The 431,724-nt window shown below is 71.0% G+C and carries 382 protein-coding genes, 6 tRNA genes, 14 pseudogenes and 1 riboswitch; of the genes and pseudogenes, 147 read left to right on the top strand and 255 right to left on the bottom strand.

What is annotated here, in order from left to right:
* Positions 1 to 136: 136 nt before the first annotated feature.
* The 3 genes from ACLQ2S_RS05030 to ACLQ2S_RS05020 all read right to left on the bottom strand — a co-directional run bounded on the left by ACLQ2S_RS05030 (position 137) and on the right by ACLQ2S_RS05020 (position 2,970).
* Positions 137 to 1,867: a DEAD/DEAH box helicase gene (locus ACLQ2S_RS05030; RefSeq protein WP_309222811.1), complete on the bottom strand. Its 1,731-nt coding sequence runs from the start codon at positions 1,865 to 1,867 to the stop codon at positions 137 to 139.
* Between the two features lie 191 nt (positions 1,868 to 2,058).
* The gene (locus ACLQ2S_RS05025; RefSeq protein ID WP_309222812.1) at positions 2,059 to 2,712 is read right to left on the bottom strand and encodes a trimeric intracellular cation channel family protein; all 654 of its coding nucleotides are present in this window, start codon (positions 2,710 to 2,712) and stop codon (positions 2,059 to 2,061) included.
* Positions 2,713 to 2,751: 39 nt separating this feature from the next.
* Entirely contained in the window at positions 2,752 to 2,970 is a 219-nt protein-coding gene (locus ACLQ2S_RS05020; RefSeq protein ID WP_169598685.1) for a DUF3039 domain-containing protein, read from the bottom strand.
* A gap of 88 nt (positions 2,971 to 3,058) precedes the next feature.
* On the opposite strand from ACLQ2S_RS05020, the gene ACLQ2S_RS05015 reads away from it, so the two are divergent.
* Positions 3,059 to 3,994 carry a pseudouridine-5'-phosphate glycosidase gene (locus ACLQ2S_RS05015; protein WP_309222813.1) on the top strand — a complete coding sequence of 312 codons (936 nt, stop codon included), beginning with the start codon at positions 3,059 to 3,061 and terminating at the stop codon, positions 3,992 to 3,994.
* Positions 3,991 to 4,902 carry a carbohydrate kinase family protein gene (locus ACLQ2S_RS05010; protein ID WP_425701199.1) on the top strand — a complete coding sequence of 304 codons (912 nt, stop codon included), beginning with the start codon at positions 3,991 to 3,993 and terminating at the stop codon, positions 4,900 to 4,902. Before ACLQ2S_RS05015 ends, ACLQ2S_RS05010 begins: the two co-directional genes overlap by 4 nt.
* A gap of 11 nt (positions 4,903 to 4,913) precedes the next feature.
* Here ACLQ2S_RS05010 and ACLQ2S_RS05005 read toward each other — a convergent pair whose 3' ends face one another.
* Positions 4,914 to 5,276 (bottom strand): DUF3099 domain-containing protein, encoded by a 363-nt coding sequence (locus ACLQ2S_RS05005; protein ID WP_309222815.1) that lies wholly within the window; start codon positions 5,274 to 5,276, stop codon positions 4,914 to 4,916.
* A 107-nt stretch (positions 5,277 to 5,383) separates the two neighbouring features.
* Here ACLQ2S_RS05005 and ACLQ2S_RS05000 point away from each other — a divergent pair, with 107 nt between their 5' ends.
* Together ACLQ2S_RS05000 and ACLQ2S_RS04995 are read left to right on the top strand one after the other, a co-directional pair.
* Positions 5,384 to 5,683 carry a hypothetical protein gene (locus ACLQ2S_RS05000; protein ID WP_309222816.1) on the top strand — a complete coding sequence of 100 codons (300 nt, stop codon included), beginning with the start codon at positions 5,384 to 5,386 and terminating at the stop codon, positions 5,681 to 5,683.
* Between the two features lie 2 nt (positions 5,684 to 5,685).
* A complete protein-coding gene (locus ACLQ2S_RS04995) occupies positions 5,686 to 5,997 on the top strand; it encodes a hypothetical protein (protein WP_155215555.1) in 312 nt (103 codons plus the stop codon).
* 72 nt (positions 5,998 to 6,069) lie between these two features.
* Here the strand turns inward: ACLQ2S_RS04995 and ACLQ2S_RS04990 are convergent, their stop codons facing one another.
* The gene (locus ACLQ2S_RS04990; RefSeq protein WP_155215556.1) at positions 6,070 to 6,642 is read right to left on the bottom strand and encodes an HhH-GPD-type base excision DNA repair protein; all 573 of its coding nucleotides are present in this window, start codon (positions 6,640 to 6,642) and stop codon (positions 6,070 to 6,072) included.
* A gap of 117 nt (positions 6,643 to 6,759) precedes the next feature.
* On the opposite strand from ACLQ2S_RS04990, the gene ACLQ2S_RS04985 reads away from it, so the two are divergent.
* From ACLQ2S_RS04985 to ACLQ2S_RS04975, 3 genes are all read left to right on the top strand, one after another.
* Positions 6,760 to 7,815 carry an iron ABC transporter substrate-binding protein gene (locus ACLQ2S_RS04985; RefSeq protein WP_309222817.1) on the top strand — a complete coding sequence of 352 codons (1,056 nt, stop codon included), beginning with the start codon at positions 6,760 to 6,762 and terminating at the stop codon, positions 7,813 to 7,815.
* Positions 7,816 to 7,907: 92 nt separating this feature from the next.
* Positions 7,908 to 9,416, top strand: a complete 1,509-nt coding sequence (locus ACLQ2S_RS04980) for an ABC transporter permease (RefSeq protein WP_375335311.1) — start codon at positions 7,908 to 7,910, stop codon at positions 9,414 to 9,416.
* 75 nt (positions 9,417 to 9,491) lie between these two features.
* Positions 9,492 to 10,565 carry an ABC transporter ATP-binding protein gene (locus ACLQ2S_RS04975; protein ID WP_425701198.1) on the top strand — a complete coding sequence of 358 codons (1,074 nt, stop codon included), beginning with the start codon at positions 9,492 to 9,494 and terminating at the stop codon, positions 10,563 to 10,565.
* A gap of 122 nt (positions 10,566 to 10,687) precedes the next feature.
* Here the strand turns inward: ACLQ2S_RS04975 and ACLQ2S_RS04970 are convergent, their stop codons facing one another.
* Positions 10,688 to 11,908 carry a S8 family peptidase gene (locus ACLQ2S_RS04970; protein ID WP_155215559.1) on the bottom strand — a complete coding sequence of 407 codons (1,221 nt, stop codon included), beginning with the start codon at positions 11,906 to 11,908 and terminating at the stop codon, positions 10,688 to 10,690.
* A 175-nt stretch (positions 11,909 to 12,083) separates the two neighbouring features.
* Between ACLQ2S_RS04970 and ACLQ2S_RS04965 the strand changes: the two genes are divergently transcribed.
* A complete protein-coding gene (locus ACLQ2S_RS04965) occupies positions 12,084 to 13,568 on the top strand; it encodes a DUF7059 domain-containing protein (RefSeq protein WP_425701197.1) in 1,485 nt (494 codons plus the stop codon).
* Positions 13,568 to 13,990 carry a D-aminoacyl-tRNA deacylase gene (gene dtd, locus ACLQ2S_RS04960; protein ID WP_155215560.1) on the top strand — a complete coding sequence of 141 codons (423 nt, stop codon included), beginning with the start codon at positions 13,568 to 13,570 and terminating at the stop codon, positions 13,988 to 13,990. The genes ACLQ2S_RS04965 and dtd overlap by 1 nt, the downstream gene beginning before the upstream one ends.
* Before the next feature lie 56 nt (positions 13,991 to 14,046).
* On the opposite strand, the gene ACLQ2S_RS04955 is transcribed toward dtd, so the two are convergent.
* Positions 14,047 to 14,835: a sporulation protein gene (locus ACLQ2S_RS04955; protein ID WP_309222819.1), complete on the bottom strand. Its 789-nt coding sequence runs from the start codon at positions 14,833 to 14,835 to the stop codon at positions 14,047 to 14,049.
* A 285-nt stretch (positions 14,836 to 15,120) separates the two neighbouring features.
* Between ACLQ2S_RS04955 and sigB the strand changes: the two genes are divergently transcribed.
* The 4 genes from sigB to ACLQ2S_RS04935 all read left to right on the top strand — a co-directional run bounded on the left by sigB (position 15,121) and on the right by ACLQ2S_RS04935 (position 17,516).
* A complete protein-coding gene (gene sigB / locus ACLQ2S_RS04950; protein WP_305070127.1) occupies positions 15,121 to 16,131 on the top strand; it encodes an RNA polymerase sigma factor SigB in 1,011 nt (336 codons plus the stop codon).
* A 121-nt stretch (positions 16,132 to 16,252) separates the two neighbouring features.
* Positions 16,253 to 16,624: an ArsR/SmtB family transcription factor gene (locus ACLQ2S_RS04945; protein WP_309222820.1), complete on the top strand. Its 372-nt coding sequence runs from the start codon at positions 16,253 to 16,255 to the stop codon at positions 16,622 to 16,624.
* Positions 16,621 to 17,112, top strand: coding sequence for an SRPBCC family protein (locus tag ACLQ2S_RS04940; RefSeq protein ID WP_309222821.1), 492 nt, complete (start codon positions 16,621 to 16,623; stop codon positions 17,110 to 17,112). The genes ACLQ2S_RS04945 and ACLQ2S_RS04940 overlap by 4 nt, the downstream gene beginning before the upstream one ends.
* Positions 17,109 to 17,516, top strand: a complete 408-nt coding sequence (locus tag ACLQ2S_RS04935) for a VOC family protein (RefSeq protein WP_155215561.1) — start codon at positions 17,109 to 17,111, stop codon at positions 17,514 to 17,516. Before ACLQ2S_RS04940 ends, ACLQ2S_RS04935 begins: the two co-directional genes overlap by 4 nt.
* A gap of 57 nt (positions 17,517 to 17,573) precedes the next feature.
* Here the strand turns inward: ACLQ2S_RS04935 and ACLQ2S_RS04930 are convergent, their stop codons facing one another.
* The 3 genes from ACLQ2S_RS04930 to ACLQ2S_RS04920 all read right to left on the bottom strand — a co-directional run bounded on the left by ACLQ2S_RS04930 (position 17,574) and on the right by ACLQ2S_RS04920 (position 22,264).
* On the bottom strand, positions 17,574 to 20,132 hold the full coding sequence (locus tag ACLQ2S_RS04930; RefSeq protein ID WP_425701196.1) for a GNAT family N-acetyltransferase: 2,559 nt from the start codon (positions 20,130 to 20,132) through the stop codon (positions 17,574 to 17,576).
* Positions 20,133 to 20,146: 14 nt separating this feature from the next.
* On the bottom strand, positions 20,147 to 21,328 hold the full coding sequence (locus ACLQ2S_RS04925) for an acetoin utilization protein AcuC (RefSeq protein WP_425701195.1): 1,182 nt from the start codon (positions 21,326 to 21,328) through the stop codon (positions 20,147 to 20,149).
* Between the two features lie 72 nt (positions 21,329 to 21,400).
* Complete coding sequence (locus ACLQ2S_RS04920; RefSeq protein ID WP_425701194.1) at positions 21,401 to 22,264, bottom strand: sulfurtransferase; 864 nt, start codon at positions 22,262 to 22,264, stop codon at positions 21,401 to 21,403.
* A 99-nt stretch (positions 22,265 to 22,363) separates the two neighbouring features.
* On the opposite strand from ACLQ2S_RS04920, the gene ACLQ2S_RS04915 reads away from it, so the two are divergent.
* The gene (locus tag ACLQ2S_RS04915; protein WP_155215564.1) at positions 22,364 to 23,053 is read left to right on the top strand and encodes a metal-dependent transcriptional regulator; all 690 of its coding nucleotides are present in this window, start codon (positions 22,364 to 22,366) and stop codon (positions 23,051 to 23,053) included.
* Positions 23,054 to 23,083: 30 nt separating this feature from the next.
* Here the strand turns inward: ACLQ2S_RS04915 and ACLQ2S_RS04910 are convergent, their stop codons facing one another.
* Entirely contained in the window at positions 23,084 to 23,323 is a 240-nt protein-coding gene (locus tag ACLQ2S_RS04910) for a DUF5522 domain-containing protein (RefSeq protein WP_155215565.1), read from the bottom strand.
* Between the two features lie 91 nt (positions 23,324 to 23,414).
* On the opposite strand from ACLQ2S_RS04910, the gene ACLQ2S_RS04905 reads away from it, so the two are divergent.
* Both ACLQ2S_RS04905 and ACLQ2S_RS04900 read left to right on the top strand, forming a co-directional pair.
* Entirely contained in the window at positions 23,415 to 23,756 is a 342-nt protein-coding gene (locus ACLQ2S_RS04905; protein ID WP_155215566.1) for a YciI family protein, read from the top strand.
* Between the two features lie 86 nt (positions 23,757 to 23,842).
* Positions 23,843 to 25,057: an RNA polymerase sigma factor gene (locus ACLQ2S_RS04900; RefSeq protein ID WP_425701281.1), complete on the top strand. Its 1,215-nt coding sequence runs from the start codon at positions 23,843 to 23,845 to the stop codon at positions 25,055 to 25,057.
* 58 nt (positions 25,058 to 25,115) lie between these two features.
* Here the strand turns inward: ACLQ2S_RS04900 and ACLQ2S_RS04895 are convergent.
* The 4 genes and pseudogenes from ACLQ2S_RS04895 to nrdR all read right to left on the bottom strand — a co-directional run.
* Positions 25,116 to 27,539: pseudogene (locus ACLQ2S_RS04895) on the bottom strand (vitamin B12-dependent ribonucleotide reductase); the annotation flags it as partial.
* Between the two features lie 177 nt (positions 27,540 to 27,716).
* Positions 27,717 to 28,598, bottom strand: a pseudogene (locus tag ACLQ2S_RS04890) (LAGLIDADG family homing endonuclease); the annotation flags it as partial.
* Positions 28,599 to 29,066: pseudogene (locus tag ACLQ2S_RS04885) on the bottom strand (vitamin B12-dependent ribonucleotide reductase); the annotation flags it as partial.
* Positions 29,067 to 29,134: 68 nt separating this feature from the next.
* Positions 29,135 to 29,635: a transcriptional regulator NrdR gene (gene nrdR, locus ACLQ2S_RS04880; RefSeq protein ID WP_155215568.1), complete on the bottom strand. Its 501-nt coding sequence runs from the start codon at positions 29,633 to 29,635 to the stop codon at positions 29,135 to 29,137.
* A gap of 541 nt (positions 29,636 to 30,176) precedes the next feature.
* Between nrdR and lexA the strand changes: the two genes are divergently transcribed.
* Positions 30,177 to 30,959, top strand: coding sequence for a transcriptional repressor LexA (lexA, locus tag ACLQ2S_RS04875; RefSeq protein WP_309222823.1), 783 nt, complete (start codon positions 30,177 to 30,179; stop codon positions 30,957 to 30,959).
* 49 nt (positions 30,960 to 31,008) lie between these two features.
* Here the strand turns inward: lexA and ACLQ2S_RS04870 are convergent, their stop codons facing one another.
* Both ACLQ2S_RS04870 and hflX read right to left on the bottom strand, forming a co-directional pair.
* A complete protein-coding gene (locus ACLQ2S_RS04870; RefSeq protein WP_155215569.1) occupies positions 31,009 to 32,676 on the bottom strand; it encodes a hypothetical protein in 1,668 nt (555 codons plus the stop codon).
* 64 nt (positions 32,677 to 32,740) lie between these two features.
* The gene (hflX, locus tag ACLQ2S_RS04865; protein ID WP_155215570.1) at positions 32,741 to 34,189 is read right to left on the bottom strand and encodes a GTPase HflX; all 1,449 of its coding nucleotides are present in this window, start codon (positions 34,187 to 34,189) and stop codon (positions 32,741 to 32,743) included.
* 174 nt (positions 34,190 to 34,363) lie between these two features.
* Between hflX and ACLQ2S_RS04860 the strand changes: the two genes are divergently transcribed.
* The gene (locus tag ACLQ2S_RS04860; protein ID WP_309222824.1) at positions 34,364 to 35,836 is read left to right on the top strand and encodes an NAD-dependent malic enzyme; all 1,473 of its coding nucleotides are present in this window, start codon (positions 34,364 to 34,366) and stop codon (positions 35,834 to 35,836) included.
* Between the two features lie 37 nt (positions 35,837 to 35,873).
* On the opposite strand, the gene dapF is transcribed toward ACLQ2S_RS04860, so the two are convergent.
* From dapF to ACLQ2S_RS04845, 3 genes are read right to left on the bottom strand one after another with little or no spacing between them, the layout of a single operon-like run.
* Entirely contained in the window at positions 35,874 to 36,722 is an 849-nt protein-coding gene (gene dapF / locus ACLQ2S_RS04855; protein WP_309222825.1) for a diaminopimelate epimerase, read from the bottom strand.
* A gap of 7 nt (positions 36,723 to 36,729) precedes the next feature.
* A complete protein-coding gene (gene miaA / locus ACLQ2S_RS04850; protein ID WP_155215577.1) occupies positions 36,730 to 37,659 on the bottom strand; it encodes a tRNA (adenosine(37)-N6)-dimethylallyltransferase MiaA in 930 nt (309 codons plus the stop codon).
* Positions 37,644 to 38,375, bottom strand: coding sequence for a hypothetical protein (locus ACLQ2S_RS04845; RefSeq protein WP_309222826.1), 732 nt, complete (start codon positions 38,373 to 38,375; stop codon positions 37,644 to 37,646). The genes miaA and ACLQ2S_RS04845 overlap by 16 nt, the downstream gene beginning before the upstream one ends.
* Before the next feature lie 261 nt (positions 38,376 to 38,636).
* Between ACLQ2S_RS04845 and ACLQ2S_RS04840 the strand changes: the two genes are divergently transcribed.
* Together ACLQ2S_RS04840 and ACLQ2S_RS04835 are read left to right on the top strand one after the other, a co-directional pair.
* Positions 38,637 to 39,845 carry a DUF349 domain-containing protein gene (locus ACLQ2S_RS04840; protein ID WP_155215579.1) on the top strand — a complete coding sequence of 403 codons (1,209 nt, stop codon included), beginning with the start codon at positions 38,637 to 38,639 and terminating at the stop codon, positions 39,843 to 39,845.
* 406 nt (positions 39,846 to 40,251) lie between these two features.
* Complete coding sequence (locus ACLQ2S_RS04835) at positions 40,252 to 41,685, top strand: RICIN domain-containing protein (protein ID WP_309222827.1); 1,434 nt, start codon at positions 40,252 to 40,254, stop codon at positions 41,683 to 41,685.
* Between the two features lie 63 nt (positions 41,686 to 41,748).
* Here the strand turns inward: ACLQ2S_RS04835 and miaB are convergent, their stop codons facing one another.
* On the bottom strand, positions 41,749 to 43,266 hold the full coding sequence (gene miaB / locus ACLQ2S_RS04830) for a tRNA (N6-isopentenyl adenosine(37)-C2)-methylthiotransferase MiaB (protein ID WP_425701193.1): 1,518 nt from the start codon (positions 43,264 to 43,266) through the stop codon (positions 41,749 to 41,751).
* 52 nt (positions 43,267 to 43,318) lie between these two features.
* Between miaB and ACLQ2S_RS04825 the strand changes: the two genes are divergently transcribed.
* Positions 43,319 to 43,537, top strand: coding sequence for a DUF2277 domain-containing protein (locus ACLQ2S_RS04825; RefSeq protein ID WP_155215585.1), 219 nt, complete (start codon positions 43,319 to 43,321; stop codon positions 43,535 to 43,537).
* A 126-nt stretch (positions 43,538 to 43,663) separates the two neighbouring features.
* Here the strand turns inward: ACLQ2S_RS04825 and ACLQ2S_RS04820 are convergent, their stop codons facing one another.
* Both ACLQ2S_RS04820 and selD read right to left on the bottom strand, forming a co-directional pair.
* Positions 43,664 to 44,143: a hypothetical protein gene (locus tag ACLQ2S_RS04820; protein WP_093410236.1), complete on the bottom strand. Its 480-nt coding sequence runs from the start codon at positions 44,141 to 44,143 to the stop codon at positions 43,664 to 43,666.
* 239 nt (positions 44,144 to 44,382) lie between these two features.
* Entirely contained in the window at positions 44,383 to 45,372 is a 990-nt protein-coding gene (gene selD, locus ACLQ2S_RS04815; protein ID WP_425701192.1) for a selenide, water dikinase SelD, read from the bottom strand.
* A 189-nt stretch (positions 45,373 to 45,561) separates the two neighbouring features.
* Between selD and ACLQ2S_RS04810 the strand changes: the two genes are divergently transcribed.
* From ACLQ2S_RS04810 to ACLQ2S_RS04795, 4 genes are read left to right on the top strand one after another with little or no spacing between them, the layout of a single operon-like run.
* Positions 45,562 to 46,308 (top strand): amino acid ABC transporter ATP-binding protein, encoded by a 747-nt coding sequence (locus ACLQ2S_RS04810; RefSeq protein ID WP_309222828.1) that lies wholly within the window; start codon positions 45,562 to 45,564, stop codon positions 46,306 to 46,308.
* A 57-nt stretch (positions 46,309 to 46,365) separates the two neighbouring features.
* Positions 46,366 to 47,244, top strand: a complete 879-nt coding sequence (locus ACLQ2S_RS04805) for a glutamate ABC transporter substrate-binding protein (RefSeq protein WP_155215589.1) — start codon at positions 46,366 to 46,368, stop codon at positions 47,242 to 47,244.
* 36 nt (positions 47,245 to 47,280) lie between these two features.
* Positions 47,281 to 47,988, top strand: coding sequence for an amino acid ABC transporter permease (locus tag ACLQ2S_RS04800; RefSeq protein ID WP_425701191.1), 708 nt, complete (start codon positions 47,281 to 47,283; stop codon positions 47,986 to 47,988).
* Positions 47,985 to 48,953 (top strand): amino acid ABC transporter permease, encoded by a 969-nt coding sequence (locus tag ACLQ2S_RS04795; RefSeq protein ID WP_155215592.1) that lies wholly within the window; start codon positions 47,985 to 47,987, stop codon positions 48,951 to 48,953. The genes ACLQ2S_RS04800 and ACLQ2S_RS04795 overlap by 4 nt, the downstream gene beginning before the upstream one ends.
* Positions 48,954 to 49,012: 59 nt before the next feature.
* Here the strand turns inward: ACLQ2S_RS04795 and rny are convergent, their stop codons facing one another.
* From rny to ACLQ2S_RS04745, 10 genes and pseudogenes are all read right to left on the bottom strand, one after another.
* Complete coding sequence (gene rny, locus ACLQ2S_RS04790) at positions 49,013 to 50,779, bottom strand: ribonuclease Y (RefSeq protein ID WP_425701190.1); 1,767 nt, start codon at positions 50,777 to 50,779, stop codon at positions 49,013 to 49,015.
* Positions 50,776 to 50,970, bottom strand: a complete 195-nt coding sequence (locus ACLQ2S_RS04785; RefSeq protein ID WP_155215596.1) for a hypothetical protein — start codon at positions 50,968 to 50,970, stop codon at positions 50,776 to 50,778. Before ACLQ2S_RS04785 ends, rny begins: the two co-directional genes overlap by 4 nt.
* 583 nt (positions 50,971 to 51,553) lie before the next feature.
* Positions 51,554 to 52,339 carry a regulatory protein RecX gene (locus ACLQ2S_RS04780; protein WP_425701189.1) on the bottom strand — a complete coding sequence of 262 codons (786 nt, stop codon included), beginning with the start codon at positions 52,337 to 52,339 and terminating at the stop codon, positions 51,554 to 51,556.
* 9 nt (positions 52,340 to 52,348) lie between these two features.
* Positions 52,349 to 52,849 carry a hypothetical protein gene (locus tag ACLQ2S_RS04775; RefSeq protein WP_275410384.1) on the bottom strand — a complete coding sequence of 167 codons (501 nt, stop codon included), beginning with the start codon at positions 52,847 to 52,849 and terminating at the stop codon, positions 52,349 to 52,351.
* A gap of 171 nt (positions 52,850 to 53,020) precedes the next feature.
* Positions 53,021 to 53,632: pseudogene (locus tag ACLQ2S_RS04770) on the bottom strand (intein-containing recombinase RecA); the annotation flags it as partial.
* Between the two features lie 3 nt (positions 53,633 to 53,635).
* Positions 53,636 to 54,487: pseudogene (recA, locus tag ACLQ2S_RS04765) on the bottom strand (recombinase RecA); the annotation flags it as partial.
* Between the two features lie 185 nt (positions 54,488 to 54,672).
* Positions 54,673 to 54,873 (bottom strand): DUF3046 domain-containing protein, encoded by a 201-nt coding sequence (locus ACLQ2S_RS04760; protein WP_309222831.1) that lies wholly within the window; start codon positions 54,871 to 54,873, stop codon positions 54,673 to 54,675.
* Between the two features lie 4 nt (positions 54,874 to 54,877).
* On the bottom strand, positions 54,878 to 56,254 hold the full coding sequence (locus ACLQ2S_RS04755; protein ID WP_375335304.1) for an MFS transporter: 1,377 nt from the start codon (positions 56,252 to 56,254) through the stop codon (positions 54,878 to 54,880).
* 67 nt (positions 56,255 to 56,321) lie between these two features.
* The gene (locus ACLQ2S_RS04750) at positions 56,322 to 57,461 is read right to left on the bottom strand and encodes an acyl-CoA dehydrogenase family protein (protein WP_425701188.1); all 1,140 of its coding nucleotides are present in this window, start codon (positions 57,459 to 57,461) and stop codon (positions 56,322 to 56,324) included.
* Between the two features lie 32 nt (positions 57,462 to 57,493).
* Positions 57,494 to 58,195 carry a UdgX family uracil-DNA binding protein gene (locus ACLQ2S_RS04745; protein WP_155215604.1) on the bottom strand — a complete coding sequence of 234 codons (702 nt, stop codon included), beginning with the start codon at positions 58,193 to 58,195 and terminating at the stop codon, positions 57,494 to 57,496.
* Positions 58,196 to 59,033: 838 nt separating this feature from the next.
* Between ACLQ2S_RS04745 and ACLQ2S_RS04740 the strand changes: the two genes are divergently transcribed.
* A complete protein-coding gene (locus ACLQ2S_RS04740; RefSeq protein WP_255456596.1) occupies positions 59,034 to 59,165 on the top strand; it encodes a hypothetical protein in 132 nt (43 codons plus the stop codon).
* Positions 59,166 to 59,446: 281 nt separating this feature from the next.
* Here the strand turns inward: ACLQ2S_RS04740 and ACLQ2S_RS04735 are convergent, their stop codons facing one another.
* Positions 59,447 to 60,787, bottom strand: a complete 1,341-nt coding sequence (locus ACLQ2S_RS04735; protein ID WP_425701187.1) for an aminotransferase class I/II-fold pyridoxal phosphate-dependent enzyme — start codon at positions 60,785 to 60,787, stop codon at positions 59,447 to 59,449.
* Positions 60,788 to 60,823: 36 nt separating this feature from the next.
* Between ACLQ2S_RS04735 and ACLQ2S_RS04730 the strand changes: the two genes are divergently transcribed.
* Both ACLQ2S_RS04730 and leuE read left to right on the top strand, forming a co-directional pair.
* Positions 60,824 to 62,068 (top strand): bifunctional pyridoxamine 5'-phosphate oxidase family protein/GNAT family N-acetyltransferase, encoded by a 1,245-nt coding sequence (locus tag ACLQ2S_RS04730; protein ID WP_425701186.1) that lies wholly within the window; start codon positions 60,824 to 60,826, stop codon positions 62,066 to 62,068.
* On the top strand, positions 62,065 to 62,727 hold the full coding sequence (gene leuE / locus ACLQ2S_RS04725) for a leucine efflux protein LeuE (protein WP_155215610.1): 663 nt from the start codon (positions 62,065 to 62,067) through the stop codon (positions 62,725 to 62,727). Before ACLQ2S_RS04730 ends, leuE begins: the two co-directional genes overlap by 4 nt.
* A gap of 65 nt (positions 62,728 to 62,792) precedes the next feature.
* Here the strand turns inward: leuE and ACLQ2S_RS04720 are convergent, their stop codons facing one another.
* The 10 genes from ACLQ2S_RS04720 to ACLQ2S_RS04675 form a co-directional block, all read right to left on the bottom strand.
* Positions 62,793 to 63,740: a sporulation protein gene (locus ACLQ2S_RS04720; RefSeq protein ID WP_425701185.1), complete on the bottom strand. Its 948-nt coding sequence runs from the start codon at positions 63,738 to 63,740 to the stop codon at positions 62,793 to 62,795.
* A gap of 10 nt (positions 63,741 to 63,750) precedes the next feature.
* Positions 63,751 to 64,818: a hemolysin family protein gene (locus ACLQ2S_RS04715; protein ID WP_155215612.1), complete on the bottom strand. Its 1,068-nt coding sequence runs from the start codon at positions 64,816 to 64,818 to the stop codon at positions 63,751 to 63,753.
* Positions 64,815 to 66,167 (bottom strand): hemolysin family protein, encoded by a 1,353-nt coding sequence (locus ACLQ2S_RS04710; RefSeq protein ID WP_309222834.1) that lies wholly within the window; start codon positions 66,165 to 66,167, stop codon positions 64,815 to 64,817. Before ACLQ2S_RS04710 ends, ACLQ2S_RS04715 begins: the two co-directional genes overlap by 4 nt.
* 161 nt (positions 66,168 to 66,328) lie before the next feature.
* A complete protein-coding gene (mnhG, locus tag ACLQ2S_RS04705; protein WP_309222835.1) occupies positions 66,329 to 66,664 on the bottom strand; it encodes a monovalent cation/H(+) antiporter subunit G in 336 nt (111 codons plus the stop codon).
* Positions 66,661 to 66,924 (bottom strand): monovalent cation/H+ antiporter complex subunit F, encoded by a 264-nt coding sequence (locus tag ACLQ2S_RS04700; protein WP_309222836.1) that lies wholly within the window; start codon positions 66,922 to 66,924, stop codon positions 66,661 to 66,663. The genes mnhG and ACLQ2S_RS04700 overlap by 4 nt, the downstream gene beginning before the upstream one ends.
* Positions 66,921 to 67,508 carry a Na+/H+ antiporter subunit E gene (locus ACLQ2S_RS04695; RefSeq protein ID WP_155215616.1) on the bottom strand — a complete coding sequence of 196 codons (588 nt, stop codon included), beginning with the start codon at positions 67,506 to 67,508 and terminating at the stop codon, positions 66,921 to 66,923. The genes ACLQ2S_RS04700 and ACLQ2S_RS04695 overlap by 4 nt, the downstream gene beginning before the upstream one ends.
* Positions 67,505 to 69,010: a Na+/H+ antiporter subunit D gene (locus ACLQ2S_RS04690; RefSeq protein ID WP_155215618.1), complete on the bottom strand. Its 1,506-nt coding sequence runs from the start codon at positions 69,008 to 69,010 to the stop codon at positions 67,505 to 67,507. The genes ACLQ2S_RS04695 and ACLQ2S_RS04690 overlap by 4 nt, the downstream gene beginning before the upstream one ends.
* 31 nt (positions 69,011 to 69,041) lie before the next feature.
* The gene (locus tag ACLQ2S_RS04685) at positions 69,042 to 69,518 is read right to left on the bottom strand and encodes a Na(+)/H(+) antiporter subunit C (RefSeq protein WP_425701184.1); all 477 of its coding nucleotides are present in this window, start codon (positions 69,516 to 69,518) and stop codon (positions 69,042 to 69,044) included.
* Positions 69,500 to 72,337 carry a Na+/H+ antiporter subunit A gene (locus ACLQ2S_RS04680; protein WP_309222838.1) on the bottom strand — a complete coding sequence of 946 codons (2,838 nt, stop codon included), beginning with the start codon at positions 72,335 to 72,337 and terminating at the stop codon, positions 69,500 to 69,502. Before ACLQ2S_RS04680 ends, ACLQ2S_RS04685 begins: the two co-directional genes overlap by 19 nt.
* A gap of 148 nt (positions 72,338 to 72,485) precedes the next feature.
* Complete coding sequence (locus ACLQ2S_RS04675) at positions 72,486 to 72,875, bottom strand: hypothetical protein (protein WP_155215622.1); 390 nt, start codon at positions 72,873 to 72,875, stop codon at positions 72,486 to 72,488.
* A 214-nt stretch (positions 72,876 to 73,089) separates the two neighbouring features.
* On the opposite strand from ACLQ2S_RS04675, the gene ACLQ2S_RS04670 reads away from it, so the two are divergent.
* The gene (locus ACLQ2S_RS04670) at positions 73,090 to 77,622 is read left to right on the top strand and encodes an ATP-dependent helicase (RefSeq protein WP_425701280.1); all 4,533 of its coding nucleotides are present in this window, start codon (positions 73,090 to 73,092) and stop codon (positions 77,620 to 77,622) included.
* A 25-nt stretch (positions 77,623 to 77,647) separates the two neighbouring features.
* Here ACLQ2S_RS04670 and ACLQ2S_RS04665 read toward each other — a convergent pair whose 3' ends face one another.
* Positions 77,648 to 78,268, bottom strand: coding sequence for a hypothetical protein (locus ACLQ2S_RS04665; protein ID WP_155215624.1), 621 nt, complete (start codon positions 78,266 to 78,268; stop codon positions 77,648 to 77,650).
* 190 nt (positions 78,269 to 78,458) lie between these two features.
* On the opposite strand from ACLQ2S_RS04665, the gene ACLQ2S_RS04660 reads away from it, so the two are divergent.
* Both ACLQ2S_RS04660 and ACLQ2S_RS04655 read left to right on the top strand, forming a co-directional pair.
* On the top strand, positions 78,459 to 79,355 hold the full coding sequence (locus ACLQ2S_RS04660; RefSeq protein ID WP_309222921.1) for an SAM hydrolase/SAM-dependent halogenase family protein: 897 nt from the start codon (positions 78,459 to 78,461) through the stop codon (positions 79,353 to 79,355).
* Between the two features lie 4 nt (positions 79,356 to 79,359).
* The gene (locus tag ACLQ2S_RS04655) at positions 79,360 to 79,602 is read left to right on the top strand and encodes a CPCC family cysteine-rich protein (protein WP_309222839.1); all 243 of its coding nucleotides are present in this window, start codon (positions 79,360 to 79,362) and stop codon (positions 79,600 to 79,602) included.
* A 75-nt stretch (positions 79,603 to 79,677) separates the two neighbouring features.
* Here ACLQ2S_RS04655 and ACLQ2S_RS04650 read toward each other — a convergent pair whose 3' ends face one another.
* Positions 79,678 to 80,880, bottom strand: a complete 1,203-nt coding sequence (locus ACLQ2S_RS04650) for a hypothetical protein (protein WP_425701183.1) — start codon at positions 80,878 to 80,880, stop codon at positions 79,678 to 79,680.
* Positions 80,881 to 80,990: 110 nt separating this feature from the next.
* On the opposite strand from ACLQ2S_RS04650, the gene ACLQ2S_RS04645 reads away from it, so the two are divergent.
* Positions 80,991 to 81,794, top strand: coding sequence for a DNA-formamidopyrimidine glycosylase family protein (locus tag ACLQ2S_RS04645; RefSeq protein WP_425701182.1), 804 nt, complete (start codon positions 80,991 to 80,993; stop codon positions 81,792 to 81,794).
* Between the two features lie 240 nt (positions 81,795 to 82,034).
* A complete protein-coding gene (locus tag ACLQ2S_RS04640) occupies positions 82,035 to 85,820 on the top strand; it encodes a hypothetical protein (protein ID WP_425701181.1) in 3,786 nt (1,261 codons plus the stop codon).
* Between the two features lie 30 nt (positions 85,821 to 85,850).
* Here ACLQ2S_RS04640 and pspM read toward each other — a convergent pair whose 3' ends face one another.
* The 7 genes from pspM to ACLQ2S_RS04605 all read right to left on the bottom strand — a co-directional run bounded on the left by pspM (position 85,851) and on the right by ACLQ2S_RS04605 (position 92,102).
* Complete coding sequence (gene pspM, locus ACLQ2S_RS04635; RefSeq protein WP_425701180.1) at positions 85,851 to 86,633, bottom strand: phage shock envelope stress response protein PspM; 783 nt, start codon at positions 86,631 to 86,633, stop codon at positions 85,851 to 85,853.
* Between the two features lie 23 nt (positions 86,634 to 86,656).
* Positions 86,657 to 87,517, bottom strand: coding sequence for a PspA/IM30 family protein (locus tag ACLQ2S_RS04630; protein WP_425701179.1), 861 nt, complete (start codon positions 87,515 to 87,517; stop codon positions 86,657 to 86,659).
* A 180-nt stretch (positions 87,518 to 87,697) separates the two neighbouring features.
* Entirely contained in the window at positions 87,698 to 88,159 is a 462-nt protein-coding gene (locus ACLQ2S_RS04625) for a helix-turn-helix domain-containing protein (protein WP_155215637.1), read from the bottom strand.
* A gap of 240 nt (positions 88,160 to 88,399) precedes the next feature.
* Complete coding sequence (locus ACLQ2S_RS04620) at positions 88,400 to 88,909, bottom strand: CinA family protein (protein ID WP_230462346.1); 510 nt, start codon at positions 88,907 to 88,909, stop codon at positions 88,400 to 88,402.
* A gap of 64 nt (positions 88,910 to 88,973) precedes the next feature.
* Complete coding sequence (pgsA, locus tag ACLQ2S_RS04615; RefSeq protein WP_425701178.1) at positions 88,974 to 89,567, bottom strand: CDP-diacylglycerol--glycerol-3-phosphate 3-phosphatidyltransferase; 594 nt, start codon at positions 89,565 to 89,567, stop codon at positions 88,974 to 88,976.
* 71 nt (positions 89,568 to 89,638) lie between these two features.
* Complete coding sequence (rimO, locus tag ACLQ2S_RS04610) at positions 89,639 to 91,123, bottom strand: 30S ribosomal protein S12 methylthiotransferase RimO (protein WP_425701177.1); 1,485 nt, start codon at positions 91,121 to 91,123, stop codon at positions 89,639 to 89,641.
* A gap of 55 nt (positions 91,124 to 91,178) precedes the next feature.
* On the bottom strand, positions 91,179 to 92,102 hold the full coding sequence (locus ACLQ2S_RS04605; RefSeq protein ID WP_425701176.1) for an ornithine cyclodeaminase family protein: 924 nt from the start codon (positions 92,100 to 92,102) through the stop codon (positions 91,179 to 91,181).
* Between the two features lie 91 nt (positions 92,103 to 92,193).
* Positions 92,194 to 92,260, top strand: a riboswitch (guanidine-III (ykkC-III) riboswitch).
* Between the two features lie 57 nt (positions 92,261 to 92,317).
* Here ACLQ2S_RS04605 and ACLQ2S_RS04600 point away from each other — a divergent pair.
* The gene (locus ACLQ2S_RS04600) at positions 92,318 to 92,632 is read left to right on the top strand and encodes a DMT family transporter (RefSeq protein WP_155215643.1); all 315 of its coding nucleotides are present in this window, start codon (positions 92,318 to 92,320) and stop codon (positions 92,630 to 92,632) included.
* Between the two features lie 84 nt (positions 92,633 to 92,716).
* Positions 92,717 to 92,944 (top strand): hypothetical protein, encoded by a 228-nt coding sequence (locus ACLQ2S_RS04595; protein WP_093410153.1) that lies wholly within the window; start codon positions 92,717 to 92,719, stop codon positions 92,942 to 92,944.
* A gap of 70 nt (positions 92,945 to 93,014) precedes the next feature.
* On the opposite strand, the gene ACLQ2S_RS04590 is transcribed toward ACLQ2S_RS04595, so the two are convergent.
* Positions 93,015 to 95,465 carry a DNA translocase FtsK 4TM domain-containing protein gene (locus tag ACLQ2S_RS04590; protein WP_425701175.1) on the bottom strand — a complete coding sequence of 817 codons (2,451 nt, stop codon included), beginning with the start codon at positions 95,463 to 95,465 and terminating at the stop codon, positions 93,015 to 93,017.
* 112 nt (positions 95,466 to 95,577) lie between these two features.
* Here ACLQ2S_RS04590 and ACLQ2S_RS04585 point away from each other — a divergent pair, with 112 nt between their 5' ends.
* Entirely contained in the window at positions 95,578 to 96,057 is a 480-nt protein-coding gene (locus ACLQ2S_RS04585) for a YbjN domain-containing protein (protein WP_425701174.1), read from the top strand.
* Entirely contained in the window at positions 96,054 to 97,706 is a 1,653-nt protein-coding gene (locus ACLQ2S_RS04580; protein ID WP_425701173.1) for a YbjN domain-containing protein, read from the top strand. Before ACLQ2S_RS04585 ends, ACLQ2S_RS04580 begins: the two co-directional genes overlap by 4 nt.
* 49 nt (positions 97,707 to 97,755) lie before the next feature.
* Here ACLQ2S_RS04580 and ACLQ2S_RS04575 read toward each other — a convergent pair whose 3' ends face one another.
* The 6 genes from ACLQ2S_RS04575 to ACLQ2S_RS04550 form a co-directional block, all read right to left on the bottom strand.
* Complete coding sequence (locus tag ACLQ2S_RS04575; RefSeq protein WP_155215651.1) at positions 97,756 to 98,940, bottom strand: S1 family peptidase; 1,185 nt, start codon at positions 98,938 to 98,940, stop codon at positions 97,756 to 97,758.
* A 166-nt stretch (positions 98,941 to 99,106) separates the two neighbouring features.
* On the bottom strand, positions 99,107 to 100,798 hold the full coding sequence (locus ACLQ2S_RS04570) for a ribonuclease J (protein ID WP_309222843.1): 1,692 nt from the start codon (positions 100,796 to 100,798) through the stop codon (positions 99,107 to 99,109).
* A 52-nt stretch (positions 100,799 to 100,850) separates the two neighbouring features.
* Entirely contained in the window at positions 100,851 to 101,777 is a 927-nt protein-coding gene (gene dapA, locus ACLQ2S_RS04565) for a 4-hydroxy-tetrahydrodipicolinate synthase (protein ID WP_155215653.1), read from the bottom strand.
* A 79-nt stretch (positions 101,778 to 101,856) separates the two neighbouring features.
* Positions 101,857 to 102,600 (bottom strand): FAD-dependent thymidylate synthase, encoded by a 744-nt coding sequence (gene thyX / locus ACLQ2S_RS04560; RefSeq protein ID WP_155216084.1) that lies wholly within the window; start codon positions 102,598 to 102,600, stop codon positions 101,857 to 101,859.
* Positions 102,601 to 102,671: 71 nt separating this feature from the next.
* Positions 102,672 to 103,265 (bottom strand): DUF2752 domain-containing protein, encoded by a 594-nt coding sequence (locus ACLQ2S_RS04555; RefSeq protein ID WP_375335305.1) that lies wholly within the window; start codon positions 103,263 to 103,265, stop codon positions 102,672 to 102,674.
* Entirely contained in the window at positions 103,262 to 104,491 is a 1,230-nt protein-coding gene (locus ACLQ2S_RS04550; RefSeq protein ID WP_155215655.1) for a winged helix-turn-helix domain-containing protein, read from the bottom strand. The genes ACLQ2S_RS04555 and ACLQ2S_RS04550 overlap by 4 nt, the downstream gene beginning before the upstream one ends.
* 78 nt (positions 104,492 to 104,569) lie before the next feature.
* Between ACLQ2S_RS04550 and ACLQ2S_RS04545 the strand changes: the two genes are divergently transcribed.
* Positions 104,570 to 105,124 (top strand): GNAT family N-acetyltransferase, encoded by a 555-nt coding sequence (locus tag ACLQ2S_RS04545; protein ID WP_155215657.1) that lies wholly within the window; start codon positions 104,570 to 104,572, stop codon positions 105,122 to 105,124.
* On the opposite strand, the gene ACLQ2S_RS04540 is transcribed toward ACLQ2S_RS04545, so the two are convergent.
* Positions 105,020 to 106,309, bottom strand: coding sequence for a glycosyltransferase family 87 protein (locus ACLQ2S_RS04540; RefSeq protein ID WP_309222845.1), 1,290 nt, complete (start codon positions 106,307 to 106,309; stop codon positions 105,020 to 105,022). The genes ACLQ2S_RS04545 and ACLQ2S_RS04540 overlap by 105 nt on opposite strands.
* Before the next feature lie 35 nt (positions 106,310 to 106,344).
* On the opposite strand from ACLQ2S_RS04540, the gene ACLQ2S_RS04535 reads away from it, so the two are divergent.
* Positions 106,345 to 106,926 carry a GNAT family N-acetyltransferase gene (locus ACLQ2S_RS04535; protein WP_155215658.1) on the top strand — a complete coding sequence of 194 codons (582 nt, stop codon included), beginning with the start codon at positions 106,345 to 106,347 and terminating at the stop codon, positions 106,924 to 106,926.
* Positions 106,927 to 106,974: 48 nt separating this feature from the next.
* On the opposite strand, the gene dapB is transcribed toward ACLQ2S_RS04535, so the two are convergent.
* The 6 genes from dapB to truB all read right to left on the bottom strand — a co-directional run bounded on the left by dapB (position 106,975) and on the right by truB (position 114,230).
* Entirely contained in the window at positions 106,975 to 107,742 is a 768-nt protein-coding gene (dapB, locus tag ACLQ2S_RS04530; protein WP_309222846.1) for a 4-hydroxy-tetrahydrodipicolinate reductase, read from the bottom strand.
* Between the two features lie 65 nt (positions 107,743 to 107,807).
* Positions 107,808 to 109,169, bottom strand: coding sequence for a M16 family metallopeptidase (locus ACLQ2S_RS04525; RefSeq protein WP_309222922.1), 1,362 nt, complete (start codon positions 109,167 to 109,169; stop codon positions 107,808 to 107,810).
* Positions 109,170 to 109,313: 144 nt separating this feature from the next.
* The gene (locus ACLQ2S_RS04520; RefSeq protein WP_155215660.1) at positions 109,314 to 111,680 is read right to left on the bottom strand and encodes a polyribonucleotide nucleotidyltransferase; all 2,367 of its coding nucleotides are present in this window, start codon (positions 111,678 to 111,680) and stop codon (positions 109,314 to 109,316) included.
* 222 nt (positions 111,681 to 111,902) lie between these two features.
* Positions 111,903 to 112,172 carry a 30S ribosomal protein S15 gene (gene rpsO, locus ACLQ2S_RS04515; RefSeq protein ID WP_155215661.1) on the bottom strand — a complete coding sequence of 90 codons (270 nt, stop codon included), beginning with the start codon at positions 112,170 to 112,172 and terminating at the stop codon, positions 111,903 to 111,905.
* Between the two features lie 192 nt (positions 112,173 to 112,364).
* A complete protein-coding gene (locus ACLQ2S_RS04510; protein WP_155215662.1) occupies positions 112,365 to 113,294 on the bottom strand; it encodes a bifunctional riboflavin kinase/FAD synthetase in 930 nt (309 codons plus the stop codon).
* 51 nt (positions 113,295 to 113,345) lie between these two features.
* Positions 113,346 to 114,230 (bottom strand): tRNA pseudouridine(55) synthase TruB, encoded by an 885-nt coding sequence (gene truB / locus ACLQ2S_RS04505; protein ID WP_309222847.1) that lies wholly within the window; start codon positions 114,228 to 114,230, stop codon positions 113,346 to 113,348.
* 142 nt (positions 114,231 to 114,372) lie between these two features.
* On the opposite strand from truB, the gene ACLQ2S_RS04500 reads away from it, so the two are divergent.
* Positions 114,373 to 114,693 carry a hypothetical protein gene (locus ACLQ2S_RS04500; RefSeq protein ID WP_155215665.1) on the top strand — a complete coding sequence of 107 codons (321 nt, stop codon included), beginning with the start codon at positions 114,373 to 114,375 and terminating at the stop codon, positions 114,691 to 114,693.
* Here ACLQ2S_RS04500 and ACLQ2S_RS04495 read toward each other — a convergent pair whose 3' ends face one another.
* The 10 genes from ACLQ2S_RS04495 to rimP all read right to left on the bottom strand — a co-directional run bounded on the left by ACLQ2S_RS04495 (position 114,694) and on the right by rimP (position 124,499).
* The gene (locus tag ACLQ2S_RS04495) at positions 114,694 to 116,037 is read right to left on the bottom strand and encodes an MATE family efflux transporter (RefSeq protein WP_155215667.1); all 1,344 of its coding nucleotides are present in this window, start codon (positions 116,035 to 116,037) and stop codon (positions 114,694 to 114,696) included. It lies immediately after the preceding gene.
* A gap of 540 nt (positions 116,038 to 116,577) precedes the next feature.
* Entirely contained in the window at positions 116,578 to 116,787 is a 210-nt protein-coding gene (locus tag ACLQ2S_RS04490; RefSeq protein ID WP_196222489.1) for a DUF6186 family protein, read from the bottom strand.
* Positions 116,787 to 117,194: a hypothetical protein gene (locus ACLQ2S_RS04485; RefSeq protein WP_155216089.1), complete on the bottom strand. Its 408-nt coding sequence runs from the start codon at positions 117,192 to 117,194 to the stop codon at positions 116,787 to 116,789. The genes ACLQ2S_RS04490 and ACLQ2S_RS04485 overlap by 1 nt, the downstream gene beginning before the upstream one ends.
* Before the next feature lie 63 nt (positions 117,195 to 117,257).
* Positions 117,258 to 118,253: a DHH family phosphoesterase gene (locus ACLQ2S_RS04480; RefSeq protein ID WP_425701279.1), complete on the bottom strand. Its 996-nt coding sequence runs from the start codon at positions 118,251 to 118,253 to the stop codon at positions 117,258 to 117,260.
* A gap of 149 nt (positions 118,254 to 118,402) precedes the next feature.
* A complete protein-coding gene (rbfA, locus tag ACLQ2S_RS04475) occupies positions 118,403 to 118,885 on the bottom strand; it encodes a 30S ribosome-binding factor RbfA (protein ID WP_155215671.1) in 483 nt (160 codons plus the stop codon).
* Positions 118,886 to 119,019: 134 nt separating this feature from the next.
* On the bottom strand, positions 119,020 to 119,313 hold the full coding sequence (locus ACLQ2S_RS04470; protein WP_155215673.1) for a DUF503 domain-containing protein: 294 nt from the start codon (positions 119,311 to 119,313) through the stop codon (positions 119,020 to 119,022).
* Positions 119,314 to 119,404: 91 nt separating this feature from the next.
* The gene (gene infB, locus ACLQ2S_RS04465) at positions 119,405 to 122,374 is read right to left on the bottom strand and encodes a translation initiation factor IF-2 (RefSeq protein ID WP_425701172.1); all 2,970 of its coding nucleotides are present in this window, start codon (positions 122,372 to 122,374) and stop codon (positions 119,405 to 119,407) included.
* A gap of 115 nt (positions 122,375 to 122,489) precedes the next feature.
* Entirely contained in the window at positions 122,490 to 122,798 is a 309-nt protein-coding gene (locus ACLQ2S_RS04460) for a YlxR family protein (RefSeq protein WP_425701171.1), read from the bottom strand.
* Positions 122,799 to 122,814: 16 nt separating this feature from the next.
* Positions 122,815 to 123,858, bottom strand: a complete 1,044-nt coding sequence (gene nusA / locus ACLQ2S_RS04455; RefSeq protein ID WP_309222849.1) for a transcription termination factor NusA — start codon at positions 123,856 to 123,858, stop codon at positions 122,815 to 122,817.
* Positions 123,855 to 124,499: a ribosome maturation factor RimP gene (rimP, locus tag ACLQ2S_RS04450; RefSeq protein ID WP_155215677.1), complete on the bottom strand. Its 645-nt coding sequence runs from the start codon at positions 124,497 to 124,499 to the stop codon at positions 123,855 to 123,857. Before rimP ends, nusA begins: the two co-directional genes overlap by 4 nt.
* A gap of 218 nt (positions 124,500 to 124,717) precedes the next feature.
* On the opposite strand from rimP, the gene ACLQ2S_RS04445 reads away from it, so the two are divergent.
* The 7 genes from ACLQ2S_RS04445 (at position 124,718) to ACLQ2S_RS04415 (ending at position 131,324) form a co-directional block, all read left to right on the top strand.
* The gene (locus ACLQ2S_RS04445; RefSeq protein WP_309222923.1) at positions 124,718 to 125,170 is read left to right on the top strand and encodes a hypothetical protein; all 453 of its coding nucleotides are present in this window, start codon (positions 124,718 to 124,720) and stop codon (positions 125,168 to 125,170) included.
* Entirely contained in the window at positions 125,167 to 125,601 is a 435-nt protein-coding gene (locus ACLQ2S_RS04440; protein WP_155215680.1) for a ferritin-like domain-containing protein, read from the top strand. The genes ACLQ2S_RS04445 and ACLQ2S_RS04440 overlap by 4 nt, the downstream gene beginning before the upstream one ends.
* Positions 125,602 to 125,670: 69 nt before the next feature.
* Entirely contained in the window at positions 125,671 to 126,252 is a 582-nt protein-coding gene (locus ACLQ2S_RS04435; protein WP_155215682.1) for a PadR family transcriptional regulator, read from the top strand.
* A 74-nt stretch (positions 126,253 to 126,326) separates the two neighbouring features.
* Entirely contained in the window at positions 126,327 to 127,067 is a 741-nt protein-coding gene (locus ACLQ2S_RS04430; protein WP_309222924.1) for an ABC transporter ATP-binding protein, read from the top strand.
* Positions 127,064 to 129,784, top strand: coding sequence for an FtsX-like permease family protein (locus ACLQ2S_RS04425; RefSeq protein WP_425701170.1), 2,721 nt, complete (start codon positions 127,064 to 127,066; stop codon positions 129,782 to 129,784). Before ACLQ2S_RS04430 ends, ACLQ2S_RS04425 begins: the two co-directional genes overlap by 4 nt.
* A 141-nt stretch (positions 129,785 to 129,925) precedes the next feature.
* On the top strand, positions 129,926 to 130,435 hold the full coding sequence (locus tag ACLQ2S_RS04420) for a nitroreductase family deazaflavin-dependent oxidoreductase (RefSeq protein ID WP_425701169.1): 510 nt from the start codon (positions 129,926 to 129,928) through the stop codon (positions 130,433 to 130,435).
* 211 nt (positions 130,436 to 130,646) lie between these two features.
* The gene (locus ACLQ2S_RS04415) at positions 130,647 to 131,324 is read left to right on the top strand and encodes a nucleotidyltransferase domain-containing protein (protein WP_425701278.1); all 678 of its coding nucleotides are present in this window, start codon (positions 130,647 to 130,649) and stop codon (positions 131,322 to 131,324) included.
* A 30-nt stretch (positions 131,325 to 131,354) separates the two neighbouring features.
* Here ACLQ2S_RS04415 and ACLQ2S_RS04410 read toward each other — a convergent pair whose 3' ends face one another.
* On the bottom strand, positions 131,355 to 132,071 hold the full coding sequence (locus ACLQ2S_RS04410; RefSeq protein WP_425701168.1) for a VIT1/CCC1 transporter family protein: 717 nt from the start codon (positions 132,069 to 132,071) through the stop codon (positions 131,355 to 131,357).
* The gene (map, locus tag ACLQ2S_RS04405) at positions 132,068 to 132,925 is read right to left on the bottom strand and encodes a type I methionyl aminopeptidase (RefSeq protein ID WP_155215686.1); all 858 of its coding nucleotides are present in this window, start codon (positions 132,923 to 132,925) and stop codon (positions 132,068 to 132,070) included. The genes ACLQ2S_RS04410 and map overlap by 4 nt, the downstream gene beginning before the upstream one ends.
* A 94-nt stretch (positions 132,926 to 133,019) precedes the next feature.
* Between map and ACLQ2S_RS04400 the strand changes: the two genes are divergently transcribed.
* The gene (locus ACLQ2S_RS04400) at positions 133,020 to 133,334 is read left to right on the top strand and encodes an STAS domain-containing protein (RefSeq protein WP_309222852.1); all 315 of its coding nucleotides are present in this window, start codon (positions 133,020 to 133,022) and stop codon (positions 133,332 to 133,334) included.
* 64 nt (positions 133,335 to 133,398) lie between these two features.
* Here ACLQ2S_RS04400 and ACLQ2S_RS04395 read toward each other — a convergent pair whose 3' ends face one another.
* From ACLQ2S_RS04395 to ACLQ2S_RS04380, 4 genes are all read right to left on the bottom strand, one after another.
* On the bottom strand, positions 133,399 to 137,085 hold the full coding sequence (locus ACLQ2S_RS04395) for a SpoIIE family protein phosphatase (RefSeq protein ID WP_425701167.1): 3,687 nt from the start codon (positions 137,083 to 137,085) through the stop codon (positions 133,399 to 133,401).
* Between the two features lie 162 nt (positions 137,086 to 137,247).
* Entirely contained in the window at positions 137,248 to 138,015 is a 768-nt protein-coding gene (locus ACLQ2S_RS04390) for a 3-oxoacyl-ACP reductase (protein ID WP_155215692.1), read from the bottom strand.
* 2 nt (positions 138,016 to 138,017) lie between these two features.
* Positions 138,018 to 139,373: an aldehyde dehydrogenase family protein gene (locus ACLQ2S_RS04385; protein ID WP_425701166.1), complete on the bottom strand. Its 1,356-nt coding sequence runs from the start codon at positions 139,371 to 139,373 to the stop codon at positions 138,018 to 138,020.
* A 38-nt stretch (positions 139,374 to 139,411) separates the two neighbouring features.
* Positions 139,412 to 140,776 (bottom strand): glutamine synthetase family protein, encoded by a 1,365-nt coding sequence (locus tag ACLQ2S_RS04380; RefSeq protein ID WP_425701165.1) that lies wholly within the window; start codon positions 140,774 to 140,776, stop codon positions 139,412 to 139,414.
* A gap of 187 nt (positions 140,777 to 140,963) precedes the next feature.
* On the opposite strand from ACLQ2S_RS04380, the gene ACLQ2S_RS04375 reads away from it, so the two are divergent.
* Positions 140,964 to 141,371, top strand: a complete 408-nt coding sequence (locus ACLQ2S_RS04375) for a nitroreductase family deazaflavin-dependent oxidoreductase (protein WP_425701164.1) — start codon at positions 140,964 to 140,966, stop codon at positions 141,369 to 141,371.
* Here the strand turns inward: ACLQ2S_RS04375 and ACLQ2S_RS04370 are convergent.
* Positions 141,368 to 141,571 carry a hypothetical protein gene (locus tag ACLQ2S_RS04370; RefSeq protein WP_425701163.1) on the bottom strand — a complete coding sequence of 68 codons (204 nt, stop codon included), beginning with the start codon at positions 141,569 to 141,571 and terminating at the stop codon, positions 141,368 to 141,370. The two genes, ACLQ2S_RS04375 and ACLQ2S_RS04370, sit on opposite strands and share 4 nt — an antisense overlap.
* A 104-nt stretch (positions 141,572 to 141,675) precedes the next feature.
* Between ACLQ2S_RS04370 and ACLQ2S_RS04365 the strand changes: the two genes are divergently transcribed.
* Together ACLQ2S_RS04365 and ACLQ2S_RS04360 are read left to right on the top strand one after the other, a co-directional pair.
* The gene (locus ACLQ2S_RS04365; RefSeq protein WP_425701162.1) at positions 141,676 to 142,023 is read left to right on the top strand and encodes a PadR family transcriptional regulator; all 348 of its coding nucleotides are present in this window, start codon (positions 141,676 to 141,678) and stop codon (positions 142,021 to 142,023) included.
* Complete coding sequence (locus ACLQ2S_RS04360; RefSeq protein WP_425701161.1) at positions 142,020 to 143,066, top strand: hypothetical protein; 1,047 nt, start codon at positions 142,020 to 142,022, stop codon at positions 143,064 to 143,066. Before ACLQ2S_RS04365 ends, ACLQ2S_RS04360 begins: the two co-directional genes overlap by 4 nt.
* Positions 143,067 to 143,284: 218 nt before the next feature.
* On the opposite strand, the gene ACLQ2S_RS04355 is transcribed toward ACLQ2S_RS04360, so the two are convergent.
* The 4 genes from ACLQ2S_RS04355 to pcaF all read right to left on the bottom strand — a co-directional run bounded on the left by ACLQ2S_RS04355 (position 143,285) and on the right by pcaF (position 148,151).
* Entirely contained in the window at positions 143,285 to 143,785 is a 501-nt protein-coding gene (locus ACLQ2S_RS04355) for a DUF456 domain-containing protein (protein WP_425701160.1), read from the bottom strand.
* 62 nt (positions 143,786 to 143,847) lie between these two features.
* Positions 143,848 to 146,007, bottom strand: a complete 2,160-nt coding sequence (locus tag ACLQ2S_RS04350; RefSeq protein WP_425701159.1) for a putative bifunctional diguanylate cyclase/phosphodiesterase — start codon at positions 146,005 to 146,007, stop codon at positions 143,848 to 143,850.
* 5 nt (positions 146,008 to 146,012) lie between these two features.
* Positions 146,013 to 146,831 carry an SAM-dependent methyltransferase gene (locus tag ACLQ2S_RS04345; RefSeq protein ID WP_425701158.1) on the bottom strand — a complete coding sequence of 273 codons (819 nt, stop codon included), beginning with the start codon at positions 146,829 to 146,831 and terminating at the stop codon, positions 146,013 to 146,015.
* Positions 146,832 to 146,948: 117 nt separating this feature from the next.
* Entirely contained in the window at positions 146,949 to 148,151 is a 1,203-nt protein-coding gene (pcaF, locus tag ACLQ2S_RS04340) for a 3-oxoadipyl-CoA thiolase (protein WP_425701157.1), read from the bottom strand.
* A 109-nt stretch (positions 148,152 to 148,260) separates the two neighbouring features.
* Between pcaF and ACLQ2S_RS04335 the strand changes: the two genes are divergently transcribed.
* From ACLQ2S_RS04335 to ACLQ2S_RS04325, 3 genes are read left to right on the top strand one after another with little or no spacing between them, the layout of a single operon-like run.
* Positions 148,261 to 149,226, top strand: coding sequence for a glutathione S-transferase family protein (locus tag ACLQ2S_RS04335; protein ID WP_425701156.1), 966 nt, complete (start codon positions 148,261 to 148,263; stop codon positions 149,224 to 149,226).
* The gene (locus ACLQ2S_RS04330; protein ID WP_425701155.1) at positions 149,219 to 149,935 is read left to right on the top strand and encodes a DUF998 domain-containing protein; all 717 of its coding nucleotides are present in this window, start codon (positions 149,219 to 149,221) and stop codon (positions 149,933 to 149,935) included. Before ACLQ2S_RS04335 ends, ACLQ2S_RS04330 begins: the two co-directional genes overlap by 8 nt.
* A 28-nt stretch (positions 149,936 to 149,963) precedes the next feature.
* Entirely contained in the window at positions 149,964 to 151,031 is a 1,068-nt protein-coding gene (locus ACLQ2S_RS04325; protein WP_425701154.1) for an NADH:flavin oxidoreductase/NADH oxidase, read from the top strand.
* 90 nt (positions 151,032 to 151,121) lie between these two features.
* On the opposite strand, the gene ACLQ2S_RS04320 is transcribed toward ACLQ2S_RS04325, so the two are convergent.
* Both ACLQ2S_RS04320 and ACLQ2S_RS04315 read right to left on the bottom strand, forming a co-directional pair.
* On the bottom strand, positions 151,122 to 154,850 hold the full coding sequence (locus tag ACLQ2S_RS04320; protein ID WP_425701153.1) for an ATP-binding cassette domain-containing protein: 3,729 nt from the start codon (positions 154,848 to 154,850) through the stop codon (positions 151,122 to 151,124).
* 156 nt (positions 154,851 to 155,006) lie between these two features.
* Positions 155,007 to 155,846 carry a GNAT family N-acetyltransferase gene (locus ACLQ2S_RS04315; protein WP_309222856.1) on the bottom strand — a complete coding sequence of 280 codons (840 nt, stop codon included), beginning with the start codon at positions 155,844 to 155,846 and terminating at the stop codon, positions 155,007 to 155,009.
* 225 nt (positions 155,847 to 156,071) lie between these two features.
* On the opposite strand from ACLQ2S_RS04315, the gene ACLQ2S_RS04310 reads away from it, so the two are divergent.
* Positions 156,072 to 156,635, top strand: coding sequence for a PadR family transcriptional regulator (locus tag ACLQ2S_RS04310; RefSeq protein WP_425701152.1), 564 nt, complete (start codon positions 156,072 to 156,074; stop codon positions 156,633 to 156,635).
* A 61-nt stretch (positions 156,636 to 156,696) separates the two neighbouring features.
* Here the strand turns inward: ACLQ2S_RS04310 and ispG are convergent, their stop codons facing one another.
* The 8 genes and pseudogenes from ispG to ACLQ2S_RS04270 form a co-directional block, all read right to left on the bottom strand.
* Positions 156,697 to 157,872 carry a flavodoxin-dependent (E)-4-hydroxy-3-methylbut-2-enyl-diphosphate synthase gene (gene ispG, locus ACLQ2S_RS04305; protein WP_425701151.1) on the bottom strand — a complete coding sequence of 392 codons (1,176 nt, stop codon included), beginning with the start codon at positions 157,870 to 157,872 and terminating at the stop codon, positions 156,697 to 156,699.
* A gap of 9 nt (positions 157,873 to 157,881) precedes the next feature.
* The gene (locus ACLQ2S_RS04300; protein WP_155215708.1) at positions 157,882 to 159,132 is read right to left on the bottom strand and encodes a M50 family metallopeptidase; all 1,251 of its coding nucleotides are present in this window, start codon (positions 159,130 to 159,132) and stop codon (positions 157,882 to 157,884) included.
* Positions 159,132 to 160,343 (bottom strand): 1-deoxy-D-xylulose-5-phosphate reductoisomerase, encoded by a 1,212-nt coding sequence (gene dxr, locus ACLQ2S_RS04295; protein WP_309222858.1) that lies wholly within the window; start codon positions 160,341 to 160,343, stop codon positions 159,132 to 159,134. The genes ACLQ2S_RS04300 and dxr overlap by 1 nt, the downstream gene beginning before the upstream one ends.
* Before the next feature lie 96 nt (positions 160,344 to 160,439).
* The gene (locus ACLQ2S_RS04290; RefSeq protein ID WP_155215710.1) at positions 160,440 to 161,111 is read right to left on the bottom strand and encodes a Uma2 family endonuclease; all 672 of its coding nucleotides are present in this window, start codon (positions 161,109 to 161,111) and stop codon (positions 160,440 to 160,442) included.
* 374 nt (positions 161,112 to 161,485) lie between these two features.
* Positions 161,486 to 161,680 (bottom strand): DUF397 domain-containing protein, encoded by a 195-nt coding sequence (locus tag ACLQ2S_RS04285; protein WP_309222925.1) that lies wholly within the window; start codon positions 161,678 to 161,680, stop codon positions 161,486 to 161,488.
* 4 nt (positions 161,681 to 161,684) lie between these two features.
* Positions 161,685 to 162,164 (bottom strand): annotated as a pseudogene (locus ACLQ2S_RS04280) (DUF5753 domain-containing protein); the annotation flags it as partial.
* Positions 162,165 to 162,266: 102 nt separating this feature from the next.
* Complete coding sequence (locus ACLQ2S_RS04275) at positions 162,267 to 162,845, bottom strand: hypothetical protein (RefSeq protein WP_155215714.1); 579 nt, start codon at positions 162,843 to 162,845, stop codon at positions 162,267 to 162,269.
* A 434-nt stretch (positions 162,846 to 163,279) separates the two neighbouring features.
* Positions 163,280 to 164,557 (bottom strand): annotated as a pseudogene (locus ACLQ2S_RS04270) (polymorphic toxin-type HINT domain-containing protein); the annotation flags it as partial.
* A gap of 35 nt (positions 164,558 to 164,592) precedes the next feature.
* On the opposite strand from ACLQ2S_RS04270, the gene ACLQ2S_RS04265 reads away from it, so the two are divergent.
* Positions 164,593 to 164,757: a hypothetical protein gene (locus tag ACLQ2S_RS04265; RefSeq protein ID WP_425701150.1), complete on the top strand. Its 165-nt coding sequence runs from the start codon at positions 164,593 to 164,595 to the stop codon at positions 164,755 to 164,757.
* Positions 164,758 to 164,784: 27 nt separating this feature from the next.
* Here ACLQ2S_RS04265 and ACLQ2S_RS04260 read toward each other — a convergent pair whose 3' ends face one another.
* Positions 164,785 to 165,327 (bottom strand): GNAT family N-acetyltransferase, encoded by a 543-nt coding sequence (locus ACLQ2S_RS04260; RefSeq protein ID WP_425701149.1) that lies wholly within the window; start codon positions 165,325 to 165,327, stop codon positions 164,785 to 164,787.
* A gap of 182 nt (positions 165,328 to 165,509) precedes the next feature.
* Between ACLQ2S_RS04260 and ACLQ2S_RS04255 the strand changes: the two genes are divergently transcribed.
* Together ACLQ2S_RS04255 and ACLQ2S_RS04250 are read left to right on the top strand one after the other, a co-directional pair.
* Positions 165,510 to 166,349 carry a YhjD/YihY/BrkB family envelope integrity protein gene (locus tag ACLQ2S_RS04255; RefSeq protein ID WP_155215718.1) on the top strand — a complete coding sequence of 280 codons (840 nt, stop codon included), beginning with the start codon at positions 165,510 to 165,512 and terminating at the stop codon, positions 166,347 to 166,349.
* Positions 166,350 to 166,425: 76 nt separating this feature from the next.
* Complete coding sequence (locus ACLQ2S_RS04250; RefSeq protein WP_155215720.1) at positions 166,426 to 168,024, top strand: phytoene desaturase family protein; 1,599 nt, start codon at positions 166,426 to 166,428, stop codon at positions 168,022 to 168,024.
* 77 nt (positions 168,025 to 168,101) lie between these two features.
* On the opposite strand, the gene ACLQ2S_RS04245 is transcribed toward ACLQ2S_RS04250, so the two are convergent.
* The gene (locus ACLQ2S_RS04245; protein ID WP_309222859.1) at positions 168,102 to 169,670 is read right to left on the bottom strand and encodes a Rieske 2Fe-2S domain-containing protein; all 1,569 of its coding nucleotides are present in this window, start codon (positions 169,668 to 169,670) and stop codon (positions 168,102 to 168,104) included.
* A gap of 190 nt (positions 169,671 to 169,860) precedes the next feature.
* Here ACLQ2S_RS04245 and ACLQ2S_RS04240 point away from each other — a divergent pair, with 190 nt between their 5' ends.
* Entirely contained in the window at positions 169,861 to 170,082 is a 222-nt protein-coding gene (locus ACLQ2S_RS04240) for a DUF2631 domain-containing protein (protein WP_099847142.1), read from the top strand.
* 135 nt (positions 170,083 to 170,217) lie between these two features.
* Here ACLQ2S_RS04240 and ACLQ2S_RS04235 read toward each other — a convergent pair whose 3' ends face one another.
* The 8 genes from ACLQ2S_RS04235 to ACLQ2S_RS04200 form a co-directional block, all read right to left on the bottom strand.
* The gene (locus ACLQ2S_RS04235) at positions 170,218 to 171,351 is read right to left on the bottom strand and encodes a DivIVA domain-containing protein (protein ID WP_425701148.1); all 1,134 of its coding nucleotides are present in this window, start codon (positions 171,349 to 171,351) and stop codon (positions 170,218 to 170,220) included.
* Between the two features lie 31 nt (positions 171,352 to 171,382).
* A complete protein-coding gene (gene rlmN, locus ACLQ2S_RS04230; RefSeq protein WP_155215724.1) occupies positions 171,383 to 172,534 on the bottom strand; it encodes a 23S rRNA (adenine(2503)-C(2))-methyltransferase RlmN in 1,152 nt (383 codons plus the stop codon).
* A 104-nt stretch (positions 172,535 to 172,638) separates the two neighbouring features.
* Positions 172,639 to 173,889: a phosphatidate cytidylyltransferase gene (locus ACLQ2S_RS04225; RefSeq protein ID WP_155215726.1), complete on the bottom strand. Its 1,251-nt coding sequence runs from the start codon at positions 173,887 to 173,889 to the stop codon at positions 172,639 to 172,641.
* Positions 173,890 to 174,180: 291 nt separating this feature from the next.
* Positions 174,181 to 174,738 carry a ribosome recycling factor gene (gene frr, locus ACLQ2S_RS04220; protein ID WP_099852059.1) on the bottom strand — a complete coding sequence of 186 codons (558 nt, stop codon included), beginning with the start codon at positions 174,736 to 174,738 and terminating at the stop codon, positions 174,181 to 174,183.
* 80 nt (positions 174,739 to 174,818) lie between these two features.
* Positions 174,819 to 175,586 (bottom strand): UMP kinase, encoded by a 768-nt coding sequence (gene pyrH / locus ACLQ2S_RS04215; protein WP_155215730.1) that lies wholly within the window; start codon positions 175,584 to 175,586, stop codon positions 174,819 to 174,821.
* 155 nt (positions 175,587 to 175,741) lie between these two features.
* Positions 175,742 to 176,569, bottom strand: coding sequence for a translation elongation factor Ts (tsf, locus tag ACLQ2S_RS04210; RefSeq protein ID WP_155215732.1), 828 nt, complete (start codon positions 176,567 to 176,569; stop codon positions 175,742 to 175,744).
* Between the two features lie 129 nt (positions 176,570 to 176,698).
* A complete protein-coding gene (gene rpsB / locus ACLQ2S_RS04205) occupies positions 176,699 to 177,550 on the bottom strand; it encodes a 30S ribosomal protein S2 (RefSeq protein ID WP_155215734.1) in 852 nt (283 codons plus the stop codon).
* Between the two features lie 262 nt (positions 177,551 to 177,812).
* A complete protein-coding gene (locus tag ACLQ2S_RS04200; RefSeq protein ID WP_230462348.1) occupies positions 177,813 to 178,763 on the bottom strand; it encodes a hypothetical protein in 951 nt (316 codons plus the stop codon).
* A gap of 182 nt (positions 178,764 to 178,945) precedes the next feature.
* Here ACLQ2S_RS04200 and ACLQ2S_RS04195 point away from each other — a divergent pair, with 182 nt between their 5' ends.
* The 5 genes from ACLQ2S_RS04195 (at position 178,946) to ACLQ2S_RS04175 (ending at position 184,565) form a co-directional block, all read left to right on the top strand.
* The gene (locus tag ACLQ2S_RS04195; protein ID WP_425701147.1) at positions 178,946 to 179,308 is read left to right on the top strand and encodes a YraN family protein; all 363 of its coding nucleotides are present in this window, start codon (positions 178,946 to 178,948) and stop codon (positions 179,306 to 179,308) included.
* 106 nt (positions 179,309 to 179,414) lie between these two features.
* The gene (locus tag ACLQ2S_RS04190) at positions 179,415 to 180,932 is read left to right on the top strand and encodes a YifB family Mg chelatase-like AAA ATPase (protein WP_155215738.1); all 1,518 of its coding nucleotides are present in this window, start codon (positions 179,415 to 179,417) and stop codon (positions 180,930 to 180,932) included.
* Positions 180,929 to 182,161, top strand: coding sequence for a DNA-processing protein DprA (locus tag ACLQ2S_RS04185; RefSeq protein ID WP_425701146.1), 1,233 nt, complete (start codon positions 180,929 to 180,931; stop codon positions 182,159 to 182,161). Before ACLQ2S_RS04190 ends, ACLQ2S_RS04185 begins: the two co-directional genes overlap by 4 nt.
* Before the next feature lie 59 nt (positions 182,162 to 182,220).
* The gene (locus ACLQ2S_RS04180; protein WP_425701145.1) at positions 182,221 to 183,318 is read left to right on the top strand and encodes a tyrosine recombinase XerC; all 1,098 of its coding nucleotides are present in this window, start codon (positions 182,221 to 182,223) and stop codon (positions 183,316 to 183,318) included.
* Positions 183,319 to 183,383: 65 nt separating this feature from the next.
* Positions 183,384 to 184,565 carry an aminotransferase class V-fold PLP-dependent enzyme gene (locus ACLQ2S_RS04175; RefSeq protein ID WP_425701144.1) on the top strand — a complete coding sequence of 394 codons (1,182 nt, stop codon included), beginning with the start codon at positions 183,384 to 183,386 and terminating at the stop codon, positions 184,563 to 184,565.
* 31 nt (positions 184,566 to 184,596) lie between these two features.
* Here the strand turns inward: ACLQ2S_RS04175 and ACLQ2S_RS04170 are convergent.
* The 21 genes and pseudogenes from ACLQ2S_RS04170 to ftsY form a co-directional block, all read right to left on the bottom strand.
* Positions 184,597 to 185,214 (bottom strand): annotated as a pseudogene (locus ACLQ2S_RS04170) (peptidoglycan DD-metalloendopeptidase family protein); the annotation flags it as partial.
* Positions 185,215 to 185,471: 257 nt separating this feature from the next.
* Entirely contained in the window at positions 185,472 to 185,795 is a 324-nt protein-coding gene (locus ACLQ2S_RS04165; protein ID WP_425701143.1) for a DUF2469 domain-containing protein, read from the bottom strand.
* Positions 185,792 to 186,604, bottom strand: coding sequence for a ribonuclease HII (locus tag ACLQ2S_RS04160; protein ID WP_155215740.1), 813 nt, complete (start codon positions 186,602 to 186,604; stop codon positions 185,792 to 185,794). Before ACLQ2S_RS04160 ends, ACLQ2S_RS04165 begins: the two co-directional genes overlap by 4 nt.
* Positions 186,598 to 187,086: an NUDIX hydrolase gene (locus tag ACLQ2S_RS04155; protein WP_425701277.1), complete on the bottom strand. Its 489-nt coding sequence runs from the start codon at positions 187,084 to 187,086 to the stop codon at positions 186,598 to 186,600. Before ACLQ2S_RS04155 ends, ACLQ2S_RS04160 begins: the two co-directional genes overlap by 7 nt.
* 100 nt (positions 187,087 to 187,186) lie before the next feature.
* Positions 187,187 to 187,822: a signal peptidase I gene (gene lepB / locus ACLQ2S_RS04150; protein ID WP_309222863.1), complete on the bottom strand. Its 636-nt coding sequence runs from the start codon at positions 187,820 to 187,822 to the stop codon at positions 187,187 to 187,189.
* Between the two features lie 9 nt (positions 187,823 to 187,831).
* Positions 187,832 to 188,703, bottom strand: a pseudogene (lepB, locus tag ACLQ2S_RS04145) (signal peptidase I).
* A gap of 183 nt (positions 188,704 to 188,886) precedes the next feature.
* On the bottom strand, positions 188,887 to 189,243 hold the full coding sequence (gene rplS / locus ACLQ2S_RS04140) for a 50S ribosomal protein L19 (RefSeq protein ID WP_155215744.1): 357 nt from the start codon (positions 189,241 to 189,243) through the stop codon (positions 188,887 to 188,889).
* A gap of 144 nt (positions 189,244 to 189,387) precedes the next feature.
* Positions 189,388 to 190,161, bottom strand: a complete 774-nt coding sequence (gene trmD / locus ACLQ2S_RS04135) for a tRNA (guanosine(37)-N1)-methyltransferase TrmD (protein WP_155215746.1) — start codon at positions 190,159 to 190,161, stop codon at positions 189,388 to 189,390.
* Positions 190,162 to 190,176: 15 nt separating this feature from the next.
* Positions 190,177 to 190,734 carry a ribosome maturation factor RimM gene (gene rimM, locus ACLQ2S_RS04130; RefSeq protein WP_155215748.1) on the bottom strand — a complete coding sequence of 186 codons (558 nt, stop codon included), beginning with the start codon at positions 190,732 to 190,734 and terminating at the stop codon, positions 190,177 to 190,179.
* Complete coding sequence (locus ACLQ2S_RS04125; protein WP_013732101.1) at positions 190,734 to 190,967, bottom strand: RNA-binding protein; 234 nt, start codon at positions 190,965 to 190,967, stop codon at positions 190,734 to 190,736. Before ACLQ2S_RS04125 ends, rimM begins: the two co-directional genes overlap by 1 nt.
* Position 190,968: 1 nt before the next feature.
* Positions 190,969 to 191,424, bottom strand: a complete 456-nt coding sequence (gene rpsP / locus ACLQ2S_RS04120; protein WP_309222864.1) for a 30S ribosomal protein S16 — start codon at positions 191,422 to 191,424, stop codon at positions 190,969 to 190,971.
* Positions 191,425 to 191,669: 245 nt separating this feature from the next.
* Positions 191,670 to 192,317: a DUF402 domain-containing protein gene (locus ACLQ2S_RS04115; protein WP_425701142.1), complete on the bottom strand. Its 648-nt coding sequence runs from the start codon at positions 192,315 to 192,317 to the stop codon at positions 191,670 to 191,672.
* A gap of 106 nt (positions 192,318 to 192,423) precedes the next feature.
* Positions 192,424 to 193,830 carry a proline--tRNA ligase gene (proS, locus tag ACLQ2S_RS04110; RefSeq protein WP_155215752.1) on the bottom strand — a complete coding sequence of 469 codons (1,407 nt, stop codon included), beginning with the start codon at positions 193,828 to 193,830 and terminating at the stop codon, positions 192,424 to 192,426.
* Positions 193,831 to 193,955: 125 nt separating this feature from the next.
* On the bottom strand, positions 193,956 to 195,038 hold the full coding sequence (locus tag ACLQ2S_RS04105; RefSeq protein WP_425701141.1) for an amidohydrolase family protein: 1,083 nt from the start codon (positions 195,036 to 195,038) through the stop codon (positions 193,956 to 193,958).
* Positions 195,039 to 195,056: 18 nt separating this feature from the next.
* Positions 195,057 to 195,254 (bottom strand): hypothetical protein, encoded by a 198-nt coding sequence (locus ACLQ2S_RS04100; RefSeq protein WP_425701140.1) that lies wholly within the window; start codon positions 195,252 to 195,254, stop codon positions 195,057 to 195,059.
* Between the two features lie 123 nt (positions 195,255 to 195,377).
* Positions 195,378 to 196,937, bottom strand: coding sequence for a signal recognition particle protein (ffh, locus tag ACLQ2S_RS04095; RefSeq protein WP_309222866.1), 1,560 nt, complete (start codon positions 196,935 to 196,937; stop codon positions 195,378 to 195,380).
* Positions 196,938 to 197,117: 180 nt separating this feature from the next.
* A complete protein-coding gene (locus ACLQ2S_RS04090) occupies positions 197,118 to 199,421 on the bottom strand; it encodes an HD domain-containing protein (protein WP_425701276.1) in 2,304 nt (767 codons plus the stop codon).
* Positions 199,422 to 199,510: 89 nt separating this feature from the next.
* Entirely contained in the window at positions 199,511 to 199,849 is a 339-nt protein-coding gene (locus tag ACLQ2S_RS04085) for a P-II family nitrogen regulator (RefSeq protein WP_196222491.1), read from the bottom strand.
* Positions 199,850 to 199,874: 25 nt separating this feature from the next.
* A complete protein-coding gene (locus ACLQ2S_RS04080) occupies positions 199,875 to 201,239 on the bottom strand; it encodes an ammonium transporter (protein ID WP_155215760.1) in 1,365 nt (454 codons plus the stop codon).
* A 179-nt stretch (positions 201,240 to 201,418) separates the two neighbouring features.
* Positions 201,419 to 202,282 carry an aminoglycoside phosphotransferase family protein gene (locus ACLQ2S_RS04075; protein WP_309222867.1) on the bottom strand — a complete coding sequence of 288 codons (864 nt, stop codon included), beginning with the start codon at positions 202,280 to 202,282 and terminating at the stop codon, positions 201,419 to 201,421.
* A gap of 6 nt (positions 202,283 to 202,288) precedes the next feature.
* Positions 202,289 to 203,476: a signal recognition particle-docking protein FtsY gene (gene ftsY / locus ACLQ2S_RS04070; RefSeq protein WP_155215763.1), complete on the bottom strand. Its 1,188-nt coding sequence runs from the start codon at positions 203,474 to 203,476 to the stop codon at positions 202,289 to 202,291.
* A gap of 172 nt (positions 203,477 to 203,648) precedes the next feature.
* Between ftsY and ACLQ2S_RS04065 the strand changes: the two genes are divergently transcribed.
* Positions 203,649 to 205,364, top strand: coding sequence for an alkaline phosphatase D family protein (locus ACLQ2S_RS04065; RefSeq protein WP_155215765.1), 1,716 nt, complete (start codon positions 203,649 to 203,651; stop codon positions 205,362 to 205,364).
* Positions 205,365 to 205,407: 43 nt separating this feature from the next.
* The gene (locus tag ACLQ2S_RS04060) at positions 205,408 to 205,929 is read left to right on the top strand and encodes a DinB family protein (protein ID WP_425701139.1); all 522 of its coding nucleotides are present in this window, start codon (positions 205,408 to 205,410) and stop codon (positions 205,927 to 205,929) included.
* A gap of 57 nt (positions 205,930 to 205,986) precedes the next feature.
* Here the strand turns inward: ACLQ2S_RS04060 and ACLQ2S_RS04055 are convergent, their stop codons facing one another.
* The 3 genes from ACLQ2S_RS04055 to ACLQ2S_RS04045 form a co-directional block, all read right to left on the bottom strand.
* Positions 205,987 to 206,607: an HAD family hydrolase gene (locus ACLQ2S_RS04055; protein ID WP_425701138.1), complete on the bottom strand. Its 621-nt coding sequence runs from the start codon at positions 206,605 to 206,607 to the stop codon at positions 205,987 to 205,989.
* Entirely contained in the window at positions 206,607 to 210,221 is a 3,615-nt protein-coding gene (gene smc, locus ACLQ2S_RS04050; protein WP_425701137.1) for a chromosome segregation protein SMC, read from the bottom strand. The genes ACLQ2S_RS04055 and smc overlap by 1 nt, the downstream gene beginning before the upstream one ends.
* Positions 210,222 to 210,491: 270 nt before the next feature.
* On the bottom strand, positions 210,492 to 210,686 hold the full coding sequence (locus ACLQ2S_RS04045; protein ID WP_093401709.1) for a hypothetical protein: 195 nt from the start codon (positions 210,684 to 210,686) through the stop codon (positions 210,492 to 210,494).
* A gap of 372 nt (positions 210,687 to 211,058) precedes the next feature.
* On the opposite strand from ACLQ2S_RS04045, the gene ACLQ2S_RS04040 reads away from it, so the two are divergent.
* A complete protein-coding gene (locus ACLQ2S_RS04040) occupies positions 211,059 to 212,384 on the top strand; it encodes a CAP domain-containing protein (protein ID WP_309222870.1) in 1,326 nt (441 codons plus the stop codon).
* Between the two features lie 108 nt (positions 212,385 to 212,492).
* Positions 212,493 to 213,335: an endo alpha-1,4 polygalactosaminidase gene (locus ACLQ2S_RS04035; protein WP_155215767.1), complete on the top strand. Its 843-nt coding sequence runs from the start codon at positions 212,493 to 212,495 to the stop codon at positions 213,333 to 213,335.
* On the opposite strand, the gene mutM is transcribed toward ACLQ2S_RS04035, so the two are convergent.
* The 8 genes from mutM to rsmD all read right to left on the bottom strand — a co-directional run bounded on the left by mutM (position 213,315) and on the right by rsmD (position 218,828).
* Positions 213,315 to 214,193, bottom strand: a complete 879-nt coding sequence (gene mutM, locus ACLQ2S_RS04030) for a bifunctional DNA-formamidopyrimidine glycosylase/DNA-(apurinic or apyrimidinic site) lyase (protein WP_425701136.1) — start codon at positions 214,191 to 214,193, stop codon at positions 213,315 to 213,317. The genes ACLQ2S_RS04035 and mutM overlap by 21 nt on opposite strands.
* A complete protein-coding gene (gene rnc, locus ACLQ2S_RS04025) occupies positions 214,186 to 215,082 on the bottom strand; it encodes a ribonuclease III (RefSeq protein ID WP_425701135.1) in 897 nt (298 codons plus the stop codon). The genes mutM and rnc overlap by 8 nt, the downstream gene beginning before the upstream one ends.
* The gene (locus ACLQ2S_RS04020; RefSeq protein ID WP_309222927.1) at positions 215,079 to 216,038 is read right to left on the bottom strand and encodes a phosphate acyltransferase PlsX; all 960 of its coding nucleotides are present in this window, start codon (positions 216,036 to 216,038) and stop codon (positions 215,079 to 215,081) included. The genes rnc and ACLQ2S_RS04020 overlap by 4 nt, the downstream gene beginning before the upstream one ends.
* Positions 216,039 to 216,158: 120 nt before the next feature.
* Positions 216,159 to 216,332 (bottom strand): 50S ribosomal protein L32, encoded by a 174-nt coding sequence (gene rpmF / locus ACLQ2S_RS04015; RefSeq protein WP_091435485.1) that lies wholly within the window; start codon positions 216,330 to 216,332, stop codon positions 216,159 to 216,161.
* Between the two features lie 5 nt (positions 216,333 to 216,337).
* Entirely contained in the window at positions 216,338 to 216,901 is a 564-nt protein-coding gene (locus ACLQ2S_RS04010) for a YceD family protein (protein WP_155215773.1), read from the bottom strand.
* Positions 216,902 to 217,073: 172 nt separating this feature from the next.
* Positions 217,074 to 217,571 (bottom strand): hypothetical protein, encoded by a 498-nt coding sequence (locus tag ACLQ2S_RS04005; RefSeq protein ID WP_309222871.1) that lies wholly within the window; start codon positions 217,569 to 217,571, stop codon positions 217,074 to 217,076.
* A 211-nt stretch (positions 217,572 to 217,782) separates the two neighbouring features.
* Positions 217,783 to 218,268 (bottom strand): pantetheine-phosphate adenylyltransferase, encoded by a 486-nt coding sequence (gene coaD / locus ACLQ2S_RS04000; RefSeq protein WP_155215775.1) that lies wholly within the window; start codon positions 218,266 to 218,268, stop codon positions 217,783 to 217,785.
* The gene (rsmD, locus tag ACLQ2S_RS03995; RefSeq protein ID WP_155215777.1) at positions 218,265 to 218,828 is read right to left on the bottom strand and encodes a 16S rRNA (guanine(966)-N(2))-methyltransferase RsmD; all 564 of its coding nucleotides are present in this window, start codon (positions 218,826 to 218,828) and stop codon (positions 218,265 to 218,267) included. Before rsmD ends, coaD begins: the two co-directional genes overlap by 4 nt.
* Positions 218,829 to 219,075: 247 nt before the next feature.
* Between rsmD and ACLQ2S_RS03990 the strand changes: the two genes are divergently transcribed.
* Both ACLQ2S_RS03990 and ACLQ2S_RS03985 read left to right on the top strand, forming a co-directional pair.
* Positions 219,076 to 220,047 carry an LPXTG cell wall anchor domain-containing protein gene (locus ACLQ2S_RS03990; protein ID WP_196222480.1) on the top strand — a complete coding sequence of 324 codons (972 nt, stop codon included), beginning with the start codon at positions 219,076 to 219,078 and terminating at the stop codon, positions 220,045 to 220,047.
* A 374-nt stretch (positions 220,048 to 220,421) separates the two neighbouring features.
* The gene (locus ACLQ2S_RS03985) at positions 220,422 to 221,924 is read left to right on the top strand and encodes a cell wall anchor protein (protein WP_425701134.1); all 1,503 of its coding nucleotides are present in this window, start codon (positions 220,422 to 220,424) and stop codon (positions 221,922 to 221,924) included.
* Between the two features lie 115 nt (positions 221,925 to 222,039).
* Here the strand turns inward: ACLQ2S_RS03985 and recG are convergent, their stop codons facing one another.
* Together recG and ACLQ2S_RS03975 are read right to left on the bottom strand one after the other, a co-directional pair.
* On the bottom strand, positions 222,040 to 224,244 hold the full coding sequence (gene recG, locus ACLQ2S_RS03980) for an ATP-dependent DNA helicase RecG (protein WP_425701133.1): 2,205 nt from the start codon (positions 224,242 to 224,244) through the stop codon (positions 222,040 to 222,042).
* Entirely contained in the window at positions 224,241 to 225,842 is a 1,602-nt protein-coding gene (locus ACLQ2S_RS03975; RefSeq protein ID WP_425701132.1) for a DAK2 domain-containing protein, read from the bottom strand. The genes recG and ACLQ2S_RS03975 overlap by 4 nt, the downstream gene beginning before the upstream one ends.
* 219 nt (positions 225,843 to 226,061) lie before the next feature.
* On the opposite strand from ACLQ2S_RS03975, the gene rpmB reads away from it, so the two are divergent.
* Positions 226,062 to 226,253, top strand: a complete 192-nt coding sequence (gene rpmB / locus ACLQ2S_RS03970) for a 50S ribosomal protein L28 (RefSeq protein ID WP_093401721.1) — start codon at positions 226,062 to 226,064, stop codon at positions 226,251 to 226,253.
* 87 nt (positions 226,254 to 226,340) lie between these two features.
* On the opposite strand, the gene ACLQ2S_RS03965 is transcribed toward rpmB, so the two are convergent.
* A complete protein-coding gene (locus ACLQ2S_RS03965) occupies positions 226,341 to 226,799 on the bottom strand; it encodes a GNAT family N-acetyltransferase (protein WP_309222874.1) in 459 nt (152 codons plus the stop codon).
* A gap of 49 nt (positions 226,800 to 226,848) precedes the next feature.
* Entirely contained in the window at positions 226,849 to 227,787 is a 939-nt protein-coding gene (locus tag ACLQ2S_RS03960; protein ID WP_425701131.1) for a thiamine-phosphate kinase, read from the bottom strand.
* 164 nt (positions 227,788 to 227,951) lie between these two features.
* Between ACLQ2S_RS03960 and ACLQ2S_RS03955 the strand changes: the two genes are divergently transcribed.
* Together ACLQ2S_RS03955 and ACLQ2S_RS03950 are read left to right on the top strand one after the other, a co-directional pair.
* Entirely contained in the window at positions 227,952 to 228,185 is a 234-nt protein-coding gene (locus ACLQ2S_RS03955; protein WP_309222876.1) for an Lrp/AsnC ligand binding domain-containing protein, read from the top strand.
* A 12-nt stretch (positions 228,186 to 228,197) separates the two neighbouring features.
* Complete coding sequence (locus tag ACLQ2S_RS03950) at positions 228,198 to 228,806, top strand: DUF3515 family protein (RefSeq protein ID WP_309222877.1); 609 nt, start codon at positions 228,198 to 228,200, stop codon at positions 228,804 to 228,806.
* Between the two features lie 66 nt (positions 228,807 to 228,872).
* Here the strand turns inward: ACLQ2S_RS03950 and ACLQ2S_RS03945 are convergent, their stop codons facing one another.
* Both ACLQ2S_RS03945 and ACLQ2S_RS03940 read right to left on the bottom strand, forming a co-directional pair.
* Positions 228,873 to 229,979 carry a D-alanine--D-alanine ligase family protein gene (locus ACLQ2S_RS03945; RefSeq protein ID WP_309222878.1) on the bottom strand — a complete coding sequence of 369 codons (1,107 nt, stop codon included), beginning with the start codon at positions 229,977 to 229,979 and terminating at the stop codon, positions 228,873 to 228,875.
* 154 nt (positions 229,980 to 230,133) lie between these two features.
* Positions 230,134 to 230,370: a hypothetical protein gene (locus ACLQ2S_RS03940; protein ID WP_155215785.1), complete on the bottom strand. Its 237-nt coding sequence runs from the start codon at positions 230,368 to 230,370 to the stop codon at positions 230,134 to 230,136.
* 275 nt (positions 230,371 to 230,645) lie between these two features.
* Between ACLQ2S_RS03940 and ACLQ2S_RS03935 the strand changes: the two genes are divergently transcribed.
* Together ACLQ2S_RS03935 and ACLQ2S_RS03930 are read left to right on the top strand one after the other, a co-directional pair.
* Positions 230,646 to 231,491, top strand: coding sequence for a helix-turn-helix domain-containing protein (locus tag ACLQ2S_RS03935; protein WP_425701130.1), 846 nt, complete (start codon positions 230,646 to 230,648; stop codon positions 231,489 to 231,491).
* 4 nt (positions 231,492 to 231,495) lie between these two features.
* Entirely contained in the window at positions 231,496 to 231,696 is a 201-nt protein-coding gene (locus ACLQ2S_RS03930; protein WP_155215789.1) for a DUF397 domain-containing protein, read from the top strand.
* An 88-nt stretch (positions 231,697 to 231,784) separates the two neighbouring features.
* On the opposite strand, the gene ACLQ2S_RS03925 is transcribed toward ACLQ2S_RS03930, so the two are convergent.
* The 5 genes from ACLQ2S_RS03925 to ACLQ2S_RS03905 form a co-directional block, all read right to left on the bottom strand.
* Positions 231,785 to 232,825 carry an ROK family protein gene (locus ACLQ2S_RS03925; RefSeq protein ID WP_309222879.1) on the bottom strand — a complete coding sequence of 347 codons (1,041 nt, stop codon included), beginning with the start codon at positions 232,823 to 232,825 and terminating at the stop codon, positions 231,785 to 231,787.
* Positions 232,826 to 232,863: 38 nt separating this feature from the next.
* Positions 232,864 to 233,685, bottom strand: a complete 822-nt coding sequence (locus ACLQ2S_RS03920; RefSeq protein WP_155215791.1) for a putative protein N(5)-glutamine methyltransferase — start codon at positions 233,683 to 233,685, stop codon at positions 232,864 to 232,866.
* Positions 233,685 to 234,845, bottom strand: a complete 1,161-nt coding sequence (locus ACLQ2S_RS03915) for a cystathionine gamma-lyase (RefSeq protein ID WP_155215793.1) — start codon at positions 234,843 to 234,845, stop codon at positions 233,685 to 233,687. Before ACLQ2S_RS03915 ends, ACLQ2S_RS03920 begins: the two co-directional genes overlap by 1 nt.
* Before the next feature lie 2 nt (positions 234,846 to 234,847).
* Positions 234,848 to 235,846, bottom strand: coding sequence for an NAD(P)H-dependent glycerol-3-phosphate dehydrogenase (locus tag ACLQ2S_RS03910; protein WP_309222880.1), 999 nt, complete (start codon positions 235,844 to 235,846; stop codon positions 234,848 to 234,850).
* Between the two features lie 76 nt (positions 235,847 to 235,922).
* Positions 235,923 to 236,660 carry a lysophospholipid acyltransferase family protein gene (locus tag ACLQ2S_RS03905; protein WP_309222881.1) on the bottom strand — a complete coding sequence of 246 codons (738 nt, stop codon included), beginning with the start codon at positions 236,658 to 236,660 and terminating at the stop codon, positions 235,923 to 235,925.
* Positions 236,661 to 236,790: 130 nt separating this feature from the next.
* Here ACLQ2S_RS03905 and cofC point away from each other — a divergent pair, with 130 nt between their 5' ends.
* The 4 genes and pseudogenes from cofC to ACLQ2S_RS03885 all read left to right on the top strand — a co-directional run bounded on the left by cofC (position 236,791) and on the right by ACLQ2S_RS03885 (position 240,945).
* Positions 236,791 to 237,432, top strand: a complete 642-nt coding sequence (gene cofC, locus ACLQ2S_RS03900) for a 2-phospho-L-lactate guanylyltransferase (protein WP_309222882.1) — start codon at positions 236,791 to 236,793, stop codon at positions 237,430 to 237,432.
* 41 nt (positions 237,433 to 237,473) lie between these two features.
* Positions 237,474 to 237,671 carry a cold-shock protein gene (locus tag ACLQ2S_RS03895; protein WP_155215796.1) on the top strand — a complete coding sequence of 66 codons (198 nt, stop codon included), beginning with the start codon at positions 237,474 to 237,476 and terminating at the stop codon, positions 237,669 to 237,671.
* Positions 237,672 to 237,775: 104 nt separating this feature from the next.
* Positions 237,776 to 239,941, top strand: a pseudogene (locus ACLQ2S_RS03890) (RNA degradosome polyphosphate kinase); the annotation flags it as partial.
* Positions 239,942 to 240,066: 125 nt separating this feature from the next.
* Positions 240,067 to 240,945 (top strand): bifunctional NUDIX hydrolase/histidine phosphatase family protein, encoded by an 879-nt coding sequence (locus ACLQ2S_RS03885; protein WP_425701129.1) that lies wholly within the window; start codon positions 240,067 to 240,069, stop codon positions 240,943 to 240,945.
* Positions 240,946 to 240,950: 5 nt separating this feature from the next.
* On the opposite strand, the gene ACLQ2S_RS03880 is transcribed toward ACLQ2S_RS03885, so the two are convergent.
* The 4 genes from ACLQ2S_RS03880 to leuC all read right to left on the bottom strand — a co-directional run bounded on the left by ACLQ2S_RS03880 (position 240,951) and on the right by leuC (position 245,805).
* Positions 240,951 to 242,822, bottom strand: a complete 1,872-nt coding sequence (locus ACLQ2S_RS03880) for an endonuclease/exonuclease/phosphatase family protein (RefSeq protein WP_425701128.1) — start codon at positions 242,820 to 242,822, stop codon at positions 240,951 to 240,953.
* 147 nt (positions 242,823 to 242,969) lie between these two features.
* Positions 242,970 to 243,584: an HU family DNA-binding protein gene (locus tag ACLQ2S_RS03875; RefSeq protein ID WP_309222928.1), complete on the bottom strand. Its 615-nt coding sequence runs from the start codon at positions 243,582 to 243,584 to the stop codon at positions 242,970 to 242,972.
* Positions 243,585 to 243,756: 172 nt separating this feature from the next.
* Entirely contained in the window at positions 243,757 to 244,344 is a 588-nt protein-coding gene (gene leuD / locus ACLQ2S_RS03870; protein ID WP_155215802.1) for a 3-isopropylmalate dehydratase small subunit, read from the bottom strand.
* Between the two features lie 15 nt (positions 244,345 to 244,359).
* Positions 244,360 to 245,805 (bottom strand): 3-isopropylmalate dehydratase large subunit, encoded by a 1,446-nt coding sequence (gene leuC, locus ACLQ2S_RS03865; protein WP_155215804.1) that lies wholly within the window; start codon positions 245,803 to 245,805, stop codon positions 244,360 to 244,362.
* 49 nt (positions 245,806 to 245,854) lie between these two features.
* Between leuC and ACLQ2S_RS03860 the strand changes: the two genes are divergently transcribed.
* On the top strand, positions 245,855 to 246,541 hold the full coding sequence (locus ACLQ2S_RS03860) for an IclR family transcriptional regulator (RefSeq protein WP_013284529.1): 687 nt from the start codon (positions 245,855 to 245,857) through the stop codon (positions 246,539 to 246,541).
* A gap of 84 nt (positions 246,542 to 246,625) precedes the next feature.
* On the opposite strand, the gene ACLQ2S_RS03855 is transcribed toward ACLQ2S_RS03860, so the two are convergent.
* The 4 genes from ACLQ2S_RS03855 to ACLQ2S_RS03840 form a co-directional block, all read right to left on the bottom strand.
* Positions 246,626 to 246,701: transfer RNA gene (locus ACLQ2S_RS03855), tRNA-Glu, on the bottom strand.
* 215 nt (positions 246,702 to 246,916) lie between these two features.
* Positions 246,917 to 246,989: transfer RNA gene (locus tag ACLQ2S_RS03850), tRNA-Glu, on the bottom strand.
* Positions 246,990 to 247,125: 136 nt separating this feature from the next.
* A tRNA-Gln gene (locus ACLQ2S_RS03845) sits at positions 247,126 to 247,197 on the bottom strand.
* A gap of 96 nt (positions 247,198 to 247,293) precedes the next feature.
* Positions 247,294 to 248,097 (bottom strand): fumarylacetoacetate hydrolase family protein, encoded by an 804-nt coding sequence (locus ACLQ2S_RS03840; RefSeq protein WP_099847201.1) that lies wholly within the window; start codon positions 248,095 to 248,097, stop codon positions 247,294 to 247,296.
* A gap of 132 nt (positions 248,098 to 248,229) precedes the next feature.
* Here ACLQ2S_RS03840 and ACLQ2S_RS03835 point away from each other — a divergent pair, with 132 nt between their 5' ends.
* Positions 248,230 to 249,516 (top strand): hypothetical protein, encoded by a 1,287-nt coding sequence (locus tag ACLQ2S_RS03835; RefSeq protein ID WP_425701127.1) that lies wholly within the window; start codon positions 248,230 to 248,232, stop codon positions 249,514 to 249,516.
* A gap of 111 nt (positions 249,517 to 249,627) precedes the next feature.
* On the top strand, positions 249,628 to 250,521 hold the full coding sequence (locus ACLQ2S_RS03830) for a 3-methyladenine DNA glycosylase (RefSeq protein WP_425701275.1): 894 nt from the start codon (positions 249,628 to 249,630) through the stop codon (positions 250,519 to 250,521).
* 3 nt (positions 250,522 to 250,524) lie between these two features.
* On the opposite strand, the gene arfB is transcribed toward ACLQ2S_RS03830, so the two are convergent.
* The 7 genes from arfB to ACLQ2S_RS03795 form a co-directional block, all read right to left on the bottom strand.
* Positions 250,525 to 250,950 (bottom strand): alternative ribosome rescue aminoacyl-tRNA hydrolase ArfB, encoded by a 426-nt coding sequence (gene arfB, locus ACLQ2S_RS03825; RefSeq protein WP_309222885.1) that lies wholly within the window; start codon positions 250,948 to 250,950, stop codon positions 250,525 to 250,527.
* A gap of 79 nt (positions 250,951 to 251,029) precedes the next feature.
* Positions 251,030 to 251,320, bottom strand: coding sequence for a hypothetical protein (locus ACLQ2S_RS03820; protein ID WP_309222886.1), 291 nt, complete (start codon positions 251,318 to 251,320; stop codon positions 251,030 to 251,032).
* 108 nt (positions 251,321 to 251,428) lie between these two features.
* Positions 251,429 to 252,292: a S1C family serine protease gene (locus ACLQ2S_RS03815; RefSeq protein ID WP_425701126.1), complete on the bottom strand. Its 864-nt coding sequence runs from the start codon at positions 252,290 to 252,292 to the stop codon at positions 251,429 to 251,431.
* A gap of 60 nt (positions 252,293 to 252,352) precedes the next feature.
* Positions 252,353 to 253,312: a VWA domain-containing protein gene (locus ACLQ2S_RS03810; protein ID WP_309222887.1), complete on the bottom strand. Its 960-nt coding sequence runs from the start codon at positions 253,310 to 253,312 to the stop codon at positions 252,353 to 252,355.
* The gene (locus tag ACLQ2S_RS03805; protein ID WP_375335313.1) at positions 253,309 to 254,289 is read right to left on the bottom strand and encodes a DUF58 domain-containing protein; all 981 of its coding nucleotides are present in this window, start codon (positions 254,287 to 254,289) and stop codon (positions 253,309 to 253,311) included. Before ACLQ2S_RS03805 ends, ACLQ2S_RS03810 begins: the two co-directional genes overlap by 4 nt.
* Positions 254,290 to 254,315: 26 nt before the next feature.
* The gene (locus tag ACLQ2S_RS03800; protein WP_309222888.1) at positions 254,316 to 255,365 is read right to left on the bottom strand and encodes an AAA family ATPase; all 1,050 of its coding nucleotides are present in this window, start codon (positions 255,363 to 255,365) and stop codon (positions 254,316 to 254,318) included.
* 168 nt (positions 255,366 to 255,533) lie between these two features.
* Positions 255,534 to 256,031: a hypothetical protein gene (locus ACLQ2S_RS03795; protein WP_155215816.1), complete on the bottom strand. Its 498-nt coding sequence runs from the start codon at positions 256,029 to 256,031 to the stop codon at positions 255,534 to 255,536.
* Between the two features lie 374 nt (positions 256,032 to 256,405).
* On the opposite strand from ACLQ2S_RS03795, the pseudogene ACLQ2S_RS03790 reads away from it, so the two are divergent.
* A pseudogene (locus ACLQ2S_RS03790) lies at positions 256,406 to 256,811 on the top strand (endonuclease/exonuclease/phosphatase family protein); the annotation flags it as partial.
* Positions 256,812 to 256,820: 9 nt separating this feature from the next.
* Here ACLQ2S_RS03790 and cimA read toward each other — a convergent pair.
* Entirely contained in the window at positions 256,821 to 258,404 is a 1,584-nt protein-coding gene (gene cimA, locus ACLQ2S_RS03785) for a citramalate synthase (RefSeq protein ID WP_155215818.1), read from the bottom strand.
* A gap of 316 nt (positions 258,405 to 258,720) precedes the next feature.
* Between cimA and ACLQ2S_RS03780 the strand changes: the two genes are divergently transcribed.
* Entirely contained in the window at positions 258,721 to 259,182 is a 462-nt protein-coding gene (locus tag ACLQ2S_RS03780; protein ID WP_196222481.1) for a PRC-barrel domain-containing protein, read from the top strand.
* A 56-nt stretch (positions 259,183 to 259,238) separates the two neighbouring features.
* Positions 259,239 to 259,988 carry a tyrosine-protein phosphatase gene (locus ACLQ2S_RS03775; RefSeq protein WP_425701125.1) on the top strand — a complete coding sequence of 250 codons (750 nt, stop codon included), beginning with the start codon at positions 259,239 to 259,241 and terminating at the stop codon, positions 259,986 to 259,988.
* Positions 259,989 to 260,057: 69 nt separating this feature from the next.
* On the opposite strand, the gene ACLQ2S_RS03770 is transcribed toward ACLQ2S_RS03775, so the two are convergent.
* A complete protein-coding gene (locus tag ACLQ2S_RS03770) occupies positions 260,058 to 261,158 on the bottom strand; it encodes a branched-chain amino acid aminotransferase (protein ID WP_155215820.1) in 1,101 nt (366 codons plus the stop codon).
* A 190-nt stretch (positions 261,159 to 261,348) separates the two neighbouring features.
* Positions 261,349 to 262,380: a 3-isopropylmalate dehydrogenase gene (locus ACLQ2S_RS03765; protein ID WP_309222890.1), complete on the bottom strand. Its 1,032-nt coding sequence runs from the start codon at positions 262,378 to 262,380 to the stop codon at positions 261,349 to 261,351.
* A 218-nt stretch (positions 262,381 to 262,598) separates the two neighbouring features.
* Here ACLQ2S_RS03765 and ACLQ2S_RS03760 point away from each other — a divergent pair, with 218 nt between their 5' ends.
* Together ACLQ2S_RS03760 and ACLQ2S_RS03755 are read left to right on the top strand one after the other, a co-directional pair.
* A complete protein-coding gene (locus ACLQ2S_RS03760) occupies positions 262,599 to 263,444 on the top strand; it encodes an FAD:protein FMN transferase (protein ID WP_425701124.1) in 846 nt (281 codons plus the stop codon).
* Positions 263,445 to 263,819: 375 nt separating this feature from the next.
* Positions 263,820 to 264,179, top strand: coding sequence for a hypothetical protein (locus ACLQ2S_RS03755; protein WP_309222891.1), 360 nt, complete (start codon positions 263,820 to 263,822; stop codon positions 264,177 to 264,179).
* Positions 264,180 to 264,311: 132 nt separating this feature from the next.
* Here the strand turns inward: ACLQ2S_RS03755 and serA are convergent, their stop codons facing one another.
* From serA to ACLQ2S_RS03730, 5 genes are all read right to left on the bottom strand, one after another.
* The gene (serA, locus tag ACLQ2S_RS03750) at positions 264,312 to 265,910 is read right to left on the bottom strand and encodes a phosphoglycerate dehydrogenase (protein ID WP_155215825.1); all 1,599 of its coding nucleotides are present in this window, start codon (positions 265,908 to 265,910) and stop codon (positions 264,312 to 264,314) included.
* 274 nt (positions 265,911 to 266,184) lie between these two features.
* Positions 266,185 to 267,198: a ketol-acid reductoisomerase gene (gene ilvC / locus ACLQ2S_RS03745; protein ID WP_155215827.1), complete on the bottom strand. Its 1,014-nt coding sequence runs from the start codon at positions 267,196 to 267,198 to the stop codon at positions 266,185 to 266,187.
* An 81-nt stretch (positions 267,199 to 267,279) separates the two neighbouring features.
* A complete protein-coding gene (gene ilvN, locus ACLQ2S_RS03740; RefSeq protein ID WP_155215828.1) occupies positions 267,280 to 267,795 on the bottom strand; it encodes an acetolactate synthase small subunit in 516 nt (171 codons plus the stop codon).
* A 61-nt stretch (positions 267,796 to 267,856) separates the two neighbouring features.
* A complete protein-coding gene (locus ACLQ2S_RS03735) occupies positions 267,857 to 269,725 on the bottom strand; it encodes an acetolactate synthase large subunit (protein ID WP_155215830.1) in 1,869 nt (622 codons plus the stop codon).
* 185 nt (positions 269,726 to 269,910) lie between these two features.
* The gene (locus tag ACLQ2S_RS03730; protein WP_425701123.1) at positions 269,911 to 272,322 is read right to left on the bottom strand and encodes a putative bifunctional diguanylate cyclase/phosphodiesterase; all 2,412 of its coding nucleotides are present in this window, start codon (positions 272,320 to 272,322) and stop codon (positions 269,911 to 269,913) included.
* 110 nt (positions 272,323 to 272,432) lie between these two features.
* Between ACLQ2S_RS03730 and ilvD the strand changes: the two genes are divergently transcribed.
* From ilvD to ACLQ2S_RS03715, 3 genes are all read left to right on the top strand, one after another.
* Complete coding sequence (ilvD, locus tag ACLQ2S_RS03725; protein WP_425701122.1) at positions 272,433 to 274,280, top strand: dihydroxy-acid dehydratase; 1,848 nt, start codon at positions 272,433 to 272,435, stop codon at positions 274,278 to 274,280.
* A 217-nt stretch (positions 274,281 to 274,497) separates the two neighbouring features.
* The gene (locus tag ACLQ2S_RS03720) at positions 274,498 to 274,923 is read left to right on the top strand and encodes a hemerythrin domain-containing protein (protein ID WP_425701121.1); all 426 of its coding nucleotides are present in this window, start codon (positions 274,498 to 274,500) and stop codon (positions 274,921 to 274,923) included.
* Positions 274,924 to 274,980: 57 nt separating this feature from the next.
* Positions 274,981 to 276,075 (top strand): DUF4037 domain-containing protein, encoded by a 1,095-nt coding sequence (locus ACLQ2S_RS03715; protein WP_425701120.1) that lies wholly within the window; start codon positions 274,981 to 274,983, stop codon positions 276,073 to 276,075.
* 232 nt (positions 276,076 to 276,307) lie between these two features.
* Here ACLQ2S_RS03715 and ACLQ2S_RS03710 read toward each other — a convergent pair whose 3' ends face one another.
* On the bottom strand, positions 276,308 to 276,736 hold the full coding sequence (locus ACLQ2S_RS03710) for a VOC family protein (protein WP_425701119.1): 429 nt from the start codon (positions 276,734 to 276,736) through the stop codon (positions 276,308 to 276,310).
* 35 nt (positions 276,737 to 276,771) lie between these two features.
* Positions 276,772 to 277,203 (bottom strand): helix-turn-helix domain-containing protein, encoded by a 432-nt coding sequence (locus tag ACLQ2S_RS03705; protein WP_425701118.1) that lies wholly within the window; start codon positions 277,201 to 277,203, stop codon positions 276,772 to 276,774.
* 157 nt (positions 277,204 to 277,360) lie between these two features.
* Here ACLQ2S_RS03705 and ACLQ2S_RS03700 point away from each other — a divergent pair, with 157 nt between their 5' ends.
* Both ACLQ2S_RS03700 and ACLQ2S_RS03695 read left to right on the top strand, forming a co-directional pair.
* Complete coding sequence (locus ACLQ2S_RS03700) at positions 277,361 to 277,699, top strand: ArsR/SmtB family transcription factor (protein ID WP_155215843.1); 339 nt, start codon at positions 277,361 to 277,363, stop codon at positions 277,697 to 277,699.
* Positions 277,696 to 278,019: a hypothetical protein gene (locus tag ACLQ2S_RS03695; protein ID WP_155215845.1), complete on the top strand. Its 324-nt coding sequence runs from the start codon at positions 277,696 to 277,698 to the stop codon at positions 278,017 to 278,019. Before ACLQ2S_RS03700 ends, ACLQ2S_RS03695 begins: the two co-directional genes overlap by 4 nt.
* Before the next feature lie 66 nt (positions 278,020 to 278,085).
* Here the strand turns inward: ACLQ2S_RS03695 and ACLQ2S_RS03690 are convergent, their stop codons facing one another.
* The 5 genes from ACLQ2S_RS03690 to ACLQ2S_RS03670 form a co-directional block, all read right to left on the bottom strand.
* Positions 278,086 to 279,111, bottom strand: a complete 1,026-nt coding sequence (locus ACLQ2S_RS03690) for an AbfB domain-containing protein (protein ID WP_425701117.1) — start codon at positions 279,109 to 279,111, stop codon at positions 278,086 to 278,088.
* 302 nt (positions 279,112 to 279,413) lie between these two features.
* Positions 279,414 to 281,171, bottom strand: coding sequence for a SulP family inorganic anion transporter (locus tag ACLQ2S_RS03685; RefSeq protein ID WP_230462399.1), 1,758 nt, complete (start codon positions 281,169 to 281,171; stop codon positions 279,414 to 279,416).
* A gap of 41 nt (positions 281,172 to 281,212) precedes the next feature.
* Positions 281,213 to 281,551, bottom strand: coding sequence for an ArsR/SmtB family transcription factor (locus tag ACLQ2S_RS03680; protein WP_309222896.1), 339 nt, complete (start codon positions 281,549 to 281,551; stop codon positions 281,213 to 281,215).
* Positions 281,552 to 281,688: 137 nt separating this feature from the next.
* A complete protein-coding gene (locus ACLQ2S_RS03675) occupies positions 281,689 to 282,315 on the bottom strand; it encodes a hypothetical protein (RefSeq protein ID WP_425701116.1) in 627 nt (208 codons plus the stop codon).
* Between the two features lie 98 nt (positions 282,316 to 282,413).
* Positions 282,414 to 284,846 carry a glycoside hydrolase family 2 protein gene (locus ACLQ2S_RS03670; RefSeq protein WP_425701274.1) on the bottom strand — a complete coding sequence of 811 codons (2,433 nt, stop codon included), beginning with the start codon at positions 284,844 to 284,846 and terminating at the stop codon, positions 282,414 to 282,416.
* Between the two features lie 304 nt (positions 284,847 to 285,150).
* Here ACLQ2S_RS03670 and ACLQ2S_RS03665 point away from each other — a divergent pair, with 304 nt between their 5' ends.
* Positions 285,151 to 286,194 (top strand): LacI family DNA-binding transcriptional regulator, encoded by a 1,044-nt coding sequence (locus tag ACLQ2S_RS03665; RefSeq protein ID WP_425701115.1) that lies wholly within the window; start codon positions 285,151 to 285,153, stop codon positions 286,192 to 286,194.
* On the opposite strand, the gene ACLQ2S_RS03660 is transcribed toward ACLQ2S_RS03665, so the two are convergent.
* Positions 286,195 to 288,450 carry an EAL domain-containing protein gene (locus ACLQ2S_RS03660; protein ID WP_425701114.1) on the bottom strand — a complete coding sequence of 752 codons (2,256 nt, stop codon included), beginning with the start codon at positions 288,448 to 288,450 and terminating at the stop codon, positions 286,195 to 286,197.
* 233 nt (positions 288,451 to 288,683) lie between these two features.
* Here ACLQ2S_RS03660 and ACLQ2S_RS03655 point away from each other — a divergent pair, with 233 nt between their 5' ends.
* The gene (locus ACLQ2S_RS03655) at positions 288,684 to 289,061 is read left to right on the top strand and encodes a PH domain-containing protein (protein WP_155215857.1); all 378 of its coding nucleotides are present in this window, start codon (positions 288,684 to 288,686) and stop codon (positions 289,059 to 289,061) included.
* Here ACLQ2S_RS03655 and ACLQ2S_RS03650 read toward each other — a convergent pair.
* On the bottom strand, positions 289,055 to 289,981 hold the full coding sequence (locus ACLQ2S_RS03650) for a 2-hydroxyacid dehydrogenase (protein ID WP_309222899.1): 927 nt from the start codon (positions 289,979 to 289,981) through the stop codon (positions 289,055 to 289,057). The two genes, ACLQ2S_RS03655 and ACLQ2S_RS03650, sit on opposite strands and share 7 nt — an antisense overlap.
* A 38-nt stretch (positions 289,982 to 290,019) precedes the next feature.
* Between ACLQ2S_RS03650 and ACLQ2S_RS03645 the strand changes: the two genes are divergently transcribed.
* Together ACLQ2S_RS03645 and ACLQ2S_RS03640 are read left to right on the top strand one after the other, a co-directional pair.
* On the top strand, positions 290,020 to 291,243 hold the full coding sequence (locus ACLQ2S_RS03645) for a PQQ-dependent sugar dehydrogenase (RefSeq protein ID WP_155215859.1): 1,224 nt from the start codon (positions 290,020 to 290,022) through the stop codon (positions 291,241 to 291,243).
* A 66-nt stretch (positions 291,244 to 291,309) separates the two neighbouring features.
* Positions 291,310 to 292,908 (top strand): metallophosphoesterase family protein, encoded by a 1,599-nt coding sequence (locus ACLQ2S_RS03640; RefSeq protein ID WP_425701113.1) that lies wholly within the window; start codon positions 291,310 to 291,312, stop codon positions 292,906 to 292,908.
* A gap of 176 nt (positions 292,909 to 293,084) precedes the next feature.
* On the opposite strand, the gene ACLQ2S_RS03635 is transcribed toward ACLQ2S_RS03640, so the two are convergent.
* The 15 genes from ACLQ2S_RS03635 to ACLQ2S_RS03565 form a co-directional block, all read right to left on the bottom strand.
* Entirely contained in the window at positions 293,085 to 295,442 is a 2,358-nt protein-coding gene (locus ACLQ2S_RS03635) for a transketolase-like TK C-terminal-containing protein (protein WP_309222930.1), read from the bottom strand.
* Between the two features lie 151 nt (positions 295,443 to 295,593).
* Positions 295,594 to 297,093: an Asp-tRNA(Asn)/Glu-tRNA(Gln) amidotransferase subunit GatB gene (gene gatB, locus ACLQ2S_RS03630; RefSeq protein WP_155215863.1), complete on the bottom strand. Its 1,500-nt coding sequence runs from the start codon at positions 297,091 to 297,093 to the stop codon at positions 295,594 to 295,596.
* A 13-nt stretch (positions 297,094 to 297,106) separates the two neighbouring features.
* On the bottom strand, positions 297,107 to 298,582 hold the full coding sequence (gatA, locus tag ACLQ2S_RS03625) for an Asp-tRNA(Asn)/Glu-tRNA(Gln) amidotransferase subunit GatA (protein ID WP_155215865.1): 1,476 nt from the start codon (positions 298,580 to 298,582) through the stop codon (positions 297,107 to 297,109).
* Entirely contained in the window at positions 298,579 to 298,884 is a 306-nt protein-coding gene (gene gatC, locus ACLQ2S_RS03620; RefSeq protein ID WP_155215867.1) for an Asp-tRNA(Asn)/Glu-tRNA(Gln) amidotransferase subunit GatC, read from the bottom strand. Before gatC ends, gatA begins: the two co-directional genes overlap by 4 nt.
* A gap of 188 nt (positions 298,885 to 299,072) precedes the next feature.
* The gene (locus tag ACLQ2S_RS03615) at positions 299,073 to 301,490 is read right to left on the bottom strand and encodes a putative bifunctional diguanylate cyclase/phosphodiesterase (protein WP_155215869.1); all 2,418 of its coding nucleotides are present in this window, start codon (positions 301,488 to 301,490) and stop codon (positions 299,073 to 299,075) included.
* A 144-nt stretch (positions 301,491 to 301,634) separates the two neighbouring features.
* Entirely contained in the window at positions 301,635 to 303,767 is a 2,133-nt protein-coding gene (ligA, locus tag ACLQ2S_RS03610) for an NAD-dependent DNA ligase LigA (RefSeq protein ID WP_425701112.1), read from the bottom strand.
* A 153-nt stretch (positions 303,768 to 303,920) separates the two neighbouring features.
* Positions 303,921 to 304,922 carry an ADP-ribosylglycohydrolase family protein gene (locus tag ACLQ2S_RS03605; protein WP_155215871.1) on the bottom strand — a complete coding sequence of 334 codons (1,002 nt, stop codon included), beginning with the start codon at positions 304,920 to 304,922 and terminating at the stop codon, positions 303,921 to 303,923.
* Between the two features lie 168 nt (positions 304,923 to 305,090).
* The gene (locus ACLQ2S_RS03600; protein ID WP_155215873.1) at positions 305,091 to 305,459 is read right to left on the bottom strand and encodes a VOC family protein; all 369 of its coding nucleotides are present in this window, start codon (positions 305,457 to 305,459) and stop codon (positions 305,091 to 305,093) included.
* Between the two features lie 35 nt (positions 305,460 to 305,494).
* On the bottom strand, positions 305,495 to 306,493 hold the full coding sequence (locus tag ACLQ2S_RS03595) for a methionine synthase (protein ID WP_425701111.1): 999 nt from the start codon (positions 306,491 to 306,493) through the stop codon (positions 305,495 to 305,497).
* 110 nt (positions 306,494 to 306,603) lie between these two features.
* Complete coding sequence (gene mnmA / locus ACLQ2S_RS03590; protein WP_425701110.1) at positions 306,604 to 307,677, bottom strand: tRNA 2-thiouridine(34) synthase MnmA; 1,074 nt, start codon at positions 307,675 to 307,677, stop codon at positions 306,604 to 306,606.
* Between the two features lie 48 nt (positions 307,678 to 307,725).
* Positions 307,726 to 308,901: a cysteine desulfurase family protein gene (locus ACLQ2S_RS03585; RefSeq protein ID WP_425701109.1), complete on the bottom strand. Its 1,176-nt coding sequence runs from the start codon at positions 308,899 to 308,901 to the stop codon at positions 307,726 to 307,728.
* A gap of 354 nt (positions 308,902 to 309,255) precedes the next feature.
* On the bottom strand, positions 309,256 to 310,215 hold the full coding sequence (locus ACLQ2S_RS03580; protein WP_155215878.1) for an electron transfer flavoprotein subunit alpha/FixB family protein: 960 nt from the start codon (positions 310,213 to 310,215) through the stop codon (positions 309,256 to 309,258).
* 12 nt (positions 310,216 to 310,227) lie between these two features.
* A complete protein-coding gene (locus tag ACLQ2S_RS03575) occupies positions 310,228 to 311,007 on the bottom strand; it encodes an electron transfer flavoprotein subunit beta/FixA family protein (RefSeq protein ID WP_155215880.1) in 780 nt (259 codons plus the stop codon).
* Positions 311,008 to 311,129: 122 nt separating this feature from the next.
* On the bottom strand, positions 311,130 to 311,552 hold the full coding sequence (locus ACLQ2S_RS03570) for a hypothetical protein (protein WP_375335307.1): 423 nt from the start codon (positions 311,550 to 311,552) through the stop codon (positions 311,130 to 311,132).
* Positions 311,549 to 312,346, bottom strand: coding sequence for a GNAT family N-acetyltransferase (locus ACLQ2S_RS03565; RefSeq protein ID WP_155215884.1), 798 nt, complete (start codon positions 312,344 to 312,346; stop codon positions 311,549 to 311,551). The genes ACLQ2S_RS03570 and ACLQ2S_RS03565 overlap by 4 nt, the downstream gene beginning before the upstream one ends.
* A 41-nt stretch (positions 312,347 to 312,387) precedes the next feature.
* Between ACLQ2S_RS03565 and ACLQ2S_RS03560 the strand changes: the two genes are divergently transcribed.
* From ACLQ2S_RS03560 to ACLQ2S_RS03550, 3 genes are read left to right on the top strand one after another with little or no spacing between them, the layout of a single operon-like run.
* Complete coding sequence (locus ACLQ2S_RS03560) at positions 312,388 to 312,777, top strand: YidH family protein (protein ID WP_309222903.1); 390 nt, start codon at positions 312,388 to 312,390, stop codon at positions 312,775 to 312,777.
* Positions 312,774 to 313,076, top strand: coding sequence for a DUF202 domain-containing protein (locus tag ACLQ2S_RS03555; RefSeq protein WP_425701108.1), 303 nt, complete (start codon positions 312,774 to 312,776; stop codon positions 313,074 to 313,076). Before ACLQ2S_RS03560 ends, ACLQ2S_RS03555 begins: the two co-directional genes overlap by 4 nt.
* Positions 313,077 to 313,106: 30 nt before the next feature.
* Positions 313,107 to 313,520, top strand: a complete 414-nt coding sequence (locus tag ACLQ2S_RS03550; protein ID WP_425701107.1) for a PLD nuclease N-terminal domain-containing protein — start codon at positions 313,107 to 313,109, stop codon at positions 313,518 to 313,520.
* A gap of 24 nt (positions 313,521 to 313,544) precedes the next feature.
* Here the strand turns inward: ACLQ2S_RS03550 and ACLQ2S_RS03545 are convergent, their stop codons facing one another.
* Together ACLQ2S_RS03545 and ACLQ2S_RS03540 are read right to left on the bottom strand one after the other, a co-directional pair.
* Entirely contained in the window at positions 313,545 to 315,167 is a 1,623-nt protein-coding gene (locus ACLQ2S_RS03545; RefSeq protein WP_425701106.1) for an acetolactate synthase, read from the bottom strand.
* A 73-nt stretch (positions 315,168 to 315,240) separates the two neighbouring features.
* Positions 315,241 to 316,014 carry an enoyl-CoA hydratase-related protein gene (locus ACLQ2S_RS03540; RefSeq protein WP_425701105.1) on the bottom strand — a complete coding sequence of 258 codons (774 nt, stop codon included), beginning with the start codon at positions 316,012 to 316,014 and terminating at the stop codon, positions 315,241 to 315,243.
* Positions 316,015 to 316,206: 192 nt separating this feature from the next.
* On the opposite strand from ACLQ2S_RS03540, the gene ACLQ2S_RS03535 reads away from it, so the two are divergent.
* The 3 genes from ACLQ2S_RS03535 to ACLQ2S_RS03525 are packed head-to-tail and all read left to right on the top strand — an operon-like array spanning position 316,207 to position 317,927.
* On the top strand, positions 316,207 to 316,683 hold the full coding sequence (locus ACLQ2S_RS03535; RefSeq protein WP_425701273.1) for a DUF6232 family protein: 477 nt from the start codon (positions 316,207 to 316,209) through the stop codon (positions 316,681 to 316,683).
* A 48-nt stretch (positions 316,684 to 316,731) separates the two neighbouring features.
* Positions 316,732 to 317,211: a DUF6232 family protein gene (locus ACLQ2S_RS03530; protein WP_425701104.1), complete on the top strand. Its 480-nt coding sequence runs from the start codon at positions 316,732 to 316,734 to the stop codon at positions 317,209 to 317,211.
* Positions 317,212 to 317,255: 44 nt separating this feature from the next.
* A complete protein-coding gene (locus tag ACLQ2S_RS03525) occupies positions 317,256 to 317,927 on the top strand; it encodes a hypothetical protein (protein WP_425701103.1) in 672 nt (223 codons plus the stop codon).
* Positions 317,928 to 317,963: 36 nt separating this feature from the next.
* Here the strand turns inward: ACLQ2S_RS03525 and ACLQ2S_RS03520 are convergent, their stop codons facing one another.
* Both ACLQ2S_RS03520 and ACLQ2S_RS03515 read right to left on the bottom strand, forming a co-directional pair.
* A complete protein-coding gene (locus tag ACLQ2S_RS03520) occupies positions 317,964 to 318,863 on the bottom strand; it encodes a ribokinase (protein WP_309222905.1) in 900 nt (299 codons plus the stop codon).
* Positions 318,864 to 318,944: 81 nt separating this feature from the next.
* Complete coding sequence (locus ACLQ2S_RS03515) at positions 318,945 to 319,787, bottom strand: ABC transporter ATP-binding protein (protein ID WP_309222906.1); 843 nt, start codon at positions 319,785 to 319,787, stop codon at positions 318,945 to 318,947.
* A gap of 103 nt (positions 319,788 to 319,890) precedes the next feature.
* Between ACLQ2S_RS03515 and ACLQ2S_RS03510 the strand changes: the two genes are divergently transcribed.
* Together ACLQ2S_RS03510 and ACLQ2S_RS03505 are read left to right on the top strand one after the other, a co-directional pair.
* Entirely contained in the window at positions 319,891 to 320,901 is a 1,011-nt protein-coding gene (locus ACLQ2S_RS03510; RefSeq protein ID WP_425701102.1) for an ABC transporter ATP-binding protein, read from the top strand.
* Positions 320,898 to 321,911: an ABC transporter permease subunit gene (locus ACLQ2S_RS03505; protein ID WP_425701101.1), complete on the top strand. Its 1,014-nt coding sequence runs from the start codon at positions 320,898 to 320,900 to the stop codon at positions 321,909 to 321,911. The genes ACLQ2S_RS03510 and ACLQ2S_RS03505 overlap by 4 nt, the downstream gene beginning before the upstream one ends.
* A gap of 14 nt (positions 321,912 to 321,925) precedes the next feature.
* Here the strand turns inward: ACLQ2S_RS03505 and ACLQ2S_RS03500 are convergent, their stop codons facing one another.
* The gene (locus ACLQ2S_RS03500; protein WP_155215902.1) at positions 321,926 to 323,101 is read right to left on the bottom strand and encodes an ROK family transcriptional regulator; all 1,176 of its coding nucleotides are present in this window, start codon (positions 323,099 to 323,101) and stop codon (positions 321,926 to 321,928) included.
* Between the two features lie 155 nt (positions 323,102 to 323,256).
* Here ACLQ2S_RS03500 and ACLQ2S_RS03495 point away from each other — a divergent pair, with 155 nt between their 5' ends.
* The 4 genes from ACLQ2S_RS03495 to ACLQ2S_RS03480 all read left to right on the top strand — a co-directional run bounded on the left by ACLQ2S_RS03495 (position 323,257) and on the right by ACLQ2S_RS03480 (position 326,562).
* Positions 323,257 to 324,708: a glycoside hydrolase family 3 N-terminal domain-containing protein gene (locus ACLQ2S_RS03495; protein ID WP_425701100.1), complete on the top strand. Its 1,452-nt coding sequence runs from the start codon at positions 323,257 to 323,259 to the stop codon at positions 324,706 to 324,708.
* 75 nt (positions 324,709 to 324,783) lie between these two features.
* Entirely contained in the window at positions 324,784 to 325,413 is a 630-nt protein-coding gene (locus ACLQ2S_RS03490) for a hypothetical protein (protein ID WP_230462352.1), read from the top strand.
* Complete coding sequence (locus ACLQ2S_RS03485; RefSeq protein WP_196222482.1) at positions 325,410 to 325,901, top strand: thiol-disulfide oxidoreductase DCC family protein; 492 nt, start codon at positions 325,410 to 325,412, stop codon at positions 325,899 to 325,901. The genes ACLQ2S_RS03490 and ACLQ2S_RS03485 overlap by 4 nt, the downstream gene beginning before the upstream one ends.
* Positions 325,864 to 326,562 carry a TetR/AcrR family transcriptional regulator gene (locus ACLQ2S_RS03480; RefSeq protein WP_155215904.1) on the top strand — a complete coding sequence of 233 codons (699 nt, stop codon included), beginning with the start codon at positions 325,864 to 325,866 and terminating at the stop codon, positions 326,560 to 326,562. The genes ACLQ2S_RS03485 and ACLQ2S_RS03480 overlap by 38 nt, the downstream gene beginning before the upstream one ends.
* A gap of 196 nt (positions 326,563 to 326,758) precedes the next feature.
* Here ACLQ2S_RS03480 and ACLQ2S_RS03475 read toward each other — a convergent pair whose 3' ends face one another.
* On the bottom strand, positions 326,759 to 327,418 hold the full coding sequence (locus ACLQ2S_RS03475; RefSeq protein WP_155216194.1) for a GNAT family N-acetyltransferase: 660 nt from the start codon (positions 327,416 to 327,418) through the stop codon (positions 326,759 to 326,761).
* Positions 327,419 to 327,850: 432 nt separating this feature from the next.
* Here ACLQ2S_RS03475 and ACLQ2S_RS03470 point away from each other — a divergent pair, with 432 nt between their 5' ends.
* The gene (locus ACLQ2S_RS03470) at positions 327,851 to 328,369 is read left to right on the top strand and encodes a hypothetical protein (RefSeq protein WP_155215906.1); all 519 of its coding nucleotides are present in this window, start codon (positions 327,851 to 327,853) and stop codon (positions 328,367 to 328,369) included.
* Positions 328,370 to 328,373: 4 nt separating this feature from the next.
* Here ACLQ2S_RS03470 and ACLQ2S_RS03465 read toward each other — a convergent pair whose 3' ends face one another.
* Positions 328,374 to 329,087: a Clp protease N-terminal domain-containing protein gene (locus ACLQ2S_RS03465; protein ID WP_155215908.1), complete on the bottom strand. Its 714-nt coding sequence runs from the start codon at positions 329,085 to 329,087 to the stop codon at positions 328,374 to 328,376.
* A 345-nt stretch (positions 329,088 to 329,432) separates the two neighbouring features.
* Here ACLQ2S_RS03465 and ACLQ2S_RS03460 point away from each other — a divergent pair, with 345 nt between their 5' ends.
* Positions 329,433 to 330,176: a hypothetical protein gene (locus ACLQ2S_RS03460; RefSeq protein ID WP_425701099.1), complete on the top strand. Its 744-nt coding sequence runs from the start codon at positions 329,433 to 329,435 to the stop codon at positions 330,174 to 330,176.
* 49 nt (positions 330,177 to 330,225) lie between these two features.
* On the opposite strand, the gene ACLQ2S_RS03455 is transcribed toward ACLQ2S_RS03460, so the two are convergent.
* Entirely contained in the window at positions 330,226 to 330,870 is a 645-nt protein-coding gene (locus tag ACLQ2S_RS03455; RefSeq protein ID WP_230462353.1) for a TetR/AcrR family transcriptional regulator, read from the bottom strand.
* A 68-nt stretch (positions 330,871 to 330,938) separates the two neighbouring features.
* Here ACLQ2S_RS03455 and ACLQ2S_RS03450 point away from each other — a divergent pair, with 68 nt between their 5' ends.
* Together ACLQ2S_RS03450 and ACLQ2S_RS03445 are read left to right on the top strand one after the other, a co-directional pair.
* Positions 330,939 to 331,865, top strand: a complete 927-nt coding sequence (locus ACLQ2S_RS03450; RefSeq protein ID WP_309222909.1) for an alpha/beta fold hydrolase — start codon at positions 330,939 to 330,941, stop codon at positions 331,863 to 331,865.
* Positions 331,866 to 332,035: 170 nt separating this feature from the next.
* A complete protein-coding gene (locus tag ACLQ2S_RS03445; protein WP_425701272.1) occupies positions 332,036 to 332,863 on the top strand; it encodes a DUF72 domain-containing protein in 828 nt (275 codons plus the stop codon).
* Positions 332,864 to 332,888: 25 nt separating this feature from the next.
* Here the strand turns inward: ACLQ2S_RS03445 and ACLQ2S_RS03440 are convergent, their stop codons facing one another.
* From ACLQ2S_RS03440 to ACLQ2S_RS03415, 6 genes are all read right to left on the bottom strand, one after another.
* A complete protein-coding gene (locus tag ACLQ2S_RS03440) occupies positions 332,889 to 333,296 on the bottom strand; it encodes an effector-associated constant component EACC1 (protein ID WP_155215914.1) in 408 nt (135 codons plus the stop codon).
* A 13-nt stretch (positions 333,297 to 333,309) separates the two neighbouring features.
* Entirely contained in the window at positions 333,310 to 335,511 is a 2,202-nt protein-coding gene (locus ACLQ2S_RS03435) for a M48 family metalloprotease (protein ID WP_425701098.1), read from the bottom strand.
* A gap of 390 nt (positions 335,512 to 335,901) precedes the next feature.
* Positions 335,902 to 336,705, bottom strand: coding sequence for a metallophosphoesterase family protein (locus ACLQ2S_RS03430; protein ID WP_425701097.1), 804 nt, complete (start codon positions 336,703 to 336,705; stop codon positions 335,902 to 335,904).
* Between the two features lie 87 nt (positions 336,706 to 336,792).
* A complete protein-coding gene (locus ACLQ2S_RS03425; protein ID WP_425701096.1) occupies positions 336,793 to 339,480 on the bottom strand; it encodes an RICIN domain-containing protein in 2,688 nt (895 codons plus the stop codon).
* A 202-nt stretch (positions 339,481 to 339,682) separates the two neighbouring features.
* Positions 339,683 to 341,128 (bottom strand): ricin-type beta-trefoil lectin domain protein, encoded by a 1,446-nt coding sequence (locus tag ACLQ2S_RS03420; protein WP_425701095.1) that lies wholly within the window; start codon positions 341,126 to 341,128, stop codon positions 339,683 to 339,685.
* 47 nt (positions 341,129 to 341,175) lie between these two features.
* Positions 341,176 to 342,546 (bottom strand): endo-1,4-beta-xylanase, encoded by a 1,371-nt coding sequence (locus ACLQ2S_RS03415; RefSeq protein WP_425701094.1) that lies wholly within the window; start codon positions 342,544 to 342,546, stop codon positions 341,176 to 341,178.
* Positions 342,547 to 343,080: 534 nt separating this feature from the next.
* Between ACLQ2S_RS03415 and ACLQ2S_RS03410 the strand changes: the two genes are divergently transcribed.
* Positions 343,081 to 344,307 (top strand): PQQ-dependent sugar dehydrogenase, encoded by a 1,227-nt coding sequence (locus tag ACLQ2S_RS03410; protein WP_425701093.1) that lies wholly within the window; start codon positions 343,081 to 343,083, stop codon positions 344,305 to 344,307.
* Positions 344,308 to 344,429: 122 nt separating this feature from the next.
* On the opposite strand, the gene ACLQ2S_RS03405 is transcribed toward ACLQ2S_RS03410, so the two are convergent.
* The 12 genes from ACLQ2S_RS03405 to ACLQ2S_RS03350 all read right to left on the bottom strand — a co-directional run bounded on the left by ACLQ2S_RS03405 (position 344,430) and on the right by ACLQ2S_RS03350 (position 363,227).
* Complete coding sequence (locus ACLQ2S_RS03405) at positions 344,430 to 347,582, bottom strand: AfsR/SARP family transcriptional regulator (protein ID WP_230462411.1); 3,153 nt, start codon at positions 347,580 to 347,582, stop codon at positions 344,430 to 344,432.
* A gap of 433 nt (positions 347,583 to 348,015) precedes the next feature.
* Positions 348,016 to 349,326, bottom strand: coding sequence for a hypothetical protein (locus ACLQ2S_RS03400; protein WP_425701092.1), 1,311 nt, complete (start codon positions 349,324 to 349,326; stop codon positions 348,016 to 348,018).
* Complete coding sequence (locus tag ACLQ2S_RS03395; protein WP_155215930.1) at positions 349,326 to 350,372, bottom strand: HesA/MoeB/ThiF family protein; 1,047 nt, start codon at positions 350,370 to 350,372, stop codon at positions 349,326 to 349,328. The genes ACLQ2S_RS03400 and ACLQ2S_RS03395 overlap by 1 nt, the downstream gene beginning before the upstream one ends.
* Before the next feature lie 253 nt (positions 350,373 to 350,625).
* Positions 350,626 to 351,399, bottom strand: a complete 774-nt coding sequence (locus ACLQ2S_RS03390) for an SDR family oxidoreductase (protein ID WP_155215932.1) — start codon at positions 351,397 to 351,399, stop codon at positions 350,626 to 350,628.
* Positions 351,400 to 351,434: 35 nt separating this feature from the next.
* Positions 351,435 to 352,778: a hypothetical protein gene (locus ACLQ2S_RS03385; protein WP_425701091.1), complete on the bottom strand. Its 1,344-nt coding sequence runs from the start codon at positions 352,776 to 352,778 to the stop codon at positions 351,435 to 351,437.
* A 207-nt stretch (positions 352,779 to 352,985) separates the two neighbouring features.
* On the bottom strand, positions 352,986 to 353,669 hold the full coding sequence (locus ACLQ2S_RS03380; RefSeq protein WP_425701090.1) for a thioesterase II family protein: 684 nt from the start codon (positions 353,667 to 353,669) through the stop codon (positions 352,986 to 352,988).
* A gap of 20 nt (positions 353,670 to 353,689) precedes the next feature.
* A complete protein-coding gene (gene asnB / locus ACLQ2S_RS03375; protein ID WP_425701271.1) occupies positions 353,690 to 355,459 on the bottom strand; it encodes an asparagine synthase (glutamine-hydrolyzing) in 1,770 nt (589 codons plus the stop codon).
* Positions 355,460 to 355,463: 4 nt separating this feature from the next.
* Positions 355,464 to 357,179, bottom strand: a complete 1,716-nt coding sequence (locus ACLQ2S_RS03370; RefSeq protein ID WP_425701089.1) for a non-ribosomal peptide synthetase — start codon at positions 357,177 to 357,179, stop codon at positions 355,464 to 355,466.
* Between the two features lie 16 nt (positions 357,180 to 357,195).
* A complete protein-coding gene (locus ACLQ2S_RS03365; protein ID WP_425701088.1) occupies positions 357,196 to 358,011 on the bottom strand; it encodes a fumarylacetoacetate hydrolase family protein in 816 nt (271 codons plus the stop codon).
* A complete protein-coding gene (locus tag ACLQ2S_RS03360; RefSeq protein ID WP_425701087.1) occupies positions 358,008 to 359,075 on the bottom strand; it encodes a hypothetical protein in 1,068 nt (355 codons plus the stop codon). Before ACLQ2S_RS03360 ends, ACLQ2S_RS03365 begins: the two co-directional genes overlap by 4 nt.
* A 257-nt stretch (positions 359,076 to 359,332) precedes the next feature.
* A complete protein-coding gene (locus ACLQ2S_RS03355) occupies positions 359,333 to 361,048 on the bottom strand; it encodes a BTAD domain-containing putative transcriptional regulator (RefSeq protein ID WP_425701086.1) in 1,716 nt (571 codons plus the stop codon).
* A gap of 628 nt (positions 361,049 to 361,676) precedes the next feature.
* Entirely contained in the window at positions 361,677 to 363,227 is a 1,551-nt protein-coding gene (locus tag ACLQ2S_RS03350) for a hypothetical protein (RefSeq protein WP_425701085.1), read from the bottom strand.
* A gap of 171 nt (positions 363,228 to 363,398) precedes the next feature.
* On the opposite strand from ACLQ2S_RS03350, the gene ACLQ2S_RS03345 reads away from it, so the two are divergent.
* From ACLQ2S_RS03345 to ACLQ2S_RS03325, 5 genes are all read left to right on the top strand, one after another.
* Positions 363,399 to 366,575 (top strand): non-ribosomal peptide synthetase, encoded by a 3,177-nt coding sequence (locus ACLQ2S_RS03345; protein WP_425701084.1) that lies wholly within the window; start codon positions 363,399 to 363,401, stop codon positions 366,573 to 366,575.
* Positions 366,565 to 367,395 carry an alpha/beta fold hydrolase gene (locus ACLQ2S_RS03340; protein WP_425701083.1) on the top strand — a complete coding sequence of 277 codons (831 nt, stop codon included), beginning with the start codon at positions 366,565 to 366,567 and terminating at the stop codon, positions 367,393 to 367,395. Before ACLQ2S_RS03345 ends, ACLQ2S_RS03340 begins: the two co-directional genes overlap by 11 nt.
* On the top strand, positions 367,392 to 368,684 hold the full coding sequence (locus tag ACLQ2S_RS03335; protein WP_309222914.1) for an MFS transporter: 1,293 nt from the start codon (positions 367,392 to 367,394) through the stop codon (positions 368,682 to 368,684). Before ACLQ2S_RS03340 ends, ACLQ2S_RS03335 begins: the two co-directional genes overlap by 4 nt.
* A 95-nt stretch (positions 368,685 to 368,779) precedes the next feature.
* Positions 368,780 to 369,562, top strand: a complete 783-nt coding sequence (locus ACLQ2S_RS03330; RefSeq protein ID WP_425701082.1) for an alpha/beta fold hydrolase — start codon at positions 368,780 to 368,782, stop codon at positions 369,560 to 369,562.
* Positions 369,563 to 369,664: 102 nt separating this feature from the next.
* On the top strand, positions 369,665 to 370,447 hold the full coding sequence (locus ACLQ2S_RS03325) for a helix-turn-helix domain-containing protein (RefSeq protein WP_309222915.1): 783 nt from the start codon (positions 369,665 to 369,667) through the stop codon (positions 370,445 to 370,447).
* 31 nt (positions 370,448 to 370,478) lie between these two features.
* On the opposite strand, the gene ACLQ2S_RS03320 is transcribed toward ACLQ2S_RS03325, so the two are convergent.
* Positions 370,479 to 371,138, bottom strand: coding sequence for a hypothetical protein (locus tag ACLQ2S_RS03320; protein WP_425701081.1), 660 nt, complete (start codon positions 371,136 to 371,138; stop codon positions 370,479 to 370,481).
* Positions 371,139 to 371,153: 15 nt separating this feature from the next.
* Positions 371,154 to 371,882 (bottom strand): hypothetical protein, encoded by a 729-nt coding sequence (locus ACLQ2S_RS03315; protein WP_425701080.1) that lies wholly within the window; start codon positions 371,880 to 371,882, stop codon positions 371,154 to 371,156.
* 256 nt (positions 371,883 to 372,138) lie between these two features.
* On the opposite strand from ACLQ2S_RS03315, the gene ACLQ2S_RS03310 reads away from it, so the two are divergent.
* A complete protein-coding gene (locus ACLQ2S_RS03310; RefSeq protein ID WP_425701079.1) occupies positions 372,139 to 373,020 on the top strand; it encodes a hypothetical protein in 882 nt (293 codons plus the stop codon).
* A gap of 119 nt (positions 373,021 to 373,139) precedes the next feature.
* Here ACLQ2S_RS03310 and ACLQ2S_RS03305 read toward each other — a convergent pair.
* A pseudogene (locus ACLQ2S_RS03305) lies at positions 373,140 to 373,265 on the bottom strand (NUDIX domain-containing protein); the annotation flags it as partial.
* A 218-nt stretch (positions 373,266 to 373,483) separates the two neighbouring features.
* Positions 373,484 to 373,559, bottom strand: a tRNA-Lys gene (locus ACLQ2S_RS03300).
* A 187-nt stretch (positions 373,560 to 373,746) separates the two neighbouring features.
* Here ACLQ2S_RS03300 and ACLQ2S_RS03295 point away from each other — a divergent pair.
* Positions 373,747 to 375,000 carry a L,D-transpeptidase gene (locus ACLQ2S_RS03295; protein WP_155221506.1) on the top strand — a complete coding sequence of 418 codons (1,254 nt, stop codon included), beginning with the start codon at positions 373,747 to 373,749 and terminating at the stop codon, positions 374,998 to 375,000.
* A 125-nt stretch (positions 375,001 to 375,125) separates the two neighbouring features.
* A complete protein-coding gene (locus ACLQ2S_RS03290) occupies positions 375,126 to 376,430 on the top strand; it encodes a L,D-transpeptidase (protein WP_155221507.1) in 1,305 nt (434 codons plus the stop codon).
* 99 nt (positions 376,431 to 376,529) lie between these two features.
* On the opposite strand, the gene ACLQ2S_RS03285 is transcribed toward ACLQ2S_RS03290, so the two are convergent.
* Together ACLQ2S_RS03285 and orn are read right to left on the bottom strand one after the other, a co-directional pair.
* Positions 376,530 to 376,605: transfer RNA gene (locus tag ACLQ2S_RS03285), tRNA-His, on the bottom strand.
* Positions 376,606 to 376,748: 143 nt separating this feature from the next.
* Positions 376,749 to 377,339, bottom strand: a complete 591-nt coding sequence (gene orn, locus ACLQ2S_RS03280) for an oligoribonuclease (protein WP_155221508.1) — start codon at positions 377,337 to 377,339, stop codon at positions 376,749 to 376,751.
* 73 nt (positions 377,340 to 377,412) lie between these two features.
* Here orn and ACLQ2S_RS03275 point away from each other — a divergent pair, with 73 nt between their 5' ends.
* Entirely contained in the window at positions 377,413 to 378,714 is a 1,302-nt protein-coding gene (locus tag ACLQ2S_RS03275; RefSeq protein WP_425701078.1) for a glycosyltransferase 87 family protein, read from the top strand.
* Positions 378,715 to 378,843: 129 nt separating this feature from the next.
* Here ACLQ2S_RS03275 and ACLQ2S_RS03270 read toward each other — a convergent pair whose 3' ends face one another.
* The 3 genes from ACLQ2S_RS03270 to ACLQ2S_RS03260 form a co-directional block, all read right to left on the bottom strand.
* Positions 378,844 to 379,755, bottom strand: a complete 912-nt coding sequence (locus ACLQ2S_RS03270) for a hypothetical protein (protein WP_155221509.1) — start codon at positions 379,753 to 379,755, stop codon at positions 378,844 to 378,846.
* A gap of 140 nt (positions 379,756 to 379,895) precedes the next feature.
* The gene (locus ACLQ2S_RS03265) at positions 379,896 to 380,651 is read right to left on the bottom strand and encodes a YcnI family protein (protein ID WP_155221510.1); all 756 of its coding nucleotides are present in this window, start codon (positions 380,649 to 380,651) and stop codon (positions 379,896 to 379,898) included.
* Between the two features lie 14 nt (positions 380,652 to 380,665).
* Complete coding sequence (locus tag ACLQ2S_RS03260) at positions 380,666 to 382,321, bottom strand: copper resistance CopC/CopD family protein (RefSeq protein WP_375335372.1); 1,656 nt, start codon at positions 382,319 to 382,321, stop codon at positions 380,666 to 380,668.
* A gap of 362 nt (positions 382,322 to 382,683) precedes the next feature.
* Here ACLQ2S_RS03260 and ACLQ2S_RS03255 point away from each other — a divergent pair, with 362 nt between their 5' ends.
* Genes ACLQ2S_RS03255 through ACLQ2S_RS03240 form a run of 4 tightly spaced genes read left to right on the top strand, consistent with a single transcriptional unit; the run spans position 382,684 to position 385,457 of the window.
* A complete protein-coding gene (locus ACLQ2S_RS03255; RefSeq protein WP_155221549.1) occupies positions 382,684 to 383,187 on the top strand; it encodes a sigma-70 family RNA polymerase sigma factor in 504 nt (167 codons plus the stop codon).
* Positions 383,184 to 383,681, top strand: a complete 498-nt coding sequence (locus ACLQ2S_RS03250; protein WP_155221512.1) for a MauE/DoxX family redox-associated membrane protein — start codon at positions 383,184 to 383,186, stop codon at positions 383,679 to 383,681. The genes ACLQ2S_RS03255 and ACLQ2S_RS03250 overlap by 4 nt, the downstream gene beginning before the upstream one ends.
* Positions 383,674 to 384,390 (top strand): DsbA family protein, encoded by a 717-nt coding sequence (locus ACLQ2S_RS03245; RefSeq protein WP_155221513.1) that lies wholly within the window; start codon positions 383,674 to 383,676, stop codon positions 384,388 to 384,390. Before ACLQ2S_RS03250 ends, ACLQ2S_RS03245 begins: the two co-directional genes overlap by 8 nt.
* Entirely contained in the window at positions 384,387 to 385,457 is a 1,071-nt protein-coding gene (locus ACLQ2S_RS03240) for a hypothetical protein (RefSeq protein WP_309223767.1), read from the top strand. Before ACLQ2S_RS03245 ends, ACLQ2S_RS03240 begins: the two co-directional genes overlap by 4 nt.
* A gap of 37 nt (positions 385,458 to 385,494) precedes the next feature.
* On the opposite strand, the gene ACLQ2S_RS03235 is transcribed toward ACLQ2S_RS03240, so the two are convergent.
* Genes ACLQ2S_RS03235 through ACLQ2S_RS03220 form a run of 4 tightly spaced genes read right to left on the bottom strand, consistent with a single transcriptional unit; the run spans position 385,495 to position 388,149 of the window.
* Complete coding sequence (locus tag ACLQ2S_RS03235; protein ID WP_309223768.1) at positions 385,495 to 386,265, bottom strand: energy-coupling factor ABC transporter ATP-binding protein; 771 nt, start codon at positions 386,263 to 386,265, stop codon at positions 385,495 to 385,497.
* A gap of 7 nt (positions 386,266 to 386,272) precedes the next feature.
* On the bottom strand, positions 386,273 to 387,043 hold the full coding sequence (gene cbiQ, locus ACLQ2S_RS03230; protein ID WP_309223769.1) for a cobalt ECF transporter T component CbiQ: 771 nt from the start codon (positions 387,041 to 387,043) through the stop codon (positions 386,273 to 386,275).
* Between the two features lie 6 nt (positions 387,044 to 387,049).
* A complete protein-coding gene (locus tag ACLQ2S_RS03225; RefSeq protein WP_309223770.1) occupies positions 387,050 to 387,436 on the bottom strand; it encodes a PDGLE domain-containing protein in 387 nt (128 codons plus the stop codon).
* Complete coding sequence (locus tag ACLQ2S_RS03220; RefSeq protein WP_309223771.1) at positions 387,433 to 388,149, bottom strand: energy-coupling factor ABC transporter permease; 717 nt, start codon at positions 388,147 to 388,149, stop codon at positions 387,433 to 387,435. The genes ACLQ2S_RS03225 and ACLQ2S_RS03220 overlap by 4 nt, the downstream gene beginning before the upstream one ends.
* Positions 388,150 to 388,290: 141 nt before the next feature.
* On the opposite strand from ACLQ2S_RS03220, the gene bcp reads away from it, so the two are divergent.
* Both bcp and ACLQ2S_RS03210 read left to right on the top strand, forming a co-directional pair.
* Positions 388,291 to 388,767 carry a thioredoxin-dependent thiol peroxidase gene (gene bcp, locus ACLQ2S_RS03215; RefSeq protein WP_425701077.1) on the top strand — a complete coding sequence of 159 codons (477 nt, stop codon included), beginning with the start codon at positions 388,291 to 388,293 and terminating at the stop codon, positions 388,765 to 388,767.
* A gap of 111 nt (positions 388,768 to 388,878) precedes the next feature.
* A tRNA-Leu gene (locus ACLQ2S_RS03210) sits at positions 388,879 to 388,966 on the top strand.
* Between the two features lie 54 nt (positions 388,967 to 389,020).
* Here the strand turns inward: ACLQ2S_RS03210 and ACLQ2S_RS03205 are convergent.
* The 3 genes from ACLQ2S_RS03205 to ACLQ2S_RS03195 all read right to left on the bottom strand — a co-directional run bounded on the left by ACLQ2S_RS03205 (position 389,021) and on the right by ACLQ2S_RS03195 (position 391,780).
* Positions 389,021 to 390,028 (bottom strand): expansin EXLX1 family cellulose-binding protein, encoded by a 1,008-nt coding sequence (locus ACLQ2S_RS03205; protein WP_425701076.1) that lies wholly within the window; start codon positions 390,026 to 390,028, stop codon positions 389,021 to 389,023.
* A 95-nt stretch (positions 390,029 to 390,123) separates the two neighbouring features.
* Positions 390,124 to 390,942 (bottom strand): MOSC domain-containing protein, encoded by an 819-nt coding sequence (locus tag ACLQ2S_RS03200; RefSeq protein ID WP_425701075.1) that lies wholly within the window; start codon positions 390,940 to 390,942, stop codon positions 390,124 to 390,126.
* A gap of 4 nt (positions 390,943 to 390,946) precedes the next feature.
* Positions 390,947 to 391,780, bottom strand: coding sequence for an O-methyltransferase (locus ACLQ2S_RS03195; RefSeq protein ID WP_425701074.1), 834 nt, complete (start codon positions 391,778 to 391,780; stop codon positions 390,947 to 390,949).
* A 194-nt stretch (positions 391,781 to 391,974) separates the two neighbouring features.
* Between ACLQ2S_RS03195 and ACLQ2S_RS03190 the strand changes: the two genes are divergently transcribed.
* From ACLQ2S_RS03190 to ACLQ2S_RS03160, 7 genes are all read left to right on the top strand, one after another.
* Positions 391,975 to 393,048: an LCP family protein gene (locus ACLQ2S_RS03190; protein ID WP_425701073.1), complete on the top strand. Its 1,074-nt coding sequence runs from the start codon at positions 391,975 to 391,977 to the stop codon at positions 393,046 to 393,048.
* A gap of 346 nt (positions 393,049 to 393,394) precedes the next feature.
* Positions 393,395 to 394,690, top strand: a complete 1,296-nt coding sequence (locus ACLQ2S_RS03185) for a sugar transferase (RefSeq protein WP_425701072.1) — start codon at positions 393,395 to 393,397, stop codon at positions 394,688 to 394,690.
* 111 nt (positions 394,691 to 394,801) lie between these two features.
* Positions 394,802 to 395,755, top strand: a complete 954-nt coding sequence (locus ACLQ2S_RS03180) for a glycosyltransferase family 2 protein (protein ID WP_425701071.1) — start codon at positions 394,802 to 394,804, stop codon at positions 395,753 to 395,755.
* Positions 395,755 to 396,819, top strand: a complete 1,065-nt coding sequence (locus tag ACLQ2S_RS03175) for a glycosyltransferase (RefSeq protein WP_425701070.1) — start codon at positions 395,755 to 395,757, stop codon at positions 396,817 to 396,819. Before ACLQ2S_RS03180 ends, ACLQ2S_RS03175 begins: the two co-directional genes overlap by 1 nt.
* On the top strand, positions 396,816 to 398,165 hold the full coding sequence (locus tag ACLQ2S_RS03170; protein WP_425701069.1) for a lipopolysaccharide biosynthesis protein: 1,350 nt from the start codon (positions 396,816 to 396,818) through the stop codon (positions 398,163 to 398,165). The genes ACLQ2S_RS03175 and ACLQ2S_RS03170 overlap by 4 nt, the downstream gene beginning before the upstream one ends.
* Position 398,166: 1 nt before the next feature.
* On the top strand, positions 398,167 to 399,507 hold the full coding sequence (locus ACLQ2S_RS03165) for an O-antigen ligase family protein (RefSeq protein WP_425701068.1): 1,341 nt from the start codon (positions 398,167 to 398,169) through the stop codon (positions 399,505 to 399,507).
* A gap of 55 nt (positions 399,508 to 399,562) precedes the next feature.
* Positions 399,563 to 401,695, top strand: a complete 2,133-nt coding sequence (locus ACLQ2S_RS03160) for an acyltransferase family protein (RefSeq protein WP_425701067.1) — start codon at positions 399,563 to 399,565, stop codon at positions 401,693 to 401,695.
* Here the strand turns inward: ACLQ2S_RS03160 and ACLQ2S_RS03155 are convergent, their stop codons facing one another.
* On the bottom strand, positions 401,696 to 403,603 hold the full coding sequence (locus tag ACLQ2S_RS03155) for a trypsin-like peptidase domain-containing protein (protein ID WP_425701066.1): 1,908 nt from the start codon (positions 403,601 to 403,603) through the stop codon (positions 401,696 to 401,698). It abuts the gene before it with no gap.
* 174 nt (positions 403,604 to 403,777) lie between these two features.
* On the opposite strand from ACLQ2S_RS03155, the gene ACLQ2S_RS03150 reads away from it, so the two are divergent.
* Genes ACLQ2S_RS03150 through hutH form a run of 6 tightly spaced genes read left to right on the top strand, consistent with a single transcriptional unit; the run spans position 403,778 to position 411,698 of the window.
* A complete protein-coding gene (locus ACLQ2S_RS03150) occupies positions 403,778 to 404,626 on the top strand; it encodes a MurR/RpiR family transcriptional regulator (RefSeq protein ID WP_425701065.1) in 849 nt (282 codons plus the stop codon).
* A gap of 13 nt (positions 404,627 to 404,639) precedes the next feature.
* On the top strand, positions 404,640 to 406,325 hold the full coding sequence (locus ACLQ2S_RS03145) for a urocanate hydratase (protein WP_425701064.1): 1,686 nt from the start codon (positions 404,640 to 404,642) through the stop codon (positions 406,323 to 406,325).
* Between the two features lie 11 nt (positions 406,326 to 406,336).
* Complete coding sequence (locus ACLQ2S_RS03140; RefSeq protein WP_155221526.1) at positions 406,337 to 407,557, top strand: allantoate amidohydrolase; 1,221 nt, start codon at positions 406,337 to 406,339, stop codon at positions 407,555 to 407,557.
* A 58-nt stretch (positions 407,558 to 407,615) separates the two neighbouring features.
* Complete coding sequence (locus tag ACLQ2S_RS03135) at positions 407,616 to 408,977, top strand: formimidoylglutamate deiminase (RefSeq protein WP_425701063.1); 1,362 nt, start codon at positions 407,616 to 407,618, stop codon at positions 408,975 to 408,977.
* Positions 408,970 to 410,166 carry an imidazolonepropionase gene (gene hutI, locus ACLQ2S_RS03130; RefSeq protein WP_425701062.1) on the top strand — a complete coding sequence of 399 codons (1,197 nt, stop codon included), beginning with the start codon at positions 408,970 to 408,972 and terminating at the stop codon, positions 410,164 to 410,166. Before ACLQ2S_RS03135 ends, hutI begins: the two co-directional genes overlap by 8 nt.
* Positions 410,163 to 411,698 (top strand): histidine ammonia-lyase, encoded by a 1,536-nt coding sequence (hutH, locus tag ACLQ2S_RS03125; RefSeq protein WP_425701061.1) that lies wholly within the window; start codon positions 410,163 to 410,165, stop codon positions 411,696 to 411,698. Before hutI ends, hutH begins: the two co-directional genes overlap by 4 nt.
* 56 nt (positions 411,699 to 411,754) lie before the next feature.
* Here the strand turns inward: hutH and rdgB are convergent, their stop codons facing one another.
* From rdgB to ACLQ2S_RS03080, 9 genes are all read right to left on the bottom strand, one after another.
* Positions 411,755 to 412,360: an RdgB/HAM1 family non-canonical purine NTP pyrophosphatase gene (gene rdgB / locus ACLQ2S_RS03120; RefSeq protein WP_309223776.1), complete on the bottom strand. Its 606-nt coding sequence runs from the start codon at positions 412,358 to 412,360 to the stop codon at positions 411,755 to 411,757.
* 53 nt (positions 412,361 to 412,413) lie between these two features.
* Entirely contained in the window at positions 412,414 to 413,142 is a 729-nt protein-coding gene (rph, locus tag ACLQ2S_RS03115) for a ribonuclease PH (RefSeq protein WP_155221530.1), read from the bottom strand.
* A gap of 110 nt (positions 413,143 to 413,252) precedes the next feature.
* Positions 413,253 to 413,999, bottom strand: coding sequence for an MBL fold metallo-hydrolase (locus ACLQ2S_RS03110; protein WP_155221531.1), 747 nt, complete (start codon positions 413,997 to 413,999; stop codon positions 413,253 to 413,255).
* A gap of 268 nt (positions 414,000 to 414,267) precedes the next feature.
* Positions 414,268 to 415,233: a PLP-dependent cysteine synthase family protein gene (locus ACLQ2S_RS03105; RefSeq protein WP_155221532.1), complete on the bottom strand. Its 966-nt coding sequence runs from the start codon at positions 415,231 to 415,233 to the stop codon at positions 414,268 to 414,270.
* Positions 415,234 to 415,243: 10 nt separating this feature from the next.
* Positions 415,244 to 415,594 (bottom strand): MoaD family protein, encoded by a 351-nt coding sequence (locus ACLQ2S_RS03100; protein ID WP_155221533.1) that lies wholly within the window; start codon positions 415,592 to 415,594, stop codon positions 415,244 to 415,246.
* A 67-nt stretch (positions 415,595 to 415,661) separates the two neighbouring features.
* On the bottom strand, positions 415,662 to 416,150 hold the full coding sequence (locus tag ACLQ2S_RS03095) for a M67 family metallopeptidase (protein WP_309223777.1): 489 nt from the start codon (positions 416,148 to 416,150) through the stop codon (positions 415,662 to 415,664).
* Positions 416,151 to 416,204: 54 nt separating this feature from the next.
* Positions 416,205 to 416,699, bottom strand: a complete 495-nt coding sequence (locus ACLQ2S_RS03090; protein WP_155221560.1) for a DUF2017 domain-containing protein — start codon at positions 416,697 to 416,699, stop codon at positions 416,205 to 416,207.
* Between the two features lie 2 nt (positions 416,700 to 416,701).
* Complete coding sequence (clpS, locus tag ACLQ2S_RS03085) at positions 416,702 to 416,992, bottom strand: ATP-dependent Clp protease adapter ClpS (protein WP_155221534.1); 291 nt, start codon at positions 416,990 to 416,992, stop codon at positions 416,702 to 416,704.
* A gap of 157 nt (positions 416,993 to 417,149) precedes the next feature.
* The gene (locus ACLQ2S_RS03080; protein WP_425701060.1) at positions 417,150 to 418,580 is read right to left on the bottom strand and encodes a hypothetical protein; all 1,431 of its coding nucleotides are present in this window, start codon (positions 418,578 to 418,580) and stop codon (positions 417,150 to 417,152) included.
* 286 nt (positions 418,581 to 418,866) lie between these two features.
* On the opposite strand from ACLQ2S_RS03080, the gene ACLQ2S_RS03075 reads away from it, so the two are divergent.
* The 4 genes from ACLQ2S_RS03075 to ACLQ2S_RS03060 all read left to right on the top strand — a co-directional run bounded on the left by ACLQ2S_RS03075 (position 418,867) and on the right by ACLQ2S_RS03060 (position 424,745).
* Positions 418,867 to 421,542 carry a LuxR C-terminal-related transcriptional regulator gene (locus tag ACLQ2S_RS03075; protein WP_425701059.1) on the top strand — a complete coding sequence of 892 codons (2,676 nt, stop codon included), beginning with the start codon at positions 418,867 to 418,869 and terminating at the stop codon, positions 421,540 to 421,542.
* 16 nt (positions 421,543 to 421,558) lie between these two features.
* Positions 421,559 to 422,845 (top strand): nicotinate phosphoribosyltransferase, encoded by a 1,287-nt coding sequence (locus tag ACLQ2S_RS03070; RefSeq protein ID WP_309223779.1) that lies wholly within the window; start codon positions 421,559 to 421,561, stop codon positions 422,843 to 422,845.
* A 14-nt stretch (positions 422,846 to 422,859) separates the two neighbouring features.
* Entirely contained in the window at positions 422,860 to 423,441 is a 582-nt protein-coding gene (locus ACLQ2S_RS03065) for an isochorismatase family protein (RefSeq protein ID WP_309223780.1), read from the top strand.
* 71 nt (positions 423,442 to 423,512) lie between these two features.
* Positions 423,513 to 424,745, top strand: a complete 1,233-nt coding sequence (locus ACLQ2S_RS03060) for an MFS transporter (protein WP_155221563.1) — start codon at positions 423,513 to 423,515, stop codon at positions 424,743 to 424,745.
* Between the two features lie 594 nt (positions 424,746 to 425,339).
* Here ACLQ2S_RS03060 and ctaD read toward each other — a convergent pair.
* The gene (gene ctaD / locus ACLQ2S_RS03055; protein ID WP_425701058.1) at positions 425,340 to 427,097 is read right to left on the bottom strand and encodes a cytochrome c oxidase subunit I; all 1,758 of its coding nucleotides are present in this window, start codon (positions 427,095 to 427,097) and stop codon (positions 425,340 to 425,342) included.
* Positions 427,098 to 427,215: 118 nt separating this feature from the next.
* Complete coding sequence (locus ACLQ2S_RS03050) at positions 427,216 to 428,322, bottom strand: FAD-dependent monooxygenase (protein ID WP_425701057.1); 1,107 nt, start codon at positions 428,320 to 428,322, stop codon at positions 427,216 to 427,218.
* Positions 428,323 to 428,669: 347 nt separating this feature from the next.
* Here ACLQ2S_RS03050 and ACLQ2S_RS03045 point away from each other — a divergent pair, with 347 nt between their 5' ends.
* Together ACLQ2S_RS03045 and ACLQ2S_RS03040 are read left to right on the top strand one after the other, a co-directional pair.
* Positions 428,670 to 429,791: a GH12 family glycosyl hydrolase domain-containing protein gene (locus tag ACLQ2S_RS03045; protein ID WP_155221538.1), complete on the top strand. Its 1,122-nt coding sequence runs from the start codon at positions 428,670 to 428,672 to the stop codon at positions 429,789 to 429,791.
* Between the two features lie 278 nt (positions 429,792 to 430,069).
* Positions 430,070 to 430,478 (top strand): annotated as a pseudogene (locus ACLQ2S_RS03040) (transposase family protein); the annotation flags it as partial.
* Positions 430,479 to 430,552: 74 nt separating this feature from the next.
* Here ACLQ2S_RS03040 and ACLQ2S_RS03035 read toward each other — a convergent pair.
* The 3 genes and pseudogenes from ACLQ2S_RS03035 to ACLQ2S_RS03025 all read right to left on the bottom strand — a co-directional run.
* Entirely contained in the window at positions 430,553 to 431,074 is a 522-nt protein-coding gene (locus ACLQ2S_RS03035) for a GNAT family N-acetyltransferase (protein ID WP_309223782.1), read from the bottom strand.
* Positions 431,071 to 431,358, bottom strand: coding sequence for a DUF1778 domain-containing protein (locus ACLQ2S_RS03030; protein WP_155221539.1), 288 nt, complete (start codon positions 431,356 to 431,358; stop codon positions 431,071 to 431,073). The genes ACLQ2S_RS03035 and ACLQ2S_RS03030 overlap by 4 nt, the downstream gene beginning before the upstream one ends.
* 57 nt (positions 431,359 to 431,415) lie before the next feature.
* Positions 431,416 to 431,724: pseudogene (locus tag ACLQ2S_RS03025) on the bottom strand (NF041680 family putative transposase); the annotation flags it as partial.

The raw sequence follows: 431,724 nt of genomic DNA, 5'->3' as shown, positions 1-431,724 counted from the left end.
CACCCCCCTCCGCCCCCCCCCCCCCCTACCCCCCCCCCCCCCCCCCCCCCCCCCCCCCCCCCCCCCCTTTTTTCACAAACTTTTTTTGGTCCCCCACCCCCCCCCCCCCCCAAAACTTCTTGATCAACAGGGAAAGTTAGAGGGTTTGGACGGTGGCGATGCGTTCTTCGAGCTGCTCGATGGTGGCCTGGGCGCTGGGCGGGCCGCCGCAGATGCGGCGCAGCTCGGCATGGATCTTGCCGTGGGGCTGACCGGTGCGGTGGTGCTGGGCCGCGACCAGGGCGTTCAGCTGCCGACGCAGGGCCACCCGGCGCTGGGCGGCGCTCATCGGGGCCGCCGGAGCGGAGGCGGGCGGCGCTGACTCCGTCCGCCGCTCGGCAGCCCGGCGGCGCTGGGCGGCGAGCTGGTCGGCCTGCCGCTTGGCGAGCAACGACGCCACCTGCTCCGAGGTGAGCAGGCCGGGCAGGCCCAGGTACTCCTCTTCCTCGGGAGTGCCGGCCTGGGCCGCCGTACCGAACGAGGCGCCGTCGAAGATCACCTGGTCCAGTTCGGCGGTGGCCGACAGCGCGGCGAACCGCTTCTCCAGTTCGCCGCTGGCCTGCTCGTCGCGTTGGGCCCGCTCCAGCAGGTCGTCGTCGAAGCCCTCGCGGTCCTTGGGCTTGCCGAGCACGTGATCCCGCTCGGCCTCCATCTCGCTGGCCAGCCCGAGCAGGTGCGGCACGCTGGGCAGGAAGACCGACGCGGTCTCCCCGGGCCGCCGGGCCCGGACGAAACGCCCGATCGCCTGTGCGAAGTACAGCGGGGTGCTGGCGCTGGTCGCGTACACGCCGACGGCCAGCCGGGGGATGTCGACGCCTTCGGACACCATCCGCACCGCCACCAGCCACCGTTGCTGAGACGCCGCGAACGTCGCGATCCGGGCGGAAGCGCCCACGTCGTCGGAGAGTACGACCGCCGCCTTCTCCCCCGTCACCTGCTCGATGAGCTTGGCGTACGAGCGGGCCGCCTGCTGGTCGCTGGCGATGACAAGGCCGCCCGCGTCCGGCATGCCCGCCTCCCGCAGCACGGTCAGCCGGGCGTCGGCCGCCCGCAGCACCTGGGGCATCCAGTCGCCGGCCGGGTCCAGGGCGGTACGCCAGGCCTGGGCGATGAGATCCTGGGTCATCGGCTCGCCCAGCCGGGCCGCCAGCTCCTCCCCGGCGTTGGTACGCCACCGGGTCTCCCCCGAGTACGCCAGGAACAGCACCGGCCGTACCACGCCGTCGCGTAACGCGTCGCTGTAGCCGTACACCGAGTCGGCGCGGGAGCGCAGCAGGCCGTCGTCGCCCCGCTCGTAGCTGACGAACGGGATGGGGTTGTCGTCGGAGCGGAAGGGCGTGCCGGTCAGCATCAGGCGGCGTACCGCAGGCTCGAAGGCCGCCTTCACCCCGTCACCCCAGGTACGCGAGTCACCGGCGTGGTGGATCTCGTCGAGGATGACCAGGGTGCGTCGGGTCATGGTGCGCCGCCGGTGCACCTGTGGGGCCATCCCGACCTGCGCGTAGGTGACGACCGCACCGTGGAAGTCCGCCGAGGAGTGCAGGTCGGCGTTGCGGAACGCGGCGTCGAGTTGGATGCCCACCCGAGCGGCGGACTCCGCCCACTGCGTCTTCAGGTGCTCGGTCGGCGCGACCACCGTGACCGCCTCGACGCTGCCGTCGGCGAGCAGTTCGGCGGCGATCCGCAGGGCGAAGGTGGTCTTGCCGGCCCCCGGGGTGGCGACCGCCGTGAAGTCCTCGCTGCGCCGACGCAGGTACTCCACCAGGGCCTTGCGCTGCCAGGCGCGCAGGGGCGGAAACGTTTCGAGTGCCGGCGTCCGGACTGCCACGTGTTCGCTCCTCTCCGGCCGAACGGGATGTCCCGGCCGCAGGCCCGCGGACCCGGGCCGGGCGATGGCGGTCGCCCCACGAAAATGCCTCCGCGCAGCCGAGCCGCGAAGGCCGACTCAGCATAACCAGGGCCCGCTGGGGTGCCGACGCGACGCCACACCCGTCACGGGTGCCCTTCGCCACTGAGGGTTCACTCCGGCGACGGCCCGGACAGTCCGGTGTGCGGCGGACGCGTCGTCGCCACCGGCGCCGACCAGCGCCGCCGCAGGGCCACCAGGCGTACGCCGAAGACCAGCACGGCTGCGGCGGTGAGCGGGATCGGCCCGGTGTGGCCGAGGGCGTTGAGCAGCACCACCATGATCGAACCGACCAGCGACGCGACGGCGTAGATCTCCCGCCGCAGGACCACCGGGATCTCGCCGGTGAGCAGGTCGCGGACGAGTCCGCCACCGATCGCCGTGATCATGCCGATCAGGCAGGCGCCGACCGGCGGCACGTGGGCGTCGAGGGCCTTGAGGGTGCCGACGACGGTGAACAGGCCGAGCCCGGCCGCGTCCAGCACCAGAACGGTGGTGCGCAGCCGGGCGAACTGCGGATGCAGCCAGAAGATCGCCGCAGCGGTCGCCGCAGCGGTCCCCGCGTAGCGCCAGTCGCCGAAGGCCAGCGGTGGGACCTCGTCGATGACCAGGTCCCGGACGATTCCGCCACCGAGGGCCGCGACGAAGCCGACGAAGACCACGCCGAACAGGTCGAGTCGTTTGGCCACTGCCGCGGAGGCGCCCGAGGCGGCGAAGACCGCGACTCCGGCCAGGTCAGCCAGGAGCAGGGCGGTGGAGGTGGTCACCGCCGCAGGTTACGCGGGCCGTCGCGCGGGCCGAGGATCTCACTCGCGGTACGAGTCGTAGATCTCCTTGCACTTCGGGCAGACCGGCGAACCGGGTTTGGGCGTCTTCGTCACCGGGAACGTCTCCCCGCACAGCGCCACGACGAAGGTGCCCATGACGGCACTCTCGGCGATCTTTTCCTTCCGGACGTAATGGAACATCTCCGGACCGGTGTCGGCGTCCTTGAGCTCGGGACGTTCGAGGACCTGTGTAGTCACGTCTGCACCTCCGGCTGACAAGTCTGGCAGGTCACCCTTACCCGGTCCACCTGAGGTGACCCGTGTGGCGGGCGTACGGTGAGCGGTTGTGACCGACTTTCATCTTCGCTACGGCACCGAGGTGGCCCGAGCGCTGCGCGAGCAGGGCCCTGTGGTCGCTCTGGAGAGCACGATCGTCTCGCACGGCCTCCCCCGGCCGGACAATCTTCGGGTCGCCCGGGAGATCGAACAGGCCGTCCGGGACGCGGGCGCGGTCCCGGCCACCATCGGCATGGTCGCCGGGGAACTCGTGGTGGGGCTCGATGACGACGAGCTGACCCGACTGGCCACCGCCGACGGTGTGACCAAACTCTCCGTACGCGATCTCGCGGTGGCTGCCGCGACCGGTGCGGACGGTGCCACCACCGTGGCCGCGACCAGTGCCGTGGCCGCCGCGGCGGGCATCGGCGTGTTCGCCACCGGCGGGCTGGGCGGGGTGCACCGTGAGGCGGCGCAGACCTTCGACGAGTCGGCCGACCTGGTCACCCTGGCCCGTACCCCAATCGCGGTGGTCTGCGCCGGGGTGAAGTCGATCCTCGACGTGGGCGCCACGCTGGAGCGGCTGGAGACCCTCGGAGTGGCCGTGGTCGGCTACCGGACCCGCCGGTTCCCGGGCTTCTTCATCACCGACGGCGGCTTCGACCTCGACTGGTCGGTCGACTCCCCCGAACAGATCGCCGACGTGCTGGCCGCCCGCGAGCAGCACCGCGCGCACCACGGCGGGCTGATCGTCGCCAACCCGCTCCCTCCGGACGAGCAGCTCGACCCGGATCTGCACGACCTCACCCTCGCCGAGGGCCTGGCCCTGCTGGAGCGCGACGGGGTGACCGGCAAGGCCGTCACGCCGTACCTGCTCGCCCACTTCCACTCCGCCACGGCGGGTGCCAGCCTGGCGGTCAACGTCCGGATCATTCTGCGCAACGCCGATCTTGCCGCCCGGATCGCGGTCGCCGCCGCCCAGCGCCGGGCCGACCCGTCGGCGTGAACGCACGCCACGGCGGCACCGGCCGGGTGCTGGTCGTCGGCGACGTGGTCACCGACGTGGTGGCGGTGCTCGCCGGACCGTTGGCGCCCGGTTCCGACACCTCGGCGGCGATCAGGTCCACCGGTGGCGGGCAGGCGGCCAACACCGCGTCCTGGCTGGCTGCCCAGGGCGTACCGGTGACCCTGGTGGGGGCGGTCGGCGATGATGTCGCCGGGAATGACCGGGTGGCGGAGCTGGCTGCCGTCGGCGTCGACTGCGCGGTGGAGCGGGTCGCCGGAGCCGCCACCGGCACGGTGATCGTGCTGGCCGCCGGTGACGAACGGACGATGGTCACCGAGCGTGGGGCCAACGTACGGCTGAGTCCCGGGCACGTGGAAGCGGCGCTGGCCGGTACACCGGACGCGACGCACCTGCACCTGTCCGGGTACACCCTGTTGGACGCGCAGTCCCGACCAGCCGGTCTGCGGGCGCTGGCCGGCGCTCGCGAGCGCGGGCTCACCACCAGCGTCGACGCGGCCTCGGCGGCACCGCTGCGGGCGGCCGGGACGGCGGCGTTCCTGGAGTGGGTACGCGAGGTCGACCTGCTGCTGGTCAACGTCGACGAGGCCACGGTGCTGGCCGGGGGGCTCGAACCGGCGGCGCAGGGGCGGGCGCTGGTCGCCACGGCTCGTCGCGTGGTGGTCAAGCGCGGCTCTGCCGGTGCGATCTGGGTCGACCGCGACGCCGCGATCATCACCTCACCGGCCCACCGGGTGACGGTGCGAGACGTGACCGGAGCCGGTGACGCCTTCGCGGCGGGCCTGCTGGCCGCCTGGCTATCCGGGGCGACGCCGGCGGCGGCCCTGGCCCGGGCGGCGGATCTCGGTGCCGCGGCGGTGACGCAGGTCGGTGCCCGACCGGCTCGCTGAGCTGCCGACGGTCAGGGCTCGGCGTCGATGATCTTGTGTGGCCGCTCCTCGGCGCTGAGGCTCATCGGGGGCGGCGCCGCCTCGGTGGCCGATCGTGCCGAGAAGCGGTTCGCCAGGCGGTGCTGCTCCTTGGGTGGCCGGTCGTTGGCCAGCAGCACCGCGAGCCACGGGATGAGCACGCTGCCCAGCGCGACCAGGGGCAGCCAGAGCCAGAGCATGGGTGCTCCCACGCCGACCAGGACGGCACCGGCGATCACGCAGGCGACGCGGACACCCATCATCACGACGTAACGCCGCTGCCGACTGGTCAACTGATCGTCCTGGCTGCGCGAGGCGTCGGTGATGAGGATCGGCTGGTACGCCTGACGCTTCACCGTGTTACCTCCTCCGGAGGGGTCACCCCCATCCTGTCACCCACACCGGGTGAGCGACGAAATTCGTCGACGGGGGATTCGTGTTACGTGCGTGGTACGCTCGCCGCGTGGGCAGCAGGTTCAGCTTCACCGACGAGGCGTTGGCCAATCTGCGGGTCTACGACGTCACGCCGGGGGAAGTCTGGGAGGCGCTGCACAGCGACCGGCGGGTGATGCGCCATCTCGGTGACGACGTGATGGTGGTCTACGCCCCCACCGCCCGTGGCCGCCGGGTGGCCGTGCTGCTCGCCGAGGCCGACGGCGTCGACAACGACTGGGACGTGCTCGCCGCCCGCGAGTTGAGCGACGTCGAGGCCAAACGCTACGACGAGGCCGTGCGGAAATCTCCGGAGACGAGGAGGCGGTGACGATGAACCGTCACGACGCGACCAAGCAGTTCCACGGCGGCGGCGACCGGATCGCCGATCTGATCGACGAGAGTCAGGCGGTGGAGTTGCCGGTCCCCGACACCGAGACTCCGATGGTCAGCCGGTCGGTCCGGCTGCCCCTGGAGACGTACGAACGGGTCCGGGCCGCCGCCGACGCCCGAGGCATCGGCGTGACGACGTTGATGCGGCAGTGGATCGAGGCGGGCTTGGCCGACCTGGACGACTCGGCGACCGTCTCGCTGGCCGACGTCCGGCGGGCGATCGCCTCCCTCGCCCACCCGAGCGCCGCCTGACCTGACGCCGGTCCCGCACACCGACCTGCGTGGATCGCCAGCTGGCATGCTCGGACCTGATGCGGTGGCGGGTCAGCCCGCGCTCGCCTTCGCCGCCTTCATCTGCTGTTTGTACTCCCGAACCAGGCGCAGTGACTCGGCATCGGTGACATCGGCGACGGACCGGTGGGCATCCGGATCGCCGTAGTCGCCGGCCGCCTCCCGCCAGCCCGGCGGTCGCACGTCGAAGCGCTTGCCGAGCAGCGCGACGAAGATCTGTGCCTTCTGCCGACCGAATCCGGGCAGGGCGGTGACCCGCTTGAGCAGGTCACGGCCGTCCTCCAGGTCCGCCCACAGGTGGGCGGCGTCGCCGTCGTAGCGCTCGACCAACACCCGACAGACCTGCTGTACGCGGGCCGCCATCGCCTTGGGGAACCGGTGCAACGCGGGCGGTCGGGCGAAGATCGCCACCAGGGCTTCCGGGTCGAACTCGGCCAATTCCCGGGCGTCCAGGTCGTGGCCGAGCCGCTCGGCCAGCACGTAAGGCGAGGAGAACGCCTTCTCCATCGAGACCTGCTGGTCGAGCACCATGCCGATCAGCAGGGCCAACGGGTCGCGGGTCAGTAGTCGGTTCGCCTCCGGGTCGATGGGCAGTACGAGTGTCATGCCCACATCCTGCCTGGTCGCGGGGGGTGGGGCGGGATCCGCCACTCACACGATGACAAGTTAGGTAAGCCTGTGCTAACTTCCCGTCGGTCGTCTTGACCGGAAGAGGGGTTCACCGTGCCAGTCACCCATCGCGCCACAGGCGCTTTGCTCACCGCCAGCCTGCTCGTTCTCGGCTTGGCCGCCTGTGGTTCGGGCGGGGACGAGAATGCCGGATCCGACGACAAGGGCGACAAGCAGATCACCGTCTACAGCGGACGCAGTGAGAAGCTGGTCGCGCCACTGCTGGAGAAGTTCACCGCGCAGACCGGCATCACCGTGCAGCCGCGGTACGCCAGCACCGCGCAGCTCGCCGCCCAACTCGTCGAAGAGGGCGACAAGTCCCCGGCCGACGTGTTCTTCGCGCAGGACGCAGGCGCCCTCGGCACCGTCGCCAAGCGGGGGATGTTCAGCACGCTGCCCGAGGCGACCACGTCCCAGGTGCCGCAGACCTACCGGGCGGGCTCCGGCGAGTGGGTCGGCGTGAGCGCCCGAGCGCGGGTCCTGATCTACAACCCCGATCTGGTCCCGGCCGACCAGTTGCCCAGGTCCGTCTTCGACCTGGTCGATCCGGCCTGGAAGGGCAAGGTCGCGGTGGCCCCGACCAACGCCTCGTTCCAGGCGTTCGTCACCGCGATCCGGGTGCAGCACGGTGACGCCCGGGCGGAGGAGTTCCTGGCCGGGCTCCGGGCCAACGATCCGCAGATCCGCGACGGCAACGGCAAGATCGTCGAAGACGTGAACAACGGCGTCGTGGCGGTCGGCCTGGTCAACCACTACTACCTCGGTGAGCTCGCCAAGGAGCAGGGCACCACCCCGGAGCAGCTCAAGGCCAAGCTGCACTTCTTCCCCGGCGGCGACACCGGCGCCCTGGTCAACGTGGCCGGCGTGGGCGTGCTCAAGGGTGCCGCCACCGACCCGGACGTGCAGCAGTTCGTGGACTTCCTGCTCAGCACGGAGTCGCAGACCTACTTCGCCGAGCAGACGTTCGAGTACCCGGTGATCTCCGGTGTGCCGGGTCCGGCGTACGTGCCGCCGCTGGCCGACCTGTCCGTGCCCGAGGTCGACCTGAACGACCTCGACACGCTGGACGCCACCGTGACCATGATCAAGAATTCGGGGCTGGTCCCCTGACCACTCCGCCGACCACCGCAGGGCCGCCCGGTATCCGGTCGGCCCTGTCGGTCGTCTCCGGCCGGCTACCACGGCTGGCCCCCCGCCCCGCGCTGTTGGCCGCCTCCACCGCCGCCGTGGCGGTGGCCCTGATCCCGCTCGCCTACCTCGGGGTACGCACCGCCGAGGCCGGCGGGGACCGCATCGTCGCCGAACTCTGGACCGAGCGGGTCGGTCTACTCGCCCTACGCAGTCTCGGGTTGGCCGGCGTGGTCACGATCGCCTGCGTACTGCTCGGCGTCGGCACCGCCTTCCTGGTCACCCGTACCGACCTTCCCGCACGGCGGCTGTTCGCCGTGCTGGCAGCGCTACCGCTGGCGGTCCCCACCTACATCGCCGCGTTCGCCTGGGTCTCGGCCGCTCCCCGGCTGGAGGGCTTCTGGCCGGCGGCCCTGGTCCTCACCCTCTGTTCCTATCCATACGTGCTGCTGCCGGTGGCCGCCGCGCTACGCGGGGCGGATCCCGCGCAGGAGGAGGTGTCCCGGTCCCTGGGGCGCGGTGGGTGGCGCACCTTCACCGCCGTCACGCTGCGACAGATCCGGCCCGCCACCGCCGCCGGGGCGTTGCTGGTCGCGCTGTACGTGCTCTCCGACTTCGGCGCGGTTTCCATCCTGCGCGCGGAGACCTTCACCCGAGCCATCTTCGTCGCCCTCGAACTGGGCTTCGACCGCACCGGGGCGTTGGTGCTCTCCAGCGTGCTGGTCGCGCTGACCGTGCTGCTGCTGGCCGGCGAGACCGCCACCCGCCGTCGCGGAGCCCAGTACGCACGACTTTCCGGCGCGCGCCGTCCGGTGCCCCGGTTGTCGCTCGGTCCGGCGCGCTGGCCGGCCATCGCCGCTCTGCTCGCTGTCGCCGTACTGGCGCTGGGTGTGCCGGCGGTCAGTCTGGGGCGGCGGCTCGTCGCCGGCACGTCCCGCCCGGGCGCGCTGCCCGAGGTGCTCACCGCCGCCGGGAACTCGCTGACCGTGTCGCTGGCCGGTGCCGCGTTGACCATGCTGCTGGCGCTGCCCCTCGGCCTGCTCGCGGCCCGTGCGCCGGGCCCGCTGACGACCGCGCTGGACCGGTTGGCGTACCTCGGTTACGCGCTGCCCGGTGTGGTCGTCGGGCTCTCCCTGATCTTCTTCGGGATCAACGTGGCGTATCCGCTCTACCAGACCCGGTGGTTGCTGGCCCTGGCGTACGCCACGCTGTTCCTGCCGCTGGCGGTCGGCGCGGTGGCCAGTGCCGCCGCCCAGTCCCCCGCCCGGCTGGAGGAGGTGGCGCGCTCACTCGGTCGCGGGCCGTGGACGGTCCTGCGGACGGTGACCCTGCCGCTGATCCTGCCGGGCATCGGCGCCGGAGCGGCGCTGGTGTTCCTCACCGGCATGAAGGAGCTTCCCGCCACCCTGCTGCTGCGTCCCACCGGCACGGACACCCTGGCCACCGAGTTGTGGACCAGCACGGCGGTCGGCGCCTACGCGGCGGCGGCACCCTATGCCGTGCTGTTGGTGGTGGTCTCGGCCCTGCCCACCTGGTGGCTGGTCGCCCGCAGCGGGCTGCTCGACCGGGAGGAGCGGCCATGACCGCACATCAGCCAGCGAACCGTCGGCACAGCGTGCCGCCGTCCCGGGTCGGAACGCAGCGAAGTGGAGGCCGACATGAGTGAGGTCGTGGTCAGTGGCGTGATCAAGCGGTACGGCCGGGTGTCCGCCCTCGCCGGGGTGGACCTGGCCGTACCGTCGGGCCAACTGACCGCCGTCCTCGGCCCGTCCGGTTGCGGAAAGACCACCCTGCTGCGCTGCCTGGCCGGTTTCGAGCGGCTGGACGCCGGGGAGATCCGCATCGACGGCGCGCTGGTGGCGGGCGGCGGACGACACCTACCGGCGCACCGACGCAACATCGCGGTGGTGCCGCAGGAGGGTGCCCTCTTCCCACACCTGAGCGTGGCGGACAACGTCGGCTACGGCCTCGACCGGGCGGCCCGACGTTCGGACCGGGTCGATGAGGTGCTGACCCTCGTCGGGCTGGCCGGGCTCGGCGACCGGATGCCGCATCAGCTCTCCGGCGGGCAGCAGCAACGGGTGGCGGTCGCCCGCGCCCTGGCACCCCGGCCGGCGGTGGTGCTGTTGGACGAGCCGTTCAGCGCCCTCGACGCGGGCCTGCGCGCGGGGCTGCGCCACGACGTCCGTGACGCGCTGCGCGCCGACGGCGCGACCGGTGTGCTCGTCACCCACGACCAGGGTGAGGCGCTGTCGGTCGCCGACCAGGTGGTGGTGCTCCGCGAGGGGCGAGTGGTCCAGGCCGCCGCACCGGCCTCGGTGTACCGCGAGCCGGTCAACCTCTGGGTGGCCGAGTTCGTCGGCGACGCGGTGCTGCTGCCGGCGGTCGTCGAGCAGGGCGTCGCGCGGACCGCGCTGGGTGAGGTGCCGCTCGCCGGTGCGGTGCCCGACGGTCCGGTCACCGCACTGGTACGTCCCGAGCAGGTCCGCCTGACGACGGGCACCGGCGGTGTCGCCGCGACCGTCCTTCGCCACGACTTCCACGGTCACGACGCGCTGGTCGGTCTCGGGCTGCCCGACGGAACCCGGATCACCGCGCGGATCCTCGACGGCGATGCCGCCGTGGCCCTGGGAAGCCAGGTGACGGTACGCGTGGAGGGTGCGGCTCGGGCCTTCCCGACCGACCCGGCCCCCGGCCGTCCATCTCCCGCCCCGGTGCGCCTGGCCGGGTGAGGACCCGGGCGAGGCCGGGGTCACCGCAGCGGCGCCCCCGCGCGGCGACGACGCGAAGCGGCCCGGCGGATCGGTGTGGATCGTCCGCCGGGCCGGTTCACGTCAGGTCAGGTCAGGTCAGGTCAGTTGACCACGAACAGCAGGCGGTTCGGGGAGCCGCTGCCCGGGTTGGACACCACACCGGTGGTGGCGTTGTTGACCAGGTAGCTCTTGACCTGGGCGGGCGAGTAGGAGGGGTTGGCGCCGAGCACGAGGGCGGCGGCACCGGCCACGTGCGGCGAGGCCATCGAGGTACCGCTGATCGTGTTGGTCGCGGTGTTGCTGGTGTGCCAGGCCGACGCGATGCTCGAACCCGGCGCGAAGATGTGCACGCACGAGCCGTAGTTGGAGAACGAGGAGCGGGCGTCGGTGTTGGTGGTCGAGCCGACGGTGATCGCGGTCGAGGTCCGGGCCGGCGAGTAGTTGCAGGCGTTGGCGCTGGAGTTGCCCGCCGCGACGGCGTAGGTGACGCCCGAGGCGATCGAGTTGCGCACGGCGTTGTCGATGGAGGTGCTGGCGCCGCCGCCGAGGCTCATGTTCGCCACGGCCGGCTTCACCGCGTTGGCGGTCACCCAGTTCACGCCGTTGACCACGCTGGTGGTGGTACCGCCGCCGGAGCAGTTGAGCACCTTCACCGCGATCAGACGGACACCCTTGGCCACGCCGTACGTCGAGCCACCGACGGTGCCGGCGACGTGGGTGCCGTGACCGTTGCAGTCGGTGTTGTTGCGGTCCACCGTGTTGGTGCCCCAGGTGGCCCGGCCGCCGAACTGGTTGTGGCTGGTCCGGATGCCCGTGTCGATGATGTACGCCCGCACGTTCGAGGCGGTGTTCGGGTAGGTGAAGGTGCCGTTCAGCGGCCGGTTCCGCTGGTCGATCCGGTCCAGGCCCCAGGGGGCGTTGGTCTGGGTCGCCTGGATGCTGACCACCTGGTCCTGCTCCACGTAGGCCACCGCCGGGTTGGCCGCGAGCCGCGCCGCCTGGGTGGCGGTCATCTTGGCCGCGAAGCCGGTCAGCGCGGCGCTGTAGGTGTCGGAGACGGTGCCCCCGTACCGCTTGACCAGGGTCTTCGCCCGGTCCGGAACGGCGGAGCGGGCCTTCGACGACCCGGCGGCACCGACGGCGTCGGTGTTCAGGACGACGAGGTAGCTCCCGCTGACCGCGTTCGACGCGCCGGCCCCGAGGATTTCCCCGGTGGGTGCGGCGACGGCCGCGGTGGTGCCGGCCGCCGAGACGGCCGCCGCGGTGGCGACGACGGCGAGCGCCCGGATGAACTGCCGTCGCGCGGTAGACCCTGAGGACATGGTGCCTCCCTTACCTGGGCGGCCGACCGGGCTTCTGGCCGGGCGGTCCGCACCCTGGACTGAGTTGGAGAGATGCTAGCGCTAGATCGATGAATATGACAGGGATGTTCGTCGATTGGTTTTCAATGTCACGGCCGATGCCCGTCACCCCGTCGCCACCAGGCAGGATGACGGTGTGGACGGACACGACATGCTGCTCTCCCCCGCCGGAGTCGACGCGTTACGGACCGCGTTGACGCGAGCCGACTTCACCGCCAACGGCATCGCCGCGCGGCTCGGCGCGCAGGCGACCGGCGGGGTCGCCCGCAACGACTTCCGGGCCGCGCTGCGGGCCACCGCCGACCGGGATCCCCTCGCCACCCTGATCCGGGTGTTCATCTGTGAGCAGACCGAGCCGGAGGAGGCGGTCGCCGCCACACTGGCTCCGCTGCCACTGTCCGACGCGCTCGCCGCCGGACTCGTCGAACGGCACGACGACGGGCTGCGGATGGGACTCGACCTGGAGCCGTACGGCGACGACTGGTGGGTCCTCGCGGACGTGCCGGCCAGCGCCCGCCCCGGCCGTCCACTGCACGCCGAACACGTGCTCGGCATCGGCGGGGCGACGCAGACGATGATCGGCGCCGCGCTACGACGGCCGGTCGACACCGCGCTGGACCTGGGCACCGGATCCGGTGTGCAGGCGCTGCACCTGGGCACTCACGCCCGGCAGGTCACCGCCACCGACGTGTCCCGACGCGCGCTGCGCTTCGCCGCCACCACCGCCGCCCTCAACGGCCAGGACTGGGAACTGCTGCACGGTGACATGGTGGCTCCGGTCGCCGGCCGCCGGTTCGACCTCGTGGTGAGCAACCCGCCCTTCGTGGTCGGGCCCGGCACCACCACGCACGTCTACCGCGACTCCGGCCGGGTCGGCGACGCGATCGGCGCCGAGCTGGCCGCCGCCGCACCGGGGCTGCTCACCGAGGGCGGCACCATGCAGTACCTCGCCAACTGGGTGCACGTGACCGGCGAGGACTGGGGCGAGCGGGTCGCCGGCTGGTTCGACGGCACCGGCCTGGACGCCTGGGTCATCCAGCGCGAGGTCGCCGACCCGATGGCGTACGTCAACCTGTGGCTGACCGACGTCGGTGAGGCCGCCGACCCGCAACGGATGGCCGAGTGGCTCGACTGGTTCGACGCGCACAAGGTGGAGGCGATCGGCTTCGGCATCGTCTCGCTGCGCCGTAGCGACCACGACGACCCGGTGCTGCGGGTGGAGGACCTGCGCCAACGCGTACAGCCGCCGATGGGTGATCGGATCGCCGAGTGGTTCGACCGGCAGGACTGGCTGCGCGGGCGGGACACCGACGGTCTGTTGGCCGCGCGTTACCAGGCCGCCGACGGGCTCCAACTACGTCAGGAGGCGACGATGGGATCCGACGGTTGGGCGGTGGAACGGCAGGTCCTCGCCATGCCCGACGGGCTGCGTTGGAGCGAGGAGATCGACCCGCTGGTGCTGGCCCTGGTGGGCGGGGCCGACGGCCGGTTGCCGCTGCGGGACCAGCTGGCGCTGCTCGCCGCCGCCCACGACGTGACCACGGAGGAACTGGCCGAGGCGGCCGGGCCGATCGTGGCGCACCTGGTGGAGCGGGGTTTCGTCACGCCGGTGGTGACCTGATGCGGGCGGTGGTGCAGACCGTCGGTCGGGCCAGCGTGACCGTCGACGGCGAGGTGGTCGGCGCGGTCGACGACGGGTTGCTGGTGTTGCTCGGAGTGACCCACACCGACACCCCGGAGATCGCCCGGACGATGGCCCGCAAGGTGCACGAGTTACGCATCCTCGACGGCGAGCGATCGGCGGCGGACGTCGCCGCGCCGATCCTGGTGGTCAGTCAGTTCACCCTCTACGGCGATGCCCGCAAGGGTCGTCGGCCGACCTGGACCGCGGCCGCGCCGGCGGAGGTGGCGGAGCCGCTGATCGAGGAGGTGGTCCGGGAGCTGCGCCGGCGCGGCGCGACGGTCGCCACCGGCCGGTTCCGCGCGCACATGCTGGTGGAGAGCGTGAACATCGGCCCCCGAACCATCCTCCTCGACCTGTGAGGCCACCGGACACAGGTCAGTGACCGGCTCCGACCACTGTGTGCCGGGCGCGGGGTTCAGCCGAAGAGGCCGCGGCGTTGCAGCGACTGCCGCAGCCAGCTGTCGAGCTGGGCGGCCCAGTCGGTGTTCGCCGCCGAGGCGTGCTCCACGGCGAAGCGACCGAAGACGTCGCGGCCCTCGGTGAACAACCCGCCGCGCTTGTCCAGTTCCAGCACCACCTGCACCTGCCGGGGGTCGGTGACGAAGGTGACCTCCAGTTGGTTCATCGCGCCCGCGTACTGCGGCGGCGGGTAGAACTCGATTTCCTGGTAGAACGGCAACTTCTGGTGGACACCGTAGATGTGGCCACGCTCCACGTCGGCTCGCGAGAACCGGAAACCGAGCCGCAGCAGCGCCTCCAACAGCTGCTCCTGGGCAGGCAGCGGATGCACCGCCACCGCGTCCAGGTCACCCTTGTCGACCGCGCGGGCCACCTCCAACTCGGTACGCAGACCCATCGTCATCCCGTGCAGATGTTGCCCGTACATCTCGGTGAGCGGCGTCTCCCACGGCACCTCGAACCGGAACGGGATGTCGTAGCGCTGCCCCGCCTCCAGCCGGAACGCGCCGGTGACCTGCTGGCGCTGGAACTCCTGGTTGGTGACGTACTCGTTGTCGCCGCTCTCCACCTCCACCCGGGTGAGCAGCCCCAGGGCGACGTAGGTCACGTCGACCCCGTGGTCGCCGCCGGTGACCGCGATGGTGCCCTCCAGATGGCCCCCCGGCCGGCAGTTCGGATTCGACAGCACCGTCTCCACTGACGGGCCGCCAACTCCCATCGCCTGCATGAGCCGTTTGAAGACCACTTCTGCCTCCGTCGTTCGTCGCCCGCATCGGGCGGTTACGCCGGCCCCACGGCCGACCGGTGGCACGGTAATCGGCGTCGACAAGCCGACATCGACGAACCGCCAAACCAACCACGTCACCGAATGCTGACGCAAAGACCACCGCCAGTGTCCGATCGTCTCGCAAAGACTGTCGGTTCCCCGATCGCCTCACTCCCGTTTTACGCCCCGAACGCCAAGCTGTTTGTCACCGGCGCAACTGGCCGGGCGGACACGGCATGGACGTGGACACGGGGAGAGACTGAGATGGCTCAGCAGATGACGGAGTACCGGACGAACGCCGGCACCAACGCGGAGTACGGCGTCGACACCCTGACCGATCTGGACGCCACCGACGAACGCGGTGTCTCCACCGATCTGGTCCGGGCATATTTGAACGGCATCGGTCGGACGAAGCTGCTCACCGCGGTGCAGGAGGTGGACCTGGCCAAGCGCATCGAGGCCGGCCTGTTCGCCGAGGAGAAACTGAACACCTGCGTCCCGGTTTCCGCAGAGTTGCGCGCCGACCTGGAACTGATCGCACGACAGGGCCGGGCCGCGAAAGACCACCTGCTGGAGGCGAATCTGCGCCTGGTGGTCAGCATTGCCAAGCGCTACACCGGCCGTGGCATGGCCTTCCTCGACCTCATCCAGGAAGGCAACCTCGGCCTCATCCGCGCCGTCGAGAAATTCGACTACACCAAGGGCTACAAGTTCTCCACCTACGCCACCTGGTGGATCCGCCAGGCCATCACCCGCGCCATGGCAGACCAGGCCCGCACCATCCGCATCCCGGTCCACATGGTCGAGCAGGTGAACCGGATGGTCCGCGCCCGGCGCGAGCTGGCGGTGTCGCTGGGTCGGGAGCCCACCGTCGCCGAGGTGGCCAAGGTGCTCGACGTGCCCGAGATCCAGGTGATCGAGCTGATCTCGTACGACCGGGAGCCGGTGAGTCTGGACCAGGCTGTCGGCGAGGACGGTGAGAGCGCCCTCGGTGACTTCGTCGCCGCCGTCGACCCGGCCGCCGGGCCCGGCGACGCGGCAGCCCAGGGCGAGCTGCGTAACGAGGTGAGCATCGTGTTGGCCACGCTCTCGCAGCGCGAGCAGGCCGTCATCCGGCTGCGGTTCGGCCTCGACGACGGCCGCCAGCGCACCCTGGACGAGGTCGGTCGGGAGTTCGGCCTCTCCCGTGAGCGGATCCGGCAGATCGAGAAGGTGACGCTGCTGAAGCTGCGGGCACCCGAGCGCGCCCAGCGGTTGGAGGCGTACGCCTGCTGAGCTGAGCGTTCGATCATCGGCCCCGGCGGTACCCGCCGGGGCCGATGCGTGCCTGGTGCTTGACGACGCCCGCACCACCCGGTAGAAACCAATCGGTTATTGAACCGAGAGGTTATCTACCGTGCCCACTGACTTGGACGCCACCTTCGCCGCCCTCGCCGACCCCACCCGGCGGGCCATCCTCGCCCGGCTGGCGGCGGGCGAGGCCACCGTGACCGAACTCGCCGCGCCCTTCGCGATGAGCCAACCGGCCGTCTCCAAGCACCTGCGGGTGCTGGAACGCGCCGGGCTGGTCAGCCGGGGGCGGGACGCCCAACGACGCCCCTGCCGTCTCGAGGCCGCGCCACTGCGGGAGGCCACCGCCTGGCTCGCCGCGTACCGCGACCACTGGGCCGAGCGCTACCAGCGACTGGACGCCCTGCTCGACGAGTTGCGCTCGACCGAGGACGGGCAGGGCATCCCGGGCACCGCCGACGGCAGGGCGAACCCGTGATCGACGACCACCTGGTGGTCGACACGCCAGGCGATCGGGACATCGTGCTGAGCCGCGTCTTCGACGCACCGGCACACCTCGTGTTCGCCGCCTTCACCCGCCCTGACCTGCTCGTGCGTTGGTACGGCGCACGCGGCTGGCAACTGGTCGAGTGCGCGGTGGACCTGCGGGTGGGTGGTCACTGGCGGTTCGAGTCGCAGGGCCCCGACGGGCAACGGATGGTCCAGCGTGGCGTCTACCGGACGATCGTCGCGCCGCACGAACTCGTCTGCACCGAACGCTTCGACGATCAGTCCTACCCCGGCGAGACGCTGATCCGGCACACGTTCACCGAACTCGCCGGAAAGACCACCGTCACCACCACCCTGCGCTACGCCACCCCCGAGGGACGCGCCACCGCCCTGCGGTACCCGATGACCCGAGGAATCACCGAGAGCTACACCCGACTCGCCGCGCTGCTGGCGACACGGACAGGAGGACAGGAATGAACTGGACGTTGGAAGTGGTGGTCGTACCGGTCTCCGATGTGGACCGGGCCAAGGCGTTCTACACCGACCAGCTCGGCTTCGTCGTCGACCACGACACAGTGGTCGGCGACGGCGCGCGCATCGTGCAGTTGACCCCACCCGGATCGGGTTGCTCGGTCGTCATCGGCACGGGTGTGGTGCCGCACATGCCGCCCGGGTCGTTGAAGGGCCTGCAACTCGTCGTACCGGACCTTGCCAAGGCTCGCGCCGAGCTGCTCGAACGAGGCGTCGAGGTGAGCGAGATCCAGGTGCTCGGTGAGAACCGGAGCCCGGTGCCGGATCCGCTGGACAACGTCGGCTTCGTCTTCTTCGACGACCCCGACGGCAACGCCTGGGCGGTGCAGCAGATCTCTTCCCGCCGGTAGAGGGTGAAAGGAAGGGCCCCTTCCTATACACGAGGCGTTAGGAAGGGGCCCTTCCTTTCACAAGCGGCGGGGGCCGGTGTCGGGGCGGGGCACGGCGGCCGAGCCGACCCGGACGTTCGCGTGCAACACGGACAGGCCGTCCGGCCGGGCGAGCACCGGATTCAGCGTCAACGCCCGTACCCGGGGCTGGTCATCGGCGAGGCGGCCGACCCGCAGCAGCAGGTCGGCCAGGGCCGCGCGGTCCACCGGGGCGGCCCCGCGATGACCGCGGAGCAACGGCGCGGCCCGAGGCGCGTCGACCAACTCGGCGGCGTCCCGGTCGGTCAACGGCACCGACCGCCACGCCCGGTCGCCGAGCAACTCCGTGGCCACCCCACCGAGCCCGAACCCGACCACCGGACCGAACGCCGGATCCTCGACCAGTTCCACGACACAGGCCACCCCGGGCGGCACCATCGGCTGCACCAGGACCTCCGCACCGAAGGCCACCGCCAACTCCGTGGCGGCGCGGCGCACGGCGGCGGCGTCCGACAGGTCGAGACGTACCGCACCGAGGTCGAGTCGGTGCCGCAGCCCCGGGGCGGCGGCCTTGAGCGCCACCGGGAACCCGAGCCGTTCGGCCGCCTCGACGGCCTCGTCGACCGAGGTCACCGGCACCGACTCGACCACGTCGATGCCGTACGCGGCCAGCAACGCCGCCACGTCGGTGTCATCGGCCCGCAGCGCCGCCTGCGCCGCCGCCGGGTCCACGTCGGACAGTTCCGGCACGACTCCGGTCGGCCGACGCAGCCATTGCGCGTACGCGGTGACCCGGGACAGCGCCCGGACCGCCTCCTCCACGCTCGGATACGACGGCACCCCGGCCGGGGCGCAACCGACCAGGAAAGTGGCCACCGCCGGTTTGCCGCCGGACAGCGCGGCGGGCAGGGCGGCGCTGAAATCGGCCTCGGTACCGGTGAACTGGCCGGGCAGCGGCGGCGCGAAGAGCACCACCAACGCGTCGACCGACTCGTCGGTGGCGGCTGCGGCCAACGCGTCGGCGAACTCGGCGGCGCTCGCCCTCGGCCCGACATCGCGCGGGTAGCCGGCGGCGACGGTCAGGCCCTGGGCCGCGCAGGCGGTGGCCGCGAGCCCGGTCAGCGCCGAGGAGTTGCCGACCACGCCGACCCGGTTGCCGGCCGGCAGCGGCTGGTTGGCCAGCAGCACACCGACGTCGAGCAACTCACCGACGGTGTCCACCCGGATCACCCCGGACTGGGCGAACAACGCGCTGACAGCTGTGGCATCCGGGCCGGTGGCCCCACCCAGCCCCGCAGGCCGAGCCGGTGAGGCCAACGCCACCACCGGCTTGTCCCGACCGATGCGCCGGGCCAGCCGGGCGAACTTGCGCGGGTTACCGAAGGTCTCCAGGTACAGCATGATCACGTCGGTGCCGGGGTCGTCCTGCCAGTACTGCAACAGGTCGTTACCGGAGACGTCGGCCCGGTTGCCGGCCGAGACGAAGCTGGACAGGCCGAGCCCGCGTCGATCCGCCTCCGCCAGCAGCGCCACGCCGAACGCCCCGGACTGGCTGAAGATGCCCACCCGGCCCGGCACCGGCAGGCGCGGGGCGAGGGTGGCGTTGAGGCGTACCGCCGGATCGGTGTTGGCCACCCCCAGGCAGTTCGGGCCGATCACCCGCATGCCCGCGGCGTGGGCCGCGCGGACCAGGGCCCGCTGCGCGGCGGCACCCTCGACGCCCGCCTCGGCGAAGCCCGCGGAGATCACCACCAGACCGTGCACACCGGCCGCCGCGGCGTCGGCGACCACCACCGGGGCGGCCTCCGGGGGTACCGCCACCACCGCCAGGTCGACCGGCAGCCCGGCGTCGGCCGCCGACGGGTACGCGGGCAGCCCGGCCACCCGCACGGCGCTCGGGTGCACCGGCACCACCGACCCGGTGAATCCGCCGTCGCGCAGGTGCCCGAGCACCGCCGCGCCGACGCCCTGCCCGGTGGCGCTGGCGCCGTAGACGGCGACGCCACGCGGGGCGAGCAGCCGGGCGATGGACCGTGCCTCGGTGCGGTGCTCCCGACCGCGCTGCACCTCCAACGTCGCCTCGGTCGGCGCGATCGGGAAACTCAGGTGCACCACCCCGTCGGCGAACTGACGCTGGATCTGGTAGCCGAAGTCGGCGAAGACCCGCAGCATCTGACCGTTGGCCGGCAGCACCTCGGCCACGAAGTTGACGATTCCGGCGCGGCGGGCGGCATCCGCGAGATGCTCCATCAGCACCGAGCCGATACCCCGACCCTGGTACGCGTCCTCGACGACGAAGGCCACCTCGGCGTCGGGCGACTGCGGCCCGAGCCGCTCGTACCGGCCGACGGCGACGATCCGGTCGCCGGCCAGTACCACGAACGCCTCCCGGTCGTGGTGGTCGACGTTGACGAAGCGGTGCAGGTCCCGCTCCGGAATGCGGGGGTACGGCGAGAAGTAGCGCAGGTAGCGGGTGCGCTCGGAGAAACGGGAGTGCATCGCCACGATCCCGGGCGCGTCCGACGGGTCGATCGGTCGCAACTGGACCGTGCTGCCGTCGCTGAGCAGCACGTCCACGGCTTGTTCGGGAGCGTCCACCTTGGTCGGCTCAGTCAGTCGCGCGGATCGTGCGGGTCGAGGCCGAGCAGCGGGAAGACCGCCTTCCGGGTCGCCGCGATCGCCCGGTCCACCGCGTTCGGCTCTCCCGTGGGCTGCCACGGCTCGTAGCCCGGGTCGACGTCGTCGGTCATCCGCAGCGGCACGTCGAAGCGGGGCCGGCGGGCCCTGGCCAGTTCCCGCCAGGCCGGTGGGGTCAGCGTCGCCGGGTCCAACGGCGCGCCGGTGGCCACCGCCAGCAGATGCGTCCAGGCCCGGGGCACCACCTCGACCAGGGCGTACCCGCCACCGCCGGTGGCCACCCACCGCCCGTCGCACAGCTCGTCGGCGAGCGCCCGCAACGCCAGGTAGGTGGCACGCTGCCCGTCGACGGACAGGTGCAGGTCGGCCAGCGGGTCGACGCGGTGGGCGTCCGCTCCGCACTGGGTGAACAGCAGTTGTGGGCGGAACGCCCGCAGCACCGACGGCACGATCGCGTGGAAGGCACGCTGCCATCCGGCATCCTCGACGCCGGGCGGCAACGGGATGTTGACCGCGGTGCCCGCGGCGTTCGGGCCGCCGGTCTCGTCCGGGAAGCCGGTGCCGGGAAAGAGGGCGAGCGGACTCTCGTGCAGGCTGACGGTGAGCACCCGGGGGTCGTCCCAGAAGATCTGCTGCACCCCGTCGCCGTGGTGCACGTCCACGTCGACGTAGGCGATGCGCTCGGCACCCAGGTCGAGCAGCCGGGCGATGGCCACCGCCGGATCGTTGTAGACGCAGAACCCGGCGGCGCGGGCGGGCATCGCGTGGTGCAGGCCACCCGCGACGTTGACCGCCCGACGGGCCGTTCCCCGCCACACCACCTCGGCCGCGATCACGCTCGCTCCGGCGACCAGCGCGCTGGACTCGTGCATCCCGTCGAACACCGGATTATCCGACGTACCCAGACCGAACCCGGCGAAGAGCGGGTCGCGCGGCGCGATCCGCACCGCGTCCAGGTAGCGCGGGTCGTGCACCCGGGTGAGCAGGGCGTCGTCGGCGGGCGCTGGCGGCACCAGCCGCACCCCGGGCCGTTCCAGGATGCCGAGTTCCCGGGCGAGCGCGATGGTCAACTCCACCCGTACCGGATCCAGCGGGTGGTCACCGAGGTCGTAGGCGAGCAGCGACTCGTCCCAGACCACCACCGTGTCGTCGGACATCTGCCCATGGTCGCACGAGGCCCGGCCGGCGGCCCGGCCACCAGGCCGGACCCCGGTCGGGCGGCGGAGGGCTCAGCCGTTGCCGGGCGCAGGTGTCGGGCCGGTGGCCACCGGTCGGGCCGGGTCGGCGACCCAGTGGCTCCACGAGCCGACGTAGAGCGCGGCGTCCTCCCGCCCGGCCAGGTGCAACGCCAACACGGCCTGGGCGGCGGTGACCCCGGAACCGCAGTACGCGCCGACCGGCGTCCCGGCAGCCACCCCGACGGCGGCGAACCGGCCCCGCAGTTCCTCGACGGCCGGGAAGCGGCCCTCGGTGACGTACTCGGGCGCGGGCAGGTTCACCGCGCCGGGGATGTGGCCGGCGACCGGATCGATCGGCTCGTGCTCGCCCCGGTACCGAGGGGCGGCCCGCACGTCGATCAGGACGCCGTCACCGGCGGCCAGTCGGGCGGCGGACGCGGCGTCCAGCACCGGGAGTGCCCCCGGTCGGACGGTCACATCGCCCGGCGTCACATCTGGTTGTTCGGTGCTGACCGGCAGGCCGGCCGCCGTCCAGGCCGGGTAGCCGCCGTGCAGCAGCCGGACCGGTCGGTGCCCCGCCCAGCGCAGCGTCCACCAGGCCCGGGACGCCGACATCCCGTCACCGCCGTCGTACACCACCACCGGATGACCGGCCCGTACCCCCGCCGCCCGCAGGGCCGCCTCCAGCTTCGCCGGGTCAGGAAGCGGGTGTCGTCCGGCCGGGCCGGGAGCGCCGCACAGCGCGGTGTCCAGGTCGACGAAGACAGCGCCCGGCAGGTGTCCCGCCAGATAGTCGTCCCGGCCGGGAGCCCCGACCAGGCGCCAGCGGACATCGAGCAGGGTCGGCGGGTCGGTGCCGTCCAGTTCGGCGGCGAGCCGCTCGGCCTCGACCAGAAGATCATCAGTAGCGGACATAGCCTTCAGTCAACACCATGAGTGACATGCCCAACGGTTCAGCGACAGACGTTGGGGGTGCGGCAGGGTACCATCGAGCTCTGGAGGGCCGCTGACACCATGAAGTCACACGACCTGGTCGACACGACCGAAATGTACCTGCGTACGATCCTCGAACTTGAGGAAGAGGGTGTGCCTCCGTTGCGCGCCCGGATCGCTGAACGGTTGCGCCAGAGCGGCCCGACAGTCAGTCAGACCGTCGCCCGGATGGAACGCGACGGTCTGCTCACCGTCGAAGGTGACCGGCACCTGAGCCTCACCGAGCGGGGGCGCAGCACCGCCATCTCGGTGATGCGCAAGCACCGCCTCGCCGAGCTGTTGCTGGTCAACGTCATCGGGATGCCCTATGAGGAGGCCCACGAAGAGGCCTGCCGCTGGGAGCACGTGATGAGCGACGCGGTCGAGAAGCGGGTCTACGACCTGCTCAACCGGCCTACTCGGTCGCCGTACGGCAACCCGATCCCGGGCCTGGAGGAACTGGGCTCGCCCAGTCAGGCCGAGCCCGAGCCGGTCGACGGCGAGCGCAACCTGGCCTTCCCCGGCCTCAGCGGCACGGTCGTCGTACGGCGGATCTGCGAGAGCGTGCAGACCGACTCCGAGGTGCTGCGGCAGCTCCACGCGGCCGGCGTCGACCCGGGCGCGACGGTGACCGTGGCGCAGGAGCGCGACGCCGTGTCGATCGACCGTTCCGGCGAGAGCATCCGGCTGCCCCGCGAGATCGCCTCCCGGGTCTTCGTCGCCGCCGCCTGACCGTCGAGCGACCGTCCCGGCGCCGGTCGCTCACCTCAGGTACGGGCAATGTCGGCAACCCCGGCCGCAGCAGGTGCCCCGGCGCGCCAGGAAACCGGCGGTGAGGACGAACAGTCCCGTGGCCGGGTCACGGTAGCCGGCCTCACCCGCAGCCAGGGCGGCGGTGTGCGCGCTGAGAATGCGCTGCCGGTCGGGATGGTCGAGCGGTAACCGCGACGGGTGCGGCTCGGTCAGGGGCCGCGCCGCCAGGGGGCGTCGTTCTCCGCTCATCCCGGGCAGTCTAGGTTTCCCTCACTGGCCTTCATCCGCACCGGCCACGCCCTGGCCGGGTCAGCGGGACGACGTCGACGAAGGAGAGCGCATGGCCCAGTACGCAGTCCTCATCTTCTCGCCGGCACCGGCCGACCCGATGGACCTCACCCCCGACTACGTCGCCCTGCTGGATCGGTACCCGGGCCAGGTGGAGGAGTTGGGCGGCAAGATCGTGACGGGCTTCGCCCTGCAACCGAGCACCACCGCCACCGCGGTACGCGGCGACCTGGTGACCGACGGCCCGTTCATCGAGGCCAAGGAGGTCGTCGCCGGGTTCTTCATCCTAGAAGCGCCGGACCTGGACACTGCGGTGCAGATCGCCAAACTGAACCCGGCCACCATTGACGGCGGGGTGGAGGTCCGACCGTTGTTCACGCCACCCGTCGAGTGAACGGCGGTGGGCGCGGCGTCGCGCCGCCCTCGACCGCCGAGGTGGAACAGGCCGTGGCGGACGCGCACCGCCGTGAGTGGGCCTTCGTGCTCGCCGCCACGGCCCGCGTCGCCGGTGACTTCGACCTCGCCGAGGAGAGCGTCCAGGAGGCGTACCTCGCCGCGCTCAGCGCGTGGGCCCGGGACGGTGTACCGGACCGACCCGGCGCGTGGCTCACCGCGACGGCCCGACGCAAGGCCCTCGACGTGCTGCGCCGTCGGCAGGTGTTACGCGCGAAACTGCCCCTGCTGGTGGAGCCGGACGCCACCGAATTGGATCTCCCGGACGAGGTCGCCGTCCCCGACGACCGGTTGCGCCTGGTCTTCACCTGCTGCCATCCGGTGCTCGGCCGCGAGGCTCAGGCCGCGCTCACCCTGCGTCTGGTCTGCGGGGTGAGCACCGCCGACATCGCCCGCGTCTTCCTGGTCCCCGAACCGACCATGGCGGCCCGGATCACCCGGGCCAAGAAGAGGATCGCCGCCGCCCGGGTGCCCTACCGCGTGCCCGAGGCCGCCGAACTGCCCGAGCGGCTGGACGCGGTACTCACCGTCGTACACCTGCTCTACACCACCGGACACACCGCGCCGACCGGCGGTGACCTGGTCCGCGCGGACCTGGTGGACCGGGCGCTCCACCTGGCCCGGATGCTGGCCGCGTTGATGCCCGACGAACCGGAGGTACGCGGGCTGCTCGCGCTGCTGCTGCTCACCGATGCCCGCCGGGCCACCCGCACCGACGCCGAGGGTCGGCTGCTGCGCCTGGCGGACCAGGACCGCGCCGGATGGGACCGGGAGGCCATCGACGAGGGTCGCCGTCTGGTGCTCGACGCGTTCCACGCCGGACGCCCGGGCCGGTACGCCCTGCAGGCCGCCATCGCCTCGCTGCACGCGCTCGCGCCCAGCTACGAGGCGACCGACTGGCCGCAGATCGTCCGGCTCTACGACGCGTTGCTGGACCGCTGGCCCTCACCGGTGGTCGCGCTGAACCGGGCGGTGGCGGTGTCGATGGTGCACGGCCCGACCGTGGCCCTGGCCGACGTCGACGCCCTCGCCGAGGACCCACGCCTGGCCGGCTATCACTACCTGCCGGCGATCCGGGCCGACCTGCTGCACCGGCTCGGCCGCGACACCGAGGCGGCCGAGGCGTACCGGGCCGCGATCGACCTCGTCGACAACGATGCCGAACGCGTTTTCCTCACCACCCGCCTGGGCCGCGTACAACCTGGCTCCGCCGGACCAGCCGAGCCCCCGACAGTGCGCTGACGAGGCGGAGCCCCGGGCAGTCACCGCCCGGGGCTCCGTCGTGTCGGTGGATCGTCGGTCAGCTGCAACCGCTGGTGGAGCCGCAGCCCTCGCAGACGTAGCAGCTACCGGCCGGGCGCATCTTCGTACCGCAGGTGAAGCAGAGCGGTGCGTCGGCGGCCTTGCCGATCACGGCCTCCAGCAGCTCGGTGCTGGAACCGACCGACGGTGCCGGCTTGACCGCGGCGGCGTCGGCGAGTTCCTGGGCCGGTTGGGCGACCGCGTCGACCTTGGACTCCTCCGGCTTGTTCTCCACCGGGGCGGAGGCCGCCATCGCGGTCAGGTCCGTGCCGTTCGCCTCGGCCTCGGCCTCGGCGGCGAGCTGGGCGGCCCGCTCCTTCGCGGTGAAGATGCCCAGTTCGGCGCGGCGCTCGTAGGGCAGGAAATCCAACGCCAGGCGACGGAAGATGTAGTCCATCACCGAGGCGGCCATCCGCACGTCCGGGTCGTCGGTCATACCCGCCGGCTCGAAGCGCATGTTGGTGAACTTGCTGACGAACGTCTCCAGCGGCACGCCGTACTGCAAGCCGATGGAGATGGCCACCGAGAAGGCGTCCATCACGCCGGCCAGGGTGGAACCCTGCTTCGACATCTTGAGGAAGACCTCGCCGAGACCGTCGTCCGGGTACGACGAGGCGGTGAGGTAGCCCTCGGCTCCGCCCACGGAGAAGGAGATCGTCTCCGACGGGCGCTTCTTCGGCAGCCGCTTGCGCACCGGACGGTACTCGACGACCTTCTCCACCACCGGCTCGACGGCGGCGGACGCCTCCGGCTCGGCCGTCTTCTTCTTCGCCGCCGACAGCGGCTGGCCGACCTTGCAGTTGTCCCGGTAGATGGCCAGCGCCTTGAGGCCCAGCTTCCAGCCCTCGAAGTAAATCTTCTCGACGTCCTCGACGGTGGCCTGCTCCGGCATGTTGACCGTCTTGGAGATGGCGCCGGAGATGAACGGCTGGACCGCCGCCATCATCCGCACGTGGCCCATCGGCGCGATGGACCGCTCGCCCATGGCGCAGTCGAAGACCGGGTAGTGCTCCGGCTTCAGGCCGGGGGCATCCACCACGTGCCCCTGGTCGGCGATGTGCTCGACGATCGCCTCGACCTGCTCCTCCGGGTAGCCGAGGGAGCGCAGGGCGCGCGGCACGGTCTGGTTGACGATCTGCATCGAGCCGCCGCCGACCAGCTTCTTGAACTTGACCAACGCCAGGTCCGGCTCGACGCCGGTGGTGTCGCAGTCCATCATCAGGCCGATGGTGCCGGTCGGCGCGAGCACGCTGGCCTGGGAGTTCCGCCAGCCGTTCTTCTCACCGATCTTGTTGCCGAGCGTCCACTGCTTGGTGGCCTCGCGGACCACGGCGGTGGCCACCGTGCCGGACGGCTTGATCTCGTCGTTGGCGGCGGCGTGCTTGCGCATCACCCGCTTGTGCGGCTCCGCGTTACGGGCGTAGCCGTCGTACGCGCCGACGATGCCGGCCAGCTCGGCCGAGCGGCGGTACGCGGTGCCGGTCATCAGGGAGGTGATCGCGGCGGCCAGCGAGCGGCCCTGGTCCGAGTCGTACGGCAGGCCGGAGGCCATCAGCAGGGCACCCAGATTCGCGTACCCGATGCCGAGCTGCCGGTATGCCCGGGTGGTCTCGCCGATCTTCTCGGTCGGGAAGTCTGCGAAGCAGATCGAGATGTCCATCGCGGTGATGACGAACTCGACGCTCTTGACGAACTTCTCCACCTCGAAGCCACCGTCGGCGCGGAGGAACTTCATCAGGTTCAGCGAGGCGAGGTTGCACGAGGAGTTGTCCAGGTGCAGGTACTCCGAGCACGGGTTCGACGCGGTGATCCGGCCGGTCTCCGGGCAGGTGTGCCAGTCGTTGATGGTGTCGTCGTACTGGAGACCGGGGTCGGCGCACTCCCAGGCGGCCTGGGAGATGGTGCGGAACAGCTTCTTGGCGTCCACGGTGTCGATCACCGCGCCGTCGAGCCGGCCACGCAGGTCGAACGTGCCGGCCTTCTCCACCGCCGACATGAACTCGTCGGAGACCCGGACCGAGTTGTTGGCGTTCTGGTACTGCACGCTGACGATGTCGGCACCACCGAGGTCCATGTCGAACCCGGCGTCGCGCAGCGCGCGGATCTTGTCCTCCTCGCGCGCCTTGGTGACCACGAACTCCTCGATGTCGGGGTGGTCGACGTCGAGGATGACCATCTTGGCCGCGCGCCGCGTGGCGCCGCCGGACTTGATGGTGCCGGCGCTGGCGTCGGCACCGCGCATGAAGCTGACCGGGCCGGAGGCGGTGCCGCCGGAGGAGAGCAGCTCCTTGGAGGACCGGATCCGGGAGAGGTTCACGCCGGAGCCGGAGCCGCCCTTGAAGATCAGCCCCTCCTCCTTGTACCAGTCCAGGATGGAGTCCATCGAGTCGTCGACGGACAGGATGAAACAGTTGTGCACCCGGAGGTTGCCGGCCAGGAACTCGCCGCTCTCGGTCTGGATGTCGTAGACCTCCATCGACCCGATCGGCTCGATGCGGTCGATCTCCAGCCGCTTGACATCCGCTGCGGGCCGGCCCGGCTCGGCGAAGCCCGCTTCGAGCTCGGCCATCTTCACCGCGCCGACGAACCCGATGTGGGTGGCGAAGAGATCCCGGTCGCCGTCGTTCTGGATGCGGACCGTCCACACGCCCTTGCGATCCGGACGCGGATCCGCCTTGAACGACACCCGGGAGAAGATCCCGAAGCGCAGCAACAGGCTCTGCACGCCCCGGATCAGTTCCTCCGAGATCATGTCCACCGCGACGAGCGTGGACCGCTCGCGCGCCGAGACGTAACCCTCGGCTTGGAAGATGCTGCGCAGATACGCGGCGACGACCGGCAGCGGTGCCGTGAACAGCCGCTGCGGCACCCGCATTTCGGTACCCCGGGGCAGCAGGTCCCACTTCTCCACAAACGGGCGAAGGTGCTCGCCGTAGAGGCAGGTATGCCGGACGTCGAGGTTCTGATCCTGAGTGGTCACCGGGCGCTCCTTGCGGTGCGCGTCCGGGAACACCTCGTCGAGGGCGGTGGTGACCCAGTCCAGTTCATCGTCGTCGACGGTCATCGCCTCGATCGTCAACGACCGGTTCGTGCCCTCGGCGTACTGGCCGACGAAGCCGTCCGACTGCAACCAGCCAGCCAACGCGGCCTCGCGGATCTCCCGCAGGTCCAGTTCGCTCTCGCCGTAGGCGTAGGTGCGGTGCCATTCGAGCTTGTCGCCCGGGTTCAGGGTGCCGGCCTCGACCCACTCACCGGTGCCGCTGCCCGTGCTCTTCCAGACCACGTGATCCGGGGTGACATCGAGCGTATAGCCCGCCTTGGTGTGCAGTCGGAGGACTTCGCGCACCCCGTTGGCCTTGACGGCGACAATGCTGGTGAGGCCGGTGCCGTCGTAGACCTTGGCACCGACGGCGCCGTCTTCGACAAGCTTGCCGATCGGCACCAGGCCGCCGGGGGTGCTGACCAGGGAGTCGTACGGCAGGCACGCGCTGACCTGCTGGGGCGACGGGGTGCCGACGTTGAACCAGACCGGGGAGTTGAAGCTGAACACCTGGTTCAGCAGCATCCAGGTCAGCTCGTGCGCGAAGACCTCGGCGTCGGCCGGGGAGGCGAAGTAGCCGTACTCCTCACCGGCGGTGCGGTAGGTGGTGACCACCCGGTCGATCAACTGCTTGAGCGACCACTCCCGTTCCGGGGTCCCCACCGCGCCCCGGAAGTACTTGGTGGTCACGATGTTGGCCGCGTTGACGCTCCAACCCTCCGGGAACTCCACGCCCCGCTGCTCGAAGTTGATCGAGCCGTCCCGCCAGTTGGTCATCACGACGTCACGGCGTTCCCAGGTGACCTCGTCGTACGGGTGCACGCCCTCGGTCGTCCAGACCCGCTCGACCTTGAGCCCCGCGCCTGCCTTGCTTCGTGACCTGCTTGTCGTCACACCGTCCCCCGGCATCTCATCCGCCCCCTCGTCCGCGCGGGCCCGCCGCGCGATCCGACTGTCACTGGTACTGCTGAAAAGAACTACTGCGCGTGACCGGCGGCGCTGGCCGCCTCGGCACCGTCTTCCTCCCGGGCGCGTGCCGCTGCCCGTAGCGTCTCGATCTCCCGCTCGAAGTCGGCGAGCGAGTCGAACGACCGGTAGACGCTGGCGAAGCGCAGGTAGGCGACCTCGTCCAGGTCCCGCAGCGGGCCCAGGATGGCCAGCCCCACCTCGTGGCTGGGAATCTCGGCCGCTCCCTTGGCCCGGACGGTCTCTTCGACCCGCTGCGCCAGCAGCGCGATCGAGTCCTCGTCGACGGGCCGGCCCTGGCACGCCTTGCGCACCCCACCGATGATCTTCGTCCGGCTGAACGGCTCGGTGACACCGCTGCGCTTGACCACGGCGAGCACCGCCTCCTCGACGGTGGTGAACCGCTTGCCGCACTCGGGGCAGGCCCGCCGCCGCCGGATCAGTTGACCGTCGTCGGCCTCTCGCGAGTCGACCACGCGGGAGTCGGCGTGCCGGCAGTACGGACACCGCATCGCCCGACCTCCTTTGATCGACCACAGGTCCGCCCGCCCGCGCTCCGGGCACGCCTCAGTGAGCCGGAGCCATCTCCGCAGGATTGGCCCGGCTTGGCGGTGCGGGGAGTGCGGTCGGTAGTCGAACCCAACCTGTAGGCAACTTACGCCCATGTGACTACTACATCTAGGGGTTGACCGTATGCCGCCGACGATCCGGGGTCAAGTTGGCCGGCGTGTTCGGCGCGTCACCGACAAACCCCAACAGCACCACCCGTCACCCGCAACCGGAGAGCCCAACGCGATCCGGCGACGCGGGTTACCACCCTCCGGCCAACGCGCCGACAATTCCTTCACCTCGAACAGACGTACTATTACGGCGGTCGTGATGGATTTCCACGTCAACACGCCGCGGCAGGTCGTACAGATGTTTGAAAAAGACCGATCTCACCTATACGGTCATGAACAACCGGAGGCGACCATGGTCGACCCACCGGCCGACAGATCACCGCGCGCACCACGAGCCGCCGAGGCACTTCAGCGCCGACCAGGGAGGACGGACGTGACCGAGGACCGGGCCAACCGGCCCCAGAGCCCGCAACAGAGCATCCCGGCGGGCACCCAGGCCGCCCGACGCCGCACCGTCACCCGCGCCCGTTCCGGCCAGCCGGCCGTGCGCCCGGTGGCCCCGGTGGTCAGCGGCTTCCCCGACCCGGCCACGGTGGATCTGACCGCCCGACAGCGACGCATCCTGGAGTTCATCCGCACCTGGGTGGAGCGCCACGGTTACCCGCCGAGCGTGCGGGAGATCGGTGAGGCGGTCGGGCTGGTCTCCCCGTCCAGCGTCGCCTACCAGCTGAAGGAGCTGGAGAAGAAGGGCTTCCTGCGGCGCGACCCGAACCGGCCCCGGGCGGTCGACGTGCGCTCCCCGAGCGATGTCGACGACGAGCTGAGCCGCTCCCAGCGGCCCACCCCGGCCTACGTGCCGATGCTCGGCCGGATCGCCGCCGGTGGGCCGATCCTCGCCGAGCAGTCGATGGAAGACGTCTTCCCCCTCCCCCGCGAGCTGGTCGGCGAGGGCGAGGTCTTCATGCTCCAGGTCAAGGGTGACTCGATGCTCGACGCGGCGATCTGCGACGGCGACTGGGTGGTCGTCCGGCAGCAGCCGACCGCGGACTCAGGTGAGATCGTCGCCGCCATGCTCGACGGCGAGGCGACCGTGAAGACCTACCGGCTACGTGACGGTCACGTCTGGCTGATGCCGCAGAATCCGGCCTTCGACCCGATCCCTGGTGACGACGCCACCATCATGGGCCGGGTGGTGGCGGTGCTGCGCCGCATCTGACCTGCGGCAGACGACGGTGCTGGCCCGAGGTCAGCACCGTCACCAGGGGTCAGTACCGGTCGCCCCGGTAGCCGTAGTTGCCGCCACGCACCTGGCCGTACGACCCGCCGTCGTCCTCGCGGTAGCGGGCGGAACGTCGCCCCCGGTACTCGGGCTCGGTCGGGCCGCCCCGTCGAGGCGGCTCAGCACGCCCGCTTCCGCCGGGCTGTCCGCCACCGCCGTAGACACCGCCACCGGGGCGTCCACCGCCACCGGCAGGTCGCCCGCCGCCGGGCCGCCCGTAGACGGGGGCGCTCTCGCCCGGTCGGCCACCACCGCCGTACACGCCACCGCCGCCCTGACCCGGGCCGGCGGCCGGTCGGCCACCGCCGCCGTAGACACCGCCGGAGCGTGCCCCACCGCTGGGCCGCCCGCCGGCCGGCGAGCCACCGTAGACACCGCCCCCGGCCGGAGCCCCGCCGTAGACCCCACCCCGGCTCTGGTCCCGCGCCGGGCCGAATCCGTCGTCCCGGCGGCCCGGGGCGTCGGCGACATCGTCGCCGTCGCGCTTGCGGGCGGTGGGCACCGGGCGCTTACGGGCCCGCAGGATGCCGAAGATGCCCGCGCCGACGAGCAGGGCACCGATCACGCCGACCCCGGCGATCAGGTACATGATGTCGGTCGGGTTCAGATCGTCGAGGAACGACTGCCCGGCCTTCCCCTCGCCGGGATCACTGGCCAGGTTCTTCGGGCCCTCCGTGGAGGGGGTGTAGCTGAGGATGTTGACCGGGTCGTCATCCTCCAGGTGCCCGGCGTCGGAGACGGTCAGGAACGTCTTGCCGTCGGTCGAGTAGGCGATCGCCTCGCCGAACGGGTCGGCCAGGGCGGTGACCCGGGGCGTGCCGGTGGTGATGGCGGCGACGATGTCGCCGTTCTCGACGTCGTACTCGAAGGCGTCGGCATAGGTACGCAAAACCACCCGCGAGCCGTCCGGAGACCGTGCCGCGCCGGTGATCGCGACTCGACCGAAGGTGCTCAGCGGGTTCTCGGTGTCCGTCCTCGGCAACTCGACGTCGCCGACCTTCTTCATCGGCACCGGCTCGGTGTCGCCGGTCTTCAACGGCCCGTCCGGGGTGAAGATCTCGGCCTTGCCGGCGGTGACCTTCGTGATGATCAGCGGCATCTTGTCGGCGCCGATCAGCAGCGCCTCGGCGTCGCGCGGCTTGTTGTCCGGGTAGGACAGCCGGTGCAGCTTGGGTTGGCTGCGACCGCTGATCGGCATACTCCAGACCGCCACCTGCTTGCGACGCTCACGGCTGGTCACGTTGTCGCCGGTGTCGGCGATCCACAAGGTCTTGCCGTCCGGCGAGACGGCGAGGTCCTCGGTGTCGTACGGCCCACCACCCGAGTAGGGGACCTCGCGGACGACGTCGCAGTCCTTGTTGAGGTAGAAGACCCGCTTGCGGTTCTCCTGCTCGCTGCTGTCGTTGACGACGATGTAGCCGTTCTTGGTCACCACCAGGCCGGACAGCTCACGCAACCGCGGGTCGGTGATCGAGCACTGCTTCTTTCCCGCCGCCGTGATCGGCGGCCCCACCACGGCGTGCGGTGGCGCCGCCACCACGGAAGACGCTGCCTTGGCGGGTGAGCCGGGCGCTACCAGCGCGGCACCGGCGACCGCCACGGTGGCCCCGACCAGGCCGAGGGCAGCCGTGACGGAGGAGACAGTGCGGAGCATGAAAGAAGTGTCGCATGCCGCAGGTTTCCGCTGGGTGACGCGGCGGCCCCACCGCCGCCGACAATCACCGCGCGCTACCGACCACCTGCGTTGCGTCGTGATACGGGAGCAGTTCGGCCGCGAGTGCCTCGTTGACCCGTACGTGCACCATCGTCCCTTCCGCCAGGTGGGCGGTGCTGAGCACCTCGCCCTGCCGGTGCAGCCGGGCCACCAGGTCACCCCGGTCGTACGGCAGCACCACGCGTACCTCGACGGCCGGGCGGGGCAACCGCCGCTCGATCGTCTCGCGCAGGTCGTCGATGCCCAGGCCGCTGTGCGCGGAGACGAAGACCGCCTCCGGCCAGAGCCGCTTGAGCCGCAGCAGCGTCTCCTCGTCGGCCGCGTCGACCTTGTTAACCACCAGCAGCTCCGGCAGCCGGTCGGCACCGACCTCGCCCAGCACCTCCCGGACGGCCCGGACCTGCTCCTCCGGATCGGGGTGGGCACCGTCGACGACGTGCACGACCAGGTCCGCCTCGGCGACCTCCTCCAGCGTCGAGCGGAACGCCTCGACGATCTGGTGCGGCAGGTGCCGGACGAAGCCCACCGTGTCGCTGAGGGTGTAGACCCGCCCGTCGGAGGTGGTGGCGCGGCGGGTGGTCGGATCGAGCGTGGCGAACAGCGCGTCCTCCACCAGCACGCCGGCCCCGGTCAGGCGGTTCAGCAGGCTGGACTTTCCGGCGTTGGTGTAACCGGCGATCGCCACCGCGGGCACCGCGTTACGGGTACGGCGGGCGCGCTTGGTCTCGCGTACCGTCCGCATGGCCTTGATCTCGCGGCGGAGCCGCGCGATGCGGTGCCGGATGCGCCGCCTGTCGGTTTCCAGCTTGGTCTCACCGGGACCACGGACACCGACGCCACCACCGGCACCACCGCCCCGGCCGGACCCACCGGTCTGCCGGGACAACGTCTCACCCCAGCCGCGCAGCCGAGGGAGGAGGTATTCCAGCTGGGCCAACTCGACCTGCGCCCGACCCTCCTTGCTCTTGGCGTGCTGGGCGAAGATGTCGAGGATCAGCGCGGTGCGGTCAACCACCTTGACCTTGGTGCGCTGTTCCAGGTTGCGCAGCTGGGACGGGGACAACTCACCGTCGCAGATCACCGTGTCGGCACCGGAGGAGAGCACCACCGAGCCGAGGTCGTCGACCTTGCCGCGACCGATGTAGGTCGCCGGGTCGGGACGGTTGCGCCGTTGGATGAGCCCTTCGAGCACCTGCGAACCGGCGGTCTCCGCCAGCGCGGCCAGCTCGGTGAGGGAGTTCTCCGCGTCGGCCTGAGTGCCCTCGGTCCAGACGCCGACGAGGACCACCCGCTCCAGTCGGAGCTGCCGGTATTCGACCTCGGTGACGTCGGTCAGCTCGGTGGAGAGGCCAGGGACCCTTCGCAGCGCCTGCCGCTCGGAGAGCTCGTACTCGCCGGTGGTGGTGTCGAGCTCGTCGTCGGAGATGTGAACGTAGGTCTCCTGGTCTCGCAAGCGATCTCTCCTGTCCGTTCTGTGCAGGTACCGAGCAATCCTGACATGTGTCAACGCCCGACGCACCTGGTATATGCCCGCCTGATGGCGGTGGAAGCGGGGGCGGCTACCGGCTGCCCAGGTCGGGCGAGTAGAAATGCGGACGAGCCGTTCAGCGCCGACGGAGGGACCTGCGTGGCCACGACCCGACTACCCAGTGCCGGATTCTCGATCACGATCCGCATCGCCGTGCCCGCCGATGCCTCCTCGATCGGGCGACTCACCACCTCGGTGGGCGAGTCCGGGGCGATCGTCACCGCGCTGGACGTGGTCGACTCCGATCCGACGAACGTGATCGTCGACCTGACCTGCGACACGGCCGATGCCGGTCACGCCGACCAGGTGGTCGCCGCGCTCCGTACGCTCGACGGCGTCGACGTGCGCAAGGTGTCCGACCGGACGTTCCTGCTACACCTCGGCGGCAAGATCGAGGTGAGTCCGAAGGTCGCCCTGCGGAACCGGGACGAGCTGTCCCGCGCGTACACCCCGGGGGTGGCCCGGGTCTGCCAGGCGATCGCCGAGAACCCCGCCGACGCCCGGCGGCTGACCATAAAGCGCAACACGGTCGCGGTGGTCAGTGACGGGTCGGCCGTGCTGGGGCTGGGCAACCTCGGTCCCGCCGCGTCGCTGCCGGTGATGGAGGGCAAGGCGGCACTGTTCAAGCGCTTCGGCGGGGTGGACGCCTGGCCGGTGGTGCTCGACACGCAGGACGCCGACGAGATCGTCGCCATCGTCAAGGCCATCGCGCCCGCGTACGGCGGGATCAACCTGGAGGACATCGCCGCACCGCGTTGCTTCGAGATCGAGGCCCGGTTGCGGGAGGCGCTGGACATCCCGGTCTTCCACGACGATCAGCACGGCACCGCCATCTGCGTGCTGGCCGCGTTGACCAACGCGCTGCGCGTGGTGGGCAAGCAACTCGCGGACGTGCGGGTCGTGGTCTCCGGAGCCGGCGCGGCGGGCACGGCGATCATGAAGCTGCTGCTGCGTCAGGGCGTCGGTGACATCATCGCGTACGACCGGCAGGGCGCCCTGCACCGTGGCCAGGCCGACCTCAACCCGGCATGGCAGTGGCTGGCCGAGAACACCAACCGGGACGGCTACTCGGGTGACCTGCCCGGTGCGCTGGCCGACGCCGACGTCTTCATCGGGGTGAGCGCCCCGAACCTGCTCACCGGCGACGACATCGCCACCATGGCGAAGGACGCGATCGTGTTCGCGCTGGCGAACCCGGATCCGGAGGTCGATCCGAGGGAGGCCCGCCGGCACGCCGCAGTCGTCGCCACCGGCCGCTCCGACCAGCCGAACCAGATCAACAACGTGCTCGCCTTCCCCGGCGTCTTCCGCGGCATGCTCGACGCGCACGCCGAGGAGTTCACCGAGGAGATGGCGATCGCCGCCGCCCAGGCCATCGCGGACGTGGTGGGCGAGGAAAAGATCAACCCGACGGTCATCGTGCCGAGCGTCTTCGACTCCCGGGTGGCTCCGGCGGTCGCCGCCGCCGTACGCGCCGCCGCCCAGAACCCGGCCGCCACCCCGCCGCCCGCCGCCGACCCGGGGCCGGCCGACCTGCCGGAGATCGCCGCCTCCGCCTCCGCCACTCCCTGACCGGCTGACCCCGGGGCGCACCCGCGCCCGGGGTCGATCAGGGACGCCGGGTCGGAAGGATGAGCTGGCCGGTCGCCACCAGCAGGGCCGGGCCGGAGAGCCAGCAGGAGTCGTTGGTGACGGTCACGGTGAGGCGACCTCCGGGAACGTCGACGGCCACCGTGCCGGTCTCCCGGTCGGCGTCACGCAGCGCCACCGCTGCGACGGCGCAGGCTCCGGTGCCGCAGGACAGCGTTTCGGCGGAGCCCCGCTCGTAGACCCGCATCAGCACGTGCGCGTCGACCCCGGCCGTCGGCGCGCCCCCGGCGGTGAACTCGACGTTCGCCCCGCTGGGGAAGACCGCCGGGTCGACCTCGGGGGCCCGGGTCAGGTCCAGCCCGGCCAGGTCCAGCCCGGCGGGTACCGGGCAGACCAGGTGGGGGTTGCCGACGTCCACCGCCGTGCCCGGCAGGGTCAGCCCGCCCAGGGCGGCGGCGGAGGCCGCGTACAGCCGGGGGCGGCGCATCTCGACGGCGATGTCGTCGCCCTCGATCCTGGCCCGCACCAGCCCCGCCCGGGTGGCCACCGGCAGGGCGTCGCCGACAGCCGGTGCGACCAGCCCGGTCTCCACCAGGTAGCGGACGAAGACCCGGGCGCCGTTGCCGCACATCTCGGCGAAGGAGCCGTCGGAGTTCCAGTAGTCCATGAACCACTCGGCCTCGCCGGCCAGGTCGGCGCCGTCGGGGTGCTTCGCGGCGCGGACCACCCGCAGCACGCCGTCTCCGCCGAGGCCCCGTCGCCGGTCACAGATCGCCGCCACCAACTCGGGTGTCAGATCGAGCACGCCGTCCGGGTCCGGCAGGATCACGAAGTCGTTGCCGGTGCCGTGCCCCTTGGTGAACTCCACGCCCCCATCATCGCGCAGTCTCGTCGAGGATCCGCACGGCCTCCCGGACCAGCCGTGGGTCGGCCGAGTCGAGCCAGTGCACCCGCGCGTCCCGCCGGAACCAGGAGCGCTGGCGGCGGACGAAGCGCCGGGTGGCGCGGATCGTCTCGTCGTGTGCCTCGGTCTCGGTCAGCTCGCCGCGCAGGAAACGCAGCACCTGCTGGTAGCCGAGCGCCCGACTCGCGGTACGCCCCCGCGCCAGGCCGCGCTCGACCAGTTCCCGGGTCTCCTCGACCAGCCCGTCGGCCCACATCCGGTCCACCCGGACCGCGATCCGCTCGTCGAGCAGGGCGGTGTCCAGGTCCACCCCGATCTGCACCGCCGGGTAGTAGGGCGTGGGCTCCGGCAGCGCCGCGGTGAACGGCTTACCGGTCAGCTCGATCACTTCCAGCGCGCGGACGATGCGACGACCGTTGCCCGGCAGGATGCCGGCCGCCGCAGCCGGATCGGCCGCGCGCAGTCGCGCGTACAGCGGTGCCGGCCCGAGCGCGGCCAGCTCATCTTCCAGGCGTTGGCGCAGCGCGGGGTCGGTGCCGGGGAACTCGAACTGTTCCAGCACCGCCCGCACGTAGAGCCCGGACCCACCGACCAGCAGCGGTACCCGGCCCCGGGCGAAAATGTCGTCGACCGCCTCCCGGGCCAGTCGCTGGTACTCCGCGACGCTGGCCGGCTCGGTGACCTCCCAGATGTCGAGCAGGTGATGCGGCACGCCGTCGCGTTCGGCCACGGTGAGCTTCGCCGTACCGATGTCCATGCCCCGGTAGAGCTGCATCGAGTCGGCGTTGACCACCTCGCCGTCGAGCGCGTGGGCGAGCGCGATGCTCAGGGCGGACTTGCCCGCCGCCGTCGGCCCGACCACCGCGACCACGACGCCCGGGGCGATCACGCCCGCTCCCAGTTCGCCACGAGGTAGCCAACCCCGTAGGGCGCGGCGTGGTAACGCAGCTCACCGCGCCAGCCGCCGCCCGCCGCCCGCGCCGCGCCGGCTAGCACCTGCCACGGGGCCCGACCCGCGACCCTGAGCTGCGCCGACAGACCGGGGTCCAGGCTGAGCAGGGCGTCGAGGTCCGCGTCGGCCAGGGCCCGAGCGACCCCCTCGTCGTACGCGTCGGCACGCGGGTCGGCGTAGCCGGGCGCCTTCTCGCCCCGGCAGGCCGAGCCGTCCCCCATCACCAGCAGCGCCCACGGCTGGTGCGAATCGAGCCGGGCACCGAGGTCGGCGCAGGTCTCGACCGGCTCGTCCGCTGCGACCGTGGTCATCCGCCAGTGCACTCCGCCGGTCCTGGCCGTCGGTTGCCGGGCGAGCAGCCAGGCGCCGACCAACAGGCTGAGCGGGAGGTGGTCGGTACCCACGGACGGGTCGGGGTGCTCACCGAGGCGCACCTCCAGCGGTACCCCCCACGGGGCGAGGCTGCCCCGGAACGGGTAGTCGAGGTCGGCGCTGTGGTCGTCGGCACCGATCACCAGCACGCTCGTCGCCGCCGAGTCGAGCAGCCGGGCGACCGCGACGTCACAGGCGGCACGCAGGTCGTCCAGCTCGGACGCGGCGGCACCGGCGACCTCGGGGACGAGCAGCGGCGGGTGGGGGCAGACAGCGGCGGCGACCAGTGGCACCAGGCAACCGTAGCGGCCCCGTGTCACCCGCGTGCCGTCCGCCACCGGTGGCGGACGGCACGCGTACGTTGGTCGTTCGGACGAAAGCGGCACGCCGGTTGGATGGCGCAGACCGGCCCTAGGACACCGTATGGTCACGGTCGGCGATAGGCGCTCGACGCGGACCGGGGCGCACCTGTGACAATGCCCGGAGAAACTTGGCTGCGCCGTGGCGGCACCCGGGAGACTGCTCCCCGGTGCCGGGAGAACGAGGATGGGCACATGAGCGACTGGACTGCCTTCGGACGGGTGGACGCGGACGGCACCGTTTACGTCAAGACCGCCGAGGGCGAGCGGGTGGTCGGATCCTGGCAGGCGGGAGCACCGGAGGAGGGGCTGGCACACTTCGCACGCCGCTTCGCCGACGTGGTGACCGAGGTAGACCTGACCGAGGCACGGCTCAACTCCGGCGCGGCGGACGCCAACCATTCGCTCGCCACCATCCGACGGATCCGTGCCTCCCTCGCCGACGCCCACGTCGTCGGCGACATCGACGCGCTGGCGGCCCGGCTGGACAAGCTCGCCACCGTCGCCGAGGAGAAGGCCGGCGAGGCCCGCGCGGCCAAGGAGGCCGCCCGGGTCGAGGCACTCGCCCGCAAGACCGCGCTGGTCGAGGAGGCCGAGAAACTGGCGGCGGAGTCGACCGGCTGGAAGACCGCCGGGGATCGACTCAAGGAGATCCTCGAAGAGTGGAAGACCATTCGGGGCGTCGACAAGAAGACCGACGGCGAGCTGTGGAAGCGGTTCGCCGCCGCGCGGGACGGCTTCACCCGCCGCCGGGGTGCCCACTTCGCCTCCCTGGACGCGCAGCGCAAGCAGGCGCAGACGATCAAGGAGGAGTTGGTCGCCGAGGCCGAGAAGGTCGCCGAGTCGACCGACTGGGCGACGACGGCGAACCAGCTCAAGAACCTGATGACCCAGTGGAAGGCCGCGCCGCGCGCGTCGAAGGAGGCCGAGCAGCGGCTCTGGGAACGGTTCCGCGCCGCCCAGGACAGCTTCTTCAGCCGGCGCAGCGAGGTCTTCTCCGCTCGCGACAACGAGCAGCGCGCCAACCTGGAGCGCAAGCAGGCGCTGCTCGCCGAGGCCGAGGCGCTCGACGTCGACGGTGACCCGAAGGGCGCCCAGGCGAAGCTGCGGGAGATCCAGGCGCAGTGGCACGAGGCCGGTCGGGTGCCACGCGAGGCCGCCGCCGGGCTGGAGCGCCGGTTGCGGGCGGTCGACGAGAAGGTCCGCGAGGTGATGGATTCGGCCTGGCGGCGCACCAGCCGGGAGGACAACCCGCTGCTGGCCCAGATGCGGGCGCAGGTCGCGGAGGCCGAGGAGCGGCTGGCCCGGGCGCAGGCCGCCGGGGACGCCCGGCGGATCAAGGAGGCCGAGCAGGCGCTCGCCACGAAGCGCCAGTTCCTCCAGTTGGCCGAGCAGGCTGGCTGAGCTGTCTGATCGATGCCCCCGGACTCCCGTGAGGGAGTTCGGGGGCATCACCCTTTTCGCAGGTCGTGGCGATGTTAACGTATGACATTTACATCGACGTCGATCTGTGATTAATTGGGAAAGCGCTTGCCCTCACCAGGCGAGGCACGGGAGCCATTCCGACCAGTTCACCCAACGGCAGGGCGCATCCTGCGACCGCCACGGCATCGCTGCCGCCGGGCACGGCAGCTTCACCGCCGCGGCGCACCCCCTGCTGACCACACCAGATGACGCATCCGGGGTCCGCCACGACCGCGCCACCCGGCGGTCGCCGTGGCCGCCCACGTCACGGACCGGTCCGGGCCGGCCCCACGATGCGTCGCTCCGCCACCGATCCGTCCCATTACCGACGATGAGGAGAACGACCGTGCTTGCAGACGTCAAGCCGCGCCTGACCCGACGGTTGGCGGTGTTGGCCGCGACCGCCGTCGCGCTGCCCGCCGCCGCAGTCGCGGTGACCGTCGCCCCGGCCGCTGCGGCGACCGTCGACACCGGCGCCTACTACGTGTTCGTCAACCGTCACAGTGGCAAGGCCATGGACCTCTGGAACTGGTCCACCAACGACGGCGGCGAGATCCGGCAGTTCAACCGGACCGACGCCAACAACCAGCAGTTCCAGTTCGTCGACGTGGGCAGCGGCTACTACCAGCTGCGCAACCGGCACTCCGGCAAGGTCGTGACGGTGCCCAACTCGAACGACGGGGTGCAGGTCACCCAGGTCACCGCGAGCAGCGACACCAAGCAGCACTGGCGGCTCGCCGACTCCGCCAACGGCGACGTCCGGTTCGTCAACCGGCACAGCAACAAGGCGCTCGACCTGTGGGAGTGGTCCACCGCCGACGGTGCGATGATCTCGCAGTACGCCGACCTGGACGGCGCCAACCAGCGGTGGCAGTTGATCCGGCTGGGTGGCGGCAGCACTCCCCCGCCGAATCCGGGCCCGCAGACCGGTCTGGTCGGCTGGGCCACCCAGAACGGCGGCACCACCGGCGGCGGTAACGCCGGCACCACCACGGTCACCAACGCCTCGGCCCTGACCAGCGCGCTCAACTCCTCCAGCGCGGCGGTGATCCGGGTCTCCGGGACCATCAACTGCTCGGGAATGCTGCGGGTGCGCTCCAACAAGACGATCCTCGGCAACTCCGGTGCCACGATCGTCGGCTGCGGCTTCACCATCAACGGTGACCGCAACGTCATCATCCGGAACCTGACCTTCCGGAACTGGAGCGACGACGCGATCAACGTGGAGCAGTCGGCCACCAACATCTGGATCGACCACAACACCTTCACCGCCGGCTACGACGGCGCGGTCGACATCAAGCGCGGTTCGGACTTCATCACCGTGTCGTGGAACCGGGTCTACGGCCACGACAAGTCGATGCTGCTCGGACACAGCGACAGCAACGCCAGCCAGGACGTCGGCCGGCTGCGGGTGTCGTACCACCACAACTGGTTCGACGGCAGCAACCAGCGCCACCCCCGGGTCCGCTTCGGCAACCCGGTGCACGTCTACAACAACTACTACAGCAACGTGCGCGGCTACGGCGTGGCGTCCACGATGAACGCCGGGGTGCTGGTCGAGGGCAACTACTTCGAGAACACGCCCGACCCGTACCACCTGGGCGAGGGCAGCTCCGGCCCGGGTTCACTGGTGGCCCGCAACAACCACTTCGTCAACTCCGGCAGCGGGCAGACCGGCGGCAGCGTCGCCGGCATCCCCTACTCGTACACCCTGGACACCCCGAGCAACGTCAAATCGATCGTGACGGGCGGCGCGGGCGCCGGTCGGATCTCGGTCTGACCCCTACCGGTCGGGGCCCGGCGACGGGCCCCGACCGGGCAGACGCGGGCGCGCCACCGACACTCAGTGGGTGGCCGCGCAGCCCGTCGTGGGCGCGGGCGCGGCAGCCGGCGCGCCGATCGTCGGCAGCCCCAACAACACCCCGGGGGTACGCGGTGAACGACCCGCCTCGGCCGCGTCACCGGCCCGGGTCCGACGGTGTGACAACGGCGCGCCGTCGGCGTTGAGGTGGTGCGGCGCGGCATAGGTGATCGTGGTGTGCACGATGTCGCCGGGACGGATCGTCCCGGCGGCCCCCGGCTCGCCGGCACCACCGGTGGCGAAGTGCACCAGACGGCCGTCCCGGGCCCGACCCGACATCCGGCCGGTCCGTTCGTCCTTGCGGCCCTCGCCGACGGCGACCAACACCTCGACGGTCTCCCCGACCAGCTTCTTGTTCTCCGCCCAGCTGATCTCCTCGACGCAGGCGACCAGCCGCTCGTAGCGCTCCTGCACGACCTGCTTGGGCAGCTGGCCGTCCATGGTCGCGGCGGGTGTGCCGGGGCGCTTGGAGTACTGGAAGGTGAACGCGGAGGAGAACCGTGCCTCGCGGACCACATCCAGGGTGCGCTCGAAGTCCGCCTCGGTCTCGCCGGGGAAGCCGACGATGATGTCGGTGGTGATCGCCGCGTCCGGCATGGCGGCCCGGACCTTCTCGATGATCCCCAGATACCGGTCCGAGCGGTACGACCGGCGCATCGCGCGCAGCACGTCGTCGGAGCCGGACTGCAACGGCATGTGCAGCGAGGGGCAGACGTTCGGCGTCTCGGCCATCGCCGCGATCACGTCGTCGGTGAAGTCCTTCGGGTGCGGGCTGGTGAACCGGACGCGCTCCAGCCCGTCGATCTCACCACAGGCGCGCAGCAGCTTGCCGAAGGCGTAACGGTCACCGAACTCGACGCCGTAGGAGTTGACGTTCTGCCCGAGCAGGGTCACCTCCAGCACGCCCTCGTCGACGAGCGCGCGGACCTCGCTGAGGATGTCGCCGGGCCGGCGGTCCTTCTCCTTGCCGCGCAGCGACGGCACGATGCAGAAGGTGCAGGTGTTGTTGCAGCCCACCGAGATCGACACCCAGCCCGCGTACGTCGACTCCCGCCGGGTGGGCAGGGTCGACGGGAAGACGTCGAGGGATTCGAGGATCTCCACCTCGGCCGCGGCGTTGTGCCGGGCACGCTCCAGCAGCACCGGCAGCGAGCCGATGTTGTGCGTGCCGAAGACCACGTCCACCCAGGGCGCACGGCGCACGATGTCGCCGCGGTCCTTCTGGGCGAGGCAACCGCCGACGGCGATCTGCATCCCCGGGTGCCGGTTCTTGACCGGACGCAGGTGACCGAGATTGCCGTAGAGTCGGTTGTCCGCGTTCTCGCGGACCGCGCAGGTGTTGAACACCACCACGTCGGGGGTGTCGTCGGCCTCACCGGCGCGGACGTACCCCGCCTGCTCCAACAGGCCGGAAATGCGCTCGGAGTCGTGCACGTTCATCTGGCAGCCGTAGGTGCGCACCTGGTAGGTGCGCGGGCCGCCCGCCGCTGCGGTAGTCATGACGTGCACAGCGTAGCCGGGTCCGAGGAATCCGACGGAACGAGGAGAAGCCATGTGCCGCAGCATCAAGACCCTGCGCGAGCCGTACACCCCTGAGGTCACCGACGCGGACGTGCGGGCCGCCGCGTTGCAGTACGTCCGCAAGATCTCCGGGTTCCGGGCACCGGCGGCGCACAACGCCGAGGCGTTCGACGCCGCGGTGAACGCGGTGGCCGCCGCCACCCGCACCCTGCTCGACGATCTGGTCGTGCGCAGCGCACGCCAGGCGTGAAGGAAGGGCACCTTGTTAACGCCTGCGGTAGAGGAAGGGTCCCCTGTTAACGTCCGGTCCCTTGCGCGCGTTAATAAGGTGCCCTTTCTATGCGCCAGGCGTTAATAAGGTGCCCTTCCTTACACCTCAGGCGGCGGCTAGGGCGGGGTTGACCGAGTCGGGGGCCCAGCGGGAGCGGTGACACCGCGACCAGCCCCGGCAGCGCGGGTCGGCCTCGGTGCACAGCCGCCGGTCGCTGAGCACCTCGCCGTCGTCGGTCTCCCGCACGTCGAAGTGGACCGGGCGGATGCTGCCGTCGGGCGCGACCAGCAGGTGCCGGGTGTCGTCGAGCGTGTCGTCACGCAGTAGGCAGTTTCGACCGAGCAGTCGGGCCAGCGCCGCGATGCTGGGCAGTTCGGGCAGCTCGTCCGGTACGCCGTAGCAGTCCACGATCGTGGCGAACTCCCCCGGCGCCTGCCAGACGTCGCAGACCACCGCGTACGTCGGTAGCCGGAGTGGATCCGCCACCGCCAGCGGCATCACCACCCGACCGAGCGCGTCGGCCAACGCCGGGTAGACCTCCACGGGTCGTACCTGGTCGATTCTCCAGTTCCACAGCTCGGTCATGCCGTCTCCTCGCTGTGCTCGTCCCCACCGGCCTCCGGATCGGGCCTTACCGACGATGGTGCGGGGCATTTGCCCCCAGGCGTGGGCAAGTTACCGGTCTGTGACCATTCTGGCCCAAATTTCCCCGAGCATCATCGCTCGGAGTAGCGGGAAGATGACAGTTTATCGGGTATGGTGCGCGTTCCCACACACCGGCACGCGGCCTCACGTCTCGGGCTCACATCCGGAAGGACGCCGAGCTAGCGCAGAACGATCCGGCGCTCGCCACCCGGCCGCAGCTCACCGATCACCGGGGCACCCGGGATCTCACCCGCCACCAGCAGCCCGCCGGAGGTCTGCGCGTCGGCCAGCAGCAGCCGCTCCTCCTCGGTGGTTGTGCCGGCATCGACCCACGGGGTCACCCACTCCAGATTGCGGCGGGAACCACCGCTGACGAACCCGTCACGGACCGCCTCGCGGGCACCGGCCAGGTACGGCACCCGGGCGGTGTCGATCACCACGGTCACCCGGCTCGCCCGGGCCAGCTTCGCGGCATGGCCGAGTAGACCGAAGCCGGTCACATCGGTGCCGCAGCGCACACCGGCCGCCACCGCCGCGCGCGCGGCGTCCCGGTTCAGGGTGGTCATCGTCGCCACCGCCTCCGGAAAGCTCTCCCCGGTGCTCTTGTGGCGGGTGTTGAGCACGCCGACGCCGAGCGGCTTGGTCAGCGACAGCGGCAGCCCGGCCCGCCCGGCGTCCAGGGTGATCAACTCCTCCGGCCGGACCAACCCGGTCACCGCCAGGCCGTACTTCGGGCCGTCGTCGTCGACGCTGTGCCCGCCGGCCAGGTGGCAACCGGCCGCGCGGGCCACGTCCAGGCCGCCACGCAGCACCTCCCGGGCCAGTTCCAGCGGGAGCACGTCCCGTGGCCAGCAGAGCAGGTTGAGCGCGACCAGCGGGTCGCCGCCCATCGCGTACACGTCGGACAGGGCGTTGGTGGCGGCGATCCGGCCCCAGTCGTACGCGTCGTCGACCACCGGTGTGAAGAAGTCGGCGGTGGTGACCACGCCGCTGCGCTCGTCCAGCCGGACCACCGCGGCGTCGTCGCCGTGGTCGAGCCCGACCAACAGTTCGGCGGTGCCGGCGGCGGGTCCGAGACCGGCGACCATCGCCTCCAGCTCACCTGGCGGGATCTTGCAGGCGCAGCCGCCGCCACGGGCGTACCGGGTCAGCCGAACGGGCTCCGTCATCCCACCATGATCTATGTCACGGGGGCCGGAGTGCCAGCCGCACGGGTCAAAATCGGACGTCCGAGTCGGATCGTCGATGGTGTTACCGCTCCGTGACCATCTAGGTTGTGTTCCGCCACGTCACCCCGCCTACAGTGGCCGCTACCGGGGGTCGACCGACTCCCGACAGCGACGAGGAGGACAGACGACGTGGCGACGGGCGAACCGCTCATCGTGCTGGACTCGGTCAACAAATGGTTCGGGCCGTTGCACGTTCTCGACGACGTCTCGCTGTCGGTGGGACGGGGCGAGGTGGTCGTGGTGATCGGCCCGTCCGGCTCCGGCAAGTCGACGCTGTGCCGCACCATCAACCGGCTGGAGCCGATCAATTCCGGCACCATCACCTTCGACGGTCAGGCGCTGCCGGCCGAGGGCAAGGCCCTGGCCAAGCTGCGCAGCGAGGTCGGCATGGTGTTCCAGTCGTTCAACCTCTTCGCGCACAAGACGATCCTGGAGAACGTCACCCTCGGCCCGGTCAAGGTCCGCAAGGAGAAGCCGGCGGTGGCCCGTGAGCGGGGCCTGGCCCTGCTCGACCGGGTCGGCATCGCCAACCAGGCCGACAAGTACCCAGCCCAGCTCTCCGGCGGCCAGCAGCAGCGCGCCGCGATCGCCCGAGCGCTGGCCATGCAGCCCAAGGCGATGCTCTTCGACGAGCCGACCAGCGCGCTGGACCCGGAGATGGTCGGCGAGGTGCTGGACGTGATGACCTCCCTCGCCCGCGACGGCATGACCATGGTCGTGGTCACCCACGAGATGGGGTTCGCGCGGCACGCGGCCAACCGGGTCATCTTCATGGCCGACGGACAACTGGTCGAGGACGCACCTCCGACCGAGTTCTTCGCCAATCCACGCAGCGAGCGGGCCCGGGACTTCCTCTCCAAAATCCTCACCCACTAGCGATTGACGAGGGAGCACGCCGTACCGTGGCGCGCTCCGACGAAGAAGGAGATGAGTATGCGTATTTCGCGCATTGCGGCGCTCGCGGCAGCCGCAACCCTCGCGCTCGGCGTGACCGCCTGTGGCGGGGACGACGCTGGGGACGACACCGGCTCGGGCGACAAGTCCTTCCCCGCCGGCAGCACCATGGAGCGGCTGAACAAGGCGCAGGCCATCAAGGTCGGCACGAAGTTCGACCAGCCCGGTTTCGGCCAGAAGGGCCTCTCCGACAGCCCTGAGGGCTTTGACGTCGAGGTCGCGAAGATCATCGTCAAGGAACTCGGCATCCCCGAGAGCAAGATCGAGTGGGTGGAGACCCCCTCGAAGGTCCGCGAGGACGTGATCGTCAACGGCACCGTCGACATGGTCGTGGCCACCTACACGATCAACGACGCGCGCAAGGAGCGCATCGCCTTCGCCGGCCCGTACTACGAGGCCGGGCAGAACATCATGGTGAAGAAGGGCGACACCAGCATCACCGGACCGGAGTCGTTCCAGGACGGTGCCAAGAAGGTCTGCTCCGTCACCGGCTCCACCCCGGCCGAGGAGATCAAGAAGTACGTCAAGGACGTCGGCTCCCAGCTGGTGCTCTTCGACACCTACGACAAGTGCCGCGACGCCCTCAAGGGCGGCCAGGTCGACGCCGTCACCACGGACAACGTGATCCTGCTCGGCTACATCGCCAAGGACGAGGAGTCGTTCCAGCTCGCCGGTGACAACTTCACCAAGGAGCCGTACGGCATCGGCGTCAAGAAGGACGACACCGCCTTCCGCGACTTCATCAACGACACGCTGGAGAAGGCGTACGCCGACGGCAGCTGGAAGAAGGCCTGGGACGACACCGCCGGTAAGTTCGGTGCCGAACTGGGCGAGGCACCGGCCGTCAACCGCTACTGATTTACGGATCTGGAGGGTGGGGAGGAAGTCCGACCCGTGGATGTGCTCATCGACAAGTTCGACGTTTTCGCGGGCGGGTTCTGGCTCACCCTCCAGATCTGCCTCCTCGCCGCGATCGGCGCCCTGATCCTGGGTGCCGTCGTGGCGGTACTGAGGATCTCGCCGGTACCGCCGCTGCGCGCCGTCGGCACCGGCTACGTCAACATCTTCCGGAACCTGCCACTGACCGTGGTGATGTTCTTCGCCGCGTTCGGCCTGCCGGCGCTCGGCTCCAACGCGGACTTCCTCCGCATCCCCGGCCTTGACCTGATCTTCAGCCGGCTCGGCACCGATCTGCCGTACTTCCGGTTCGCGCTGATCGCCCTGGTCCTCTACACCGCCGCCTTCGTCTGTGAGGCGCTGCGTTCGGGAGTGAACGCCGTCCCCGCCGGACAGGCGGAGGCCGCCCGTTCACTCGGGCTCACGTTCGGCCAGAACCTGCGCTACGTGGTGTTGCCACAATCCTGGAAGGCATCCGTGGTGCCGCTGGGTTCCGTGATCATCGCGATGATCAAGAACTCCGCGCTGGTCGGCTTCTTCGGCGTGGTGGGTGACCTCTCCCAGACCGCCGACCAGCTCACCTCGGCCGAGGGTCATGCCTTCGTACCCGTCGCCATCGGCATCTCGATCGGATATCTGATCATGACAGTGCCGCTCGGCGCCCTGCTGGACCACATCGAGAAGCGACAGGCGGTGGCCCGATGAACCAGCAGAGCAGCGTTCTCTACGACGTACCCGGGCCCCGCCAACGCCGGATCACGCTGATCAGCAGCATCGCGGCCACGTTCGTCCTGATCGCCGGCGCGTACTTCCTGGTCTACCGCCCGCTCGAGGAAAAGGGCCAGTTCTCGATGGACCTGTGGGGTCCGCTGGTCGACCCCTCGAACGAGTACTTCTCCCAGGTGTGGGACCGCATCGGTTACGGGTTCAAAAACACCCTGATCGCAGCGGCACTGGCCATTCTCTCCTCGCTCGTGGTCGGCACCCTGCTGGCCGTGCTGAGGATCCAGCTCAAGCACCTCGGCCGCCGCCGGTTCACCGGTCTGGCCGCCCCGATGTCGTACCTGGCACGTGGGCTCACCACCGTGCTCTCCGCGATCACCCGGATCTGCGTCGAGGTGTTCCGAGGGCTGCCGGTCGTCATCACGATCTTCTTCGTGGCTCGCGGCTTCCCCGAGTTCGGCATCTCCTTCGAAACGCTGTGGTACCTGGTCATCGGCCTCACCATCTACAACTCCGTGGTGATCGCCGAGATCCTCCGCTCCGGCATGGAGGGCCTGCCCAACGGGCAGGCCGAGGCCGCCGCCGCGATCGGTCTCTCGCCGTTGCAGACCACCCGCCTGATCCTGCTGCCCCAGGCGTTCCGGATCATGCTGCCGGCCCTGATCAGCCAACTCGTGGTGGTCCTCAAGGACACCTCGCTGGGCTTCATCATCAGCTACGAGGAGACCCTGAACATCGGTAAGCAGATCATCGGTGTGCTGGACAACCCGATCCAGGTCTACATCGTCATCGGTCTGATGTTCATCCTGGTCAACTACTCGCTGTCGAAGCTGGCCCAGTACGTCCAGCACCGGCTCTCCCGCGGCCGCAAGACCGCCGGGACGCCCGCCCAGAACCCACCGCCGGCCACGCTCACGGCGCAGGCCGAGGGCACCGGCGGTATCTGAGCCACCAGAGGTGACAAGAAGGCCGGCCCGGTGACTTCCGGGCCGGCCTTCTGTTTGCCTCAGCGGGCGATCTCGGTGACCCGGGACTCGCGGACCACGGTCACCCGGATCTGACCGGGGTAGGTCAGCTCCTCCTCGATCTGCTTGGCCACGTCCCGGGCCAGCACCGCCGCGCCGATGTCGTCGACGTCGTCGGGCTTGACCATCACTCGGATCTCCCGGCCCGCCTGCATCGCGAAGACCTTCTCCACCCCGAGCTTCCCGGCGGCGATCTCCTCGATCCGCTCCAGCCGCTTGACGTACGCCTCCAGGCTCTCCCGCCGGGCACCGGGCCGCCCGCCCGAGCAGGCGTCGGACGCCTGGGTCAGCACCGCCTCCACGGTCTGCGGCGGCACCTCGTTGTGGTGCGCCTCGATTGCGTGGACCACGTCCTCGCTCTCGCCGTACTTGCGGGCCACGTCCGCGCCGATGATGGCGTGACTGCCCTCCACCTCGTGGGTGAGCGCCTTGCCGATGTCGTGCAGGAACGCCGACCGCTTAATCAACGGCACGTCCAGCCGCAGCTCGGCGGCCATCACCCCGGCAATGTGCGCGGTCTCCACCAGGTGCTTGAGCACGTTCTGCCCGTACGACGTGCGGTAGCGCAACCGGCCCAGCAGGGTCACCAGCTCCGGATGGATCTCGGTGATGCCGACCTCCACCAGGGCGTCCTCGGCGGCCCGGTGGCAGAGCTGGTCCACCTCCTGGCGGGCCAGTTCGTGCACCTCCTCGATGCGGTGCGGATGGATCCGGCCGTCCAGCACCAGCTTCTCCAGCGTCAACCGGCCCACCTCCCGGCGTACCGGGTCGAAGCAGGACAGCAGCACCGCCTCGGGAGTGTCGTCGATGATCAGGTTGACCCCGGTGACCGACTCGAAGGCCCGGATGTTCCGGCCCTCCCGGCCGATGATCCGCCCCTTCATCTCGTCGCCCGGCAGGTGCAGCACACTGACCACGCTCTCGGCGGTCTGCTCGCTGGCCACCCGCTGGATGGCGTCGACCACGATGTGCCGGGCCCGCTGCTCGGCGGTGGCCCTCGCGTCGGTCTCGATGTCCCGGACCAACAGCGCGGCCTCGCGCTTCGCCTGCCCCTCGATCGCCTCGATCAACTCGGCCCGCGCGGCATCGGCGGTCAGCTCGGCGATCCGTTCCAACTCGCGTCGCCGCTGGTTCTCCGCCTCGGCGAGTTCGGCCTCCCGCTCGGCGAGCGCCGCCTCACGAGCGGCCAGGGCGGCAGTGGCCGCCGTCAGCTGGCGTTCCCGTTCCGCCAGCCGCTCCACCTCCTCGGTGTGCAGCCGCTCCCGCTCGTCCATCCGGGTCGCCCGCCGCTCGACCTCGGCGGCCTGTTCCCGGGTGGTCGCGGCGAGCACCGCCACCTCCCGCTCGCCGCTGCGCCGGGCTGCGGTGCGCAACTGCTCGGCATCCGCCTCCGCCTGCTTGTGCGCCCGTTCGAGTACCGTGTCCGCCTCGGCGCGGGCGGCGTCGAGCACCCGTCGGGCCTCCGCCCGAGCCGCCTTCGCCTCCGCCTTGGCCGCCGCTGCCTCGGCACGGGCCGCCGCCGCGGCGGACTTCGCCACGTCGATGGTGCTGTTGGCCTCGTCGGCGGCGGTACGCAGCGCGGCCAGCGACTGCTCCTGCCGATCCTTCTCCGCGACGTACGCGGGATCCTCCGGTGCCGGGCGCGCCATCAACCCGCGCACCATCCGCATCCCGACCAGGACCGCGCCGAGCACCACGAGGGTCAGCACCAGCACGGCGCCGAGGAGCACGACGTCGAAGGTGCTCATCGGCCCGCTCCGCCCGACCCGACACCGACCACGGTGGCCTCGCCCCGCCCCGGACCGATTCCGGTGGCGGCCGGCGACACCGGACCGACCCCCGTGGTGGCCGGTGACATCGGAGCGTGTCCCGGCGGCCCCGAACTCTGCTCGCCGTCGTCGGTGGCCCCGGACCCCACCGGGCCGGGGGTGCCGCTCATGCCGGCACTCCGTTCCGCGCGCCGCTACCGGGCAGCACCGAACGGAGCCTCAAGGTCGGCTCGCTCCGCTCGCTCATGCCGGAACTCCGGTGAACCTGTGCCGCCTCGCCATGGCGCGCCTCCCCTGAACCGTCGCGCCGCAACAGCCTGCCGGGGTGGGCATGCTCCTGCGACTCTGGACGCCCGACCGGAGCGCATGGCCGTGAGGTGGCTTCCTCCGCCGACGTCCATGACGGTCGTCGGCGGGCCGGGTGCAGTGTCACGCGAGCCCGGACCGGCCTGTCCGGGCTGACGTACGTGGCCGTTGGTACCGGCCAAAGTGATGCTGTTCTGTTACGGGATCTATGTTGTGCGCTTAGCCTGCGCTGGGTCGGGCAATGTGAGCCTTTATGGCGAGGCTAGGTCCCAACCGGCCTCCGGTCAAGAACGGATGATCAAACCACCCGGACGGAGGGAAGTTGAATCGTCACCCTCCGCCGATGAACACTCGGACGCCTGAGGGCAAAAAAGACGAATCTCCAGTGCCGATGTCACTCATCCGGGCTGGTCATGTCGACGCGGAGCGCACCAGGAGCGTACGCGGTCAGCGGTCGACTTCACCTTCGGCATCGGCGAGGGCGTCGGCGTCGATCTGCTCGGCGAACTCGGCCGCCTCGGCGCTCTGCGCAGCGATCGCGTCCTTCACTGCCCGGATGGCCACACCGGCGGGGTAGCCCTTTCGGGCCAGCATCCCGACCAGCCGCCGGAACACCGCGTCCGGCTCACCTCGGGCGGTACGCAGCTTTCGCTCCACCAGGGCACGGGCGGTCTCCGCCTCGGTGGCCTCGTCCAACTCGCTTAGGGCCGCACTGGCCGTCTCGCCGTCCACGCCGCGCTGGCGCAGCTCGTTGGCCAGCGCCCGACGGGCCAGCCCACGGCCGATGTGCCGGCTACTGACCCAGGCTCGGGCGAACGCGGCGTCGTCGATGATGCCGACCTCGTCGTAACGGTCGAGGACCTGGTTGGCGGTCTCCTCGGAGATGCCCCGCCGAGCCAACGCGGCGGTCAGCTCGGCACGCGTACGCGGGCGCACCGCGAGCTGTCGCAGGCAGATCTCCCGAGCGACCTCGGCCTCGTCGCGGGGCGCGGCTGCCGCCTCGTCACGCGCCGAACCGCGAGCCCTTCGAGTGGCACCGGCTCCGCCTCGGGAGACGCCAGGTGCCGGAACGCCCGAAGCCGACGCCTCCTGCGGATCGGTCGACGCGGGGTCACCCGGATCGGTGGCGCTCCCGACCGCGCGGCGGCCCCGCCGGGGACGCGGTGTGGCATCGCCCGCACGGGGCGGGCTGGCATCCCAGCCTCGCCCCGTGCGGGCACGTCGTCCTGCCACAGGTCAGGATCAGAAGTCGACCGGCGGCAGCTCCGGGCCGCCGGCGGCATCGCCCGCGCCGACCCCGACGCCGAGCTTCTCCAAGATCTTCTTCTCGATTTCGGCGGCCACGTCCGGGTTCTCCCGGAGGAACTCGCGGGCCTTCTCCTTGCCCTGACCCAGCTGGTCGCCCTCGTAGGTGTACCAGGCACCGGACTTGCGAATGATCGACTGCTCGACGCCGACGTCGATCAGCGAGCCCTCGCGGGAGATGCCCTTGCCGTACATGATGTCGAACTCGGCCTGCTTGAACGGGGCCGCGACCTTGTTCTTCACGACCTTGACCCGGGTCCGGTTACCGACCACGTCGGTGCCGTCCTTGAGGCTCTCGATGCGGCGCACGTCGAGCCGGACCGAGGCGTAGAACTTCAACGCCCGGCCACCGGTGGTGGTCTCGGGGCTGTTGTGCACCATGACGCCGTCGACGAAGTAGTTGTGGTTGCCCTCAACCTCGATGTCGAACCGGTTCATCGAGCGGGTCTTCGGCTTAACCCGGACATCGATGATCCGCGCAGGCACCGGCATCAGCTCCGCCGGGACGAACTGCGGCTCGACGGCACACAGGCCTCGGAAGCGCGGCAGCAACTTGGCCTCCATCGCCGCCGGCACGTAGGGAGCGACCAGCTCCTGGAACCTCGCCGACGACTCCGTGGTGAAGACGATCGACGCCGTCTGCCGGGCGCCTCGGGAGACCAGCTGCACGTCCATGCCGTACGCGTCACGCAGATGCTCCACCAAACGGTCGCGGCTGCCCTCCGCCATCGCCTCGACGCAGATCTCGATCCGGCCGGAGCTGCCGGCCGTACGCTCCTGCGGGCCCTCGGAGCGGGCGGTGAAGCAGCCATCGTCCATGTACCACACGGCGAGAGCGAACGGGGTCAACGCCTTGAGGTAATCCCAGCTGAGGTGCTTCTTGCCGTCGCCGAGGTAGACCGCGCGGCGCAACTCGTCGAGCTCCGGCAGCGGGGTGAAGTCGACGAACGCCGCGCCTCGTGCGTCGACCCGTCGGGTGTGGTCGATGTTGCCGAGCAGCGAGATCTTCCAGTCGAGGTAGTCGACCTGCTCTGCACCGTGGCCGAGACGGAAGATGACACCGGAGCGATCCTGACGGTTCGGCGACAGGGCACCGTCGCCCATCAGCGAGCCGAGCACGACCTGCCACTGCTGCTCGCTGAGGCGGCGAGCCTCGGCGAGCATCACCCGGTCACCGGCGATCAACTCGCCCGCTTCCCGCCAGCCGCCCGGAGTGCGCACCAGGTGGTTGGGGGTGGCGGCGAACTGCGCCCGCCCGTTGCCGCCCGACTTGGCGACGGTGAACTGGAGGAACTGCTCTGCCGGACCGTTGTTGAACCAGTTGGTGATCCGCTTCGGCTCCACCCGGTCGGTGACCGGGTTGTAGGAGAGGACCTCGACGTCCATCCGCTGGTTGACGATCTTGCCGATCTTCTCCTGCGTGCCGTCGGCCAGGGTGACCCTGGTCGAGTACGACATGCATCCGAACATCACGCCGATCTTCTCGCGGAGCTGGTTGATGAAGATCGCCGTGGTGCCGGTGTTGTTGAGCACACCGGTGATCTTCCGCAGCGCCTGGCTCATCAGCCGGGCCTGGAGGCCGACGTGGCTGTCGCCCATCTCACCCTCGATCTCGGCGCGCGGCACCAGCGCGGCGACCGAGTCGATCACGATGATGTCGATCGCGCCGGAGCGGACCAACATGTCCGCGATCTCCAACGCCTGCTCGCCGGTGTCCGGCTGGGAGACCAACAACGCGTCGGTGTCGACGCCGAGGGCCCTGGCGTACTCCGGATCGAGCGCGTGCTCGGCGTCGATGAAGGCGGCGATGCCACCGGCCCGCTGGGCGTTGGCCACCGCGTGCAGGGCGACCGTGGTCTTACCGCTGCTCTCCGGGCCGTACACCTCGACGACCCGACCACGGGGCAGACCGCCCACGCCGAGCGCCACGTCGAGCGCGATGGAGCCGGTCGGGATGACCGAGGTCTGGATGACCGGCCTCTCCCCCAGCCGCATCACCGAGCCCTTGCCGAACTGTTTGTCGATCTGAGCGAGAGCAAGGTCGAGCGCCTTCTCCCGGTCAGGTCCTGCCGCCATGGTTGCCACCCCTGCCTTCGCCGGCGTCTTTCCTGAGCTTCGCGTCACGCGGGACACGCTAGGCGCTAGGTCCGACAGAAAACCAGCCGACCGGCCGTGGCCTGTGGACGAGCACCCCGCTGTGGACAATAGCCGAACAGGTGTACGACTCGGCAAGAGACACGCGGAAGTAACGAATCGGCTGCTCAGCGTAGCCGGGCAGGCACGCGGTCGGGGTAGGCGGCGACCACGGCACGCCACACCACATGCGTCTCCACACCCGCCGCGAGGGCCTGCTCGATGGTCCGCCCACCGAGTTCCGACAACACCTGGTCACTGGCGATGCTGGTCGCGTACGCCGGCCCGAACGCCTCGGCCAGGCGCGCCCAGAAGTCGGTCAGCCGCACGTGATCAGTCCTCCCTGTCCGGTGCGCTCACCGGCACCGGACGCAACGCTAGCGCCAGCAGGGGCACCACCGCGACCGCGGCGAGCAGGGTCAGCACCGGATAGCCCGCCAGTTGCATGACAAACCCGCTCAGCGCCCCCGCCAGCGCCCCGGCCAACCCCATGAGCAGGTCGGACAGCCCTTGCGCGCTGGGGCGCACCTCGTCCGGCACCGACTCCGACAGCAGGGTGGAACCGGCCACCATGGTCGCCGACCAGCCGAGCCCGAGCAGGATGAGCCCGACGGTGAGCCGGGCAGTGTGGTGCCCGGCGGTGCCGGCGACCGCGCAGGCGGCCAGCAGTGTCCCGATCCCACCGAGGATGACCGGGCGGCGGCCGAACCGGTCGGCGAGCCAACCCACCACCGGCGCCAACGCGTACATGCCGGCGATGTGCAGGCTCAGCACCAGCCCGACCACCGGCAGCACCTCGTCGACGGAGTGGTACTCCCGCAGGTGCACCGGCGTCATCGCCATCACCGCCACCATCACCAGGTGGCCCACGGCCACGGCGGCGACGCCGAGCCGGGCGGGCGGTCTGGCGCGTACCACCGACCAGGCGGCACGCATGCCCCGGCCGCGCCGGGCCGTCGGAGTCGGCGTCGCGACCGGCTCGGCCGCCGCCGTGCCGGCCGGGGCGAGCGCCGACGCGGCCGGTGCCGGATCGGGCGTGACCGGTCCCGGCGCGGACTCACCGGCGCGGGCCGCCGCGAGTCGGCGCGCGGTGAGCAGCGGGTCCGGCCGCAACAACAGCAGCAGTACGCCGGCGGCGAGCACGAACGCGACGGCGCTGAACGCGAACGGGCCGGACAGCGCCGGCAGGCCCCAGCCCCGGGCGGTGCGGTCGGCGAGGGCGGCGAAGTTCGGGGCGGCCACCGCACCGAGCGTGGTGGCCCAGACGATCAGCGACAGCTGCCGCGCGCGGCGGTCCGGTTCGGCGAGGTCGACAGCGGTGTAACGGGCCTGGAGGTTGGCCGCCGAGCCGCCACCGAAGAGGAACATGCCGAGAAAGAGCAGCGGGACCGAGCGGGTCTGGGTGGCGAGCACGACCAACACGCCACCCAGCGCACCGACCGCGTACGCGACCGCCAGACCCGGCCGACGGCCGTTACCGTTGATGATCCGGGTCACCGGCACGGCGAGCAGGGCGGCACCGACCACGGCGGCGCTCTGCGCCAGACCGGCCACGGCGGTGCCGGCGATCTCGGCGGCGAGCAGGGCACCGACGGCGATGCCGATGGTCGACCCGATGCCACCGACGATCTGGGTGCTGAACAGCAACCGCAGGACACGCCGCTGGATCGGCGCGACATCCGCCGTCGGTGTGGTCAGGTCGGTGGTCACCAGGAGGCTCCTCGGTAAGGGGTGACCATCCTTTCGCACCCGACCGGCCATCGGCAGCCGGGTTTCGTCACAGCCCCAGTCCGCGACCGATGATCTCCTTCATGATCTCCGTGGTGCCGCCGTAGATGGTCTGCACCCGGCTGTCCAGCCAGGCCCGCGCCACCGGGTACTCCAGCATGAAGCCGTAACCGCCGTGCAACTGCACGCACCGGTCGGCGACCCGGTTCTGCAACTCGGTGGTCCACCACTTGGCCTTGGCCGCGTCGGTCACCGACAGCCGTCCCGCGTTGAACTCGGCGACGCAGTGGTTGACGAAGGTCCGCGCGATGGTGACCTCGGTGTCCAGCTCGGCGAGGAGGAAGCGGTTGTGCTGGAACTTCCCGATCGGGCGGCCGAACGCCTCCCGGGTACGCGCGTAGTCGAGGGTGAGCGCGAGCAGCCGTTCCGCGGCGGCGACCGCGGCGACCGCGATGCTGAGCCGTTCCCGGGGCAGGTTGGCCATCAGGTGGTAGAAGCCGTGGTTCTCGGTGCCGATGAGGTTGGTGGCCGGCACCCGGCAGTCGTCGAAGAAGAGTTCGGCGGTGTCGTTGGCCTTCAACCCGACCTTGGCCAGCCGGCGGCCCCGGGTGAAGCCGTCGGTGCCGGTCTCCACCGCGATCAGGCTCACCCCGTGGGCGCCCTCGTCGGCGGTACGGGCCACCACGATGACCAGGTCGGCCAGCTCACCGTTGGTGATGAACGTCTTCTGCCCGTTGAGCACGAAGCTGTCCCCGTCGCGCACGGCGGTGGTGCGTACGCCGGCCAGGTCGGAGCCGGCGCCGGGCTCACTCATCGCGATGGCGGTGACCAGGTCTCCGGAGCAGAACCCGGGCAGCCAGCGCTTGCGCTGCTCCTCGGTGGTCAACTCGGTGAGGTACGGCGCGACGACGTCGTTGTGCAGACCGAAGCCGAGCCCGGAGCAGCCCGCGTTGACGATCTCCTCGACGAGGACGGCGTTGAACCGGAAGTCCCGTTGCCCGCCACCGCCGTACTCCGGGTCGACGTCCATACCGAGCAGTCCGGCCGCACCGGCGGTACGCCACACCTCACGGTCGACGATGCCGTCGGCCTCCCAGCGGTCGTGGTGCGGCACGGCCTCTTGGGCGAGGAACCGTCGGCACAGGTCGCGGAACTCGTCGTGGTCGGACTCGTAGAGGTGCTGCTGCATGGCGGTAAGTGTGGCACCGCCGGGCGGAGGAGTCAGCGGGCGAGGGCGCGGGCCGCGACGGTGAGGTCGGCGACCAGTCCGTCGTACGCGATGTCCTGGTTGTCGGCGCGGAGCACGGCGGACGGGTGGATGGTGGCCAGCAGTCGGGCCGGTGGTGCGTCGGTGGTCTCCCCGGCGCTGTCCACCGGCACCCGCCGGAAGTCCTCCGGGTGTTGCGCGGCGGCGGGCCAGGGCAGCAGTTCGCCGCGCTGGCGGGTGACCCGGAACGTCGGGCCGAGCAGCGCCTTCGCGGCGGTCGCCCCGAGCACCACGATCACCTCCGGGTTCAGCTGGGCGAACTCGGCGACCAGCCAGGGTCGGCAGGCGGTGATGTGCACCTGGTCCGGCGTCTGGTGGATGCGCCGCCTGCCGCGCAGAAAATGACGGAAGTGCTTCACCGCGTTCGTGAGATAAATGTGTCCCGGGTCCAGTCCGGCGTCGTCGACCGCCTTGCGCAGCAGCCGACCGGCGGGACCGACGAAGGGCAACCCCTTCTGGTCCTCCATGTCGCCGGGCTGTTCCCCGACGAAGACCACCCGGGCACTGGCGTCACCCCGGCCGAAGACGGTCTGCGTGGCGTCCCGGTACAGCTCGCAACCCTGGCAGCCGGTGGCGGCGGCGCGCAGTTCGTCAAGGGTGTCGGTCTGCGGCGGGATGAACTGCTGGGCACCCGGTGCGGGCTCGGTCTCGGCCATGGCGACTGTTATATACCCGTTGGAAGCACGATGCCCGAGTAGGGCGCTGCCGCACGAGGTAGTCACCCGGCAGGAACAGCACCCTCAGCGTGGAAATACCCTCACGCTTCGTTTCGAGCAGGTTCGGACGGTTCTCGGCGAGCCACCGCGCCACGTCCTGCTTGTCCCACACCTTCCCCATCACAAGGGTCTGGTACGGGTCCGGGAAGCCCTTCGAATTGATCACGACGTTCACACGCTGGCGGGATACGTTCCCCAGCATCACGCGGATCTCCGCCGCACCCACGAGCTCTACCCGCTTCACATCTCCGAACATAGGCCGCGTCGCATCATTGCATCACTTCAACTTATTCCGACGTTGACGCGAGTAGACCGACGGGGCAGGTTTGGCCTCGTCAACACCACCAGCGGGAGGCACGGATGAAGTGGTTCCAGAGACAACACGACCCGGTGGACGTTGTGCGGCAGTCAGCGACCGGGTACGGCCGGCAGGATGGGCAGCCCGAAGCGCCGCCGCCCCGCGAGGGGCCGACCCGGGGCGGTCGGAACCGACGACGGATGACGACGGCGGTGCGCTTTGTCCTCTGTCGCCGCGAGCAGAGGAGGCACGCTGGCGCTGCCTCGAATCCGGCCTGAGGTTCCCTTCCGTGTCCAGCTCGCCTGGTCGGTCATCGACGCCCACCACGTCACGGTCTGCTCACGGTGTCGGCCGGACTCGGCCTGCCCCAGCTCACCGACGCGGCAGCGGTCATCAACGCCTGGCGTACCTCGGTCGGGAGATCTGCTGTGGCTGACCCGAGCGGCAAGTCCGCAGTTCTACCGGCCCATCCGGTTCCGGTTGATCAAGAAGCTTGATCTGACCACCTACGACGGCTGGATCTGGTTGGAGGGATACCAGGTCGACGACCGGGGCGACGCGATCGCTCGTCGTGCGGTGTTCGTCCGTGAGCAGGGCCTCCGCAAGCTCTAGTCAGAGGTACGCCCACAGCCCCGCAGCTCGCGCTCCCCGTCTCAGCTGAGCGCACGCTGCTCCGTCAGCCCCGCCGATCTTGGACAGTTTCCGTTAGCGACTAACAGGAATTGTCCAAGATTCGCGTTCCAGATCTCGCTCCGACGCCCCGCACGGCCGCGCCGGAGCCGCGCACGGCCGCACCAGCGCCGCGCACGCGCCATGCCAGCGCCGTGCGGGTCAGGGCACAGCGGTGTCGGTCAGGGCACGGTCCGTGTCGGTCAGGGCACGGTCCGTGTCGGTCAGGCGGTGAAGCCGGGCGCTGGGGTGGGGCGGGCCGCCCGCGCGACCGCCTCGGCAAGTGCCGGGATCTCCTCCTCGCGCAGGTCGCTGACGGTGATGCGCAGCCCCGGCGGACCGGCGATCCGGTAGAGCATGCCGGGCGCGACGGCCCAACCGGCGTCGCGTAGGGCGGTCAGCGTGCTGGTCTCGTCCTCGACCGGCACCCAGACGTTGATGCCGGTGCGTCCGTGTGCGGGCACCCCCCGGTCGGCCAGGGCGGCGACCAGGCCGCCGCGTCGCCGTTCGTAGCTTTCCGCGGCCCGGGTGACCAGGGCGGTCGTCTCCGGGTCGCGCCAGAGGGACAGCACGAGCCGTTGCAGCACGGTGGAGACCCAACCGGCACCGACCCGGGCCCGGCCGGCCACCCGGGCGAGCGTGGTCTCGTCTCCGGCCAGTGCGGCCAGGCGCAGGTCGGGACCGAAGGGCTTGCTCACCGAGCGGAGGAAGGCCCAGTGGGTGGCCGCTCCGGCGAGCGGGTGCAACGGTACGCGGGCCAGCTCGGCGGCGTGATCGTCCTCGATCAGCAACAGGTCCGCTCGTTCGGCGAGCAGGGCGCGCAGGGCCTCGGCCCGGTCGGCGGAGACCGCCGCGCCGGTGGGGTTCTGGGCCCGGCTGGTGACGATGAGCGCCCGCGCTCCGGCGGCCAGTGCGGCGGCGACTCCCGCGACGATCGGCCCCTCGTCGTCGATCGGCACCCCGATCGGCCGCAGCCCGAGAGCGGCGAGCAGGTCGAGCAGCTCGGCCCAGCCCGGGTCCTCCACGGCGACGGCGTCGCCGTGCCGCAGATGCGCCCCGAGCAGGCGCTCGATGCCGTCGAGCGCGCCGCCGGTGAGGGTCAGCCCGGCGACCGGCACCCCGTCGGCGGCGAGTCGCGCGCTGGCCGCCTCGACCATGTCGGGGAGTACGCCGAGGTCGGGATAGCCCACCGGGTCGCCGAAGGCGTCGGCGAGAGCGGCCAGGTGTCGACGCAGCGGCGGCAGCAGTCGCCGGTCCGGTCCACCCCGGGACAGGTCGCGCAGCCCGGGTGCCGATGGTGGGCGCAGCGCGGCCCGGCGGGCGGCGACCGGTGGGCGGGAGCGTACCCGGGTGCCGTGCCGACCGGCGGTGACGACGAGCCCGCGCCGACGCAGCTCGGCGTAGGCGCTGGCGACGGTGGCCGGGCTGACGGCCAGCTCGGCGGCGAGTGCGCGCACCGACGGTAGTGGGTCGCCGGGGGCGAGGGCGGCTTCGCGGATGCCGGCTTCGATGCTGGCCGAAATCTCGACGGCCGTCGCGCCGTCCACCTGATAGCGTGCTGACACAAACAAGAGATTGTACTAGAACAAAGGTGGACACGCATGTACCCGCAGACCACCCGCACCACCGCCAGTCGGTCCCGGGACCGGATGAGCTACGACCGGGCCGCCACCCACGCCGTGCTCGACGAGGCGTACCACTGCACGCTGGGGTTCACCGTGGACGGTGAGCCCCGCGTACTGCCCACGCTGCACGTACGCATCGGCGACACGCTCTACCTGCACGGCTCCACCGGCAGCCGACCACTGCTCGACGCCCGCGCCGACGGCCTGCCGGTCTGCGTCACGGTCACCCTGCTCGACGGGCTGGTCTACGGCCGCTCCCAGTTCCACCACAGCGCCAACTACCGGTCGGTAATCGCGCACGGCACCGCGCACCTGGTCACCGACCCGGGCGAGAAGACCGACGTGCTGACCGCCCTGGTGGAGAAGGTCGGTGTCGGCCGGGCGGCGGACAGCCGTCCCCCGAGCCGCCGGGAGCTGGCCGAGACCGCCGTACTGGCGCTGCCGCTGGTGGAGGTGTCCCTGCGCAGCCGCACCGGCGGGGTACGCGACGAGCCCGCCGACCTCGACCTGCCGCACTGGGCCGGGGTGGTGCCCCTGCGACTGACCGCCGGCCTGCCGGAGCCCGACGTCGGCGTCACCGCGCCGCTGCCCGCGTACCTGCGCCCGGCCCGCTCGCCCTGGCACGAGCCGGTGGCGCTGCGCGGCGAACACGTGCTGCTGGAACCGCTCGACCTGTCCCACACCGACGAGCTGTACGCCGCCACCGCCGAGGCCGAGGTCTGGCAGTACCTGAGCCGGTCCCTGCCGACCGGTCCGGAGCAACTGCGTGAGGTGATCCTCGCCGCGCTGAACCAGCAGCACCGGGGGGAACGGGTGGCCTGGGTGCTGCGGTGCGCCGGCACCGGCGCGGTGGTCGGCACCACCTCCTACTACGCGATCGACCCGCAACGGCGGTCGCTGGCGATCGGGCACACCATACTCGGCCGACCGTGGTGGCGTACCGGGATCAACACCGAGGCGAAGCTGTTGCTGCTCGGTCGGGCCTTCGACGAGCTGGAGGCGGTGCGGATGGTCTGGCACACCGACATCCGCAACGAGCGTTCCCAGCGTTCCCTGGAGCGGCTCGGTGCACACCGGGAGGGCGTGCTGCGGATGGACCGGCAACGTCCGGACGGCTCGTGGCGGGACACCGTGCAGTATTCGATGACCGTCGACGAGTGGCCGAAAGCACAGGTCAGCCTGCGGGAAATGCTTCGCGCGCAACCCTCCTCGACCCGATGATGTCGGGCGTGCTGGGGATCACCGACATCTGGACGTACGTGCTGGGCACCGTGGCCATCGTGCTGCTGCCCGGCCCCAACTCGCTGTTCGTCCTCTCCACCGCCGCACGCCGTGGGGTCGGCGTCGGCTACCAGGCGGCCAGCGGCGTCTGGGTCGGTGACGCGATCCTCATGTTCCTCTCCGCCGCCGGAGTGGCCTCGCTGCTCAAGGCGTACCCACCGGTCTTCCTCGTGATCAAGTACGCGGGTGCCGCGTACCTGGGCTATGTCGGGTTGACCATGCTGCGCGGAGCCTGGCGGCGCTGGCGCGACCGCAACGACCCGAGCAGCCCGCGCCTGATCGACGCCGCGGAGCCGGCGGCGACACGCAGCCCGTTCCGTAAGGCGCTGGTGATCAGCCTGCTCAACCCGAAGGCGATCCTCTTCTTCGTCTCGTTCTTCATCCAGTTCGTCGACCCGACCTACCCCTGGCCCGCGCTGTCGTTCCTGCTGCTCGGCCTGATCGCCCAGCTGTCCAGCGCGCTCTACCTGACCGCGTTAATCTTCGCGGGCACGTTCCTGGCCGCTCAGTTCAGCCGGCGGCGTCGGCTGGCGGCCGGTGCGACGAGTGCCGTGGGTGCCCTCTTCCTCGGTTTCGGTCTCAAGCTCGCCCAGGGGTAAGGAAGGGCACCCTGTTAACGCCTCGGGTAGTACAAGGGTCCCTTCCTAACATCGCACCGGGCGGGTCAGGTGCCGTCGGAGCCGCCGCCACCGCTGCCTCCGGCCGCGCCACCACCGCTGCTGCCGGTCCCGCCGGACGTGTCGAGGTCGGAGCCCGGCGGGACAGGGTGGTCGGGCGGGCGGCTGACGTGGGCCGACTCGGAGATGGGGGCGGACCAGTCGGCGTGTGCCGCCGCGGCGGCGTGCCGGTTGATGGCCGCCCGCAGCCACCCGTCCACGGTGCTCACCCAGTCCCGCTGGTCGGCACCGACGTGCCAGATCCGGAACCGGCTGATGCTGGTGTGGGTGATCCCGGCCAGCGCCAGCCGCCGGTCACACCAGAGGATCACCTCCAGACCGGTGGAGTTGGCCACGAAGATCACCTCCAGTTCCGTGATCGGCCCGGCGTAGAGCGGCCCGACCCAGAAGCCCCACCGCTGGTGCAGGGGAAGCGCCTGCTCCACGCCGGGCAGCCGACCGGCGACCAGCCCGGACTGGCGGATGCTGAAACCGAGCGTGTCCAGGGCGGCCAGTACGTGCTGCTGGGTCGGCAGCGGATGGACGAAGATCGGCACCAGGGGGCCCTGGTCCAGAGCGGCGTCGACCGCCACCTCGGTACGCAGCCCCATCCGCAGACTGAGCAGCGGCACCCCGCCCATGGTGGTCACCGGCGTCTCCCACGGCACCGGGAACTCGAACGGGATCGAGCGGGCCCGTCCCGCCCGCAGCACCGACGCGCCGGCCACCTGCGCCTGGTGGAACTGCATCAGCCGACGGGGCGCCTCCGGGTCGTCCGGCTCGACCGTGCTGACCAGGCCGAGCCGGACGTGCAGGACCGGCACGTCGACGGAGCCCGCGATCAGGTTCACCCGCCCCGGCAGGCGCAGCCCCGGGCGGGTGCTCGGGTTGGCCAGCGCGGTCTGCACCGTCAGGCCCGTTCCGCCCGATCCCGGTGACACCCCCGTCAGCCGCACCCGCGTGCCCCTATCTGAGCCGGCGCACCGCGCGCGGAATCGAGTCGGTCTCGTCGTCGAACTCCCCGATGACCTCCTCCAGCAGGTCCTCAAGGGCGACGAAGCCGACCGGCCGGGTCGGGCCGCCACCGTTGCGGACCAGGGCGAGCTGCGACTGGCGGGCCCGCATCACGGCCACCGCCTCGGTCACCGTGGCGGTGTCGGGGATGGTGATGGCGTCGTTCATCAGGTCGGCCGCGGTGGCATCAGGCCGCCCGGCCATCGCCCGCACCGCCTCCCGTACGTGCACCAGGCCGCAGACGTCACCGGCGGCGTCCAGCACCGCCAGTCGTGACCGGCCACTGTCCCGGCTGACCTGCTCGATGCGGCCCGCCGGATCGTCTCGACGGACGGTCACGATCCGATCGAACGGTTCCATCACCTGGGCGACTGTCGTGCCCTGCAACTCCAGCATGCTGGTGAGCAGTTCGTGCTGGGCGGCCCCGAGCAGCCCGTGTTCCCGGGACTGCTCCAGCAGCATCCGCAACTCGTCCGGGCCGTGCACCTGGGCCAGCTGGTCCTGCGGGTTGACCTTCACCAGCCGCAGCAGCGCGTTGGCCACCGCGTTCAGCAGGGACAGCACCGGACGGGCGACCCGGGCGAAGGCCCGGAACGGCAGCGCCAGCAGCAGCGCGGACCGCTCCGGGTGGGTGATCGCCCAGGACTTCGGTGCCATCTCGCCGACCACCAGGTGCAGGAAGGTGACCAGGCTCAGGGCGAAGATCAACGCGATCACGTGGCTGGCGCCGTACGGCAGGCCGACCGCGTGCAGCAGCGGACCGACCAGCCGTTCGATCGCCGGCTCGGCCAGGGCGCCGAGACCCAGCGTGCACAGGGTGATGCCGAGCTGCGCACCGGCCAGCATCAGCGACAGCTCGCGTACGCCGTCGAGGGCCGCGCGGGCGGCCCGGCCGCCGCTGGCCGCCGCCTGTTCCAGGCGGTATCGCTTGCTCGCCACCAGGGCGAACTCGGCGGCGACGAAGAAGCCGTTGAGTGCCAGCAGGACTCCCGACGTGAGCAACGCGAACCCGGTGCTCATGCCGTCACCTCCGCGGACCCCTCGGCGAGCTGGAGGCGGACCGAGTCGGCCACGTGCCGGTCCACCGCGAGCACCTCGACCAGCGCACGCGGCGGGACCGCGCCGTTGTCCCCGTCGGCCAGCAGGCTGATCTCCAGCCGGTCACCGACCTCGGGCACCCGGCCCAACTCCCGCATGACCAGACCGGAGATGGTGTCGTACTCGGGCCTCTCGGGCAGGGCGATACCGGTGCTGTCGGCCACCTCGTCGATGCGCCAGCGGGCCGGCACCACCCACGAGCCGTCCTCCTGCCGCGCTGGGGCCCGCTCCGGCGGGTCGTCCTCGTCACGGATCGGGCCGACCAACTCCTCGGCGATGTCCTCCAGCGTGATGACCCCGGCGAAACCGCCGTACTCGTCGACCACGCAGGCGAGCTGCCGGTGCCCCGAGCGGAGCCGGTCCAGCACCGTGGGCAGCGGCAGCGTCTCGGGCACCAGCAGCGGGGGTACGGCCACCGCGCTGACCGGGGTGGTGGCCCGCTCGGCCGGTGGCACCTGGAGCACGTCGGCGATGCCGATCACGCCGACCAGGTCGTCGACGCCCTCGGTGCCCCGGACCGGGAAGCGGGAGCGCCCGGTGTCGAGCAGTTCGACCACCCGGCTGACCGGCTCGTGCGCCCGCACGGTGTGCACGTCGACCCGGGGCACCATGACCTCGCCTGCGGTCAGTTGCCGGAAGTCGAGCCCCCGGTCCAGCAGTGTCGACATGTCCGCGTCGAGGTGCCCCTCCAACCGGGACTCGGCGATGATCTGTTCCAGATCCTCCGGGGTGGCGCCGCTGGGCAGCTCCTCGATCGGCTCGATGCCGACCCGTCGCAGCAGTCGCACCGCCGCCTTGTCGAAGAGTTTGATCAGCGGACCGGCGATGGCCAGGTAGACCAGGGTGGACCGGGCCAACGCCCGAGCCACCGGTTCGGCACGGGCGATGGCCAGGTTCTTCGGGGCCAACTCTCCCACGACCATCTGCACCACCGTGGCGATGACCAGCGCCAACGCCACCGACAGCGGCAGGCTGACACCGGTGGAGACACCTACCACGCCGAGCAGCTCGGCCAGGCCGGCGCCGAGGTACGGCTCGGCCGCGTAACCGACCAGCAGGGCGGTCACGGTGATGCCGAGCTGCGCGCCGGAGAGCATGAACGACAGCCGTCCGGTGACCTCCAGCGCCCGGGCGGACGCCTGGTCACCCTCGTCGGCGCGCTGCTTCAGCTTGCCGCGGTCGACCGCGACGTAGCCGAACTCCTGCGCGACGAAGTACCCCGTCGCCACGGTCAAGACGATGATCAGAAGAAGACCGACGATGATCAACACGGGAGGTTCAGGGCTCCCGGGGTCGTCGATCTGTGGGGATGCCGGGGCTTACCCGGCTGGCTACTGCTGCCCTCCTGGGCAGAGGAGTCGATCATGCGGCCATTCTACCGGCGTCCAGGTCGCCACCGGGGCGTGAGCTCGTACTCTTGGTGTCCCGCCGCTCAGCGGTCCGCGAGTTCGTCGGCGTCGAGCAGCCTGCGGTCGACCTGCCCGGCGCGGTACGCAGCCCGACCGATCATCTGAGCGGCGACCGGCGCGGTGGCCAGCTGGAAGACGCCGACGAGGGCCACCATCCCGAGGTCGACGGGGCTGCGCAGCCGGAGGGCCACGCCCAGCAACAGCAGCAGCGCCCCGAGGACCTGCGGTTTGGTGGCCGCGTGCATCCGGCTCAACGTGTCGGGAAAGCGCAGCACCCCGACGGCGGCGGCCAGGCTCAGCAACGCGCCGGTGAGCAGGCTGACCGCGCCCAGCCAGTCGGCGACGGTACCCGGTGTCACAGCTGGTCCCGGACGGCGAAACGGGCCAGCGACACGGACCCGACGAAGCCGAGCAGGGACAGCACCACCAACACCGGCAGGGTGGTGACATGCCGGTTGACCGCTGCCTCCGCGCCGACGGCACTGACCATGGTGGCCAGCAGCATGTCGGCGGCGACGACCCGGTCCAGCAGCGACGGGCCCCGGTAGAGGCGGACCAGGGCCAGCAGAGCGGTCAGCGACAGCAGGCTGGTCAGGGTGATGGCGAGGAAGACGGTCACGGTGACTCCTTGTCCGCTGTTCCGGTGTGCACCCGGTCCAGCTCGTCGTTCGAGCCGACCGCCGCGACGATTCGCCGCTCCAGGGTGCGGATGTGGTCACGGCTGGCGGCGAGGGCCTGGGGGCCGTGTACGTCGAGCACGTGCACGTAGAGGATTCCGGCGTCGCGGTCCACCTCCACGATCAACGTGCCGGGCACCAGGGAGAGCGCCTCGGCGGTCAGGGCCAGGTTGAGATCGGTGGGTACGCGCAGCCGCACCGCGATGATGGCCGAGCGGGGGGTGTAGCCGGGCTGCACCGCGATCCGGGCGATGTGGGCGCTGGCCCGGATCAGCTCGACGACGAATCGGCCGGCGAACACCAGCACGCCCCACGGCCGCAGCCGCCCGTTGAACGTCACCGGCGGCAGCGGGAAGAACACCAGCACCACGGTGGCGATCAGCAGCCCACCCAGCAGGTTGCCCCAGGTGAACTCCCCCCAGAACAGGTTCCAGGCCACCACCAACCAGCCGTAGGCGATCATCTGGTCCCGCCATCGGCCAAGGCGGCTCTGTCGGCCCGGCGGCTCGACGCCCGGTGCGGTCATGACGCCCCGCCAGGCAGGACGGCACGTACGTACGGGGTGCGCTCGATCAGGTCCGTCGCCGCCTGCCCGGTGTAGTCGAACAGCGGACCCGCCACCACGGTCAGCCCCACCCCGACCGCCACCAGGGCGACCGTGGCACCGACCATCAGCGCCGGCAGCGGCGCCGTCGCCGGGTGCGACTCACAGGGGGAACGCCAGAAGGCGATGTTCCACATCCGGCTCGCGACGTAGAGGGTGAGCAGACTGGTCGCGGTGCCGACGACCACCAGTGTCCAGGCCAGGGGACCGCCCACGGCCACCCCGGCCTGCAACAGTCCGAGCTTGCCCAGGAAGCCGGAGAAGGGCGGGATGCCCGCCAGGTTCATCGCCGAGACGAAGAAGAGCACGCCCACCATGGGTGCCATCCGGGCGAGCCCGCCGAGGCGACGCAGGTCGGTGCTGCCGGCCCGCTGCTCGACCAGTCCGGCGATCAGGAACAGGGTGGTCTGGATGGTGATGTGGTGGACCACGTAGAAGATCGCGCCGACCAGACCGGCGACCGTGCTCAGGGCCACTCCGAAGATCATGTAGCCGATGTGGCTGACCAGCGTGAAGGACAGCAACCGCTTGATGTCCGACTGGGCCACCGCGCCGAGGATGCCGACCAGCATGGTCAGGCCGGCCGCCACCATCAACAGCAGTTCACCGGCCTGCTGCCCCGGGAAGAGGAGGGTCTGGGTTCGGATGATCGCGTACACGCCGACCTTGGTGAGCAGGCCGGCGAAGACCGCGGTGACCGGGGCGGGGGCCGTCGGATAGCTGTCCGGCAGCCAGGCCGACAGCGGGAAGACCGCCGCCTTGATGCCGAAGGCCACCAGCAGCATCAGCTGGAGACTCAGGCGTACGCCGTCCGGCAACGCGTCCAGCCGTGCCGCGAGTTGGGCCAGGTTGAGCGTGCCGGTGGCCGCGTAGACCAGGCCCACCGAGATCAGGAAGACCGTCGACGCCAGCACGTTCACCACGACGTAGGTGGAACCGGTGCGGATGCGCAGCGGGGTGCCGTTGAGTGTGATCAGTACGAAGCTCGCGGCGAGCAGCATCTCGAAGCCGACGAAGAGGTTGAACAGGTCACCGGCGAGGAACGCGTTGCAGACACCGGCGGTCAGCACCAGGTAGGTGGGGTGGAAGATCGCCACCGGGGAGGACTCCCCGGTCTCCGCCTGGCCCTGCCCGATCGAGTAGAGCAGCACGCAGAGGGTCACCGCCGAGGAGACCACCAACATCAGCGCGGCGAGTTGGTCGGCGACCAGCACGATGCCCACCGGTGCCGGCCAGCCACCGATCTGCATCACCAGCGGTCCCTCCCGGTGCGCCTGGACCAGCAGCACCACCGCCACCGCCAGGTTCGCGCCCAGGCAGCCCACGCTGACCGTCCGCTGGATCGACGACCGGCTGCCCAGCAGCAGGGTCACCGCGGCGCCCAACAGCGGTAGCACCACCGGCAACGGCACGAGCGTGCTCATCGCCACCACCGGGCCGGTGCGCTGCGCGGACTCATTCCCGGCCCTCCTGACGGGGCGGGGCTGGCGCGTCGACCTGCTCGGGGGCGACGGCGGCCGGTTCGGTGGCCAGGTCCGCGGCGGACACCTCGCGACGGGCAGCCCTTCGGACGATCTCCTGGTCCTCGATGTCGTCGGGGACCTCGTCGTCGCCGCTGAGGTACCAGCTGCGGTAGCTGATGGCCAGCAGGAAGGCGGTGAAGCCGAAGGTGATCACGATGGCGGTGAGGATCATGGCCTGGGGCAACGCGTCACTCATGGCGGCCTCGTCAGCGATCCCGACCACCGGCGGCTCGCCGGCCCGGCCGCCGAAGATGATCAGCAGGTTGACGCCGTTGCCGATCAGGATCACGCCGAGCAGGACCCGGCTCAGGCTGCGTTCCAGCAGCAGGGTCACGCCGCAGCCGACGATCACACCGATCGTGATGAAGGAGAAGAGGTTCGCTCCCGAGTTCACCGCTGCGCCCCCCATCGCCCACCGGCCAGCCCGCCCTCGGCCCCACTGCCGTTCTCGATGTGCCGGTCCACCTCGGCGCCGAGGCTGCGTAGCACGTCCAGCGCCAGACCGATCACCACGAGGTACACGCCGATGTCGAAGAAGAGCGAGGTGACCAGATAGAAGTGGCCGATCAACGGCAACCACAGGTCGATGGTGGTGCTCGCCAGCAGGGTGCCGCCGATGATCAGGGAGACCACCCCGCTGCCGACCACGAGCAACAGACCGGCACCGAGCACCGTGCCGGCACCGACCGGCGCGGCCTCGATCAGTTCGTAGCGGCCACCGGCGAGGTACCGCATGGTCAGCGCCAGGCTGGCCACCAGGCCACCGGCGAAGCCGCCGCCGGGCGCGTTGTGCCCGGAGAAGAGCAGGTAGAGGGAGAACAGGACCGCGGTGTGGGAGATCAGCCGGGTGACCACCTCCAGCACGATCGACCGTTGCCGCTCGTGCAACGTGACCCCGCCGCGCAGCCAGACCGCCCGGCCGGCCGCTGGCTCGTCCTCAGCGATCTCGCGTCGACGGGGACGGGGCCCGGTACGGGACTGATGGAAGATCAGGCTCGCCACTCCGGTCGCGGCGGCCACCAGCACCGCCGTCTCCCCCAGGGTGTCCCAGGCGCGGATGTCCACCAGGGTCACGTTGACCACGTTGCGGCCGTGCCCCCCTTCCACCGCGAGCCGGGGGAACTCGTCGGAGATGGACCGCGCCTGCCGGGCCGCCGCGGCTCCGACGGCCAACGCGGCCACGGTCGTCCCGACGATCGCCCCGATGAACCGCCGGAGCCAGCGACTACGCCGCAGCGGTCGCTGCGAGAAGCGCTCGGGTAGCCGACGCAGCACCAACACGAAGATCGCGATGGTCATGGTCTCCACGAGGACCTGGGTCAGCGCCAGGTCGGGCGCGCCGTAGAGGACGAACATCATGGCGGTGCCGTAACCGGTGACGCCGACCAGCAGCATCGCGGTCAGTCGCCGGGTGGCGTTGACGGCGAGCAGCGCGGCGACGCAGACCACCAGCAGCACCACCGGCTGCGCGGGGGTGGCCCACAGGTTCAGCGACTGTTCCCAGGGCCGGACGAGGAACAGCGACCCGCCCGGCACGGCGGCCAGGACGATCAGGATGAGGCCGAGGTACTGCGGCAGCGATCCCCGCTGGGTGAGGCTGGTGACGTCCACGGCCAGCCGGTCGAAGCGGTGGCTGACCCACTCGTATCCCTGTTGTCCGGTGACCGGCGACCGCAGACTGGCCAGCACCGGGGCCAGCGGACCGCGCACCGCGAACAGCGCCGCACCGCCCGCCAGGGCCAACGCGGACAGACCGAGCGCCGGGGTGGGGCCGTGCCACAGGGCCAGGTGTTCCCCGACGGTGCCGAAGAGTTCCGGGTACGGGCGCAGCAGGTGATCCAACGCCCCCGCGGCCGGGCCCGCGGCGAGCCCGACGAGCGCCAGCAGGGCCGGCGGGAGCAGCATCGACGGCGCGATCCGGCCCAGGTCGGTGTCGGCGATGCCGGGACGCGTCGCGAACGCGCCCCAGACGAACCTGATGCTGTACGCGACGGTGAGCACGGTGCCGGCGACGAGCACCGCCAGCACCAGAGGCTGGTCGGTGAAGGCGGCGAACACGGCCTCCTTGGCGACGAAGCCGAACAGGGGTGGCAGTCCGGCCATCGAGGCGGCGGCGAGCACGGCCACCCCGGTCAGCACCGGTGCGGTACGCCGCAGCCCGGACAGCTGGCGCAGGTCCCGCGTTCCGGCGCCGTGGTCGATCACGCCCACCACGAGGAACAGCGCCGCCTTGAACAGCGCGTGGGCCAGCAGCATCGCCACACCGGCGAGCGCGGCGTCCGCGGTGCCCATCCCGACGACCACCGTCAGCAGGCCGAGTTGACTGACCGTGCCGTAGGCCAGCAGCAGCTTCAGGTCGTTCTGCCGCAGCGCCGCCCACCCACCGACCAGCATGGTGGCCAGGCCGGCGACCAACACCACCGGCCGCCACGGGCCGACCACGGCGAGCGCCGGGGCGAGCAGACCGAGCAGGTAGATGCCGGCCTTCACCATCGCCGCCGCGTGCAGGTACGCGCTGACCGGTGTCGGTGCGGCCATCGCCACCGGCAGCCACGAGGCGAACGGCAGCACCGCCGACTTGGACAGCGCGCCGAGCAGGATCAACAGCACCGCGACGACCAGGTACGCCCCGCCGGGCAACGGCTGCTGTGTCACCTCCGACCAGCGGTAGGTGCCGGCGTGGTGGCCGAGCATGATGAACCCGATCAGCATGGCCAGGCCGCCGAAGGTGGTCACGATCAGCGCCTGGGCCGCCGCCCAGCGGCTCGACCGCCGCTCGGTGCTGTGGCCGATCAGCAGGTACGAGAAGACCGTGGTGAGTTCCCAGCAGACGTAGAGCAGCAGCAGGTCGTCGGCGAGGACCAGCCCGAGCATCGCCCCGGCGAAGCCGACCATCACGCCCGCGAACCGGGAGTTGCCGAGCGCCTCGGGTGGGAAGTACCGGCCGCTGTAGCAGATCACCAGCGCCCCCACGCCGCCGACCAGCAGGGTCATCAGCCAGGACAGGGTGGTCATCCGCAGGGCCAGGTCCAACCCCAGGTCCGGGATCCACGAGTACGTCTCGACCACCGCGCCGCCGTGGGCCACGTCGGGTGTGCGGGCCAGGGCCCAGCCGAACGCGGTCGCCGGCACCAGCGCCAGCAGGTAGCAGGCGCGCGGACCCCACCGCCGGACCAGCAGCGGCGCCACGACGGCCGCGACGAGGTGCAGGATCAGCAGTACCAGCACGCGCGCTCCCGGTCGAGGTGGCCCGAGACGCCCCACGGGGGTTGAGGCGCCTAGAGCGATCAGACGACAGGGCAACGCGCTATGGGTGCGTTTTGCGAGATCAGTACACTTTTGCCGTCAATGCAGCGAAAGGCGAGTAACAGCCGAATCAGCTGTGCGCAGCGAGATCGGTAGCGGTGTTCCCACCGCCGCGTCCCGACCGTACCGGCCGCCCCTCGACGACCAGGTCCGGCCGACCCAGCTGGGCGGCGGTCCGGTTGACCAGCCGCTGGGCCGCGGCGAGGGAGCGCACGGACAACAGTCGGCCACGGCTCTCCCGACGCAGCACGAAGTAGTGGACGGCGGCCCGCACCTGGGCTCGATCGGCCGCGCTGGCCTGCGCGGTGGTGACGACGAGTTCACGTAGGCAACTGGCGAGCCGCTCGGCCAGTTCGAGGTCGGGGCCGTGCAACCCGGCCCGCAGGGCGGTGAGGTGGCTGTCGACCTTGCGGATGAGGACGTCAGTGCCGGACACCGGACTCCGCTCCTCGACGGCCATCCGACTCCCTCCAACGCTCGCCACAACCGCGGGTGAAGTTACTTTATGTTGTACCCCACAAGCAAGCAGTTAAGTAAGACTTAACGGATTCTAGGAGCAAGCCGCACTAAACACCTTAACCGGACATACATCCCCCTACTCGCGGCCTACGGATGTCGGTGTCCAGAGGCAGGATGGGGTCGTGGCGAAATCCAGCACGACCTCCGGCGAGCAGATGCTCGCCCGGTTCGGCCCGGCGACCCGGGAGTGGTTCGGTGCGGCGTTCGCCGCGCCGACGGCGGCACAGGCCGGTGCCTGGGACGCGATCGCCGCAGGTCGGCATGCCCTGGTCGTCGCGCCCACCGGCTCCGGTAAGACCCTCGCCGCGTTCCTGTGGTCGCTCGACCGGCTGGCCCGCGATCCCGTACCGACCGACCCGCGCCGACGCTGCCGGGTGCTCTACGTCAGCCCGCTCAAGGCACTCGCGGTCGACGTCGAACGCAACCTCCGCGCCCCCCTCACCGGCATCCGGCAGGCCGCCACCCGACTCGACCTCCCCCCACCGGAGATCACCGTCGGGATGCGTACCGGCGACACCCCCGCCGACGAACGGCGGGCCTTCGCCCGAACGCCGCCGGACATCCTGATCACCACACCGGAATCGCTGTTCCTGCTACTCACCTCGGCCGCACGGGATTCCCTGCGCGGCGTGGAGACGGTGATCGTCGACGAGGTGCACGCCGTCGCCGGCACCAAACGCGGCGCCCACCTGGCGCTCTCGCTGGAACGACTCGACGAGTTGCTGCCCGCCCCGGCACAGCGCATCGGGCTCTCCGCCACCGTCCGCCCGCTGGACGAGTGCGCCCGCTTCCTCGGCGGCATCCGTCCGGTCGAGGTGGTGGCCCCGGCGACCGCCAAGACCATCGAGGTCAGCGTGCAGGTGCCGGTGGAGGACATGACCCGCCTCGACGAGCAGACGGCACCGGAGGACGACCTCTCCGGTGGCCGCACGGCTTCCATCTGGCCTGCCGTGGAGGAACGGGTCCTCGCCCTGATCAGGGCACATCGCTCCACGATCGTCTTCACCAACTCCCGCCGCAGCGCCGAGCGCCTCTGCGCCCGGCTCAACGAACTCGCCGCCGACGAGACCGCTCCGACGACAGCGACCGGTCCGGCCGCCCGGCTGCCGGCGGAGGTGATGGCGCAGGCCGGTTCGGTGTCCGGCGCGCCACCGGTGATCGCCCGGGCACACCACGGCAGCGTCTCGCGGGAGGAACGCCGACACATCGAGGAGGCGCTCAAGGCCGGTCGGCTGCCAGCCGTGGTGGCCACCTCCAGTCTCGAACTCGGCATCGACATGGGCGCGGTCGACCTGGTCGTGCAGATCGAGGCGCCGCCCAGCGTGGCCGCCGGTCTCCAGCGGGTCGGTCGGGCCGGGCACCAGGTCGGCGCGGTGTCACGGGGAGTGGTGCTGCCCAAGCACCGGGGCGACCTGCTCTCCTGCGCGGTGGTCGCCGAACGGATGAGCGAGGCCGCCATCGAGGAGTTGCACCATCCCCGCAACCCGCTGGACGTACTCGCCCAGCAGATCGTCGCGATGGTCGCGCTGGACGAGTGGCGGGTCGGCGACCTGGCGACCGTCGTCCGCCGGGCCGCCCCCTTCGCCGAGCTGCCCGACTCCGCGCTGCACGCCGTACTGGACATGCTCTCCGGCCGTTACCCGTCGACCGCCTTCGCCGAGCTTCGCCCCCGGCTCGTGTGGGATCGCGCCACCGACGTGCTGACCGGCCGTCCCGGCGCGCAACGACTCGCGGTGACCAGTGGCGGCACCATCCCCGACCGGGGCCTGTTCGGTGTCTTCCTGGCCGGCGCGGAACGGGCCGCCCGGGTCGGCGAACTGGACGAGGAGATGGTCTACGAGTCCCGCGTCGGTGACGTCTTCCTGCTCGGTTCCTCGTCCTGGCGGATCGAGGAGATCACGCCTGACCGGGTGCTGGTCTCCCCGGCTCCCGGTCAGGCGGCGAAGATGCCGTTCTGGAAGGGCGACCAGCCGGGGCGGCCGGTCGAACTGGGCCGGGCGATCGGGGCCCGGTTGCGGGCCCTGCTCCGCCAGGACACCGAGCGGGCCACGGCGGTGCTGCGAGCCACCGGGCTGGACGACTGGGCCGCCGGCAACCTGCTGACCTACCTGCACGAGCAACGGGCGGCGACCCGGGCCCTGCCGGACGACCGGACGGTGGTCGTCGAACGCTTCCGCGACGAGCTGGGTGACTGGCGACTGGCCGTGCACAGCGTCCTCGGTGCCCGGGTCAACGCGCCCTGGGCGCTGGCCATCGGCCGTCGACTCACCGAACGCTACGGGGTCGACGCGCAGGTGATGCCCGCCGACGACGGGATCGTGGTCCGGCTGCCGGACACCGCCGACACCCCACCCGGGGCCGACGTGGTGACCTTCGACCCGGAGGAGATCGGCCAGCTGGTCGAGGAGTCGGTCGGCACCTCGGCGCTGTTCGCCGCACGTTTCCGGGAGTGCGCCGCCCGGTCGTTGCTGCTGCCCCGCCGGGATCCGCGCCGCCGCCAGCCGCTCTGGCAACAACGCCAACGCGCCGCCCAACTCCTCGACGTCGCCCGCGAGTACGCCGACTTCCCGGTCACCCTGGAGGCGGCCCGGGAGTGCCTACAGGACGTCTTCGATCTGCCCGCCCTGACCGAGGTGATGCGTGACCTGGCCAGTCGGCGGGTGCGACTGGTCGAGGTGGAGAGCACCCGACCGTCCCCGTTCGCCCGCTCGTTGCTCTTCGGCTACGTCGGCGCCTTCCTCTACGAGGGCGACGCCCCGTTGGCGGAACGCCGGGCTGCGGCCCTCACGCTGGATTCGGGCCTGCTCGGCGAGCTGCTCGGCCGGGTCGACCTGCGTGAGTTGCTCGACCCGGCGGTGCTCGCCGAGACCGAGCGGCAACTGCGCTGGCGCACGCCGCAACGGCGTGCCCGCGACGCCGAGGACGTGATCGAGCTGCTGCGGCAGCTCGGTGACCTGAGCACGGCGGAACTGGCCGAACGTGGGGCACCCGAGGCATGGCTGACCGACCTGGCCGCCGCCCGGCGGGTGCTGTCGGTACGCATCGCCGGGCAGGAACGCTGGGTCGGCGTCGAGGATGCCGGTCGGCTCCGGGACGCCCTCGGCGTGGCCCTACCGGTCGGCGTCGCCGAGGCGTACCTCGAACCGGTCGCCGACCCACTCGGCGACCTGGTGGCCCGGTACGCCCGCACCCACGCCCCGTTCACCGCCGCCGGTTGCGCGGCCCGGTTCGGGCTCGGGGTCTTCGTGGTCGAGCAGACGCTACGCCGACTGGCCGCCACCGGCCGGGTGGTCTCCGGCGAGTTCACCCCGGCCACCGCCGGTACCCAGTGGTGCGACGCCGAGGTGCTGCGTCTGTTGCGCCGCCGTTCCCTCGCCGCGCTGCGGCGGGAGATCGAGCCGGTGTCGCCGCGCGCCCTGGCCACCTTCCTGCCCCGCTGGCAGCAGGTGGGCTCGTCGGCTCGTGGGGTCGAGGCGGTGGCGGCGACGATCGAGCAGTTGCAGGGCGCGTCGGTGCCGGCGTCGGCGCTGGAACGGCTGGTGCTGCCCGCCCGGGTCGCCGACTACTCCCCCGTACAGCTCGACGAGCTGTGCGCCGGCGGTGAGGTGCTGTGGGCCGGTGCGGGCTCGATCTCCGGCGGGGACGGGTGGATCAGCCTGGCGTACGCCGACTCCGCCGCACTGCTGCTTCCCCCGCCGGACGAGGCTCTCGCGCGTACGCCCTTGCACGACGCGGTGTTGGACGCGCTCGACGACGGGCAGGCGATGTTCTTCCGGCCCCTGGCCGACCGGGTCGGCGCCACCGACGACGCCGAGTTGATCGCCGTCGTCTGGGATCTGGTCTGGGCCGGGCACCTCACCAACGACACCCTGGCTCCGTTGCGGGCACTGCTCGGTGCCGGCGGCGCGCATCGTACCCGCCCGACCGCCGCCCGGAGCCGCTACCGACGCCCGGGACGGGTGGCGCTGCCGAGTCGCGGCGGGCCACCGACGGTGGCCGGCCGCTGGTCGCGGCTGCCGACACGGGACACCGACCCGACCCGGCGCGCCGCCGCGCTCGCCGACGTGCTGCTGGAGCGGCACGGCGTGCTGACCCGGGGCGCGGTCGTGGCCGAGCAGGTGGCGGGGGGCTTCGCCGCCGTCTACCCGGTGCTGTCCGCACTGGAGGAACGCGGCGCGGCCCGGCGGGGATACTTCGTCGACGGGCTGGGCGCGGCGCAGTTCGCGGTGCCCGGCGCGGTGGACCGGATCCGCGCCGGTGCCGAGCCGCTCGACGGTGGTCGGCGAGCCGGTACGGCCTCGATGGTGCTTGCCGCCACCGATCCGGCCAACCCGTACGGCGCGGCGTTGCCCTGGCCGGAGCGCGTCGTCGATTCCGGCGACGCGGCACCGACTCCGGGCAGCGGGCACCGGGCGGGGCGCAAGGCCGGGGCGCTGGTCGTGCTGGTCGAAGGTGAGCTGGCGCTCTACGTGGAGCGGGGTGGGCGGACGCTGCTCTCCTTCACCGACGACGCCGATGCCCTGGGCGCGGCCGGCAAGGCGCTGGCGGACGCCGTCCACTCCGGTGCGCTGGGCCCGATCTCGGTGGAACGCGCCGACGGCGAGTCCGTACGCTCGTCGCCCCTGCGGGACGCGCTGACCGCCGCCGGTTTCCGCACCACCCCGCGCGGTCTCCGGCTTCGCGCCTGACGCCTCGCCACACGAGGGCGGACGGTCAGCGGAGGGTGTCGAGGACCTTCTCGTAGCGGGGACGCTCAGCGGGCGGGGTCTTCGCCTCCAGGTAGTTCAGCACCACGGTGCCGCTGCGGTAGGCGGCACCGCTCCACCGCTCGGCCAGGTCGTCGGCGCTGCTCTCGTCGGGGAAGACGTAGACGGTCACCTGGTCGGTCGTGACGATCTCGGAGCAGCCCAGTCCCAATCCGTCCGGTCCACAGTCGATGGACCGGTCCCGGGCGTTGGCCGCCTTGAGACCGGCCGCCCGGAAGGCCGCCACGACCTCCCGACCGGTCGGTGCGCCGGCCTGACGCGGTGGCAGCACCACGGGCGGCGGGCTCGGCGGTCGCCGCTCGGTCGTACCGCCCGCCTCCGGACCGGCGGTCGTCGGTCGTGCGGTGGCGTTGCCCGGTGCGGCCGGGCTCGACGTGGCGGGTGCGGCCGGGCTCGCGTCGCCGGTGGGCACGGCGTCCGGGTCACTCGTCGGGGACGGCTCCACCGGCGGTACGACCACCGACGGGGTCGGTGCGGCGGCCTGCGGGTCGTCCCGGTCCGCCCCGCAGGCGGTCAGGGCGACGGTGACCACGAGTAGGGCGACGGCTGGCAGAATCCGGTGGCTCACCTGGGCAGTGTGCCAACCGGGGCGCGCCGCAGGCAGTGGCCGGTCGGCCAGCCATGCTGTCGACTATCCGGCATCGGGCACCGCCCCGGCGTCGACGGCATCGGCCGAGTGGCTCCATTGTGCTGGGCGGCCCCATCACCCGTCCGTGGTGGCCGCTGCGGGCGTACGATCCGGTGCCGTGACCAGCAGCATCGACCGTGAGTTCCCGGCACCGGCCGGGGTCGTCTCGCTGACCACCGACTACGGTCTCGCCGACGGTTTCGTGGCGGCCTGCCACGGGGTGATCGCCCGCCTCGCGCCACAGCTGCGGATCATCGATGTGACCCACCTGGTCCCGCCGGGTGACATCCGGCGTGGCGCTACGGTGCTGGCACAGACGGTGCCGCACCTGCCGCCGGGGGTGCACGTGGCGGTGGTCGACCCGGGGGTCGGCACGAACCGCCGGGCCATCGCGCTGGCCACCTGCGCGGGAATGCTGGTGGGCCCCGACAACGGCCTGCTGCTCGACGCCGCCGAGGCGCTCGGCGGGGTGACCGGGGCGGTGGAGCTGACCAACCCACGCTGGCTGGCGCCCCGGGTGTCGGCGACCTTCCACGGGCGGGACGTCTTCGCACCGGTCGCGGCCCGCCTGGCCCTCGGTGCCCCGCTGGCCGAGGCAGGCCCGGCGGTCGACCCGGATTCGCTGGTACGGCTGCCCGCACCGCTGGTCCGCCGACTGCCGGACGGTTTCGTCGCCGAGGTGCTGACGGTGGACCATTTCGGCAACGTCCAGTTGGCCGCTCCGGCCGACCTGCTGGAGCCGTTGCCGGCGCGGGTCCGGGTACGGCCCGAGACCGGTGGGAGTGGCCCGACGGGTGTCGACGGGCGGGAACGGGAGGCGGTGCACGGGCGTACGTTCGGCGACGCCCCGGTGGGTGCCCTGGTGGCGCACGCCGACTCGGCCGACCGGGTGGCCCTGTCGGTCAACGGTGGACACGCCGCCGCGCTTCTCGCGGTGGTCCCGGGTACGCTGCTGCGGGTCCGGGCTTGCGGCGTCGTGGGGGCGCTGCCGGACAACACGGATGAAGTGTCTACTGTGGAAAGCTGACAAGGTGGATGATCGCTGGGTTCCCGCCGCTTGTCCCTGCTGCACCTACCGGACCGGTGGGGGCACCTGCCCGGTCTGCTTCTGGACAGATGACGGCCAGTCCGATGCCGACGCGGACGTCGTACGCGGCAGGGCGAACGGTGACCTGAGCCTGTCCCACGCACGCCTCAACTTCGCCGTCTACGGCGCCTGTCACCCCCGGTACCAGGAACTGGTGCGGGCACCGCGGGCGGACGAGATGCCCTGAGCCGACGCGGGCACCGGCATGCCGGGCGAGCCGGGCCGGCGTGGGAGGACACCGACCCGGCTCACGGTGCCGGTCTCAGCAGGGCGGCACCGCCGGACCCCAGACCGTCGAGATGTACGCGTGGCTGACGAACTGCCCGCTGGTCAGACGGTTCCACCGGTTGGTGGTGCGGTACGGCCCGACGATCGTCTGCCCGGTGACGTAACACTGGATCGGCACGCTGGCGTACTGGGCCGCCAGACCCCGGGACTGGTAACTGGTGCCGGGGCCGGTCCGCACGGTCAGCGGCCCGTCGCCGACCACGCCACGGGAACCGGTGCCGGTCCACAGGTACGCCACGTCGACCCAGGCGTTCGTGGTCAGCTGCAAACCGTCCCAGAACGTCCCGTCGGCCAGGTCGATGCCGGCCGGGTTGAGCACCACCCGACCGAACTGGTCCCGCCCGCCGTTGTAGCCGTCCTGGTAGGCGGCCTGCGCCTGCGGCCTGCCCTGCGGTAGGGCCTTCCAGTTCTCCCGCACTCCGCTGATGTTCCAGTAGTCGTCACGGGTGTTCCACGGGCCTACGTCCCAGACCGGGGCGTACTCGCAGCGACTTCCGGTGGTGGTGCAGACCCGCACGGTGTAGTCGCCGGTGTTGCGTGGGGACAGCCCTCGGCGGGAGGGCAGCGCCACGAAGTGGTCCCGGGCGCGGACCGTGTGCCCGTTGGCGGTCACCTCGCCGACCAGTCCGATCCGGGTCGCGAACACCCGGTAGGTCAGGCCCGGGGTGGCGGCGGTGGTAACGGCTGCGGTGTCGGCGGTGAGCCGGACGGCGCGAACCTCGGCGCTGGCACCGGCGCGGCTGCCGGTGAGCACCACCCGGGCCTGCACCCGGCGGACCGGCTGGTCGAAGACGGCTGCGGGCGTGGCGTCACGCCACTCGGTCCAGCCGGTCGTCCGCCAGCCCCGGACCTGGACGGTCGCGGTGGCACCGGGCCGGGCGGCGGCGGTGATCTCGGCCCGGATCCGGTTGGCCGGGCGGCTGAGGGTTCGCGGTGCGACCACCAGCATGCCCTCGGCGACAGCACTGCGTCGGGCTGGTGCGCCCGGTGGCCGGGCATCGGCCAGGCGCAGGCCCGCGCGGGTGTGTCGCACGTTGACGTCGTCAGCGTCGACGGCCGACAGGCTGACACTCCATCGGTCGGCCGGAGCGGCCGAGGAGGCGGAGCTCGGGTGCAGGGCGACGACGAGGACGGCGGCCACGATGACGGCCAGGACGGAAACACGGGGATGATTCATCAGCATTCTCCTCAGAACTCCCCGATAGTGCCTATATCAGTAGATCGAATAAAAGCGTCATACAAATAGCGATACACATGAATTGCACTCGGGTGGGGAACAATGGGGCCGTGCCCGAAGGCGACACCGTCTGGAACACCGCCCGCGTCCTGGAACGCGCGCTGGTCGGCGCGCGGCTGACCGGCAGCGACTTCCGGGTGCCCGCGCTGGCCACCACCGACCTCTCCGGCTGGGCGGTACGCGAGAGCGCGAGCCGGGGCAAGCACCTGCTGCTGCGGCTGGAGGCTCCCGCCGACGTCGGCGAGCCGCGCTGGACGCTGCACTCGCACCTGCGGATGGACGGCACCTGGCGGGCGTACGCCCCCGGGGAGCGTTGGACGGCCCGGCCGGCACACCTGATCCGGGTGGTGCTGCGCGCCCCGACCGCGACCGCCGTCGGATACCACCTGCACGAGGTGGCGCTGGTGCCCACCGTCGACGAGCCGCACCTCGTCGGCCATCTCGGTCCCGACCTGCTCGGCACCGACTGGGATCCGGCCGAGGCCGTCGCCCGACTCGCCGCCGGGCCGGACACCCCGATCGGTGTGGCCCTGCTCGACCAGCGCAACCTGGCCGGCATCGGCAACCTCTACAAGTGCGAGGTGCTGTTCCTGCGCGGCATCCACCCCCGCACCCCGGTGCGGGAGGTGCCCGACCTCGTCGCCCTGGTGACCCTGGCGCAGAAGCTGCTGGCCGCCAACCGGGGACGCTGGACGCAGAGCACCACCGGTTCGCTCATACGCGGCCGGACCAGCTACGTCTACGGGCGACGGGCGCAGCAGTGCCGACGCTGCGGCACCCCGGTACGCAAGGAGGACCTGGGGGAACGGGTCACCTACTGGTGCCCCACCTGCCAACCCGGGGACCGGACCTGAGGGGGCATCTTCCACGCGGCGGTCTGGGCCGGTGACAGCCGATGGCACGGGTGGTGACGCGAGGAACGCGGCGTGGCGACGGTGACACACCGTCAGCTCGGCAGAATGGCACGAAAGGGGACTTCCTAACCGGCCACCTCACGTCGCATGCTGCGGTTGAGGGCTCACGGAACGTCAGTACGCGCGTCCGCGCCGCCACGTCGGGGTGGTGGCCGTCGCGCCCCGATCACCGGGAGAGCCATGGCCGTGTTCCGCAGACTCCGGTCGACCTGGCTGGACCGCGCCGCCCGTACCGACAAGTCGGGACCGCCGAGCGCCGTCCCCACCGCCCGAACCGGTCAGGACACGGAACACGCCACCCCCGCCCAGCCTGGCACCAATCCCACCACCGAGCCGGACGCCCCGGCCAGGCCCAAGGCCACCGCCGGGCGCAAGGCCACCGCCGGACCGGACGAGTCGACCGGATCGGGCTCCACCGCCGTGACCTCCCCGGTACGGCGACCGCCCGCGTCACCGCAGGCGGCAGCCCTCACACTGGCCAGTCTCGATCCGGCGGCGGTGCCCCGCTGCTTCGGTCCGGTGCCGAACCACGCCTACAGCCCGCTGCCCGTCCACGACGAGAACGGCCAGGTGAAGACCGGTACCGGGCTACGCAAGTTCGTCGACCCGCTGCCCGGCCTCGGTCCACTGGGACGTACCCCACTCGGCGCCCACCTGCCGGTTGCCGTGCCCGACACCATCACCTACCCCGGCTGCGACTACTACGAGATCGGGCTCCAGGAGTACACCCAGCGGCTGCACCGGGACCTACCGCCGACCCGGCTGCGCGGTTACCGTCAGCTCAACCTGGGCACCGACGCGGACGGGCACAACACGATCGTCCCGCCCCGGCGGCCCTGGCACCTCGGTCCGGTGGTGCTGGCCCGCCGCGACCGGCCGGTACGCGTCAAGTTCATCAACCAGCTACCCGCCGGACCGGCCGGTGACCTCTTCCTGCCGGTCGACCCGACGGTGCCCGGCGCGGGTCCGGGCCCCATCGACGGACCGGCGCCCTACCCGCAGAACCGGGCGGTGCTGCACCTCTGCGGTGCGCGGACCGGCTGGATCAGTGCCGGCAACCCGTGGCAGTGGATCACTCCGACCGGGGAGATCACCCCTTACCCCACCGGTGCCGGTCTGGCCCACGTGCCGGACATGCCGCACCCGGGCCGGGGCGCCACCACCCTCTACTACCCCAACGACCAGAGCGGTCGGCTGCTCTGGTTCCACGACCACACCGTGGGGTTGTCACGGCTGACCGTCTACTCCGGCCAGGTCGCGTTGTACCTGCTCACCGACGACGTGCAGGAGCGCTTGATCGCCGAAGGGACGCTGCCGGCCGAGCAGCTGCCGCTGGTCTTCGAGGACAAGACGTTCGTGCCGGACGACGCCCAGCTCGCCGCGCAGGACCCGACCTGGGACCGGGACCGTTGGGGTGCCCGAGGATCCCTCTGGCATCCGCACGTCTACCAGTCGCGCCAGAACCCGTACCGCCGCGACGGGCGCAACCCGACCGGCCGGTGGGACTACGGGCCCTGGTCGCGTACCGCCGTCACGGTCGACCCCGACGCACCCGCCGCCGCCGTACCCAACCCGCACCACGACCCGGTCACCGATCCGGACGAGCCCCCGGAAGCCCCCGGCGTGCCGCACCCGAGCGCGGTGCCCGCCGCGTACGGCGACACGATCCTGGTCAACGGCGCCGCGTACCCGTACCTGGAGGTGCAGCCGAAGCTCTACCGGTGGCGCGTCCTCAACGCCTGCCCCGACCGCTGGCTCAACCTCCAGCTGTACCGGGCCGCCTCGGACGCGCCGATGTGGACGCCGGACGGCCGACCGGCCGACGCCGCCGCCGGTGAGGTGCCGATGGTCGAGGCGGTACGCGCCCCGGGCCGGCCCGCGGAGTGGCCCACCGACGGGCGACCCGGCGGGGTGCCGGACCCGGCGGCGACCGGCCCCCAGATGATCAGGATCGGCAACGAGTGCGGCCTGCTACCGGCGCCCGTGGTCGTGCCGAACCGGCCGATCGGCTTCCGCTACGACCGACGCGACCCGACCGTGCTCAACGTCGACGGTCACGCGCTGCTGCTCGCCCCCGGCGAACGGGCCGACGTGCTGGTGGATTTCGCCACCGTCGACCCCGGCACCACCCTGATCCTCTACAACGACTGCCCCGCCCCGCTGCCCTGCTTCGACCCCCGCTACGACCACCACACCGACGGGCCGGACCGCCGGGACGAGGGCGGCGCGCCGCCCACCCTGCCCGGGTACGGCCCGAACACGCGCACCGTGCTGCAGATCCGGGTGACCGGCACCCCTGCCGCACCGTACGACCTCGACCGGCTGCGGGAGCGGTTGCCCGGCGCGTACGCGGCCAGCCAGCGCCCCCCGGTCGTCCCGCAACCGGCCTACGACCCCTGCTTCGGCACCACCAGCGCCCCCACCCGGATCCCGGTGCACGCCACCGCCGTCGAGTTCACCCCACCCGGTGGCACGCCGGTGCGTCTGCCACTGGTCGTCAAGTCCGTACGGCAGGTCTTCGAGCCCGAGTACGGCAGGCTGACCGGTCGACTCGCCGTGGCCCACCCGCACGGCGGTACCCGCGGCGAGACCACCCTGCCGCTCGGTCCCGCCGAACCGGCGACCGAGGTGGTACACGCCAGCGATCCGGCCCTGGCGGTCGGCACGCCGGGCGACGGCAGCCAGCTCTGGCGGGTACGCGGCACCGGACGGCAGAGCCATCCGGTGCGGTTCGACGGGCTGGACGTCCAGGTGGTCGGCCGGGTCGGCCGGGACGGCACGATCCGGCCGCCACACCCCGCCGAACTCGGCTGGAAACAGGTGGTGCGGGTGGATCCGGGAGAGGACGTGCTGCTCGCGCTGCGCCCTGAGGCACCGGCCCTGCCATTCAAGATCGGCGACAGCGCACGGCTGCTCGACCCGGCCCGACCGGCCGGCGTCAGTCTCGACTCCGCCCCGATCAGCCCGATCGACGGGCGACCCGCGTCGGTGGTCAACCAGCTGGTCAACCTGGGCTGGGAGTACCGCTGGGGCAGTGCCGCGCTGGGCCTGCGGGACCAGGGCATGACCCGACCACTGGTGGTCCGGGTCTCGCCCCGGGCACCCACCGGCCTCACCGCCGAACCGGCACCGGGCTCGGCGACCGCGCTACCGGCGATCGCCCTCGCCTGGACCGGAAACGGCAGCCGCCCACCGGCCACCAGCCACCTGCTGCAACGAGCCACCGACGCGACCTTCACGAACGGGCTGACCAGCATCACCGTGGCGGCCACCGCGACCCGCTACACCGACGCCACCGTCACGCCCGGGGTCACCTACCACTACCGCATCCGCGCCGAGAACGCGGCCGGCTGCTCCACCTGGTCGAACAGCGTTCCCGCCTCGGTACAGCTCACCGCGCCGGCCAAGCTGACCGCGACGGTGCCACCCGCCGCACCGCTGCGGGTGGCGCTGCGCTGGACCAACAACTCCTTCACCACCGGCATCGACGTGCAACGGGCGACCAACCCGACCTTCACCAGCGGACCGGGCACCACCGCGATCAGCGTCGGCGACAGCCACCTGGACTCGGCGGTCGCGCCCGACACCACCTACTACTACCGGGTACGCACCACCTACCTGGGTGCCGCCTCCCCCTGGTCCCCGCTGGCGACGGTGACCACCCCGCCCACACCCGGCACACCGACCTCGGTCACCGTGGCTGTCACCGCCCCGGGGCCGGACACCGCGACGGTGGTGCTGAGCTGGTCGGCGAGCACACCCGCCGGCCCGGGCGCTGGATTCACCGTGGAACGGGCGCTGGATCCGGCGTTCACCCGGGAGATGGCCACGTTCACCGTCAACGGGCGCGGTTTCACCAACACCGGCCTGGCCCGGGGCGTCACCTACCACTACCGGGTGCGCTCGTTCAACGTGGTCGGCACCTCCGCGTACACCGGCACCGTCCCCGTCACCACCCCACCCTGACCGTCCGGTCACCCGCCACCGGGTGGTGGGTCAGCGCGACGGTGCGGGGCGGGAGACGGTACGCAGCTCCGACAGGGCGGAGGCGAAACCGTGGAGGAGATCCGTGGCCTCGGTGAGCCGGGTGGCGGCCGGGTGTTCGGTGTCGGGGCGGTACTCCTCGGCGAGGTAGCCGGCGGCGGCGACCACCAGTCGCTCGTACGCCGCCACTCCCGTCTCCAGTTGCCCGGCCAACGCCCGGTGCGCCTCGACCAGCGGAGGCTTCGCGTCAGCCGGAGCCAGCCGTAGCGCGCGTTCCACGCTGGCCACCCGGTCGGCCAACTCGCGCAGCGACTGTTCGGCGGCGGCGGCCTCGGCGACGGCCGGCTCGGCGAGACCGGTCAGCCGACCCGTCATCGAGTTCATTGCGGCGGCGGCCCGGTCCAGCCGCTGCCACGGCTGGGCCGCCGCGGTGCCGCGCAGCGCGGAGCGGGAGCGGACCCGACGCACCTCGGCGAGCACACCCGCCCCGGCCGGGAGTCGTTCCACGGCGGCTACCAGGCGGGCCCGGTTGCGGGCGGCGACCTGGGCCGGGTCGAGCGGCGGCGGGGCGGGTTGGGCGGCGAGGGCACGTAGATCCACCCAACGCCAGGCGGCCAGCGCGGTGGCCGCGCCCGCGGCGGCGGCCCAGGCCGCGTCGGCAAGACCGATCCCCGCGTACGGGGTCAGCACCGCCGTCGCACCGCCGAGCCCACCGGCCAGCACACTCCACCGGCGGGCGGAACCGCGCAGCCTGCTCAGCCGGCGGAAGTACCGGGTGCGCTCGTCCGCTGCCACCGTCGCCTCCTCGATCTCGCCACTCAGCCGGCGGCCGTGCTGCCGCCCGTGCCGCGCTCACGGCTCATGCTGGCGCGGATCTCGTCGAGCCGGGCCACCGCCGGGTCGGCCGAGGTCGGCTGATCGGCGACGGCCTCCCGGTCGGCACCCGCGCCCAGTTGGTCGCCGGCCATGCTGGCGCGGATCTGGTCCAGCCGGGCGGAGCCGGCGGAGTCCAGGGTCGCCTTCTGGATCTCCAGCATCCGACCCTCGGCCGAGTTACCGGCCAGCTCGGCGCGGCCCATGGCGTTCGCGTAGCGGCGCTCGATGCGCTCGCGCACCTCGTCGAGGGTGGGCGTGCTGCCGGGAGCGGTGAGCGCCGACATCGACTCCAGCGAGGCGGCGACGCTCTCCTGCATCTTGGCCTGCTCCAGCTGGCTGAGCAGTTTGGCGCGCTCGGCAAGCTTCTGCTGGAGGATCATGGAATTGTTCTCCACCGCCCGACGGGCCTGCCCGGCGGCGGCCAGTGCCTGGTCGTGCAGGGTCTTCAGGTCCTCGGCGGACTGTTCGGCGGAGACGAGCTGGGTGGCCAGGGTCTGTGCGGACTGCTCGTACCGCCCGGCCTCGGCCTCGTCGCCCTTGGCCCGAGCCTGGTCGGCCAGCACGAGCGCCTGACGCGCGTTGGCCTGCAACCGCTCGACGTCGGACATCTGCCGGGACAGCTTCATCTCCAGCTGACGCTGGTTGCCGATCACCGCGGCGGCCTGCTGGACGAGCGCCTGGTGCTGCCGGTGGGCCTCGTCGATGGCCTGCTGGAGCTGCACCTTCGGGTCGGCGTGCTCGTCGATACGGGCGCCGAAGAGCGCCATCAGGTACTTCCACCCCTTGACGAACGGGTTCGCCATCTCCGCGGTATCCCCTCAATCACGTCGCTGTGCCTGCCCCACCCGGTGACCGCCTCGCTTACCGGCGATGGTGAAACCATCGTCCCAGCCGGATGCCAACGCGGCGTCCGTACCGGCGAGAGGGGACGTCTGCGATCAACCCTACGCGGCGGGAGCTACCTCGACCATCGACCGCAGGGCTCAGGCGGCGCAGACCACGTCCCGGTCGGGGCGCTCGGAGGTCGTCCGCACCCGGGTGCTGCGCAGCGTGGCCTTGAGCGGCGACTCCTGCCGCACGGAGACGGCGACGTTGCCATCCGAGGTGACCTGGCGTACGCCTCGACCGGTGGCCTTGTGCACGGCCGGGGCGGCGACCGGCGTCGACTCGGCCGACTCGTCCTGCACCGGCACCAGCACACCCGGCAGCTGCTCGGCGATCGCGACCGTGTCGCTGACCTCGCGCAACAGCTCGGAGAGGCGGGCGCCCAGCGCGTCGCAGATCGCCGCGAGCAGTTCGCTGGAGGCTTCCTTCTGGCCGCGTTCGATCTCCGACAGGTAGCCCAGACTGACGTTGGCTGCGGACGAGACCTCGCGCAGCGTGCGGTGCTGCCCCTGCCGGCGCGCCCGTAGTGCGTCACCGATCACCCGGCGTAGCAGGACCATCGCACCTCCCCTGAGGGACACAGTTCGCCCGGCCGACCGGTCTGCGCAAGCACCGGCTGTCGGAGCCTTCCCGCAACGGTACCCGCTGCGCGCCGCCGCGACATCCCGCCCCGCCCGGTCTTCCCACAGCCGCCGCCGCCCGCTCGGCCCGACGGCTCACCGTCTGGCCCTGCGACAGGCCGCGACGGCGGCGGCCACCGGCCCACCGACCAGCGGCGACGTGGATCAGCGACAGCGAGGTCAGGGGGCGTCGGAAACCTGGATGTGGTCGGCCAGCAGACGCAGCGCCTCGGTCACGGCGGCACCCCGGATCTGGTCACGACCGCCGTGGAGATCGAGTTGCCGTACCTCGGTGGTGTTCGGGCCGGCGACCGCGACGAAGACCAGCCCGACCGGCTTGCCGTCCTGTGGCTCCGGCCCGGCCACCCCGGTGGTGGCCACGCCCCAGTCGGCGCCGCAGCGACGCCGCCCGCCCTCGGCGAGCGCCTTAGCCACATCGGCGTCGACCGGGCCACGCTCGGCCAGCAGGTCTGCGGGCACGTCGGCCAGCCGTTCCTTCAGCTCGGTGGCGTAGACCACCAGCCCACCCCGGTAGGCGGCGCTCGCTCCGGCGATCTCCACCACCGTCGCCGCCAACAGCCCTCCGGTCAGCGACTCGACGCTGGCGAACGTCTCCCCCCGCTCGGCGAGGCGGTGCACCACGCCAGCCGCCGCGGCACCCATCGAACCTTCGGCCTCTCGCACACCCATGATCTGCATCCTTCCCGGCCCGGGCACGGTCTACGCGTCACACGCCGGGGGCCCCGACCGTTTCCTACCGCTGGGTGCGGCGCAGTCGGGTGGCCTGGGCGATGTAGTCCAGCCCCGTGACGAGGGTGACCACCACCGCCGCGCCCATGATCCAGGGACCGATCGGGGACAGGACGGCCGGCATCGGCCACAGGTACCAGGTGATGGCCAGTATCTGGAGGGCAGTCTTGATCTTTCCGCCCCGGCTCGCGGCGATCACGCCCCGGCGGATCACCCAGAACCTCAGCGCCGTGATGCCCAGTTCCCGCGCCAGGATGACCACCGTCACCCACCACGGCAACCGGTCGTACCACGACAACAGCAGCAGCGCGGCACCGGTGAGCGCCTTGTCGGCGATCGGGTCGGCCACCTTGCCCACGGCGGTGACCAGCCCGAACCTGCGGGCGATCCACCCGTCGACCAGATCCGTGACCGAGGCCACGGCGAAGACGACGCAGGCGATGATCTGCCATCCGGCGTGCGTCATCCCGGACATCACCACCGAGGCGGCGAAGACCGGCACGAGCACCAGCCGCAGCGCGGTCAGGGCGTTGGCGGCGTTGACCACGGGCACCCGGGCCACCACCGGCGCCGGCGGCGACTCCGTCGCCCCCGTCATCGAATCGCCCCGCTCGCCTGGCGCACCCGGCACCGCACCTCGTGCCTCCTCCGCCTCGTCCCGACCCACCGTCACCGCGCCGCGCCGGGCGCGGCGGAAATCATCTCGTCCGGCACGGCGAGCAGGTCCACTCCCTCGGTGCCGGTAACCGTGGCCCGGACCAGGTCGCCGGGGCGCAGGGCGGCCAGGTCGACGCCGCCGCCGTCCGGCGCGACGAGCGTGGTCGAGCCGTCCACCTCCGGTGCCTGGTGCGCGGCCCGCCCCTCGACGATCCCGCCGTCGACCGAGTCGACGAGCACCTCCACCGTCGAGCCGAGCCGATCCTCGGCCCGCTGCGAACACAGCTCGTCAGCCAGCGCGCTGAGTTTGTCGTACCGGCGTTTGATGGTGGCGGCGGAGACCTTGCCCGGCAGACCGGCCGCCTCGGTGCCGTCCTCGTCGCTGTAGTCGAAGACGCCGATCGCGTCGAGGCGGGCCTCGGTGAGGAAGCGCACCAGCTCGTCGACGTCGTGCCGGGTCTCACCGGGGAACCCGACGATGAAGTTGCTGCGTGCCCCGGCCTCCGGTGCCAGCTTCCGGGCGGTGGCGAGCAGATCGAGGAAACGGTCGGTGGAGCCGAAACGACGCATCCGGCGCAGCACCGGCTCGCTGGAATGCTGGAACGACAGGTCGAAGTACGGTGCCACGCCCGGCGTACCGGCGATCGCCTCGATCAGTCCGGGCCGGGTCTCGGCCGGTTGGAGGTAGCTGGCCCGGACCCGGACGATGCCGTCGACGGCGGCGAGCTGCGGCAGCAGCTTCTCCAGCGCCCGGGGGTCACCCAGATCCTTGCCGTAGGAGGTGGAGTTCTCGCTGACCAGCACGAGTTCCCGGACGCCGCTCTTGGCCAGCCACTCGGCCTCGGCCAGTAGTTCGTCGGGGGTGCGGGAGACGAAAGCACCCCGGAAGGCGGGGATCGCACAGAACGCGCACCGGCGGTCGCAGCCGCTGGCCAACTTCAACGAGGCCACCGGGCCGGTGTCCAGTCGGCGACGCAGCACCGGACGCAGGTGCGCCGGGGTGTGCTCGTCGACATCGGCGCGGCCGTGCCCCGGCACCGACACCGCGCTGTCCCGCCGGGCGACCGGCGTCAGCGGCAGCAGCTCCCGACGATCGCGTGGGGTGTGTGCGGCGATCTCCCGGCCGGAGACCACCGCGTCCAGCCGGGCGGCGATGTCGGGGTAGTCGTCGAAGCTGAGCACCGCCTGCGCCTCGGGGAGGCTGTCGGCCAGTTCCCGGCCGTACCGCTCGGCCATGCAACCGGCGGCGACCACCTTGGCCCCGGTGTCGGCGGCGGCCAGCAGCGTCTGGATGGAGTCCTGCTTGGCCTTCTCCACGAACCCGCAGGTGTTAACGACCACCACGTCGGCACCCTCGCCGTCGGTGGTCACCTGCCAGCCGTCGGCGTGCAGTCGGGCGGCCAACTCCTCCGAGTCGACCTCGTTGCGGGCGCAGCCCAACGTCAACAGCGCGACCCGGCGACCATCAGGGGAAGGCGAGGAGGTGGCAGACACCATCCGAGGGTACCGGGCGACGATGCCCGCACCGGCGACGGCGGTATGGGCGGGCGGCCTACCCCGCCGTGGCGAGGATCCGGACCACGCGATCGAGCAGGAAGACCTCGGTACCGGCCAGACCCACCGAGCAGAAGAGCGAGATCTGGTCCGCGCTGGTCCGACCGGGTGCCGTGCCGGCCAGCACCGCTGCCAGGTCACGCAACCGGGAGGCGTACGGCGGCTGCGCGGCGAGCATCGGCGGGGCGTACGACATCGCCTGCGGCACCGAGTCACTGACCAGCACGGCCGCGGCGTCGAGCAGGTCGGTGCCGAACTCCGCGCGGTCCACCTGCTTGAAGCCGACCGCGTTGACGTGCGTGCCGGGACACAGGTCGGCGGCGTCCAGCACCGGTGTCACGCTGGTCGTGGCCAGCACCACCACGTCCCGGTCGCGGACCGCTTCCCGGGCGGTCCCCACGGCTCGGGCCGGGATACCGAGTTCAGCCCGCACCCGGGCGGCGAACGCCTCCCGCCGCGCGGCCGACCGGCTGTGCACCGTCACCTCGCGCAGGCGTCGCACGGCGGCGGCGGCCCAGACCTGGGTCCACGCCTGTCCACCGGAGCCGATCACGCCGACGGTGGCGGCGTCCGGGCGGGCCAGCGTGGCCACCGCCACCCCGCCCAGCGCGCCGGTACGCCGCGAGCCCAGCTCCTCCCCCACGGCCACGGCCCGCACCGCGCCGGACCGGCCGTCGTGCAGCACCACCACCTGCTCGGCCTCCGGATGCCCGAACGTGTCGTACGCCCGGTAGCCGTACCACTGCCCGACCAGGTGCCCGGCGGTGAGCACCATCCGGCCGGTGCCGAGCGACGCGGCGGCCCGGGGCGGTGCGACGAGCTGCCCGTCGTACCCGGCGAGCAGGGCCTGACGCATCGCGTCCACCGAGGTCGCGGCGTCCAGCGCGGCGGCGACCTCCGAATCGGAGATGAGCACGGTCACCGGTCCATGGTGCAGCTTGAAGCGGGCTTGAGGTCTATCCCGGGTGATCGGCCTCACCGCGCGGTTCTCACTGCGCTGCTGTTACGTTCGATCCGGCGGCCCGCGTGGCCGTCCCGGACGAGTCGTGGGCGTACCCGGTGAGGCCAAGACGCCCCGTGTGATGACCGACTCGCCCCGGCCTTGGTGGCCGGGCCACTGTTCGACGAGGTGACCCGATGGCCTGGATCGTGCTGGTGCTCTCCGGACTACTCGAAACGGCGTGGGCGGTAGCCCTGGACCGCTCCGCCGGATTCACCCGACCCGTCGCCTCGGCGGTCTTCGCGATCACCCTGGTGCTGAGCATGATCGGGTTGGCATTCGCGTTGCGGGAGATCCCGGTCGGCACCGGTTACGCGGTGTGGGTCGGAATCGGTGCGGTCGGCACCGCAGTCGTCGGCATGGTGGCGCTCGGCGAACCGGCCAACCTCCCCCGCGTGCTCTGCCTGCTGCTGGTGGTGGCGGGCGTGATCGGCCTCAAGCTCTTCCACTGACGCCCGGACGGAACGGGCGTGGCGAACGCCCCGAGTGGGTAGAGACCGGACGGCAGACATCAGACGCACCCCTTGGAGGGAAAGATGGCCACCAGCACCGTCCGCTCGACCAGCGCCGCCCGCATCTGCACCATCGTGGGTTTCGTGTGCGCGGTACTCGCGCTACTACTCAACCCGATCCTCTTCGGAGTCATCGGTCTGGTCCTCGGCGTCGTCGGCGCGGTTCTCGGTGACAAGCCGCTCGGCTGGTACGCCGCCGCGGCCAACGTGGTCGCCATGCTGCTGAGCATGCTGATCCTCAGCGCGCTCTGAACCTCTCTCCGGTCTCTGACGACACGGCCCGCCGCACCACCCGGCGGGCCGTTTCGCGTCGACGGGGCGGTCAGTCCTCGCCGCCCCGCAAGCCCGCCAGGACCTCTTCCAGCTCGTCCGGCTTGACGAGCACGTCACGTGCCTTGGAACCCTCTGACGGGCCGACCACACCCCGGGTCTCCATCAGGTCCATCAGCCGGCCCGCCTTCGCGAAGCCCACCCGCAGCTTGCGTTGCAGCATCGAGGTGGAACCGAACTGCGAGGTGACCACCAGTTCGACCGCCTGCACCAGCAGATCCAGGTCGTCGCCGATGTCCTCGTCGATCTTCTTCTTGCTGTCCTGCGCGGGGGCCAGCACATCCGGGCGGAACTCCGGCTCACGCTGGTCCTTGCAGAACTTCACCACATCGTTGATCTCGCGCTCGGTCACCCAGGCGCCCTGGATCCGCACCGGCTTCGAGGCGCCCATCGGCAGGAAAAGCCCGTCGCCCCGGCCGAGCAGCTTCTCCGCGCCCGGCTGGTCGAGGATGACCCGCGAGTCGGCCAGCGACGAGGTGGCGAAGGCCAGACGGGACGGCACGTTGGCCTTGATCAGGCCGGTCACCACGTCGACCGAGGGCCGTTGGGTGGCGAGCACCAGGTGGATGCCGGCGGCTCGGGCGAGCTGCGTGATCCGCACGATCGAGTCTTCCACGTCGCGTGGGGCGACCATCATCAGGTCGGCCAGCTCGTCCACGATCACCAGCAGGTACGGGTAGGGACGCAACTCACGCTCACTGCCCGGCGGTGCCTTGATCTCGCCGTTGCGCACCTTCCGGTTGAAGTCGTCGATGTGCCGGACCCCGTTGGCGGCGAGGTCGTCGTAGCGCATGTCCATCTCGCGGACGACCCACTCCAGCGAGTCGGCCGCCTTCTTGGCGTTGGTCACGATCGGGGTGACCAGGTGCGGGATCCCCTCGTAGCCGGTCATCTCGACCCGCTTCGGGTCGATCAGCAGCAGCCTTACCTCGTCCGGTGTCGCCCGGGTCAAGATGGACATGAGCAGACTGTTCAGGCAGCTCGACTTACCCGCGCCGGTGGCCCCCGCGATCAGGATGTGTGGCATCTTCGCCAGGTTGGCCACCACGTAGCCGCCCTCGATGTCCTTGCCGAGGGCGACCACCATCGGATGGTGGTCGCTGGTGGCCGCACGCGAGCGCAGCACGTCACCGAGGGCCACGTTCTCCGGGTCGGTGTTCGGGATCTCCACACCGACCGCGCTCTTGCCCGGAATCGGGCTCAGGATGCGTACGTCCGGCGACTTCACCGCGTACGCGATGTTGCGCGACAACTGGGTGATCCGCTCGACCTTCACCCCGTGCCCCAGCTCGACCTCGTAGCGGGTCACCGTCGGTCCCCGGGTGAAGCCGGTCACCGCCGCGTCCACGTCGAACTGGTCGAAGACCCCGGTGAGAGCGGCGATCACCTCGTCGTTGGCCTTACTGCGGGTCTTCGGGGCCGCCCCGCTACTGAGCATGTTCGACGGAGGCAGCGTGTAGTCGCCGGCCAGGCCGGTCAACGCGAGCTGCTCGGCCCGGGTCGGTGCGGGCGAGTGCTCCGGCGGCTCGGCGGGCTTGCGACTGGCCGGCACCCGCGACGGCGGCTTGCGCGGCAGGACCATGGTCTCCTGGAGATCCGCGCCGTCCAGGTCCTCGAACTCGTCCGGGTCCACCGGTGGTGGCGCCGCCCGCTTGGCGGGGCGGCGCTTGGTCCGTGCCGTCGGCGCCTCGGCCTCTTCCGTGTCGTCCTGCCCGACCACGCTGCCGGCCAACAGCCCCAGCCGCTCGGGGATCTTGTTGATCGGGGTCGCGGTGACCACCAGCAACCCGAACACCAGCAGCAGGACCAGCAGCGGCACCGCCACCCAGGCGGTGACCGCGCGCTCCAGCACGCTGCCCACGCCCGCGCCGATCAGGCCACCGGCGAAATCCCGCTCGCCGGGGTCGCCCGGCTGCTGACCGATGTGCAGCAGCGCGGCGGTGGAGACCAGCATGGACCCCCAGCCGACCAGCCCGCGCCCCCGGTGCTCGGGGTCGCCGGGCTCCCGCATCAGCCGCCATGCGCCGATCCCCAGCAGCACCGGCACCACGATGGAGATGGCACCGAGGAAGAGCCGCACCGTGTCGGCCAGTCGGGCACCGACCGGCCCGGCCGCCGAGAACCAGAGCGCCCCCGCGCCGAGCAGGGCGAGACCGATGAGCAGCAGGCCGGCGCCGTCGCGGCGGTGCTCCGGATCGAGCTCACGGGCCGAGGCGGCCTGCCGGCCCACGGCACGCACCGCCCAACCGACCCCGTGGGCCAGCCCCATCCAGAGGGCCCGAAGCCCTCGACCGACGTACGCGGCGGGGCCAGGCCCTCTCGTCGTGGTGCGGCGGCGCACCGGCGCACGGGTCTTCTTGGCCGGTTGACGGGCACGACTGTTCGTGCCGCCACGCGGCGACGCGCCGCGCCGCCGACTCGCCTGAGGGGTACGGCCCGCCATAGCATCACCGTAACGGCGGGCCGGGTGATTGGCCGGTCAACCTGGTCGCTCCGCGTGTCGCAGCGCGCTACCCGCCACCTGCCGTGATATTCGCCTCGCAAGGGAGTGTCCGATGGGGTCGCCGGAATTCGAGGACCGCACCGGCGACCCGTTGGCGGGTCATCCGGCGACGCTGCGTCCGTTGACCCGTGACCTCATCGCCGCCGTCCTGGCCCACCGGGGTCATGTGGTGGCCGGCGACGCCGACGGGGCGCTGGTGGGCAGGTGGGCGCAGGGGCACATCTGGTTCCTCCTGGCCGGAGACGCCGGGGAGGTGCTCCAGGTGCGTACCGTCGCCGCCCACCCGTTCGCCGTGGACGAGGTGCCTCGGCTGCGCGAGTTCTGCAACACCTGGAACCACGACCGGTTCTGGCCGAAGGCGTTCGTGCACGTCGACGACGCCGGTCGGGCCCGGGTCTGCGGCGAGGTCATCACCGACCTGGAGCGGGGTGTCACACCGCACCAGCTGGACCGGCTGCTCGACCGGGGCATCTCGGCCGGCTGCCGGCTGGCCGACGAGGTGGGTCGGCTCGCGGGGACGGCGCACCGATGATCGGGCCGACGCCGAGCGGTGACGGCAGCCGTGGCCGGGCCCGGGTCAGCGGCCGGGCCGCCGACCGGGTACGCCCCCGACTCGCCGACGCCCGCGACATGCCCGACGGCGAGGCCCGGGTCGGTGAACTGGAACGCATCGCCGCTCTCGCCGAGGTGGACGGCGATCGGCGGATCGCGCTGGACGCCTGGTCCGAGCTGGTCGAGACGCACCTGCGGGACGGCGAGCGGTGGCGACTGTTCGAACCCGTGCAGCGTTACCTGGCTGCTGCGGGACCGGACGACGACGCCCTGCGCCGCTACCGGCGCTACGCCGTCGAGGCGTCGCTCGGCACCCCCCGCATCGGCCTGGACCAGGCGTACGGCGTCCTGGACGGGCTCACCGGGGAGGCCGGAGCGGCGAACGGGGCGCTGGTGGCGCAACTGCGTTGCCGGATCGCCGACCACGTGGGCGACGAGCCTGCCGCCCGCCGCTGGCTGGCCCGGTGGCGGGTCAGCACCCCCGAACCGGTCGCCGGTTGCCCCGACTGCCTGCCCGTCCGCCAGGCGGAGCTGCTGGCCGGCTGGGGTGACTGGGCTGCCGCACTCGACGTGCTCGATCCGCTGCTCCACGCGCCGGCCGGGTGCACCGCGCAGCCGGAGGCGGCGCTGACCACGGCGCTGCTGCCCTGGCTCCGGGCGGGCCACGTGCAGCGGGCGGCCCATGCCCACGTACGGGCGTACCGACGGCACCGGACGGAACCTGACGGGTTCGGGTATCTCGCCACGCATCTGCGCTTCTGTGCGCTGGGTGGACACCTCGACCGGGGTCTGGAGATCCTCGTCGAGCAACTGCCCCGACTGGACGAACCGCACGAGGATCTGTCCGTGATGGAGTTCGCGGCGGCGGGTGCGCTGGTCTGCGCGCTGGCTGGCGAGGCGGTCGCCGGTCGGGCGGTGCGTCGACCGGCGTACCGTGGGCGACCGGCCGCCGAGGTCCCGGTGAGTCGGCTCGGCACCGAACTGCTCGCCGTGGCGACCACCCTGGCCGGTAGCTTCGACGCCCGCAACGGCACCGGGCACCAGTCCGGCCGAATGGCGGCCTGGCTGGCGGAGCGTCCCCTCGCCCCGGCGGTGCCGCTCCCCGCCGACCTTGAACCGGACGACGAGCCCGGGCCGGACGAGGAACTCGGAGCGGACGAGGAACTCGACTCCGAGGCGACGCCGGGTGCGGACGGTGGGACCGCCGGACCGGCCATGGATGAGATCGGCACGCTGACCGTGGCCATGATCACGGAGGCGTTGGACCGGCGGGGTGACGGCTACACCGTCGACGCCGCCGGCACCGTGTTGGGCCGCTGGGGCGACGCGGTCATCCAGTTCCGGCGGGCGGGAAGTCGCCAGGAGATCCTGCACGCCCGGGTGGTGGCCGGGCGGCGGCTGGCGGCGAGCCGACGCACCGAGGCGTACGCCTTCTGCGACGGCTGGAACCGGGAACGGCTGCTGCCCAAGGCGTACGTGCACGACCCGGGCGACGGCGAGTTGGTGCTGGCCGGTGAGGTGAGCACCGACCTGGCGTACGGGGTCGCGCCGGTTCAGGTCACGGTGCTGGTCGACGCGGCGGTACGCACCGGCGCGGCGTACGCGGAAGCGGTTGCCGCCCTGCCCTGACCACCCGTTCCCGGCCGGACGGGCGGTGCCGCCCGACCGGGAAGGCGGATCAGCGCCGGCCGCCCAGCGCGCGGAAGTTCTGCGTGGTGAGCAGGGTCAGGTTGTTGCGCTGAAGGATCTCGTTGACCGGCTGGTAGAACGTGGTGCCACCACGGACGCAGTCCCCGGAACCACCGGAGGTCACGCCCTGCGCCTGGTTACCCGAGATCCACGAGCCACCGGAGTCACCCGGCTCGGCGCAGACGTTCGTCCGCACCAGCCCACCGACCAGCCCCTGCGGGTAGCGGACGGTGACGTTGCGGGCCTGCACCGTGCCGCACCTGACTCCGGTGGTGGAACCGGAGCGGCAGATCGACGAACCGACCGGCACCTCCTGCGAACCGGCCACCCGGGCCACGCCACCCCGGAAGTCGGTCACCTCCGGCAGCACCCGGGTGTTGTTGTTGACCTGCACGAAGGCCCAGTCGTCACCGGGGAACGACGACGCTCGGAACACGCCCTGCGGTGCCCGGTCGGCACCGGTGGTGCGGTCACCGACCCGACCACAGTGGCCTGCGGTGACGAAGCCACCGACCACCGCGAAGCCGACCGAACACCGGCCGCTGCCGATGAAGTACGGCTCGCCGCCACGGACGTCGGCGAAGAGTCGCGGCCGTTCCTCGGTGGCCATCCGCACCGCCGATCGCGGCACACCGGCGCGGGAGACGAACCGCCAACCGGCTGCCTCCGCACCCGGCTCCGCGAGGACCACGACGGTGTTCGACGCGACGTCGACGTACCAGCCGGACACCTGCTGGGCGCGGGCGGCGGTACGGTCCATCCGGCTCTTGAGGGTGTCCAGCTGGCCGACCCCACGCTCGACCACCTTCGGCACCGCCCCGGCGTCCCGCACCCGCTGCGCCTGAGCCGCGTTCGCCACCGCGACGTTGAGTTCGCTGCCGTCGGCGCTGAGCCAGCTGCCGCCGTAGGCCGCGCCGAGGTCCGCCCGGAGCCGGTCGACCACCCCGGAGGCCCAGCGTTCGGTCTTCAGCCGGGCGGCCACCTGCGAGTCGTCCAGTCGCAGGTCCCGCCGCATCGCCTCGACCACCTCCGGGTCGGCGCCCTCCACTGCCCCGCTGGTCGGTGCGCCGACCGGCGTGCCACCGTCACCGGCGAACGACGGCAGGGCAACGGCCGCCGCCGCGCCCAGGGCCGCCACCACGACACCGATGGCTGTCAATCGTCTGCGGTCCATCCGCCATGCTCCTCCCGGCGGGCGTGGGGTACGCCTGCCGGCCCGGAGTACGGGCACCAGGCCCGATCGGTTGAACGCGAAGCCGACTAATCGCTGGAATGCGGCCAATGGGCCACCACCGGCCGATTGTGGTGGCCCATCGGAATCAGTCCGGTACGCCCGGTGTTCAGACCTCGACGACGGTCGGCACGATCATCGGGCGACGACGGTAGGCGTCGTTGACCCAGCGGCCGACGGTGCGCCGGACGATCTGCTGAAGTTGGTGCGGGTCGGTGATCCCGTCCCCGGCAGCCCGGTTGAGTGCCTCGGTGACCAGTGGGATCACCGCGTTGAAGGCACCCGGGTCCTCCGAGAAGCCCTTGGCCGACACGGTCGGGCCGGCGACCACCTTGCCGGTGACCGAGTCGACCACGACGGTCGCGGCGATGAAACCGCCGTCGCCGAGGATGCGCCGCTCGGTGAGCAGCGACTCGCTGACGTCGCCGACGGCCAGACCGTCGACGTAGACGTACCGGCTCTTGACGTGCCCCACCAGGCTGGCCCGACCCTCCACCAGGTCGACCACGTCGCCGTCCTCGCAGAGCACCACCCGGTCCGGCGCGACGCCGGACTCGATGCCCAGCCGGGCGTGGGCACGCAGGTGCCGCCACTCACCGTGCACCGGCATCAGGTTGCTGGGCCGGACCACGTTGAGCAGGTAGAGCAGTTCCCCGGCCGGGGCATGGCCGGAGACGTGCACCTTCGCCACGTCCTTGTGCACGACCACCGCACCGGCCCGGGCCAGCCGGTTGATCACCCGGTAGACGGAGGTCTCGTTCCCCGGCACCAGCGACGAGGCGAGCACCACGGTGTCGCCGGGTGCGATGGTGATGTGCCGGTGGTCGCCGCTGGCCATCCGGCCCAACGCGCTCATCGGCTCGCCCTGCGACCCGGTGGACATCAGCACGATCTGCTCGGGCGGCATCGAGGTCGCCTCGTCCAACCCGACCACCAGGCCGGGAGGGATGTTCAACAGGCCCAGATCCCGGGCGATGCCCATGTTGCGGACCATCGACCGACCGATCAGGGCGACCTTGCGACCGTGTTCCACGGCCGAGTCGAAGACCTGCTGGACCCGGTGCACGTGAGAGGCGAAGGAAGCGACGATGATCCGGCCCCGGGCCTTGGTGAAGATGGCGTCGAGGACCGGGCCGATCTCCCGCTCTGGCGTGACGAAGCCCGGGATCTCCGCGTTGGTGGAGTCCGACAGCAGCAGGTCCACGCCCTCGGCGCCGAGCCGGGCGAAGCCGGCCAGGTCGGTGATGCGGCCGTCCAGCGGCAACTGGTCCATCTTGAAGTCGCCGGTGTGCAGCACCAGCCCGGCCGGGGTCCGGATGGCCACCGCGAGCGCGTCGGGGATCGAGTGGTTCACGGCGAAGAACTCGCACTCGAACGGGCCGAGCCGCTCCCGGCCGCCCTCCCGCACGGTCAGGGTGTACGGCTGGATGCGCCGCTCGGCCAGCTTCGCCTCCACCAGCGCCAGGGTGAACTGCGAGCCGACCAGCGGGATGTCGGGCTTGTGCGCGAGCAGGTAGGGCACCGCACCGATGTGGTCCTCATGGCCGTGGGTCAGCACGATCGCCTGGATGTCGTCGAGCCGGTCGAGGATCGGGGCGAAGTCCGGCAGGATCAGGTCGACACCGGGCTGCTCGACGTCCGGGAAGAGCACCCCGCAGTCGACGACCAGCAGCTTGCCGTCGTACTCGAAGACGGTCATGTTCCGGCCGATGGCGCCGAGCCCGCCGAGCGGTATGATCCGCAGTCCGCCCTCCGGCAGCGGCGGGGGAAGTTGGGCCTCCTCGTTGCGCGCCTCGGTCACGCGTTCACCTCATTCTGTGACGCCGTCACCCGGCGTCCGTCGTGTCGTTTGATCATTCGGGGAGCGGCAGGCCCGCCGCAGCGCAGTCGGCGCGCAGTTGGGCGATCTCCCCGTCGGTGGCGTTCACCAACGGCGGCCGGACCGGCCCGGCCGGCAGGCCCTGCGCCGTCAGGCCGGCCTTGACCAGGATCACGCCCTGGGTACGGAAGATCCCCGTGAACAGCGGCAGCAGGCGGCGGTGCAACGCCAGCGCGGTCGCCGTGTCCCCCGTGTCGTACGCCTCGATCATCCGCTTGGTCTCGGCGCCGGTGAAGTGCGTGGAGGTACCCACCACGCCGACACAGCCGACGGCCAGGGCGGGCAGGGTGAGGGAGTCCTCGCCGCTGTAGTACGCCAGCTCTGCCCGGCTGGTCACCCAACTCGTCGCGGTCAGGTCGCTCTTGGCGTCCTTCACCGCGACGATGCGGCCGTGTTCGGCGAGCTGGACCAGGGTCTCCGTCTCGATCGCCACACCGGTGCGGTGCGGGATGTCGTAGAGCATCACCGGCAGCCCGGTGGCGTCGGCCACCGCGGTGAAGTGGTGAAGCAGACCGGCCTGCGGCGGCTTGTTGTAGTACGGCGTGACCACCAGCAACCCGTGCGCACCGGCCTTCTCCGCCGAGGACGCCAGCTCGATGGTGTGCCGGGTGTCGTTGGTGCCGACCCCGGCCACCACCCGGGCCCGGTCACCGACGGTCTCCACCACGACCCGGATCAGGCTCTCCTTCTCCGCGTCGGTGGTGGTCGGCGACTCGCCGGTGGTGCCGTTGACCACCAGCGCGTCGTTGCCCTGCTCGGTGACCAGATAGTCCGCGAGCCGTGCCGCGCCGTCGAGGTCGAGCGCCCCGTCCGCGGTGAACGGGGTCACCATGGCCGTGAGCACCCGGCCGAACGGACGGGAGACAGTCCGGACCGGAGCGTCAAGGTGGTCGTGCGTCATGGTGACAACCTATCGGACGGCCGGCAGCCGGCCACCGGGGAAGGGCGCACCGTCCCCGGGCGTGCGGCCTGACGCCCGGTCAGGACGTCTGGGCGTGCGGGCTCTGGGCCACCTCCGTGCCGTCGGGCAGCGTCGAGATGGTGAAGTCGGCGAAGACGTTCGGCGCGACCCGCTGCAACTGTCGGAGGCACTCCACCGCCAGCTCGCGGATCTCCACGTCGGCGTGCTCGGTGGCACGCATCCCGATGAAGTGCCGCCAGGCCCGGTAGTTGCCGGTCACCACGATGCGGGTCTCGGTGGCGTTCGGCAGCACCGCACGGGCCGCCTGGCGGGCCTGCTTGCGCCGCAGGGTCGGGTTGGGCACGTCGGCGAAACGACGCTCCAGCCCCTCCAGCAGCTCGTTGTAGGCGCGTACGCTCGCCTCGGCCGCCTCGACGAACCGCTTGTGCAGCTCCGGATCCTCGGCGATCACCGTCGGCTCCACCATCGCGGCGTCCCGCTCCGGCACGTACCGCTGGGAGAGCTGGGAGTACGAGAAGTGCCGGTGCCGGATCAGCTCATGGGTGAACGAGCGGGACACCCCGGTGAAGTAGAAGCTGACCGAGCCGTGCTCCAGCACCGAGAGGTGGCCGACCTCCAGGATGTGCGCCAGGTATCCGGCGTTGGTGGCCGTAGCCGGATTCGGCTTGCGCCAACTCTGGTAGCAGGCCCGCCCGGCGAACTCCGCGAGCGCCTGTCCACCGTCGGCATCGGTCGACCACGGGACATCCTCCGGCGGATCGAAGTGTGTCCACGCGATCAGCTTGACCTGGGGCTGCACCATCTCCGGCATGCCGCGACTCTAACGGTCACGTCCGGGCCGACCCAATTCCGGCTCGCCTGTCCCGGCTCTCGCTAGACGTAGAGGGCGGTGAACGGCGGCCAGGGCAGGTTGCGGATCACCGAGAAGGCGAACCAGGCGGCGAGGAACCCGCCGAGCAGTCTCGGGCCGACCCGCAGCTCGGGCAGTCGCCAACCGAAGGCCCGCCCGCCGGCCCAGGCGATGAAGAAGTACGCCAGGAAGGGCAACGCGAAGACGAAGAGGAAGTGGTGCCGGGCCGCAGCCGGGAGATCGGCGTGCAGCACGTACCAGAGGGCGCGGGTGCCGCCGCACCCCGGGCAGTCCAACCCGGTGGTCATCTTGAGCAGGCAGCTCGGCAGGGCGTCGGGCGCCGAGCGGGTGGGGTCACTGAGCAGCGTGTAACCGATGCCGGCGGCGACACAGCCGACTGCGGCCAACGGCACCGCCCAGCGTGGCGTGCGGGCGTGGAGCCGCTGCACGAACCGGGTGAACCGGTCGGACTCGACCGGGTAACCGGCGGGATATCCGCCCGGCCAGTCCTGAGGTGCGCCCGCCGCCGGTCCGCCGGAGGGCTGGCCGGTGTGCGGGTCAGCGGACGGGTGCGGCTGAGCCGCGTCCGATCGGTCAACGCTCGTCACGAACCTCACCGTACACCGGCGACGCCCACCAACGCGGCGGCCAGCGGAGCCGCCAGGTCACCGGCGGCCGGTGGTGCCACCGAGTCCAGGCCGAGCCAGTCGGCGAGGCGGTACAGCTCCTCGGCCAGGGCGACCGCAGTCTCCCCCGGATCCGCGCCGGGCTCGACCCAGGCGGCCGGGACCAGCAGCGCCCCCGCCTTGCGGTCCGCCTTGAGGTCGACCCGTGCGGTGAAGCGTTCGCCCTGACGGAACGGCAGCACGTAGTAGCCGTGCACGCGACGCGCTGCGGGCACGTAGATCTCGATGCGGTAGCTGAAGTCGAACAGCCGCTCGGTACGGGCACGTTCCCAGACCAGTGGGTCGAAGGGGCTCACCAGGCCGTTGCCGCGCACCCAGCGGGGAAGTCGGGCCTCGGCGTGCAACCAGGCCGGCTGCCGCCAGCCCGGCACGGTGACCGGCCGCAACTGCTCCGCCTCGACCAGCTCGGCGATGGCCTGCCGAGCGCCGGCCACCGGCAGCCGGAAATAGTCTCGCAGCTCCGGCTCGGCGGCCACCCCGAGGGACCGGGCCGCGATGCCCACCAGGGTGCGGTACGCCTCCGCGTCGGTCGGTGTCGGCGCGTTCAACACCGCTGGCGGCAGCACCCGCTCCGGCAGGTCGTAGCGACGGGCGAAGGAACCGGTGCGTTCCGCCGCGCACACCTCGCCAGCCCAGAAGAGATACTCCAGGGCCTGCTTCACCGTCGACCAGTTCCACCCCCAGTTGCCGGTCTGGCGGGGCCCGTCGTGCTCGATCTCCGCTGCCGTCAGCGGCCCCCGGGCGGCCACCTCGTCGCGTACCCACGAGACCAGCGCGGGCTGCTCGGCGACGATGCGCCGCATCCCGCCCCAGGCGTCGGTGCGGGCCCGAGCCATCCGCCACCGCAGCGCCGGATGCAGGGTGACCGGCACCAACGACGCCTCGTGGCCCCAGTATTCGAACAGGTCACGCGGGCGGCGGTAGGCGGCGGAGTCGAGCAGGGCGGTCGGGTATGGCCCGAGCCGGCTGTAGAGCGGCAGGTAGTGCGCCCGTTGCAGCACGTTCACCGAATCCATCTGGATCAACCCGACCCGGTCGAGCACCCGACGCAGGTGCCGACGGGTGGGCACCGCCGTGGGTGCCGGGTCGGTGAAGCCCTGGGCAGCCAACGCGACGCGGCGGGCCTGGGCGAGCGAGAGCGATTCCGGTGCGACCATCGCGGGCAGGCTACGACAGGCGTACGACATCGGTGCGGCCGCTGGACCTGCCACCCCCGGCCGCCTACAACTACTTCCATGCCCAGCATCCGCCGCGAGGAGCCCGACGACGCCGAGGCGGTCGCCCGGGTGCACGTGCGCGGCTGGCAGGCCGGCTACGCCGGAATCATGCCGGACGAGGTGCTCGCCCGGCTCAACCCGGTGGCCTGGGCGCAGCGCCGCCGGGCCCTCGGCACCGCCGACCCGGACCACCCGTTCACCACGCTGCTCGCCGAGGAGGACGGCACCACCGTCGGGTTCACCACCTTCGGTCCGTACCGCAACAACCAGGACCGGGGCGACCTCGACCCGGCCCACGGCGAGGTGGTCAGCCTCTACGTCACGCCCGCCCACTGGGGTGACGGCACCGCTCGGGCCCTGTTCGCGGCGGCTCGGGCGGGCCTGCGGCAACTGGGCTGGACGACGTACCGCCTCTGGGTGCTCGCCGACAACGACCGGGCCCGCCGGTTCTACGAGCGGGCCGGGTTGTCACCGGACGGTGAACGGTCGATCTACCAGGTCCCCCTGTCCGGTGGCCGACCGGCGATCGACCTGGTCGAGCTGCGGTACAGCGGCCGACTCGACGGCGACTGAGTCCACCGGCGACCCGGGTACGACCGGCCGCCCCACCGGCAGGAACGCCAGCAGCGCCAGGCTGATCCAGACGTAGGTGTTGCTGAACAGGAACCCGTCGAGGCCGGTGAAGTCCTTCTCCCACGCCCAGACGATCCGGCTGATCAGGAACGCGTACCCGATGGCGGCGCACGCCAGCAGCACCCGACGTCGGCGACCGCCCGGCGGCGCGGCCATGCCCCGGTCCACCAGCAGCAGCAGGCCCGGCAGCAGCCACACCAGGTGATGCACCCAGGTGACCGGGCTGACCAGGCACATCACCGCGCCGGTCAGGGCCAGTCCGGTGGCCTCGTCGCCGACGGACGCCGCAGCCCGGGACCGCCAGGCCCAGAGCACCAGCGTCCCGGCGACCAGCACCAGCCAGGCCAGCGTGCTGGGGCTCTGCGGGTCGAGCCGGGCCACCACGCCACGCAGCGACTGGTTGGAGACGAAGGCCAACTCACCGACCCGGCCGGTGTTCCACAACGCGCTGGTCCAGAACTCCCGGGAGGCGTCCGGGAAGAGCGCGGCGGCGAGCACGGTCGCGGCGGTCGCCGCCCCGGACGCGGTCACCGCCGCACGCCAGCGTCGCGTCACCAGCAGGTAGACGATGAAGATGCCCGGAGTGAGCTTGATCGCGGTGGCCAGACCGATGCCGACCCCGGCCCACCTGCTGCCCCTCGGCAGCAACCGGAGCAGGTCCACCGCGACCAGGAAGAGCAGCAGCGTGTTGACCTGGCCGAAGTTGATGGTCTCGCGCATCGGCTCGAAGGCGGCGACCAGGCACATCGCCACGGCGAAGGCGAACCAGCGGGTCCAGCCGACCCGCCGGGACACCGGATCCAGCAGCCACCAGATCAGCACCGCGCTGGTCACCACACCGGCGGCGACGCTCACCACGATCGCCGCGTGCCAGGACAGGTACGCCATCGGCAGCATCACCAACGCGGCGAACGGCGGATACGTGAAGCCGTACTGGGTGCCGGGCTTGAGGTAGTCGTAGATCTCCCCGCCGTCGTGCACCCACCAGACCAGGGCACCCCGGTAGACGTGCAGGTCGAAGAAGCCGTGCCGGACGGCCGCCACGGCCAGGAAACCGGCCACCGCGACGGCGAGGACGATCACCACGGCGGCCTGCCCGACCGTTCGCCTGGCACCCTGCGCCACCGTCGCCTCCCTCGCCCTGCGTAGGCTGTCGTGCCATGAGTCTCGGGTACGTCCGCCCGGCGCGTCCCGAGGACGCCGCCGAGATCGCCCGCATCCAGCTCGCGACCTGGCGGGTCGCCTACCGGCGGCTGCTGCCCCGGGACGTGCTGGACGGCCTCGACGAGGCGTCGCTGGCCGAGCGCTGGGACGCCGCGGTGCGCCAGCCCCCTGGCGACACCCACCGCGTACTGGTCGCCGTCGAACAGGCCGAGCAATCGTATCTGGTGGGCTTCGCCGCCTCCGGTCCGGTCGACGCCGAGGCGCTGGCCCCGAACGAGCCGGCCGACGCACTCGGCCCGGACGTGGTGGCCGTGACCGACCTGCTGGTCGAGCCCCGCTGGGGCCGACGCGGGCACGGGTCCCGGCTGCTCGCCGCCAGCGTCGACCTGTGGCGGGAGGATGGCTTCGCCCGGGCGGTGGCCTGGGTGTTCGAGGGCGACCAGGCGTCCCGGAAGTTCCTCACCACCGCCGGTTGGGAGCCCGACGGGGCGGGACGCGCGCTGGACGTCGACGACATGCTGGTTCCCCAGCTACGCCTGCACGTCGCCGTGCCCGGCGAAGGGCCCCAGGCCGGCTGAGCACGGCCTGGTTGCCCGCCGGGGGTCCGACCTCCCGCCGGGCGACGGTCAGTCGAGCAGGGCGTCCAGGCCGAGGGTCAGACCCGGGCGGTCACCCACCGCGCGTACCGCCAGCAGCACGCCGGGCATGAACGAGACCCGGTCGTACGAGTCGTGCCGGATGGTCAGCGTCTCGCCGGTGGCGCCGAAGAGCACCTCCTGGTGGGCGACCAGTCCGGTGGCCCGCACGGCGTGTACGCGTACCCCGTCGACGTCCGCACCCCGGGCACCGGCGAACTCGTCCTTCGTGGCGTCCGGTACCGGACCGAGGCCGGCCTCGGCGCGGGCCGCCGCGACCAGGCGGGCGGTGTGCATGGCGGTGCCGCTGGGTGCGTCGAGCTTCCGTGGGTGGTGCTGCTCGATGATCTCCACCGACTCGAAGTAGCGGGCGGCACGGGCGGCGAACTGCATCATCAGCACCGCGCCGAGACCGAAGTTGGGGGCGATCACCACACCCACCTCGGGCCGGTCGGCCAGCCAGCCGCGTACCTCCGCGAGCCGCCGCTCGGTGAAGCCGCTGGTGCCGACCACCGCGTGGATGCCCTGGTCGATGCACCAGCGCAGGTTGTCCATCACCACGTCGGGGGTGGTGAAGTCGACGAGCACCTGCGCTGCGGCGGCGTCGCTGAGCGAGTCGTCCTGGTCGACCGTCGCCACCAGTGTCATGTCGGGGGCGGCCTCGACGGCCCGGCACACCTCGGCACCCATCCGGCCACCGGCGCCCAACACACCAACCTTGATCGACTCGGGCGTACCCGTCTCCTGCTCGTCAGTCACGCGGCACAACCTATCCCACCCCGGCGGGGGCGCGTCGCGTGATCCACCCCGTTGCGGGGTACGGGTCAGATGGTGAACTGCCGACCGCCGAACGGCCCGACGACCGCCAGGGACATCGGCCGGCTCAGCAGGTCGGCCGCGAGGGAGTTGACGTCGTCGAGGGTGATCGCGTCGACCCGGTCGAGCAGTTCGTCGACCGGCACCAGATCTCCGTAGAGCAGCTCGCCCTTGGCCAGCCGACTCATCCGGGAGCCGGTGTCCTCCAGACCGAGCACGAACGAGCCCTTGCTCATCCCCTTGCCCCGGGCCAGTTCCGCCTCGGTGATGCCGTGCGCGGCCGTACGCGCCAACTCGGCCCGGGTCAGCTCCAGCACCTCGTCGACCCGGCCCGGCGCGCAGCCCGCGTAGACGCCGAACAGGCCGCTGTCGGCGTACTGGCTGGCGTAGGAGTAGACGGAGTAGGCGAGGCCCCGACGCTCCCGGATCTCCTGGAACAGTCGGCTGGACATGCCGCCGCCGAGCACGTTGTTGAGCACCCCGAGGGCGAACCGGCGCTCGTCGAGCCGGTCGATGCCGGGGCAGCCGAGGACGACGTGCGCCTGCTCGGTCTCCTTCTCCTCCACCACCGCCGAGGCGGCCTGGGTGGGTACGCCCGGGGTGGCGGGCCGGTGCCCGGCGGGCGCCGCCGGATCGGTGTCCAGCGGGGTGCCCCGCAGGGCCTGGCGGACCAGCCGCACCACGGCGGCGTGGTCGAGGTTGCCGGCGGCGGCGATGACGATCTGCGGTGCGACGTAGCGTCGCCGGTAGAAGCTCTGGATCTGCCGACGGGTCATCGGGGTGACCGTGTCGACCGTGCCGGAAATCAACCGACCCAGCGGGTGGTCACCGTAGACGGCCCGGGCGAACAGGTCGTGCACCTCGTCGCCGGGCTCGTCGTCGTGCATGGCGATCTCTTCGAGGATCACGCCCCGCTCGGTCTCCACGTCGGCCGGTTCCAACACCGAGTCGGCGACCAGGTCGCACATGACGTCGATGGCCAGCGGCAGGTCCTCGTCGAGCACCCGGGCGTAGTAGCAGGTGTACTCCTTCGTGGTGAAGGCGTTGGTCTCGCCGCCCACGGCCTCGATCGCCGAGGAGATCTCCATTGCGTTCCGCTTGTTGGTGCCCTTGAACAGCAGGTGCTCCAGGAAGTGGGCGGCACCCGCCTGCGGCCCGGTCTCGTCCCGCGAGCCGACCCCCACCCAGATGCCGAACGAGACGCTGCGCATCGCCGGGATCGCCTCGGTCAGCACCCGCAGCCCGTTCGGCAGCACCGTACGACGTACCGTGCCGCCCAGCGGGTCGTCGCTCAGGGTCCGGGTCACCGCGCGGGGCGAGCCACCGGCGGCGCGAGTGGTCGCGGTGGCCTGTCGACCGGTACGGGGCACCGATCGGGCCCCGGGAGAGGACGAATACCGGGTCCGGCTCACGGCCACCTGCTTCCAGTACGGCGTCAAGGAGTGCTCGGTTACGAACCGGCCGGGCGACGATGTCGCCCGGCCGGTCAGTGGATCAGTTCGGCTGCGCGGGGATCAGCTGTGCCGGGTGCGACGCCGAGGGCGGGACTCGCCGCCACCCTCGCCACCGTCACCGCGCTCCGGTCCCCGGCCACCCCGGTCGCCACCGCGCTCACGGTCGCCCCGGTCACGCGGCCCCCGGTCGCCACCACGGTCACGGCCGGCGGGCCGCTCCTCGCCGGCTGCGGCGGCCGGTGCCTCGGCACCCTCCGGGCGAACCTTGTCCAGGTAGATCTTGCCGCGCTGGTCGATGTCGGCGATCTCGACCTCGACCCGGTCACCGACGTTGAGGAAGTCCTCGACCTTCTCGACCCGCTTGCCGTCGCCCACCTTGGAGATGTGCAGCAGGCCGTCGCGGCCCGGCAGCAGCGAGACGAACGCACCGAACGGTGCGGTCTTCACCACCGTGCCGAGGAACCGGTCGCCGACCTTGGGCAGGGTCGGGTTGGCGATCGCGTTGATCCGCTCGACCGCCGCCTGCGCCGACGGACCGTTCGTCGCACCGACGTAGATCGTGCCGTCGTCCTCGATGGAGATCTCGGCGCCGGTCTCGTCCTGGATCGCGTTGATGGTCTGACCCTTCGGGCCGATCACCATGCCGATCTTGTCGACGGGGATCTTGACCGTGGTGACCCGGGGCGCGTAGTCGGACATCTCGGCCGGAGCCTCGATCGCCCGCTGCATCACGTCCAGGATGGTCTGCCGGGCCTCGTGCGCCTGCTGGAGCGCGGCGGCCAGCACGTCGGACGGGATGCCGTCGAGCTTGGTGTCCAGCTGGAGCGCGGTGACGAAGTCCCGGGTGCCGGCGACCTTGAAGTCCATGTCACCGAAGGCGTCCTCGGCACCGAGGATGTCGGTCAGCGTCACGTACTGGGTCTTGCCGTCGACCTCGTCGGAGATGAGGCCCATGGCGATGCCGGCGACCGGCGCCTTCAGCGGCACACCGGCGCTGAGCAGGCCCAGCGTCGAGGCGCAGACCGAACCCATCGAGGTGGAGCCGTTGGAGCCCAGTGCCTCGGAGACCTGCCGGATGGCGTACGGGAACTCCTCCCGCGAGGGCAGCACCGGGATCAGCGCCCGCTCCGCGAGCGCACCGTGCCCGATCTCGCGGCGCTTCGGCGAGCCAACCCGACCGGTCTCACCGGTGGAGTACGGCGGGAAGTTGTAGTTGTGCATGTAGCGCTTGGACTTCTCCGGGGAGAGGGTGTCCAACGCCTGCTCCATGCGCAGCATGTTGAGCGTGGTGACGCCGAGGATCTGGGTCTCGCCGCGCTCGAACAACGCCGAGCCGTGCACCCGGGGCAGCACGCCCACCTCGGCGGTCAGCGGACGGATGTCGCGCGGACCCCGACCATCGATGCGGACCTGCTCACGCAGCACCCGGCTGCGCACCTCGGACTTGGTCAGCGAGCGGAACGCGGCGGAGAGTTCCTTCTCCCGGCCCTCGAAACGGGCGCCGAGTTCCTCGTGCACCCGCTGCTTGATGGCGTCCAGGGCCTCCTCGCGGTCCGCCTTGCCGGCGATCTGGAGGGCCTCGGCCACGTCGGCACGGGCCAGGTCGGCGACCGCGTCGTACGCGTCGTCGGCGTAGTCCAGGAAGACCGGGAACTCGGCGACCGGCTTGGCGGCGACCTCGGCCAGCTCGCTCTGCGCCCGGCACAGCTCGCGGATGGCGGGCTTGGCGGCCTCCAGGCCGCTGGCCACGACCTCCTCGGTCGGGGCGGGCGCGCCACCGGCGACCAGCTTCACGGTGTGCTCGGTGGCCTCCGCCTCGACCATCATGATCGCGACGTCGCCGTCGGGCAGGGCGCGGCCGGCGACCACCATGTCGAAGGTCGCCCGAGCCAGCTCCTCGTGGGTCGGGAAGGCGATCCACTGGCCGTCCACGTGGGCCATCCGGGTCGCCCCGATCGGGCCGGAGAACGGCAGGCCGGAAAGCTTGGTCGACATCGACGCGGCGTTGATGGCGACGACGTCGTACGGGTGCTGCGGGTCGAGCGCGAGGATCGTCTCGACGACCTGGACCTCGTTGCGCAGGCCCTTGACGAACGACGGGCGCAGCGGCCGGTCGATCAGGCGGCAGGTGAGGATGGCGTCCTCGCTGGGCCGACCCTCGCGACGGAAGAACGAGCCGGGGATGCGGCCCGCGGCGTACATCCGCTCCTCCACGTCGACGGTCAGCGGGAAGAAGTCGAACTGCTCCTTCGGCTGCTTGCCGGCGGTGGTGGCGGAGAGGACGACCGTCTCGCCGAGCTGGGCCGTGACGCTGCCGGCGGCCTGTCGGGCCAGCCGGCCGGTGGAGAAGGTGATCTCACGGGTGCCGAACGACCCGTTGTCGATCACGGCGGTGCGGGTTTCGGTGCCGAGTTTGGTCTCGGTCATGCTGTGTCAATGCTCCTTCGCATCGGGGAGCCACGACGCGGGAGCTGTGCGGACGGCCGGTCTTCGATCGAAGCGTCCGGGACCGCCGGCGGGTTGCCAGGGTGCCCGGAGGCCACTACCGGAGACCGGTACGCCGACACTCCCCGTCTGGGTGGTCGCGGCCCGTTTCTCGGATGGGGACGCCGACGGGGGAGTGACCTGGTGGGTCACTCCCCCGTCACGTCACCGGCGCAGGCCGAGCCGCTCGATGAGCGACCGGTAGCGGTTGATGTCCTTCTTCTGGACGTAGTTGAGCAACCGACGGCGACGGCCGACCAGCAACAGCAGCCCACGACGGCTGTGGTGGTCGTGCTTGTGCACCTTCAGGTGCTCGGTGAGATCAGCGATCCGCTTGGTGAGGACCGCGACCTGCACCTCGGGCGACCCGGTGTCACCCTCAGCGGTCGCGTACTCCTCGCGGATCTTGGCCTTGGTCTGCTGGTCGAGCGCCATGTTCTCCCTGTTCTGGTGGGTGTCTCGATGCTGTCCGTCGGACCGGGCTAACGGCACCGGTGACGGATGGTCCTCGCACCCACGGCGTCGAGCAGGCAGGCGAGGCCCCACGTCGGTCAGCCGACGTCTCGATCAGCCTACCAGCATCCACCCGAAGCGGCCGGTCAAGGGCCGTGGACGGGTCGACGACGCTCAGCCCAGCACCTTGCGGGTCCGCTCGACGTCCTGGGCGATCTGGGCGATCAGCGGTTCGATCGAGTCGAAGCGGGCCTGACCGCGCAGATGCGCCACGAAGTCCAGCGCCAGCCGCTCGCCGTAGAGGTCGCCGTCGAAGTCCAACGCGTACGCCTCGACCCGCCGCTCCCGGCCGGAGAAGGTCGGGTTGGTGCCGATCGACACGGCGGCGGCGAGCGGCTCCCGCTGCCCCCGGCGGATCATCCGGGCGGCGTAGACGCCGTCGGCCGGGACCGCCGCGTACCGGTGGCAGAGCAGGTTGGCGGTCGGGAAGCCCAGTTCACGCCCCCGCTGGTCGCCCCGGACGACCACACCCTCCAGCCGGTGCGGGCGGCCCAGCGCGTTGGCCGCTGCGGTCACGTCGCCCGCGTCAACGCAGGAGCGGATGTACGTCGAAGAGAAGACGGTGCCGGACTCGGCCACCAGCGGAGCCCCTTCGACCGCGAAGCCGAACGTCCGGCCGAGCCGCTCCAGCAGCGCCACGTCACCGGCGGCCCGGTGGCCGAACCGGAAGTTCTCGCCCACCACCACGAGCGCGGCGTGCAGGTGCTCGACCAGCACGTCGTGCACGAACGCCTCGGCCGGCAACCGGGACAGCTCGGGCGTGAACGGCATCACACAGAGCACGTCCACCCCGAGGGCCTCGATCAGTTCCGCCTTGCGAGCGGGCTCGGTCAGCACCGCCGGGTGGGAACCGGGCCGCACCACCTCGGCCGGGTGCGGGTCGAAGGTGACCACCACCGACTGCACGCCGAGTTTCCGGGCTCGGGCCACCGCGTGCCCGATCGTCGCCTGGTGCCCCTTGTGCACGCCGTCGAAGACGCCGATGGTGACGACCGACCGTCCCCAGCCACTGGGCGCCGCGTCGTACCCCCGCCACCGCTGCATGCTGCTCCTTCGCTGTCGTTCGCTCGGACCGTCGGCCGTCCGGCACCGGTGTCAGGCCGGGGCGAGCACGATCTCCGCGCGGGCCCGACCGGCCCGCTCGCTGACGATAGCGATCAGCCCGCCGGCCGGATCGAAGACCGCGTACGGGCCGGTGTGGCCGACCGGGTCGAGCGGACCGCCGTGGGAGAGCACCTTGGCCTCCTCGGCGGTGGCGTCCCGACGGGGGAAGAACCGTGCGGCCGCATCCGCCAGTGGCAGGCCCACCACGTCCGGCGCGCGCCGCTCCAACTCGTCGAGGGTGACCGCCTCGGCCAGACCGAACCCGCCCACGGCGGTTCGCCGCAGTGCGGTCAGGTGGCCGCCGACCCGCAGCGCCAGGCCCGCGTCACGGGCGATCGCCCGGATGTACGTCCCGGTCGAGCAGGCCACGTCGACGTCGACGTCGACCACGTCGGGATGGTCCCGCCGGATGGCCAGCACGTCGAGCCGGGAGACGGTGACCCGTCGGGCCGGCAGATCGACGCTCTCCCCCTCACGGACCCGCTTGTACGCCCGCTGTCCATTGATCTTGATAGCGCTCACCGCGCTCGGCACCTGATCGATCTCCCCGGTCAACTCGGCCAGGGCGCTGTGGATCGCCTCGTCGGTTACCGCACCGGCGGGCGTGGTGGCGATCACGTCACCTTCCGCGTCGTCGGTGACGGTGGCCTGACCGAGCCGGATGGTCGCGGTGTAGCTCTTGTCCGCGCCGATCACGTACGTCAGCAACCGGGTGGCCCGGCCCACCCCGACGACCAGGACACCGGTGGCCATCGGGTCGAGCGTGCCGCCGTGCCCGACACGCCTGGTCCGGGCCAGCCTGCGGATCCTGGCCACCACGTCGTGCGAGGTCATTCCGCCGGGCTTGTCCACCACGATCAGGCCGTCTGTGCTCACGACGTGCAAGCCTGCCAGACCCACCGGAGGGCCTGAGCACCGGACAGGCGCCGAAATCGGATATCCAGCAACCGGCCGTCCTTGACACGATGACGACATCGGCGACGGTAGAACCCGCCGTCATGACCACGGGGAGCACGAGATGACCACGGACCGCGAGCACGATCGAACGCACCCGCCCGACGATCCCGCCCGCCTGCGGCCACCCGACCGACCCACCGTGCTGCCGAGCTGGATGCTGGACCCACCACCGGCACGCCGCACGCTCGGCGTCCGGATCACCGAGAATCTGGTCGCCCTGCCCGGTGCCGCGGCGCTCCGGCGCCGCTGGTGGGCCTGGCAGCGACGGCAGCGCCTACGCGAGCGCTATCCGAACACGGTCAAGGTCGTCGCCATGCTGGTCTCCTTCGTGGCGAGCCTGGCCCTGGTCCTGCTCCTTCACGCCCTCTACGGCCAGGCCTGATCAGGCCACGGCGCGTTCCTGGCCACGGACCGCGCCGGTCACTGCCCAGGCACCGCTGCGCAGCCGGAGCAGGAGCCCGACCAGGCGGATCACGGTGAACAGCATCAGCCCCGCCCAGACACCACCGAGGCCCAGGTCGAAGGCGTACGCCAGCCAGATCGCCGGTAGGAAGCCGCCGAACGCGCCGGCCACCGTGAGGTTCCGCAGATAGCGCACGTCACCGGCGCCGATCAGCACGCCGTCGAGGGCGAACACCACCCCGGCCAGCGGCAGCATCGCGGCGAACCACGGCCAGGCCACCAACGCCTGCTGGTGCACTGCCGGATCCGAACTGAACCAGGTGGGCACCACGCCCGCACCGGCCGCCGCGAGCACGGCGAAGGCCGTGCCGCAGAGCGCGCCGAGGCGGCCGATCCGGCGGGCCAACGCCCGGGCGGACGCCTCGTCATTGCCACCGAGCGCCGCCCCGACCAGCGCCTGCGCGGCGATGGCCAGCGCGTCGAGCACCAGTGCCGCGAAGAACCAGAGCTGCACCGCGATCTGGTGGGCACCGACCGTGGCGGCACCGAACCGGGCGGCGACCGCCGTGGCGGACAGGAAGCTCGCCTGGAAGGCCACCCCCCGGATCAACAGGTCCCGGCTGAGCACCAGTTGCTGCCCGATGACCCGGGGACGCGGGCGCAGCGCGACCCGCTCGGCCACCAGGGCGGCGGCGAAGAGGGCACCGGAGAGGGTCTGCGCGATCACGTTCGCCACCGCCGAGCCGATCAGCCCCATGCCGACCGGGTAGACCAGCACCGGACAGAGCACCGCGGAGAGCAGGTTGGGGCCGACGACGAAGAGCAGCGGTCGGCGGGTGTCCTGCACACCCCGTAGCCAGCCGTTCCCGGCGGCGGCGAGCAGTAGCCCGGGGGCACCGAAGGCGGCGACCCGCAGCCAATCGGCAGCGGCGACGCCGACCTCGCCACCGCCGGCCAGGGCACCCGCCAGGGCGCCGCCACCGAACTGCATGCCGATGACGACCGCCAGTCCCACGCCAAGGGCCGTCCAGGACGCCTGGACGCCCTCGGCCACTGCGGCGGCGCGGTCGCCGGCACCGAACCGGCGGGCGGCGCGGCCGGTCGTGCCGTACGCGACCACGGTGCCCAGCCAGGCGGTGAGGGTCATAACGGTCCCGCCGACCGCCACCGCTGCCAGCGGCACCCGGCCCAGATGGCCGACGACCGCGGTGTCGACGAGCACGTAGAGGGGTTCGGCGGCGAGTACCACGAGGGCCGGCAGGGCGAGCGCGGCGATCCGCCGCGGCGACGCGACCCGGTCGGTGGCGAGGGTGGACTGACTCATCACCGCAGATCGTGGCACGGGAGAAGTAAGGGTCGCAATCTTGCCCGCCACTTACTCGGGCGAGCGCTCCCCGGCTACCGTGCGGGCTGGACCGGGCCCGCCCGGCGACATGGGCGGACGGCCGGACCGAAGGTGACGCGGTACGCGTCGACGACGGAACGTCACCACCGGTCGAGAACGGTCACTGACGGGTGTCCATGGAGGTCTGAAGGGCGCGGCGAGCCTGCTCACGGGCCTCGTCGGTGGTGTCGGGCTTGTTGGGCTTGGCGGCCATGATGGGTCCTTCCAGGGCACGCGTCACCGGGCGCGGCGGCGCGTCGTGGGCGGTGCGAGGACTGTCGCCCCGCGAGCCGACTCCGGGGTCGCCGGAGCGGCGAGAGGGCGGCCTGGTGGCCCGGGTCGGTCGACCCTGGAACGAGGCGGCACCGGGTATGGCTCCGCCCCTGACCTGCGCCGAAGCGGCGCCGACCGTTTCCCAAGTTATCGTTCAGGTCCACATGGTGCGCGCTGTTCCCGCGATCTGGACAAGTCGGCTCGCCGTCACCTCGCCAGGAAATGCCAGCCGATCCACCACCAGAAACCGAACAGACCGATCCTGCCCACCGGCACCGGACCCACCTCGTACCGCATGATGTAGGCGCAGATCTCACCGAGCGTCGGAATCTTCGAGCCCTCCCGCCGGGCCAGCCACTCGACCAGCCCGAACAGCGCCAGCCCGACCAGGAACCCGCCGATCGCCAGAGCCCGCATCATCGCCGCACCAGTCCCCAGAACGCCGACAGCCACACCAGCCAGGCCGCCGAGCGGACCAGGCGGTCCTCCAGCAGCGGATCGGCCAGCCGGGAGAAGGTGGGGAAGTCGTCACCGGCCGCCGCGAAGAAGGTGGCGCCCTCGAAGATCCCGAAGACCACCACCGGCAGCGCCCACCAGATCGCGCCGGATCTCAACTGCTCGGGTGCCGGGCGAGCCTGCACCCGCTTGGTCAGACCGAGCCAGATCAGCACCCCGCCGGCACCGAACACGTAGACGTTGGCCTCGGTCGAGAAGGACGGGAACCGACCACCGACCAGTGAGAGGGCGACCAGCACCGGTACGCAGACAACCGGTCGCTCCCACGTGCGAGGGGCGTCAACGGTGAGATCGTGGGGCTGCTCCATCATCCGATTCTCCCCATCCTGTCCAGGTGCCGAAGCGGCGACGCCCCGGAGTTGACCCTGAAATCACCCCTGCTGGTCGGCGCCACCGTCCCGGCTGCCCACCCGCAACTGCGCCCGGATCCGCTCGACCACCTCGTCAACCGTGCCACGGCCGGTGAAACCGGCGGCCAGTCGATGGCCACCGCCGCCCAGCGCGACCGCCACCCGACTCACGTCCGTCGCGCCCTTGCTGCGCAGGGACACCGCCCACACGTCCGGCGCGGTCTGCTTGATCACACAGCTCACGTCGGCCTCGGCGGTACAGCGCACCGGATCGATGAGCGCTTCCAGGACGTACGGCCGCTGCTCGTGGCGGGCCAGGTCGTCCAGGGTCGCGTACGTCCAGACGAGGCCCTGCCCACCGGCCTCCTCGGGCTCCAGCCGAGCCCGCCCGAGCACCTCGCCGAAGAGCCGCACCGCGCCGAACGGCCGGCTGTCGAACACCCGCCGCGAGATGTCCCCCGGCCGGATCCCGGTGGCCAGCAGCCGGGCCGCCATCTCGTGCACCGCCGGGGTGGTCGCGTCGAACCGGAACGAGCCGGTGTCGGTGCTCAACGCCACGTACAGGCACTCGGCGATGCCCGCGTCCAACGGTACACCGAGCCGGTCCAACAGCTGCTCGGCGACCACGGCGGTCGCCGCAGCAGCCGGGTCGACCAGGTTCACGTCACCGAAGCCGCTGTTCGAGGCGTGATGGTCGAGCACCAACGCGATGCCCTTCCCCGCCAACCGGCCAGCCAGCGCGCCGAGCCGCGACTCACTCGCCGCGTCGAAGCAGATGACCAGATCCGGCTCGGGGTCGGCCTCCGTCTCCGGCACCAGCAACTCCAGACCGGGCAGGCCGCGCAGCGGCTCGGGCACCTCCGGCGGGCCGGGGAAGGTGGCCTGCAAACGGCCCACACCGAGCCGCCGCAGCCCGAGCGCGAAGCCGAGCATGCTGCCCAGCGCGTCCCCGTCCGGGTTGACGTGGCAGATCAGCAGCACCCGACCGTCGGCGGGCAGCCCGCGTACCGCTGCCACTGCGGCAGACCAGTCGGCCTCGGTGGGGCCGGCGGAGGCCGACGCGCCGTCGGCCGGGGCGGCGGAGGCCGCCGGAGCAGACCGATCGGAGCCGGGCTGCCGCAGCACGGCAGCCTCGGAGCCGGCACGGGCCCCACTGGAGGGAGCGGTCACCGCCGTTCCCCGCCACGGGAGTCGTCGGCGGTCTCGTCCTCGTCGGCCTCGTCGTCTTCGTCCTCGTCGAGGCGGTACGGCTGTGCCTCCCCGGCGTACTCGGCGCGGGCGGCCAGGCGCTGCACCTCAGCGTCGGCGTTGCGGGCTGCGGCGAGCAGATCGTCGATGTGCTTGACCTGGTCCTGGACGTCGTCCAGCACGAAGGTCAACGTCGGCGAGTGCCGCAGCCCGAGAGCCTTGCCGACCGTGCTGCGCAGCATCCCCTTGGCGCTGTCCAGTGCGGCTGCGGTGGCCGCCTGGGCCGCCGCGTCACCGAGCACGGTGTAGAAGACCGTGGCGTCACGCAGGTCGGCCGTGATCCGGGCGTCGGTAATGGTGATCATGCCGAGTCGAGGGTCCTTGATCTGACTCCGCACCACCGACGCGACCAGTTCGCGCACCCGCTCCGCGTGCCGGCGTACCTTGGCCGCATCCGTCATCTCCGCCACCTCCACGGCGTCGCCGCTACCGACCGGAACCGGTGACGCCAGCGTCACCGGAGCCCCGACCGACCCCAATACCCGAACCCTACCCGCGCCGTCCGCTCGGGCGTGCGGGGCGGCTGCCAACCAGCTCAGTCGTCGTCGCCGTACAGCCTGCGACGCACCGACAGCAGGTCGATCTCCGGACGACCCGCGACGAGCCGCTCACACGAGTCGAGCACCTCGCGGGCGTGTGCCGCCTCGGCGGCCACCACGGCCACCCCGATCTCCGCTCGCCCGTGCAGGTCCAGCGCCCCCACCTCGGCGACCGACACCTCGAATCGGCGAAGTGCCGCGACGATCGGGCGCACGTACGATCTCTTGGCCTTCAGCGACCGGGAGTCCCCCGGAAGCAGCAGGTCGAATACTGCGGTTGCGGTGTACATCGTCTGCGGACACTACCCGCATCCCACCCCACATGATCAAGGGGTTTACGCCGACCGGCGTAAACCCCTTGATCAGTGCGTTACCGCAGGATCAGGCGCGAGCCTTCTCCCGCATCTCGAAGGTCTCGATCACGTCGCCGACCTGGACGTTGTTGTAACCACCCAGGGTCAGACCGCACTCGAAGCCCTCCCGGACCTCCGTCGCGTCGTCCTTGAACCGCTTCAGCGAGCTGATCGTGAGGTTGTCCGCCACGACCGCGCCGTCGCGCAGCAGGCGCGCCTTCGCGTTCCGTCGGATGACGCCCGACCGGACGATGCAACCGGAGATGTTGCCGATCTTGGACGAGCGGAACACGTCGCGGATCTCCGCGGTGCCGAGCTCGACCTCCTCGTACTCCGGCTTGAGCAGGCCCTTGAGCGCCGCCTCGATCTCCTCGATGGCCTGGTAGATGACGGTGTAGTACCGAATCTCCACGCCCTCGCGGTCGGCCATCTCGCGGACCTTGTTGGAGGCCCGCACGTTGAAGCCGATGATCGTGACCGGCTCGGACGACGCGCTCGCCAGCATGACGTTGCTCTCGGTGATCGCGCCGACACCCCGGTCGAGGACCTTGAGCTGGACCTCCTCGGGGATGTCGAGGTTGAACAGCGCGTCCTCCAGGGCCTCCACCGAACCGGAGACATCGCCCTTGAGGATGAGGTTGAGCGACGTCTTCTCGCCCTCCTTGAGCTGCTCCATGAGCGTCTCGAGGGTGGCCCGACCACGGGAGTTGGCGAACGCCGCCGCCCGTCGACGTGCCTGCCGCTGCTCGGCGATCTGCCGCACCGTGCGGTCGTCCGCCGCCGCGAGGAAGGTGTCGCCCGCCCCCGGCACCGCGGTCAGACCGAGAACCATGACCGGACGTGCCGGACCAGCCTCGGTGACCTGGTTGCCGTTCTCGTCGAGCATCGCCCGGACCCGGCCGTGCGCCCCACCGGCGACGATCGAGTCGCCCGCCCGCAGGGTGCCCTTCTGCACCAGCACGGTCGCCACCGCACCACGGCCCTTGTCCAGGTGCGCCTCGATGGCCACACCCTGCGCCGGCCCGTCGATCGGAGCGGTCAGCTCCAGCGACGCGTCGGCGGTGAGCAGTACCGCTTCGAGCAGGTCCTCGATGCCGATACCGGGCTTCGCGGCCACGTTGACGAACATGGTGTCGCCGCCGTACTCCTCGGCGACCAGGCCGTACTCGGTCAGCTGCTGGCGGACCTTGTCCGGGTTCGCCTCGGGCTTGTCGACCTTGTTGACCGCGACCACGATCGGCACCTCGGCCGCCTTGGCGTGGTTCAACGCCTCGATGGTCTGCGGCATGACACCGTCGTCGGCCGCGACCACCAGGATCACGATGTCCGTCACCTGGGCACCACGGGCACGCATGGCGGTGAACGCCTCGTGACCCGGGGTGTCGATGAAGGTCACCGCGCGGTCCTCGCCCTCGTGCGGCACGTGGACCTGGTAGGCACCGATGTGCTGGGTGATGCCTCCGGCCTCACCCGCGACGACGTTCGCCTTGCGGATCGCGTCGAGCAGCTTGGTCTTACCGTGGTCGACGTGACCCATGACGGTCACCACCGGGGCGCGGCTGACCAGGCGGTCCTCCGCCACCTCGGCGTCGAGGTCGATGTTGAACTGCGCGAGCAGCTCGCGATCCTCGTCCTCCGGGCTGACGATCTGCACGTTGAAGCCCAGGTGCTCACCGAGCAGCAGCAGCGTGTCGTCCGAGCACGACTGCGTCGCGGTGACCATCTCGCCCAGGTTGAACATCTCCTGGACCAGCGAACCCGGGTTGGCGTTGATCTTGTCGGCGAAGTCCGACAGCGAGGCGCCCCGGGAGAGACGCACCGTCTGCCCCTGACCCCGGGGAGCACCCGAGCTCATGGTCGGGGCCGACAGGTTGTCGAACTCCTGTCTGCGCTGCTTCTTGGACTTGCGGCCACGGGTGGGCTTGCCGCCCGGACGCCCGAAGGCACCCGCGGCGCCACCGCCCCGGCCACGGCCGCCGCCACCTGGGCGACCGCCGCCACCGGCCGGCGCACCCGGACGGAATCCACCGCCGCCACCGCCACCGGGACCGCCACGGTAACCACCGCCGCCGCCGCCACCGGGACCGCCACGGTAGCCACCGCCACCGCCGCCACCGGGACCGCCACGGTAGCCACCGCCACCGCCGCCCGGACGACCAGCGCCGCCACCGGCACGTCCGGCACCCGGACCGCCCGGACGACCCGGACGCTGGCTCGGCATCGAGGCCGGGCTCGGCCGCGGCGGCATGGACGCCGGGCTCGGCCGCGGCGGCATCGACGCCGGGCTGGGACGGGCACCACCACCGGCACCGGCGGCCGGTGGCCGCTGCTGCTGGCTGCCCTGAATACCGAAGGGGTTGTTACCGGCGCCCCGCGCCGGCGGGCGACCCTGCCGGCCGCCCGGCCCGGGGGTGGGACCACCGGGACGACCCGCCGCCGGAGAACCCGGACGGGGCGGCATCGTGCCGGGACCGGGTCGCGGACCCGGGCGGGCTGCGCCGTCGGCCGAGGGCTCCCGGCGGACGTTCTCCCGCTGCTGCTGGCGGGCGGCCTGCGCGGCCTTGACCGCAGCCTCCTGCTCAGCCTTCAGCGCGGCCGCACGCGCCTCCGCGGCGGCCACCTCGATGTCGTGAGCACTCGCCGGCTTGGCGACCGGGGTCGCCGCTGGCGGCGGACCGGGCACCGGGGCCTTCGGCTTCGGCCCGGGCACCGCCGGACGCCGTGGCGGCGTCGGCTTGGCGGTGACCCGAGGCTCGCCGGGGGTCGGCGGCGGGGTCGGCGTCGCCGACGGAGCCGATGGTGCCGACGGCGCTGCCGACGGGGCACCGGAGCCACCCGAGGCGACGAAGGCGCTGCGCAGCCGTCGGGCGACTGGCGCCTCGACGGTGCTCGACGCGGACTTGACGAACTCGCCCATCTCCTTGAGCTTGGCGAGTACGGTCTTGCTTTCGACCCCGAGCTCTTTTGCAAGCTCGTGTACGCGGGCCTTACCTGCCACTGCACTCCTCACTCCGAGGTCGTGCGGGCAGCACCCGCAGCGACCTCACTCGTGCACTTGAAGCCTGATCATTTCTGGGACTTCATCGTGTGCTCATGTCGGTCGTCCTACCTTGCTAGCGGCCCTCGTCCGATCGGGTGACCGGACGTGGTGGTTGACGCGTCAGGTACTCCGCGAGGGCCCCGTCATCCGGAACCCCGGCGACCCGCAGCGCGCGCCCGAAGGCACGACGCCGCACTGCCTGCGCGAAGCAGGCCGGATCCGGGTGCATGTTCGCTCCCCGACCCGGCAGCGTGCGGGTCGGATCAGGTCGGAGGCTGAAGCCAGCCTCGTTACCGACCGCGACTATCCGCAGCAATTCACTGGCCGGTGCGCGCCGTCGACAACCCACACAGGTGCGCTCCGGCAGCGCGCGTCGTGCCACTGGTGGAAGTCTACCCCTAGCTGCCCGACACCGCTCCGCCCGGTTCCCGGACTTGATCAGCCCCGGAACGGCCGGCGGTTTCGTTTTGTTCCGCATCGGACCGAATGTCGATTCGCCAACCGGTCAGTCGGGCGGCAAGACGGGCATTCTGCCCTTCTCGCCCGATTGCCAACGAAAGCTGGAAGTCCGGAACGGTCACCCGCGCGGCCCGGTTGGCCAGGTCGACCACCTCGACGCGCAGTGCCTTGGCCGGGGAGAGGGCGTTGCCGACGAAGGTCGCCGGATCGTCCGACCAGTCGATAATGTCGATCTTCTCGCCGTGCAGCTCGCTCATCACCGCGCGGACCCGCTGGCCCATCGGGCCGATGCAGGCGCCCTTGGCGTTGACCCCGGCGGCGGTGGAACGCACCGCGATCTTCGTACGGTGACCAGCCTCACGGGCGATCGCGCCGATCTCGACCGTGCCGTCGGCGATCTCCGGCACCTCCAGGGCGAAGAGCTTCTTCACCAGGTTCGGGTGAGTCCGGGACAATGTGATCTGCGGCCCACGCATGCCCTTGGCCACGTGCACCACCACGCACCGGATCCGCTCACCATGGGTGTACCGCTCGCCGGGCACCTGCTCCGACTGCGGCAGGACCCCCTCCAGCTTGCCCAGGTCGACGGTGACGATGCCCTTCTCGGCCCGCGCCTCGTGCGCCTGCACCACGCCGGTGACCAGGTCACCGTCGCGGCCGACGTACTCACCGAAGTGCACCTCGTCGGTGGCCTCCCGCAACCGCTGGAGGATCACCTGCTTGGCGGTCATGGCGGCGATCCGGCCGAAGTCGTGCGGGGTGTCGTCCCACTCCCGCTCCACGGTGCCCTCGGCGCTCAGCTCCTGGGCGTAGACAAGGGCCGCGCCGGTCTTTCGGTCGATCTCCACCCGAGCGTGCGGCTCCGCGCCCTCGGTGTGCCGGTAGGCGGTCAACAGCGCGGTCTCAATCGCCGCGAGGATCGTGTCGAACGGGATCTCCCGCTCGCGCTCCAGTGCGCGCAGCGCCGCGAGGTCGATGTTCACCTCTCCTCGTCCTCCACATCGTCATCGTCATCGTCGTCGACGTCTTCTGATTCGGCCAGTTCGTCGAGGCGGGTGAACTCGACCTGCACCCGACCCGGTCCAAGATCGGCGTAGGCCCACTCCGCGCGGTCCGCGTCGACCTCCAGCACCACCCGCTCGGCGTCGGCCTCCACCACGCGGCCGATGACCTGTCGGTCACCCCCGGGCTGCCCGGCGGCGCCACCGCGTACGGTCACCCGGACCAGTCGCCCCACGTTGCGCCGCCAGTGCCGGGGCAGCGTCAACGGGCGGTCCACGCCCGGCGAGCTGACCTCGAGCTGGTACTCCCCCGCGAGGATGTCGCCGCCGCTCTCCTCCGCCGCGTCGAGTGCGGCCGAGATCGCCCGCGACACGTCCGCCACCGCGTCCAGGTTGATGCCGCCGTCGGCGTCGACGATCACGCGCACCACGTGCCGGCGGCCGGCTCGGGAGACCGCGAGGTCCTCCAGGTCGTAGCCGGCGTCCTGCACCACCGGTGTGATCACCGAGCGCAGCCGTTCGCGGCGGGCGGCGAGGTCACCACGGGAGGTCTGACCCACCCGCGCGGCCTGACCACCCCGGGGTCGCCCCGTCGTCCTGGTGGCACGGCCACGCTGCGTCATCTGAAGACCCTTCCGCTGCTCGCCGACGCCATGCCGGCACGCCACCGGTGCGGACGCGCCGGTGGCTGCGCAGAGCGTAACGCGCCGCCGGGACGACGGCCCGAGCGGCGCACCGACGCCACCGCCGGACACAGGTCACGGCGATGGTGTTGACTTGTCCGGTGGCGATGGGCAGAACGACTCGGCGGGACGAAACGTCCTCGCTTCCCCGACGCACGGTGCTGCGAGCCGGCGCACTGTTGGCGGCCGGCGGGGCCGTCGCGCCGCTGACCGGTTGCGGTCTGTTCGACCGCGACGAACAACCGCCGCCGCCCGATCCGCTCGCTCCGCTGCTGGACGAGTCGCTGCGGCTGGCGGCGGGCCTGCGAGCCGCCGCCGTGATCCACCCCGACCTGGCCACCCGGCTGGTTCCGCTGGCCGAGTCACACGAGACACACGCCGCGGAGCTGGCTCGGCTGACCGGTGTGGCGACCGCCTCGGCCACCCCCACGGCAGCCCCAACCGATCCGCCGTCGGCCGACCGGTCGACCGCGCTCGCCGCCCTGCGCCAGTCCGAGCGCGCCGGCCGGGAGGCGGCGATCGCGGCCTGCGCCGCAGCGCCCACCGAACGCGTCGCGCTGCTCGGCTCGATCGCCGCCGCCCGCGCCACCCACCTGGAGGCGCTGCGATGAGCAGTGACCTGTCCGAGGCGCTCGCCGAGGTCCTCACCGCCGAGTACGCCGCGATCTGGGCCTACGGACCCATCGGGGTGCGACTCGACGACGCCGAACGCAAGGCGGCGGTGGCTGCGGAGGCCGCCCACCGCGCCCGTCGGGACGCCCTGGTGGTGCAGCTGAGCGGTGACAATGGCAGCATTCCGCCGGATCGGGCCGGCTACGCGCTGCCGTTCCCGGTGACCGACCGGGCCAGCGCGCTGCGACTCGCCGTGCAGGTGGAGGAACGCACCGCGGCCTTCTGGCGGGCGGCGCTGCCGGTCAGCACGGGTGCCGACCGGGATCGCGCCCTGGCCGCCCTGGTGGAGTACGCGGTACGGGCGACCCGCTGGCGGCGCAGCGCCGGCATCACCCCGCTGACGGTGCCGTTCCCGGGTCGCCCCGCCTGAGCCGGGCAGGACGCGGGCGGGGCCGCCGTCCAGTTGCGGTCGACATACCAGGTATGCATACTCCGGTCCATGTCCATCCGCCACGGCCTGCTCGCCCTGCTCGAACGCGGGCAGATGTACGGCTACCAGCTCAGGGCCGCCTTCGAGGAGTCGACGGGCTCTACCTGGCCGCTGAACATCGGGCAGGTCTACACCACGCTGTCCCGCCTCGAACGGGACGGCCTGGTGAGATCGCTGCCGGAGAGCGCGGCCGGACAGCGTCCGTACGAGATCACCGACGCCGGGCGGGCGGACCTGGCGCTCTGGTTCGCCACCCCGATCAGCCGGTCCGACCGTCCCCGGGACGAGTTGGCGATCAAGCTGGCGCTCGCGTTGACCACCCCCGGCGTGGACGTCCGCGCGGTGGTGCAGACCCAGCGGACCAGCACCATGCGTACGTTGCAGGAGCTGACCCGGCTGAAGTACTCCAGCGACCGTCCGGAGGACCTGCCGTGGCGACTGGCCCTGGACGCCATGGTGTTCCATGCCGAGGCCGAGGTGCGCTGGCTCGACCACTGCGAGAGCAGCCTGGTACGCCACCGCCCCCCGGCCGCTGGCCCAGCGCCCCTCTCCGAGGCGGTGGGCCACAGCGGTGAGGAGGCACGACGGTGACCACCGGAGGCGGGCGGACGCCGGCCACCCCCGACCCGAGGGCCACCTCCGACTCCGTCGCCGCCTCCGGCACCGTGGCCGCCGACCCGACCGGCGACACCGTGCTGGACCTGCGTGACGTACATCGCACCCACGGCAGCGGCCCGGCTGCGGTGCACGCCCTGCGCGGGGTGAGCCTGGCCGTACGCCCCGGCGAGCTGGTCGCCGTGATGGGCCCCTCCGGTTCCGGCAAGTCGACCCTGCTCACCCTGGCCGGTGGGCTGGACAGCCCGACCGCCGGTGAGGTGCACGTCGAGGGGCAGCCACTGCACGCCCTGGACCGGCGTGGGCTGGCGCGGCTGCGCCGTCGTCGCATCGGGTACATCTTCCAGAACCTCAACCTCATCGGCAGCCTGACCGCGGTGGAGAACGTCGCACTTCCGCTCGAACTGGACGGCTCCCGGGTACGAGCGGCCCGCCGACTGGCGCTCGACGCGCTGACCGAGGTGGGTCTGTTGGAGCTGGCTGACCGCTTCCCGGACCAGCTCTCCGGTGGTCAGCAGCAGCGCGTCGCCATCGCGCGGGCGCTGGTCGGGCAGCGGCGTCTGGTGCTGGCCGACGAGCCGACCGGGGCACTGGACTCGCAGACCGGAGAGGCGGTGCTGCGGCTGCTGCGCCGCCGGGTCGACGCCGGAGCCGCCGGCGTGCTGGTGACCCACGAGGCCCGCCACGCCGCCTGGGCGGACCGGGTGGTCTTCCTGCGCGACGGCGTGGCGGTCGACTCGACCGCCCCACTGGCCGGCGTGGAGGCCCTGCTCAGCGGAAGCGGCCGGTGAGCGGATCACCCCGGTTGCTCAGCCGCGCCCGGCTGGCCGAGGCGATCGGATCGTGGCGGGCGGCGCTGCGCATCGCCCGACGCGAGGCACGACGCGCCCGGGGGCGTACCGCCCTGGTGCTGGCGATGATCATCCTGCCGGTGTTGGCGTTGAGCTTCGTCTCGGTCAGCGTGGAGATGTCCCGGCTGACCCCGAGCGAGGAACTGGATCGCCGACTCGGCAGCGCCGACGCGGAACTGCGGGTGGTCAGCCGCAGTTCGATCCAGCAGAGCGCCGACGGCACCGCCTGGATCTCCCCTGGTGACGAGGACAAGATCCCCGCAGCGGTCACCGGGGAGTACGTCGCCGCGCTGCTGCCCGAGGGCAGCCACGTGCTGCCGGTGCGCCGTTGGGTGCCGTTCAGCGCCTGGCAGGGCGACCGGATCCGCGACGACATCGACGCCACCGTGATCGACCTGACCGATCCGCTCGGGCGCGACCTCGCCCGGATCCACCGGGGCCGGGCGCCGGCCGCCGCTGACGAGATCGCGGTGAACCTGGCCGCCCGCCGCAGCCTCGGTGTCGACCTCGGGGACCGCGTCGTCGCCGGGGACAGCCCGCGCAGCTGGACGGTGGTCGGCGTGGCCGAGCTACCCGAGCGGCTCTCCCCGATGGTCATCCTGCATCCCGCCGGGGCACCCACGCCGAACGGCAGCGACGAGGTGTTCCTGGCTGACCTGCCGGGCCCGATCACCGACGACGTCTATCAGCGGCTCAACCAGCACGGCATCGTGGTCACGGCCCGGATGCCCGCGCCACCACCAGGGGCACCGCTCGACCAGTACGACCCGATGGTCGGCGGGACGTCGCTGGAGAACGTCAGCACCGGGGTGCTGGTGGGCGGGCTCGGCCTGCTTGAGGTGGTGCTGCTGGTCGGGCCGGCGTTCGCCGTCGGAGTACGCCGTCGGCGGCGGGAACTGGCGCTGGTGGCTGTCGCCGGGGGCGACGCCGCCCACCTGCGCCGAGTGGTACTCGCCGACGGCGTGGTGCTGGGCGGAGCCGGTGCCGTCATCGGAATCGCACTCGGCGTGGCGGCAGCCTTCGCCGGACGGCCGCTGGTCGAACAGTTCATCTTCCACGAACGGCTCGGCGGATACCGTGTCTGGCCCCCAGGGCTGATCGCGATCGCGCTGGTCGCACTGCTCGCCGGGGTCCTGGCCGCACTGGCACCGGCGTGGACGGCCGCCCGGCAGGACGTGGTGGCCGGACTCGCCGGACGGCGGACCCCGCCGACGCACCGGCGTCGGTGGCTCACCATCGGCATCGCGTTGGCCGCCGGTGGGACGGTCGTGGCCGCGATCGGCGCGGTCGTCACCTCGCAGTCGGTCATCCTCGCCGGGCTGGTTCTGGGCGAGTTGGGGCTGGTGTTCGCCACCCCGACACTGGTGGGCCTGTTGGCCCGGCTCGGCCGGTTCCTCCCGCTGGTCCCCCGGATCGCGGTACGCGACGCCAGCCGCAACCGGGCGTCGGCCGCACCGGCCATCTCCGCCGTGATGGCCGCGGTCGCCGGCAGTGTCGCCCTCGGTCTCTTCCTGGCCAGCGACGAGGTCCGCACCGAGCAGCGGAACCGGGCGTTCCTGCCGGAACACACCGTGCTGGTCACCTACAGCGGCGAAATCGCGTCGGACAATGCCCGCGAGCAGATCAGCGGCTTGGCGCGGGAACTGCTCGGCACCGACACCATCGCCCCGCTGGTGTCAGCGGGCTGTGCGCCGGATTTCGACAGCTGCATGATCACCGCGACCATGCCGCCGGAGCGACTCTGCCCCTGGCGGCCGTACCAACCGCTCAGTGAGGGCGACCAACAGCGGGCCCGCGCCGACCCCCGCTGCCAGTACCGCGACGACACCCTCGACGGTCCGTACCTGCGGGTCGCGGTGGACGACGGCACAGCGCTGGGGCTGCTCACCGGGGTCGCGCCGGACGATGTCGCCGCTGGCACCGCCACGCTGCGTTCCGGTGGCGCGGTGATCACCGACGACCGTTTCCTGCGGGACGGGCGACTGGATCTCCGCGTGGAGCACGGCGACGAGACTCGGTCGACGGATACCGCTACGGTGCCCGGACACGCGTTGCACACCGGCCTCGGTGAGCAGTGGCTGGTGCTCTCCCCCGCCGCCGCCGACCGACTCGGGCTGGTGGCCCGGCAGATCGGCTGGGCGCTGAACGCCGAGAAACCGCCGGGCCAGCGACAGCATGATGATCTTGCAGCCGCCCTGCGCCCGCTCGCCCCTGCCGGAGTCAGCGTGGAGTGGAACCGGAGCCACAACAACACCCGGCCGCTGCTGCTGTTGCTGGCCGGGGTCGCGGCCGTCGTCACCATCGGCGCCGCCGCCATCGCCACCGGCCTGGCCGCCGCTGAGGCCCGCACCGACCTGTCCACCCTGGGCGCGGTCGGCGCCAGCCCACGCGTACGTCGACTGCTCTCGCTCTGCCAGGCGGGCTTGATCACGGTGCTCGGCTCGGCGCTGGGCATCGTCGCCGGACTCGCCTCGGCCCTGGTCGTGATGGCCTTCACCAACCAGCGGTACGCCGACCAGTGGCCGATCGAACCGCCATACCCGCTGGTCATGCCCTGGCCCACCCTCGGGGTGCTGGCCGCCGTGCCACTGGTGGCGATGCTCGGCGCGGCGCTGTTCACCCGCTCCCGGCTACCCGTGGAACGCCACCTGGACTGAACGGCTGATCAGACCGGGCCGGCCGCGTTCGCGGCTGATCAGACCGGGCCGGCCGCGTTCGCGGCTGATCAGACCGGGCCGGCCGCGTTCGCGGCTGATCAGACAGTGTCGGAGCGCGGGTCGCGACGGCAGACTGGGCGAATGTCCGTGCTGGGAAGCGTCACTCGCCGGGTCGGTAGGTATCGCTGGTTCGCCGCCACCGTCCGGCTGCTGGTACCCGTCGACCGGGCCGTCGGGCGACTCACCCGAGGCCGGGTGGTGGCCCTGGGGCTCGTACCGTCCCTGGTGATCACCACCACCGGCCGCAAGTCCGGCCGACCACGCAGCAACCCGCTGCTCTACGTGCCCGACGGGGACGGCTACGTGGTGGTCGGATCGAACTGGGGCCAGGCCCACCAACCCGCGTGGTCGCTGAACCTGCTCGCCGATCCACGGGCCGAAGTGGACGTCAAGGGGCACCGGATCGCGGTACGCGCCGAGGTCGCCACCGGGGCCGAACGCGACCGACTGTGGCGGCTGCTGGTCGACGAGTGGCCGGCCTACGAGGCGTACGTGGCGCGGGCCGGTGGCCGGGAGATCCGCATCTTCCGGCTGGTCCCCGACGAGGGCCGCGGCACCGACGACCCGAACGGCTCCGACCAGCCGCGCTGAGGGGAGGCGCCCGGGACCGGGGCCGTTTCGCGGCGCGGACGGCCTGCCCACCCTCGCCATGCCCCGGCCTCGGCTCGACCGAGATGCCGGAGCCACACGTTAGGGTGTGCGGTGACCGGGCCGTCGCTGTCGGCGACGGTGTGGGTGGCGCGATCGCGGGGTGGTCGGCGTGGACGGTCTCCAGGAGCACCGGGACGATCCCCGGTGGGACATGGCCGAACGGGTCTCGGCAGCCGTCTGTCGGCGGTTCCCGGCCGACGTACTCGCGGTCGCGGTCCACGGTCCGTTGGCGCACGGCGACGACGACGGCGGTGGCGTCGGCGAGGTCGGGCTGCTGGTCGTGACGTACCGTCCCGGCACCGGGCCACCGGCGACGACCCGCCGGGTCGACGGGGTGCTGGTCGACCTGACCGTCGTCGCCGCCGAGGAGCGCCTGCGCCAGGCCCGGCGACTGACCAGTCGATGGCCGCTGACCGCCGACCGCTACGTCACCACGCGCGCCCTGCACGACCCCACCGGCTGGTTGCCCACCCTGCGCGACGAGCACCTCGGCCGGTTGGCCCGCGCCCGACCGACCGAGTTCACCTCGGCCGCCCGACGGGCCTGGTATCGGGGCAGTGCCGCACACGCCAGGGCCGCCCGGCTCGCCGAGTGGTACGAGACCGACCAGGCCCTGCTGATGCTCGGCGAGGCCCGCCTCGGCGCGGCCACGGTCAGCGGACTGCTCAGCCGCACCTACTTCCGGGATCCCGGCGACGCGGTGCGGCGCACCGGGCTGGCCGGGGCGGACATGACCGAGGTGGGTGCCGTGCTGGCCCGCCAGTCGGCGGAACTGACCGCCCGGGGCTCCCCCGTCGACGGCACCGTCGACGACCTGCTCAACGGCTGACCCAGCCGGCGGGAACGAGGGCCCGACAGCTCAGCCGAGGCCGCCCTGCACCCCGATCAGCGTGCCGATCAGGTATGTCGCCACCGCGGCGGCACCACCGAGCAGCAGTTGGCGCAGCCCGCCGGACCACCACCGGCGGCTGGTGAACCGGGAGACGACCGCACCGGCGACGAAGAGGCCGAGCCCGCCGACCGCCAGGGCGAGCACCAGGCTGGTCGCGCCGAACAGGTACGGCAGCAGCGGCACCAGCGCCCCGACCGAGAAGCAGAGGAACGACGAGAGCGCCGCCTTCCACGGATCGGGTTGTTCGTCCGGGTTGACGCCCAACTCCTCCTGCACGTGCATGCGCAGGGCCTGCTCCGGGTTGTCGCGTACCGCCTCGGCGACCTGGATGGCGAGATCCTCCGGCAGGCCCCTCGCGACCCACATCGCGGCGAGCTCCTGGGCCTCGGCCTCCGGGTGGCGCTCCAGTTCCTGCCGTTCCTTGGCCACCTCGGCGGCGATCTGCTCGTTGGCGGACCGCACGCTCGTGTACTCACCGAGCGCCATCGAGATGGCACCGGCGACCAGCCCGGCGGTGCCGGTGAGCACGATGGTGTGCGGCGCGACGCCACCGCCGCCCACACCGGCGATCAGGGCGATGTTGGTGACCAGGCCGTCCATCGCACCGAACACCGCCGGGCGCAGCCAGCCGCCGGACACGTCGGCGTGGTGGTGCTCGTGCAACGCCGCCGGGGTCTCGGTCACGGCAGCGTCAGGATCTCGTGGCCGTCCTCGGTCACCAGGACGGTGTGTTCGAACTGGGCGGTCCACTTCCGGTCCTTGGTGACCACCGTCCAGCCGTCGTCCCACAGGTCGTACTGGTGGGTGCCGAGCGTGATCATCGGCTCGATGGTGAAGGTCATCCCCGGCTCCATCACGTCGGTGGGGCGCGGGCTGTCGTAGTGCGGCACGTAGAGCCCGCTGTGGAACGCCTCGCCGATCCCGTGCCCGGTGAAGTCGCGGACCACGCCGTAGCCGAAACGCTTCGCGTACGACTCGATGACCCGGCCGATGACGTTGATCTGCCGGCCCGGGGCGACCGCCCGGATCCCCCGCATCATCGCCTCGTGGGTCCGCTCGACCAGGAGCCGGTTCTCCTCGCTGACCGCACCGACGCAGAAGGTGGCGTCCGTGTCGCCGTGCACCCCACCGATGTACGCGGTGACGTCGACGTTGATGATGTCGCCGTCGACCAGCGTGGTCGAGTCGGGGATGCCGTGGCAGATCACCTCGTTCAGGCTGGTGCAGCAGGACTTCGGGAAGCCCCGGTAACCGAGGGTCGACGGATAGGCCCCGTTGTCGATGAGGAAGTCGTGCACCACCCGGTCGATCTCGTCGGTGGTCACGCCGGGCTTGCAGTGCTCTCCCGCCAGTTGCACCGCCTGGGCGGCGATCCGCCCGGCCAGACGCATCTTCTCGATGGTCTCCGGTGTCTGCACGTGCGACCCCTGCCAGGGTCGGGGAGCCTTCTTCCCGACGTACTCCGGTCGGACGATGTGGGCGGGCACCGGCCGCCACGGGGAAAGCGTGCCGGGGGTCAGCGGCGCACGGACGGTCATGACGCAAGCCTATCGCCGCCCGGCCAAGGTCCCCCAACACCGTCCGTCACGGGTGGTTGTTGCCCCACCAGAGGCACTGTGTCAAGGTGTCTGCGTGGATCAAGGGGGCGCACCTCCCATCTTCTCCGCCAGAGCGGAAACCGATGGTGACCACCTCAGCGTGGTGGTGACCGGCGAGGTCGACATGGCGACCGCCGACACCATGCTCCAGACCGTACTGCGCGAGCCGGCCGGCCAGGTGACACTCGACCTGCGTGAGGTCACCTTCTTCGATTCGGCGGCCATCCACGCGCTGGTCCGGCTGGCCGGCCGCTATCCGGAAGGGCTGACGGTGCTGCCGTCCCGGCAGGTCAGTCGAGTCCTGGAGATCGCCGGTCTGGCGAGCCAGCCGTGGCTGCATCCGGCTTGATCCGCACCCAGTGGGCTCGCCTCGCCGCGGGTTCGCCACCACGACGGCGGCCGGCGAGCGCTCGCTACGCGCTCAGTTCCCGGCGCAGGGTGACCTCGGTCCCCTGCGGGGAGTGCTCGACCGTGAGATCTCCCAGTGCCCGGATCAGCGACAGTCCGCGACCCCGGAAGCCGGACCCGGTCGACTGACGCCACCGCCCGCTGTCGCGCACCGTCGCCACCACCGTACGGCCCTCCACCCGCACCTCGATGTCGATCACCGGCTCCACCGGGTCCACGGGGTGTTCGATGGCGTTGGCCGCCGCCTCGGAGACCGCCACGGTCAGGTCGAACAGGTCTGTCTCGCCCACCCGGTGCGCGACGAGGAAGTCCTCCAGCCGCTTGCGCAGCACGCTGAGTCGGGTCGGGTCGGCGGGCAGCCGCAGTTCGAACCGGTTGAGTTCGACCGCCTCCAGCGCCAGCACCGCGACGTCGTCGCGTCGTGGCCGACCGGCGACCCGCCCCACCACCGCGTCGATGAGGTCGGCCACGTGTTCACTCGAGCGGGCCGCGTCGGCGCGCAGCAGGGCCAACGACTCGTCGATGCCGATCTGCCGGTCCTCGATCAGCCCGTCGGTGTAGAGCAGCAGCCGGTCACCGGCCCGCAGCTCGCCGGAGACGGTCTCGTACTCGGTGCCCGCGATGGCGCCGACCGGCGGCCCGAGCGCCCGGTCGTGCAGGAAGGCCACGTCGTCGTCACGGATCAGCAGCGGCGACGGATGCCCGGCGCTGGCGTAGCGCAGCCGACCCGTGCGGGGGCTGAACCACAGGCAGAAGACCGTCGCGAAGGAACGTGACTCGCTGGACCCCACCAACCGGTTCAACCGGGTCAACGACTCACCGGGATCGAAACCCTCCAGCACGTACGCGCGTAGCGCGTTACGCAACTGGCCCATGGCTGCCGCCGCCGGCACGCCCTTGCCGACCACGTCGCCGATGACCAGCACGAGTTCGTCGTCGTCCCGGGCCACCACGTCGTACCAGTCGCCGCCGACCTCGACGTCCGCGCTGCCCGGTAGGTAGCGGCTGGCCACCACCGCGCCGGGCAACTGGGGCAGGGTGCGGGGCAGCAGGCTGTGTTGGAGGGTGGTGGCGATGCGGTGCTCGGCCTCGTAGAGCTGCGCGTTCTCCAGCCGCGCCCCGACCAGGCGGGCGAGTTGGGTCAACGCCGCCTCGTCGGCATCGGCGCTCTCGGCGGCCGGGTGCCACACCCGTAGCTCACCGAGCGGCTGGTCGGCCACCCCGGTCAACGACAGCACGAAGGTGGGCTCGGCACCGCTGGCCCCACCGGCGTCGGCCTCGTACCGCACCCCACCGGCGGAGACCACCACCCGGACGGCCTCGACGAGGCTCAACGCGTGACGGGCAGCGACCTGGAGCACGTCGGCGGTGGAGCGGGCGGTGTTGACCGCGACGGCGGCGTCGGCGAGCGCCCGCAGCCGCCGGATGATCTGGTTACGCAGGTGACCGAGGGCCATGTTGGCCCGTACTCGGGCGATCAACTCCTGCCCGGAGAAGGGTTTGGTGAGGTAGTCGTCGGCACCCACCGACAGCCCGGCCACCTCCTCGGCCGAACCGGCGCGGGCGGAGAGCAGCACGATCGGCACGTACCGGGTGCGTGGGTCCGCGCGCAGCGCGGCGACCAGACCGAAGCCGTCCAGGCGCGGCATCATCACGTCGGTCAAGACCAGGTCGAACGTCTCCGTGGTGGCGAGTCGCATCGCCGCCACCCCGTCGGCGGCGGTACGCACCTCCCAGGTGGGCACGAGCAGACCGGCGACGTGCTCACGCAGATCGGGATTGTCGTCGACGACCAGCACCCGGCCGGCGGGCGCGGTGGTGAGGAGTTCCTGTGGCACCACAGTGCCGGCACCCAACCCGGTGGGGCCGGACGCCGCCGCGACCGGACCGGTGGTCCACTGCGCGGTCTCGGCGACGAAGAGCGGGGCCTGTCGTGGTTCACGCCCGGTGTGGTCGGTGTCGGCCACCCGCTCGCCCGGCAGGTGCCCGACACCGAACGGGATGGTGACCGTGAAGCTGCTACCGACGTCAGGCCGGCTGGTGGCGCTGATCCGTCCGCCGTGCATCTCGACGAGTTCCCGCACCAGGGCCAGGCCGATCCCGGTCCCCTCGTGGCTGCGGGAACGCGCCCCCGGCACCCGGTGGAACCGCTCGAACACGTGCGGCAACTCGTGTGCCTCGATGCCCACACCGGTGTCGGAGACCTCCAGTCGGGCGGCCCCGTCGACCTCACGGACCCGGATGCTGATCTCGCCCTCGAAGGTGAACTTCAGGGCGTTGGAGACCAGGTTGAGGACGATTTTCTCCCACATGTCCGGGTCGACGTAGACCGGCTCCGCCAGCGGCGGACAGTCCACCACCAGCCGCACCCCGGCGCGTTCGCTGGCCGAACGGAACGTACTGGCCACCCGGGAGGTGTAGCCGGCCAGATCGGTGGGCTCGTAGTGGGCCACCAGCCGCCCGGACTCCAGCCGGGAGAAGTCGAGCACCGTGTTGACCAGCTTCAACAGCCGCAAGGCGTTGCGGTGCATCACGGCCAGCCGCTGCGTGTGCTCCTCGCCGAGCGTCGAGTCGACGAGCAACTCCTCCAACGGGCCCAGCACCAGCGTCAACGGGGTGCGGAACTCGTGGCTGACGTTGGCGAAGAAGTTGGTCTTGGCCAGGTCCAGGGCGGCCAGCTCGGCGGCCCGGGCCCGTTCCTGTTCGTACGCCCGCTGCTTGCCGACCGCCCGGGAGATCTGGGCGGCGACCAGCTCGCAGAAGGTGCGGTAGTCCTCGGTGAACGGCAGCCGCCGGGCCACGCCCAACACCAGCACCCCGGCCAGGTCGTTGGTCGCGTTGATCGGCAACACCACCGCCTCGTCGGCGGCGTCGGCCGGCAGCCGGCCGAGTAGGTCGGCGGTGCCCACCATCCCGGTGACGCCGGTCCCGGCCAGCTCCACCAGCCTGGGGGACGCGTCGACCGGGCCGGTAGCGGCACCGCTGACCCCGGCCAGGCGCAGCCGGCCGTCGCCGTCTCGCAGGTAGAGCAGCCCGAACGGCGCATCGGCCCGATACCGGTCCAGCACCGCCGCCGCGCTCGGGCCCAACTCCTCGCCGCCGACCGGATCGGCCAACTCCGAGCCGAGTTCGGCCAGCGCACGCAGGCGGCGTTCGCTGAGCACCCTGCCGGTGGTCTCGCTGCAGAGGCAGAACACCCCGCTGATCGCTCCGTCGGCGTCGCGAATCGGGTCGTACGAGACGTCGAAGTAGACGTCCTCGACGAAGCCGTGCCGGTCGAGCAGGAAGTGATGGTCCCGGCCGTGGTACGACTCGCCTGAGCGCAGCACGCCGGTCAGCAACGGCCCCAGCACGTCCCAGGTCTCCGCCCAGTGCTCCCGGGCGGGTTCGCCCAGCACAGCGGGATGCTTGTCACCGATGGTCGGCCGGTAGGCGTCGTTGTAGAAGGTGCGCAGGTCCTCCCCCCAGAACATGGCGATCTGCGCCTTGGAGGCGAGCATGGTGCTCATCGCGTTGCCCAGCGCGGTAGGCCACCGCTGCGGAGGGCCGAGCGGACTGGCCGACCAGTCACGGTCCCGGATCAACGCCCCCATCTCGCCGCCGCCCGCGAACGCCGCCGCGAGCAGCTGGGACATTCCACCTCCCGCCGTGGACAGCTGGCCGTTATCCACGCCCCCCTGGGCCGAGTTCATGCAGCCTCCCCGGCCGTCGCCCCACCACACCGATCATCAAATGCCCTGACCAGCCTTCTACCCAGACGGATCAGCGACGTAACGCGTACGCCCCTTCGGGCGCTGTTGCGGGCTCCCAGCCCGGTGGCCGACCCGGATGGCCGACGACAGGTGTCGGCGACATCACAGGGGGGTGACGTACGCGCCCGTGATGCCGCCGTCGACCACGAACTGCGCGGCGGTCATGAACGAAGCGTCGTCGCTGGCCAGGAAGGCCACCGCGGCGGCGATCTCGGTCGGCTCGCCGAACCGCCCCATCGGCACGTGCACCAACCGACGGGCGGCGCGATCCGGATCGGCGGCGAACAGTTCACGCAGCAGCGGCGTCGCCACCGGCCCAGGGCAGAGGGCGTTGACCCGGATGCCCTCCCGGGCGAACTGCACGCCCAGTTCCCGGGTGAGCGCCAGCACCCCGCCCTTGCTCGCGGTGTACGCGATCTGGGACGTCGCCGCGCCCATCAACGCCACGAAGGAGGCGGTGTTGATGATCGAGCCTCGGCCCTGCCGCCGCATGTGCGGGATGACGTGCTTGCAGCAGAGGTAGACGCTGGTGGTGTTGACCCGCAGCACCCGTTCCCAGGCGTCCAGCCCGGTCTCCAGGATGGAATCGTCGTCCGGTGGGGAGATGCCGGCGTTGTTGAACGCCACGTCCACCCGTCCGTACCGTTCGACCACGCCGTCGAAGAGGTCGCGTACCGCCGTCTCGTCGGCGACGTCGGCCGCGACGAAGCTCCCGCCCACCTCGTCGGCCGCCCGCTGGCCGGCCTCGGCGTCGATGTCGACACAGACCACCCGGGCGCCCTCGGCGGCGAATCGCCGCACGGTGGCCAGGCCGATGCCGCTGGCCGCCCCGGTCACCACAGCCACCCGATCCTGCAACCGTCCCGACATGATCACTCCTCGGTGCTGACGAAGACGTTCTTGACGTCGGTGAACGCGTGCAGGGCGTCCGGCCCCAGTTCCCGGCCCAGGCCGGAGCGCTTCATCCCGCCGAACGGGGTCCAGTACCGCACCGAGGAGTGGGAGTTGACGCTCAGGTTGCCCGCCTCCACCACTCGGGCCATCCGCAGTGCCCGGCCCACGTCCCGGGTCCAGATCGAGCCGGAGAGACCGTACTCGGTGTCGTTGGCCAGCCGGACGGCGTCCGCCTCGTCGTCGAACGGCAGCACCGAGACGACCGGGCCGAAGATCTCCTCCCGCCAGTGGCGGTCGCCGGGTGAGTCGGCGAGCAGCACCGTCGGTGGGTACCAGTAGCCGGTGCCGGTGGGCCGCGAGCCGGTGAACGCCACCCGCGAACCGTCGACGTACCCGGCGACCCGATCCCGTTGCCCGGCGGAGATCAACGGCCCCATCTCGGTGCTCTCGTCGGCCGGGTCACCGACCCGGAAGGCGCGCACCGCCGGTTCGAGCAGTTCGAGGAAGCGGTCGTAGACCGTGCGCTGCACCAGCAGCCGGGAGCGGGCGCAGCAGTCCTGGCCGGCGTTGTCGAAGACCGCGTACGGCGCGCTGGCGGCGGCCCGCTCCAGGTCGGCGTCGGCGAAGACCAGGTTCGCCGACTTGCCGCCCAGTTCCAGGGTCAACCGCTTCACCTGGCTCGCGCAGCCGGCCATGATCCGGGTGCCGACCGCCGTGGAACCGGTGAAGCAGATCTTGCGTACGGCCGGGTGGCTGACGAACCGGTCGCCCACCACCTCACCCCGGCCGGGCAGCACGGTGAACACCCCCTCGGGCAGACCCGCGTGCGCCGCCAGCTCGGCCAGGCGCATCGCGGTCAGTGGAGTCAGCTCGGCGGGTTTGAGCACCACCGTGTTGCCGGCGGCCAGCGCGGGAGCGAAGCCCCAGGCGGCGATCGGCATGGGGAAGTTCCACGGCACGATCACCCCGACCACGCCGAGCGGTTCGTGGAAGGTGACGTCCAGCCCGCCCGGCACCGGGATCTGCCGCCCGGTGAGTCGTTCCGGCGCACCGGCGTAGTAGTCGAGGACGTCCCGGACGTTGCCCGCCTCCCAACGAGCGTTGCCGATGGTGTGGCCGGCGTTGGCGACCTCCAGCCGCGCCAGTTCCTCCAGGTGCTCGTCCACCACCGCCGCGAAGCGCCGCAGCAGTCGCCCCCGCTCGGCCGGGCTGACCGTCCGCCACCGCCGGTACGCCCGCTGCGCGCGTTCGATCACCGCGTCGACGTCCTCGACGGAGCTGTCCGACACCACCCGCATCACCATGCCGGTAGCCGGATTCCGTACCTCACCCATCCGATGTCACCTGACCCGCCGGTCCCGCGTGGCTGGGGTCAGAGGCGTTCGAAGCCACGGGCCAGCTCCCAGTCGGTGACGGCGGCGTCGAAGGCGGCCAGTTCCACGCGGGCCATGTTGGCGTAGTGGGCGACCACCTCCGCACCGAAGGCGGCACGGGCCACGGAGGACGACTCCCACAGGGCGAGGGCGTCGCGGAGGGTGCCGGGGACGCGTTCGGCGGTCGCGTCGTCGTACGCGTTGCCGGTGCATTCCTCGGTCAACTCCAGCCCGTTCTCGATGCCGTGCACCGCGCCCGCCACCAGGGCCGCGATCGCCAGGTACGGGTTGACGTCGGCACCCGGCACCCGGTTCTCCACCCGCATCCCCTGACCGTGCCCCACCAGCCGCAGCGCGCAGGTGCGGTTGTCGGTGCCCCACCTCAGCGCGGTCGGGGCGAACGAGCCCGGCTGGTAACGCTTGTAGGAGTTGATGTTCGGCGCGAAGAACAGACTCAGCTCCCGCATCGTGGCGAGCAGCCCGGCGAGCACCCGCTGCCCGGTGACGCTCAACCGCGCCGGGCCGTCACCCAGCATCGCCGAGCCGCCCGAGCCGTCGCGCAGCGAGAAGTGGATGTGGCAGGAGTTGCCCTCCCGCTCGTTGGGCTTGGCCATGAACGTGATCGACATGCCCTCCTGGGCGGCGATCTCCTTCGCCCCGTTCTTGTAGATCACATGGTGGTCGGCGCAGGCCACCGCCTCGTCGTAGCGGAAGGCGATCTCGTGCTGGCCGAGGTTGCACTCCCCCTTGGCGCTCTCCGGAACCAGTCCCGCGCCGGCCATCTCGTTGCGGATGCGGCGCAGCAGCGGCTCCACCCGGGCGGTGCCGAGCAGGGAGTAGTCCACGTTGTACTGGTTGGCCGCGGTGAGATCCCGGTAGCCGCGCTGCCACGCCTGCTCGTACGAGTCGCGGAACAGCACGAACTCCAACTCCGTGCCGGCGTACGCGGTCAGCCCGTGCGCGGCCAGGCGATCCAGCTGCCCGCGCAGGATCTGCCGGGGCGAGGCCACCACCGGGCCGGTGCCGTCGGGCCACTTGAGGTCGGCCAGGAGCATGGCCGTTCCGGGCTGCCACGGCACCCGGCGCAGCGTGGCGAAGTCGGGCTTCATGACGAAGTCGCCGTAGCCACGGTCCCAGCTCGCCATCGCGTACCCGTCGACGGTGTTCATGTCGACGTCGACGGCCAGCAGGTAGTTGCATCCCTCACTGCCGTGGGCGACCACCTGGTCGAGGAAGTACGGGGCGTGGAACCGTTTGCCCTGCAACCGGCCCTGCATGTCGACCAGCGCCAACGCCACCGTGTCGATCTCGCCCTCGGCGACGGCGACCCGCAGCTGTTCCAGCGTGAGCGGGGGCTTTCTCATCCACGCGTCTCCATCACCAAGGTCTACCGGCCACAACCGATCACCGTCAATCGGCTGCTTCGCCCATACCCCCTCGGTCGCTGCCCGCTCGGACCTTCCAGGCAGCAGTCGGCCCGGTAGGCTGACCACGAGCCCCACCCCCGATGTTGTTTCAGGGAGCCGGTACGCGCCCGGTTGGAGGGAAATCATGAGCGACTGGAACGACAAGGTCATCGCCGAGTTCCGCGCCAATGGCGGGCAGGTGGGCGGTCATTTCGCGGGTGAGCCGCTGCTGCTGTTGCACACGATCGGGGCCAAGAGCGGCCAGCCTCGCGTGAACCCGGTGATGTACCAGAAGGTGGACGGTGGCTACGCCGTGTTCGCCTCCAAGGCCGGGGCACCCACCAATCCCGACTGGTACCACAACCTGCTGGCGAATCCGCAGGCGCGGGTCGAGGTCGGCACCGACACGGTCGAGGTGGTCGCCCGGGTGGTCACCGGGGACGAGCGGGAACGGATCTGGAGCGCGCAGAAGGCCGCGTATCCGATCTTCGCCGACTACGAGCGGAAGACCAGCCGCCAGATCCCAGTCCTCGTCCTGGAGCCTGTGCGTTAGGCGGGATCTTCGTCTTCCGGCTGAGCAGCGGCACTCGTGCCGGACGTGGTCAGTACGACATGACCGCGGTATCCGGGCCCGAAGACGATCGCCGGCCGGTTGGCGGGCGGAGCGCCGAAGGCACTGCTCTCCACCGCGGGTATCGCGGGAGCGAAATCCGGCCCGCCGAAGTCCCCGGCGTCCGCGTCACCGTCGCCCATGGTCACTCCTCTGCCGTCGCTCCGGCGTACGCCCGCTTGGTGATCTCCGACTCGATGCCATGTCCACGCGTACAGGATATCTTGTCTTCCACTATATTGGGTGTATGAGTGCTCGGGCGATGACCGAACCGGCTTTCTTCATCCTCACCGCGCTGATCGACAAACCGCGCCACGGCTACGGGATCGTCGCGGAGGTGACGGAGCTGTCACAGGGGCGGGTGCAACTGAAGATCGGCTCCCTGTACGGCGCCCTGGACCGACTCGTCGGTGACGGCCTGGTCGAGCTGGACCGTGAGGAAGCCTGGCAAGGGCGGTTTCGCCGGTACTACCGGGTGACCGAGCAGGGCCGCGACGCCCTCGCCGCCGAGGCGCACCGGCTGGCCGCCAACGCGCGCCTCGCCGCCGCCCGACTCGGTGACCAACGGAGCCCGATCACCGGGACGTCGTCATGAGCCGGTTGGAGGAGCGCTACCGCACCCTCCTCCGGCTACTGCCCGCCGGCTACCGGCAGGAATGGGAAGACGACATGGTCGCCGCCTTCCTGGAGAGCATGGACACCGGCGACCCCGAGACCACGGCGTACCTGGCGGACTACGGCCGACCGAGCCTGGCGGAGGCCGCCAGCATCGTGTCCCTCGCGGTTCGGCTGCGCCGCGGAGCTGACGCCTCACCCCGTTCGCGCCGGTGGGGGCAAGCCGTACGCCTGGCGACCCTGATGGCGATGCTGACCCACGCCGTCCTGGCCACCGGCGGTGTCGCCGTCGCACTGTGGTACTCCGGAAAGCTTGCCTGGCTGCCGGCCCCGGCGCCCGAACTGATGCTCACCGGACCGGCGAGCATCTGGAGCACGACGTGGGATCTCGCCGGGTACGCCTGGCTGCCGGCCTATGTCGCGCTCGTCCTCGGATACCGACGTGTGGCCCAGGCGGTCGCCCTGCTCGCCATCGCGCCCCCCGCCATCACCACCGCCGTGGCACAAGCCGTCGGCGACGTACCGCTGACCGTGTCGCCCTGGGCGCTGCTGCTCGTCGACGTCGTCCTGCTCCTCGCCATGGCGGCCTTCCAGCACGGTGTCCCACCCGTGCCGCGCCGGCCCTGGCTGCTCGCGCTGCCGATCGGCGTCGTCCTCGTCGCCCTGCCGCTGTTCATCCTTCAGGCCGTCGAACCGGCGCTGAGGTTGCTGGACTGGCCGGGCCTGGCAGGTGCGGCGGTCACCGTCGCCATGGCGGTCCATCTGGCCGTTCGCGCAACCCGTCGATCGACGCGCACCCTGCCGTGGTCACTGGCGTTCACCCTGCTCGCCGCGACCGCGTTCGCCCTACGAGCGGCCACCCTGCCCGACTATCACGATCAGGCACAACGCACGGCACTCACCACGATCGCATCCGTACAGATCGTCGCCATCCTCGCGGTAGGCATACCGCTGGCGGTGTCGGCCGTTCGCGCGCTGCGCGACACACCCGCCGCCACCTCACCACCCACCCCGGCGCCGTAGCCGCCGAACGGCGGCAGCTGCGGGGGTGGGAGCGCAATTGCGTTGCCGGACGCGTCGCCGTACCCCATCCTTGGGCTTGTGACCAGGCCCGATCGCGACGGGCCGACCCGGGCCCTCGGAACGGCCCGGCGCCGCGGCGGCGCGGGGACACGTCACCTCTCTCTCGGGCACGGCGTCGAGCCGTACCCTCGCTTTGCCCCGCGCCGCTCGGTGTCACGTCAGCTCAGCACCAGACCGGCCACCCAGAGCCCGCCGATCACCACCCCGGAGAGGAACTCGATCAGCATCGACAGCCCGGCCGCACCGACGGCGCGTTTCGTCGCGGGCCAGGCCAGCCGGGTGTCACCCAGCCGCAGCCGCTCCGCCGCGAAGACGCCACCGATGAAGCCGATGACCAGGCCGACGACCGGGATGACGAAGAAGCCGACCAGACCGAGCACCGCACCGGCCAGCAGCGAGCTGGTCGGCACCCCGGCCCGTTTGAGGTTGCGGCCGGGCCAGGCGTACTTGACGACGGTGCCACCCACGGCGACGAGCGTCGCGGCGGCGAGCACCAGCCACCGACCGGCTCCGGCCTCACCGAACAGGGCCCAGACCAGCACGCCACCCCAACACAGCGGCAGCGCCGGCAGGCCGGGTACCACCACTCCGGCCAGCCCGGCCAGGATAGCCAGCGCGGCGATGATCGACACCACCGCTCCGGTCTCGCTCAGCCCCACGTCGACTCCTCATCGGCTCGCCCCGACCGGACACGGTCACCGCATCCGGCACGGTCTGATCATCACAGGTCGGCGCCACGCAGCCGGGCCGTCACGTCCTCGACCGGGCCGGGCGGGCCGAACAGCCGCCCCTGGGCGCTGTCACACCGCAACGCCCGCAGCCGCTCCGCCTGCGCCTCGGTCTCCACCGCCTCCGCAGTGACCCAGAGCTCCAACGCGTGGGCCAGCCGCACCAGCGCGTCGACGATCCGTTCGTCGCGGTGGTCGGCGTCGACCGGCTCGGTGCCCCGGATCCCCTCGACGAACGGGCCCGCCAACTTCAGGCAGGTGATCGGCAGCCGACGCAGGTACGCCAGGTTGGAGTAACCGGTGCCGAAGTCGTCCACGGCCAGCCGGACACCGAGTGCGGAGAGCCGATGCAACGTTCGGAGCGGCTCCCCCGCGGAGCCCATCACCGCGCTCTCGGTCAGTTCGAGTTGCAGCAGCGACGCCGGCAGCCCCGAGCTGGCCAACGCGTCGGCCACAGTGTCCACGATCACCGGTCGGTCGGCCTGACGGGCGGCCAGGTTGACGCTCACCACCAGCCCGGCGTCGGGGAACTCGGTGTGCCACCGCTGGGCGTCAGCACACGCCTGCCGCAGCACCCACTCACCGAGCCGGACGATCAGGCCGGTCTCCTCGGCGAGCCCGATGAACCGGTCCGGGCCGATCAGCCCCAGGTGTGGATGCTGCCAGCGGACGAGCGCCTCGACGGCCAACATGCGGCCGTCGAGCAGGGACACGATCGGCTGGTAGTGCAGCACGAACTCGCCCCGGTCCAGGGCCACCGGCAACCCGGCGGCCAACGCCGACCGGGCGATGTCCCGGGCGCTGCGCTCCGGATCGTAGACCGCCCACCGGTCGCGGCCCTCCGCCTTCGCCCAGTACAGGGTGGCGTCGGCGGCCTTCATCAGGTCCGCGACGCTGGTGCCGGCGACGGCCGAGTCGACGATGCCGATGCTCGCCGAGACCACCAACTGCTGGTCGCCGACGCACACCGGCGTGGAGACGGCGGCCAGCGCCGAGTCGGCGACGGCGATCACGTCCTCGACGGCGGTGACCCGGTCGACCAGGATGACGAACTCGTCGCCACCCATCCGGGCGACCAGGAAGCCCTGCTCGGACACGCAGTCGGCCAGCCGCTGGGCGATCATCACGAGCAGCCGGTCACCGAGGGCGTGCCCGAGGCTGTCGTTGATCGCCTTGAACCCGTCCAGGTCGAGGAAGCAGACACCGACCCGGGCGGGCGGGTCGGTGAGCTCCACCAGGCTGGACAGCGTGTCGAAGAACAGCGTCCGGTTCGGCAGGCCGGTCAGCGGGTCGTGCAGCGCCTGGAATCGCAGCCGTTGCTGGAGTTCGTACCGTTCGGTGATGTCCTCGACCACGGCCACGGTGAACCGGGGCCGACCGTCGTCGTGGCGGATCAGGGACACCGCCAGGTCCGTCCAGACGGCACTGCCGTCCTTGCGGTAGTAGCGCTTCTCGACCCGGACCGCGTCGTGTTTGCCCTCGATCAGTTCCTGGTAGAGCTCCCACAGACCGGCCGCGTCGTCGGCGTGGAACAGCGACGCCACGTTGATCTGTCGCAGCTCGTCGACCGAGTAGCCGAGCATGTCGGCGAAGGCCTGGTTGACGTCGATGATCGTCCCGTCGACCCCGGCGATACCGATGCCCATCGCGGCACCGTCGAAGACGGCCCGGAACCGGGCCTCGCTGTCGCGCAACGCCTGCTCGGCGTCATCGCGCGCCTGCCACATGGCGCGGGCGATCCCCTCCTGCTGGCGGAAGGTCCGCTCCCGCAGCGCACGGGCGAAACCGGCCGCCAGCGCGCCCTGCATCGCCGCGATCCGGGCGTCGAGTCCCGGCCGCCCGGCCGCGTCGGCGAGCACCTCGGTGCGGAATCGGTCGCTGAGCGTACGCACCGACCACTCGACCACGCCCGGTTCGGTGAGGTGCGCGTCGACCAGGGACCGGCCGACCGCCTCGACCGCCGGTGCCGGTGCCTCGGTGTCGAGCAGCACCGCCGCCAACCGGAGGGTGTGCGCGTACAGCAGTTCCTCGGTCTCGGCCACGCTCAACGGCACGAACCCGAGCCGGTGCACCGCCTGCGCCCAGTCGGCGGCGTACCGCCGGGCACCCGCCAGGTCGACGGACTTCCCGCCGGAGTCACCCACGGCGGCCATCCCGGTCAGCCGACGGTCTGGTCGTTCCGGGCGACACCGCCGAAGGCACCGAAGCGCGGACCGTCGGCGGCCGTCTCGGAGGGCGAATCGGGTCGCCACAGCTCCATGTGCACGACCCCGGGCTCCACAATGGTCCAGTCGCCGAAGAACCCGGTGATCTCAGCCCGCGAGCGCAGCGTTATCTCGGTGGCGGTTCGCGCCGACAGCCGCTGCGCGTCCAGCATCTCCTGCGGCTGGTCCTCGAAGGTCGAGTGCGAGATCACCAGGTAGCTGCCCGGCGCGGCGGCGGCGCGCAGGGTGGCCAGGATGTCACCGGGGCGGTCGACGTCCGGCACGAAGTGCACCACCCCGGCGAGCAGGATGCCCAGCGGTCGGTCGAAGTCGAGCAGGTCCAACGCGCGGGCCTCGGACAGGATCCGCTCCGGATCCCGCAGGTCGGCGTGGATCACACCGGTCAACGCGTTGTCGGCGAGCAGTTCCCGGCTGTGCGCCACCGCCACCGGGTCGATGTCGACGTAGACGACCCGGGCCTTCGGGTTGGCGGCCTGGGCGACCTCGTGCACGTTGCCGACCGTGGGGATGCCGGAACCGATGTCCAGGAACTGGTCGATACCGTCGTCGAGCAGGGTACGCATGGCCCGGCGGAGAAACTCCCGCCCGGCCCGCATGGTCGCCGGCAGGTTCGGCGTCATGGCCGCGATCTGCTCGGCCAGTTGCCGATCTATCTCGAAGTTGTGGGCACCGCCGAGGAAGTAGTCGTAGACCCGTGCCGCGCTGGGCCGGGAGAGGTCGATCTCGGCGGGAAGTCCGTCCGGCTTCTGCACTTGCTGCACCTCACGTCATCGCCGTGGATCGTGTGATGGTGCCCACTCTAGGCCGGTCGGTGACGCGGGGGCAGATCCACAACGTTCTTTCCTGATCTTTCCCCGAGGCCGGCGGTGTCAGGCGGACTCCAGCAGCAGCGCGATGCCCTGCCCCACCCCGATGCACATGGTGGCCAGCGCCCGCCGCCCACCGCGTCGGCGCAGTTCGAGCGCGGCGGTCAGCGCGAGCCGGGCACCGCTGGCCCCGAGCGGGTGGCCCAGCGCGATGGCCCCGCCGTTCGGGTTGACGTGCTCGGCGTCCTCGGGCAGGCCGAGTTCGCGCAGCACCGCGACGGACTGGGCGGCGAAAGCCTCGTTCAGCTCGACCACGTCGATGTCGGCCAGGGTCAACCCGCGCCGGTCGAGCAGCCGCCGGGTCGCCGGGACCGGACCGATGCCCATCACCCGGGGGGCCACCCCGGCCGCCGCCGTGCCGCTGACCCGGGCCAGCGGAGTGAGGCCGTACGCGGCGACCGCCGCCTCCGAGGCGACCAGCAGGGCCACCGCACCGTCGTTGACGCCCGAGGAGTTACCGGCGGTCACCGTGCCGCCGTCCCGGAACGGGGTGGGCAGCGCGGCCAACTTCTCCAGCGAGGTCTGTCGGGGATGCTCGTCGACCTCGACCAGCCGGGTCTCCCGACGCCCCGCGGGCACGGTCACCGGCACGATCTCCTCGGCCAGCAGACCGTCGGCCTGGGCCTTGGCGGCCCGCAACTGCGAGCGGTACGCGAACTCGTCCTGCGCGAGGCGGTCCACGCCGTACTCGGCGGCCACGTTCTCCGCCGTCTCGGGCATCGAGTCGACGCCCCAGCCGCGCTCCATCAACGGGTTCACCAGCCGCCATCCGATCGTGGTGTCGTACACCTCGGCGGATCGGGAGAACGCGGTGGTGGCCTTCGGCATGACGAACGGCGCCCGGCTCATGCTCTCCACCCCGCCCGCGACGACGAGGTCCGCCTCACCGGCGACGATCGAGCGGGCAGCGGTGGCCAGGGCGTCCAGGCCGGAGCCGCAGAGCCGGTTGACCGTGCTGCCGGGCACCTGCTCGGGCAACCCGCCGAGCAGCGCCGCCATCCGGGCCACGTTGCGGTTGTCCTCACCGGCCTGGTTGGCACAGCCCAGCACCACATCGTCGGTACGCGCCCAGTCCACCGACGGGTGCCGCGCGACCAGTTCGCGGATCACGTGGGCGGCCAGATCGTCGGGGCGCACACCGGCGAGCGCACCGGCGTACCGGCCGAACGGGGTGCGGACACCAGCCACCAGGTATGCCACGGTCATCGCGAATCCTTCGGGGGGTCGGAAGGGGCGTAAGCGGTGCGTCCTCGGGTCCCACGGGGTCCGCGCCGACGGCCAGGATATCCCCGGCGGGTGCGGATAGGTTGTGGGCATGGCACGAGCCCAGTTCAGCGCGGAAACCAGCGGCGGCGGAGCGTTCGTCCGCCAACCCAACCGGTTCACCGGCCGGGTCACCCCGCACTCGACCTCGCCGCCCGGTGGTGGGCCGGACGATCAGGACCGCTGGCCGCTGGAGCCGGGCCGCTACCGGCTGATCTGGTGCCGGGCCTGCCCGTGGGCGCACCGGGCGCTGATCGTGCGTAACCTGCTCGGGCTGGCCGACGCCATCTCGTTGGGCACCGTCGACCCGATCCGGGACGAGCGCGGCTGGCGTTTCACCCTCGACCAGGACGGATTCGATCCGGTGCTCGACATCGGCTTCCTCTCCGAGGCGTACCTGGCCACGGATCCGGACTACGCCGGTCGGGTCACCGTGCCGGCGCTGATCGACACGCGTACCGGCCGGGTGGTCACCAACGACTACCCGCAGCTGACCCTGGACCTGTCCACCGAGTGGCGGCGGCTGCACGCGCCCGACGCGCCGGACCTCTACCCGGTCGAGCTGCGCCCGGAGATGGACGTCTTGATGGCCGAGATCCACCGGGACGTCAACAACGGCGTCTACCGCTGCGGTTTCGCCACCTCGCAGCAGGCGTACGACGAGGCGTACGAGGCGTTGTTCGCGCGGTTGGACGCGTTGTCGGCGCGGCTGGCCGACCAGCGTTACCTGATGGGTGACTCGATCACCGAGGCGGACGTGCGCCTGTTCACCACGCTGGTCCGCTTCGACGTGGCGTACCACGGACACTTCAAGTGCAACCGGCAGAAACTCACCGAGATGCCGGTGCTGTGGGCGTACGCCCGGGACCTGTTCCAGACCCCCGGTTTCGGGGAGACGGTGGACTTCGACCACATCAAGCGGCACTACTACGCCACCCACCACGAGATCAACCCGACCGGCATCGTCCCGCTCGGGCCGGATCTGGGCGGCTGGACGACACCGCACGGGCGTGGCTGAGCCGCCGGTGGCCGCCCGATGGCCCGTGCGGCGGCTCGCCGCGCTGGTCGCCGCGCTCTGCGCCGTGGCCGGCACGGTCGCGGTGACACTCGCCGTGGTCGCCGGGCCGGGCCCGGGTCTGGCCGGGTACGTGAGTGAGGCCGGTGTCGTCGACAGCGACTACGCCTGGACGTACCGGAGCGGGGTGTTCGCCCTGGCCGGTGCGCTGCTGCTGCTCGCCGTCGCGTTGCGCGGCGCGGTGGCGGGCCGCGCCGACCCGGCGCTGCGGGTCGCGGTGACGCTACTCGCGGCGGCGAGTCTGTACACGGTGCTGTCCGCAACGGTGACGTGCAGCGCGGGCTGCCCGCTGCCGCCGTTCGAGAAGGCCACCGTGGCGGATCTGGTGCACGGTGCGGCGAGCATCGTCGCGGTCGCGGCGGTGGTCCTCACGATGCTGGCGGTCGCCTTCTCGCCGGTGGCGCGACGTCCCCTGCGGCGTACCGGTGTCGTCGCGGCGGCGGTGGCGTTGCCACTCGCGGGCGCGATCGCGTTGGCGATGCTGCTGGTCGGCCGCAGTTCGCTGGTCGGGGTGCTGGAACGGCTGCTGCTGCTGGTCGCCGTCGGCTGGGCCCTGGCCACGGCGGTGCAGTTGGCGGTACGCGACCCCACGGTGGCGCGCGACGACGGAGCGTCGGCAGTGCCCGAGCCCACAGTCCACCGTCGCCGCTGAGGTCCCGTCATCGGGAGAGGATGGCCTGATGAGTGCGTTGTTCATGCCGCTGACGCTGCGGACGGTCACCCTGCCCAACCGGATCGCGCTGGCGCCGATGTGCCAGTACAGTGCCGGGCCCGACGGCCTGCCCACCGACTGGCACCTGGTGCATCTCGGCACCCGGGCGATCGGTGGCGCGGCCCTGGTGATGACCGAGGCGACCGCCGTGGTGCCGGAGGGGCGGATCAGTCCGCAGGACACCGGGCTGTGGTCCGACCGGCACGTCGACGCCTGGCGGCCGGTCACCGGTTTCGTGGCCGCGCATGGCGCGGTGCCCGCGGTGCAGCTGGCGCACGCCGGGTTCAAGGCGTCGACGTACCGGCCGTGGGAGTCACGCCGGGGTGGGGTGCCGGACGCCGAGGGCGGCTGGACGCCGGTCGGCCCCACCGCTGAGCCGTTCGTGCCGGAGTACCGGGTGCCGACGGCCCTGGACGACGCCGGGATCGCCGAGGTCGTCACGGCGTTCGCCGAGTCCGCCGTACGGGCCGTCGCAGCCGGCTTCGCCGTCGTGGAGATCCACGCCGCACACGGCTACCTGCTGCACGAGTTCCTCTCCCCGCTGACCAACCACCGCACCGACGGCTGGGGCGGGGACCGGGCCGGGCGGATGCGGCTGACGCTGGAGGTGGCCCGGGCGGTGCGCGCCGCCGTCGGCGAGGACGTGCCGTTGCTGGCCCGGATCTCGGCCACCGACTGGGTGCCGGGCGGCTGGACGGTCGAGGACAGCGTGGCCCTCGCCACCGAACTCGCCGCCGCCGGGGTGGACCTGATCGACTGCTCCTCCGGCGGGGCGTCGCCTTCGGCCAGCGTGCCGGTCGGGCGCGGCTACCAGGTGCCGCTGGCCGCCCAGATCCGTCGTGAGGCGCGGGTGCCCACCGGCGCGGTCGGCCTGATCGTGGAACCGGAGCAGGCCGAGGCGATCGTCGCCGACGGCGAGGCCGACCTGGTGCTGCTCGGCCGGGAACTGCTGCGCAACCCGTACTGGCCGCAGCAGGCCGCCGCCAAGCTGGGTGCCACCCCCACCTGGCCGGCCCAGTACCTGCGGGCGGCCTGACCGACGGGTCCGGCTGCCCCGGTGACGACCGAGGCAGCCGGACCGTGCGGATCTAGGGCGGTGACCGGTGCAGCAGGGCACGGCCGCCGCTCAGCCGGCGAGGTGTCCCCAGCGCTGTTCCAGGTCACGCCACGGACCCTGGGCGGCCACCGTGCCGCCGACGAGCACCACCACATGGTCGGCGCGCACCAGCGCGGCCCGTTTCGAGGTGGAACCGACCACCGTGACCCCTCGGTCGCGCAACGCCTGCCACAGCGCCAGCTCGGTGGTGACGTCCAGCGCGGAGGAGACGTCGTCGGCCACCAGCAGCTCGGTACGCGGAGCCAACGCCCGGGCCAACGCCAACCGTTGCAGCTGCCCGCCGGACAACCGGGTGCCCTTGTGCCCGATGAGCAGGCCGAGTCCACTGCCGGTGGCGGCCAGGTCGGGTTCGAGCTGGGCGGTGCTGACCGCGTGCGCGGCGTCCACCTGATGGCCGAGGGTGATGTTGTCGGCGACCGTGCCGGAGAGCACCCGGGGCAACTGGCCGACGTAGCCGACCTGGTTGGGCCGGAGGAACAGCTCCGGTTCCGTCACCGGCTCCCCGTTCCAGGTGAGCACACCGGTGTGCGGGGCGATTCCCGCCAGTGCCCGCAGCAGCGACGACTTGCCCGAACCGACCGGCCCGACCACGAGGACCAGCTGGCCACGCTGCACGGTCAGGTCCACGTCGCGTACGGCAGTGAAGCCGTCGGTGTGCCGGACGCCGAAACCGACCAGCTCCAGCCGACGCAACGGGGTACGCGGTGGCGTCGTCGGGGCCGGGGCGGTACCGGCGGCCAGGTCGACCCCGGGCACCCGCGCCGAGTACGCCTCGATCCCGGTCATCTCCGCCGTCCGTCGGGTCCACACCCGCGCCGACGGCACCTGCGAGATCAACGAGGCGGTGGTCCAGGCGAACCAGCGCGCCGCGCCCAGCGTGGCGACCGCGACCAGGGTCGCCCCGGTGGAGAGTCCACCGGCCAGGAACAACGCCCACACGCCGATCGGCAGCAGCCCGCTGGCCAGCGCCGGGGTGGAACGCGCCCACACCTGTACGGCGATCTCGTGGCGTTGCCGTTCGCTGCGTACCGTGTCGAGGTTCGCGAGGTGGGTCAGCACCGGGCGGGTGGCACCGGCCAACTTCACCGTACGGGCCGCCGACAGCGTGGAGACCAGCGCGGTGGCGAAGGCCGCCCGCGCCGTGACGGTCTCCCGCGCCGCCCGCTCCAGCCTCGGCCCGAACGCCGTGGCCGCCACTCCGGAGAGCACCATCGTGCCGAGGAAGAACAGTCCCGGCACCACGCTGTCGGTGATCAGGGTCATGGCGACCAGCAGGACCAGACCGACGGTCTGGTCGAGCACGTTGTCGGCGAGCTGGACCACCCGCTCGGTGTCCCCGCCCTGGGCCACCACCTCGGCAGGGGTGTGCCGGCTGACCCGGCGCGGCCCGGTCTGCCCGTACACGAGGCGGGCGCTGATGCGCAGCATCTGCCGTACCCACCAGGCCGGGAACCACAGGTGGGTCCAGTAGTACGACGGGATGCCGACGACGAGTCCGACGGCGATGCCCAGGGCGGGTAGCCAGGGGTCGCCGGTGCCGTCGACCACGTCGGCCCAGAGCCAGGCGAGCACCGGCCCGTCCAGCCCGAGGATCGCCAGCACGGCGAAGATGCCCACCGCCGCCGCGCCGTACCGGGGGTCGTTCAGGCAGAGCCGGAAGATCTCCCGCAGCGTCCGGGCCCGGGACGCGGGCAGCTGATCGCCCCGCCCGTCGGCCGTGGCCGCAGCGGGCTGGCGTCCGCCCACCTCGTGTCCGCCGGTCTCCCGGCCCGCCGCCGGCTCGACCGGCTCGGGTCCGGCCACCGGCGCGCAAGCACCGGCGACGGCCTCGGTCGGTGGGTCCGTCCGAGCGGCGGCCAGCGGAACGGTGCCGCCCGACGGGCCGAGTGCCCCGAAGCTCTCCACGACCCGGCCCGTCGGAGTACCGGCATCGGCTGCCACCGTCGCCTCCGCCGCACGGGCCCCGACCAGCGCCGGTTCCCCCCGCGTCCAGTCCGCCCCGGCCAGCAGCTCAAGGCCGGCGTCACCGGAGGCACCCGCTTCGTCGGTGTCGCCGACGACACCGCCCGCGTGCCCGGCGGCGACGAGTTCGGCGAAGCGCCGCGACTCGGCCAGCGGGCCGGCCTCGACCACCGCGCCGTCGGCCAGCACCACCACCTCGTCGCAGCGACTCACCGACGACAGCCGGTGAGCGATGACGATGCCGATGCGGTCCCGCAGCAGGCGTTCGGTGGCCTGCTGCACCCGCGTCTCGGTGACCGGGTCGAGTCGGGCGGTGGCCTCGTCGAGGATCACCACGTGCGGGTCACGGACCAGGATCCGGGCGAAGGCGACCAGCTGTTCCTGACCGGCCGAGAGCACGTGGCCGCCCTCACCGAGGCGGGTGTCCAACCCGGCGGGCAGCTCGGCGACCCAGGTGCCCAGCCCCAACTCGTCGAGGGCTCGGGCGGCGGCGTCGAGCAACTCCGGGTCGAACAGCGCCACGTTCTCGGCGAGTGTGCCGGCGAGGATCTCGGTACGCTGCGGCACCACGGCGATCCACTGGCGCAGTTGCTCGACGTCGAGGTCGAGCACGTCGCGCCCGCCGAGCAGGACCGTTCCGGGTGGCACGTCGACCGCCCGGGTGAGCACCTTGGCCAGCGTGGACTTGCCCGACCCGGTCCGGCCGACCAGGGCGTACGAGCGGCCTCGCACGAAGGTCAGGTCGATGTCGCGCAACGCCGGAGGGCGCTCGGCGTCCGCACCGCCGCTCGGGTAGCGGTAGGTCAGGCCCTGGATGACCAGGTCGCCGTCGCTGGGGGTGGCACCGCCGTCGGGTTCCTGCGCGGCGGCCGAGAGCAGTTGGACCCGCCCCCACGCGCCGAGCGCGTACTGCACCTCCGGCACCATCCGGCTGACGTGTTCGACGGTCATGCCGAGGGAGAGCGCGAGCAGCCAGATCGCGGTCATCCGGGCGGCGTCGACCCGGCCGGTGGTCAGCGCCCACACCCCGCCGAGCACCACCAGGACCACCCCGATCCGGGTCACCCCGGCCGCGACGGTGTTGACCCGCGCCGACATCTGCCACACCCGGAGCCCACGGCGCAGCACCTCGGCCGCCCGGCTGGCGTACAGCCGCAGCACGTACGGCCGGGCCAGGCTGGTGCGTACGTCGTCCTGGCCGTGGATCGACTCCTCCATCACCGCCGCGAGGTCCGACCAGGCCGCCTCCTCGTGCATCCGGGCGGGGGCGATCTGGGCGGCCGGGCGCCGCAGCGCCACCGCGAGCGAGACGCAGAGCAGCAGCATGCCGACTCCCGCCGGCCACCAGACGGTGAGCGCCACCAGCGTGGACAGCAGGCCGACGGCCACCGCCTGGGCCAACCGCACACCCGGACCGCGCACCCCCGACGCGACGTCGTACACGTCGCCGTCGATCCGGTCGAGCATCTCCCCCACCGGGGTCGTCTCCAGGGCGGGCACCGGTTGGCCCAGGGCCACCCGGCAGAGTCGGCGACGCAGGTCGGCGGACCAGTCCGCGGTGACCCCGGCCATCACCAGACTGATCACCAAGTCGCTGCCCACCGACGCGACCAGCGCCACCGACAGCAGCACGAAGAAGCCGACGGAGCGATGCAGCAGCACCGGTCCGGCGAGCGCGGCGCTGGCCGCCTGACCGATGCCGCCGAGCAGGATCAGGACGACCACCAGGGTCATCCGACGTGAGGAGGTGCCCCACAGGTCACGGAGCAGGCGCATGGGTCGGTTCCTCCGGTCGGGTGGGGCGGTACCTCCAGCCTGCTTCGCCCGGCCGCCCGGCTCAACGCATTTACGCCGGGGCGGAACCCACCCCCGGTAGCTGTTCGAGGAGCCTCGCCGTGGCGCAGCGCGTGTTCGAGGAGGCTCGCCGGTGGCTCAGAACAGGACGGTGGCCAGGGTGCCGACGGAGCGGAAGCCGCAGCGCTCGTAGACGCGCCGGGCGGGCAGGTTGAAGTCGTTGACGTAGAGGCTGACCGTCGGGGCGACCCGGGCCAGCGCGTCGCTGACCACCGCCGCCATCGCGGCGGTGGCGATCCCCCGCCCCCGCCAGTCGGGCGCCACCCACACACCCTGCACCTGGGCGGTGCGCCGGGTGACGACCGCTAGTTCGGCCTTGAAGACCACCCGGTCGTCGACGAAGCGGGCGTACGCCCGGCCGGAGCGGATCATCTCGGTGACCCGCCGCCGGTACCCGCGCCCTCCGTCGTCGGCCAGTGGTGAGACGCCGACCTCCTCGGTGTACATCGCCACCGCGGCTGGGAAGAGGCGGTCGAGTTCACCGCTGCGCACCCGGCGCACCTCCGGGTCGGCGGGGACCGGCGGCAGCTCGCCGGTGACCAGCAACGGCTGGTTGGGGCGTACGTCGCGGGCCGGTCCCCAACTGTCGGAGAGGCGATCCCAGAGTTGCAGCACGGCGTCGGCCCGCCCGACGATCGAGGAGCAGAGCCGTTCCTCGCCCGAGAGCAGGTCAGCGAAGGCGGCGATGGCCTGCGGCCCGGCCAGCACCGGGGTGAGGTTTCCGCCCAGCCAGCAGACCGATTCGAGGTGCCGGCGGGAGCCGTACCCCAGGACCCGCCCCTCGGCCCGCCACCAGGCCAGCCCGCGCGCGGCGACCCGCTCCGCGACCTGTGCGCTCGCGTACGGGTCGAGATCGAGCAGTCGCTCGACCGCGCGCCGTTCCGATTCCCCGAGTTGCCGCACCGGCGCCGTCAGCACGGTTACCAGCCTGCCAGATCTCCCCCACCACGCGCCGCCAGACGCCCACCCACCCCTCAACCCACGTTGATCAAGAAGTTTTGGTCGGCTTCGGGGGCGAATCCCGACGCAAACTTCTTGGTCAACACGGCGGGGTGGGCAGGGCGCGCGGGGAAGTGGGTTGTCGGCGTTGTGTTGGCGATATATCGTTGATGCATCAGTGATAGTCCAGCGAAGGAGAAAGCCTTGAAGTTCCATCGACGTGGGCACGCCCTGCACGAGGGCCGGATGCGCGGATTCGGTTTCCCGCCCTTCGCGGCAGGGCCGCCGTTCGGGCACGGGCGGGGCGGTCGCGGACGAGGTCGGGGACGCCGACCCAACGTCCGCAACGCGGTGCTGGCCCTCCTCACCGAGCGGCCGATGCACGGCTACGAGATGATCCAGGAGATCGACTCCCGCACCGGCGGAAGCTGGCGGCCCAGCCCCGGCTCGATCTACCCGACCCTCCAGCTGCTGGAGGACGAGGGTGTCGTCGCCGCCACCGAGGACACCGGCGGTGGCCGTAAGCGGTTCACCCTCACCGAGCAGGGTCGAGCCGAGGCTGACGAGGCGGCCCAGACGCCGCCCTGGGCCGAGGTAGCCGAAGACACCATCAACAGCTGGCACGACATCCGCAACGCCTCCATGCAGGCCATGCACGCGCTGCGCCAGGTGATGATGACCGGCACCGACGACCAGCGGGAACGCGCCGCCCAGGTGCTCGACGAGACCCGCCGCAAGCTGTACGCGATCCTCGCCGAATCCGAGTGAGGCCGGTACGCATCGAGGGCGGCCACCCGGTGGGGTGACCGCCCTCGTGTTCGTCGCGTCGTCAGTGCACCGTGACGGTGGCGCCGGGAACCAGGTCGCGCAGCTCCTCGGGCAGTTCCGCACCCATCTCGTCGGCCAGCCGCAGCGCTTCCTCGATCAGGGTCTCCACGATCTGCCCCTCGGGCACGGTCTTGATGACCTGGCCCTTGACGAAGATCTGCCCCTTGCCGTTGCCGGAGGCCACCCCGAGGTCGGCCTCCCGGGCCTCACCCGGTCCATTGACCACGCAGCCCATCACGGCGACCCGCAGCGGCACCGGCAGCCCTTCCAGACCGGCGGTGACCTCCTCGGCCAGCTTGTAGACGTCCACCTGGGCCCGCCCACAGGACGGGCAGGAGACGATCTCCAGGCCGCGCTCGCGCAGCCCGAGCGACTCCAGGATCTGGCTGCCGACCTTGATCTCCTCGACCGGCGGCGCGGAGAGCGACACCCGGATGGTGTCCCCGATGCCCTCGGCCAGCAGCGCACCGAAGGCGACCGCCGACTTGATGGTGCCCTGGAACGCCGGGCCCGCCTCGGTGACACCCAGGTGCAGCGGGTAGTCGCACTGCTCGGCGAGCTGCCGGTACGCCCGGATCATCACCACCGGGTCGTTGTGCTTGACCGAGATCTTGATGTCCCGGAAGCCGTGCTCCTCGAACAGCGAGCACTCCCACAGCGCCGACTCGACCAGCGCTTCGGCGGTCGCCTTGCCGTACTTGGCGAGCAGGCGCTTGTCCAGTGAACCGGCGTTGACGCCGATCCGGATCGGCGTACCGGCTGCGGAGGCCGCCGCCGCGATCTCGGCGACCTTGTCGTCGAACTGGCGGATGTTGCCCGGGTTGACCCGCACCGCCGCGCAACCGGCGTCGATCGCGGCGAAGACGTACTTCGGCTGGAAGTGGATGTCCGCGATCACCGGGATCTGCGACTTCTTCGCAATCGCCGGCAGCGCCTCCACGTCGTCCTGGCTGGGCACGGCGACCCGGACGATCTGACATCCGGAGGCCGTCAACTCCGCGATCTGCTGAAGGGTGGCGTTGACGTCAGCGGTCAACGTGGTGGTCATCGACTGCACCGACACCGGCGCGCCGCCGCCGACCGGCACGGACCCGACCATGATCTGGCGGCTGGCCCGGCGGGGCGCGAGCGGCGGCGGCGGCGGTACGGGCGGCATACCGAGACTGACAGCGGTCACTTCAGGCACTCACTTTGGGAAGAGGGTGATCGGATTGACCACGTCCGCGGTGATGGTGAGCAGGGTGAACACACCACCGATCAGGATCACCACGTACGTGAAGGGCATCAGCTTGAAGTAGTCGACGCGGCCCGGATCGGGCCGACGCAGCCGCGCGTAGAGCCAGGAGCGGGCCCGTTCGAACCAGGCGATGGCGATGTGGCCACCGTCCAGCGGCAGCAGCGGCAGCAGGTTGAACACCCCGATGAAGAAGTTCAGCGAGATGAACAGCATGATGAAGATTTCCCAGGCGTTGTTGGCCACCGCCTCGCCACCGAGGACACTCGCGCCGACCACGCTGATCGGGGTGTCGATGTCCCGCTCGCCGCCGACGATGGCCTTCCACAGCGCGGGGATCTTCTCCGGCAGCCGCTGCAACGCCTGCGCGGTGGCCACCGCCATGTCGCCGATGAAGGTGCCGGTCGCGCCGACGGCCTCCACCGGACCGTAGGAGACCAGGCCCGGGGTGCTCAGGACCAGACCGACACCGAGCGCGGAGACCTCGGTGACCGGGCCGTCCGGGTTGTCGATCGGCGGGCGCTTGGTGGTGGCCAGCGTGGCCGTGGTGGTGCCGGGCTGACCGTCGCGCTCGTACCCGATGTCGGCGGTGCTGCCCGGGGTGGTCGCCCGCAGCGTGGTCAGCAGCTCGCCGTAGTTGTTGATCGGGGTGCCGTTGATCGAGGTGATCCGGTCACCGTTCTGGAGCCCGGCCGCCCCGGCCGGGCTGGGCGCGTCACTCTCGGTGCACTCCCGGTAGGTGGTGTCCGGCAGGACGCAGTCCTGGATGGCGACCACCGCGGGCTCGGCGCGGATCTGCTGCTCGTCGCGCGGGAAGTCGGGGTTGGGCAGGCCGAAGGTCATCGCCGCCAGCCAGGCCGCGAAGATCGCCAACCCGAAGTGGGTCACCGACCCGGCGGACATCACGATGGTGCGCTTCCACACCGGGTAACGCCACATGGCCCGCTTCTCGTCGCCCGGCTCGACGTCGTCGTCCTGCGGCGTCATGCCGACGATCTTGCAGAAGCCGCCGAGGGGGATGCCCTTGAGGCCGTACTCGGTCTCGCCCCGCTTGAACGAGAAGACGGTGGGGCCGAAGCCGACGAAGTAGCGGGTGACCTTCATGCCGAAGGCCTTGGCGGTGAGCATGTGCCCGGCCTCGTGCAGGCTGACCGAGATGAGAATGCCGAGGGCGAACAGCACCACCCCGAACGCGAACGACATCAAGCTCCTTCCACCGCAGCAGCGATGATCTCCTGCGCGTGTGCGCGCGCCCACGACTCGGCTTCGAGTACGTCCTCGACGGTACCCGGTTCACCGAAATCGGGAGCCTCGTCCAGCACGCGCCGTAACGTGTCGACGATGCCCAAGAACGGCAGTCGCCCGGCGACGAACGCCGCCACGCACTCCTCGTTGGCCGCGTTGTAGATCGCCGGTCGGCACCGGCCCTCCTCACCGGCCGCCTTGGCCAGCGCCACCGCCGGGAACGCCTCGTCGTCCAGCGGCGCGAACTCCCAGGTGTGCGCCTTCGTCCAGTCGACGGCGGCGGCAGCCTCGGGCACCCGGTCCGGCCAGCCGAGGCCCAGCGCGATCGGCAGCCGCATGTCCGGCGGGCTGGCCTGCGCCAGCGTCGACCCGTCGACGAACTCCACCATCGAGTGGATCACCGACTGGGGGTGCACCATCACGGTGATGTCGGCGTACGGCACGTCGAACAGCTCGTGCGCCTCGATCACCTCCAGCGCCTTGTTGACCATCGTCGCCGAGTTGATCGTGACGACCGGCCCCATGTTCCAGGTCGGGTGGGCGAGGGCCTGCTCAGGCGTGACGGCCGTCAGCTCGTCGCGCCGTTTGCCCCGGAACGGCCCACCACTGGCGGTGACGATCAGCCGACGTACCTCCCCCCGGGTACCGCCGCGCAGGCACTGGGCCAGCGCCGAATGCTCCGAATCCACCGGGACGATCTGCTCCGGCCGCGTCACCGCGGCCTTGACCAGCGAGCCGCCGGCCACCAGCGACTCCTTGTTGGCCAACGCGAGCGTACGCCCGGCCCGCAGCGCCGCCAGGGTCGGCGCGAGCCCGAGCGACCCCACCACCCCGTTGAGTACGACGTCACACGGCCACTGCGCCAGCTCGGTCATCGCCTCCGGCCCGGCCACGATCTTGGGCAGCTTGAACTCCCCGGAGGCCCAGCCCCGCCGACTCGCCTCCGCGTAGAACGCCAGCTGAAGATCCTGCGCGGCGGACGCCTTGGCCACCCCGACCGCCTCGACACCGAGTTCGAGCGCCTGGGCGGCGAGCAGGCCGACGTTGCCGCCACCGGCACCCAGCGCCACCACCCGGAACCGGTCCGGGTTGCGCCGCACGATGTCGATGGCCTGCGTACCGATCGACCCGGTACAACCCAGCAGCACAAAATCACGGGGGGACGTCACACCGCCATTCTCCCCCACGCCCGCTGGGCGAGAAGGAAGGGCACCTTATTAACGCCTGCGGTAGAGGAAGGGCCCCTTGTTAACAACGAGCTACCGTCAGCTCTCCTCGCTCGGAGGGTTCTCCTCTTCCAACGGAGCTTCCTCGCCGAGCAGGTCAGCCGGATCGATCGAGAACTCGAACGGCTCCCGCATCACGAAGGTGCTTCCGGCCGCAGCGGCGGCCACCGGCCGATACTCGCCGTCGATCAGCTCGAACAGTGCGATGGTGGGGACTCGGTTACGCAGGTCGACCCGGAGGAAGAAGGGCACGCCAGCCGTGCCGTACTCGCGCGGACGATCGATGATGTCCTTCCGCCGGTTGCCGGGCGACACGACCTCGCCGAGCAGAACGGCATGCCTGATGTCCATGGTCGTGCGGCCCCCTCCGGGAACGCGCAGCACGACGAGGTCGGGGATGAACAGATCCTGCCCGGAGACGACGTTCGCCTCCGCGTAGAGCCACAGCTTGGCCTTCCGGGCAGCCTGCTTCAACAGGTACGCGAGATCAAGCTCGGCATCCTGGTGGTCATATCCGGCGTGGGGTGTCACGATCACGCTTCCGCTCAGGACCTCAACCTTGGGGCCGTTGGTCTCCGGCAACAGGTCGAGGGCGAGCTGCGCAGTCCACGGCTCGTCGTGCCACCGCAGCACGTCGAACGACGGCCCGGCGGGCCGGTCGTCCGCGCCAGCGTCCGGCGCAGGCTCGGGCGCGTACGCAGCCTGGGCCATCCGGGCTCACCCCCTCAGCGGGACATTCTGCTCAGCTCAGCCTAGCCAGCACAGCCCGCGCCGCACGCCATCACACAGCCTGTCCGACGCAGCCGGGGCGAGCGATGTCGATCAAGCCCTACCGTCTCCGTGGCCGGTCGGCTGTGACGATCTGGCTCAGCTGCTGGATACAACGGCCCGGAATCTCGCCGCCAGGCGGACGTGCCTACGGTCCCTTCACCGGGCGAGACGGCGGGACGTCACTCAACAGCTCGGCCATCCGGTCGCCTCGCCAGGCGCAGAGGGCTGGGCTGGGCCGGTCGGCAGGTCAGCCGCCCGACTGTGGGTGCGTTTCTTGTCGTTGGGGGAGCAAGAAACGCACCCACAGCTTGCGGTCACGTCGGGTTCAGGGGCGGGGTGTCGAACTGGCCCGCGCGGGCGGCGGCGACGAACCGAGTCCAGCTCTCGAGACCGAAGCTCAGCTCCGCGCCCTGCCGGTCCTTGCTGTCGCGTACGCCGACCGCGTCGGCAAACCCCGCCACCTCGACGCACTCGCCGCTACCGCCGGACCGGGACGACGTGCGCCACACCCCGTCACGTCTCATGGGTCATCTCCTTCGCGATCGCCGTGATCAGCTCACGGGAGTCGTCGCCATCGAGCGCCCGTTCGCCGAGCGAGCGCCAGATCCTCGTAGGTCTGAATCTCGTGCGGCTTGTCGAGGTAGACCGCGCCGCACGGACCGTCCATGTAGATGGTGGTCGGCTCCGGCTCCCGCACCTCGGTCGGGAAGTCGAGCATGGTGAAGGTGCCCGTAAAGGCCGACCGAAACAGCCCGGCAGCCAACGGAAGCACCCGGATCTTGATGTTGTGCTGCCTGCTCGCCACCACCAGCGCGTCGAGTTGCCGGGCCATCGCCGACCGGTCACGCAGCGGCCGACGAAGCACCGCCTCGCTGAGGATCACGTCGTAGTACGGCGCTCGGGGGAACCACTCGAGCCAACAGCCGTTGCCTAACGGAGCCGGACGTCCACCTTGGCCTGCCGCTCCGCTGCGCTCATCTGCGGGTGGTCAGTGGGCCCGCACCTGACGGCAACACAGAGGGTCCACAGCGCCCTGCGATGCACATCGAGGTTCGATCACTACGTTCCGTGACGAGTTCGACTGAAAGCCTTCCGTCACAACTGCCCCTCAATCCCGAGCCAAGCGTGGACTTCCCGACGGATTTCTGGATTCGTCAAGTGATCGGCAATCCATGGCAGCGCGGACAAAATCCTCTCAACCCCCCTTAGCGCCGACGCTTGAGCATCAGGCTCCTGGCTTCCGGAGTCGTAAGAAGCACCGATAGGAGCGAAGAAGGATTCGTCGGCGGCTAAGTACTGCCTTCTCCTAGCCTGAGCCGCTACCACTGCCTCGTCTCGAGGCAACGGAACATGCTCCAGCGCCCAGGCCGCAGAACCGTCAGGCGTTAGCACGACCGGCAGCTCACTAACCGGCAAGTTGAGACGGACCGCTGCCGCCGCAAGCCTGAGCAACCAGTACGCCCCCAACGACGCATCAATATCGTGGCGTTCGACAGCCAGAATTGCAGCCACAGCACCGAGCTTCAGGTCGGATATACGTTGATCTTGATCAAGGTTCCTTAGCGGGCTCACGGCCGATTCGACCGACTCGAACAGCGCCTGCCACCACTGGGGCGACACCCGTTGGGGGAACCGAGCACGCAGCCACTCACCGAGCGAGTCGAGCGGGATCACCCGAAGTTCCTGCAACTCTGATTGCGCTTCCACTACGGAGCCCTTCCGCCGTAATCTCTAATAGCTCTTAGCGGAATTTGCACACCTGCCGCACCAAAGGCGTCCACGCCCCGCTGAATGAACGCGCCGGCACAGCTAGAACACGGGGTATAGTGGCCCGTCATGTTGTCGAACGATGTCATTGCACCATTGCGGAACGAGATTTGCCCTGCCGCCATAACAGGAGCACCACCCGAGGCTACCGTGTGATGGATGCCGCGCCCCGCAGCAACCATATTCAGATCTCCTCCCTCCCCCACTGTCCAGAGAAAGTCCCCACTTCCCGAGGCCGCGCGCGAGAAGCCAGAAGTGCCCGCTGCAACAGGTGAAATGCCCGCAAGATCTGCTTCCATCAGCTCCAGCGACAGATCTCCGGGTCGATTGTTTGGAACTGGCCCGCAGTTGTGTACGAGCACTGGCGTGTTGCCGGCGAGCACATAGTACGTGTGGGTGTTGGCGACGGTGAGGTTGTGGACGGTGGCGCGGGGGACGCTCCAGCGGTCGATCGCGGTGATCTGGACGTAGGTGCCAGCGCTGGTTTGGAGCCACTGGCCTGGCTGGAGGTCGGTAGCGTCGATCCACTCGCCCAGCTCGGGTACCCAGAACGGGTGGCCGTCGGTGGCGGTGACCTCGGCGGTCTCCGAGCCTTGGTCGCCGTCGGTGTCGATGACGACCTTCACCAGGTCCTTGACGCCGTCGCCGGTGATCGCGGCGCTGACCGTGTCCACCTCGGTGCGACCGGTCTCCGGATCGGCGACCACTACCTTGTCGCCGGGCTTGACGTCCTCGATCGCCTTGGTTGAGCCGTCGGCCATGAGCACCCGCGTGCCCGGCACGAAGCTGTTGCTGATAGGGCAGGATTCGCCACCCGACGACCCGCCATCGTTGCCGCTGGAGCCGCCGTTGCTGCGGTTGGAGGCGCCGGAGGAACCGCCCGGCTTCGAGTCGCCCTTGCCGCCACCGCCGCCGCCCTTGCCACCGCCGCCGTCCTTGCCGCCGGCACCGCCGGAGGCTGCCGACGAGCCCTTCGGGTTGGACTTGGCCTGGGCTTCCTTCTGCGGGGCGTTACCCGTCTTCTTCACCGACTGGGTCGCCTTGTTGCTGGTCGAGTTGACCTTGTCGGCGGCCTTCTTCTTCGCCGCCTGGGCGGCCTTCTTGGCCCGTTCGATGGCGAGCTTCTTGGCCTGCAACGCGGCGGCCTCGGCAGCTCGCGCCGTTGCCAGCACTGCCTCGGCGGCCCGCTTCGCCGCCTGCCATGCCTGGATCGCGTTGATCGTCCGGTTGACCGCCCGGATCACCGCTGGGATCTTGGCGACCTTTGTCCAGGGGATGGCGTTGAGGATGAGGCTGCCGCACGCCCACATGTCACCGCCGCCGAAGCAGTTCAGGGCGTCGTTGATGCCGATGAACTCCTTGAGGATGTACCACGCGGAGTCGAGGATGACCGAGATCAGCGACCGGCCCATGTTGGCCTGCGCTTGAGCGATCATCGCCGACGACAATCCTGCACCGGCCAGTGCCGCCGCCGTCTCCGACGCGGTCAACGCCACCGACAGACCCGACGGGTCGGAGTGGGTGACCGGGTTGTTGTGGGCGTACGTGTAGCCGTTGTTCTGCACCGGGTCGGTCCGGTCCAGCACCGGGTCCGCGGACAGGAACCGACCCACCTCCGGGGCGGGACAGTTCGTCGTACCCGTTCCACACCGTGATGCCGCGGGCGTTGGTGGTGGTCAGTGGCCGGTCCCGGTGGTCGTACGTCATCGTGGTGGTGCCGGTGTCCGGGTCGGTGGTCCGGATCAGCCGGCCACGCTGGTCGTACGTCGGGACCGTACCGGTCGACTGGCTACGGCGGTGCCATGGCCCGGATGGTTGACGCGGGTGTCGAGCCGGACGTTCGGCGTCAGGGGGAGGTCCGGAGGAAGGTCTCCACCTCGGTGCCGCCGTACCAGTCGGTGCGCCGGCCCAGGTGGGTCATGCCGAGCCTCCGACACACCGCCATCGAGCGTTCGTTGCCGGGTGCCACCACGGCGTACACCTGGCGGGTGTCGGTGGCGAACTCGGCCGCCAGCACGGCGCGGGCCGCCTCGGTGGCGTAGCCGTGGCCCCAGGAGTCGGGGTGCAGATGCCAGCCAACCTCGATGTCCTCGGTCGGGGTTTGGCCGTCTCGCCCCGGTAGCGGCTTGAGCAAGACGCTGCCCGCCACCTGCTCGGTGTCCCGGACCTGGATCGCCCAGATGCCGTACCGGCCGGCGTACGGGGCGTACCGTTGCCGCCAGGCCGCCAACCGCTCGACGGCTTGTCCGGGCTCGGTGAGCCGGCCTGCTCCCCCGCCCAGCCAGCGCATCACCTCGTCGCGGGAGTAGATGTCGTAGATGCGGGCCAGGTCGGCCGGTGTGTCGGTCCACTCACGCAGGATCAGCCGGTCGGTCGTCGTGACGGTCATGGGCGGCGATGGTAGTCCGTTCCGGTGGTCGCCACGGTCGGCCGAGCAGGCGCCGACGACCGAACCGGCGCAGCGCCGGTGACGGAGGCGGCGCGGCACCGGTAAGCAAACCGACGACAGGACCGGTGCGGCGTCGGTAACAGGGGCGGTTGTCGGGGCAGCGGACGGGGAACTGAGGCGCGATGGGCGGTGCGTGGAATCGGACGAGGCGAATCACCCGGGCGGCGTTCCGCCCGGTACGTGGTCGGGATCTGTCGCTGCACGCCGCCGCGATCACGTTCTACGGGGCGATCGCCGTGGTGCCGGTGGCGCTGCTGGCGATCTGGCTCACCTCGCTGCTGGTGGGAGCGTCCCAGGTGCGGCGACTCACCGGGTACGCCGTGGAGACGCTGCCGGACGCGATCGGTGTGCCGCACGCGATGGCTGCGCTGGTCGAGGCCGGGGTCGGGCTGACGCCGTGGCTGGCGCTGGCCGCGCTGCTGCCGGCCTCGCTCTACGGCGAGGGGCTGCGGCGGGCGTTCGTCTCGGTCGCCGCGCCGCGCTCCGACGAACACCTGGTGGGCTGGCGGGGCCGAATACTGCTGCTGCCGCTGCTGGCGCCCGCCCCGGCGCTGCTGCTGTCGATCCTGCTGGCGCTGCCGACGACCACCGGGCTGGTCCGGCGCGGTGGTTGGGCCGGTGCGCTCGGGGTGGTGCTGTCGTTCCTGGCGGTGTGGTTGGTGCTCACGCCGGTGTTGGTGTGGGTGTTCCGGGTGGTGGGGCCGGCCTCGCCGGACTGGCTCTCCACGCTGGGGATGGGGTCGTTCACCGCGGCGAACCTCTCCGGTTTCCTGCACGGTTTCGTGCTCTTCGCCTCGTTGCCACTTGATCTGGGCCTGCCCTTCGGCGGGCTGGACGAGGTGGGTGCCGCGGTGGCGATCCTGCTCTGGCTCTACCTGTTCCATGTGATTGTGCTGGCCGGCTACTCCGCGACCCTGGCCCTGTCCGGCTGGCGTGCCCGCCGCCGCGATGGTCGTTCCTGAGGTTCCCGCCCGAGCGGGTACGAACCGAGGGCCAACTTCATGAGGCATGGGGGCCGCGGACGGTTAGGGTGCGGGAATGGTGGCTGGTGAGGTGCCGGGGCGGGCGGACGTCGTCGTGGTCGGGTCGGGGCACAACGGGCTGGTGTCGGCGGTTCTGCTGGCCCGGACCGGGCTGGACGTGCTGGTGTTGGAGGCAGCCGACGTGATCGGCGGCGCGACCCGGACCGAGAAGCCGTTCCCGAAGGTGCCCGAACTGCGCCACTCCACCGGGTCGTACCTGCTCGGGCTGATGCCACCGGAACTGCTGGCCGCGCTCGACGTCCGGATCCCGGTGCTGCGCCGCGACCCGCACTATTTCCTGCCGACTCCCGGCGGGGTCGGCTCGCCGTACCTCCTCTTCGGCGCCGACGCGGCGGCCACCCGGGCACAGCTCGCCGAGGTCTTCTCCCCCGCCGACGCGGCCGCCGACGAGGCGTTGCAGGCCGAACTGGCCGCGTTGCGCGACGACGTCGCCCCGGCCTGGCTGTCCGAGCCGCTCAGCGTCGAGGAGACCGCCGACCGGTACGTCCGCCCCACGCTGCGACAGGTCTTCATCGACCTGGTACGCGGCTCCGTCGCCGACTACCTGGCCCGCTTCGACTTCCGTTCCGAGCTCCTGGTCAGCATGTACGCGGTCACCGACGGCCTGTCCGGGCTCAACGCCGGCCCCGACGACCCGGGCACCGGGCACAACTTCCTGGTCCACAACATGTGCCGGCTACCCGGCTCGGGCGGCACCTGGATGATCGCCGAAGGTGGCATGGGCACCGTGTCGCGGATCTTCGCCGAGGCGGCCCGCGCCTCCGGGGCCCGGATCGTCACCGGTGCCCCGGTCACCGCGATCACCCTCGACGGAGGTGCCGCCAGCGGCGTGGTGCTCGGCGACGGCCGACAGATCTCCGCCGAGGTGGTGCTCGGCGCCTGCGACCCGTACCGGCTGATGGAGCTGTTGCCCGACGACGCGCTGCCGACCACGCTCAGCAGCCGGATGACGGCGGTCCGGCGCACCGGCAGCACCCTCAAGCTGAACCTGGCCCTGCGTGGCCTGCCCCGCTTCTCCTGCCTGCCCGAGGACGCGGCGAGCCCCTTCGGCTCGACGATCCACCTGCTGCCCGGTTCGGCGTCGCTGACCGGCGGCGCGGGCGAGTCGCCGATGGCGGCGCTGCGCGCCATGTGGGCCGACGTGCGGGCCGGGCGGCTGCCGGAGGAACCGACCATCGAGTGGTACCTGCACACGACCGTCGATCCGTCGCTGGCCGACCCGGGCGGGCACCACTCGTCGGCGCTGTTCGTCCAGTCCGTGCCGTACGAACTGGACGGCACCACCTGGGAGGCGGCGCTGCCCGGTTACGTCGACAAGCTGGTCTCGATCTGCGAACGCTACGCCCCCGGCACCGGCGACCTGATCGCCGACGCGGTCCCGCTGCCGCCGCCCGGCATCGAGGCACACTTCGGCATCACCGGCGGGCACATCCACCACGTCGACAACACCGTCTCGTTCGCCGACCGGATGCCCTACGCCACCGGCATCGACGGGGTGTACGCGGGCAGCGCCGGCTGTCACCCGGCCGGCAGCGTGATCGGGGCCGCCGGCCACAACGCCGCCCAGCGCATCCTCGCCGACCTCGGCCGCTGAGGCGTAAGGAAGGGCACCTTGTTAACGCCTGGCGTATTAAAAGGGGCCCTTCCTAACAGGCGGGAAGGCGGCACGCGTCAATTGGTGGGTTGAGGGGCCTCTTCACCGACACGGTGGGCGCGGACCTTGTGACCGACGCTGGTCAGGCAGCGCCCGCTGGGCAGGTCGAAGCGCCAGCCGTGCAACTGGCAGGTGAGCTGGTCGCCGTCGACGATGCCGAACCGGCTCAGGTCCGCCTTCAGGTGCGGGCAGCGTCGCTGCACCACCCAGTCGCCGATGGTGATGTCCTCGGCGTCAACCGCGCGCTCGTGCTCGTCGTACCAGCCTTCGGCGTACTGCAGCCGCTCGGTGGACAGGCACTTGAAGAAGGCGTAGACGAACTCGTTGTACTGCCCGATCCGCGCTGCGGAGAACCGGCACGAGAGGAAGAGCGAGTTGACCCAGTCCACCTCGCCGATGTGCAGCAGGTGTTCCACCAGCGCCCGCTCGGTACGGAACCGGTAGCGCACCTTCTCGTCGGCGTACGGCCGCACCTGCTTGCCGGGGAAGTCCACCACGATCGACTCGACGCTCTCGCCGTTGTAGCCGACCAGGTCGAAGCGGACCGGACCGCCGACCCCCTTGGCCAGGTAGATCGACTCGTCGAGCAACGGTTCGATGCGCTGCTTGAGCTCCTTGAGCACGTCGATCTCCGGGTGCCGCCAGGACGCCTTCTCCGCCTCGATGATCGGGCGCTTGCGCTCGCGCATCTCCTCCAGGTGGGCGACCTTGTTCGCGAAGAACTCCTCCACCGGCACCGGATGCGTGGTGGTGGCGCCGGTCGTGGTGATCTCACTGACGCTGCCGGGCAGCAGCACGATGCCGTTGGTGCCGCCGACCTTGGCGTACTCGGCCAAGAAGACCGACTGGTCGGGGAAGATGTTGCCCTCGTCGCCGAAGATGTCGTTGAACTGCCACAGCTCGTCGTCGAGGAAGCACGGCGGGCCGGCGATCGGGAAGACGTGGTCGGCCTTGAGGTCGTCGATGTAGCGCCAGGTGCGGTCGAACTGCCGCTCCCGCTTCTGCTTGCCGAACGCGGTCTTCGCCGACTGCGGCAGCTCGTAGACCATCGGGTACCAGATCGCGCCGGAGAACTGCAGCAGGTGCGCGTGCACGTGGCCCAGTTCGGCGAAGGTGCTCAGGTCGGTCGGGCGGGCGTCGTTCTGGTTGAGCAGCCGTACGCCGTCGTACTCCACCCAGAGCGAGGAGTCGCCGATCGGGCCGTCGGTCGGACTGGTCAGCGCCTGAATCATGATCTTCAGGCCGCCGTCCAGCTCGACGACCTCCTCGTTACGGGTCTTCAGGAACTTCGTGAAGCCGAGCTCGCGGAACTCGTCCTCCATCTCGGAGGTGGGGAACTCCGGCAGCAACACGGTGGCCTTCTTCGACACGTACCGCTTGAGGTGGGCCGCGTCGAAGTGGTCCCGGTGCAGGTGGGAGACGTACAGGTAGTCGACGTCACCGAGGGTCTCCCAGTCGAGCTGGGAGTTGTCGGGGAACGGGAACCAGGAGGCGAAGTAGGCCGGATTGACCCACGGGTCGCACAGGATGCTGCCCGCGGCAGTGTCGATCCGCATGCTCGCGTGCCCCGTACCGGTCACTCGCACCGCAGTTCCCCCTCAAAGAGACAATCAAGGTGTACGCCCCAGAACGCTACCGGAGGCAGTCTGGTCCTTGCCCCGCGACGCCGGTAGTGCCCCACCGCCCACCTGAGCGGGGCCTATCGGCCCTGGCCGGAAACCTTCGCAGGGGACGTGCCAGACTAGCCGGAGATCCGTTCGCGAGGAAGGACCGACAGTGGCAGGAAGCGAGCCGGTAACGTCGCCAGACCAGCACAAGCCCGGGCATCGTAAGGCCGGGCGGATCGGCGCGGTACTCACCGCGTTCGCGCTGCTGGCGATGCTCTGCGGCAACCACGAGGGCAGGGTCGAGAATCTCTGGCTGATCGGTCTGGCCGCGCTCCTGCTGCTCATCGTGATCGGTGACGCGGTGCTGCGCCGCAACGGCCTGCGTTCCTGACGCGGTCGACCTGCGCTCCTGACGGACCAGGTGCCAGCGACGGCCGGTCGGTCCACCGCCGTACCCACCTACGCGACGAAGCGCGAGGGCCCGCCCCCGGTTTTCCGGTGGCGGGCCCTCGCGCGTCGACGGTCGTCAGCGACCGAAGAGGATGTCCTGCACGTTCTTCAGCGCGGCGTCGACCTCGGCCTCGAAGTAGCCGCCCTGCACCAGGCCGAAGCGCAGCGTGTCCAGGTCCTTCGGGTTGACCGGCATCTGGTTACGCCCGGCCATCCCGCCGAGCAGCGTCTCGAAGAACCGGTCCACCTGGTCCGGGTCGTACCCGCTGCCGAAGCGGCGCACCTGGAAGCTCCGCCGGATCTGGTCCACCCGGTAGAGGTCGCTGCCGGGCGGGCCGGCCATCGGCGGCCCGGCCATCGCCGGAGGGCCGCCCATCGGGGGACCGCCGTGCGCCTGCTGTGGCAGGCCGGGGGGCCCGGCCGGGCCACGACGCGGGTCCCGGTCCGACAGCCGGATCTCGGCGGTCATGTCGGTGCGTCCGTGTCGGCCCGCCTCGAACCCGTCGAAGCGCTGCTCGTCCGGCGGCGGGCCGTAGCCGCCCGGACCGTCCGGTGGGCCGTAGCCGCCGGGGCCGTCCGGTGGACCGTAACCGCCCGGACCGTCCGGCGGGCCGTAACCGCCCGGACCGTCCGGCGGACCGTAGCCGCCGGGGCCGGCGGGCAGGCCACGCGGCGGGGGGCCACCGTGGCCCATGCCGCCGGGAGGCCCCATCGGCGCACCCGGACCCATCGGGCCGGCGGCACCACGCGGACTGTCGTAACCGCCCCGGGGAGCGTTGTCGTACCCACCGGCGAAGGCACCGGTCGGCTCGTCGTAGCGGCCGTAGGGCGGTCCGGCCTGTGCCGGCATTCCGCGCGGAGGCATCGGCGGCTGCGGCACCGGGGACATGCCACGGTCGTCACGCATGCCGGGGCCCATCCGGTCCGGCGGACCCATCCGGACGTCGCCGCGACCGGCCACGCCGCCGCGCTCCTCCAGCTCCGCCAGCTGCCGCTCGACCCGGTCGAGGTGCAGGTCGACCTGCCACTCGTCGTAGCCGTTGAAGCGAACCCGGAAGACGACGTCGTGGACCTCCTGCGAGGCCACCGGCGCTCCGACCGGCTGACCGGCGAGCGTCGCCTCGACCCGGTCCAGGAAGGCGTCCACCTCGTCAACCTTGTAGCCCCGGCGGAGCGCCTTACGCCGGAAACGCTGACCCTGACTCGCCACTATGTCTCCTGGTCTCGTTCGCCACGCCCGGTCACGCCGTCATCTCCCCGGCCGGGTCGGTGCCCCTGTCCTCCGTGGCGGCCAGCTGCCCACACGCTCCGTCGATTTCGCGACCTCGGGTGTCCCGCACCGTGGTGGACACCCCGGCGTCGCGCAACCGCCGGACGAACTCCCGCTCGACCGGCTTCGGGCTCGCGTCCCAGCGGCTACCCGGAGTCGGGTTGAGCGGGATCAGGTTCACGTGGGCCAGCTTGCCGGCCAGCAGCCGGCCGAGCAGGTCAGCTCGCCACGGCTGGTCGTTCACGTCCTTGATCATCGCGTATTCGATCGACACACGACGGCCTGTGCGGGCCGCGTAGGCCCAGGCTGCGTCCAGCACCTCGCACACCTTCCAGCGCTGGTTGACCGGCACGAGTTCGTCGCGCAGCTCATCATCGGGGGCATGCAGCGACAACGCAAGAGTCACGGAGAGGTCTTCGCTGGCCAGTCGGTGGATGGCCGGCACCAGCCCGACCGTGGAAACGGTGATGTGCCGCTGCGACAGGCCGAGCCCCTCCGGTGCCGGCGCGACCAGGCGACGGATCGCCGCGATCACCCGGTTGTAGTTCGCCAGCGGCTCGCCCATGCCCATGAAGACCACGTGCGACAGCCTCGGCGGTGACCCCGCGACCGCGCCGGAGGCGGCCACACCCGCGAGGTAGACCGCCTGGTCGACGATCTCGGCGGTGGAGAGGTTCCGGGTCAGCCCGGCCTGGCCGGTCGCGCAGAACGGGCAGGCCATGCCGCAGCCGGCCTGGCTGGAGATGCAGACGGTGACCCGATCCGGGTAGCCCATCAGCACGCTCTCCACCAGCGACCCGTCGTGCAGCCGCCACAACGCCTTGCGGGTGGCCCCGTCGTCGCAGGCCAGCTCGCGTACCGGAGTGAGCAGCTGGGGCAGCAGCTGGTCGGCGAGGCGCTCGCGGGACGACGCCGGCAGGTCGGTCATCAGCGCGGGGTCACGCACCAGCCGCCCGAAGTAGTGGGTGGAGATCTGCCGGGCGCGGAACGGGGCCTCGCCCAGCTTCGTGACCAGGTCCTTGCGACCGGCCAGGTCTAGATCGGCGAGGTGCTGCGGTGGCATTGCCGCCCGACGCGCACCGGGCGCGTCCGGGTCGACCGGGATCAGGGGAAGACTCGTCATGGCACGTCCAGTCTGGCACGCTCGGCCCGAAACGAACCCGCGCGGAGGTGCCGGGTCCGCTTCCACCCCGTTCGCGTCCCGATCCCGTCGGCGTGGGCCATGCCTCAACTCACCGCCGGAACGAACACCACGAGCAACAGGTACGCCGTCGGCACCGCGAACAGGATGGAGTCGAGCCGGTCCATCAGGCCGCCGTGGCCGGGCAGCAGGTTGCTCATGTCCTTCACACCGAGGTCCCGCTTGATCATCGATTCGGCGAGGTCGCCGAGGACGGCGGCACCCGAGACCGCCACCCCGAACACGGCACCCCACCAGGGCGCCACGTCGAACAGCGCCCACAGCAGTACGGCGCTGCCGAGCGCGGCGGCGCCGACCGAGCCGGCGAAGCCCTCCCAGGACTTCTTCGGGCTGATCGTCGGGGCCATCGGATGCTTGCCGAAGTTCGCGCCGGCCGCGTACCCGCCGGTGTCGGAGAGCACCACCGCGACCAGTGTCACCAGCACCCGCAGCGCCCCGTCGTCAGGGGACGACGCAAGCAGGGCGGCGAAGCCGCCGAGGAACGGCACGTACACCGCGATCATGGTGGCGGCGGTCATGTCCCGCCGAAGGTTGGCCGTACCGTCACCGAGCCGCCAGACGAACGTGCCGGCGAGGGTGACCAGGAGGCCGAGCATGAGCGCGTCCAGCCCGGCGAACCAGGCCAGGGTGACGGTGAGTACCCCACCGGCGATCAGCGGCACCAGCGGCACCTCGGCACCGCTGCGGCGCACCGCCCGGGACATCTCCCAGATGCCGACGCCGAACGCGGCAGCGATCACCAGCAGGAACGCCGGGGTGTAGAGGAACAGGGGCAGCAGGACCACCGCGCCCAGGCAGACCCCGACGGCGATGGCCGCCGGTAGGTTCCGCCCGGCCCGGCTTCCGCTCTGCTGGGTGGCCGGTCGACCCGCGCCGGCCCGACGCCGGCCACGGTGGCGTCGACCCGGCCCGTCGGGCCGGGTCGCCTCGGCCGCCGCCTCGCCGTCCGGCACCGCCGCGAGCTGGGTGGTGGGGGCGTCGCCGACTCGCACCGGTGCCATCTGGGCGGTGGGAGTGTCGTCGTGGTCCCGGTCGTCGCCGACTCGCACCGGCGCGATCTGCGCGGTGGGCGCGTCAGCGTGGTCCAGGTCGCGCCCGTTCGGTGGCTGGTCCCAACCAGCGGGTCCGTGCCCGTTCCGGCTGTCCTGCGCGGGGCGTTCACCGCCGAACCGGCCGGGTCGGTCCGGGGTCGGGTCCGGCCAGGGCAGGGCGGTGGGCCGGTCCGGCCGATCCCAGTCACGGGCCTCGGGGCGGCTGTAGGGGTCGAGGTGGGACATCACGCACCAGGAGGGGGCACGAAATCCACCACTTGACGCACAACCACTACCATCCCCTACCCGCGCGAGGCGCTCCGTCTGATGTGCCGGCCTGTCGGCCCGGCTGATCCCGTCGGGCACCGTCGGGCCGCCGGAATCGTGCCGAGCCTACTGCACCCGGCCGTCCGGCAGGACCTACCGGTATCCGCTCGGCATCACCCCGCAGACGCCCCGACCACCTTGATCATGAAGTTGTCACCCGCACGTCTGCGGCACCGGCGACAACTTCATGATCAAGAAGGCGTGCCGGCGTCAGACCTCCAGGAGTTCGGACTCCTTGTGCTTGACCAACTCGTCGACGTGCGCGACGTAGCGCTGGGTCAGGTCGTCCAGTTCCTTCTCCGCGCGCCGGCCGTCATCCTCGCCGACCTCGCCGTCCTTGACGAGCCGGTCCAGCTCCTCCTTGCCCTTGCGGCGGATGTTGCGGATGGCGACCTTCGCCTCCTCACCCTTGTGCCGGGCCACCTTGATCATGTCGCGGCGACGCTCCTCGGTCATCTGCGGGAGCAGGATGCGCAGCTGGTTGCCCTCGTTGTTCGGGTTGACCCCGAGGTCCGAGTCGCGGATCGCCTTCTCCATGGCGTTGATCTGCGAGTTGTCGTACGGCTTGATGATGGCCATCCGCGGCTCGGGCACGGCCACCGAGGCCATCTGGGTCAGCGGAGTCGGGCTGCCGTAGTAGTCAATGATGATCTTGGAGAACATGGCCGGAGTCGCGCGACCGGTGCGGATGGCGCCGAACTCCTCCTTGGCGTGCTCGACCGCACGCTCCATCTTCTCCTCGGCCTCGAGGAGGGTGTCGTCGATCACCGGTCTCCTCGCCTCCTTCTTGTGCTCGTCGTGGGCTTGTCGGGTCACCGGGACCGCCGGGATCACCGTCGGCGGTGGGCTCAGGTGGTGATCAGCGTGCCGATCTTGTCGCCGCCCACGGCCCGGACGATGGTGTCGTCGCCCTGCGCGCCGAAGACCAGCATCGGCAGGCCGTTCTCCATGCAGAGGCTGAACGCCGCCGCGTCGGCGACCCGCAGGTTGCGACGCAGCACCTCGGAGAAGGTGATCGAGTCGAACTTGCTGGCGGTCGGATCGATCCGGGGGTCGGCCGTGTAGACGCCGTCCACCCCGTTCTTGCTCATCAGCACGACGTCCGCGTGGATCTCCAGCGCACGCTGGGCGGCCACCGTGTCGGTGGAGAAGTACGGCATACCCGCGCCGGCTCCGAAGATGACGACCCGGCCCTTCTCCAGATGCCGGATCGCCCGCAACGGGATGTACGGCTCGGCCACCTGGGCCATGGTGATGGCACTCTGCACGCGGGTCTCGATGCCCTCCTTCTCCAGGAAGTCCTGGAGGGCCAGGCAGTTCATCACCGTGCCGAGCATGCCCATGTAGTCCGCCCGCGCGCGATCCATACCCCGCTTCTGCAACTCCGCGCCACGGAAGAAGTTGCCGCCGCCGACCACCACGGAAACCTGCACACCCCGGCGTACCACGGTGGCGATCTGCCGTGCGATGGCCTGCACGACGTCCGGGTCGACACCGATGGCACCCCCGCCGAAGACCTCGCCGGAAAGCTTCAACACCACCCGCCGGGCCCGGCCGAGCGGTGGTGCCGTCGGATCGTCCGCCGCCAACGTCCGGTCACTCACAACCTGCGTCATCCGCCCGTCCTTCCCCCACTGGCGCGCTCAGGTGCGCATACCTGCCGCTGCCGACCTTATGGGACGAGGGGGCCGCGGTGTGTATCGCGTACACCGGCGGCCCCCTCGTCTCGTCGTTGCTCCCAGCCCACGGGCGTTGGACCGCCCGAGCCGGCTCAGGCCTGGCCGACCTCGAACCGCACGAAGCCGGTGACCTCGATGCCCGCCTCGGCCAGCACCTGCTTCACCGTCTTCTTGTTGTCGGTGACCGAGGACTGCTCCAGCAGGACGAAGTCCTTGAAGAACGAGTTGACCCGGCCTTCGACGATCTTCGGCAGCGCGGCCTCGGGCTTGTTCTCCTCGCGGGCGGTCTGCTCGGCGATCCGCCGCTCGGACTCGACGACCTCGGCCGGCACCTCGTCGCGGGTGAGGTACTGCGGCCGCATCGCGGCGATCTGCATCGCCGCACCGCGTGCGTCGGCCTCGCCCGCCTCGTCGGTCTTGCCGGTGTACTGCACCAGCACGCCGACCGCCGGGGGCAGGTCCTGCGCCTTGCGGTGCAGGTAGACCGCGACGTTGCCGTCGAGCTTGGCGAACCGGTTGAGCACCAGCTTCTCGCCGATCTTGGCGGAACGCTCCTGGACCAGGTCGGCGACGGTACGGCCGTCGATCTCGGTGGCCAGCAGTTCCTCGGCGTTGCTGACGCCGGAACGCTCGCCGTGCTCGACGAGCTGCTGCGCCAACTCGATGAAGCTCTCGTTCTTGGCGACGAAGTCGGTCTCGCAGTTGAGTTCGAGCAGCGCCTTGCCGGAGTGGGCGATCAGACCGTTCGCGGCGGTCCGGCCAGCCCGCTTGCCGACGTCCTTGGCGCCCTTGACGCGCAGGATCTCGACGGCCTTGTCGAAGTCGCCCTCGGCCTCGGTCAGCGCCTTCTTGCTGTCCATCATGCCGGCGCCGGTCAGGTCGCGGAGCTTCTTGACGTCCGCGGCGGTGATCTGGGACATGGCTCTCTCTTCGATGTTGAGACTGCGTGGATGGTCTGAGGTGACGGTTACCGTTCCGAGGGGTTCGTGCCCGACTATCCGCCGCCGGTCACCGTCAGCGGAACGGACGGCGACCGGGCGGCGGCACGGTCACTGACCGGAGACGGCGGCCGGCTGCTCGGCTGCGGGCTGCTCGGTCGGCTGCTCGTCGGCCTTCTTCGGCTCCTCGAGCAGCTCGCGCTCCCACTCGGCCAGCGGCTCGTCGGTGGCGACCCCCGCCTCCGGCTTCTCGTCCCCACCCCGGCGACGACCGGAGCGGGCGATCAGGCCGTCGGCGACGGCCGCAGCGACGACCTTGGTCAGCAGCTCGGCCGAGCGGATCGCGTCGTCGTTACCCGGGATCGGGAAGTCGACCTCGTCCGGGTCGCAGTTGGTGTCGAGCACGGCGATCACCGGGATGCCCAGCTTGCGGGCCTCATCGACGGCGATGTGCTCCTTCTTGGTGTCGACCACCCAGACCGCGGCCGGAAGCTTCTGCATGTCCCGCAGGCCACCCAGGGTGCGGGTCAGCTTGATCTTCTCGCGGGAGAGCTGCAGGGTCTCCTTCTTGGTGTACCCGGCGGCGGTACCGCTGAGGTCACCGAGGGCCTCCAGCTCCTTCATCCGCTGCAGCCGCTTGTACACCGTCTGGAAGTTGGTCAGCATGCCACCCAGCCAGCGGTGGTTGACGTACGGCTGACCGACGCGGGTCGCCTGCTCGGCGATCGCCTCCTGCGCCTGCTTCTTCGTGCCGACGAAGAGGATGCTGCCGCCCTCGGCCACCGTGGTGCGCACGAAGTCGTACGCCTTCTCGATGTAGTCGAGGGTCTGCCGCAGGTCGATGATGTAGATGCCGTTGCGCTCGGTGAAGATGAAGCGCTTCATCTTCGGGTTCCAGCGCCGGGTCTGGTGCCCGAAGTGAACACCACTCTCCAGCAGCTGACGCATGGTCACGACGGCCATGATTCGTACTCCTTGCGGTCCCTGGTTGTCCCGCCCGGCCGGCGGCCGGGCGTCCTGGTGCCCGGTCGTCGGCCATGATGGGCCCGAAAGGTCGGGACCAGGGAGGCCGCCGCCACACGACGACTCGTGAGGAGGGCACGCGAGGTCGACCGCACGAGGCGGTCGCCGGTTGACCAGTGTACGCGCCCTCCCGGCCGATCCACGCCCGGGTGCGTCGCGGCCCCACTCAGCCGATCCACGCCCGGTAGCGGCGCGACCCCGCTCAGCCGACCGCGATCGCGGCCGTCAGGAAGAGCGCCAGGCCGACCGTCAGGTACGCGGTGGGCGGGCGCAGCCATCCCCGCGCGCCGTCGACCAACGAGAATCCGGTGGTCCGCAGCCCGTAGAGACCGGCCGCGAAGATCGGCAACCCGCAGACCAGGAAGGTGCCGGCGAGTACGTCCCCGGCAGCGACCGGATCCGAGGTCACGCCGTGCAGCAGCACCCACAGCGCGGGTACCTCGAAGATCACGACGAGCACGGCGGCGAGCACCGCCAGCACCGGCCGTCGCGTCCGGTAGATGCCGTCCCCGGCCGGCACGTTCGCCGGTACGCCGTTCTCCTGGCCGCCACCCGTCTGGCCGACACTCGCCGGGATGCCGTTCGGCGGGTAGCCGGAGCCCGGGTGCGCCGCCGTCGGGTGCACGGTCACGGCGTCGGCGTGCGCGGACGGCGCCTCGCGTCCGGGCACTTCCACCCGGGGTGCCACCGACGGCACCGGTCCGGTCGGCTGCTCCAGCGGGTTGACTGCCTCGGGGCCGCGCTTCGCCTCGACGATCGGGTACCCGGCCAGCACCGCGCGGGTCGGATCCGTCGACAACGGTGCCCCGCCGCTGGTCGGGCCGACCTCGCGAGCGGCTCGTCGACCCGGCCGGTCGACCGGCAACTCGCCGGAGATGTCCGGCTCCGCCGGTTCCGCCCGGCGGGACCGCGACGCCCGGTAGCGCTCGGTCTCCTCCGCGACATCACCGAGCGGATCCGTCAGGGCGGCGCGACGCGGCGAGCCGTACCGGTCGTCGTCGTCACCACGCTGCTCGGGTACCGCCCGCAACTCGTCCGCCGGGTAGTGCCCGTCTCCCGTCGAGTGCCACTGCGGGTCGGCGTAGCCACGGTCATGATCGCCCGAGTACCACCGCGGCTCCTGGTCATCGGCGAAACTGCGTCGTCCGTCCACGCCGGGCACCGTATGCGACCAGCGGTTCGTACGCCATCCGGGCCCGGCGCCACCCCTGGGAACAACCGCCGCTAATAACACATCCAGGGCATGATCGTCCGGTTTTCCACAGCACCTCGGTTGTCCACAGATCGCCACGGCGGGGTCGCCGCGAGTCCCGGCACGGGAGCAGGGTGCCAGGCATGACCAAGCGGAACCAGGCGGTCGGCGGGTACGGCGAACGCCTCGCGGTACGACACCTGATCAAGGCAGGGCTGCGGCCGGTGGCCTGCAACTGGCGCTGTCCCAGCGGCGAGATCGACATCATCGCCTGGGACGGGCCGGTGCTCGCCTTCTGCGAGGTGAAGACCCGGCGCACGGTGGCCTTCGGCAGCCCCGCCGAGGCGGTGGTGCCCCGCAAGGCGCGTCGCCTGCGGGGTCTCGCCGCAGCCTGGCTGGCCGCCACCGGCACCACCGCCGACGAGGTTCGTTTCGACGTCATATCGGTGCTGCTCCCCCGCGCCGGCCGAGCGCACGTCGAGCACCTCAAGGACGCGTTCCAATGAGCGAGCGAATCATCAGATGCAGCGCCATGAGCGAGCACCGCGAGCGAATCATCAGGTGCAGCGCGGTGGTGCCTCATCGCGACGCCGAGCGCAGCGAGGTGGGGCGATGAGTTACGCCCGGGTGCTCTGTGTCGGGCTGGTCGGGGTGACCGGGCATCTGGTGGAGGTGGAGGTGGATCTCGCCGCCGGCCTACCCGGGGTGGTGATCTCCGGGTTGCCCGACACCGCCCTGCACGAGGCACGCGATCGGGTCCGGGCCGCGGTGGTCAACTCCGGCCAACGGTGGCCGAACCGCCGGATCACCCTGAATCTGCTGCCGGCCACCCTGCCCAAGTTCGGTTCGGCGTTCGATCTGGCGATCGCGGTGGCTCTGCTCGGCGGCTCCGGTGAGCTTCCGCTGCTGCCGCTGGAGGGCGTGGCGGTCCTCGGCGAGTTGGGTCTGGACGGCACCGTACGACCGGTCCGGGGCGTGTTGCCGATGGTCGTCGCGGCGGCGAAGGCCGGTGTCCAGCGGGTGATCGTGCCGGCGGACAACACGGCCGAGGCGGCGGTCGTCCCCGGGCTGCTGGTACGCGGCGTGGACACCCTGCACCGGTTGGTCGGCTTCGTCCGCGACGGCACCCCGCTGATCGAGCCGTCGGATGACGCTCCGCCTCCGGCCGCGCCCGGCCCCGACCTGGCCGAGGTGGCCGGGCAGGGCCTGGGGCGGCGTGCCCTGGAGGTGGCCGCCGCCGGTGGGCACCATCTGGCGCTGATCGGGCCGCCGGGTGCGGGCAAGACGATGCTCGCCGAGCGCCTGCCGTCGATCCTGCCGGAACTGGACGACGAGGCCGCGCTGGAGGTCACCGCGCTGCACTCGATCGCCGGGCTGCTGCCGCCGGGTGGCCGGTTGATCCGCCGGCCTCCGTTCCAGGCACCGCACCACACCGCGACGGTGCCCTCGATCGTCGGCGGCGGTTCGGGGCTCGCCCGTCCCGGTGCGATCTCACTGGCGCACCGTGGGGTGTTGCTGATGGATGAGGCACCCGAGTTCAGCAAGGCCGCGTTGGAGGCGCTGCGTCAGCCGTTGGAGCACGGCCGGGTGCTGCTCACCCGGAGCCGGGGCAGCGCCGAGTACCCGGCCCGCGCCCAACTGGTGCTCGCGGCCAATCCGTGCCCGTGCGCGAACCCGGCCGGCGACGACCGCTGTGAGTGTCCCCCGCTGGTCCGCCGTCGCTACCTCGGCCGACTCTCCGGGCCACTGCTCGACCGGATCGACCTCCAGGTGCGGCTGGCGCCGATGCGCGCGGCCGAGCTGATGGAGACGGGCAGTCACGAGTCGTCCGCCGTAGTCGCGGGCAGGGTGGCGGCGGCCCGGGCGGCGGCGGCCGGGCGGTGGGCACCGCTGGGTCGACGCCTCAACGCCGAGATACCCGGTCCGGACCTGCGACGAGCACCGTGGCGACTGCCCGGCCGGGTCACCGCCGAGTTGCGGTCTCGGCTCGACTCCGGGTCGCTCTCCGCCCGTGGCTTCGACCGGATCATCCGACTCGCCTGGACGATCGCCGACCTGGACGGGCGGGCCACCCCGAACGCGGAGGACGTCGGCGAGGCCATCGCACTCAGGACGGGAGAGGGCATGTGAGCACCCACGAGGAGCTGACCCTGGCGCGGGTGGCGTTGACCTGGCTGGCCGAACCGGGCACCCGGTCGGTGTACGGGTTGGTCGACGAGTTGGGTCCGGTAGGCGCGCTGGACCTGCTACTGGACGGCGGTGCACCACAGCAGGGGCTACGCGAGTCAGTGGCGGCGCGTACCCGGGCCGGTGACGCCAGGGCGATCGCCGCCGAGGCGTTGCACCGCGCCGACCGGCTCGGTGTCCGGGTCGTCATCCCCGGCGACGACGAGTGGCCCGGCACGGTGGAACACCTGCGCACCCTCCGCCTGCCCGACGCACGCCGCCGGGTGGACGTCGAGACCGCGCCGCCGCTCTGTTTCTGGGTACGCGGGTCGTGGCCGCTGGCGGAGGCGCTGGACCGGTCGGTGGCGGTGGTGGGGGCACGGGCGGCCACGGCGTACGGCGTCCACATCGCCACCGACCTCGGCTACGGGCTGGCTGACCGGGACTGGACGGTCGTCTCGGGCGGCGCGTTCGGCATCGACGCCGCCGCGCATCGTGGGGCGTTGAACGCCGGTGGGCTCACGGTCGCGGTGCTCGCGTGTGGGGTGGACCGCGCCTACCCGATGGGCAACGCGGCCCTGTTCGACCGGATCGCCGACACGGGTCTGTTGGTCAGCGAGTGGCCGCCGGGGGCGGAGCCGCTGCGTCCCCGGTTCCTCATCCGCAACCGGGTGATCGCGGCGGGCACCCGGGGCACCGTGCTGGTCGAGGCGGCGGCCCGCAGCGGCGCGACACAGACGACCCGGCGGGCCATCGCCCTGGGCCGCCCGGCGATGGTGGTTCCGGGCCCGGTCACCTCGGCCATGTCGGTCGGGGCCCACGAGGTCCTTCGGGAAGAGCCGAAGGCGCGGCTGGTCACCGGCCTGGCGCAGGTGCTGGAGGAGGTGGGTCGGATCGGTGAATTGGCCCCGGTGCCGCGTGGGCCCGAACGGCCCACCGACCTGCTCGACGACGACGCCCGGTCGATCGTGGAGGCGATGCCCCGGCGGGGGCGGGTGGGCGTCGACGCCCTCGCCACGCGGGCCGGCCTCGCCGTCCGCACGGTGTTGCGCAAACTGCCCCTGCTGGAGGAACTGGCTTTGGTGGTACGCCGTGACGACGGCTACGCCCTGGCCAGCCCGACCGGCAAGGGCACGGGCACCCATGCCCGAACAGCAGGACCGGCCCGTCCGCCAGGAACTCCGTATGGCTGAGCACGCCACGTGTTCGCCGACCGGGCGCCAGCGCTCGTAGGGTGGTTCCCGTGGGCAGGATGGGCGCGCGAGGATCGGCCGCCACCAGCACCCGGGCGATGCACGGCGCGCTGCCGGCACCGCTGCGGGAGGCGGTGGACGAGTTCGCCGAGCACCTCGCCTCGGTCCGTAACCGCTCGGCGCACACGGTCCGGGCGTACGTCGCCGATCTGGTCTCGCTGTTGAACCACGCGCAGCGGATGGGCTGCACCGAGGTCGCCGAGCTGAGCCTCGACACGGTGCGCAGCTGGCTGGCCCGGCAACGCACGACCGGTGCCGCCCGCACCTCGCTGGCGCGTCGGGCGGCCACCGCCCGGACCTTCAGTACCTGGGCCCACCGGGCGGGACTGCTGCCCGCCGACGTCGCCGCCACGCTGGCCAGCCCTCGGCCACGCCGGACGCTGCCGACGGTGCTTCGTCCCGAACAGGCGGCGCTGCTCGTCGAACAGCCGGCCAGCCGGCCGGCCCCGCCGGCATTCCCCACGACCACACCACCGCCCCCCGACGGCCAACCTGCCGAGGACCACGACCCGACCGGCGTCGCCGCCCCATCTGTCGCCGCCCCATCTGTCGCCGAGGCGGCCGAGCCGGTCACCGACGAGCAGGACGGTGCGGCGGTGCGGCTACGCGACCGCGTGCTGCTCGAACTGCTCTACGGCACCGGGGTGCGGGTCAGCGAGGCGTGCGGTCTCGACACGGCCGACGTCGACCAGGGCCGGCGGGTGGTCCGGGTACGCGGCAAGGGCGGACGGGAACGGACGGTGCCGTACGGGCTGCCGGCGCAGCGTGCCCTCGACGACTGGCTGCGACGGGGGCGACAGCTGCTGGCCACCCCGGAGTCCCGCGACGCGCTGCTGCTCGGTGCCCGGGGCGGTCGGCTGCATCCGACGACGGCCCGCCGGATCGTCAACGGCTACGCCGAGGCGGCCGGGCTGCCCCGGACCAGTCCGCACGCGTTACGTCACTCGGCCGCCACCCACCTGCTCGAAGGCGGAGCGGATCTCCGGGCAGTGCAGGAGCTGTTGGGCCACTCCTCGCTGGCCAGCACCCAGATCTACACGCATGTCTCGGTGGAACGTCTCCGGGCCGCCTACCGTCAGGCCCACCCCCGCGCCTGACGGCGGGTGAGGCAGCCGGAGCGAAGGCGAGCCGGTCGCCCCGGCCCGACGGTTACGATCATCAGGTGAGCGTCCCGCCGCCACCCGAGCCGATCACCGGTGCCCGCCTGCTCTTCTCCCTCGACCCGGCGGTCAGCCATCTGAACCACGGCTCGTTCGGGGCGGTGCCGATCGTGGCGCAACGGGCGCAGCAACGGCTACGCGACGAGATGGAAGCCGACCCGCTGCGGTTCTTCACGCAGGGCCTGGCCGACCGGATCGCCCACACCCGTCGACACCTGGCGGGTTTTCTCGGTGCCGACCCCGATCACACCGCTCTGACCACCAACGCGACGACTGGTGCCGCAGTGGTGCTCCAGTCCCTGGGGCTCCGCCCCGGCGACGAGGTGCTCACCACCGACCACGGCTACGGCGCGGTCGACTACTCCATCGACCGGGAGTGCCACCGCACCGGTGCGACGCACCGGGTTCTGCGGGTGCCGTTGACCGCCACCGCCGAGCAGGTGGTGCAGATCGTGCGGGACGGCCTGCGTCCGGGGCGTACCCGTCTGCTGGTGGTGGACCAGCTCACCTCGGCGACGGCCCGGCTGTTCCCGGTCGCCGCGATCGTCGGGGTGGCCGGCGAGCACGGCGTACCGGTGCTGGTCGACGCCGCACACGCTCCGGGCATGCTGCCCGCGCCGGTACGCGGCATCGGTGCCGACTTCTGGGTGGGCAACCTGCACAAGTGGGGGTACGCCCCACGCGGCACCGCAGTGTTGGCGGTGGCTCCACGGTGGCGGGACCGGATCGAGCCGCTGGTGGTCTCCTGGGAACAGGATTCGGGCTTCCCGGCTCGGCTGGAGTGGCAGGGCACCTCGGACTACACGGCCTGGCTGAGCGCCCCGGCGGGTCTCTACACACTGCGCAGCCTCGGCGTCGACCGGGTACGCGCGCACAACGCCGCCCTGGCCGCGTACGGGCAACGGGTGGTGGGGGACGCGCTCGGCGTGCCACCGGCCGACCTGCCCGACCCCGGCGGACCGACGGTCGCCATGCGGCTCATCCCGTTGCCGGCGGGTCTCGCCACGACCCGGGACGGTGCTCGGGCGTTGCAGACCCGCATCGCCGAGCGGCTCGCCACCCAGGTCGCGGTGACGACCTGGGACGGACGCGGCTGGCTGCGGCTGTGCGGGCAGGTCTACAACTCGCCTGAGGAGTACCAACGACTCGCCGTCGGGCTGCCCGGCCTGCTCGCCCAACGGTGAGCGCCGACGACCGGTCGACGGTGACGTGGCCGAGGGGCAGCAGTCGGGCCCGTCCGAGGCCGAGCAGCGCGAGCGGGTCGAGATAGTCGTCTCCTCGGCGCAACCCCCAGTGCAGGCAGGCGGCCGTGGGGCAAGCGGCGTGGCCGGGCAGCAGGGCACCCAGGGGCGCACCGGCGGCAACCACCGTGCCTGCGGTGACGACAGGGCGGACGGGTTCGTAGGTGGTCCGTAGGCCGTCGGCGTGCCCGACGGTGACCACCGGCCGGTCGGCGACCATGCCGGCGAACAGGATCGTGCCGGCCCCGGCCGCCCGGATCGTGGCGGCGGCGGGGGCGCTCAGGTCGACCCCTCGATGACCGGCAAGCCACGGCCGGGGCGGCGGGTCGAACCGGCGTACCGGCTGCGGCACGCCGTCGACCGGCCACCGAAACGACCCAGCCGGGTCGGCCTGCGACGTGCCGTCGACCGGCCACCGAAACAGCCCTGCGGCGTCGGCCCGCGACGTGCCGTCGACCGGCCTGCCCGGTGCCGTCGCTGGCCCGACTGGTGCGGCCGTTGGCGGCGACGATCCATTCGCTGGGGGCGCGCCGCCCGCCGGTGCCACCAGCAGGAGCGTGAGGACGCCGGGTATCGCTATCCGTGGTCGCATGAGGTCGAGCGTGGCCAGGCCCACCGGCCTTCGCCGCCCCGGACCGTCGACCTGTGGATGGCCGGACGTCCTGTGGACAGTCCACCGGGAACTGGATGATCTGCTATAGACGGCCGCGCCCGACCGGGCCAGACCGGTGCCAAGGCGGGAGACCGGCGGGAACGGCGGGCGGTGCACTGTGGACGTGACGACGGGCGGCGCGGACGATCGCGGCGGGTGGGGGATCCGCCGTCGTCAGCCCGTGGGCGACGCTGGGCTCAGCCGCCGAAGCCGGAGTCGGCGGGCAGGGAGATGTCCGGCTTCTCCAACTCCTCGACGTTCACGTCCTTGAATGTCACGACCCGGACATTCTTCACGAACCGGGCGGGGCGGTACATGTCCCAGACCCAGGCGTCGTGCATCTCGACCTCGAAGTAGACCTCGCCGTCCGAGTTGCGGACGTGCAGGTCGACCTGGTTGGCCAGATAGAACCGGCGTTCGGTCTCCACCACGTAGGAGAACTGACGGACGATGTCGCGGTACTCCCGGTAGAGCTGGAGCTCCATCTCGGTCTCGTACTTTTCGAGATCTTCCGCGCTCATCGCACTCCGCCTTCCATGACCACATCTTCCCCCACCGGCGCCGGAGGCCGAGGCTGCTCGCTCAACGCCACGCCGACGGTACCCCCTGCGGCGCCGGAGCGCCCCATCGGCTCTTCCCGACTTGCGCCCAGCGGTCGTCGCGAGCGGGGTGGCCGGTTGTCGAGCCCGGAGACAGCGGCCACGTTCACGTACGAGAAACGGTGCTCCCGACACGGCCCACGCTCGCGCAGGGCGGCCGTGTGCTCGGCGGTGATGTAGCCCTTGTGCTCGGCGAACCCGTAGCCCGGATACGCGGCGTCCAGATCCACCATGATCCGGTCCCGGGTGACCTTGGCCAGTACGCTAGCCGCCGCCACACAGGCAGCGACCCGGTCACCCTTCCACACCGCAAGCCCCGGCACACCCATGCCGTCGACGCCGAACCCGTCGGTCAACACGTACTCCGGCCGGACCGTCAGCGAGGCCAGCGCCCGCCGCATCGCGGCCAGATTGCACACATGCAGCCCCCGGGCGTCGACCTCGTCCGCCGGGATGACCACCACCGCGTACGCCAGGGCACGCTCGACGACCTCGTCGTGAACCCGTTCCCGGCTGGCCGGGGTGAGCAGCTTGGAGTCGGCCAGCCCGTCGATCTCGCCCCGCCGCCCCTCCGGCAGCACCACGGCAGCGGCGACCAGCGGCCCGGCGCAGGCACCGCGACCCGCCTCGTCGGCACCGGCGACATAGCGGAACCCACGCCGTTGCAGGGCCCGCTCCAGGGCGTAGAGCCCGGCCTCGCGGCGGACCACGGTGCGTGGTGGAGTCAGCATGTCTGTCCCTCGGTGACAGCCGTCGTACCAGCCAACGCCCGGGCCAGCACCTCTGCAAGGTCAAGTGGGTAGCAGCGTTCCGTGGTGCCGGTCAGCTCGTCGATCGACCACCACCGGTACCGGTCGACGCTGCCTCGCTCCACCTCGCTGAAACCGGCCGTGTCGACCTGGTGTGCCGACACCCGGACGAGGAAGAACCGCTGCTCCTGCCGATACCACACCCCGTCGAAGGAGAATTCCACGACATCCGCGTGCACCGGCTCGCCGACCTCGGCCACCGACAGCCGCAGTCCGGTCTCCTCGGCCAGTTCGCGGACGGCGCCCTCGGCGTACGTCTCCCCCGGATCAAGCCCCCCGCCCGGGGTGAACCACCACCGCCCGTCGTCCGGACGAGCGGGGTCGGAGCCTCGGAACAGCAGCAACCGGTCGGCCGCGTCGACCAGGAGGACGCGGGCGGCGCACCTCGGGGTGTAGTCGGTCACCGCACCAGACTGCCAGAAGCCTGCGACCTCGCCCACGCCCCGGCACCCCCGTCGAGGCCCGGCCTGGGCGGGTGCTCGCCGACCGGCGGGTCGGCCCAGCTCAGGGCTTCGGAATCGCGTCGAACTCATCCGGCACGGACAGGAGGGTTGCCCGGTCGAACGGCCAGAAGATCGTGAAGGCCCGCCCCACCACGTCCTTCTCGGGGATGGTGGCCGACTCGATGTTCTGCCCGGACTGCTGGTAGTGCTCCAGTGAGTCGCCGGAGGCGGACCGGTGGTCGCCCATCACCCAGAGCCGACCCTTCGGCACCTGCACGTCGAACTCCTGGTCCGCCGGCTTGTCCCGCTGGCCGTCCACCGAGAAGATGTACGGCTCGTCCAGCGGCGTACCGTTGATCACCAGGCGGTCCTGCTCGTCGCAGCAGACCACCCGGTCGCCGCCGACACCGATCACCCGCTTGATGAAGTCCTCGCCCGCGGGGTTGCCGCTCCACTCCAACGGCGCCTTGAAGACGATCACTTCGCCCCGCTGCGGCGACCGGGTGTGGTAGACGAGCTTGTTGACCAACACCCGATCGTCGATCTTGAGTGTGTTCTCCATGGACGGCGAAGGAATGAAGAAGGTCTGCAGTACGAAGGCGCGTACCAGTACCGCGACCAGGATCGCCACCCCGAGGAGGATGGGCAGTTCCTTCCAGAAGGAGTGGCGGGGCTTGTCGGTCTGCTCGTCAATCACGGGAGGAGCCTACGTTGCCCGACCGAGCGCGACCGTCCGGAACGCGCGAGAACGGATAGTGTGGCCGCAATCGGGATGAGCAGGACGACACCTCCATCGGGTGTGGGCCGCACCGGGGCCACGCCGCCACTCGCGGTGGGCGGCGGCGCGACGGTGGCGAACGTATCGGGGATCGGCAGCGAGTGCCATCGGCTGGAGGGCCAGACCACCGCGAACGCCCGCCCCACGACGTTGTCGATCGGCACCGTGCCCTGGCAGCGCGCGTCCTGTGAGACCTGACGGTGGTCGCCGAGGACGAATATGTGGCCAGGCGGCACGACGATCTCCTCGAACCGTCGGGAGCGGCACTCGTCCGGGTTCGGTGGGAGGTCCAACGGCGAGTCGCGCAACACGTACGCCGACTCGTCCAGCGGGGTGCCGTTGACCAGCACCCGTCCCTGGTCGTCGCAGCAGCTCACCCGGTCCCCGGGTAGTGCGATGACGCGCTTGATGAAGTCCTTCTCCCCCGGACGCCCGACACCGACCAGGTCACCCACGGTGCGACTGAGCTTGTCGGCGAAGCCGGCGGGCGGCTCCACATCCACCTGGGGGACCCACCGGTCGGTGCCCCGGAAGACCACCACCTCGCCGCGCTGTGGGTTCCGGACGTTGTAGACGACCTTGTTGACCACCACCCGGTCGCCGACGAGCAGGGTGTCCTCCATCGAACCGGAGGGGATGAAGAACGCCTGGAGCAGGAAGGTGCGGATCAGCACCGCCAGGCAGAAGGCGACGATGAGCAGCAACGGCAGCTCCTGCCAGAGCGGCATCTGCCGCTTGCCCCGCCGGGTCCGCCGACGCCAGGGATCGGCCGCACCGCTGTCGTCAAGCGCCTGTACCACACCCACTCCCCGGTCCGCAGAAACGACTACCGCCCGGGAACCTCGTCGAGGCTCCCCGGGCGGTAGTCGGAGGTCACCCGCCACGATGGCGGGCCACCGCCGCGCTGCGCCCGTACGACCAGGGTAGTGCGGACTGGCCGGTACGACATACGCGCAGCTCGGGCGGCGTGGCGCAGAGCGAGGTCAGCTCGGCTGCTTCTCGCGCAGCTCCTTGATCTTGGCCTTCTTGCCACGCAGCTCACGCAGGTAGTAGAGCTTGGCACGGCGGACGTCACCGCGCACCACGACCTCGACACGGTCGATCGCCGGGCTGTTGATCGGGTAGGTCCGCTCGACGCCGACGCCGAAGCTCAGCTTGCGGACGGTGAAGGTCTCGCGCAGCCCAGCACCCTGGCGACGGATGACGACGCCCTGGAAGATCTGGACCCGGGACCGGGCTCCCTCGACCACCCGGGCGTGCACCTTGACGGTGTCACCGGCGCGGAAGTCGGGCAGGTCGGTGCGCTTCGACTGGGCGTCAAGGGCGTCCAGGATGTTCATCGCTGTGTCCTCGTGAGGCTCACGGCGCACCGTCACTCGGCGCGCGGATGGGTGATACTGATCCCCGGGTGGTGGCCGGTGGAACCGACCCCGGTCGAGGATCCTCGCAGCCGCCTACGGGCGCAGACGACTGCGGCAACCCCCCTACTTTGCCACATCCGCTCCGGGCACCTGAAATCCGGCCCGCTGCAACGTCGCCACGTCCCGTTTGTCCAGGCTCTCCGGGTCCAGTCCGGCGAGCATGTCCGGCCGACGGTGACCCGTCCGGATCAGCGACTCGTCGCGCCGCCAGCGGGCGATCCGGCCGTGGTCGCCGGAGCGGAGCACCTCCGGTACCGACAGCCCCCGCCAGGTCGCCGGCTTGGTGTACATCGGCGCTTCCAGCAGCCCGTGCGCGTGCGACTCCTCGGTCAACGAACCGGCGTTACCGAGCACCCCCGGCAGCAGCCGGGTCACCGCCTCCAGGATCACCAGCACCGCCACCTCGCCGCCGAAGAGGACATAGTCGCCGAGGCTGACCTCGGTGACCGGCATCCGCGTCGCCGCGTGGTCGAGGACCCGCTGGTCGATGCCCTCGTACCGACCGCAGGCGAACAGCAGGTGCGGCTCGGCCGCCAGTTCGTGGGCCAACGCCTGGGTGAAGGGCACCCCGACCGGCGACGGCACCAGCAGCCGGGGCGGAGCGGACTCGGCCGGGGCCAGGGCGTCCAACGCCTCACCCCACGGCTCGGGCCGCATCACCATGCCCGGCCCGCCACCGTACGGGGTGTCGTCGACCGTCCGGTGCACGTCGTGGGTCCAGTCGCGCAGGTCGTGCACGGCCAGCCGCAGCGTCCCGTTGGCTCGGGCCTTGCCGATCAGCGACAGGTCCAGCGGGGCGAAGTACTCCGGGAAGATCGACACGATGTCGACGCGCATCAGGGGTGCCGCCAGTCAGAGATCGAGCAGGCCGCCGGGCGGGTCCACGACGACCCGACCACCGGCGAGATCGACCTCGGGGACGATCTCCTTGACGAACGGGATCAGCGCCGTGCGCCCCTCGGGACGTCGCAGCACCAGCAGGTCGGAGGCGGGAGCGTGGTCGATCCGGGCCACCTCGCCCAACTGCTCACCGGTCGGGGTGACCACGGCCAGCCCGACGAGCTGGTGGTCGTTGAACTCCTCCGGATCCTCCGGCGGAGCGACGTCGGCGCTGTCCACCACGAGCAGGGTGCCACGCAGCGCCTCGGCGACGTTGCGGTCCAGCACCCCGTCGAAGACGACCAACAGCCGCCCCTGGTGCCAACGGGCGGACTCGACGGTCAACTCGTCGGGCACCTGGAACGGCACACCGGGACCGCTCGGCACGGGCTGGGCGGCGTTCGCCCCCGGCATGGTGGCCAGCACCGTGCCGGGGGCGAACCGCGTCTCGGGCTCGTCGGTACGTACCTCCACGGTGACCTCACCGCGGATGCCGTGCGGCTTACCGATCCTGCCGACGATGAGCTGCATCAGTACGAGTCGACGATGTCGACGCGCACGCCGCGCCCACCGATGGAGCCGATCACCTGGCGCAGCGCCTTGGCGGTCCGGCCGGACCGCCCGATCACGGTGCCGAGGTCCTCGGGATGCACCCGGACCTCCAGCCGCTTGCCGCGACGGGAGTCGACCATCCGGACGCGCACGTCGTCAGGATGGTCGACGATGCCCTTGACCAGGTGCTCCAACGCCGGCCGCAGCGCCATGTCAGGCCTGCTCGCCGGAGTTCGCGGCGGGCTGCTCCTCGGCCGGCGCCTGGTCGGCCTTCGGCGCCTCGGCCTTGGCTGCCTTCTTCGCCGGCTTGGCCGGGGTGTCGGCCACGCCCGCGGCGGCCTTCGCCTCGGCCTCGTAGGCCGCCTTGCGGTCGGCCCGCTCGGCGGCGACCTTCAGCGGCGGCGGGGCCGGCAGGCCCTTGAACTTCTGCCAGTCACCGGTCAGCTCCAGCAGCCGCTGCACCGCCTCGCTGGGCTGAGCGCCGACGGACAGCCAGTACTGGACCCGCTCCGACTTGACCTCGATGACCGAAGGGTCTTCCTTCGGCTGGTAGATCCCGACGAACTCGATCGCCCGGCCGTCGCGCTTGGTGCGCGAGTCGGCGATGACGATGCGGTACTGCGGGTTGCGGATCTTGCCCATCCGCAGGAGCCGGATCTTTACGGCCACGGTTGTTTCGCTCCTGTTGCGATCTCACCGACCCGGTACGGGCGGTGCACGGGTGAGCGCCAACCGGCACAGTGGGGTTGGGCCGGAGACCACTCGGGTGGACTGGCGACGCGCCGGGTTAGAGGGCGCCGGACGCGCGCCGGATACCAGCCAGCCATTCTGCCAGATCGCTTCCGGAACGTTCACACCGCACCGCCCCGGGTCACCCGAGACGGGCCGTACGTGACGAAGAACACACCCCGTGGTCAGCGGACCGGAGGGCGATCCCAGCCGTCGGGCAGGCGGTCGGGGACGGTCCAGTCCGGCGGCGGGGTGAAGTCGCACCAGGTGCCGTCGAACGGGAAAACCCCCGCCTCGGCCAGTGCGATCATCCGCTTACCCTCGGTCCGCACCGCTGCCTCGTCGGTCACCCAGTAGTGCTCCGGGAAGGCCAACCGCTCGACGAACTCGTCCTCGTCCTTCCACTCCCAACTGCGGTCCGGACGGACCCACACGTCGAGGTCCTGGTCGACGATGTCGACACCGGCCAGTCCGCCGTCGTCCCAGCGGACACCGGGTTCCTCCAGGTTGACGTACCAGCCGGTGAAGCGACCCTGGGCATCGCGGAACCACCAGACGGAGTGTGCCGCGCCGGTCGGCAGGAACTTCAGCAGCGGCGGTCCAGTCCAGCGGCCCCGCGCCAACCGGTAGGTCGGGGTCAGCCACTCGCGGAAGGGCACCGCCCGCATACCCAGCCCGGCCTCGTTGACCTCAGCGGCCACCGGCGTGCCCTCGGCCACCCAGAGCAGTAGCCCTCGTTCGTCGTCGCTGACCACCCGGGCCGGTCGGACCCAGCCGACCCGCCCCCGCCGCACGTTGCGGTGCACGACCAACCGACCAGGTTCGAACCTCACAGCCTCGACCCTATCCATCCCGAGCCGCAGCACCCCACCCCGGTGAGATGTTAGGAAGGGCCCCTTCCTCTACCGGAGGCGTTAACAGGGTGCCCTTCCTTACAACTCAGTAGGCGCGGGCGAGGATGGCGACGAGGTCCGGCTCGTCCTCGCTGTCGGGGACGGTGCCGTCGGCGCGTACCAGGCAGCGCACCGTGACACCCTGCCCGTTCGCCTTCGCCTCACCGTCGACGCCGACGGCGGACCACGGCACCCGGGCCCAGCCGGTCGCCGCCGCCTCCAGCGCCTCGTCGAGCGTGGCCACGTCGACCGTGCGCGACTCGCGGAAGGCGAGCGCCTGGTCGTGCAGCGCCCGCTGGTCGGCGTCGAGCGCGGCGAGCACCGCACCGACCACGTCCGCCACCGGCGTGGGGGACTTCGAGCCGTCCGTACGCCGGACCACCACCGCGTTGCCGGCGCCCAGGTCGCGGGGGCCGACCTCGACGCGTACCGGATAGCCGCGCAGCTCGGCATCGACGGCCCGGCGGCCGAACGGGGTGTCGGTGCGGTCGTCGAGCGCCACCCGGACACCGGCGTCGCGCAGCGCGTCGCGCAGCTTGGCCGCCGCCTCGGTGACGCCGTCACCGTCCTTGACCACCATGACGTACGCCTGGGTCGGTGCCAGCCTCGGCGGCACCCGCAGCCCGTTGTCGTCGCCGTGGCACATGATCAGACCGCCGAGCATCCGGGTCGAGGTGCCCCACGAGGTCGTCCAGGCGTGCTCCCGACCGCCCTCCGCCGAGGAGTAGCTGATATCGAACGCCTTGGCGAAGTTCTGGCCCAGCTCGTGGCTGGTGCCGAGCTGGAGCGCCTTGCCGTCGCCCATCATGCCTTCGCAGGTGTAGGTGGCGGTCGCCCCGGCGAAGCGCTCACGGGCGGTCTTGAGCCCGACCACCACCGGGATGCCGAGCACGCTCACCATCAGGTCCTCGTACGCCTCGTGCAGGATCTTGCGGGCGTAGGCGCGGGCGTCGGCGCGGGTGGCGTGCGCGGTGTGCCCCTCCTGCCAGAGGAACTCGCTGGTCCGCAGGAAGACCCGGGGGCGCAGTTCCCAGCGGACCACGTTGGCCCACTGGTTGAGCAGCAGCGGCAGGTCCCGGTACGAGTCGATCCACTTGGCCATGAACTCGCCGATGACCGTCTCGCTGGTGGGCCGCACCACCACCGGCTCGGCGAGTTGCTTGCCACCACCGTGGGTGACCACGGCCAGTTCGGGCGAGAAGCCCTCGACGTGCTCGGCCTCGCGCTTGAGGTAGCTCTCCGGGATGAACAGCGGAAAGTACGCGTTCTCCGCCCCGGCGGCCTTGATCCGGTCGTCCATCTCGGCCTGCATGCGCTCCCAGATGGCGTAGCCGGCCGGTCGGATCACCATGGTCCCCCGCACCGGCCCGTTGTCGGCCAGCTTCGCCTTGGCGATCAGATCCTGGTACCAGCGAGGAAAGTCCTCAGCCCGGGGAGTAAGCACACGCGCCATGACCGCACATCCTATGCCCCCGCACAGACCCCCCTCCGCTCCCACCCCGCGCCCCCACCCACCCCGGCGCGGTGATCAAGAAGTTTTGGTCACCAGCGGGCCGAATCCTGACGAAAACTTCTTGATCAACGCGGGTGGGGGTGGCCGCGGAGGATGAGGTGCGTGGGGGTACGCAGGGCGTTGAGGTCCCGGCGGGGGTCTTCGGGGTAGATGGTGAGGTCGGCGAGGGCGCCTTCGACCAGTCCGGGCAGGCCCAGCCATTCCCGGGCCCGCCAGGAGGCGGCGGCGAGGACGTCCAGGGTGGACATGCCGGCCTGCTCGTGCAGCAGGAGCATCTCCTCGACGGCAAGGCCGTGGTCGATGCCGCCACCGGCGTCGGTACCCACGAAGATCGGCACCCCGGCCTCGTACGCGGAGCGCACCACCTCGGGGAAGCGGTCGCGCAGGGCGAGCATGTGATCGGCGTACCCGGGGAACTTCCCCCGCGCCTGGTCGGCGATGTTGCCGAAGGTACGAATGTTGATCATCGTGGGGATCAGTGCGGTGCCCTGTCGGGCCATCAGGTCGATCACGTCGAGACTCAACCCGGTGCCGTGCTCGACCGAGTCGACCCCGGCCCGCACCATGATCTCCACCGCCGACTCGCTGAAGGTGTGCACGGCGGCGCGTACCCCGGCCGCGTGGGCGGCGGCCACGGCGGCGGTCATCGTGTCGGCGTCCCAGGCCGGTGCCAGGTCACCGACGCCCCGGTCGATCCAGTCGCCGACCAGCTTCACCCAACCGTTCCCGGCGGCGGCCTGCTCTGCCACGGTCGCGGCCACCTCGGCGGCACCGACCTCCACCCCGATGTCGCGCAGGTACCGCCTGGGCGGTGCCACGTGCCGCCCGGCCCGGATCAGGCGGGGCAGGTCGGACTCGTCGTCGAGTTCCGGGTACGGGAAGGGTGAGCCGGCATCCCGGATCGCCAGCACGCCCGCGTCCCGATCGATGCGGGCCAGGGCGCGGGCCTGGTCCAACGAGGTGATCGGCGCGCCGCCTCGGGCGATGCCGATGTGGCAGTGCGCGTCCACCAGCCCCGGCAGGATGAAGCCACGGTCGGCGATCGTCTCCGCGCCGGGCACCGGGTCGAAGGTGATCCGGTCGCCGACCAGCCACAGATCCCGGACCTCGTCGTCCGGTAGGAGCACACCGCGCACATGCAGAGCCATGCGCACAGTCCTACCCGATCACTCCTCGTCGCGCGCGAGGAGCCCCGCTCGCCGCGCGGTCAACGCCGGCAGGTCGACCGACACCTTCCACGGTCGCTTTGTGACGAAGAGATCCTCAGTGTGGGCGGCGACCTCGTAGTCGCCGGACGAACTGAGGGTGTACTCCGTCAGCGTCATCTTCTCGTGCAGCGGGTCGACCACACAGTAGGTGCGCACGCCGGCGTGGGCGTAGACCTTGGCCTTGTCGTACTGGCAGCGTGGGGGCCACGGTCATGACTCCTCTTTCCAGGCCAGCACCACCCTAAGCACCGGTCACGCCACCCGCCGTCACCGACGCGCTCAGCGGGGCGGCTTGCCGTCCTTGCCGAACTTGTTGAAGTCGATCTTCGGCAGCTTGAAGCCGGGCGGCAGGCCCTGACCGGCGGCCAGGTCCTCCGGGCTCATCCCCGGCGGGAGCTGCGGCATCCCGCCCGGGAAGCCACCCTGCACCCCCCGGGTGCCGGCACCGCTGCGCGGCCGGTTTCCACCCTTGGTGCCCTTGCGCTTGTTCTTCGGCGACTTGGTCGCCTTGCGCCGACCGGCGCCGGGCAGGCCCATCATGCCGCCCATCTGCTTCATCATCTTCTGCGCGTCGGTGAAGCGGTTGAGCAGCTGGTTGACGTCCATCACGGTGACGCCGGAACCGTTGGCGATCCGGGCCCGCCGCGACCCGTTGATGATCTTCGGGTTGGTGCGCTCGGCCGGGGTCATCGACCGGATGATCGCGGTGATCCGGTCGAAGTGCTTGTCGTCCAGCTCGGCGAGCTGGTCCTTGACCTGCCCCATGCCCGGCATCATGGCCAGCACGTTGGCGATCGGCCCCATCCGGCGTACCGCGATGAGCTGGTCGAGGAAGTCCTCCAGGGTGAACTGCTCGCCGCCCATCAGCTTGGCGGTCATCTTCTCCTTCTGATCGGTGTCGAAGGCCGCCTCGGCCTGCTCGATCAGAGTGAGGACGTCGCCCATGCCGAGGATCCGGCTGGCCATCCGGTCGGGGTGGAAGACGTCGAAGTCCTCCAGCTTCTCGCCGGTGGAGGCGAACAGAATCGGCTGCCCGGTGACCTCACGCACCGACAGCGCAGCACCACCTCGGGCGTCGCCGTCGAGCTTGGAGAGGACCACGCCGGTGATGCCGACGCCGTCCCGGAACGCCTCCGCCGTGCGCACCGCGTCCTGGCCGACCATCGCGTCGATGACGAAGATGACCTCGTCGGGGTTGACCGCGTCGCGGATGTCGGCGGCCTGCTGCATCATCTCCGCGTCGACACCGAGCCGGCCGGCGGTGTCCACGATGACGACGTCCCGGGCAGCCCGCCGGGCGTGCTCGATGGAGGACTTCGCCACCTGCACCGGGTCGCCGACCCCGGTGCCGGGCTCCGGGGCGTACACCTCGACACCGGCGCGGCCACCGAGCACCTGGAGCTGCCCGACGGCGTTGGGGCGTTGCAGGTCGGCGGCGACCAGCAACGGCTGGTGGCCCTGGGCCTTGAGCCAGCGGGCCAGCTTGCCGGCGAGGGTGGTCTTACCGGAACCCTGGAGACCGGCGAGCATGATCACCGTCGGCGGCTGCTTGGCGAACTGGAGCCGCCGCCCCTCGCCGCCCAGCACGGCGACCAGTTCCTCGTTGACGATCTTGATGATCTGCTGGGCCGGGTTGAGCGCCTGGGAGACCTCCGCGCCGCGCGCCCGCTCCTTGACGTTCGCGATGAAGCCCTTGACCACCGGCAGCGCGACGTCCGCCTCCAGCAGCGCGAGGCGGATCTCGCGCGCGGTGGCGTCGATGTCGGCGTCGGTGAGGCGTCCCTTGCCACGGAGCTTGGTGAAGATCCCGGAGAGGCGGTCACTCAAGGTGTCAAACACGCGAACATCCCGATTGTCAGTGTTCCGGCGAGCACGAACGAGGCCGGGAGAGCTGTCCGACCACCGCTAGGGTAGCCCGCCGCCCACACCCGCGCTTCCGGCCCGGCAGCCCGCGCCAGCCGGTCGCCACCGTCACCGTCGCAGCCGTCGGGCCGAGGCCGACCACGACCGGTCAGGTGCTCACACGGCGGCGAGGACGGCCGCCTCCAGGCGGGCCCGTTCGTCCTCCGGTGGCCAGCCACCGACCAGGTAGAAGGCGTCCACCACGTCACCGCCGAGCGTGGCGATCCGGGCCGCCCGGACCTGGGCGCCGGCCGCGTCCAGCGCACTGGTCACCCGGTAGAGCAGTCCGGCGGCGTCGGCGGCGCGCAGCTCCAACAGCACCGCGTCGGTGGCGGCGTCCCGGTGCCAGACCACCCGAGGTCGGGCCCCGGCCCCCCGTGCGGCCAGGGCCCGACCGCGCAGTCGCTGGTTCACCGAGACGTCGCCGCGCACCGCCCGGCGCAGGTCCGCGCTCAGCGCCACCGGATCCGGGGCCAGGCCGTAGCGCGGCTGCACCAGACACTCCACCAGCGCCCGCCCGTCCACCGTCGAGGCGTCGGCGGAGAGCACCTCCAGCCGGTGCAGGGCCAGGCAGCCGGCCACCGTCGCGAGCAGGCCACGCCGGTCCGCCGCGGCCACCGCCACCCGGTCGGCGGTCAGGTGTACGACCGGCAGCGGCCCGGCCACCAGCGTCGGGTCGGGTGCCGGCGGGGCGGGTACGTCGCCCGTGTCGAGCGTGGTGCGGACCCGGGCGACCAGTTCGGCGACCAGCCGACCCTTCCAGTCCGTCCAGGCGGCCGGGCCGGTCGCGGCGGCATCGGCCCGCACCAGCGCGTACAGCAGGTCGAGGGTGGTCACGTCGCCCACCGACTCGGCCACCCGGGCGATGGTGACCGGGTCGGACAGATCCCGCCGGGTGGCCACCTCGGGCAGCACCAGGTGCAGCCGGACCAGCTTGCCGATCAGCGCCGCCTCGGCCGCCGGCAGGCCGATCCGGGTCGCGATCCCCTCGGCGATCGGTGCGCCCACCACACTGTGGTCGCCGGGGAGGCCCTTGCCGACGTCGTGCAGCAGCGCGGCCAACAGCAGCAGGTCGGGGCGATCCACGTCGCGGGCGTGCCGGCTGGCCTCGGCCGCCGTCTGCACCAGGTGACGGTCCAGGGTGAACCGGTGCACCGGGTTGTGCTGGGGCAGGCTGCGCAGCCGGGTCCACTCCGGCAACCAACCGTCGACCAGGCCGTACCGGTCACAGGTCTCCCAGGCCGGGATGATGTCGGCCCCCGCCCCCAGCAGTGTGGTCAGGGCGGCGCGCGCCTCCGTCGGCCACGGCGTCGGCAACGGCGGGCAGTACGAGGCCAGCCACTCGCAGGTCGCTCGGGCGATCGGCAGCCCGGTGGTCGCCGCGGCGGCGGCCATCCGCAGCGAGAGGCTGGCGTCGGGGCGGGCCCCGATGGCGGTACGGGCCAGCACCAGCTCGCCGTCGTGTTCCACCACGTCCCGGGCGACCGGTCGGCGCAGCGGCCTTCCGTCGGCACCCCGGCGGCGACCGGAGCGCAGCCGGTCGGCGGCGCGGAAGGCGTCGTCCAGAGCGTGGCTGATGGTCCTGGCGTCGCTGGCGACCCGACGCAGCAGGGTGTCGCCGTCGCCGTCCTCCGGCCGCGACGCCATCGCGGATCGCTGCTCCGCCGACATCTCCTCAGGCTGCGGCGGCACCACGCCCGGTGGGACGTCCTCGGCGCCACCGAACGGCGTCCGGCGCAGGCCGAGCAGGGCCGCCACCGGGTCGCGTTCCTGCGCCAGCAGCCGGTCGACCCGCCGGCCGACCTGCTGATGCAGGGCGTCACGGGTGTCCAGCAGCCGCAGGTGCGCGGCGTGCACGGCGGGTCGTAGCGCGTCGGTGATCCCGGCGGTGGCGATGGCCCGCAGGATGCCCACGTCGCGCAGGCCACCGGCCGCCTCCTTGAGGTCACCCTCCAGCAGGTGGGCCAGTTCACCGTGGGCGTGCCAGCGGGCGGCGCTGCTCTCCCGCAGGGGCCCGAGCTGACGGACGGCGGTACGCCGCCAGTGGTCGGTCGCCCGGTCCAGCAGCGTGTGGGCGAGTTCCGGGTCACCGGCGACGAGCCGGGCGTCGAGCAGCCCGAGGGCCACCTTCACGTCGTCCTGGGCGACCGACAGCGCCTCGGCGACGGTCCGTACGGAGTGGTCCAGCCGCACTCCGGCGTCCCAGATCGGGTACCAGAGCGCGGCGGCCAGTTCGTCGATGCCGGGCACCCCGGCGTGTACCAGCACCAGGTCGAGGTCACCGTAGGGGGCGCACTGCCGCCTACCCAGTCCGCCGACCGCGAGCAGCGCGACGCCCGGCCGGTCCGGCAGCAACCGGGCCAGCCAGGCGTCGTACGCGTCGGCGCGGGCCCGACGAGCTGCCGCGCCGACCCCGGCCACGATGCCGACGACCTCGTTGACCAGGAGTTCAGTGCTACCGGGGGGTACTGAGCCTGTCCTACTGGTCAACGAGGTCATCGATGTTCGTCCTACAGTGCGTCCAGGCCGCGCTCGCCAGTACGGACCCGGACGACCTCCTCGACAGCGGTCACCCAGACCTTGCCGTCACCGATCTTGCCCGTCCGGGCGGCTGCCACGACGGCGTCGACGATCTTCTCGACGTCGATCTCGTCGGTGAGCACCTCCACCCGGATCTTGGGCAGGAACTCGACGGTGTACTCAGCGCCTCGGTAGACCTCGGTGTGGCCCTTCTGCCGCCCGTAGCCCTGAACCTCGCTCACCGTCAGCCCGGCCACGCCCAGCGTGTGCAGGGCCTCCTTGACGGCGTCCAACTGGTGCGGCTTGATGACCGCGGTCACCAGCTTCATGTCCAACCCCTCCATCTCAGGAACGTTAGCCGGCGACCTTCTCGCTTACCGGTTCGGTGGGCTCGGTCTTCGGCGCGGCCGAGGTGCCGATGCCCGCGGCGGCGAACGCCCCACCGCCGCCACCCGTGGAGCTGAACTCGTACGCGCTCTCCGCGTGCTCGGCGTTGTCGATGCCCTCGACCTCCGCCTCGGTGCTGGCGCGGAAGCCGATGGTCTTCTCGATCGCGAACCCGATGATGTACGCCACCACGAACGAGTAGACCAGCACCGCGATCACACCGACCGCCTGAAGGCCCAGCAGCTTGATGCCGCCGCCGTAGAGCAGACCGGCGTTGCCCTCACCGGAGAGCACCTCGATGGCCAGGAAGCCGATGAGCAGCGAGCCGATGATGCCGCCGACCATGTGCACCGCGACCACGTCGAGCGAGTCGTCGTACTTGAGCTTGTACTTCAGGCCGACCGCGAGCGCACAGATCGCACCGGCGATCAAGCCGAGGGCGATGGCACCCAGCGGCTCCAGGAACGCACAGGCCGGGGTGATACCGACCAGACCGGCGATCGCACCGGAGGCCGCACCCAGGGTGGTCGGCTTGCCGTCGCGGAGCCACTCCACCACGATCCAGCCGAGCACCGCGGCGGCGGTGGCGACCTGCGTGTTGATCAGCGAGACGGCGGCGGCACCGTCGGCGGCACCCGCCGAGCCGGCGTTGAAGCCGAACCAGCCGAACCACAGCAGCGCCGCGCCGAGCAGCACCATCGGCAGGTTGTGCGGCTTGAACTTGTCCTTCGGCCAACCGACCCGCCGACCCAGGACGAGCGCCAGGGCGAGCGCCGCGGCACCGGCGTTGATGTGCACCGCCGTACCACCGGCGAAGTCGAGCACGCCCAGCTCGCCGATCCAGCCGCCGCCCCACACCCAGTGCGCGACGGGGAAGTAGACCAGGGTGGCCCACAGGCCGGCGAAGAGCAGCCACGGGCCGAACCGGGCCCGGTCGGCGATCGCACCACTGATCAGAGCAACGGTGATCACCGCGAACATCAGCTGGAATCCGGCGAAGAGCAGGTCCGGGATACCGCCCTCGGTCCCGCTCTCCAGCATGCCGCGCAACCCAGCGGCGGAAAGATCACCGGTGATCCCGCCGATGTCCCCGCTGAACGCGATGCTGTAGCCGTAGAACACCCACAACAGGCTGACCAGACCGATCGCGCCGAAGCTCATCATCATCATGTTGAGCACGGACTTGGACCGCGTCATGCCCCCGTAGAACAGCGCCAGGCCGGGCGTCATGAGCAACACCAGCGCGGCTGAAGTCAAAATCCAGGCGGTGGCACCAGAATCTAGCTCCGGCACGCTGCCTCCTCTCGGGTTGTTTTCCCTCCCTCCCGGCATCGCGCAGCATCGCCCGTACGCCGGTTGCGCGGAAGCCTGGTCGTCGGCTGTTTCGCACAGGGACCCCGGCTGGTTTCCGAATAGTGACAGCTTGTTTCGGACGTGTGAAGAAAACCGCACACCTCCGCGCTTTGACGGAAGTGGATCGGCCATTCGGTGCCGACCCATCCCCCGACTGATCAGCGAAGGGCGTATTCGAGGGCGTGTCGCTCGTAGTCGAGCAACCGCAGATCCCGCATCGGTCGGCGCAGGTGCCCCTTGTGCACGATCCGGACGAACGCCGGCTCCCCCGCCGCGGCCATCCGCCGGATGCCCTCCACGTGGTCGACGATCCGCTTGCGGATGGTCCGGATCAGCCGGTGCCGGTCACGGGGAATGAGCCCGTACGCGTCGGCGAACAGCCGCAGCCGACGCGGCCGGTCGGGGTGCTTCCAGCCCAGCGTGATGGAGTCCCGGTCGGAGAAGATCGGCACCCAGGTCCACGCCGCGTACGCCACGTCGTAGATCCGGGCACCCGGCGAGGCCAGGTCGAAGTCGATCAGCCCGAGGGTGCCGTCCGGCCGCCAGATGACGTTGTGCGGTGCCGCGTCGTGGTGGCAGATGACCTCGGTGTCCGGCGGCGGTGGGCCGAACGAGCGCCACACCGCCTGCGGCGGCGGCACGAAACCGTACTGGGCGTCGTGGAACATGCGCAGCATGGTCGCGACCGTGACAAGTGCCTCGTCGGTGACCCAGTGCGGGGCCAACGGGTACTCCCCGCACTCCCCCTCCAGGTACGACAGCACCTCCCGGTTGCGCTCGTCCATGCCGAGGGCACGGGGCGCACCGGTGAACCCGACGTACTCCAGGTGACGCAGCAGGGCGTGCACCGACGGGGTCCACGGACCGGCGTTGCGCCGCACCGTGTCACCGACCCGCACCACGGTGCTCACGTTCCCGCCGTGCAGCGGGATCTCCTGCGAAGTCACGTACGGTCTCCCGAGGCGCTGCGACGGGTGACTCGGGTCACGCCAGCCCGCGTACGCGCGATCGTTTCTGGTCACCCGAGGTTACGCGGTCTGACCGGTGGGCTCGGTACCCAGCAACGCGTCGACGAACTGGGCCGGGTCGAACGGCGCCAGGTCGTCCGCGCCCTCGCCGAGGCCGACCAGCTTCACCGGGATGCCGAGCTTGCGCTGCACGGCGATGACGATGCCGCCCTTGGCCGTGCCGTCGAGCTTGGTCAGCACCACGCCGCTGACGTTGACCACCTCGGTGAACACGCGTGCCTGCTCCAGCCCGTTCTGGCCGGTGGTGGCGTCGAGCACCAGCAGTGTCTCGTCGATCGGGCCGTGCTTCTCCACCACCCGCTTGACCTTGCCCAGCTCGTCCATCAGGCCGATCTTGTTCTGCAGGCGGCCGGCGGTGTCGACGAGGACGGTGTCCACCCCTGTCTCGATGCCCCGCTTGACCGCGTCGAAGGCGACGCTGGCCGGGTCGGCGCCCTCGGGGCCACGCACCGTCTCGGCACCGACGCGACCCGCCCAGGTCTGCAACTGGTCGGCGGCGGCGGCGCGGAAGGTGTCGGCCGCGCCGAGCAGCACGCTACGGCCGTCGGCGATGAGCACCCGGGCGATCTTGCCGCAGGTGGTGGTCTTGCCCGCACCGTTGACCCCGACCACGAGCAGCACCGCCGGCACGCCCTCCTTCGGGGCGGTGTGCAGCGACCGGTCCAGCGACGGGTCGAGCGCGTTGACCAGCTCGGCCGCGAGCAGGGTGCGCAGTTCGGCCGTCGAACGGGTACCCAGCACCCGGGTGCGCTCCCGCAGCCGGTCGACGATCTCCCGGGTGGCGTCGATGCCGACGTCGGCGGTGATCAGGCTGTCCTCGATCTCCTCCCAGACATCCTCGTCGAGTCGGTCCCGGCTGAGCAGGCCGAGCAGGCCCTTGCCGAAGACGTTCTGCGACCGCGACAGCCGTGACCGCAGCCGCACCAGCCGTCCGGCGGTCGGCTCGGGCACCTCGACGGTCGGTGCCGGTGCCTCGACGACCGGCGGCTCGACCAGGACACCGGTGGACAGATCGGCCTCCGGTGCCTGCACCGGCGGGCCGGCGAGGTCCTCTTCCGCCCGCGTGTCGACCTCCGTACGCGGCAGCGGCGGCTGAGGCCGTCGGCGCAGCCGCGGCACGACCAGCCCGATGCCGCCGAGGATCAGCAGGCCGAGCAGGGCGAGAGCGATGAGGAGGTATTCCGTCATGCCGGAATCCTGTCAGATGCCGGCGACCGCGTCTCAGCCACCGGCCCCGCCGGGCGACGGCGCTCTGCCCCCGGGGTGATCAAAAATCGGCGGTAGTCTCGGCCACAGTTGGCAGTGGTGCGCCACCAGCCGGGTAGTAAAGGATGACATTCTCTCGTCTGGAGGTGTCCGTATGGCTGCCGAGCTGCTCATCGGCCCCCTGCTACGCCGGGTCGTCGGCACTCGGGCCACCGTGTGGGTGGAGACCACAGCGCCGTCGGTGGTCACCGTCCGCACGGCCGACGGTGCCAGCGGCACCGCACCCACCTTCAGCGCGTACGAGCACCACTACGCGTTGGTGGTCGTCGACGGCCTCACCCCGGACAGCACCACCCGCTACGAGGTGCTGGTCGACGACCGGGTGGTCTGGCCGCTGCCGGAGAGCCGTTTTCCGCCCAGTGTCATCCGGACCCGGGCCGCCGACGACCGGGACCAGCCGGTCCGGCTGCTCTTCGGTTCCTGCCGGGAGGCCACCCCGCACGCCACCACCCGTAAGCTGCCGCCGGACGCGCTCGACGCGTACGCCCGGCGGGTGATGGCCGAATCCGACCCGGCGGCCCTGCCCGACCTGCTGGTGCTGCTCGGCGACCAGGTCTACGCCGACGAGACCTCGCGGACCGTGAAGCGTCTGCTGCGTCGACGGCGGCGGCGTCCGGCGGACGCCCCGAGCGACCAGGTGGTCAGCTTCGACGAGTACACGAAGTTGTACCTGGAGTCGTGGAGTGATCCGGAGATTCGCTGGCTCCTCTCCACCATGCCGAGCGTGATGATCTTCGACGACCACGAGATCATCGACGACTGGAACACCTCGGCCTCCTGGCGGGCCGACATGCGCGAACAGCCGTGGTGGGCCGAGCGGATCACCAGTGGCCTGGCCTCCTACTGGGTCTACCAACACCTCGGCAACCTCTCCCCCGACGAGATCGCCGCGGACCCGGTCTTCGCCAAGGTGAGCGCTGCGGAGGACGCCACCGAGGTGCTGCGGGAGTTCGGTGCGCGGGTCGACACCGAGGCGGACCTGGCCCACGACACCGAACGCTGGCAGGCGGTGCAGTACCAGTGGAGCTACTCGCTCGACCTGGGCCGCACCCGACTGGTGATGCTGGACAACCGGTGCAGCCGGGTGCTGCTGCCGGGCCGTCGGGCGATGCTGCCGCCCGGCGAGTGGTCGTGGTTCGTCGACCGCGCACACGGCGGCTACGACCACCTCGTGGTCGGCTCCTCGCTGCCCTGGCTGCTGCCACCGGGCATCCACCACGTCGAGGCGTGGAACGAGAAGCTGGCGGACTCGCCCCGACCGTGGGTCGCCCGGCTGGGCGAACAGCTGCGCCGAGGGTTGGACCTGGAGCACTGGGCCGCGTTCCGCCGTTCGTTCGACGCGCTGGCCGAACTGTTCGCCCGCATCGGCGGCGGCGAACCGGGCACGCCCGACGACCGCAAGGGGGCCGGTCCGGCGTACCCGCCACCGGCGTCGATCAGCGTGCTCTCCGGCGACGTGCACCACTCGTACGTGGCGCGGGTCCGGTTCGCCGACCCCACCGTACGCACCCCGGTGCACCAGCTGACCTGCTCGCCGATCCACAACCAGGTGCCCGCCGGGATGCGCCCGTTGATGCGGCTCGGGTGGGCGCGCGGCCCGGCCGGGGCGACACGTGCCCTGGCCCGCACGGCCGGGGTCCGCCGCCCCCTGGTCAAGTGGCGCCGGCTGGCCGGGCCCTACTTCGGCAACGCGGTGGCGACGCTCACCCACGCCGGTCGCGGGGCCGAGGTGATCATCGAGGGCACCACCAACGACGGTGACCTGCACGAGGTGGCGCGGCAGCGGCTCGCCGAGGGCACCGGCGGCTGAATCCGCCTCGCCACCTGTCAGACGTACGGGCCAGAATCCTCGGATGACATGGACAGCACCACAGATCGACCGGACCCCGGAGCCCTACGTCGGTGACGAACGCACCATGCTGACGGGCTGGCTCGACTACCACCGGCAGACCCTCCTGCTCAAGTGCGCGGGCCTCACCGCCGAGCAGTTGCGCACCGCCAGCGTCGAGCCGTCCGGTCTCACCCTGCTCGGGCTGGTCCGACACCTGGCGGAGGTGGAGGCCTGGTGGTTCCGCGAGAACTTCGCCGGTGAGCAGGTCGACTACCCGTACTACACGCCGGAGAATCCGGACGCCGACCACGACGTCAGCAACGCCGACGCCGAGGCGGACTTCGCCACCTACCACCGGGAGGTGGCGCTGGCCCGTGCCGCCGTCGTCGGTCGGTCGCTCGACGAGACGTTCACCGAGGTCGGTCCGAAACGGCGGACGTTCAACCTGCGCTGGGTCTACGTCCACATGATCGAGGAGTACGCCCGGCACAACGGGCACGCCGACCTGATCCGCGAACGCATCGACGGTGTCGTCGGCGAGTGAACCGCACGCGGCCCGGTCGTCACCAGCAGACAGCGACCGGGCCGGCGACGGCGCGCCTCAGCCGGCCAGCGCGGCGCGCAGGTAACGCAGGTCAGCCGGCCCGTTCCAGCGGTACGCCGACAGTCCGGCCGCCCGCGCGCCGCTGATCGCCCGATCCTCGTCGTCGACGAAGAGCACCCGCGACGGCGAGGTCTCCAGCGCCGCACAGGCGGCCTGGAAGTACTCGGGTGCCGGCTTGTGCACGCCGATGACCGAGGAGTTCACCACCACGTCCAACTCGTCGGTCAGACCGAGCGCGGTCAGGTCGGCGTCGAGCAGGTCGGTCGCGTTGGTGCCGAGTCCGACCCGGATGCCGGCGGCCCTGACCTCGCGGACGAACGCCAGCACCTCCGCATCGACCTCTCCGCGATAGCGCTGCCACTGCGCCACCGCCGCCCGGGCCCGCTCGGCGTCCCCCACGGACGGGGTGAGCGCGTCGGCCACGCTGGTCATCCAGTCGGCGTGACTGATCTGGCCGGTGAGCACGGGTTGCAGCCGTCCCCACTGCATGGCGATCTCGCCGAGCACACCGGCGGAGAGGCCGTACTCCCGCTCGACGCCGGCGGCGACCGCCGGATCCCAGCGCCGCAGCACACCGTCGAAGTCCACCAGGAGCGCCGTCGCGCGTTCCCGAGCCACTACCCGTTCTCCTCGCCGCGGCTCTGCCGCTCGTCTTCCCCGTCGGCCCGGTTGAGCCGTTGACTGATCACCTGGGTCACCCCGCCGCGCATCGTCACACCGTAGAGCGCGTCGGCGATCTCCATGGTCCGCTTCTGGTGCGTGATGACGATCAACTGGCTCTTCTCCCGCAGCTGGGCCAGCAGGGTGATCAGCCGGCCCAGGTTCACGTCGTCGAGAGCCGCCTCGACCTCGTCCATGATGTAGAAGGGGCTGGGCCGGGCACGGAAGATCGCCACCAGCATCGCCACCGCGGTCAGGGATCGTTCTCCGCCGGAGAGCAGCGACAACCGCTTGATCTTCTTGCCCGGCGGGCGGGCCTCGACCTCGACGCCGGTGGTCAGCAGGTCGTCCGGGTCGGTGAGGACCAACCGGCCCTCCCCGCCGGGGAACAGCACGGTGAAGACCTGCTCGAACTCCCGGGCGGTGTCGGCGAAGGCGCTGGCGAAGACCTCCAGGATCCGGTCGTCGACATCCTTGACCACGGTGAGCAGGTCACGCCGGGTGGCCTTGAGATCCTCCAACTGCTCGGAGAGGAACTTGTACCGCTCCTCCAGCGCCGCGAACTCCTCCAGCGCGAGCGGGTTGACCTTGCCGAGGAGGGCCAGTTCCCGTTCGGCCTTGGCGGCCCGCTTCTCCTGCACCGGGCGTTCGTAGCGGACCGGCTCAGGCACCGCGAGGCCGTCCCGCTCGGCGGCGGCCACCTCGGCCTCGGTGGGCGGCACCAACTGACTCGGGCCGTACTCGGCGATCAGCGTCTCGACCGTCAGGCCGAAGTCCTCGGCGGCCTTGGCCTCCAACTGCTCGATACGCAGCCGCTGCTCGGCTCGGGCGACCTCGTCCCGGTGGACCTGACTGGTGAGCCGTTCCAGTTCCGCACCGAACCGCTTCGCGGCCGCTCGCACCTCCTGTAGCTCCGCCTCGCGGGTGGCCCGTTCCCGCGCCACCGTGTCGCGGTGCTCCTCCGCCCGCGCGATGCTGCTGGTCAGCTGGGTCAGCGCTGTCCGCGCACCACCGGCCACGGCGCGGGCGATGGCGGCGCCCCGGGTCCGTGCCGCGCGGCGGGCCGCCGCCCGTTCCCGGGCCGCCCGCTCGGCGCTGGCCTGCCGGCGCAGTGAGTCGGCCCGTCCGGAGATGGAGGCCACCCGCTCCTCGGCGGTACGCACCGCGAGCCGGACCTCCATCTCGTTCTGCCGGGCCTGCGGCACCATCGCGGCGAGCTGGTCGCGTTCCTCGGTGGAGGGTTCCGCGTCGATCGGGGTGGCTTCGGCCAACCGCAGCCGTTCCTCCAGCTCGGCCAGGGTGGCGAGGTCCCGTTCCCGGGCCGCCTCGGCACGCGAGCGGGATTCGCCGAGCCGGTCTGTCTCCGCCTTCGCCGACCGCGCGGCGGCCCCCAGCTCGGCCAGTCGCCGCGCCGCGGCGTTGCGGTGGCTCTCCGCCTCCCGTTTGGCCGCTGCGGCGTGCTGCACCGCCTCCTTGGCGACGGCCACCTCGGCACGCGCCTCGACCAGCTGTTCCCGCAGCTCGGCGCTGGTGCGCTCGGCCGCCAGCCGGTTGGCCCGCGCCTCCTCGACGGCCGCCTGCACCTCGATGTAGCTGGGTGCCTTGGCCGACCCGCCGGCCGCCGCGTATGCGCCGAGGACGTCGCCTTCCCGGGTGACCGCACGCAGTTCGGGGTTGCCGGCGACCACCTCGGCGGCGGCGGCGAGGTCGTCCACCAGGACCACGTCACGCAGCGCCCGGTGCACCGCGGGCCGGATCTGTGCGTCGCACTCGACCAGGTCGGGTGCCCAGTGCGCGCGGTCGGGCAGCTTCGGCCGCAACGCGTCGACCGAGCCGGTCATCCCCGGCCCGGCGGGGCTACCGACGACCAGCCCGGCCCGCCCGGCATCGGAGATCTTGAGCAGGCGCATCGCCTCGACCGCCTCGTCCACGCCGGTCACCGCGACCGCGTCGGCCAGACCACCGAGCGCGGCGGCGAGCGCGGCCTCGTGGCCCGGGGCCACCGTGAGCAGGCCGGCGAGGCCACCCAACAGGCCGGGGACCTGGTCGGCGCGGGCCAGCAGGGCCCCGGCGCCGTCCTTGCGGCGCAGGCCGAGGGCGAGCGCCTCCTCCCGGGCCTTCCAGGTCGCGGCGTCCTTCTCCGCCGCCCGTTCCGCGTCCGACAGGGCACGCACCGTGGCCTGCGCCCGTTCCTGGGCGGCGACCGCCTCGGCGTGCCGGGCGTCCAGGTCGGCGTTGTCGCGATCCGCCTCGGTGGACTGCTCCGCGACCGCGTCCAGCTCGGCCTGGGCCCGCTCGGCGCGCGCCAGCGCGTCGGTGTGCGCGGCGGCGAGCCGCTCGATCTCCTCACCGGCGCTGGTGGTCCGCGCCCGGGCGGAGTTGACCTGCCCGGTCAGCCGGGCCAGGCCCTCACGCCGGTCGGCGATCGCCTTCGCGGCGGCGACCAGTTCCCGCTCGGCGGCGGCGAGCTGTCGTTCCAGTTCCTGGCGGTGCTCGACCGCCTCGGCGAGCCGGATCTGGTCGTCGGTGAGCGCCGCGCGCAGTTCCTCCTCCTGCTCGCGTACCCGGTCGGCCTCGGCCTCCAGTTGCTCCGGGTCCCGACCCGGGCGCTCGTCGTCCGGGGTGGCGCTGAGGTGCCGCAGCCGCTCGACCGCGAGCTGTTCGATCGAGCGGAACCGCTCCTGCAACGCGGAGAGCTTGTACCAGGTGTCCTGCGCGGCGGCCAGCAGCGGCGCGTCGGACGCCAGCGCCTCTTCCAGTTCACCGAGGCGGGACTGCACCTCGGCGTGCTCGGCCTCGACCTGCTCGCGTCGCTGCCGGAGCGCGGTCTCGTCCGCGATCTCCTTGTCCAGCGTGGTCCGCAACGTGGCCAGGTCGTCGGCGAGCAGCCGCAGCCGGGCGTCGCGCAGGTTGGCCTGGATCACCGCGGCGCGGCGCGCCACCTCGGCCTGTCGGCCGAGCGGCTTGAGCTGTCGGCGCAGCTCGGCGGTGAGGTCGGTGAGCCGGTTGAGGTTGGTCTGCATCGCGTCGAGCTTGCGCAGCGCCTTTTCCTTGCGCTTGCGGTGCTTGAGGACGCCGGCCGCCTCCTCGATGAACGCCCGCCGGTCCTCCGGCTTGGCGTGCAGCATCCCGTCGAGGCGGCCCTGCCCGACGATGATGTGCATCTCCCGGCCGATACCGGAGTCGCTCAGCAGCTCCTGGATGTCGAGCAGCCGGCAGGAGTCGCCGTTGATCTCGTACTCGCTCTCGCCGGAACGGAACATCCGGCGGGTGATGGAGACCTCGGTGTACTCGATCGGTAGGGCACCGTCGGTGTTGTCGATGGTGAGGGTCACCTCGGCGCGGCCCAGCGGCGCCCGTCCGGCGGTGCCGGCGAAGATGACGTCCTCCATCTTGCCGCCGCGCAACGCCTTCGCGCCCTGCTCGCCGAGCACCCAGGCGATGGCGTCGACGACGTTGGACTTGCCGGAGCCGTTGGGGCCCACCACGCAGGTGATCCCCGGCTCCAGCTTGAGCGTTGTCGCGGAGGCGAAGGACTTGAAGCCCTTCACCGTCAGGCTCTTGAGATGCACCTTCTCGATCCTCGTCCGGTGGCCGCCGTACCGTCGCCCGGCTGCGCGGACCCTGGTAAACCCGCAGACTAACCCGGGACCGGGTGGCGCACACGACGCGACCCGCCTGCCGGTCGCCGGCACCGTCCGGGTCGCGTGCCCCCGAACATCCCATGCCGACCGGGTACGCACAGAGCTGCGCGCCGGCACATGGTGTCGGCGCGCTCAGTGCGGTGGTGCTGTTCAGTTGTCGCGACCAATGGGTGCGGTCGCGGTATGCGGCCAGGTGGGTCAGGTCAACGCGGGCTCGGCCAGACGGAGCAGATCGTCCGCCTCCGCCGCAGCCGCCGCGAGCCGATCGTTCTCAGCTCGCAGGCGCGTGACCTCGAACTCTAGGGACTGAACCCTGGCACGCAGTCGGGTGACCTCGTCGAGCAGGCGCCGGTCGGGCGCCGCACCTACGTGGCCGTAGAGGGCCTTCGCCATTTTTACTCCTTGATGTGCGCTGCCGGAGAGGCCGGCCAACGCGCGCCCCTGTGAACGCGACTACCATTCCCACAATTTCTGGGCATGGCCGGGCGCGACTGGCGACAACACCATATTGAGCCGACAGCCCCTGCTTCGTCAAGTTCACGCAGGCCGTAGATCATCTCGGTGTCGGCCACACCTGTCGCGGGAGGCTGCCTCAAAGGCGCGGACACGCTCTGTCCGGACATCTCGACTCTACGCTTCGGAATCGCCGAAGACCTCACCCGGACGTACAAGCTCCTCTTAACTCTTCCTTAGCCAGATTGCTGCTGCTCAGAAGCGGCACGTAGCGTCACCCCGGCTCTCAACTGATGTGTGGAGGCAACCGGCGTGCACGGCTGGAATGATCCGATCGACCCGGAACACACCCCCCGGCGAGAGGAATCGTGGACCGACGAACCGGCCTGGTTGACCGACCGGCCGGCACCACGGTCGTCCTATCTGTTCGGCGACGACCCGGAGGAGCCCTCGGCCGGGTGGTACCGCGACCAGCCCACCGAGCAGTGGCGATCCGACCTCACGCACCCCCACCAGCCCACCGAGCAGTGGCGGCCTGCCGATCAGCACCCCTACCAGCCCACCGAGCAGGCGTACCCGACGGCGGGACAGGACTGGCACGACACCTCCGCGTCGTCCTGGCAGGAGGCCGGACGGCACCACCGCGACACCGACGGCTGGTCCACCCCCCACGCGTCGCCGCAGGGCAGCCCGTACGCCTACGATGATCGGCCCGACCGGTACGCCGATCAGTCCGTCGGCTACCCCGACCGGACCGACCCGTACGCCGAACCGGTCCTCCGTTCCCCCTACCAGTCGGCGCAGACCGCGCACCGCGAGCCGGTCGGAGCCGACGAGCCGGGACGCGAACCGAGCGGCAAGGGCCGTCGGTCCGGGCGGCGGTCCCGCCCCCTGGTGATGGGCGGTGCCGCCGCGGCGGCCACCCTCGTGGTGAGCATCGGGGTCGCGGCCCTGGCACTGCCCGGCGACGACACCCCGTCCACCACGGCCGACGAGGCACCTGTCGCCAGCGCGCCGGCACTGACGGAGGACGAGGACCAGGCCCTTCCGTTCGACCTGTCCGAGAGCCCGAGCCCGAGTCCCAGCGCGAGCCCGAGCGCCTCTCCCAGCACCGCCACCGCGTCACCGTCGGCGAGCCGGTCGGCGCGGGCCACACCCTCGCCAGCGCGCACCACTGCCGCGTCCCGGCTCAACGCCGACCGGCAGGGCAGTCCGAGCCGCGGCGCCTCGACCAGCCCGTCGTCCTCCGCCGGTGTCGCCTCCGAGGCGGAGGAGGTGGTCGCGCTGGTCAACGCCGAGCGGGCGAAGGCCGGTTGCGGTGCGCTCAGCATCAACGACAAGCTGATGACCGCGGCCCAGCGGCACAGCCAGGACCAGGCCGACCACCAGAACATGTCGCACACCGGCAGCGACGGCAGCGATCCCGGTGACCGGATCGATCGGGTCGACTACGCCTGGCGCACCTACGGCGAGAACGTCGCCTGGAACCAGCGCACCCCGGCGGCCGTCATGGACGCCTGGATGAACAGCCCCGGACACCGGCAGAACATCCTCAACTGCGCCTTCACCGAGATCGGCGTCGGCGTGGCGAGCAGCAACGGGCCGTACTGGACGCAGGTCTTCGCCGCACCACGCTGAGCGCGAATCCTTGTCGGGTCTGCGCTCGTTTGACCGGGTGGGGTACGCCGAGACCCGGCGTACCGGCTCGGGCGGCCCGATGCCGCCCCGCGACCTGCGGAGCTGGCGATGCGGATCGGCCTGGGCGGGCGACCGGCGCGGTGGGTGCACCGCCGGGCGCTGCCCGCCGGTCTGACGTTCACCCTGCTGGTCACCGTGGCCGCCTGCCGGCCGGAGCTGACGCCACCGGGGGCACCGACCAACTGGCCGAGCACCTCGGCGCGGCACTGGCAATGGCAGTGGCAGCTCACCGGGGTGCTCGATCCGGAGGTCGAGGCGGACGTGTTCGTCCTCGACCCGGTCGGCACCACCACCGCGCAGACCGCCGAGCTACGCTCCCGCAAACGTCGGCTGGTCTGTCAGGTGCACATCGGCTCGATGCACCCGGCCGACCCCGACGCCAGTCGCTATCCGGCACCGGTACGCGGTGCCACGGCGGCCGACACCGGGCGCGTCTGGCTGGACGTCCGCCGGTGGGAGGTCCTGCGACCGGTGCTCGCCGACCGGTTCCGGCTCTGCCGTGGGAAGGGATTCGGCGCGGTGGTGTTCGCCGACGCCGACGGTTACGACAGGCCTTCCGGCTTCGCGTTGGAGTTCGACCACCAGCTGGCGTTCAACCGTCGGGTCGCCGCGCTGGCCCGCTCGCTCGATCTCTCCCCCGGCCTGCTGAACGACCTGCCGCAGGTCGCCGCGCTGGCCCCGGACTTCGACTTCGCCGTCAACGAGGAGTGCGTACGGCTGGGCCAGTGTGACCGGTTGCTGCCCTTCGTCGACGCCGGTAAACCGGTGTTCCACGTCGAGTACTCCGGTGCCGTCACCGATTTCTGCGTGACCAGCGTCGGCTACGGCTTCGCCTCCGTGCGCAAGAACCGCAGCCTGGACGCCTGGCGGCTACCGTGTGCGGCCCCCTGACGGCGGGCTCGGCCTGGTCCGGGGCAGGGGTTGGCACCGGGGGCAGCTGTACGACGAGCGGTTCATGAACACCTCACGACGGATCGGCGTGCCACAGCGACGGCAGGGCTGCCCTTCCCGCCCGTACGCGTTCAACGACCGGTCGAAGTAGCCACTCTCGCCGTTGACGTTGACGTAGAGGGCGTCGAAGCTGGTGCCACCGGCGGTGATCGCCTCACCGAGGACGTCCCGCACGTGCCCGAGCAGCCGCTGTGCGGCCGGGCCGGTGAGCGCGTCGGTGGGGCGGGTGCCGTGCAGTCCCGCCCGCCACAGCGCCTCGTCGGCGTAGATGTTGCCCACGCCGGAGATCAGGCTCTGGTCGAGCAGCGCCCGCTTGACCTCGGTACGCCGACGGCGCAGCGCGGCCACGAACTCCGGGTCGGAGAACTCCGGGTCGAGCGGGTCGCGGGCGATGTGGGCGATCTCCGCCGGCAGGGTGCCGCCACCCTCGCTGACCGACAGTCCACCGAACGTGCGCTGGTCGACGAAGCGCAGCTCGGGGCCGTCGTCGTCGAACCGGAACCGGACCCGCAGGTGGGTCTCGTCGGGCGCGTCCGCCGGTTGCAGCAGCAACTGCCCGGACATGCCGAGATGCCCGACGACGGCGTCGCCGCTGTCCAGCGGAAGCCAGAGGTACTTGCCGCGCCGCCGGACGTCGAGCACCTTCCGACCGGCCAGAACGTCGGCGAAGTGGGCCCCGCCGGGCAGGTGCCGACGGACCGCCCGGGGATGCCGCACCTGCACCGACAGGATCCGGCGACCGGTGACCCAGCGGGACAGTCCCTGCCGGACGGTCTCCACCTCCGGCAACTCAGGCATGGTGTGCCTGGGCCCCGACCTCGTCCACCAGGTCCCGCTTGTCACCGTCGGTGGCGTCCGCCGAGCCGTCGGTCGCGTTCGCCGAGCCGGTGGTGGCGTTCGCCGGGCCGTCGGTGGCGTTCGCCGAGCCGTCGGTGGCGTCTGCCGGCTTCTCCGCCGAGCCGTCGGCGGTCGCCTCCGCCTGCTCGGTGAGGGTCCGCCAGGCCGACTCCGCCGCCCGCTGCTCGGCTTCCTTCTTGCTCCGCCCGTCCGCGCCGCCGTACCGGTTCCCGGCGACCACCACCCAGGCGGTGAAGGTCTTCAGGTGGTCCGGTCCGGTGCCCTCGATCCGGTACTCCGGAACGCCGAGGCCGAGCGCGGCGGTGAGTTCCTGGAGGCTGGTCTTCCAGTCCAGTGCGGCACCCCGGCCGGCGGACTCGGCCATCAGCGGGTCGAACAGCCGGTGGATGACGAGGGCGGCGGTGTCCAGCCCGTACTGGAGGTAGATCGCACCGAGCAACGCCTCCAGGGTGTCGGCGAGGATGCTCGCCTTGTCCCGGCCGCCGGTGGTCTCCTCGCCCTTGCCGAGCAGCAGGTAGGGGCCGAGCCCGTCGGGGCCGAGGTTACGCGCCACGTCGGCGAGCGCGCGCATGTTGACCACGCTGGCCCGCAGCTTGGCCAGCTGCCCCTCCGGCAGGTCGGGGTGGTTCTGGAAGAGCGCCGTCGTGATCACCACGCCCAGCACCGAGTCGCCGAGGAACTCCAGCCGCTCGTTGGTGGGCAGCCCGCCGTTCTCGTATGCGTACGAGCGGTGGGTGAGCGCGCGTTCCAGCAGTTCCGGGTCCAGTGAGACGCCGAAGGCGGCCTCCAGGTGGCCGATTGCGGGCCGCCTGCGCTTGTCGTTGCTCATGTGCGTACCTCGGTGTCGGTCGTGCGATCGGTGCGGTCCCCGGTCAGCAGCGCGGCCACCCGCTCGGTGGCGTCGCGCCGCCAGAGGTGGGCGGCCAGGGCGATGCCGGAGGTGATGTCGTCGGCGCGGGCGGCACCGTGGCAGACGACGACGGTGCCGGCCACGCCGAGCAGCGCGGCCGCCCGGGGCGCGCCACCACCGGGCGGGGGCCCGCCGGCCATGGCGTACGCGCCTTCGACGGCCTTGAGCAGCACGTTACCGGTGAACCCGTCGGTGACCACCACATCGGCGCGCGTGCCGAGGCAGACGTCGTACCCCTCGACCAGCCCGACGTAGCGTGCGTCGCCGGGCAGCGTCGCCGCGCTGAGCATGGGGTCGGTGAGCCGGCGGGTCCGGTCGCCCTTGCCGGTTTCGGTGCCCACGGAGAGCAGCCCCACCCGGGGCGCGGCGACGCCGTGGGCCACCGACGCGTAGGCGGCACCGAGCACGGCGTGCCGGGCGAGCGTGGCCGGGGTCGGCTCCAGCGAGCCGCCGACGTCGAGCAGGACGACGGTGCCGGAGACGCCGGGTAGCGCGGCGGCGAGGGCCGGGTGTCGCACGTCGGGCCAGCGACCGAGCCCGAGGGCAGCGGCGGTGACGGTCGCGCCGGTGGAGCCGGCGGAGACCAGCGCGTCGGCGTACCCGGCCCGGACGGCGGCGACTGCCGCGCGGACGGTGGTCTCGGCACGCGCGGCGCTGGGATCGTCGGCCATGTCGACGACGGATTGGGCGGGCCGGACCGTGATCCGGTCTCGCTGGGCCGGGTCCAGGGCGGCGATCAACGCGCCGGCGGCCCTGGTGGGCCCGACGAGAAGCAGGTGCAGATCGGGGTCGTCGCACACCGCCCGCAGAGCGCCGTCCACCACGACGGCGGGAGCGTCGTCCCCGCCGAGGAGGTCAACGGCGATCCGTGCGATGCCCGGCTCCGTCTCGACGCCGGCCGACGTGGGCCGGCCGGCGTCGGTCGGAGTTGCGGGCGACCGCCGGGGGGTGTGCGTCGCCCGACCTGTGGTCGGAGACGTCACGCGCCGTCCGGGTCAGACCTCGAGGACCTGGCGGCCGTTGTAGGTGCCGCAGACCGAGCAGGCGGCGTGCGGCAGCTTCGCGGACTTGCACTGCGGGCAGGCGACGGTCGCGACCGCCGCGGCCTTCCAGTTCGCCCGGCGGGACCGGGTGTTGCTGCGCGACATCTTGCGCTTGGGGACGGCCACGGTTCTTACTCCTCTGTACGGGTCAGTTGCGACAGGCCCGCCCAACGCGGGTCGATCTGCTGGTGGCTGTGATCGGCCGGCAGATCGTCCCGGTGCACCCCGCAGTCGGGGCACAGCCCTGGGCAGTCCTGGCGGCAGAGCGGGTTGTTCGGCAGCGCGAGCACCACCGCGTCCCGCAACGCCGGTTCCAGGTCGATCAGGTCTCCCTGCATTCGACCCACCTCGTCGGACTCGGTGGTGGCGTCCGTGGTGCTGTTCTCGTACGCGTACAGCTCCTGGATCGTCACCGTCACCGAGTCGTTGATCTCGCGCAGGCAACGGCCGCACTCGCCCTTGATCGGACCGCTGACGGTCCCCGAGACGAGCACGCCCTCGGACACCGACTCCATCCGCAGATCGAGGTCGAGGTCCGCGCCCTCCGGCACGCCGATCAACTCCACGCCGAGGTCAGACGGTGCCGGGACCACCCGTTGGACGGTACGCAGAACACCAGGTCGGCGCGGTAGCTCCCTCGTGTCGAGGACCAGCGGCGACCTGGGGTCGAGTGAAGTGGGTGAGTTCTTGGGCATAGTCAGACTCCGGCCGGTGAGAGGCCGACAAACGAGGTTACCCGGACCGACGCCCCAACGTCGAACCGGGGGTGACCAGCCCGTCCCGGCGCGTCGGAGGCACCGGACGATCCCGACGGCGGTGGACAGTCCGGCCGGCAGCGGACGTTCCGTGACGTCGGGATCGACTGGATCAGAAGGGCAGCGGGCGCTCCGCCTCGTCACCGGCGAAGGTGCCGATCTCCCGCAGTGCGTGCATCTTGTCCCGGCCGCGCTCTATCGAGGCCAGCGCCCGGGTGAGGAACTGCTCGAAGTTGGCCAGCGCGGTGTCGACGTAGTCGTCGACCTCCTCGCGCAGCCGCTGCGCCTCCGCCCGCGCCTCGGCGATGATCCGGGCACCTTCGTGCTCGGCGGAGACGGTGATCTCGTTCACCGAGACCAGGCGGGCGTGTTCCGCCTCACCCTCGCTGATGATGCGGTCGGCCTCCCGCTTGCCGGCCTCCATGATCTTGTCCCGCTCCTCCAGGAGAGCGGCGGCGCGGCGCAGGTCGGCGGGAAGCTCGGCGCGCAGTTCGTCGAGGGCCGCGATCATCTCGCCCCGGTCGACCATGCAGTTGTTGCGCGACATCGGCACGGAGCGCGCCTGCTCCACGATGGCGATCAGTTCGTCGATGCGGTCGAGCGGGTCCACCGGTACCTCACTCCTGTCGTTCGTCGGGCCGACCTACATCATGCGGGCTGCGGCCGGTTTCCCGCTTCACCCAATGATGTCGTCCCGCACCCGTCCATGGCCCGGCCCACTCCTCGGGCGTGTCGGCCCATCACATCCCGCGATCTTGCACATGCCGCGCCGCGAGGGCCACGCCGGAGACGGAAAGGCGACCGCAACTGCCGGACGGCGGTCAGGCCGGCGGCGGAGCCAGCCGGACCTTCAGCGCCTCGCGGACCACGTCCGGCACGTGCGGCGTGACGTCACCGCCCCACTTGGCCACGTCCTTGACCAAACTGGACGAGAGGAAGGAGTAGAGCGGATTGGTCGGCATGAACAGCGTCTCGACCCCGGCCAGACCGATGTTCATCTGGGCCATCTGCAACTCGTAGTCGAAGTCGCTGACCGCTCGCAGGCCCTTGATGAGCACGGTCGCCCGCTGCGCCCGGCAGAAGTCCACCAGCAGGCCACGGAAGGACTCCACCCGGACGTTGCCGTAGGAAGCGGTCACCTCGCGCAGCATCTCGATGCGCTCCTCGACGGTGAACAGGCCACTCTTCGACTGGTTGACCAGTACGCCGACGATCACCTCGTCGAACAGCCGGCTGGCCCGGCCGACGATGTCGAGGTGACCGTTGGTGACCGGGTCGAACGAGCCGGGACACACCGCACGTCTCATGATCGGCGACCGTACCAAAGAGTAGTTTCGCCGTACCTGCGACTACGCTGGCCAGTGACGCCTTCCACCCAATCGACAGGTCCGCCACGGCTGGATCGCTCCACCACCACCAATGCCTCCGGTGCCAGCCACCCCCCGTCCACGAGGGCGGTGAGCATCGCCCGTACGCCGTCGTCGGACAGCGCGTACGGCGGGTCGGCGAAGACGACGTCGTACGGGTCACCCTCCGGACCGGCGGCCAGGACGGTGCCGACCTTGCCGGTGACCAGTCGCGCCGAGGAGCCGACCCGCAGCGTCGTCAGGTTCTCCCGGATCACCCGGGCGGCACGCGGGTCCGACTCGACCAGCAGCGCGTGCGCGGCTCCCCGTGACAGCGCCTCCAGGCCGACCGCGCCCGAGCCCGCGTAGAGGTCGGCGAAGCGGACACCGTCGAGGTCCAGCTCCGCCTCGATCGCGCTGAACAACGCCTCGCGTACCCGGTCGGAGGTCGGTCGGGTGCCGGCGCCGGCCGGGGCGGTGATCCGCCGGCCGCCGAGGCTGCCGGCGACGATGCGGGTCATCGTTCGCTCCTGCTCATGCCCTCGACGCTACGCGACGCCCGACCGGCGACCGGCACGACGCACGTGATCCTCCGCACCCATCCGAAGACCTTCCGTATATGGGAGATCACGGATTAACAACATCATCCTTAGCTCCGCATGAAAACTATGGCCGACCAAGCCTGATCGCTAATGTCTGCCGGGTGTCGGAACGGATCGGCCTGTCCGTCGCCGACGATGCTTCCGGTTCCCCCACTCAGGAGTAGACGTGAACCGTCTGAACTTCCGGCGCGTCGCGGCAGCCGCCGCTGGTGTGCTGATCGGCCTCGCCGGTGTTGCCGCCGTCGCCGCCCCGGCTAGCGCTCACCACCCCATCATCAAAGGTGTCGGCTGCAAACTGACGGACGGCACCGTCAAGGTCGAGTGGACCGTCACCAACAGCGAGCGGCACTGGGTCGCCACGGTGGCCGCCGTGCAGACGCCCTCCGGCGCCCCGGTCACCAACATCGTCGTCGGCGCCGAGGTGCCGAAGGCGGGCGAGGGCGCGCTGGTCGGCGAGCAGATCGTGCCGGGCGGCCAGCAGGCCCACCTGACCGTCAAGGCGGTCTGGAAGAAGAACCGGAACACGGTCACCAACACCCAGACCGGTAAGGCCCGGATCGTCGGCAAGTGCGCGGAGCCCGAGCCGACGCCGGAGCCCAGCGAGAGCCCGGAGCCGAGCGAGAGCCCCGAGCCCACCGAGAGCCCCGAGCCGAGCGAAAGCCCGGAGCCCACCGAGAGCCCCGAGCCGAGCGAGAGCCCGGAGCCGACCCCGACGCCGACCGGCGAGCCGGTGGTGCCGGAGCCCGGTGAGCCGACCTTCGAGCTCACCGAGACCTGCGACGAGCTGACCTTCCTGATCAACAACCCGGCCGACGGCGTCCCGTTCTCGATCACCCTGACCTCGGAGAAGGGCGCGACCAAGACGCTGGAAGCGGTGCCGGGCGAGACCACCTCGGTCACCTTCGACGCGTACCCCGGTCTGGTCGTCACGCCCAGCTACGAGGACGAGGACGGCACCGTCGAGGGCGAGTCGGTGGCCTGGGAGCAGCCTGAGGGCTGCGGCAACGGCGGAGGCGGCGGCCTGCCGGTCACCGGTGCCGCCACCGGCGGCATCATCGCCGGCGCCGCTGTGCTGCTGGCCGCTGGCGCGGCGCTGTTCGTGGTGACCCGCCGACGTCGGGTGCGCTTCACCGCCTGATCCTGCTGAACCGACCTGATCCGAGGGCGCGTCGACCTGCTGGTCGACGCGCCCTCGGCGGCTTCGATCCGGATCGTCGCCAGTCCGCAGAGCCGGTCCAGTTTCCCGGACAGGTCACCTCTAAAGTGGACATCGATGCGTAAAGCCGCCAGGTGTTCACTCACCGTATATCAATGATCTCGCATTCATAACATCATGCTTAAGGCCTGCTGAGGGCTGTTTCGGTTCTCACGATCTCGCTAGGGTCTGCCCGGTGCGGCGTCTTCGCCGCCGGCCATCGGCACGGGAGGCACCCCCCAGGCGCGGCAACGTGCCGCCAGCGCCGTCCGTCCCGCCCGCGCCGACCCAGACGCTCTTTCACCCCGGGAGTACGCGTGATCCGACCCAAGCTGTCGCTGCGGCGACCGCTGGCTGTCCTGGCAGCCGCCCTCATCGGCATGACCGGCGCAGCAGTGGCGGCAACCCCGGCCGCCGCCCACCACACCACCATCACCGCCACCGCCGTTTGTGACCAGCTCAGCGGCGAGCGGGTGATCACGTGGAAGGTGGTCAACAGCGAGCGGAATACCGCCGCCACCGTCAAGAAGGTGACCGCCGAGCCGTCGACCCCCGTCACGGTGCTCGTCCCGGGTGCCGATTCCGTCGACCTTCAGGGTGTGGCGATCCCCCGAGGCGGCTCCGTCCAGGCCGTGCAGCGGGTGCCGGGCGCGACCACGAGCGCCAAGCTCGTCGTCGAGGCCCGCTGGGACAACAAGCGGGAGAAGACGAACGAGGGCAGCATCAACCTCGCCGCCGACGCCGCCTGCAACCCCGCGCCGAAGTGTGTCGACGCCAGCCAGGCGAAGTACAGCCACACCTTCGACGGCCCGAAGGGCACCGCGACGGTCAAGCTGGACGGTGACCTGCCGCTGTGCGGCGACGCGAAGCAGTACTTCACCCTGGTGTCGTACTTCGCTCCGCGCCCGCAGTTCGCCACCCCGCAGTACGTCTTCGGCGAGCCGGACAGCGACTTCCTCGGCGCCGGCCAGACCGAAATCGAGCTGAACGTCGGTGTGCCGGACTGCCACACCCAGGTCGACCTGATCTGGGGCGGCGTCGACGAGGTCATCGACCCGCTGGTCGAGGACGGCCCCCGCTACGGCTCCAAGAAGCTGGGCGAGAAGAGCGCTCCGGGCAACCGCTCGTCGGGTCCGCAGGGTTGGTACAACGGTGGCAGCAAGAACTGCACCACCCCCGCGTCCACCTTCGCCTCCGCCTGCGACGGCACCGTCACCGTCTCACTGAGCAACGACGGCTCGATCTCCAAGTACCCGGTCGAGTTCGAGGTGCGGGGCGAGAACGGCTGGTCCAAGAAGGTCACCGTGGAGCCGGGCAAGGCGGACAACGAGACTGTGGTGCCCGCCGAGCACGCCGGCAAGATCGAGGTCCTGGTCGAGGGCAAGGTCATCGAGAACGGCACGTACTCCTGGGAGCGTCCCGAGGAGTGCCCGCTGCCGACGGTGACCGCCGACGCGGACTGCGAGACCTTCGGGCTGACCGCCTCGAACCCGGAGGGTGGCATGCCGGTGAAGGTGGAGTTCACCTACGGCGACAAGACCGAGACCCGTACCGTCGCCCCGGGCTCGGCCGAGAAGGTCAGCTTCCCGGCCGGTGACGAGGAGACGGCGCTGGTCGTCCTGCCGGAACTGGGCCTGGAGCTTGAGGTCGTCTACGCGCCCGAGGGCTGCGGCGGCGGTGGCGGCGGCGAGGAGCCCCCGGGCCTGCCGGTGACCGGTGCCGCGGCCGGTGGCATCGCCGCCGGTGCGATCGCCCTGCTGGCGCTGGGCGCGGTGCTGTTCGTGATGGCACGGCGGCGGCGGATCCACTTCACCGCCTGACCTGAGCTGAGCCGGTCCGCCCCGGTCGCCCCGTACCACGGGTGACCGGGGCGGTTCGTCTGTCGGCACCGGGCGACCGGAGCGGGCCGAACCGTGGACCAGCGGACGGAGGCAGTCAGCCCTTTTCGAGGTACTCGGCGCGATCGGCGTCGACCAGCGCGGCGACCGAGGCCGCGAGCGCCGGGTGCCGGACCAGCTCCGGATCCTCCTCGATCAGCGCGATCGCCTCCGCCCGCGCGTCCCGGATCAGGTCCGCGTCGCGCAACAACGACAGCAGGCGCAGGTGCGAACGGCGGCCGGACTGTGCCGCGCCCAGCACGTCGCCCTCCCGGCGCTGCTCCAGATCCAGCTCGGCGAGCTTGAAACCGTCGGTGGTGGAGGCCACCGCGTCCAGTCGCTCCCGCGCCCCGGTCCCCTCGGCCGCCTCGGTCACCAGCAGGCAGAGCCCGGGGGCGCTGCCCCGGCCCACCCGACCCCGCAACTGGTGCAGCTGCGAGACGCCGAACCGGTCGGCGTCCAACACCACCATCATCGTCGCGTTGGGCACGTCCACGCCCACCTCGACCACCGTGGTGGCCACCAGTACGTCGAGCTTCCCGGCGGCGAAGGCCCGCATCACCGCGTCCTTCTCGTCGGCGGGCAGCCGGCCGTGCAGCACACCGATCCGCAGACCGTGCAGCGGCCCGTCGGCCAGCAACGGCGCCACCTCGGTCACCGCGAGCGGCGGCCGGCGCCCGTTGTCGTCGACCGCCGGCGGCTCCTCGTCGGTGCCGGACGTGTCGTCGCCGATCCGGGGACAGACCACGTACGCCTGGTGGCCCGCGTCGACCTCCTCACGCAGCCGACGCCAGGCGCGATCGAGGAACGCGGGTTTCTCGGCGGCCGGCACCACGTGCGAGGCGATCGGTGAACGACCGCGCGGCAACTGGGACAGGGTGGAGATCTCCAGATCGCCGTAGACGGTCATGGCCACCGTACGAGGGATAGGGGTGGCGGTCATCACGAGCACGTGCGGCGGCTGCTCCGCCTTGGCCCGCAACGCGTCCCGCTGCTCGACCCCGAACCGGTGCTGTTCGTCGACCACGACCAGACCGAGGTCGGCGAAGTCGACCCCCTCGTAGAGCAGGGCATGGGTGCCGAGCACGATGCCGGCCGCCCCGCTGGCGACCTCGGCCAACGCCCGGCGTCGAGCCGCCGCGCCCAGTGAACCGGTGACCAACTCCACCCGGGTGGCGTGTTCGGCGGCACCCAGCTCACCGGCCTGCGCGAGCGGGCCGAGCAGGTCGAGCATGCCCCGGTGGTGTTGGGCGGCAAGCACCTCGGTCGGGGCCAGCAGAGCGGCCTGCCCACCCGCGTCGACCACCTGGAGCATCGCCCGCAGCGCCACCACGGTCTTGCCGGAGCCGACCTCGCCCTGCAACAGGCGGTGCATCGGATGACCGGTGGCCAGGTCGGCGGCGATCTCACCACCGACGTCGCGCTGACCGGCGGTCAGCTCGTACGGCAGCCGGCCGTCGAACGCATCCAGCAGGCCACCCGAACGCGCGGGACGGGGACGGGCGGGCGAGGCGGCGGCGTCACGCTTGCGGCGGACCAGGGTCACCTGCACCGCGAACGCCTCGTCCCACTTCAGTCGCCGACGGGCCCGGTACAGCTCCTCCCGGCTGGACGGCCGGTGGATCTCCCGTAGGGCGGTGCCGAGGCCGACCAGGTTCCGGCTGGCCCGCACCGTGGCCGGCAGCGGATCCTCCGGCGGCGCCACGGTGTCCAACACCACCCGTACGCAGCGGGCGATCACCCAGGTGGGCACCGCCGCAGCCGCCGGGTAGACCGGAATGAGCGCGCCCGCGAACTCCTCGATCTGCTCGCTGGCCGCCGCCTCGGTGTCGGTCTGCTCGCCCAGCAGGACGTACTCCGGCCCGTTGAGCTGCCGCCGGCCCCGGAACTCGGTGACCTTCCCGGCGAACAGCCCCCACCGGCCGGGCCGCAGTTCCCGCTCGCGCCACGCCTGGTTACCGAAGAAGGTGAGGGTGAGGCTGCCGCCGGAGCCGTCGCCGACGGTCACCTCCAGCAGGTTGCCCCGGCGCTGACGCATCGGGCGTACGGCGGTGCGCTGCACCTGGGCCAGCACGGTCACCTGTTCACCGACGTCCAGCGAGCGGATGTCGGTGTGCTCGCCGCGCTCGTCGTAGCGGCGGGGGAAGTGGTAGAGAAGGTCACCGGCGGTGTGCAGGTCGAGGTGGCTGGCGAGCGCCTTGGCGGTCTTCTCACCGACCAGCTTCTTCAGCGGGGTGTCCAGGTCGGACGGTGCTGCGGTCATTCGACACCGACCAGCAGCGGATGGTGCGGCTGCCCGCCCGGATACACCTGTACCTCGACGAAGGGCCAACGTGCCGCGAGGTGCGCGCGGACCGCGTCGACCAGCCCGGCCGGCGCGTCGGCACCGACGAGCAGGGTGACCAGTTCACCACCACCGCCGAGCATCCGGTCGACCAGTTCGACGCAGGTCTCCACCAGGTCGGCACCGATCAGGTTCACCTCCCCCTCGACCAGGGCAAGCACGTCGCCGGCATGGCACGGACCGGCGACGGTGAGCGCCTCGCGGCTGGCGCGGCACACCTCGGCGTACCGGCAGGCGCCGGCCGCCTCGGCCATCGCGATCACGTCGTCGGCGAAGCGGCGCCGTGGATCGCGTACGGCCAGCGCCGCCAGCGCCTGCACCGGTGAACGGGTCGGCACCACGGCCACCTCCACCCCCAGCCGGTGCGCCTCCTCGACGACCTGGTTCGCCACCGCCTGGGCGTCCGGGTCGTTGGGCAGCACCACCACCCGAGCCGCGCCGGTGGCGCGTACCGCGTCCAGCAACTCACCGACCGACGGGTTGCCGGGCACCACCACGGCCCCCTCGGCGGCGAGCAGCTCGGCGATCCCGGCACCGGCGGCCACCACCACGGCGGCCCGCCCGTCGGACAACCGGGGTGGTGCGGGCTCCGGCTGGTCGGCGAAGCGGGTCACCGAGATCTGGTGCGGTCGGCCGGCGACCACGCCCGCCTCGATGGCCGCGCCGACGTCGTTGACGTGCACGTGGACCTGCCAGGTGCCCGCGTCTCCGACGATCACCAGGGAGTCGCCGAGCGCGTCAAGCGACTCCCGCATCCGCTCCACCGCCGCGGGCTCGGCGTCGAGCAGGAACTGCACCTCGTAGGCGTACTCCTCCGAGCCGGTCTCGCGGGCGACGGCCAGTGGCGGTCGGTCCGGCGCCGGGCTGGGTGCCGGCCGCTCCGGGCTCTCCCCCGTGACCACCTCGACCAGCGCGTCCAGCAGCAGACACAGCCCCTGACCACCGGCGTCGACCACCCCGGCGCGGGCCAGCGCCGGCAACTGCTCAGGGGTGCGGGCCAGTGCGGTGGCCGCGGCGTTCGCCGCGGCCCGGGCCACCACGCGCAGCTCGTCACTGTCCGCCTGCTCGGCCGCGTCGGCCGCCGCCGAGACCACGGAGAGCAGGGTGCCCTCCACCGGGCGGGCGACCGCCGCGTACGCCGCATCGGTCGCCGTGCGCAGCGCCACGGCCAGCGTCCGACCCCGTACCTGCGGCTCGCCGGCCAGGGCGTCGGCGAGACCGCGCAGGATCTGCGCCACGATCACCCCGGAGTTGCCCCGCGCGCCGAGCAGGGCACCGCGGGCCATCAGGCGCAGCGCGTGCCCGTGCGCGGTCGAGGTGCCGTCGGCGCGGGTGTCGAGATCCATCGCGAGCGCCTGCTGCGCGGAGGTGAGGGTGAGCACCAGGTTGGTGCCGGTGTCACCGTCGGGCACCGGGTAGACGTTCAGCTCGTCGATCTCACCCTGGTGCTGCTTGAGCGTGGCCAGACCGCTGGCGCACCAGCGGCGCACAGCGGCGGCGTCAAGGGTGTCCAGCACGGTGGCAGCCTACTGGCGTACGCTGACAGTTGCCCGGCACCGGGCGGTCCCGCTTCGGCCGGTTCGCCCGCGCGCACCCGCTCGTCCCGCCCGGGTCTTGCGTGGTGACGGCGACCGAGCCCGGTTGGGCGGCCGGTTCCCCTATCGGGTACCCTGGCCAGGTTGCCCGGGCTGCGCCTGGCGGCGACTTCATGAACGTTTCAATCCCAGGAGTATCCCGTGGCTAGCGTGTGTGACGTCTGTGGCAAGGGGCCGGGCTTCGGCCACAACGTGTCCCACTCGCACCGGCGGACCAACCGCCGCTGGAACCCGAACATCCAGTCGGTGCGCACCCCGGCCGGTGGCGGCACGACCAAGAAGCTGAAGGTCTGCACCTCCTGCATCAAGGCCGGCAAGGTCGCCCGCGCCTGACGCGGTAGCAGCAGGAATCACGACCGTCTCACCGGCGGGCCCAGCTGGGCCCGCCGGTGTTGTCGTGTCCGCAGCCGGTTCGGCCGCTCAGAGGGTGCGGCCGAACGACAGGCAGCCGGGCTCGTCGGCGTAGAAGCCGAAGTTGGGGATCCGCTCGTAGCCGGCCGCCTTGTACAGCGCGATCGCCTCCGGCTGCCGGTCGCCGCACTCCAGGATGAGCCGTCGGCGGCCGTGCTCACGAGCCGAGCGTTCGATGGCCGCCAACAGCGTCCGCGCCACCCCTCGTCCCCGGGCCTCCGGCGCGGTGTACATCCGCTTCAACTCGGCGTCGTCGCCGTGACTGCGCCAGCCGCCGCACCCCACCGGCTGCCCGTCGAGCCGGGCCACCAGGAAGGCCCCGGCCGGTGGTACGAACTCGCTCGCGTCGATCGGCGTCTCGTCGCCGCTGCCGCCGTACCGGGACGCTAGGTCGGCCAGGGTAGCGGTGATCAACCGCTGGGCCACCGGGGAGTCGAACGGCACCTCGTGGATTTCGATCTCGTGCACCCGTGCAGGGTACGACCCGGTCGACCAGGCACCGCCGGGTGGCCTGCGATCAGCGGAAATGGTCCCATCCGGGCGGGCCGTCGAACGGTCGGCCATCCACCGTCACACCGGAGCCCTCGGCGACCCGGCCGATCTGCCGCCACCCCGGCGGCAGGGCCGTCGCCGGGGGGAACGTCGCGGCCAACGCGTGGTCGTCGCCCCCGGCCAGCAGCCAGGCGTACGGGTCGACGCCGAGCGCCTGCGCGGCGTCACGCATCGGCGACGGCACCTCGAAGGCGTCCCGGGCGATGTCGACGGCCACACCGCTGGCCTTCGCCACGTGCCCGAGGTCGGCGAGCAACCCGTCCGAGACGTCGATCATGGCGGTGGCACCGAGCCGGGCGGCCTGCGGTCCGGCCGAGTACGGCACCTCCGGCCGCCGGTACGCCTCGACCAGCAGCCGGGGCGTACGGAAGCCACGGGAGAGCACGGTGAACCCGGCCGCCGCGTGCCCGGTGCGACCGGCCAGGGCGAGCAGGTCTCCGGGGCGGGCACCGGCCCGGGTCACCGGTGACCGACCGCCCAGGTCACCGAGCGCGGTGACCGCGATGGTCAGCGTGGGACTGGCGGACATGTCCCCGCCCACCACGCTGGCCCCGACACCGGCCGCCTCGGCGCCGATCCCGTCGGCGAGTGCCTCCATCCAGTCGGTGTCCACGTCCGCCGGTACGCAGAGCGCCACCAGCAGGGCAGTCGGTTCGGCACCCATGGCGGCCACGTCCGCGAGATTCGCCGCCGCGGCCCGCCGACCGATGTCGTGTGCACCGGACCAGTCCCGGCGGAAGTGCCGCCCCTCGACCAGCACGTCGGTGGTGGCGACCACCCGGGCGTCCGGCGCGGCGACCAGCGCGGCGTCGTCACCGGGTCCCAGCAGCACCGTTGCGCCGTACGACAGCCGGGCGGTCACCCGGTCGATCAGCCCGAACTCCCCGATACCCGCGACGCTCACGCCGACACCCCGCTGCGCCGCAGGTCGTGAAACGCCCCCGCGCTGAGCCTGATACTGCACTCGCTCACTGCTTCTCCTTGGCCACCGATAGGGATCTGCCCTGGTCCGTAAGGTACTTTCTCCCTTCGGGCCGCCTGGCGGCGGCGACGGGAGGGAGGTCGAGCGTGGTACAGGCGTACATCCTCATCCAGACAGAGGTCGGCAAAGCACGTGACGTGGCCGGGCACATCGCGGATCTCACCGGCGTGGTCCGGGTCGATGCGGTCACCGGGCCGTACGACGTGGTCGTGCTCACCGAGGCGAACACCGTCGACGAACTCGGCAAGCTCATCGTCAGCAACGTGCAGATGGTGCCCGGGATCACCCGCACCCTCACCTGTTCGGTGGTGCACCTGTAAGTGGACGAGCACGTGGGATCCTCTGTCGCCCAGGCCGACCGCCCGGAGACGCCGGCAGCCGACCGTACCAACCGCAGCGCGGCTCTGATCGCCACGGCGGTGGCGGTGCCGGTGGCCCTGCTGGTGGGAGCGCTGGCGCTGGGCAACCTCTCGCCGGACGAACCGGCCGCCGCGCCGCAACCGTCGGCGACCACGCCCGGTCCGGTCTCCACCGCGCCGGTCGAGATGGCCGCGCCGCAGCTTGCCGAACGTCCGGCCGTCGTCTGCCGCGCTCTGTTGTCGCAGCTGCCCGACTCGTACCGCGACCTGCCGCAACGGCCGGTCAGCGCCGGGCCGGAGCAGAACGCCGCGTACGGCGACCCGGCGATCACCATCGCCTGCGGCGGTGACGAGCCCACGTTGGAGCGCGACGACCACCTCTACCTGGTGAACTCGGTCTGCTGGTTCGCGGTGGAAGGGCCCGACGCCACGGAGCTGACCACCGTCGACCGGGAGACCCCGGTGACCCTGCGGGTGCCGCACTTCTACGGCGAGGCGTTGCAGTGGGCCTCCCCGGTCTCCGCCACCATCGTCGAGTCGGTCCCGTCGTCCGACTCGGCGCCGGCCGGCTGCACCTCCTGAGGCACCGGCACGGCACCACCCGGCGGCCCTCCTGCGGCACCGGCCACGCGCCGCCCGGGGCGAGGGTCAGTACTGCCCGGTCCCCCGGGTCAGCGCGGTACGGATGAGCCGATCGACCAGCTTCGGGTACTCCAGCCCGGCCGCCGCCCACATCCTCGGGAACATCGACGTCGGCGTGAAGCCGGGCATCGTGTTGATCTCGTTGAGGTACACGTCGAGGTCGGGCGTGACGAAGAAGTCGACGCGGGCCAGACCGGCACAGTCCAGCGCGGTGAAGGCGCGTACGGCGTAGTCGCGTACCTGCCGGGTGACCGACTCCGGCAGATCGGCCGGGATGTCGTACTCGCAGGCGTCCTCGGCGTCGATGTACTTGGCCTCGAAGTCGTAGAAGTCGTAGTCCCCGACCACCCGGACCTCGGCGAGAACCGACGCCTCCGGCGCGCCACCGGCCTCGCCCTCCAGCACGCCGCACTCGATTTCCCGACCGACGATGGCCCCCTCGACCAGCACCTTGCTGTCGATCTCCCGGGCGGTGGCGACGGCCGCGTCGAGATCCGCCCAGTCGTTGACCTTGGTGATGCCGAAGGAGGACCCGGCCCGGGAGGGCTTGACGAAGACCGGCAGGCCCAGACGTTGCCGGTCCGCCTCGCTCAACGTCATGCCGCTGCGCAGCACCGCGTACGGGCCGACCGGGATCCCCTCGGCGACGCAGAGCTTCTTGGTGAACTCCTTGTCCATCGCGGCGGCCGAGGCGAACACCTTCGCGCCGACGTACGGGATGCCGGCCATCTCCAGCATGCCCTGGATGGTGCCGTCCTCACCGTAGGCGCCGTGCAGCACCGGGAAGACCACGTCCACGTCGGCGAGCGCCCGGGGGCCCTCGGCCGGGTCGAGCACGAGCAGCCCGCCGCCGGTGGGGTCGGCCCGCAGCACGACGTCGGTGCCGGATTCCGCGGTGATCTCCGGCAGCCGTCGGGCGTTGATCGCCAACCGGCCCGGGTCGTCGCTGGTGAGCACCCACTGGCCGGCCCGGGTGATACCCACCGGCACCACCTCGAACTCGTCCGGGTCGAGCGCGCCGAGCACGCTGCCGGCACTGACGCACGAGATGCCGTGTTCCGGGCTGCGGCCGCCGAAGACGATCGCCACGCGGGTCTTGCCTGGGGTGGTCACTGCGGTCACCTTTCCGGGACGCACTGCTGGCGCTCTCCCGGATGACCTTACTGTGCGTGGCGGGTACGGGTAGCCGATACCCTGCGGCAACGCGCGTCAGCCGCAAACGGTCAATCGGTGCTATACGGAACGTAATCGCACAGCGTCGGCTGAGTCAGCCCGCCAGCTCCCGTTCGCCGTACGCGTGCCGTCGACCGATGGCGAGCACCTTGACCCGCTGCCGACCGGCCCGCACCATGCCCAGCGCCATGAAGGCCCCGGCGATCCGCTCGGCTGCCTCGCGGCTGCTCGCACCAACCACCTGACGGCGACGCTCGGGTGCCAGCCGCTCGTTACGACCCTCCACCTCGTACGGGCGGACGTCGGTCAGCACCACCAGAAACCGTGTCATCGCCGGCCGTCCCGGCGCTCGCCGAAAATCCGCTGACCAGTTCGCACGTCGATTCCCTTCCGGTGGCCGACCAACTGGCGCGGCACGCGGCGGTCAGGTACGGGGGAAAACCCGACCGCCGCGCGCCCCATCCCCTCCGGTCGCTCACCACCACCGTCGCCACGACAACCGGCGGTGAGGACGCGTTAACAGATTGACACCTCCACAGGCGTGAATGCAACTCTCACTGGCGTTCTCTCATGTACAGATTCCCAAATACATGCGACCATCTATGCATGGCTCCGAAGACAGCCCGCGCCCGTCGGCTGGGCATCGCCCTGCGCCACCATCGGGAGGCCGCCGGCCTCACCCTGGAGACCGCAGCCGACGAGATCAACAGCACCCGTAGCACCCTCTCCCGCTACGAGAACGCGCAGACCCTGGTCAGTCCGGCCACCGTGCGGGCCCTGCTCACCCTCTACGGTGTCTCGGCGGAAGAGGTCGCCGCCGCTGTCGAGCTCGCCAAGGACGCGCGCAAGCCGGGCTGGTGGGTGTCCTACTCGTACCTGCTCGACCGGCGCACCATCGACTTCATCGCGCTGGAGGCCGAGGCGGTCGCCATCGCCAACTTCGAGCCGTCGGTGGTGCCGGGGCTGTTGCAGACCGCCGACTACATCCGCGGCGTGATGCGCGGCGGGCCACACACCCTCAGCGACAGCGACGTCGAGGAACGGGTGCGCATGCGGCTGGACCGGCAGCAGCGCATCTTCGAGGATGAGCCGCCGATCTTCGACGCGATCCTCGACGAGGCCGCCCTGCTCCGCCCGGTCGGTGACCACTCCGCGCAGCAGGGCCAGCTAGGCCACCTGCTCAAGATGAGCGAGCTGCCGAACATCACGGTCCAGGTGATCCCGCTGGCCGCCGGCTACCACCGGGGCACCCGGGGCTCACTGCACATCCTCGAATTCGCCGACCCGGAGGACCCGATCATCGCCTCCGTGGAGACGGTGGCCGGGCAGATGATCCTCGACCGTCCCGGCGAGCTGCGTACCTGCACCAAGATCATGGAGCACCTGCGCACCGTCGCACTCAGCCCGACGGCCAGCCGCGAGGCAATCTTCCAACTCCTGAAGGGACGGTAATGCGATGACACCGACGACCAACGCGGTGGTGACCGTGACCGGGTGGCGCAAGAGCAGCCACAGCGGCGACGAGGGCGCCTGCGTCGAGGTGGCGGTCGCTCCCGGCACGGTCGCCGTACGCGACTCCAAGGACCCGCACGGCCCGCTGCTGATCTTCCCGCCGTCGGCGTGGACCACCTTCGCCCAGGCTCCACCGACCCGCTGAGCCCCCGGAGCAAACCGCACCCCCAGTGCCGCTGACCGGGCCGGTAAGGGCACCGCCGGCCCGGTCAGCCCCTCCGGCTACCGAAGGCTCAGTCGCCGGCCGACGGCGAAGGTGCCGTCCGGATCGCTTCCAGCGCGGCCAGCGCCACCCCCCGCGCGCCGGCCATGTCGCGGTCGGGCACCACCGCGAAAGTGGCCAGGGCGGCCTGCTCCGCACGGAGCCTGGTGTGTTCCCGCACGGCGGCCAGGAACCAGTCGCGGAACTCCGCGTCCGTCTCCACCACCCCACCGCCGACGAAGTACGCGTGCGGATCGGTGAAGTTCGCCGCGATGGTGAACAGAGCACCGAGCGCCCTCGCCTGCTGGGCGAAGATCTCCCGGGCGAGTTCGTCACCGCGCTCCCCGTAACCGCGTACCAGTTTCGCCGCCCGGCCCGGTTCCTCACCGGCCAACGGATGCCCCGGAAAGTTGGTCAGCCAGTACGGCAGCAGGTTGTGCTCGATCGCGGTGAGCGACACGACACTCTCGACGTCACCGGCGAAACCGCAGGCGCAGGTCGGCACCGGCTGCCCCGCCGCCAGCACGGTGGTCATCGGGATGTGCACGTGCCCCAGCTCACCGGCCATGCCCGCCGCCCCGGCGACGACCCGGCCGTTCTCGACCACGCCACCACCCAGCCCGGTACCGACGATCGCCGACACCGACGAGCGCCGCGCCGCGTCGGGCCCGAAGTGGACGTGGTGGGCGTAGAGCGCGGCCGCGTTGCCGTCGTTGTGGTAGACCACCCGCAAGCCCAACCGACGTTCGAGGGCGCCCCGCACGTCGTAGCCGCGCCAGGCCGGCTGGGAGAAGTTCGTGGACCCCTTCGACGAGATGACGCCGCTGGCGCTGGCCGGGCCGGGAGTGTCCAGACCCACGGCGGCGACCCGAGCGCGCGGCACCCCCGTGAGGGCCAGCACGCCGTCGAAGGCGTCCGCCATCGCCGCCACCGCCGCCTCGGGCCCGTCCTGCACCCGGCTCGGCGTCTCCACCAGGCGGTCGACCAGGAACCGCCCGTCAAGCGTGAGCACCGTGGCGTTGTTGGCCGTGCCACCGTTGTCGATCCCGACGACCACCGTTGCGCTGTCCACCCGAGTTCCGCCTCCCGCCGCCCCAACCTGACGTGAGGCTAGTTCTCGTACGGTCGACCCGCCACGTCGACCGGGCACCGGCCCACCATGGCGGCCGCGCCCGACGCGTCGTCACAGACCACCGACGGCACCAGTCCGGCCTCGGTCAACACCACCCGGAACTGCTCCACCTGACCTCGGCCCACCTCCACCACCAGATGCCCACCGGGTGCGAGCCAGGTCGGCGCGGCAGCGGCCAGTCGGCGCAGCACCGCCAAACCGTCCGGCCCACCGTCGAGCGCCACCGGGGACTCGTACCGGCGTGCCTCCGGCGGTAGCAGGGCCATCGCCGCCGTCGGCACGTACGGGGCGTTCGCCACGACCAGGTCGAGCCGACCCTGCCAGGCAGCCGACAGCGGCTCGAAGAGGTCACCGGCGAGCACCGGTACGCCCAGGGCGGCCAGGTTGCGGCGGGCACAGGCCACCGCCACCGGGTCCGTGTCGACCGCGGCGACCAGCCGGGGCGCGGTGAGCCGCCGCGCCAACACGCGGCTGATCGCACCCGAGCCGCAGCACAGTTCCACCACGGTCGCCCCCGGCCCGGTCACCCGGACGGCGGCGGTGACCAACAGGGCGGTACGCGCCCGGGGCACGAAGACACCCGGGTCGACGTCGATCCGCTCGCCGCAGAACGCCGCCCAGCCCAGCAGGTACTCCAGGGGCTCACCGGCGACCCGCCGATCGACCAGTTCCGCCAGCCGCTGCGGGCCGCCGCCCGCCGCCACGAGCAGGCGGGCCTCCTCCTCGGCCCACACGCAGCCGGCCCGCCGCAGCCGGGTGACCACGACGTCGTACCCGACCGGGGAGACCGGCGATCCCATCAGGCGGCGGCGTCCAGCGCGGCCGTGACATCGGCGACCAGGTCGGCGGTGTCTTCCACCCCGCAGGAGAGTCGGACGAACCCTGGCGCGGTGTCGTCGCCCCACTGCGCCCGCCGGTCGGCGGTGGTGTGCAGGCCGCCGAAGGAGGTCGCCGCGGCGACCAGCCGGGCCGCGTCGAGGAAGCGGGCGACCCGCTCGGCGCTGCCGAGATCGAAGGAGAGCACGCCCGGAATCCGCCGCAGCTGTCGCGCCGCCACCGGATACGACGGATCGTCCGGCAGGCCCGGCCAGCGCAGCCCGGTGACGTCGGCGCGCCCGGCCAGCAGCCGGGCCAGCGCCTCGGCGTTCGCCGTCTGCCGGGCCAGGCGCAGGTCTAGGGTGGCCAACGACCGGTGGGCCAGCCAGGCGTCGAAGGCGCCGGGAACCGCACCCGTGGCGGTACGCCAGGCGGTCAGCGTCGACAACAGGTCCGGCGACCGGGTGGCGAGGTAGCCGAGCAGCAGATCGGAGTGCCCGGTCAGTGCCTTGGTACCGGAGGCCACGACCACGTCCGCCCCGAGGTCGAGCGGACGCTGCCCGAGCGGGGTGGCGGTGGTGTTGTCCACGGCCAGCAGGGCTCCGGCGGCGTGCACCCGCTCGGCCAGCGCCGGCAGGTCGACGACGTCGAGTCCCGGGTTCGCGGGCGTCTCCACCAACACCAGCCGTACCCCGTCGAACGGTGGGTACGGCCCGGCGGTCGGCGCGAACAGCACCCGTACGTCGTTGCCGGCGAGCGTGTCGGTGGCGAACGCACGCACCGGGAAGTACCCGTCGGCGGGCAGCACCACCGTGTTCCCCGCCCGCAGCACCGCCAGCAGCAGCCCGGTTATCGCCGCCTGTCCGCTGGCGAAGACCCGGCAGTCGCCGCCCTCAAGCTCGCCGATCGCGGCCTCCAGCAGCCGACGGGTCGGGTTGTCCGGGCGTCCGTACCCGTTCGGGGACGCCTCCGGCCCCTGCCACGGGTCGAGGTGGTACGGCGCGGCGAGCACCGGCCCGGGCAGGAACGGCGCGCCGGGGGTGGGCTCGGGCAGACCGGCGTGTACGCACCGGGTGCCGTCCCCGTGCCCCGGGAACGCCTGCTCGTGCTGCTCCGGGGAGAGCCATCGGTACTCGTCCGCCATGCTCACTCCGGCTTCGTGGTGCGGCTCATCAGGGCCTGGACCGCCAACCGGGGATCCACCCCCTCGTGGCAGACCAGCTCGACCTGCTCGGTAATCGGCATCTCCACTCCGTGCGCGCGGGCCAGATCCCGGATCGCCAGCGCGCTCTTCACCCCCTCGGCGGTCTGCCGGGTGGCCACCCGTGCCTCTTCGAGGGTCGCGCCCCGGCCGAGGTGCTCGCCGAAGGTGCGGTTACGGGCCGACGGCGACGAGCAGGAGGCCACCAGATCACCCATCCCGGCCAGGCCCGCGAAGGTGAGCGGATCCGCGCCGAGGGCGACCCCGAGCCGGGCGGTCTCGGCCAGCCCTCGGGTGACCAGCATGGCCCGGGTGTTGTGTCCGAAGCCCATCGCCGTGGCGATGCCGTACGCCAGGGCGATCACGTTCTTCACCGCCCCGCCCAGCTCACAACCGATCACGTCGTCGTTGGTGTACGGGCGGAAGTACGGCGTGGTGATCGACCGCTGCACCAGCGTCGCCCGGTCGGAATCGGTACAGGCGACGACGGTGGCCGCGGGTTGCTCCGCGGCGATCTCCGGTGCCAGGTTGGGGCCGGAGACCACCACCACCCGGTCCGCCGCGACCTTGGCGGTCTCGACGATCACCTCGCTCATCCGCTTGGTGGTGCCGAGTTCGATGCCCTTCATCAACGACACCAGGGTCGCCTCGGGATGCAGGTGCTCGACCCACTCGGCGAGGTTGCCGCGCAGGGTCTGCGACGGCACCGCCAGCACCACCATCTCGGCACCCGTGATCGCTTCGACGGGGTCGCCGGTTCCGGTGATCCGCTCCGGCAACACCACCCCGGGCAGGTACTCCGGATTACGTCGCTCGACGCGGATCACGTCGGCGATCGACTGTCGTCGCGCCCAGAGCGTCACGTCCCGGCCCGCGTCGGCGAGGATCTTCGCGAACGCCGTACCCCACGACCCGGCCCCCAGCACCGCCACATGCCCGTTCACGCCGCCGCCTCCCTGCGGTCGGCGTCGTCGTGAGGCCCCACCGCACCGCACCGATGATTCACTCGCTGACGCTCGCTCATACCGTCTTCTCCGGGCGTTGGCGGTCGGTCTGCGAGCGGGTGGGGCGCTGCCACAGCGGCGGTGGTGTCCCGCCCCGGATCTCGGCGAGCGTGTCCCGCAGCCGCAGCATGATCACGTCGGTCATCTCCTCCAGCACCTGCCGGGTCGGGGTGGCACCGGCCCAGCGGCTCAGGTCGATCGGCGGCCCGGCCACCACGGTCACCGGGATCCTGGGCCGCAGGTTGATCCGGGTGGTGCGCGGATCGAAGATCCGCTCCGGCCCCCACATCGCCACCGGCACCACCGGGGCACCCGTGGCCAACGCCAGCCGGGCGGCCCCGGTCTTACCCTTCATCGGCCACAGGTCCGGTTCGCGGCTGATGGTCCCCTCCGGGTAGATGATCACAGCTCCACCCTCGTTGAGCGCCGCGACCAGGGCGTCCAGCGACTTCACCGCGTCGACCGTGCCCCGCTCGACCGGAATCTGCCGACACCAGTGCAGGATCCGGCCGAGCACCGGCACCTTGAACACGCTCGCCTTGCCGAGGAACTGTGGCCACCGCCCGGCGTCGTAGACGAAGTGGGCGCAGACCAGCGGATCGGCGTGCGAGATGTGGTTCGGCACGATGATCACCGGACCGTCCTGCCTCAGGTGCTCCATGCCTCGCCAGGTACGCCGTGTCCAAACGGTCAGTACCGGCTTCACCAGCACCACGGCGACCCACTGCCAGAATCCCAGCTTCCGACGCCCCACCGTGCCTCCTCGTGCCCGCCCCGACCCACCCACCGGAGGAAACCGGTGAGGTTCGCAGCCGAAATCATGCCTGCTCGCCCCCGGTACGGGCCAGTGAGGGTACCGCCGCCCGGCTGGCAGGATGGCAGGCGTGACGCAGTCCTGGACGGTGGTGGTGCCGGTCAAGCGCCTGGCAGCTGCGAAGAGCCGGCTGCGTGGCGGGCTGCCGGGCGTACCCCATCAGGACCTCGCCCTGGCCCTGGCCACCGACACCCTGGCGGCGGTGCGGGCCTGCCCGGCGGTGGCCGAGGTGCTGGTGGTCACCGACGACGTCCGGGTCGCCGACATGGCCCGTTCCGGGGGTGCCAGGGTGCTGCCGGACGTCGCGGACGCCGGGCTCAACGCCGCCTTCCGGCACGGCGCGGCCGGTGTCGCCGGGTGGGTGGCCGGGCTCACCGCCGACCTGCCCGCCCTGCGACCGGCCGAGTTGGCGGCGGCGCTGCACAAGACGACGACCGGGCAGCCGGGGCTACGCCGGTTCGTGGCCGACGCCCCGGGCACCGGCACCGTGCTGCTGGCGGCACCGCCGGGCGTGCCACTGGACCCACGCTTCGGGCCGGGTTCGGCCGCCGCGCACTCGGCGAGCGGCGCGCACCCGCTCACCGGCGACTGGCCCAGCCTGCGGCGCGACGTGGACACCGCCGACGACCTGGCCGCCGCGGCGCGGCTCGGGCTCGGGCCGCGCACCACGGCGCTGGTCGCCGGTCGCCTCAGCGAATCCTCGTCCACCTGACCTCGTGGAGCGGGACCGGCCGAGCGCGGTACGGTGCTGGCATGCAGGGCACGGTGGCGACCTTCGACGCGGCTACCCGCAGCGGGCTGCTGCTGCTGGACGACGGCACCGAACTACCCTTCCCGGCCCCGGCGTTCGACGCCTCCGGGCTACGCCTGCTCCGCCTCGGCCAGCGGGTACGCGTGGAAACCGACGCCTCCGGCACCGTCGTACGCGTCACGCTGCCGACGATGTCCTGACTACCCACTCCAAGTTCGTTCGGCGTTAACTCTGTTCGGGTGATTATGAACTGGTGAGCACCCCTCGCGAACGTTCCACCAGCCCGGCCGCCGACACCGTCGGCGGCAGCGACGCGGCGGCCGACTCCGCGGGCCTGGAGGAGGTGCTGGACCCGGTCTCCGGGGCGGGCCTGCCTCCGCCCACCGACGAACCGGAATCCGTCCCGCCGCTGCCCGCGGACCGCTTCCTCAACCGGGAGCTGTCCTGGCTCGACTTCAACGCCCGGGTGCTCGCCCTGGCCGAGGACCATCGCACCCCACTGCTGGAGCGGGCCAAGTTCCTGGCCATCTTCGCCAGCAACCTGGACGAGTTCTACATGGTGCGGGTGGCCGGGCTGAAGCGCCGGCTCTCTGCCGGCCTACCCGTCCGGGGTGGCGACGGGCTGCCGCTGCGGACCCAGCTGGCGCTGATCGCGGAACGGGCCGCCGCCCTGGTGACCCGACAGGCCACCTGTTACGTCGACGACCTGCTGCCGAAGCTCGCCGCCGAGGACATCCAGGTGTTGTGCTGGTCCGACCTCGACGACGCCGAGCGGGAACGGCTGCGCACCTACTTCCGGGAGAAGATCTTCCCGGTGCTCACCCCGCTGGCGGTCGACCCGGCCCACCCGTTCCCGTACATCTCGGGTCGATCGCTCAACCTGGCCGTCGCGGTACGCGACCCGGACGGCGGGCCGGAGCTGTTCGCCCGGGTGAAGGTCCCCAACAACGTGCCCCGCTTCGTCCGGGTCGACCGGGACGGGCCCGGGGTCCGGATGCTGCCGGTGGAGGACCTCATCTCGGTGCACCTCGGTCAGCTCTTCTCCGGCATGCAGGTGGTCGAGTGCCACCTGTTCCGGGTCACCCGCAACGCCGAGGTGGAGGTCGACGAGGACCGGGACGAGGACCTGCTCCAAGCGCTGGAACGGGAACTGGCCCGCCGCCGTTTCGGCCCGCCGGTGCGGCTGGAGGTGGCCGACTCGATCTCCGACCACATGCTGGAGTTGCTCGTCCGGGAACTGGACATGGACGCCCAGGACGTGTTGCGGGTCCGTGGCCTGCTGGATCTCTCCGCGCTGTGGCAGCTGTACGGCGAGGCCGACCGGCCGGATCTGAAGGATCCGCCGTTCGTCCCGGCCACCCACCCCCGGCTCGTCGAGGGCGAGGTGCCGCGCAGCGTCTTCGCCACCCTGCGCGACGGCGACGTGCTGGTACACCACCCGTACCACTCCTTCGCCACCAGCGTGCAACGGTTCATCGAGCAGGCCGCCGCAGACCCGAACGTGCTGGCCATCAAGCAGACGCTCTACCGCACCAGTGGCGACTCACCGATCGTGGACGCGCTGGTCGACGCCGCCGCCGCCGGCAAACAGGTGGTGGTGCTGGTCGAGTTGAAGGCCCGCTTCGACGAGGTGGCCAACATCGGCTGGGCCCGCACCCTGGAACGGGCCGGCTGCCACGTCGTCTACGGCCTGGTCGGTCTCAAGACCCACTGCAAGACGGCCCTGGTGGTACGGCAGGAGGGCAACCAGATCCGCCGCTACTGCCACATCGGCACCGGCAACTACCACCCGAAGACCGCACGGCTCTACGAGGACTTCGGCATGCTCACCGCCGATCCCGAGATCGGTGCCGACCTGACCGACCTGTTCAACGTGCTCACCGGCTACAGCCGGCAGACCGCGTACCGGCGGCTGCTGGTGGCGCCGCAGGGCATCCGTCGTGGCCTGATCGAACGGATCGGGCGAGAGGTCGCCCAGGTCCGGCTGGGCATGCCGGGACTCGTCCAGTTCAAGGTGAACGCGCTGGTCGACGAGGAGATCACCGACGCGCTGTACCGGGCCTCGCAGGCCGGCGTACACGTCGACCTGATCATCCGGGGCATGTGCACGTTGCGGCCGGGGGTACCCGGGCTGTCGGAGAACATCCGGGTGCGTTCGATCCTCGGCCGCTTCCTGGAACACTCCCGGATCTTCCGGTTCGGCAACAACGGCGACGGCGAGTTCTGGATCGGCTCCGCCGACCTGATGCACCGCAACCTGGATCGCCGGGTGGAGGCGCTGGTCCAGGTGACCGACCCGGTGGCCCGAGCCGAGCTGGACCATGTCCTCAGCAGCGCGATGAGCCCGGAGGTGGACGCGTTCGAGTTGGCCGGCGACGGCAGCTGGACCCGCCACCCGGGCCGACCGGGGCACGCCCCGAGTCACCTGCAACACCTGCTGCTGCGTCATGTCGGCAGCACGGCCGGTTGAGCTCGGCGGTAATAGGCTGAGCGGGTGGTCGAGGAGAAACGGGCGTTCACGGTGCGGGTCGCGGGGTGGTCACCCGACCTGTCCCCCGCCGTGCCGGTCTCGCGTGTCCGGCGAGGTCGCTCCCGGTGGCCGGGGTGACCGAGATCCGGGCCGCCGGCGGCGTGGTGTGGCGACCGACGGACACCGACGACGTCGAGGTGTGTCTGGTGCACCGGCCCCGGTACGGCGACTGGACGCTGCCGAAGGGCAAGCTGGAGCCGGGCGAGCATCCGCTGCTCGCCGCCGTTCGGGAGGTGGCCGAGGAGACTGACGCGCAGGCCGCGCCGCAACTGCGGCTGCCGTCGGTGCGGTACCGCAGCGAAGGCCGGTTCAAGGTGGTCGACTACTGGACGATGCGGGCGGTGGGCACCGGCGGATTCCAGCCCGACACGGAGGTCGACGAGGTCCGGTGGTTGCCCGTCGACGAGGCGATGACCCTGGTCAGCTACCCGCACGACGTGGAGGTGCTCGCCGCGTTCGCGGCGCTGCCGCCGGTCACCACGACCCTGATGCTGGTCCGGCACGGCCACGCCGGTAACCGGCTGGGCTGGCCCGGCCCGGACACCGGCCGACCACTGGACGCCCGTGGCTGGTCCGAGGCACACGCGCTGGCACCGCTGATCGGGCTGATCCGCCCGGCCCGGTTGCTCTCCGCGTCGCCACGCCGGTGCGTGCAGACCCTCGACCCGGCTGCCGCGTTGCTGGACCTGCCGATCGAGGTCTGCGGCGACCTGGACGAGCCGAGCGCCGGCCAGCAGCCCGACGAACGCGTGCTGGCCGCCGCCGCGCGCATGGCCGAGCTGGCCGCCGCAGGCGAAGCGTCGGCGTTGTGCAGCCAGGGCGCGGTGATTCCCGGTGCTTTGGAACGGTTGGCGGGGCGGTGCGGTGACTACGCCACCGGCAAGGGCGGCGGCTGGCTGCTCGCCTTCACCGGTGGCCACCTCGTCGCCGCCGACCGCCTCTGACCCGATCAGCTTGCGGGCAGGGTGAGGGTGACGGCGACCGGCAGGTGGTCGCTGGCGGTGCCCGGCACCGCGACCGCGTCGGAGGCGACCAGGTCGGCCGAGACGAAGACGTGGTCGATCTGCTCACGCGGGTCGTCCGCCGGGCTGGTCGGCAGCGGGCGGGCCGAGGCCAGCGCGTCGACCAACCCGGCACCGGCGAACGCGGTGAACGCCGGATCGCCCGGCTCGGTGTTGAGGTCACCGGCGACCACCAGCGGTGCGCCGTCGGCGTACTCGGTGGCGAAGTCCGCGACGGCGCGGGCCTGCACCACCGGGTCCGTGCCGGGCGGCGGTTGCAGATGGGTGCTCACCACGGCCAGGCGTACGCCGTCACTGAAGTCGACGGTGACGCCGAGCGCCTGCGCTCCGGTGGGCGCACCCACCGCCGGTAGGGCACGGGTACGTGCCCGCTGCACCGGCCAGCGGCTGAGCACCGCGTCCCCCCACAGCGGGTCGGCGGCGGGCGCGAAAACGTACGGCATCCCCAGCCGGGCGGCGAGCAGTTCCAGGGTGTCGTGGCCGCCGTTGAGCAGCCAGCCCCGGTCGACCTCGCTGAGCACCACCACGTCGGCTCGGCCGATCGCCCGGTGCAGTGCCCTGGGATCGAAGCGGCCGTCGAGGCCGAAGCCCATCCGGATGTTGTACGCCACCAACCGGACCTGCTCCGGCGGCCCGTCCCGATTGGTCGCCGTGAGCCACGGTCCGTGCAGCACGGCGGCGGCGAAGGCGACGAGGGCGGCCAGCGCCGCGTACCACCGCACGGAACGCGTGGACGGCAGCTGCGGCGACCGCTCGGCGGCGGGGTTGACCCGCATCGCGACCACCACGATCAGGGCGGCCACCACGGCCGGCAGCCACTGGTTGGGGTAACCGAGGTCGTAGGCGGCGTAGTACAGCACCGAGGCGACGGCGAAGACGAGCATGCCGCCCACGACCGCGTACGCCGCCCCGCTGCGGGCGACCGGCGACGCCGCACCGACCAGGCCGAGGCAACCACCCAGCCCTGCGGCGCTGAGCAGCACGGCGAGGGTGAGCAGCGTCGGTGGGCCGAATCCATTCAGCAGGACCCCGACCAGCAGCAGTACCGGCGGCACCGTCCGCCACCGGTGCCGCGGCGCGGTCAGCGCGCCGAACAGGAACAGTGGTGCGGCGACACCCAGCGGTGCCAGCGCGAACAGCGGCGGCCCGGCGGTGCCGGCCTCGCCGTACCAGTACGACATCGCGACGCCCGCGACCGCCGGTGACAGCGCGAGCATCCCGCCGAGCAGCAGCGTCGGTCCGACCAGCAACCAGGCCGGTCCGACCGACGGGGTGTCGCCGTCACGGGTGCGACCGAAGGTGACCTCGGCGGCCAGCAACGCCGCCACGAGCGCCACGCCGGCCACCCACGCCGGCCACCACTGCCACCACACCAGGTCGTACGTGCCGAGCAGCGCGTGCCCCAGCGCGCTCGCGGTCAGCCCCAACGCCAACCCGGGAACCGGATGCGCGACCCGGACGGCGGTGGCGGCCAGCCAGATCAGACCGGCGAGCAGACCGGCGCTGGCCAGCCAGAGTTGGGCCCGGCCGCCCGGCGCGGCGGTGAGGGTGAGCCGGGAGACACCGAGGAGCAGCACCGCGGTGGCACCGACGACGTCGGCACCGACCCGCGCCACGAGGAACGGGGCGGCGAACGCCACCACGAACCAGCCGAGCGCGAACGCGCCGAGCAACTCGGCCGGGGTGGACGCGGCCTGCCCGAAGATGGTGATGACCGACGGCAGGAAGACCCGCAGCACGTCGGTCAGGACGACGATTCCCAGGGCCAGGGCGACGGTGCCGAGACGACGCTGACGCAACAGGTTCTCTTTCCGCCGAGGGGTGGTGCGGCGATTCTGCTGGCCCTGCCCGGTGCCGGTCAACGGTTCCGCGACGGGGTTACCCGTCGGGTGGGCACATGGCGAGGGCGCCCGCCGACTGGCGGACGCCCTCGTCGTACGACCGGCTCAGCGCCGGGTCGTCGCCTTCCTGGCCGGCGCCTTCTTCGCCGGGGCCTTCTTGGCGGTCGCGGTCTTGCGGGCCGCTGTCGCCTTGCTCGCCGTGGTGGTCTTCTTCGCCGCGGTGGTCTTCTTCGTCGCGGCCTTCTTCGCCGGAGCGGCCTTGGCAGTCGTCTTGGTCGCCTTGGTCGCGGTGGTCTTCCTGGCCGGCGCGGTCTTGCTCGCCGTGGTCTTCTTGGCTGCGGTGCTTCTCGCCGCGGTCGTCTTCTTCGCCGTGGTCGCCTTGGCACCGGTGGTCTTGGCGGTGGCCCCGACGGTCTTCTTCGCCGCAGCGGTGGCCTTCGGCACCTTGCCGCTGGCCACCATCTCCTTGAACCCGGCGCCGGGGCGGAACGTCGGCACGGAGGTCTTCTTGACCTTCACTGCCTCCCCCGTACGCGGGTTCCGGGCTGTTCGTGCGCCGCGCACCCGCTTCTCGAACGCTCCGAAACCGGTGATCGCCACTTTCTCGCCCTTGGTGACCGCCGCCTGGACCTCAGCGAGGACCGCGTCGAGCGCGGCCGTCGCCGTTTTCCGGTCCCCCAGGCGAACGGCGAGCGCCTCGATGAGCTCGGCCTTGTTCACGACTTCCTCCTGATTGTGCAACTGACTCGACGCGAGCCATTCTGCGCGCACGGTATGCCCTGTGCTGGCGGGACACAAACATTCGGTGGAAAAAAGCCCTTGTGTCGTAACGGATTCGCCCCCGCCGGTGGCACCGGCGGGGGCGAAAACGGCTCTGGATCGGGCGGTCGGGCTACGCGACCCGGGGCAGGAAGGCCGGTCGGCGGGCCTCGTAGGCGCTGATCCGGTCCTCGTGTCGGAGGGTGAGTCCAATGTCGTCCAAGCCCTCCATCAGCCGCCATCGGCTGAAGTCGTCGAGCGGGAACGACCAGTTTGCGGTGCCGATCCGTACCTCGCGGGCGGTCAGGTCGACGACCACCTCGGTGGTCGGTTCCGCCTCGACCAGACGCCAGATCTCTTCGACGGCTTTCAATTCCAGCTCGACCGGGAGCAACCCTTCCTTGAGTGCGTTCCCACGGAAGATGTCACCGAAGCGCGGCGAGATCACCACTCGGAAGCCGTAGTCGCGCAACGCCCAGACGGCGTGCTCCCGCGACGATCCGGTGCCGAACTCGGGACCGGCGACCAAAATCGACGCCCCCGAATAGGCTTGATCATTGAGTACGAATGCCGGGTCCTCACGCCACGCGCTGAACAGTCCGTCGGCGAATCCGGTACGAGTCACCCGCTTGAGGTACACGGCGGGAATGATCTGATCGGTGTCCACGTCGGACCGACGCAGCGGCAGGGCGGTGCCGGTGTGCACGGTGAACTTGTCCATCTGTCGCAAGCCCTTCTACAGGTCGGCGGGAGCGGCCAGCCGGCCGACGACGGCGGTGGCGGCGGCCACCGGCGGGCTGACCAGGTGGGTACGCCCGCCCCGGCCCTGGCGGCCCTCGAAGTTCCGGTTGGAGGTCGAGGCGGCGCGCTGCCCCGGGGAGAGCGTGTCCGGGTTCATGCCGAGACACATGGAGCAACCGGCGAAGCGCCATTCGGCCCCGGCGTCGGTGAAGACCTTGTCCAGCCCCTCCGCCTCGGCGGCCTCGCGCACCGCAGCCGAGCCGGGCACCACCAGCATGCGTACCCCGTCGGCCACCCGGTGGCCGCGCAGCACGTCGGCCGCGGCACGGAGATCCTCCAGCCGTCCGTTGGTGCACGAACCGACGAAGACCACGTCGACGGCGAGGTCGCGCAGCGCGGTACCGGGGGTCAGGTCCATGTAGGCCAGGGCCCGGCGGGCGGCGGCCCGCTCCGGCTCGGTGGCGAACTCCTCCGGGTCCGGCACGGTCGCGGCCAGCGGCGCGCCCTGCCCGGGGTTGGTGCCCCAGGTCACGAACGGGGTGACCTGGGCGGCGTCCAGCGTCACCTCGGCGTCGAAGGTCGCGCCCTCGTCGGTGGGCAGCGTCCGCCAGTACTCCAGCGCCGCATCCCAGTCGGCGCCGCTGGGGGCGTTGGGCCGCCCCTTCAGGTACGCGAAGGTGGTCTCGTCCGGCGCGATCATGCCGGCCTTGGCACCCCACTCGATGGACATGTTGGCGATCGTCATCCGTCCCTCCATGGACAGCGCTCGGATCGCCTCACCCCGGTACTCGACGATGTGCCCGCGCCCGCCACCGGTGCCGACCTTGGCGATCAGGGCGAGCACCAGGTCCTTGGCGGTGACGCCGGGGCCCAGGCGGCCGTTGACGGTGACCGCCATCGTCTTCGGCCGGGCCTGCGGCAGCGTCTGGGTGGCCAGCACGTGCTCGACCTCACTGGTGCCGATGCCGAACGCCAGGGCACCGAAGGCCCCGTGCGTGGCCGTGTGCGAGTCGCCGCAGACGATCGTCATGCCGGGCTGGGTGAGCCCGAGCTGCGGGCCGATGACGTGCACGATCCCCTGGTTCTCGTCGCCCAGCGGGTGCAGCTTCACCCCGAACTCGGCGCAGTTGCGGCGCAGCGTCTCGATCTGCGTACGCGAGGTCGGGTCTGCGATGGTGAGCAGGTCGCCACGGCGCTGCTGGAAGCTGGGATCCGCGTACCCGGTCGGGGTGTTGTGATCCTCGGTCGCGAGCGTGAGGTCGGTACGCCGCACCCGGCGGCCCGCCATGCGCAGGCCGTCGAACGCCTGCGGGCTGGTCACCTCGTGCAGCAGGTGCAGGTCGATGAAGAGCAGATCGGGCTCACCATCGGCGGACCGGACGACGTGTGCGTCCCAGACCTTCTCGGCCAGGGTCCTCGGCTCAGGAGTGACTCCCACCATCTGGACATCCTAAATTCTGGGAGGTAAATTTCGGCTTGTGGGACACAGTATGAGCGGTGTCGGCGTTCTCGACAAGGCGGTGGTCATCCTGGCCGCCTGTGTCGACGGCGCCAGCCTGGCCGAACTCGTTGAACGCACCAAGCTGCCCCGGGCCACCGCGCACCGGCTGGCGCAGGCACTGGAGATTCACCGGATGCTGGTCCGGGACACCCAGGGCCGCTGGCGTCCGGGCCCGCGCCTGGGTGAGCTGGCGAACGCGGCGCCGGACGTGCTGCTGACTGCGGCCGAGCCACTGTTGGCCGCGTTGCGGGACGCGACGGGCGAAAGCGCGCAGCTCTACCTTCGTCGGGCCGACGAGCGGATCTGCGTGGCCGCCGCCGAGCGGGCCAGCGGGCTGCGCGACACGGTGCCGGTCGGCTCGGTGCTGCCGATGACCGCCGGATCGGCGGCGCAGATCCTGCTCGCCTGGGAGCCGCCGGAGGCGGTGATGCCGCTGCTGCCCCGGTCCAAGTTCACCGGCCGCACCCTGGCCGAGGTGCGACGTCGCGGCTGGGCGCAGAGTGTCGCCGAACGCGAGGCGGGTGTGGCCAGCGTCTCAGCGCCGATCCGCGACCGTACCGGCCGGGTCATCGCCGCCATCAGCATCTCGGGCCCGATCGAGCGTCTCGGTCGTCGCCCCGGCGAACGTCACGCCATGGCGGTGGTCCGAGCCGGCCAACGCCTCTCCGGCCTCTGACCCACCCACCCCACCGAGTTGATCAAGAAGTTTTCGTCAGATATCCCGTACGGGGGTGACCAAAACTTCTTGATCAACTCGTGTTGGTAGCCCCGACCGGATTCGAACCGGCGCTACCGCCTTGAGAGGGCGGCGTCCTGGGCCGCTAGACGACGGGGCCAGGTACTTTCCTGATTCACCGACCCCTGCGGGCGGTGCGGCAGTAGTCTAGCGGCGCGTTGGGGACAGCCCGCACAGGGGTGGGCCGACCCGACGTGCGGACCATCGGGGTGGCGAAACCGCTCGCGCTTCCCCAGGACAGCGGAACGGGCAGCGGAACGGGCGCACAGCAAAACGGCCCGCTCCGCCTCAGCGGAACGAGCCGTCAACAACCTGTAGCCCCGACCGGATTCGAACCGGCGCTACCGCCTTGAGAGGGCGGCGTCCTGGGCCGCTAGACGACGGGGCCAGAACACATCGCGACACCACCTCTGCGGTGGTGTCGCCGAACTCTACCAGACCTCATGGCCGAGCCCCTTGCGGTGCGTCGGCGCTGAACTCCACCAGAATCCAGCGGCCTCGATTCACGTGGAATCGCGACTGCGCTGGGGTACCAGGACTCGAACCTAGACTAACTGAACCAGAATCAGTCGGGCTGCCAATTACCCCATACCCCATTGGCCCCTTGCGGCGCCGGGAACAAACTCTACCCTCCCGGCACCGACAGGCCAAATCGACTTCCCCATAACGTGCCTGAGCTGCCCAAACGGCGTTCAGGCCGCCGACACGACCGGGTTCGTCAGCTCGCCGATCCCCTCGATCCGGACGCTCACCGTATCCCCGTCCGTGAGCGGACTAACCCCTGCTGGCGTGCCGGTCAGCACGACGTCACCGGGCAGCAGCGTCATCACGTGTGAGACGTACGACACGAGTGCCGGGGCGTCGAAGACCATGTCCCCGGTCCGGCCGAGCTGCCGCACCTCCATCTCCTCCGGATCACGACCGACCTCACAGCGGATCTCCAGATCGGTGACGTCCAACCCGGTGGTGATCCACGGGCCGATCGGGCAGAACGAGTCGAACCCCTTGGCCCGGGTCCACTGGCTGTCCGAACGCTGGAGATCCCGGGCGGTCACATCGTTGGCACAGGTGTAGCCGAAGATGGCCCGCTCCGCCGCGGCACGGTCCGCCCGGCGGGCGCCGGGCGCGCCGATCACCACCGCCAGTTCGGCCTCGTGCTCGACCTGCTTGCTGAACTCCGGCAGCCGGATCGCGTCCCGGGGGCCGATGACCGAGGTCGACGGCTTCAGGAACAACAGCGGTTCCTTCGGCACCTCCGCGCCGTGCTCGGCGGCGTGTTCGGCGTAGTTACGCCCGACACAGACCACCTTGCTAGGCAGGATCGGCGAGAGCAGCCGGACATCGGACAGCGCCCAGCGGACCCCGCTGAACGTGATCTGGCCGAACGGGTGACCGGAGATCTCCGCGATGGTGAGCCCCTGCGGGCCCGCCTCCGGCTCCCCTTCGACGACACCGAACGACATTCCCTTGGCATGAGCGAAACGAGCGATACGCACCAAGCCAATGTAGTGCGAACAGCGGCGATCGCCGCAGCTTACCCGCCTCGCCGCCGGTCGGAGCCGGATTCGCCGCTTCGTACCCGCACGGCGTGCGCCCGCCCCTAGCGTCGGCTGCGGAGGTTCGTTCGTATGCCTGCATCGACACGACACCACAAGGCCCTCGCGGCGATCGTGCACTGCGTCGGGCTGCTGACCGCCCTGCCGGTGCTGCCGGCGGACACCGCTGCCGACTCGTCGGCGGCTCGGCAGCTCCAGCCGGCGGCGGCCACCACGTCCGACCCCAACCTGCCGTCGGCGCCACCGGCGGTCCCGACGCCGACCCGGGTGGTCAAGCCGGCCGCCAGGCCGAAGGTGAGCGTACGGGTCGCACCGGAGCAGAGCCCCGACCCCAGGTACCGCATCGAGGTCCGCAACACCGGCTCCACCTCGGTCGAGACCACGGTCCGCCAGGAGTTGCCGCAGGGGGTCTCGGCGAGCACGGTCAGCGACGGCGGCCGGGTGGTGAGCCCCGACGGGTCGCGGTCGACCGAGGTGACCTGGCGACTGAGGCTGCCGCCGGGCGGCACCACCACGCTGGGTACCACGCTCACCACCGCCTCGCAGCAGCCGGTGACCGCACCGGCGTGCGCCTTCGCCAGCGACGGTCGTCAGCCGTACGACTGCGCGAGCGCCACCTGGACAGCGCCGGGGGACTCGGCCCTCAACGCGCAGGAGCCCACCGGCTGGCGTCGTCAGGCACCCGCGCTCCTGGCCGCCGGGACCGCGCTACTGGTGCTGGGTCTGGTGGCGCTGATCACCTGGCGGCGGCGTCGACGGCCGGTGGCCGCGGCGCTGGCCTCGGACGGCCCGGGGACGATCTATCCCCGCCCGGCCACCCCGCGACCGCCGACCCGGCGACGTAAGCCGCCGGTGTGGTTGGTGGTGCCGGTGGCCGCGACCGTGCTGGCCGGCACGGTGGGCGCCGCCGCCTGGTCGGCCACCCGACGGGTCACCGCGATCGACACGGACAGCCAGCCGACCACCGGAGCGTGGAAGGGCACCGGGGTCCAGGGCGTGCTGGGGATGCCGCTGCGCGAGGACGCGTTCGAGTTCACCGTCTACCGGATGAGCTGCGAGCCGGGCCGGGGCGCACGGCAGTGCCAGGCGACCGTCGGGGTCCGCAACCTCACCCGGGAACACCAGAGCTGGCACGGCAAGCTGCAACGGGCGTACCTGGCCAACGGGAACTGGGTCACCACCGACGAGTCGGCCACCCGACGGGCGAACCAGGGACGCGACGTGTTCGCCGACCCGGTCGCCGCCGGCAGCCGCCTGGTGCTGCCGTTGGTCTTCACCATCAACGGGCGGGAGGTGCCGCAGCGGCTGGAGTTGCGCAGCGGGGTCTTCTCGGCCGGCGTACGGGTCGACGTGCCCTGACCGGCGCTCGGACGGCGGTCGTACCCTTGGGCCGTGACCGCCGTCCCCGCCTCCGCCACACCTGCCGTCGTCGCTGGTGACGGTGGGCCGAGCCGGGTCGAGCGGGCCCCCGTGACCAGCCTTCCCGCAGCCACCTGGCGGTCCCTGTCGGCCGACCACGAACGGCGGGCCGACTCGCTGACCGCGGGGCACCGGGCCCGCCGGGCCACCGGGGAACGACACGCCATCGACGACTTCCTGTACGACTACTACGGCACCCGCCCGTCGACCCTGCGCCGGTGGCATCCGGGCATCGGGGTCCGGCTGGAAGCCGGCCCGGACGGCCCGGCACCGCACCACCGGTGGCGGTGGTACACCACGGACGCCGACAAAGCGGTACGCCTCGACGTCGCGGCGTTCCTGTCCGACCGGGGTGACTCGGTGCGGTACATCCACCGGCTGCTGACCGCCATCGCGTCCCGACCCGCCTTCACCGGCTGTTTCGGCCTGCACGAGTGGGCGATGGTCTACCGCCAGCGGGAGCACCGCCATCCGTTGCCCCTGCGGCTCGGCCAGCAGGGCACCGACGCGGTGGTCGAGTCGCACCAGATCCGGTGCACGCACTTCGACGCGTACCGGTTCTTCACCCCGGACGCGGTCGACCTCAACCTGCACCGTCCGACCCGGGCCAGCCAGGTGGACCTCGACCAGCCGGGCTGCCTGCACGCCTCCATGGACTGCCACAAGTGGGCCACCAAGCTGGGCCCCGCCGTGCCCGGTGCCCTGGCGCTCGACTGCTTCGAGCTGGCCGGTGACATCCGGCTGCTGGACATGCGCGCGTCGCCGTACGACTTCTCGTCGTACGGCGAATCGGCGGTGGCCATCGAGACGCCGGAGGGCAAGGCCGAGTACGTGGCCCAGCAACGCGAGTTCGCCCAGCGGGCCGGTCGGTTGCGGGCCCAGCTGATCGAGATCTGCTCGGCGCTGTTGGCGCAGGCCGAACCGGAGGCGCGCGCCGAGGAGTGACGGCTACTCGCCGTCCACCCGACGGTCGCGCTTGCGCTGCCCGCGACGCTTCTTCTCGGCCAGCCGACGCTCTTTGGCGGCCCGCGACGGGCGGGTCGGTCGGCGTGGCGGTGGTGGCGGTGCGACCGCCTCGCGCAGCACCGACACCAGCCGCTCCCGGGCCGCTTCCCGGTTGGCCAACTGCGCCCGGTGCTCACTGGCCGCGATCGTGAGTACGCCGTCGACCAGCCGCCCGGAGAGCCGCTCCAGGGCCCGGGTGCGCAGCGGCTCGGGGATGCTCGGTGAATTGGCCAGGTCGATGCTCAGCTCGACCCGCGAGTCGGCGGTGTTGACCCCCTGCCCACCCGGCCCGGACGACCGGGAGAACCGCTCCCGCAGTTCGGCGGGGGGAACCACCCACCGGTCGGTCACCCGCAGCCCGTCATCCACGCCCTGAGGCTAGCGCGAGCCGCGCGGCCCGTCCGCGCCAATGTCGCGTGCGCGCCCGTCCCGCCCGGCGATCGGCGGGTCAGCGGGGCCGCTCGTCGGCGCTGCTGCTCGGCGTCGGCTGCGGCGCCGGCTCGTCACTGCCACCGGCGGCGGCGTACGCGACCGCGCCGATCAGGAGCAGGGCGAGGATCCCGACCTTCGTGGTGACCACCTTGATCAGCATCCAGGCGGCCCGGCGCGCTCCGGGCACGGTCTTCTTAGCCGTCTGGTAGTCGTTCCAGCCCCGCCGGGCGCGTGCGTACGACGACCCGACGCCACTTCCGATGATGAGGCCCACCAGCAGGAGGACCGTGATGAGAGGACGCTCCACCCACGCCAGTATCCATACCGAGCGTCATATTTCCATTCCCCGATCATCGAACGCTGGAATCCGACAGTTGCCTCAATCACTGCGTAATCGGACAGTGACTGAGAGTGGTCAGCCGCCCTTCCCGATGATCGTGTCGGCCGTCTGCTGCACCTGCTCGATCGGAATGGCGAAACCGATCCCGATCGAGCCGTTGCCGTCGATGGTGGCGATCGCGGTGTTCACCCCGACCACCTCGCCCCGCGCGTTGACCAGGGGCCCGCCCGAGTTCCCCGGGTTGATCGACGCGTCGGTCTGCACCGCCCGGTGCCGGTTGTCACCGAGGCGCACCTGGCGGTCCAGCGCGCTGATGATGCCGGCGGTCACCGTGCCCGGCAGCCCCAGTGGCGAGCCGACCGCCAGCACCGGTTCACCGACCCGGCTGGCGCCAGGTTGGGCCAGCGGCAGCGAGGTCAGGCCCGCCGACGACGGCACCTTGAGCACCGCGAGATCGCTCTCCGGTTCCCGACCCACCACCTGCGCCGCGTACCGCCGACCGTCGGGCAGTTCGACGGTCACCGGACCGCCCCGGCCCTTGGCGATGATGTGGTCGTTGGTGATGATGTGCTGCTCGGCGTCGATGGCGAAGCCGGAACCACTCGCCGAGCCCCCCGCACGGCCACCCACCAGCACCGACACCACACCGGGCACGGTCTTCTCGGCGGCCGTCACCAACTCGGCCGGCACCGGGGCCGCGGATGCGGCGGCCGGACCCGGCACACCGTCCTGCCCGGCCGCCCAACTCCCGGCCGCCGCACCCGACCCAGCGGAGATCGCCACCATCGCCAGCCCGGCCAGCAGTCGGCGTCGCCAACCGTCCAACGGCCCCTCCCGCGCCTGCGACGCCGCGTCCGATCCGCCCCGCCCGTCCGGGTCGAGATCGGGCGAGACGAACCAGGGCCCACGCGGCTCGCCCAGTCCGGTCTGCACTGCCATACGTACGCTCCTCACGTGCGCGGCCGGGTGTGGCCGCTGTCGCGGATCGGGCCGCCGGGATCAGGGCAGGCGGGAGAACCAGCGCAACGAGCCGGCCGCCGCACCCATGGCGAACACCAACCCGAGCCCGATGAACCGGGCCGAGACGTCCTGCCGCACCTTGCGCCAACCCACCGAACTGCCGATGTCGTCGTAGACGGCCCGCAGTTCGGCGCTCGTACCAGCCTCGTGGAAGCCACCCCCGGTCTCCTCGGCCACGGCCCGCAGCGTCTCCCCGTCCACCGGCACCTGGATCGGTCGGCCGCCCCGGTCGACGAAGCCGCTCGGCGTACCGAAGGAGATGCTGTGCACCGGCACCTCGAGGGCCACGGCCTCGGCGGCGGCCTCCATCGGATCCATGCCCGAGGTGTTCGCCCCGTCGGAGAGCAGGATGATGCGGGCCGGCGGCGGCTCGGTCGCGGCCTTGGTGTCCAGCGCCTTCACGGCGCCCAGCGAGGTGCTGATCGCCTCGCCGATCGCGGTGCCCTGCACCCCGGTCACCCCCTCGGCGAGCCGTTCGATCCCGTCGGCCAACGCCTCCCGGTCGGTGCTGGGTGGCACCAGCACCGCCGCGCTGCCGGCGAACGCGACCAGCCCCACGTTGAACTCGTCGGGCAGTCCGTCGGCGAACCGCCGGGCGGCGCTCTTCGCCGCGCTGAGCCGGTCCGGCTCGACGTCACCGGCGAGCATCGAGGTGGAGACGTCGACCGCCACCATCACGGTGGCCCGCTCCCGGGGCACCCGGACCTCGGCGGTGGGACGGGCGAAACCGACCACCAGGAGAGCCAGCATCGCCAGGAAGAGACCGGCCGGCAGGTGCCGTCTCCAGGTCGGCCGCCGGGGTGCCACCCGGTCAAGCAGGCGCAGGTTGGTGAATCGGACCGCGTACCGGCTCCGACGACGCTGCGCCAGCAGGTACGCCACGGCGAGCGCGGCCACACCGAGCAACAGCCAGAGCCGGACGGGTGACTGCCAGATCACACCGCACCTCCCCGAGGTGGTGGGGAGGCGGCGGCCAGCCGACGCTGGGCGTGCACGTGCCGCACGATGTCCACTGTCCAGTCGCGGTCGGTGCGCAGCCCCAGATGCGTCGCGCCGGCCCGGCGCAGAGCGTGCCGGACCTGCTCGCGTTGGGCCGCCGCCGCGGCCGCGTACCGCTCCCGCAGCCGCCGGTCACCGGTCCACACCTCGCGGTGATCGCCGGTCTCCGGGTCGGCCAGGGTGATCAGGCCGACATCCGGCAGCTCCCACTCGCGCGGGTCGGTGACCTCGACCGCGAGCACCTGATGGCGGACGGAGAGTTGCCGCAGCGGGCGCTCCCAGCGGGCCGGGAGCCGTGGATCGTCGGGCAGACCGTCGAGGAAGTCGGAGATCACCACCACCAGACCCCGCCGATGGGCGACCCGACGCACCTCGGCCAGCGCGTCGGCCAGCCCGGCGGCGGGCACCACCGCCGAGGCGGTGTCGTCGCCGGACCGGGGCAAGGCCAGCAACGCGCGCAGCAGCCCGAACAAGTGGGTACGCCCACCTCGGGCGGGCATCCGGCGCAGCCCGTACGGGGTGAGCACCTGCGCGCCGAGCCGATTGCCCGGCCCGGCGGTGAGGAAGCCGACGGCGGCGACCGCCGCCACCGCCAGTTCCCGCTTGTCCACCGCCGCCGTGCCGTACTCCATGCTGGGGCTGGCGTCGACCAACAACCAGGTGGTCAGCTCCCGGTCGGCGTCGACCTCCCGGACGTGCGGCACCGCGGTACGGGCGGTGACCGACCAGTCCATCCGGCGTACCTCGTCCTCACCGGGCCGGTACTCGCGGCTGCCCGCCGGTTCGCTACCCGGGCCGGGCAGCAGCCCGCGCCGCTCGCCGTGCAGCAGGCCGTCGAGACGCCGGGTCACCGTGAGTTCCAGCCGTCGCAGCCGCTCGTCCGGGGTGAGGTCGGTCAGGTTCGGATCCGCCGCCACCGGCGGTACGGAGGTCCGGCGGCCCATCAGGCGACCGCCAGGTCGGTCAGCTGCTCCGCCCTGGTGGCGGCCTCCCGTGGTGGCGGGACCGCCTCGACCAGCCGTCGCACGACCCATTCGGCGCTCACCCCGTCGGCGACCGCGTCGAAGGTGAGCACCAGCCGGTGGGCCAGCACGTCCACGGCGAGTTCCCGGACGTCGTCGGGGAGGACGTAGCCCCGTCCGCGCAGCAGGGCCTGTGCGCGGGCCGCCGAGACCAGGCCGAGCGTGGCGCGCGGACTGGCACCGTAGGCGAGTGCCCCGGCCAGCTCCGGCAACCCGAACCGGGCCGGATCTCGGGTGGCCAGGATGAGCCGGACCACGTACTCGGCGATGGCGTGGTGGACGAAGACCTGGCTGGCCTGGCGTTGGAACTCGCACAGTCGTTGCGGGTCGAGCACCTGGTGCGCCCGGGGCCGGTCGGCGCTCATCCGGTAGAGGATGGCCAGCTCGTCCGCGCCGTCCGGATAGTCGACGACGATCCGCATGAGGAAGCGGTCCCGCTGCGCCTCCGGCAGCTGGTAGACCCCTTCGGACTCGATCGGGTTCTGGGTCGCCAGCACCAGGAACGGCTCCGGCACCGGATAGCTGCGCCCGCCGATCGACACCTGGCGCTCGGCCATCGCCTCCAACAACGCCGACTGCACCTTCGCCGGTGCACGGTTGATCTCGTCGGCCAGCACCAGGTTCGCCATCACCGGGCCCGGCTCGACGTCGAAGCTCTCCTTCGAGGCGCGGTAGATCCGGGTGCCGACGATGTCGGAGGGAACCAGGTCCGGGGTGAACTGGATGCGGGAGAAGCTGCCGCCGGCCACCGTCGCGAGGGTCTGCGCGGCGAGGGTCTTGGCCACCCCGGGTACGCCCTCCAACAGGCAGTGCCCGTCGGCGAGCAACGCGACCAGAAGGCGTTCGACGAGCCGATCCTGCCCGACGATCACGCGTTTGACCTCGAAGAGCGTCTGATCCAACTGCGCTGCGGTCGCGTCCGGATCGGCCGGGCTGGGCAGGCTGGCCATGGTGTCCGAGATGTCCGTCACGGTGCTTGCTTCCCGAGGCGACCGGCCGACAAACGTCGGAATTTCCGGCCCTGGGCGACCCAGACCACGCGCCGACGGCGTTACCGGACAGGCCACTCAGAGCGCTCGGGGCCCATCCCACACGACACCGGCCCCCACCAGTGGCGGGGGCCGGTGACAGTGGACGGATCAGCGGTGCACGAGCAGGTAGAACGGCAGGTCGGCGGGGGCCCCGGCGGAGTTGCGGGTCTGGATGAAGACCGCGTTCGGGGTCAGCAGTCGACGCGCGACCGAGATCTCACCCGCCGGCGGGATGCAGCACGAGTCCGGTCGACCGATCGTCGCCACGTAGATGCCGTTGGTGACATCGGTGCCGAACTGCACCTCGTACTCGCCGACGCCGTACTTGATGACGATGCCAGCGCCACGGGCCTTGGTGCCGTTGGCGTTGACCGACGTGGCGTAGAAGCCGGCGACCGCCTGCGTGCTCATCTCGTCGCCCTTGGCGAGAGCAGCCTTCGCGCTGTTCAGCGAGGCCGTGGTGACAGCCGGCTGGCCGCTGGTGCGGGCTGCGGGCTGGGCGGACTCGGCGGTCGGCTTCGCCACGGCGATTCCGCCGCCGGCAAGTGCCAACGCCAGCGCCGCGATCACCACCGCAGCCGTCTTACGTCGGAATAATCTGGTCATGACGGGTCTCCCTTGTCCAGGCGTGGAGATACGGCCGGCCCGCAGCACACGGGGCGGTTCTTTCCTTTTCCGAGTCGGGCGGCAATGAGCGGTCACCGCCTACAAACCCCGTCCGGGAGCACACCCCACAGACGTTTCGGCCTCGTCGACTGTCATGTGCTCTGAGCTGGGGATATTTGGCTAGACACAACCTCCCGAGCAGCTGAAACGTAGCACCGAAAAATGCTGCGGGTCAATAGTGATAAAGCCGTCGGCGCGTTGTCGGATCAACGCCAGCAATCGCGAAAGCGAAGCCGATACAAATTCACGAAAAGACAATTAGAGCAGCGGGTGAGAACTATTCCCGCCTACGCGCCGGTCCGTCGGACCGCGCGACCGTCGCGGTGCCCGGGGCACCCGGTACGCGTCGAGTCGGCGCACCCGGCAGTCCCGTACGCGATCGACCAGTTGGGCTTTCTGGCGGACCGACCTGGCCGCCCAGCCGACCGCCACCCCGGACGGGCCGTTGAGCATCCTCGCCGGGACTTCAACGCCACCCTCGATCACGGTCCACTGCGCCCGCTGCTCGACACCGGATACGTCGACGCCGCCGCACCGGTCGGTGCCGGGCTCGTCGGCACCTGGGGGCCGCACGACGGCGACCTCATCCCGCCCGTGGTGATCGACCACGTGCTGGTGGACCGCCGCATCGCCGTGTGGGACGTGACGGTCCACCCATTGCCCGGCAGCGACCACCGCATGGTCCTCGCCGAGTTGCGGCTACCGGCCGCCCAGCGGTGAGCGGCCCGGCTACACCCGGGCTCGGTCGAGGCCGTAGGTGAGCGCGTCGACCAGCGCGTGCCAGCTCGCCTCGACCACGTTGGGGTGCACGCCGACGGTCGTCCAGCCATCGCCCCGGCCATCGGCCGTCTCGACCAGTACCCGGGTCACCGCGCCGGTGCCGTGGCTGCCCTCCAGAATCCGCACCTTGTAGTCGGCCAGCTCGAATTCCCGCAGCTCCGGGTAGTGCCGGGCGAGACCGGTGCGGAGCGCCTCGTCCAGTGCGTTCACTGGGCCGTTTCCCTCGGCCGTGGCGATCACCCGTTCCCCGCGTACCCGGATCTTGACGGTCGCCTCGGAGACGACCGCGCCGTCCTCACGGTGCTCGACCAGCACCCGGTACGACTCCAGGGAGAACGGCCGCACCGGCGCGGCGTCCGGCAGCTCCGAGCGGACCAGCAGCTCGAACGAGGCGTCGGCGGCCTCGAACGACCACCCACCGGCCTCCAACTCCTTGACCCGGTTGGTGACCCGGGCCAGCGTCTCCGGATGGCCGGCCAGGTCCAATCCCAGCTCACGGCTCTTCAGCTCGATGCTGGCCCGGCCGGCCATCTCGGTGACCAGGATCCGCATGTCGTTGCCGACCACCTCGGGCTCCACGTGGTTGTAGAGCAGCGGATCCACCTTGATCGCGCTCGCGTGGAGCCCCGCCTTGTGGGCGAAGGCAGCCGCCCCGGCGTACGCCTGGTGGGTGTCGGGTGCGATGTTGGCGATCTCGGCGATGGCGTGGGAGACCCGCACCATCTGCTCCAGGCAGCCCTCCGGTAGGACCGGCAGCCCGAGCTTGAGCTGGAGGTTCGCGACGACCGCGAAGATGTCGGCGTTGCCGGGCCGCTCGCCGTACCCGTTGGCGGTGCCCTGCACGTGGCGGACACCAGCCTCCACGGCGGCGATGGTGTTGGCCACCGCGCAGGCGGTGTCGTTCTGGGCGTGCATGCCGAGCAGCTCCGGCGCGACGCCGATCCGGTCGGTGAGGTCGGCGATGGCGGCGGTGACCCAGGACGGCAGCATTCCACCGTTGGTATCGCAGAGCACGAACCGCTCGGCACCGGCCTCGAGCGCGGTCTCCACCACCGAGGCGGTGTACGCCGCGTCGTGGCGGTAACCGTCGAAGAAGTGCTCGCCGTCGACAAAGACCCGGCGTCCCTCGGCGACCAGGTGGGTCACCGTGTCGTGGATCATCGCCAGGTTCTCCTTGGCGGTGGTGCGCAACGCCCGTTCGACGTGCCGCAGGTCAGCCTTGGCGACCAGGGCGATCGCCGGGGTCTGCGCATCGAGCAGACCGCGCACCTGCGGGTCGTCGGCGGCCACCGCACCGGCCCGGCGGGTGGACCCGAAGGCGACCAGCACCGCGTGCTTGAGGTCGAGTTCGGTACGCGCCCGGCGGAAGAACTCGGTGTCCTTGGGCACCGCACCCGGCCAACCGCCCTCGATGAATCCGACACCGAACTCGTCGAGCAGCCGAGCCACCGCGAGCTTGTCGACCACCGAGTAGGTGAGCCCCTCGCGCTGCGCACCGTCGCGCAGCGTGGTGTCGTAGACCTGGAACGTCATGGTGATCCCTTCGTCAGGCACCGGCCAGCACAACAAAAAGACCCCCCGCGGATGCGGGAGGTCTGCGCGCTCGGCGAGGGGGGAAGCCGGCGCGCTAGTTGCCAATAATGCGGGCGGTGCTGGTCACGATCGGTACTCTGCCACCTCGCCACGCAATCTGGGAGCCACAATCCACATCCCGGGACGCGCTGGTGCGAGCGGGCCGGATGGTTTTGGTGTGACGCGTGTAGAGCGTCCGCTGGGGGGTAGGAGATTTCGGGACAACGAAACACGTTCCTCCGAGACGGCTGAGCACAGCCGGGGCAGGAGACATCCCATGGACAGGCTCGACCCGAACACCACGAACGCCACCCCGGAGGCGGACCTGCGCGCCGTCGACCAGAGCGTCGTCGGCGGCGGCACCCCCGCTGGCGCCTTCGACCCCTGGAGCTACCGGGACGAGGCCGGGGTTGCCGGCACCAACCTGGCCGGTTACAAGGTGGAGGCCAGCGACGGCTCGATCGGGAAGATCGACAGCGACAGCAGCGAGGTCAACGCCAGCTACCTGGTGGTGGACACCGGCCCGTGGATCTTCGGCAAGAAGGTCATGCTCCCCGCCGGGACGGTGAACCACGTCGACCACGAGGAGCAGAAGGTCTACGTCGACCGCACCAAGGACCAGATCAAGGCCGCACCGGAGTACGACGAGACGGCCACCGACCCGGCCTACCGGGACAAGCTCGGCGGCTACTACAACGACACGTACGCCGCCACTCCGCCCGGCAACGGGCTGCGGTAACCGACGACAGACGACGGTATGACGGCCGGTGGGCATCGACCCACCGGCCGTTTACCGTGTCAGGGGTGGACTCCATCGACGTCAACCGCAGGAACCCGTTCACCAGCACCTTCAACTTCCGGGATGTGGGTGGCTATCGCACCCAGGACGGCCGCCAGGTACGCACCGGCCGACTCTTCCGCTCCGACTCGCTGCACCGCATCGACGGCGACGACCGGGACGCGTTCGCGGCGCTCGGCGTACGGACCGTCATCGACCTGCGCCGCCCCCACGAGGTCGAACGCGACGGTCGGGTTCCCGATTTCGACGGGCTGACCTACCGGCACATCCACCCTGAGCACGCGGAGTGGGGCGAGCAGCCCTACCAGCCCGGTGACGACCTGGCCCGCTACCTCGCCGACCGGTACGCCGACCTGGCCCGCACCGGCACCGCCGGGCTGGCCGAGGCGATCGGCCTGATCGCCGACGAGGCCAACGCGCCGGTGGTGGTGCACTGCGTCGCCGGCAAGGACCGCACCGGAATCGTCTGCGGGCTGACGCTCGCCGTGCTCGGGGTCGACGACGGCGAGATCGCGGCGGACTACGCGCTGAGCACCGAGGCGTCGAAGCGGTACAGCACCTGGGTCGCCGCCACCTTCCCGGACGCGACCGACCTTCCGTCCCCGTTCCTGTCCTCGCCGAGCGAGGCGATGCTGCTCTTCCTCGCCGAGATCCGCGCGGGTCACGGCTCCGTCGACAACTATCTGCGCGGCGCGGGCGTCACCGACGGCCAGCTCACCGCCCTGCGTACCCACCTGCTCGACTAGCTCGCAAGCAGCGTTAGGAAGGGCCCCTTCCTATACACCAGGCGTTAAGAAGGTGCCCTTCCTTACAACTCAGAAGACGCGGTGGACCCAGTCGTACGGGTCGTCCGCGTTGCCCCGCTGGATATCCACCAACTGCTGGCGCAGCGCCATGGTGACCGCGCCCGGCTCACCGCCGGCCACGCTGAACTCGCCGTCCGGGAACCGCACCTGCCCGATCGGGGTGATCACCGCTGCGGTGCCGCAGGCGAAGACCTCGCGCAGCCGGCCGCTGGCGGCGTCCGCCCGCCAGTCGTCGAAGGTCACCGGCCGTTCCTCGACCCGGTGCCCGGCCGCCGCGGCCAGGGTGAGCACCGACTCGCGGGTGATGCCGGGCAGGATCGTGCCGGTCAGCGGCGGAGTGACGATCGACCCGTCGTCGTAGACGAAGAAGACGTTCATGCCGCCCAGCTCGTCCACGAAGCGGCGCTCCACCGCGTCGAGGAAGACCACCTGGTCGCAGCCGTGTTCCAGGGCCTCGGCCTGGGCGGCCAGCGAGGCGGCGTAGTTGCCGCCGCACTTGGCCGCACCGGTGCCGCCGGGCGCGGCCCGGGTGTAGTCGGGTGAGACCCAGACCGTCACCGGCTTGACCCCGCCGGAGAAGTACGCCCCGACGGGCGAGGCGATCACCGAGAAGAGGTACTCGTTGGCCGGGCGGACGCCGAGGAAGACCTCGCTGGCGAACATGAACGGCCGCAGGTAGAGGCTGCCCCCGTCGTCGCCGTCGGGAATCCACTCCCGGTCGATCTCGATCAACCGGTGCAGCGAGTCCACGAAGGTCTGCTCCGGTAGCGCCGGCATGGCCATCCGAGCGGCGGAGATGTTGAACCGGGCCGCGTTGGCGTACGGGCGGAACATCGTCACGCCGCCGTCGGCCGCCCGGTACGCCTTCATGCCCTCGAAGATCTCCTGGGCGTAGTGCAGCACCGCGCTGGCCGGATCCATCGGGATCGGCGCGCGTGCTTCGACCCGTGCGTCGTACCAGCCTTTGCCTTCGGCGTAACGGATGGTGACCATATGGTCGGTGAACACCCGGCCGAACCCGGGGTTCGCCAGCAGCGCGGCACGGTCGGTGGCCGATACCGGTGCGGGGTTCGGACGGACCTCGAAATCGATCTTGTCACCACCGCTCATCGCGCTGACCTCCCTGGGGGACGACGGCATGCGCCGACCGCACGCCGGAAACATGTTGTTGCCAAAACCTACCCCGAACGGTCGTTCAGCGGATAGGTCCACCGGTGGACAGGTGGCCCGAAACCGGTGTGTAACCGCCGCAACCCGTACCGGCCGACGAAGCATCGCCGGCCGGTGGGACGCGTACGGTTCAGCCGGCGACCTGCGCCGCGATCCGGTCGCCCACCTCGGCGGTGCGTACGGGCGTCTCCGGGCTGCGGGCGGCCAGTTCCGCGCTGACCGCGGCGGTGATCCGGGCGGCGGCGTCGGCGTGCCCGAGCTGGTCGAGCAGCAGGGCCGCCGAGAGCACGGCGGCGACCGGGTCGGCTACCCCACGACCGGCGATGTCCGGCGCGGAGCCGTGCACCGGCTCGAACATCGACGGGTACGTCCCGTCGGGGTTGATGGAGCCGCTGGCGGCGAGCCCGATGCCGCCGGTCACGGCGGCGGCGATGTCGGTGAGGATGTCACCGAAGAGGTTGTCGGTGACCACCACGTCGTACCGCTGCGGCTGGGTGACCAGGAACATCGCCGCGGCGTCGACGTGCTGGTACTCGGTGGCGACGTCGGGGTGCTCGGCGGCGACCGCCTCGAAGGTGCGGGCCCACAGCGAACCGGCGTGGGTGAGCACGTTGGTCTTGTGCACCAGGGTCACCTTGCGCCGCTCACGTCGGGCGGCGCGGGCGAAGGCGTCCCGGATCACCCGCTCCACCCCGTGCCGGGTGTTCAGACTCTCCTCGGTGGCGATCTCGGCCGGGGTGCCCCGGTGCAGCGAGCCGCCGGCACCGGCGTACAGCCCCTCGGTGCCCTCCCGGACGACCACCAGGTCCACCTCGCCCGGCTTGACCGCCGCGAGCGGACTGGTCACGCCCGGCCAGAGCCGCGACGGGCGCAGGTTGACGTACTGGTCGAAGGCGAAGCGCAGCTTCAGCAGCAGGCCCCGCTCCAGCACGCCGGGCGGCACGGTCGGGTCGCCGACCGCGCCGAGCAGGATCGCGTCGTGCCCGGCCAGCTCGGCGAGCACCGAGTCGGGCAGGACCTCGCCGGTGCGGTGATACCGTGCTGCGCCCAGGTCGTACTCGGTCACGTCGACGCCGGGCAGCACCGCGTCAACGACCTTGCGGGCCTCACCGACCACCTCGGGTCCGATCCCGTCCCCGGCCACCACCGCGATCCGTGCCACGTCCGTCAGCTCCTTCGCTCGAATGGCTCGACGGTACGCGGCCGTCCCGCCCCCCGGTACGAATGTTCCACTTTTCGGGAAGAAGGTGACGCACAGCAGCTTCCCAGCCGGCATTCATGGCGCGGTCATCTGCGCCGCCTAGCGTGAAGCGTCACGGGGCCGTGTGGCCGGGCGAGCGTCGCGACGGGGCGACACGCGCCCAGAAGGGGGCGGACACGATGTGGACCGACGAGCAGCCACGAACCCGCTGGGTCGACCCGGCGGCCTTCCGCTTCCGCCGACCCGACCTGCGGCTGGGTCCGGCACGACAGCGGCCGGACCGCGCCGACCTGGTCTCCGGGGACCGGATCGCCGTCCGACACACCGTCCGCACCTCCACGGCGGAGTACACCCTGGTGTTGAACGCCCCCGAATGGCTGGGGCGACGCGGCGTCGGCGAGGCGCTGCGGGACGCCGTGGCCGAGCTACGGGCGATCGACCTGACGTATGGCCCGAACCGTCCGACGAGCCTGGTGTCCCGGCTGCGCCGGGGCGAGATCAGCCCCGAGTCGTTCCCACCGCTGGCCGATCTGGTGGACCGGTGCGCCGCGATGCGCGCGGCCACCGACGGCTGGTTCGACGCCTGGGCGGTGCCGGGCGGCTTCGACCCGAGCGGCTTGCTCGGCGGATGGGCGGTCGAGCGGGCCGCGGCCCGGTTGCGCGACGCCGGCATCCACGACTACGCCGTGCTCTGCGGCGCCGACCTGGTGGTACGCGGCAACGCCGCCCACGGTGGCCCGTGGCGGGTCGCGGTGCACCACCCCACCGATCGGCAACGGGCACCGCTGTTGCTGGAGATGACGGCCGGTGCGGTCGGCACCTCCGGGGTGACCGGACGACAGGGACACGTGGTCGATCCGCGTACCGGTGAGCCGGCCACCCAGTTGGTCGCCGCGACTGTGGTCGGTCCCGACCTCGCGGTCGCCGACGCCTACGCCACCGCCTTGTACGCCGCCGGACCGGCCGGGCTGGCCTGGTTCCACCCCGGGTCGGACTACCGGGTGCTCTTCGCCGCACCCCGCTGACCCACACGGTTGCCAGGTGGATGCACGGCCCAGGGCACAGCGACAGTCGAACCGCCGCGGCGGGATCTCAAGTGGACTTCAGACAGCGATCGGCCTCCACGGTCGCGGCAACGACCGTGGAGGCCGGTCGGCGACGAGTGCGCGTGGCTCGCGCAATCGAGGGGTGCGGGCCGCTCGGCCGGACGTCAACCTCGCCACCCGAAGACGGGTCGGCGCCACGTGCTCGGCAGGTCACCGCATTCGTACGCTATCGAATTGGCGTGTTTCGCGGCAAGGGTTCCAGAGGGGAGCATCTGCGCGATCCTGGAACCTCAGGGGCCTGCCTGCGGCAGGGCGTTTTCGACAAGCCGAACCGCAGATGGCACGCTGTCCGCCGTGAGTTTCGATCTGAGCGTGTGGGCCCTGGCGGACGGGGCGACGCCCGAGGACGTACGAGCGGCGGTGCAGCAGTGCCGCGACGGCCGGCACCACGAGCGTCAACCGGACCCACGGTGTGTCGCCTTCTACCGGGCGCTCACTGCCAGCTACCCCGAACAGCCGGCCGGCCCGAACACTCCATGGGCGGTCACGCCACTGCACAAGGCGGCCGACCACATCGAGCTGAACCTGGATCCGACCTGCCCGGACCAGGTGCTGCTGGACATCGAGCGACTGGCCGGTGAGCACCGGCTGATGCTCTTCGACGCCCAGGACGGCTCGGTCTATCCGCCGCCCGGGGTCCGGCTACCCGGCTGACCTGCAAACCGGGGACGACCCGGCGACACCTGCGGGCACGGTGGTCCCAACCGTCGCGTGCCCGGGGGAACGACGAGGGGCCCGGCCATTGGCCGGGCCCCGTCGTGGCATGCCTGAAACGTCCGCCGTGGACTACTCGTCGCGCAGGTCGGCGGCGCTGGCGGAGGTGGCGCCGATCGAGTCGGCGGCCGAGGTGAGCAGGTCGGCACCGAGCGCCTGGTCCACGGTGAGGGTCATCAGCGTCTCACCGCCGGCCTCCCGGCGAGCCACCTGCATCGCCGCGATGTTGATGCCGGCCTGCCCGAGCAGGGTGCCGACGATGCCGACCACACCCGGGCGGTCGGCATAGCGGAGGAAGAGCAGGATGCCCTCGGCGCTGATCTCCACGTCGAAGCCGTCCACCTCGGTCAGCTTGATGACGTCGCGGCTACCGGCGTGGGTGACGGTGCCGGAAACGCTGACCGTACGACCGTCGGGCAGCGCGCCACGCACGGTGACCAGGACCGGATGATCGGCGGTCTCGGTCTGGGTGCTCAACGACACCTCGACTCCGCGCTGGGCGGCCAGGTGCGGCGCGTTGACGTAGGTCACCTGCTCCTCGACCACCGAGCTGAACAGGCCCTTGGTGGCGGCGAGCTTGAGCACCGAGACGTCGTGCTCGACGATCTCACCGCGTACCTCGACGGTGACGCTGGAGGCGACCCCACCGGCCACGGCGGTGAAGGCGCGGCCGAGCTTCTCGGCCAGCGGCAGCAACGGACGGACGTCCTCGGCGACCACGCCACCGGCCTGCACGTTGACCGCGTCCGGCACGAACTCGCCCTGGAGGGCCAGCTTGACGCTCTTGGCTACGGCGAGCCCGGCCTTGTCCTGCGCCTCGGCGGTGGAGGCGCCCAGGTGCGGGGTGGCCACCACGTTGTCGAAGGCGAACAGCGGCGACGAGGTGCACGGCTCCTTGGCGTAGACGTCCACCCCGGCACCGGCGACCCGGCCCTCGGCGAGCGCGTCGGCCAGGGCCTGCTCGTCGATCAGCCCGCCCCGGGCGGCGTTGATGATCCGTACGCCCGGCTTGACGATGGCCAGTTCCTTCTCACCGATCAGGCCCACGGTCTCCGGGGTCTTCGGCAGGTGGATCGAGATGAAGTCGCTCTCCCGCAGCAACTCCTCCAGACCGACCAGGCGGACGCCGAGCTGCGCGGCCCGGGCCGGCTGGATGTACGGGTCGTAGGCGATGAGCCGGGTGCCGAACGCCGCGATCCGGGAGGCGAAGAGCACGCCGATGCGGCCGAGGCCGACCACACCGACGGTCTTTCCCTGGAGTTCCACGCCGGTGTACTTCGACCGCTTCCACTCCCCCGCCTTGAGGGCCGCGCTGGCGCTGGCGGTGTTACGGGCCACCGCGAGCAGCAACGCGACCGCCTGCTCGGCGGCGGAGACGATGTTGGAGGTGGGTGCGTTGACGACCATGACGCCGCGCGCGGTGGCGGCCGGCACCTCGACGTTGTCCAGACCGACACCGGCCCGGGCGACGACCTTCAGTCTGGGGGCGGCGGCGATCGCCTCGGCGTCGATCTGGGTGGCGCTGCGGACGATGACGGCGTCGGCCTCGGAGAGCGCCGAGAGCAGGGCCGGGCGGTCGGTACCGTCCACGTGCCGGACGTCGAAGTCGTGGGCCAATACCTCGATGGCGGCAGGGGCGAGTTCTTCGGCGATCAGTACGACAGGAGTCATTGGTCCTCGTAGATGTCGTCATAGCGGTCGGCCGGGGGCTGGACGCTGCGCTGCGCCCGGCGCGCTCCGGGCCATGGCCGTCAGGTGCCGCCTGGAGCACCTACCCGCGATCGTAGGGGGCGGGCCGCCCTCTACGCCTCGGAGTGAGAGGTGAGTGCCCTCACAAACCGGTCATGACGTGCGTGTTAACGATCGTTAGCGAAGTGAAGACAACACGGCACCCGGGCCCGGCGTCGGGGAGAACGCCGGGTCCGGGTGCCGCTGGGGAAAGCGCTCAGGCGGTCTCGGTGATCGGCCGGTCCACCCAGCTCATCATCCCGCGCAGTTTGCTCCCGGTCGCCTCGATCGGGTGCGCCGCGCCCTCGTTGCGCCACTTGTTGTAGTTCGGCCGCCCGGCCTCGTCCTCGGCCACCCACTCGCGGGCGAACTCGCCGGACTGGATCTCACCGAGGATCTTGCGCATCTCCTCCTTGACCCGGCTGTCGATGACCCGGGGCCCACGGGAGAGGTCGCCGTACTCGGCGGTGTCGGAGACGCTGTAGCGCATCCGGGCGATGCCGCCCTCGTACATCAGGTCCACGATCAGCTTCAGCTCGTGCAGGCACTCGAAGTAGGCCACCTCGGGCGCGTAGCCGGCCTCGGTGAGCACCTCGAAGCCGGTCTGCACCAGCGCCGCCGCGCCGCCGCACAGCACCGCCTGCTCACCGAAGAGGTCGGTCTCGGTCTCCTCGGTGAAGGTGGTCTTGATCGCACCGGCCCGGGTGCCACCGATCCCCTTGGCGTACGACAGAGCCAGCGCGAACGCGCTACCGCTGCCGTCCTGCTCCACGGCGACCAGGCAGGGCACGCCCTTGCCGTCGACGTACTGCCGGCGGACCAGGTGACCCGGGCCCTTGGGGGCGACCATCGCCACGTCCACGTCGGCCGGCGGCTTGATCAGGCCGTACCGGATGTTGAAGCCATGCCCGAAGAACAGCGCCTTGCCGGCGCTGAGGTTCGGTGCGATCGACTCGGCGTAGATGTGGCGCTGCGCGGTGTCCGGGGCGAGGATCATGATCACGTCGGCCTCGGCCGCCGCCTCAGCCGGGGTGAGTACCCGCAGCCCCTGCTCCTCGGCCTTCGGCCGGCTCTTCGAGCCCTCCGGCAGGCCGATCACCACGTCGACGCCGGAATCACGCAACGACAGTGCGTGCGCGTGCCCCTGGCTGCCGTAACCGATCACGGCGACCTTCTTCGCCTGGATCAGACCCAGGTCGGCGTCGTCGTCGTAGTACACCTCAACGCTCATGACTTCCCTTTCGTACGCGGCCGCAACGGCCCGTCGTGGCTGGTGACCGGCCCGGTCACGCGGACCGGGCCGGGGTGGGGGTCAGGCGGCCCGCAGGGCCGGGCCGGCGGTGATCGCACGCGAGCCGCGCCCGATCGCCACTAGGCCCGACTGGACCATCTCCTTGATGCCGAAGGGCTCAAGGTCGCGCAGCAGCGCGTCGAGCTTGTCGGGGGTGCCGGTCGCCTCGACGGTGAGGGTGTCGGCGGCCACATCGACCACCCGGGCCCGGAACAGGTTGACCGTCTCCAGGACCTGACCTCGGGCGTTGCGGTCCGCGCGCACCTTGACCAGCAACAGTTCACGGGCGACCGAGGTGGCCGGATCCAGTTCGACGATCTTGAGTACGTTCACCAGCTTGTTGAGCTGCTTGGTGACCTGTTCCAGCGGCGAGGACTCCGCGTTGACCACGATGGTGATCCGGGAGACGTCCGGGTTCTCGGTCTCGCCGACCGCGAGGCTGTCGATGTTGAACCCGCGCCGGGAGAACAACCCGGAGACCCGGGCCAGCACGCCGGGCTTGTTCTCCACCAGGACGGAGAGTGTGTGAATGGTCAAAGCGGCACCTTCCTCGTCATGCCCGCACGGCCCTCGCTTCGCTCGGTGCGATCGGCCATGACTAGATGTCATCCTCGTCGAACGCCGGGCGGACGCCGCGGGCGAACATGATCTCGTCGTTGCTGGTTCCGGCGGCGACCATCGGCCAGACCATGGCGTCCTTGCCGACCACGAAGTCGATGACCACCGGCGCGTCGTTGATGGACATGGCCATCTCGATGGTCCGGTCCACCTCCTCGGCGGTCTCGCACCGCAGCCCCACACAGCCGAGCGCCTCGGCGAGCTTGACGAAATCCGGAATGCGGTGCTTGTGGGTACCGAGGTCGGTGTTGGAGTAGCGCTCACCGTAGAAGAGCGTCTGCCACTGGCGGACCATGCCCAGGTTGCCGTTGTTGATGACCGCGATCTTGACCGGGATGCCTTCCAGCGCGCAGGTCGCCAGCTCCTGGTTGGTCATCTGGAAGCAGCCGTCACCGTCGATGGCCCAGACCACCGTCTCCGGTCGGCCCACCTTGGCGCCCATCGCCGCCGGCACCGCGTAGCCCATGGTGCCGAGACCACCGGAGTTGAGCCAGGTCTGCGGCTTCTCGTACGAGATGAACTGGGAGGCCCACATCTGGTGCTGGCCGACACCGGCGACGTAGATGGTGTCCGGTCCGGCGATCTCTCCCAGCCGCTTGATGACGTACTGCGGCGAGAGGGTGCCGTCGGCGGGCTCCTCGTAGCCCAGCGGGTAACGCTCGCGCAGGTCGTTCAACTGCGCCCACCAGTCGGAGATGTCGGGAGTACGCCCCGCCGCCCGCTCGGTGGTGACCGCCGTCACCAACTCGTCGATGACGTGTCGGGCGTCGCCGACGATCGGCACGTCCGCGTGCCGGTTCTTGCCGATCTCGGCCGGGTCGATGTCGGCGTGCACCACGGTGGCGTCCGGCGCGAAGGAGTCCAGCTTGCCGGTGACCCGGTCGTCGAACCGCGCGCCCAGCGCCACGATCAGATCGGCCTTCTGCAACCCGTAGACCGCGGCGACCGTGCCGTGCATGCCGGGCATGCCCAGGTGCTGCTGGTGTGAGTCGGGGAACGCGCCGAGCGCCATCAGCGTGGTGACCACCGGGATGCCGGTCAGCTCGGCCAGCCGACGCAGGCCCTCGGTGGCACCGGCCTTGAGCACGCCACCCCCGACGTAGAGCACCGGCCGGCGGGCGCTGCTGATCAGCCGCGCCGCCTCCCGGATCTGCTTGCCGTGCGGGTGCAGCGTCGGCCGGTACCCGGGCAGGTCCAGCGTGGGCGGCCAGGCGAAGGTCGTCGACGCCTGTAGGACGTCCTTGGGGATGTCCACCAGGACCGGCCCGGGACGCCCGGTCGAGGCGAGGTGGAACGCCTCGGCCAGCACCCGGGGGATCTCGCTGGCCTCCTGCACCAGGAAGTTGTGCTTGGTGATCGGCAGCGTGATGCCCTGGATGTCCGCCTCCTGGAAGGCGTCCGTGCCGATCGCCGGGCGGGCCACCTGCCCGGTGATCGCCACCAACGGCACCGAGTCCATGTACGCGTCGGCGATCGGGGTGACCAGGTTCGTCGCACCCGGACCGGAGGTGGCGATGCACACCCCGACCCGGCCGGTGGCCTGGGCGTATCCGGTGGCGGCGTGACCGGCGCCCTGCTCGTGCCGGACCAGGATGTGCCGCACGGACGAGTCGTAGAGCGGGTCGTACGCCGGCAGGATCGCACCTCCCGGGATACCGAAGACGACGTCTACGCCGAGTGCCTCCAGGGAGCGCACCAGCGAGCCGGCACCCGACACCTGGGCCGGGGCGGGGTGGGCCGCCGCAGCCGACGAAGCGGCGCGGGCGTGGTCGGCGTCGCCCGGCGCCTCGACGGCGGTGCGGGCACGCCGGGCGGAGTGGGCGAGTGTCTCGGGCGTGGGTCTCGTCATGACGGTTGGCCTTCGGCTGGAGTGGGTGGGGCTGCTCACACTGGGGAACGCGGGCAGTGCCTGCGCTCGATCGGTTAAACGGCAAGAAAAAAGCCCGCGTGCCAGATGCACGGGGCCAGCGCACTCTCAGTCAGGGAGAGTGCGCTCAGGTAAGTACTCGCAGCGACCGGTACGACGACATGGGCTCAAGACTGACGCATCTCACGCGATGAGTCAACTGATCCCACATTTTGGTTCACGGACGTCGGCGCGTCACCGCCCGACGCGCCGAACGCGCCGGGCAAGACCTGCTCAGGGGCACTTTCGGGCCGACGCTGGACGGGTAGACCAGCAGGTCGCGCTGGTGGTTGACCCTCGCTTACCGGGCGAGCCGGGCGGGCACCCGGCGAGGTCGCCGCCTCCAGCATCGCCTCCAGGTGCTCGGCCGGTACGCCCCACCCGAACAACGCGCCCTGGCCGAACCGGCAGCCGGCGGCCACCACCGCGGCCAGCTCGGTGGGGGTGGTGACTCCTTCGGCGATCACCTCCAGGCCGAACTGGTGCCCCAACCGCATCACGATGTCGACCATCGGGGCGAAGGCCGGCCCGTCGCACCCGACCGGACGGACCGGCTCGTGCTCCGCCACCAGGCCGTGGTCGAGTTTCAGGATGTCGATCGGGAGCCGCCGGAGTTGGTTCAGCGAGGAGTAGCCGGCCCCGAAGTCGTCCAGGGCGATCCGCACCCCGGTCAGCCGCAACGCGGTCAACCGCCGGATCAGCTCGTCGAGATCGGTGGCGACCGCGTGCTCGGTGACCTCCAGCACCAGCCGCTGTGGCGGCACGTGGTGGGCGCGCAGCGCCTCGGCGACCTGCACCACGTACTCGGGGGCGTGCAGCTCACGCGGGGAGACGTTCACCGACACCCAGACGTCGTGGCCCTCGGCCAGCCAGCGGGACAGCTGATAGCAGGCCTGGTGCAGCACCCAGGCGCCGAGCTTGGCGATCATCCCGCTCTCCTCGGCGAGCGGGATGAACTCGTCCGGCCGGACGTTGCCCAGCTCCGGGTGATGCCACCGCAGCAGCGCCTCCGCGCCGACCGGGCGCACCGACGGCAGGGAGGCCACCGGCTGGAACACCAGCCGCAGTTCGTCCCGCTCGATCGCGCCGCGCAGCTCGTGCTCCAGCGTCGTGCGACGGCGCAGCAGCCGGTCGTACGCGCCGTCGTAGCGCTCGATCCGGTTCTTGCCGCGTTGCTTGGCGTAGCGCAGCGCCAGATCCGCGTGCCGCAGCAGCAGCTCGACGTCGGGTTCGTCGGCCCAGCCGGCCAAACCGATGCTGACCGAGAGGAAGACGGGTGCCTCGGGCTGCTCGTAGGCGCCCCCGAGCACCTTCAGCAACCGCTCCGCGACCACCTCCGCCTCCGCTGGTCCGGCGTGCATGAGCACCGCGAACTCGTCACCACCGAGTCGGGCCGCGAGGTCGCCGGGCCGCAGGTTGCTCCGCAGTCGTCGACCGACCTCGGCGAGCACCGCGTCGCCGACGTCGTGGCCCCGCATGTCGTTGACGTTCTTGAAGCCGTCCAGGTCCAGCCCGAGCAGCACGCACGGCACCCGCTCCGCGGCGCCGCGGTGCAGGGCCTGGAGCAGGCCACGACGGTTGGCCAGGCCGGTCAGCGCGTCGGTGTGGGCGAGCTGCCGGAAGTGCGCCTCCCGGTCGGCCAGCCGGCGGGCGTACGCCCGTACGTCGTGCAGGGTGAGGTACTGCCGGGCGACCAGGGCGAACCCCTCGATGCTGCCGGCGGTGACGGCCAGCCCGTCGAAACGGCCGTCCTGGAAGAGGTGATAGATCGCCGAGGCGGCCATGGCGACCATCGGCACGAAGGCGTACTCGCTGTCGCGGCGGATCACGTCGATGGCGAGTTCGCCCGGCGGGTCGATGCGATAGGCCGCCAATCCGGCGACCAGCAGCCCCAGGGCGAGCACCAGCGCGCCGACCAGCGCCAGGGTCGGCCCGGCCTGGCAGAGCCCGGTGGCGACACCCAGCCCGCCCACCGACGCGGCGATGATCCCGGTGCCCAGCACGATCAGGCACCGTCGAGGTGCGGGTGCCCGGAGCACCATGATCGCGGAGAGCCCGACGCTCAACGCCGCACTGACCGAGGCGAGCAGGATCGACGGGCAGGCCATCGGCGTCGCGTCGCCCAGTAGCCGGGTCGGCTCGGAGAACACCACCCAGCCGACGAACCACAGCGCGGTACCCACGATCACGCTGTCCAGCGCGAGCCGGGCCGCCGAGGGTGTCGAACCGACCACCCCGGGCAGCCGGAGCAGACCGAAGCAGAACAGCAGGCCGCTGGTGGCCGTGCCGAGCGCCACCAGCGTGGCCCAGCTGGTGCGCTGCTGCTGCTCGTGCGCCCAGTGCTCGGTGGTGGTCAGGGTGATGACCAGCCCGGCCAGCATGGTCGCCAGCGCGATCGCGCCACCGACGGCCAGCACCGCGTACACCGGGCGGTGGGGGGCGGCGCGGCGGCGAACGGCGGCGGCCAGCAACACGCCGGCCGTCAGGGCGATCAGCGTGCTCAGCACCGCAGCGCCGATCATGGCCGGGGGTGTGTGCACGCCCTCAACTCTGCCGGATCGACGCCCGCTGTGGGGGTCGGGTGTGCATCTGTTGGGACACGGCCGGACGCCCGCACCCGCACCCGGTCGGCGGTGTCATGCTGGTACACATGCCTGAGCTGCGGTCGAAGACCTCCACGCACGGTCGGACGATGGCGGGTGCCCGGGCCCTCTGGCGGGCCACCGGGATGACCGATGACGATTTCGGCAAGCCGATCGTCGCCATCGCGAACAGTTTCACCCAGTTCGTGCCGGGCCACGTACACCTCAAGGACATGGGCGGTCTGGTGGCCGATGCGGTGGCCGCCGCCGGCGGGGTGGGCCGGGAGTTCAACACCATCGCGGTCGACGACGGCATCGCCATGGGCCACGGCGGCATGCTCTACTCCCTGCCCAGCCGCGAGTTGATCGCCGACGCGGTGGAGTACATGGTCAACGCGCACTGCGCCGACGCCCTGGTCTGCATCTCCAACTGCGACAAGATCACCCCGGGCATGCTGCTGGCCGCGCTGCGGCTGAACATCCCCACCGTCTTCGTCTCCGGCGGCCCGATGGAGGCCGGCAAGACGGTGGCGATCGAGGGGATCGTGCACAGCAAGATCGACCTGATCGACGCGATGATCGCCTCGTCGAACGAGAACGTCAGCGACGAGCAACTCGGCGAGATCGAGCGCTCCGCCTGCCCCACCTGCGGCTCCTGCTCCGGCATGTTCACCGCGAACTCGATGAACTGCCTCACCGAGGCGATCGGCCTGGCGCTGCCGGGTAACGGCTCGACGCTGGCCACCCACGCGGCCCGCCGGTCGCTCTTCGTCGAGGCCGGCCGCACCGCCGTGGAGATCGCCAAGCGGTGGTACGACGACGACGACGCCTCGGTGCTGCCCCGCGAGGTGGCCTCCCGGGCCGCGTTCGAGAACGCCATCGCCCTGGACGTCGCGATGGGCGGATCGACGAACACGATCCTGCATCTGCTGGCCGCCGCCCGTGAGGCCGAGCTGGACTTCTCCGTGGCCGACATCGACGCCGTCTCCCGTCGGGTGCCGTGCCTGGCCAAGGTCGCCCCGAACTCGCCGCAGTACCACATGGAGGACGTGCATCGCGCCGGTGGCATCCCGGCCATCCTGGGTGAACTCAACCGCGCCGGCCTGCTGCGCCGGGACGTGCACGCGGTGCACTCCCCCACCCTGGAGCGCTGGCTGGCCGACTGGGACGTGCGCGGCGGCAGCGCCAAGCCCGAGGCGATCGAGCTGTTCCACGCCGCGCCGGGTGGGGTGCGTACCACCGAGCCGTTCTCCACCACGAACCGCTGGTCCTCTCTGGATACCGACGCGGCCGGTGGCTGCATCCGCGACCGCGAGCACGCGTACACCGCCGACGGTGGACTGGCCATCCTGTACGGCAACCTCGCGCCGGACGGCTGCGTGGTGAAGACCGCCGGGGTGCCCCAGGAGTGCCTGACCTTCCGTGGCCCGGCGAAGGTCTACGAGTCCCAGGACGACGCGGTGACCGCCATCCTGGCCAAGGAGGTCGTCGCCGGGGACGTGGTGGTGATCCGCTACGAGGGGCCGAAGGGTGGGCCCGGCATGCAGGAGATGCTCTACCCCACCTCGTTCCTGAAGGGCCGAGGGCTGGGCCGGGCCTGCGCGTTGCTGACCGACGGCCGGTTCTCCGGTGGCACCTCGGGCCTGTCCATCGGCCACGCCTCGCCCGAGGCCGCCTCCGGTGGGCTGATCGCGCTGGTCGAGCCCGGCGACGAGATCGTCATCGACATCCCGGCACGCTCGATCGAGCTGAACGTGCCGGCCGAGGTGTTGGACGCCCGCCGGGTCGCCCAGGAGAAGCGGGATCGCCCCTACACCCCGCTCAACCGGCAGCGCCCGGTGTCGGCGGCGCTGCGCGCGTACGCCTCGATGGCCACCTCGGCCAGCGACGGCGCCTACCGCCGCGTGCCGGAGTGACCTTGCTGGCTGGCCCGGCGCTCGGGTGCCGGGCCAGCCACGGGCTGCCACCCGTCGGCATGATCGGGTAGCCTGCTCTCCAGCGTCGCGTGTCGGTGGCAGGCCGTGTCAGGCATGGAGGCGCCGGATCGAAGGACCACGACGGTGACCCAGTCGTTGCCTTCGCCCTCCAGTGACTGAGGGCGAGAAGACCAGGCTTGTCGCCTGGAGTCAGGAAATGCGCCGCGTGCACGACCGGTTGCGCGAGGCGTTGGAGGTGACCCGCGCCGCGCTGGCCGACGGCGTGGCGGCGGCACCAGCCACCCGTGATCTGCTGCTGTTCTGTCACGGCTTCTGCGCCGCGCTGACCGCACACCACGAGGGCGAGGACCGGGAACTGTTCCCCGCGATCGCCGCCGCCCACCCGCAGTTGCGCGACACCCTGCGGTACCTGAAGCAGGACCACTCGATGATCGCGCACCTCATCGGCGGGCTACAGGCCGCCGTGGAGCGGGCCGCCTCCCCGGCCGAACTCGACCGCCACGTCGAGGGGATCGCCGCCATCATGGAGAGCCACTTCCGCTACGAGGAACGTCAACTCCTGGCGGTACTCGACACGCTCGCGCTGGACGCGGACCCGCACGCCGTCCTGGGACCACTGTGAACCGTCACCGATCACTGACCGCGCACCGGGCGGTTGGCGCTACCCGGGGGGTGACCTGTGCCGACGTTCGTACCCGGCCTGTCGCTGGCCGCCGCCACCTACCGCGAGGCGGTGCGGCCGATCCTCGATGCCACCTTTCCGGATCTGGCGCACTCGGCGGCGTTACTGGGCCCGGGCTCCGAGGTGCTCGGCTTCGACACCGCCCGCTCGACCGACCACGACTGGGGGCCGCGTCTGCTGCTCTTTCTCCACCCCGCCGACGCCCGTCGGCACGCCCGCCAGATCAGCAGGCTGCTCGCCGAGCGGATGCCCGCCTCGGTGGGCGGCTGGAGCACGAACTTCAGCCCACCTGAACCCGGACGATCACGGACTCTGCGACCCGTCGGCGACGCCCCGGTCGACCACCGCGTCGACCTGCACGACCTCGACACCTGGCTGGTCGACCGGATCGGCGTCGACCCGCGCGACGACATGGCCGCTCACGACTGGCTGGCCATCCCGACCCAACTGCTGCTGGAGGTCACCGAGGGAGCCGTCTTCCACGACGGACTCGGCCAGCTCGAGCCCGTCCGGGCCGCTCTGGCGTGGTACCCGGATGACGTCTGGCGGTATCTGCTGGCCTGCCAGTGGCGGCGTATCGCTCAGGAGGAGGCGTTCCCCGGCCGGTGTGCGGAGAGCGGCGACGACCTCGGCTCCCGGCTGGTCACCGCCCGGTTGGTCCGCGATTTGATGCGCCTGGCGATGCTCATCGAGCGTCGCTACCCGCCCTACAGCAAATGGCTGGGTACCGCGTTCGCCCGGCTGCGCTGCGCCCCGGCGCTGCAACCGCTGCTCGCCGACGCCCTGGCCGACGCCGCATGGCCGCACCGCGAAGACGCACTCTGCGCCGCGTACGAACATCTCGCCCGCGCGCACAACGACCTCGGCCTGAGCGAACCGGTCGAGCCGACCGTACGCCCGTTCCACGACCGGCCGTACCGCGTGCCAGCAGCGGACCGGTTCGCCGATGCCACCCGCCGTGCGATCACGGACCCACAGGTGTTGGCGTTGCCGCCGCACATCGGCGGGGTCGACCAGTTCGTGGACAGCACCGAGGTACTCAGTAGGGCCGACCGGGCCCGCGCGGTCACCGCCGCACTACACCGGCGGTGACCTGGCCGAGCGCGCCGGTACTGGCTCGCTCGCCCATCGAGGCGGTGTGCTGGTGAGTCGGCGCTGACGGAGTCGAGGCATTCGGCACCGCGGTGGGGGCAGAGCACGGCTTCGCTCTTCCCGACCAGTACGGCATGGCGGTCTACATGGCGCACACCGCCACGTTTCCGAAGGTCCGCCGTCATGTCACCCAGACAGAATCCTGCCTGGGTGACATGGCGCTCGCCGGCACTCAGTGCTCGGTCCCCTTGGTGAACATCTGGCCGATCCGGATCTTGTTACCGAACGGGTCGCGGATGCCGAAGTCGATGCCGTACGGCCGTTCCATCGGCTCGTCGGTGATGTCGACGCCCTTGGCGACCAGGTTCTCGTACGTCTTGTAGGCGTCGTCGGTGGTCAGGAAGAGGAAGCCGCCGGTGGCGCCCTTGGTGAGCAGTTCCCGGACCTGCTCGGCGGTGGCCGGGTCGAGGTTCGGCGGGCCCGGCTTCTCCAGCAGGATCTCCCGCTGCCGGTCTCCGGGGATGTTGACCGTGAGCCAGCGCATGAAGCCGAGATCCTGGTCGGTGTGCAGTTCCATGCCGAGCTTTCCGATGTAGAAGTCGAGCGCCTCGTCCTGGTCGAGGACGTAGATCTGAGAGCGGCTGATCGCGTTGATCGTCATGCCCGAAACGCTAGTGCAGTGCCCTGACCTGCTGCTTATCCAAAACTGCTCGGTCTGGTCCACGCCTTCGTGAAGCAGCTCGGCACCGGCGCGACCGGTGCCGTCCGCTGCTTGCGATAGTCGGTGGGCGACTCCCCGACGATCTGCCGGAAGGTACGACTGAACGTCCCGAGACTGCCGAACCCGACCGCGGTGCAGATGTCGGTCACCTCCCGGTCGGTGTGCAGCAGCAGGTACATGGCCCGCTCCACCCGCCTCCGTTGCAGGTAGCGGTGCGGGGTCTCGCCGAAGGTCGCCCGGAACGTGCGGATGAAGTGCGCCTCGGAGACGTGCGCGATCCTCGCCAACGTCGGGATGTCGAGCGGTTCGGCGTACGCCCGGTCCATCGCGTCCCGCGCGCGCAGCATCGCCCGGTTCGTCTCCTCGACCGCCCTGCCCACCGCCACCTCCCACGCACACCGTGCCATGTTCGGCCACCGCCCGTTCCGCCGGGTCGGTGGCGGCACGGGTCGACTCGCTCATCGGCAGTCTGAACATTGCTTGACGGCCGCACACCCAACCTGTCAGCATTATCTGACAGGGGGGTCAGTAATTTCTGACACCCGGTGCGGAGGGGGCTGACGAATGAGTCGTGAGACGCCGAGCGGCGACGAGCTGTTGGCGGTGCTCGCGGCGCTGGCCAGTCCACACCGGCTGCGGATCGTCGCCGCGCTCGCCGAGGGCCGCAGCTACGTCAGCGCGTTGGCACGCCGGCTGCGGATGAACCGTCCCCTGCTCTACATGCACCTACAGAAGTTGGAGGCCGCCGAGTTGGTCGTCGGCACCCTGGAGACGGCTCCGGACGGCAGCTCGGTCAAGTGGTTCGACCTCGCTCCGTTCGCGCTGACGCTGACTCCGCAGACCATCGCGGCGGCCGTACCGACGTTGACCGTTCCCGGTCAGAAGGATGAGGACTCACAATGACGAGCATCGTGGCCGCCGACGACAACATCCCCGAGATCGCGATGATCACGTCGACCGTGGTGCTGGTCGCGTTGATGGCGATCATCGCGTTCGTGGCGGTGGGGATCTACCGGGCCCGGCACTCCGCCGCCCGGGAACAGCACTACCGACAGCTGGCCGAGCGCGCCGGTGACGCACAGACCCGGCTCGTCGAGCACGCCGGGACCACCGCGACCGCCCTCGACGGCATCCGCGAGGAGCTACACGCGACGCGTACCGAACTGACCGAGGTCAAGGAACGCCTGACCAACCTGGAACGGCTGCTCAGCCAGATCGGCTGACGCGGACGGCGAGGATCCGGACGCGCTTCTCGCGGCGGCCGTCGGATCAGGACCCGCCACCTCCGGCTACAGGGCGGGGCGGATCAGGAAGGTGGCGGTCGCGGGTGAGGCGCCGTTACCGATCGGTGAGATCCGCATCTGCCGATGGGAGTCGTGGCTGAGGTACCGGTCGGGGTAGTTGTAGGCGCGCAGTGAGACGTGTCGGCCGCCGATGCCGGTGACCGGGCAGAAGGTGCTGTCGGCACGGAACAGTGCGCTGCCGTCGGAGCGGTGCAGGAACACCCGGAACTCGACGTGTCGCAAGTGGTAGCCGGGGAAGTTGACCGACTCGAACGAGACGCATCCGCTGTCGGCGAGGCCGGTACGGACCACGAAGGCGGCATCGGCTTTCACACCGGGGCCGCTGGCAGGACCCACCCGCTCGGCCCGAGCCTGGAAGTTGACGTGTCGTACCCGGTGACCGGGCAGGTTCGCGAACTCCAGCCCGATACGGGCACCGGGTACCAGCGCCGGTCCGCCCGGGTCGGCGGGTGCGGCCGGAGGCGGTGCAGGCGAATTCGGCGCGGCCGGTGGGGCGTGGCTGCCCGGCATCGCCGGTACGGTGTCGGGGACGGTTGTCGGGTCAGGGCTGGCGTCGCCACCGGCGGCGCGCGGATTGAGACCGGGCCGGGCCACCGTGTCGGCGATCGGGCTCGGCGGAGCGGACTCGGCGGCTCGGGTCTCGGGTCCGGTGACGTCGGTAGGCCGGTCGCCGAGGGCAGGATCTGCGGGCGAGGGCATCCCGGCGACGAACTCGCCGCGGATCGGCTCCTGGGGGCTCGCGTCGCGTAGTGCTATCACGCCGATCAGCGCGGTGACGACGACGAGACCGACGCCGCCGAGCAGGTGCGTACGACGTGGGGCGGCCCGGCCGACGAGCTGAGCCCGGCGGTCTGCGGCGGCGCGTGACGCGGTGCCACGAGCACGGCGCTGGCCGACGGCTCCGCCGGTCACCCGGTACCGGCCGACCGCCGCTCCCGGGTCCGCCGCCGCCAGCGGTTCGGCGGTCGGTTTCGGATCGTCGGGGGCCGTTGGGTGTTGAGCGGCAGGCACCGCGCTGTCAGGTAGGGGCTGGCCATGGTCCGGATCAGATTGGCCGGTCTGGGAAAGCCAGCCACCTATCCGCAGGTGTGACTGACCACTGCCATTCTGGGACATGATGCTCTCCTGCTGGCTCAGCACCCACGCCTGCCCGGACATGATCACAGGGCCGTAGCGGACACAATGTCACCTTCGCCACGCGGACGCCAGCCCGCGCGGCGCGGGCCAGGTCCAGAGCCGTCGGCGTACCGCCTTCCTCCGTTGTCGCGCCTGCCGATCCGGTACGCCCGGGTGCCGCGGCACGGACAGGGCGGTCAGTGTCCGTCGACCGTGGCGGACTCGCCCGCGCGTTGGCCGACGCTGACCTGTGCGCCGTGCCGAGGTTGGGGCGGCTTGGACGCACGGCGGCCCTCTCGGTCACCGACCGCAGGCAGGGCGAGCTTCCGGGCGTACGCGATGGCGGCCGGGGTGTCGGGGAAGACGAGGCCGTCCCGACGCAACTGGTCGGCCACGCCGAGTGCATCGAGCACCTGATCGTGGCCGGGCACGATGCCGGAGAGCAGCACGGTGATCCCGCGTCCCTGAAGTCGACGGATCGCGTCGCCGAGGACCTGGGCGCCGGTGGCGTCGATGGTGGAGACCCGGGACATCCGCAGGATGACCACCCGCACGTCGGCGACGTCGGAGAGCCGGAGCAGGAAGTTGTGCGCGGCGGCGAAGAAGAGCGGCCCGTCGAGCCGGTAGGCCACGATGTGTTCGGCGAGCAGGGCCCGCTCCTCGGCGCTGTGCTCGCTGGAGTCCAGCGGCACCTGTTCGAGTTTGGCGCTGCGGGCGATGGCGCGTAGCGCCACCACGACCGCCACCGCGACACCGACGGCCACGGCGGTGACCAGATCCCAGATCACGGTGACGGCGAAGGTCAGCACCAGCACGAGGGCGTCGCCCCGGGTGGACCGGGCCAGCGCCCGCAGTGACGCCGCCTCGACCATCCGCACGGTGGTGGCCAGCAGGACACCGGCCAGCGCGGCGAGCGGAATCCGGCTGACCAGCGGAGCGGCGGCCAGCACGATGACGGCCAGCACCACCGCGTGGGTCAGCGCCGCCAGTTTCGAGGCCGCTCCGGCCCGCACGTTGACGGCGGTACGCGCGATGGCCGCGGTGGCGGGAATGCCACCGAACAGCGGGGAGGCCAGGTTGGCCAGGCCCTGGCCGAAGAGTTCGCGGTCCGGGTCGTGCCGCTGGCCGACGGTCATCCCGTCGGCGACGGTGGCCGAGAGCAGACTCTCCAGCGCGGCCAGCGCGGCCACCGCGAGCGCGGCGGGCAGCAGCACACCCACCGCCCCCAGATCGAGGAAGTCCAGCGACGGCGCGGGCAGCCCCTGCGGCAGCGCGCCGATCCGGACCAGGTCGGCCGGCACGAACTCGGCGAGCAGCGTGGCGGCGGCCACCGCCAGCAGGGAGAAGGGTACGGCGGGACGCCACCGGGCACCGATCAGCATCACCGCCGCGACGCCGAGGGCCACCGCGACGGCCGCCGGACGAGGGTGTACGACGAAGCGGGCGACCGCGTCGGCCGCCACCGCCCACACCTTCTCACCCTGCGCGTCGGTGACGCCGAGCGCGGCGGGCACCTGTTGCAGGGCGATCACCACGGCGATGCCGGCGGTGAAGCCCTCGATCACCGGCACCGGCAGGTAGCGGACGTAGCGGCCCAGGCGGGCGAGGGCCAGGACGATCAGGATCAACCCGGCCAGCGCGCCGACCATGAGCACCCCGGTCGGCCCGAACTGCGCCACGACCGGCACCAGCACCACGGTCATCGCGCCGGTCGGACCGGACACCTGGAGGTTAGAGCCGCCGAAGACGGCCGCCACCGCACCGGCGACCACGGCGGTGACCAGCCCGGCCTCCGCGCCGAGTCCGGAGGTGACGCCGAAGGCGAGCGCCAGCGGCAACGCGACGATGGCCACGGTGAGCCCGGCGACGAGGTCCCGGCGGGGCGAGCGGCGTACCGCCTGCCAGTCGGCGCGACCCGGCAACAGGTCGCGGACGCGACGCCAGGCGGCGGACAGGGTCTCTCCGGCCGGGTTGGTCGGCCGGGTGTCGGGGGCAGTCACCGGTCCGGTCCGCCGGCGCGCAACTCGTCGAGCAGGCCGTCCCGGTCGGTGAGCACCGCGCCGAGGATCCGCCGCCCGGCGGCCAACAGGTCGGCCACGTCGGGGGTGCTGAGCGCGTACATCACCAGGGAACCGTCCCGGTACGAGGTGACCATGCCGGCCCGGCGCAGCACGGCGAGCTGCTGGGAGAGGTTGGACGCCTCGACGTCGATGGCGGCCAGCAGGTCGCGCACCGGCTTGGGGCCGTCCTGAAGCAGCTCCAACGCCCGGATCCGGACCGGATGTCCGAGGGTGCGGAACAGCTCCGCCTTCGCCTGGTACAGCGGCACCGACACGCCCGCGCTCCTTTCGGTGCCACCACCCGGCGACACCGTGAAGACTTTAGCACTTGCGAAATTCTTCAAGTCGGTGGGTGCGGTGGACCGCCCGGTGCGGCGGCCCGGTCACCGGCCGCCGCACCGTCGCCGCCGGGTCACCAGCCGGCGAACAGCGCTCCGAGATCCTTGTACGCCTGGTCGAAACGGGCCAACGAGGCCGCGATGTTGGGCTCCGGATCCGGGTCGCCGAGCGCCTTCTGCATCAGCCCGATCCCGCCGGCGATGTTCACGCCGCTGGCCACCAGCATCGGCTGCGGCTCCGGATCGCCGTAGAACTTCCCGTTCTTCAGGTCCGCCCAACCGACCTGACCCAGTTCCACCTCCGAGTCGTCCAGCTGCTTCGCCGACGACCAGAAGCTCTCCGTCGCCAGGTCACGCAGATAACTCTGCTCCACCGGATCCACCGCCTGGGCCGACTCCCCCAGCAACGACAGCCCTCGGCCCAGCAGTTTCAGATACTCGATGCGCTTCTCCGGATCGATTCGGTCCCACAGGTCGAACACCGGCGGACAGGTCAGGCACTCGACCGGTCCGATCGGCTTCGGCTTGAAGTCGGGCAACAGGATCGTGTGACAGTCGAAGACGGGCCGGCCGTCGAACTCGCCGACCTTGAAGCAGATCGTCACCGGCTGACCGCCAGCGTGGGCCGGAGCAGCCGGTACCAGCAGCGTCGCGGCGACGACCAGCGCCATCGCGAGCAACGCGCGCCGAACAGGACCCATGAGGAACCTCCTTTTAGGAGAGTCGATGTCTGCTCATTCTGAGCCCGCAACCGAACGGAGGCGTAGGAAGAGTTGCCTTCAGGACAATCGAATGGTGGTTATCCCGGCGAACCGTCTTCCTGCCGGTCGTTGACGCAACGGAGCACCGGGCGCGACGCCAGCGCGGCGACGTCCAGCGGGGCGTCGGCCCGCACGGTGAACGTGGCCGACTCCCCGGGAAGCAGGGTGACCAGCGCCGTGTCGACCTCGGCGGACGGGTTGAGCCGATCCGGATACAGGGTCACATCGCGCAGGATGGTGCGGGCGGTGACGCGTACCCGTTGGCCGCCGTCGACCGGCTCCACGGTCGCGTCGAAGGCCGCCGCCGGCCATCGCACGTCACGGTCCTCGGCGAAGAACCACCACGCCCGCTCGGCCTGGTCGCCGGGGTCGGCGACCAGCAGTTCGGCCCGGCCGTCGTCGGGCCGGGTCAGCTCGTCCGGCAGCGCCACGGTCACCGCCGAGTACGCGGGCACGTCCAGTTCCACTGTGGTCTTCGCCTTCGGCTCACCGGCCAGGGTGAGCCGGGCGACGGTGGTCGACCCCCGCCACGGCCGCCCGCCGTCGTTGACCGCGACCACGGCCAGTCCGGCGCCGCGTGGCTGCACGGTGAGCAGCCGGTCGGCGTACGCCCGACGCAGCGCGTACCAGAGTGGTTTGCGGCGGCCGTCGCCGTCGACGGCGGACCACGAGGTGACCGGCCAGCAGTCGTTGAGTTGCCAGACGATGGTGCCCATGCACCGCCCTCGGTGGGAACGGAAGTGTTCCACCCCGAGGGCGACGGCCCGCGCCTGATTGAGCTGCGTCAGCCAGTGCCAGTCGTCGAAGTCGCGCGGCTCGGGCAGGTGCGCCTCCAGCCCCCGGCGCAGTTTCCGGTCACCGTCGGCGGCCTTCTGGTGGTGTGCCATGCCGGGTGAGTCGTGGGCGAGAGGCTCGTCGGAGAGGGCCCGGCGCAGCGTCGCGTACGCGGGCGGGCCCTGGTAGCCGAACTCGGCGACGAACCGGGGCAGATACTCGCGGTACTTGACGTAGTCGTCGGTGTTCCACACGTCCCAGATGTGCGTGGTGCCGTAAGCCGGATGGTTGGGGTGGATCGTCTCGCTGCCCGACCAGGGGCTACCCGGCCAGTACGGCCGGGTCGGGTCCAACCTGGCCACGATGCCGGGCAGCAGGTCGAGGTAGTAGCCCCGCCCCCAGCTACGCCCGGCCAGTGGTCCCTGCCAGTCCCAGTCGTGCCAGCCCCAGATGTTCTCGTTGTTGCCGGTCCACAACACCAGCGAGGGGTGCGACGCGAGCCGGATCACCTGTTCGACGGCCTCGGCGGCCACCTCGGTGGCGAACGGCTCCTCCTCCGGGTACGCGGCGCAGGCGAAGAGGAAGTCCTGCTGCACCAGAAGTCCCCGTTCGTCGGCCAGGTCGTAGAAGTCGTCCGACTCGTACCGGCCGCCGCCCCAGACCCGCAGCAGGTTGACGTGCGCGGCCTCGGCCTGGTCGAAGCGTTCGGCCAGACGCCGACGGGTGACCCGGTTCGGGAAGACGTCGTCCGGGATCCAGTTGACTCCCCGCACGAAGACCGGCACCTCGTTGACGTACAGCGTGAACGGAGCACCGTGCTCGTCGGGGGTGGTGTCCAGGCGTACCGACCGGAACCCGATCCGGCGGTGCCACTCGTCGAGAGTGCCACCGTCGTCGTCGTGCAGGGTGACCGTCAGGTCGTGCAGGTTCGGTGCGCCGTAGCCTCGGGGCCACCAGAGTTCCGGCCGGTGGACGGTGAGAGTCAGCACCGCCGAGAACTGCCCCGCCGGGAGGATCACCTCGGCGTGCCGGCCCGCCAGCCGCGCCCGCACGGTGAGCGGCCGGTCGGCGACCCGTTCCACGTCGACGTGCACCTCCGCCCGGCCGGTGTCGCCGTCGACGGTGACGACCGGGCGCACCTTTGCCAGTCGACCCACCGACCAGCAGTGCAGGCCGATCCCCTGCCAGATGCCGGCGGTGACCAGCGTCGGTCCCCAGTCCCAGCCGAAGTTACAGGCCGTCTTGCGGATGAACTGGAACGGCTCCGGGTACGCGTTGGGCCGGTCGCCGAGCCGGTCCCGTTGCGCCTCGGCGTACCGGTAGGCGGAGTCGAAGCGTACCGCCAGGTGGTTGTCCTCGGCGCGGAGCAGCGACGTGACCTCGAAGCGATAGCCCCGGTGCATGTTCTCGGTGCGACCGACCTCGACCCCGTTGAGCGTGATCGTGGCGACCGTGTCCAGGCCGGCGCAGACCAGGTCGAGGCGGGTGTGTTCGCCGGACGGCCGGTCGAAGGTCGTCTCGTACGCCCAGTCGGTGCGGCCGATCCAGGCCAACCCGGTCTCGTTGTCGTCGAGGTACGGGTCGGGGATCAGCCCGGCCGCCAGCAGGTCGGTGTGCACGCAGCCCGGCACGCTCGCCGGCACCATCACCCCGTCGATCTCGGGTGGCACCTGCGGCTGGTCGGGCACCGCCCACATGGTCCACCCGTCGTGCAGCGCCAGCCGGGTCGGGTCGTTCCCCCGCGCATCGCTCAAGATTCCACCGCGCCTTCCATGGTTCCCCGCAGCCATCGATGAGTAACCGTCTCATGACCCGTCCCCCGAAACCTGTCGGCAACGGCCAAGAGATCGAGCAATGTTGACTGAACCGGATAAGCCAGGCGACCGTACGAGGGCGAGCGGGCCCACAGCCACCCGGGCAACAGGGCGGGTAGCGTGTCCACCGCCGCGCACGCCATCGACGCGGTCGGCCGGACGAACTGGTTCAGGAGGACGTACGCCGGTGAAGCGACCCACGATCGCGGACGTCGCCCGGCGGGCAGGGGTTTCCAAGGGCGCGGTCTCGTACGCGCTGAACGGCCAGCCCGGCGTCTCCGAGGCGACCCGGCAACGCATTATCGCCATCGCCGCCGAGATCGGGTTCAGCCCGAGCAGCGCCGCCCGTGCCCTGTCCGGCGCGACCGCCAGCGCCATCGGCCTGATCCTCGCCCGACCGGCCCGCACCCTCGGCATCGAGCCCTTCTTCATGGAGTTGATCAGCGGCGTCGAGGCGGAGTTGTCCGCCCGGTCGTACGCGTTGACCCTCCAGATGGTCGCCGACCAGACCGCCGAGATCGCGGTCTACCGACGCTGGTGGGCCGAGCGGCGGGTCGACGGCGTGCTCATCTGTGACCTGCGGACCGACGACGGCCGGGTGCCGGTGCTGGAGGAACTGGGTCTGCCGGCGGTGGTGATCGGCGGCCCGACCGGCACCGGTGGGTTGCCCAGTGTCTGGTCGGACGACGCGGCGGCGTTGGTGGAGACCGTGGAGTACCTCTACGCCCTCGGCCACCGGCGGATCGCCCGGGTCGGCGGCCTGCCCGAGCTCCAGCACACCGCGATCCGCACCGAGGCGTTCACCGAGGTGTGCCGGCGTCTCGGCCTCGCCGACGCGGTCACCGTCTCCTCCGACTACACCGGCGAGGAGGGCGCGCGGGCGACCCGGCGACTGCTCAGCTCCCGGGTACGACCGACTGCGGTGATCTACGACAACGACGTGATGGCCATCGCCGGGCTCTCGGTCGCCCAGGAGATGGGGCTGACTGTCCCGGCTGATCTGTCCATCGTGGCCTGGGACGACTCCCCGCTGTGTCGGCTGGTGCACCCACCGCTCACCGCGCTGAGTCGGGACATCCCGGAACACGGGGCACACGCGGCGCGGCAACTGCTCCAGCTGATCGAGGGCGCACCGACGGGCGGGCTGGAGGACGAGACACCCCACCTGACCCCGCGTGGCAGCACCGGCCCACCGCCACCGACAGGCGCAACGGTCGCGCAACCACGGTGATCAGCGCGAGGTCGACGGAAACTCCTCGAAGTACGCCTCGACCCGCTCCGCGGTCGCCGGCCTGGCCAGCTCGAATCCCTGGCCGTAGCGGCATCCGGCCCGATGCGCCGCCTCGACCTGATGCGCCGACTCCAGTTCCTCGGCCACCACCTCGAGGCCGAGACGTTCGGCGACGGTGACGACCACGTCCAGCAGTGGACGGTGCGGGTCACCACCGGCCGTGGCCACCTCCGGGCCGACCTTGAGCAGGTCGATCGGCAGCCGCCGGAGCTGGGTGAGCGACGCCTGCTCGGCACGGAAGTCGTCGAGCGCCGTCCGGATGCCCATCGACCGCAGCCCGGCCAGCCGGGCCACCACCGTGGGCAGTTCGGTGGCCACCTTCGGCTCGGCGACCTCGATGACCAACTGGTCCGGCCCGATCCCGTACGCCTCCAGCACCGCCGCCGTGCGGGGTACGAAGTCCGGGGAGGTGAGTTCCCGGGTGGTCACGTTGACCGCCATCCACAGCCGTCGCCCGCCCACGCTCCAGTCGGCCAACTGTCGGCAGGCCCGGTCGAGCACCCAGACGCCCAGCTCACCGACGATGTCGAGGTCCTCGGCCACCGGGAGCAGCTCCGCCGGGAACACGGTGCCGAGCACCGGGTTACGCCAGCGCAGCAGCGCCTCCGTACCGACCGGAGCCTGGTCGGCCAAGCCGAGCACCGGCTGGTAGACCAGGTCCAACTCGCCCCGGGCGACCGCACCGGGCAGCTCCCGCTCCAGGTCCAGCCGACGAACCAGCTGCTCCTCCAGGTAGGCGTCGTACCACTCGACCCGGTCCCGACCGAGCTGGGCCGCGCGCCGACGGGCGAGGTCGGCCTGGCGGAGCAGTTCCTCCGGACGCCCCCGGCCCAACTCGGCCAGCCCGACGCTGGGTCGCGACCGCAGCACCGCCCCGGAGACCTCGTAGGGCCGGCTCAGCGCGGCGAGCAGCCGGGCGCCCAGCGCGTACGCGATCATCGGTCCCGACCCGCTGACCACCGCGAGCCCACTGCCGGCCAGGTCGAACACCTCGTCCTCGTCGGCCACCACGGCTCGGGCCCGGCGGACGGCCTCGGCGGCCACGTCGTCGCGCACCAGGCGGCCGGGCAGCTCGGTGAGATGCAGGTCGACCACGAGCAGTGCGCCGCAGGCCGGTTCCGAGCGGGCCGCCAGCGCCCGCAGCAGGTCGGCACGTCCGGTCGCGCCGCCCGGACCGGCCGCCGCGGAGGGCGCCGGAGCCGGGTCGGTGACCGTCGGCCCGTCCGGCACGGCCGGTGCGGCCCCGAACAGCTCCCGTACCACCAGCGGGGGAACCGCGGCGAGCGCGAGCAGCACCGCCGTAAGGTCCGGCAGGAAGCCGGCCTGTAGCTGGTAGACGACGGCGACCACCGCCGCGACCGGTGGCAGCACCGCCCGGGGCCAACGCAGCGCGGTCTGCCCGGCCGGCGGGACCTGGCCCACCTGCCGACCCCCGGCGGCGACCAGCAACACGCCGACCACGAGGGGAGGTACGGCCAGCAGCGCCGCCCGCCCGGCGGCCGGACCGGCCGGCAGCGCGGCCAGCAGCACCAGGGCGAGGAGGGTCAACGCCGCGCCGCCGCGACAGCGGGCGCTGCCACGGTGCCGGTCCGCCCCGCTCAGCGCGGCCAACGCGTCGACGGCGAGCAGGCCCAGGGCCACCGCCACCATCAGCCGAACCGGGGACGTCACACCGGCGTACGGCAGCAGCAGCCAGGCGGTGAGCACCAAACAGACACCGGGGGCGACCTGGTCGAGCAGGCGGTGCAGGCGGTCCCGGACCGGCGGACGGGATCGGGGCGACAGGCTGAACAGGCCGCCGACGAGCAGGGCCGCAGTGCCGACGAGCCCCGCCACGGCGGCGGCCGGGCGGTAACCGGCGGAGGCCAGCGGCAGCACCGCCGCGGTCAGACCGGCGGTCACCACCGCGGCGTGCAGCAGACCGGCGGCCCGACGGGGCCGCGCCGCGCGTCGACGGGCCAGCCGGCCGACGGACGGGCCTCCGGGGGGCGATTCGGGATTCAGGGTCAGCCGGGACAACCGCACCCCGGCCAGGGTGGACGCGGCTGCGCTGGCGAGCGCCACCACGGCGAGCGCGGGCACCGGACCGGTCGCACCGAGGACGATCAGCACTGCGGCGACCGCGAGGACAGAGATCTCCGGCAGGAGCGGACGGCAGCTCGTGGCACGGAACGGGGCGGCACGGAACACAGGCACGACGTTCGCCTTCGTGAGGGGGCACTGGGGCGGTACGCGGACGGTGGACATGGTCCACCGCCCACCATCGATGAACGACCATCCCGGCGGTAAGTGACGGTCAATCGACAGTGAGTCAGGTCACCGCCACTGAGTGTCCCGATCCGGGCACGAACACGTCCGCCCGGGAGGTGTTCCACCCGACGGTCTCGGCCCACCGTTGGCCGTCGCGACCCGGGTGGGATCATCTGGTCATGCCTCGCACCGACACCGCACGATTCCGGCACAACCAGGCCATCCTGGTCGGGGCGATCGTCGCCACCATCGGCGCTCTCCCACTGGCCAGTGCCCGCCCCTATCTGCTGCCGGTGCTGCTGGTCCCGGTGGCGGTGGCCGTCTGGGCCTGGCGGGCCGGGACCGACGCCGACGCCCGTGGACTGCGCGTCCGGGCGCTCGCCGGCGAGCGCCGGATCTCCTGGGAGCAGGTGGTCGAGCTGACCGCCGACCCACGTGGTCGGGCGGTGGCCCAACTCGACGACGGCCGCTGGTTCATGCTTCCGGCCGTCCGCCGCGAGGACCTGTCCCGGCTGGCGGCCGCGGCTGGGCGCGCCGCGCCCGACTCGAATCAGTAGCCGTCCACCACCACGTTGCGCGGTGGCTCGCCAGCCGCGAACCGTCGGATCTGCTGACCGACCAGGCGGTACGCCCTGGGCAGCAGGCCCCGCACCGAGCCGGCCACATGTGGCGTGAGCAGCACGTTCGGCATCTCCCAGAGCGGGTGGTCGGCGGGGAGCGGCTCGGGGTCGGTCACGTCCAGAGCGGCGGAGATCCGTCCGGTGGCAAGCTCGGCGACCAGGACGTCGGTCCGAGCCACCGGCCCTCGGGCGGCGTTCACCAGCAGCGCGCCGTCGCGCATCGCGGCGAGGAACGTCTCGTCGACCAGCCCGCGGGTCTGCTCGGTCAGCGGCACCAACAGCACCACGACATCGGCCTGCGGCAGAAGGCGCGGCAGTTCGTCGACGCCGTGCACACCCTGCTCGGGCCGGGCGGTCCGGGCTACCAGCGTGAACTCGACCTCGAACGGCGTCAGCCGGTCCCGCAGCGCGGTGCCGATCGAACCCGCCCCGACGATCAGCACCCGCTTGCCGGCCAGCTCGTCGGTGGGAGCCACCTCGTCGTACGCCCACTGTCGCCGGGCCTGGGCCCGAGCCATGGCCGGGAACGCGCGCAGCTGGGACAGGATCGCCGCGACCACCCACTCGGCGGTCGACGGGTCGTGCACCCCACGAGCGTCACAGAGCGTGACACCGGCCGGTACCCGTCCCACCCAGGCGTCCGCACCGGCCGAGAGCAGCTGCACCACCGCCAGGTCAGGCAGCTCGTGCAGCAGCGCCACGGCCTCCCCACCGGCCAGGAAGGGCGGTACCCAGAACCGGACGCCGGCCACCGGTGAGGGCAGCTTCGCCGGATCCTCCATCGTCTCGACGGTGACCTCCGGCGGCAGCTCGCCGAGCAAGGCGTGGCCGGCCTCGTGCGGAATCCATACCTTCACCTCGCCGACGATAGGCGTCCAGACGGGCCGACCAGCCGATGGGGGTCGGCCCGCCTGGCCTTCCACGGGGCGGGGCCGGGCGGGCTACTCTGGGGCGGGTGAGCGCTCCCCCGTACCTCCGCGCCCGTCAGGTCCGAGCCGCCCTCGTGGCGGCCTGCGCGACGTTGCTGCTCGTCGCCAGCGGTTGCAGTCTCGGGGATCCGGAACCCGACCCGGCCGGCGAGCCGCCGAACCTGCCCCGCCCCACCCTCACCCCGGGCAACGGCGACCAGGAGGTCGTCACCACCGTGCTCGCCCAGGGGTTGCGGGTGCCGTGGGGGATCGCCTTCCTGCCGGACGGCGGCGCTCTGGTCACCGAACGTGACAGTGGCCGCATCGTCCAGGTCGGGCCCGAGTCGACCAAGGACGGTCTGAAGGTCACCGAGGTGCAGACCATCGAGGATGTGACCGCCGGCGGCGAGGGTGGTCTGCTGGGCATCGCGGTGTCTCCGGAGTTCGCCCAGAACCGCACCGTCTTCGTCTACTACACCGCCGAGCGGGACAACCGGGTGGCCCGACTGCGGCTCGGTGAGGCGCCGACTCCGATTCTCACCGGCATCCCCAAGGCCGGCATCCACAACGGCGGCGGCCTGGCGTTCGGCCCCGACGGGCACCTCTACGTCAGCACCGGCGACGCCGGGGAGACCGACCAGTCGCAGGACGTCAAGCAGCTCGGGGGCAAGATCCTGCGAATCACGCCGGAGGGGAAGCCGGCCCCCGGGAACCCCTTCCCGAACTCCCCGGTCTGGTCCCTCGGCCACCGCAACGTGCAGGGCATCGCCTGGGCCGGTGAACGGATGTACGCCGTCGAGTTCGGCCAGAACACCTGGGACGAGATCAACCAGATCACCAAGGGCAAGAACTACGGCTGGCCCGAGGTCGAGGGGCGCGAGGGCGACAAGCGGTACGTGGATCCGATCGTGCAGTGGTCGACCGACGAGGCGTCCTGCTCCGGCCTGGCCGCGACGGAACGGATGCTCGCCACCGCCTGCCTGCGCGGTCAGCGACTCTGGCTGGTCGAGCTGACCGAGACCGGCACGGTCCTCGGTCAACCGCAGGAACTGCTGACCGAGCGGTACGGGCGACTGCGGGCGATCGCCGCCGCCCCGGACGGCTCGCTCTGGGTCAGCACCTCCAACCACGACGGGCGTGGTCGGCCGGTACCCGAGGACGACCGGTTGCTGCGCCTCGTCTTCTCCGGTGGCGGTGCCGGACGCAGCTGACGCGGTCACCCGACCCGTCATCACAGGTTTGCCAAGATCCTTCGTCGGGCAGGTCAGAATCTCAGCATGGACGGTCAGCAGAACGAGGAGCCGCGCCGCGATCGGGACGGGGAAACCCCCACCGGTCGGCCGCGCCGCTTCCCCTCGATGCGACGCATCGCCGTACCGCGTCGTGATGGGGGGCGACGTCGATGGCCGCACCGCCTCGGCGTGGCCGGTGCCGTCCTGGCCGTCACGCTGGTCGGTGTGTTCGCCGGTGTCGTAGCGGGCGGAAACGTGGGCACCGACATCGGGCCGTTCCAGGCCCGGCTGTCCGTGTCGCCCTCGACCACCGGCGGCACCACCGTCAACATCCCGCCGCTGGGTTCGCTGATGCTCCGCAGCCACGACGGGCCGACCCACCTGACCGTGCAGTTGGGCGCGCTGGACCAGAGCCGCGTCGAGGCGCTGATCGACGATCCGGCGAGCCTCAACCGGGCCACCCAGTCGGCCGTCGACGAGGTCCGGGAGGGGGTGATGCGGCTCGGGCTACGGACGATCGGCTCCTGCGTACTCACCACCCTGGTGTTGGCGCTGCTGGTGTTCCGCGACACCCGCCGGGCCGCCTGGGCCGGTGGCCTGGCGCTGTTGATCACGGCCGGAAGTCTGGGCACCGCCGCGGCGACCATCCGGCCCCAGTCGATCGAGGAGCCCCGGTACGAGGGACTGCTGGTCAACGCCCCGGCGATCGTCGGCGACGTACGCAAGATCGCCGACGACTACACCCGGTACGCCGAGCAGCTCCAACGGCTCATCGGCAACGTCACCCAGCTGTACACGACGGTGTCGGCGCTGCCGGTGTACGAACCGGAGCCGGGCACCACCCGGGTACTGCACATCTCCGACCTGCACCTCAACCCGAGCGCCTGGCAGCTCATCCGGACCGTCACGGAGCAGTTCGGCATCGACGTGGTGGTCGACACCGGCGACATCACCGACTGGGGCAGCGAGCCGGAGGCGTCCTACGTCGGATCGATCAGCCTGCTCGAAAAGCCGTACGTGTACATCCGGGGCAACCACGACTCGGGCCGTACGGCGGCGGCGGTGGCCCGTCAGCCCAACGCGATCGTGCTGGACAACACCACGACCACGGTCGCCGGGCTCACCATCGCCGGGATCGGCGATCCCCGGTTCACCCCGGACAAGAGCACCTCGCCGGCCAGCGGCGGGTTGAGCCAACCCACCGCCGATCAGCTGATCAGCAACGGTGAGAAGCTCGCCGCGACCATCCGCAGCTCGCCCCGGCCGGTCGACATCGCACTGGTGCACGACCCCGCCTCCGCCGGCCCGCTCTCCGGCACCTGCCCGCTGGTGCTCGCCGGGCACACCCACGACCGGCAGCTCAACACGCTGCCGGAGGTGCCCGGCCAGCAGACCACCACGCTGATGGTGCAGGGTTCCACCGGCGGTGCCGGGCTGCGCGGGCTGGAAAGCGACGAGCCGACCCCGCTGGCGATGACGGTGCTCTACTTCGACCAGGAGAAGCGGCTCCAGGCGTACGACGACATCACCGTCGGCGGCACCGGCCAGGCCCAGGTGAATCTCGAACGTACCGTCATCGCCCCACCCCCCACCTCCCCCCAAACCACCCCCACCCCAACCCCCACCCCAACCCCCACCCGCTAACCCCCACCCCGTTACCTCCCACCCCCCGCGCCCCCCCGCCCCCCTCTAGCCCCGGTTGATCAAGAAGTTTTGGTCACGGAGAGCGCTCCACGGTGACCAAAACTTCTTGATCACCGGGGCGGGCACGGCGCGGGGGGCGGGGGGCGGGGGGGGCGGGGGGGGCGGGGGGCGGGGGGTTAGCGGAGGGAGAGGGCGGCTAGGGCGGCGTTGACGATGCTGCCGGGGAGCAGGTCGTGCAGGTCGTAGAGGTCGGAGACGGTGCCGGACTGGCCGAACTCGTCGACGCCGAGCGGAACGGCGGGAGCGCCGACCGCCGAGCCGAGCCAGGCCATGGCGTGCGAGGCGGCGTCGTGCACGGTGACCACCGGCACCCGGTCGGCGAAGGCGGACCGCAGCGCGCCGGGCACGCTCGGCACGGTCGCCGTGCGTACGCCCTGACGCAGGGTGCGCTGCCAGGCCCGGTACAGCCGGTCCAGGCTGGTCACGTCGACGACGTGGGCGGCGACCCCCTCGTCGGCCAGTTCCGCCGCGGCGGCCAGCACCTCGGGCAGCACCGCCCCGGAGGCGGCCAGCTGCACCGTCGGCGCGTCGGCCAGGTGCGGGTACGCCTGGTGGGCGTCGACCAGTCGGTACGCCCCGGCCAGCACCTGCCGACGCAGCACCGCGTCGCCGAGGCGGGCCCGCGCCGCCTCGAACGGCGCCTGGTCCACCGGCCGGGTGCTCAGCCGGAAGTAGTACGCCCCGTCCTCGGCCGGCACCGCTGTCGGTGTCGACCGGGTCGCGCCGGCGATGTGCCCGAACGCGTCGCAGAGCAGCCAGTCGAGGCTGGCCGCGTACGCGGGTTCGACGAAGGTCACCCCGGGCAGTTCCAGGCCCACGCTCGCGGTGATGGTCGACTGGTGGGCGCCACCCTCCGGGGCGAGGGTGATCCCGGACGGGGTGCCGGCGACGACGAACCGGGAACCCGAGTAGGTGCCGTAGAGGAAGGCGTCCAGCCCGCGCAGCACGAACGGGTCGTAGACGGTGCCGACCGGCAGCAGCGGCTGCCCGGACAGGTCCCACGCCAGGCCGAGCTGGCCGAGCAGCAGGAACAGATTCATCTCGGAGATGCCCAGCTCGATGTGCTGGCCCTCAGGGCTCTCCGTCCAGCGCAGCATCCGGTCCGACGACCAGGAACGCTGGGCGGTCGGGGCGAACACCCCGGTCTTGTTGATGAATCCGGCCAGGTTGGTGGAGGTGGCCACGTCCGGCGCGGTGGTGACGAGATACCGACCGACCTGCGGGTCGCGAGCCAGGTCGACCAGCACCCGACCGAAGACCTCCTGGGTGGAGATCGGCTTGTTGGCGCGTACGTTCGTGCTCTGCGGGACGGCGACCCCGAGCGCACGCTCGCGGGGCGCGCGGGACAGTGCCTCGCGACGCTGCCCGGCCCGGATCCCGGCCGGCGACGCCGGGTCGAGACGGTCCCACTCGGTGTCCCGGGTCAACCCCTGCGCGGCGCGCAACGCGTCGACCTGTTCGCGGGTCAACAGCGCAGAGTGGTTGCGCGGGTTACCGGCGATCGGCAACCCCCACCCCTTGACGGTGTACGCGAACACCACGCTCGGCCGGTCGGTCACCGCGTCACACTGGGCGTACGCGTCCAGCATCGCCGCCAGGTCGTGCCCGCCCAGGTCGGTGACGAGCGGGCCAAGGTCCTCGTCGGAGACGTCGGTCAGCAACGCCTCGACGCCCTCGGGTGCCCCGTCCAGGAACTGCTTGCGCAGTGCCGGCCCGGTCAGCCCGAACAACGACTGGTACTGCTCGTTCGGCATCGCGTCGATCCAGTCGCGCAGCACCGACCCGCCCGGCCGGTCGTACGCCTCGGCGAGCCGCCGACCGTACTTCACCTCGACCACGTGCCAGCCGGCGGCCTCGAACTGGCCGCGCCACTGGTCGATGCGTACCCCGGGGACGACCCGGTCCAGCGACTGACGGTTGAAGTCGACCACCCACATCACGTTGCCCAGCCCGGTGGTCGCCGGGTCGGCGACGGCCTCCCAGATGTTGCCCTCGTCCAGCTCGGCGTCACCGATCAGGGCGACGAACCGGGAGTGCGGACGCGCCCCGAAGTGGGCGTCGACGTAGCGCCGGGTCACCGCGGCGAACAGCGGCGCGGCGGCACCGAGCCCCACCGAACCGGTGGAGAAGTCCACCTCGTCCGGGTCCTTCGTCCGCGACGGGTACGACTGGAGCCCGCCGCGCGCCCGCAGCCGGGGCAGGTACGACCGGTCCAGGTTGCCCAGCAGGTACTGGATGGCGTGGAAGACCGGAGAGGCGTGCGGTTTCACCGCGACCCGGTCCTCGGCGTCCAGGTGGGCGAACCACAGCGCGGTCATCGCGGTGACCAGCGAGGCGCTCGACGCCTGGTGCCCGCCGACCTTCACCCCGTCGCCGGTACCGCGATCGTGGTTGGCCGCGTCCACGATCCGCGTCGCGAGCCACAGCACCCGCCGCTGGATCTCGTCAAGGACATCGAGGTCGTGCTGGTTCACGGTCAACTCCATCCGGGCGTCGCCGTTGACGCCCTCGCCGGGGTGGTGCCGGTCCCGCCCGCCGGGCGGGACCACGGGCCGCCGCCGGGTCACGACGGCGGCCTCGGAGAACCCGGCCCTGAAGCGCGTCCAGGACCGGGTTGCGGAGCGCTCAGCCCTCGACGCCGAGACGCTCCAGGATCAGGGTGCGGACGGTCTGGGCGTCGGCCTGCCCACGGGTGGCCTTCATGACCGCGCCGACGAGCGCACCGGCCGCCGCCACCTTGCCGCTGCGGACCTTGTCGGCGATGGCCGAGTTGGCCGCGATCGCCTCGTCCACCGCCGCGGTCAGCGCGCCGGTGTCGGAGACGACCTCCAGCTTGCGGTTGGTCATGATCTCGGTCGGCGAACCCTCACCGGCGACCACGCCCTCCAGCACGGTACGGGCCAGCTTGTCGTTGAGCTTCCCGGCGTCGACCAGCCCTTGAAGCTCCGCGACCTGGGCCGGGGTGGCACCGACGTCGGCCAGTTCCACACCCGTCTCGTTGGCCCGCCGGGACAGCTCGCCCAGCCACCACTTGCGGGCCGCCGCCGGTGTCGCACCAGCCGCCACCGTGGCCTCGATCAGCTCGACCGCACCGGCGTTGAGCACCGACTGCATGTCCGCCTCGGACAGGCCCCAATCCTGCTGGAGCCGGCGGCGGTGCAGCCGGGGCAGCTCCGGCAGGGCGGCCTTCAGCTCCGCCACCCAGGCCGGGTCCGGCGCGAGCGGGACCAGGTCCGGCTCCGGGAAGTACCGGTAGTCGGTGGCGGTCTCCTTGGACCGCCCAGGGGTCGTGTCCCCGGTGTCCTCATGGAAGTGCCGGGTCTCCTGGGTGATCCGGCCTCCCGCGTCGAGGACGGCGGCCTGGCGCAGCATCTCGGACCGGACCGCCCGCTCCACCGAGCGCAGCGAGTTGACGTTCTTGGTCTCCGTCCGGGTGCCCCACTCCTGCCCCGGCAGGTTCAGCGAGGTGTTCACGTCGCAGCGCAGGGAGCCTTCCTCCATGCGTACGTCGGAGACGCCCAGGCTGCGGATCACGTCGCGCAGCTCGGTGACGTACGCCCGCGCCACCTCCGGTGCCAACGCCCCGGTGCCCGGGATCGGCTTGGTGACGATCTCCACCAGCGGGATGCCCGCCCGGTTGTAGTCGACCAGCGACTCGGTGGCACCGTGGATCCGGCCGGTGGCACCGCCGACGTGCAGCGTCTTGCCGGTGTCCTCCTCCAGGTGCACCCGCTCGATGCCGATCCGCACCGTCTCGCCGTTGACGTCGACGTCCAGGTAACCGTCGACGCAGAGCGGCTCGTCGTACTGGCTGATCTGGAAGTTCTTCGGCATGTCCGGGTAGAAGTAGTTCTTCCGGGCGAACCGGCACCACGTCGCGATGGAGCAGTTCAACGCCAGACCGATCCGGATGGTGGCCTCGATCGCGGCGGCGTTCGCCACCGGCAGGGAGCCGGGCAGCCCCAGGCAGACCGGGCAGACCCGGGTGTTCGGCTCGCCACCGAAGTCGGTCGGGCAGCCGCAGAACATTTTGGTGTTCGTGCCCAGCTCGACGTGCGTCTCCAGGCCGATCACCGGCTCGTAGCGCGCGACGACCTCGTCGTACGCGGGCAGTGTCGTGGTCATCTGTGCTCCTGCCTCACAGTGCCGGTGGGGTGAACGTGCCGACGGCGCTCTCCAACGCGGCGGCGACCCGGTACATCCGGTCGTCGGCCAGCGTCGGTGCCATCACCTGAAGTCCGACCGGCAGCCCGTCGGAGAGCCCGCACGGCACCGAGATGCCCGGTCCGCCGTACAGGTTGCTCGGAATGGTGAACAGGTCGGCAAGGTACATCTGGTACGGGTCGGAGGTACGCGCGCCGAGGGGGAAGGCGACGAACGGGGTGGTCGGCGAGATCAGCGCGTCGACCCGTTCGAACGCGGCGGTGAAGTCGCGGGTGATCAGCGTACGGACCTTCTGTGCCTGCCCGTAGTAGGCGTCGTAGTAGCCCGAGGAGAGCGCGTACGTGCCGAGCATGATGCGGCGCTTGACCTCGGGGCCGAAGCCGGCCTCCCGGGTCAGCGACATGACCTCCTCCAGCGACCGGTTGCCGTCGTCGCCGGTCCGCAGCCCGAACCGGACGCCGTCGAAGCGGGCCAGGTTCGAGGAGCATTCGCTGGGCGCGATCAGGTAGTACGCCGGCAGCGCGTAGCGGAAGTGCGGGCAGGAGACCTCGACGATCTCCGCGCCGAGTTTGGTCAACGTGGCGACGGCCTCGTTGAAGGCGGCGGTCACCCCGGGCTCCGCTCCCTCGCCGCCGAACTCGGTGACGATGCCGAGGCGTACCCCGCTCAGGTCGCCGGTCGCGCCGAGCTTCGCCGCGGCCACCACGTCCGGCACCGGGGCCGGGATGGAGGTGGAGTCACGCGGATCGTGCCCGCCGATCGCCGCGTGCAGCAGCGCCGCGTCGAGCACGGTACGCGCGCACGGGCCGGGAGTGTCCAGCGAGGAGGAGAAGGCCACCAGGCCGTACCGGGAGGTGCCGCCGTAGGTCGGCTTCGCGCCGACGGTGCCGGTGACCGCGCCGGGCTGGCGGATCGAGCCTCCGGTGTCCGAGCCGATCGCCAGCGGCGCCTCGTACGCGGCGAGCGCCGCGGCGCTTCCCCCACCGGAGCCGCCCGGGATGCGGTCGGTGTCCCAGGGGTTGCGGGTCGGCCCGTACGCCGAGTACTCCGTGGAGGAGCCCATCGCGAACTCGTCCATGTTGGTCTTGCCGAGCATCACCGTGCCGGCGGCGCGCAGCCGCTCCACGATCGTCGAGTCGTACGGTGGACGCCAGCCTTCGAGGATCTTCGACCCGACGGTGGTCGGCACGCCCTTGGTGGTGAGCACGTCCTTGACCGCGACCGGCACACCGGCCAGCGGGCCCAGTTCCTCACCGGCTGCCCGACGGGCGTCGATGTCCCGGGCGGCGGCCAACGCGCCTTCGGTGTCGACGTGCAGGAAGGCGTTGATCCGGCCGTCGACGGCGGCGATCCGGTCCAGGTGGGCCTGGGTGACCTCGACGGCGGAGGCCGCACCGGTGGCGACGAGCCCGGCGATCTGCGTCGCGGTCATTGCGGTGACATCGGTCATGAGGCCACATCCTCGTCCAGGATCCGCGGTACGCGGAACCGCTGCTCCTCCGCGTCGGGGGCACCCGACAACGCTTCCTCGGGTGTCAGGCACGGCGTCACGACGTCCGCGCGGAGCACGTTGGTCAGCGGCACCGAGTGGGACGTCGGCGGGATGTCCGCGGCGGCGACCTCGCCCACCTGCGCGACCGACTGAAGGATCACATCGAGCTGACCGGCGAAGGTGTCCAGCTCCTCCTCCGTCACGGCGAGCCGCGACAGTCGCGCCAGGTGCGCGACCTCCTCGCGGGAGATGGCGGCCATCGGTGCCCCCTTCGTGGCTGTACTGCGTCTGCCTGACCTGCGCCCACCGCCGCCGGGTACCCGGCGCGCGGTGACGGCAGCGAGTCTATTGTTTCCCGCCCGGCGGGCCGGTGCCGCCTCCCCGAGCGCCCGGCCCGGCTGCTCCCGCCTCGACCGACGCCACCGGTCCCGGGCGGCTCCCACCGGGGTCAGCGGGCGTGTCGGCGCGGTGCCTCCGCCTCGTCGTGGCCGCCGAGCGGGCGCAGCGGGCGGTACCGGGCCAACCAGGCGACCAGTTCCTCCGCCGGCATCGGCCGGGCGTAGAACCAGCCCTGGGCGGCGTCGCAACCGGCCGTGTGCAGCATCCGCCAGGTCCGCTCGTCCTCCACACCCTCGGCCACCACCCGCAGTCCCAGCGCCTTGGCCAGCTCGATCGTGGACCGGACGATCGCCGCGTCGTCCGGGTCCTCCGCCATGCCGAGGACGAACGATCGGTCGACCTTCACCTCCGACAGCGGCAGCCGGCGCAGGTGCTGTAGCGAGGAGTAACCGGTGCCGAAGTCGTCCAGCGCGATGCCCACCCCGATCCGGTGCAGCCGGGTGATGGTGGTCAGCACCCGGCGCGGGTCGGCCATCAGCGCACCCTCGGTGATCTCCAGTTGCAGCCGCTCGGGGGCCACGCCGTAGCGGACGAGGCGGTCGGCGATCTGGTCGGCGATCTCCCCGGTGTGCAGGTCCCGCACGCTGACGTTGACCGCCGCCCGCAACCCGATACCGGCGGCCGACCATTTGGCGAGCTGCTCCACCACGTCGTCGACGACGCGGCGGGTGAGCAGCCGCATCACCGCGCTCTGCTCGGCGACCCGGATCAGTTCCTCCGGGTCGACCATGCCCCGGCGTGGGTGTCGCCAGCGCAGCAACGCCTCCACCCCGACCACCTCGCCGGTGGCGATGGCGACCTGCGGCTGGTAATACAACATGATCTCGCCCGCGTCGATGCCCGGCTCGACGCCGGGTCGGTCGTCGGGGGACCGTTCGGCGGCGGGCCGGTCGACGGGGGTCGGCAGCTCCGCACCGCCGTCTACCGCGTCGTCCGCTCGCCCGGTCCGGGTCGCCCGGCGCAGGGTCGGGTCCGCGCCGGTGATGATCCGGGCGATCAGCTCGTCGTCGTGGTCCACCAACCGGGGGCGTCGCCGCCGCCGGCTCCACCATCGGGTACCGGTCGACTCCTCCACCGAGGCGACGGGCAGGACCGCCCCGTCCCCGCCGCGTACGGTGCCCACCTCGTCCGGTACGGACCCGTCCGCCCGCCCCGACGCACCGGCCTCCAGCACCCGGCGCAGGTCGGCCAGCAGGCTCAACCCCTCGGCGGAGTGGTGGTCGGACTCGGCGGTGTAGACGGCCACCGTGTCGTTGCGGTGCTTCGCGTCGTACATCGCCACGTCCGCGTGCCGCATCAGGGTGGCGAAGTCCCGACCGTGTTCCGGGTAGAGGGCGATGCCGATGGAGCCACCGACGTCCAGGGGCAGCCCGTCCAGTGGCACCGGCTCGGCGAGAGCCTGGACGACCTGGTCGGCCAACGCGCGGGCCTCGCCGACGTCGGTCAGCCCGGTCATCACGATCGCGAACTCGTCGCCACCGAGCCGGGCGACCATCTGCGGGGGCGCGACCACGTCGGTCAACCGGGCGCTGACCTCCACCAGGAGGCGGTCGCCTACCGCGTGGCCGAGCGCGTCGTTGACGTTCTTGAAGCGGTCCAGGTCGATCAGCAGCAGGGCGAGGCGGGTGTCGGGCTCGCCTCGGGCGGCACGCTCGGCGTGTCGGTGCACCTGCTCGTTGACCTCCGCGAGCAACGCCTTGCGGTTGGGTAGCCCGGTGAGCGGGTCGAGCGCGGCCAACTGGTGCTGCTCCACGGTGAGCCGGGCCATCCGGTAGACCGCGAACAGCGGCACCAGCACCAGCGGCACCAGGGCGGCACTCGCCCTCGCGGCGGTGACCAGCACCGGCGCGAGCAGCAACAACGACCCGGTGGAGAGCAGCTCGAAGGGCAGGCCGCGCCACGCGTTGGGCCACCACCGCTCGCCGAAGCGCAGTCGCACCGCGGCGGTGACCAAGCCGTAGTTGACCGCGAACCAGGCGACCCCGGCACCGCCGATCGCGGCGATGTCGGTCCAGCCCAACGCCCCGCCGTCGTAGACACCGCCCGGCCCGAGCCGGGTCATCGCGTACGCGGCGGACAGCGAGCAGGCGTACTGCCCGGCGTTGAAGGCGGTCCGCCAGGGCGCGTGCCGCATCCTGACACCCGACACCACCACGGCGATCGTCTGCACCGCGACCGCGGGGCCGAGCCCCCAGCCGAGCAGGATCGCGAAGGTGAAGCAGGTCGAGGGGAAGACGGCCGAGGAGGACTGCCGTCGACCGGGCGGCAGGAAGGGGCGCGCGTCGCAGGCCACGGCGAGCACCCCCATCGTCCAGAACGCCGCCGGCAGGTCAGGCAGGGTCGAGGCGAGGGACACCAGCCCGTTCGCCGAGACGAGCACGGCCACCAGGACGACGGCCGCGACGAACGTCGAGAACTGCGCGGTCCGCCCGGGCGGCACGAGGTTGCGCGGATCGGGCGACTCCATCACACCTCCCGGCACGAGACCGGCCCGTGGTCTCACGCGCCGTGCCCCAATGAAACGCCCTACCACCCACTTAACCGCCGCGACAGCCACGAATCGGTCGTAGTCGTAATTAAGTTGGTATCTGACAGAGTGTCGTAAAGATCGTCACTCCTCGACGTGGGCCACCTTCCGGGCCGCCTCGGGGCCGGCGTCGAGCAGCACGCGGAAGCCCTCCTCGTCGAGCACGGGCACCTTCAGGCTGGCTGCCTTCTCCGCCTTGCTGCCGGGGTTGTCGCCCACCACCACGAACCCGGTCTTCTTCGACACCGAGCCGCTGACCTTGCCGCCCCGGGCCTGGATCGCCTCGGCGGCCTGGTCGCGGGAGAAACCGGCGAGCGTGCCGGTCACCACCACGGTCACCCCTTCCAGCGGGCGTGGCCCCTCCTCCACCGCAGGCTCTGCCATCCGGACACCCGCCTCGGCCCACTTGCGGACCACCTCGCGGTGCCAGTCGACGGAGAACCACTCGCGGATGCTGGCCGCGATGGTCGGGCCGACACCGTCGACTGAGGAGAGTTCCTCCTCGGTCGCCTTGTCGATCGCCTCGATCGAGCGGAAGTGCCGGGCCAACGCCTGAGCTGCGGTGGGCCCGACATGCCGGATGGAGAGCCCCACCAGCACCCGCCACAGGTCGCGGTCCCGGGCCGCGGCGAGATTGTCGAGCAGCTTGATGGCGTTGCTGCCAAGGCTGCCGTCCTTGTTGACGAAGAACGGCGAGCGGGCCAACTGCTCGGCGTCGAGGGAGAACAGATCTCCCTCGTCGGTGATGATCTGCGCGTCGAGCAGCGCGGCGGCGCTCTTGTAGCCGAGCGCCTCGATGTCGAAGGCGCCGCGCCCGGCCAGGTGGAACACCCGCTCCCGCAACTGCGCGGGGCAACTGCGGGAGTTGGGGCACCGGATGTCGACGTCGCCCTCCTTCGCGGGAGCGAGCGGGGTGCCGCAGGCCGGGCAGTTGGTGGGCATGACGAACGGTCGGGCGTCCGGCGGGCGCAGGTCGACCACCGGCCCGAGCACCTCGGGGATCACGTCACCGGCCTTGCGGATCACCACCGTGTCGCCGATCAGGACCCCCTTGCGCTCGACCTCGCGGGCGTTGTGCAGAGTGGCGTACTCGACTGTGGAACCGGCCACCCGGACCGGCTGGAGCACCGCCCGTGGCGTGACCCGACCGGTCCGCCCGACCTCGACCTCGATGTCGAGCAGTTTGGTGTTGACCTCCTCCGGGGGGTACTTGAAGGCGATCGCCCAGCGGGGTGCGCGGCTGGTCGACCCGAGCCGCCCCTGGATGGACACCGGGTCGACCTTCACCACGACACCGTCGATCTCGTGCTCGACGTCGTGCCGGTGCTCCGCGTAGTGCGCGATGTAGTCGCGCACACCGACGAGGTCGGGCACCACCCGCCACCGGTCGCTGGTGGGCAACCCCCACGCCTTCAACGCCGCGTACGACTCGGACTGGGCGCGCGGCTGGAAACCGCGACGGGCACCGATGCCGTGCACCACCAGGCGCAGCGGTCGGGAGGCGGTGACACGCGGATCCTTCTGCCGCAGGCTGCCGGCGGCGGCGTTGCGCGGGTTGGCGAACGGGGCCTTGCCCTGCGCCACCAGGCCCGCGTTGAGGTCGGCGAAGCCGGCCACCGGGAAGTAGATCTCGCCACGCACCTCGATGAACTCGGGCGGCGGCCCGAACTCCGCCGAGTCGGTCAGTCGGCTGGGGACGTCCCGGATGCTGCGCACGTTGGCGGTGACGTCCTCGCCGGTACGACCGTCGCCCCGGGTGGCCGCCCGGACCAACCGGCCGCCTTCGTAGGTGAGGTTGATCGCCAGCCCGTCGACCTTCAACTCACACAGGTAGGGCACCGGACCACCGGCGTCGCGCTCCACCCGCTCCGCCCAGGCGACCAGTTCCTCGTCGGCGAAGGCATTGTCCAGCGACATCATCCGTTCCGCGTGGGCGACCGGGGTGAAGTCGGTGGAGAACGTGCCGCCGACCCGCTGGGTCGGAGAGTCCGGGGTGCGCAACGCGGGATACTCCGCCTCCAGCGCCTCCAACTCACGCAGTTGGCGATCGAAGTCGGCGTCGGAGATGGTCGGCGAGTCGAGCACGTAGTAGCGGTACTGATGCTCGGTCAGCTCCTGGCTGAGCGTGGCGTGCCGCTCCCGCGCCTGCGGCGTCGGCTCGCGGCCGGCGGCCTCCTGCGCCGCATCGCCCTGCTGGGGAACCGCTTCCTCGGACACCCTGCCGCCTTCGGACACCGTCGTCGACCTCCCGTGATCGTGCTACCTCCGCACGGTAGTCCCCGGGTGGGACAACCGTGCCACGCGACCGGCGCTGCGCGCGGCCGGTCACCGGATCCCGGCGTTACCGGCCCCTGGCGGTCCGCCGTGGGGTCAGGCGTACGCCTCGACCAGCGCGGCGAGTTGGTCCGCGTACTCGATCCGCCCCGCCCACTCGGTCGGCCAGCCGGACATGCCGTGGGCCGCGCCGACGAAGGCTCCGGCGAGGGCCGCGATCGAGTCGGAGTCACCGGCGGTCCGGGCACCCCGGACGAGCGCGTCGACCGGGCTGTCGGCGTGCCGGATGGCGCAGTACAGGGCCGTCACGAGGGCTTCCTCGGCAATCCAGCCCTCACCGGTGAGCCGGCACGGGTCACCGCCGTCGTCCGGAGCCGCCAGCGCCGCGTCGAGTCGCGCCAGCGCCCGCCGGCACTCGTGCCAGCCCAGGGCGATGAACTCCTCGGGCGTGGCGGCATCCGTTCGCCGCCACAGCTCGCCGAGCCAGTCGGCCCGGTAGACGCCATGCTGTTGCTGGCACCGTACGGCGAGCAGGCCCGGCAGGTCGGCCGGCGCGGCACCGTCGACCAGCAGCCGGACCGCGTACGCGGTCAGCTCGCTGGCCGCCAGGCCGGTCGGATGCCCGTGGGTGAGACCGGCCTGGAGTTGGGCCAGCCCGGCGAGGACGTCGAGGTCGACGTCGAGCAGCCCGACCGGGGTGACCCGCATGTTCGCCCCGCACCCCTTCGACCCGGCCTCGGTGGCCTGCTGCCAGGGCAACCCCCGGGACAGTTCGGCGCAGGCCCGCAGGCAGGTCATCCCCGGCGCGCGGTTGTTGTCCGGGCTGGCCGCCCAGTCCAGGAAGCGACGACGCAGCAGCGGCTCCACCGCCTCGGCGGTGTACGTCGGCGCGTCCCGCAGCGCCCAGGCCACCGCCAGCGCCATCTGGGTGTCGTCGGTGACCAGTGCCGGGTCGCCGACAAGCTCCCGGGGGCCGCTCGGACCGAACCGCCGGTCGATCTCGGCGACGGTGAGGAACTCGGTGGGTTTGCCGAGCGCGTCGCCGTAGGCCAGGCCGAAGAGCGAACCGGCGGCGCGCCGAGAGGCAGGGCTGATCATGAAAGCGATGATGCCCCGCCGTCGCCAGCCCGCGCAGCACCGGACGTACCGCGACCGACAGCGCTGCCGGTGCCCGGCGACCTCGGCGCGAACCGGCACTGCCCTGGAATCCACCCCGGTATCCAGGGCAGGCCGCGTCGCCGCCGGTCGTCGGCGGAGCCGGGGCGGTCAGTCCCAGCAGAGGCAGAACGGGTGACCGGCCGGGTCGGCGTACACCCGGAATCCCTCACCGTCGCCGGGGAGCCGGCGGGCGCCCAGGGCCAGGACCGCCTTCTCCGCTGCCTCGATGTCGTCCACCGTCACGTCGAGGTGGAACTGCTGGGGCCGCTCCGGATCGGGCCAGGCCGGCGGACGCAGATCGGGTGCCCGCTGGAAGGCCAGTCGTGGCAGGTGACCGGGTGGCCCGCCGAGCACCACCCAGTCGTTACCGTCGGAGTTGTCCTCGATCAGCGGCACGCCGAGCAGCTCCGAGTAGAAGCCGGCCAGCGCACGCGGATCTGGGCAGTCGATCACCGTCGAACGCAGCTGTCCAATCATGTCGAGGATGGTGCCCGATGGGTACGACCGAAAACTCACTCCTCGGCGAGCCGCCGCCCGGCGTCCCGGCAGGCCGCGAGGACCGCCCGGGTGTAGGCCACGTCCGCCCCGGCCAGACCGCAGGCGGGGGTCACCACCACCTGCTCGGCGAGTCGGCGGCGGGGGAAGCCGAGGCGGTCCCAGAGGGTGCGTACCCGGTCGGCGAGGTCGGCGGAGGTGGGCGCGCGACCGGTCGACGTCGTCGGCGCGGCACCGGCCAGCAGCCCGAACCCGGTGTCGAGCGCCTCACCGAGCGGGTCGAGGTCGGTGACCAGGCTCAGGTCGAGCGCGACGCCGATCGCCCCGGCGGACCGGAGCAACTCCAGCGGCACGTTCGGGGCACAGCAGTGCACCACGGTCGGCACCCCGGCCGCCCCGATCACCGTGCCCAGCAGCGTACGGGCGTCACCCGTCTCCACCGCCCGATAGGTGCCGAGGCCGCTCTCGGTGGGCACCCGGCCGGTCAGCGCCGCCGGCAGGGACGGCTCATCGAGTTGGAGCAGCACCGACGCCTGCGGCAGCCGGCGGGTCACCGCCTCGACGTGGCCGCGCAGGCCTTCGGCCAGGGAGGCGGCCAGGTCGCGTACCGCGCCGGGGTCGCGCAGCATCCGCCCACCGATCGGTAGCTCGACCGAGGCGGCCAGGGTCAGCGGACCCGCCGCCTGGATCTTGATCGGGCCGGCGTACTCCTCGGCCTGCTCGGCGAGCTGGTCCAGGTCGCGTTCCATCAGGTCGCGGGCCCGACGCAGATCCCGCCCCGGACGGGGAGCCACCCGCCACCGCGCGGCGTACAGCTCGATCGGCAGCTCCACCAGCAGACCGCCGGTGCGCCCGATCAGATCGGCTCCCGGCCCCCGGGCCGGCAGTTCCGGCAGATGAGGCAGATCGGGCAGCTCACCGAGAACGATCCGCTGCGCCTCGGCGATGTCGGTGCCGGGCAACGACCCGACACCCGTCGCCGCCCCCATTCCCCACGGCAACCCCTGCTCACTCACCGCCGCAGACTACCCGCCACCGACCCCGACACTTGTTGATCAAGAAGTTCTGGTCTGGAATCGGGCGTGCCGGAGACGAAAACCTCTTGGTCAACTCGGCGAAGGGGCGGTCAGTCGGTGATGGTGGCGGAACCTAGCACGATGTCGCCTGCCGGGTCGGGGCGGTAGGCGACGATGGCCTGCCCGGCGGCCACCCCCCGCACCGGCTGGCGCAGCTCGGCGTGGAGGCGGTCGCCGTCGACCTTGACGGCGGCGGGGACCACGACGCCGTGGGCGCGCAGCTGAACCTCGCACTCGATCGGGCCGTCGGGCCGCTGGCCACCGGTCCAGACCGGACGGACGGCCCGGACCGTGGAAACCTCCAACGCCTCCGCCGGGCCGACGGTTACGGTGTTCGTCTTAGGAGTGATGGAGAGCACATAGCGGGGCCGACCATCCGGTGCCGGCCGGTCCAGGTGCAGGCCACGTCGCTGCCCCACGGTGTACGCGTACGCTCCGGCGTGCTGTCCCACCACCGCGCCGGTGGTCGCGTCGACCACGTCGCCGGGGGTCTCACCGAGGCGCTGGGCCAGGAAGCCTCGGGTGTCCCCGTCGGCGATGAAGCAGATGTCGTGCGAGTCCGGCTTGTCGGCGACGGCGAGGCCACGGTCGGCGGCCTCCTGCCGGACCTGAGCCTTGGTCGAGTCGCCGAGCGGGAAGATCGAACGGTCCAGCTGCTCACGGGTGAGCACGGCCAGCACGTACGACTGGTCCTTGGCCGCGTCGACGCTGCGGCGCAGCAGACCGTCGGCACCGAGCCGGGCGTGATGACCGGTCACCACCGCGTCGAAACCGAGGGCCACCGCGCGGTCCAGCACCGCCGCGAACTTGATCTTCTCGTTGCAGCGCAGGCACGGATTGGGGGTACGCCCCGCCGCGTACTCGGCGACGAAGTCGTCGACCACGTCGGCGTGGAAGCGGTCGGCCATGTCCCAGACGTAGAACGGGATGCCGAGCACGTCAGCGGCCCGCCGAGCGTCCCGCGAGTCCTCCAGGGTGCAGCAGCCCCGCGCGCCGGTGCGGTACGTCTGCGGGTTTCGGGCCAGCGCCAGGTGCACGCCGGTCACGTCATGCCCGGCCTGCACCGCCCGTGCCGCCGCCACGGCCGAATCCACGCCGCCGGACATCGCCGCCAACACCCTCACCGGACCACTCTCCCTTCCCACCGAGCCTATCCCCGCCCGGTCACCGGCTCAGCGGGGAGTACGGGGCCCCGCCGCCCGCCGGGCCCGCTCCACCGCACCCGGGAGGGCGGCGATGAGCGCGTCGACGTCGGCGGTGGTGCTGGTGTGGCCGAGGGAGAACCGCAGCGAGGAGCGCGCCCGGTCGTCGTCCGCCCCCATCGCCAGCAACACGTGGGAGGGCTGCGCCACCCCGGCCGAGCAGGCCGAACCGGTCGAGCAGGCGATGCCCTGGGCGTCCAGCAGGAGCAGCAGCGCGTCCCCCTCGCAACCGGGGAACGAGAAGTGCGCGTTGCCGGGCAGCCGATCGGTCGGGTCACCGTTGAAGACGACCTCGGGGACGGCCTGCCGGACCCGCCGCACCAGGTCGTCGCGGAGCGCGGCCAGCCCGGTCGCGTACTCCTGTTGGCCCTTGACGGCCGCCTCGACGGCGACCGCGAAGGCGACGATGCCGGCCGCGTCGAGGGTGCCGGAGCGCACGTCGCGCTCCTGCCCCCCGCCGTGCAGCAGCGGTACCGCCGCCACGTCCCGGCCGAGCAGCAACGCGCCGACCCCGACCGGTCCCCCGAGCTTGTGCCCGGTGACGGTGAGCGCGGCGACGCCGCTGGCGGCGAAGTCGACCGGCACCTGACCGACCGCCTGGATGGCGTCGGTGTGGAAGGGCACCCCGTACTCGGCGGCCACCGCCGCCAGCTCACCGATCCGCTGGACGGTGCCGACCTCGTTGTTGGCCCACATGGCGGTGACCACCGCCGCCCGATCACCGTGCTCGGCCAACTCGGCCCGGAGCGCGTCCGGGTGCAGCCGGCCCACCCCGTCGGCGGGCAACCAGCCCACCTCGGCGCCCTCGTGCCGTTCCAGCCAGTCCACCGCGTCGAGGACAGCGTGGTGCTCGACGGCACTGGAGATCACCCGGCGCCGCGTGGCGTCGGCGTCCCGGCGCGCCCAGAAGATGCCCTTCACCGCGAGGTTGTCACTCTCCGTGCCACCACCAGTGAAGATCACCTCGGACGGCCGGGCACCCAACGCGGCGGCCACCCGTTCCCGCGACTCCTCCACCCGGCGGCGGGCACGCCGACCGGACGCGTGCAGGGAAGACGCGTTGCCGACCTCGCGGGCGGTCGCGACGTACGCCTCCAGTGCCTCGTCGAGCATCGGAGTGGTCGCGGCATGATCCAGGTAAGCCATCACGGTCCAGCCTAACGACCACTGCGGTGCCGACCGCAGTCCGGATTACCTGGCGGGACGTTACGCCCGCCGAGCCGACGGTGGTGGCGAGCGCTCCCCTGTCGGCGTACGGCTCGACTCCGCCTGCCGCCCGGGGGTGCCGGACAGTGGCGAGTTGCACCTGCACGTGGCGAATCTCCCGGCCGTACCGGGGTACTACGAGGTATGCACCGCCCACTCCGGTGACAGCCTGTCGAGGGGCTCCCTGACGGGCTGATCGGCGGGCCGGTTCAGCTCCCCGGCCCGCCGGTCAGTTCCCGCGCGCAGACGACGCAGCCGCCCTCCCGGTCGGGACGGCGGCTGGTCGCGTACGTGTCACTTACGCTTGCGGATCTCCTCGGCGGCCTGCGGGACGACCTTGAACAGGTCGCCGACCACCCCGAAGTCGGCCAGTTCGAAGATCGGCGCCTCGCCGTCCTTGTTGACCGCGACGATGGTCTTCGAGGTCTGCATACCCGCCCGGTGCTGGATCGCGCCGGAGATGCCCAGCGCGATGTAGAGCTGCGGGGAGACGGTCTTGCCTGTCTGCCCCACCTGGAACTGGTGCGGGTAGAAACCGGAGTCGACCGCGGCCCGGGAGGCGCCGACGGCGCCGCCCAGCAGGTCGGCCAGCTCCTCGACCAGCTTGAAGTTGTCGGCGTTGCCGACACCGCGACCACCGGAGACGACCACGCCGGCCTCGGTGAGCTCGGGGCGGGAACCCTTCTGCTCGGCCACCCGGTCGACCACCTTGGCCAGCTTGTCGCTGTCGGTGACGGTGACGGTGAGCTGCTCGACCGTGGGGGTGGCCGCGGCCGGCGTCGGGTTGACCGAGTTCGGCCGGACGGTGACCAGCGGCAGGCCCCGGGTGACCTTGGACTTGACGATGGTCGACCCGGCGAAGGCCACCTGGGTGGCGGTGCCGTCGGCGGCCAGAGCCACCACGTCGGTCAGGATGCCGTTGTCCAACTTGACCGCCAGCCGGGCCGCGATCTCCTTGCCCTCCTGCGAGGAGGCGAGCAGGACGGCGGTCGGCTGCACCCGCTTGACCAGGTCGGCGACGACGGTGGCCTTCGGCGCCACCAGGTAGCCGTCGATCTCCTCACCCTCGGCGGCGTAGATCTTCTCCGCGCCGTACTCGCCCAGCTTGCCCGCGAGCGCCTCGGCCGCACCCGCGCCACCGAGCACCACCGCCGACGGGGTGCCCAGCTCACGCGCGAGGGTGAGCATCTCCAGGGTGACCTTCTTGACGCCGAACTCCGTGGTGGCTTCGACGACGACGAGAACCTCAGACATGTCCCACACCCCTCACACGAACTTCTCGGTGGCGAGGAACTCGACGAGCTGCGTGCCGCCGGAGCCCTCGTCGGTGACCTTGACGCCACCCGAACGCGGCGGGCGCTTGCTGTGCTCCACCACGGTGCTGGTCGCTCCGTCGAAGCCGACCTCGTTCGCGGCCACGCCCAGGTCGGCCAGGGAGAGCGTCTGCACCGGCTTCTTCTTGGCGGCCATGATGCCCTTGAACGACGGGTACCGGGGCTCGTTGATGGTGTCCCACACGGAGACGATGGCCGGGGTCGAGGCCGTGACGACCTCGTAGCCCTCCTCCGTCTGCCGCTCCACGGTCAGCGTGGTTCCGTCGACCGTGAGCTTGCGCGCACCGGTCAGCGCCGCGACGCCGAGTCGCTCGGCGAGCATGTGCGGCATCACCTGCACCCGCCCGTCGGTCGACTCCGAGCCGCAGAGCACCAGGTCGGCGTTGAGCTGCCCGAGGGCGGCGGCGAGCACCTTCGAGGTGGCGACCGCGCAGGAACCGTGCAGGGCGTCGTCCACCACGTGCACCGCCTTGTCCGGGCCCATCGACAGCGCCTTGCGGATCGACTCGGTCGCCCGGTCCGGCCCCATGGTCAGGATCGTCACCTCGCCGCCGTGCGCCTCCTTGATCTTCAACGCCTCCTCGATGGCATACTCGTCCATCTCGTTGATGACGTTGTTCGCCGAACCGCGGTCGACTGTGTTGTCGTCAGTACGCAGGTTGCGGTCCGCGCCCGAATCAGGCACCTGCTTGACGAGTACGACGATGTTCATCGCCTTCGACGACCCTCCTGCTGTGGTTATGTGATGTTTTCACCCTGATCTGGGCGCAGCCTCGCGCGTGCGGTGCCGTCCGGTCAACCGTGGGCTGTTGTGCGGTTGCCCACGACGTCATGTTACCTGCCAGTAGCATCGGTGCCCAGCACGCCCCTGATCCGGCCGATGACCTCGGCCTCGGCCGGGCTGACGCCGTCGTGGGCGCGGGCCGCACGCTCAGCCGCGGCCAACACCACGTCCCGATACACCGGGACGTCCTGCGGGACCTTCTCGGCCAGGATCTCGATCCCCCGGCGCAACGCCGGCAGCACCACCGACTCCACCTCCAGCGCCGAGTCGCGCGGCAGCTTCGGCAACGGGCCGCCGGTCAGCGCCGCCTTCACCACGCCGCTGGCGTCCGCGATCGCACCGGAGGCCGCGAAGCTCTCGCGGAACAGCGCGAGCAGCCCCGGGTCGGCGTTCGACACCATGAGCACCGCGCCGAACGCCCCGGTCTTCAGGGTCATCATCTCGTCGTCCGTCAGCCGCTGGCTCATGATCACGGAGTGTAGACGTAGGGAGTGGTGGTGGTGACCGGGACGAGTCCGAGCCGCTCCAGCACACCACGGCTCGTCTCCGCCGCGTCCACCTGCACCAACGCTCGCCCTCGCGCCCCGGCCAACCGGGCCCGGTAGCTGACCAGCGCCCGGTAGATGCCCTGCCGCCGCCACCGCGGCAGGGTGGAACCACCCCACAGCGTGGCGAACGTGCTGCCCGCCGGGTACCGCACCCAACCGGCGCTCACCATCGTCGCGTCCGCCTCGGCCACCACGACCGTGATCGCCTGCGGATCAGCGGCGATCTCCCGTTCCAGCCCGTCGGCCAGCGCGCTCAGGTCACGCCCCCACACCTGTGTCTTCAGCTCCGCGATCCGGTCCAGGTCCGCCCGCCCGGTCACCTCGCGCAGGCGTACGCCCTCGGGCACCACCGGCAGGGTGGAGGCCAGCGGCGCGACCGGACCGACCACGACGGTCTCCTGGTCCTCCGGCACGAAACCGGCGGCTCGCAGGCGCTGCGGCAGGTCGGCCGGTTCGTCGTGTCCGTGCAGTTTCCACTCGATCGGCTCGCCCCGCTCGCGGGACACCGCCACCTGCCGGGCGATCAACTCGTCGAGGTCGGCACCGGTCAGCCCGCCGAGATCGCGGTAGGTCACCATGCCCCGCTGGTCCAGCCCCAGCACCCGGAACACCGGGCCGTCGGGCTCCACCAGCACGTCGTCGGGCACCGGGCGCGGCAGGTCCGGCCGCAGCTGGGTGTCGTACGCCGCACGCAGGGTGATCGGGTCAAGATCCGTCATGCTTGCGCACTATTCCCGCTGGGCACCGGATAATCACCAGGGTGTGGCAAATGATCAGGAACTGGTTCGACCAGCAGGAGTTGCGGTCGGTGGGCGACACCCCCGACTACCGCTTCTCGCTGGCCAACGAGCGAACCTTCCTGGCCTGGTTGCGGACCGGACTGGCGTTGATCGCCGGTGGACTCGCCGCCGCACAGTTCCTGCCCACCCTGTCCCTGGTCCACCTGCGCGAGGCCATCGCCGTGTCGTTGATGCTGCTCGGCGGCACCGTCGCGATCCGGGCCGTGGACCACTGGGCCCGCACCGAACGGGCCATCCGGCTCGGCCAGGAATTGCCCGCGTCCCGTTTTCCGGCCGTGCTGGCCCTGATCGTCGGTCTCGGCGCGTTGTCACTGGTGGTCGCGGTGCTGGCCGGCGCGATCAACGAATGACGATGGTCCGCGACCCGGGGCTGCAACCCGAACGCACCCGGTTGGCCTGGCGACGCACCCTGCTCGCCCTGACCGCGGTGACGCTGCTGACCGTCCGGCTCGCGCTCATCGGCGGCCGGGGCGGCGCCGGCCCGGCGGCGGTGGCCATCCTCGGTTGGGGAGTGGTCATCACGCTCTGTTGGCGACGGGGAACCGGCAGTGGTGTGGCGCGGGTCGGCGGCCGACAGGTCGCCCTGGTGGGGTTGGCCGCCGCCGGATTCGCGCTCCTCGGCACGCTGCTGGTGCTGCGCGGGCTGTGACCGCTGCGCGAGGTAGGTCATGATGGTCACATGGCCCGGCTGTACATCCTCCTCTTCCTGGTGCAGGTCGTTCTCGCCGTCTGCGCCCTGATCAGCTGCCTCTCCGCCGAGGAGGACGGCATCCGCCACCTCCCCCGGATCGCCTGGCTGCTGATCATCCTGTTCTTCCCGCTGGTCGGCTCGATCGCCTGGTTCGTCGCCGGGCGGGAGCGTACGGCCGTCGGCGGGTCCACCTCCTGGGCGCCGGGCGCACGAACGGCCGAGCGTTCCCGGCCGGTCGCTCCCGACGACGATCCGGAGTTCCTGCGCTCGATCGAGGAACGTTCCCGCAAGGAGGATCAGGAACTCTTCCGCCGCTGGGAGGAGGACCTCCGCCGACGCGAGGACGACCTACGCAAGCGTGAGGGCGAGCCGCCACGCGGGGAACCCCGCCCCGAGGTGTAGCGGCCGGGGCGGGGGCGTCGCGGCTCAGGCCAGGTTCGAGGAGCGGGGGTACGCGTCGGCCGGGTCGGTGAGCACGTTGACCAGATACGGCACTCCGGCGTCGAAGGCCCGTTGCAGGGCCGGGCCCAGGTCGGCGGCCTTGGCGACCGTCTCGCCCGCCCCGCCGAGCGCACCGACCACCTGGTCGTACCGCAGCTCGGGCTGGAGGTCGGCGGCCACGTCGTAGCCGTACATGGCCCGCATCGGGTGCTTCTCCAGGCCCCAGATGCCGTTGTTGCCGACCACGATGACCACCGGGAGCTTCTGCCGGGCCAGTGACTCCACGTCCATCAGTGAGAAGCCGGCCGCGCCGTCGCCCATGAGCACGCAGATCTGCCGGTCCGGGTGGGTGACCCGGGCACCCATGGCGTAGCCCATGCCGGTGCCGAGGCAGCCGTACGGGCCGGGGTCGAGCCAGGTGCCGGGCTGGGCCGGCTCCAGGTAGCGCCCGGCGTACGAGACGAAGTCGCCGCCGTCGCCGATGGTCACCGCGTCGCGGTCGAGTACCTTGCGCAGTTCGCCGTAGATGCGGGCCGGGCGGATCGGGTCGGTCTCGGCGGCCATCTCCTCGGCGTCACGGGCCCGCGCGGCGTCCTCCGCCGTGCGCAGCTGGGCGATCCAGTCGTCGTGGTCGACCCGGTCGCCGGGGTGCTCGGCCACGGCGGTGAGGATGGCGCGCAGGTCACCGGCGGGGGCGGCGGCGGGCTGCACGTGACCGGCGCGTTGGCTGGGCGCGTCGACGATGTGCACCACCTGGGCATCGCCGAAGTCGCCGAAGGAGAGCCGGAAGTCCAGCGGGGTGCCGATCACCACCACCACGTCGGCGTTGGACAGGGCCACCCGACGCGCCTTGGCGAAGGCCAGGGGGTGCTCCGGTGGCAGGGCACCGCGCCCCATCCCGTTGGTGAAGACCGGCACGGTGAACGCCTCGGCCGCCGCCCGCAGCTCGTCCACCGCGTCGCCGGTCCAGACGTCCGAACCGGCGATGATCACCGGGCGGGCCGCGCCGGCGATCAGGTCCGCGGCACGCGCCACCTCGTCGGGATCGGCGTCGAGGGGGGCGAGTCGCGGGCCGGCCGGCACCTCCGCGTCACCGACCGAGAAGATCGCCTCCAACGGGAAGTCGAGGAACACCGGGCCCCGGTGCGGGGTGAGGGCGACGGTCAGCGCGTTGGCCACCGCCTGGGGGATGTCGTCGGCGCTGAACACCGTCTCCGCGTGCTTGGTGACCGGGGCGACCAGTGGAAGGTGGTCCATCTCCTGGAGGCTGCCCGAGCCCCACCGGAACTGCGGGGCCCGACCACCCATCACCATCACCGGTGAGGCGTTGAAGAAGGCGCTGGTCAGCCCGGAGATGCCGTTGGTCACGCCGGGACCGGCGGTGAGTACGGCCAGCCCTGGCCGACGCTGGAGCTTCGCCACCGCCTCGGCGGCGAAGACGGCCGACTGCTCGTGCCGCACGTCGTAGATCGGAAAGTCGGTCTTGTGCGCGGCGTCGTAGAGCGGGAACACGTGCCCGCCGGAGAGGGTGAACATCTCCCGCACCCCGTACGCGCGCAGCGCCGCGAGGGCGAGTTCCCCACCGTGGCCTTCGATCCGCTCCGTCATTCCCGCTCCTTCTCGTCGCCTGACCGGAGTCACACGCTACTGGCCGGTAGGAGGAATGTGAACTTCCTTGCACTCAGCGCCCGGTGAAGTCCGGCTTCCGCTTCGCCACGAACGCCGCCATCCCCTCGCGCCGGTCGTCAGTGGCGAACAGCGCCGCGAAGAGTTGGCTCTCCCAGGCCAGGCCGGAGGTCAGATCCATGTCCAGGCCACCGTCGACGGCGAGCTTCGCCGCCCGCAACGCCTGGACCGGCCCGTTCAGGTACGGCCGGACCATCGCCACCGCCGTGTCGTACACCTCGGCCGCCGGAGCGACCCGGTCGGCCAGGCCGATCCGCAGCGCCTCCTGCGCGTCCACCATCCGACCCGACATGATCAGATCCTTGGCGCGGGCCGGACCGACGAGCCGGGCCAGCCGTTGGGTGCCCCCCGCGCCGGGGATGATGCCGAGCTTGATCTCGGGCTGCCCGAGCTTGGCGTCCTCGGCCACCACCCGCCAGTCACAGGCCAACGCCAACTCGCAGCCGCCGCCGAGGGCGTAGCCGGTGATCGCGGCGACGACGGGCTTGGGGATCCGGGCGATCGCACCGAGCGCGCTGGACAGGTCCGCGGCCCGCTCCGCCATGTCCACGTAGGACATGTCGGCCATCTCCTTGATGTCTGCCCCGGCGGCGAAGACCTTCTCCCCGCCGTACACGATGACGGCACGGACGCCGGTGTCGGCGGTGGCGGCGGTCGCGGCGGCGCGCAACTCCTCCTGCACCTGGGTGTTGAGGGCGTTCATCGGCGGTCGCTCCAGCCGGATGGTGCCGATGCCGTCCCTGGTCTCCAGCCGCACGAACTCGCCCACGCTGAGCCTCACTTCCTCGTCGAAGTCGCGTGCCAACCTTACGACCCGCCTCGTTGGGGTAGGTAGTCTGGTGCCAGCCCGTCAGCCGGGAGTCGCACGATGAACCCTCGTCAAGCCGAGCCGCGCGGTCGCCGCGCGGCGACGCCGGCCACCCAGCCCGGCAGGACACCCGGACGGATCGACAGCCGACCGGTGGTCACCTACTACGACGACCGACTGGTGCGGGTCACCTCGACCGCCGTGACCGTCGAGGGCCGGGTCTACCCCATGGCCGAGATCAGCGAGATCTGGCACCAGCACGGCACCCTCTCCTGGCGGGTACTGGCCGGACGGGGCGCCATCGGCGCCGCGATGGTCGCCCCGCTGGCGGCCGCCGTCATCGGAGTCGCGGTGGCGCTCTGGTTGGATCGCTCGACCACCGTCACGATCGCCATCATCGGAGCGTCCGTGCTGGTCGGGCTCGCGGTCGGGCCGGTCGCCGACTTCCTCTTCGAGTACCTCGACCGCTCCTATGCGCGGGGCAGCCGACAGCGGGAGGTCTGGATCCGGTGGCGGGATCGCCCGGTGCAACTGCTCCGCACCCCGGACGCCCTGCGGTTCGGCCAGATCTACCGGGCCGTGCAACGCGCTCTGGAGACCAGCCCGCCGATACCACCCCGCCGACGCTGAGCAATCGCACGACAGCGCAGAGTTGCCCATCAGTGCTTAAGCTTAGTGATGGCGCTCTATTACCGGGACGACGCGGTACAGGTGACCTCCGAGGCGATCCGGGCCGGCGGGCACGTCATCCCGATCGCCGACGTCACCTACGTCTGGCACGCGAAGGGCCGCACCACACTCGCCGTACGCGGCCGGGTGCTCGGTCGGGGTGTTCTGGTCCTGCTGCTGTCCCTGCCCCCGCTGGTGGGGCTGGTCTGTGTGCTCTCGCTGGCCTGGTCCGCCCAGGACCGGGGCGAGTGGCTGCCGGCCCTGGTCGTCCTCGCCGCGTGCGTGATCGTTCCGCTCGCCCTGGTCCCGTTCCTGGAGATACCCCTCAGCTGGCTGGATCGCTCCTACGAGCGCGGCAACCGGGTGCTGGAGCTGTGGGTGCAGTACCAGCGGCAGGAGGTGATGGTGCTGCGCACGCCGGACGCCCTGCGCTTCGGGCAGATCTACCGGGCGGTGCAGCGCGCGGTCGAGCAGCACGGCGATCGTTGACCCCTCGTCCGGCGGCTGTGGACCACGCGGCGCACACTTGATCCATGGCGCTCCCCCTTCCCCGGCCGACCGCGGTCCTCGGTCTCACCCGTTCCGCCCTCGACCAGGCCGCGTCCTTTGCCGCCATCCCCGGCCGTGCGTTCGCGGTGCTCGACGAGGTGGAGACGTTGCTGGCCCGGATCAACGGGGTGGTGGACCGGGTCGAGCAGACCCTGGACCGCACCGACCGGATGGTCACCGACGCCGAGACAGCCGTCCGTGACGTCGGGGTGATCACTGCTGCCGCCACCGCCGCCGTGGACACCGCCACCGAGGTGGCCGCCACGGCGGCCGTCGTGGTGGAGTCGGCGCGATCGGTGGCCGGGCGGGCCGCCGAGACAGTCGGCACCGCGGCCGAGGCCGCCGCCACCGCCGCCGAGCTGCTGTCGGCGTACGAACCGGCGTTGCGGCGTGCCGCCCCGATGGCCAACCACTTCGTCGAGCAGCTCAGCCACGAGGAGGTCACTGCGGCGATCCGGCTGGTCGACGAGCTGCCCAAGCTACGCCAACACCTCACCGCCGACGTACTGCCGATCCTGGCCACCCTGGACCGGGTCGGCCCGGACCTGCACGACCTGCTCGACGTCACCCGGGACCTCAAGCTCGCGGTGGCGGGCATCCCCGGACTGTCCATGCTGCGCAGGCGGGGCGAGAAGCTCAACGACGACGCCGGCTGACCTCGACCCCGCCCGGCGGCGTCGGTCGACGGCCGCTCACCCGCCGGGTACGTACAGCTCGTCGATCTCGACCCGGTGGGGCAGCGAGACGCTGGCACCGAGCCGCCGTACGCAGGCCGCACCGGCGGCCGAGGCCCAGCGGACCGCGTCCAGCAGGTCACGCCCCTCGCCCCAGGCCACCGCGAGCGCACCGGTGAAGGCGTCACCGGCAGCCGTCGAGTCGACCGTGTCCACCTTGACCGCCGGTACGTGTACGGCCGTGCCGTCCCGGTCGCCGTACCAGGCACCCTCCGCGCCGAGGGTCAACACCGCCCGGGGCACCAGGTCGAGCAGGGCATGCGGATCCTCCCGCCCCCGTCCGGTGTACGCCTGTGCCTCGTTCTCGTTGACCACGAGCAGGTCCACGGCGGCGAGCAGCTCCGGCGGCAACGGGACGGCCGGTGCCGCGTTGAGCACCACCCGGGTACCGGCGGCCTGGGCCGCCACCGCAGCGGCGGTCACCGTCTCCACCGGGATCTCCAGCTGCGCCACCAGGACGTCGGCGTCGCGTACGGCGGCGAGTTCGGTCTCGGTCAGGTCGGTTAGTGACGTGTTCGCCCCCGGAGTCACCAGGATCGCGTTCTCCCCCGCCGCGTTGACCATCACCAGGGCCACCCCGGACGCGCCGTAGGTGGTACGCAGATGCCCGGCGTCCACCCCGGCGGCGGTGATCCGGGCCCGCAGGGTCACCCCGAACGCGTCCGAGCCGATCGCGCCGAGGAAGACACTGACGGCACCCGCCCTCGCCGCGGCGATGGCCTGGTTGGCCCCTTTACCGCCGGGCACGGTGACGAAGTCGGTGCCGAGCCGGGTCTCCCCCGGCCGGGGCAGCTCCTCGGCGGTGGCCACCAGGTCCATGTTCGCGCTGCCCACCACCACGACGCGGGTCTGTCGCACGGGCACCTCCGGCGGGCTGCAATGGTTAGGAAGGGGCCCTTCCTATACACCAGGCGTTAAAAAGGTGCCCTTCCTTACGCCTCAGGCGGCGCGGGCGGTGTAGCGGTCGCCGCTGCGCTCGACGAGCAGCGGCAACCCGAAGGTCTTGGTGAGGTTGTCGGCGGTGAGGGTGTCGTGCAGCAGACCCTGCGCCATCACGGCCCCGTCACGCAACAGCAGCGCGTGGGTGAAGCCGGGCGGAATCTCCTCGACGTGGTGGGTGACCAGCACCATCGCCGGGGCGTCCGGGTCCTGCGCCAGTGCGGCGAGGCGGGCGACCAGGTCCTCCCGACCGCCCAGGTCCAGCCCGGCCGCCGGCTCGTCGAGCAGCAGCAGCTCCGGGTCGGTCATCAACGCCCGGGCGATCTGCGTCCGCTTGCGTTCGCCCTCCGACAGGGTGCCGTACGCCCGGTCGGCCAGCGTGCCGGCTCCCAGTTGTTCCAGCAGCATCCGGGCGCGGGCCTCGTCGGCCGCGTCGTAGCTCTCCCGCCACCGGCCGACCACCGACCAGGCGGCGGTCATCACCACGTCGACGACCCGCTCCTGGGCGGGCAGCCGCTCGGCGAGTGCGGCGGTGGTCAGGCCGATCCGGGTCCGCAGTTCCATGACGTCGGTGCGGCCGATCCGTTCGCCCAGCACGTGCACGGTGCCGGTGGTCGGGTGCAGTCGGCCGGACGCGAGGTTGAGCAGGGTGGTCTTGCCGGCGCCGTTCGGCCCCAGCACCACCCAGCGTTCGTCCAGTTCCACCCGCCAGTCGACATCGTGCAGCAGGGCGGTGCCGGACCGGCGTACGGCGACGCCGTCGAGGCTGACCACCAGATCCGCGTCCACGGGCAAGGGGGCGGGTGCGGCGCCGGCGGCGCCAGGGATCAGGTCACCAGTCACCAGCCCATCCAACCACGCACCGCCGGGGTGCCCCCACGGGCCGGTGCCCCCGCCGTAGGGTGAAGCGCCGTGTCGTTGCTCACCCCGCCCGGAGGGAGCGCTCATGACCAGTCCGGTCATCGAGATCGAGGGTCTACGCAAGACCTTTCACAGCCTGCGCCGGGGGCGACGGGTCGCGGTCGACGGTTTCGACCTGCTGGTGGAGGCCGGCCAGGTGCACGGCTTCCTCGGACCCAACGGTTCGGGCAAGACCACCACCCTGCGAGCGCTGCTCGGGCTGGTACGCGCCGACAGCGGCTCGATGCGCGTGCTCGGGGCCACCACGCCGGAGCGGCTGCCCGAGGTCGCCGGCCGGGTCGGCGCGATCGTGGAGAGTCCGCAGTTCTACGGCAACTTCACCGGTTACCGGACGCTGCGGCTGCTCGCCCTCGCCGGTGGCGTGCCGGTCACCCGGGTCGACGAGGTGTTGGCGCAGGTCGGGCTGGCCGACCGGGGTGACGAACGGGTCAAGGGTTACTCGCTGGGCATGAAGCAGCGGCTGGCGGTGGCCTCGGCGCTGCTCAAACGGCCCGAGCTGCTGATCCTCGACGAGCCGGCGAACGGGCTCGACCCGGCGGGCATCCGGGAGATGCGGGACCTCGTCCGGTCGCTGGCCGCCAACGGGGTGACCGTGCTGGTCTCCAGCCACATCCTGGCCGAGATCCAGCTGATCTGCGACCACGTGACGATCATTTCGCGCGGCCGTCGGGTCACCGCCGGTCCGGTGACCGAGGTGCTCGCCGGTTTCGACGGCCACGAGCATCTGGTGCGAGTCGACGACCTGGGCCGCGCCGAGGAGTTGCTGCGGGCCGCCGGGATCACCGTCACCGGGCACGACGACCACCTGGTGGTCAGCGGCGTGCCGGATCCGGTCGCGGTGAGCCGGACGCTGGGCGAGCAGGGCCTCTGGGTACGCGAGCTGACCCCGCTGCGGCCGGATCTGGAGAGCGTCTTCCTGGAACTCACCGGGGGCTCGGCGCACCCGCACATCCCCTGGCAGGTCGGATCGGCACCACCGGACCAACCGACCACCGACCAGCAGATCGACCTCGGGATGCGGGGAGTGGACGCGTGAACCTGATCCGTGCCGAGGTGGAGCGGCTCACCGCCCGCCGCTTCGTCCAGCTGATGGTCGTGCTGCTGATGGCGGCGTTCGTGGTGACCGCGGCGACCACGCTGGCCGGCTCGCACCAGCCCACCCCCGCGGAGCTGGCCCAGGCCCAGCGGGCGGCCGCCTCGGACCTGCGGAGCATGGAGTTGGAGCACGCGCGGTGCCTGGCTCGGGATCGGGGCGAGCCGTTCCCCGGCGACGATCACCTCTACCTGCCGAGGGACTGCTCCGAACTGGATCCGGCGTTGCGGGACCGGCTGCCGGTGGCCGCCGACTACCTGACCGGAGTGTTCACCTTCACCCGGCAGGCCGAGCCGCTGCTCTACTTCCTGGTGGCGTACCTGGTGCTGTTCGGGTTCCTGGTCGGCGCCTCGTACATCGGCGCCGACCTGAACTCCGGCGGAGTGGTCAACCTGCTGCTGTGGCGACCACGCCGGCTGACCGTGCTCGGCACCAAACTCGGCACGCTGCTCGGGGCGGTGCTGACGGTGTCGGCGCTCGCCTCCCTGGCCTACCTCGTCACCTTCTGGGTCATCGCGCAGGTCGCCGGCTATCCCGGGCCGACCAACGCGGCCTTCTGGACCGGGTTGGGCGCGGTGTGGGGGCGCGGACTGATCCTGGTGCTGCTCGCCACGGCGACCGGCTTCGCCATCGCGACGATGGGACGGCACACCTCGGCGGCGCTGGGAGCGGTGGCCGCGTACCTCGTGGTGTGGGAGCTGGGTGGGCGGATCGTGCTGCAGATCCTCGACGTGGCCCGGCCCGAGCAGCTCATGCTCGGCAGTTACATCGGCGCGTGGCTGGCCGGCGAGGTCAGCTTCTGGGACAGCACCGCCTGCCGAACCGTCACCCAGGGCTACTGCGACGGCAGCTACACCCTGACCTGGCAACCGGCGCTGGCGGTGCTGGTGCTGCTCACCGCCGGGCTCTGCGCCACGGCCTTCGCCATCTTCCGTCGCCGCGATCTCATCTGACCGCCCGGCGGAGGTCAGCCGACGGTGGAGCCGAAGACCTCGTCGCGTACGGCGTCCAGCGCGGTGCGGAGGGCACCGTGCAGGATCGGCTCCTCGGTCAGGCCGGTGGGCACCACCCGGGGGCGTACCAGCGTGATCGCGGCGACCTCGTGCTGCACCCGCTCGGCCAGCGCGGCCCCGCCGGCCTGACCGACCTCCCCGGCGAGCACCACCAGCGGCGGGTCCAGCACCACGCAGGTGCTCGCCACGCCGAGGGCGAGTCGGCGGGCCACCTCGTCGAGCATGGGCCCGCCCGTGGTGCCGTCGGCGATCGCGGCCCGGACCGCGTCGGCGGCGGTGTCGTCCGGGTAGCCGTGCTCCTTGGCCAGGGCACGGATCGCGTCCGCGCCGGCCAGTTGCTGGAAGGCCGGCTTCGCCCGGCGTGAGACGTCGCGCGGGATGGGTGCGCCGGGCACCGGCAGGTAGCCGATCTCACCGGCGGCACCACTGCTGCCGTGGTGCAGCCGCCCGCCCAGCATGATCGCCAGACCGACACCGGCGCCGACCCAGACCAGGACGAAGTCCGTCACCCCCTGGGCCGCGCCGGACTGCGCCTCGGCCACCGCGGCGAGGTTCACGTCGTTCTCGAACACGACCGGGGTGTCCAGGTCGTCGCGGAGCGCGGCGAGCAGGCCACGGTGCCAGCGGGGCAGGTTGTACGCGAAGGTGATGTCCCCGGTGCCCGGGTCGACCAGACCGGGGGTGCCGAGCACGATCCGGCGTACGCTCGACAGTTGGGCTCCGGCGCTGCCGGCCACCTGGACGACCGCGTTGTGCACCACGCCGACCGGGTCGTCGGTGTCCTGCGTGGACTGCTCCACCCGACCGATGACCGCGCCGGTGATGTCGGCGCAGGCGGCCACCACCCGGTCCGGGCCGACGTCGACACCGACCACGTGGGCGCTTCCGGGACGTACGGCGTAGAGCTGGGCGTTCGGCCCCCGGCCGCCGGCCTGCTCGCCGACCCGGGTGACCAGCCCGCGTTCCTCCAGCCGCTCCACCAGCTGCGAGGCGGTGACCTTGGACAGACCGGTCAGTTCGCCGATCCGGGCCCGGGTCAGCGGCCCACGCTCCAGCAGCAGTTCCAGCGCCGCGCGGTCGTTGAGGGCCCGCAACAGACGTGGGGTGCCGGGCAGCCGGGTCGCACTCATGCCATGTGTCCTCAGTATCAGTAAACTTTGCTTACTTTTACGTTATCCAGCCCGACCTGCGAACGGGTAAGCCGTAGCGTATCGGCCACGTGGAAACGCGAACCTCCACCGACCCGGTACGACATCCGCCGGTCGACATCGAGAGGAGAGGACGCGTGGGGCTGGATCCAGGACTGCGCCGGCTGGCGCTCGGCACCCTGCTGGCCGCGTACCCGGGCCCCGTCCCACCCGACTGGGCCGTCGACCTGGTCGCCGAAGGGCTAGCCGGGCACACCCTGTTCGGCGGCAACGTCCACGACCCGGCGCAGGTGTCGGCCAGCACCACGGCGCTACGCGACGCACGGGCCGATGTGTTGATCGCCATCGACGAGGAGGGCGGCGACGTCACCCGGCTGGCGCATGCCACCGGCAGCCCGTACCCGGGCAACGCGGCGCTCGGCGTGATCGGCGACGTGCCGCTGACCGGTCAGATCCACCAGGCCATCGGCACCGAGTTGGCCGACCTGGGCATCACGCTCAACCTGGCGCCCACGGTCGACGTCAACACCGCCGACGACAATCCGATCATCGGCACCCGTTCCTTCGGGGCCGATCCGGCCAGCGTCGCCGCGCACGCCGCCGCCGCGACCACCGGGCTCCAGGCGGCCGGGGTCGCCGCCTGCGCCAAGCACTTCCCCGGCCACGGTGCGACCGTCACCGACTCCCACCACGAGCTGCCCACCGTGGCCGCCAGCCCCGACCTGCTGCGACAGCGGGACCTACCCCCGTTCGCCGCGGTGATCGCCGCCGGGGCCAGGGCGGTGATGACCGCGCACATCCGAGTGCCCGCGCTGACCGGGGACGCTCCGGCCACGTTCAGCCGCGCCGTGTTGGTGGACCTCCTGCGTCACGAGTACGGCTTCGACGGCGTCGTCGTCACCGACGCGCTGGAGATGAAGGGCGCGACCCTGGCCGCCGGTGGCGTCGCACCCGGTGCGGTACGCGCCCTGGCCGCCGGGGCCGACCTGCTCTGCATCGGCGCCCGGGTCGACGCCGAGCTGGTCGAGCAGGTCGCCGCCGAGATCGTGGCCGCGCTGGGTGACGGCCGGTTGGAGCGGGCCCGCGTCGAACAGGCCGCCGGCCGCACCACGGAACTCGCCGCCTGGACCCGCGCCACCGGCCGCACCGCCGTCGACCCCACCGATCTGGGGTACGCGGCGGCCCGCCGAGCCGTCCGGGTCGAGGGCGTACCGACCGGGTTGGACCGGTCGCTCGTGGTGCAGCTGCACGCCAGTTCCACCCTCGCCGAGGGACGGGTGCCGTGGGGACTCGGACCACACCTCGGCAGCGCCGAACAGATCCGGGTGGTGGCCGCCGAGACGGACCCGGCCGAGCTGCGCCGCCGCGCCGGTGACCGCCCGATCGTCCTGGTCGGTCGCCACCTCCACCGACTCCCCGGCGGTCGGGAGCTGACCAGCGCGCTGGCCGCCGCACATCCGGTGGCCGTGGTGGAGATGGGCTGGCCGGCGGGATGGCGACCCGACGGCGTCCGAGCCTTCGTCACCACGTACGGCGCGAGCCATGCCAACGGGCGGGCCGCGGCAGAGGTGTTGGGTCTCACCCGGTAACCCGTCTTGAACGTGTTCAACTCACGTCGTACGCTGACGTCGTCAAGTTGAACACGTTCAAGATTGGGCCGACACATGGACATCAAGGTCTGGATGTACCTGGTCTACCTGGCGGTCAGCATCGGCCTGACCATCTGGGTGGCGCGGGCGCTGACGCGTAACGGGTTGGTCTTCCTCGACGAGGTGTTCGCCGACCAACGGCTGGCACGGGCCGTGAACAACCTGCTCGTGGTGGGCTTCTACCTGCTCAACCTCGGCTACGTCACGGTGGCGATGCGACACTCCGGGTCGATCGGTTCGACCAGCGCCGCGATGGAGGAACTCTCGCTGAAGATCGGGCTGGTGCTGCTCGTACTCGGCGCGTTGCACTTCTTCAACGTCTTCGCCCTCGGCCGGTACCGGCGGAACCGGTTGCGCCAGGTCGCCCTCCACCCACCGCTGGCCCCCGTCGCCCGGCTGCCGATCCAGCACCCCTACCCGCCGATGCCGCACCGACCGGGCACCGGCCCACCCGCACCGGGCCAACCCACCGCACCGAACCAGACCGGATACATCACGCCGGGCCAGTCGACCGGCCCCGCCGCACCGGTTCAGCCGACCAGCCCAGCCGCCCCCGGCCAGCCGACCGGACACACCACGCCGGGCCAGCAAGCCGGACCAGCCACGCCGGGCCCGGCCACCCCGCCCAATCCGCCGGGCCGATGACGACGCCGGACCAGAGCGGGATGGCGGGGCTGCCGGACGCCACGCACGCGGGCGACGACATCCGGGGCCTCACGGTGCTCTACGACGCGCACTGCCCACTGTGCCGGGCCGCGCGGGACTGGCTGGCGTCGCGCGCACAGCTCGTACCACTGGAGTTCCTGCCGGCCGGTTCGGCGGCGGCCCGGCTGCGCTTCCCGGGCCTCGACCACGACGCGACGTTGCGCGATCTCACGGTGATCGCCGACACCGGGGAGGTGTACGCGGGCGACGGGGCCTGGTTCGCCTGCCTGTGGGCGCTGGCCGACCACCGGGACCTGGCCTACCGGCTGGCCCGCCCGCACCTGCTGCCACTGGCTCGACGGGTGGTGGCTGCCGCCTCCGCAGTACGCGAACGCCTCCGAGAACCATCGCCGGAGCCGACCGGCCGCCCGGCGGGATACGGTGACCGGAATGACCGACCAGACTGTGCCGACGACCGCTGCGGGTGAGGCGGCGACCGTCCGGGGCGAGCAGACGCGGCAGCTGATCCTGGAGACCGCGATGCGGCTGTTCCGCGAACGCGGCTACGCCCGCACCACCATGCGCGCCATCGCGACGGAGGCCGGGGTCGCGGTCGGCAACGCCTACTACTACTTCCAGTCGAAGGAACACCTGATCCAGGAGTTCTACGCCCGGATGCAGACGGAGCACCGGGCGGCGGCCCGGCCGGTACTCGAACGCGAGACCGACTTCGCCGCCCGGCTGGCCGGTGTGCTGCACGCGGGGATCGACGTGCTGACCCCGTCACACGAGTTCGCGGCGAGCTTCTTCAAGACCGCCGCGGAACCCACCTCACCGCTGAGTCCCTTCTCGCCGGAGTCCTCCGGGCCCCGCGAGGCGTCCATCGCCCTCTACGCCGAGGTGTTGTCCGGCTCCACCGCCAAGGTCGATCCGGAGCTGCGCCGCCAACTGCCCGAGTTGCTCTGGCTCGCGTACATGGGCGTGGTCCTCTTCTGGGTCTACGACCGCTCGCCGGGACAGGCCCGCACCCGGCAGCTGATCGACGGCGCGGTGCCACTGGTCGACCGGCTGGTGGCGCTGTCGCGGCTGCGCGTCCTGCGACCGGTCACCCAGCAGGTCGTCAATCTTATTCACACTCTGCGTCACTGACGGGCGACACGCGAGGAAGACGCTAAGCCGCAGGTCAAGTCCACAATTGGACAGCAAGGCGACAGTGGCGTCGGCTTGCCGAGCGGTTTCTGAATACGTAGCGTGATCGGCACTGGAGCCGCACGCGGACCTGGGGGGAGGCTGCGGACCGTGGATCCGGCCCGGGATCCACGGTCCGCGCCCTGCCGGTCCGCGTTCAGCTCGGGTAGACGCCGTAGGACCGCCAGCCGAGATCGGGAAATCCGGCGGCCTCCGCCACCCGCGCCGACGCGACGTTGCGCCGGTCGTGCAGGTAGGTCGGCACGGCACCGTCGTCGAGGACTCGACGGGCGGCCTGGGCCACCAGCCGTCTGGCCAGTCCGCGCCCTCGGGCCGCCGGTACGGTGCCCACCGCCAGCTCGTGTCCGTACCGGTCGTGCCGCTTGATCCCGACACCGGCCAGGTAACGGCCCCGGTGGTCGCGCACGACGAGCACCGGCCGGTCGAACAGCCGCAGCCAGGAGGGCAGCCCGGCGGCGGTGGGCGGCACCCAGACGCCCACCTCCGGCAGTGCTGCCGGCGCGACACTCCACCGGAACACGTCGTCGTGCACCGCCCAGCCGGGATATCCGACCGCCCTGGGCAGCGCGTCCAGCAGGCCGTCCCGGTGGCGCGCCAGCTCGCGTACGGCCGCGACCCGGTCGGGGGCCACGGAGAGCACGCCGTCGGCGCCCGCGTGGACCGCGACGGCGGGGCGCAGCCGGCCGTCCCAGGCGGGTCGAGCACGCCGACCGGAACCGACGACGTGCAGGCCCGGCCCGGCCGGCCACTGCCCCAGCCAGGTCGCCAGGTGCCGGTAGAGCCGCCGGTCGAGCATCAACACCTCCCGGTCCGTCACCGCCGACGCCGCTCACCGTACGACGACGCCACGAGTCCGGGGCGTAGGTAGGCGCAATCCGGGGAACCTGATCGATCGACCGTCCGTCATATCCATTTCCATACATGGACACCTTTGTTTGGAACGGTAGGGACATGCCGAAACAGCCACAGGACCGCTTTCACCAGGACGCCGAGCGCCCCTGGCACCACCACGGAAGCACCGGCCGCTTTCCGACCCAGGCGCGGTATCGGGATCGGCGCAGCCGTCCGGGCAGGCTCTCCTGGCGCGAGCTGAACAGCCTGCCGGCCGGGGCCGCACGTCACCACCTGAACCCACACTGACCCACCAGCGAGCCCACGCGCGCTTTCGCACACCTGTCGGGTAACGTCGGCTGGTCCTTCGACCGTCACGACAGGAGCTGGCACATCCATGGGCAAGAAGACGATCCACGTCTCCGACTTCAGCGGCACGGTGCTGGGTGCCGACGACGAGGCGGTACGCGTCGTCGTCCTTGAGCACCCTGACCTGGTCGCCGGGCCCGTGCAACTGGACGCCACCCCGGTGGAGGTCGAGAGCATCGACGACGCGGCACTGGACGTGGCGGTGGTGGAGATCCACGACCGGCACGGCCACGGCGAGCCGCGCCGGGTGGTGTTGACCGCGAGCGAGTTCGACGCGATGGCCACCGACGTGCCGATGGCGCAGCTACTGAAGACCGCAGAGCGGGTACGCCCGCCGAAGTCCCGCCGCAGCGCCGAGCGGATCGACTACGGCACCATCGAGCACGCGGGTCGGCCGCACCGGGGGCGGGTCACCGAGGAGGAGGCCCGGTTGGTGCGCGAACGACTCGACGAGGTGAACAAGCGCCTCGCCGACGCCGGGCTGCGCCAGATCGATCCGGCTGACCCCGAGCACGCCGCCCGGTACGGCTTCCCTGTCGAGTCCTGACCGCTTACTCGAACGTCCGCAGCTTGGCCAGGGCCGCCGCGACGTACGCCTCGACGGCGGCCTTGTCCACGCCGAGACCGGTGAGCACCCCATCGCCGTTCTCCTGTTCGAGCAGGGCCAGCAGGATGTGCTCGGTGCCGATGTAGTTGTGCCCGAGTCGCAGCGCCTCTCGGAAGGTCAACTCCATGACCTTCTTGGCCGCCGCGTCGTACGGGATCATGTCCGGGACCTCGTCCGACGACGGCGGTAGTGCGGCCGTGGCGGCCTCGCGCACGGCCTCGGCCGACACGCCGCCGGCAACGAGTGCCTTCGCGGCCAACGCCTCCGGCTCGGCCAGCAGACCGAGCACCACGTGAACCGGGGCGATCGCGGCGTTACCGGCGGCCTTCGCCTCGTTCTGCGAGGCCATCACCACGTTGCGGGCGCGCGGGGTGAACCGCTGGAAGCCCTCTTGCGGATCCATCGTCCCGGCCACGAAGCGCTTCTGGGCGGCCTGCTTGCTCACCCCCATGCTGCGACCGATCTCGGTCCAGGACGCCCCGGAGCGGCGGGCCTGGTCGACGAAGTGGCCGATCAGGTGGTCGGCGACATCACCGATGTGGTCGGCCACCAGCACCGCGTCGGCGAGTTGGTCGAGCGCGTCGGAGTGGGCCTGTTTGATGACCTGGATCAGGTCGTCGAGCCGGACGGGGCTACTCATCTTCAGAGGTTCAGTCATGCCGTCAACCTTAGGTTGACGGCATCGGATCGTCAACCCGTGGTTGACGATCCAACCTTCCCTGGCAAGACCTGCTAACAACCTTGACTAAATGTCACGAGATCGACAATCTCGGATGGAGAGCGCTCTCCATCCGCCTCACCAGCACATCCGACCCGCCACCTGCGAGGAGGTCCATCCTGCACGCCAACGTCCGCGGTCCCGGGCCTGACCCGAACCGTCCACGATCGACAGGTGGGCTCACCTCCACTGGGCGGTGAGCCCACCGGACGTCTGCTTCGTAAGAGTCGGTGACGGGCGCGGTGGGTATCAGGCCGTGCGGCACCGAACACACCTGGAGGCGACGTGAACGACGCTCTGACGACCGGCGGGCGACGGCTGTGGTGGTTGCTCGGGGCGGTCCTGCTGGTCGTTGTCGTCGTGGTGGTCGCCACCTGGACGTGGGTGACGGTCCGAGGCGACGGCCGCAACGGGCACGTCGTCACCGGCGCCACCGGCGAGTTGCGCGAGGCCACCTTCGTCCTGCTCGACGGCGCGGACGTGGTCCGGGTACGCACCGCCGACCTCGGCGACGACGCGTACCGGGTGTCCACGCCCCGCGACGCGAACGTCCGACCCGTCGTCTCCCGTACCGACGCGAGCCTGCTGACCAGCCTGCGCGGCACCGACCGGGACGGCCCGGCGGTGGTGGAGGTGGTGCTGGCCGAGTCGGTCCGCTGGCACGTGCGGCTCAGCGGTGGCGCGAAGGAGCAGCACCTCGACCTACGCGGCGCGCGGCTCGGTGACGTCGAGTTCACCGCCGGCGCGAACCGGATCGAACTGACCTTGCCCGCGCCACAGGGAACGCAACGGACCCTGCTCGGCGGCGGGGCGAGCCAGGTCGTGGTCCGGCTGGCCGACAACGCCCCCGTGCGGGTACGCGCCGGTGGCGGCGCCGGTTCGGTCACCATCGACGGCACCACCCACTCGGGGGTGGCCGGCGGAACGACCTTCACCCCGCCGGAGTGGAACGCCGCGACCGACCGCTACGACATCGACGCCACCGGCGGCGTCTCCTCCGTCACCGTGGACCGCGCCGCCGCCGGGTGAACCTCCGGTAGCGACGGCACGCCAGCCGCGCATCTGCCGAAATCGTCCATCAGGGGCGTCGAGCGGCAGCGGCTGACCTCGAGGACGCGGCGACGAACAACTGGTCCAACTGATAATTGAGCAGGGCGATCGCGGCCTCCGGCGTACGCATGCCCGCCATCACGCTGTCGGCCAGGCCGGTCGCCAAGGCCAGCAGGTTGCCCGCCTCCGCGCCGACGTCCCGGCCCGGGGAAAGCTCACCCGCCTGCTCCGCGTCGGCTAGCAGTCCGCGGAGCACCACTTCCAGTTCGGCGGAACCTCTGGTGTAGGACTGCTCGGCCAACGCCGGATCGGTCAGGGCGAGCGCGTGGTAGGCGGCGAATACGGTGTAACCGGCCCGCTGCTGCTCGTTGACGGGGATGAGCTGCACCAACCAGGCGTACAGGCGGTTGCGGACACCGCCCCCCGCGTTGGCCGCCAGCCCGGCTTCGATCCGCTGGCCGACCACCTCGGCCTGATGTTGCAGCCCCGCGAAGAGCAACCGCTCCTTGGTCCCGAAGTAGTACTGCACGGTACTGACCGAGACGCCCGCCTCGGCCGCGACCGTCCGCATGCTCGCAGCGTGCAGACCTCGATTCGCCGCGATGCGCAGTAGCGCGGCGACGATCAGAGCTCGTCGTTCCTCGTGGTCGGCCAGCTTCGGCATGCGCCCCATCACCCTTCCGCCTTGATGGTACGACTGTACTGTACGATCGTACTATCAAAACTCGGTGGGGAGGCCATGTGACAGGCACCAGAGATCCCGGCGTCGGACGGTTCGTCAACGACCAGGCGAGAGAGAAATTCCTCCAGGCGTACGACGTGGCGATGCGGTCCTGGCCGCAGGCCCGACAGGAGTTCGACGTCGAGACGAGCTTCGGCACCGTCCACGTGCACCACCACGGCGACGGGCAGGGCGCACCGGTGGTGCTGCTGCACGGCGCCCAGGGCAACTCCTCGAACTGGTATCCCCAGGTCGCCGCACTCGGCACGCACCACCCGGTGTACGCGCTGGACACCATCGACGACCCGGGACGCAGCGTGCAACGACGTCCGGTGGTGGGCACGACCGAGAGCGCCGCCTGGCTCGACGAGACGCTCGCCGCCCTCGACCTGAGCGGCGTCCACCTGGTCGGGATGTCGTACGGCGGATTCCTGGCGCTGGCCACGGCGGTGCACCGACCCGACCGGTTGGCGTCGATCACCCTGCTCGACCCGGGCGGGCTCCAGAAGGTCCCGCTCAAGTTCTACGTCAACGTCCTGGCGGGTGCCCTGGCCACGCTGGCACCGCGCCGTACCCGGGCCTGGTTCGCCCGACTGCTGGCCAACCACGCGCTCATCGAGTCTCCGGAGCAACTGGCACCCGTCATGATCGCCGCACGGCACTGGCGGACGCGGCGTCCCGCGGCCCGCCGGCTCGACGACGACGAACTGCGGGCGATCCCGGTGCCGGTGCTGCTCCTGGTGGCCGAGCGCAGTTCACTGCTGCGACCACGGCAGGCGGTGGCCCGGGCCCAGGCGCTGATTCCGTCGGTCCGGGCGGAGATCGTGGCCGGGGCTGGTCACGGTCTCTCGCTGGAGCGTCCCGAGTTGGTCAACCGGCGCGTCCTCGACTTCATCGCGGACCGCACGTCGGACGACGCCGTCGGAGGCGACCAGACCGGCCGGTGACGGCACGGCGGCGACGGGACGAGCCGCCCCGGCTCGTCCGGACGCCCGCCGACCGTCCGACATCCGGCTTTGGATACGGTACGTCCGATCGCCGCTGCTCAGCGGAAACGACTGGTGTACCCGAGGCTGGGAGGTACCAGACGGCCATGCGACTTCATGTCGGGTGTGCGATGTGGACCCACCGGTCCTGGCAGGGCCGGCTGCTCCCCCACCCGCTTGCCGCGCACGAGCGCCTCCGGCACTACGCGGGCTGGTGCGACGCGGTCGAGGGCAACACCACCTTCTACGCCACACCGACCCGCGAGGCGGTCGCCTCCTGGGCGGAGCAGACCGCCCCCGACTTCCGCTTCGTGGTCAAGCTGCCGAAGGTGGTCACCCACGAACGCCGCCTCACCGATGTCGCCCAGCCGATGCGCGCCTTCCTCGACGCGATCGAGCCACTCGGCCCCCGGGCGTACGCCCTCTGGGTCCAGTTGCCCGGCTCGTTCGGCCCGGACGACGTGCCCACGCTGGCCCGCTTCCTGCGTCGCCTACCGGCCGGCCACCGACCCGCCGTGGAGGTCCGCGACCCGGCGTTCTTCACCGACCCCCGCGCGACCCGGCTGCTGGAGACGGCGCTGGCCGAGACCGACGCCGAATGGATCCCGTTCGACACCACCGCGTTCTTCGCCGAGCCGCCGACCAGCGACGCCGAGCGGGACGCCTGGACGAAGAAGCCGAGGATGCCGTTGCGCACCGAGGCGCTCACCGACCGGCCGATCGTCCGTTACCTCGGCCGCGACAACCCCACCCGCACCGTCGACGGCTGGCGGCGGTGGGTCGACGTGACCGCCACCTGGTTGCGTGAGGGCCGGTCGCCGACCGTCTTCATCCACACCCCGGACAACGCCGACGCGCCGACGCTGGCCCGCCGGTTCCACGCCGAGGTACGCGACCGCGTACCCGGGCTGGCGCCGCTGCCCGAGCCGATCAAGGTCGAGCCCGCCACCCTCTTCTGACGGCTCGGGTGGCGGGCTCGTCGACCTATGCGGCGTCGGACCCGGGCTGCGGAGGCTCTGGGCCCCGGTTCTCCCGGAGGGCCCGGCTGACCTGGTCCAGCAGTTGCCGGGGATCGGTGCGGCCGGTGACCTGGACCTCCACCTCGGACTCGCCGATCCGCATCCGGACGCTGGCCCCGCTGGGCTGCTGGCTCAACCAGGTCTGGAGCAGGGTGAAGAGGCCCGGCAGCAGGCTCTGTGCCACCACCGCGATGATGACGGCCTCGCTGAAGCCGGCCCGTCCGCCGGTGCGCCTGCCCAGGTCCCGTACTGCCGTACGGTACTCCGGACGGCGGTGAATCCAGTCGACGAGCGACACCTGGGCCGGCTGCCGAAGCTGGGTGATCATCTGAAGCCGGACGGCCTGCCGAGACGGCGGGTACGCACCACTCATCCGATGCTCCTGTTCATTCCTCGACGTCGGGCTGGAAGGTGAGTTCGTCGCCGGTGACGGTGACGACACCGGTGACGGTGATCGAGCGGCGCTCGGTGAACTCGTCCTTGCCGAAGTACGACTCGTAGGTGCCGCTCACCTCCGCCTGGCCCTGCCCCTCGTACGGCGTCGAGAGCCGCGCGGCGGTCGGGCCGAGGATCTCGATCTGCGGCTCGGGATAGGAGATGATCTTCCAGGTGATGTTCTCGGCGCTCGAGTAACCGGACAGCCGGAAGGGGCAACCCTGCGGTGCGGCCACCGTCTGCCGCGCGCACTCGTCCAGGTACGCCCTCACCTGCGCCTGGATGGCGCCCTGGGCGGCGGGCTTCAACTCCGGAATCGCCTGGATCAGCGTCTCGGACATGTAGCCGGGCAGCACGGTGAGGTACTGCGGCGCCACCTCACTGAGCGGGTTGGACGCTGCCGTCACCACGTACATGCCGGGCACCGAGCGCACCGTCTGCTCCTGTGGACTGGTCGGCACCGACACGCCGTTGATCATGAGACCCGCCTGGTCGGCGGCGACGGTGAGGGCGAAGACGCCACCCAACACGTGCCAGCCCTTGAAAACACCGAGCGTCGAGTCCTCGTCGCGCCGGAGCATCACCTCCGTCTCCACCGGGATCTCCCCGAGATCGAAGGAGACCTTGGCGGTCGCGAGGTCGTCGTCCCGCTCGATGTCCCGGATGTCGACGTTCTTGGGCGGCTGGTAGTCGGTCGACTTGATCAACTCGGCGAGCAGGGTGTCGTTGCGTACCGTCGCCTCGATCTCGGGGCTCAGCCAGCCGGCGAGGTCGTCCACGTCGCGGTCGGCGAGGGCGGAGAAGTACCCGTTGACGGCGGCCTCCGGTCGGAAGAAGCCCCACTGCACGACCCCCAGCAGGCTGGAAAGCAGGCAGAAGGAGAGCAGCACGACCCCACCGATGACGGCCGGACGCCGCAGGTCGAGCGGGTCGTCACCGCCGAACAGTTCCTCGGTGCCGATCACCCGTCGCGGCGGCTCCTCCGGTGCCGAGGGCTGGTGGCCCGCGCGGACCGTCTCCAGGCGCTCCAACCGCAACTCGTTCGGCGGATGCTCGGCGCAGACGGCCTCGTCCCAGCCGCTGCGCCCGCTCTCGAACGACTTGCGGCGTTCGAGGATCGCCCGCAGTTCCTCGGTACGTCCGGTCACCACCGCACCCAGATCCGCCCGGTACTCGGCCGCCCGCACGTCGGCTCGGTGCAGTGGCTGCACCAGGTACTTCATGGTCAGCAGGACCGGCCAGAAGAAGACGAAGACGAACAGGTTCGTCGCCGGGTGGGGGAACTTGCGCATCAGCCAGGTCGGCACGGCGTGCACCAGCACGAGCGGCAGGCCGACACCCCGGACGAAGGCCGAGGTGATCTCGTCACCGGTACGCCAGTGCACCAACTCGTGGCTCAGGAGCGCGGCGATCTCGTCACGCGGATCGGTGAGCAGACCGGTGGTGACGACGATGTGCCGGGCGTAGGTGCGGGCATTCGTGCTGACCAGGTCGTCCTCGACCAGCAGCCGCGGCACCCCGGGCAGGCCCAGCCGCTCGGCGCACTCGTGCAGAATCGGCATGATCAGTTCCCGCTCCCGGCGGCTGAGTTCGCGCGCGCCCGACACCCGCAGCAGTCGATGCTCGAACAGCACCCGGTACAAGGTGTAGAGCACACCCACCAGAATGGCGGCAGCCGCCATTCCAGCTAGCTGGGCGATCAGGGAGACGCCGCTGTCCACCCCACCGAAACGAAGGATCGGCACCATCAGCAGACCGGCCAGGAACGCGATACCGGCACCGACGAAAGCGCCTATCGCACCACCGGACTGTTCCATGAAGGAACTGACCAGTCGACCGACGATCGGGGCGTCGCGAACCTGGTCCGGGATCAGATCCGCGAACAATCCACCGCCGGTGAACGCCAGGGCGATACCCGCGACCGCCGCGAGCACCACCGCGTTGAACAACGCGACCGGCACATAGAACCAGGCAGCGATAAAGGACCCCAGCACACCGCGCCAGTCACGCAGGATCCCGACGCGGAGCCAGACGATCGCGTTCGGATAGCCGGGCGGGCGGTTGGCCAGGCGGCCACCTGTCCCGTCGGGGCCGGGGGTGTCACCAGCAGGCGCGGACGGCCGCACCGGCGCCAGCGGCGAATTGCCGGTCATCTGATTCTGGTGATCGTCGGAAGGTTGCACCATATCCTGCTGCACGGAAACTCCTCCATGGTGCCGAACAGGGCAAAATCGCGGCCCGGTCCACCCGGAACTGATTTCCTAAGGCAGGCAGCGGGCCGCGTTTCAGGCAGTGAACCACTCAGCGGTAGGGGCAGACCTTACTCCGGTGAATACCGTCACGCCACCCACATCGCGTACCGAATTGCGCAGCCGAGCCATTCGAATCCGGCAGTTGGTGCAGAGTGGACAGTCGTCGTCGCCCGATGACGACTATCCGTCATTTCTCCGCGTACGACAAAGATGAAAGTTCCACGGAATTGCTCGGCCGCACGCGCCAGGCGCGGATTGGCGAGGTGCGGGAACCGGCCCGTCGGGCGCCGGTCAGGACACCCGCGGCACCGGCCGCCGGTGGTACTTCGGTCCGTCCGGGTCATGCATCTCACCCCGGTAGATGCCGTGCCGCAGCTCGGAGACGTACCCCTCCAGCTCCGGCATGCCCAGCCGGGCCGCCACCGCCAACTCGGCTTCCACGTCGTACGGGACCCGGACGAACTGGATTGAGAACGGCGCGTCGGACGTCGAGCCGAGGACGCCTTCGAGGATCACGTACACCGGGGTCGGGTCGTCTATCGCGTTGCCGACGCTGCCCGTGTTGAACAGGGTGCGACGGTCGCGGTCCACCTCGTAGAACGGATCGTGGGTGTCCCCGTAGCCCACCACCGAGGGCACCGGCCCGTCGCCGGTCGCCGGGGTGTTGGCGAACATGCCGAGGAACTCGGCCTCGTCGTGGTCGAACCGCACCCGGCGGTGCACGCTGGTCGCCGACGCGTGGAACAGGCGCACCTGCCGACCGCTCATCAGGAAGTCGTGGCAGAACGGCAGACCGCGCAGCCAGTCACCCTGGCCGTCGGCGAGCTGCGCCAGCCACCAGGCGATCGCCTCACTGTCGTAGGTGCGGTCCGGGTCGGGCAGGAAGTCGTCCCAGTTGCCGAGGATGTTGACCTCGCAGCGCTCCTGGCAGACCTCGATGACCTCCCGGCCGCGCGGCCCCTTGCCGACGTAGTCACCGAGGTTGAAGATCCGCTCGATCCCGCGTGCCTCGATATCGGCCAGCACCGCCTCCAGGGCGGTCAGGTTGCCGTGGACGTCGGAGATGAGGGCGATGCGATCGAGGGATCTTGTCACGGGCCGATCGTAGACGCGACGGCGATGGCTGGTCAGGGGCCGGCCTCGGGGGTGGCCAGCAGGTGCCCGCCCCCGAGGCCGGTGATCTCAGGACCGCCGACTCCACTGCTGGTTCGCGCCGCCGTTGCAGGACCAAAGGATGATCTTTGTTCCGTTGGCGGTGGCGGCACCGTTGGCGTCCAGACACAGTCCGGACAGGACGTTGGTGATGGTGCCGTTGGCGTTGATGTTCCACTGCTGGTTGAGGCCGCCGTGACAGTCCCAGATGATGACCGTGGTGCCGTTGGTGGTGCCCGCCCCGTTGGCGTCCAGGCACTTGTTGCCGTACCCGGTCAGCTGCTTGCTGGCGGTGTAGGTCCACCGCTGGTGCGCTCCGCCGGAGCAGTCCCAGAGCTGCGTCTGGGTGCCGTTGGTGGTGGAGGCACCGGGGATCTCGACGCACCGGCCGGACTGGCCACCCACGAGCTGGTCGCCCTGCGTGCTGCCGGTGCCCTGCCGCCTGACGATCGACGTCGACTCCGCCGATCGGTTGCCGAGGGCGTCGACGACGTAGAGCCGGTAGTCACCCGACGCCGTCGGCACCGCGATGGAGGTGGCGTTACCGTCCGCCCTGGTCATCGTCGGCCCGGCGGCGAAGTTGGTGGTACCGGAGGGCGCCAGCCAGAGCGACCTGGTCGCGTCGCCGCTGCTGCGGATCGGGATCGAGGAGGTGCCGCTGCCGACGAAGGTGCTGGCCGGTAGGACGTAGTCCTGCATCGGCAGGTTGCGCGGCTGGGTGATGTCCCGGTACGCGTCCTGGAGTCCCGCGTTGACCGCGATCCCGTAGGCGGCTGCCGGCCAGACGTAGTCGGAGGAGACGATGATGTCGTGGATGGTGCTGTTGGGCAGGTTCTTCTGGGAGACCTTGTTGATGGGACCGTAGGTCTGCGTGATGCTCAGGTCGTGCTTACGTCCGAAGTCGTCGGAGTTGATCATCCAGGTGATGTTCTTGTCCACACTCAGGACGTTGTCCCGGAAGGTCATGTACGCCGAGCCCTCGTCCGGGTGGAGTCCGTACTTGTGACCGGCGGGGACCCCCTGGAGATAGTTGTCGTGGATGGTGGTCCCCGGCTGGCTGCCCAGGGTGTAGATGGGCGCCGTGTCGCTGAGCCGCTGCACCGTGTCGATGATGTGGTTGTGGCTGATGGTGTTGTTCTTCGCCGTGGTGGTGGGCCGGTTGGGCGCGATCGACCCTGAGGATCCGTCGAAGTTCCACCAACCCCAACCGAGCGTGATGCCGGCCCACGGCGTCTTCTCGATGCGGTTGTGCTGCACCGTCAGCGAATCGGCGAAGTACGCCGCGACCGCGCCGTGCCCGTTGAACAGCACCGCGCTGTCGTAGACGTAGTTGTTCTTGATCTCGATGTTCTTCGGGAGCCCCTCGACCTGGGCCGGGTACTTCTCGCGGTTGCTCGACGTGTGGTCACCGACGTAGACGTGCTGCGGGTGGCCCACGCTGATCGCCGTTCCGGCGACGTCGTTGGTGAAGTTGCCGATCAACTGCGAGTTCACCACGTCGTTGACCAGGTTGATGCCGTCGGCGCCGGTGTGCTCGATGCGGTTGCGCTCCAACAGGATCCCGTCGGCGTTCTGGACGTGGACGATCCCGGGCGTGACGTCGACGTTGCGGTAGTAGTAGACGTGGAAGTTGCCCCGCGCGTACGCCAAGGCACCGAGGTTGCCCTGCTGCGCCTGCTTGTAGACCGAGCCCGCGACGTTGAACAGGTTCCAGTCGGAGTGCCGCACGGTGAGCCCGGAGAAGGTGATGTTACGGGCGTGGTTGCTGGTCGAGGTGCCCGCGATCCGGAGCACCGTGGTCACGTTGTTCGGCGCGAAGACCGTGGCGGTGGCCATGTTGTCTGCGCTGGCTTTGTAGTAGTAGAGCGTCCGACTGGACTTGTCGAAGTAGAACTCCCCCGGCGCGTCCAGGAACTCGTAGGCGTTCATGACCTTGTGGCTACCGTTGATCTGGGCGTTGCCGTTGAACGCTCCCTGCGCGATCGCGGCACCCGGCTGCTGGAACAGCGCGACGCGGCTGCCGCCCTCGGTGGTCACCTGCCGCACACCCACGATGGCCGTGGTCCAGGTGGTGGCCGTCTCGATCTCGATGTCGTCCTGGTTCTGGGAGATCGCCGGGAAGTCGGCCGTGTTGTACCTCGCGCCCGCGCACTGCGAACCCGACTCCCAGGCCCAGTCGGCCTGCCCCGCGTTGATGGTGTACTGGCCGTGGCACCCGCCCGACGTGATCGTCTTGGCCGCCATGTGCGCCCGCCGACCGTTGACGTAGAGCGCGCGCAACTTGTTGCTCCGGTCGAGCGGGGCCTTCCAGATGTTCCCGTTGTGCTGGGTCCAGCCGGTCACCTGCACACCGGCTTCGAGGATCGGCGTCTCGTTCGGGTAGGCGGCATACACCACCCGGTGGCCGTTGGCACCGGAGTCGCTCGGCCCGAACTCGATGGTGCTGCCGACCGGGTAGCTGCCACCACGGAGGTAGACCTGGATGTCGCCGGTCATGGTCGCGGTCTTCGTGCGGACCACGTCCCGGGCACGCTGGAGCGTACGGAACGGCGCCGCCATCGTGCCGGGATTGGCGTCGTTGCCGTTCGGTGCCACGTACAGCGTCTCCTGGACCGCGGCCTGTGCCGGAGCCTGATCCGCGACCACGGCCGGCAGCGCGGCGGAGACGAGGACCGCCAACGCGACTAGGGAATGTCTCCCCTGGACAAAGGATCTCATTTCTGCTCCCTCTACCTCCGTCGACAGACCTGCCTCGCGGTGTGGCCCACGCCTTGTGTGGCCCACGCCTTGTGTGCGGCCTGCGCCTTGTGTGCGGCCTGCGCCTCAACGCGCGGCAGCCGAGTCGCCGGAATCCTGATCAACAGCGCCCGGTCGCGATTCCGCCTACGGCCGGAGACATCCTTGGTGGTTACGGGTCAGGTCAGCCCTGCTGCACCTGCCATCTCTGGTTGTCGCCACCCCAGCAGGACCAGAGTTGGACCTTGGAGGTCGTGACGTTCACGTCCAGGCAGAGGCCGGACTGCGCACCACGGATCGTGCCGTCGCTGCCGACGGTCCACCGTTGGTTGTCGCCGCCGTTGCACGCGTACGTGCCGACGACGGTGCCGTTCGTGGTTCCCCGGTTGTACGCGTCGAGGCACCGCTGACCGTTGAGAGCGGTGATCTGGCCACCGGCCGTCAATGTCCATCGCTGGGCGGCGCTGGTGTTGCAGGGATACACCTGGACCTGCACATTGGCGGTGGTGGCACCCGGGATGTCCAGGCACTGCCCGGTGCCGACGTTGCGCAGCAGGCTGACCGCGTCCGGGGGGACACCACCGTCGCCCAGTCCCCAGGCATGCCGGAGACGGTTGAGACCGCTCGCGTTGGGGGTGTTCAGGGTGAGGTTGGTGCCGGTGCCGTGCAGCTTCTGCATCGCGTACCAGTCGTCACCCTGGCCGGCGGTGACCTTGCCGCCCAGACCCGGCCAGTAGATCGAGCCGATCCGCAACTCGCGCAGCACGTCGGCGGTGGCGCGGAAATAGCGTACGAAGTTGTCGGCGCTGGCGGCGTCGTGGTAGTTGAGCCCGGTGTCCATCGGCGCGCCGAACTCGTCCATGACGGTACGAGCGGCGCAGGAGCCGATCGCGTCCCGGAGGAACGTCACCCACTGGTCGTAGGTCTTCGCACCGCTGAAGAAGGTGTAGTGGTGCAGCGACACCAGCGTCCCGTCGAGCCGCCGGTCGGCACACATCGACTTGATGTCGGTGTTCAGCCCGGCACCGCTGACGAAGACCCGGTCACGGGGGACCGACGGACGGGCGTTGAGCCAGTCGTTCACCACGTTGGCCCAGTCTGCGGCGCTGTGCCCGCCCGGCTCGTTCATCGGCTCGAAGTACACCAGCGGGTTGCTGCCGTACCGGGCGACCACGGTGTTCCACATGGTGTTGAAGGCGGCGGTGTTGACGATCCGCCCGCCGCTGGCGGCCACCCCGTCGTCCCAGTAGGAGAGGACGACCTTGAGGCCCTTCGCCGTGGCGGCGTCGATCGCGCCGGTGTACGAGTTCCACCAGGCCGTACCGACGGTGTAGGTGTTGATCGGAAGCCGGACGGTGTTGGCGCCCAGGTTGTTCTGGAATCCGGTGTAGATGGCGTTGGCCTTGGCCTGAACCGTGGCGTAGCTGTCGGAGCTGCTCAGCCCGTGCAGGACCAGCGGTCCGCCGTGGAAGTTGTCTCCCAGCCGTGCCCAGTTGACGCCGCGGAACGCAGTGGTGTCCGCGGCGGCCGGTGAGGCACCGGCGAGCACGGCGGTCGGCACCGCGCCGAGCGCGACCATGGCGCAGGCGAGTACCCGGGTCAGGTAGCGACTCGTTCGGGATCTGGCCATCGTCGTTCCCTTCATTACGGTGCCGACCGTCATGCCTGCTCGTCAGCTCAGGCCCGGGACCAGCGCTGGTTACCGCCGCCGTGGCAGTTCCACACGATCACCGCGCTGCCGTTGGCGGTGGCGGCGCCGTTGACGTCGAGACACAGCCCGGTCTGCGCGTTGCTGATCGTGCCGTTGCTGTTGAAGACCCACTGCTGGTTCGCCGCGCCGCTGCAGTCCCAGATCTGCACCTGGGTGCCGGCGGAGGCGTTGTTCGGCGCGTCCAGGCACTTGCCCATCACCTGCAGCGCCCGCCCGTTCTGGGTGAACTGCTGGTTGGCGTTGTTGTGGCAATCCCAGATGATCATCTGTGACCCGTTGGCCGAATTCGCCCCGTTGACGTCCAGGCAGCGACCTGATGCCTCGTTGCGCAGCCGGTTGCCGGTCGGGTTCGTGGGCGGGGTCGAGCCGCCGTTGAGCGTGTCGAGGACCGCCGTGTACGCCGGCTTCTTGTTGCCCGCGCAGTCGAAGAGCAGGGCGTTGTCGCCGCCACGCCAGGAGTCACAGTCCCGTACGCCCCACACGGTGATGCCGGTGCAACGCGAGATGGCCAGGCAGGCACGGGTGACTGCGGCGTACATGTTGGCCTGGTTGCCACCCTGGGTGATGTCCAGTTCGGTGATCTCCACGTCGACGCCCAGGTCCGCGAAGCGCTGAAGGTTGGCCTGGTAGTCGCTGGGAAGCGTGGTGCCCAGGTGGGACTGGAAGCCCACGCAGTCGATCGGCACGCCGCGCTGCTTGAAGTCGCGGACCATGTTGTAGACGCCCGTCGACTTCGCGTTGATGCCGTCGGTGTTGTAGTCGTTGTAGCACAGCTTCGCGCCCGGGTCGGCGGCCTTGGCGGCCCGGAACGCCGCCTCGATCCAGTCGTTACCGGTGCGTTGCAGGTTCGAGTCGCGGCGGGCCCCGCTGCCGCCGTCGGCGAACGCCTCGTTCACCACGTCCCACGAGTAGATCTGCCCCCGGAAGTGGGAGGCGACCTGGGTGACGTGGTTGATGGCGGCGTTGCGCAGGTCGCCGCCGGAGAGGTTCTGCGCCCAGCCGGGCTGCTGAGCGTGCCAGAGCAGGGTGTGCCCGCGTACCTTCATCCCGCGCGAGCGGGCGTGGTTGACGATGCGGTCGCCGGCGCTGTAGTTGAACACGCCGCGCTGCGGCTCGGTCGCGTCCCACTTCATCTCGTTCTCGGCGACGAGGCTGTTGAACTCGCGGTTCAGCACCGTCATGTACGTGTTGTCGTTGAACTTGTACGTCCCGACGGCGGCACCGAAGTAGCGGCCCTTCTCGGCGGCCGCGGCGCCCAGCGTCGTGCCCGCGTTGGCGGCACCGGTCGGCACCAGCACCGTCCCGGCCACCAGTAACCCGACCGCCAGGGAGCGCATGGTCGCTCCGGTGGACCACCGTCGTCGCGGCGCACCGCTCGGATGTACGAGATTCCTCATGTGTTGCAGCACCTCCATAGTTCGCGTCATGTCGATGGTTAGCGCTAACACCATCGGTCGGCTCAGGTGCTTCGCCGGGCGGACCACAGGAGACGAGACAACGCTACGCATCGATGAAAGTGAGATTGCCACAAAGTTACGGAGCGCTCAAGAAGTTCCGCACCGCAGCCTGGAAATAACCATATTTGTCAAGGTCAACGCAGCAGTCACCGGGGGCGAGCGGCAGCGGTCCCGACTTGGATGTCTCGCTCCACAGAGATCCACACAGCGGTGCGCATCGTTGACGCGGTAGCGACTCGGCGCAATGTGCACGCAAACATCGCGCGAACCCGGCGACGCAACAGCGGCCACCTGTCGAACGCTGCTCGTGCCGCCCGATTTGCCGACCACCAACGCGAGACATCGATGCGTGTTGATGTAGGGTGGGGCGATCCCCGAAGGCGTCCTCCAGTCCATCTGTTCGAGGAGCTGAACATGTCGCGAAGGCGTTGGCGCCCAGCCCATGTACTGGCCGGGTTGCTCGTCCTAGTCCTGACCGCGCTGCTGTCACCGACACCGGTGGCCGGCACCGCCACCGCCAGCACACCCCGCCCCGGTGGGGTGCCCCTCACCGAACTGACCGTGGTCTCCGAACAGGTGGCCTACGGTCTCCAGCGTCCGGTCGCGCTCACCGGGCTGCCAGACGGCCGGATGCTGATCGCGGAGAAGAACGGCACCGTCCGCGCCTACCATCCCGACACCGGCCTGGCCGCCGAGCCGGTGCTCGACCTGACCGCCCGCGTCGACACCTCCGGCAACGAGCGCGGTCTCCTCGGCATCACCCCCGCGCCGCACTTCGCGCGGACCGGGGTGCTCTACGTGGCCTACACGAGCCTGCCGGACGGCGCGCTGACCCTGGCGCGGCTGCCGATCAACGCTCCTGAGCGGCTACAGGTGCTGCTCACCCAGGAGCACGCCGAGTACAACAACCACAACGGCGGACAGGTGGCGTTCGGCCGCGACGGCTACCTCTACTGGTCGCTCGGCGACGGCGGTCACGCCAACGACCCGTACAAGGCCGGCCAGGACCTCGGCACCCTGCTGGGCAAGATCGTGCGGATCGACGTCAACCGCAGCTGCGGGGCGAAGCCCTACTGCGTACCCCCTGACAACCCGTTCGTCCGTACCCGCGACGCCCGGCCCGAGATCTGGCTCTACGGGCTGCGCAACCCCTGGCGGTTCTCCGTCGACCCGGCCGACAACTCACTGTGGATCGGCGACGTGGGCCAGGGCCTGGTCGAGGAGATCAACCACATCCGTCCGTGGCAGCGCGGGGCGAACCTCGGCTGGTCCTGCCGGGAGGGCACCCCGGTGTTCGACCCGGACCAGTGCCGACCGGGCGTGAAATACACCGACCCGGTCTTCGAGTACGAGCACTACATGACCGAAAGCTGCTCGGTGACCGGCGGCGTGGTGTACCGAGGGTCCGCGACCCCGGAGGCCCGTGGGGTCTACGTCGCCAGTGACTACTGCTCGACCCTCGCGTTCGCCGTACGCCCCAAACCCACCGGCGGCTACGAGTCCGCCATCATCGGCAACTTCCCCATCCAGCCGACCGCCATCGACAAGGATGTGCACGGCGAACTGTACGTACTCAGCGACCTACCCGGCTGGCTGAGCAAGGTCCGGTTCGAGCGCGTGCCACCCGCCCCGGCCGACTGACCGTCGAACCGCTGAACCCGGGCAGGGACCGGCGGCCACCTGCAGATCGTCGTCTGCGCCGCCGGTCCGCCCCGACCGTGCCCCAACTGACCGGCATCGACACGCGAGGTGCCGAGCGTCGGTCACGACCTCTCGTCGTGGCCATTGACCGGATGTCGGCCACCGACGCCCACCCCAGTAGCCCTGGCATTGCCCTGACGTGGCACCAGTGTCGCGGGCCGGGGCCGCCGCGCTGCTTCCAGCGCGGCGGCGGCCCGTCGCTCCAGGCTGCGATAGCCGGCTCGACGGGTCACCTCCAACGCCCGACCCGCCCGCTCGGCGGCCTCGGCGCGACGGTCGGTCCGGACGAGCAGCAGCGCCGACCCGATCAGGGCTTCCGCTTCCGGGTGCAACGACCCGGCCTGCTGAGCAGAGAGAAGCGCCTTCTCGTGGTGAACCAGGGCCGCCCGCTCGTCGCCCTGCAGGGCGTGCGCCTGCCCGATCGCGTTGTGGGCGTCGGCTGCGATCTGGCGGTCGCCGAGTTCGTTTCCCAGCTCAAGTGCCTTGATCGCGCTGTCGAGGGCTTCCTGACCCACACCGCTGTCGACCCGCACCCGGCTCAGCTCGATCAGGGCCGTGGCCTCGCCGTAACGGTCGCCGATGCCTCGGTGAATCTCCAGACCGTCGTTGATCAGACTCGTGGCCGCGGCGAGATGGCCCAGTTCCCTACGGACCGCACCCAACGCGGTCAACACGCTGGCCTGCCCGGTCGGAGACTTCAACATGCGGTAGCGAACCAGCGCGGCGGCAAGGTAGTCGACTGCTTCCGGAAGTTTGCCCATGCGCCGGTACGCGTCGCCGAGGTTGTTGAGGTTGACCGCGATGCCGGCGAGGCTGTTGCTCGCCTCGTTGGCGTGCAACGCCTGCGTGAAGTGCGCGACAGCCGCCTCCAAATCGCCGAGGTCGCTGTAGACGATGCCCAGGTTGCACAGCGCTGCCGTGCGCCCCTCCGACCACCCCGCCTGCTCGCTCAGCGCGAAGGCCTGCCGCAGGTGAGTGATCGACTTGGCGTAGCGCTTGGTGCTGTGACACGCCTGCGCGAGGCTGTGATGTGCTGCCGCCTGCCCGATCGCGCTGTCCTCGGCACACGCCGCGGCCAGACCGGCCTCGGCAATCGTGAACCAGTCGTGCATGTACTGGCGTAGTGCGAGGTAGCCACGCAACGTGTCGGCGAGCAGGTAGATCAGCGGACGTACCTCGCTGTCGGTGACCACCTTGGCGAGAACCACGAGGTTTGGCCGTTCGCTGTCGAGCCAACCCAGCGCCGCCTGGTGATCGTCGAACGGAACGACCGGCACGCCGGGGGGTGGATCCGGAAGCCGCAGCCGGAACATCTGCGGGTACAGCTGACGGGCGGCGGAGTCCGCCGTGTGCAGGTAGTGGGCCAGCAACCGGCGCAGGGCGGCACCCCGCATCTCGCTGGTGATCTCGATCTGCGCCTGTCGACGAGCGTACAGGCGGAGAAGGTCGTGGTGGCTGAACCTGTCCGGACTGTGCTCGTCCAGGAGATGGGTGGTGACCAACTGCTCGATGAGGAGTTCCGCCGTGGGCACGGTGTCACCCAGCAGCGCGGCTGCGGCCGGCACGGAGATGTCGTGTCCGGGCGCGACACCGAGCAGGCAGAACATGGTTCGCGCCCTGGGCGGCAGCGCCCGGTACGACAGGTCGAACGCGGCACCCACCATGCTCCGCTCGTCGTCGCCGGTGGACAGCAGGTGAAGCCGATCGCCGACGTTGAGCTTGTCGATGTAGTGCTCCACAGAACGCGCCGGCCGGTCCGCAATTGTCGCGGCCGCGATGCGCATGGCGAGCGGAAGGTAGGCGCAGGCGGCGGCCAGAGCCTCGATGGTCTCCGATCCGGTGCTCCTGGCCTGCGAGCCCAGCAGGTGGTTGAACATGGTGGTGGCGTCGTCGGGGGTCAGCACGTCGAGGTGCAACCGGTACGCCCCGTCCACGGCCACCAGCCCGCGGAGTCGGTTCCGGCTCGTGACCAGGACCATGCATCCGGGTGTCGCCGGCAGCAGTGGACGGACGTCACTCACCGCCGCGACATTGTCGATCACCACGAGCACACGGCGGTCCGCCAGCAGTGAGCGGTAGAGAGCGGACAGTTCGTCGACGGCCAGCGGGATGCTGTGCACCGGCGCCCCGAGAGCGCGGACGAACTGGGCGAGGGCCTCGGCCGGACGCACCGGTGTCCGGTTGGCATAGCCGTACATATTGATGTAGAGCTGGCCATCCGGGAAGTGGTGGCGGACCCGGTGGGCCCAGTGTGTCGCGAGCGCCGTCTTGCCGACACCAGCCGAACCGGAGATCACCACCCGGACTCCCGCCGGTCCGGCCCTCGTCGCCAGCATCCGATCGAGCTTTGCCAACCGGTCGGCGCGACCGACGAAGACCGCCGCGTCGACCGGCAATTGTGCTGGCACACAGGGGGTGACCGCCCCGACCGGCGCACTGCTCTCCAGATTCGATGGATCAACGTTCCGGGCCCCGGACGAAGGTTGCAGCATCGCCAGGTGAAGGTCGTTCAGCGCGGGGCCGGGCCCGACGCCGAGATCGTCGAGCATTCGCTGGCGGGTTCGGACATACCAATTGATCGCCTCGGCGCCACGGCCGGTGGCCTGCAATGCCCTCATCAGTTCCGCAACGATGGATTCGGCCAGCGGGTTCTCGGTCGCCAGGGCGGTCAGCGTGTTGATCACGGTATCGGGGCGACCGTTACCCGTCTCCAGCCTTGCCCATTCGACCGCGGCCGTCAGCCGTTCCTGTCCCCACGTCTCGCGCGTGCGCCTCACCCACTCGCCAGAGAGGTCGGCCATAGCGACCCCGCGCCACAACGATATCGCCCGGCCGAGTAGAGCCGCCTTCCGCCGCTGGTCAGGCTCGCCGCACGCTCGTTCACACAGGGACTTGAAACGGCTGACGTCGATCGTTTCCACCGGCGCATCGAGTAGGTAACCCTGGGATGTTCGGGATATCGACACCGGACTGGAGGTGTCCACCTTCGTCAACAGTCGGCGAATCCGGGAGATGTGCGAGTACAGCGTGTTGCGAACAGCAGAGGGCGGACGTTCCCAGACCCGCTCGATGAGGCCGTCGACCGACACGGCCTGCCCCGCGTTGGCTACGAGCACGGCCAGCACGAGCCGCTGTTTCACCGGCCCGAGATCGAGCGGCGCCTGATCCACCAGCACTTTCACCGGGCCGAGCAGACCAAGATCCCATTCGGCCATCACGCCACCAATCTCCGCCCCAGGCACGAGCTCGGGTCCGGTGTCGTCGAGTTGGCCGAAGTACGTACATCGAGTGATTGCTGGCCAATGGACACGGCACGCACAGTTTTGCCCATACCTCGATCAAGCACAAGGGTGTGCACGCCCTCGCAGAGAATCGCGCCCGCCAATCGTCTGAGATGCGCGGTTCGGGGTGTTCGTATAGGACACTCCGGGTCGGTCGGGGTTGTGGTGGTCGATGTTCGCCACGTGCTTCAGATCTCATTCCAGTAGCCGAGAATGCCATCCCAAAAGAAATAGGACGCAACAGATGCTGCAATTTTCGGTACGTTTGACGCTTAACACAAAAGGGCTGGTCAGCGTACGAATGGCGCCAGCCAGCACGACGTTCGCTGCGCGCTGGCCGAACCGGGATACCTCGGTGGCGCGCGGATCAGGCAACATCGGCCTGTGTTCGCCCCGCCCGAACGTCTCCGACGCGGTGCCGTCGATCCGAGAGGGCCAGGCCGACAGTTTCGGCCAGGACCCCGCCGAGCACGGCGAGTGCCGCACAAGCCAGTCCAGGCAGTCCGGCCATGACCGTGGCGACCAGCACCGACACCAGCCCGGCCAGGTGTACGCCCACGCCGTACGCGAGGATCCGCGGTCGGCCGCCGGCCAGGGCACCCGCCCGCAGGTAACCGCGCACCACCCACCCGGCCGGGATCAGCAACGTGGCGACCGACCAGATCAGTGCCAGTTGCAGCGGCTCGCCGGTCAACTGCGAGAAGTTGTGCAGGTAGAGGCTGTGCAGGGGGGTGAACAGCACGAAGCCGTACGCCACGGTTATCACGCCGACCAGGAGGGCACCGAGCATACGCGGAACGGGATCGGCGGGGTTGCGGCGAAGCGCCGCCGCACCGACCGTCTCGTAGTCGCCCATCGGGCCGGTGAACAGCGACAGCAGGCCATAGACGACGGGCCAGGCGGCCAGCGAGGCCAGCGAGGTGGCGGCGTGCGCGATCCCGATCGTGGTGATCAACTGGGGAATCATGTTGAGCATCCGCGCTGCGGCCATCGGCAGGTGTGCCGCGCTGATGACGCCCAGCCCGGCCGCTGGCGCGTCGGCCATGTGGTCTTCCACCGCTCGCACCCCGCGTAACCGCAGGGCCAGCGTTGCCGCCTCGGCACCGGCGCCCAAAGTCAGCGCGGCCGCGCCCCAGGCCGCACCGGAGGCCACGAATGGCGCGGTGCACCACGCGAACGTCGCTGACGCGACCAGGCGGACGCCGGTTGCCACTCCGATGCCACCGGTGGCGCCGAACGCGATGAAGCGGCCGTGCAGGTATCGGCGGGAGGCCACGACCACGGAGGCGGGTGCGAGCGCAAGCAGCGCCGCGCCCGCGTCCCGGGAAGTCGCCTCGTCCAAGCTGAACAGCGCGGCCAGGGCCGGGCGGTACAGTCCGAGCACGGCGATGACCACCGTCGCCGCGATACCGACGGCCATCGCATACCGATGGATGCTGCGTCGTGCGTACCGGCCGTCCAGTGTGACCACCAGCGGTGCCAGCGCCAGGGCCGGGCCATTGACCACCACGATGACGGCGACTGCGATGCCGAGCGCCGCGAGGGCCCGGTCCGGCGATTCGGACCGGGCCACCGCCGCCGCGACCACCGGAATCTCCAGCACCAGCAGGCTGGAGCCCAGGCTGGTCGGCAGCCACTGCCACCAGAGCTGGCCGAGGGTGGATGAACTGCGCGACATCAGGCCGCCGGGCGGTCGCGGCGGTACTGCTCGCACAGACATCCGGACCGGAACTGGTACTCGGTGAAGGTGAAGGTGAGCGTATCGGTGTTCACGTAGAGACTCTGCCCACTGGTGCGGGTGGTCGGTTTGGCCCCGGAGAGCAACTGTAGGACCTCGTTGACGGCGATACCGGCGAGCATGGCGACGGTCGATCCGGTCAGCGCTGCGGTCTGCTCGTGCCGCAGGATGTCGAAGCCGTAGATTCCGGCACACTCCCAGCACGGCGTCACGCCGGGCAGCATGGTGGGGCCGACCCGGGCACCCTTGTCGGTCGCCCCGATCGAGGTCAGCGGTGTCCCGGTACGCAGGCTGGCCAGGTTGGACCAGGAGGCGGCGAACTCCCGTGGCCGATCGAAGGCGTGCAGGAAGAAATCGGCGCCGTCGATCAGCTCGGCCAGGTCGTCCGCAGAGCCGATGGTGCGGTCGTGCGCGGTGAACGTGGTCTGCGAGTTCTGCATGAAGAGGTGGCGGCGCAGCGACTCCAGCTTGTGGGAGCCGACGTCCACCTCGTCGAGGGTGCTGTGGGTGGGTAGGTTGTCGACGGCGAACGTGTCGAAGTCGACCGCCTCGAGGTGCCCCACACCGGCGGCATTGAGCAGGCGTAGCAGGGTGGTACCGCCAGCGCCGGTACCGACGACGACGACCCGGGCGTCCCGAATGCGCCGCTGCCCGTCGAAGCCGGTCCAGCCCGGCCGGTCGAACAGCCGAAGGTAGTTGATCTGGCGACTCCAGCGATCGAGGGTAGCGGGCGGCAGTCCAGCGGTGTCCTCGGCATCGTCGAGGACACCGACCCCGGCGAGGCCCCGCAACCAGTCGTCGGTGTCCGGGTACTTGGCCCTCAACTGCTCGACGCTGTCGGTGCCATCGAGGCCGACCACGAAGTCGACCATCTCCGGCGTCGGGTCGGTGATCCGGACCTTGTCCGGGCCGACACCGATGAACAGGTGGTTCTCGTCCTGGCGGTGGTAGACCCGCAGGAACGGCTTGAGGCGTGGCTTGCTCACGGTCTCCTCCGCATTGGTGGTCACCCTCAGGGGTGGTGGGGGCCTCGCGGCCCCCACCGGGCACGATCAGATCTGGTTGCCGTGCCACTCCTTGACGAGGCCCTCCTCGTACACGCGCTCGATAAGCATCTGGTCACCTCCCTCCATCAGCTGCCGACTCCCGGGTGGGAGTCCGACGGTCACGGTGGCCGGGAACGTCGGCGGTATCGCGGCGAGGTCCAGACGGCGATCCGGTGAACGTTCCGGCCAGGCCCTAGAGGCTCCGGACGAGTCCGCCGTCACAACGCAGCGCGGTCCCGGTGATGTACGAGGCCGGCGTTCCGCAGAGGAACGCGGCTGCGGCGGCGAACTCCGCAGGGCGGCCGTACCGGCCGGCCGGAATCCCGGCGATCGAGAGGGCCTTCGTCTCGGCGACGGTGTGGCCGCTGCGATGCGCGTTGGCCGCGTCGACCGCCGCCGTCCGGTCGGTCTCGATACGCCCCGGCAGGAGCAGATTCACCGTGACGCCGTCGGCAGCCACCTCCGCCGCCAGTGTCTTGAGGTACCCGGCCAGTGCCGCCCGAGCCAGGTTCGACAACGCGAGGTTCGGCAGCGGTGCGGTGACCCCACTGGAACCCACCGCGAGAATTCGTCCCCAGCCCCTCTCTCGCATGGCCGGAAGGGCATACGAGACCAACCTGACGTGCTGTCGCACCAACCCGTCGAACGCTCCGTCGATCGCGTCGACATCGACCTCCGCCGCCGCACCGGGCGGGGGACCCGGCCCGTTCAGAACCAGAATGTCCGGCGCGGCGAAGGCCGCGACCGTTGCCTCGAACAGCGCCACCGGACCGTCATCGGCAAGGAGATCGACGCCGACTCCGACGGCGCTCGGCAGCGCTGCGGCGATCTCCTTCGCGAGGGCCTCCCGGCGACCGGTTATCACGGTGTGCGCGCCTTCGGCTGCCAGCTGCTCGGCTATCGCCCGGCCGAGACCGCCGGTCGACGCACAGACCAGAGCGGTCTTTCCGGCCAAACCAAGATCCATCCGTCCTCCTGAACACCTGACGGCCGAACCGCCGGTCAGCGGCCGGCGACCCGATCGACCATCTCGTCGCCGGCGGAGTTGCGCTTCACGGTGATCACCTTCTGGTGCGGATCGGTGACCATGACGCGCTGTAGCACCCGCGCCTGGTCGGAGATGTCCGTGCGCGGCGACCACAGCGCACCGTCGTACAGGACCCGCAGGTCGTTCACGCTCAGGCCGCTCATGCGCTCCAGGCGCGGCGCGAGGGCACGGTTGTCGGAGCCGGCCAGCAGCGCTCGGATGGCGTCCTCGTCCATGAGCAGATCCGGGTGCTCGGCGGCCAGGAACTCGCGAAGGTGGGCTGCGCCCCCGGCGAAGGGCGAATACACCATGCAGACCAACTGCGTGGTGGTGAGCCCGAAGGCGGTCTCGGCGTACTCGGTCGCCATCCGGCGCGTCCGCTCGATGCCCTCCTCGGTGTCGTACCGCAGGCGCATCTCCTCGACCAGGTGCTCCGGGAAGTTCTTGCGACGCATCAACTCCAGCGCGAAGTCCACGTACTGACCGACGCCCTCGCGGTAGGTGCGTTGGTACACCCGCTCCGTCCGCAACCCACGCAGATGCGCCATGAGCAGAGGGTTGGCGCAGTCGGACTCGGTGAAGTTGAAGGCGACCTCGTCGAACACGAAGTTCAGGAAGTCCGAGAGAAGACGCCAGTGCGCTCCCGAGGCGTAGCTCGTGTAGTCGTAGATCGAGAAGAACCGCAGCGTCGCCGGAACGTCCGAGGTCACCCCGCGCTCCTGGATCCGTTCGACGTCGTCGGGGCCGTGAATCTCCCGGAAGTAGGCGATGGCGAGCCCGTTGAGGGTCTCCAGGGTGCCCTTGAAGCCCATGCGGGCGTCGGCCGGCTTCAGACCAGCCTCCCGCGACAGCTTGCGGATCCACAGTGCGTAGTCGCGCTGCTCCTGGGGAGAGTCTCCAGTGATGATCAGGTCGACCCCGCCGTCGTGGCGGGCCGCGATGCCGAAGGAGTTGGCTACGTTCAGGTTGCAGGCGTTGCAGAAGGTCGCGCGACCGTCGCCGTAGCTGCGGTGGCCAGACATGAGCATGTCGGTGCGGTTGAACTCGATCAGGCGGTGCGGCATCGGGCGGTCCCGCTCGAACGGACGGACCTGCTCGCCCTCCACCAGAAAAAGGTCGACCCGCGGATCTTCGTAGAGATGCAGCGCCTGGTACGTCCGGTCGATGTTCAGCATCACCTGGTACGGCATGCCGCCATGCCGCATGGTCACCACGCGCAGTTGGAACGTGTCGCCATACCGCTCCGCGAGGGCAAGGTGGACGGCGCGCACGAAGGCGACCGCGTACGCACTGTCCTTGCCGCCGCCGTAAGCCACCATGACGGTGTTCCGCGCCAGGTCGTCCTGATATGGCAGGGACTCGTACAGGCGCGTCGCGCATTCCTCGACCGCCGGGACGTCTCGCTCCGGTAGGGCCTTTCGTAGGTCAGCCAGGACCGTTTTACGCAGCATTGAATGTCTCCCCCTAGGTATCTCCGCGAGAAGCGGTCGAACCTGTTTCTTTGGATCGCGCAGCCACGCGGCCGGCTATGGGTGAACGGAAACCGGTATCTCCTCGCGCAGCCAGTTCAGGAATGCGGCATCACTCAGTAACTCCGTGTGACCGCCGGGAAAGTCCTGGTGGGCAAAGCCACCACGGGTCGCCTGGTCCCACTCGGCGATGCCGACGGTGGTGGTGAGCGGATCGGTCTCTCCCCGCGCGGCGAGGATCGCAGAGCGCAGCGGACCGTACCTGGCGGGGTCGAACCCCCTGAGTAGGGTCAGGTCGCTCATGGCGGTGTCGATGATGACCTCCCGCCATTCGCCCGAGGAGTCGAACTCCGGGTTCATCTCGTCGAGGTACACGGCCAGGTCGGCCCGGCTGCGGGTGACCGAGTCGGGCACCGACAGCAGGTGGGGCGGCATCGCCCCGACGACCACCACCGCGGTCGACTCGATCGCGCGCTTCTCCAGCTCGGCGGCCGCCGCGAAGGCGACGTACGCGCCGAAGCTGTGTCCGACGAGCACCGGTCGGAGAATCCGCCGATTCGTCACCTGCTCGACGCAGGACTGCACGACCTGGTCGAACGACGAGGCGGGCTGTCCGAAGTCCTCGCCGAAGCGACCTGGATAGCACACCAGCCAGGCCGACGACTCGAACGCGCGCATGAGCGGGCGTAATTCGCCACCGAAGGAGCCTGCGCCGGGAAGGACGGCGATGTCCAGGCCCATGGGAGCTCTCCTCTCCGATCTCAGAAGCCGAGGCCCAGTTCGTCCATCACCAAGGCGATGCTGATGGCGCTGAGCCGGTAGTCCCATTTGTCCTGCCGGTCGGTCCGGCTGGTGACGAGGCAGTCCGGCGCGAACAGGCCGGTGGCCGCGACGAGCTCAGCCCAGCGGGACCAGGTCTGGCCGGAGACCGAATCGAGGTCCGGCGCGGTGAAGCCGTGCTTCCCTCGGCGCATGACCGAGTCCGGAACGACACCCGCGTAGGCTGCCCGCAGACACGCCTTGCCCTCGAAATCCACAACCTTCGCGTCATCGCCCAGTCGCGCCGCGGCGCTCACGACGGCATTGCCGAGGAACGGATACCGGCCCTCGATCGAGGCCTTCATGAGCATGGAGTCGCCATGGTCGCCCAGCAGGTGACCGGAGAGTTGGACGTAGACGTCGGCGACGGAACGCAGTTGCATCGGCGACAGCCGACGGGCCTCCTCGTCCGAGAAGGGGATCAGCCTCGTCCGCCAGAACTCGTTTCCCGTGACCGCCTCAAGGGCTCTTGAGGAGAGGTATGTGGTTCGGCGATCGTCGAGCCTGCGCCAGTCGACCTCCCAGCTGAACTCCGGGTTTCCCCAGGCCTGCTCGTTCTCGCTACGACCGGAGCGTTTGAACCGGGTTGCGCTGTCGAACGCGTACGAGTCATAGCCGAAGAACAGTTCGTCGGCCCCCTCGCCGGATACGACGCCCTTGATGCCGTTGGTGCGCACGGCCTCCGCCAGCATCATCGCCGCCACGTTGTAGGTCTCGCGCTGCGGATAACAGCAGTGCCGGACCATCTCCTCGAACTTCGTCAGAACGTCCTGGTGCCGGCACAGGATCTGCTCGTGTTTGCTACCGATCTTCTCCGCTACCTCGCGCTGGAACCTGCCCTCGTCGAGCGCCGGATCGTCGAAGACGACGGAGAACGTCCGGACCGGCCGGTCGAGCAGTTGGCTGCACTCCACCGCTATCGCGGTGGAGTCGAATCCACCGCTCAGATAGGCGCCGATCTCCACGTCAGCATGCAGACGGTCGTACGTCGACTGCCGCACGCTCTCCCGAAGCTCCTCGGCGGAGACGGGCGGGCCGCTGTCTGTGAAGTCGCCGTATCGCCAGTAACGGACGGTCTCCTGCCCGTCGGCGTCGAACCGGACGACACAGCCGGGAGGTACCGCCAGCAGGCCGTCCACGAGCGTACGCGGCGCGACGATGTTGCCCAGCGAGAAGTACTGGTCGATGGCGCCGACATCCACCTTCCAGGCCCGGTCGAGGCACTGCACCAGCGGTTTGATCTCCGAGCAGAAATGCACCCGATCGCCATCCACGGCGTAGTACAGCGGGCAAATCCCGAATCGGTCCCGAGCGAGCAGCAGACTGCTGTCAGCTCGGTCGAAGATGACGGTGGCGAACTGTCCGTCCACCAGGCCGAGCCCTTCGATGCCGTAACGGGCCACGAGTTCCGGGACCACGGCGACGTCGACACCGTTGTGCCCTGATTCGGCTCCGCATCGCTCGCGGAGCGCCCGGTGGTTGAACACCTCTCCGTTGGTCATGGCGAGGTAGCGACCGCTGCGGTCCTCCGCCGGTTGCCACCCGTCGACCAGACCCGTCATGCCGAGGCGCGCGAGCTTGGCCGACAGCGTCCCGGTGTTCAGCGAGTAGGTCTCGTCCGGCCCCCGATGGACGATCCGGGAGTGCATGGCGGCTACGAGGCCCCGGTCGAATCGTTCGGTCGGTGAGTAGGTTCCACAAACCCCGCACACGGTGTCACGCACTCCGCTCGGACAGCTGGAGGACCAGATCCTGGAGGTTCCTGGCGCGCAGGATGTCTCGAACGCCGACGTCCATCCAACCCAGCTCCTTGAGCTTCGTCACCAGGATCACGGTCGAGGCCGAGTCGCCTCCGATGTCGAAGAAGTTGTCTGCCAGACCGGCGTCAGTCGTTCCGGTGAGGCGCCGTACGAGTTGGAGAATCTGCTCCTCCACGGGCACCGCGACGGCAGTGTCCGGCTCCGCGCGTCGGCCGGCCCGCAGCGCGTCCCGGTCCACCTTGCCGTTGCGGGTGTACGGCAGCGCGTCGACCCGTTGGATCACCGAAGGAACCTTGTAGCCGTCGAGGACCGACTCCAGGTACCCGCGAACCTCCCGCGCGGTGGCGGCACCCAGGTAGTAGCAGACCAGGGCATCCGCTGCGGCCTGGGCAGAGCCGTCGTGCGACTCGGCGGTGACCACGGCCTCGACAACTCCCGGGCAACGACAGGCGGCGCTCTCGATCTCACCCGGGTCGAGGCGGTAGCCGCGCACCTTCAACTGCCGGTCAACCCGTTCAACGAAGAAGTACTGTCCGTCCCGTTCCTCGACCACATCGCCGGTCCGGTAGACCCGGGCCCCGTTAGCGTCGCGAAAGTGCTGCACACCCGTCGGCGTCAGGTATCCGAGCGCGACACACTCGCCAGTGATCACCAACTCTCCCCGGGGCACGTCGCTACCGGCGGCGTCGACCGCCGTCGGCAGGGGCTCCAGGCGGAGAGCGCCCTCGCCCACCAGGTCGCCCAGCGGTACCCCGTCGGTGCACTGGTCCGGGTTCAGTGGATCGGTGAGGAGATTGCAGATCGTGGTCTCGGTCGTCCCGTAGGCATTGTGGAACGCCGCCACCTCGGACCATCTCCGCACCACTGCCGGGCGGCACGCGCCACCACCGTTGATCACGTGCTGAAGACTCATCGCGGACGTCGGTTCGGTGGCCGTCAGCGCGAACGGCGTGGTCTTGAGGTGGGTGATCCGGAAATCCTCGAGCGTGGCGCCGAGCGTGCCGCCAGGTCGCAGCTGCTGCTCGGGAAGAATCACGAGGCATGCGCCGGCAGTCAGCGTCCAGAAAATCTCCGTGATGCAGCCGTCGAAGGTCAGCCGGGCGAACTGGAGCGTGCGGGACCGCGCCGTCACCTCCAGCCGCCGCACATGGTCCTGGATGACCCGCGCCAGCGGATCGACCCGGACAAGTACGCATTTCGGCTCACCGGTCGAGCCCGAGGTGTGGATCGCGTAGCCGATCCGGTCGCCATCGCCCGGCTCGCTGCCGACCATCCGCGACTGCTGTTCCTCTGCGGCTCCCCACGGGAGCGTCGAAGCTGCGACGAGCGCGGGGATCGGCGACCGGTCCTCCGTACGGGCCACCACCCTGATGCACAGCGAGGCGACCTTGCTCGCGTTCTGGGTTTCGCTGTCGCGTGGGTCGATGAACACGAACGGACACCCGGCAGCCATCGCGCCGATCATGGCGACGATGGAGGACGCAGTCCGCGTGGCCTCGATTCCTACGAACTCCCCGGGCCTGGCCGAGGTCTGAAGTTTTGCGGCGAACTCGTCGACGTACTCACCGAGTTGCCGATAGGTGATCACCTCGTCGGCAGTAGCGAGGGCGTCATGCGATGCGTAGCTCGAAATGGCGGTCTCGACCGCCGATACGATTGAGCTCTGTTTCATGATCAGATCCCAGCCCTCATGCCACGGTGTGTGAGAGAGTGCCAACGCCGTCGACGACGGCCTTTATCACGTCGCCCGGGGAAATCACCGCAGCTCCCGGCGTACCGGTGCAGATCACGGTTCCCGGGGCGATGGTGCGGCCGGCGGTGAAGTACTCGACCAGGTACCCTAGGTCGTACTTCATGTCGGATACGGTGGCGGTGGCGATGACCTCACCGTTGCGTACCGTCGATACGCGAATGGCCTGGAGAGCGGCGTCATCGAACTCGTCCAAGGTCACCAGCTGCGGCCCCACGCTGCAGAAGGTGTCGAATCCCTTGGCCCAGGGGATGTACCGCGGGTTCTCCCGAATCACGTCCTCTGCCGTCATGTCGAGGACGGCGGTGACCCCGACGATGACCGAACGCCATCTGTCGCGGCTTACGTTCTTGCAGGTCTTGCCCACGATGAGGCCCAGTTCCGCCTCGGCGGTCACGCGCTTGCTCTGGGAGGGGAGCGAGATCTGCTGGCCGTTGCCGATGAGACAGCTACGCGGCCGCAGATAGGATCCGGGGCCGGATGCCGGCTGCGGTGCGTTCAGGTCGGCGGAATGGCCCCGGTAGTTCAGCCCCGCACCCCAGATATCGCCGCTGTCCATGATGGTGGCGGCATTCTCGAGCGTGCGGCTGGTGGCCCGCGCGGCGCTGATCTGGTCCGCGATCGTCGTTCGGTGGGACTCCAGTAGATCGTTCATGAGCAGCCCCTGGACGCCGGACAGTGGCACCCAGCCGCCGTCACCTCGGCTGGCGAAGATCTGGTAGCCGCCCTCGACAGCGAATCGGGCCAGCCTCATCGGGCACCTCCAGTGACCGGGGCGTCCAGGGACTTCATGGCGGCCTCAATGGAGCTGACCATCTGATCCGCCGCCTCACGGATATCGTTCTTGTGGATACTGCGCTGAGCCAGTCCAGCGGCCTTTTCCATCAGGATCGCCGGCTCCAGGCCGTGCTCCGCGCAAATCTTCTCGATGAATGGGAAGTAGCCGGAGTGCACCCCGATCACGCCGCCGAGCACCTGTAGGTTCCGGTTCTCCGGGAGTGGTTCGAGGCTGGTTCGGCAGTATCCTGCGATACGCGCCAACTCCTGGTAGGAGTACTTGTCCTCGCCGAGGATGCTCATAATGCCGGCGAGTGACTCGGTCTCCGCATTGCCTGCGCCACGGCCGATCCCGTCCAGCGTACCGTCGACAATCACCGCACCTGTTTCCAGCGCGGCAATGCTGTTCGCGTTCGCCAGACCGAGGTTGTCGTGACCATGAAAGCCGATCACTGGGCACAGGTCCTTCACGACGTGGATGTACTCCTTGACATCGTTCGGCAGCATTGAGCCATAGGAGTCCACGATGTACAAACCGGCCAATCCCGACGGGATTCCGCTCAGCATCTTGGGTATCTCGGATGCGGGAGTGGCACTAGACTTCATGAGGTTGAGATAGACCTCGTCACAGATTTCGACCGCCTGCTCGATATAGTTCAGGTTGTCCGCGACCTGGCTGGCCTCCATGCCGAGCCGGACGAAGGACATACCCTGGTCACATAGATCAGTCAGGGTCGACAGCCGACTGAACTCCGGTTGGGAGAACATGCCCCACGAGGACGAGGTGAGGTTGGACCGGGCAATTTCGCACCACCGGTCCAGCTTGATGTTGCTGGCCGTGAATCCGGCCCGCTCGGCTTCGAATCCGATGCCGTGTCCGATTTCGATCTTTTGGATGGGCGTACTGTCCAGGCGGCGCAGAAGGGACGCTACGAAATTTTCGTCCATCTGGAAGTTCACCGCGTAGGAGCCTTCGCGGAGGGTGGCGTCGAGAACTTCAACGGCCGGATTTCGGAAAGGCGGGGCGAGTGGCGCGGACACTGTCAACTCCCAACCTGCTCGCTTGTGCTGATTGTTACTGGAGCGGCTGATCCGAAGGTTCCGGAAGCCTGGATCAGCCGGTGCTGAAAACGTAGACAGTGCCGTCCTCGGGCGGTCCTCGGCAATTCCCCGTGAGTCGTGCCTCGGTAACCCGCAGCGACGATGGGCAGCCCGCGAGGTGGATCTGACAGGGCTGCGCGAATACGAGAGTCCCGCCTACTGGACGAGCCGGGACTAGATGGTGAGTCAGTGCCGGATCAGGTCAGTTGCAGGCAGTAAGCACGAACGAGCTCGTTCATGCGGTAGCGGCCCTGACCTATCGCATTGAGCAGGTGGAAATCGACCAGTTCCTCGAGCAGCCGAACGGCCCGGGAGACGGACAGGTTTGCCATCCTCGCCACCTGGTCCGGCTCGATGTCCTGTACCTCGATGCGCCCGAGCAGCCGGAACAACCGCTGGTGTTCAGGGTCGAGCCAATAGAAGGACATGTCGAAGGCGGCGGCCACCCCGGTGTTCTCGGTGTTCAACTCGGCCAGCCGGGACTCGTTGTCCGCGAGCCGCGCGGCCAGGTAGGACACGCTCCAACTGGTCCGGTCGCGTAGCCGAACCGCAGCGCTGCGGATGGCGAGCGGCAGCCGCCCGCAGAGGCGCAGGATCTCGTCCACGGCAGCCGTCTCCGCGAGCGGCCGGTCGTCACCCACCACGCTGTTGAACAGGTCCCGTCCTGCCGCGATGGAGAACTCGGACAGCGATAGCTGACAGGTCGAGTGCAGGCTGGGCAGCCGCCGCCGGCTGGTCACGATGGTCAGACATCCGGCCGCGCCGGTCAGCAGCGGCGTGATGTGAGACGTGCTCGCAGCGTCGTCGAGGATGACCAGAACCCGCTTGCCGCGCAGCCGGTTGTGCCACGCCGCGCGCCGTCCATCCAGATCCGCGGGGATCGACTCGGTGGGTACGCCGGAAACACGCAGCAGCATGGACAGGACCGACGACACCTCCGTCCATCGTCCTCCGATGCCGTGCGCGCCGAGATCGACGAAGATCTGACCGTCCGGGTACGTCGCCGCGAGCCGCCGACCCAGGTGCAGGGCGAAGGCGGTCTTGCCGATACCCGCCATCCCGTCGATCGCGACGACGGCCGCTGGCACCACACCCGCCCCTTCGATGTGCCGCCGCAGCGCCTGCACCACTGTGGCTTCTTCCCGTTTCCGGCCGGTGAGCCGAACCGCCTCGGCCGGCAGGTTGTGCCACGGGTACGCCGGCTCGGACGCGGCGACCGGCGCGACGGCGGTCGGCGCGGCGGTGACCGGGTCGGCGGCGGTCGGCTCGGCGTCGGCCGGCACACCGTTCGCGAGAATCCGCAGGTGCAGTTCCTGCAACTGCGGCTCCGGGTCCACACCCAGTTCGTCGCGTAGGAGACGGCGGGCGGTGTCGAACACCTTCAACGCCTCCGCCCGGGCACCGGAACGGCACAACGCGATCATCAACTGCGCCACGAAGCGCTCACGGAACGGGTTCTCGGCCACCGCCTTGGTCAGCTCGCCGATGAGCGACGTATTTTCGCCGCTCTCCAGTTCGAGATTGAAACATTGTTCGAGAACGGTCAGCCGCAGTTCCTCAACGCTGACGACCTGGGACAGCAGTGGCGCGCTGGTCAGCCCGGCCAGAGCCCGTCCGCGCCAGATCGACAGGGCGGAGCGCAGTGCCTTGATCTTGAGCGCCGGCTCGGTTTCCAGTCCAGCCAGCTCCACCTGCCGGGTGAACTCCTCGAGGTCGAGCGTCGCGTCCGCGCGGTCGAGCTGATAGCCGTCGCCGACCGCACAAATCGTGACCCCGGTACCCGCCAGCAGATGGCGCAGATGTGACACCGCGTTGCGGATCTGCTTGGAGGCGGTCGACGGTGCGACGTCGCTCCACACCGCGTCGACGAGTCGGGAGAGCGCGACCGGCTTACCGTCGGCAAGAAGGAGCATCCCCAGGACGATCTGTTGCTTCGCGCCGTTGATACGGATCGTCGTATCGTGCGCCTGACAGTCGAGCGGTCCGAGGATACGAAACACCGTAACCGGCACTAGTTACCCCCGTAACTAGGTGGCGATCTGTCGGGCGGTGCCGCTACCCGACGACGGTGGTCAAACCGGATCTCGCCATTGCCGGCAGGCGATGAGCAGGTCTGTCTTCACAGCAGCGTGAAGCGCAATCGGGTCCGGGGCCGTTACGATAACGACGCCTCGAACCCTTCGTCAATGATGAATATGACACCCAGACAGCATCGCGTGACTGTGGGTAATCGCCACAGTGATGACGTCCGAGGTACCGCGCCGTGCCGATGCCCTCCCCGGGGGATGGAGGGCATCGGCGTAGGCGGACCGCGGAACTCCACGGGTTCACCCAGCACGGTGTCGAGCCGGATATCTCGAAGTCACGGGTTGCCAGCCGATGATGCCGGGCGTGCCACCCGGCGGTCTTGTACGAATTTGACGTGACGGCCGGAGTGCGACGCAAGGTCCGGCCGTGCCCGCACAAGACTTCCGCAAGGTCCTCGCCGACTGACCTGGTTGGCACGGGCCCGGGGCCGTGGAGTCGTCGGACAGGCCCTGGTCACCCCGCGAACGCTGCCTTCAGCGCGTCCGCGGAGACTCCCTCCGGCAACGGAAGCCCCAGGAGGACGAACAGTGCGGTCAGGAACGCCACGCGCTCGGATTCGCCGATCGTGCCGCCACGGCGGATGGTCTTCGCGGTTGGTCCGACGGCCTTGAACGCAGCCGCGAAATCGGCGGCGGAGAGCGCCGTGACGATTTGTCCGGCCGCCTGCGAGGGAGCGGTTTCCTGCTCACCGGAGCCGGCCGCCGCCGTTGCGTGATCCTTCGCGATCCTGCCGATCTGCTCGCCCATCTGGGCCTTCACCGAGACCGTCTCGTCCGGTCGGCCGGCGACGAGCAACGCACCGTCCAACCATTGCGGCTCGACGCTCTGCGCGGACCCGACACGGGCCACCGGCACCACCAGGACCGGCGGGTGCTCGACATCGAGGTCGAACATCAGCAGACGCAGCCACAACAGGTCGGTTGCGACCGCGTCCGTGGAACAGACGATCACCGGGGCCTCCGCAGCGAACTCGGTCGCCGCGTCGAGCAGCGGCGTTCCCTGCAGCGACGCCGAGGAAGTCGGGCCCGTCCCGGTCGACTCGGTGAAGCTACGCGCCCTCAGCGCGGGCGACCAACGGACGTCTCCGGCGGGGTCCGCCTTGAGCACGGCGAGCGGTACCCGGCCGAGCGAGAAGGATTCGGCGCGGTCGGCATGCCCGGCCTCCATCAGGTCACTCAGGTAGGCGTCCACTGCCTGCTCGTGGCTTCGGCCATCGTGCCGGCCCGCCCGTACCACCTTCCCGGTCTTGATGATCGGTGGCGTCAGCCAACTGGCCGGGTCGGCACTGGGCTCGTGCGGCCCGAGGCCGAACCGGACCGGCAGCCCGGTGGCGAGCGCGAACTCCAAATCGGCAGCCGAGTGCGCCGGGTTGACGATGACCGCACCGGTGCCGAACTCGGGCTTGACCCAGTCCGCGACCCACACCGGAAGCAGATCACCGTGCAGTGGATGGCGCACGAAGCGGCCACTGAAGTACGGCCGTCTCTGCACCTCGGATCCCGCGAGCGCCTCATGGTCCGGATGAACCGCCACCGCGCAGGCTGCGGTGAACGGCGACCAGTCGGTCGTGAAGGTGCTGAGAGCACCACCGCTCGCCGCGCCCGTCACCGGGTCGGCGAACGGCAGGTGAAAGACCGCCCCCGGTGCCCGACGCAGCGCCTTCTGCTGCTTGGCGTCCAACCGCGAGCCCCAGGACGGCGCCGACCCCTTGGCCACTGCGGCGAGCGCGGCCGGTGAGGGCGTGTAGGTCAGCGTCCAGGGTCCTGCCTCCTCGTCGTCGGCGCTCACTGCGAGCCTTCCCGCGGACGCCAGGGCCCGCAGCACGGCCACCGTGGACATCGCCGACGCCGACGCCGAGGTGCCACGAAGCACATCGAGCCTCTCGCAGGCGGCGGTCACCGCTTTCAACCGCCGCTCATGCAGGTCATTCGCCGCAGCGCCGATTGTCATGATCTTGCTAGTCACGTTTCGCCTCCACCATTGGGTCGCCAGGACCACCGACATAGTAGGGCCCGATATCCCCAGAAAATGCGCACGGGTGTGGCCTTTGGGACAGATCAAGAACGTACAAGACCTGATGGCCGGGAGCCGACACGATCGAGCCGACAGGACCGTCCGCGGTCTGATTGGTTTGGAGCGGATGCAGCGATGGCGATAGACGATTCCGGTACTCGAGTGGAGCGACTCTCGGTTGGCCAGGAGCAGTTGTGGTTCCTTGAGCAACTGGCACCCGGACTCGCCACGTACAACGTCGCGGTGGCCCATCGGATTCGCGGACCGCTGGACAGCGCGGCACTCAGGACCGCCCTCACCGAACTCGTCCGGCGACACGAATTGCTGCGTGGGACAGTGACCACGGTCGACGGTACGCCCGGGATGGTGATCGCTCCGCCGTCGGATGTCCCACTTCCGGTCAGCGATCTGACCGACGAAGCTCCCGAGTCGCGTGAAGCCACCCTCGCGGAGAGCCTGCGGGAACACGCCACCATGGCGTTCGACCTCACCGGCGGACCGCTGTACCGGTTCAAACTGTTCCGCCTCGGCCCGGACGAACACGTGTTGTCCCTCGCCTTCCACCACATCGTCACCGACGGATGGTCGACCAGCCTGCTGCTGAGGCAGCTTCCGGACGCGTACGCCGCCGCCCGCAGCGGCGACGGGACGACCTCGGCCAAGCACGACTCGGCCGATGTCGTCCGCTATGTCGACTTCGCGGCCGCGCAACGCGCCGCGCTCGACGACGGTGAGCTGGAGGAGCAGCTCCAGTACTGGCAGCAGCAGTTGGACGGCGCCGTCCCACTGGAGATTCCCACCGACCGGCCGCGCCCGGCCGAGCCGAGCTTCGCCGGTACCTCCGTGGCAGCCGATCTGCCCGTCGGACTCGTCAAGGCCGTGCGGACGCTGGTCGACCGGGAGGGCGTGTCCCCGTTCACGGTTCTGTCGTCCGCGCTGATCGTGGTCCTCAGCCGATACAGCGGTCACGACGACATCTGCCTGGGCACGGCCGCGCTCGGGCGCACCGACCCGGACCTTGAGCAGGTGGTCGGATACTTCACGAACATGGTGGTGCTTCGCACCACGCTGCACGACGATCCCAGCTTCACCGAGCTCGTCGGCCGGGTTTCCGACACGATGCTCGACGCATACGACAACCAGGACGTGCCCTTCGAACGTGTCGTCGACCGTCTCAGCCCGCACCGCGACCCGGGCCGTAATCCACTGTTCGGGGTCTGCGCCCAGTTCCTCACCGACCACACCGCCGGCACCAGTCTGGACCTGCCCGGACTGACCGCGGAGGCTGTCGAAGCGCCGTCCCTCGGAGCGCGTTTCGACCTGGCCTTGACGTTCGTCGAGTCGCCGGAGCGGTTGCGGGTGTTCGTCGAGTATGCCCTCGACATCTTCGACGGCTGGCGGATCGACGCCCTGGTCCGTCATCTCACCCAGGTGCTCTCCACGGCGTGCGCACAGCCGGACCGGCCGGTGTCGGAACTGCCACTGCTGGACGAGAAGGAGACTGAGGAGCTGCTGGCAGCCGGCACAGGTGAGATGCTCGTCCACGCCGACGAGCCGGTCCACGTCGCGATCGCCCGTCGAGCGCAGGAACAGCCGAACCATCTCGCCGTAACGTGCGAAGACGACAGTTTGACGTACGGCGAGCTGGATCGCAGGGCGTTCGAGGTCGCCGCCTTCCTGCGCAGCCGTGGCGTAGGTGAGGGTCAGGTCGTCGCCGTCGCGGTGGAGCGGGACCTGGACGCGCTCGTCACGCTGCTCGGCGTCCTCAAGGCCGGTGCCGCCTTCGCGGTCGTGGACCCCTCGCACCCGGCCGGTCGGCTGGAGTACATCCTGAAGGACACCGCTGCGCCCGTGGTCATGACGCAGTCCCGCGTCCGGGACGGGATCCCGGAGACCGGGCCATGGTCGATCGTGGAGATCGACAAGGAACGGGAGGCGTTCGCCGAGGCGGCAGCCGCGGCCCAGCCCTGGACTGAGGTGGGCCGGGACTCGCTCGCCTACGTCCTGTACACCTCGGGTTCGACCGGGCAACCCAAGGGTGTGCTCATCGAACACCGCGCACTCCAGTCGTTCATCGCCTCGTACCGTCGGGTCTTTGATCTCCAGCCCGACGACAGGATGCTCCAGCTCGCGGCGCTGACGTTCGACATGTCGCAGGGAGAGATCTTCGCCGGCCTCACCGCCGGGGCGAGTCTGGTCCTCGTCGACAAGGAGACCGGGACTTCGCCCACCGGGATCGCCACGCTCATGCGCCAGCAGAAGGTCACCTACATCTGCATGTCACCGGCGATGCTGGCGCTGGTCGAGTCAGGACCGTACCCGGCGCTGCGGAAGATCATGGCGGGCGGTGAGGCGGTACCGGCCGAGATGGTCGCCAAGTGGAACCTGCCGGGACGTCGACTGATCAACTGCTACGGCCCTACCGAGGCCGCGGTCGGCTGCACGTCCTACGAGTGCCCGCACGAGCCCGCTCGCAGCGCGCCACCGATTGGCAGGCCCTTCACCGACCGTCGCATGTACGTGGTCGACAAGGCCGATCGCCTGGTCCCCCGCGGTGTCCCCGGGGAACTGCTGATCGGCGGTGAGGAGGGCCTGGCCCGCGGCTACCTGAACCAGCCGGAGCTGACCGCAACCGCGTTCGTCGAGGACCCGTTCCGACCCGGTAGCCGGGTCTACCGCAGCGGCGACATCGTCCGCTGGAACAGCGACTACCAGCTGGAGTTCCTGGGCCGCGCCGACGGGCAGATCAAGTTGCGGGGTCTGCGAATCGAGCTGGAAGAGATCGAGTCGGCGCTCATGTCGCACCCGGATGTCGGCGTCGCCGCGGTGGCCCTACGACCGGATCGCCGGGGCGAGGGGCGTCTGGTCGGGTACGCCGCTCCCGCCGCCGACCGGCAGCCGGATGCCACGGAGCTACGCGCCCACCTCGCCGAACGGCTGCCCGACTACATGATTCCGACCGCCTGGGTGTTCCTCGACGAGCTGCCGCTGACCACGGCGCGCAAGGTGAACCGCAAGGCGCTGCCGGACCCGGTCGACGTCGATCCCGAGGAGGACTACGTCGCGCCGGAGGGCGACACCGAGACGGCTATCGCCCGGATCTATGCCGAGGTGCTTGAGGTCGACCGGGTGAGCGCGACGGTGGCGTTCTTCGCTGCCGGCGGCAACTCACTACAGGCGATGCGAGTGGTCAGTCGTCTGGGCAAGGAGTTCGGTGTGAAGCTGCGCATGCGAACGATGTTCGCCGACGCGTCGGTGCGCTCGGTCGCAGCCGAGGTGGACCGGCTGGTCCTGACGCGGGCGGCGAAGGCCACGGGAGGGTCCGGCAGTGGACGCTGACCTGCTGGTGCCGTTCGGCGACGGCGACGGCGACGGATCACCCCTGTACTGCGTACACTCAGCCTCCGGCTCCGCCTACACCTACCTACCTATGTCCGGGATGCTCGACGGTCGGCGCGTGGTGGGCATCGAGGCGCCGGGGTACGACAGCGACGACCTGCCCCCCACCGATCTGCGCACCCTCGCGGACCGCTACGCCCGCGTGGTGGCGGACGACTGTGGGACGTCCGAGGCGTGTCTGCTCGGCTGGTCCATGGGCGGATCGGTCGCGTACGCCATGGCTTGGCGGCTGCGGGCGATGGGGATCGCCGTGCCGCTCGTCGTGCTCGTCGACGCGCTCATGCACCACACCGAGGCGGTACCCGCGACGCGCGAGATCCTCACCAGGTTCGCCATCAATCTGGCCAGGGAGGGCGGTGGCGGCCAGGTCGAGGACCGCGTGGTCGCCGAGCTACGCGCCTGGCCGGCCGACGCGCCGGTCACGCAGGCGTGGCCGCTACTGCGCCGCGGCGGCCTGATCCCCGAGGAGTTCGACGCGGACACGCTCAATCGCCGATTCGAGGTGTTCCGGCGTAACGTCCACGCTCTGCACCGGTACGCGCCCGAGCCCGGATACCCCGGCCGGTTGCTTGTCATCGACGGCGAGGATTCGGTACACGGCCACCAGCGGTGGACGGATGTGGCGCAGAACGTACGTGCCGTGACGGTGCCGGGTGACCATTTCTCGCTCTGGCGCGGCGCGGGCATGGCTGCGCTGGTTGAGCAGGTCAGGGAGGCACTACGCGAGGCGTGTCCAGCGGCCCAGAAGGTCCGGGCGTGACCACACGGCACGATGTGAAGTCGGGCGACACCACGGTCAAGAAGAGCCTGTGGCACAACAAGGACTTCCTGAGGTTCTGGTCCGGCGAGACCTTCTCGCTGTTCGGTGCGCAGATCACCATCCTGGCTCTTCCGCTGACCGCGGTGCTCACCCTCGACGCCAGACCCGAGGAACTCGGCGTCCTTCGATTCCTGCAGATGGTGCCGTACCTGCTGTTCGGGCCGCTGTTCGGAGTATGGGTCGATCGCTACCGGCGCCGTACGGCGATGATCGGGGCGAACGTCGTCCGCATGGTGCTGATCGGGCTGGTGCCGGTCCTGGCCGGACTCGGTCACCTGAACATGCCGCTGCTACTCATGATCACCTTTTGCGTCGGGATGGCCGCGGTGCTGTTCGACATCAGCTGGATGTCGTTCGTTCCCACGCTGATCCGTGATCCGGACCACCTCGTCGACGCCAACTCGAAGCTGGCCGCCACGTCCGCAACCGCCGACGCGGCCGGGCCCGGCGTGGCCGGATCGCTGGTGAACCTGCTGACAGCGCCTGTCGCGATGGCCGCGAACGCGGCGACCTACCTCGGCTCGGTCATCTCGCTGCTACTCATCCGCACCGAGGAGACGCCACCCCCGGCCACGGCGAAGCGGCGAATCCGGACGGAGCTGGCCCAGGGACTCAGCTTCGTCGCCCGTGACCGCCTGCTGCGATGGATCGCCCTGGTCGGTGGCCTGGCCAACTTCTTCATCTCCGCCACGCTGCCGATGTTCATCCTGTTCGCGGTACGCGACCGGGAGATCGCCTCCTCGGTGCTCGGTCTGACCTTCTCGATCGGGGCGTGCGGCGGAATCATCGGCGGGATCGTCTGTCGACGGCTGATCACACGGCTGCGCCTCGGTCGTGTCTACGCTGGCGGGCTCTGCGTCGCGTTCATCCCCACCGTGCTGCTGCCGGCGGCCAACGGGACGCCCTTCGTGCTGGGCGTCCTGTACACGGTCGCGTGGTTCCTCGGATCGCTCGGGCTGACGATCGTCAACATCGTGATCATGAGTGTGCGGCAGAACATCACGCCTCCGTCGCTGCTGGGCCGGATGAACGCGGCGGTACGCGCCGTGATGTTCGGGCTCGGTGCGCTCGGCGGCCTGGTTGCGGGGTTCATCGCGGCCGAGGTCGGGGTGCGCGAGGCTCTCTGGATCTCGACGGGCGGGTCGGTGGTGTTCGTGCTGTGCGCCGTCGCGTTGTCACCGCTCACCCGGCTACGCACCATGCCGCAGACCGCAGCGGACCCTGACTGACGAGGCCGCGTCGAGGTCCACGTCCACGCTGCGTGCTCGGCCGACGTGGTCAGCCTCGCCGCGCCCACTCGGCCGGATCGGAAGGAGGTTGCCTGATGCCCCATGCGATGGCCGCGGACGGGACACCTGTCGCTTTCGACCTGCGAGGAACCGGGCCCCCGCTCGTCCTGCTCTCCGGCCAGGCGAACAACCGCCACTGGTGGGACCGCGTACGCGGCGACTTCGACGACTCGTACACCACGATCGCGGTCGACTTCCGGGGCACCGGTGAAAGCGGCAAGCCCAACATCCCCTACAGCACCAGAGGGTTCGCCGACGATGTCCGGGCGGTGCTCGACGAACTGCGCGTCGAGTGCGCCCACGTGTATGGCACATCGATGGGCGGACGGGTCGCACAGTGGCTGGCCATCGATCACCCAGACCGGGTGGGTGCGCTCGTCCTCGGCTGCACCTCGCCCGGCGGCCCGCAATCGGTGGAGCGCGACCGAAGCGTCCGCCGGGCCCTCGCCGTGAACCAGCCCGCCGCCGCGCTCCTCGACCTGATGTACACGCCCGCCTGGCTGGCGGCGAATCCTGGACCGGTGACCACGCTGGGCGATCCAGCGATGCCACCATTCGCCCGGGCACGTCATCTGGCCGCCAGCAGCCAGCACGACGCGTGGGACTCGCTGCCGCAGATCACCGCGCCGACCCTGGTCATCCACGGAACCGACGACCGGCTGAGCCCTGTGGAGAACGCCCGCCTGCTGGTCGAGCGCATTCCCAACGCGACGCTGCTGCTGATTCCCGGCGCCCGCCACGCCTACTTCGAGGAGTGCCGAGAGGTCGCGGGGCCACGTGTGCTCAGCTTCCTGGCCGAAGCCGGGTCGGCAAGGTGACCGCGACAACTGACCGTGCCGCCCACCAGGCAGCCGGGTCCTGGCCTCCCGGCTGGCCAGGACCGGCGGTACGGCGGTAAACGGGCCTTGTACATTCGTGACGTGGACGCGGGCCAGCAGGTGACAGCGTGGCGGCCGGCGGTGGACGGCATCGTCGAGGTGCTGCACGCCCGGTTCACCAGGCACGCGTACCCGATGCACACCCACGGCTGCTGGACTCTGCTGATCGTGGACGATGGCATGATCGAGTACGACCTGCACCGCACTCACCACGGCGTACTACAGTCCCAAGTGACGCTGCTGCCACCGGACGTGGCGCACGATGGCCGGGCGGCGAGCCCCGGAGGCTTCCGCAAACGGGTGCTCTACCTGGAGCCCTGGATCCTCGACCCCGGACTCATCGGCGCGGCCGTGGACGACCCGAACCTGACCGAGCCGGTGCTGCGGCACCGGGTACACCTACTGCACCAGGCGCTGGTCCAGCCCGGCGAGGAGTTCGCCGCACAGAGCCGCTTCGCGCTCATTTGTGAAGGGCTCGCCCAACACCTCCGCCCGGCACCCATCGACCGACCCGAACCGGCGCTGGCCCGCCGGCTGCGCGGCCTGCTGGACGAGCGGGCGGTGGCCGGAGTGACGCTGGAAGAAGCCGCTCAGGAGCTGGACGCCAGCTCGGCGCACCTGGTGCGCTCGTTCACCGCCGCGTACGGGCTGGCGCCGCACGCGTACCTGACCGGACGGCGCATCGACGCGGCCCGGCGGCTGCTGCTGCGGGGCGTACCGGCGAGTCAGGTCGCCGCCACGACCGGCTTCTACGACCAGCCCCACCTGACCCGGCACTTCCGTCGCTACCTTGGCGTCACCCCCGGCCGGTACGCCGCCGGGTGACTCCCCGCTGGCCTCGGCCTCGCGGACATCCCTACCCGGGCCAGTTGGTTAGGTAGTCGTCAAACGACAGGTCATCGGGCCGCTGGCCACCGATCTCGACGTAACCGTCGATGTCCCGGTCGTACGGTGGGCCCACGATGATCGGTATCTCATGGGTGGAGTGACGGGCCAGGAACCGCCACACCGCCCGGTTGAGCACCGGCTGCCGAGAGTTCGCCGGAGCCTCCGGACCACCACGATGGAAGAACACCACCCGACCGTCGGCATCGCGTACCGCCTGCCCCAGGCAGAGCCGCTCCCGACATCGAAAACACGCCAGATAGCCGAGCTTCGACACATCCCACCCGTTACTCGGGTAGTCGGCGAAGTCGTCCTCGGGCCAACCGGCAAGGTAATCATCAAACTCGATGTCACCAGGCTCGTCGCCGCCGATCGTGGCTGGCGACCCGGGCGGCTCCCACATCTCGTCGTACTCAAGCTGAGAGTCGTAGATCACCTGCAACTGGTGACCGGCATGCTCCGCGAAAATCTTCCACAACGCCCCCGACATCTCCCGCGACTGACTGTGCTTAGGGATACTCGGGTGCGCGTAGGCGAAGTAAATGATGTCGTCCCACGAGTTACGCACCGGCTTGCCGAGAAAGAGGCGGACTCGTCGGCAGAGGCAGAACAGGCTGGCGTCAATCCCCACAGGTCGTCCCCCCGTTCAGCCCGGCACGCCCATGCCACGCGCGCCCGGCATCCACAAGCCCAGCGGCCTTCCGTCCGGAGACCGGAACGCCACCCACATGTTCTGATAGGTCGCCAACCGCGCATCAGAGCGGTTGCCCCAGAAGCGTTTCATCATGCCCTCCACAGCCGCCGCGTCGACACCGGGCGCTACCTGGACCAGCAGCTCTCCGTCGTATTGCATGTTGGGCCCCGCGTCGCTGAGTCGGCCCGGAAACTGGTTGGGTTTGCCGGCGAACGTCTTGATCTGTCGTCCCAGCACGAGCTTGCCCGACGCGTCGTAGAACAACACGTCGTATCCCTGGACGTTGTCCCCGGCCACCTTCGGCGTCGTCCCAGCCGGACCGTAAAGGGCAAGCTCCGCGTTCTTTCGCGTCAGCGCCGGGCCGGCCTGCTTGGAGTGCTCGGCAACCAGGGAGTCGATCGCCGCCTGTAGGTCGGCACCGGAAAGGGCGAGTACGCCTCCGCAGCCGCCACACGCCGCATACGCACGCTGGGTATTGCGGGCGAGCACCTCGACGGGATTGACCGGCGCAGCCTCGGGCTCACCCGAGGCTGCCGCCTCGCTGGCCGCCGGGGCGGCGGTCGCGGGCGAGAGGCTCTGGCCGACCGCTGACGGTTGTGCCTCACCATCTGCGCCGCAGCCCGTCAGTACAACCGACAGCACCACCGCAAGAAACGCACTCGTCCCCGTACGCATTGACATGTGACCCTCCCCCGGTCGTCCAAGAGCCTAGACAGCATCGACCGACCTATGTGGTCTATCAGCCATCCGACAGGGCTCAGCGATCAAAGTGGACCGATGGGGCACTCACCAGGAACTGTGCCCCCACGGGGGGCCCGGATTGCCGGAAGTTGAACCACCAGGTTCTGGGTACGACCATTGGCACCCATCACCGCCCCACGTAGGGTGATCGGTTAGTCACGTTGAGCGCAACGGACCGGGCGGCGACTTGCGGATGATGACCAACACCCACAGGGCGAACTGCGCCAACGCGCAAAGGCCGGGCTGCACATGCTCCGGCTGTGGGGGCTCGCTACACGGCTGGCAAGGATGGACGGACCTCGCCGCCGACGGGCCAGAGAGACGCGACGACCGGCGGCGCGAACTCAAGGACGAAGTAGAAGCAGACCAACGGACCGGACGCCAGAAATCCAACGCCAACAACCGGCAAATCTACTTCGACCTCGCACGCCTGGACATTGCCGATTACTTGTGGGCCACCGACAGTCGGCCGAAGACCAACGGCCGACTGCCACGCGATGCTGAACCAGCACCGGTGTCATCCGATCTCGGCCGGATCGACACCCTCGGCCGAACCGTCATGAGGGACACGTGGCACGAGATCTCAGCCGACGTAGACAGCCTCGTCCGGAACGAGTCTGACGCCAGGGAGGTCAAGAAGCGCTTGGCCGACCACACCTGGTGCAGCCTACTGGTGGCCTTGATCCAGTTGATAGAGAGGATCAACAAGGCCCTCGACCTGCTCACTGATACCGCCAAGCAGTTCATCAAGGACGCGTTGTCCCGGCGGTTCGATTCGGGGCTGCCCCGGATGGTGACCGACGCCGTCATCCGCATCGTCGTAGACAAAGTGTGGTCAGCCCTGACGAGGCTACTGGAAGCACACTTTCCCCTCTTGGGAACAGACACCCTACGCGCCCTCCGGATGCTGGCCACCTTCACCTGCCCCTCTGTCGAACACCACCCGGAGGTCTACAAGCATGCCGTCAGGCCGCTCATGGGCGACACGCAGGAAATCATCACGGACGAGATCAAAGAGAATGTCGTAACCCTTTTCAGCACCTGGTGGCGGCGGCGCGCTCCGGAAGCACTCGCCTGACGCCCAGTCGGGGGCGACGGGGCCCGATGACTTGGCTGGGCGGTGCCTGGACCAGCGCACGACCCTTGCTACCCGCGTCCTGCGGCTGGCCGCCCAAAGCGGCGGCCAGACCCCTACCTCGCCTCCAGGGAGACATCCGTCGACTCCACACCACCGCCCGGCGTCGTCCAGTACGGCGCCTGGCCGGACTTGATCCGCTTGATCAGCACGAGGCGGTCGTCCTCGTCCAGCAGAATCGCCCGCACCGACCTACGCACGACCAACCCCTATCCACACCCGAGGCGATGCACGAGCGGCAACACACCCGTGTGATCTTCGGGTGACCGCTGGCGTCGTACCGCCGTCCCACCGACGCCGCCCCGGTCCAACGGCTCCCGAGCACCCACCGAGCGACCAACCGCTACCCGGGTACACGAAGAAGGCCCCGACCGGCAGAGTTCTGCCAAGTCAGGGCCTTGCTCGTTGGTGCGCCGCCAGGGACTCGAACCCCGAACCCGCGGATTAAGAGTCCGCTGCTCTGCCAGTTGAGCTAGCGGCGCTCGCTGACAACGGGGAGAACCTTAGCACGCACCCTGAACCGGGTTCCAATCCGATCCCCGGGTCCTCCCTTCGGTCGAGCTTTCCGGACATCTGACGAAAACCGTTCGCAAAGGGTGGGACCGAGGTGATGCCGGACGACAGCGATACGGCACGATGTCCGCCAAGTGCGCAACGACAGGGGTGGGGATGGGCAGGTTCGCGCGGGCCGGGGCGTTGTTGGGCGCCTTCGGGCTGGTGGCGTCGCTGGCATTGTCGGGTTGCGGTGAGAAGCGGGCGGCGGCCGAGTTCGTGCCGGGCCAGCAGGCTGGCCCGACGGATGCGGGGACGTCGGACACACCGCAGGTGCCGAGCGGCCCGCCGCTGGCGGTGACTCCTGCCGACGGGGCGAAGAACCGGCCGGTCAGCGTGGAGATCGGCGCGAAGCTGCCGGACGGTGGTCAGGTGTCGCAGGTCACGCTGAAGAGCGAGGACGGCAAGTCGGTCAAGGGCAAGCTGCGTACGGATGGATCGTCCTGGGTGCCGTCGGCGCCGCTGAAGTGGTCGACCCGCTACACCGCCACCGTGTCCGCAACGAGGCCGGACGGCTCGGTCAGCGAGGGAACGAGCACGTTCACCACGATGGCCAAGCCGAATTCGATGATCACCTCGGGGTTGTACCTGTTCGACGACCGGACGTACGGGGTGGCGATGCCGGTGGTGGCGGAGTTCCACCCGGGCATCCCGAAGAAGGACCGGGCCAAGGTGCAGAAGCGGATGTTCGTGCAGACGGATCCGCCGCAGCCGGGTGCCTGGCACTGGGTGAGCAACGGCACGCAGGCGTACTACCGCGCCCCGGAGTACTGGAAGGCCGGGACCAAGATCACCGTACGCATCGCGCTGGCCGGCATTCCGCTGAGCAACGGCCGGTACGGCAACGTCGACCGCAACGCCACTGCGAAGATCGGCTCCGCGTTCGAGATGAAGGTGACCAACTCGGACAAGCAGATGCGGGTGTACCAGGACGGACAGCTGATCAAGACGCTGCCGGTCAGCCTGGGCAAGAAGAAGACCCCGTCGTCCAGTGGCACGCTCGTGGTGATGGAGAAGAAGGAAGCCACCGTCTTCGACACGATGGACGACCCGGACCCGGCGAACCGGTACGTCACCGACATCCAGTTCGCCCAGCGTCTCACCTGGGGTGGCGAGTACATCCACGCGGCACCCTGGTCAGAGCACGTCCAAGGGCGGGAGAATGTCTCCCACGGCTGCGTGAACGTCTCGATGGCGAACGCGCGCTGGCTCTTCAAGCGTACGAAGATCGGCGATCCGATCACCATCACCGGCACCGAGCGCAAGCTGGCGGCGGGTAATGGTTGGACCGCGTGGAACCTGAGCTGGTCGGAGTTCGTCAAGGGCAGTGCGCTGCCAGTTCCGGACGGTGGCGCAGGTCCGGCTATATAACCGGACAAAGTATGTCACTATCCGGACATCCCGCTCCACGTGTTTCGGTTCACTCGCCGCAACGGGTACGTGAGTTGATGCGTCAGTGATGTGGACGGGCAGCGGACCACGACTGTGAGGACACGATGCGAGTTCGGGACCAGCGCAACCGGCAGAGGGTGATCGTCGCGGGCCTGCTCGCCGTGACGTTGGCGCTGACCTCCGCCTGCACCGGCGGCGGGAAGGGTGGCGACAAGGGGCCGGGCTGGCAGGACGGCGCCGATCAGCCGGCCGCGAAGGCGTCGGTGAGCATCAGCGAGCCGGCGGCGGGCGCCAAGGACGTGCCGGCGTCGGCGGCGATCGCCTTCACCACGGAGCAGGCCGAGGACGTCACGGTCAAGCTGACCGACGCCGAGGGCGAGGAGGTCGAGGGCACCCTCGCCGACGACGGCCGCAGTTGGCTGCCGTCGAAGGCGTTGACCTACGGCACCTCGTACACCGCCACCGTCACGGCGACCGGCGACGACGGCCTTCCGGCGACCGCGACCAGCGATTTCACCGTGATGAAGAAGCCCGCCAAGCAGGTACGCATCAGCAGCTTCCTCGGTGACGACCAGACGGTCGGGGTGGCCATGCCGCTCATCGTGAAGTTCGGTCGGGCCATTCCGGAGCAGTACCGCGCCGAGCTGCAACGCCGGATGACGGTGACCTCCCAGCCGGCCCAGGAGGGCATCTGGCACTGGGTCAGCCCCACCGAGGTCCGGTACCGGCCGAAGGAGTTCTGGCAGGCCGGTAGCAAGGTGTCGTACCGGGTGCAGGCCGGCGGGCTGCCGCTCGGCGACGGGTGGTACGGCCGGGCCGACCTGACCGTGGACATCACCATCGGGCGGAAGCTGCTCATGACGGTGGACAACCGGACCAAGCGGATGACCGTGACCCGGGACGGCGAGACGATCAAGACGATCCCGGTGAGTCTGGGCAAGAAGAGCACCCCGTCCTCCAGCGGCACCATGGTGGTGATGGAGAAGCTGCGCAAGACCGTCTTCGACACGTACGACGAACTGGGCCCCGAGGACGGCTACCGGACGAAGATCGACTACGCGCAGCGGCTCACCTGGGGTGGCGAGTTCATCCACGCGGCGCCCTGGTCGGAGGGGCAGCAGGGCACGACCAACGTCTCGCACGGCTGCGTGAACGTCTCCATGGCCAACGGCGCCTGGCTGTTCAACAACACGAAGGTCGGCGACCCGATCATCGTCAAGGGCACCGAGCGTAAGCTGGCCAACGGCAACGGCTGGACCGACTGGAACCTCAGCTGGGAGGAGTACGTCAAGGGCAGCGCCCTGCCGTACGAGCCGGCGGAGCCCGAGGAAGCCGACGAGCCCGAGGAAGCCGACCAGACCGACGAGATCGACCCGGACGTCTCGGCGGGCGACACCCCGATCACCTGAGCACCCGCGACGGCGGTCTTCCCTGGTGGGAGGCCGCCGTCGCCTCCACTACCGGCCGGAATACGACTCAGGCCCCCTCCGCGGAGGGGGCCTGATCATTGGGGTGACTGATGGGAATTGAACCCACGACAACCGGGACCACAACCCGGTGCTCTGCCAACTGAGCTACAGCCACCATGCCGCCGCGCCCAGTCGAACGCCCGGGGCGGGTGCGCTGAAATCATACCCCCACCACGGGCGACCCCGTCCAGCGGGTTGCCGCCGGGCCGCGGCGCGGCGACGTGAGCACGCCAGCACGGCCCCGGACGACCTGTCTAGTCAGAGTTCTCCGGCGATCGCCTTGGCGCTCTCCACGTCGGGCCCGGGCAGGGGCACGAAGATGGTGCGCCGGTAGTACTCCAGCTCGCGAATGCTCTCCCGGATGTCGGCCAGGGCCCGGTGTGCCAGGCCCTTCTGCGGCTGGCCGAAGTACACGCGGGGGTACCAGCGGCGGCACAGCTCCTTGATCGAGGAGACGTCGATCATGCGGTAGTGCAGGTGGGCGTCGAGGCGGGGCATGTCCCGGGCGATGAAGCCACGGTCGGTGGCGATCGAGTTGCCGCAGAGCGGGGCGGTACGCGGGTCCTTGACGTGGCGGGTGACGTATTCGAGCACCCGCTCCTCGGCCTCGGCGAGGGTGACCGTGGAGCGGCGTACCTCTTCTGTCAGTCCCGACTTGCCGTGCATCGTCCGCACGATCTCGGGCATCGCGTCGAGCGCGGCGTCGTCGGCGTGGATCACCACGTCGACACCGTCGCCGAGCACGTTGAGATCGGGATCGGTGACCAGCGCGGCGACCTCGATCAGCTTGTCGCCCCGGAGGTCGAGCCCGGTCATCTCACAGTCGATCCAGACGAGAAGATCAGCCATCGCAACAGCCTACGCGCAGCCCAAGTCTCGTGGCTGCGCGCCGCTACGGTCACCGACCGCTAGGGTCTTCCCCGTGCCCGCCGAACCTGCCACACCACCCAGCGTCGACCTGGACGATCCGGGTAGCCGTACGGCTCGTCGGGTCGTGGGAGCGGTGGCGTTGGCGGCGGTCCTTCCGGCCCTCTACCTGCCCGGGACCATTCACAATTTCTTCGACCTGAAGATCTACATGGCCGCCATGGACTGGTGGGCGGCCGGCAACCCGCTCTACGACTACGCCCAGCCGGACCGGGTGCAGGGCGAGCTGTTCTTCACCTATCCCCCGTTCGCCGCGCTGCTGCTGTTGCCGTTCTCCTGGTTGAAGCTGGGCGCCACCGTGGCGATCTTCACCGGGCTGACGCTGCTCGGCGTGGTGGTCACCACGAAGTGGCTGCTGGACCCGGTGATCCGTCGGCACCACCTGCCGCACCTGTTCACCCTCGTGGTGGGTGTGCTGCTGGTACTCGGCGTGGAGAGCACCCGGGAGACGATCACCTTCGGGCAGATCAACATGCTGTTGGTGGTGTTGATCCTGGCCGACCTACTGTTCGCCGTACCCCGGGACGGCCGTTGGGCCGGGGTGGGGATCGGGTTGGCGGCGGCGCTCAAGCTGTTCCCGGCCATCTTCGTGATCTACCTGCTGGCGACCCGGCGGTGGCGGGCGGCGGTGGTGGCCGGGGCGACGGCGGCCGGGGCGACCCTGTTCGCCGCGGCGGTCGCGCCCGGTGACTCGTGGCGGTTCTGGACGCACGAGTTGTGGGCCACCGATCGGGTCGGCCGCACCGACTACACCGGCAACCAGTCGCTGTTCGGGCTGCTGAGCCGACTCACCGCCCCGGAGGAGCCGAGTCGGCTGCTCTGGCTGCTGCTGGTCGCGGTGGTCACCGGGTACGGCCTGTGGCGGGCGGTCCGGGCGTCGCAGGCCGGGGACGCGCTGACCGGGCTGACCCTGACCGGGCTGGTGGCGGCGTTGATCAGCCCGATCACCTGGACGCACCACATCTACTGGTTCATCCCGGCGGTGGTGATCCTGCTGGACGCGGCGTTGGGCACCGACCCACGCACCGTCGCGGGGGCGCGCCGACGCCGCCGGCTGGTCACCCTCGCCGTCGGCGTCACGGCGATCATCGTGTACGGGGTGGTGTCCTTCTACGACTGGGGCATCAAGCCGTCGCCCACCGACAGCCCGTGGGAGTTCCTGCTCCGCAACGCGTACGTGTGGCTCTGCCTGGTGTTGCTGGTGGTCCTGCCGGTGCGGGGCCGCGTCCGAGGCACTCCGGCGGCAGCCCACAAAGTCGGACACACTTCCCGAGACTCCCATTCGACGGTAATCTAGCCCCAGGGTTACCAAAAACCCCACGTACACCGATACCCCCGGTGAAGGGCGGCCCTCCGCGTCGGCAGCGCGGAGGGCCGCCCGCACCGTCTCCGCGCCTCAGCCCGCCGCGCTGGCAGGCGCGCCGGGTCAGCGGGGTGGGGTCGGAGGGCGTAGCGGGCGAGGGGCCGTGGGGGTCGGGATCTCGGCGAGGCTGGCCGGGCGGGGGCCGATCGCGGGGCGGTTCGGCGCGGCCGGTGCCGCCACCGAGACGAGTTGACGCTCGGGAACCCGGCGGGGGCCGGGTGGCGTCGGGGCGCCCAGGCCGGTGAGCGAGCTGACCCCGAGTCGCCCCGCGAGCACCGGCACCTGGTCCGGCTCGACCACGAAGACCACCTCGCGGGGGCGGATCGGCCGCAGCAGCACCAGCGCGGCGAGGACGACCAGCAGCGTGCCACCGGTGAGCGAGCCCCAGGTGGCCGGGGCGATCCAGCCGGCACGGAGTTCCGCGCGCAGGTCGAGGGTGACTCCGGCCGCGCCGTCGGGCCGCATCAGCACCAGGCTCAGCCGCTGCCCGGCCAACTCGTCGGGGCTCCACTCGATCACCCCGTACCCGGCGCGTACCCAGAAGGTCTGCGCGACCGGCGCGGCCGGGACGCTCGGCGGTGTCCCGTCGGCCGGGGTGACCTGCTCCAGCCGGACCGGCAGCGGGCCCCGGGCCAGCGACACCCGCAGCACCGCCGCGTGCGGCGCGCCGGTCAGCCACTGCTGCGCCTCCTCCGCCGGGGCCAGCCCGACGAAGGCCGGTCCGTCGGGCGTCCGGGCGTCCAGCCGCAGCCGGGCCTGCCCGCCCCGGGCGAACGGCACCTCCTGTCGTACCAGGGTGTCGAGGTCACCCACCACCACCGCGTGGCCCGGTGTCTGCACCGTCTCGAAGCGGGCGGTGAACGCGCCGCCGGGGTCGGCGTGACCGGTCAGCAGACCGAGCACGGCCGCGCCGAGCAGCGCGCAGGTGCCGACGGTCAGCAGCAGCATTCCGGTCAGCGTCCACACGAAACGCATGCGCCCTGTTCCCCTCTGTAGCCAGATACCCGGCCGACCTTACCCACGCCGACCTGCTGATCAGCGGATATCCACGGCAGCGGCCCAGAAAGCGGGCAGGCCCGCCGGGATCACCCGACGGGCCTGCGGGGCGATGACGCTCAGGAGGTCGCCGCCGGGTCGCTCGTGGCCGCACCGCCGGCGCGGCGGGTACGGGCGAAGGCCAGCCCGCCGAGCACCAGCCCACCGAGTCCGGCGATCAACCCGGCGATGCCGAGGCCGACGGCCAGGCCGTTGCCGTCGGCGTCACCGTCGTCGGAGGCCGCCTCGCCGGACTGGCCGGTCGGCTCCTCCGTCGGCGTGTCGGAGGCTGCGGTGAGGGTGAGCACCGGCGCCGGTGCGGCCGGCTCCTCGCCGCCGGACTGCGGCTCGTCGATCCAGCGGACCACCTCACCGTCGGAGTAGGTCTGCAACGACTTGAAGACCATCTGGTCGACCTCGGGCAGCGGGCCCAGGGAGACCGGGAACTCCTGGAAGGTGCCGGGGGCGATGGCCGCTCCCTCGTCGGCGGTCCAGGTGATCTTCGATACCACCTCGGTGATCTCGCTGCCGTGCACCTGCACCGGCGGGTCGACCTGTCGCTTCTCCACGTTCACCGTCCAGCCGGGCACCGGCATGGTCGACACCGAGCCGACCGGTGCGTTCTCCGGCAGGAAGACCTCCAGCTTGGTGGTCGACGCGGTGTCGCTCTCGTTCGGTACCCGGAAGGCGAACCGTCCGTAGCCGCCCTGTTGCGCCTCCCTCGGGTTGACCGTGACGTGTGCCGAGGCCGGGGCCACGAAGCCGAACACGGCGGTGGCGACGGCGCCGAGCGTCAGGGCGGCGGCGGTGGCTACGAAACGCCGGTGACGGAGCATCGATGGGACCTTTCTTATCGGATGGGCACGGTGGCGGTCACCGTGGCCTGGTCGATCTCGGTGGTACGTGCGGTGACCCGCAGTTCCCACTCCCCCGCTGCGGGCAGACTGATCTCTCCGGTGGCGTGGTTGTCGGTGAGCGGCAGCAGCGGCACCTGGATGGGCTCGATCCCGGCCGCCGGCAGGGCCACGGTGACCTGCCACTCGACGACCGGCTGCGGCTGGTTGTCCAGCGTGTACGCGTACAGGTGCACCGAGTTGTTGCCCCGGCGTGCCGGTGACACCTCGATCTGCATGGAGTAGAGCGAGCTGGTCGCCGTGGTGCTGAAGTAACCGCTGTCGGTGGCGGCCACGTCGGTGGCCACGCTTCGGGCGGGAGTCGTCTGGACCAGGGTCGCCGACACGCCCAGCACGATCGCGGTGATCGCCAGCTCGGCCCAGATCGCCCGGCGTACCGGGGCCGGTCGGCTGGCCGCGACGCGGGTGCGTACCAGGTGGCGAGAGTAGGCGGCAACCCCGATGACCAGCGCGAAGAGACCGATCTTGGCCAGGACCAGCCGCCCGTACGTGGTGTTCACCAGCGCCGCCGGGGTGGCCACCTCGATCAGCGCCTGGACGGTGCCGGCAAGCAGCAGCGCGGAGACGGCCAGGGCCGCCCACCGTGACCAGATCGGCAGGATCGCCCCGAGTTCCCGCTCGTCGGCCCGGCGCAGCAGGAACACCGCGAGCATCATCAACCCACCCAGCCAGACGGCCATGCCGCCCAGGTGCACCGTGTCGACCAGCACCGACACCGCCGGGGCGGGCGAGGCGGCCGGATGCCCGGACAACGGCCACGTGACCAGCGCTCCGGCGGCGAGGACACCGAGGATCACCAGATCCGTCCGGCCGACCGGCCCGGCCAGCAGCGGCCGGAGCAGCAACGCCGTCGCGGCCAGCAGACCGAGACGGACCAGGTGGGCGGCGCCGAAGGCGCTGCCGAGCACCAGGCCCAACCCTTCGCCGGTGATGTCGAACAGTCCGCCACCGTTGGTGTAGGGCACCTGGAGCAGCAGTGCCGCGACCGTGGCCAGCGTCACCAGCCCGAGGCCGGTCCAGGCCAGCCGGGCCGGTCCACGCCGGGACAGCCGGCGCGGCCAGAGCAGCGCGAGCACCAGCGCGGACCCGATGACCAGCAGCAGCCCCGCGTAGCCGACGAACTTGGCGACCTTGACCGCGGCGCCGACCACCGGGTTGGCCTTCCCGTCGTCACCGCTGTCCACCGGGGGCTCGGAGGGTGCGCCCACCGAGTAGGTGAACGCGCCGGAGACCGGGTGGCTGTCTGCGGAGATCACCCGATAGGTGACCAGGTAGGTGCCGTTGCCACGGTCGGTGTCGACCGGGATGTTGACCACGCTGCCGGCGAAGGTGGGCTCACCCCGGTCCGCCCGAGACCCGTCCGGCGCGATCACCCGGATCCGGTCCGGCACCTTGCGTACCGCCTCGCTGAAGGTGAGCACCACCTCGGCGGGCGGGGCGGGCACCACGGCTGAGGCGGCCGGGCTGCTGCTGGAGAGCACGGCGTGGGCGCTGGCCGAGGTGGCGGGGACGAGCAGCAGGGCCACGACGGTGACCAACAGGCCGGCGGTCGCGGCCAGCCGGGCGAAACGGCGGCGATGGACGGCAGTCATGACGCCCATGGTCGCCGACGACACCCGCCCAAGGCGAGTCACATGCATCGATTGACGGCGATTGCCCATGATCGAGCGCGAGCGCGCGAACACCGGGCCGGGAGTCATGAGCAGATAGTCGGCCGGCAGCACGGAAAAGTTCCCGGAGTGGTGCACCCCATTGAAGGGTCGAAGGACCCTGCTGCTCACCGTGCCGCCGCGTAACCTCAGTTGTCGTGATCCCCGCCCCGCGCAACACCTCCGCCGCCGCCGAGACCGTCGGCGCGGACCGTGCCGACGGTCGCCACCGGGGGCCGCGACAGGGGGAGCCGGGACGGACGACTCCGGCGGAGCCGACCGTCGACCCGGCCACCCGGTGGGCGCTGGCCGCTCGGGATGGCGACCCGGCCGCCCAGGCCGCCTTCGTGCGCGCCACCCAGGCCGAGGTGTGGCGCTTCGCCGCAGCGCTGATCGATCCGGACAGCGCCGACGATCTCACCCAGGAGACCTACCTGCGGGCGTTCCGCGCGCTGCCCGGCTTCGCCGGCCGGTCCAGCGCGCGCACCTGGCTGCTCGGCATCGCCCGGCGGGCCTGCGCCGACCACCTCCGCACCGTGGTACGACGCCGACGACTCGACCAACGGCTCAGCGCGCACGCACACACCGACGTGCCGCACCCCGACCCGGCCGGTCAGCTCGGCGCCACCGACCTGGTCCGCCGGTTGACCGCCGAGCGGCGCGCGGCGTTCGTGCTGACCCAGTTGCTCGGCCTGTCGTACGCCGAGGCCGCCGTGGTGGAGGGGGTGCCGGTCGGCACGATCCGTTCCCGGGTGGCTCGGGCTCGGGCCGAACTCGTCGACGCGGTCGGTGAGGCGTTGGCCGGATGAACAGCAACCCGCGCGCCTGGCGTCCCTGGCTCGGTCTCGCCGTCCGGCTCGGGTTGGCCGCCGTCTGGCTCTGGGCCGGCTGGTCGAAGGTCGGTGACCTGGCCGCCTCCGGTCGGGCGGTGAACGCCTACCAGATCCTGCCGTACGACGTGGCGATGGCGGTCGGCGCGGCGCTGCCCTTCGTCGAGTTGGCGCTGGGCGTGCTGCTGGTGCTCGGACTGGCGACCCGGTTGGTCGCCGGAGTCTCCGCGGCGCTGCTGCTGGTCTTCATCGCCGGCATCGCCTCGGCCTGGTCGCGGGGGCTGGCCATCGACTGCGGCTGTTTCGGGGTGGGTGGCGAACTGCCGGCCGGAGAGACCCCCAGCTACCTCCCGGAGATCCTCCGGGACATCGGCTTCCTGGCATTGGCCGGGTTCCTGCTGATCTGGCCCCGCACCGCCGTCTCCGTTGACGGCGCGCTGACGGGCGAACCGGTGGAGGACGAGGATGAGTAGTCGCAAGGGACGCAAGGACGCGGCCCGGGTGGTCAGGGAACAGCTGGCCCGGGAGCGACGCCGCAAGCGAACTCTGTGGATCTCGGTGGGCGCGGTGCTGGTGCTGGTCATCGCCGGTCTGATCGGCTGGAGCGTCTGGTCGAGCCAGAAGTCCGGCGACTTCACCGCCCCGCCGGGCGCCAACGACTCGGGCACCGGCATCGTGGTCGGTTCCGGGCCGGTGACCGTCGACATCTACGAGGACTACCTCTGCCCGGCCTGCAAGCAGTTCGAGCAGACCAGCGGCGCCACCATCGAGCAACTCGTCAACGACGGCAAGGTCCGCGTGGTGTACCACCCGGTGGCCTACCTCAACCGCTACTCCAGCACCGAGTACTCGACGCGGTCGTCGGCGGCGTCCGGCTGCGCCGCCGAGGGCGGCAAATTCACCGAGTTCGGCAAGGCGCTGTTCGAGCGGCAACCACCGGAGGGCGGTGCCGGACTCAGCAACGACGAGCTGATCGACATCGGTGCCGAGGTCGGGCTGGACCGCGACGCGTTCGGCAGCTGCGTCCGCGAGGGACGGTACCGGTCGTGGACCGCGCACGTCACCGACGAGGCGAGCCGCGCCCGCATCACCGGCACGCCGAGCATCCTGGTCGACGGGGAGCCGGTGCGGGACTGGACGCCGGAGAACATCACCGCGGCGGTGGAGGCGGCCGGCAGGTGACACCGCTCGCCCGGGCCGGGCTGCTGCTCACCGGCACGATCACGGCGATCCTCGCGACCGCCGCCCCCGCCCTCGCCCACGGCGCGGACGCGCCGAACGGCACGGACTACCGGGTGTCCGTCACCGGGGTCACCCCTGACGGCACCGACCTGCGGGTACGGGTGATCGAGGCGGGCGCCCGGCTGGAACTGACCAACACCGGTGACACGCCCGTAGAGGTGATCGGCTACTCGGGTGAGCCGTACCTGCGGGTGGGACCGGACGGGGTCTACGAGAACACCCGTTCACCGGCGACGTACCTCAACCGCACGATCGTCGGAGACACCGCCCTGCCGGCCGAGGTCGATCCCGCCGCCGAGCCGCGATGGCGGCGGGTGGACAGCGGGACGACGGCACGTTGGCACGACCAGCGGGCGCTGTGGCGCGAGGCACAACCGCCCGCCCAGGTCCGTGCCGCCCCCGACCGCGAGCACCGGGTACGCGACTGGGTGGTGCCGCTCCGCCATGCGGACGGGCCCTCGGAGATCCGGGGCACCCTCGACTGGGTACCGCCGCCGGACGCGTACACCTGGTGGGTGGGTGCCGTCGTCGGGGCGCTGGCGGTCGGTGCGCTCGGAGTGCTGCCGGCCGCCTCCGCCCCCGGTCGGCGGGCGCTGGCCGCCATCGGCGGGGTGCTCGCCGTCGGCGGGGTGGCCGCGGTGGCGCTCGCCGTCGGGCGGGCGTTGGACGGCGGGGCCGAGGGGGGCGCGGTTCTGCCGGCGCTGCTGACCGGACCGTTGTGGACTCTGGTGACCGGCGTCGGCGCGATCGTCGCCGGTGCCCGGGTGGTGGTCGCCGAGCGGTCCCACGCCGACTTCGTCGTGGCGCTCGCCGGTGCCTGCCTGGCCCTGTTCGCCGGGGTGCCGAACGTCGCCGGGTTCGCCCGTGCGGTGCTTCCGACGCCGTGGCCGCCCACCGTCACCCGGATCCTGGTCGTCCTCGTCGTGGTGGGCGGGGCCGGGGCACTGGCCGCCGCGTTGCTGCGGCTGCACGCCGCCGGTCGGCGCGCGCCCGCCGGCACCTCCTGAGCGACGACCGCTACCGATCCGCGCCGTCGGTGGGGGGCTACTCGTCGGCCGGGGCTCGTCCCCGGATCGGGCGGAACGGGTAGGGCAGTTCGAGGCGGTGACGGGCGAGCAGCTCCTCGTCGTCGAGCAGGACCGGTGTCGGTCCGTCGGCCACGATCCGCCCGCCGTCGAGGATGACCGAGCGGTCGCAGAGTTCGAACGCGTACGGCAGGTCGTGGGTGACCATCAGCAGGGTCACCGGCAGGCTACGCAGGATGTCGGCCAGTTCCCGCCGGGCTGCCGGGTCGAGGTTGGACGACGGTTCGTCGAGGACCAGGATCTCCGGGCGCATCGCGAGCACGGTGGCCACCGCCACCCGGCGACGCTGGCCGAAGGAGAGGTGGTGCGGCGCCCGGTCACGGTGTCCGGACATGCCGACCGCGGCCAGTGCCTCGTCCACCCGGGCGGCCAGTTCCGGCCCGCGCAGCCCGAGGTTGGCCGGCCCGAACGCCACGTCCTCGGCGACGGTGGGCAGGAAGAGCTGGTCGTCGGGGTCCTGGAAGACGATGCCCACCCGGCGGCGGATCTCCGCCAACGTCGCCCGGTCCTGGTCGACGGCGAGGCCACCGACCACGACGTGCCCCTCGCTGGGGGTCAGGATGCCGTTGAGGTGCAGCACCAGCGTGGTCTTGCCGGCACCGTTGGGGCCGAGCAGTGCGACCCGCTCGCCCTTGGCCACCGTCAGGTCGATGCCGTGCAGTGCGACATGGCCGTCCGGGTAGGCGTACCGGACGCCACGCACGTCCAGGCTCGGTGGGGTGGGCTGCACGCTTCGATCATGTCAGGACGGCCGCCGTGGCGGCGACGGTGGCGGCCATGACCGGCACGGTGGCCGCGATCAGCCACTGCCCGGTCGTCGCCGTCGCCGTGCCCTGCCAGACCGGCGGCATCCGACCGGTGTAGCCACGCGACACCATCGCCAGGTAGACCCGCTCGCCGCGCTCGAAGGCGCGGAGGAACAGCGCGCCGATGCCGGCGGCGAAGCCGCGCAACTGCCACACGAAGCGCGGGTCGTCGCCCCGGGAGATCCGGGCGAGCCGCATCCGTCGGGCCTCGCCGACCAGCACGTCGAGGTAGCGCAGCATGAAGGTGGCGATCTGGGTGAGGATCTGCGGGCAGCGCAGCCGGTCCAGCCCGACGATCAGGTCACGGGTGCTGGTCGTCGCGGCCAGCAGCAGCGACGCCCACACGCCGAGGGTGCCCTTGGCGATGATGTTCCACGCGCCGTAGAGACCGTCGACCGACAGCTGCCAACCGGCCACGTCCACCCGTTCGCCCGCGCCGAGGAAGGGCAGGGCGAAGGCGAACAGCACGAACGGCAGCTCGATGGTCGACCGCAGCAACAGCCAGCGGGCGGTCACCCGGGCCAGCGCCGCGACTGCGGCGACCAGCAGCGCGTACGCGCCGAAGGCCCAGAGCGCCTCGCGCGGGGTGGCGACCACGGCGAGCGTGAACGCCACCATCGCGGCGATCTTGACCTCCGGCGGCAGCCGGTGCACCGGCGAGTCGGCCGACCGGTACAGCACGTGGGCGTGACCGGCCCCCACCGCCGCCTACCCCCCGCTCGTGGTGGCCGGGTCAAAGCGTTGCGTGTCGGTCTGCTCCTGCGACACCGGATCCCGGCGGCGGACCAGCCAGAACGCCCCACCGGCCACCGCGAAGGTCAGCAGGACACCCAGGACACCGGAGAGCCCGGTGGAGAGGAAGTCGTTGTCCACACCCGCGATGCCGTAGTCGGCCAACGGTCCGCCGATCTCGTGCTCCCGCGCCTGCTGCGCGGGGCAGCTACCGCCGATGATCTCGTCGTTGGCGTCGAAGGTGCAGCCCTCCCGCAGCGACGAGTCCAGCCCGTCCGGATGCGACGAGGCGAAGTTGCTGACCACACCGGCCAGCAGCAGGGCGACCAGGAGCCCGCCGACGATGAAACCCCACTTCCTCACCGGACACCTCCGACGGTCGGAACGGTCACCGACGCGGCCGGTTTCCGGGCGCGCAGCGCATACACCAGATCGGGTCGGACCTTCGCCACGGTGACCACGGTGGTGGCGGTGATCAGCCCTTCACCGATGCCGATGAACAGGTGGGACACGGCCATGGTGGAGGCCAGACCGGTCAGGTTCCCGCCGAGATCGGTGGTGCCGCCGAGCTGGTACTGGAGCACGAAGCCCATCGCCGCGACGACCACGCTGACCAGCGCGGAGACGAAGGCGGTGACGGCCAACCCGGCCGGGTTGCGCGGCAGCACCCGGAGCAGCAGGACGATCAGCAGGTACGCCACCACGATGCCGATGACGGCCATGTTGGTGATGTTGAGCCCGAGCATGGCCACCCCACCGTCGCCGAAGACGAGCGCCTGCACCACGAGCACCACCGCGACGCAGAGCGCGCCGACCCACGGCCCGACCAGCATGGCGGCGAGGGCACCGCCGAGCAGGTGGCCGCTGACCCCGGCGGTGAAGATCGGAAAGTTGAGCATCTGCACGGCGAAGATGAACGCGGCGACCAGACCGGCCATCGGCGCCAGCCGGTCGTCCAGGTCCTGCCGTCCCCGCCTGACGCAGTACGCCATGGCGGCCAGGGCGATCACCGCGAAGACCGCGGCGACCGGACCGTTGATGATGCCGTTGGAGATGTGCATCGCCAGGGTTTCCACGTGACCTCCCACGTGTCGACGAGCCCGTGCCCGCCGGCAGGGGTGAGCCTATTTCCCATACTGTGCTGTTGCCAAGAGCTGGCAACAACATCGGTACGCCGTGCCGACCGACCCGGAGTCGCCCGGCGATAGGGTCGTGTCATGACCGCACCCGCCCGCCTGTCCCCCGGAGACCCCGCGCCCGGATTCAGCCTGCCCACCGACACCGGCGGGCAGCTCACCCTTGCCGACCTGCACGGCCGCAAGATCATCCTGTACGCCTACCCCGCCGCGATGACTCCCGGCTGCACCAAGCAGGCGTGCGACTTCCGCGACTCGTTGGCCTCGTTGCAGGCCACCGGATACGAGGTGGTCGGTATCTCGCCGGACAAGCCGGAGAAGCTGGCGAAGTTCCGCGAGCGGGACGCGATCACCTTTCCGCTGGTCGCCGACACCGACAAGACGGTGTTGACCGCCTACGGCGCGTACGGCGAGAAGCAGATGTACGGCCGCACCGTCACCGGCGTGATCCGCTCCACCTTCGTCATCGACGAGCAGGGCCGGATCGAACGGGCGCTCTACAACGTCAAGGCCACCGGCCACGTCGCCAAGCTGCGCCGCGACCTCGGCCTGGACTGAGTCGTCGTCGCGCCGCGTCCGTCGTCTCGGCCGGAAGGCGCGACGGCTGGCTCATCCCGAGGGAGGCCGGGTTCGCCCCGGCCGGGGTTCGCTCTAGAATCACTCAGGCCAGCGGGAGTGGCGGAACTTGGCAGACGCGATAGGTTTAGGTCCTATTGTCCGAAAGGACGTGGGGGTTCAAATCCCCTCTCCCGTACCAGCAGCAATCCCTGCCAGACCGGCTCCCCAGGTTGTCGAAAGCCCGGCCACGATCTCAGCCGCAGCCGGGTGAGGGGGCGGGGGCAGCAGCGACCGCCTCGACCGCGCTCGGCTCGGCCGAGGCGGTCGCACCGTCCGTCACCGTGGCCGACGGCGTCGGCCGGGCCGAGGCACGGGTCGACGCGCTGGCCGACGGTGACGGACGCGCCGACGGTGAACTGGTAGCCGCGACCGACCCACTGGAACCGCCCCCGTACATCCGGACGGAGCTGCGCTGCACCTGGCCCGGCGCCATCTTGATGCCGGTGGCGGTGACCCGGTGGCCCCGGGTGTCGGTCACCCGGATCTGGTACGGGCCCGGCCCGGCCCCGGAGTCGATCAACCAGTAGTTGTAGCTCTCCCGAGCCGCTGACCGCCACGCACCCGAACTGCCCTGGCGCACCTCGACCGAGCGCAGCGGGTTGCCGTGCCCGGCGACCAGCACCGCGAACCACCACTGCGACGCACCCTCCTTGATCCGGAAGGTGAGCGGGCCGGACAGCGGCGGGTCGACGACCAGGCGGTAGCTGACGTCGACGACACCCTGGACCGGGTCGGCGATGCGGGCGAAAGCCTCCCGGGACAGGTCGATGTGGCCGGGCGCGCACTCGGGGCACTGGTCCATCACCATCACCCGCACCGTGCCCTTCGGCCCGGTCACGTCGAGATACCCGCCGCAGGCGGCACCGTCGGCGTACTCCGAGGGGCCGAGCGCGACATACCGCCGGTCGGCCGGTGCGGCGGGATAGGAGCAGTTACCGCCCGCGCCCTTCGAGTCGTAGAAGGTCGCCTTTCCCTTGTGGAGGGTGCCGGCGGCCGGCGGAGCGAGCAGCACGTCGACGGCCGGCAGCGCGACAGCGGGACGAACCAGTGCGGCGCAGGCCGGAGCGGCACCGGACTGGAGAGCGAGGCTGAGCCCGACGACCGTGGCGAGCACGGCGACGGCCCCGCCGGCCAACCAACGACGCGGTGGAAAACGCCGGATCGGAGTCTGGGCGGCAGGGCCGTCGGTTCCGTCGGTCACGTGCAGACATGCTGCCCGAGCGTCAGCCGCCCGAACAAGCGAGCTAAGCGAAAGCTAATGAAGAGGTTCGTCGCGGCGGCGCGTCGCCACCCCGGTCAGTCGAGCAGCTCCACCGGATCACCGAGCCGCACCCGGCCCGCCTCCAGCGGCACCAGGTTGAGTCCGAACAGGAGCTTCCGACCGATGTTGCGGTGCCGGGCGAGGGTACGCAACGGCTCACGGCCGCGTACCCCGGTCTCCTGGTCGGTGGTGATGACCAGGCAGCGTGCCGACGGACCGGCGGCGCGGAACCGGACCCCTCCGATGCGTAGACCACGCCCGGGCCAGTCGTCCTCCGCCCAGGCGGCAGCACCGTCGACCACCAGGTTGGGCCGGAAGCGGGTCATCGGCACCGGCTGGGCACCGCTCGCGTCGAGCCAGTCGCCGAGCGCGGCCAGCGACGCCGTGTTGGTCAGCAGCACCGGGTACGCGTCGGCGAAGCTGACCTGGTCACCGGGGTCGTACTCCCTCTCGCCCCGGGGGATGTGCCGAGCCGGCCGGGCGAGCCGAACCAGCCGGACCGGCCGACCGAGCACGTCGGTGAACCAGGCGTCGGCGACCGGACCGGCCGGCAACGCGTCGACCCGCAGCACCCGCCGCCGAAAGGTCCGCACCGGCACCGGCGTGACGTCGGTCGGCTCCGGCACCACCAGGTCGGGATGACCCTCGGCGTGCAACAGCAGCCCCTCGGGGCCGGGCCGGGCGTGCACCCGGACCAGCGACGCGAGGTCGCGCTGGGTGACGCCGATCCCCTCGTCGTCGACGAGCATCCAGCGTCGGTCCTCGTCCAGGCCCCACGGTCGTACCCCGGCCTCGTCGTGCACCAGGCCATGACAGCCCTTCACCGGATAGGTGCTGATCCCGCTCAACCGCACCCGGTCACCATGCCACGCCGATGCCATCCCCGGGGTACCAGTGGTTCGCCGGGGTCTCCCGGAAGGCGAGGAACCGCCGCCCGGTGCGCTCCGCGTGCTCGGCCAGCACATTGGTGTGGGTGACGTTGTCGGTGAGCAGCATCGCCCCCGGAGCCAACTTCGGCTCGACCGCGGCGAACTCGCGCCGCTCGTAGGCACGGCTGTGGTCACTGTCGTGCAGGAACAGGTCGACCGGCCGGTCCAGCGCGGTGATCGACTCGACCGAGTCGCCGATCACCAGGTCGATCACCTCCGACCAGGGCGCGGTGCGGGCTAGATACCCGGCCTCGGGGTTGATGTCGATGGAACTGACCCGACCGGGGTGCCCCTCGGCGGCATTGCGCAGCAGCGCGGCGGCCAGTACGCAACTGCCCAGCCCCTTGTCGACGCCGGTCTCCACGATGTGCTTCGGTCGCCGAGCCCGGACGATGGCGTACCAACCGATGCGGCGGGCGTACCGGACCTGCTGGTCGGCCAGACCACGCCGGGCCGCACCCGCGATCGTCGAACGGATGTGCTCCCGCAACGCGTCGTCCGACTCGATCTCGTTGAGGTACCCACGGACCTGCTTGACCGGCAGTTCGCAGACCACACTGACGAACCAGGCGAGATGGCTGCGACTGAGCTTGGTCAGCTCATACGTGTAGTTGTGATGCTCCCGCGACGCCACCAGCCAGCGAGCCGAGGTGCGCAGCACCTTCGCGTCGTGCCGGGCGACAGTGACCAGACGCTTCGGGAAGGCGGCGACGGAGGCGAGGCGGGTGCGGGCGATCGCCCGTCGCAGCTTGACGGCATCCATCGCTGCGTTCTACCAGACCCAGGGAGCCAGTTGGGTGAATCTTCGGAACAGGTAGGCCCAGGAGTCGCTCGCGCTGTCGAAGATCAATCGGATCGACACCCCTCATCGTCACCGGCTCGTCGCCGCACGCTCACAGCGTGCTGTGCCTGGACAGGGGGCACCAGCCCAAACATGAAGTCAGTAGCATGACCGCCATGTCGAGTGGTGAGCAGGCGGGGGCCATTCCCCCGGAAGAAGCCCTGCCGACGGGGGACACTGACGCTTCGGAGAACCCGGACGGGCCGGCGGCGAAGCCGCGCCGGCGAGGACTGCGGATCACGCTGATCGTGCTGCTGGTGCTGTCACTGGTCGGCGTGGGTGCGGTGGTGGCAAGCGGCCTCTACCTAAAGTCGGTCGAGTCGGACATCGAGCGGGTCGACGCGTTCGACAACGTGCCGGAGGAGACGCGACCCGAGGTGGTCGCCAAGGGTGCGCTGAACATCCTCATCCTGGGCAGCGACTCCCGCGACCCGGAGAGCACCGGCGGCTCGCGGGCGGACACCATCATCCTGGCGCACGTACCGAAGGACCGCTCCGCCGCGCAACTCGTCTCGATCCCCCGCGACACCTGGGTCGCCGTGCCTCGCTCGAAGGAGGGTCGTGGCGGCCGCGACGCGAAGATCAACGCGGCGTACGCCTGGGGTGGTTTGCCACTGATGGTGCAGACCGTGGAGCAGTACACCAAGGTCCGGATCGACCACGTGATGCTGGTGGACTTCGCCGGGTTCACGGAAATCATCGATGCTCTCGGCGGCATCGACATCACCTCGGAGAAGCGGTTCACCTCGATCCACCCTCCGTTCCGTACCTTCGAGCAGGGAAAGCAGCGACTCGACGGCGCTGCCGCCCTCGACTTCTCCCGCCAGCGCAAACAGTTCGCCGACGGTGACTTCACCCGGATCAAGCATCAGCAACAGGTCATCAAGGCGATCCTCGACAAGGCGGCGTCCGGCGGCATCCTGACGAATCCGTCCCGTCTGAACTCCTTCGTACGGGCCACGTCCAACGCCGTATCGGTGGACCGGAGCATGTCGCTTGTGGACATGGCGATGGAGTTGCGGGGTTTGCGAGGAAACGACCTGACCTTCATGACAAATCCGACCAAGGGAACCGGACGGGTCGGCAGTGAAAGCGTGGTCTTCGCCGACCCGGACAAGACGGCGCCCTTTTACGACGCCATCCGGCGGGACGCGGTCGACGAGATCCTCCGCACTGGTAAGTCGGGCTGAATTGGCCTAGCGGCTCTGGCGGCTGTCACCGGCGCGGTCGTATTCTTCGATCGCTCCGGTGGTTCCTCCCAGGTGCCAGCGGGGTCGCTTTACGGGGGAGGAACGGTTGATGTCGAGGCAACCTGTAGCGGGTTACCCGACCACGAATGAACGGGAGGGTATCGGCACGTCGCCTCCAGCGGGCCCCAGCAGCAGGATCGAACCCGGCGAGGAGGTCCCTGACCGGCAGCTCGACCCGCCCCCCGGAGCAGACGTCGGCGACGTACGCCGAGGTCTCGACGTGACGGCGGTGCTGCCGTACGCCAGTTCGCGCGCCTCAACCCGGACCCGGGCCCTACGAGCTTGGATGTTGACGGCACCGGTCGATGTCGCCGCGCTGCTGTCCCCGCTTGTCGTCACCCAGCAGCATTGGCGCGGCACCCTCGCCATGACGGTGCTGACGGTGGGCGTCTTCGCCACCGGAGGGCTCTACCGGGCCCGCCGTCACGTCAGCATCCTGGATGAGTTGCCCAGCCTTTGTGGTCGGTTGCTGGCCACCGCGTCCGTGGTCGCCATCATCGCCGCGCTGCGTCACGAATCACCGGCCTACCTGGTCGGGTTCATCCGTGGGGTGGCGATGGCCGCCGTGCTGGTGATCATCGGACGCCTCGTCACCCGGGAGATCGCCACCCTGGCCCGCCGGCGCCGCTGGGTGGAACACAACGCGATCATCATCGGTGCTGGCGCCACTGCCGTGGAGCTGGCTCGGTTGCTGCGCCGTTATCCCCGCTACGGACTGCGGTTCGTCGGGCACGTCGACAGTTCCGCGTCGACCGACGCGCTGCCCGTCCCGACCATCGGCACGCTCGACCAACTCCCCCAGTTGGTACGGCTGGCCGAGTGTGACGTCCTGATCATTGCCGAACCGCAGTGTTCAGAGCCCGCGTTGATGGAGATCCTCCGCCACCCGGTGGTGGCCGGATGCGATCTGTGGGCGGTGCCTCGACTCTGGGGATCACGTTCGCACGGTGACCACATCGGGGCCATTCCCATCGTTCGGGTAGGCGACACAACGCTGTCGGGTCCGCGCTGGGCCCTCAAGCGTGCGTCGGATGTGGTCTTCTCCGTAGTGGCCCTACTCGTCCTGAGCCCGATTCTGCTGCTCTGCGCGATTCTCGCCTTCCTGGACGGTGGGCGCGGCGTCTTCTTCCGCCAGGAGCGCATCGGCCGGCATGGACGACCGTTCGACATCATCAAGTTCCGGACCATGCGTCCGCTCGACGAGCACGAGTCCCAGACGAACTGGTCCATCGCGCACGACCGACGGGTGTCGCCCATCGGGCGTTTTCTGCGCCGTACGTCCCTGGACGAGTTGCCTCAACTGTGGAACATCCTCAGGGGCGACATGAGTGTCGTCGGGCCCCGACCGGAACGGCCCTACTTCGTCCAGAAATTCTCCGCGGAGTACCCGAGCTATGCCATGCGTCACCGGGTTCCCGTGGGTCTGACCGGTCTCGCCCAGGTCAGTGGTCTACGCGGGGACACCCCGATCTCCGACCGGGCCCGGTTCGACAACTACTACATCGAGAACTGGTCGCTCTGGTTGGACGCCAAGGTGCTGCTGCGAACGGTGGCCGAGGTGTTCCGTGGCGGTGGTCGCTGAGCGGCCTGTCAGTACCGCGCCGCCCTGATCGGGGGCAGCGTGTCCATCCCGCCCCGGCAGTCGTACCGACCCGAGACCAGGGGCACCAGTCGAACTGTATGGAGTAACCCGATGCCGGACGTTTCGGTGGTCATCCCGACGACGGGTAGGCCCAGCCTCGCCGAGGCGGTCGCGTCCGTCCGCGCCCAGGACGGTGTCTCCGTACACGTGGTCGTCGTGTGCGACCTCGCTCGTGTGCCGGACAACGTGGCTGCACTCAGCGACCAGATCGACGAGATCGTCTGTACCGGCGGTGGGCAGCGCGGATCCCATGCCCGCAATCTCGGCGTCCAGCACGCCGCCGCCGACAGCCATGTGGCTTTTCTCGACGACGATGACGCCTGGTTGCCGGGCAAGCTGGCTGCTCAGCTGCCGGTGCTGGAGAAACTGGCCGGCGAGAACTGGCTGCCGGTGGTGTCATCGCGCACGTTGCAACGCATGGCCGGGAGTGAGCCACTGCCGTCCGCCGTACCGGCCACGCTGATCGGCGACGGGCAGCTCCCCGAGGACTACCTCTTCCGCCGGCGGCAGTTGGGGGTCGGGCGACAGTCGCTGCCCACGTCGACGCTGCTGACCACCAGGGAACTCGCGGAGCGCTGTCCCTGGGACGAGTCACTGCCTCGCCATCAGGACTGGGACTGGTTGATCCGGGCTGCCCGGATTCCTCGAGTGAAGATCACACAGATCGAGGCGGCGACCGCCATCTACACCGTGGGCAGCCCGGGGTCGATCTCAGCCCGCGCGGACTGGCGGACCTCCTGGGAGTGGGCGCGACGTTGGGAAGGGGTGTGGGCGGCGGAGACCTTCTCCGACTTCATCGCCGCACAGACGCTCCGGTACGCATTGCAGGCGCGGGACATGACCGGGGTCAAGGAGATGGTGCGTGCCATTCGACGCAACGCCGCGCCGTCGGCCCGTAACTCAGTGCTCGCGGCGCTCGGGCTCGTACCGCGCGCCGCACTCGAACGCGTCGCGATGCGTCGATCAGGCACCGCTGGGGCTGTGGAGACGGACGGTACCCGCTGATGCGCCTGCACTTCGTCCTCCCCCAACTGGAACCGCTGTACGGCATGGAGGTCGCCGCCGCGCTGCTGATGCGATCCCTGATGGCCCAGGGTGTCGAGGTCACAGCGACTGTGGTGTCCGGTCCTGTTCCCGCGTCGTTGCAGGATCTGCCGATCGACACGCTCGGCCTCGGCACCCGGATCACCCGGCTGGTGGAGGCGGTCCCGCCGCTGCGGCGACGGCTGACGGACCTTCCTCCGGAGGTACGGATCGTGGCGAGCGGACTGTGGGGCAGTGTGCCGGTCGGTGCCGCACTTGCCGGGACGGGCCGCAGTTACATCGCCTGGGAGCACTCGCTGCTCCCGGAACGGCTCCGCACCGACGCCCGTGTTCGTACCCTCGCCCGCCTGATCCGGGTCCGGGGCCTGCGGCCCCGACTCGTCGTCGCCGTTTCCGACGGCGTCGCCCGGACCGTGCGGCAACTCGCCCCCGGGCAGGAGGTCACAACCATCGCCAACCCGGTGCCGCCCCGTCCGCTCGTCGCCCCACGCGGTATCGCGCACCCCGACCGGGTACGGCTGTTGACCACGTCCGCGCTCCGTCCCGGCAAGAACCACTCCTGCGCGCTCGAAGCGCTGGCCCTGTTGCCCTCGGCCTACCACCTGACGCTCGCCGGTGACGGCGAGGAACGCCAACTGCTCCACGACAAGGCACGAAGCCTCGGGTTGTCGCATCGGGTGACGTTCCTGGGCTGGGTGTCCGGGGTGGCGGAACTCCTCGCCGACGCCGACCTGCTCGTGCATCCGTCCCGCGCCGAGACGTTCGGGTTCAGCCTGGTGGAGGCCGCCGAGGCCGGCCTGCCCGTGGCCGCTCTGCCGGTACCGACGCTGGACGAGATGATCCCGACGTTCGTACCGGGCATCCTGGCGGCGGACACCTCAGCGTCGGCACTCGCCGACGCGATCCTGCGCCTGACCGGGGACGAACGCCCCGGCGTCGAGGACTTCGAGAAGGCATGGCACGCCCGGCACGCGATGCTGGACCCCGCCGAGGTGAGCAGGCGGTGGATGGTGGCGTTGTCGTGAAGCACGGCCCCGACGAAACGGGCGACCCCACGCCCGACCAGCGCGAACCGCGGCGCCCACCCGATGCCGGCCGGGGTGACGGGGGGTTCCTGCGCAAGTCCGGCACGTTCTTCACCGGAACGCTGCTGCGTACCCTCGCCCAGGGGGCCCTCTTCGTGCTGTTGGCGCGCGAGATGACGCTCGACACGTACGGTTTGTTCGTCGGCGTGACGGCGCTGGTCGCCGTGGTGTCTCCCTTCGCCTCGGCCGGCGCGCCCAGCCTCATCATGCAGAACCACGCGGATTCGCCGTCCGAGTGGGCCCGTCACCTGGTCCGTGGCCTCTTCATATCCACGGTGTTCGGCTGCGCCGCCACCGTGCTGGTGACAGTCGCGGGTCTCGCCATCTGGGGTGTCGACGTCGGGCTCGTGGATCTGCTCTGTCTCGCCTTCGCCGACCTGGTCGCCTGGCGTCTCATCGAGGCGGTGGCCGCCTCGATCCAGGTCCGTGGTCGGATCCTGCTCGCCGCGCTCGTGCCAGCCCTGCTACACCTGTGCCGGCTGGCCGCCGCAGTGATGCTCGCCATGTCACCAGGGACGGTCGCGCTACACGACTGGGCGGTGGCTTCGATGGTGGTCTCGACCGTCGTATGCGTGCCCGTGATCGTGGGTGGGCTACGCGGCGCCCAACCGGGGGCACTGAAGGTCGCTGGGTCGCTCGCCCAGGCGCGGACCGGGATGATGTTCGCCGTCGGCCTCTCGGCCCAGTCCATCTACAACGACAGCGACAAGGTCATGCTGTCCCGCCTGAGCACCCCGGAGAACGCCGCCATCTACGCGGCGGCCTACCGGGTGGTGGATCTGGCGTATACCCCGGCCCGATCCATGAGCGCCATCGCCTATCCCCGGTTCTTCCAGGCCGGGCGGAGCGGTCCGCGGGAGACGCTGCGCCTGGCACGCCGTCTACTGCCGCGTTTCCTGGCGTTCAGCGTACCGACGAGCCTGCTGCTGGTCGCCTTCGCCTGGCTGATGCCGCTGGTGTTCGGTGCCGACTTCGCGGCTGCCGTTCCGGCGTTGCAGTGGCTCAGCGCGCTCCTCGTGCTCAAGGCGCTGCACTACCTCGCGGCCGACGCGCTCTCGGGTGCCCGGATGCAGGGCCGGCGAACGGTGTGCCAGATCGGCATCGGCGTGGCCAACGCGTTGCTGAACCTGTGGCTCATCCCGGCCTACGGCTGGCAGGGCGCTATCGTCTCAAGCCTGGTGTGCGACGCGCTGCTCGCGATACTGCTCTGGGGATGCCTCGCCGTCTCGGTCCACCGCGGCCCGGCCGACTCATCCGCCTCGGCACGTCCCATGGAAAGGGTCTGAGGTGACCACACTCTTCGGTGTCCTGCTGAGCCTGGGCGGCCTCGCGGTGGCCGCCTGGCTGGTCGCCGCTCGGCAGTCCGTCGTGGCCGCCTTCGGCGGCGGTGGGAACGCCCTCGCACTGATCGGATTCGCGGTACTGGCGAACGCAGCGCCCGTCATCGCCGGTGACCGCTCGTCGGCGCTCATCGGGGTGCTGGTCCTCGCCTTGGTCGTCTGGCTGCTCGTCGCCGGCCGGGAGCGGTTCACCGGTCCACCCGGCGTCTGGCGTCAGGTATGTCTGGCGTTGGCCGGTGCCCTGCTCGTCTGGTGTGTCAGCGTCGACGTGTTCACCGGCGAGGGCGTGTACGGGTCAAGGTTGCCCGCGTACGGCACCGCCGCACTGCTGCTGCTCGCGGTCTGGTTTGCCGGCGGCGGCACCACGGTGAGTCTCGGTGCCATGGCGTACGCGGGATTGGCCGTGCTGTCCCTGCTGACCATCCCGACCGTTCTCTACGGGCAGGCATGGCGGTCGTGCACCTCAGGGCAGTTGGAGAAGTGCTCGGTGGCGGGGGCGCTGTTCAAGAGCTTCTACGAGTCGGAGAACTACATCGCGCTGGTCACCTCGTTCACGCTGGTCGCGGTCGCCTGCGCGTTGCGCGGCACGCAGCGGTGGGCCACCGCCGCGTTCTGCCTGCTGGTCATCGTCGCCACCGGATCCCGGACCAGCTATCTGGCCATCGCCGCGGTAGGCGTGTGGGTGGCCGGCGCCCTACTGATCGAGCGGCGGCGGCAGTACTCGCGGATCCACCTGGCACTCTGCGCGGCGCTCGTCGCCGGAGCCGCGACCACCGCCGCCTTCCTGACCTGGAGTGCGTCCCGGACGACGTTGAGCAATCGGGGCAACATCTGGATCCACGCCCGGGAGTACATCGCCGGATCGGAGATCACCGGTGTCGGTGTCTCGAAGTGGTACCTGGTGCGGGACATCGGTGAGGCACCGCACCACTTCTTCCACTCGGGCTACGTGCTGGCCATCTTCTCCGGTGGCTTCGTGGCGTTGGCACTGTGGGGGCTCGTCCTCGTCGCCTTGCTGCGGGCACCCGTCGTCGACGGCCGGGTTCTCTCCGCCAAGGCTCCGGTAGTGCTGTTCATGATCTATTCGTTCACCGAGGTCGTCTGGAATCCGCTCTCCGTCGACGGCCTCACCTGGATCTTCGCTCTGCTGGTGCTGACCACGTCGGCGTCGACTCCCACCGACGCGGAGTCGGTCGGCCGAGCAGCGGCGGGTGCCGGCCGACCACGCCTGCCGGTCGGGCTGCGTCGCCTGGTTACCCGCGAGGCCACAGTGGACGCGCGACACTAGGCGCAAGGATCGCGGAGACGCCGAGCGCGGTTCGCGTGGACGCGGATTCCCTAGCATGAGGAAGGACCCGATGCCGTCAGGCCCCCTCGCGACGCCGGTTCACGATGCCGCCCCCGGCAGGCCGGGGAGTCGCCGGTCGGGGTTCCGCCCGGACATTCAGGGACTGCGTGCCTTTGCGGTCGTGGTGGTGATCCTCGACCACGTCCTGCACTGGCCCGCCGGCGGGTTTGTCGGCGTTGACGTCTTCTTCGTCATCTCCGGCTTCCTGATCACCAATCTGCTGCTCACCGAGCACGGCCGGACGGGGCGCATCTCCTTCGCGGACTTCTACCGGCGACGCGTCCGCCGGATCCTGCCCCTGGCGGTACTGGTCCTGGTGACCACGTACCTCGCGTCGTCGTTGTTGTTTCTGGGTGAGCGGGCTCGCTCGACGGCCTGGGACACCCTGTACGCGGCGCTCTTCACGGCCAACTGGCGGTTCGCGGCGGTCGGCACCGACTACTGGCAGACCGACGGACCGGTTTCGCCGTTGCGGCATTACTGGTCGCTGGCCGTGGAGGAGCAGTTCTACCTGGTATGGCCGATCCTGCTCGGGTTGGTTCTGGGCTACCTGACCCACCGGGGCCGACGACGGTACGCAGCCCGGTGGGCGGTAGGCGTGGTCCTGAGCGTGATCGTCCTCGCATCGATCGCATTCGCGCTGTGGGAGGTCGGGCATCGGCCGACCGTGGCGTACTTCTCGACCGTCTCCCGAGCCTGGGAGTTGGGGATTGGCGCGCTGCTGGCGGTGGCCACCCCCCTGTTGGCCCGTATCCCGGCCACGGTCCGTCCCGCGTACCAGTGGTCGGGGCTGGTCGGGTTGGTCGTCTCGGTCTTCGTCGTCAACGAGCAGACCCCGTTCCCGGTCCCGGGTGCGTTCCTGGCGGTGATCTCGACTGCCCTGGTCATCGCCGGCGGCGTCGGTGGACAGCGGCTGATGGTTCCGCTGACGAACCGGGCTGTGGGCTACGTTGGAGACATCTCCTACTCCCTCTACCTGTGGCACTTTCCACTACTCATCCTGATCGGCGCGGCGTTTCCCGCCGCCGGGCACGGCACGGTGGTGCTCACGCTCAGCGGTACCGCGCTGCTCTCGGTGCTCTCCTATCACCTGGTCGAGGACCCGATCCGCCGCTCGTCATGGTTGGAGCGCCAGCCGCCCGGAGGGGCGCCGCAGCTGAGCGGGGCGAGGCTGACCCGCCGAGGTGCCGTGCTGGTGGCGGTGGTCGCCACCGTTGCCGTGGTCACCACCACCGCCGTCGTCGTCCGTACGCCGCCGTCCCAGACACCGGCCGGCACCTGGACGGTCAGCTCACAATCCGAACTGGCGCAGCAGGTCCGGGCAGCGCTCGACGCGACCGACTGGCCGGTGCTGACACCGTCGCTCGGTGAACTGAGCACGGTCAGCTTCTCCTCCGGGGAGGGGCGGGGCTGCCGACCGGCGGTCCCGGACGGCAACGAGTGTGCCGTGACGACGCCACGTCCCCGGAGACTGGCCGTCGTCGTCGGCGATTCCATCGGAACCGCCTGGCTGCCGCTGGTTCGCTCCGTCCTGGAGCCGGCCGGCTGGGTGGTTCAGGATCTGACCTATGCCGGTTGCCCGTTCCTCGCCTCGGACACCGTCTCCCCGATCGAAAAGATCACCCGTTCCTGTCCCGGGCACCGACAGGCGGTACGTGCGGTGATCGATGACCGCAAGCCTGACCTGGCTATCGTCAGCAACGCCTACCAACAACGGTTCGTCGGAACCGGCGACACCCCGTTCCAGGTCCGTTGGGAGGAGGCCGCTCGTACCGCCAGGGAACAGTGGCTCGCCGCCGCAGGAAAGGTCGTCGCCCTGCAACCCCCACCCCTGGGCCCGGATCCGAAGTCCTGCATCACCCGGCTCTCCACCCCACGCGACTGCGTCTCGACGCTCAACGCGGAGTACCGCGCGTACACCGAGGTTGAGCGGAGGGCCTGGGGCGGCCGGAACTCCTGGCACATCGCGACGACCGACTGGTTCTGCGAAGACGGGCAATGCCCGATCTTCGTAGGCGGAGTCATCGTCCGCCGCGACGGTAACCACATCACGGCTGAGTACGCCCGCAAGCTCACACCACTGTTCGGCGAGGTCCTGACACCGATCCTCAGCGGTGCGACCGATTAGCTAGGGGCGCCGCTGGCGTATCCGCACCAGTACCAACGCCGCGATCCCGCCGAGCAGAGCGACGCCTGCGGCGATGAGCACCGGCACCGCCCAGCCACGACGGGACGGTTCCGCACCTCCGGCGGCGACGGCAGCCTCCCGGTACGCCTCGGCCAGCGCGTTCGTGGGCGACTGGTCGGCAACCTCGGCGAATCGCGCGGCGGCCTTCGCCTCGTCACCATCGAAGTAGGCGTCCAGCGCATCCCGGTAAGCCTGACCCGGCTCACCGATGGCGTTCTCGACCTCGGCGGCACTGAGCAGTCCGTTGACCCGCGACACCGGCACCACCAGGCGGTTCGGTCGCTCGGGTTGCAACACGTCGTTGTCAAGTATGCCGACCACCCTGCCGTCGGAGTCGACGACGACTCCGCCTCGGGAGGAGGCGCCGACATCGTCGTTGATGCGGTAGGTCGAGGATTCCAGATCGACTTCGGTCACCTGTGCCGGCTTGGACTGCACGGTGTAGGTGGCGGACCGGTACTCGGTGTCGGTGGTCGCGTATCCGAGCGCGTGCAACGCCGTTCCGGTGGCGATCGTCGCGGCGGTGTTCACCTCGACAGCCGGCAGGTTGCCCTGTTCGAGCTTGACCAACGCCAGGTTGCCCTCGGCGAGGGTGAGTGCTCGTACCACGCTGCCGGAGATCGCGGGTGCGCTGGTCAGGTCACCCGTGGCCACATTCAGCTGCCCGTGCAGGCTGGCCTCGGGTTCGGTGCCCGCCTCGGCGCCGGTGAAGCTGGTGGTCGTCATCCGGGCCCGGACGTAGTTCGCGACGTCACCTGTCTTGAGCTCGCCCTTGGCGACGCGGACCTTGGCCAGCTCACCGAGTGCGTGTTCGAGCAGGATGTCCGGGGTCGGCTGCACGCACTGCGCGTTGGTGATCACGTGCCCGTCGTGGTTGACCACAACTCCCGTGCACCGGCGGCTGAAGGTGAACGGATCCGGGTGCAGCAGGTCGTCCTTCTGCTTGCCGCGCACGTAACCGGTGACGATCGCCTCCAGGAACACCATCGACGGCGCGGCGATGGCGAGGGCCCGCTCTTCGTCACTGCGGGGCGCGGCTGCCGCCCACGGCTTGAGGCCGGGGGTGGGTGGGGTGACGGTCGGTGCGGGTGTCGGCGGCGGGGTGTCCGGCCCGCTGGCCGAGATGGCCCAGACACCGGCTCCACCACCGATGGCGGCCACCAGGAGCAGCACGGCGATCGCCGCCCAGAGACCGGTCTGGCGCCGTGGTGGCGCAGAGGGCTGGATCCGGCGTACCGGCGCGGTGAACGGGTCGTGCTGCGGCGCGTCGTCGAAGGGCGTCCCGAAGCCGGGTGAAGCGGGGGCGCCCGAAACCGGGCCAGGTCCACCTGAAACCGGAAGCGGAGCGCCCGAGACGGGACCGGGAGCACCGGAGACAGGCTGCGGTCCGCCGGACACCGGCTCGGGCGGACCGGAGATGGGCTGGGGCAGACCGGAGATGGGCTGGGCTGCACCGGAGACCGGCTCGGGCGGACCCGAGGTGGGCAGAGGCGCACCGGACACCGGCTGAGGTGGGGTGGGGAGGGTCGACGCGTTGGTCGGCACGGGTTGGTATTCCACGCCGAGGGCCCGGAAAAGTCGCTCCGCGCCCGGCCCCGCCTCGGCGGGGTAGGCCACCCAGGGCGCCGGGGCGGAGAAGTCCGCGTAGACGAAGGGCATACCGCCCGTCTGGGCCAGATTGTTGGTGATCGCTGCGAATGCCTCGCGCCAGCCCTGAGTAGCAGCCACGGTGGCGTCCAGCACGGCCACCGTGACGAAGCGGCCCTGCCCGTCCACGGCGGCCCATGCCTTCCCGACCGGTGACCCACCCAGCATGTGGGTGTACCGGTAGGGGCCGTCCGGCTGCATGGCAACTCCTCTGCTCGACCGTCGAGCGGGATCCTATCCACCTGCCGCACCCCTAGCTGCCCGGCGGTCACCTCGGCCCCGAGGACCGCGCTGAAATCGCAGACCAATTGCCGTCCACAGTGGAAAGCGCAGATCAGCTTGCCAGGTGAAAGTTTTCATGCATAGAGTCGCTGCGTGAATGAGGGAGCTACGGCGGCGTCGACGGAGCGGGTCGTCGGCCTGTTCGACGGGGTCCGGCTCACCCCGACGCAGCGACGCATCGCGCACTGTCTGGTGCAGCACGCCGCCGCCATCGGCTACCTCTCCGCCGCCGAGGTGGCCGAGCTGGCCGGGGTCAGCCAACCGTCGGTCACCCGGTTCGCGGTGGCGCTGGGCCACGACGGCTACCCGGCCTTGCGTCGCCGGTTGCGCGAGCTGACCGCCGCCGCGCCCGGTCCGGCGCCCGTCGGCAACGAGCTTCAGCAGGCGGTACGCGCGGAGATCGGCAACCTGGAGCGGCTGGCCGGGCAGTTGGCCGACCGGGAGCGGATCGCCGAGACCGGGCGGGTGCTGGCGGCCAGTCGGCCGCTGCCGGTGCTCGGCCTGCGGTCCGCCGCGCCGCTGGCCGCCTACTTCGCGTACTTCGCCGCCAAGGTGCACCCCGACGTGCGGGTGCTCGACGACGGCGGCAGCCTGCTCACCGACCGTATCGAGCAGGCTGCCGAGGCCGGGGCGGGGGCGCTGCTGGCGTTCGTGCTGCCGCGCTACCCCCGGGAGACCCTGGAGGCGCTGCGCGAGGCCCGCGAGGCGAACCTCACGGTCGTGGCGATCACCGACTCACCGGTGAGCCCGGCGACCGAGTACGCCGACGTGGTGCTGTCCGCCGCGGTCGGCGCGCAACTCGTGTTCGACCTGCACACCGCTCCGATGACCCTGGCCATGGTGCTGCTCCAGGCGATCTGTGACGCCGCCCCGGCCGAGACCCAACGGCGGCTGGAGGCGTTCGAAGCCTCGGCGGCCCGTCGACAGTTGTTCCTCGGTTAGGAGGAGATCCGCCATGACGCGATCCGACCAGGTCACACCGGGCGCGAACCCCGTCCGGGCCGCGCGCGGCACCGAACGTACCGCCCGGGGCTGGCCGCAGGAGGCCGCCCTGCGGATGTTGATGAACAACCTCGACCCGGAGGTCGCCGAGCGCCCCGACGACCTCGTCGTGTACGGCGGCACCGGCCGGGCCGCCCGGGACTGGCCCTCGTACCACGCCCTGGTGCGGACACTGACCGAGCTGCGCGACGACGAGACGATGCTGGTGCAGTCGGGCCGTCCGGTCGGGGTGATGCGTACCCACGAGTGGGCGCCACGGGTGCTGCTGGCCAACTCGAACCTGGTGGGCGACTGGGCCACCTGGCCGGAGTTCCGCCGCCTGGAGCAGCTCGGCCTCACCATGTACGGGCAGATGACCGCCGGCTCGTGGATCTACATCGGCACCCAGGGCATCCTCCAGGGCACCTACGAGACGTTCGCCGCCGTGGCGGCCAAGCTCGCCGCCGGCCGTGTCGACGGGCAGCAGGCCGACGCCACCCTGGCCGGCACCTTGACGCTCACCGCCGGTTGTGGCGGCATGGGTGGGGCGCAGCCGCTCGCGGTCACCATGAACGGCGGTGCCTGCCTGATCGTGGACGCGGACCGCAGTCGGCTGGCCCGCCGGGTGCACGACCGCTACCTGGACGAGATCGCCGACGACCTGGACGACGCGGTACGGCGGGTGCTCGACGCCAAACGAGAGCGCCGGGCGTTGAGCGTCGGGGTCGTCGGCAACGCCGCCACCGTCTTCCCGGAACTACTGCGCCGAGGGGTGCCGGTCGACATCGTCACCGACCAGACCAGCGCCCACGATCCGCTGTCGTACCTGCCGGAGGGGGTCGGGCTGGCCGACGCCCGGGAGTACGCGGCGGCCCAGCCGGCCGAGTTCACTGACCGGGCGCGGGCGTCGATGGCCAAGCACGTCGAGGCGATGGTGGGGTTCCTCGACGCGGGCGCGGAGGTCTTCGACTACGGCAACTCGATCCGGGGCGAGGCCCGCCTCGGCGGGTACGGGCGGGCGTTCGACTTCCCCGGCTTCGTGCCCGCGTACATCCGGCCGTTGTTCTGTGCGGGCAAGGGCCCGTTCCGGTGGGCGGCGCTCTCCGGCGATCCCGCCGACATCGCCGCCACCGACCGGGCGATCCTGGAGCTGTTCCCGGAGAACGAGTCGCTGGCACGGTGGATCCGGATGGCCGGTGAGCGGGTCGCCTTCCAGGGGCTGCCCGCGCGCATCTGCTGGCTCGGTTACGGCGAGCGGGACGTCGCCGGCGTACGGTTCAACGAGATGGTCGCCTCGGGTGAGCTGAGCGCGCCGGTGGTGATCGGCCGTGACCACCTCGACTGCGGCAGTGTGGCCAGCCCGTACCGGGAGACCGAGGCGATGGCCGACGGCTCCGACGCGATCGCCGACTGGCCGCTACTCAACGCGCTGGTCAACACCGCCAGCGGGGCGTCCTGGGTGTCCATCCACCACGGCGGTGGGGTCGGCATCGGCCGGTCCATCCACGCGGGCCAGGTCTGTGTGGCCGACGGCACCGCGTTGGCCGGGCAGAAGATCGAGCGGGTGTTGACCAACGACCCGGCGATGGGGGTCATCCGGCACGTCGACGCCGGCTACCCCACCCCCCACACCGACGTCCGCATCCCGATGGCGGAGTAAGGAAGGGCACCTTGTTAACGCATACGGTAGAGGAAGGGGCCCTTCCTAACAGGTTTCGCGAGCTGTGGGACCAGATCGCCCCGATCGGGCGGGACGAGCGCAGCGGCGGCTACCTGCGGTACGCGTTGACCGAGCCGGAGCTGCGGCTGCGGGAGTGGTTCCGGGCACAGGCCGACGAGCGGGCCATGCCGGTCACCGAGGACGGCAACGGCAACCTGTTCGCCTGGTGGGGTGACCCGGGCGGCGGTGACGCCGTGCTGACCGGCAGCCATTTCGACTCGGTGCCGCACGGCGGCGCGTACGACGGGCCGCTAGGCATCGTGAGCGCCTTCCTCGCGGTCGACGAGCTAAGTGCGGTGGGCGTCACGCCCTCCCGGCCGGTGGCGGTGGCGGCGTTCGTGGAGGAGGAGGGGGCCCGGTTCGGCGTACCGTGCCTGGGCTCTCGGCTGCTCACCGGCTCGCTGACGGCCGAACGCGCAGCCGGGCTGCGCGATGCCCACGGGGTGAGTTTCGCCGAGGCGTTGGGCGAGCGTCCGGCGGGTGCCCGCCCGGAGTTGGTCGGTCGCTTCGCGGCCTTCGTGGAGTTGCACGTCGAGCAGGGCCGCGCGCTGGTCGATCAGGACGCGCCGGTCGCCGTCGCGAGCGCCATCTGGCCGCACGGCCGCTGGCGGTTCGACTTCGACGGTGCGGGCAACCACGCCGGTACGACGCGGATGGCCGACCGTCACGACCCGATGCTCACGTACGCGTTCACGGTGCTCGCCGCGAACAAGGAGGCCCGGCTGCGCGCCGCCCACGCCACCGTCGGGCGGGTGGCGGTGGAGCCGAACGCCACCAACGCGATCCCGTCGCGGGTGACCGGCTGGCTGGACGCCCGCGCGGCCGAGCCGGACACCCTCGCCGAGCTGGTCGCGGCGGTTCACGGCAAGGCCGCCGAGCGGGCCCGCCGCGACGGTACGCGGGTGACGCTGACCGAGGAGTCGGCGACCCCGCTGGTGGCCTTCGACTCCTCGCTGGCCGACCGGCTGGCCACGCTGCTCGACGCGCCGGTGTTGCCGACCGGGGCGGGCCACGACGCCGGAGTTCTGGCCGGTCACCTGCCCACCGCGATGCTCTTCGTCCGCAACCCGACCGGGGTGTCCCACTCCCCCGCCGAGTCGGCCACCGACGCCGACTGCGCGACCGGGGTGGCGGCGTTGGCCAGGGTGCTGAAGGAGTTGGCATGCCGTTGAGCGCGGGCGACGAGCGCCGGAGAGCACGAACGGTTCAGCTCGACAGGGGGCAGGCCCGATGACCTCGACCCGTTGGCTCGCGGAGTACGCCTGGCTTCCCGGGGAGGCCGAACCCACCCGGGACGTGCTGATCGAGACGGTGCGGGACCGGATCACCGGCGTCACCCCGCTCACGCCGCGTGGTGGGCCTGACGCGGGTGTCGACGTGCTGGCCGACGCGGTGCGGCTGCCGGGGCTGACCCTGCCGGGGTTGGCCAACGCCCACTCGCACGCGTTCCACCGGGCGTTGCGGGGGCGCACCCATTTCGGTCGGGGTGACTTCTGGAGCTGGCGGGACCAGATGTACGCGGTCGCCGCCCGCCTGGACCCGGACTCGTACCTGGCGTTGGCCCGCGCGGTGTACGCCGAGATGGCGCTGTCCGGCATCACCTGTGTCGGTGAGTTCCACTACCTGCATCACGGGCCGGGTGGCCGCCCGTACGCGGACCCGAACGCGATGGGCGCGGCCCTGGTCGAGGCGGCGGCCCAGGCGGGGATCCGACTGACCCTGCTGGACACCTGCTATCTGACCGCCTCGGTGGACGGGCGGCCGCTGGTCGGGCCGCAGCAGCGGTTCGGCGACGGTGACGCGTTGCGCTGGGCGCAGCGGCTCGACGGGTTCGCCCCGGACGGTGGGCATGCGCGGCTCGGTGCCGCGATCCACTCGGTACGCGCGGTGCCGGCCGAGCAGCTCGCCACCGTCGCCGGTTGGGCGCACCGGCGCGACGCGCCGTTGCACGTGCACCTGTCGGAGCAGCCCGCCGAGAACGACGCCTGCCGGGCTGTGCACGGGTGCACCCCGACGCGGTTGCTCGCCGACCACGGGGTGCTCGGCCCGGCCACCACGGCGGTGCACGCCACCCATCCGACCAGCGCCGACGTGGGTCTGCTCGGGGACAGCCGGACCGGGGTCTGCCTCTGTCCCACCACGGAACGGGATCTCGCCGACGGGATCGGTCCGGTCCGCCGGATGGCCGACGTCGGCATCCCGCTCAGTCTGGGCAGCGACAGTCACGCCATGGTCGACCTGTTCGAGGAGGCCCGCGCGGTCGAGCTGGACGAGCGGCTGCGTACCCGGCGGCGCGGTCACTTCACCCCGGCCGAGTTGTTGGCCGCCGCGAGCACGGCCGGGCATGCCGCGCTGGGCTGGACCGATGCCGGGCGGATCGCGGTCGGTGACCGGGCCGACCTGGTAACGGTGCGGCTGGACAGCGTACGCACGGCCGGGGTGACCCCGGCGGGTGTCTGGTTCGCCGCCGGGGCCGCCGACGTCGCGCAGGTGGTGGTGGACGGTCAGGTGCTGGTCCGCGACGGCCGGCACGTACGCGTGGATGTGCCCGGCGAGCTGACGACCGCGATCAGGGGAGTGACCGATGCCTAGTCTGCTGGTGGACAACATCGGTGAGCTGGTCACCAACGACGCCGGTCGGGGCGTGGGCGGGCCGTTGGGGATCCGGCGACGTGTCGCGCTCCTCATCGAGGACGGCGAGGTGGTCTGGATCGGCCCGACCACCGACACGCCGTCCGCAGACCACCGGATCGACGCCGCCGGATCGGCGGTGCTGCCCGGTTTCGTGGACAGTCACGCCCACCTCGTCTTCGCCGGGGACCGGGCCGCCGAGTTCGCCGCCCGGATGGCCGGCGAGCGGTACACCGGCGGCGGTATCCGCACCACGGTCGGTGCCACCCGCGCCGCCTCCGACAGCGAACTGCGGGCCACCGTGCGGCGGCTGCGCGCGGAGGCGTTGCGGCAGGGCACCACCACGATCGAGATCAAGAGTGGGTACGGCCTCACCGTCGTCGACGAGGCCCGCTCGCTGCGGATCGCCGCCGAGGTCAGCACCGAGACCACCTTCCTCGGTGCGCACGTGGTCCCGGCCGAGTACGCCGCCCGTCCCGACGACTACGTGTCGCTGGTCTGCGGGCCGATGCTGGCCGCCGCCGCGCCGCACGCCCGCTGGATCGACGTGTTCTGTGAGCGGGGTGCCTTCGACGCCGACCACGCGCGGGCGATCCTGACCTGCGGCCAGGCCGTCGGCCTGGGGGTACGGGTGCACGCCAACCAGTTGGGACCCGGTCCGGGCGTGCAGCTCGGGGTGGAGCTGGGGGCGGCCAGTGTGGACCACTGCACCCATCTGACCGACGCCGACGTCGACGCGTTGGTCTCGACCCGGGCCGGTGACGAGGACGGCGGCACGACGACGGTGGCGACGCTGCTGCCCGGTGCCGAGTTCTCCACCCGATCGCCCTACCCTGACGCCCGCCGACTGCTCGACGCGGGCGTGACCGTGGCGCTGGCCACCGACTGCAACCCCGGCTCGTCGTACACCTCGTCGATGCCGTTCTGCATCGCGCTGGCCGTACGCGAGATGGGGATGACCCCGGCGGAGGCGGTCTGGGCCGCGACGGCCGGCGGCGCGCGGGCGCTGCGCCGCGACGACATCGGTGTGCTGCGACCCGGTGCCCGAGCCGACCTGGTCATCCTCGACGCGCCGTCTCACCTGCACCTGGCCTACCGGCCCGGAGTCCCCCTCGTCCGCCAGGTCCTGCACAACGGAGTACCCCGATGACCGTCACCATCCAGCCCACCGGAGTCACCCCCGCCGACGTGCTCGCCGTGGCGCGCGGCGACGCCAAGGTGGTCCTCGACCCGGCCACCGTCGCCGCGATGGCCACCAGTCGGTCCATCGTGGACGGCATCGAGGCCGCCGGTCGTCCCGTGTACGGCGTGTCGACCGGTTTCGGGGCGTTGGCGAACACCTTCGTCGCCCCGGAGCGTCGCGCCGAGTTGCAGCACGCGCTGATCCGGTCACACGCCGCCGGGGTCGGGGCGCCGATGCCCCGCGAGGTGGTGCGGGCGATGATGCTGCTGCGGATCCGCTCGCTGGCGCTCGGCCGCTCCGGGGTACGCCCGCTGGTTGCCGAGGCCCTGGTGGACCTGCTCAACCACGAGATCACCCCGTGGGTGCCGGAGCACGGTTCGCTGGGCGCCTCCGGTGACCTGGCGCCGCTGGCGCACTGCGCGCTGGTGCTGCTCGGCGAGGGTTGGGTGCTCGGCCCGGACGGCGAACGGCTACCTGCCGCCGACACGCTGCGCCGGGTCGGCCTCGCCCCGGTGGAGTTGGCCGCCAAGGAGGGGCTGGCGCTGATCAACGGCACCGACGGCATGCTCGGCATGCTGCTGCTCGCCATCGACGACGCCGCCCACCTGTTCACCATGGCCGACGTGACCGCCGCGTTGGCGATCGAGGCGATGCTCGGCTCGGAGCGGCCGTTCCTGCCGGAGCTGCACGCCATCCGACCGCATCCCGGGCAGGGCGTCTCGGCGGCCAACATCCACCGCCTGTTGCAGAACTCGGCGGTGATGGACTCGCACCGGGACGACCTGGCGCACGCGGTGCAGGACGCCTACTCGATGCGCTGCGCGCCCCAGGTGGCCGGCGCGGCACGCGACACCCTGGAGTTCGTCCGGGCGACCGCCGCCCGGGAGCTGGTCTCGGTGGTGGACAACCCGGTGGTGCTGCCGGACGGCCGGGTCGAGTCGACCGGGAACTTCCACGGCGCACCGCTGGGCTTCGCGGCGGACTTCCTGGCCATCGCCGCCACCGAGGTGGGCGCGATCGCCGAACGTCGGGTGGACCGGCTGCTCGACGTCACCCGGTCCCGGGACCTGCCCGCGTTCCTCTCCCCCGACGCCGGGGTCAACTCCGGGCTGATGATCGCGCAGTACACGGCCGCCGGGATCGTCGCCGAGAACCGTCGGCTGGCCGCGCCCGCCTCGGTCGACTCGCTGCCCACCAGCGGCATGCAGGAGGACCACGTCTCGATGGGCTGGGCGGCGACCAAGAAGCTGCGTACCGTGCTGGACAATCTGACCAGCCTGCTCGCGGTGGAGTTGCTCGCCGCCGTACGCGGGTTGCAGTTGCGAGCGCCGCTGACCCCGTCGCCGGCCGGGCGGGCGGCGATCGCCGCGCTCGGCGAAGCCGTCGGCGAGCCCGGCCCCGACGTGTTCCTCGCCCCGCTGATGGAGGCCGCCCGCGCCGTGCTGGCCGCCCCCGACCTGCGCACCGCCATCGAGCGGGAGATCGGCCCGCTCGGCTGACCCCACCGCGAGATCCTGGTACGGGCCGGGGTGGTGCGTACCAGGATCCCGGTGGCTCAGATGACCTTGGCGAGCAGGGCGGCCAGTTCGCGCAGCGCCTTGCCCCGGTGGCTGATCGCGTCCTTCTCCTGCGGGGTCAGCTCGGCGTTCGTGCGGTCCTGGCCGTCGCCGAGGAAGATCGGGTCGTAGCCGAATCCGCCGTCGCCGCGCGGGGCGCGCAGCAGCCGACCCGACTGCCGGCCGTCGACCAGGTGTTCCTTGCCGCCAGGCAGCACCAACGCGATGGTGCAGACGAAGGAGGCACCCCGGTGCTCGTCCGGCAGGTCACCGATCTGGTCGAGCACCAGTTGGAGGTTGGCCTGGTCGTCGCCGTGCCGCCCGGCCCAGCGGGCGCTGAACACCCCCGGCATCCCGTTGAGCGCGTCGACGGCCAACCCGGAGTCGTCGGCGACCGTCGGCAGCCCGGTACGCCGACAGCCTTCCCGCGCCTTGATCAAAGCGTTCTCACCGAAGGTCAGCCCGGTCTCCGGCAGCTCCGGGTACGCCTCGACGTCGTCCAGCCCGACCAGCGCGACCCGGTGCACGCCCAGCGCCCCGTCGAGGATGCGCTGCAACTCGATCAGCTTCTTACGGTTACGGGTGGCGAGCAGCACCTTGTTCACACTGAGTTACCTTTCGTTCGCGACTGCGGGGCGCGCAAGCGCACTCCTCGCGCTCACAGGGAAAGAGCCTTGCGCTGGGCTTCGGCCAGATCCACACAGCCGACCACGGCCAGATCGAGCAGGGCGTCGAGCTGGTCGCGGGCGAACACCCCCGCCTCGCCGGTGCCCTGCACCTCGACGAAGTCGCCGGTGCCGGTACAGACCACGTTCATGTCGACCTCGGCGGCCACGTCCTCGTCGTAGCACAGGTCGAGGCGCGGCTCACCGTCGACCACGCCGACGCTGACCGCCGCCACCGAACGGTGCATCACCGCCTCCGGTTTCCCGTTCAGCGCCTTGCGGGCGGCGAGCCAGTTCACCGCGTCGTACAACGCCACGTAGGCGCCGGTGATCGCGGCGGTCCGGGTGCCGCCGTCGGCCTGGAGGACGTCGCAGTCGAGCACGATCGAGTTCTCGCCGAGCGCCTTGAGGTCGATCGCGGCGCGCAGGCTCCGGCCCACCAGCCGGGAGATCTCGTGGGTACGCCCACCGACGCGTCCCTTGACGCTCTCCCGGTCCGAACGGGTGTTGGTGGCCCGGGGCAGCATCGCGTACTCCGCGGTCACCCAACCCAGGCCGGAACCACGACGCCAGCGCGGCACCCCCTCGGTGACGCTGGCGGTGCAGAGCACCCGGGTGCCGCCGAATTCCACCAGCACCGACCCCTCGGGGTGGGTGCTCCAGCCACGAGTCAGAGCCACCGGTCGAAGTTGGTCGGGTCGCCGCCCGTCAGGTCGCGCCATGCCTGCACCCTATGTGGTGCGCTGATCGGTCCCTCCCCGGGTGTCCGCCGCGCCGGGGCTCGGTCCCTCCCGGGTGTCCGCCGCGCCGGACGGACCCGCGTCCAGGCGGGTCAGACGTCGTAGGTGGCGCCGGGGCGGACCACTTCCAGCGGGCCGGTGTACGCGGCGGAGGCAGCCGCGACCGTGAGCGCCTCGCTGCCCCAGGCCGGGACCAGATGGGTCAACAGCAGCCGTCCGACGTTGGCCTTGGCCGCCGCCTCGCCTGCCTCACTGCCGGTGAGGTGCAGATCCGGCGGGTTGTCCACGCCGTCGAGGTAGCTGGCCTCGCAGAGGAAGACGTCGGCGTTGTGGGCCAGCCGCAGCAACGCCTCGCAGGGGGCGGTGTCGGAGGAGTAGCAGAGCACCCGACCGTCGTGCTCCAGGCGTACGCCGTAGGTCTCCACCGGGTGCAGTACCCGGTCGACGGTGACGGTGAACGGGCCGATCGGGAAGGTGCCGGGTTGCAGTGCGTAGAACTGGTAGACGTCCTCGACGGTGCTGTCCTCCTGCCCGTACGCGGCGGACAGCCGGTCCGGGGCACCGGCCGGCGCGTACACCGGCAGCGGCGGGTAGGGCCCGTCCGGGGCGTACCGCCGCACCACCACGTAGGTCGCGGCGTCGAGGATGTGGTCGCAGTGCAGATGGGTCAGGAGGATGGCATCCGGTGCGTGCAGCCCGGCATAGCGTTGGAGGGTGGACAGGGAACCCGAGCCGAAGTCGACCAGGAGCCGGAAGTTCTCGGCCTCGATCAGATAGGCCGAGCAAGGGGACTCGGGTCCGGGGAAGCTGCCCGCACAGCCCAGGACGGTCAGTCGCATCGAGTTGTCTCGCTGTCACGGTAGGTAGTGAACGTGCCGGCCGCCGCTCCGGCGGTGATCACTACCGACGCGTACGCCACGCTGGGCAGCCTACGCCCGCCTGTGCAAGCGCAAGAATGATCTGCTGGAAGTTGTCATCAACGTGACACCGGTTTCGCCCGTCCGATTGACCACCCGTCACCGAACCGGACGGCCCGGACGAGCCGACGCGACGAGGACCACCGGCAGCACACCGGTGGCCCTCGTCACATGTCGTACGCGTCGCAGGTCAGGCCCAGAGCTGACCTTCCAGCGCCTCCTCCGCGTCGGCGAGGGTTCCGCCGTACGCGCCGGTGCTCAGGTACTTCCAGCCGCCGTCGCTGACCACGAACGCCACGTCGGCCCGACGACCGGCACGCGCCGCCTCGTGCGCCACCGCCAGCGCCGCGTGCAGGATCGCACCGGTGGAGAAACCGACGAACAGCCCCTCCACCTCCACCAGCTGCCGGGTCCGCAGCACCGCGTCGCGGGTGCCCACGGAGAAACGGCGGGTCAGCACGGTCGCGTCGTAGAGCTCGGGGACGTACCCCTCGTCGATGTTGCGCAGCCCGTAGACCAGCTCGCCGTAGCGCGGCTCGGCGGCGACGATCTGGATGCCCTCGACCTTCTCCCGCAGGTAGCGACCGGTGCCCATCAGCGTGCCGGTGGTGCCGAGCCCGGCCACGAAGTGGGTGATGGTCGGCAGGTCGTGCAGCAGCTCGGGCCCGGTCGTCTCGTAGTGCGCCCGGGCGTTCGCCTCGTTGCCGTACTGGAAGAGCATCACCCAGTCGGGATGCTCGGCGGCGATCTGCTTGGCCGTGGCCACCGCCTGGTTGGAACCACCCGCCGCCGGCGAGAAGATGATCTCCGCGCCGTACATCCGGAGCAGCTGCACCCGCTCGGTGGAGACGTTCTCGGGCATCACGCAGACCAGGCGGTACCCGCGCAACTTGGCCACCATGGCCAGGGAGATGCCGGTGTTGCCGCTGGTCGGCTCCAGGATGGTGTCGCCGGGGCGGAGTCGCCCGGCGGCCTCCGCGGCCCGGACCATGAACAGGGCGGCCCGGTCCTTGACACTGCCGGTCGGGTTGCGATCCTCGAGCTTCGCCCAGAGCCGCACCGGCGGCGCGCCCTCGGGCACCGTCGGCGACAGTCGAGGCAGCCCTACCAGCGGAGTCCCGCCGCAGGCGTCCAGCAGGCTTTCGTACCGCGCCATCGCGGTCGCCTCAGCTCGCGGCGACGCGCGCGGGGCCCGCTACCGCGACGTGCTGCGCCATCGCCGCCGCCGCGGCGAAACCGAACGCGCCGCCGGCCACCGCGGGCAGGATGGTCACGCTGTCGCCGTCGTTGAGCTTGGCGTCCAGCGCACCGAGGAACCGGACGTCCTCGTCGTTGACGTAGACGTTGACGAAGCGGTGCAGCGCACCGGCCTCGGTCACCAGCCGGTCACGCAGCCCGCCGTGCCGGGAGTCCAGGTCGGTGAGCAGGTCGTTCAGCGTGTCGCCGCTGCCCTCGACGACCTTCGCGCCGCCGGTGTAGCTGCGCAGGATGGTGGGGATGCGAACCTCGATGGCCATGGTGTCGTACTCCTCGATCGGGTGAATGCTCGGTGACGGGAAAGGGCGAACCGGGGGCTGAGGAAGATCAGCGCCCCGAACACTCGTAGTCGACCGTCGCCGGGCTCTGCCCGAACATGTATGACTGCACGGCGTGCGGATCCACCCCGGCGTCGAGGATCCGCACCGGCTCCTCGGTCACCACGCCGTCCACGATGCGGAAGGAGCGGATCTCCTCCGTGTCGGGCTCCCGGGTGGAGACGAGCAGATAGTGCGCGCCGGGCTCACCGGCGAAGGAGATGTCCGTTCGTGACGGGTACGCCTCGGTGGCGGTGTGCGAGTGGTAGATGACGATCGGTTCCTCGTCCCGGTCGTCCATCTCGCGCCACACCCGCAGATGCTCCATCGAGTCGAACTCGTAGAAGGTCATCGAGCGGGCGGCGTTCTCCATGGGGATGTGCCGGGTCGGCGTGTCACTGCCGACGGGACCGGCGACCACGCCGCAGGCCTCGTCGGGGTGGTCCCGACGGGCGTGGGCGACGATCGCGTCAACGATCGACCGGTCGATGCTCAGCACGCCGCCAAGGGTAGCGCCAGACTGCGGCCAACCGCGAGGCGGTGCCGGTCACAGTCAGTCGATCAGGGCGTTGAGCAGGGATTCCTGGAGATAACCGAGATACGCGTAGACCGAAAGCTGGAACACCCGGCTGGACGTGGGATCGTCCGCGACCGCGTCGTCGAGCTCCGCGCCCAGGTCCGTGCCGTCCTTGATCTCCAGCCGTACCCCCATCGCCAACCGGGCGTCGTTGAGCGCCCGCAACCACGCCTCGGCCGCCTCGGCGTCCAGGCGTACCTCCCCGCCGCCGCCGTCGGGCAACGCGGCCAGGATCGCACCGGCCTGATCGATCTTCGCGGTCTTCAGGTCGCCTTCGGTGTACCTGCGGAACTCCGCAGTGCCCACGGCGTCGTCCGGGTACGCCTCCGGGAAGAGTCGGCAGACAACCGGGTCAGAGTGGTCGAATCCGTCGGTGAGCAGGCCAACCACCTCGGAGGCGACCTTACGCAGCACCCGCACCTCGTCCACCGCGAAGGTGGCCACGTACCGGTCACCCCGGCGGCGGAACATGCTCACGACCGGTCCACCGTCGCCCAGAGTCCGTACGCGTGCAGCTGGGAGGCGTCGTGCTCCATGCGCTCGCGGGCCCCGCTGGAGACCACGGCCTTGCCCTTGTGGTGCACGTCCAGCATGAGCTGCTCGGCCCTTTCCCGGCTGTAGCCGAAAAGCTTCTGGAAGACCCAGGTCACGTAGGTCATCAGGTTGACCGGGTCATCCCACACAATCGTCACCCACGGTCGGTCAGCCGCCGGCACCTCATCGGTGTCCGGGGTCTCGACCGGTGCAACCTGCGGAGCCGCCATGTCCCCCATCGTGCCACCGGATCCGGGGAATCGAGGAACCGGAACGCCGGACCGGCCCGGAACGCCGCCCACGGCCGCGTCACCGGCACGACTGGTCGCGTCCCGGGCACGGATCGATGCCCCACCGGCGTTACCGGCGGGGTCGGCGGCGGCCCGGTCAGGCGAGCAGGATGCCGTGTTCGGCAGCATCAGACAGCACCGCGCTCAGCGAGACGCGCAGCGCCTCGAACCGGCGGGCGACCTCCCGCGACAGCTCCAACTCGATCTCCCGCAACGCCCGCTGCGCCCAGGCCCGCGCCGCGCTTGGGTCGTTGTTGCCCGGCGCACGCCAGTGCTGCCAACAGCCGCCCGACAACGCCACAGCCACCGGCGGGAGCACCGCCGAACGGGGCGCCCCGGGATAGGCGGACAGCATGTCGATCGCCTCCGCGCCGTTCAGTGACGCCACACCCGCCGAGTTGGTGACGAGGAACGCCCGCGCCAACTCCTGCGCGTTCGCCTCGTCCACCAGGCCCCAGCGGACCGCCTTGTCGATCCGTCGGCGGACCCCCTCGGGCAACGGCGTGCCGAAGAGCCGCCCGGCGGCCTCGTCGACGAGTTCGCCGGCATGGTGATCGCACTGCGCGGTGGCCAGCAGGGACAGCGCCGCCATCTCCCGGTCGAGCAGTTGCGGCAGGCCGGCGCAGCCGACCCCGAAGACGATCTCCTGCACCACACGCATGTGCATGTTCGCCAGTTCCAGGGCGAGGTGTTGCCGGATCCGCCGCGCGGCCGTACGGACCTGCCGGTCGAGCTGTTCCGACCATTCCTCCGGCGCGGCCAGCACCGGCACCCGGCCACGCTCGCCCGGCAGCTCGGGTGGCTCAAGACTGCCCCGGCGCAGTGCCTCGTCGGAGGCCCAGTTCGCCAGGGTCCGCCGCACCTCGGCCGCACCGCCGGTGGCCAATGGGAACCAGCGGGCGTCGGCCAGCCCGGGCACGGCGACGAGCAGCGCGGCCCGGTGCGCCTCGACGGTGACCGTGACCGGATCAACCGCCGGGCCACCGGACTCCCCCGATCCCCGCACCGCCACCGTGCCCTCACCGGCCGCCCAGCCGTCGACGCCCGGCGTGACCGCGAAGAACACCTCCACCGGTGTCCCGGCGATGTCGGACAGCAGATCCAACTCCGCGGCGCCGAACGACTGGTCCGCCGCGATCACGAACAGCAGAGCGCCGGCCCGGCCCACCGCGTCGAGCAGGACCCCGCACCCGGCTGATCCGAGCGTGTCGATGTCCGGCGTGTTGACGAGCACCAGCCGTCTCGCCAAGGGCTGCGGCAGGCTCAGCTCGACCCGGCGCGGCGGCCGGGCCAGCGCCGGCCCCGCCGTCGGGAGATCGGGTCGGTACGCGTGCGGCGTGCGGTAGCCGGGCACGTAGGCGGCCCGGGTGGGGGTGGCGCTGTGTCGCACCACCAGCCAGCTACCGTCGGGCACGGCGAGCATTCCGGAGTCGATTTCCAGGAGCGTGGCGAGCACGGCGCTCCGCCCGGCGTTGGCCGGACCGGCCGCGACCACCGCGATCGGCTCCTGAGCGTCGGTGGCCGACACGCCGAGCCGCTCCGGAAAGGGCCGTCGAGCAGGTCGCCCTGCCGGATCATCGGGCGTACCGAGGCGGTGGAGTGGGCCCGGCTTCATCAGTCGGCGGCCTCCGAGGCAGGGCGACCGGCGGACCGGCCGCAGTGAACATCCGGTGACGACACTCGGATTCCGGAAGAGTAAGGGTGCGAGCGTCAGGAACGGGACAATTGCGATACTCACGGGTAACTCAGCGACTACTCAACTTCACCGGCGCGCGCCACCGTGCGGACGGTAGTCGCATCGATATGCTGCGCGAATGAGTCGGTGGAGCTTCGTGGGCCGGGCTGAGCAACTCGACCGTCTCCGGGTGGCGGTGGCCGGTGTTCACGGCCGGGGAATCCTCTTCACCGGCAGCGCTGGCATCGGCAAGAGCCGCCTACTCCACGAGGGTGTCGACGCGCTGCCCGGTGATGACTACGCGGTCTGGCGCATCGCGGCCAGCGCCACCACGTCCGCGATGGCCTTCGGCGGGCTGATCCAGGTGCTGCCGGAGCAACCCCAGGGCCTGTCCCCGGCCGGCATCCTGCGGTGGGCCCTCGACGTGTTGCAACACCAGGCCGCCGGCCGGCGGATCGTCCTCGCGGTCGACGACGCGCACCTGCTCGATCCACCGTCGGCCGCACTGGTGCATCTGGTGGCCCGGACGGAGAACGCCTCAGTGGTCGGCACCCTGCGCGACGGGGAGCAGATCCCGCTGCCGATCCGGGCACTGTGGACAGACGGGCTGGTCGAACGGGCCGAGCTGGGTCCGATGACACCGGACGAGACGGCGGCCATGCTCAACGCCATCGTCGGCGGCCAGGTGGACAGCGGCTCCACCGACCGACTGGGCCGACTCAGCGCCGGCAACCCCCTGCTGCTGCGCGAGTTGGTGCACGCCGCCACCAACAGTGGCGAACTCGTCGAGAAGTACGGCGTCTGGACCTGGACGGGACGGCTGGAACTGGCGCCCAGCCTGACCGAGCTGATCGACATCCGGATCGGTCAGCTCACCCCCGGGGTGCGGGCCGTGGTCGAGCTGGTCGCGTTCGGCGAGCCGCTCGGTCTGCGGCTGCTGCACCAGGCCGTCGAACAGCACGACGTGGAGTACGCCGAGGAGCGTGGACTGATCACCATGGTGGAGTCCGACCGGCGGCTCGACGTCCGGCTGGCCCATCCGCTCTACGGCGAGGTGGTACGCCGACAGTGCCCGGTGAGCCGGACCCGCCGGTTGCAGGCGAACCTGGCGGACCTGCTGGACAAGGTCGGCAAGCGGCGGCGGGAGGATCTGCTGCGGGTGGCGAGGTGGCGGCTGGCCTCTGGCACCGCACAGGACCCGACGATGCTGATCGCGGCGGCCGGTGAGGCGTTCGCACGGTACGACGTACCCCTGGCGACCCGGCTGGCCCGCGCGGCGCTCGACGCCGGTGGCGGGTTCGACGCCGCCGAGTTGCTGGCGACCATCCTGATGTTCGCCGACCGGCCCGCCGAGGCGCTCGGCGTGCTCGACGCCGTCGCCACCGACGCCGGCCAGGAGGAACGGCTCAGTCGGTGGCTGACGGTGCGGGGCATGGTCAGCTACTGGGGGCTGAGCCAGGCGTCCACTGTGGAGGAGATTGCCGACGAGGGCACGAAACTGACCGACGCCGCCGCGCAGGCCCGGGTCCGTGCCTTCGAGGCGATCATGCGGCTGCATCGGCTGGAGGCCCCGGCCGCGCTCCGGCTCGCACAGGGCGTGCTGGACCGGCCGGCGGCCAGTGTCGCCGCTCGCGAGCTGGCCCGCTGCACCATCGCGCACCTACAGGCCGTCCAGGGGCAACTGAGCCGCAGCGCCGCCGCGGTGGACCTGGTGCAGGCGAAGGCGGCCAATTGGCGGGCGGACATGCCGTACCTCCAACTGGCGGTGGAGTTGGCCCGGGGCACCCGGCTGGCCCTCTCCGGCGACCTCGTCGGCATCGACGCGTTGGTCGCCGACGAGTTCGCCGACCTCGCCGACGCGGGAGACTTCCGGCTCGGCACCGGCTACCTGGCGATCCTGCGCGCGTACGCGGCCCGGCTGCGCGGACGCAGCGACACCGCGTTGCAGGCCGCGCTCAGTGCCTGCGCGGTCCTCGCGACCAGTCGGGTCTACGCGGGGCTGGCCCAGGCGGAGCGGGCGCAGGCCGCCGCGCTGCGCGGAGACGCCCGGCAGGCCGCCGAGGCGATCGCCGAGGCCGACCGCCTCCACTCCCCGAGCATGGCCGTGCTGTACCCGTGGCTGGAGCAGGCCCGGGTGGCGGCGCTGGCGGCCGGCGGTGACCTATCGACGGCGGTGAGCCGACTGCACAGCTTGGCGGATCGGCTACGCGCTGACGGCTTCGCCGGGCACGAGACCCTGGTGCTGCACGACCTGGTCCGGCTCGGTCAGGCTGCGGCGCAGACCGGGCCGAGGTGTTCCGATGGCACCCGCCGTACCATCGCGCAGCGGTTGACGGAGCTGTCCGAGCAGGTCGACGGGGAGTTGCCGCCCCTGCTGGCCCGGCATGCGCGGGCGTCGGCCGATGCCGCGCCGGAAGGGCTACTCACCGCCGCCGACGGTTTCGCCGAGCGCGGGCTCGATCTGCTGGCCGCCGAGGCCGCCGCCGAAGCGGTGCACCTGTTGCGGCAGCGCCGCTCGCCCGAGGTCGCCCACGCCCGGCAACGACTCGGCGCCTTCCTCGCCTGCTGTGACATGGTGCACACTCCGGCGCTCCAGGCGGCCACTCCCACGTTGACCGACCGGGAGTGGGAGGTGGCTCGGCTCGCGGCGGACGGCAGTACCAGTCGCGCCATCGCTGAGCAGCTCTTTCTCTCCGCTCGCACGGTGGAGAACCACCTACAGCGGGTGTACAGCAAGCTCGGGGTGACCAGCCGGGCGGAGCTGCGGGTGGCGCTCGGCACGATCCCGGGGCACGACGGCACGACGACGACGTGAACCCTAGTCTGAGGGGGTGCACACCCTTGGTCCCGCGCTGCTGACCGACCACTACGAGCTGACCATGGTCAACGCCGCCCTGCGGGACGGCACGGCCGACCGCCGCTGCGTCTTCGAGGTGTTCAGCCGGCGGCTGCCCCCGGGCCGCCGGTACGGCGTGGTCGCCGGCACCGCCCGTCTGATCGAGCTGATCCGTGAGTTCCGCTTCGACCCGGCCGACATCGAGTTCCTGCGCCGCACCGGCGTGGTGGACGATCCGGCCGCCGACTGGCTGGCCCGCTACCGGTTCACCGGCGAGATCGACGGGTACGCCGAGGGTGAACTCTTCTTCCCCGGTTCGCCGATCCTGACCGTGTCCGGCGGCTTCGCCGAGTGCGTGGTGCTGGAGACGCTGGTACTGTCGGTGCTCAACCACGACTGTGCGGTGGCCGCCGCGGCGGCGCGGATGGTCACCGCCGCACGCGGGCGGGCGTTGATCGAGATGGGGTCGCGGCGGGCGCACGAAGAGGCGGCGGTGGCGGCGGCGCGGGCGGCCTACCTGGCCGGTTTCCGGTTCACCTCCAACCTGGCGGCGGGCCGCCGGTACGGCATCCCCACCGCAGGCACCGCCGCACACGCCTTCACCCTGCTGCACGACGACGAGCGGGCCGCGTTCGCCTCTCAGGTCGCCACGCTGGGCAAGGACACCACGTTGCTGGTCGACACGTACGACATCAGCCAGGGCATCCGTAACGCGATCGCGGTGGCCGGGCCGGAACTGCGGGCGGTCCGGATCGACTCCGGCGACCTGGCCGTGATCGCCCAGCAGTCCCGACAGTTGCTGGACTCGCTCGGTGCCACCGAAACGAAGATCATCGTCTCCGGTGACCTCGACGAGTACGCCATCGCGTCGTTGGCCGCCGAGCCGGTGGACATGTACGGCGCCGGCACCGCCGTGGTGACCGGCTCCGGCGCACCCACCGCCGGCCTGGTCTACAAGCTGGTCGAGGTGGAGGGCCGCCCGGTGGTCAAGCGGTCCGAGCACAAGGCCACCATCGGCGGCCGCAAGGTCGCCGTTCGTCGGCACAAGCCGACCGGTACCGCCACCGAGGAGATCATCGTCCCGCAGGGGGTCCCGGACCACCGGCCCAACGACCGCCTGCTGCAACGGTCGTACGTCGTGGCCGGCGAGCCGGTGAGCCTGCCGACGCTCGACGAGTCGCGGGAACATCTGCGACAGTGCCTCATCTCGATCCCGTGGGAGGGGCTGAAGCTTTCCGCGGGCGACCCGGCCATCCCGGTCACCGTGGTACCCGCCGAGTGAGAGGAGTGGGGTCGGTGAGCAACGCGCTGATCATCGTGGACGTGCAGAACGACTTCTGTGAGGGCGGCTCGTTGGCCGTGGCCGGCGGGGCGGGCGTCGCCGCCGGCATCTCCCGACTGCTGGCCGCCGAGCCGGACCGTTGGGAGCACGTCGTCGCGACGAAGGACTACCACGTCGACCCGGGCACGCATTTCTCCGACTCGCCGGATTTCGTGAGCACCTGGCCCCGGCACTGCGTGGTCGACACCCCGGGTTCCGAGTTCCACCCGGAGTTGGCCACCGACCGGATCGAGGCGATCTTCCTCAAGGGCGAGTACTCCGCCGCGTACTCCGGGTTCGAGGGGCACACCGGGAACGGCGAAGGTCTTGCCGACTGGCTGCGGCGGCACGGCGTGGATCGGGTGGACGTGGTCGGTATCGCCACCGACCACTGCGTACGGGCCACTGCCCTGGACGCCGCCCGGGAGGGCTTCGACACCACCGTCCTGCTCGACCTGACGGCGGCTGTCGCCCCGGACACCACCGACATCGCGCTGCGCGCCTTCGACGGTGCCGGGATCGCCACAATCGGCGCCCCTGTGATCAAAGCCGCATGAGGCGTTAATCCGTTGGCAGCCGTCATGCCGCCGGTCAAGGATGTCCGGCGGAGGTACGGACCGACGTGAACATGAAGCCTTACCGGGAGGCGCTCGCCCTGCCCGGTTTGCGGTCGCTGCTGCTGGTGGCGGTGTTGGCCCGGGTGCCGTTGACCGCCACCGGCGTCACGCTGACGTTCTACGTCGTACAGGACCTCGGGCGCGGCTACGGTGCGGCGGGCCTGGTCGGCGCGGCGATCACCGTCGGCGCGGCGGTCGGCGGCCCGTTGCTCGGCCGCCTGGTGGACCGTCGCGGCTTGCGGCCGGTGCTGGTGCTGACCGCCGTGGCGGAGGCCGTCTTCTGGTCCAGCGCGCCGATGTTGTCGTACTACCTGCTGTTGCCGGCCGCGTTCCTGGCCGGCCTGCTGGCGCTGCCGATCTTCTCGGTGATCCGGCAGTCCATCGCCGCGCTGGTCCCGGCGGAGAAGCGCCGACCCGCGTACGCCCTGGACTCCATGTCGGTCGAGCTGTCGTTCATGATCGGTCCCGCCCTGGCCACGGTGGGTGTCACCACCATCTCCGCCCGCCTCACGCTCTACCTCGTCGGTGCCGGCATCGTCGCCGCCGGGGTGGTGTTGTGGCTGCTCAACCCACCGGTACGCAGCGCCGCCGAGGAGTCGACGGGACCACAGCCACGGATCGCCCGGCGACAGTGGCTCACCTCGCGACTGGTGGCGGTGTTCGCCGTCAGCGCTGCGGCGACCCTCGTGCTCGGCGGCACCGACGTGGCGGTCATCGCGGTGCTGCGGGAGAACGGCGACGTCGGTTTCACCGGCGCGGTGCTCTCCATCTGGGCGGTGGCGTCACTGGTCGGCGGCTTCACGTACGGCGCGGTGCACCGCTCGTTCTCCCCGGTGACGCTGATGGCCGCGCTGAGCCTGTGCACCATCCCGGTGGGGCTCGGCGGGGCACACTGGTGGCTACTCTGCCTCGCGCTGATTCCGGCCGGTCTACTCTGCGCGCCCACCATCGCGGCCACCTCCGACGCGGTCAGCCGCCTGGCCCCGGCCAACGTACGCGGCGAGGCGATGGGTATGCACGGCTCGGCGGTCACCGTCGGCATCGCGGTCGGCGCTCCGCTGGCCGGTGCGGTCATCGACGCCACCGCACCGCTGTGGGGGTTCGCGGTCACCGGCGCGATCGGTGCCCTGGTGGCCCTGGCGGTGCTGCCGAGCGAACTTCGCCACCGGCGCTCGGACGCCTCTGCCACCGCCCCGAGCGACGCCGACCGCGACACGCCACCGCTCGCCCCAACCCCCTCCTGACCTCACCCATGGGCCCGGCGGGTCTTCCTCGTCGCGGATCCGACCGACCCCCGCCCCCGCCCCCGCGCGCCGCGCGGACAGCGGACAGCGGACAGCGGACAGGGATCTTCCACCTCGCCTACCCGCCATCCGATCCACCGCCTCGTGAGCCCAGCCCAGGCCAGGCCAGCCCAGGCCAGGTCAGGCCGGGCCAGGTCAGGCCGGGCCAGGTCAGGCCGGGCCACCACGAAGCGTGACATCTACTCCACCTCACCATCTCCCAAGCGCTCGCTTTGCTCTGCTTACACGGACGCACAGAAATTACGCACCGTGTTCACATGGTCGACGGCCCACCCTCGCGCTGACGCGTCTGAGCAGGTAGATCGCTTGTGCGTGGGTTGAAGCAGAGCAAAGGATGGCAAGGGACAACAGGCAGGCAGCCGGGGATTGTCACCCAGAGTTATGTTCACCGCGACCAGGAGACCGCTACCGAGGGTGAGGGCGAGGAGCGCCGCCGCTTGGCGGGCAGCGGGGCGGCAACACAGGCGGGGACGGAAATGCGGACGGGCGCCGACCCCTGGTGGGGGATCGGCGCCCGTCGTACGGCGCTGTTGGTCAGTTGCGGTCGATGTCGCTGGCTACGTCCTCGGTGTAGCTGGCACCGCCGTCGGACTCCTTGGTCAGCGGCTTGGCACCACCCTCGGGCGGACCGGCCAGCGTCTGCCCGGCGGCCAGCTCCGGGAACTTGTGGTCGAAGGCGGGCCGCTCCGAGCGGATCCGGGGCATCCGGTCGAAGTTGCGAAGCGGCGGCGGCGAACTGGTCGCCCACTCCAGCGAGTTGCCGTGACCCCACGGGTCGTCCACCTCGACCACCGGGCCGGCCTTGTAGGACTTCCAGCAGTTGTAGATGAACGGCAGCGTCGAGATACCGGTGATGAAGGCACCGATCGTGGAGATCATGTTCAGCGTGGTGAAGCCGTCGCCGGGCAGGTAGTCCGCGTACCGGCGGGGCATGCCCTCGTTACCCAGCCAGTGCTGGATGAGGAACGTGGTGTGGAAGCCGATCATGGTCAGCCAGAAGTGAATCTTGCCGAGCCGCTCGTCGAGCATCCGGCCGAACATCTTCGGGAACCAGAAGTAGATGCCGGCGAACACCGCGAACACGATCGTGCCGAAGAGCACGTAGTGGAAGTGCGCCACCACGAAGTACGAGTCGTGCAGGTGGAAGTCCAGCGGCGGCGCGGCCAGCAGCACCCCGGTCAGACCACCGAAGAGGAAGGTGACCAGGAAGCCGACGGACCAGAGCATCGGCGTCTCGAAACTGATCTGCCCCCGCCACATGGTGCCGATCCAGTTGAAGAACTTCATGCCGGTCGGCACGGCGATCAGGTAGCTCAGGAAGCTGAAGAACGGCAGCAGCACCTGACCGGTGGCGAACATGTGGTGCGCCCAGACGCTCATCGACAGACCGGCGATGGCGATGGTGGCGGCGACCAGGCCCTTGTAGCCGAAGATCGGCTTGCGGGAGAAGACCGGGATGATCTCGCTGACGATGCCGAAGAACGGCAGCGCGATGATGTAGACCTCGGGGTGGCCGAAGAACCAGAACAGGTGCTGCCAGAGCATCGGCCCGCCGGTCTCCGGGCTGTAGACCTGTGCACCGAGTAGCCGGTCGGCGGCCAGCGCGAACAGCGCGGCGGCCAGCAGCGGGAAGACCAGGATCACCAGGAGGCTGGTGACCAGCATGTTCCAGGTGAAGATCGGCATCCGGAACATGGTCATGCCCGGCGCGCGCAGGGTCAGGATCGTGGTGATCAGGTTGACCGCGCCGAGGATGGTGCCCAGACCGGAGACGGCCAGGCCGACCACCCACAGGTTGCCGCCGACGCCCGGGGCGTGCTCAGTGGTGCTCAGCGGGGTGTACGCGGTCCAGCCGAAGTCCGCCGCGCCACCCGGGGTGAGGAAGCCGGCGGTGGCCATGGTGCCACCGAACAGGTACAGCCAGTAGGCGAAGCTGTTCAGGCGCGGGAAGGAGACATCCGGAGCGCCGATCTGGATGGGCACGACGTAGTTGCCGAACGCGAACACGATGGGCGTCGCGAAGAACAGCAGCATGATCGTGCCGTGCATCGTGAACAGCTGGTTGTACTGCTCGGGCGACAGGAACTGCAGCCCGGGCCGGGCCAGCTCGGCCCGCATGATCAGGGCCATCAGACCACCGATCATGAAGAACACGAACGCGGTGACCATGTACATGATCCCGATTTGCTTCGCGTCCGTGGTCCGCAGCAGCCGCGCGATGGCCGACCCCTTGACCGGCTCCCGGACCGGCCAGGGCCGGGTCACGACCGGCTTGGGTGCGACGGTGGTCACGAGTGGCCTCCGGTTCTGGGTTGTCCCGCTCGGCACGCGCTGTATCGGCGGGCCGTCATCCGCAAGGAGGATAGTCCCCGGCAGGTGAGAGCACCGCGTGGGGTAGCCCGGAGGTGGATCACAGCGGGCCGAGGAGCAGCCGGTAGTGCTCGCCGAAGATGCGGTCGCCGCGTCCGCGCAGCAACGGGTCGCGCAGCGCGGGCGGCACGTCGCGGGTGCGGTTGCGGTCCCGGGTCCGGTCCTGCACCCATCGGGTACGCGGCCGACGGCGACTCTCGTACGCGGTCAGCGCCGCGTCGACGCTGCCTGCCGCGTGCAACGACTCGGCCAGCACCACGGCGTCCTCCAGGGCCATCGCCGCCCCCTGGGACAGGGTCGGGGCGGTGGCGTGGGCGGCGTCGCCGATCAGGAGCACCCGGCCGCGGTACCAGCGCCCGAGTTCGACCTCGTCGGTGGTGGTGGCGTACACCCCGTCGAGTGCGTCGAGCACCTCCGGCACCGGTCCGCCGTACTCACCGAACAGCTCGCGTAGCCGGGCCAGCGGGTCGGCCGGGAGGTCGGTGCCGGCTTCGTCGGCGTAGCAGTGCAGACGCCCGGCGCCGATCGGCACCATGAGGAAGCCGCAGCGTTGCCCGAGCAGCGCGGTCCACTCGTCGACCGCCGGGCCGTCGCGTACCACGCTGCGATAGACCACCTGCCCGGCAGGGCGCGGTGGGCCACCGAGGGCGGCCAGCGTACGGATCGAGGAACGCGGCCCGTCGGCCCCGATCACCAGGTCGTACTCGGTCTGGGTGCCGTCGACGAAGGTGACGCCGACGGTGGAGGGCAGCAGCTCGATGGTGCGTACCTCCGCACCGTGCCGGACCGCACCACCGGCACCGCTGAGCAGCACCCGGTGCAGGTCGGAGCGGGCCAGCGCGCGGCACTCGCCGACTCCGTCCCAGAGTGCGTCGAGGTCGACCTCGCACAGCGGCGCGCCGGTCGAGTCGAGGAACCGCTGCCGGTGGATGACCTTGCCGTACGGGCGGACCGGGCCGTCGAGGTCCAGCCGACGCAGCGCGCGGGCCGCGTTGCCGGGTAGGTACAGGCCGACATCGGTGAGATCGTGCGGCGGGGCCTTGTCGGTGAGGTCCGGCCGAAAGCCCGCCAGGCGCAGCGCACGGGCCACGGCGAGCCCGGCGATGCCCGCGCCGACGACGAGAATGCGCAGGGGGGAGCCACGCATGGGGTTGTACGCCTCCGGAGGGGTTCGGCACGCGTTGAAGGCAAGAGACTACTCGGCGCAATCGGCACACACCAGAGGCAACCGGCCCACCCCCGACATCCCTCGGCATTGTCGTATCCGCCCGTCGGCGGCGGTGTCCAGCCGGCCGGAGCGGGCCGGATGTCTGATGGTGGCGTCCGTGACAGTCGTCGCATTTACCGCCTATCACCCTCACCGGTTGCGCTGATTGTTTCAAGGATGTAAATGTGACGATGAGCGTGGGAGCGCTCCCGGAGGTTGTGAACGCTCCCAACGCTTCATCCGCATCCAACGAGGCGTCCGGGCGACGCCGCAGCGCTAGGAGCATCATGAGACGTACCTTGCGGGCCACCATGGCCATCGGGCTGGTGGCCGCCAGCTCGATCGTCGCCGTGGCCCTCGGCGGCACCGCCTCCGCCGACACCCAGATCTGTGAGCAGTACGGCTCGACCGTCATCCAGAACCGTTACGTGGTGCAGAACAACCGCTGGGGCACCACCGCCCAGCAGTGCATCAACGTCACCAACAACGGCTTCGAGATCATTACCCAGAACGGCAGCAGCCCGACCAACGGCGCCCCCACTGCGTACCCGTCGGTCTTCTTCGGCTGCCACTACACCAACTGCTCCCCCGGCACCAACCTGCCGATCCAGGTCAGCCAGATCAGCAGCGCGACCAGCAGCATCAACTACCGGTACGTGAGCAACGGCATCTACAACGCCTCGTACGACATCTGGCTCGACCCGTCACCGAAGCGGGACGGCGTGAACCAGATGGAGATCATGATCTGGTTCAACCGGCAGGGCCCGATCCAGCCGATCGGCTCGCCGGTTGGCAACGCTAACATCGACGGGCGCAACTGGGAGGTGTGGCGGGGCAGCAACGGCTCTAACAACGTCATCTCCTACGTCGCCTCGTCGACCATCAGCAGCGCCAACCTGAACCTGCTGGCGTTCATCAACGACACCCGCAACCGCGGCGCGATCACCAACTCCTGGTACCTGACCAGCATCCAGGCCGGCTTCGAGCCCTGGCAGGGTGGCGTCGGTCTGGCCGTGACGAACTTCTCGGCCACGGTCAACGGCGGCGGCAACAACAACCCGCCGCCCACCACGCCCCCGCCCTCGGGCAACAGCTCCTGCGCGGTGAAGTACACCGCCAACTCGTGGAACAACGGCTTCACCGCCGACGTGCAGATCACCAACACCGGTTCCAGCACGATCAACGGCTGGACGCTGGCCTACTCGCTGCCCTCCGGGCAGCAGGTGACAAACGCCTGGAACGCCACGGTGAACCAGAGTGGATCGTCGGTGACCGCCCGCAACGTCGACCACAACGGCACGATCTCCCCCGGCGGCACCGCCAGCTTCGGCTACCAGGGCACGCTGAACGGGTCGTACTCCAACCCCACCAGCTTCACCCTCAACGGCACCGCCTGCTCCCGCTCCTGACCAGGATGTGACGGGGGTGCGGCGACCGCCGCACCCCCGTCACAAGGCGCGCTAACCGGGCTCGTCCGGGCTGCCTCACCAACGACCCTGTCTCACATTCGGTGGTGACGGAGCGTGCTGGCCGAAACTCCCGAGCCCGCCAGACGCAGCCACAAATGAGCCTTTTCCAACCTGATTAGCTGCGGCGCGGTGTTGATGGGCCGAGGATCGATGAGGACGAGGCTCCAGGTAAGACAGCTGTCGACCAAGATCAGACGCCCCGGCCGGGAGCCTCGCTTGTGCTGCCTTTCACGATCTCGTTGTCCCAGCCGGACCCTGAACCACCTCACCGACCGCATCCGCAGCCGCCGCAAGCAGCATCGATCGCGCTGGCGGCGCCTCGATCCGGGGCGACAGGAGCTGCTCGTTCTCGCTGACCTGCGCAACGGCGATACCGACACCCGTCTGGCCGCCGGGTTCGCTGTCGGTGTCCCCGCTGCCTGGCGCTACGTGCAGGAAGCGGTCGCGGTGCTCGCGGCAGCGGCCGACGACCCGGCCACGGCCATGCGGCGGATCCGGCTGCCGGCATACGCGATCTGCGACGGCACACTGATCCCGATCGACCGCGTCGCCGACCAATAGCCCTACTACTCCGGAAAGCATCAACGGCACGGGGTGAACGTTCAGGTCATCGCCGATACGGCCGGCTGGATAGCGGTTCGGGCTGCCGGGCGGTGTTGACGGCAACGTGTACAGACCGCCACGCCCGAACGGCACGCGTGTTACTCAGCGAGAGCCCGGCGGAGGTCCTTCATCAACAGCAGCAGGTGCATCGGGTCGGTGGGGCTCGACTCGAACTTGGCCAGGCGTAGGTAGAAGTCTCGGGCGGCGTCGGTTTCGCAGTGGATGAGCACCGCGCGCACGCCGATGACCTCGGCGGCAGCCGCTATGCGCCGCAGCGCGTCGACAACCAGGGCACGTCCGAGACCCGCACCCTGGACGCTGCGGTCGACGCCGAGCCGGGTCAGGATCACCACGGGCTGGTGGTAGCGACCGGCACCCTGCCGCAGCCGCGGGGACGCGTCAGCCGGGGCGACACTCCCGGCAGCGAGGGCGTAGTAGCCGATCACCCGGCGATCCGGGTGATCGGTGTCGGCAACGACGTACACGCGAGACAGGCCAGCTCGGTGCGCCTGCAGGGCATGCTCGGCAAGCCAGACGGACTGGGCCGGCGAGCCGCAGTCGAAGCCTGTCACCACGTGCATGGCCGACAACGGCTCGACCGACGAGAAACGCAAGCTCACCGGCGCGCCTCGCCAGGGTTGTCTAGAACCGTCGGTCCGGCCAGTAGGTCACGCAGGCCGGCAACATCCTGGGCCGGCCGCTCAAGCGCCTCGTCGAACACCCGCCACGCGTCCTCGTCCAGCAGAAACGCCCGCCGGTCAGCCAGCACATCAGCAGCCGCGTCGGTAGCCGCCTTCAGCACGAACGTCGACACACTCGCGCCGGCGGCCTCGCTGGCCGCCTCCAGCAGCGCCTTCTGCTCGGCATCCACCCGCAGGTGCAGCCGCTCCGCCTTCGCACTCATGACCCGAGTGTACGCACATCGTACGCCATAGCGAAGAGCAGGGACCTAGCTTGATCTTTAACCTGTGCGGCGTGGCCGGGGATTGGTCGATTTCTTCTGGGAAGAGGTTGTCTTCCCGGTCGCGCTGCTGGTGACGATGTGGACGTCGTGGCGGCGGGTGGGGTGGCGGTTGGGTCGTCCTGGTGGGCGGCCGGGTCCTGGTCGGGTGGGTTTTGGTGCGCTGGCGGGACAGGGGCTGTTGGCGCGTAGGTGCCGAAATCCGCGGCGGACGCGGGCGGGGGTGAGCCGTTCGGGTGGGGCGGGTCGTTCCCACGGGTGGCGCAGGTCTGCGGCGAGTGGTCGGGCCAGCCGGAGTTGGGTGTGGGC

The organism is Micromonospora sp. DT48 (genome assembly GCF_049844495.1).
GTDB lineage: Bacteria > Actinomycetota > Actinomycetes > Mycobacteriales > Micromonosporaceae > Micromonospora.
Note: the sequence above shows the minus strand (reverse complement) of the source record. Positions and strands in the feature narration are given on the sequence as shown.

Excerpts from the sequence above, each read along its gene's own strand:
- ACLQ2S_RS04995 (WP_155215555.1), top strand. The coding sequence starts at position 5,686 with ATGAACCGTCACGACGCGACCAAGCAGTTCCACGGCGGCGGCGACCGG.
- ACLQ2S_RS04990 (WP_155215556.1), bottom strand. The coding sequence starts at position 6,642 with ATGACACTCGTACTGCCCATCGACCCGGAGGCGAACCGACTACTGACC.
- ACLQ2S_RS04975 (WP_425701198.1), top strand. The coding sequence starts at position 9,492 with ATGAGTGAGGTCGTGGTCAGTGGCGTGATCAAGCGGTACGGCCGGGTG.
- ACLQ2S_RS04970 (WP_155215559.1), bottom strand. The coding sequence starts at position 11,908 with ATGTCCTCAGGGTCTACCGCGCGACGGCAGTTCATCCGGGCGCTCGCC.
- dtd (WP_155215560.1), top strand. The coding sequence starts at position 13,568 with ATGCGGGCGGTGGTGCAGACCGTCGGTCGGGCCAGCGTGACCGTCGAC.
- sigB (WP_305070127.1), top strand. The coding sequence starts at position 15,121 with ATGGCTCAGCAGATGACGGAGTACCGGACGAACGCCGGCACCAACGCG.
- ACLQ2S_RS04935 (WP_155215561.1), top strand. The coding sequence starts at position 17,109 with ATGAACTGGACGTTGGAAGTGGTGGTCGTACCGGTCTCCGATGTGGAC.
- ACLQ2S_RS04925 (WP_425701195.1), bottom strand. The coding sequence starts at position 21,328 with ATGTCCGACGACACGGTGGTGGTCTGGGACGAGTCGCTGCTCGCCTAC.
- ACLQ2S_RS04920 (WP_425701194.1), bottom strand. The coding sequence starts at position 22,264 with ATGTCCGCTACTGATGATCTTCTGGTCGAGGCCGAGCGGCTCGCCGCC.
- ACLQ2S_RS04915 (WP_155215564.1), top strand. The coding sequence starts at position 22,364 with ATGAAGTCACACGACCTGGTCGACACGACCGAAATGTACCTGCGTACG.
- ACLQ2S_RS04910 (WP_155215565.1), bottom strand. The coding sequence starts at position 23,323 with ATGAGCGGAGAACGACGCCCCCTGGCGGCGCGGCCCCTGACCGAGCCG.
- ACLQ2S_RS04905 (WP_155215566.1), top strand. The coding sequence starts at position 23,415 with ATGGCCCAGTACGCAGTCCTCATCTTCTCGCCGGCACCGGCCGACCCG.
- nrdR (WP_155215568.1), bottom strand. The coding sequence starts at position 29,635 with ATGCGGTGTCCGTACTGCCGGCACGCCGACTCCCGCGTGGTCGACTCG.
- ACLQ2S_RS04870 (WP_155215569.1), bottom strand. The coding sequence starts at position 32,676 with ATGCTCCGCACTGTCTCCTCCGTCACGGCTGCCCTCGGCCTGGTCGGG.
- ACLQ2S_RS04840 (WP_155215579.1), top strand. The coding sequence starts at position 38,637 with ATGAGCGACTGGACTGCCTTCGGACGGGTGGACGCGGACGGCACCGTT.
- miaB (WP_425701193.1), bottom strand. The coding sequence starts at position 43,266 with ATGACTACCGCAGCGGCGGGCGGCCCGCGCACCTACCAGGTGCGCACC.
- ACLQ2S_RS04825 (WP_155215585.1), top strand. The coding sequence starts at position 43,319 with ATGTGCCGCAGCATCAAGACCCTGCGCGAGCCGTACACCCCTGAGGTC.
- ACLQ2S_RS04820 (WP_093410236.1), bottom strand. The coding sequence starts at position 44,143 with ATGACCGAGCTGTGGAACTGGAGAATCGACCAGGTACGACCCGTGGAG.
- selD (WP_425701192.1), bottom strand. The coding sequence starts at position 45,372 with ATGACGGAGCCCGTTCGGCTGACCCGGTACGCCCGTGGCGGCGGCTGC.
- ACLQ2S_RS04805 (WP_155215589.1), top strand. The coding sequence starts at position 46,366 with ATGCGTATTTCGCGCATTGCGGCGCTCGCGGCAGCCGCAACCCTCGCG.
- ACLQ2S_RS04795 (WP_155215592.1), top strand. The coding sequence starts at position 47,985 with ATGAACCAGCAGAGCAGCGTTCTCTACGACGTACCCGGGCCCCGCCAA.
- rny (WP_425701190.1), bottom strand. The coding sequence starts at position 50,779 with ATGAGCACCTTCGACGTCGTGCTCCTCGGCGCCGTGCTGGTGCTGACC.
- ACLQ2S_RS04785 (WP_155215596.1), bottom strand. The coding sequence starts at position 50,970 with ATGAGCGGCACCCCCGGCCCGGTGGGGTCCGGGGCCACCGACGACGGC.
- ACLQ2S_RS04775 (WP_275410384.1), bottom strand. The coding sequence starts at position 52,849 with ATGAACCGGTTCGACATCGAGGTTGAGGGCAACCACAACTACTTCGTC.
- ACLQ2S_RS04750 (WP_425701188.1), bottom strand. The coding sequence starts at position 57,461 with ATGCAGCAGCACCTCTACGAGTCCGACCACGACGAGTTCCGCGACCTG.
- ACLQ2S_RS04745 (WP_155215604.1), bottom strand. The coding sequence starts at position 58,195 with ATGGCCGAGACCGAGCCCGCACCGGGTGCCCAGCAGTTCATCCCGCCG.
- ACLQ2S_RS04730 (WP_425701186.1), top strand. The coding sequence starts at position 60,824 with ATGTACCCGCAGACCACCCGCACCACCGCCAGTCGGTCCCGGGACCGG.
- leuE (WP_155215610.1), top strand. The coding sequence starts at position 62,065 with ATGATGTCGGGCGTGCTGGGGATCACCGACATCTGGACGTACGTGCTG.
- ACLQ2S_RS04715 (WP_155215612.1), bottom strand. The coding sequence starts at position 64,818 with ATGAGCACCGGGTTCGCGTTGCTCACGTCGGGAGTCCTGCTGGCACTC.
- ACLQ2S_RS04695 (WP_155215616.1), bottom strand. The coding sequence starts at position 67,508 with ATGACCGCACCGGGCGTCGAGCCGCCGGGCCGACAGAGCCGCCTTGGC.
- ACLQ2S_RS04690 (WP_155215618.1), bottom strand. The coding sequence starts at position 69,010 with ATGAGCACGCTCGTGCCGTTGCCGGTGGTGCTACCGCTGTTGGGCGCC.
- ACLQ2S_RS04685 (WP_425701184.1), bottom strand. The coding sequence starts at position 69,518 with ATGGGGGGCGCAGCGGTGAACTCGGGAGCGAACCTCTTCTCCTTCATC.
- ACLQ2S_RS04675 (WP_155215622.1), bottom strand. The coding sequence starts at position 72,875 with ATGGCCGTCGAGGAGCGGAGTCCGGTGTCCGGCACTGACGTCCTCATC.
- ACLQ2S_RS04670 (WP_425701280.1), top strand. The coding sequence starts at position 73,090 with ATGCTCGCCCGGTTCGGCCCGGCGACCCGGGAGTGGTTCGGTGCGGCG.
- ACLQ2S_RS04650 (WP_425701183.1), bottom strand. The coding sequence starts at position 80,880 with ATGAATCATCCCCGTGTTTCCGTCCTGGCCGTCATCGTGGCCGCCGTC.
- ACLQ2S_RS04640 (WP_425701181.1), top strand. The coding sequence starts at position 82,035 with ATGGCCGTGTTCCGCAGACTCCGGTCGACCTGGCTGGACCGCGCCGCC.
- ACLQ2S_RS04630 (WP_425701179.1), bottom strand. The coding sequence starts at position 87,517 with ATGGCGAACCCGTTCGTCAAGGGGTGGAAGTACCTGATGGCGCTCTTC.
- ACLQ2S_RS04625 (WP_155215637.1), bottom strand. The coding sequence starts at position 88,159 with ATGGTCCTGCTACGCCGGGTGATCGGTGACGCACTACGGGCGCGCCGG.
- ACLQ2S_RS04620 (WP_230462346.1), bottom strand. The coding sequence starts at position 88,909 with ATGGGTGTGCGAGAGGCCGAAGGTTCGATGGGTGCCGCGGCGGCTGGC.
- pgsA (WP_425701178.1), bottom strand. The coding sequence starts at position 89,567 with ATGACGGGGGCGACGGAGTCGCCGCCGGCGCCGGTGGTGGCCCGGGTG.
- rimO (WP_425701177.1), bottom strand. The coding sequence starts at position 91,123 with ATGGTGTCTGCCACCTCCTCGCCTTCCCCTGATGGTCGCCGGGTCGCG.
- ACLQ2S_RS04600 (WP_155215643.1), top strand. The coding sequence starts at position 92,318 with ATGGCCTGGATCGTGCTGGTGCTCTCCGGACTACTCGAAACGGCGTGG.
- ACLQ2S_RS04595 (WP_093410153.1), top strand. The coding sequence starts at position 92,717 with ATGGCCACCAGCACCGTCCGCTCGACCAGCGCCGCCCGCATCTGCACC.
- ACLQ2S_RS04590 (WP_425701175.1), bottom strand. The coding sequence starts at position 95,465 with ATGGCGGGCCGTACCCCTCAGGCGAGTCGGCGGCGCGGCGCGTCGCCG.
- ACLQ2S_RS04585 (WP_425701174.1), top strand. The coding sequence starts at position 95,578 with ATGGGGTCGCCGGAATTCGAGGACCGCACCGGCGACCCGTTGGCGGGT.
- ACLQ2S_RS04580 (WP_425701173.1), top strand. The coding sequence starts at position 96,054 with ATGATCGGGCCGACGCCGAGCGGTGACGGCAGCCGTGGCCGGGCCCGG.
- ACLQ2S_RS04575 (WP_155215651.1), bottom strand. The coding sequence starts at position 98,940 with ATGGACCGCAGACGATTGACAGCCATCGGTGTCGTGGTGGCGGCCCTG.
- dapA (WP_155215653.1), bottom strand. The coding sequence starts at position 101,777 with ATGACGCACGACCACCTTGACGCTCCGGTCCGGACTGTCTCCCGTCCG.
- thyX (WP_155216084.1), bottom strand. The coding sequence starts at position 102,600 with ATGGTGCAGCCCCAGGTCAAGCTGATCGCGTGGACACACTTCGATCCG.
- ACLQ2S_RS04550 (WP_155215655.1), bottom strand. The coding sequence starts at position 104,491 with ATGGTCGCACCGGAATCGCTCTCGCTCGCCCAGGCCCGCCGCGTCGCG.
- ACLQ2S_RS04545 (WP_155215657.1), top strand. The coding sequence starts at position 104,570 with ATGCCCAGCATCCGCCGCGAGGAGCCCGACGACGCCGAGGCGGTCGCC.
- ACLQ2S_RS04535 (WP_155215658.1), top strand. The coding sequence starts at position 106,345 with ATGAGTCTCGGGTACGTCCGCCCGGCGCGTCCCGAGGACGCCGCCGAG.
- ACLQ2S_RS04520 (WP_155215660.1), bottom strand. The coding sequence starts at position 111,680 with ATGACCGAGACCAAACTCGGCACCGAAACCCGCACCGCCGTGATCGAC.
- rpsO (WP_155215661.1), bottom strand. The coding sequence starts at position 112,172 with ATGGCGCTCGACCAGCAGACCAAGGCCAAGATCCGCGAGGAGTACGCG.
- ACLQ2S_RS04510 (WP_155215662.1), bottom strand. The coding sequence starts at position 113,294 with ATGCAGCGGTGGCGGGGGTACGACGCGGCGCCCAGTGGCTGGGGACGG.
- ACLQ2S_RS04500 (WP_155215665.1), top strand. The coding sequence starts at position 114,373 with ATGACCACGGACCGCGAGCACGATCGAACGCACCCGCCCGACGATCCC.
- ACLQ2S_RS04495 (WP_155215667.1), bottom strand. The coding sequence starts at position 116,037 with ATGAGTCAGTCCACCCTCGCCACCGACCGGGTCGCGTCGCCGCGGCGG.
- ACLQ2S_RS04490 (WP_196222489.1), bottom strand. The coding sequence starts at position 116,787 with ATGCGGGCTCTGGCGATCGGCGGGTTCCTGGTCGGGCTGGCGCTGTTC.
- ACLQ2S_RS04485 (WP_155216089.1), bottom strand. The coding sequence starts at position 117,194 with ATGGAGCAGCCCCACGATCTCACCGTTGACGCCCCTCGCACGTGGGAG.
- rbfA (WP_155215671.1), bottom strand. The coding sequence starts at position 118,885 with ATGACGGATGCGGCCAAGGTACGCCGGCACGCGGAGCGGGTGCGCGAA.
- ACLQ2S_RS04470 (WP_155215673.1), bottom strand. The coding sequence starts at position 119,313 with ATGTACACCGCAACCGCAGTATTCGACCTGCTGCTTCCGGGGGACTCC.
- rimP (WP_155215677.1), bottom strand. The coding sequence starts at position 124,499 with ATGACGCAGCGTGGCCGTGCCACCAGGACGACGGGGCGACCCCGGGGT.
- ACLQ2S_RS04440 (WP_155215680.1), top strand. The coding sequence starts at position 125,167 with ATGAGCAGTGACCTGTCCGAGGCGCTCGCCGAGGTCCTCACCGCCGAG.
- ACLQ2S_RS04435 (WP_155215682.1), top strand. The coding sequence starts at position 125,671 with ATGTCCATCCGCCACGGCCTGCTCGCCCTGCTCGAACGCGGGCAGATG.
- ACLQ2S_RS04420 (WP_425701169.1), top strand. The coding sequence starts at position 129,926 with ATGTCCGTGCTGGGAAGCGTCACTCGCCGGGTCGGTAGGTATCGCTGG.
- ACLQ2S_RS04415 (WP_425701278.1), top strand. The coding sequence starts at position 130,647 with ATGGCCGAACGGGTCTCGGCAGCCGTCTGTCGGCGGTTCCCGGCCGAC.
- map (WP_155215686.1), bottom strand. The coding sequence starts at position 132,925 with ATGACCGTCCGTGCGCCGCTGACCCCCGGCACGCTTTCCCCGTGGCGG.
- ACLQ2S_RS04395 (WP_425701167.1), bottom strand. The coding sequence starts at position 137,085 with ATGAACTCGGCCCAGGGGGGCGTGGATAACGGCCAGCTGTCCACGGCG.
- ACLQ2S_RS04390 (WP_155215692.1), bottom strand. The coding sequence starts at position 138,015 with ATGTCGGGACGGTTGCAGGATCGGGTGGCTGTGGTGACCGGGGCGGCC.
- ACLQ2S_RS04385 (WP_425701166.1), bottom strand. The coding sequence starts at position 139,373 with ATGGGTGAGGTACGGAATCCGGCTACCGGCATGGTGATGCGGGTGGTG.
- ACLQ2S_RS04380 (WP_425701165.1), bottom strand. The coding sequence starts at position 140,776 with ATGAGAAAGCCCCCGCTCACGCTGGAACAGCTGCGGGTCGCCGTCGCC.
- ACLQ2S_RS04375 (WP_425701164.1), top strand. The coding sequence starts at position 140,964 with ATGAGCGACTGGAACGACAAGGTCATCGCCGAGTTCCGCGCCAATGGC.
- ACLQ2S_RS04370 (WP_425701163.1), bottom strand. The coding sequence starts at position 141,571 with ATGGGCGACGGTGACGCGGACGCCGGGGACTTCGGCGGGCCGGATTTC.
- ACLQ2S_RS04365 (WP_425701162.1), top strand. The coding sequence starts at position 141,676 with ATGAGTGCTCGGGCGATGACCGAACCGGCTTTCTTCATCCTCACCGCG.
- ACLQ2S_RS04360 (WP_425701161.1), top strand. The coding sequence starts at position 142,020 with ATGAGCCGGTTGGAGGAGCGCTACCGCACCCTCCTCCGGCTACTGCCC.
- ACLQ2S_RS04350 (WP_425701159.1), bottom strand. The coding sequence starts at position 146,007 with ATGGCCGCCGTGGGTGACTCCGGCGGGAAGTCCGTCGACCTGGCGGGT.
- pcaF (WP_425701157.1), bottom strand. The coding sequence starts at position 148,151 with ATGACCGTGGCATACCTGGTGGCTGGTGTCCGCACCCCGTTCGGCCGG.
- ACLQ2S_RS04335 (WP_425701156.1), top strand. The coding sequence starts at position 148,261 with ATGGCACGAGCCCAGTTCAGCGCGGAAACCAGCGGCGGCGGAGCGTTC.
- ACLQ2S_RS04325 (WP_425701154.1), top strand. The coding sequence starts at position 149,964 with ATGAGTGCGTTGTTCATGCCGCTGACGCTGCGGACGGTCACCCTGCCC.
- ACLQ2S_RS04320 (WP_425701153.1), bottom strand. The coding sequence starts at position 154,850 with ATGCGCCTGCTCCGTGACCTGTGGGGCACCTCCTCACGTCGGATGACC.
- ACLQ2S_RS04300 (WP_155215708.1), bottom strand. The coding sequence starts at position 159,132 with ATGTCGTTCGCGTTCGGGGTGGTGCTGTTCGCCCTCGGCATTCTCATC.
- ACLQ2S_RS04290 (WP_155215710.1), bottom strand. The coding sequence starts at position 161,111 with ATGGCCCAGGCTGCGTACGCGCCCGAGCCTGCGCCGGACGCTGGCGCG.
- ACLQ2S_RS04265 (WP_425701150.1), top strand. The coding sequence starts at position 164,593 with ATGCCGCGGGCGTTGGTGGTGGTCAGTGGCCGGTCCCGGTGGTCGTAC.
- ACLQ2S_RS04260 (WP_425701149.1), bottom strand. The coding sequence starts at position 165,327 with ATGACCGTCACGACGACCGACCGGCTGATCCTGCGTGAGTGGACCGAC.
- ACLQ2S_RS04255 (WP_155215718.1), top strand. The coding sequence starts at position 165,510 with ATGGGCGGTGCGTGGAATCGGACGAGGCGAATCACCCGGGCGGCGTTC.
- ACLQ2S_RS04250 (WP_155215720.1), top strand. The coding sequence starts at position 166,426 with ATGGTGGCTGGTGAGGTGCCGGGGCGGGCGGACGTCGTCGTGGTCGGG.
- rlmN (WP_155215724.1), bottom strand. The coding sequence starts at position 172,534 with ATGACGAGTCTTCCCCTGATCCCGGTCGACCCGGACGCGCCCGGTGCG.
- ACLQ2S_RS04225 (WP_155215726.1), bottom strand. The coding sequence starts at position 173,889 with ATGTCCCACCTCGACCCCTACAGCCGCCCCGAGGCCCGTGACTGGGAT.
- pyrH (WP_155215730.1), bottom strand. The coding sequence starts at position 175,586 with ATGACGCAGGTTGTGAGTGACCGGACGTTGGCGGCGGACGATCCGACG.
- tsf (WP_155215732.1), bottom strand. The coding sequence starts at position 176,569 with ATGTCCCAGATCACCGCCGCGGACGTCAAGAAGCTCCGCGACCTGACC.
- rpsB (WP_155215734.1), bottom strand. The coding sequence starts at position 177,550 with ATGGCCGTCGTGACCATGCGTCAGCTGCTGGAGAGTGGTGTTCACTTC.
- ACLQ2S_RS04195 (WP_425701147.1), top strand. The coding sequence starts at position 178,946 with ATGACCAAGCGGAACCAGGCGGTCGGCGGGTACGGCGAACGCCTCGCG.
- ACLQ2S_RS04190 (WP_155215738.1), top strand. The coding sequence starts at position 179,415 with ATGAGTTACGCCCGGGTGCTCTGTGTCGGGCTGGTCGGGGTGACCGGG.
- ACLQ2S_RS04180 (WP_425701145.1), top strand. The coding sequence starts at position 182,221 with ATGGGCGCGCGAGGATCGGCCGCCACCAGCACCCGGGCGATGCACGGC.
- ACLQ2S_RS04165 (WP_425701143.1), bottom strand. The coding sequence starts at position 185,795 with ATGAGCGCGGAAGATCTCGAAAAGTACGAGACCGAGATGGAGCTCCAG.
- ACLQ2S_RS04160 (WP_155215740.1), bottom strand. The coding sequence starts at position 186,604 with ATGCTGACTCCACCACGCACCGTGGTCCGCCGCGAGGCCGGGCTCTAC.
- rplS (WP_155215744.1), bottom strand. The coding sequence starts at position 189,243 with ATGAACATCCTGGACGCCCTTGACGCCCAGTCGAAGCGCACCGACCTG.
- trmD (WP_155215746.1), bottom strand. The coding sequence starts at position 190,161 with ATGCGCGTCGACATCGTGTCGATCTTCCCGGAGTACTTCGCCCCGCTG.
- rimM (WP_155215748.1), bottom strand. The coding sequence starts at position 190,734 with ATGCAGCTCATCGTCGGCAGGATCGGTAAGCCGCACGGCATCCGCGGT.
- ACLQ2S_RS04125 (WP_013732101.1), bottom strand. The coding sequence starts at position 190,967 with ATGGCGCTGCGGCCGGCGTTGGAGCACCTGGTCAAGGGCATCGTCGAC.
- proS (WP_155215752.1), bottom strand. The coding sequence starts at position 193,830 with ATGGCGCGTGTGCTTACTCCCCGGGCTGAGGACTTTCCTCGCTGGTAC.
- ACLQ2S_RS04105 (WP_425701141.1), bottom strand. The coding sequence starts at position 195,038 with ATGGCTCTGCATGTGCGCGGTGTGCTCCTACCGGACGACGAGGTCCGG.
- ACLQ2S_RS04085 (WP_196222491.1), bottom strand. The coding sequence starts at position 199,849 with ATGAAGCTGGTGACCGCGGTCATCAAGCCGCACCAGTTGGACGCCGTC.
- ACLQ2S_RS04080 (WP_155215760.1), bottom strand. The coding sequence starts at position 201,239 with ATGCCGGGAGGGAGGGAAAACAACCCGAGAGGAGGCAGCGTGCCGGAG.
- ftsY (WP_155215763.1), bottom strand. The coding sequence starts at position 203,476 with ATGACGGAATACCTCCTCATCGCTCTCGCCCTGCTCGGCCTGCTGATC.
- ACLQ2S_RS04065 (WP_155215765.1), top strand. The coding sequence starts at position 203,649 with ATGGCTGCCGAGCTGCTCATCGGCCCCCTGCTACGCCGGGTCGTCGGC.
- ACLQ2S_RS04060 (WP_425701139.1), top strand. The coding sequence starts at position 205,408 with ATGACATGGACAGCACCACAGATCGACCGGACCCCGGAGCCCTACGTC.
- ACLQ2S_RS04045 (WP_093401709.1), bottom strand. The coding sequence starts at position 210,686 with ATGGCGAAGGCCCTCTACGGCCACGTAGGTGCGGCGCCCGACCGGCGC.
- ACLQ2S_RS04035 (WP_155215767.1), top strand. The coding sequence starts at position 212,493 with ATGCGGATCGGCCTGGGCGGGCGACCGGCGCGGTGGGTGCACCGCCGG.
- mutM (WP_425701136.1), bottom strand. The coding sequence starts at position 214,193 with ATGCCTGAGTTGCCGGAGGTGGAGACCGTCCGGCAGGGACTGTCCCGC.
- rnc (WP_425701135.1), bottom strand. The coding sequence starts at position 215,082 with ATGAGCAACGACAAGCGCAGGCGGCCCGCAATCGGCCACCTGGAGGCC.
- ACLQ2S_RS04010 (WP_155215773.1), bottom strand. The coding sequence starts at position 216,901 with ATGCCCAAGAACTCACCCACTTCACTCGACCCCAGGTCGCCGCTGGTC.
- coaD (WP_155215775.1), bottom strand. The coding sequence starts at position 218,268 with ATGAGACGTGCGGTGTGTCCCGGCTCGTTCGACCCGGTCACCAACGGT.
- rsmD (WP_155215777.1), bottom strand. The coding sequence starts at position 218,828 with ATGACCCGCATCGTCGCCGGCAGCCTCGGCGGCCGGCGGATCACCGCC.
- recG (WP_425701133.1), bottom strand. The coding sequence starts at position 224,244 with ATGACCGCAGCACCGTCCGACCTGGACACCCCGCTGAAGAAGCTGGTC.
- ACLQ2S_RS03940 (WP_155215785.1), bottom strand. The coding sequence starts at position 230,370 with ATGACACGGTTTCTGGTGGTGCTGACCGACGTCCGCCCGTACGAGGTG.
- ACLQ2S_RS03935 (WP_425701130.1), top strand. The coding sequence starts at position 230,646 with ATGGCTCCGAAGACAGCCCGCGCCCGTCGGCTGGGCATCGCCCTGCGC.
- ACLQ2S_RS03930 (WP_155215789.1), top strand. The coding sequence starts at position 231,496 with ATGACACCGACGACCAACGCGGTGGTGACCGTGACCGGGTGGCGCAAG.
- ACLQ2S_RS03920 (WP_155215791.1), bottom strand. The coding sequence starts at position 233,685 with ATGGGATCGCCGGTCTCCCCGGTCGGGTACGACGTCGTGGTCACCCGG.
- ACLQ2S_RS03915 (WP_155215793.1), bottom strand. The coding sequence starts at position 234,845 with ATGGCGGACGAGTACCGATGGCTCTCCCCGGAGCAGCACGAGCAGGCG.
- ACLQ2S_RS03895 (WP_155215796.1), top strand. The coding sequence starts at position 237,474 with ATGCAGGGCACGGTGGCGACCTTCGACGCGGCTACCCGCAGCGGGCTG.
- leuD (WP_155215802.1), bottom strand. The coding sequence starts at position 244,344 with ATGGACAAGTTCACCGTGCACACCGGCACCGCCCTGCCGCTGCGTCGG.
- leuC (WP_155215804.1), bottom strand. The coding sequence starts at position 245,805 with ATGGTGGGAGTCACTCCTGAGCCGAGGACCCTGGCCGAGAAGGTCTGG.
- ACLQ2S_RS03860 (WP_013284529.1), top strand. The coding sequence starts at position 245,855 with ATGAGCGGTGTCGGCGTTCTCGACAAGGCGGTGGTCATCCTGGCCGCC.
- ACLQ2S_RS03835 (WP_425701127.1), top strand. The coding sequence starts at position 248,230 with ATGCCTGCATCGACACGACACCACAAGGCCCTCGCGGCGATCGTGCAC.
- ACLQ2S_RS03815 (WP_425701126.1), bottom strand. The coding sequence starts at position 252,292 with ATGGCAGTGCAGACCGGACTGGGCGAGCCGCGTGGGCCCTGGTTCGTC.
- ACLQ2S_RS03795 (WP_155215816.1), bottom strand. The coding sequence starts at position 256,031 with ATGACCAGATTATTCCGACGTAAGACGGCTGCGGTGGTGATCGCGGCG.
- cimA (WP_155215818.1), bottom strand. The coding sequence starts at position 258,404 with ATGACGTTCCAGGTCTACGACACCACGCTGCGCGACGGTGCGCAGCGC.
- ACLQ2S_RS03780 (WP_196222481.1), top strand. The coding sequence starts at position 258,721 with ATGGACAGGCTCGACCCGAACACCACGAACGCCACCCCGGAGGCGGAC.
- ACLQ2S_RS03770 (WP_155215820.1), bottom strand. The coding sequence starts at position 261,158 with ATGAGCGGTGGTGACAAGATCGATTTCGAGGTCCGTCCGAACCCCGCA.
- ACLQ2S_RS03760 (WP_425701124.1), top strand. The coding sequence starts at position 262,599 with ATGTGGACCGACGAGCAGCCACGAACCCGCTGGGTCGACCCGGCGGCC.
- serA (WP_155215825.1), bottom strand. The coding sequence starts at position 265,910 with ATGACTCCTGTCGTACTGATCGCCGAAGAACTCGCCCCTGCCGCCATC.
- ilvC (WP_155215827.1), bottom strand. The coding sequence starts at position 267,198 with ATGAGCGTTGAGGTGTACTACGACGACGACGCCGACCTGGGTCTGATC.
- ACLQ2S_RS03735 (WP_155215830.1), bottom strand. The coding sequence starts at position 269,725 with ATGACGAGACCCACGCCCGAGACACTCGCCCACTCCGCCCGGCGTGCC.
- ilvD (WP_425701122.1), top strand. The coding sequence starts at position 272,433 with ATGCCTGAGCTGCGGTCGAAGACCTCCACGCACGGTCGGACGATGGCG.
- ACLQ2S_RS03720 (WP_425701121.1), top strand. The coding sequence starts at position 274,498 with ATGCGCCGCGTGCACGACCGGTTGCGCGAGGCGTTGGAGGTGACCCGC.
- ACLQ2S_RS03710 (WP_425701119.1), bottom strand. The coding sequence starts at position 276,736 with ATGACGATCAACGCGATCAGCCGCTCTCAGATCTACGTCCTCGACCAG.
- ACLQ2S_RS03705 (WP_425701118.1), bottom strand. The coding sequence starts at position 277,203 with ATGGCACGGTGTGCGTGGGAGGTGGCGGTGGGCAGGGCGGTCGAGGAG.
- ACLQ2S_RS03700 (WP_155215843.1), top strand. The coding sequence starts at position 277,361 with ATGAGTCGTGAGACGCCGAGCGGCGACGAGCTGTTGGCGGTGCTCGCG.
- ACLQ2S_RS03695 (WP_155215845.1), top strand. The coding sequence starts at position 277,696 with ATGACGAGCATCGTGGCCGCCGACGACAACATCCCCGAGATCGCGATG.
- ACLQ2S_RS03675 (WP_425701116.1), bottom strand. The coding sequence starts at position 282,315 with ATGGGTCCTGTTCGGCGCGCGTTGCTCGCGATGGCGCTGGTCGTCGCC.
- ACLQ2S_RS03670 (WP_425701274.1), bottom strand. The coding sequence starts at position 284,846 with ATGTGGGCGGTGCCCGACCAGCCGCAGGTGCCACCCGAGATCGACGGG.
- ACLQ2S_RS03655 (WP_155215857.1), top strand. The coding sequence starts at position 288,684 with ATGCCTCGCACCGACACCGCACGATTCCGGCACAACCAGGCCATCCTG.
- ACLQ2S_RS03645 (WP_155215859.1), top strand. The coding sequence starts at position 290,020 with ATGGGGGTCGGCCCGCCTGGCCTTCCACGGGGCGGGGCCGGGCGGGCT.
- ACLQ2S_RS03640 (WP_425701113.1), top strand. The coding sequence starts at position 291,310 with ATGGACGGTCAGCAGAACGAGGAGCCGCGCCGCGATCGGGACGGGGAA.
- gatB (WP_155215863.1), bottom strand. The coding sequence starts at position 297,093 with ATGACCACGACACTGCCCGCGTACGACGAGGTCGTCGCGCGCTACGAG.
- gatA (WP_155215865.1), bottom strand. The coding sequence starts at position 298,582 with ATGACCGATGTCACCGCAATGACCGCGACGCAGATCGCCGGGCTCGTC.
- gatC (WP_155215867.1), bottom strand. The coding sequence starts at position 298,884 with ATGGCCGCCATCTCCCGCGAGGAGGTCGCGCACCTGGCGCGACTGTCG.
- ACLQ2S_RS03615 (WP_155215869.1), bottom strand. The coding sequence starts at position 301,490 with ATGGAGTCGCCCGATCCGCGCAACCTCGTGCCGCCCGGGCGGACCGCG.
- ACLQ2S_RS03605 (WP_155215871.1), bottom strand. The coding sequence starts at position 304,922 with ATGATCAGCCCTGCCTCTCGGCGCGCCGCCGGTTCGCTCTTCGGCCTG.
- ACLQ2S_RS03600 (WP_155215873.1), bottom strand. The coding sequence starts at position 305,459 with ATGATTGGACAGCTGCGTTCGACGGTGATCGACTGCCCAGATCCGCGT.
- ACLQ2S_RS03585 (WP_425701109.1), bottom strand. The coding sequence starts at position 308,901 with ATGGCTTACCTGGATCATGCCGCGACCACTCCGATGCTCGACGAGGCA.
- ACLQ2S_RS03580 (WP_155215878.1), bottom strand. The coding sequence starts at position 310,215 with ATGTCTGAGGTTCTCGTCGTCGTCGAAGCCACCACGGAGTTCGGCGTC.
- ACLQ2S_RS03575 (WP_155215880.1), bottom strand. The coding sequence starts at position 311,007 with ATGAACATCGTCGTACTCGTCAAGCAGGTGCCTGATTCGGGCGCGGAC.
- ACLQ2S_RS03565 (WP_155215884.1), bottom strand. The coding sequence starts at position 312,346 with ATGACGGATCTTGACCCGATCACCCTGCGTGCGGCGTACGACACCCAG.
- ACLQ2S_RS03555 (WP_425701108.1), top strand. The coding sequence starts at position 312,774 with ATGACGATGGTCCGCGACCCGGGGCTGCAACCCGAACGCACCCGGTTG.
- ACLQ2S_RS03550 (WP_425701107.1), top strand. The coding sequence starts at position 313,107 with ATGGCCCGGCTGTACATCCTCCTCTTCCTGGTGCAGGTCGTTCTCGCC.
- ACLQ2S_RS03545 (WP_425701106.1), bottom strand. The coding sequence starts at position 315,167 with ATGACGGAGCGGATCGAAGGCCACGGTGGGGAACTCGCCCTCGCGGCG.
- ACLQ2S_RS03530 (WP_425701104.1), top strand. The coding sequence starts at position 316,732 with ATGGCGCTCTATTACCGGGACGACGCGGTACAGGTGACCTCCGAGGCG.
- ACLQ2S_RS03525 (WP_425701103.1), top strand. The coding sequence starts at position 317,256 with ATGGCGCTCCCCCTTCCCCGGCCGACCGCGGTCCTCGGTCTCACCCGT.
- ACLQ2S_RS03510 (WP_425701102.1), top strand. The coding sequence starts at position 319,891 with ATGACCAGTCCGGTCATCGAGATCGAGGGTCTACGCAAGACCTTTCAC.
- ACLQ2S_RS03500 (WP_155215902.1), bottom strand. The coding sequence starts at position 323,101 with ATGAGTGCGACCCGGCTGCCCGGCACCCCACGTCTGTTGCGGGCCCTC.
- ACLQ2S_RS03490 (WP_230462352.1), top strand. The coding sequence starts at position 324,784 with ATGGACATCAAGGTCTGGATGTACCTGGTCTACCTGGCGGTCAGCATC.
- ACLQ2S_RS03485 (WP_196222482.1), top strand. The coding sequence starts at position 325,410 with ATGACGACGCCGGACCAGAGCGGGATGGCGGGGCTGCCGGACGCCACG.
- ACLQ2S_RS03480 (WP_155215904.1), top strand. The coding sequence starts at position 325,864 with ATGACCGACCAGACTGTGCCGACGACCGCTGCGGGTGAGGCGGCGACC.
- ACLQ2S_RS03475 (WP_155216194.1), bottom strand. The coding sequence starts at position 327,418 with ATGCTCGACCGGCGGCTCTACCGGCACCTGGCGACCTGGCTGGGGCAG.
- ACLQ2S_RS03470 (WP_155215906.1), top strand. The coding sequence starts at position 327,851 with ATGGGCAAGAAGACGATCCACGTCTCCGACTTCAGCGGCACGGTGCTG.
- ACLQ2S_RS03465 (WP_155215908.1), bottom strand. The coding sequence starts at position 329,087 with ATGACTGAACCTCTGAAGATGAGTAGCCCCGTCCGGCTCGACGACCTG.
- ACLQ2S_RS03455 (WP_230462353.1), bottom strand. The coding sequence starts at position 330,870 with ATGGGGCGCATGCCGAAGCTGGCCGACCACGAGGAACGACGAGCTCTG.
- ACLQ2S_RS03445 (WP_425701272.1), top strand. The coding sequence starts at position 332,036 with ATGTGGACCCACCGGTCCTGGCAGGGCCGGCTGCTCCCCCACCCGCTT.
- ACLQ2S_RS03440 (WP_155215914.1), bottom strand. The coding sequence starts at position 333,296 with ATGAGTGGTGCGTACCCGCCGTCTCGGCAGGCCGTCCGGCTTCAGATG.
- ACLQ2S_RS03435 (WP_425701098.1), bottom strand. The coding sequence starts at position 335,511 with ATGACCGGCAATTCGCCGCTGGCGCCGGTGCGGCCGTCCGCGCCTGCT.
- ACLQ2S_RS03425 (WP_425701096.1), bottom strand. The coding sequence starts at position 339,480 with ATGAGATCCTTTGTCCAGGGGAGACATTCCCTAGTCGCGTTGGCGGTC.
- ACLQ2S_RS03420 (WP_425701095.1), bottom strand. The coding sequence starts at position 341,128 with ATGGCCAGATCCCGAACGAGTCGCTACCTGACCCGGGTACTCGCCTGC.
- ACLQ2S_RS03415 (WP_425701094.1), bottom strand. The coding sequence starts at position 342,546 with ATGCGCTCCCTGGCGGTCGGGTTACTGGTGGCCGGGACGGTGCTGGTG.
- ACLQ2S_RS03410 (WP_425701093.1), top strand. The coding sequence starts at position 343,081 with ATGTCGCGAAGGCGTTGGCGCCCAGCCCATGTACTGGCCGGGTTGCTC.
- ACLQ2S_RS03405 (WP_230462411.1), bottom strand. The coding sequence starts at position 347,582 with ATGGCCGAATGGGATCTTGGTCTGCTCGGCCCGGTGAAAGTGCTGGTG.
- ACLQ2S_RS03400 (WP_425701092.1), bottom strand. The coding sequence starts at position 349,326 with ATGTCGCGCAGTTCATCCACCCTCGGCCAGCTCTGGTGGCAGTGGCTG.
- ACLQ2S_RS03390 (WP_155215932.1), bottom strand. The coding sequence starts at position 351,399 with ATGGATCTTGGTTTGGCCGGAAAGACCGCTCTGGTCTGTGCGTCGACC.
- ACLQ2S_RS03385 (WP_425701091.1), bottom strand. The coding sequence starts at position 352,778 with ATGGTGGCTTACGGCGGCGGCAAGGACAGTGCGTACGCGGTCGCCTTC.
- ACLQ2S_RS03380 (WP_425701090.1), bottom strand. The coding sequence starts at position 353,669 with ATGGGCCTGGACATCGCCGTCCTTCCCGGCGCAGGCTCCTTCGGTGGC.
- ACLQ2S_RS03370 (WP_425701089.1), bottom strand. The coding sequence starts at position 357,179 with ATGAAACAGAGCTCAATCGTATCGGCGGTCGAGACCGCCATTTCGAGC.
- ACLQ2S_RS03365 (WP_425701088.1), bottom strand. The coding sequence starts at position 358,011 with ATGAGGCTGGCCCGATTCGCTGTCGAGGGCGGCTACCAGATCTTCGCC.
- ACLQ2S_RS03355 (WP_425701086.1), bottom strand. The coding sequence starts at position 361,048 with ATGCTCCTTCTTGCCGACGGTAAGCCGGTCGCGCTCTCCCGACTCGTC.
- ACLQ2S_RS03350 (WP_425701085.1), bottom strand. The coding sequence starts at position 363,227 with ATGTCGGTGGTCCTGGCGACCCAATGGTGGAGGCGAAACGTGACTAGC.
- ACLQ2S_RS03330 (WP_425701082.1), top strand. The coding sequence starts at position 368,780 with ATGCCCCATGCGATGGCCGCGGACGGGACACCTGTCGCTTTCGACCTG.
- ACLQ2S_RS03315 (WP_425701080.1), bottom strand. The coding sequence starts at position 371,882 with ATGTCAATGCGTACGGGGACGAGTGCGTTTCTTGCGGTGGTGCTGTCG.
- ACLQ2S_RS03310 (WP_425701079.1), top strand. The coding sequence starts at position 372,139 with ATGACCAACACCCACAGGGCGAACTGCGCCAACGCGCAAAGGCCGGGC.
- ACLQ2S_RS03295 (WP_155221506.1), top strand. The coding sequence starts at position 373,747 with ATGGGCAGGTTCGCGCGGGCCGGGGCGTTGTTGGGCGCCTTCGGGCTG.
- ACLQ2S_RS03290 (WP_155221507.1), top strand. The coding sequence starts at position 375,126 with ATGCGAGTTCGGGACCAGCGCAACCGGCAGAGGGTGATCGTCGCGGGC.
- orn (WP_155221508.1), bottom strand. The coding sequence starts at position 377,339 with ATGGCTGATCTTCTCGTCTGGATCGACTGTGAGATGACCGGGCTCGAC.
- ACLQ2S_RS03270 (WP_155221509.1), bottom strand. The coding sequence starts at position 379,755 with ATGCGTTTCGTGTGGACGCTGACCGGAATGCTGCTGCTGACCGTCGGC.
- ACLQ2S_RS03265 (WP_155221510.1), bottom strand. The coding sequence starts at position 380,651 with ATGCTCCGTCACCGGCGTTTCGTAGCCACCGCCGCCGCCCTGACGCTC.
- ACLQ2S_RS03260 (WP_375335372.1), bottom strand. The coding sequence starts at position 382,321 with ATGACTGCCGTCCATCGCCGCCGTTTCGCCCGGCTGGCCGCGACCGCC.
- ACLQ2S_RS03250 (WP_155221512.1), top strand. The coding sequence starts at position 383,184 with ATGAACAGCAACCCGCGCGCCTGGCGTCCCTGGCTCGGTCTCGCCGTC.
- ACLQ2S_RS03245 (WP_155221513.1), top strand. The coding sequence starts at position 383,674 with ATGAGTAGTCGCAAGGGACGCAAGGACGCGGCCCGGGTGGTCAGGGAA.
- bcp (WP_425701077.1), top strand. The coding sequence starts at position 388,291 with ATGACCGCACCCGCCCGCCTGTCCCCCGGAGACCCCGCGCCCGGATTC.
- ACLQ2S_RS03195 (WP_425701074.1), bottom strand. The coding sequence starts at position 391,780 with ATGGATGCCGTCAAGCTGCGACGGGCGATCGCCCGCACCCGCCTCGCC.
- ACLQ2S_RS03190 (WP_425701073.1), top strand. The coding sequence starts at position 391,975 with ATGTCGAGTGGTGAGCAGGCGGGGGCCATTCCCCCGGAAGAAGCCCTG.
- ACLQ2S_RS03185 (WP_425701072.1), top strand. The coding sequence starts at position 393,395 with ATGTTGACGGCACCGGTCGATGTCGCCGCGCTGCTGTCCCCGCTTGTC.
- ACLQ2S_RS03180 (WP_425701071.1), top strand. The coding sequence starts at position 394,802 with ATGCCGGACGTTTCGGTGGTCATCCCGACGACGGGTAGGCCCAGCCTC.
- ACLQ2S_RS03175 (WP_425701070.1), top strand. The coding sequence starts at position 395,755 with ATGCGCCTGCACTTCGTCCTCCCCCAACTGGAACCGCTGTACGGCATG.
- ACLQ2S_RS03160 (WP_425701067.1), top strand. The coding sequence starts at position 399,563 with ATGAGGAAGGACCCGATGCCGTCAGGCCCCCTCGCGACGCCGGTTCAC.
- ACLQ2S_RS03155 (WP_425701066.1), bottom strand. The coding sequence starts at position 403,603 with ATGCAGCCGGACGGCCCCTACCGGTACACCCACATGCTGGGTGGGTCA.
- ACLQ2S_RS03145 (WP_425701064.1), top strand. The coding sequence starts at position 404,640 with ATGACGCGATCCGACCAGGTCACACCGGGCGCGAACCCCGTCCGGGCC.
- ACLQ2S_RS03135 (WP_425701063.1), top strand. The coding sequence starts at position 407,616 with ATGACCTCGACCCGTTGGCTCGCGGAGTACGCCTGGCTTCCCGGGGAG.
- hutI (WP_425701062.1), top strand. The coding sequence starts at position 408,970 with ATGCCTAGTCTGCTGGTGGACAACATCGGTGAGCTGGTCACCAACGAC.
- hutH (WP_425701061.1), top strand. The coding sequence starts at position 410,163 with ATGACCGTCACCATCCAGCCCACCGGAGTCACCCCCGCCGACGTGCTC.
- rph (WP_155221530.1), bottom strand. The coding sequence starts at position 413,142 with ATGGCGCGACCTGACGGGCGGCGACCCGACCAACTTCGACCGGTGGCT.
- ACLQ2S_RS03110 (WP_155221531.1), bottom strand. The coding sequence starts at position 413,999 with ATGCGACTGACCGTCCTGGGCTGTGCGGGCAGCTTCCCCGGACCCGAG.
- ACLQ2S_RS03105 (WP_155221532.1), bottom strand. The coding sequence starts at position 415,233 with ATGGCGCGGTACGAAAGCCTGCTGGACGCCTGCGGCGGGACTCCGCTG.
- ACLQ2S_RS03100 (WP_155221533.1), bottom strand. The coding sequence starts at position 415,594 with ATGGCCATCGAGGTTCGCATCCCCACCATCCTGCGCAGCTACACCGGC.
- ACLQ2S_RS03090 (WP_155221560.1), bottom strand. The coding sequence starts at position 416,699 with ATGTTCCGCCGCCGGGGTGACCGGTACGTGGCCACCTTCGCGGTGGAC.
- clpS (WP_155221534.1), bottom strand. The coding sequence starts at position 416,992 with ATGGCGGCTCCGCAGGTTGCACCGGTCGAGACCCCGGACACCGATGAG.
- ACLQ2S_RS03075 (WP_425701059.1), top strand. The coding sequence starts at position 418,867 with ATGAGTCGGTGGAGCTTCGTGGGCCGGGCTGAGCAACTCGACCGTCTC.
- ACLQ2S_RS03060 (WP_155221563.1), top strand. The coding sequence starts at position 423,513 with ATGAAGCCTTACCGGGAGGCGCTCGCCCTGCCCGGTTTGCGGTCGCTG.
- ACLQ2S_RS03050 (WP_425701057.1), bottom strand. The coding sequence starts at position 428,322 with ATGCGTGGCTCCCCCCTGCGCATTCTCGTCGTCGGCGCGGGCATCGCC.
- ACLQ2S_RS03045 (WP_155221538.1), top strand. The coding sequence starts at position 428,670 with ATGAGACGTACCTTGCGGGCCACCATGGCCATCGGGCTGGTGGCCGCC.
- ACLQ2S_RS03030 (WP_155221539.1), bottom strand. The coding sequence starts at position 431,358 with ATGAGTGCGAAGGCGGAGCGGCTGCACCTGCGGGTGGATGCCGAGCAG.